The 461,373-nt window shown below is 61.5% G+C and carries 389 protein-coding genes, 8 tRNA genes, 9 pseudogenes and 1 riboswitch (2 of these 407 only partly in view); of the genes and pseudogenes, 164 read left to right on the top strand and 242 right to left on the bottom strand.

From position 1 onward, the window contains the following. The 3 genes from LDN75_RS10400 to LDN75_RS10390 form a co-directional block, all read right to left on the bottom strand. Positions 1-376, bottom strand: the beginning of a protein-coding gene (locus tag LDN75_RS10400; protein ID WP_223937198.1) for an alpha-L-rhamnosidase. Its footprint begins 1,922 nt before the window's first position; 376 of the gene's 2,298 nt are visible here — the first part of the coding sequence; its start codon is at positions 374-376; the stop codon falls past the left edge of the window. Positions 377-469: 93 nt separating this feature from the next. Beyond that, positions 470-1,525: a hydroxyacid dehydrogenase gene (locus LDN75_RS10395; protein ID WP_223937197.1), complete on the bottom strand. Its 1,056-nt coding sequence runs from the start codon at positions 1,523-1,525 to the stop codon at positions 470-472. A gap of 113 nt (positions 1,526-1,638) precedes the next feature. After that, the gene (locus LDN75_RS10390) at positions 1,639-2,820 is read right to left on the bottom strand and encodes a glycoside hydrolase family 99-like domain-containing protein (RefSeq protein ID WP_223937196.1); all 1,182 of its coding nucleotides are present in this window, start codon (positions 2,818-2,820) and stop codon (positions 1,639-1,641) included. A gap of 165 nt (positions 2,821-2,985) precedes the next feature. Between LDN75_RS10390 and LDN75_RS10385 the strand changes: the two genes are divergently transcribed. The 7 genes from LDN75_RS10385 (at position 2,986) to LDN75_RS10355 (ending at position 14,514) form a co-directional block, all read left to right on the top strand. Further along, entirely contained in the window at positions 2,986-3,885 is a 900-nt protein-coding gene (locus LDN75_RS10385) for an AraC family transcriptional regulator (protein ID WP_223937195.1), read from the top strand. Positions 3,886-4,675: 790 nt separating this feature from the next. Beyond that, positions 4,676-5,644, top strand: a complete 969-nt coding sequence (locus tag LDN75_RS10380; protein WP_223937194.1) for an ABC transporter permease subunit — start codon at positions 4,676-4,678, stop codon at positions 5,642-5,644. Between the two features lie 77 nt (positions 5,645-5,721). Next, positions 5,722-6,594 carry a carbohydrate ABC transporter permease gene (locus LDN75_RS10375; RefSeq protein WP_223937193.1) on the top strand — a complete coding sequence of 291 codons (873 nt, stop codon included), beginning with the start codon at positions 5,722-5,724 and terminating at the stop codon, positions 6,592-6,594. Positions 6,595-6,766: 172 nt separating this feature from the next. Next, on the top strand, positions 6,767-8,266 hold the full coding sequence (locus tag LDN75_RS10370; RefSeq protein WP_223937192.1) for an extracellular solute-binding protein: 1,500 nt from the start codon (positions 6,767-6,769) through the stop codon (positions 8,264-8,266). 507 nt (positions 8,267-8,773) lie between these two features. Next, entirely contained in the window at positions 8,774-11,704 is a 2,931-nt protein-coding gene (locus tag LDN75_RS10365; protein ID WP_223937191.1) for a DUF4038 domain-containing protein, read from the top strand. Positions 11,705-12,245: 541 nt separating this feature from the next. Further along, entirely contained in the window at positions 12,246-14,069 is a 1,824-nt protein-coding gene (locus LDN75_RS10360) for a glycoside hydrolase family 36 protein (RefSeq protein ID WP_223937190.1), read from the top strand. A gap of 265 nt (positions 14,070-14,334) precedes the next feature. Continuing rightward, positions 14,335-14,514, top strand: a complete 180-nt coding sequence (locus LDN75_RS10355) for a hypothetical protein (RefSeq protein ID WP_223937189.1) — start codon at positions 14,335-14,337, stop codon at positions 14,512-14,514. A 64-nt stretch (positions 14,515-14,578) separates the two neighbouring features. Here the strand turns inward: LDN75_RS10355 and LDN75_RS24140 are convergent, their stop codons facing one another. From LDN75_RS24140 to LDN75_RS10325, 6 genes and pseudogenes are all read right to left on the bottom strand, one after another. Continuing rightward, positions 14,579-14,713, bottom strand: a complete 135-nt coding sequence (locus LDN75_RS24140) for a hypothetical protein (RefSeq protein ID WP_263422358.1) — start codon at positions 14,711-14,713, stop codon at positions 14,579-14,581. Positions 14,714-15,346: 633 nt separating this feature from the next. After that, the gene (locus tag LDN75_RS10350; RefSeq protein ID WP_223937188.1) at positions 15,347-15,490 is read right to left on the bottom strand and encodes a hypothetical protein; all 144 of its coding nucleotides are present in this window, start codon (positions 15,488-15,490) and stop codon (positions 15,347-15,349) included. Between the two features lie 59 nt (positions 15,491-15,549). Next, positions 15,550-16,389, bottom strand: a pseudogene (locus LDN75_RS10345) (IS5 family transposase). 191 nt (positions 16,390-16,580) lie between these two features. Then, positions 16,581-17,775, bottom strand: a pseudogene (locus tag LDN75_RS10335) (IS701 family transposase). Between the two features lie 212 nt (positions 17,776-17,987). Further along, complete coding sequence (locus LDN75_RS10330) at positions 17,988-19,958, bottom strand: DUF2264 domain-containing protein (protein WP_223937186.1); 1,971 nt, start codon at positions 19,956-19,958, stop codon at positions 17,988-17,990. 199 nt (positions 19,959-20,157) lie between these two features. Next, positions 20,158-20,940 (bottom strand): TIM barrel protein, encoded by a 783-nt coding sequence (locus LDN75_RS10325; RefSeq protein ID WP_223937185.1) that lies wholly within the window; start codon positions 20,938-20,940, stop codon positions 20,158-20,160. A gap of 1,183 nt (positions 20,941-22,123) precedes the next feature. Here LDN75_RS10325 and LDN75_RS10320 point away from each other — a divergent pair. Together LDN75_RS10320 and LDN75_RS24135 are read left to right on the top strand one after the other, a co-directional pair. Next, positions 22,124-22,420 carry a hypothetical protein gene (locus LDN75_RS10320; protein WP_223937184.1) on the top strand — a complete coding sequence of 99 codons (297 nt, stop codon included), beginning with the start codon at positions 22,124-22,126 and terminating at the stop codon, positions 22,418-22,420. A gap of 354 nt (positions 22,421-22,774) precedes the next feature. Further along, entirely contained in the window at positions 22,775-22,900 is a 126-nt protein-coding gene (locus tag LDN75_RS24135; protein WP_263422413.1) for a hypothetical protein, read from the top strand. A gap of 115 nt (positions 22,901-23,015) precedes the next feature. On the opposite strand, the gene LDN75_RS10315 is transcribed toward LDN75_RS24135, so the two are convergent. Next, entirely contained in the window at positions 23,016-24,047 is a 1,032-nt protein-coding gene (locus LDN75_RS10315; protein ID WP_223937183.1) for a LacI family DNA-binding transcriptional regulator, read from the bottom strand. A 280-nt stretch (positions 24,048-24,327) separates the two neighbouring features. Between LDN75_RS10315 and LDN75_RS10310 the strand changes: the two genes are divergently transcribed. Further along, on the top strand, positions 24,328-25,773 hold the full coding sequence (locus LDN75_RS10310) for an L-fucose/L-arabinose isomerase family protein (RefSeq protein WP_223937182.1): 1,446 nt from the start codon (positions 24,328-24,330) through the stop codon (positions 25,771-25,773). Positions 25,774-25,904: 131 nt separating this feature from the next. Beyond that, positions 25,905-29,873 (top strand): glycosyl hydrolase, encoded by a 3,969-nt coding sequence (locus tag LDN75_RS10305; RefSeq protein WP_223937181.1) that lies wholly within the window; start codon positions 25,905-25,907, stop codon positions 29,871-29,873. Between the two features lie 51 nt (positions 29,874-29,924). On the opposite strand, the gene LDN75_RS10300 is transcribed toward LDN75_RS10305, so the two are convergent. The 9 genes and pseudogenes from LDN75_RS10300 to LDN75_RS10260 all read right to left on the bottom strand — a co-directional run bounded on the left by LDN75_RS10300 (position 29,925) and on the right by LDN75_RS10260 (position 38,613). After that, positions 29,925-30,251 (bottom strand): hypothetical protein, encoded by a 327-nt coding sequence (locus LDN75_RS10300; RefSeq protein WP_346347164.1) that lies wholly within the window; start codon positions 30,249-30,251, stop codon positions 29,925-29,927. A 131-nt stretch (positions 30,252-30,382) separates the two neighbouring features. Next, the gene (locus LDN75_RS10295) at positions 30,383-31,831 is read right to left on the bottom strand and encodes an NAD-dependent succinate-semialdehyde dehydrogenase (RefSeq protein WP_223937180.1); all 1,449 of its coding nucleotides are present in this window, start codon (positions 31,829-31,831) and stop codon (positions 30,383-30,385) included. A gap of 9 nt (positions 31,832-31,840) precedes the next feature. Beyond that, the gene (locus LDN75_RS10290) at positions 31,841-33,136 is read right to left on the bottom strand and encodes an iron-containing alcohol dehydrogenase (RefSeq protein WP_223937179.1); all 1,296 of its coding nucleotides are present in this window, start codon (positions 33,134-33,136) and stop codon (positions 31,841-31,843) included. 15 nt (positions 33,137-33,151) lie between these two features. Then, entirely contained in the window at positions 33,152-34,168 is a 1,017-nt protein-coding gene (locus LDN75_RS10285; RefSeq protein WP_223937178.1) for an Ldh family oxidoreductase, read from the bottom strand. A 266-nt stretch (positions 34,169-34,434) separates the two neighbouring features. Continuing rightward, positions 34,435-35,253 (bottom strand): acetoacetate decarboxylase family protein, encoded by an 819-nt coding sequence (locus LDN75_RS10280; protein ID WP_223937177.1) that lies wholly within the window; start codon positions 35,251-35,253, stop codon positions 34,435-34,437. Between the two features lie 133 nt (positions 35,254-35,386). After that, the gene (locus tag LDN75_RS10275) at positions 35,387-36,406 is read right to left on the bottom strand and encodes a C-terminal binding protein (RefSeq protein ID WP_223937176.1); all 1,020 of its coding nucleotides are present in this window, start codon (positions 36,404-36,406) and stop codon (positions 35,387-35,389) included. Next, positions 36,396-37,171: pseudogene (locus LDN75_RS10270) on the bottom strand (amino acid ABC transporter ATP-binding protein). The gene LDN75_RS10275 and the pseudogene LDN75_RS10270 overlap by 11 nt, the downstream one beginning before the upstream one ends. After that, on the bottom strand, positions 37,168-37,911 hold the full coding sequence (locus tag LDN75_RS10265) for an amino acid ABC transporter permease (protein WP_223937175.1): 744 nt from the start codon (positions 37,909-37,911) through the stop codon (positions 37,168-37,170). Before LDN75_RS10265 ends, LDN75_RS10270 begins: the two are co-directional and overlap by 4 nt. Before the next feature lie 24 nt (positions 37,912-37,935). Next, positions 37,936-38,613: a transporter substrate-binding domain-containing protein gene (locus LDN75_RS10260; RefSeq protein ID WP_223937174.1), complete on the bottom strand. Its 678-nt coding sequence runs from the start codon at positions 38,611-38,613 to the stop codon at positions 37,936-37,938. Positions 38,614-39,012: 399 nt separating this feature from the next. On the opposite strand from LDN75_RS10260, the gene LDN75_RS10255 reads away from it, so the two are divergent. The 3 genes from LDN75_RS10255 to LDN75_RS10245 all read left to right on the top strand — a co-directional run bounded on the left by LDN75_RS10255 (position 39,013) and on the right by LDN75_RS10245 (position 42,704). Then, positions 39,013-39,948 carry an AsnC family transcriptional regulator gene (locus LDN75_RS10255; protein ID WP_223937173.1) on the top strand — a complete coding sequence of 312 codons (936 nt, stop codon included), beginning with the start codon at positions 39,013-39,015 and terminating at the stop codon, positions 39,946-39,948. Positions 39,949-40,694: 746 nt separating this feature from the next. Further along, the gene (locus LDN75_RS10250; RefSeq protein WP_223937172.1) at positions 40,695-41,864 is read left to right on the top strand and encodes a glycoside hydrolase family 99-like domain-containing protein; all 1,170 of its coding nucleotides are present in this window, start codon (positions 40,695-40,697) and stop codon (positions 41,862-41,864) included. Between the two features lie 504 nt (positions 41,865-42,368). Then, a complete protein-coding gene (locus LDN75_RS10245; RefSeq protein ID WP_263422385.1) occupies positions 42,369-42,704 on the top strand; it encodes an NAD(P)-dependent oxidoreductase in 336 nt (111 codons plus the stop codon). 128 nt (positions 42,705-42,832) lie between these two features. On the opposite strand, the gene LDN75_RS10240 is transcribed toward LDN75_RS10245, so the two are convergent. The 3 genes from LDN75_RS10240 to LDN75_RS10230 form a co-directional block, all read right to left on the bottom strand. Next, positions 42,833-43,627: a TIM barrel protein gene (locus LDN75_RS10240; RefSeq protein WP_223937170.1), complete on the bottom strand. Its 795-nt coding sequence runs from the start codon at positions 43,625-43,627 to the stop codon at positions 42,833-42,835. A 68-nt stretch (positions 43,628-43,695) separates the two neighbouring features. Next, on the bottom strand, positions 43,696-44,124 hold the full coding sequence (locus LDN75_RS10235; RefSeq protein ID WP_223937169.1) for a glycoside hydrolase family 99-like domain-containing protein: 429 nt from the start codon (positions 44,122-44,124) through the stop codon (positions 43,696-43,698). Between the two features lie 327 nt (positions 44,125-44,451). Further along, entirely contained in the window at positions 44,452-45,327 is an 876-nt protein-coding gene (locus tag LDN75_RS10230; protein ID WP_223937168.1) for an alpha/beta hydrolase fold domain-containing protein, read from the bottom strand. Positions 45,328-46,101: 774 nt separating this feature from the next. On the opposite strand from LDN75_RS10230, the gene LDN75_RS10225 reads away from it, so the two are divergent. Then, complete coding sequence (locus LDN75_RS10225) at positions 46,102-47,232, top strand: DUF2264 domain-containing protein (protein ID WP_223937167.1); 1,131 nt, start codon at positions 46,102-46,104, stop codon at positions 47,230-47,232. On the opposite strand, the gene LDN75_RS10220 is transcribed toward LDN75_RS10225, so the two are convergent. Together LDN75_RS10220 and LDN75_RS10215 are read right to left on the bottom strand one after the other, a co-directional pair. Further along, the gene (locus LDN75_RS10220; RefSeq protein WP_223937166.1) at positions 47,229-47,420 is read right to left on the bottom strand and encodes a hypothetical protein; all 192 of its coding nucleotides are present in this window, start codon (positions 47,418-47,420) and stop codon (positions 47,229-47,231) included. The genes LDN75_RS10225 and LDN75_RS10220 overlap by 4 nt on opposite strands. Next, positions 47,417-47,836, bottom strand: coding sequence for a hypothetical protein (locus tag LDN75_RS10215; protein WP_223937165.1), 420 nt, complete (start codon positions 47,834-47,836; stop codon positions 47,417-47,419). The genes LDN75_RS10220 and LDN75_RS10215 overlap by 4 nt, the downstream gene beginning before the upstream one ends. Positions 47,837-48,257: 421 nt before the next feature. Between LDN75_RS10215 and LDN75_RS10210 the strand changes: the two genes are divergently transcribed. From LDN75_RS10210 to LDN75_RS10180, 7 genes are all read left to right on the top strand, one after another. Then, entirely contained in the window at positions 48,258-49,571 is a 1,314-nt protein-coding gene (locus LDN75_RS10210; protein ID WP_223937164.1) for an ABC transporter substrate-binding protein, read from the top strand. A gap of 62 nt (positions 49,572-49,633) precedes the next feature. After that, the gene (locus tag LDN75_RS10205) at positions 49,634-50,590 is read left to right on the top strand and encodes a sugar ABC transporter permease (RefSeq protein WP_223937163.1); all 957 of its coding nucleotides are present in this window, start codon (positions 49,634-49,636) and stop codon (positions 50,588-50,590) included. 2 nt (positions 50,591-50,592) lie between these two features. After that, on the top strand, positions 50,593-51,381 hold the full coding sequence (locus LDN75_RS10200) for a carbohydrate ABC transporter permease (protein ID WP_223937162.1): 789 nt from the start codon (positions 50,593-50,595) through the stop codon (positions 51,379-51,381). Positions 51,382-51,407: 26 nt separating this feature from the next. Beyond that, positions 51,408-52,589, top strand: a complete 1,182-nt coding sequence (locus LDN75_RS10195; protein WP_223937161.1) for a glycoside hydrolase family 99-like domain-containing protein — start codon at positions 51,408-51,410, stop codon at positions 52,587-52,589. A gap of 32 nt (positions 52,590-52,621) precedes the next feature. After that, on the top strand, positions 52,622-53,644 hold the full coding sequence (locus LDN75_RS10190; RefSeq protein WP_223937160.1) for a LacI family DNA-binding transcriptional regulator: 1,023 nt from the start codon (positions 52,622-52,624) through the stop codon (positions 53,642-53,644). Between the two features lie 554 nt (positions 53,645-54,198). Next, complete coding sequence (locus LDN75_RS10185) at positions 54,199-55,050, top strand: CPBP family intramembrane glutamic endopeptidase (RefSeq protein WP_223937159.1); 852 nt, start codon at positions 54,199-54,201, stop codon at positions 55,048-55,050. A 924-nt stretch (positions 55,051-55,974) separates the two neighbouring features. Further along, positions 55,975-56,532: a recombinase family protein gene (locus LDN75_RS10180; protein ID WP_223937544.1), complete on the top strand. Its 558-nt coding sequence runs from the start codon at positions 55,975-55,977 to the stop codon at positions 56,530-56,532. A gap of 605 nt (positions 56,533-57,137) precedes the next feature. On the opposite strand, the gene LDN75_RS10170 is transcribed toward LDN75_RS10180, so the two are convergent. The 15 genes from LDN75_RS10170 to LDN75_RS10095 all read right to left on the bottom strand — a co-directional run bounded on the left by LDN75_RS10170 (position 57,138) and on the right by LDN75_RS10095 (position 72,127). Next, complete coding sequence (locus LDN75_RS10170) at positions 57,138-57,389, bottom strand: MmgE/PrpD family protein (protein WP_223937157.1); 252 nt, start codon at positions 57,387-57,389, stop codon at positions 57,138-57,140. Between the two features lie 222 nt (positions 57,390-57,611). Then, complete coding sequence (locus LDN75_RS10160; protein ID WP_223937155.1) at positions 57,612-58,247, bottom strand: TetR/AcrR family transcriptional regulator; 636 nt, start codon at positions 58,245-58,247, stop codon at positions 57,612-57,614. Beyond that, positions 58,234-58,566, bottom strand: a complete 333-nt coding sequence (locus LDN75_RS10155) for a hypothetical protein (RefSeq protein WP_223937154.1) — start codon at positions 58,564-58,566, stop codon at positions 58,234-58,236. The genes LDN75_RS10160 and LDN75_RS10155 overlap by 14 nt, the downstream gene beginning before the upstream one ends. A 130-nt stretch (positions 58,567-58,696) precedes the next feature. After that, on the bottom strand, positions 58,697-58,945 hold the full coding sequence (locus LDN75_RS10150) for a hypothetical protein (protein WP_223937153.1): 249 nt from the start codon (positions 58,943-58,945) through the stop codon (positions 58,697-58,699). Between the two features lie 30 nt (positions 58,946-58,975). Further along, positions 58,976-59,218: a helix-turn-helix domain-containing protein gene (locus tag LDN75_RS10145; RefSeq protein WP_223937152.1), complete on the bottom strand. Its 243-nt coding sequence runs from the start codon at positions 59,216-59,218 to the stop codon at positions 58,976-58,978. Between the two features lie 202 nt (positions 59,219-59,420). After that, positions 59,421-61,577 (bottom strand): glycogen debranching N-terminal domain-containing protein, encoded by a 2,157-nt coding sequence (locus LDN75_RS10140; protein WP_223937151.1) that lies wholly within the window; start codon positions 61,575-61,577, stop codon positions 59,421-59,423. 253 nt (positions 61,578-61,830) lie between these two features. Beyond that, on the bottom strand, positions 61,831-61,980 hold the full coding sequence (locus LDN75_RS10135; RefSeq protein WP_223937150.1) for a hypothetical protein: 150 nt from the start codon (positions 61,978-61,980) through the stop codon (positions 61,831-61,833). 588 nt (positions 61,981-62,568) lie between these two features. Further along, a complete protein-coding gene (locus LDN75_RS10130; protein ID WP_223937149.1) occupies positions 62,569-64,539 on the bottom strand; it encodes an acetoacetate--CoA ligase in 1,971 nt (656 codons plus the stop codon). Further along, entirely contained in the window at positions 64,536-65,144 is a 609-nt protein-coding gene (locus tag LDN75_RS10125) for a cupin domain-containing protein (protein ID WP_223937148.1), read from the bottom strand. The genes LDN75_RS10130 and LDN75_RS10125 overlap by 4 nt, the downstream gene beginning before the upstream one ends. Next, entirely contained in the window at positions 65,144-66,160 is a 1,017-nt protein-coding gene (locus LDN75_RS10120) for a fumarylacetoacetate hydrolase family protein (protein ID WP_223937147.1), read from the bottom strand. Before LDN75_RS10120 ends, LDN75_RS10125 begins: the two co-directional genes overlap by 1 nt. Before the next feature lie 85 nt (positions 66,161-66,245). Beyond that, on the bottom strand, positions 66,246-67,097 hold the full coding sequence (locus LDN75_RS10115) for an ABC transporter substrate-binding protein (RefSeq protein WP_223937146.1): 852 nt from the start codon (positions 67,095-67,097) through the stop codon (positions 66,246-66,248). Beyond that, positions 67,094-68,125 carry a fumarylacetoacetate hydrolase family protein gene (locus tag LDN75_RS10110; protein WP_223937145.1) on the bottom strand — a complete coding sequence of 344 codons (1,032 nt, stop codon included), beginning with the start codon at positions 68,123-68,125 and terminating at the stop codon, positions 67,094-67,096. Before LDN75_RS10110 ends, LDN75_RS10115 begins: the two co-directional genes overlap by 4 nt. Positions 68,126-68,155: 30 nt before the next feature. Continuing rightward, positions 68,156-69,094, bottom strand: coding sequence for a VOC family protein (locus LDN75_RS10105; RefSeq protein ID WP_223937144.1), 939 nt, complete (start codon positions 69,092-69,094; stop codon positions 68,156-68,158). 42 nt (positions 69,095-69,136) lie between these two features. Continuing rightward, positions 69,137-70,642, bottom strand: a complete 1,506-nt coding sequence (locus tag LDN75_RS10100; protein ID WP_223937143.1) for a bifunctional 3-(3-hydroxy-phenyl)propionate/3-hydroxycinnamic acid hydroxylase — start codon at positions 70,640-70,642, stop codon at positions 69,137-69,139. Between the two features lie 108 nt (positions 70,643-70,750). Further along, entirely contained in the window at positions 70,751-72,127 is a 1,377-nt protein-coding gene (locus LDN75_RS10095) for an aldehyde dehydrogenase family protein (RefSeq protein WP_223937142.1), read from the bottom strand. A 144-nt stretch (positions 72,128-72,271) separates the two neighbouring features. Here LDN75_RS10095 and LDN75_RS10090 point away from each other — a divergent pair, with 144 nt between their 5' ends. Further along, positions 72,272-73,285: an ornithine cyclodeaminase family protein gene (locus tag LDN75_RS10090; RefSeq protein ID WP_223937141.1), complete on the top strand. Its 1,014-nt coding sequence runs from the start codon at positions 72,272-72,274 to the stop codon at positions 73,283-73,285. A 42-nt stretch (positions 73,286-73,327) separates the two neighbouring features. Continuing rightward, the gene (locus LDN75_RS10085; protein WP_223937140.1) at positions 73,328-74,347 is read left to right on the top strand and encodes a dihydrodipicolinate synthase family protein; all 1,020 of its coding nucleotides are present in this window, start codon (positions 73,328-73,330) and stop codon (positions 74,345-74,347) included. Between the two features lie 379 nt (positions 74,348-74,726). Here the strand turns inward: LDN75_RS10085 and LDN75_RS10080 are convergent, their stop codons facing one another. The 3 genes from LDN75_RS10080 to LDN75_RS10070 form a co-directional block, all read right to left on the bottom strand. Beyond that, on the bottom strand, positions 74,727-75,335 hold the full coding sequence (locus tag LDN75_RS10080) for an MFS transporter (RefSeq protein ID WP_223937139.1): 609 nt from the start codon (positions 75,333-75,335) through the stop codon (positions 74,727-74,729). Further along, positions 75,317-75,847, bottom strand: coding sequence for an MFS transporter (locus tag LDN75_RS10075; RefSeq protein WP_223937138.1), 531 nt, complete (start codon positions 75,845-75,847; stop codon positions 75,317-75,319). The genes LDN75_RS10080 and LDN75_RS10075 overlap by 19 nt, the downstream gene beginning before the upstream one ends. A gap of 277 nt (positions 75,848-76,124) precedes the next feature. Next, a complete protein-coding gene (locus LDN75_RS10070; RefSeq protein WP_223937137.1) occupies positions 76,125-77,384 on the bottom strand; it encodes a substrate-binding domain-containing protein in 1,260 nt (419 codons plus the stop codon). A 120-nt stretch (positions 77,385-77,504) separates the two neighbouring features. Here LDN75_RS10070 and LDN75_RS10065 point away from each other — a divergent pair, with 120 nt between their 5' ends. The 4 genes from LDN75_RS10065 (at position 77,505) to LDN75_RS10050 (ending at position 82,401) form a co-directional block, all read left to right on the top strand. After that, positions 77,505-79,013: a sugar ABC transporter ATP-binding protein gene (locus tag LDN75_RS10065; RefSeq protein ID WP_223937136.1), complete on the top strand. Its 1,509-nt coding sequence runs from the start codon at positions 77,505-77,507 to the stop codon at positions 79,011-79,013. Further along, complete coding sequence (locus LDN75_RS10060) at positions 79,010-79,969, top strand: ABC transporter permease (RefSeq protein ID WP_223937135.1); 960 nt, start codon at positions 79,010-79,012, stop codon at positions 79,967-79,969. Before LDN75_RS10065 ends, LDN75_RS10060 begins: the two co-directional genes overlap by 4 nt. Continuing rightward, the gene (locus tag LDN75_RS10055) at positions 79,966-80,988 is read left to right on the top strand and encodes an ABC transporter permease (RefSeq protein WP_223937134.1); all 1,023 of its coding nucleotides are present in this window, start codon (positions 79,966-79,968) and stop codon (positions 80,986-80,988) included. The genes LDN75_RS10060 and LDN75_RS10055 overlap by 4 nt, the downstream gene beginning before the upstream one ends. Before the next feature lie 93 nt (positions 80,989-81,081). Beyond that, positions 81,082-82,401: an NADH:flavin oxidoreductase gene (locus tag LDN75_RS10050; RefSeq protein WP_223937133.1), complete on the top strand. Its 1,320-nt coding sequence runs from the start codon at positions 81,082-81,084 to the stop codon at positions 82,399-82,401. A gap of 144 nt (positions 82,402-82,545) precedes the next feature. Here LDN75_RS10050 and LDN75_RS10045 read toward each other — a convergent pair whose 3' ends face one another. The 3 genes from LDN75_RS10045 to LDN75_RS10035 form a co-directional block, all read right to left on the bottom strand. Continuing rightward, the gene (locus LDN75_RS10045) at positions 82,546-82,959 is read right to left on the bottom strand and encodes a hotdog fold thioesterase (RefSeq protein WP_223937132.1); all 414 of its coding nucleotides are present in this window, start codon (positions 82,957-82,959) and stop codon (positions 82,546-82,548) included. Then, a complete protein-coding gene (locus tag LDN75_RS10040) occupies positions 82,956-84,176 on the bottom strand; it encodes an acetyl-CoA C-acyltransferase (RefSeq protein ID WP_223937131.1) in 1,221 nt (406 codons plus the stop codon). The genes LDN75_RS10045 and LDN75_RS10040 overlap by 4 nt, the downstream gene beginning before the upstream one ends. 290 nt (positions 84,177-84,466) lie before the next feature. Beyond that, a complete protein-coding gene (locus tag LDN75_RS10035; protein ID WP_223937130.1) occupies positions 84,467-84,997 on the bottom strand; it encodes a TetR/AcrR family transcriptional regulator in 531 nt (176 codons plus the stop codon). Between the two features lie 302 nt (positions 84,998-85,299). Between LDN75_RS10035 and LDN75_RS10030 the strand changes: the two genes are divergently transcribed. Then, positions 85,300-86,352: a helix-turn-helix domain-containing protein gene (locus tag LDN75_RS10030; protein ID WP_223937129.1), complete on the top strand. Its 1,053-nt coding sequence runs from the start codon at positions 85,300-85,302 to the stop codon at positions 86,350-86,352. Here LDN75_RS10030 and LDN75_RS10025 read toward each other — a convergent pair. After that, positions 86,302-87,918 carry an FAD-binding oxidoreductase gene (locus LDN75_RS10025; protein WP_223937128.1) on the bottom strand — a complete coding sequence of 539 codons (1,617 nt, stop codon included), beginning with the start codon at positions 87,916-87,918 and terminating at the stop codon, positions 86,302-86,304. The genes LDN75_RS10030 and LDN75_RS10025 overlap by 51 nt on opposite strands. Before the next feature lie 172 nt (positions 87,919-88,090). Here LDN75_RS10025 and LDN75_RS10020 point away from each other — a divergent pair, with 172 nt between their 5' ends. Continuing rightward, positions 88,091-88,912 carry an SDR family oxidoreductase gene (locus LDN75_RS10020; RefSeq protein ID WP_223937127.1) on the top strand — a complete coding sequence of 274 codons (822 nt, stop codon included), beginning with the start codon at positions 88,091-88,093 and terminating at the stop codon, positions 88,910-88,912. Positions 88,913-89,052: 140 nt separating this feature from the next. Here LDN75_RS10020 and LDN75_RS10015 read toward each other — a convergent pair whose 3' ends face one another. Together LDN75_RS10015 and LDN75_RS10010 are read right to left on the bottom strand one after the other, a co-directional pair. Beyond that, entirely contained in the window at positions 89,053-89,271 is a 219-nt protein-coding gene (locus LDN75_RS10015) for a hypothetical protein (RefSeq protein WP_223937126.1), read from the bottom strand. Between the two features lie 688 nt (positions 89,272-89,959). Then, positions 89,960-90,097, bottom strand: coding sequence for a hypothetical protein (locus LDN75_RS10010; RefSeq protein WP_223937125.1), 138 nt, complete (start codon positions 90,095-90,097; stop codon positions 89,960-89,962). Between the two features lie 298 nt (positions 90,098-90,395). Between LDN75_RS10010 and LDN75_RS10005 the strand changes: the two genes are divergently transcribed. From LDN75_RS10005 to LDN75_RS09940, 14 genes are all read left to right on the top strand, one after another. Next, complete coding sequence (locus LDN75_RS10005) at positions 90,396-91,679, top strand: ABC transporter substrate-binding protein (RefSeq protein WP_223937124.1); 1,284 nt, start codon at positions 90,396-90,398, stop codon at positions 91,677-91,679. A 70-nt stretch (positions 91,680-91,749) separates the two neighbouring features. Beyond that, positions 91,750-92,688: a sugar ABC transporter permease gene (locus tag LDN75_RS10000; protein ID WP_223937123.1), complete on the top strand. Its 939-nt coding sequence runs from the start codon at positions 91,750-91,752 to the stop codon at positions 92,686-92,688. A gap of 1 nt (position 92,689) precedes the next feature. Next, the gene (locus LDN75_RS09995) at positions 92,690-93,526 is read left to right on the top strand and encodes a carbohydrate ABC transporter permease (protein ID WP_223937122.1); all 837 of its coding nucleotides are present in this window, start codon (positions 92,690-92,692) and stop codon (positions 93,524-93,526) included. Between the two features lie 48 nt (positions 93,527-93,574). Further along, complete coding sequence (locus LDN75_RS09990) at positions 93,575-94,585, top strand: nucleoside hydrolase (RefSeq protein WP_223937121.1); 1,011 nt, start codon at positions 93,575-93,577, stop codon at positions 94,583-94,585. 106 nt (positions 94,586-94,691) lie between these two features. Further along, positions 94,692-95,867, top strand: a complete 1,176-nt coding sequence (locus LDN75_RS09985; RefSeq protein WP_223937120.1) for a Gfo/Idh/MocA family oxidoreductase — start codon at positions 94,692-94,694, stop codon at positions 95,865-95,867. A 1-nt stretch (position 95,868) separates the two neighbouring features. Beyond that, a complete protein-coding gene (locus LDN75_RS09980; protein WP_223937119.1) occupies positions 95,869-96,870 on the top strand; it encodes a sugar phosphate isomerase/epimerase family protein in 1,002 nt (333 codons plus the stop codon). A gap of 1,128 nt (positions 96,871-97,998) precedes the next feature. After that, positions 97,999-98,409: a DUF6379 domain-containing protein gene (locus LDN75_RS09975; protein ID WP_223937118.1), complete on the top strand. Its 411-nt coding sequence runs from the start codon at positions 97,999-98,001 to the stop codon at positions 98,407-98,409. Next, complete coding sequence (locus LDN75_RS09970; protein ID WP_223937117.1) at positions 98,406-99,440, top strand: TIM barrel protein; 1,035 nt, start codon at positions 98,406-98,408, stop codon at positions 99,438-99,440. The genes LDN75_RS09975 and LDN75_RS09970 overlap by 4 nt, the downstream gene beginning before the upstream one ends. A gap of 93 nt (positions 99,441-99,533) precedes the next feature. Further along, positions 99,534-100,940 carry a glycoside-pentoside-hexuronide (GPH):cation symporter gene (locus LDN75_RS09965; protein ID WP_223937116.1) on the top strand — a complete coding sequence of 469 codons (1,407 nt, stop codon included), beginning with the start codon at positions 99,534-99,536 and terminating at the stop codon, positions 100,938-100,940. 72 nt (positions 100,941-101,012) lie between these two features. Continuing rightward, positions 101,013-102,563 carry a GMC oxidoreductase gene (locus tag LDN75_RS09960; protein WP_223937115.1) on the top strand — a complete coding sequence of 517 codons (1,551 nt, stop codon included), beginning with the start codon at positions 101,013-101,015 and terminating at the stop codon, positions 102,561-102,563. A gap of 14 nt (positions 102,564-102,577) precedes the next feature. Beyond that, on the top strand, positions 102,578-103,258 hold the full coding sequence (locus tag LDN75_RS09955) for a TetR/AcrR family transcriptional regulator (protein ID WP_223937114.1): 681 nt from the start codon (positions 102,578-102,580) through the stop codon (positions 103,256-103,258). Then, positions 103,191-103,556: a transporter substrate-binding domain-containing protein gene (locus tag LDN75_RS09950; RefSeq protein ID WP_223937113.1), complete on the top strand. Its 366-nt coding sequence runs from the start codon at positions 103,191-103,193 to the stop codon at positions 103,554-103,556. Before LDN75_RS09955 ends, LDN75_RS09950 begins: the two co-directional genes overlap by 68 nt. 505 nt (positions 103,557-104,061) lie before the next feature. Further along, positions 104,062-104,922: a polysaccharide deacetylase family protein gene (locus tag LDN75_RS09945; protein ID WP_223937112.1), complete on the top strand. Its 861-nt coding sequence runs from the start codon at positions 104,062-104,064 to the stop codon at positions 104,920-104,922. Between the two features lie 575 nt (positions 104,923-105,497). Further along, positions 105,498-105,671, top strand: a complete 174-nt coding sequence (locus LDN75_RS09940; protein WP_223937111.1) for a hypothetical protein — start codon at positions 105,498-105,500, stop codon at positions 105,669-105,671. Positions 105,672-105,779: 108 nt separating this feature from the next. Here the strand turns inward: LDN75_RS09940 and LDN75_RS09935 are convergent, their stop codons facing one another. Genes LDN75_RS09935 through LDN75_RS09920 form a run of 4 tightly spaced genes read right to left on the bottom strand, consistent with a single transcriptional unit; the run spans position 105,780 to position 111,982 of the window. Next, positions 105,780-106,604: an SDR family oxidoreductase gene (locus tag LDN75_RS09935; RefSeq protein ID WP_223937110.1), complete on the bottom strand. Its 825-nt coding sequence runs from the start codon at positions 106,602-106,604 to the stop codon at positions 105,780-105,782. Beyond that, positions 106,601-107,833 carry a family 1 glycosylhydrolase gene (locus LDN75_RS09930; protein ID WP_223937109.1) on the bottom strand — a complete coding sequence of 411 codons (1,233 nt, stop codon included), beginning with the start codon at positions 107,831-107,833 and terminating at the stop codon, positions 106,601-106,603. The genes LDN75_RS09935 and LDN75_RS09930 overlap by 4 nt, the downstream gene beginning before the upstream one ends. Before the next feature lie 56 nt (positions 107,834-107,889). After that, complete coding sequence (locus tag LDN75_RS09925; protein ID WP_223937108.1) at positions 107,890-110,586, bottom strand: family 78 glycoside hydrolase catalytic domain; 2,697 nt, start codon at positions 110,584-110,586, stop codon at positions 107,890-107,892. Positions 110,587-110,632: 46 nt separating this feature from the next. After that, on the bottom strand, positions 110,633-111,982 hold the full coding sequence (locus LDN75_RS09920; protein ID WP_223937107.1) for an MFS transporter: 1,350 nt from the start codon (positions 111,980-111,982) through the stop codon (positions 110,633-110,635). Positions 111,983-112,167: 185 nt separating this feature from the next. Between LDN75_RS09920 and LDN75_RS09915 the strand changes: the two genes are divergently transcribed. The 6 genes and pseudogenes from LDN75_RS09915 to LDN75_RS09890 all read left to right on the top strand — a co-directional run bounded on the left by LDN75_RS09915 (position 112,168) and on the right by LDN75_RS09890 (position 121,740). Beyond that, positions 112,168-112,905, top strand: coding sequence for a TetR/AcrR family transcriptional regulator (locus tag LDN75_RS09915; RefSeq protein ID WP_223937106.1), 738 nt, complete (start codon positions 112,168-112,170; stop codon positions 112,903-112,905). 233 nt (positions 112,906-113,138) lie between these two features. Next, positions 113,139-114,006, top strand: a pseudogene (locus tag LDN75_RS09910) (IS5 family transposase). A gap of 454 nt (positions 114,007-114,460) precedes the next feature. After that, positions 114,461-115,492, top strand: coding sequence for a DUF4192 domain-containing protein (locus LDN75_RS09905; RefSeq protein ID WP_223937105.1), 1,032 nt, complete (start codon positions 114,461-114,463; stop codon positions 115,490-115,492). 129 nt (positions 115,493-115,621) lie between these two features. After that, positions 115,622-115,840 carry a hypothetical protein gene (locus LDN75_RS09900; protein WP_223937104.1) on the top strand — a complete coding sequence of 73 codons (219 nt, stop codon included), beginning with the start codon at positions 115,622-115,624 and terminating at the stop codon, positions 115,838-115,840. Between the two features lie 277 nt (positions 115,841-116,117). Continuing rightward, positions 116,118-120,959, top strand: coding sequence for an NAD-glutamate dehydrogenase (locus LDN75_RS09895; RefSeq protein ID WP_223937103.1), 4,842 nt, complete (start codon positions 116,118-116,120; stop codon positions 120,957-120,959). A gap of 244 nt (positions 120,960-121,203) precedes the next feature. Next, positions 121,204-121,740: an XRE family transcriptional regulator gene (locus tag LDN75_RS09890; RefSeq protein WP_064723620.1), complete on the top strand. Its 537-nt coding sequence runs from the start codon at positions 121,204-121,206 to the stop codon at positions 121,738-121,740. Positions 121,741-121,875: 135 nt separating this feature from the next. Here LDN75_RS09890 and LDN75_RS09885 read toward each other — a convergent pair whose 3' ends face one another. From LDN75_RS09885 to LDN75_RS09875, 3 genes are all read right to left on the bottom strand, one after another. After that, the gene (locus tag LDN75_RS09885; protein ID WP_223937101.1) at positions 121,876-123,597 is read right to left on the bottom strand and encodes a thiamine pyrophosphate-binding protein; all 1,722 of its coding nucleotides are present in this window, start codon (positions 123,595-123,597) and stop codon (positions 121,876-121,878) included. Continuing rightward, a complete protein-coding gene (locus LDN75_RS09880; RefSeq protein ID WP_223937100.1) occupies positions 123,594-124,376 on the bottom strand; it encodes a cyclase family protein in 783 nt (260 codons plus the stop codon). Before LDN75_RS09880 ends, LDN75_RS09885 begins: the two co-directional genes overlap by 4 nt. A 124-nt stretch (positions 124,377-124,500) precedes the next feature. Further along, on the bottom strand, positions 124,501-125,904 hold the full coding sequence (locus tag LDN75_RS09875; RefSeq protein WP_223937099.1) for an aromatic acid/H+ symport family MFS transporter: 1,404 nt from the start codon (positions 125,902-125,904) through the stop codon (positions 124,501-124,503). Positions 125,905-126,228: 324 nt separating this feature from the next. Here LDN75_RS09875 and LDN75_RS09870 point away from each other — a divergent pair, with 324 nt between their 5' ends. The 6 genes from LDN75_RS09870 (at position 126,229) to LDN75_RS09845 (ending at position 132,518) form a co-directional block, all read left to right on the top strand. Then, complete coding sequence (locus LDN75_RS09870) at positions 126,229-127,725, top strand: UbiD family decarboxylase (protein WP_223937098.1); 1,497 nt, start codon at positions 126,229-126,231, stop codon at positions 127,723-127,725. 2 nt (positions 127,726-127,727) lie between these two features. After that, positions 127,728-129,389 (top strand): NAD(P)/FAD-dependent oxidoreductase, encoded by a 1,662-nt coding sequence (locus LDN75_RS09865; RefSeq protein ID WP_223937097.1) that lies wholly within the window; start codon positions 127,728-127,730, stop codon positions 129,387-129,389. Then, on the top strand, positions 129,386-130,066 hold the full coding sequence (locus LDN75_RS09860; protein ID WP_064723617.1) for a UbiX family flavin prenyltransferase: 681 nt from the start codon (positions 129,386-129,388) through the stop codon (positions 130,064-130,066). Before LDN75_RS09865 ends, LDN75_RS09860 begins: the two co-directional genes overlap by 4 nt. Beyond that, the gene (locus tag LDN75_RS09855; protein ID WP_064723616.1) at positions 130,063-130,530 is read left to right on the top strand and encodes a hypothetical protein; all 468 of its coding nucleotides are present in this window, start codon (positions 130,063-130,065) and stop codon (positions 130,528-130,530) included. Before LDN75_RS09860 ends, LDN75_RS09855 begins: the two co-directional genes overlap by 4 nt. Before the next feature lie 102 nt (positions 130,531-130,632). Then, positions 130,633-131,532 (top strand): LysR family transcriptional regulator, encoded by a 900-nt coding sequence (locus tag LDN75_RS09850; protein ID WP_064723615.1) that lies wholly within the window; start codon positions 130,633-130,635, stop codon positions 131,530-131,532. A 104-nt stretch (positions 131,533-131,636) separates the two neighbouring features. Further along, complete coding sequence (locus LDN75_RS09845; protein ID WP_223937096.1) at positions 131,637-132,518, top strand: alpha/beta hydrolase; 882 nt, start codon at positions 131,637-131,639, stop codon at positions 132,516-132,518. 106 nt (positions 132,519-132,624) lie between these two features. Here the strand turns inward: LDN75_RS09845 and LDN75_RS09840 are convergent, their stop codons facing one another. The 5 genes from LDN75_RS09840 to LDN75_RS09820 all read right to left on the bottom strand — a co-directional run bounded on the left by LDN75_RS09840 (position 132,625) and on the right by LDN75_RS09820 (position 138,343). Beyond that, positions 132,625-133,356: a hypothetical protein gene (locus tag LDN75_RS09840; protein ID WP_223937095.1), complete on the bottom strand. Its 732-nt coding sequence runs from the start codon at positions 133,354-133,356 to the stop codon at positions 132,625-132,627. 137 nt (positions 133,357-133,493) lie between these two features. Further along, positions 133,494-134,342, bottom strand: a complete 849-nt coding sequence (trpA, locus tag LDN75_RS09835) for a tryptophan synthase subunit alpha (protein ID WP_223937094.1) — start codon at positions 134,340-134,342, stop codon at positions 133,494-133,496. Further along, complete coding sequence (trpB, locus tag LDN75_RS09830) at positions 134,339-135,679, bottom strand: tryptophan synthase subunit beta (RefSeq protein WP_223937543.1); 1,341 nt, start codon at positions 135,677-135,679, stop codon at positions 134,339-134,341. Before trpB (LDN75_RS09830) ends, trpA (LDN75_RS09835) begins: the two co-directional genes overlap by 4 nt. Positions 135,680-135,878: 199 nt before the next feature. Further along, positions 135,879-137,024: an aminotransferase class V-fold PLP-dependent enzyme gene (locus tag LDN75_RS09825; protein ID WP_064723611.1), complete on the bottom strand. Its 1,146-nt coding sequence runs from the start codon at positions 137,022-137,024 to the stop codon at positions 135,879-135,881. A gap of 38 nt (positions 137,025-137,062) precedes the next feature. Then, positions 137,063-138,343, bottom strand: coding sequence for an amidohydrolase family protein (locus LDN75_RS09820; RefSeq protein ID WP_223937093.1), 1,281 nt, complete (start codon positions 138,341-138,343; stop codon positions 137,063-137,065). Positions 138,344-138,496: 153 nt separating this feature from the next. On the opposite strand from LDN75_RS09820, the gene LDN75_RS09815 reads away from it, so the two are divergent. The 4 genes from LDN75_RS09815 (at position 138,497) to LDN75_RS09800 (ending at position 142,002) form a co-directional block, all read left to right on the top strand. Continuing rightward, complete coding sequence (locus tag LDN75_RS09815; RefSeq protein WP_223937092.1) at positions 138,497-138,763, top strand: DUF3311 domain-containing protein; 267 nt, start codon at positions 138,497-138,499, stop codon at positions 138,761-138,763. Between the two features lie 2 nt (positions 138,764-138,765). Continuing rightward, positions 138,766-140,292 (top strand): sodium:solute symporter family protein, encoded by a 1,527-nt coding sequence (locus tag LDN75_RS09810; RefSeq protein ID WP_064723609.1) that lies wholly within the window; start codon positions 138,766-138,768, stop codon positions 140,290-140,292. 74 nt (positions 140,293-140,366) lie between these two features. Next, the gene (locus LDN75_RS09805) at positions 140,367-140,900 is read left to right on the top strand and encodes an XRE family transcriptional regulator (protein WP_223937091.1); all 534 of its coding nucleotides are present in this window, start codon (positions 140,367-140,369) and stop codon (positions 140,898-140,900) included. A 73-nt stretch (positions 140,901-140,973) separates the two neighbouring features. Further along, positions 140,974-142,002, top strand: a complete 1,029-nt coding sequence (locus LDN75_RS09800; RefSeq protein WP_223937090.1) for an alcohol dehydrogenase catalytic domain-containing protein — start codon at positions 140,974-140,976, stop codon at positions 142,000-142,002. Here the strand turns inward: LDN75_RS09800 and idi are convergent, their stop codons facing one another. The 5 genes from idi to LDN75_RS09775 form a co-directional block, all read right to left on the bottom strand. Next, on the bottom strand, positions 142,003-142,542 hold the full coding sequence (gene idi, locus LDN75_RS09795; protein WP_064723632.1) for an isopentenyl-diphosphate Delta-isomerase: 540 nt from the start codon (positions 142,540-142,542) through the stop codon (positions 142,003-142,005). 14 nt (positions 142,543-142,556) lie between these two features. Further along, positions 142,557-143,318, bottom strand: coding sequence for an amino acid ABC transporter ATP-binding protein (locus LDN75_RS09790; protein WP_275959810.1), 762 nt, complete (start codon positions 143,316-143,318; stop codon positions 142,557-142,559). Continuing rightward, complete coding sequence (locus tag LDN75_RS09785) at positions 143,315-144,112, bottom strand: amino acid ABC transporter permease (protein WP_223937089.1); 798 nt, start codon at positions 144,110-144,112, stop codon at positions 143,315-143,317. Before LDN75_RS09785 ends, LDN75_RS09790 begins: the two co-directional genes overlap by 4 nt. A 168-nt stretch (positions 144,113-144,280) precedes the next feature. Further along, the gene (locus LDN75_RS09780; protein WP_064723606.1) at positions 144,281-145,168 is read right to left on the bottom strand and encodes a transporter substrate-binding domain-containing protein; all 888 of its coding nucleotides are present in this window, start codon (positions 145,166-145,168) and stop codon (positions 144,281-144,283) included. Between the two features lie 87 nt (positions 145,169-145,255). After that, entirely contained in the window at positions 145,256-146,452 is a 1,197-nt protein-coding gene (locus LDN75_RS09775; RefSeq protein WP_064723605.1) for an aminotransferase class V-fold PLP-dependent enzyme, read from the bottom strand. A gap of 458 nt (positions 146,453-146,910) precedes the next feature. Between LDN75_RS09775 and LDN75_RS09770 the strand changes: the two genes are divergently transcribed. Both LDN75_RS09770 and acs read left to right on the top strand, forming a co-directional pair. Further along, on the top strand, positions 146,911-149,919 hold the full coding sequence (locus LDN75_RS09770; RefSeq protein ID WP_223937088.1) for an amidohydrolase family protein: 3,009 nt from the start codon (positions 146,911-146,913) through the stop codon (positions 149,917-149,919). Between the two features lie 159 nt (positions 149,920-150,078). Further along, on the top strand, positions 150,079-152,046 hold the full coding sequence (gene acs, locus LDN75_RS09765; RefSeq protein WP_223937087.1) for an acetate--CoA ligase: 1,968 nt from the start codon (positions 150,079-150,081) through the stop codon (positions 152,044-152,046). Positions 152,047-152,214: 168 nt separating this feature from the next. On the opposite strand, the gene LDN75_RS24130 is transcribed toward acs, so the two are convergent. Then, positions 152,215-152,361: a hypothetical protein gene (locus LDN75_RS24130; protein ID WP_263422357.1), complete on the bottom strand. Its 147-nt coding sequence runs from the start codon at positions 152,359-152,361 to the stop codon at positions 152,215-152,217. A gap of 240 nt (positions 152,362-152,601) precedes the next feature. On the opposite strand from LDN75_RS24130, the gene LDN75_RS09755 reads away from it, so the two are divergent. Genes LDN75_RS09755 through LDN75_RS09730 form a run of 6 tightly spaced genes read left to right on the top strand, consistent with a single transcriptional unit; the run spans position 152,602 to position 158,511 of the window. Further along, on the top strand, positions 152,602-152,946 hold the full coding sequence (locus LDN75_RS09755) for a hypothetical protein (protein ID WP_223937085.1): 345 nt from the start codon (positions 152,602-152,604) through the stop codon (positions 152,944-152,946). Positions 152,947-152,973: 27 nt separating this feature from the next. Then, positions 152,974-153,648 (top strand): ABC transporter ATP-binding protein, encoded by a 675-nt coding sequence (locus LDN75_RS09750; protein WP_346347163.1) that lies wholly within the window; start codon positions 152,974-152,976, stop codon positions 153,646-153,648. Further along, the gene (locus LDN75_RS09745) at positions 153,648-154,511 is read left to right on the top strand and encodes an ATP-binding cassette domain-containing protein (protein WP_223937084.1); all 864 of its coding nucleotides are present in this window, start codon (positions 153,648-153,650) and stop codon (positions 154,509-154,511) included. The genes LDN75_RS09750 and LDN75_RS09745 overlap by 1 nt, the downstream gene beginning before the upstream one ends. Further along, positions 154,508-155,581, top strand: a complete 1,074-nt coding sequence (locus tag LDN75_RS09740; protein WP_223937083.1) for a Gfo/Idh/MocA family oxidoreductase — start codon at positions 154,508-154,510, stop codon at positions 155,579-155,581. The genes LDN75_RS09745 and LDN75_RS09740 overlap by 4 nt, the downstream gene beginning before the upstream one ends. A 51-nt stretch (positions 155,582-155,632) precedes the next feature. Further along, positions 155,633-157,489 carry a beta-glucuronidase gene (uidA, locus tag LDN75_RS09735; protein WP_223937082.1) on the top strand — a complete coding sequence of 619 codons (1,857 nt, stop codon included), beginning with the start codon at positions 155,633-155,635 and terminating at the stop codon, positions 157,487-157,489. Beyond that, a complete protein-coding gene (locus LDN75_RS09730; RefSeq protein WP_223937081.1) occupies positions 157,486-158,511 on the top strand; it encodes an SDR family NAD(P)-dependent oxidoreductase in 1,026 nt (341 codons plus the stop codon). The genes uidA and LDN75_RS09730 overlap by 4 nt, the downstream gene beginning before the upstream one ends. Positions 158,512-158,903: 392 nt before the next feature. Here the strand turns inward: LDN75_RS09730 and LDN75_RS09725 are convergent. The 3 genes and pseudogenes from LDN75_RS09725 to LDN75_RS09715 form a co-directional block, all read right to left on the bottom strand. After that, positions 158,904-159,152, bottom strand: a pseudogene (locus LDN75_RS09725) (3-oxoadipate CoA-transferase); the annotation flags it as partial. 10 nt (positions 159,153-159,162) lie between these two features. Then, positions 159,163-160,209: a LacI family DNA-binding transcriptional regulator gene (locus tag LDN75_RS09720; RefSeq protein ID WP_223937080.1), complete on the bottom strand. Its 1,047-nt coding sequence runs from the start codon at positions 160,207-160,209 to the stop codon at positions 159,163-159,165. A gap of 4 nt (positions 160,210-160,213) precedes the next feature. After that, positions 160,214-160,834, bottom strand: a complete 621-nt coding sequence (locus LDN75_RS09715; RefSeq protein ID WP_223937079.1) for an HAD family phosphatase — start codon at positions 160,832-160,834, stop codon at positions 160,214-160,216. A 295-nt stretch (positions 160,835-161,129) separates the two neighbouring features. Between LDN75_RS09715 and LDN75_RS09710 the strand changes: the two genes are divergently transcribed. The 5 genes from LDN75_RS09710 (at position 161,130) to LDN75_RS09690 (ending at position 166,974) form a co-directional block, all read left to right on the top strand. Continuing rightward, a complete protein-coding gene (locus LDN75_RS09710) occupies positions 161,130-162,182 on the top strand; it encodes an extracellular solute-binding protein (RefSeq protein WP_223937078.1) in 1,053 nt (350 codons plus the stop codon). Positions 162,183-162,219: 37 nt separating this feature from the next. Further along, positions 162,220-163,278, top strand: coding sequence for an ABC transporter ATP-binding protein (locus LDN75_RS09705; RefSeq protein WP_223937077.1), 1,059 nt, complete (start codon positions 162,220-162,222; stop codon positions 163,276-163,278). Further along, positions 163,275-165,017, top strand: a complete 1,743-nt coding sequence (locus LDN75_RS09700; RefSeq protein ID WP_223937076.1) for an iron ABC transporter permease — start codon at positions 163,275-163,277, stop codon at positions 165,015-165,017. The genes LDN75_RS09705 and LDN75_RS09700 overlap by 4 nt, the downstream gene beginning before the upstream one ends. A gap of 59 nt (positions 165,018-165,076) precedes the next feature. After that, on the top strand, positions 165,077-166,018 hold the full coding sequence (locus LDN75_RS09695; RefSeq protein ID WP_223937075.1) for a glycerophosphodiester phosphodiesterase family protein: 942 nt from the start codon (positions 165,077-165,079) through the stop codon (positions 166,016-166,018). A gap of 428 nt (positions 166,019-166,446) precedes the next feature. Continuing rightward, positions 166,447-166,974, top strand: a complete 528-nt coding sequence (locus LDN75_RS09690; protein WP_223937074.1) for an FCD domain-containing protein — start codon at positions 166,447-166,449, stop codon at positions 166,972-166,974. A 315-nt stretch (positions 166,975-167,289) separates the two neighbouring features. On the opposite strand, the gene LDN75_RS09685 is transcribed toward LDN75_RS09690, so the two are convergent. From LDN75_RS09685 to LDN75_RS09645, 9 genes are all read right to left on the bottom strand, one after another. Continuing rightward, positions 167,290-168,159: a metal-dependent hydrolase gene (locus LDN75_RS09685; protein ID WP_223937073.1), complete on the bottom strand. Its 870-nt coding sequence runs from the start codon at positions 168,157-168,159 to the stop codon at positions 167,290-167,292. Between the two features lie 50 nt (positions 168,160-168,209). Next, positions 168,210-168,848 carry a TetR/AcrR family transcriptional regulator gene (locus tag LDN75_RS09680; RefSeq protein ID WP_223937072.1) on the bottom strand — a complete coding sequence of 213 codons (639 nt, stop codon included), beginning with the start codon at positions 168,846-168,848 and terminating at the stop codon, positions 168,210-168,212. Positions 168,849-168,884: 36 nt separating this feature from the next. Beyond that, positions 168,885-169,313, bottom strand: a complete 429-nt coding sequence (locus tag LDN75_RS09675) for a Rid family detoxifying hydrolase (RefSeq protein WP_223937071.1) — start codon at positions 169,311-169,313, stop codon at positions 168,885-168,887. A 37-nt stretch (positions 169,314-169,350) separates the two neighbouring features. Beyond that, positions 169,351-169,959, bottom strand: a complete 609-nt coding sequence (locus tag LDN75_RS09670; RefSeq protein WP_223937070.1) for a helix-turn-helix transcriptional regulator — start codon at positions 169,957-169,959, stop codon at positions 169,351-169,353. 9 nt (positions 169,960-169,968) lie between these two features. After that, the gene (locus LDN75_RS09665; RefSeq protein ID WP_223937069.1) at positions 169,969-171,303 is read right to left on the bottom strand and encodes a M20/M25/M40 family metallo-hydrolase; all 1,335 of its coding nucleotides are present in this window, start codon (positions 171,301-171,303) and stop codon (positions 169,969-169,971) included. Next, positions 171,303-172,067: an amino acid ABC transporter ATP-binding protein gene (locus LDN75_RS09660; RefSeq protein ID WP_275959809.1), complete on the bottom strand. Its 765-nt coding sequence runs from the start codon at positions 172,065-172,067 to the stop codon at positions 171,303-171,305. The genes LDN75_RS09665 and LDN75_RS09660 overlap by 1 nt, the downstream gene beginning before the upstream one ends. Beyond that, the gene (locus tag LDN75_RS09655) at positions 172,064-172,957 is read right to left on the bottom strand and encodes an amino acid ABC transporter permease (RefSeq protein ID WP_223937068.1); all 894 of its coding nucleotides are present in this window, start codon (positions 172,955-172,957) and stop codon (positions 172,064-172,066) included. The genes LDN75_RS09660 and LDN75_RS09655 overlap by 4 nt, the downstream gene beginning before the upstream one ends. 1 nt (position 172,958) lies before the next feature. Then, positions 172,959-173,894, bottom strand: coding sequence for an ABC transporter substrate-binding protein (locus tag LDN75_RS09650; protein ID WP_223937067.1), 936 nt, complete (start codon positions 173,892-173,894; stop codon positions 172,959-172,961). A 159-nt stretch (positions 173,895-174,053) separates the two neighbouring features. Further along, the gene (locus LDN75_RS09645; protein ID WP_223937066.1) at positions 174,054-175,064 is read right to left on the bottom strand and encodes a threonine/serine dehydratase; all 1,011 of its coding nucleotides are present in this window, start codon (positions 175,062-175,064) and stop codon (positions 174,054-174,056) included. Positions 175,065-175,262: 198 nt separating this feature from the next. Here LDN75_RS09645 and LDN75_RS09640 point away from each other — a divergent pair, with 198 nt between their 5' ends. Together LDN75_RS09640 and LDN75_RS09635 are read left to right on the top strand one after the other, a co-directional pair. After that, on the top strand, positions 175,263-175,721 hold the full coding sequence (locus tag LDN75_RS09640; protein ID WP_223937065.1) for a GNAT family N-acetyltransferase: 459 nt from the start codon (positions 175,263-175,265) through the stop codon (positions 175,719-175,721). A 1,381-nt stretch (positions 175,722-177,102) separates the two neighbouring features. Further along, a complete protein-coding gene (locus tag LDN75_RS09635; RefSeq protein WP_223937064.1) occupies positions 177,103-177,630 on the top strand; it encodes a hypothetical protein in 528 nt (175 codons plus the stop codon). A 191-nt stretch (positions 177,631-177,821) separates the two neighbouring features. Here the strand turns inward: LDN75_RS09635 and LDN75_RS09630 are convergent. Next, positions 177,822-178,187: pseudogene (locus tag LDN75_RS09630) on the bottom strand (tyrosine-type recombinase/integrase); the annotation flags it as partial. A 140-nt stretch (positions 178,188-178,327) separates the two neighbouring features. Here LDN75_RS09630 and LDN75_RS24125 point away from each other — a divergent pair. Continuing rightward, the gene (locus LDN75_RS24125) at positions 178,328-178,453 is read left to right on the top strand and encodes a hypothetical protein (RefSeq protein ID WP_263422356.1); all 126 of its coding nucleotides are present in this window, start codon (positions 178,328-178,330) and stop codon (positions 178,451-178,453) included. A 94-nt stretch (positions 178,454-178,547) separates the two neighbouring features. Here the strand turns inward: LDN75_RS24125 and LDN75_RS09625 are convergent, their stop codons facing one another. Together LDN75_RS09625 and LDN75_RS09620 are read right to left on the bottom strand one after the other, a co-directional pair. After that, on the bottom strand, positions 178,548-178,790 hold the full coding sequence (locus tag LDN75_RS09625) for a hypothetical protein (RefSeq protein WP_223937063.1): 243 nt from the start codon (positions 178,788-178,790) through the stop codon (positions 178,548-178,550). Positions 178,791-178,914: 124 nt separating this feature from the next. Continuing rightward, a complete protein-coding gene (locus LDN75_RS09620) occupies positions 178,915-179,121 on the bottom strand; it encodes a hypothetical protein (RefSeq protein WP_223937062.1) in 207 nt (68 codons plus the stop codon). A 449-nt stretch (positions 179,122-179,570) separates the two neighbouring features. Between LDN75_RS09620 and tuf the strand changes: the two are divergent. Continuing rightward, positions 179,571-180,755 (top strand): annotated as a pseudogene (gene tuf / locus LDN75_RS09615) (elongation factor Tu); the annotation flags it as partial. 3,072 nt (positions 180,756-183,827) lie between these two features. Here the strand turns inward: tuf and LDN75_RS09600 are convergent. The 3 genes from LDN75_RS09600 to LDN75_RS09585 all read right to left on the bottom strand — a co-directional run bounded on the left by LDN75_RS09600 (position 183,828) and on the right by LDN75_RS09585 (position 186,848). Next, positions 183,828-184,745 (bottom strand): hypothetical protein, encoded by a 918-nt coding sequence (locus LDN75_RS09600; RefSeq protein WP_223937061.1) that lies wholly within the window; start codon positions 184,743-184,745, stop codon positions 183,828-183,830. A gap of 1,270 nt (positions 184,746-186,015) precedes the next feature. Continuing rightward, entirely contained in the window at positions 186,016-186,450 is a 435-nt protein-coding gene (locus LDN75_RS09590) for a hypothetical protein (protein WP_223937060.1), read from the bottom strand. 44 nt (positions 186,451-186,494) lie between these two features. Beyond that, a complete protein-coding gene (locus LDN75_RS09585) occupies positions 186,495-186,848 on the bottom strand; it encodes a hypothetical protein (protein WP_223937059.1) in 354 nt (117 codons plus the stop codon). A gap of 522 nt (positions 186,849-187,370) precedes the next feature. Between LDN75_RS09585 and LDN75_RS09580 the strand changes: the two genes are divergently transcribed. Next, complete coding sequence (locus LDN75_RS09580; RefSeq protein ID WP_223937058.1) at positions 187,371-188,402, top strand: DUF4192 domain-containing protein; 1,032 nt, start codon at positions 187,371-187,373, stop codon at positions 188,400-188,402. A 305-nt stretch (positions 188,403-188,707) separates the two neighbouring features. Here the strand turns inward: LDN75_RS09580 and LDN75_RS09575 are convergent, their stop codons facing one another. Both LDN75_RS09575 and LDN75_RS09570 read right to left on the bottom strand, forming a co-directional pair. Next, positions 188,708-189,814 (bottom strand): hypothetical protein, encoded by a 1,107-nt coding sequence (locus LDN75_RS09575; protein WP_223937057.1) that lies wholly within the window; start codon positions 189,812-189,814, stop codon positions 188,708-188,710. Positions 189,815-190,342: 528 nt separating this feature from the next. Beyond that, positions 190,343-191,092, bottom strand: a complete 750-nt coding sequence (locus LDN75_RS09570; protein ID WP_223937056.1) for a hypothetical protein — start codon at positions 191,090-191,092, stop codon at positions 190,343-190,345. A 94-nt stretch (positions 191,093-191,186) separates the two neighbouring features. Here LDN75_RS09570 and LDN75_RS09565 point away from each other — a divergent pair, with 94 nt between their 5' ends. Further along, positions 191,187-192,470, top strand: a complete 1,284-nt coding sequence (locus LDN75_RS09565; protein ID WP_223937055.1) for a hypothetical protein — start codon at positions 191,187-191,189, stop codon at positions 192,468-192,470. A gap of 12 nt (positions 192,471-192,482) precedes the next feature. On the opposite strand, the gene LDN75_RS09560 is transcribed toward LDN75_RS09565, so the two are convergent. Next, entirely contained in the window at positions 192,483-192,812 is a 330-nt protein-coding gene (locus LDN75_RS09560) for a hypothetical protein (RefSeq protein WP_223937054.1), read from the bottom strand. Positions 192,813-193,147: 335 nt separating this feature from the next. On the opposite strand from LDN75_RS09560, the gene LDN75_RS09555 reads away from it, so the two are divergent. The 4 genes and pseudogenes from LDN75_RS09555 (at position 193,148) to LDN75_RS09540 (ending at position 195,652) form a co-directional block, all read left to right on the top strand. Continuing rightward, the gene (locus LDN75_RS09555) at positions 193,148-193,375 is read left to right on the top strand and encodes a hypothetical protein (RefSeq protein ID WP_223937053.1); all 228 of its coding nucleotides are present in this window, start codon (positions 193,148-193,150) and stop codon (positions 193,373-193,375) included. Positions 193,376-193,403: 28 nt separating this feature from the next. Beyond that, positions 193,404-193,663 (top strand): annotated as a pseudogene (locus tag LDN75_RS09550) (hypothetical protein); the annotation flags it as partial. After that, a complete protein-coding gene (locus LDN75_RS09545) occupies positions 193,572-195,347 on the top strand; it encodes a DUF6119 family protein (protein WP_223937052.1) in 1,776 nt (591 codons plus the stop codon). The pseudogene LDN75_RS09550 and the gene LDN75_RS09545, both read left to right, overlap by 92 nt. An 11-nt stretch (positions 195,348-195,358) precedes the next feature. Beyond that, positions 195,359-195,652 (top strand): GntR family transcriptional regulator, encoded by a 294-nt coding sequence (locus LDN75_RS09540; protein ID WP_223937051.1) that lies wholly within the window; start codon positions 195,359-195,361, stop codon positions 195,650-195,652. Positions 195,653-196,156: 504 nt separating this feature from the next. Here LDN75_RS09540 and LDN75_RS09535 read toward each other — a convergent pair. Further along, the gene (locus LDN75_RS09535; protein WP_223937050.1) at positions 196,157-196,963 is read right to left on the bottom strand and encodes an enoyl-CoA hydratase/isomerase family protein; all 807 of its coding nucleotides are present in this window, start codon (positions 196,961-196,963) and stop codon (positions 196,157-196,159) included. A 115-nt stretch (positions 196,964-197,078) separates the two neighbouring features. Beyond that, positions 197,079-198,413, bottom strand: coding sequence for an MFS transporter (locus tag LDN75_RS09530; protein WP_223937049.1), 1,335 nt, complete (start codon positions 198,411-198,413; stop codon positions 197,079-197,081). A gap of 419 nt (positions 198,414-198,832) precedes the next feature. On the opposite strand from LDN75_RS09530, the gene LDN75_RS09525 reads away from it, so the two are divergent. From LDN75_RS09525 to LDN75_RS09515, 3 genes are read left to right on the top strand one after another with little or no spacing between them, the layout of a single operon-like run. Beyond that, complete coding sequence (locus LDN75_RS09525; RefSeq protein ID WP_223937048.1) at positions 198,833-200,353, top strand: MmgE/PrpD family protein; 1,521 nt, start codon at positions 198,833-198,835, stop codon at positions 200,351-200,353. Next, positions 200,354-201,280, top strand: coding sequence for a methylisocitrate lyase (gene prpB / locus LDN75_RS09520; protein ID WP_223937047.1), 927 nt, complete (start codon positions 200,354-200,356; stop codon positions 201,278-201,280). It abuts the gene before it with no gap. Positions 201,281-201,297: 17 nt separating this feature from the next. Beyond that, complete coding sequence (locus LDN75_RS09515; protein ID WP_223937538.1) at positions 201,298-202,440, top strand: bifunctional 2-methylcitrate synthase/citrate synthase; 1,143 nt, start codon at positions 201,298-201,300, stop codon at positions 202,438-202,440. 738 nt (positions 202,441-203,178) lie between these two features. Here LDN75_RS09515 and LDN75_RS09510 read toward each other — a convergent pair. The 5 genes from LDN75_RS09510 to LDN75_RS09490 all read right to left on the bottom strand — a co-directional run bounded on the left by LDN75_RS09510 (position 203,179) and on the right by LDN75_RS09490 (position 208,949). Next, positions 203,179-204,171, bottom strand: coding sequence for an Ldh family oxidoreductase (locus tag LDN75_RS09510; RefSeq protein ID WP_223937046.1), 993 nt, complete (start codon positions 204,169-204,171; stop codon positions 203,179-203,181). A 212-nt stretch (positions 204,172-204,383) separates the two neighbouring features. After that, entirely contained in the window at positions 204,384-205,763 is a 1,380-nt protein-coding gene (locus LDN75_RS09505) for an MmgE/PrpD family protein (protein WP_223937045.1), read from the bottom strand. Beyond that, the gene (locus LDN75_RS09500; protein WP_223937044.1) at positions 205,763-206,671 is read right to left on the bottom strand and encodes a carbohydrate ABC transporter permease; all 909 of its coding nucleotides are present in this window, start codon (positions 206,669-206,671) and stop codon (positions 205,763-205,765) included. Before LDN75_RS09500 ends, LDN75_RS09505 begins: the two co-directional genes overlap by 1 nt. Before the next feature lie 3 nt (positions 206,672-206,674). After that, positions 206,675-207,583: a sugar ABC transporter permease gene (locus LDN75_RS09495; RefSeq protein ID WP_223937043.1), complete on the bottom strand. Its 909-nt coding sequence runs from the start codon at positions 207,581-207,583 to the stop codon at positions 206,675-206,677. A 52-nt stretch (positions 207,584-207,635) separates the two neighbouring features. After that, positions 207,636-208,949, bottom strand: coding sequence for an extracellular solute-binding protein (locus LDN75_RS09490; RefSeq protein ID WP_223937042.1), 1,314 nt, complete (start codon positions 208,947-208,949; stop codon positions 207,636-207,638). Between the two features lie 303 nt (positions 208,950-209,252). Here LDN75_RS09490 and LDN75_RS09485 point away from each other — a divergent pair, with 303 nt between their 5' ends. The 8 genes from LDN75_RS09485 to LDN75_RS09450 all read left to right on the top strand — a co-directional run bounded on the left by LDN75_RS09485 (position 209,253) and on the right by LDN75_RS09450 (position 219,044). After that, positions 209,253-210,002 carry an IclR family transcriptional regulator gene (locus LDN75_RS09485; RefSeq protein ID WP_263422355.1) on the top strand — a complete coding sequence of 250 codons (750 nt, stop codon included), beginning with the start codon at positions 209,253-209,255 and terminating at the stop codon, positions 210,000-210,002. After that, on the top strand, positions 209,999-211,273 hold the full coding sequence (locus tag LDN75_RS09480; protein WP_223937035.1) for a pyridoxal-phosphate dependent enzyme: 1,275 nt from the start codon (positions 209,999-210,001) through the stop codon (positions 211,271-211,273). Before LDN75_RS09485 ends, LDN75_RS09480 begins: the two co-directional genes overlap by 4 nt. Positions 211,274-211,318: 45 nt before the next feature. After that, a complete protein-coding gene (locus tag LDN75_RS09475) occupies positions 211,319-212,548 on the top strand; it encodes a Xaa-Pro peptidase family protein (RefSeq protein ID WP_223937036.1) in 1,230 nt (409 codons plus the stop codon). Further along, entirely contained in the window at positions 212,548-213,963 is a 1,416-nt protein-coding gene (locus tag LDN75_RS09470) for an MmgE/PrpD family protein (protein ID WP_223937041.1), read from the top strand. The genes LDN75_RS09475 and LDN75_RS09470 overlap by 1 nt, the downstream gene beginning before the upstream one ends. Next, positions 213,956-216,043, top strand: a complete 2,088-nt coding sequence (locus LDN75_RS09465) for a hydantoinase/oxoprolinase family protein (RefSeq protein WP_223937040.1) — start codon at positions 213,956-213,958, stop codon at positions 216,041-216,043. The genes LDN75_RS09470 and LDN75_RS09465 overlap by 8 nt, the downstream gene beginning before the upstream one ends. Positions 216,044-216,069: 26 nt before the next feature. Further along, entirely contained in the window at positions 216,070-217,752 is a 1,683-nt protein-coding gene (locus tag LDN75_RS09460) for a hydantoinase B/oxoprolinase family protein (protein WP_223937039.1), read from the top strand. A 97-nt stretch (positions 217,753-217,849) separates the two neighbouring features. Next, positions 217,850-218,053 (top strand): hypothetical protein, encoded by a 204-nt coding sequence (locus LDN75_RS09455; protein WP_223937038.1) that lies wholly within the window; start codon positions 217,850-217,852, stop codon positions 218,051-218,053. Between the two features lie 175 nt (positions 218,054-218,228). Next, positions 218,229-219,044: an IclR family transcriptional regulator gene (locus LDN75_RS09450; protein ID WP_223937037.1), complete on the top strand. Its 816-nt coding sequence runs from the start codon at positions 218,229-218,231 to the stop codon at positions 219,042-219,044. Positions 219,045-219,139: 95 nt separating this feature from the next. Here LDN75_RS09450 and LDN75_RS09445 read toward each other — a convergent pair whose 3' ends face one another. The 3 genes from LDN75_RS09445 to LDN75_RS09435 are packed head-to-tail and all read right to left on the bottom strand — an operon-like array spanning position 219,140 to position 222,435. After that, entirely contained in the window at positions 219,140-220,369 is a 1,230-nt protein-coding gene (locus tag LDN75_RS09445) for a Xaa-Pro peptidase family protein (protein ID WP_223937036.1), read from the bottom strand. A gap of 45 nt (positions 220,370-220,414) precedes the next feature. Next, positions 220,415-221,689, bottom strand: coding sequence for a pyridoxal-phosphate dependent enzyme (locus LDN75_RS09440; RefSeq protein ID WP_223937035.1), 1,275 nt, complete (start codon positions 221,687-221,689; stop codon positions 220,415-220,417). Next, on the bottom strand, positions 221,686-222,435 hold the full coding sequence (locus LDN75_RS09435) for an IclR family transcriptional regulator (protein WP_263422355.1): 750 nt from the start codon (positions 222,433-222,435) through the stop codon (positions 221,686-221,688). Before LDN75_RS09435 ends, LDN75_RS09440 begins: the two co-directional genes overlap by 4 nt. A 658-nt stretch (positions 222,436-223,093) precedes the next feature. Between LDN75_RS09435 and LDN75_RS09430 the strand changes: the two genes are divergently transcribed. The 4 genes from LDN75_RS09430 to LDN75_RS09415 all read left to right on the top strand — a co-directional run bounded on the left by LDN75_RS09430 (position 223,094) and on the right by LDN75_RS09415 (position 229,986). Then, a complete protein-coding gene (locus LDN75_RS09430) occupies positions 223,094-225,499 on the top strand; it encodes a pyruvate dehydrogenase (RefSeq protein WP_223937033.1) in 2,406 nt (801 codons plus the stop codon). 121 nt (positions 225,500-225,620) lie between these two features. Beyond that, entirely contained in the window at positions 225,621-227,426 is a 1,806-nt protein-coding gene (locus LDN75_RS09425; protein WP_223937032.1) for an acetolactate synthase large subunit, read from the top strand. 28 nt (positions 227,427-227,454) lie between these two features. Continuing rightward, the gene (locus tag LDN75_RS09420) at positions 227,455-227,667 is read left to right on the top strand and encodes a hypothetical protein (protein WP_223937031.1); all 213 of its coding nucleotides are present in this window, start codon (positions 227,455-227,457) and stop codon (positions 227,665-227,667) included. A 159-nt stretch (positions 227,668-227,826) separates the two neighbouring features. Continuing rightward, a complete protein-coding gene (locus LDN75_RS09415; RefSeq protein ID WP_223937030.1) occupies positions 227,827-229,986 on the top strand; it encodes a glycogen debranching N-terminal domain-containing protein in 2,160 nt (719 codons plus the stop codon). Positions 229,987-230,287: 301 nt separating this feature from the next. Here LDN75_RS09415 and LDN75_RS09410 read toward each other — a convergent pair whose 3' ends face one another. Beyond that, entirely contained in the window at positions 230,288-230,488 is a 201-nt protein-coding gene (locus LDN75_RS09410; protein ID WP_223937029.1) for a hypothetical protein, read from the bottom strand. A 372-nt stretch (positions 230,489-230,860) separates the two neighbouring features. On the opposite strand from LDN75_RS09410, the gene LDN75_RS09405 reads away from it, so the two are divergent. Genes LDN75_RS09405 through LDN75_RS09395 form a run of 3 tightly spaced genes read left to right on the top strand, consistent with a single transcriptional unit; the run spans position 230,861 to position 235,207 of the window. Further along, a complete protein-coding gene (locus LDN75_RS09405) occupies positions 230,861-231,127 on the top strand; it encodes a hypothetical protein (RefSeq protein WP_223937028.1) in 267 nt (88 codons plus the stop codon). Continuing rightward, a complete protein-coding gene (gene mobF, locus LDN75_RS09400; protein WP_223937027.1) occupies positions 231,124-234,681 on the top strand; it encodes a MobF family relaxase in 3,558 nt (1,185 codons plus the stop codon). The genes LDN75_RS09405 and mobF overlap by 4 nt, the downstream gene beginning before the upstream one ends. Before the next feature lie 19 nt (positions 234,682-234,700). Beyond that, positions 234,701-235,207, top strand: a complete 507-nt coding sequence (locus tag LDN75_RS09395; protein WP_223937026.1) for a hypothetical protein — start codon at positions 234,701-234,703, stop codon at positions 235,205-235,207. Positions 235,208-235,288: 81 nt separating this feature from the next. Here the strand turns inward: LDN75_RS09395 and LDN75_RS09390 are convergent, their stop codons facing one another. The 16 genes from LDN75_RS09390 to LDN75_RS09315 all read right to left on the bottom strand — a co-directional run bounded on the left by LDN75_RS09390 (position 235,289) and on the right by LDN75_RS09315 (position 252,386). Continuing rightward, positions 235,289-235,570 carry a hypothetical protein gene (locus LDN75_RS09390; RefSeq protein ID WP_223937025.1) on the bottom strand — a complete coding sequence of 94 codons (282 nt, stop codon included), beginning with the start codon at positions 235,568-235,570 and terminating at the stop codon, positions 235,289-235,291. A 101-nt stretch (positions 235,571-235,671) separates the two neighbouring features. After that, a complete protein-coding gene (locus LDN75_RS09385; RefSeq protein ID WP_223937024.1) occupies positions 235,672-236,181 on the bottom strand; it encodes a single-stranded DNA-binding protein in 510 nt (169 codons plus the stop codon). 52 nt (positions 236,182-236,233) lie between these two features. After that, entirely contained in the window at positions 236,234-237,391 is a 1,158-nt protein-coding gene (locus LDN75_RS09380; RefSeq protein ID WP_223937023.1) for an ArdC-like ssDNA-binding domain-containing protein, read from the bottom strand. Between the two features lie 85 nt (positions 237,392-237,476). Beyond that, a complete protein-coding gene (locus LDN75_RS09375) occupies positions 237,477-237,977 on the bottom strand; it encodes a hypothetical protein (RefSeq protein ID WP_223937022.1) in 501 nt (166 codons plus the stop codon). Continuing rightward, positions 237,974-239,746: a TraM recognition domain-containing protein gene (locus tag LDN75_RS09370; RefSeq protein WP_223937021.1), complete on the bottom strand. Its 1,773-nt coding sequence runs from the start codon at positions 239,744-239,746 to the stop codon at positions 237,974-237,976. Before LDN75_RS09370 ends, LDN75_RS09375 begins: the two co-directional genes overlap by 4 nt. Before the next feature lie 26 nt (positions 239,747-239,772). Next, positions 239,773-241,230: an ATP-binding protein gene (locus tag LDN75_RS09365; RefSeq protein ID WP_223937020.1), complete on the bottom strand. Its 1,458-nt coding sequence runs from the start codon at positions 241,228-241,230 to the stop codon at positions 239,773-239,775. After that, a complete protein-coding gene (locus LDN75_RS09360) occupies positions 241,227-242,714 on the bottom strand; it encodes an SCO6880 family protein (RefSeq protein ID WP_223937019.1) in 1,488 nt (495 codons plus the stop codon). Before LDN75_RS09360 ends, LDN75_RS09365 begins: the two co-directional genes overlap by 4 nt. Further along, entirely contained in the window at positions 242,707-244,119 is a 1,413-nt protein-coding gene (locus tag LDN75_RS09355; RefSeq protein ID WP_223937018.1) for a type IV secretion system protein, read from the bottom strand. Before LDN75_RS09355 ends, LDN75_RS09360 begins: the two co-directional genes overlap by 8 nt. 6 nt (positions 244,120-244,125) lie before the next feature. Further along, positions 244,126-244,413 (bottom strand): hypothetical protein, encoded by a 288-nt coding sequence (locus tag LDN75_RS09350; RefSeq protein WP_157372120.1) that lies wholly within the window; start codon positions 244,411-244,413, stop codon positions 244,126-244,128. Between the two features lie 213 nt (positions 244,414-244,626). After that, the gene (locus LDN75_RS09345) at positions 244,627-245,940 is read right to left on the bottom strand and encodes a hypothetical protein (protein ID WP_223937017.1); all 1,314 of its coding nucleotides are present in this window, start codon (positions 245,938-245,940) and stop codon (positions 244,627-244,629) included. Positions 245,941-246,113: 173 nt separating this feature from the next. Beyond that, positions 246,114-246,902 carry an IS21-like element helper ATPase IstB gene (gene istB, locus LDN75_RS09340; protein ID WP_223937016.1) on the bottom strand — a complete coding sequence of 263 codons (789 nt, stop codon included), beginning with the start codon at positions 246,900-246,902 and terminating at the stop codon, positions 246,114-246,116. Further along, positions 246,902-248,119, bottom strand: coding sequence for an IS21 family transposase (gene istA / locus LDN75_RS09335; protein WP_223937015.1), 1,218 nt, complete (start codon positions 248,117-248,119; stop codon positions 246,902-246,904). Before istA ends, istB begins: the two co-directional genes overlap by 1 nt. A gap of 33 nt (positions 248,120-248,152) precedes the next feature. Beyond that, on the bottom strand, positions 248,153-249,442 hold the full coding sequence (locus tag LDN75_RS09330; RefSeq protein ID WP_223937014.1) for an AAA family ATPase: 1,290 nt from the start codon (positions 249,440-249,442) through the stop codon (positions 248,153-248,155). 161 nt (positions 249,443-249,603) lie between these two features. Then, entirely contained in the window at positions 249,604-250,635 is a 1,032-nt protein-coding gene (locus LDN75_RS09325; protein WP_223937013.1) for a C40 family peptidase, read from the bottom strand. A gap of 77 nt (positions 250,636-250,712) precedes the next feature. Continuing rightward, a complete protein-coding gene (locus LDN75_RS09320; protein WP_223937012.1) occupies positions 250,713-251,435 on the bottom strand; it encodes a hypothetical protein in 723 nt (240 codons plus the stop codon). A gap of 54 nt (positions 251,436-251,489) precedes the next feature. Next, complete coding sequence (locus LDN75_RS09315) at positions 251,490-252,386, bottom strand: sigma factor (RefSeq protein ID WP_223937011.1); 897 nt, start codon at positions 252,384-252,386, stop codon at positions 251,490-251,492. 184 nt (positions 252,387-252,570) lie between these two features. Between LDN75_RS09315 and LDN75_RS09310 the strand changes: the two genes are divergently transcribed. Next, positions 252,571-252,894, top strand: a complete 324-nt coding sequence (locus tag LDN75_RS09310) for a helix-turn-helix transcriptional regulator (RefSeq protein ID WP_091466822.1) — start codon at positions 252,571-252,573, stop codon at positions 252,892-252,894. Here LDN75_RS09310 and LDN75_RS09305 read toward each other — a convergent pair. The 9 genes from LDN75_RS09305 to LDN75_RS09260 all read right to left on the bottom strand — a co-directional run bounded on the left by LDN75_RS09305 (position 252,848) and on the right by LDN75_RS09260 (position 263,866). Next, positions 252,848-253,354 carry a hypothetical protein gene (locus LDN75_RS09305; protein ID WP_223937010.1) on the bottom strand — a complete coding sequence of 169 codons (507 nt, stop codon included), beginning with the start codon at positions 253,352-253,354 and terminating at the stop codon, positions 252,848-252,850. The genes LDN75_RS09310 and LDN75_RS09305 overlap by 47 nt on opposite strands. A gap of 437 nt (positions 253,355-253,791) precedes the next feature. Then, positions 253,792-254,610, bottom strand: a complete 819-nt coding sequence (locus tag LDN75_RS09295) for an alpha/beta fold hydrolase (protein ID WP_223937008.1) — start codon at positions 254,608-254,610, stop codon at positions 253,792-253,794. A 376-nt stretch (positions 254,611-254,986) separates the two neighbouring features. Continuing rightward, on the bottom strand, positions 254,987-255,445 hold the full coding sequence (locus tag LDN75_RS09290; RefSeq protein WP_223937007.1) for a hypothetical protein: 459 nt from the start codon (positions 255,443-255,445) through the stop codon (positions 254,987-254,989). Next, complete coding sequence (locus tag LDN75_RS09285) at positions 255,442-256,458, bottom strand: MAB_1171c family putative transporter (RefSeq protein WP_223937006.1); 1,017 nt, start codon at positions 256,456-256,458, stop codon at positions 255,442-255,444. Before LDN75_RS09285 ends, LDN75_RS09290 begins: the two co-directional genes overlap by 4 nt. Continuing rightward, the gene (locus LDN75_RS09280) at positions 256,455-256,877 is read right to left on the bottom strand and encodes a hypothetical protein (protein WP_223937005.1); all 423 of its coding nucleotides are present in this window, start codon (positions 256,875-256,877) and stop codon (positions 256,455-256,457) included. Before LDN75_RS09280 ends, LDN75_RS09285 begins: the two co-directional genes overlap by 4 nt. A 380-nt stretch (positions 256,878-257,257) precedes the next feature. Then, positions 257,258-260,113 (bottom strand): tetratricopeptide repeat protein, encoded by a 2,856-nt coding sequence (locus tag LDN75_RS09275; RefSeq protein WP_223937004.1) that lies wholly within the window; start codon positions 260,111-260,113, stop codon positions 257,258-257,260. 771 nt (positions 260,114-260,884) lie between these two features. Further along, positions 260,885-262,153: an ATP-binding protein gene (locus LDN75_RS09270; RefSeq protein WP_223937003.1), complete on the bottom strand. Its 1,269-nt coding sequence runs from the start codon at positions 262,151-262,153 to the stop codon at positions 260,885-260,887. A gap of 414 nt (positions 262,154-262,567) precedes the next feature. After that, on the bottom strand, positions 262,568-263,650 hold the full coding sequence (locus LDN75_RS09265; protein ID WP_223937002.1) for a site-specific integrase: 1,083 nt from the start codon (positions 263,648-263,650) through the stop codon (positions 262,568-262,570). A 134-nt stretch (positions 263,651-263,784) separates the two neighbouring features. Continuing rightward, positions 263,785-263,866: transfer RNA gene (locus LDN75_RS09260), tRNA-Leu, on the bottom strand. Between the two features lie 198 nt (positions 263,867-264,064). On the opposite strand from LDN75_RS09260, the gene LDN75_RS09255 reads away from it, so the two are divergent. After that, positions 264,065-264,670 (top strand): response regulator, encoded by a 606-nt coding sequence (locus LDN75_RS09255; RefSeq protein WP_216923235.1) that lies wholly within the window; start codon positions 264,065-264,067, stop codon positions 264,668-264,670. Positions 264,671-264,815: 145 nt separating this feature from the next. On the opposite strand, the gene pyk is transcribed toward LDN75_RS09255, so the two are convergent. The 11 genes from pyk to hisI form a co-directional block, all read right to left on the bottom strand. Then, positions 264,816-266,306 carry a pyruvate kinase gene (pyk, locus tag LDN75_RS09250; protein ID WP_223937001.1) on the bottom strand — a complete coding sequence of 497 codons (1,491 nt, stop codon included), beginning with the start codon at positions 266,304-266,306 and terminating at the stop codon, positions 264,816-264,818. Positions 266,307-266,361: 55 nt separating this feature from the next. Then, a complete protein-coding gene (locus LDN75_RS09245) occupies positions 266,362-267,819 on the bottom strand; it encodes a glutamate synthase subunit beta (protein WP_223937000.1) in 1,458 nt (485 codons plus the stop codon). Then, positions 267,812-272,425 carry a glutamate synthase large subunit gene (gltB, locus tag LDN75_RS09240; protein ID WP_223936999.1) on the bottom strand — a complete coding sequence of 1,538 codons (4,614 nt, stop codon included), beginning with the start codon at positions 272,423-272,425 and terminating at the stop codon, positions 267,812-267,814. The genes LDN75_RS09245 and gltB overlap by 8 nt, the downstream gene beginning before the upstream one ends. A 260-nt stretch (positions 272,426-272,685) precedes the next feature. After that, positions 272,686-273,840: a prolipoprotein diacylglyceryl transferase gene (gene lgt, locus LDN75_RS09235; RefSeq protein ID WP_223936998.1), complete on the bottom strand. Its 1,155-nt coding sequence runs from the start codon at positions 273,838-273,840 to the stop codon at positions 272,686-272,688. Between the two features lie 21 nt (positions 273,841-273,861). Beyond that, positions 273,862-274,674 carry a tryptophan synthase subunit alpha gene (trpA, locus tag LDN75_RS09230; RefSeq protein WP_223936997.1) on the bottom strand — a complete coding sequence of 271 codons (813 nt, stop codon included), beginning with the start codon at positions 274,672-274,674 and terminating at the stop codon, positions 273,862-273,864. Further along, complete coding sequence (trpB, locus tag LDN75_RS09225) at positions 274,674-276,050, bottom strand: tryptophan synthase subunit beta (RefSeq protein WP_223936996.1); 1,377 nt, start codon at positions 276,048-276,050, stop codon at positions 274,674-274,676. Before trpB (LDN75_RS09225) ends, trpA (LDN75_RS09230) begins: the two co-directional genes overlap by 1 nt. A 114-nt stretch (positions 276,051-276,164) precedes the next feature. After that, positions 276,165-276,983 (bottom strand): indole-3-glycerol phosphate synthase TrpC, encoded by an 819-nt coding sequence (gene trpC / locus LDN75_RS09220; protein WP_223936995.1) that lies wholly within the window; start codon positions 276,981-276,983, stop codon positions 276,165-276,167. 2 nt (positions 276,984-276,985) lie between these two features. After that, positions 276,986-277,258 (bottom strand): HGxxPAAW family protein, encoded by a 273-nt coding sequence (locus LDN75_RS09215; protein WP_223936994.1) that lies wholly within the window; start codon positions 277,256-277,258, stop codon positions 276,986-276,988. 131 nt (positions 277,259-277,389) lie between these two features. Further along, positions 277,390-277,992 (bottom strand): Trp biosynthesis-associated membrane protein, encoded by a 603-nt coding sequence (locus tag LDN75_RS09210; RefSeq protein WP_223936993.1) that lies wholly within the window; start codon positions 277,990-277,992, stop codon positions 277,390-277,392. Beyond that, positions 277,989-279,572 carry an anthranilate synthase component I gene (locus LDN75_RS09205; protein WP_223936992.1) on the bottom strand — a complete coding sequence of 528 codons (1,584 nt, stop codon included), beginning with the start codon at positions 279,570-279,572 and terminating at the stop codon, positions 277,989-277,991. The genes LDN75_RS09210 and LDN75_RS09205 overlap by 4 nt, the downstream gene beginning before the upstream one ends. 57 nt (positions 279,573-279,629) lie before the next feature. Next, positions 279,630-280,046: a phosphoribosyl-AMP cyclohydrolase gene (hisI, locus tag LDN75_RS09200; RefSeq protein ID WP_223936991.1), complete on the bottom strand. Its 417-nt coding sequence runs from the start codon at positions 280,044-280,046 to the stop codon at positions 279,630-279,632. A gap of 89 nt (positions 280,047-280,135) precedes the next feature. On the opposite strand from hisI, the gene LDN75_RS09195 reads away from it, so the two are divergent. Further along, positions 280,136-280,780 carry a TIGR03085 family metal-binding protein gene (locus tag LDN75_RS09195; protein WP_223937536.1) on the top strand — a complete coding sequence of 215 codons (645 nt, stop codon included), beginning with the start codon at positions 280,136-280,138 and terminating at the stop codon, positions 280,778-280,780. Positions 280,781-280,865: 85 nt separating this feature from the next. Here LDN75_RS09195 and hisF read toward each other — a convergent pair whose 3' ends face one another. The 28 genes from hisF to LDN75_RS09055 all read right to left on the bottom strand — a co-directional run bounded on the left by hisF (position 280,866) and on the right by LDN75_RS09055 (position 310,100). Further along, entirely contained in the window at positions 280,866-281,642 is a 777-nt protein-coding gene (gene hisF / locus LDN75_RS09190) for an imidazole glycerol phosphate synthase subunit HisF (RefSeq protein ID WP_223936990.1), read from the bottom strand. 44 nt (positions 281,643-281,686) lie between these two features. Continuing rightward, positions 281,687-282,547, bottom strand: a complete 861-nt coding sequence (hisG, locus tag LDN75_RS09185) for an ATP phosphoribosyltransferase (protein WP_223936989.1) — start codon at positions 282,545-282,547, stop codon at positions 281,687-281,689. Positions 282,548-282,631: 84 nt separating this feature from the next. Next, positions 282,632-282,895, bottom strand: coding sequence for a phosphoribosyl-ATP diphosphatase (locus LDN75_RS09180; protein WP_024820576.1), 264 nt, complete (start codon positions 282,893-282,895; stop codon positions 282,632-282,634). A gap of 112 nt (positions 282,896-283,007) precedes the next feature. Then, positions 283,008-283,493 carry a 6,7-dimethyl-8-ribityllumazine synthase gene (gene ribH, locus LDN75_RS09175; protein ID WP_223936988.1) on the bottom strand — a complete coding sequence of 162 codons (486 nt, stop codon included), beginning with the start codon at positions 283,491-283,493 and terminating at the stop codon, positions 283,008-283,010. 18 nt (positions 283,494-283,511) lie between these two features. After that, the gene (gene ribA, locus LDN75_RS09170) at positions 283,512-284,216 is read right to left on the bottom strand and encodes a GTP cyclohydrolase II (protein ID WP_223936987.1); all 705 of its coding nucleotides are present in this window, start codon (positions 284,214-284,216) and stop codon (positions 283,512-283,514) included. Beyond that, positions 284,213-284,908 carry a 3,4-dihydroxy-2-butanone-4-phosphate synthase gene (ribB, locus tag LDN75_RS09165; RefSeq protein WP_223936986.1) on the bottom strand — a complete coding sequence of 232 codons (696 nt, stop codon included), beginning with the start codon at positions 284,906-284,908 and terminating at the stop codon, positions 284,213-284,215. The genes ribA and ribB overlap by 4 nt, the downstream gene beginning before the upstream one ends. Continuing rightward, on the bottom strand, positions 284,905-285,603 hold the full coding sequence (locus LDN75_RS09160) for a riboflavin synthase (RefSeq protein ID WP_223936985.1): 699 nt from the start codon (positions 285,601-285,603) through the stop codon (positions 284,905-284,907). The genes ribB and LDN75_RS09160 overlap by 4 nt, the downstream gene beginning before the upstream one ends. Then, entirely contained in the window at positions 285,603-286,679 is a 1,077-nt protein-coding gene (ribD, locus tag LDN75_RS09155) for a bifunctional diaminohydroxyphosphoribosylaminopyrimidine deaminase/5-amino-6-(5-phosphoribosylamino)uracil reductase RibD (protein ID WP_223937535.1), read from the bottom strand. The genes LDN75_RS09160 and ribD overlap by 1 nt, the downstream gene beginning before the upstream one ends. A 41-nt stretch (positions 286,680-286,720) precedes the next feature. Continuing rightward, entirely contained in the window at positions 286,721-287,413 is a 693-nt protein-coding gene (pnuC, locus tag LDN75_RS09150) for a nicotinamide riboside transporter PnuC (protein WP_223936984.1), read from the bottom strand. A gap of 87 nt (positions 287,414-287,500) precedes the next feature. Further along, a riboswitch (FMN riboswitch) is annotated at positions 287,501-287,655 on the bottom strand. A 77-nt stretch (positions 287,656-287,732) separates the two neighbouring features. Next, complete coding sequence (gene rpe / locus LDN75_RS09145) at positions 287,733-288,419, bottom strand: ribulose-phosphate 3-epimerase (RefSeq protein ID WP_223936983.1); 687 nt, start codon at positions 288,417-288,419, stop codon at positions 287,733-287,735. Positions 288,420-288,477: 58 nt separating this feature from the next. Beyond that, a complete protein-coding gene (locus LDN75_RS09140; RefSeq protein WP_223936982.1) occupies positions 288,478-290,028 on the bottom strand; it encodes a transcription antitermination factor NusB in 1,551 nt (516 codons plus the stop codon). Then, positions 290,025-290,945, bottom strand: a complete 921-nt coding sequence (gene fmt / locus LDN75_RS09135; RefSeq protein ID WP_223936981.1) for a methionyl-tRNA formyltransferase — start codon at positions 290,943-290,945, stop codon at positions 290,025-290,027. Before fmt ends, LDN75_RS09140 begins: the two co-directional genes overlap by 4 nt. Continuing rightward, positions 290,942-291,514 (bottom strand): peptide deformylase, encoded by a 573-nt coding sequence (gene def / locus LDN75_RS09130; RefSeq protein ID WP_223936980.1) that lies wholly within the window; start codon positions 291,512-291,514, stop codon positions 290,942-290,944. Before def ends, fmt begins: the two co-directional genes overlap by 4 nt. Positions 291,515-291,564: 50 nt before the next feature. Continuing rightward, positions 291,565-292,506: a cytochrome gene (locus tag LDN75_RS09125; protein WP_223936979.1), complete on the bottom strand. Its 942-nt coding sequence runs from the start codon at positions 292,504-292,506 to the stop codon at positions 291,565-291,567. 37 nt (positions 292,507-292,543) lie between these two features. Further along, on the bottom strand, positions 292,544-292,723 hold the full coding sequence (locus LDN75_RS09120; RefSeq protein WP_223936978.1) for a hypothetical protein: 180 nt from the start codon (positions 292,721-292,723) through the stop codon (positions 292,544-292,546). A gap of 211 nt (positions 292,724-292,934) precedes the next feature. Then, a complete protein-coding gene (locus tag LDN75_RS09115) occupies positions 292,935-295,478 on the bottom strand; it encodes a GEVED domain-containing protein (RefSeq protein WP_223936977.1) in 2,544 nt (847 codons plus the stop codon). Positions 295,479-296,426: 948 nt separating this feature from the next. Then, on the bottom strand, positions 296,427-297,320 hold the full coding sequence (locus LDN75_RS09110) for a MurR/RpiR family transcriptional regulator (RefSeq protein ID WP_223936976.1): 894 nt from the start codon (positions 297,318-297,320) through the stop codon (positions 296,427-296,429). Between the two features lie 109 nt (positions 297,321-297,429). Beyond that, entirely contained in the window at positions 297,430-298,611 is a 1,182-nt protein-coding gene (locus LDN75_RS09105; RefSeq protein ID WP_223937534.1) for an amidohydrolase, read from the bottom strand. 17 nt (positions 298,612-298,628) lie between these two features. After that, on the bottom strand, positions 298,629-299,783 hold the full coding sequence (locus tag LDN75_RS09100) for an amidohydrolase family protein (RefSeq protein ID WP_223936975.1): 1,155 nt from the start codon (positions 299,781-299,783) through the stop codon (positions 298,629-298,631). Continuing rightward, positions 299,773-301,071, bottom strand: coding sequence for a glutamine synthetase family protein (locus LDN75_RS09095; RefSeq protein ID WP_223936974.1), 1,299 nt, complete (start codon positions 301,069-301,071; stop codon positions 299,773-299,775). The genes LDN75_RS09100 and LDN75_RS09095 overlap by 11 nt, the downstream gene beginning before the upstream one ends. Then, the gene (locus LDN75_RS09090; RefSeq protein ID WP_223936973.1) at positions 301,068-302,462 is read right to left on the bottom strand and encodes an ArgE/DapE family deacylase; all 1,395 of its coding nucleotides are present in this window, start codon (positions 302,460-302,462) and stop codon (positions 301,068-301,070) included. The genes LDN75_RS09095 and LDN75_RS09090 overlap by 4 nt, the downstream gene beginning before the upstream one ends. Continuing rightward, the gene (locus LDN75_RS09085; RefSeq protein ID WP_223936972.1) at positions 302,452-303,501 is read right to left on the bottom strand and encodes a branched-chain amino acid ABC transporter permease; all 1,050 of its coding nucleotides are present in this window, start codon (positions 303,499-303,501) and stop codon (positions 302,452-302,454) included. Before LDN75_RS09085 ends, LDN75_RS09090 begins: the two co-directional genes overlap by 11 nt. Next, entirely contained in the window at positions 303,501-304,370 is an 870-nt protein-coding gene (locus tag LDN75_RS09080) for a branched-chain amino acid ABC transporter permease (protein WP_223936971.1), read from the bottom strand. The genes LDN75_RS09085 and LDN75_RS09080 overlap by 1 nt, the downstream gene beginning before the upstream one ends. Continuing rightward, the gene (locus tag LDN75_RS09075) at positions 304,363-305,142 is read right to left on the bottom strand and encodes an ABC transporter ATP-binding protein (RefSeq protein ID WP_223936970.1); all 780 of its coding nucleotides are present in this window, start codon (positions 305,140-305,142) and stop codon (positions 304,363-304,365) included. Before LDN75_RS09075 ends, LDN75_RS09080 begins: the two co-directional genes overlap by 8 nt. Continuing rightward, positions 305,139-305,897, bottom strand: coding sequence for an ABC transporter ATP-binding protein (locus LDN75_RS09070; RefSeq protein ID WP_223936969.1), 759 nt, complete (start codon positions 305,895-305,897; stop codon positions 305,139-305,141). The genes LDN75_RS09075 and LDN75_RS09070 overlap by 4 nt, the downstream gene beginning before the upstream one ends. Continuing rightward, positions 305,894-307,171, bottom strand: coding sequence for an ABC transporter substrate-binding protein (locus tag LDN75_RS09065; protein ID WP_223936968.1), 1,278 nt, complete (start codon positions 307,169-307,171; stop codon positions 305,894-305,896). Before LDN75_RS09065 ends, LDN75_RS09070 begins: the two co-directional genes overlap by 4 nt. Before the next feature lie 91 nt (positions 307,172-307,262). Continuing rightward, entirely contained in the window at positions 307,263-308,291 is a 1,029-nt protein-coding gene (locus LDN75_RS09060) for an ornithine cyclodeaminase (protein WP_223937533.1), read from the bottom strand. Between the two features lie 666 nt (positions 308,292-308,957). Next, a complete protein-coding gene (locus LDN75_RS09055) occupies positions 308,958-310,100 on the bottom strand; it encodes an IS110 family transposase (protein ID WP_223936967.1) in 1,143 nt (380 codons plus the stop codon). 556 nt (positions 310,101-310,656) lie between these two features. On the opposite strand from LDN75_RS09055, the gene LDN75_RS09050 reads away from it, so the two are divergent. Together LDN75_RS09050 and LDN75_RS09045 are read left to right on the top strand one after the other, a co-directional pair. Next, positions 310,657-310,914: a DUF4162 domain-containing protein gene (locus LDN75_RS09050; RefSeq protein WP_223936965.1), complete on the top strand. Its 258-nt coding sequence runs from the start codon at positions 310,657-310,659 to the stop codon at positions 310,912-310,914. A 382-nt stretch (positions 310,915-311,296) separates the two neighbouring features. Next, a complete protein-coding gene (locus LDN75_RS09045; protein WP_263422354.1) occupies positions 311,297-311,980 on the top strand; it encodes a serine hydrolase in 684 nt (227 codons plus the stop codon). Positions 311,981-312,378: 398 nt separating this feature from the next. On the opposite strand, the gene LDN75_RS09040 is transcribed toward LDN75_RS09045, so the two are convergent. The 4 genes from LDN75_RS09040 to LDN75_RS09025 all read right to left on the bottom strand — a co-directional run bounded on the left by LDN75_RS09040 (position 312,379) and on the right by LDN75_RS09025 (position 314,771). Then, positions 312,379-312,852, bottom strand: coding sequence for a hypothetical protein (locus tag LDN75_RS09040; protein WP_223936961.1), 474 nt, complete (start codon positions 312,850-312,852; stop codon positions 312,379-312,381). A gap of 8 nt (positions 312,853-312,860) precedes the next feature. Beyond that, positions 312,861-313,349, bottom strand: a complete 489-nt coding sequence (locus LDN75_RS09035; RefSeq protein ID WP_223936959.1) for a hypothetical protein — start codon at positions 313,347-313,349, stop codon at positions 312,861-312,863. 88 nt (positions 313,350-313,437) lie between these two features. Beyond that, complete coding sequence (locus tag LDN75_RS09030) at positions 313,438-314,178, bottom strand: peptidase M56 family protein (RefSeq protein WP_223936958.1); 741 nt, start codon at positions 314,176-314,178, stop codon at positions 313,438-313,440. Continuing rightward, positions 314,175-314,771, bottom strand: coding sequence for a sigma-70 family RNA polymerase sigma factor (locus tag LDN75_RS09025; RefSeq protein ID WP_223936956.1), 597 nt, complete (start codon positions 314,769-314,771; stop codon positions 314,175-314,177). Before LDN75_RS09025 ends, LDN75_RS09030 begins: the two co-directional genes overlap by 4 nt. Before the next feature lie 195 nt (positions 314,772-314,966). Here LDN75_RS09025 and LDN75_RS09020 point away from each other — a divergent pair, with 195 nt between their 5' ends. After that, entirely contained in the window at positions 314,967-315,110 is a 144-nt protein-coding gene (locus LDN75_RS09020; protein WP_223936954.1) for a hypothetical protein, read from the top strand. Beyond that, the gene (locus LDN75_RS09015; RefSeq protein WP_223936946.1) at positions 315,107-315,322 is read left to right on the top strand and encodes a hypothetical protein; all 216 of its coding nucleotides are present in this window, start codon (positions 315,107-315,109) and stop codon (positions 315,320-315,322) included. Before LDN75_RS09020 ends, LDN75_RS09015 begins: the two co-directional genes overlap by 4 nt. 14 nt (positions 315,323-315,336) lie before the next feature. Here LDN75_RS09015 and LDN75_RS09010 read toward each other — a convergent pair whose 3' ends face one another. The 6 genes and pseudogenes from LDN75_RS09010 to LDN75_RS08980 all read right to left on the bottom strand — a co-directional run bounded on the left by LDN75_RS09010 (position 315,337) and on the right by LDN75_RS08980 (position 320,231). Then, positions 315,337-315,720: a DUF4259 domain-containing protein gene (locus LDN75_RS09010; protein ID WP_223936944.1), complete on the bottom strand. Its 384-nt coding sequence runs from the start codon at positions 315,718-315,720 to the stop codon at positions 315,337-315,339. 360 nt (positions 315,721-316,080) lie between these two features. Beyond that, positions 316,081-317,226 carry an FG-GAP-like repeat-containing protein gene (locus LDN75_RS09005; protein WP_223936942.1) on the bottom strand — a complete coding sequence of 382 codons (1,146 nt, stop codon included), beginning with the start codon at positions 317,224-317,226 and terminating at the stop codon, positions 316,081-316,083. An 889-nt stretch (positions 317,227-318,115) separates the two neighbouring features. Further along, positions 318,116-318,313 (bottom strand): hypothetical protein, encoded by a 198-nt coding sequence (locus LDN75_RS08995; RefSeq protein ID WP_223936940.1) that lies wholly within the window; start codon positions 318,311-318,313, stop codon positions 318,116-318,118. 801 nt (positions 318,314-319,114) lie between these two features. After that, a pseudogene (locus LDN75_RS08990) lies at positions 319,115-319,342 on the bottom strand (helix-turn-helix domain-containing protein); the annotation flags it as partial. 72 nt (positions 319,343-319,414) lie between these two features. Continuing rightward, positions 319,415-319,903, bottom strand: coding sequence for a hypothetical protein (locus tag LDN75_RS08985; RefSeq protein WP_223936938.1), 489 nt, complete (start codon positions 319,901-319,903; stop codon positions 319,415-319,417). A 253-nt stretch (positions 319,904-320,156) separates the two neighbouring features. Continuing rightward, positions 320,157-320,231: transfer RNA gene (locus LDN75_RS08980), tRNA-Val, on the bottom strand. A 272-nt stretch (positions 320,232-320,503) separates the two neighbouring features. Here LDN75_RS08980 and LDN75_RS08975 point away from each other — a divergent pair. The 9 genes from LDN75_RS08975 (at position 320,504) to LDN75_RS08935 (ending at position 324,452) form a co-directional block, all read left to right on the top strand. Further along, positions 320,504-320,576: transfer RNA gene (locus LDN75_RS08975), tRNA-Gly, on the top strand. Positions 320,577-320,621: 45 nt separating this feature from the next. Continuing rightward, positions 320,622-320,692 (top strand) — tRNA-Cys (locus LDN75_RS08970). Between the two features lie 38 nt (positions 320,693-320,730). Beyond that, positions 320,731-320,805: transfer RNA gene (locus tag LDN75_RS08965), tRNA-Val, on the top strand. Between the two features lie 57 nt (positions 320,806-320,862). After that, positions 320,863-320,935 (top strand) — tRNA-Gly (locus LDN75_RS08960). A 24-nt stretch (positions 320,936-320,959) separates the two neighbouring features. Continuing rightward, positions 320,960-321,034 (top strand) — tRNA-Val (locus LDN75_RS08955). A gap of 57 nt (positions 321,035-321,091) precedes the next feature. Further along, positions 321,092-321,167, top strand: a tRNA-Gly gene (locus tag LDN75_RS08950). Positions 321,168-321,343: 176 nt separating this feature from the next. Beyond that, complete coding sequence (locus LDN75_RS08945; RefSeq protein ID WP_223936936.1) at positions 321,344-322,798, top strand: amino acid permease; 1,455 nt, start codon at positions 321,344-321,346, stop codon at positions 322,796-322,798. Positions 322,799-322,881: 83 nt separating this feature from the next. Next, a complete protein-coding gene (locus LDN75_RS08940; RefSeq protein ID WP_223936935.1) occupies positions 322,882-323,115 on the top strand; it encodes an antitoxin in 234 nt (77 codons plus the stop codon). Positions 323,116-323,231: 116 nt separating this feature from the next. Beyond that, the gene (locus LDN75_RS08935) at positions 323,232-324,452 is read left to right on the top strand and encodes a benzoate/H(+) symporter BenE family transporter (RefSeq protein WP_223936933.1); all 1,221 of its coding nucleotides are present in this window, start codon (positions 323,232-323,234) and stop codon (positions 324,450-324,452) included. A gap of 13 nt (positions 324,453-324,465) precedes the next feature. Here LDN75_RS08935 and zapE read toward each other — a convergent pair whose 3' ends face one another. After that, on the bottom strand, positions 324,466-325,506 hold the full coding sequence (zapE, locus tag LDN75_RS08930; protein ID WP_223936931.1) for a cell division protein ZapE: 1,041 nt from the start codon (positions 325,504-325,506) through the stop codon (positions 324,466-324,468). Positions 325,507-325,717: 211 nt separating this feature from the next. Between zapE and LDN75_RS08925 the strand changes: the two genes are divergently transcribed. The 3 genes from LDN75_RS08925 to ybaK are packed head-to-tail and all read left to right on the top strand — an operon-like array spanning position 325,718 to position 327,685. Beyond that, a complete protein-coding gene (locus LDN75_RS08925) occupies positions 325,718-326,644 on the top strand; it encodes a sulfurtransferase (RefSeq protein WP_223936929.1) in 927 nt (308 codons plus the stop codon). Between the two features lie 37 nt (positions 326,645-326,681). Further along, complete coding sequence (locus tag LDN75_RS08920) at positions 326,682-327,149, top strand: SufE family protein (RefSeq protein WP_216923126.1); 468 nt, start codon at positions 326,682-326,684, stop codon at positions 327,147-327,149. A 38-nt stretch (positions 327,150-327,187) separates the two neighbouring features. Then, the gene (gene ybaK / locus LDN75_RS08915; protein WP_223936927.1) at positions 327,188-327,685 is read left to right on the top strand and encodes a Cys-tRNA(Pro) deacylase; all 498 of its coding nucleotides are present in this window, start codon (positions 327,188-327,190) and stop codon (positions 327,683-327,685) included. A gap of 73 nt (positions 327,686-327,758) precedes the next feature. Here the strand turns inward: ybaK and LDN75_RS08910 are convergent, their stop codons facing one another. After that, positions 327,759-329,006 carry an alpha/beta fold hydrolase gene (locus LDN75_RS08910; protein ID WP_223936925.1) on the bottom strand — a complete coding sequence of 416 codons (1,248 nt, stop codon included), beginning with the start codon at positions 329,004-329,006 and terminating at the stop codon, positions 327,759-327,761. Between the two features lie 135 nt (positions 329,007-329,141). On the opposite strand from LDN75_RS08910, the gene LDN75_RS08905 reads away from it, so the two are divergent. The 9 genes from LDN75_RS08905 to LDN75_RS08865 all read left to right on the top strand — a co-directional run bounded on the left by LDN75_RS08905 (position 329,142) and on the right by LDN75_RS08865 (position 339,237). Next, a complete protein-coding gene (locus tag LDN75_RS08905; protein ID WP_223937532.1) occupies positions 329,142-329,633 on the top strand; it encodes a hypothetical protein in 492 nt (163 codons plus the stop codon). Positions 329,634-329,647: 14 nt separating this feature from the next. Then, positions 329,648-330,106 (top strand): peptide-methionine (R)-S-oxide reductase MsrB, encoded by a 459-nt coding sequence (gene msrB, locus LDN75_RS08900; RefSeq protein WP_223936923.1) that lies wholly within the window; start codon positions 329,648-329,650, stop codon positions 330,104-330,106. A gap of 185 nt (positions 330,107-330,291) precedes the next feature. Beyond that, positions 330,292-331,659 carry a DUF6421 family protein gene (locus tag LDN75_RS08895; protein WP_223936915.1) on the top strand — a complete coding sequence of 456 codons (1,368 nt, stop codon included), beginning with the start codon at positions 330,292-330,294 and terminating at the stop codon, positions 331,657-331,659. After that, entirely contained in the window at positions 331,659-332,396 is a 738-nt protein-coding gene (locus LDN75_RS08890) for an SDR family NAD(P)-dependent oxidoreductase (protein WP_223936906.1), read from the top strand. Before LDN75_RS08895 ends, LDN75_RS08890 begins: the two co-directional genes overlap by 1 nt. Before the next feature lie 10 nt (positions 332,397-332,406). Next, positions 332,407-333,525, top strand: coding sequence for a low specificity L-threonine aldolase (locus LDN75_RS08885; protein ID WP_223936898.1), 1,119 nt, complete (start codon positions 332,407-332,409; stop codon positions 333,523-333,525). 69 nt (positions 333,526-333,594) lie between these two features. Further along, a complete protein-coding gene (locus LDN75_RS08880; protein WP_223936896.1) occupies positions 333,595-334,254 on the top strand; it encodes a DUF3000 domain-containing protein in 660 nt (219 codons plus the stop codon). 59 nt (positions 334,255-334,313) lie between these two features. Beyond that, positions 334,314-335,657, top strand: coding sequence for an HRDC domain-containing protein (locus LDN75_RS08875; protein WP_223936894.1), 1,344 nt, complete (start codon positions 334,314-334,316; stop codon positions 335,655-335,657). A 170-nt stretch (positions 335,658-335,827) separates the two neighbouring features. Next, positions 335,828-337,096: an acetyl-CoA C-acyltransferase gene (locus LDN75_RS08870; RefSeq protein ID WP_223936881.1), complete on the top strand. Its 1,269-nt coding sequence runs from the start codon at positions 335,828-335,830 to the stop codon at positions 337,094-337,096. Next, positions 337,093-339,237 (top strand): 3-hydroxyacyl-CoA dehydrogenase NAD-binding domain-containing protein, encoded by a 2,145-nt coding sequence (locus tag LDN75_RS08865; protein ID WP_223936879.1) that lies wholly within the window; start codon positions 337,093-337,095, stop codon positions 339,235-339,237. Before LDN75_RS08870 ends, LDN75_RS08865 begins: the two co-directional genes overlap by 4 nt. 87 nt (positions 339,238-339,324) lie before the next feature. On the opposite strand, the gene LDN75_RS08860 is transcribed toward LDN75_RS08865, so the two are convergent. From LDN75_RS08860 to LDN75_RS08825, 8 genes are all read right to left on the bottom strand, one after another. After that, a complete protein-coding gene (locus LDN75_RS08860) occupies positions 339,325-340,302 on the bottom strand; it encodes an aldo/keto reductase (RefSeq protein WP_223936871.1) in 978 nt (325 codons plus the stop codon). A gap of 42 nt (positions 340,303-340,344) precedes the next feature. After that, positions 340,345-340,563 carry a hypothetical protein gene (locus LDN75_RS08855; protein ID WP_223936869.1) on the bottom strand — a complete coding sequence of 73 codons (219 nt, stop codon included), beginning with the start codon at positions 340,561-340,563 and terminating at the stop codon, positions 340,345-340,347. A 32-nt stretch (positions 340,564-340,595) separates the two neighbouring features. Further along, positions 340,596-341,156: a hypothetical protein gene (locus LDN75_RS08850; RefSeq protein ID WP_223936867.1), complete on the bottom strand. Its 561-nt coding sequence runs from the start codon at positions 341,154-341,156 to the stop codon at positions 340,596-340,598. Then, positions 341,153-341,722, bottom strand: a complete 570-nt coding sequence (locus LDN75_RS08845) for a DUF402 domain-containing protein (RefSeq protein ID WP_223936865.1) — start codon at positions 341,720-341,722, stop codon at positions 341,153-341,155. The genes LDN75_RS08850 and LDN75_RS08845 overlap by 4 nt, the downstream gene beginning before the upstream one ends. Further along, the gene (gene dxs, locus LDN75_RS08840; protein WP_223936863.1) at positions 341,719-343,692 is read right to left on the bottom strand and encodes a 1-deoxy-D-xylulose-5-phosphate synthase; all 1,974 of its coding nucleotides are present in this window, start codon (positions 343,690-343,692) and stop codon (positions 341,719-341,721) included. The genes LDN75_RS08845 and dxs overlap by 4 nt, the downstream gene beginning before the upstream one ends. Before the next feature lie 189 nt (positions 343,693-343,881). Then, entirely contained in the window at positions 343,882-346,692 is a 2,811-nt protein-coding gene (acnA, locus tag LDN75_RS08835) for an aconitate hydratase AcnA (protein WP_223936861.1), read from the bottom strand. A 265-nt stretch (positions 346,693-346,957) separates the two neighbouring features. Further along, positions 346,958-348,322: a TRAM domain-containing protein gene (locus tag LDN75_RS08830; RefSeq protein WP_223936859.1), complete on the bottom strand. Its 1,365-nt coding sequence runs from the start codon at positions 348,320-348,322 to the stop codon at positions 346,958-346,960. Further along, positions 348,319-350,331, bottom strand: coding sequence for an APC family permease (locus tag LDN75_RS08825; protein WP_223936857.1), 2,013 nt, complete (start codon positions 350,329-350,331; stop codon positions 348,319-348,321). The genes LDN75_RS08830 and LDN75_RS08825 overlap by 4 nt, the downstream gene beginning before the upstream one ends. Positions 350,332-350,410: 79 nt before the next feature. On the opposite strand from LDN75_RS08825, the gene LDN75_RS08820 reads away from it, so the two are divergent. Then, on the top strand, positions 350,411-351,082 hold the full coding sequence (locus LDN75_RS08820) for a TrkA family potassium uptake protein (RefSeq protein ID WP_223936855.1): 672 nt from the start codon (positions 350,411-350,413) through the stop codon (positions 351,080-351,082). Continuing rightward, positions 351,082-351,816 carry an NAD-binding protein gene (locus tag LDN75_RS08815; RefSeq protein ID WP_223936854.1) on the top strand — a complete coding sequence of 245 codons (735 nt, stop codon included), beginning with the start codon at positions 351,082-351,084 and terminating at the stop codon, positions 351,814-351,816. Before LDN75_RS08820 ends, LDN75_RS08815 begins: the two co-directional genes overlap by 1 nt. Here the strand turns inward: LDN75_RS08815 and LDN75_RS08810 are convergent. From LDN75_RS08810 to dut, 4 genes are read right to left on the bottom strand one after another with little or no spacing between them, the layout of a single operon-like run. After that, the gene (locus LDN75_RS08810; protein ID WP_223936847.1) at positions 351,786-352,568 is read right to left on the bottom strand and encodes a DUF3159 domain-containing protein; all 783 of its coding nucleotides are present in this window, start codon (positions 352,566-352,568) and stop codon (positions 351,786-351,788) included. The genes LDN75_RS08815 and LDN75_RS08810 overlap by 31 nt on opposite strands. Next, complete coding sequence (locus LDN75_RS08805; protein ID WP_223936841.1) at positions 352,565-352,939, bottom strand: hypothetical protein; 375 nt, start codon at positions 352,937-352,939, stop codon at positions 352,565-352,567. Before LDN75_RS08805 ends, LDN75_RS08810 begins: the two co-directional genes overlap by 4 nt. Continuing rightward, the gene (locus LDN75_RS08800) at positions 352,932-353,705 is read right to left on the bottom strand and encodes a DUF3710 domain-containing protein (protein ID WP_223936833.1); all 774 of its coding nucleotides are present in this window, start codon (positions 353,703-353,705) and stop codon (positions 352,932-352,934) included. Before LDN75_RS08800 ends, LDN75_RS08805 begins: the two co-directional genes overlap by 8 nt. A gap of 53 nt (positions 353,706-353,758) precedes the next feature. Beyond that, positions 353,759-354,271, bottom strand: coding sequence for a dUTP diphosphatase (dut, locus tag LDN75_RS08795; protein ID WP_223936831.1), 513 nt, complete (start codon positions 354,269-354,271; stop codon positions 353,759-353,761). Positions 354,272-354,362: 91 nt separating this feature from the next. On the opposite strand from dut, the gene LDN75_RS08790 reads away from it, so the two are divergent. Beyond that, complete coding sequence (locus LDN75_RS08790; protein ID WP_223936829.1) at positions 354,363-354,854, top strand: DUF3093 domain-containing protein; 492 nt, start codon at positions 354,363-354,365, stop codon at positions 354,852-354,854. A 47-nt stretch (positions 354,855-354,901) separates the two neighbouring features. Here LDN75_RS08790 and LDN75_RS08785 read toward each other — a convergent pair whose 3' ends face one another. After that, complete coding sequence (locus LDN75_RS08785; protein WP_216923072.1) at positions 354,902-355,201, bottom strand: DUF4193 domain-containing protein; 300 nt, start codon at positions 355,199-355,201, stop codon at positions 354,902-354,904. Between the two features lie 305 nt (positions 355,202-355,506). Between LDN75_RS08785 and sepH the strand changes: the two genes are divergently transcribed. Together sepH and LDN75_RS08775 are read left to right on the top strand one after the other, a co-directional pair. Further along, complete coding sequence (gene sepH, locus LDN75_RS08780; protein WP_223936827.1) at positions 355,507-356,934, top strand: septation protein SepH; 1,428 nt, start codon at positions 355,507-355,509, stop codon at positions 356,932-356,934. 93 nt (positions 356,935-357,027) lie between these two features. Continuing rightward, on the top strand, positions 357,028-358,002 hold the full coding sequence (locus tag LDN75_RS08775; RefSeq protein ID WP_223936825.1) for an IS481 family transposase: 975 nt from the start codon (positions 357,028-357,030) through the stop codon (positions 358,000-358,002). 79 nt (positions 358,003-358,081) lie between these two features. Here the strand turns inward: LDN75_RS08775 and LDN75_RS08770 are convergent, their stop codons facing one another. The 4 genes from LDN75_RS08770 to LDN75_RS08755 all read right to left on the bottom strand — a co-directional run bounded on the left by LDN75_RS08770 (position 358,082) and on the right by LDN75_RS08755 (position 363,560). Beyond that, positions 358,082-358,846: a thymidine kinase gene (locus tag LDN75_RS08770; protein ID WP_223936823.1), complete on the bottom strand. Its 765-nt coding sequence runs from the start codon at positions 358,844-358,846 to the stop codon at positions 358,082-358,084. After that, on the bottom strand, positions 358,839-360,044 hold the full coding sequence (locus tag LDN75_RS08765) for a nucleotide pyrophosphatase/phosphodiesterase family protein (RefSeq protein ID WP_223936821.1): 1,206 nt from the start codon (positions 360,042-360,044) through the stop codon (positions 358,839-358,841). The genes LDN75_RS08770 and LDN75_RS08765 overlap by 8 nt, the downstream gene beginning before the upstream one ends. Positions 360,045-360,064: 20 nt before the next feature. After that, the gene (locus LDN75_RS08760) at positions 360,065-360,790 is read right to left on the bottom strand and encodes a DUF5998 family protein (protein WP_223936819.1); all 726 of its coding nucleotides are present in this window, start codon (positions 360,788-360,790) and stop codon (positions 360,065-360,067) included. Between the two features lie 82 nt (positions 360,791-360,872). Then, positions 360,873-363,560, bottom strand: a complete 2,688-nt coding sequence (locus LDN75_RS08755) for a bifunctional GNAT family N-acetyltransferase/acetate--CoA ligase family protein (RefSeq protein WP_223936817.1) — start codon at positions 363,558-363,560, stop codon at positions 360,873-360,875. Between the two features lie 54 nt (positions 363,561-363,614). Between LDN75_RS08755 and LDN75_RS08750 the strand changes: the two genes are divergently transcribed. After that, positions 363,615-366,140 carry a DNA topoisomerase IV subunit A gene (locus LDN75_RS08750; RefSeq protein ID WP_223936806.1) on the top strand — a complete coding sequence of 842 codons (2,526 nt, stop codon included), beginning with the start codon at positions 363,615-363,617 and terminating at the stop codon, positions 366,138-366,140. Positions 366,141-366,230: 90 nt separating this feature from the next. On the opposite strand, the gene LDN75_RS08745 is transcribed toward LDN75_RS08750, so the two are convergent. Further along, complete coding sequence (locus LDN75_RS08745; RefSeq protein WP_223936800.1) at positions 366,231-366,614, bottom strand: VOC family protein; 384 nt, start codon at positions 366,612-366,614, stop codon at positions 366,231-366,233. 129 nt (positions 366,615-366,743) lie between these two features. Between LDN75_RS08745 and LDN75_RS08740 the strand changes: the two genes are divergently transcribed. Beyond that, positions 366,744-367,262, top strand: coding sequence for a DinB family protein (locus tag LDN75_RS08740; RefSeq protein ID WP_223936798.1), 519 nt, complete (start codon positions 366,744-366,746; stop codon positions 367,260-367,262). Here LDN75_RS08740 and LDN75_RS08735 read toward each other — a convergent pair. Genes LDN75_RS08735 through LDN75_RS08720 form a run of 4 tightly spaced genes read right to left on the bottom strand, consistent with a single transcriptional unit; the run spans position 367,259 to position 374,393 of the window. After that, complete coding sequence (locus LDN75_RS08735) at positions 367,259-368,257, bottom strand: GNAT family N-acetyltransferase (protein WP_223936797.1); 999 nt, start codon at positions 368,255-368,257, stop codon at positions 367,259-367,261. The two genes, LDN75_RS08740 and LDN75_RS08735, sit on opposite strands and share 4 nt — an antisense overlap. A 34-nt stretch (positions 368,258-368,291) precedes the next feature. Next, positions 368,292-371,699 carry a thiol reductant ABC exporter subunit CydD gene (gene cydD, locus LDN75_RS08730; protein WP_223936796.1) on the bottom strand — a complete coding sequence of 1,136 codons (3,408 nt, stop codon included), beginning with the start codon at positions 371,697-371,699 and terminating at the stop codon, positions 368,292-368,294. Between the two features lie 7 nt (positions 371,700-371,706). Continuing rightward, the gene (gene cydB / locus LDN75_RS08725) at positions 371,707-372,780 is read right to left on the bottom strand and encodes a cytochrome d ubiquinol oxidase subunit II (RefSeq protein ID WP_223936789.1); all 1,074 of its coding nucleotides are present in this window, start codon (positions 372,778-372,780) and stop codon (positions 371,707-371,709) included. A 17-nt stretch (positions 372,781-372,797) separates the two neighbouring features. Further along, positions 372,798-374,393, bottom strand: a complete 1,596-nt coding sequence (locus LDN75_RS08720) for a cytochrome ubiquinol oxidase subunit I (protein WP_223936783.1) — start codon at positions 374,391-374,393, stop codon at positions 372,798-372,800. Positions 374,394-374,673: 280 nt separating this feature from the next. Here LDN75_RS08720 and LDN75_RS08715 point away from each other — a divergent pair, with 280 nt between their 5' ends. Continuing rightward, positions 374,674-375,060, top strand: a complete 387-nt coding sequence (locus LDN75_RS08715) for a BlaI/MecI/CopY family transcriptional regulator (RefSeq protein WP_189016115.1) — start codon at positions 374,674-374,676, stop codon at positions 375,058-375,060. A 5-nt stretch (positions 375,061-375,065) separates the two neighbouring features. Continuing rightward, the gene (locus tag LDN75_RS08710) at positions 375,066-376,091 is read left to right on the top strand and encodes a M56 family metallopeptidase (RefSeq protein WP_223936781.1); all 1,026 of its coding nucleotides are present in this window, start codon (positions 375,066-375,068) and stop codon (positions 376,089-376,091) included. Between the two features lie 34 nt (positions 376,092-376,125). Here the strand turns inward: LDN75_RS08710 and LDN75_RS08705 are convergent, their stop codons facing one another. Continuing rightward, positions 376,126-376,662 (bottom strand): Chromate resistance protein ChrB, encoded by a 537-nt coding sequence (locus tag LDN75_RS08705; protein ID WP_223936779.1) that lies wholly within the window; start codon positions 376,660-376,662, stop codon positions 376,126-376,128. Positions 376,663-376,695: 33 nt separating this feature from the next. On the opposite strand from LDN75_RS08705, the gene LDN75_RS08700 reads away from it, so the two are divergent. Further along, positions 376,696-377,943 (top strand): MFS transporter, encoded by a 1,248-nt coding sequence (locus LDN75_RS08700; RefSeq protein WP_223936778.1) that lies wholly within the window; start codon positions 376,696-376,698, stop codon positions 377,941-377,943. Between the two features lie 2 nt (positions 377,944-377,945). Here the strand turns inward: LDN75_RS08700 and LDN75_RS08695 are convergent, their stop codons facing one another. After that, positions 377,946-380,054 (bottom strand): DNA topoisomerase IV subunit B, encoded by a 2,109-nt coding sequence (locus LDN75_RS08695; RefSeq protein WP_223936777.1) that lies wholly within the window; start codon positions 380,052-380,054, stop codon positions 377,946-377,948. A 303-nt stretch (positions 380,055-380,357) separates the two neighbouring features. Here LDN75_RS08695 and LDN75_RS08690 point away from each other — a divergent pair, with 303 nt between their 5' ends. Further along, complete coding sequence (locus tag LDN75_RS08690; RefSeq protein ID WP_021473125.1) at positions 380,358-380,579, top strand: hypothetical protein; 222 nt, start codon at positions 380,358-380,360, stop codon at positions 380,577-380,579. A 160-nt stretch (positions 380,580-380,739) separates the two neighbouring features. Here the strand turns inward: LDN75_RS08690 and LDN75_RS08685 are convergent, their stop codons facing one another. From LDN75_RS08685 to LDN75_RS08670, 4 genes are all read right to left on the bottom strand, one after another. Beyond that, on the bottom strand, positions 380,740-382,059 hold the full coding sequence (locus LDN75_RS08685) for an RNA polymerase sigma factor (protein WP_223936775.1): 1,320 nt from the start codon (positions 382,057-382,059) through the stop codon (positions 380,740-380,742). Between the two features lie 254 nt (positions 382,060-382,313). Further along, positions 382,314-383,576: a DUF4192 domain-containing protein gene (locus tag LDN75_RS08680; protein ID WP_223936773.1), complete on the bottom strand. Its 1,263-nt coding sequence runs from the start codon at positions 383,574-383,576 to the stop codon at positions 382,314-382,316. Positions 383,577-383,694: 118 nt separating this feature from the next. Further along, positions 383,695-385,056 carry an MFS transporter gene (locus LDN75_RS08675; protein WP_223936772.1) on the bottom strand — a complete coding sequence of 454 codons (1,362 nt, stop codon included), beginning with the start codon at positions 385,054-385,056 and terminating at the stop codon, positions 383,695-383,697. A gap of 35 nt (positions 385,057-385,091) precedes the next feature. After that, the gene (locus LDN75_RS08670; protein ID WP_223936770.1) at positions 385,092-386,030 is read right to left on the bottom strand and encodes a PAC2 family protein; all 939 of its coding nucleotides are present in this window, start codon (positions 386,028-386,030) and stop codon (positions 385,092-385,094) included. Between the two features lie 334 nt (positions 386,031-386,364). Here LDN75_RS08670 and LDN75_RS08665 point away from each other — a divergent pair, with 334 nt between their 5' ends. The 5 genes from LDN75_RS08665 to LDN75_RS08645 all read left to right on the top strand — a co-directional run bounded on the left by LDN75_RS08665 (position 386,365) and on the right by LDN75_RS08645 (position 392,585). After that, complete coding sequence (locus tag LDN75_RS08665) at positions 386,365-387,888, top strand: leucyl aminopeptidase (protein WP_223936768.1); 1,524 nt, start codon at positions 386,365-386,367, stop codon at positions 387,886-387,888. A 298-nt stretch (positions 387,889-388,186) separates the two neighbouring features. After that, positions 388,187-389,569 (top strand): dihydrolipoyl dehydrogenase, encoded by a 1,383-nt coding sequence (gene lpdA, locus LDN75_RS08660; protein ID WP_223936763.1) that lies wholly within the window; start codon positions 388,187-388,189, stop codon positions 389,567-389,569. 114 nt (positions 389,570-389,683) lie between these two features. Then, the gene (sucB, locus tag LDN75_RS08655; protein WP_223936762.1) at positions 389,684-391,453 is read left to right on the top strand and encodes a 2-oxoglutarate dehydrogenase, E2 component, dihydrolipoamide succinyltransferase; all 1,770 of its coding nucleotides are present in this window, start codon (positions 389,684-389,686) and stop codon (positions 391,451-391,453) included. Positions 391,454-391,615: 162 nt separating this feature from the next. After that, complete coding sequence (locus tag LDN75_RS08650; RefSeq protein ID WP_223936761.1) at positions 391,616-391,969, top strand: hypothetical protein; 354 nt, start codon at positions 391,616-391,618, stop codon at positions 391,967-391,969. 187 nt (positions 391,970-392,156) lie between these two features. Beyond that, the gene (locus LDN75_RS08645) at positions 392,157-392,585 is read left to right on the top strand and encodes an OsmC family protein (RefSeq protein ID WP_223936760.1); all 429 of its coding nucleotides are present in this window, start codon (positions 392,157-392,159) and stop codon (positions 392,583-392,585) included. Positions 392,586-392,704: 119 nt separating this feature from the next. Here LDN75_RS08645 and LDN75_RS08640 read toward each other — a convergent pair whose 3' ends face one another. Further along, complete coding sequence (locus LDN75_RS08640) at positions 392,705-396,211, bottom strand: S41 family peptidase (RefSeq protein ID WP_223936758.1); 3,507 nt, start codon at positions 396,209-396,211, stop codon at positions 392,705-392,707. 97 nt (positions 396,212-396,308) lie between these two features. On the opposite strand from LDN75_RS08640, the gene LDN75_RS08635 reads away from it, so the two are divergent. Further along, positions 396,309-397,208, top strand: a complete 900-nt coding sequence (locus LDN75_RS08635) for a TIGR01777 family oxidoreductase (RefSeq protein ID WP_223936756.1) — start codon at positions 396,309-396,311, stop codon at positions 397,206-397,208. Between the two features lie 40 nt (positions 397,209-397,248). Here LDN75_RS08635 and LDN75_RS08630 read toward each other — a convergent pair whose 3' ends face one another. Further along, positions 397,249-398,853 (bottom strand): serine/threonine-protein kinase, encoded by a 1,605-nt coding sequence (locus LDN75_RS08630; protein WP_223936754.1) that lies wholly within the window; start codon positions 398,851-398,853, stop codon positions 397,249-397,251. A gap of 150 nt (positions 398,854-399,003) precedes the next feature. Between LDN75_RS08630 and lipB the strand changes: the two genes are divergently transcribed. The 3 genes from lipB (at position 399,004) to LDN75_RS08615 (ending at position 401,551) form a co-directional block, all read left to right on the top strand. Continuing rightward, positions 399,004-399,672: a lipoyl(octanoyl) transferase LipB gene (gene lipB, locus LDN75_RS08625; RefSeq protein WP_223936753.1), complete on the top strand. Its 669-nt coding sequence runs from the start codon at positions 399,004-399,006 to the stop codon at positions 399,670-399,672. Continuing rightward, positions 399,669-400,676, top strand: coding sequence for a lipoyl synthase (gene lipA, locus LDN75_RS08620; RefSeq protein ID WP_223936751.1), 1,008 nt, complete (start codon positions 399,669-399,671; stop codon positions 400,674-400,676). The genes lipB and lipA overlap by 4 nt, the downstream gene beginning before the upstream one ends. Before the next feature lie 113 nt (positions 400,677-400,789). After that, positions 400,790-401,551 (top strand): DUF4191 domain-containing protein, encoded by a 762-nt coding sequence (locus LDN75_RS08615; protein ID WP_223936749.1) that lies wholly within the window; start codon positions 400,790-400,792, stop codon positions 401,549-401,551. A 78-nt stretch (positions 401,552-401,629) separates the two neighbouring features. Here the strand turns inward: LDN75_RS08615 and LDN75_RS08610 are convergent, their stop codons facing one another. Further along, positions 401,630-402,067: an RDD family protein gene (locus LDN75_RS08610; protein ID WP_223936748.1), complete on the bottom strand. Its 438-nt coding sequence runs from the start codon at positions 402,065-402,067 to the stop codon at positions 401,630-401,632. A 325-nt stretch (positions 402,068-402,392) separates the two neighbouring features. On the opposite strand from LDN75_RS08610, the gene glnA (LDN75_RS08605) reads away from it, so the two are divergent. Beyond that, positions 402,393-403,817 (top strand): type I glutamate--ammonia ligase, encoded by a 1,425-nt coding sequence (gene glnA, locus LDN75_RS08605; RefSeq protein WP_216923010.1) that lies wholly within the window; start codon positions 402,393-402,395, stop codon positions 403,815-403,817. 161 nt (positions 403,818-403,978) lie between these two features. Here glnA (LDN75_RS08605) and LDN75_RS08600 read toward each other — a convergent pair whose 3' ends face one another. The 3 genes from LDN75_RS08600 to LDN75_RS08590 form a co-directional block, all read right to left on the bottom strand. Then, positions 403,979-404,332 (bottom strand): hypothetical protein, encoded by a 354-nt coding sequence (locus LDN75_RS08600; RefSeq protein WP_223936747.1) that lies wholly within the window; start codon positions 404,330-404,332, stop codon positions 403,979-403,981. Between the two features lie 618 nt (positions 404,333-404,950). Next, positions 404,951-405,166, bottom strand: a complete 216-nt coding sequence (locus tag LDN75_RS08595; RefSeq protein WP_223937531.1) for an AsnC family protein — start codon at positions 405,164-405,166, stop codon at positions 404,951-404,953. A gap of 62 nt (positions 405,167-405,228) precedes the next feature. Continuing rightward, complete coding sequence (locus tag LDN75_RS08590) at positions 405,229-405,798, bottom strand: GNAT family N-acetyltransferase (protein WP_223936745.1); 570 nt, start codon at positions 405,796-405,798, stop codon at positions 405,229-405,231. Positions 405,799-405,860: 62 nt separating this feature from the next. Here LDN75_RS08590 and LDN75_RS08585 point away from each other — a divergent pair, with 62 nt between their 5' ends. Beyond that, the gene (locus LDN75_RS08585; protein ID WP_223936744.1) at positions 405,861-407,348 is read left to right on the top strand and encodes an arylsulfatase; all 1,488 of its coding nucleotides are present in this window, start codon (positions 405,861-405,863) and stop codon (positions 407,346-407,348) included. 44 nt (positions 407,349-407,392) lie between these two features. On the opposite strand, the gene LDN75_RS08580 is transcribed toward LDN75_RS08585, so the two are convergent. Further along, a complete protein-coding gene (locus LDN75_RS08580; RefSeq protein ID WP_223936743.1) occupies positions 407,393-410,404 on the bottom strand; it encodes a bifunctional [glutamine synthetase] adenylyltransferase/[glutamine synthetase]-adenylyl-L-tyrosine phosphorylase in 3,012 nt (1,003 codons plus the stop codon). Between the two features lie 9 nt (positions 410,405-410,413). After that, complete coding sequence (gene glnA / locus LDN75_RS08575) at positions 410,414-411,754, bottom strand: type I glutamate--ammonia ligase (protein WP_223936741.1); 1,341 nt, start codon at positions 411,752-411,754, stop codon at positions 410,414-410,416. A 188-nt stretch (positions 411,755-411,942) separates the two neighbouring features. Here glnA (LDN75_RS08575) and panB point away from each other — a divergent pair, with 188 nt between their 5' ends. Further along, complete coding sequence (panB, locus tag LDN75_RS08570; protein ID WP_223936736.1) at positions 411,943-412,848, top strand: 3-methyl-2-oxobutanoate hydroxymethyltransferase; 906 nt, start codon at positions 411,943-411,945, stop codon at positions 412,846-412,848. On the opposite strand, the gene LDN75_RS08565 is transcribed toward panB, so the two are convergent. Then, on the bottom strand, positions 412,845-413,009 hold the full coding sequence (locus tag LDN75_RS08565) for an SPOR domain-containing protein (protein ID WP_223936735.1): 165 nt from the start codon (positions 413,007-413,009) through the stop codon (positions 412,845-412,847). The genes panB and LDN75_RS08565 overlap by 4 nt on opposite strands. Positions 413,010-413,117: 108 nt before the next feature. Between LDN75_RS08565 and map the strand changes: the two genes are divergently transcribed. The 3 genes from map (at position 413,118) to LDN75_RS08550 (ending at position 415,649) form a co-directional block, all read left to right on the top strand. Continuing rightward, on the top strand, positions 413,118-413,996 hold the full coding sequence (gene map / locus LDN75_RS08560) for a type I methionyl aminopeptidase (protein ID WP_223936733.1): 879 nt from the start codon (positions 413,118-413,120) through the stop codon (positions 413,994-413,996). 74 nt (positions 413,997-414,070) lie between these two features. Further along, positions 414,071-414,874, top strand: a complete 804-nt coding sequence (locus tag LDN75_RS08555; protein WP_275959816.1) for a polyphosphate--glucose phosphotransferase — start codon at positions 414,071-414,073, stop codon at positions 414,872-414,874. 10 nt (positions 414,875-414,884) lie between these two features. Beyond that, positions 414,885-415,649 (top strand): SDR family oxidoreductase, encoded by a 765-nt coding sequence (locus LDN75_RS08550; RefSeq protein ID WP_223936732.1) that lies wholly within the window; start codon positions 414,885-414,887, stop codon positions 415,647-415,649. On the opposite strand, the gene nrdR is transcribed toward LDN75_RS08550, so the two are convergent. The 3 genes from nrdR to LDN75_RS08535 form a co-directional block, all read right to left on the bottom strand. Continuing rightward, positions 415,646-416,149 carry a transcriptional regulator NrdR gene (nrdR, locus tag LDN75_RS08545; RefSeq protein WP_223936731.1) on the bottom strand — a complete coding sequence of 168 codons (504 nt, stop codon included), beginning with the start codon at positions 416,147-416,149 and terminating at the stop codon, positions 415,646-415,648. The two genes, LDN75_RS08550 and nrdR, sit on opposite strands and share 4 nt — an antisense overlap. Positions 416,150-416,345: 196 nt before the next feature. Next, complete coding sequence (hisD, locus tag LDN75_RS08540) at positions 416,346-417,719, bottom strand: histidinol dehydrogenase (RefSeq protein ID WP_223936728.1); 1,374 nt, start codon at positions 417,717-417,719, stop codon at positions 416,346-416,348. A 4-nt stretch (positions 417,720-417,723) separates the two neighbouring features. After that, a complete protein-coding gene (locus LDN75_RS08535; protein WP_223936726.1) occupies positions 417,724-418,254 on the bottom strand; it encodes a hypothetical protein in 531 nt (176 codons plus the stop codon). Positions 418,255-418,368: 114 nt separating this feature from the next. Between LDN75_RS08535 and LDN75_RS08530 the strand changes: the two genes are divergently transcribed. Next, positions 418,369-418,869, top strand: coding sequence for a flavin reductase family protein (locus LDN75_RS08530; protein WP_346347162.1), 501 nt, complete (start codon positions 418,369-418,371; stop codon positions 418,867-418,869). 76 nt (positions 418,870-418,945) lie between these two features. Here LDN75_RS08530 and dnaE read toward each other — a convergent pair whose 3' ends face one another. The 23 genes from dnaE to dinB all read right to left on the bottom strand — a co-directional run bounded on the left by dnaE (position 418,946) and on the right by dinB (position 446,040). Further along, positions 418,946-422,503 carry a DNA polymerase III subunit alpha gene (dnaE, locus tag LDN75_RS08525; RefSeq protein ID WP_223936718.1) on the bottom strand — a complete coding sequence of 1,186 codons (3,558 nt, stop codon included), beginning with the start codon at positions 422,501-422,503 and terminating at the stop codon, positions 418,946-418,948. A gap of 69 nt (positions 422,504-422,572) precedes the next feature. Next, the gene (locus LDN75_RS08520; protein WP_223936717.1) at positions 422,573-423,499 is read right to left on the bottom strand and encodes an RluA family pseudouridine synthase; all 927 of its coding nucleotides are present in this window, start codon (positions 423,497-423,499) and stop codon (positions 422,573-422,575) included. Continuing rightward, positions 423,492-424,109, bottom strand: a complete 618-nt coding sequence (gene lspA, locus LDN75_RS08515) for a signal peptidase II (RefSeq protein ID WP_223936715.1) — start codon at positions 424,107-424,109, stop codon at positions 423,492-423,494. Before lspA ends, LDN75_RS08520 begins: the two co-directional genes overlap by 8 nt. A gap of 99 nt (positions 424,110-424,208) precedes the next feature. Next, positions 424,209-424,898 carry a DivIVA domain-containing protein gene (locus LDN75_RS08510; protein WP_223936714.1) on the bottom strand — a complete coding sequence of 230 codons (690 nt, stop codon included), beginning with the start codon at positions 424,896-424,898 and terminating at the stop codon, positions 424,209-424,211. 172 nt (positions 424,899-425,070) lie between these two features. After that, positions 425,071-425,358 carry a YggT family protein gene (locus LDN75_RS08505; protein WP_223936713.1) on the bottom strand — a complete coding sequence of 96 codons (288 nt, stop codon included), beginning with the start codon at positions 425,356-425,358 and terminating at the stop codon, positions 425,071-425,073. Between the two features lie 132 nt (positions 425,359-425,490). After that, positions 425,491-426,024 (bottom strand): cell division protein SepF, encoded by a 534-nt coding sequence (gene sepF / locus LDN75_RS08500; RefSeq protein ID WP_216922977.1) that lies wholly within the window; start codon positions 426,022-426,024, stop codon positions 425,491-425,493. Between the two features lie 85 nt (positions 426,025-426,109). Beyond that, a complete protein-coding gene (locus tag LDN75_RS08495) occupies positions 426,110-426,868 on the bottom strand; it encodes a YggS family pyridoxal phosphate-dependent enzyme (protein WP_223936711.1) in 759 nt (252 codons plus the stop codon). Continuing rightward, positions 426,861-427,571 carry a polyphenol oxidase family protein gene (locus LDN75_RS08490; protein WP_223936709.1) on the bottom strand — a complete coding sequence of 237 codons (711 nt, stop codon included), beginning with the start codon at positions 427,569-427,571 and terminating at the stop codon, positions 426,861-426,863. Before LDN75_RS08490 ends, LDN75_RS08495 begins: the two co-directional genes overlap by 8 nt. Positions 427,572-427,596: 25 nt before the next feature. Then, complete coding sequence (gene ftsZ, locus LDN75_RS08485; protein WP_216922971.1) at positions 427,597-428,817, bottom strand: cell division protein FtsZ; 1,221 nt, start codon at positions 428,815-428,817, stop codon at positions 427,597-427,599. Between the two features lie 216 nt (positions 428,818-429,033). After that, the gene (locus tag LDN75_RS08480; RefSeq protein ID WP_223936707.1) at positions 429,034-429,912 is read right to left on the bottom strand and encodes an FtsQ-type POTRA domain-containing protein; all 879 of its coding nucleotides are present in this window, start codon (positions 429,910-429,912) and stop codon (positions 429,034-429,036) included. Beyond that, entirely contained in the window at positions 429,905-431,275 is a 1,371-nt protein-coding gene (gene murC / locus LDN75_RS08475) for a UDP-N-acetylmuramate--L-alanine ligase (protein WP_223936702.1), read from the bottom strand. Before murC ends, LDN75_RS08480 begins: the two co-directional genes overlap by 8 nt. Beyond that, complete coding sequence (murG, locus tag LDN75_RS08470; RefSeq protein WP_223936700.1) at positions 431,272-432,390, bottom strand: undecaprenyldiphospho-muramoylpentapeptide beta-N-acetylglucosaminyltransferase; 1,119 nt, start codon at positions 432,388-432,390, stop codon at positions 431,272-431,274. The genes murC and murG overlap by 4 nt, the downstream gene beginning before the upstream one ends. A 6-nt stretch (positions 432,391-432,396) precedes the next feature. Next, positions 432,397-433,698, bottom strand: a complete 1,302-nt coding sequence (gene ftsW, locus LDN75_RS08465; protein ID WP_223936699.1) for a putative lipid II flippase FtsW — start codon at positions 433,696-433,698, stop codon at positions 432,397-432,399. A 2-nt stretch (positions 433,699-433,700) separates the two neighbouring features. Further along, positions 433,701-435,290 carry a UDP-N-acetylmuramoyl-L-alanine--D-glutamate ligase gene (gene murD, locus LDN75_RS08460; RefSeq protein WP_223936697.1) on the bottom strand — a complete coding sequence of 530 codons (1,590 nt, stop codon included), beginning with the start codon at positions 435,288-435,290 and terminating at the stop codon, positions 433,701-433,703. After that, complete coding sequence (mraY, locus tag LDN75_RS08455) at positions 435,272-436,381, bottom strand: phospho-N-acetylmuramoyl-pentapeptide-transferase (RefSeq protein ID WP_223936692.1); 1,110 nt, start codon at positions 436,379-436,381, stop codon at positions 435,272-435,274. Before mraY ends, murD begins: the two co-directional genes overlap by 19 nt. After that, positions 436,378-437,868: a UDP-N-acetylmuramoyl-tripeptide--D-alanyl-D-alanine ligase gene (gene murF / locus LDN75_RS08450; protein WP_223936691.1), complete on the bottom strand. Its 1,491-nt coding sequence runs from the start codon at positions 437,866-437,868 to the stop codon at positions 436,378-436,380. Before murF ends, mraY begins: the two co-directional genes overlap by 4 nt. 6 nt (positions 437,869-437,874) lie before the next feature. Then, positions 437,875-439,509 carry a UDP-N-acetylmuramoyl-L-alanyl-D-glutamate--2,6-diaminopimelate ligase gene (locus LDN75_RS08445; protein ID WP_223936690.1) on the bottom strand — a complete coding sequence of 545 codons (1,635 nt, stop codon included), beginning with the start codon at positions 439,507-439,509 and terminating at the stop codon, positions 437,875-437,877. 104 nt (positions 439,510-439,613) lie between these two features. Beyond that, positions 439,614-441,410 (bottom strand): penicillin-binding protein 2, encoded by a 1,797-nt coding sequence (locus LDN75_RS08440; protein ID WP_223936689.1) that lies wholly within the window; start codon positions 441,408-441,410, stop codon positions 439,614-439,616. A 42-nt stretch (positions 441,411-441,452) separates the two neighbouring features. Continuing rightward, positions 441,453-442,115: a hypothetical protein gene (locus LDN75_RS08435; RefSeq protein WP_223936688.1), complete on the bottom strand. Its 663-nt coding sequence runs from the start codon at positions 442,113-442,115 to the stop codon at positions 441,453-441,455. Continuing rightward, positions 442,112-443,110 carry a 16S rRNA (cytosine(1402)-N(4))-methyltransferase RsmH gene (gene rsmH, locus LDN75_RS08430; protein ID WP_223936687.1) on the bottom strand — a complete coding sequence of 333 codons (999 nt, stop codon included), beginning with the start codon at positions 443,108-443,110 and terminating at the stop codon, positions 442,112-442,114. Before rsmH ends, LDN75_RS08435 begins: the two co-directional genes overlap by 4 nt. A gap of 167 nt (positions 443,111-443,277) precedes the next feature. Next, positions 443,278-443,709 (bottom strand): division/cell wall cluster transcriptional repressor MraZ, encoded by a 432-nt coding sequence (mraZ, locus tag LDN75_RS08425; protein ID WP_223936683.1) that lies wholly within the window; start codon positions 443,707-443,709, stop codon positions 443,278-443,280. Between the two features lie 440 nt (positions 443,710-444,149). Beyond that, entirely contained in the window at positions 444,150-444,518 is a 369-nt protein-coding gene (locus LDN75_RS08420; RefSeq protein WP_223936680.1) for a DUF3040 domain-containing protein, read from the bottom strand. Between the two features lie 241 nt (positions 444,519-444,759). Continuing rightward, a complete protein-coding gene (dinB, locus tag LDN75_RS08415; protein WP_223936678.1) occupies positions 444,760-446,040 on the bottom strand; it encodes a DNA polymerase IV in 1,281 nt (426 codons plus the stop codon). Between the two features lie 74 nt (positions 446,041-446,114). Here dinB and LDN75_RS08410 point away from each other — a divergent pair, with 74 nt between their 5' ends. Both LDN75_RS08410 and LDN75_RS08405 read left to right on the top strand, forming a co-directional pair. Then, positions 446,115-446,684 (top strand): hypothetical protein, encoded by a 570-nt coding sequence (locus LDN75_RS08410; RefSeq protein WP_223936676.1) that lies wholly within the window; start codon positions 446,115-446,117, stop codon positions 446,682-446,684. Then, on the top strand, positions 446,681-447,775 hold the full coding sequence (locus LDN75_RS08405; RefSeq protein ID WP_223936675.1) for a polyprenyl synthetase family protein: 1,095 nt from the start codon (positions 446,681-446,683) through the stop codon (positions 447,773-447,775). The genes LDN75_RS08410 and LDN75_RS08405 overlap by 4 nt, the downstream gene beginning before the upstream one ends. A 123-nt stretch (positions 447,776-447,898) precedes the next feature. Here the strand turns inward: LDN75_RS08405 and LDN75_RS08400 are convergent, their stop codons facing one another. Next, positions 447,899-448,252 (bottom strand): Rv2175c family DNA-binding protein, encoded by a 354-nt coding sequence (locus tag LDN75_RS08400; protein WP_223936674.1) that lies wholly within the window; start codon positions 448,250-448,252, stop codon positions 447,899-447,901. A 261-nt stretch (positions 448,253-448,513) separates the two neighbouring features. Here LDN75_RS08400 and LDN75_RS08395 point away from each other — a divergent pair, with 261 nt between their 5' ends. Beyond that, on the top strand, positions 448,514-449,848 hold the full coding sequence (locus LDN75_RS08395) for a lytic transglycosylase domain-containing protein (RefSeq protein WP_223936673.1): 1,335 nt from the start codon (positions 448,514-448,516) through the stop codon (positions 449,846-449,848). Positions 449,849-449,923: 75 nt separating this feature from the next. Then, on the top strand, positions 449,924-451,999 hold the full coding sequence (gene pknB / locus LDN75_RS08390; RefSeq protein WP_223936671.1) for a Stk1 family PASTA domain-containing Ser/Thr kinase: 2,076 nt from the start codon (positions 449,924-449,926) through the stop codon (positions 451,997-451,999). Positions 452,000-452,094: 95 nt separating this feature from the next. Here the strand turns inward: pknB and LDN75_RS08385 are convergent, their stop codons facing one another. Continuing rightward, complete coding sequence (locus LDN75_RS08385) at positions 452,095-453,498, bottom strand: 3-deoxy-7-phosphoheptulonate synthase class II (RefSeq protein ID WP_223936670.1); 1,404 nt, start codon at positions 453,496-453,498, stop codon at positions 452,095-452,097. 66 nt (positions 453,499-453,564) lie between these two features. Further along, the gene (locus LDN75_RS08380) at positions 453,565-454,356 is read right to left on the bottom strand and encodes a lysophospholipid acyltransferase family protein (protein ID WP_223936668.1); all 792 of its coding nucleotides are present in this window, start codon (positions 454,354-454,356) and stop codon (positions 453,565-453,567) included. 109 nt (positions 454,357-454,465) lie between these two features. Here LDN75_RS08380 and LDN75_RS08375 point away from each other — a divergent pair, with 109 nt between their 5' ends. From LDN75_RS08375 to LDN75_RS08365, 3 genes are read left to right on the top strand one after another with little or no spacing between them, the layout of a single operon-like run. After that, complete coding sequence (locus tag LDN75_RS08375) at positions 454,466-455,254, top strand: alpha/beta fold hydrolase (RefSeq protein WP_223936666.1); 789 nt, start codon at positions 454,466-454,468, stop codon at positions 455,252-455,254. Continuing rightward, entirely contained in the window at positions 455,251-456,054 is an 804-nt protein-coding gene (locus LDN75_RS08370) for an alpha/beta fold hydrolase (RefSeq protein WP_223936665.1), read from the top strand. Before LDN75_RS08375 ends, LDN75_RS08370 begins: the two co-directional genes overlap by 4 nt. Next, positions 456,041-456,601, top strand: coding sequence for a hypothetical protein (locus LDN75_RS08365; protein ID WP_223936664.1), 561 nt, complete (start codon positions 456,041-456,043; stop codon positions 456,599-456,601). Before LDN75_RS08370 ends, LDN75_RS08365 begins: the two co-directional genes overlap by 14 nt. Positions 456,602-456,661: 60 nt before the next feature. Here LDN75_RS08365 and LDN75_RS08360 read toward each other — a convergent pair whose 3' ends face one another. Further along, on the bottom strand, positions 456,662-457,720 hold the full coding sequence (locus LDN75_RS08360) for an ROK family glucokinase (protein WP_223936663.1): 1,059 nt from the start codon (positions 457,718-457,720) through the stop codon (positions 456,662-456,664). Between the two features lie 187 nt (positions 457,721-457,907). On the opposite strand from LDN75_RS08360, the gene LDN75_RS08355 reads away from it, so the two are divergent. Next, positions 457,908-459,719, top strand: a complete 1,812-nt coding sequence (locus LDN75_RS08355; RefSeq protein WP_223936662.1) for a long-chain fatty acid--CoA ligase — start codon at positions 457,908-457,910, stop codon at positions 459,717-459,719. Between the two features lie 91 nt (positions 459,720-459,810). Here the strand turns inward: LDN75_RS08355 and LDN75_RS08350 are convergent, their stop codons facing one another. Beyond that, a protein-coding gene (locus LDN75_RS08350; protein ID WP_223936661.1) for a pyruvate carboxylase crosses the window boundary here: on the bottom strand, positions 459,811-461,373 show its final stretch. The gene runs 1,833 nt beyond the window's last position; only the last 1,563 of its 3,396 coding nucleotides appear in the window; its start codon lies off the right edge, out of view; its stop codon occupies positions 459,811-459,813.

The raw sequence follows: 461,373 nt of genomic DNA, 5'->3' as shown, positions 1-461,373 counted from the left end.
CGAACCGCACCCGCAACTCCGCGAACCCGGCCAACTCATCCCCGTACAACGCCGACGCGCCAGTCCACGTCAACCTCCCCCGGTACCAGCCATTACCCAGCGCAAGGCCCAGCACCGTCGTCGGCCCCACCAACGCGGTCACATCCAGCTCCGCATACCGGACCCGCCACTCATAAGCCGACCACCCCGGCGTCAGCAAATCCTCCGAAGCCCGGCTCCCGTTCACCCACGCCTCAACCACACCAAGCGCGGACACGAACAGGGTCGCCGAGAGAACCTCCCCATGTCCCTCCTCAAGGAGGAACTCCCCGCGCAACAGCGGGGCACCACCAAAATCAACATCAGAAGAAACCAGTCGGGCATGCCAGGAAGTCATCTTCGTACTCCATTACGTTTGAAGGATCGTTTGAATATGTTGACTGCCGTCTAAGGGCAGCGCTGTCAAATGGTCGGGAAATCCGAGGGGCCCTCAGGCTTGGAGGGCCAGTGTTTCCCGGGTGATCGGGCTGAGTGGGGGCAGGCCAGTGGCGTACCGTTCAAGTTCGGTGAGTACTGCCGCTGTCATCCTCCGAGTCTCCGAGCCCATCGAGCCCGCCACATGCGGGGTCAGGACGACGTTCGGAAGGTCATAGAACGGCGATTCCGCAGGCAGGGGTTCGGGGTCGGTAACGTCAAGAATGGCGTCCAGCCGGCCCGTGGCACACGCCCGTTCCAGAGCCGCGGTGTCCACCAGCGACCCGCGGGCAGTGTTGATCAGCGTCGCTCCCGGCCGAAGCAGCGCAAGCTCCGCCGACCCGATCATGTGCCGCGTCTCCGGCAGGGCCGGCGCATGCAACGACAGGACATCCGCACGCGAGAGGGCATCGGCCAGAACTGCCGGTTCGGCGCCCGCCGCCATGACTTCGGCAGGGTCCGCGTACGGGTCCACCACCAAAATCGTGTTACCGGTCTCCAGCCTGCCCAGCAGATCAACAACCCGCCGGCCAATCCGGGAGAAGCCCACTACTACCACCGTGCGTCCGTAGCCGCTCAGCTCGCCGTGCCGGTCACGATACGACACGTCCTGGCGGAACCGGCGGGCGTCCTGCGCGAGGAACGGGACCTTCTTCAACGCCCACAGCACAGCTGCCACCGTGTACTGCGCTACCGGCTCGGCGTTGACACCCGCGGCGGACGTGACCAGAAGACCACGCTCAAACACCGCCTCACCCACATGCCCCCGCACGCTTCCGGCCGCATGCAGGACCGCCCGAAGACGCGGGGCAGCATCCAGAACCGCTTTATCAAGCGGCGGGCATCCCCAGGACGTAATCAGCACCTCAACCTCGGCAAGACGCGCACGGACACCAGCCGACCCCAGCTCATCGGTCACCACAGGCGTCCCAACACTGGCAGTTTTATGAAGCCGAGCCAGCTCCGCCGCACCAAACTGCCACCCCACCACATCGTTGCCCATAACCAGCAAGGTCTCAGGCCTATGCTGTCGGGTGCTCAGGTCGCGTTCGTGTAATTCAGGAAAATTCATATGTACCTCCAGTGAAAGCGTGGCCGCGGGTCCAAGCCTCCGGCATTAATCAAGATTGGGGTCGCACGAAAGTGAGAGCCACCGCCCCGGGCTCGCCGGAATGCCCAGGACGCTCACTCCAGATGGGAAGGAAATTGTGCCGAAGCGGTATTCAACGCTGAGCCAAGCGCGTTCCCGAAGACGCTTCGGATCTGCTCCAGATACCCGGTGCCGTGAAGCGTATCCGGTTCAAGGTAGCTACCCTCGGTCCATTCGTTCCACGCGTTGATGGTCACTAATGGAACCTTGTTGTTCTCCACGAAGTGGCGGACCTTCTCAAGCGCGCGTCGGAATTGCTCCGGATTGGCATCCGAGAGGATATTGGTGTGCGGGTAGCCCAGGCTCGGGTCATATACGTCGGACTGGACAGTTCGAGGCGACGGGTCCCAGCCAACTGTGACATTGGGGAAGTACGGTACGTCGTACCGTGCTGAGTTCGTCTCCCAGCCCTTCTCAGCTTGTTCGAGCATCTCAATGTAGGGGGTTTGCAGCTTTTGCATAGGGTAGTGGTGCACCCAGACATAGGACGTCACGCTATCGAAACCAAGGCCGTTGATCAGCCGCGCCTCACTCCAAGCGGCCAAGTCCTGCCCGAAAGTGGAGCCTTCCCCTGCAATCGCGTTGAGATGGATCTCAGGATGTCCGGCCCTGGCTGCCCGGTGTCGAAGACCCTGCAGCGCGTCCTTCGTGGGACCAACACCGCCGAGACCTTCCAGAAGTGTGGTCAACGAGTAGATCGAAAGGTACGGCCGGCCATCGAGCCGCAAATATGCTGGATGGCTCAAGTACCGCTCCAAGAGATAGTCTGTCGAAGCTTCGAACTGATCCGCGTCGACACGGCCTGACTCCAGTCTGGTGGCCGGTGTAGCCGTCTTCCACGGATGAATGTTAACCAAGTCGTGATTCGCCCACATGATCGCAAACTTCATATCGTGGGCGCCGGCATTTGGCATGAACGCTTCCTCCAGTGGGCGTTCGAGGAACGGACGATCGGCATACCAATACCAGTCGAAAATGAATGCATCCACGCCGTGCGCCGTTGCCAGGGCGATCTTGCCCTCCATTACTGCGGGATCAGCCTCATCCTCATAGCCGTGGAGGGGAACGCGAGGCTGCTGGTGTCCAGCGAAGCGTGGAGTCGCCCGTTTCAGCAACTCCCACTCCGTCCAACCTCTGCCATGCCACTTCTCATTTCGCGGGTCGATGTGGTAGTTGGGAAAGTAATATGCGGCAATAGTCGCATCATTCCCGTTCATGAATGGCCTCCATTGCCGCGTTGATGATGGACGGACAAACCCTCGTCTTTAGGTCAGTATTGTGATGCTATTGAATTTAAATCCAGTCCGCACGGGTGCGGGTTGAGGGAAAGTAGGACAAAATTGACATCCATTCGACGAAAGCCGCGTTATGAGGCGGCGCTCGTGTTCAATCCGGATGGTCTGCCCGTCTGGGCGGACCGCCACAGACTCGACGGCGGCGTTGCTGCGCACGATCACGACTTTTTCGAGATAGCACTGGTCACCCAAGGCAGTGGCCTTCACATTGCAGCGGACGGTGACTATCCGATTCAGCCAGGGAGCGCTGTGATCGTGCCGCCCAACCAGTGGCATGCCTACGGCGAATGCGAGGACCTGGTGGTCTTCGACTGTTTTGTCGCACCGGACCTTATCGACAGCACCTTGTCGTTCCTCGACGCCGAGTTGCCGCTGATGCACTCGATCAGCACATCGAGCCTGACACTGCCGCAACGCATCCAGTTGGATCCCCACGACCTCAGCCTGGTAATTGCTCAGTTGTACAGCATGAGCGATGTCAGTTCCGGACGGCGCTCACGTATTCAGGTTATTGGGCACCTTTTGATTTACCTGGATATCCTCAACCGTGCCTGGTCTGCAGACCGCGGGACAGGCCGTCGTATCCCCCTCCATCCTGCCGTCTCTGGAGCTGTAAAGATGATGGAGGACGAACCTGGTCACAGCTGGACGCTGGCGGAATTGGCCAACGCGAGTTGCACGGAACGCACGCATCTCGTGCGATTGTTCCAACGCGACCTCGGGGTACCGCCAATCGCGTACTTGAACCGGTTGCGGGCGCAGGCTGCAGCGCGGCTGCTAGTTCAAACCGACGAGCCGATCGCACAGTTGGGGGCACGGCTTGGATGGGATGATGCCAGCTACTTCGCTCAGCGATTCAAGAGTGCGTATGGTCTTAGCCCTTCTGCGTACAGGAAGCGCGCAGTCACAGGTGAAAACCGCTATCACTCCCCCGAGCCCAACCTGCCCACGAGCGGTGCACGTTTTGATTTGCCTTCTGAGGACTGAAGCGACGAAGCCTGCGCTCCTGATATCAGGAACTGGACCCAGAAAGATCCGTCCCATTCAAAGAAGGCTTGGCCCGACCGAGCTGAGTTCGGACACCGACGAAGACTCACGGGTCACGGTCAGACCGCCGGAGATGATTCGAGCTCTCCGTCCCTGTGCAGGCTCTCGGCCAATCCAGTGATCGGGCCTGGCACCAATATTCGTCACGCTGGACGGGAAGCCGGCGCTGGCGACGATTCTCGGCCCTGGACAAAGTGCTGGTCCGCCTATGTACCCGTCGTCATGGAAGCCATCGGTGCGCCCGACCGTCCTAATTCCTTCACCCTCTTCCGCTCGCAAGTTTGCCTTCGTGTAAGCGTGTAAGCGTGTAAACGTGTAAACGTGTAAACACGATGTTGCCATGCCTAAGCCAGCGTCAATTCTCTCCTAGTTCTCGTCAACCTCGCCCGTGTTCGTGTCACCCATCTGCAACTAGGCTCCTATTCAGGAACAAATACCAAGCCAACCGGGCGATAACCCCGGAGGGGGTCGCAGTAGGCCCCCACGCTGAACTCGACGTCAGGACATTCCTGCCGCGGGGTATCAAGCCCCAAAATTGAGGGGACCAAAAGTGACTGGCATGGACCAATCGTGAGCTCAGGGCGGCTCCGCACGCGTTCAGAGGCCAGATACGGCGAGGGATATTGATGGCTGTTTGCCGGCAGGCTCGCCGAGCCGGCCAACGACCAGCATCAGGTTAGTTAGTTACAGCCCGGCACAGTCTGGGTTATAGAGGCAAGGAGGCCTATAGATGGCCATTGATGTCGAAGTCACGCCGGCCGTTGCCGGCCACACCACGGCACGGAGGAAGCGACGGATTGGGCAGCGTTTCAGTCGAGACAAGTTGCTTGTCGTTTTGGGACTACCGGGGGCTGCAGCGCTGATCCTGTTCCAATATGTACCGCTGCTCGGCAACATCATCGCATTTCAGGACTTCCAGCCTTACACGGGAATCGCGGAGTCTCCGTTCGTCGGATTGGATAACTTCAGTTTCCTGTGGGACGGCAACGCTTCATTCATGAGTGCCTTGACGAACACACTTATTCTGACAGTAGTCCAAACAGTTTTTGTGTTCCCGGTTCCGCTGGCGCTCGCTTTACTGCTCAGCAGTTTGGCCGGCGAGCGTCTGAAAGGCCTGCTGCAGTCGATCCTATACTTGCCGCATTTTCTTTCTTGGGTGATCGTAGTCGCTATCTTCCAGCAAATGCTGGGTAATGCGGGCATGCTGAACACCTTCCTGGTGCAAAACAATCTGCCCAACTTGCACATCATCGGCGTGCCCGAGTTGTTCATGTCGCTTCTCACCTCACAAGCGATCTGGAAAGACGCTGGCTGGGGAACGATCATCTTCCTAGCCGCGATCTCCCAGATTGACCAGGAGCAGTATGAGGCCTCGGCAGTGGACGGCGCTAACGCATGGCAGCGGTTATGGCACATCACTTTGCCTTCATTGAAGGGGATTTTTATCCTGCTGCTGATCCTGCGTTTGGGGACCAGTCTGTCGGTTGGGTTTGAGCAGATCATTCTGCAGCAAGGGCTAGTCGGACTGGAGGCCAGTGAGGTATTGGACACCTGGGTCTACAACAACGGAATCATCGGAGGGGACTGGGGCATGTCAACCGCCGTCGGTCTGGTCAAGAGCATTATCGGAATCCTGATGGTGGTGGGCGCCAATAAACTTGCCCACATGTTCGGCGAGCAGGGAGTTTACCAGAAATGACCACAATCAGAGAGATCTCTGCCCGAGCGTCGAAGGCGTTCAGGACCTCAACAAATGAGAGGAAGAGGCCGGTATGGATGGAGAAGCCGAACCCCCTGGTTCAATTTCTGAAGTCCATCGCTCTCGGCGTTTCGGTACTCCTCGTCATCATCCCATTCTGGTCGATCATTGCGACATCACTCGCCGACCGGCAGACGCTTGATCGGTCCGCAGGTGGCATGGTGCTCTGGCCTGGACACGCAACGTTCTCCGCTTACGAGTCCATCCTGTCCGGCGGCGTCGTCACCCAGGCAGTCATTATCTCAGTCGGAGTCACCGTCATTGGGACAGCACTTTCTCTGGCCGCGACCGCCGGGCTCGGGTACTGGCTCTCCCGGCGGGGCGCTTTCGGTGCCCGGCCTATGCTCTTGCTAGTCCTTGGAGCCCTACTCTTCAGTCCGGGGCTGATTCCCAGCTACCTCCTGGTGAAGGACCTGAACCTACTGGACTCGTGGTGGTCGTTGATCCTGCCGGTGCTGGTCAACGCCTTTAATGTGATCGTAATGCGGGCGTTTTTCCAGGAGCTACCCCAAGAGCTGTTTGATTCGGCCTACATCGACGGCGCATCCAGCCTCACGATCTTGACCAAAATCGTGCTGCCGCTGTCCAAAGCCGTCTTTGCAGTAATGGGATTGTTCTACGCGGTCGCCTACTGGAACGCGTTCTTCAACGCACTGCTCTACATCCAGAGCACGGACAAGTGGCCGATGGCCCTCGTCCTGCGAACTTTCGTTGTGAATCAGACCACAATCGCCGGTGACCAAGTCGGGGCTTCCGCCGAAGCACTGCCACCCCAACTTCAGCTGCAGATGGCCATCCTGGTCGTGTCGCTGATTCCAATTTTGGTTGTGTACCCGTTCCTGCAACGACACTTCGCAAAGGGCGTCATGATCGGCGCTGTCAAAGGGTAATTCTCGAAATTATGGAAAGAGGCTGAATATGTCAGAAATAGCATTCAACCGGAGGACGCTCCTTCGGGGTGCGGGTGGAGCAGCATTTCTGCTTGGCAGTGGTGCGCTGTCCGCGTGCGGGTCTGGGGGCGGAAACAATGTTAATTCGGTTCAAACGAATTCGAAGACCGTATTGCCAACCTACATTCCCTACACCGGGCTGACTCCGGATTTCCCGGCAACGGAGGCAGGAATCGATCCCGCCTTCCGGAACTATCCCAAGCAGCTTGCCCGCTCGGTCACGGAAATTCCGGCAAAAGGCGAGTCCTTGGTCGGGCTGTCCAACATCTACCTTCCAGCACCTCCAACGCCCGACGCCAACAGCTGGTGGGCAGGGCTGAACAAGCGCCTTGGCGCCGATTTCACTATTCAGATGGTTCCGGCCGCGGACTACTCGCAGAAGTTCGCAACTACGATCGCCGGCAACGACCTCCCCGACATGATTCAGATGCCTAGCGCGCCCAACATGCCCGATCTGCTGGCGAAACGATTCGCACGCTTGGATGATCATCTGTCCGGCGACGCGATTAAGGACTACCCAAACCTGGCCAATATCCAGTCTGCCCAGTGGAAGCAGACCGTTTTCAACGGCGGGATCTATGGAATTCCGATTCCGCGAAGTCGCGTTCTCTTTTACTCCTTCATCCGCCAGGATTTGTTCGAGAAGGCCGGCGTATCGCCCGAGCCCAAGGGCCGCGAAGAGCTACTCGAGACGGCGAAGGCACTGACAGATCCCAAGGAGCGGCGCTGGGCGTTCGGCAGCTGGGAACATCTCCGTCTCTATCTGCTGACCCAAAACGAGGCGCCGAACGGCTGGGACGAAGAGGGCGGCAAGCTTACGCACGTTTACGAAACCGAACAGTACAAGCAGACGATAAACGACATCGCTGAGTTCTGGAAGGCCGGTGTCATTCACCCCGATTCCTTCGCGGCCACACTTCAACCGAAGGCGCTGTTCAATGCAGGAACGATCGCCATCAACGCCGTCGACGGCATGACAGCATGGAGCCAATACATTACCGACAACTCGTCCAACCCGGACTTCAAACTCGGTGTTATGCCAATCTACACACGTGATGGCGGCTCGCTTGCGCCGTGGCAGCTCGGCACAGGCATGTATTCCTTCACCGGACTGAAAAAGCAGGACGACCCGAACAAAATCAAAACCATCCTACGGGTCCTCAACTGGCTCGCGGCCCCATTCGGCACCGAGGAGTACACCTACGCCAAATTCGGGCAGGAAGGCGTCGATCACACGATCAGCGCCAACGGCTCTCTGTCGCTGACCAAGCAGGGCCTCACCAACACAGCCCTTCCGATCCGCTATCTGGCAGACGCCCCGATCACCGTCTATCAGCCGGGACGACCCGACGACGCCGACATCCAGTACGCGTACCAGAAAAAGATCATGGCGAAAACCATCTCCAACCCCACAATAGGCCTCTACTCCAACACGGCCGCAACTAAGAACGCCGGGGCCGACAAGTCCATGGTCGACGGAGTCAAAGAAGTCATCCAGGGCCGCAAGCCAATGTCCTCCCTGGATGAACTCATCAAGAAATGGCGGACCGACGCCGGCGACGCCATGCGCGGCGAATACGAAGAGCAACTCCAAACCGCCGGGACAAAGTGATCTAAAGGAATCCAGTCAGGGTGAGAGAATGGCCCCAGGACTCCATCGTGCGACTCCCCTGATCCGATCCCGCCCTCGCCGCACCAAAATACTGCAGCGAGGGCGGGATCGGACTTTCGTAATCAGGCCGATTCGTCGTGCCTCATGGGACCAGATTCTTTCTCGTCGATTGCGGAAGAGCGCGAGGCTGTGCCGGGATGAACGTGTCTCCGCTTAACCAAAACAATGTCTTGAGACGGCGTCGCGCTGAATCAGTCTTGGCTGCCAACGTTGCCTGAAAGCAAACGGCTCATCCCGCGGAGCCCGATCACTAGCGAACACTGATTCCCGTCCAGCAGTTCTCCCTCGGCAGCAGATCCGGCGAGAGCCGTGAATGACAATTCATAGTCGACGTGGATCCCTAAATCAGGACCTACCGTAAGCCTCGTACCAATCGCAATGTTGCCTTCAGTCGAGGTCTTCCTAGGTTGACGGGAAAAAAGAATATAAAGTACAGGGAGGAAGTCAATGAAGAAACAATCCGTGGCCGCACTTTTATTAGCAATCTTGGGTACTCTTACACCAGCCCTCAGTTTCCCCACAGCAGCAAACGCAGCAGCCGCATCAACTGTCATTAACCAAAATCAGCCCACTGTGAGCGTCGAAAAATGGAGAACACAAGACATATCGTTCACCAGCTCCTTAACCACGCAGCTGCTGGCTGGAAGTCCGAGCACATTTGAAAGCAGTTCCGTGCCGGCAGGCTGGAGCGCCTTTGCGGGAGGAACAGTTTCGACGTCGACGGCTGTCGCTCACAGCGGTTCTTCCTCGTTGAAGCTCGCGGACCGATCACAATCTTATTTTTCGCCTCAACTTAATATTTACAATACGTTGAAAGCGCGGGGCCCGGGAAAATACAACTTCAGCTTGTGGGTTTATGTCGACTCCCTCAACGCCAGCCCAAGCAACGGCAGAATACTGATTCGCGGCAATAGTAGTGATCAGTACTCTTTCTTTACTCCAGGACAGAGCTACGGAACGGCAAGCGACACTACTAGTACGGCCGTCAACAGTTGGACCAAATACAGCGGCAGCGTCGTCGCCACCGAAGCTGACTTGGCGAACGCAACCGGAACCATGAATCTGATGATCGACACGCTCCCGGGACTCGCGAGTCAAAATTTGTACATCGACGATGTTCAGGTTAGCAAGGATTACTATCTCTCTCCCTTCGATGATGTAACCGTGGACGTCACCTTCACTGGCCCTGACAATGCAACTATGGTCATACCTGCATTCTGGGATGGAGGTGACACCTGGAAGGTTCGTTTTGCTCCTAATCAAACCGGCATCTGGAGCTACGCGACAACCTCCTCCAACACTGCAGACGCCGGCCTTCATAACCAAACCGGCACGATCAACTGCGTTCCTTACACCGGTAACCTTGCGATTTATCAGAAGGGATTTGTGAAAACGAGCCCAAACACCCGTTATTTTGTTTATGACGATGGAACGCCCTTCTTTTACATGGGCGATACCCATTGGAGCATGCCCCAAGAGCCCTATGACGAAATGTTCCGCCCCCTGGTAGATGATCGCGTCGCCAAGGGATTCACCGTTTATCAATCAGAACCCCTTGGAAGCGGATACGACCTTTCGAATGGAGTCAACGAAACGGACGTTGCCAAATTCAAGAACATCGATAGCCGCTTTCAGTACATCGCAAACGCCGGACTGGTTCATACAAATTCCAGCCTCTTCTTTGCGAAGGAATTCAAGATAAACCCGAACTATACGGCAGATTACCGCAAGAAGCTTGCTCGATACTGGGTCGCCCGCTATGCCGCGTACCCCGTAATGTGGACCACAGCCCAGGAAAGTGACAAAAACTTCTACGGCGCATACGACACCGCAAGCAACCCGTGGAAGGACATTTTTAACGCGACCCACCAGTATGATCCATATCAGCACCCCCTGACCGTCCACCAGGAGAACACGGGATCAGTCAGGGCTGCAGACTCCGCCTTCAAGGACCTCCCCGGCTACAGCTGGTTCGCCGCGCAGTGGGCACCCCGAACAAACGGCCAGTTGGACTTTGACACCGTCAAAGACTATTGGAACAACAGCAGCGGTCGTCCAGCACTGAACTACGAAGGCTTCTACGAAAATCTGTGGACCAACGAATTTGGAGCCCGCGTTCAAGGATGGTCAGCCTATCTAAATGGCATGTACGGGCAGGGTTACGGTGCGCAGGACATCTGGTTGAACAACAGCACCTACGACGAGAACCGGGACACAGTCGTCTTCGGGAATACCATCACCACGGCAATGAAACAGGTAACCTGGCAAACAAGCAAAGACTTCAGTACGGCGACCCAATTGGGTACCTATATGAAGAGCTTCTTCACCAGCATGGACTGGTCAAAACTCACGCCCCGCTTTGACGACACCTCCTGGTTCGAAAACAACGGTTCGTACTATTCCGTGGCCAGTGATGAAAACGACACCTATGTTGCCTATTTCTACAACCCAACTTCCAACACAGGCACCCTGAAGGGCCTGGACAGCGTTCCCTACCACGCGAAATGGTTCAATCCACGAAGTGGAACGTACACGGACATAGGAGATGTCACTCCATCAGCGGGTCAATGGGCGATACCGGCCAAGCCGGACTCGAACGACTGGGCCCTGGTCGTTGGCAAGGCTCCAGTGACCACGGCAGCGCTGAATCCAGCGTCGGCTGACGGTGACAACGGCTGGTACGTGCAACCGGTCAGCCTCACGTTGAGTGCATCCGCCAATAAAGCAGGGGTCGCCAAGACCGAGTACAGCGTAGATGGAGGAAATTCGTGGGAGACCTACGGTAACCCGGTGACCTTCAGCCGCGACGGAGATTACACTGTCAGCTACCGCTCGACTGACCACTCCGGCAATGTCGAACCTGCCAAGTTAGTCAACTTCAGGGTTGACGGAACCGCCCCGACCATTTTGATATCAGGGATTGCCGAAGACGCGTACAGCAACTCCGTGGATGTTACTCCAACCTTGTCGCTCGGCGATGACCTGTCTGGCATTGACAGCAATAAAACAACCCTGGCGCTCAGCACGGGCGGCGTTACTCGAAACATCGAGGCGAACACAGGTCTGGCGCTGTACACGCTTCCCCTCGGGACTCACACCCTGACTGCAACGGCAACGGACATGGCAGGAAACATTGGCAGCCGAACACTCAATTTCGAGACAACAGCCACCACCCAATCCCTTAAGGCTCTCGTTACCCGCTTTAGGGACTCAGGATGGATCAGCGACCCCGGGATTAGCAATGCGCTTCAAAGCAAACTCATCGCAAATGACCTGCCGAGTTTCGTGGGCCTTGTGCAGGCACAGAGGGGACAACATATAGCAACCCAGGCTGCCGACTTCCTGCTGCGGGACGCCGAATATGTGCTAGCTAACTGACGTCTTTCAAGACGGTCCAGGCGTAACCAAAGCCAAGCATGCCTTGAGAAATCCGCAGCATCTGGACACTTGATATTGATGGCCTGAGCCGGTGTGAATGACCGGGTCAGGCCATCAATATCCGCTCACCCCTTCTCGCTACCTACCGGAAATGGCTGATCGACCAAGCAACCCAAAACGCAAATTGACACCAATAGGAGCATCCCGGGACGGTTCACTGTGAAAAGGTCAACCCGGTCAATTTTGTTTCACTTTCGCGCAATTTGACACATTCTATTGGCTCAAATTGCCAACTAGTGTGGGACTCTGCAGCTGGATTCGCCCCTACCGCGGTGAAGTTTTCGATAATGGGCACGATGTGATCTCCGTTTGCCTTGATGGACAACCGATAGAGGGGCGTACTCCCCGCATTAGGCAGACACCGGGACCAGCACGTTATGTATCCCCCGGTTTAGAGACCGCCGGTGACCCACGCGGTGGAACCAGCCACTGTCGAGACTTTCCCCTGGCTAAACCCTGCGTGCCAGGAACATGCCTGTGCATGCGGAACAAACCCGAATCTAAGGAGAAGAAAATTACCGTGCTCAACACCATAAATCAGGTGTCGTCGTTCGAGATCCTCGGGCCCGATCAGACTCGACGGGTCGGCACAGTGAGTGGCCATCACACGATCCTGCCAGCAGACGGTGCGGAACCGGGCATTGTCCGATACGACGTCGAGGCGACAGGTGCTGTTGTTATCGAGTGGTGGTGGCCGGCGTCTGAGGCAGTGACAGTATGGCAGCCTGTGCACACCTCCGCCCGCGATCTGCCGCCCGATTGGGGCTCACATTCCCGCCGGAATGTTCGATCAGCAAAGTCTGCACCCGTCGCGGCACTTGTCGACGCCTGTGATCGCAGTCCACTGGTGGTTGGGCTGTCGTCGCATGTGCGAGGCTGTGACTTTACCCTGGGCGTCGACGAGGAAAACGGCGAGTACCACATACGCATAGTGGTGAGCGACGTCGCGTCCTCGACCGAAGCTCGACGATTTACGTTGCGGATAGACCTCCGAGGGCTCCACTTTGCCGAGGCGTTACGCGCTGTGACGGCTGACTGGGCAAGTGAGCTCGGTGACCAGATCCTGCCGGTTCCGCGGCTGGCTCGGCAGGCGATGTACTCCACGTGGTACAGCGACCATCAGCAGATTTCGGCCGACACTGTGGAGCACCATGCATTGACCAGCGCGCCATATGGGTGCCGCGCCATTATCGTTGATGGAGGGTGGCAGAACAGCGACGTCAACGGAGAATACGACAATATCGTAGACGCCTATTACGCGTCGTGTGGCGACTGGGAACCTGATGCAGACCGGTTTCCTGACATGACCGCCCATGTGCAGCGCGTCCACGATCTGGGGCTCCAGTACGTGCTGTGGGTCGCACCTCCATTCGTCGGGGATCAATCACGTGTGTGGGATCGGTTCAAGGACAAGACTCTGGATCGTGTTGAAGGTGATCGTTTTGCCGTTCTGGATCCGCGCTATCCCGAAGTTCGCGAACACATCGTCGAAGCCTGCATCCGGCCAGTGCGCGACTGGAATGTCGATGGGCTGAAGATTGACTTCATTGACCAATGGGCTCGTTCGAGTGGCCCGGCCGGTTTAGGTAGTGACAGTGAGACGGTTGACGAGGGCGTGGAAAAGGTACTTCAGGCGATTACCGACCTGATGCGCCAGCTCCGAGATGAAGTGCTTATCGAATTTCGGCAGGACTATGTGCACCCCCGGCTGTGGCAATTCGGCACCTTCGTCAGAGCCAACGACTGCCCAATGGATGCTATCGAGAATCGAGTCCGGACGATCGATGCCCGCCTGCTGGCCGGCGACCGTGCAGTGCACTCGGACATGATGATGTGGCATCGAGATGCGCCTGCTGAGGTTGTAGCGAGCCACTTCATTAATACGTTGTTTGCCGCACCGCAGGTGTCGATTGACCTGGACAAAGCGTCGGCCGAACAAAAGCGCGCCGTAGGTTTTTGGCTGAAATTTCTTCGTGATCATGCTGACGTCCTATTAGGCGGCAGGCTCACGCCGTCGAGGCCGGACGCCCGCTACACTCAGGTCCGCGCCGAGAATGAATACGAGACAGTAGTGGCGGTGTACACCGACCCTGTGGTGCACGTGCAGGGGGTCGATCGGCCGGTCATCGTGGTCAACGGAAGCGGACAATCACGTGTTCTCATCGAGGGTGCCGGTCCTGACCCGGTCAACCTCGTGCTGTACGACTGCACCGGGACCGAGATCCGACACGATACTATGGTCCGCCCCGACGTATGGCCGATCAACGTCCCCCCCTCCGGTCTGGTTCGGATCGAGCGTGCCTGACGCGCACACGCGATTCCGCTCCGAGCAAATCGTTGCAACTTCTTCGTGGCGAGATTCGCCCGGGTCTATTACCTGTGCCCGCTTCTTTTCGTAGTAGTGCTGATCCGTCTCAGCTGGTCGTGGTCTTCGAGCGGCCGAGGATCGCCGTCGGAAATATCCGCCAGCCAGACCCCCGATTGCACAGGCGATTGGGGTACTGGAGTGTTTGCGCAGTTCAGGCAAGGGTCGTCTCCCGAAATGGGGCACTATCGGGTAGCCTTCTGGGGTGTCTGCGCATATCCGCAAGGTGAACACCGTCTCGGGCGCCACCGCGGTTCAGATCGTGGAGAAGCGTTCCGGGGTCCGCCGGATCCTTGAGCATCTCGGCTCGGCCCACGACGACGCTGGGGTGGCAGCCTTGGTGCGCCGGACAGGAGCACCTGAATGCCGAAGATCAGGCCTTTGAGTTCGACCTCTCCCGGGCCGGCGCAGAATCCGTGCCTCCGGCGCACTCTGCGGTGGTTGCCGGCTCACAGTGCGAGGTGCTCTGGGAGGTCCTGGCGGAAGCCGCCTACTCCCGGGCTGAGATTCGACGTCCTCGGGGACGAGGCGTTCGCCGCGATGGTGTTCGCCCGGCTCGTGGAACCAGCCTCGAAAGCCGCCACGGTCGGGATTCTCGAGGATCTCGGCGTGGCTACCCCGCACCGGGATTGCCTGTCTCCAACGTGGGGATGTGCCGCTGGCCACCTGGGTAGGCCAGGCATTCGGCTGGTGCCTGCTGTTTGTCCTCGTGGGAGCCTTTGGCCTTCTGACGTTGGCGCTGCTGTGAGGTTTGTGCCGTTCCAGGCAGCACACCCCGATGCCAGCATCCGGCCCGAGCTCGGGTGCTGAAGCGGCTGCAGGTCTGGCTTGCCATCTTGATCGGAATTCTTGGCTGCGACGGCTTTTTCGCCACCTACACCTACATCGCCCACACCATGACCTAGGTGGCCAGCAACCCCTCCTCCTCAACCCTGCCGCGCTGAAAGTGGCCAACGCGCTCGCTCCTTCCTGGCGGCGTGGTGATCGCAAGCCCGGGTTACGTTGCCCCTGCCCTGGTGGGAGCCGTCCTGGCCATCCTTGGCCTGGGCGTGGCCATGGTCAGCGGCCTGATGGTTGGTAGAGCATGAAGGTTCGTGCAGCAGGTGCCCGGTGTCAGGCTTTGGCGTTGCGCTCCGCAGTATTGCCGGCCGCTGCTTCCGACGGCGCCACGTCCGTGGCGTCCGTCCGGCGAAGGTCCGGTTCCAGATAGAGGGTCTTCAGGTGGATGACGCGCGTGCCGCCATCCTCGATGGCGTGGTGATCTTGTCGCGGTCGTCCTTGGAGGCGGGTTCACCCAACAGCACCGATTTGGGTTCGAGGGCCAGAACGACAGCGATCAGCACCAGCAGGATGCCTATCATCCCGGTGCCGACGGCATCCTACACGCCGTTGCCGGTGAGGAGGGTTAGGGCGTGTCTCCTTATTGGCGTAGCCAGATGACGACGGCATAAACGACGACGTCGGCGCGGTAGGTCAGTGCGAGCTTGTCTTAGCGGGTCGCGATCCCGCGCCATTGTTTGAAAAGGCTGAAGGACCTTGCGACAGTGTTGCGGCTTATGTAGGTTTCGGAGTCGAAGTTCACGGGGCGCCCGCCACGTGAACCACGGCGTTTGCGGAGCCCGATCTGGTCAGAGGGCTCGGGGATGACGGTTTTGATGCCGCGGCCTCGCAGCAGCGACCGATTCGCGCGGGATGAGTACGCCTTGTCACCCATCACGGTATCCGGCCGGGTTCTGGCGCGGCCGCCGCCGAGGTGGGGCACGCGTACTGCTTCCATGACGACGGGGAACATGGGCGAGTCGCCGCCTGTCCGGGGCCAAGAATCATTGCCAGCGGGCGGCCGTTACCGTCGCAGACGTGGTGGATCTTGGTGCTCAGCCCGCCGCGGGAACGGCCGATCGCATGGTCAGGCGGTTCAGCAAACAGTTTCTTGTAATTCGGGAGTTCCCCCTGTGTTTCGGGGAAGGTTCGTCCCGTGCTGGTTGGCTCGGTTGATGGTCGAGTCCACCGACACGGTCCAGCCGATCATCCCGGCCGCGTCCGCTTCGGCCAGAAGCCGTGAGCGGATCCTGTCCCACGTGCCGTCGGAGGCGAAACGGCGGTGCCGCTTCCATACGGTCTGCCACGGACCGAACTCCGCCGGCAGATCCCGCCAGGCAATACCGCAGCGATACCGGTAAATGATTCCTTCTACGACTTGGCGATGGCCACGAAACGGGCGGCCGCGCCGCCCCTCTGAACTTGGCAGAAGTGGCTCGATCTGTGACTACTGATCATCACTCAAAACAGATGTTCTCGACACCGTTCAAGCATTCCAGCCAGCAAGCCGCCGATTTAGGAGACACGCCCTAGTAATACTTTGTTAGGTTGGTGGCGCGTGTTGGCAGTAGGGGCAGCGGGCGAGCTGTCGGATGAGGATCCGCTGGAGTTCTTTGAGGACCCCGTAGAGGCTCAGGCTGCCCCTGCTGCTTTTGGTGTGGCGAGGCGTTTCCGTGTGATGAACAGGTGCGCCGCTGACACGAGGGTGACGTAGTGGTGGAAGCCCGGGAAGGACCGTCCCTCGAAGTGGGAGAGGCCGAGCCCGGTTTTCAGTTCGCGGTGGTCGTGTTCGATGCGCCATCGGATTTTTGCCAGCCTGACAGGGTCCTGGCCGGCGTGTCGGCGGGCAGGTCGGAGAGCCAGTAGTCGGTGGGTTCCTTGGCGCCGGGTGGCCATTCGGCGATCAGCCAGGCCTCGGGCAGCGATCCGTCTTGTCCCGGAGCGATGTGCCGGCTGGCGGGCCTGACGCGCAGGGCCAGGAAGCGGGATTTCATGGCGGCGGTCTTGTTCCCGCGACCGGTTTTGGTGCCAGGCCGGCCGGGTCCTGTCGGTAGCGGGGCACGCTGGGCCGGCCCCTGGGGCTGGTGCGTTCGGCGAGTTCGGGAACGGCATCGGCCGGGTAGGCGCTGGTGGATGCCTTGACCGCCATCACCCACGGAATGGACCTCCGGGTCAGCTCGAGCCGGAACAACGCGTTGTCCCCGTACCCGGCGTCGGCAACCGCGACCGGGCACTTGCGTCCCCAATGGGCGAGTTCATCGCTCATCTCCAGCGCCAGCTCCCATTGGGGCCGGTTCCGCACGTAATCCGGGATCCTCGCCTTCATCCTGCGGGCGGCGACGGCTTCGGCGTGCTCGTTGGTGTCCGCACAGGTGTCGTCCCAGGCCTCGGGCACGAACAAGCGCCAGTTCACCGGGGCCGAAGCCTGGTCGCTGACCATGTGCACGGTCGCGGCAACCTGGCAGTTGCCGATCTTGCCCAGCGTGCCCGAGTACGGGCGCGCCACACACGCCGAGGCCGCCCCGTCCTTCTTGAAGCCGGTATCGTCGATAACCCACGCCTCCGGGGCGATGGCTTCCTCAGCCAGGGTGGCCAGGCGGCGGCGGACCGGTTCGACCTTCCACGGCGAGGACGAGACGAACTGCTGCAGCTGCTGGTGGTCCACATCCAGGCGCTCGTCCATCGGCTGCATCGACTTGCGCCGTCCCTCCAGCATCAACCCCTGCAGATACAGCCGGCCCTTGGCACGCTGGTCTTTCCGGCCCAACGACGCAAACACTTGCCCGACGAAGTCCTCCAGCTCGACCCGCAGTGATGTGTCTTCCATGCCCACGAAACGAAATTAGCAGGTCAGGTCGGCGATCAAAAAGCCCTTCGCCGAAAAACCTAACAAAGTACTACCAGGCCGTGCCTCCACCCCGCCAACGTGGGCTCCAATACTTGACTGGTATCGGCACCGCTCGTCTGCTCACGACGAGCCCGGCAAGGCAAGATCGGCCAGGTCGTCGACGCCCCTCCAATCGTCGGCTCGTTCTGTGCCTACGGGGCCGGCCAGGCTGGAAGGGTGAATTGGGTCGGTTTGCCTTGGTGCCAGGCAACCGTGATCCGATGGCCGCCCTCGGTAAGGGGCTCGGCTGTCACACGTGGAGCCGGCTCGTCAACCTTCCCGCGGGACAATGTTACCGTCGCCACAATGACCTGACCTGGCGTGACGGTGCCGGTGGCGAGCCAGGGAATCGCGACGAACTCCCCCAGCGGGCTTGCGTCCTTTTCGACGACTATGCCCGCCTTGGTGAGCCCGGCAACATCCCTGAGGGCCGAGACCAGATCCTGGCTTGATGCCTCCGCAAATGGGTGCAAATCCTCGCCGCCCGTGCCGGTCCGCGGCGGCTCCGGGGACGCCACTGGCCAGCCACCGAAGCGCAGCGCGACAGCGTCCGTGGGCCCGTCCACACGTGCCAGACGTACTTCGACACCATCGCGCACCGCCGAGGCCACAGTAACGACTGGCCCGGGGGTCATGATCCCGGACTGATACGTCCCGAAGTTGGCCGCAGCGTCTCCGTCAGATTCGATCCAGCGCACCCGGCCCTGTGACGCGCCTACGAGCACTCCGTCTTCCAGTTCCCGCGTGAATAGGTTGTCAAACCCAGTTCTGTGGCTTGCAAGGCCATCCCTGTCCAGGAGGACCACTGCATTGTCCAGCGGGTTATGGGCGGCAGGACCGGCCAATGGTGGGACAGTGGCGGTTGAGTAGCCGTACCGCGCATACACGGGCGCGTCGGCGATCTCAGCCCCCGGTTCCGAGTGATCGCTGCCGTGGTTTACGACAGTCACAAATCCGTCTTTCTTCCGCCCGGAGACCAACCACCCAGGGGCTTCGATCACGCATGACACGTTCCCTGCCTCTACCGGAAGCGGCTGCTCCACCGAGGTCCAAACCGCGTGGTCCTGCGGCAAGAGCAACCCCAAAGCAGCCTTGGACGCCCAGTACGGCGAGCCGGGCCCCGAGTAGGTCTGACGCATTGCGGGCCACGCGCCGTGCCAACCGAGACTGAGCACACCGTTACCTTCGAACGCGCCACGGTTCTCGAAATGGGTCACGATTCCGCTGGCGGCCCTCCGGAGGAGGCCGGGATCATGGTTCCCGGCACCGGTCAGCGCGGCCACCCATAGCGGGGCGGCAGTGGCGAAGCGGTACACCAGGCTTCTGCCCTGCACCAGCGGCGAACCGTCCGCACCGGTCAGCCGCAGCACGTCGTCCGTGTAGCGCCCTAGGTCGATGTTCCACTGCTCGCGCAGCGACGTCGAGCACAGTGAATCCGGAACATCGAACAGGTGCGTCCAGAGCAGAGGGTAGGTATGCAGCATCCAGCCCACATAATGGTCGTAGTGTCGCCCCGGACCGTCGCTGAGCCAGCCGTTCCGTCTCCGCATCCAGGCGTGGATGGCCAGGTCTTCTTCGATATCCGTGGCCGACCAGGGGCCACCGTTCTCACGGAGGAAAGACTCAACGATGATTCGGAACCACACCCAGTTGGACGGCGGATACCAAGTGCCCATAATACCGGAGAGCCAGTTCACCGTGTTCTCTCGGACGCGGTCATCAAGCCGGTCCCACAGCCAAGGCCGCGTCATTTGAAGGCCCAGCACCAGCGAGGCGGCCTCCACCTTCGTCTGCAGGAGTTCTTCCGGGCGAGGCCAAGCTTCGGGGGACGCCGGGTCCATGGCGGCGGCCAGACCCCGGGCGTAGCGCTCCATCAGGTTCCCGGGGTCTTCCCCGTTCCGTCCTGCTACCAATGAGGCTGCAGCAAGAAAGGGCCGGGCGAAACCCTCGATCCCGTCGGACACGGAGCCGTTGCCGCTGGCTGGGCCAGGCAAGTCGATACGAGCGCCAGACGGCGAACGGTACGGTTCCACAGCGCCCACCATGCGCTCCACGAACGCTTCCCAGTGGGCCCGGGTCCAGCCGGTGTACGGTGACTGGGCGAAGTCAGGCTCAAGGTTCATGCCTGAACCGTCAGACTTTCGCGCTGCGGGCATTGCCAAGAGATGATGAGCACCTCAACCTCGGGAAGACGGGCTCGGACTTCCGCCGACCTGAGTGCGTTCATTGGTTTATCCCTTGAAGTTTCGTTCATTGTTATTTCCTTATTTCCTTTGGAATTCTGGCACAGCGATTGCTCGCTGCCGTTGATTAGTGGGTGGCCTATCGTGCTGCCGCAATGTCCGGCGGTTCAGGGCGTGCCTCGCGCGAGACTTCCTCAATCAGGCGAAGCAGTGTCCCGGCGTCGCGAGCTAGCTGGGTCGCTGAGTCGCCGAGAACGAATTCGAACAGGACATCGTTGAGGCTGCGCTGCCCGTGCATCCGCTCCAGAACCGCGCACCACAAGTCAAATCTGTCCGCGAGCGGTCTCCGCTCGTCCGTGGGCCACCACGAAAAGGCATGCACGGCAAGCACGTTCCCGGCCAGCAGGTCCAGGCCCCTGAGCGCCTCCACATCAGGCATTCCCTGGGGTGGCTGCCAATACGTTCCCAGCCCTCTCTCACGTTCGATCTCCGACAGGAGCGCCGCAGTGGACTCGGCACGGTCAGTCAGGGTTCCGCCGTGGAACTCAAGTCCCACCAACACGTCCGCAGAAGCTGCTGTGTCGGTGAATTCCCTGGCATCGTGGACTACCCCCGCCCAGTGATGAGGCTCCGCGGCGGCCGAGCCTCGTGTGCCCGCCCAGACCCGTATCCGCGGTGCTCCCAAGGCCACGGCTGTTTCTAGCACTGCCTCCTGTTCCGACCGCGTGCTAGAGCCAAGGCGGAGGTAGGAGCCGTAAGAGGCAACTGCCAGTCCAGCATCGACTGTACGATCCTTGACCTCCTTGGCGCAGACGACGTCGCCGGCTGGCACGTGGATGTCACCGCCCCACTCAATCGCTTTCAAGTGGGCGTCGACTGCAAAGCGGATAACGTCCGCAGGAGCGTGCGAACGAAACGTCACCGAGCATAGGCCGGGGCGAATCTCCGAATTTCTAGACACCGATGGCCCTTCCGTTGGAGACGGGCCCATCAGAAACTCATCGCAGCTTGGGGCTGCTGGTGCCCCTCGAACCCTGAGTTCCCAATCGGCCTATCCCTCGCCGTGCCACTTCTCGTTCCGGGGGTCGGCGTAGTTGTTCGGAAACTAGTAGGCAGCAACTTGTAGCCCGCGCTGACTCAAACGGATGCAACATCTTTTCCCTGCTTATGTAGAGACCGGGCATTCGAGACCGATAGCTTTTTTGGTCACAATGCGATGCTATGTGAATGGAACCGAACCTACAGGGGCCTCTGTTGGGTGAAAATAGGTCAAAATTGGCGGGCCATAGAGCAAGGCACCTCGACGAGTGGGATCCGTGTTCACTCCAGACGGTTTGCCCACGCCCGATTCCCAGGCTGGGCTCCCCCGTTACGTTTTTCGTAGCCCGTTCCTGTTGCAGGATGAGGGTGTGCTGGCCTGCCGGCCCGGCATGATTGCCGCCCCCAGTCGTCAATGATCCGGGGGGTGTTGTCACCGGGGCCCGGTAGGTGCCGGAGAGACCGCTAATAGAGAGGACAGGTTGGGAACGTCGTGCGTAACGTGGATGCCGGGCGCTGACACCGCGGAGGAGGTGTTCACTACGGCTTTGAAACCCTCACCCGGGAACTGCGCACCCGGGCCTGGGACGCCGCCGGGAACCGGAGCCTGCCCTGACCGCGACAGTCGCGGACCCGCTCATCATCGACATCGACGCGACGCCGGTTACCTCACACTCTGATAAGGAAAACGTCGCCGGCACCTACAAAGCGGCTACGGATTCGCACGCTTCATCGCCAGCGTCGATTACGGCACCGGCAACGGGTCCGGGTCCGGGTCCGGGTCCGGGTCCGGGTCCGGGTCCGGGTCCGGGTCCGGGGAAATCCTCGCCGCGGTGCTGCGGTCAGGCAACGTCCGGCGCGAACAGCGCTGAGGACCACATCCGCGTCTTCCACACCGCCACCGCCCAAGTGCCCCAGAGTTTCTATTACGGAACCGGGGCCCTGGCAAGGGAGAAGTTGCTGGCCCGCACCGACGGCGCAGGGCCTCACGGAAATTCCTCTGGCACCTGCGCACCCTCGAAGTGCGGTTCGCCACCAGCTACACCCTGCCGTTCGTCAAAGCCCACATGATCGACTGGATCACCGACGAAGAGTACTGGCAGCCGGCCCTGGACCAGTCCGGGAACGACCGGAACGACGCGTGGGTCACCAACGCCACCGTGGTCATCCCGCTGAGCGATTACCCGACGGGAACGAAGCTGTTCCTGCGCGCCGAGCCGCTGCACCCCGGCGCGCAACCGACCCTGCTCGATGCCGACGGGCACCGGATCACCGCGTTCCTTACCAACTCACCACGCTGGCACGGTCCCTTCCTGGACGCCCGGCACCGCGCGCCCGGTGCGAGAACCGGATCAGGACCCTGAGGAACACCGGCATGGCAAGCTACAATTTTTCGATTTCCCCGCGAACCAGGCCTGCACCAAACATCGCCGCCTGGCCTTCAACATCGTCTCCTGCTCCAGCTCGCCGCTCTCCAGGGCGGCCACCACGCCAAACTGATCTCATAGGCCGCCGCCAGCAGCCCCGCTCCTCGGCCGCGAACACGCTGGCCCTGGACCCGCCTGCCTGCTGGCGTCGAAGACATTCGCGTCCACGGGATTACGGGGTCGGCATTCGGGCAGGAGCAGTTGCTGCAGGCATCCGGTATCTCAGCAACATCACGGCCCCCAAGGACGATTCACTGACCCTACGGATTTCTGTTCTACACGTGGAAGCCAATGGTGTTGCAGCAGTGCATCCTGCACCTGATCCGCAACAGCTTTCGCGACGGCGTCGTCAAGGCCCTCAAACCGGTGTACACGGCCCCGTCCGAGCAAGCGGCGAAGGACCGGTTCGCCGCATGATTACTGGATTCCTGGTTCTCTCCCCCCACGCGATTAACGGACTTGCCGTGAGCCCCTGGTACCGTTTCAGCCTGATACGTAGGCAATCATCGTGAAAGGCGTTTGCGCGTGACATTCAGGCCCTCGCAGGGGCGGAGTCCCTTACGATCAGCTGGGGTTGAAACACCCGGGCCGAGTGTTTATGCGCTGGCCCGTCCTGGGTCATCTCCAGCAGAATCATTTCCACGGCCGCACGGCCCAACTCTGCCTTTGGCTGTTCGACTGTACTCAGCGGCACCGGGGAACTTTGGGCAACCGGCAGATCCCCATAGCCCATCACGGCGACACTCCGAGGGACCTGCAGGCCCGCGGACATCAGCTCTGTAACCACGCCCAAGGCAAGCAAGTCGTTCGTCGCAAAGACCCCCTCGGGCAGGGCATCCCCTTGGAGAAGCGAGGCGGCTGCCTTCTTGCCCCACTCGACGTCCATATTCGGAACGTGGATTTCACGAAGCCGCTTCGGCTCAAGGCCGGCTTCGGCGTACGCGGCCAGCGCACCCTTTCGCCGGTCGATGCACTGAGCGATTGAGTCTGGTCCGTTGACCAGCACCAGGTCGGGTCCCCTTGTCGCCAGCAGATGCTGTACAGCCAAGTGGCCGCCGAGGACATCATCAATGGATACTGAGCAGCCTTCCCGGAGTGCCGCTGATCGGTCGATCAGGAGCAGCCGTACGCCGAGCTCCCGCAGTCTATTCAGCCGGGAATAGTCAGCCGTTACCGGGACTACAAGAGCCCCTGCAGTGCGGAGCTGCCCCAACATCTGCAACTGCTTAAGTTCGTGTGCTGGATCGTCCTGGCTGTTACAAAGCACCACGCCGTACCCGCGCTGGTCTGCCTCCGAAGTGACACCCGCGGCGATGGCGGCGTAAAAAGGATTGGTAATGTCAGGGACGACCAGACCCAGCAGCCGGTTGGTGCCCCGGCGCAGCGACGCAGCTGCCTCGTTGGGCACGAAATCAAGGCGGCTCATTGCTGCCAGAACTTTCTTGCGGGTGGAATCGGCGACCAGATGCGGCTTGTTAAGCGTGTTGGATACGGTGGCCGACGACACGCCAGCCACCCTGGCGATTTCCATTTGGCCGACTACAAACCGGCTTCTCTGGGGCAATCTCCTTCTCCTTCGGGATGGGCGCGGGAGCGGAACTGCTGAATGACTGCGGAGATGGTACGCAGTCCGAACTTGATACGTATTAGATATTATCGCCCCGTCCGAGGGTTTGGATGGCTCCAGTCTCTGGACTCTTGACACTTAGAATTCGGAAACATAGATTTATACGTATCAATGAATCGATTCATTGTCGCACAACCTACATTCGGCCGGTTCCCGCCGTGTAGCGCTGTATCGCGCCCGATTCCTGCGTTTCTACGCCAAGTCTGAGGAAGCTTCCATGTTTGATGATGAAGCAAACCGCACCCGAAGTGTTCTCACAGCCAAAAGGAGGCGTTCCACCCGCGTTGGCCTTGTAGCTGGCGGCCTGGCTGCGTATTGGCCTCAATTCCCGGACCTGCTCCCCCAGCTCAAGGAGTCAACAGCTTATGTTGTGGAGCGCTTCCAGGAGATGGATGTCGAGGTCCTGGATGCGGGCTTCGTTTCCAATGCGCAGGACGCGGCTGCTGCTGCTGAGCAGCTCCGCCGCGCAGACCTCGACCTCATTGTAATTTTCCTGACCACCTATCTGACGTCCTCCATGGTTCTGCCGATCGCCCAGCGCACTCAGACTCCCGTGCTACTCATCGATTTGCAGCCGACGGAAGCCATGGAGCATGCAAACTTCGATACCGGCATGTGGCTTGCTTACTGCGGGCAGTGCCCCGTCCCCGAGGTTGGCAACGTTTTCCGCCGTGCCAGCATCCCCTTCCGTTCTGTCACCGGTCACCTGAAGGACGAGAAAGCTTGGAGCCGTATCGCGTCGTGGATCAATGCCGCCCACGTCCGGGCATCTCTCCGCCATGCACGCCACGGTCTGATGGGCCACTTGTACCCGGGGATGCTCGACGTATCCACCGATCTCACCACGGTATCGACGACGTTCGGGTCGCACGTTGAGGTCCTTGAATTCGATGACTTACGTGTGCGCGTAGACCAGGTCACGGATGCTGAAATCGTGGCGCGCAAGGAACTCGCCCGGTCGATCTTCACTCTTGATGATTCCGTGAATGACGAGGATTTCTCTTGGGGCGCGAAGGTCTCCGTGGGACTGGACCGTCTCGTCGAGGATTTTGAGCTGGACACCCTCGCCTACTACCACCGCGGGCTCGACGGTGAACAACATGAACGTCTCGGCGCGGGGATGATCCTTGGCGCTTCCCTTCTGACCGCCCGGGGCATTCCGGCAGCCGGAGAGTATGAGCTGCGCACCTCCATTGCCCAGTTGGCCTCCGAAGCCCTAGGGGCCGGCGGCTCCTTCACCGAGATCCAGGCCCTGAATTTCAGGGATGGTGTTGTCGAGATGGGCCATGACGGCCCTGCTCACCTGGCCGTGAGCTCCGCCAATCCGCTGCTGCGAGGTTTGGGCATTTATCACGGCAAGCGCGGCTGGGGAGTCAGTGTCGAATTTGACGTCATGCACGGACCCGTGACGACGTTTGGCATCGGCCAAGAGCGGGACGGCTCCTACGTCTTTGTGGCCTCCGAGGGCGAAGTGAAGTCTGGTCCCCTGCTCGCCATCGGCAACACCACATCCCGTGTGGATTTCGGCATCGACCCAGGCGAATGGGTGGACAACTGGTCGCAGACCGGCATTGGCCATCATTGGGCTCTCTCCGTCGGACACCGCGCCCAGGACTTCAAAGCCGCGGCCGACCTGTTGGGGCTGCCATTCCGCCAAGTCTAGAGACCCCCGACTCGCTCCGAAAGGACCGCCGGTTACTGCCCGGTCACACAGCAGGACGCCCTATCTCTGCGCTTCGTTGGCGCACAGTTGGAGCATCTCCAGCGCCATATTCATCTGAAAGGACACCGACAATGACCTCGTCTGCCCTCCGACAGCTGTTTTCCGACCCACCCCGAACCTATGGCCCTACACCACTGTGGTGGTGGTCCGGTGGTGAAGTAACCCGCGAACGGCTTGAGTGGCAGATGCGCCGGTTTGCCGAGGGCGGCATCCACAACCTCGTCGTGATCAATCTCGCCCCAGCCGGACCCATCGTGGACGCCCAGACAGATGACCCGGTTTGGTTCAGCGAAAAGTGGTGGGACCGCTTCATCCTCACTTGCGAACTCGCCCTCGAACTTGACATGAAGATCTGGTTCTATGATCAGATTGGATTCTCCGGGGCCAACGTGCAGGGCACCATCACCCACCGACATCCAGAGGACACTGGGCGCACGCTCCGATCGCGATGGACTGGGGTGAGAGAGGGACACGTCGACGTCGCCGCGGTGGAAGAACTCATCGGCGCATACGGCAGAAGCGGTGAACGGCTGGATGTCGGCGCGGAGGGTCAAGTTACGGCCAAGGACGGTACGTCCGTGCGGATTGTGGTTGCGGTTCCGACGGCCTTCGACTATCTGAATCAGACCGCAGTCGGCCATCTGATCGACCTTATCCACGGAGAGTTCGAGCGACGAGTGCCGCAGTTCCTGGGCAATGTCATCGCCGGCAGCTTTCAGGACGAACTTCCCGCCACCAACGCCTGGACACCCTCTTTTCCGGAGGAGTTCCGAAGTCGCAAGGGGTATGACCTGCTGGACTATCTGCCCGCCCTGTTCGAAACTGGCGGCGATCAGAACGCCAAGGTGCGTGGAGACTACTACGCGGTGCGCGGTGAACTAACCGAGGAAGCACTGTTCAAGCCGCTGGGTACCTGGCACTCGGAGCGCGGGATGATGCTAGGCGCTGATCAAAGCAACCCGGCCCGGGCCGGGAACCCGACGCAGGCCACGCAGCTGTACACCGACTATTTCCGCACCCACCGCTGGTACTCCGCCGTCGGAAGCGATCACGAGGGCGATGCAAAAATCCACAGCTCCATGGCGCACTTGTACGGTCACGAACGCGTATGGATGGAGTCCTTCCATTCCAGCGGCTGGGGTGCCACTTTGGAGGATACCTATGATTGGTTGCTGCCTATGTTGCGCAGCGGGGCAAACCTCTACAACCCTCACGCGTCCTACTTCGGAACCGCAGCCGGTTGGTTCGAGTGGGCTCCGCCATCCACCGATTGGCGCCAGCCTTACTGGAAGCAGTATCCGGCCTTTTCCCGGGCGGTCGCGCGCATAGCCTCGATCATGTCCTGGGGAACTTACTGCGCCGAAGTGGCAGTGCTCCACCCCACCGCGACGGCCCAAGCGGCTCTGACCTTGGATGCTCGCATTGATCATTACGGCAACGGGCAGCTTAGTGAGGAGTTCACGGATGCCAACCGGGCCCAAGAGGAATACCTTGCACTGTGCGGAGTCAATAACTGGTTCACCACCCGGCTGGGTGCCCTGGACAGCTCCGGTATCTCATTCGACGTCATCGACGACGACTCCCTCCAGCGTAGCTCCGCCGAGAACGGTGGCCTGTCTGTAGCATCCCAGCACTATCAGGCTGTGATCGTTCCCTCGGCTGTCGTCCTTGAAGAGGAGACGGCCAGGCGGTTGAATGACCTGCTGCATGCCGGCGGCCGTGTTCTGCTGACGGGGTCCGAGCCCCGCCTCGCGGCCGGGTTCAACGGCGACGACGAGGCCGTGACCGCCCTGTGCAAGAATCCCCGGATTGAACGCCATCCAGATCCTGCATCCGCTGTCGGCGCCTTGGCAGGGCTTAAGGGTTACGCGACCAGTGAGGTCCCGCTGCTGGTCCGCCGCGACGGGTCGGACGCGGTTGCCCTGGTCACCGCCGCATTCCCGAACGCCAGTACCCACCCGTTGCGCACTTATGATGCCCCCCGGTTGTGGGAGGACTACGACTTCGACCCCTCACGCTACGCACGCACCCGCACTGTGACCATCAACGGCACCGTGACCACAGCCGAAGTGTGGAATCCGGCCACCGGTGAATCTTCGGCAGTGCCGGTTCAAGTCCTGGACAGCACTTCTCGCATCGAGGTCCCCCTTTGCGGTGCCCCGGCCGTTATCCTCACCTGGTCAGAAGGAGATGAGCCCTGTACGGCCGACCTAGAAGGCCCTCCTGAAAGTCGCACCTTTGATGTTGGTGAGGGGTGGACCGGGACGCTGGTGCCCACCATGGCCAATGATTGGGGTGACTTTGCCGAACCGGCCAGCAGCTCTGTGGACGATCTCCAGCTCTGGAAGATGCAGTGGTCACAGGACGGGGGTACCACATGGTCCCCCGCCAAGGTAACCTACGGCAACCGCGTTACCTCATTCGGCGCGGTCCCCACTGCCGATGCCCCGGAGCCATTGGCTGAGTCAGCGGTGGACGCCGTCCTGGCGGGCGAAGTGGAACTGGCCGGGCCAGGTTGGGACGTCCATGAGTATTCGGCCAGCCGGGGACTGGAAAACCCCGGCCCCAGCACCTTGGGCAACAAGGGCCTCGTTACTGAGGAATTCATCCGTGTAGCCTCTCCCGGGCCGGGCGAAATCGCCCGCATCCGTACCATCGTGAGAGTCCCGCAGTTAGGACCCGCCGAACTGGTCCTTGGCGCGGGCGCGGCCAAACGTGCCTGGTGGAACGGCAGGGAGGTAGGAACGGACAGTGGCAGATACCTCTTCAAGGCGCCGGTCGAAGTGGCCAGAGAACTGAATGTGCTTGAGTATGAACTCGGTCAAGACGAGAACATCCACGGACCCGCCCTGCTCAGCGGGGCGCCTCCTCTCGGCAGCTTCTTCACACTCACCGCCCCTGGCACCTTTGGATCGCGGCCGGAATTCATGTCCGTCCCGCCGGCCCTTGAACCGAATGGCCGCGTATCCTACCGTGGCCGGATCAAGCTTCCCTCTCAGGCCCGGCACGCCACCTTGGTGGTCGGCGCCGCCACCGGAGCAAGCGTGCTGGTCGATGGCAAGACCTTCGCACGGCAGGAAAAAGTGGAATACTACGAGTCGGACTGGGGCGCCAACCCGATGTTCTTCTCGCACGATGTCACCGCACTCATGACTGCCGGCGAGCACAGCATCGAGATCGTCGCCGACGGTACCGACGCCCGCGACGTGGTCTACGTGGACCTAGCTGCCCACCATGGCGAGAAGGAAGTCTCCACCCTTGTCAGCGGCTCCGGCTGGACAGCGCAAACCGGCGGCGTAGTGGGCGCCACCGTGGAACATCGAGGGCATTGGTCGGAGCTTCTGTCGGCGCACGCCGCCCGCCGGCCCCATCCCCTGCCATTCGCTGACTGGCTCAACGGCGCACCCGATGACGGCGAACCCGTCATCCCCAGCCAGGCCACCACAGACATGACCCCTCGGCCGCAACTGTTCCGCATCCCGATGCCGGCCGGCACCGCGTCAGCGTTCCTACCCTTGGCGCTGCCGGCGGTGGCAGAGATCAACGGCGCGGACGTAAAGATCACCAGCGGCCGAGTCTCTTTCGACCCTCCGCTGCAGAGAGCCGCGGATCTTTTCATTACGACCAGCCCGACCGCCCTGCTGCGGGGAGGCTCTGCATGGACCGGCCCCGTTGTAGCGGACGTCACCCCAATATCCTTAGCCTTCGGAGACCTGCGTAACCTCGGACTCGGCGCTTGGAGCGGCGGACTGTCCTATCGCCGGATCATCGACGTCGGAACCCAGATACCCGCAATCCTTGACCTCGGGCGGGTGCGGGGCTCGGTCGAGGTCACGGTCAATGACAGCGTCGTAGGGCAAGCGTTCTGCGCGCCGTTCCGCTTCGACCTGGGGGTCTTGGACGGCCCAGCCGACGTGACGGTGACTGTGTACAACACCCTCGCGCACTTCCTTGAGGAATCGACTCCCACGTCCTGGGTCTTCCCGTCACAGCGGGCCTCGGGGATCTTCGGACCAGTGACACTGACAGTGACCGAGTAGGCCCATCCCATTACGACCACACCGTGCGGAACCGCGAAGCCGGAATCCCCGTCAACACGGGGATTCCGGCGTCTCAACTTGCATGGCTTCGGTCTCAAGGCGCCGGGAAACTTCACTTTTAGGGGCATCAACCGCCGCCGGCAGCGCCAAACGCATGCGAAGAAGCGCGACGGTGGAAATGAGGACCCACGCGATATTCGTGACCACGGACGGCCAGGCTTGGTGGAACGCGCCATTGACCATAAAGGCACAGGCGCCGAGTAGGTTTGCCGCCTGGAAGCGTCTGCCCGGCTTCAACCAATCCATCGAAACGGCCAGGTAGGCACTGAGTGTTGCGGCCGATCCTGCCCAGCCGGCGACTTCCCACAGCAGTTCCATGGTGTCCTTTCAGAACTGATTCCTAGATGTCGACTTTCCCCGGCTCCGTCTGGACAACCCGACCGGGAATCGGGCCCCGGACTTCGGGCCAACAACCGCCGCAACTCCCAGTGGTCAACTATTGGACCGTTTCACCAATCCACTGCGATGTACTTGGCCTCGGTGAACTCCAGCATGCCGTGGTGGGCGCCTTCGCGGCCCAGACCCGATTGTTTGACGCCACCGAACGGTGCCGCTGGGTCCGATACGAGGCCGCGGTTGACGGCGACCATACCGCTTTCCAGTTTCTCGGCTACCCGCAGCCCGTTAGCTAGATCACCGCTGTACACGTAGGCGCTTAGCCCGTACTCAGTGTTGTTGGCTGCGGCGATTGCATCGGCGGTGTCCTCGAACGGGATCAAGGCGGCGACCGGCCCGAAGATCTCCTCGGCGACCAGCCGGGACTCCGGTGGAACGTTGGCGAGAACCGTTGGCAGGCAATAGGAGCCGGCGCGTTCAGGAGCCGAGCCGCCGACCAGCAGTTGCGCCCCGCGGTCGCACGCGTCGTCGATGAGGTCGATGACCTTGTTCACGCTCGCATGGTCCACGAGCGGCCCGCATTGGGTCTGGTCGTCGGTGCCCGGGCCCACCACCAGGCTGGCGAACCGGTCTGCGATCATTCTGGCGAACCGGTCATGCAACGACGAGTGCACGTAAATGCGGTTGGCTGCAGTGCAGGCCTGGCCGCCGTTGCGCATCTTGGCCACCATTACGCCCTCAAGTGCCTTGTCCAGATCGGCGTCGGCCAACACGATGAATGGCGCGTTGCCACCCAGCTCCATGGAGCATTTGATCACCTGGTCGGCGGCCTCGTGCAGCAACACCCTCCCGACCTCGGTAGATCCGGTGAAGGACAACTTGCGCACCCGTGGATCGTGCAGCAGTTTGTTGATCACCTCCGAGGTGCTGCTCGTGGTGATGACATTGACCACGCCGGCCGGCACCCCGGCTTCGGCCAGGATCTCGGCGATCGCATAGGCGGTCAGCGGGGTCGCGGTAGCCGGCTTAAGGACCGTCGTGCAACCGGCGGCGAGTGCGGGGGCGATCTTGCGGGTGGCCATGGCGGCTGGGAAATTCCAGGGCGTCACCAGCAGGCATACGCCTATAGGTTGGTGCTGCACCAAGATCCGGTTCGCTCCGGCGGGAGCCAGCGAAATCTCTCCGAGGATCCGGACCGCTTCCTCGGAATACCAGCGAAAGAACTCGGCCGCGTAGCCGATCTCGCTACGGGCGTCGGCTAGCGACTTGCCGTTCTCCAACGAGATCAGCTGCGCGAGCTCCTCAGCGCGCTCGGTCATCAGCTCGAACGCACGACGCAGGATCTCGGCGCGCTGCCGCGGCGGCACCGCCGACCAGGACTCCAGTACGCCCGCGGCGGCATCGACGGCGGAGGCGGCGTCCTCGGGGGACGCATCGGCAACGGTGGTGATCACCGTGTCGTCAGACGGATTGACCACGTCGATGCGCTTGGCACGGCTGCCGGGCAGCCAGGATCCATCGATAAAAAGGTCGTTGCGGTAAAGGGTTTCGGTGATGGCCAAAAGGTTCTCCTAGTTTTTGTCGGGCCTGGAGTCAGGCATCGTGCGGTCGCCCCGGAAAGCGTTCGTCATGATGGTGAACATCGCGGCCTGATCGAGCTGCCGGGGATTGTTGTCGACCAGCCGTTTGGCCAGCAGACCCTGCTCGGCGATCGTCGGCAGGTCTGCTTCGTTCACGCCAAGCTCGGCGATGGTCGGCACGGCGAGCCCATCGACGATGGCGTCCAGCGCTTCGATCGCCGACACGGCGTCAGTCCAGGGGTCAACGCCGGAGGCAACGCCGAGCGAGGCGCCGATGGCGGCGAATTCACTGACCCGGGCCGGAAGGTTGTAGCGGGTCACGTACGGCAACAGCGCGCCGACGCCGAATCCGTGTGGTGTGTGAGTGGCAGCCCCGATCGGGTACTGCAGGGCGTGTGCAGCCGATGTCCCACCGGTCCCTATCGCCACACCGCCGAGGAAGGACGCGAGCATCACGTCGCGGCGTGCATCGCCGTTCGACGGCTCCCGCTGGGCAGTCAACAGACTTCGCCCCATCAGTGAAAGCCCTTCCAGGGCAGCGGAATCGCTAAACATCGATTTCCCGATGAAGACCCGTTCCGAGCTAAGCTCTGCGGTCGGCGTGCGTCTCACAGCGGTGTACGACTCGACCAGGTGCACGACGGCATCGATTCCGGATGCGGCGGTGAGCGACGCTGGGCACGAGTAGGTTAGCTCGGGATCGCAAATAGCTGCCTGCGGCACAAGATGCGGGCTGGAGATGCCGACCTTCATGGCTCGGTCCGGATCGGCGATGACGGCCACAGGCGTGGCCTCCGAACCCGTGCCCGCGGTCGTCGGGACAGCGATGACCGGCAGTATGGGCCCGGGCACGGCGTTTTCCCCGTAGTAGTCGGACGGCTGGCCGCCGTGGGACAGCAGCAGTGCCACGACCTTTGCCATGTCGATGCAGCTGCCGCCACCGAACCCGATCACGGAGTCGATCGGAGTATGGGCCAGACCAGCGACGCATTCGACCACCCCAGACAGTGGAAGCTCAGGTTCCGTCCGGTCGAAAACGTTCACGGACACGCCATTGGCGTTGAGGCTGGCGGTCAGTTCGGCGAGGTCGGGCGATGTCCCAAGCCGGGCGTCCGTGCAGATCAGCACGTTGCGGCCGTAACCGGCCGTGATGGAGCCGAGCGCTCGGCGCTGTCCCGCACCGAACAAGATGGTGCGCGGTAGCCGCAGCAGTCCGCAGGACGTTCCGGACGCAACGGGCCCGATACCTCCTCCGTGTGGAGAGTCGGTGGTCGCGGTGAAGTTCATGGGGTGCCTTTCGAGTCAAAAGTTCAGGGGCAGCGTGCAGATCTCATCCCAGAGGGCACCGGGAAGCGTGATGCCCTCCGTGGCGGCGCGGTCGCGGCGGACATCCGATGAATCCCCGGGAGCCCGGACCGGATTAGCTGGATCGACCGGCGGCGATGTCCGCACGGCAGCCAGGTATTCAGAAACCGCCTCCCCGAAACCGGCTTCGGCCACGATGAACACATCGCCCTTATTGGACGGGTGGATCGAGTCGAGCGTGCCGACCACGTCGCGACCCAGTGCGGCCCCAGTGAGTGCGGTGACCAGCACCTCGAATGCGAGCCCTAAGCCATAGCCTTTGGCGCCGCCGAACGGGGCGATGGAACCACGCTTGGCCCGCTCGGCATCGACGGTTTCCTCTCCATCCTCGTCGAGGGCCCAACCCGGTGCTAGCTGGGCTTTGCGGTTGGCGTGGTCGTGGATCTTGCCCATCGACACCAGTGAGGTGGCCATGTCGAACACCAGGGGCCGCGGTTGCGCCGGCACTCCGATCGCAATCGGGTTGGACCCGACCATTGCGATCCGCCCGCCGTAGGGGTGCATAAGCGCCTCGCTGGTGGTCATGGCGATACACACTTGGCCACGGTCCGCGATTCTTCGCGCATACCATGCCAGCATGCCCAGATGGTTGCACGAACGCACAGCAGCCGCGGCGACGCCAGCACCGTTCGAGCAACGCTCCGAAATTGCGTCAAGGGCATGGACCCCGACCACAGGGCCGAGACCGTTCTGGCCGTCGACTGACGCCAGCGCATCCCCGCGCCAACTAATCCGTCCAATGGCAACCGGGTCAGCGACCCGGTTGCGGATCCGCTCGATTACCCTCGGCAGGCGCAACAGACCGTGGGACGGCAGCCCTCGGGCCTCCGCGTCGATGAGCAGATCGGCCTGCAGGTGTGCGTTCTCTGCGGGAACGCCCGCCGCAAGCAGCGCCTGTACCGCGGCCTGCATCGCGTCATCGAGACTGACGCGTACAGATTCAATTGCAATCAAGTTCCTACTCGTCTTCCACTAGGAAGCCGGGGCGGCGGGCTCTCCCGCCGCCCCGGCCTCTGCCTCTTAGCTCGGTCGAACGCCCTTTGGAGCGAACGCCGAGACCGTCTGAGATGCTCTCTCCCTGTGTACTCAGGCTCTCTGGCGTCGGCTGCCTCGGTGGCGCCAACGACGGCAGAATGTTCAATAAGCGCCTCTTCGAGGGACTTTGGCTTCGGACGTCTCGGAATCCGGGCACGTCCACCCTTGAACGGAACCTGTTCGCACTACGGTCCAGCCGGACGTTCCGCGCTTAGCTGGGCGCTGAGCAGGATTCCACCCTCCCACCGGCTAGCGCCCTGCTGGTAGTAAGCACCCACGATCTCGTCTACGGAAAGCGCGGCGAGTTCATCCACCGGGGACTCGAATAGACGCAGCTCGGCGTCAGCCGCCCACGGACGGCCGCTCTCAAGTTCGACCTCGCTGTGGACGACGAGCTCGTCGAGGCTATCGGCCCCTCCTATTTCGATGGACCTGAGCAAGCGGCTGTGCAGCAAGGGTCGACTCGTTACCGACGGGCCGCGGTCTACCTGCTCGCGCAATGTGAATCGGGCCTCAGCCAGTCGATGGTCGGCGGCAGCCAGGCTTGCGCCGAAGCGACCACCCGGCTCCACGCGCGGCGCCCGCCCATACGGGAAGGGTCGGGTCATATGGACCGAACCGATCTTCTTCGGATACCCCATGTGAATGCCGCGGCCGAGGGAGAAATCGCGGGTTACCCAAACGTAGGCGATCCGCGTGTATAGAACCCCCCGATACCGTGCCTTGACTGCTAGCAAAGCCTCGCCGTACTGGGACCGGATCGGGTCGAGGAGTTCCTCTCCCCCTTCGGAACAGGACTGGACATCGGTGAAGACCATAGCCACAAGGCCAGGGTCGTCCTCGTCCAAGGCCAACTGCTCGGGCAGCAAGGCACGAACATTATCGGGATTTGTACGGTACTCAATAGTCGCTGCGGTGGCTGCGTAATACCAAGGCGGCGGGGGGATCAGACTTGCACGTCCCTCCGGAGAACGCGGAAATAAAAAACCACTGGGCTCGGTCATGATGGGGTTCCTCTTTCAGGTAGTGCGCTGCCGCTGTGTTGGGAGGGGCAGCGCTGTCATGTTGTCGATGGATCTACGCCGGTGCAGGGTTCGAGCCCCAGGCAGACCTGGCGGCGCGGCGGTGGTCGGCTGCCTACTCGCTGACCGGTTCCTTGGTCCGACCTTGGGCGGCATCAAAAAGCGGAGTGTCCGGGGTTCCCGTGTTCCGCAGGGTAATGACGTTCTGGGCTTGGATGCGGATGTATTCCGCGTGGCTGCGTTCGGAGAGGAATGCCACGTGGGGGGTTACGAGAACCTTGGGGTGGCCGATGAGGGGATGTCCCTGTGGGGCGGGCTCGGTTTCGAGGACGTCCAGGGCGGCACCGCGGAGGTGACCGTTGTCGATGGCGTCCCGCAGCGCGTAGCTGTCGACAAGTTTCCCCCGGCTGACGTTGACCAGGACGCTGCCGGGACGCATAGTGGCAAGTGCTTCGGCGTCGATGAGGTGGTGGGTAGCCTCGGTGAGTGGGACGTGGAGCGAGACGACTGTCGATGTGCTGAGAACCTCTTCAAGGCTCGTGCGCCGTATCCCATCGCGTTCGAGGCTGGCGGCGGTCTGGGCTGTTTCGGGCAGGTATGGATCGTAGGCGATGACTTCGCCGAACAAAGGGCTGGCGATCGCGCCGACGCGGCTGCCGATTCTCCCGAGTCCGATAAGCCCAAGGCGCTGTTCACTCAGTCGTGGAAGGGCAGCGTCGGGCCGGGCCAGCCAGTTTCCCCGGGCGGCATTGTCGTGGAAAAAGGGCAGTTCCCGGACGACACTGAGGGCCATGGCGAGAGCGTGGGTTGCTACCTCTTCAGCCGAGACCCCTGGCAGCGCTGTAACCCATATCCCCCGCTCCCGGGCCGCATTGACGTCGACCTGGTCGGTTCCCATAGAGCAGAGGGAGATAATCTTCAGATCCGGCAGGGCGTCCATCATCGAGGCGGTCAGGCGGGCGTAGCTGATCAGGAGTGCTTCGGCTCCCCGGGCACCCTGGATGATCTCTTCCGGGTCTTCGGTTGCGAGGTATTCGACACGGTAGCCGTTCTCCTCGAGGAGGGCGATGCCAGCGGAGAATTCCATGTCCTCCAGGTCTGTGTAAACGGCGAGGGGGCGTGTATCAATGGACATGGCTAAGGAATCTCCTAGTGCGCTCGTGTTGGGGGTCGTCGAAGAATTCGTCGGGGGGCGCCACTTCAACAATGACTCCCTCGTCGAAGAGGGTGACTTCGTCCGCCACTCGGCGTGCGAAGCTGACCTCGTGGGTCACAACGACCATCGTCATACCGTCGTGGGCAAGGTCTTCCATAACCTTGAGTACCTCGCCGACAAGCTCGGGATCGAGAGCCGAGGTCGGTTCGTCGAAGAGGAGGACCGACGGGCTCATGACGAGCGCGCGGGCGATCGCGACGCGCTGCTGCTGCCCCCCCCCGAAAGCTCCGACGGATAGTGCCCGGCACGGTGCGCCAGGCCTACGCGGTCGAGCATGGCCATGGCGAGTTCTTCAGCGTCCTTGTGGTGGAGGCCCTTGACGGCAGTGAGGCCGAGCATGACGTTGCGCGCTGCGCTCAGATGCGGGAAGAGGTTGAACCGCTGGAACACCGTCCCGATCGACTGCCGCTCGCGGGCGAGGACCCGTTCGGGGTGGGCGTGGCCGCGGGCGTTGGGACCTCCGATCGGATTGCCATTCAGCAGAATGCTGCCGCTGTCTGCCGGCTCGAGCAGCGCCATGAGCCGGAGCATCGTCGATTTGCCCGAGCCGGAAGGGCCGAGCACTGCTTTGACCTGCCCCCGGTCGATGCTGAAATCGACGCTCTTGAGCACGGACTGGCCGTGATAGGCCTTGGCCAGCTCTCGGACCTCGAGCAATGGTCCGGGCGAGGCGGTGGCGCTCATGCACTCGCTCCTTTCTTGACGGTTTCCTCGACCGCCGGGTTGTCCACCCGGGCGGGGGACCTCCGCGAGGTCCAGAGGAACTTCTTCTCTACGGCACCCTGGATGAGAGTTAGGACCGAGACGATGATCAGGTAGTAAACGATGGCGACCGTGTAGAACTCGGCATAGCGGAAGGTGACGTTTACCGCAATTTGAGCTGTGGTGAGAAGCTCTTGGAGTGAGATCACGGAAGCCAGCGAGGATAGCTTTATGAGTCCGATGAACTCGTTCCCGGTCGGAGGGAGCGCTATGCGGACGACCTGCGGCAGGATGACCTTGGTCATCACCTTGGACGGAGACATCCCGAGTGCCCTTGCCGCGAGGTACTGGCCCTCGTCGACGCTCAGGAGCGCCGATCGGATAATTTCAGCCATGAACGCGGCCTCGACGATGCCCAGGCCGACGAACGCTGCAAGGAAGGGCGAGAACCAGTCCTGACGCAATACCGGAAAGAGTTGCGGCAACGCGTTCCAGATGATGAGCAGCACAAGAAGTGCCGGGATTGCCCGGAATATCCAGATGTACGCCGACGCGGCGGTTTGCGCCCACCGGTTGCCCGAGGTCTTCCCGAGGGCGAGCGTGAAGCCGATGAGCGTGGCGAGGATAAGGGAGAGCACCCCTACGCCGACGGAAAGCAAGGCGCCCTTGGCGAAGTCTAGGCTTGTGAGTTGTTGGAGAAGTATTCCGACATCGAATTCCATGGTATTGCTCCTTCTGGGCCCGCGTCAGCCGACGTCAACCATGGACTTGTCGAGCTTGTACTGCTCGGCGATCTTTGCAAGGGTTCCGTCCGCGCGCAATGCCTTGATGCCCTCGGCTGCGGGCGCGGTGAGAGTGTCGCCCTTGCGGGTGTACATACCGGTCTTGATGTCCTGCGGGTAGCCGCCGCGGACTGCCACGAGCTTGCCTTCGTTCTGTGACGCTATGTATGCGGCGTCCACGTCGGTTTCGACGAGCGCGTCCGCCCTGCCGTTGAGCACGGAGAGGACACTCTCGGAAACCTTGGGGTACTCGAGGAGCTTGGGCGCGGGTTTGCCCAATGCCGCGCAATCGGTTGCAAGGGACTTGACCTTCCCAGCATTCGCGCTCGATGCCTGGGCGGTTACGGACAGTCCGCAAAGATCGGTGGGCTTCGTGAAATCATTCTGCTTCGCTGTGGTCGTGACGATCATCGGGCCGGTTTTCGTCACAGCAGCGGCGTCAAACGTGGCAAGGCGGGTCTCATTGATGTAGAGACCGCTGAGCATGACATCGCAGCGCTTGCCCTGAAGGCCGGGCAGGAGGCCGTCGAACGCGCTCACCGCAAACTTAGCCTCAAGGCCCCAACGCTTGGCAAGGGCGCGCGAGACGTCGGCGTCAAAGCCAATGACGTCTCCGCTCGAGCCGTTCTCGTAGTAGTCCATCGGGGGGGGGACTCCGGGTCGGTGCAGACTGTGAGCTTGCCCGCTTCGATCAGCCCGGCAGGAGCGGGTCCCCCGGATGAAACCGATGACGCCGTGGACGGGCCAGAACACCCGGTTAGGGCAATGAGGGTCGCGGCAGCTGCACCCGCGACGGCGGAAAGGCGTAAAGGCATTGTGGACTCCAATTGAGGGGGCTCGAACAGCGAGCTGAGAACGTTGGGCCGAAGTGGCGATAATCACACGATAGCGCGGCACGCTCACTCGTGCAAGCAGTTTTCCAATATTCGTGTCGCCAAACTGCATATTTGACACTTGAATTAGGACTTTGAGGGAAAAACGTCACTGATTGGCGCTACCTGGTGCAGTCCTGCATATACTGGGTTTAACCCAAGGAGGACCGTGGCTAACGAGACCATTGACGAGGGCATTTTCCATGCGCTTCAGCAGGACGGCCGCGCTTCTTTCAGCGACCTTGCCCGGCGGCTGGGGATCCCGAGGGCGGTGGTCGCTGCCAGATTCGGAGAGTTGACCGCCTTCGGTGGCCTCAGGATCGCAGCCGCCGTGCACCCTCGCGTGCTTGGGTTCAACGCAATGGCCCGGCTCGCCGTCGAAACTTCACTCCCCACATCGGAAGTAGCCGGGGCAATCAAGGACATGGGCGGCTGTCACTTCCTGTCCCTCGCGACCGGCCGCGCCGGAATCGTCGCAGAGTTCACACTTCCTTACATTGCGGACCTCTACGAACGGATCGACCAGATCCGACGACTGCGAGGGGTCGAAGGAGTCGACACCCATATCTACCGCGAAATTGCCAAGAGCCAGCTCATTAGCATCGATCCCCCCACACCAGGCATCACGATCGATCAGACGGACCTCGGGCTCATGGCGATCCTCCAGGAAGACGGTCGAGCCGGATTCAACGCGCTCGGAAACGCTGTCGGACTTTCCACCAACGGTGCGCGTACCCGTGTTATGCGGCTAATTGGCTCGAACGTCATCCGCATCGGCGCGACCAGGCTGCGGCCCGGATCCCTCGCCATAGGGTTCGGAGTCAGGACATCCGGAGCACCAGATGAGGCCATCGCCTATTTCTCAGCCCTTCCGGAAACCGAATTTGTCGCCACATGCATCGGACGGTACGACTTCATAGCGACCGTCGTACTCGAAACAGCCGCTCAGTCGGTCAACGTGCGCGACGACGCTTTGCGCCTCCCATCCGTGCGCTCGGTCGATTCGTGGGTGCACACCTCCATCATCCACGAGCGCTACGAGCAAACCATCGATGCGCAGACTCCGGGGCCAGATACCACTTTGACCGACGATCAGCACGCATGACCCGATGAAGGATGGCAGGGCCGGGCTGAACTCGTCCTGACACTCGTCAAACCGACCGGCACACGACCCCGTCGAACACACCCCCTCAGGAAAGCACGGATCGCGCCAACGGCCGCGGCGTCCACAGCATTCTTGTTACCTTTCCGGTATGAACTGACCCGCGTGGATTGCGGATGCCCCGGGTGCGCGCAGACATTTCCTCCACAGGTTGCCGTCGGGGTCCTCGTTGACGTGGACGGGTCAGGGCACTGAGCCGCGGCCGGGAGCCGCTGATCATCACCCAGCGCAACACCGAGAAGCGGCTCCGGGCCGTCATGGAGTCCTACAGCCCTGCCGTGCTGTTGGCCGGCCGGCTGAGGATGCTCACCGGACATGTCAGGCACCTGACACTCATGGTCGGCACGGGCGAGAACCGCACATGGTTCCCGTCCGCGGCAGCCCTATGGCCGAGACCGGCCTGGCCTCGTCACCCGCCGCTCCGCCCTGACCCGGCAGGTGAGGTTTCGCTCCGCCAACAAAAGAACGCCCCACGATCGGCAAGGGCAGGGTACGTTGGGCCGCAAAATGGACGGCGGCACTGAATGCCTTCGACGGAAGAATAAACTAGATGCCAACCGAAGATCCACCGCTAGATGGACGCCCCTCTAGAATGAGTCAGGTTGTGCCAAGCTGACGACAACTTTGTCCTACTTTCACCCACTCCATTGCCTAACGGCCCCAACTACAGGCTCTGTAGCCTCGTACGTATGACCGATAACTCACCTTCGCATGTCAAGAAGTCCTCATCACCTAGCCCGACTGTCGGCGCCTACTACTTTCCCAATTACCATGTCGATCCCCGAAATGAGGACTGGCATGGAACAGGGTGGACCGAGTGGGAACTGGTAAAGCGCGCCGAGCCACGCTGGGATGGTCATCAGCAACCGCGCATCCCGTTGCGCGGTTATGAGGACGAGGCGGATCCCGCCGTCATGGCGGACAAGATCGCGATGGCCACGACTCACGGTGTGAACGCGTTTCTCTTCGACTGGTACTGGTACAGTGGCCGACCTTACCTGCAGCGCGCTCTTGAGGATGGGTTCATGCCTCGAGCCGAGGCGGGCGGCATCCAGTTCGCATTGATGTGGGCAAACCACGACTGGACCAACATTCACCCCATGAAGCGGGGGACGCCGCAGACAATCCAGGAGCACGGTGGCCTCGATGCCGACCAGTTCCGTGCTGCGACCGACTACATGATCGACCAGTACTTCGGACATCCGAGTTATCTGCACATCGATGGCCGCCCGGTACTGCAAATTTACGACCTTCCTACGTTGGTGCACGGATTGGGCAGCATTGATGCCGCTCGCGCCTCCCTTGACGACTTGCGCAAGCGCGTCGCTAATGCGGGGCTAGGCGATCTCCATCTGAACGCCATCGTGAAGGATGTCACCGTCCTGCCGCAAGAAAGCGCCGGCTTCGACGGGCCGGGCTTGGTCGCCGCCCTTGGCTTCGACAGCGCGACCTCCTATGTGTGGGTTCACCATGTCGAGCTGCCTGAACTTGAGACGCCGTATTCTGCGGTCGCAGAAGAAGCTGCGGACGGTTGGGAAGTTCTCTCGTCGCGCTACAGTGTCCCCTACTATCCCAACGTCACGGTCGGCTGGGACTCCTCGCCCCGCACGGTGCAGTCCGATCTCTTCGACCCGGCCCAAGGCTATCCCCACACCAACACCATCGCCGAGGCCACACCGGCGGAGTTCGGGAAGGCGCTGGAGCGAGCCCGCGCCTTCGCTCAGCAATCCGGTTCGCCCCTGGTCACCATTAACGCCTGGAACGAGTGGACCGAGGGCACGTATCTTGAGCCCGACACGCTCCATCTCCACGGCCATCTTGAAGAGATACTTCGCGTCTTCGGAGGCCACAAGCTCTGAATCCCGTTCGGCGCACCGCCCATTAGACGTGAGTGGAGGGATCCCGTTGTTGCGCTACGCGAAGGGTCCGGGCTGTGAGACTTGCAGCCCGGACCCTGTCGCACGTGGCACTCGGTCCTCCTCCGGTCACCAGTAACCACTTCACTTTGGTGTTTCTGGACACCGCAGGACTACTGCACAACGCGGAATTTCCCAAGTTGCGGAGCATTCACTGTGGACACAATCCATACCGGTTGAACGAACAATGACTGAATTCCAATGGAGAAACCAAATAAAACGTGCAGAGCCGCACGGATCCTATGCGCACCTACGTCCGCACAATCTTCCGACGTTTCGCCGCGTCTTCGGGCGTCCTGCATGCGGCCGGAAGCGTGCGGGGCACGTGGGAGAGGCGGTGTTTGAGCGTGGTCCTCTGATCACGTCCGCCGCGGGTGTCTGCTGGGCAGGCTGGAGACCGGTAACACGATTTTGGTGGTGAACCCGTACGCGGACCCTGCCGAAGTCATGGCGGCGGGCGCCGAACCGTCAGTCCTGGCCGATGCCCTCTCGCGTGCGGATGTCCTGTCGTTGCATGCCCCTGCCCTGCCGGAGACGCGGCACATGATCGGGGCGGCGGAGCTTGCGCTGCTTCGGCCGGGAGCGACGCTGATCAACACTGCCCGCGGGTCGCTGGTGGACACCGCGGCTCTGGAACGGGCGTGTGCCTCGTGTCGGCTGGACGCCACACGAACGTATCCCAGTGGGTCCGATTCCAGCCGGTGTACGGTGACTGAGCGAAGTCAGGCTCGAGGTTCATGGCTGCAGCCAGACTTTCGAGTTGCGGGCAATGCCGAGAGATAATCAGCTTGACAAGACGGGCCCGGACTTCCTCCGACCTCAGTTCGTCGGTCATTGATTTCTACCGTGAAGTTTTGTTCATTGTTCTTTCCATTGGAATTCTGGCCACAACGGTTGCCCGCGGCCGTTGACTAAGTCGCGGCCTGGCGCGCTGCCGCAACCTCTGGCAGTTCAGGGCGTGCCTCGCGCGAGACTTCCTCAATCAGGCGAAGCAGTGTCCCGGCGTCGCGAGCTAGCTGGGTCGCTGAGTCGCCGAGAACGAATTCGAACAGGACATCGTTGAGGCTGCGCTGCCCGTGCATCCGCTCCAGAACCGCGCACCACAAGTCAAATCTGTCCGCGAGCGGTCTCCGCTCGTCCGTGGGCCACCACGAAAAGGCATGCACGGCAAGCACGTTCCCGGCCAGCAGGTCCAGGCCCCTGAGCGCCTCCACATCAGGCATTCCCTGGGGTGGCTGCCAATACGTTCCCAGCCCTCTCTCACGTTCGATCTCCGACAGGAGCGCCGCAGTGGACTCGGCACGGTCAGTCAGGGTTCCGCCGTGGAACTCAAGTCCCACCAACACGTCCGCAGAAGCTGCTGTGTCGGTGAATTCCCTGGCATCGTGGACTACCCCCGCCCAGTGATGAGGCTCCGCGGCGGCCGAGCCTCGTGTGCCCGCCCAGACCCGTATCCGCGGTGCTCCCAACGCAACGGCCGTTTCTACCACTGCCTCCTGTTCCGACCCCGTGCTAGAGCCAAGGCGAAGGTAGGAGCCGTAAGAGGCAACTGCCAGTCCCCCATCGACTGTACGATCCCTGACCTCCTTGGCGCAGACGACGTCGCCGGCTGGCACGTGGATGTCACCGCCCCACTCAATCGCTTTCAAGTGGGCGTCGACTGCAAAGCGGATAACGTCCGCAGGAGCGTGCGAACGAAACGTCACCGAGCATAGGCCAGGCCGAATCTCCGAATTTCTAGACACCGATGGCCCTTCCGATCGAGACGGGCGCATTAGGAGCTCACCCCAGCCGGGGACGGACCAGAAGCGCCTGAAAGTTCCGGTGGTGATGCCGAACCGAAGACGCGACGGATCTGCTTAAGGTGTCCAGCGCCGTGCAGGGTGTCGGGCTCAAGGTGGCTGCCCTCGGTCCATTCGTTCCAGGCGTTGATAGTCGCCAAAGGGACTTTCGTCTTTTCGACGAACGCGCGCGCGTTGTCGAGTGCCAATCCAAAGTTCTCCGGAGTGGCAGCAGAAATGATGCTTGTGTGAGGGTCGCCGAGTCGAGGGTCGAAGCGGTCTGACTGGACTGTCCGCGGCGAGGGGTCCCAGCCGAGAGTGACGTTGGGGAGGTACGGGACATCGAATCGGGCCGTCAGAGTCTCCCATTCAAGGTGAGCCCACGCCAGCATCTCGGAGTAGAGAGCTTGCAACTTCGGCATGGCGTGGTGGTGTACCCAAACGTAGGAGGTCCTACTGTTGAAACCAGGTTCGTTTATGGGAACCACTTCGTCCACCGAAATGCCATCCTGGGCCGGCTTAGTCCGAACTGTGGCGTTGAGGTGAATCTTGGGCCAGCCGGCTCGGGCGGCGCGCACCCGCTGTCCATCCGAGGCCGTCACACTTTAGCCACCCTGGCCACGACCTCGCTCCAAGGGCGTTTCTCACAGATCCAGACGAATGCTGGGTACTGTTTGCCCCATTTCTGGACCTCTGGGGCCCGCCATCCCTAGCTTCAGCGAGAGCAGACGGCACACGCTCGGCGTTGCCTACTGCCGGTTAAGCCACTCAACCACACGGTCGATGCTGCGCTCGGCTATGCCGTCCTCCGGACGGTTCAGATGACCGTGTTCGGTTCCAGGTTCTGTAATTACTTCTATCGATGTCCCTGCTTCGGCAAGGTTTGAGGCGAAGGCCTCACCGGATACTCGGAGTTCATCGGCTTCGTTGTTGATCATTATGGTCCGAGGGAATCCCCGGAGTTGTTCAATTGCGGCGATGCCTGGAATGGCTGCTGCTGGACCGTCGGAGGCAGGCCCTCCCAGGAAATTCTCATACATTCTGAGCACACTCCGGGGAGAAAAAACTTCGGGATCCGCCAATCCGGCCAACAGGGATGTGATATCCGAAGGCGTGGGAGGCTGCACGGCGTGAAGCGTTGGATAGGCGAGGAACGCGCCAACTGGGATCGCATTCTGAGGGCCCGCGGCCTCAATCAGCCGCAGCATTACTCCAGCTACGAGGTTTCCGCCGGCACTTGCCCCGCCGAGCACCAGCCTTGTGGAATCGATGGCGAGTTCTGGCGCGTTATCCAGTGTCCAAGCCCATGCGTCCAGGACATCGTCGGAGGGCGCGGGCCAATGGACGCCATTCCCGCACAGTCTATAGTCCACGCTAACCACAGTCACTCCACGGGCAGCGAACGCCCTTGCAGTGTAATCCGCTTCCGGCCACTCCAGGGTTCCATGAGTGAAACCACCGCCGTGTACCCAGACGAGCCCCGCGCCTTCCGGCGCACGAACGTGGTCGAGGGGATTCGTTACTCCGGGGTAGACACGCACTCGGACAGGTCCTTCGCGGCCATCCACGATGTGATCCGTGGCGTCTCCCACTTTCGAGGCAAGACGGTTTTGGGCTTCCGACATTGGGGTCCATATCTGCTTACAGCGATTTATGAATCGATTCAGAATGAACCCTAGGATGCGGAAATAGGATTGTCAATGGCACGAATAGCAGACAGCGGCCAGCGGGAAGTGTGAGGGTCATTAAGGCAGGCTGCGAGCGACTCTATGATTTCGTGATCTTGTTCCCCATGCTCGACCGCGCCATTTGCGTTAGCCATGTCGCGTTCCGTTAGCGCGGCGATCAGCGCGGCCATCCTCTGGCCTCCGGAGACCTCGAACATGTCGGACGCGACGACGGGGACCAGCTGTCCTCCGCTTGCGCGCAACCGACTTGTCTGACTCCGATTCAGGAGCTTCCCTTTTGGCCACGCTTCTTGTAGCTTGCGGAAGACATCCCACAGATTTCCGTTGCGGAGCAAACCCTCCGGCTTCTGGTGCCCAGTTCTGCGGGAGGTCAACTTTGTCCCACTTTGGCACAACCTCACTCGTTCCGTAAGCGGTAATCCGCCAATAATGTGGGAGTTGCGGCGTTCGGGCCAATACAAACGTCAGGCAACTGAATGCCAGCGTGGGTCTCATGTTTCACGGCGGCGACGGGGTGGGCGGCGAGAAGACCACGACGATGGAGAAGATGTGCTGACTTTGCTTAAGTTCACGGCCATCATATCGCCCTGGCGTTCGGTGAGGAGCTACGGAAAATGTAGGGACGCCTGGAACTAATTCCCGGCTCCACCGGCCAAACGCCGCTACTGGAAGTGTTACTGGATGTATTCCGGAAAGTAGGAGAACACAAAGATGGCTCATGCAACAACGAACCGTGATCAATGGCTGGAGTGGATGTTGCAAATCGGCAAGCCGGTGCTGAGTGCATTGGCCGAACGCAGGTTGAAGGAGCGGATGCCCGTCCAAGGCATGGGGGACGATCGTGGCGAGTACACCTACCTGCAAGCGCTCGGACGGTTACTGGCCGGGATGGCGCCTTGGCTGGAACAGACGGGATTATCCGGCGAAGAAGAGGAACTCCGCAGCGAGATGGCACGTCTGGCGAGAGAAGCCATTGATTCTGCCACTGACCCGTCGTCGCCGGACTTTATGAATTTTGCGCACGGTCATCAGCCTGTCGTCGACGCTGCCTTCCTGTCTCACGCCATGGTCCGGGCACCAAAGGAACTGCTTGGTGAGCTTGAAGGACGCGTGAAACAAAATGTAGCCGATTGCTTGAGAGCTACTAGGTCGAGAAAACCTGCCTATAACAACTGGCTGCTGTTCGGAGCCATGACGGAGACGGCCCTGTCCATGCTTGGCGAAGAGTGGGATCCGATGCGGATCGATTATGCCCTGCGTAAGCATCAAGAATGGTATTTAGGGGATGGAGTCTATGGGGATGGGCCGGAATTTCACTGGGATTACTATAACAGCTTTGTCATTCAGCCCATGATGGTTGATATTTTGCAAACAATGGGAACGCAATCGCCGGATTGGGAGCAGATGACGGCTGACGTAGTTCGCCGTGCGGCACGGCACTCGGCCCAGCAGGAGCGACTGATTTCTCCGGAAGGCACCTTCCCTCCGATAGGGCGATCGCTTGCTTACCGGTTCGGTGCATTTCAACTATTGTCCCAGGCTGTTCTGCAAGGTTTTCTTCCAGAGGAGATCGCACCCAACCAGGTTAGATGCGCGCTGACGGCAGTGATCCGCCGGATGATAGAAGCCCCGGGAACCTTTGACCCGGACGGCTGGCTGCGGATCGGGTTTTGCGGCGATCAGCCGGGTATCGGCGAGGCATACATCTCTACAGGAAGTTTGTACCTATGCGCTACGGTGTTTCTGCCTCTCGGCCTGCCGCCAGAGCACCGCTTCTGGCAGGGCGAAACGGATTGGACTGCAAAACGGGCCTGGGCCGGTGAGCCCTTCTCGACGCACTAGTCCGGGGTTTCATGACACATCGCTGAGGGCGTGTTCAGTAGGGAAAGGGTGCCCAGAACCTGCTGCTCTTGGAAGAAATCGACGCACCGGGTTTCTTTGACTTCGTCCTGACCGATGTTGCCCAACACCACCAGGCCGCTTGGTTCTTGGTGGTTCGTGGGGAAAAGGATTCCCAGGATGAGTGTCATGCTGCCATCTGTACGGCACTTCTCAAGAGAATAACCGTCGTCGCGCCGGTAATTTTCAGTATCTCGATCTCTTTCCACCACTTGCTGACGGTGCGGTAGGGCCGGTTCGTCTCTCGGGGTTGGGCGGCTGCCTTGACAAGTTCCTCGAATTCGCTCTGCGCCGTCGCAGCGTCCTCCATGGAGCCGATGCGCAGCAACATTTCGGCCAGCCCCTTGACCTGTTCGGAGAGGTTCTGTCGTCTCGCGATCACGGCCTGGTTGGCCAACGCCGCCGACGGTTCGTTCGCCACAAGTTGCATGGCCAGCCGCCAGGCCAGAGTCCGGGCGAAGAGCCACTCCTCGCCGCCCGCGCGGTCCCGGCCGTCCGCGGCGCCAAGCACGTGGACCGAGTCGAGGGTCTTTCGAATCGTGGTCATCCACGCGAGAACGCATCCAGCCCTTCGATTCGGGGTCCTGGAAGGAGCGCACGCGCGCCGGTTCCTCTCAATACCAGCGGCACTTGGACCAGAGGACCTCCACAGGACCAGCGACCAGAGTGTCCTTGATCAGCTGGTAGCCGCATTCCTTCCGCCTTGACGCGACCACCCCACCCCAGCGGAAGGAATCCCAGATCCTGGATCGCCTCAACCAAGCTGTCCCGGAGAGGCAGAACCAGACGCCGCAGAGAGATTCAACACCAGCACCGGCAGGACTTTTCGTTTGCTTCCTTCGTTCCGACGGAATTGAAATATTTCACCAGTCCCAACTGAGTATTGACCCATGTTCTGAGGAGGGCTATGGTTTTCGTATTGAAATGATTCAATTTCGCATCCTCTTAGTCATGCAAAGGAGCTTGACATGCGTCGTACCTCAAAGACTCCGGCGGCACTTCTCGCCGCCGCGGCCCTCGTCTTGACTGCACTCGCTGGATGTTCTACCTCACCATCCCAGCCGAGCGGGACTGTTTCGCTCACCTGGTGGGGCTGGAACATCGTCAACAAGGATCAAATAATCCACGAGTTCGAGACTCAGAACCCCGGGATCAAGGTCACCTACAAGAATTTCGACTACACGAACTACCTGACAGCACTGCGACCCGGCCTCTCCTCTTCCGATGGCCCGGACGTGTTCCAACTGCAGCCCGGTGACCTGGTGGGAACATTCGGACCTTTGGCTGTACCGGTCGACACTCACATAGCCAAGGACGCAGGTCCGGACTGGGCATCCAAGTTCAACCCGGCCGGACTCGACCAGCTCAAGCTCAATGGCAAGCAGGTTGCCCTCCCGTCCTATATGTCGGCGGCCGGCCTCGTCTACTACAACAAAACGATTTTGGATAGGTATGGTCTGAGCGTTCCGAAAGACTTCTCAGAATGGAAGAAGGTCTGTCAGACCTTGCGGGCGAACAAAGTCGACTGCCTCGCCCAAGGGGCAAAGGACGCCTGGGCGAACACGGACGTCTTCCTCTCACTAATCAACAGCATTGCTCCAGGAAAAGTGTATGAAGCGATTAGTGGAAAGACTTCTTGGACCGGGGTGTCTTTCAAGCAGGCCATGGATGCCTGGTCCGAACTGTTCACCAGCGGCATCATCGCGCCAGGCGCCACTGCCGCGAGTGAGTACCCGGACGCCCAGACAACATTTCTGGGGAACAAAGCCGCGTTCATTGCCTTGGGAACCTGGAACACCCCGGCGACGATGACCAAGACGGGGCAGGCCCAGATCCAGGACACCGTCACCGCTAAGATCGACGGGCTGTTCCGGAGCGCACCGTTCCCCGCACCGATCGCTGGTGGCACACCGACGCAACTGTTTGGTGGGCCAGACAACGGCTATTCTGTCTCTGCCAAATCCCAAAAACAGGACGCTGCATTCAAATTGCTTGAGTTCCTCACAGTCGGCGATGGCCAGAACATTCAGGCCGCCGCAGGCAACATCCCCGCCATCAAGTCCATCAAGGTGTCGACTTCCGACGTCATCGATCCCAGCCAGGTCGCTGACATCGAAGGCCAGCAGGCCGGCGTCTCGCAGCTCGTCGGCCTGCGGCAAATCCCCTACGGCGATCTGTCCGCTGCGATAGGCCAGGCGCTTTCAGGGGTTGCCGCAGGGACCACAAGTCCGGCAGATGCGCTGACGCAGATCCAAACGGCTTCCGACAAAACCAAGCGGTAGCCCTCATCAGACGGTAAATGGACGGCTGCTGGTTCAGCCTTCCCCACCGCAGGAAAGAAAGAATGATGAGCAAGCAACTTGAGGGCAAGACTGCCCCCGCAGCAGCAAGCTTCCAGAAGGCCGCGACTCGCGGGCCGTCCACACCTCATCGGCGTCGCCGTGGTCAGATCACCGTCTATCTGTGGGCTCTGCCGGCCCTCATCCTGGTTATCGGCGTCGTTCATTTTGGAATCGCAGCAAATGGCTACTATTCACTGTTCGATTGGTCAGGTGTCGGAGACCCCACCACGTTCGTCGGCATCGACAACTACACGACAGTTACCAGCGACCCTGAGTTCTGGCAATCTCTCGGGAACACTTTCGTCTTTGCCGTTGTAACCGTTACCGTCCAGATGCTGCTGGGCCTAGGGCTTGCGGTGCTGGTCCGAACCCAAACCCGGCTTCGAACCGTCCTGCGCACATTGGTGTTCGTCCCCGTCGTCCTGGCCCCGGCGGTAGTTGCGACGTCGTTCCGCTTTCTTCTCACGCCTGACGGAGCGTTCAACCAGTTCCTGGACTCATTCGGCTTTTCTGGTTTCGAGCAGCCTTGGCTGGCGGACCCGAAAACCGCGTTGATGACCATCATGGCGATCAATATCTGGCAGTACACCGGTTACAGCTTCCTCATCTATGACGCTGCCCTCGGCCAAATCGACAGCGCTATCTTCGAGGCCGCACGCATCGATGGTGCTTCCACCGGGCAACTTGTGCGATTGGTCGTGCTCCCGATGCTCAGCGGCTCACATGTAGTTCTCGTGGTCCTGGGATTCATCAGTTCACTGAAGGTGTTTGACCTGGTGTTCCTGACCACCGGCGGTGGGCCCGGCACCACAACCCAGGTACTCACCGGATACATCTATCAACAGGTCATCTCGCAGTTCCACGCAGGGGTGGGAGCAGCCGTATCGATTGTTCTCGTCCTTATCGCGCTGCTTTTTGCGGTACTGCAGGTCAGGCTCTCAACTAGGGAATCGAGGTAGGCGTGTTTCGTTTCCAGAAGCTCGCAGGCAGGATACTGAGCCAGATGCTCATCGTCCTCGCCATCGTCATTCTTGCCATACCGATCTGGTTGATCGTTCAACAGTCCTTGACCGGGCGAGGCCTCGGCAACTACTGGATCGTCTTCTCGACGACTCCATTCCTGCGTTTCTTCCTCAATAGCCTCATTGTGTCCGTGTCCACGGTGGTGCTGGTGATGTACTTTGCGCTTACCGCTTCATACTCCTTTGCCATACTCCGTCCCAGGGGTACCCGGACTGGTTTCACCATCATCTTGGCTGGGCTGGCGCTCCCCGGCATCGCTCTGGTAGTTCCCCTCTACTACGCGGTCCAGGCAGCGGGCCTACTGAACACCTACTGGTCGGTCATAGTACCGCTCACAGTGGTCTCGATTCCGTTCGGGGTGCTTGTCGGAACCAACTATATTCGTGGTTTACCAGCCGAACTCTATGAAGCCGGCCGACTCGATGGTGCCAATTCATGGCAGTTCTTCTGGAGAATACTTGTCCCTGTGTGCCGCCCGATCCTGTCGGTTATCGCGATATTCACTTTTCTCGCAGCCTGGAACGAGTACTTGTTTCCCCTCATATTCATCCAGTCCACGGACCTGCAGGTCCTGACTCAAGTCCCAACATATTTCCAAGGTGAGCGACTCGTTGATACGCCCAAGCTCTTCGCGGCCAACATTCTCATTTCGATACCGATAGTCATCGTTTTCATTGTTTTGCAAAAGAACTTCCGAGCCGGCGTTTCCGCCGGAGCCGTCAAATAGCCACCGTCCCCAAAGGAGAACAATCCGTGCCACGCCCCACGATCCTGGCTTACTACTTCCCCGACTGGCACCATGATCCGCGAAACGCCGAGTGGTTCGGTCAAGGATGGGACGAATGGTCGCTCCTCGAATCTGCCGGCTCACGATTCCAAGGACACCGCCAGCCCAGGATGCCCCTGGATGGTCCGTTCGATGAAGCAACTCCGGCCGCCGCGTCAGCGCAGATTGAGCTTGCGCGGAACTATGGCGTGGATGGTTTCCTGGTCGACTACTACTGGTACGACGACGGTCCTTACCTTCAGCGGGCGCTGGATGAGGGACTTCTGGCAGCTGGCAACAGCCGAGACATCGAGTTCGCCCTGATGTGGGCGAATCACGAACTTGTCGATATCTTCCCGCACGACCACCCTGGCAACGCCCAGGCCACCCGTCTCAAGAATGGTGCTATTGATAGGGAGTCGTTCGAAGAGATGGTCCGGCACATCATCCCTGCCTATCTGAGCAAGCCAAATTACCTCACTGTCGAGGGAAGACCGTGGTTCACGATTTATGACCTTGCTAATTTCGTAGTCGGAATGGGAGGCACGACGCAGGCAGTCGAGGCTTTGACTTGGTTCGATGATCACGTGAAGCAGGCAGGGTTCCCGGGAATTCACCTTAATGCCGTGTTGTGGAAGGGCGAGGTCCTACCAACGAGTGCCGCGCCGCATGCCCCTATTGACCTCGTACGCCAGCTCGGATTCCGTTCAGCGACATCCTATGTCTGGGTTCACCACGCGGACCTTTCCCACTTCTCATTCCCGGCGGCGGAAATCGCACCGTTAAGAGACTCTGCCTTTGCTGAGTACGAGAAGTACGCCGCCCAGTTGGATATACCGTTCTACCCGAATGTCACTGTCGGGTGGGATCCGTCGCCCAGAACTCAGCAGACAGAAGATTTCCAACGGGGCCGATACCCATGGACACCCGTCTGGGACCCGACGCCCGAGGAGTTCAAAGAAGGTCTTCTGCAGGCCAAGGCTTTCCTTGATCGACACGACAGCCCCCACCCTGTCGTAACTATCAACGCTTGGAATGAATGGACGGAGGGCTCTGTGCTCCTTCCCGACACGTTCCACCGCCACGGCTTCCTTGAAGCAATCAAGGACGTATTCGGCAGCAGCGACCACAAGCCGAAGAAGGAAGAAATCGGTTCCGCGCTATCGTGAGGTTTCAGATTAATATCAGAGGAGTCAGGATCATGGGGAAGAGCGTCACCATCAAGGACGTGGCCACCCTTGCGGGTGTGTCGCTGGGGACGATGTCGAACTACCTCAACGGTACGAAAGTTGTCTCGTCTGCTACCCGGGCACGGATAGAACTTGCCATCAAGCAAACGAAATTCGTCCCAAACCGCTCCGTCCGGTCGTTGCATGGTAACCGTACGCACACCCTCGCACTGTTGGTTCCTGATGCTGCCAACCCGTTCTTTGCCGAGCTTGCACGGGGCGTAGAAGATATCGCGCGCGCGCGGGGGTATCTCCTCATCTACTGCGACACCGCGGGAGATGAGGAACGCCAACGCCACTATGTGAGGGATCTTGCCGAGATGCGGGTCGGCGGGCTCATCATCTCGTCAGGCGCCCTGAATCCTCCAAATGTCGGCGAACTCGAACATGTGGAAACACCCGTTGTAGTAGTCGGCCAGGAAGGAATGACCCTCAGTACATCGTCGGTTGTGATCAATCAACACCACGGCGGATACCTGGCGATGAGGCACCTCCTTGACCTCGGCCACAGGCGAGTGCTTTTCGCAGGAGGACCTGGCGGCAGTCGTGCCTTGCAGGCACGCTATGAAGGGGCCCTGCTCGCCCTGCGGGAATCTGGTGCGGACCCCTCACTTCTAACTCGTGTCGACGCCACCGGCCGCACCATCCGGGAACGAAGCGCATTGGCCGATATCATCACGGCGATGGACCCGCGACCGACGGGAGTCCTCTGCGGGAATGACATGATCGCCATCGCAATCGTCAATAGGCTCACTCGCGAAGGCTGGTCCATACCCGCGGACATCGCCATCGTCGGATACGACGACATCAGCGACGCCCAACTCGCCGTAGTTCCCCTCACCACAGTCAAGCAACCAGCCTACGAAATTGGCGAGGCCGCCGCCAGGTTGCTCTTTGCAAAATCCGAAAGTCCCGACGCTCCGAACAGACGAATCAGTTTCACCCCAGAACTTGTTGTACGCGAGTCGACAGTGATGCCAGGGCGGCCTTTCTGAAAGCTAACTGCAGCCACATAGGGGCTGTCTAGGGCGCTTCTTGGTCACTGCGGGTGTGTTCTCACGGCGCCGCCGCGAGAGTCGGGAAGCAGCAGCATTCTCGACCGTCGCTCCCCCAATCCCCTGAAAAGCCCGCCGGGTCGAGGCCGAAGCCATCGCCGACGTCGAAATGCACCTCGAAGACGGGGTTTGCGCGTCAGATACCCCAACGTCGCGGCGATCGCGAGTGAAGCGGCTTCAAGCGTTGCTGAGCGTTCATGCGCTGTTTGCACGTCCTCGATCACCTAACAGATACGATCGGTCAGCCGCGCCCCGGCGGACGCTGCAACCGTCCAGAACTGTCGTGGATTATTCGCTGCGACGGGTCAGGTGGTTTCGCATACTGCACCCGCCGCCTTCGCCCCTTAGCAGAGTCACCTCCCTGGCAGACGACGAGAGTGGAAACTGGTGTACCTGACCCGAACGCCGCGCCGTGATGAATGCACCCACGCCGGGGCCATGGAAACGAAACGACCCGGCGGCGAGCCCCGGAACCGCAGACCGGAGATCCGTTCATGACAACCGAGCCGCGGGCCGTGGATTCCGGCGGCGGGCAGCCGCGATCGGCACAAGCAGTCACGACAAGCAGAAGACCGTCGGACCCAAACACGCCCGACGCCCTCCGCGTGCTGTATTCGGACAGGGACTTGTCGTGGTGGCCCGTTCTGTTGTTTCTGCCTGCAAGGGGTGTTCTGTCCTTCCTCGCTCAGGCATTCACCGCTGCCGTACTGTGGTCCACCGGCAACCCGACACCTTGGGAATCCTCTCAGGGCTGGTGGACCGTCTACGGTACCCTCACGGATGCAGGGTGCCTGGGATTGCTGGTACTCCTGCTCAGGCGGGAGGGACTGCGCCTCCGGGACACTTTCGGCTTTACGCGGACTAGTCTGGGCCAGCAACTGCGTTCCATCCCGCTCTATCTACTGGCCCTGCTGCCCGCCGTCGCGGCCGCCAGTCTGGTCACTCTCCCCTTCTACGGGCCCGCAGCGCTTCCGCCCCAGGTCACCGCGATCCACCTGCCGGGCTGGGCAGCCGTCTATAGCTTCACGGTCTGGCCGTTCCTGTGGGCTTTCACCGAAGAGATCACCTACCTCGGGTTCCTACTGCCACGCCTTCAAACCCGCACCGGCAGAACCTGGAAGGCGGCGGCAATCATCATATTTTTCTGGAGTGCCCAGCACCTGGTGATCCCCTCCATCCTGGACATGACCTATCTCATCTCACGGTTTCTCGGCGCGCTGCTCATTACCGCAGGCCTGACGACGTCTTTCGTGCTGCTGCGCCGCCGGCTTCTGGCCACTACGGCGGTCCACTGGCTCAGCGACGCCTCCACCGCAATACTCACTACCCTTATCCTCGGCCGATGACTCCGCGACTGCGGCCCGCAATTGCGGGAAACGGTCGAGGAGATCTCGACCGTCGGTGGGTTCCAATCCAAAACTTCGCTCGGCGCTCCGCTTACTTCCTCGCGAACTTTTGAATCGTTGCCGGTTCCCCAAGTTGCACTCCGGCCCCTCATGCCCAGCAGCGGTCCCCGTATTAGAACCACGCCGATACCTAAGGGCACAAAACCCCTGCCGATGTCCTCAGTTTCATCTCCTGGGCTTCTGGCCCCAGGAAAGCCTTGTGTGCATCACTCTGGACACCAACCATATTGGCGTGGACCTTCCCAAGCACGACGGCGGCGAAAGCGCCCATGCGCGGACAGTCGCCGGTTATCTAGCGAACGACACGAATGCCACCAGCGCTCGTGGTGGCTGCCACCTGCCGGCCAATCGTGGGTACTCGCCTGGGTCCGTCACTACGACACTATGCTTCGCAAGCCATGACCGCGTGAAGGCGACGAGGTCCAGCCGAACCGCTGCAGGGGATCTGGATGCTGCGGTGCGGTAACGGCTCCCCCGAATTTGGGTGAAACCCGGAAGAGGCCCGCCGGTTGAGCAATGCGCACATCGACACTCTTCTCGCCGCAGCCTTTCGTCAACTGCCGGAGGAGACCTCATCGTGAGGCCAGCCGACGAGCTGACGGGCTGAGCCCTGTCAAGCTCGCCACTCCGAACCTTCTGTCAAGGGTGAGGGAAACTCCGACACCTTTGGCGCGCTCAGGGCCCCGGAAAAGGAACTCGGGGAACCGATTTTCGAAACGGTCCGGCGCCGCACCGTGTCCCGTTCGGGGTCCTCCACCGGACGCCTCCCGGTAGCTTTGAGCCACCGTTCAGATCCGCGGGATTCCGCCCTCGCGGGATTCCCGTATACCCTGCCCGAATTAATGCCCGGCGAAGGGGGGCCTTATACGCTACAGTCCAAAGCATCCTCATCGGCACGCTCGCTGCTCGACCAGCTCTCAAGACCTCACCGCCCAGCGCAATGCCCTCTTGGCCGCCGGCGTGGACCCCGATGCGATCCACGTCGACCACGGGTTCACCGGCACCAAGCGCGACCGTCCCGGAGTGGGTGAGGCCCTGGCCGCGTACCGTGACGGCGACACACTCGTGGTGACCAAGCTCGACCGCCTCGCCCGCTCGCTTCCGGACGCGAGGGACATCGCCGACGAGCTCACCCGTAAGGGAGTGACCCTGAATGTCGGCGGAAGCATCTACGATCCGCACGACCCCGTGGGCAAACTGCTGTTCAACGTCGTAGGCATGGTCACCGAGTTCGAATCCGACCTCATCCGTGCCCTGACCCGCGAAGGCATGGCGGTCGCGAAGGTCAACGGGAAGCTTCGAGGTCGCCAGCACAAGCTCTCCAAAAAGCAGGAAGTCCACCTCGTGAGCCTCCACCAGGGCGGCAAACACGCCACGACCGAGATCGCCGAACTCTTCGGCGTTGCCCGCTCCACCGTTTAGCGCGCGATCCAGCGCGCAGGGTCCACGGCCTAGCTCTTCGCTGACGACGCGCCGGTCACACTGTGCCCATATCCGCCCGATTTATCCCGAATACTACTACGGAGACCCCCTCCTGCTGCCCGTGGCGCTCGATTCCGATGCGGGCCTCGGGTAGACGATCCAAAAGGAAGGGCGCCACGGAAATTCCTCCCCATGGCGCCCCTGTCTCATGTCAACAGTGCTGGCTCGTTTTCGGTTGTTAGCAGTCCCGACAGCGCAGTAACGTCGTGCGGTCTCAAGATTCATGACCAAGCGAATCAGCTCGTCAGCGGTGCCTGAAGACAGGCGCGTGTCTCCAGGACGCACGAACTTGGCGAACGTTTCGTCATCGCTGAGCCGGTTCGTCCAGGCTCTCCTTGCACGTACCGCTTGAACTGTCACTGACTGCTCGGCCGTGTGGATGTCCAAGCGTGGCTCGGCAGATCCACCTTCCTGGAGGGGGTCAACCACACGGTCGATTCTGTTCATGAGGTCAAGGATCCGTTTGTCGGTCCTGCTGGATTCTGCGATCTGTGTCAGGCCAACTTCCCCGTGGAGCAAGGCAGCCGCGAGGGCGAACTGCATGCTCAGCTGGATCGAGATGAGAGAACCGGTGTCGGGTTCCCGCACATGTCTGCAATAAGTGCACTCGTGTGCACGGTCAGGCCGGTGACCGTCTCCGCGCTGATGGTTCCTCGTGCCCGCACGTCCAGGACTGCGTCCATGGCTGAATGCGTGCTGCGGCAGGTGGCATATGGCTTGATGGAAGCCACCTCGATCTGCCACTCCCGTCCGAGGGTTTCATGAAGATTGGTCTCATCAATGTCTTCGGTGTCCACGTACAGTCGTAGGAAACTCCCCCCAAGGAGCGGAGAACAGGTCTCGTGGTCCGGTGAAACCCTTGTGGGCCAAGAGCGCACTGTTGAGGCCTGCCTCGGCCGCTCGTCCGACATGCATCCGCTTGGACATGGCACCATCACCGATGAACGACCAGGTCCCGCCGGTGGAGGATCCTGCCAGACCGATGGCACTGGTCATTTGTTGTTCGTTCAGGCCAAGTATCACCCCGGCAGCCACCGCTGCGCCGAATGTTCGGCATACGCCTGTTGAACGCCATACCGTCCGGCCGCGAGCCCCTCGAGGGCGGTGTGCAGGATGCCTTTGGTTGCCTCGGCGTCGAGGGCCCCGGTCCGGAGCAGTAGCCGGAAATAGATCGGAGAGTAGAGCAACTCCGTCATGAGTTCGGGATCGAGATCCCCGCGCATCGACCCCTCTTCCATCGCTCGACGGACGAGCTGAATGACTGCGCGCGAGCGGGGAGTCCAGAAGCGCTCCTTGAATTCCACCATGGTTGCCGGATCGTCCTGACACTCCGCGATGAGTTGCGCCACGAGCCGGCCCTCTCCGCCCGCATAAATCTCTGCCAGCGAGGCGAGATGCTCACGAACCGCCTCGATCGCGGGCACATCCTCGCGAATCGGAGTGCGCGCGACGTGATTATCCAGGAACGTGTCGATAACCACAGCTGCCTTGCTCGGCCACCAACGATAGATTGTTGTCTTGCTGACGCCGGCCTCGCGAGCGATACGCTCGATCGAGAGCTTCTGCACCGAGACCGCAGCCGGTCCAGACTCATCAAGCAGCCTCATCGTCGCTTCCAGAATCGCCCGGCGGCTCTGCTCGCTACGTATCGCCATACGTCAACCTTACCGTTTTAGGCGACCAATACGAAACGTACACAATCCTTGCGTGCGGAAGGTGAACTGCGAGCCCAGGCGGCTCTCCTGATAGCCGGCGATATCGATTTCCTTCCGGCCGGTCATAATTCGGCAGGATTTCGGAACCGACCGCCGCCAGGGAGTCCTCGCTGGCCGTCGGGCGTGCCAGATCGCCGCCGGCAGCAAACACGCGGTCGGTCGGGCCGATCTCCTGCAGGCGCTCAAGGAACTCCCCCGACAATGACACCTGCAACTTCAGTCGCCAAGCGGAGAAGGGCGGCACGAACGCGAAGCCCATGTTATGAAAGCCTTGGCCGCGCAGGCACGTCCTTGTCTGCCTTTTCAAGGCCGTTGAGCGTCAGACAGCGCCGGTATCTGTCATCGGTCGATCCATTGCTACGGCGGTGATAACGTCGCGGACAGGTCAGCTAGCGGCGAACGCCTTCAAGTGCAGCATTCAGCAAATTAGTTATCACATCGCCGTCCAATGCGCCGGCGTGAAGCAAAACGCGGAAGTAGATCGGGAGCATATAGGGGTTCGGCGACGGTGTCAGGCGCGACGTCGGCACGGATCGCGCCTTCTCGGCGGCGTGTTGGATTAGCCCGGCAACTGTCTGCTGGCGATGCCGCCAGAAATGTTCCTTGAACTCCGCCATCGACTCGGGGTCGTACGGCACTCCGTAATCAACTGCGAAATGAGGCGGCCTTCACGAGTAAATCTTGGCCAGGGATGCGAAGTGCTCACTAAGCGCTTCGATCGCTGGAATATTGTCACGCACAGGTGTCCGAACAATGTGGTTCTCCAAGAAGGTGTCGATCGCTACTGCCGCCTTGCTTGGCCACCAGCGATATATTGTCGTCTTGCTGATACCGGCTTCGCGAGCAATGCGTTCGATCGATAGCTTTTGGACTGTCAGCGCCCCGGACCTACGTTCGTCTAGCAACGTCATCGTCGCATCGAGTCGCCCCTGCGCCTCTGTTCGCTTCGTACCGCCATGTCTGGACTCTATGGTAACCAATCCAATACGAAACGTTCACCATGAGTGTTGTTATATCGAGCAAATGATTCCCGAGTTAGACAAATCGCTGAGGACACTATGCGGTGCGGGGTATCTGCCAGGACAAGCGCGCAACTCGACAGGAAGTTCAGTTTTAGACCATTTCACCCCGACCGGCTTGCTCCACGAGATCTGCCAACCAGGGCCTGCGCCCATGGTGGAATACCATCCCTTCAGGCATTCCCTGGACTGAGGGTACTGAATCCTTGATGTCGATGGTGATCCGGCCACCGGCCATGGGTGCATTCGTGACGTGAAGGTCTCCGTAGGACTCCGGGAGAGCGGGATCCATCCAGAAGCCGCCCCGAGAAACATGGGTGTCAAGTCGCATCAGGCTGGTCACCAAGAAGATTGGTGTGGTCGCTGCCCAGGCCTGCGGTGAACAAGCCGTTGGATAGGGCACTGGACGGGCGTAACGTTCCCGGCTGAAGCCGCAGAACAGCTCAGGCAGCCGATCGTCAAAAGATTCGGCAGCCTCGTGCAGGGCCGTAGCGATACGCTGCGCTTCCTCAACGAAACCGTAACGAAGGAGTCCGGCCGCAAGGATCGCATTGTCATGGGGCCAGACTGAGCCGTTGTGGTAACTCGCCGGGTTGTAGGCGCCCATGTCGCTGGCCAGAGTCCGCACTCCCCAGCCACTGAACATTTGCGGGGCCATCAATCGTCCCGCCACCAGGGGCGCCTTGTCCTTGTCCACGATTCCGGCCCAGAGGCAGTGACCCATGTTGGAAGCGCATGCGTCAACCTGCCGCTTTTTGCCATCCAAGGCGACCGCGTAGTAGCCGCGATCCGGCATCCAGAACTGCTCGTTGAACTGTTCCTTCAACTGCGCAGCCCGAACTGCCAACTCGTTCCCTAAATCCGTATCGCCGGCGTCATAAGCCATCCATGCCCTCGAGAGATAGGCGACATAGACGTAGGCCTGCACCTCACAGAGGGCGATAGGGGGTTCGGCGAGTCGTCCGTCAGCGAAGTTGATGCCGTCCCAGGAGTCCTTCCAGCCCTGGTTGATGAGCCCGCTGGGATTGAGTCGCTCGTATTCGACGAAGCCGTCGCCGTCCTTGTCTCCGTAATCGGTGATCCACGCCAGCGCCCGGTCTGCGTGCGGTAAAAGCCCGGCGATCGCGTCCTTGGCGAAACCCCACCGGCTGACGGACCCCAGGACCACCAGGAAGAGGGGCGTCGCGTCGACACTTCCGTAATAGACGGATTTTCCGCCCAGGGACAAACTGCTGGAGACGTCAAGCCGGACTTCGTGCAGGATCTTGCCCGGCTCTTCCTCGCTCATGGGTTCGACAACGCTGCCCTGGCGGTCCGCCAGCGTTTGCAGCGTGCCCAAGGCCAGTGAGGGATCCACCGGCATCGACATCTCCGAGGCCCATAATGAATCACGGCCAAACAGGGTCATAAACCACGGTGCGCCGGCGGCCACGACGACGCGGTCCGGATTGTTCGGATCCTCGATGCGAAGGGAACCCAGGTCGTCGTAGCTGCGACGCCCAATTCGTTCAATGGAGCGATTTCCCACCTGCACCACCGGAATCTTGGCCACCCATTCCCGCCGACGCCGGTCACGGGGGGATAAACCGTCCTCATCGGCATGGACAAATATGGCTTCAGAGCTCGCCCCCTCCACGATGGGGACCACCGTCAAGGCCGTGCTCCATTCGCCGTGCGGCGGGACCGTCACACTGTATGTGAGAGTGTCCCTGCCGATGTCCGCTCCAGGTGCTCGGACGGTGACACCCTTCCTTTCGTCCTGCCAGACAGCCCGGATCGATAGTGTGTCGCCGTCCTGCTGGCGGGTTTGGTCCCAGTGCCGCTGGACTCGCGCCTCCTTCACCTCGAATAGATCCGCGAAATCCGCCCCAACCGTCAGGGAAACCACGCAATCGACAGGGTCTAAAGAGTAGTTCCCGACGGTTACTTGCTCGTGGATGCCCACGCCGACTTCTCGCAGTCGCTCCACAATCAGCGGGCTGTCTGCGTACCTGTCCGAGCGGGGAACCCGGCAGGCAAATAGCGCCCTGTACGGCTCCTTCATCTCCGCAGCCAATGGCTCCAGTGGGTGGCCGTTAATTGTGAGACTCCAGCAAGACAGAATGCGGGTGTCTTGGACGAAAAGACCGTGTGGAAGTTCGGGGTGTATGTCCCCGTTCTGCAATGAGATGGAGAACGAGGTTCCCTCTACCAGAGTCACCGTCCCTGCTCCCAGAGGCCCTGCCGCAGTGTCAGCATTCCATCCAGCCATCCCGGTCCCCTCACAAAATCCGAATCGGCGCACCCTGATGCCGCCGCCCATGCCGCTGCCATGGCAGCCAATTCTTCACTCGACGCTACGCTTGCTTGCTCTCCTATGCCAGAGCCTCATCTGAGGAGAGAACCTCACTGCAGAGAACTTCTTTAAGGCCCACGCGATGGACAGGTCCGGAAGGTGGAGTTGGATCTCCCCCCGGGCCTGCCGCGATGCCGATGGCTCATTGGTCCGCCCAGCCGGGGACGACTCAAATGGCTTGTCCCGCATCCTCGAGGAGCGTGCTTCCGGTCATGATGGTGGACAGATCGCTCGCCCAGAACAGAGCGACGCGCGCGATGCCGTATGGTGTTCCGATAAGGCCGATGTCCTGTTCGCCAGCGCCACGAACGACCAGCAAATTCGATGATCATGGTGGCGCGTCTTGCTGAACGTGACCACTTGGGCCTCTCCAGGCGATCAGGTATGGGCCTGCGTTGAAGCGCACTCCTCTTAGGCGCCCAATGCCGATAATTGACCTTGCAACCTGCCACGAGAAGAGCAGCAGGAAGTTTCAGTCCCGCTCGGTGATCTAGTTGGTTATCCGACCGGATTCTGGAGGCTTGACGTCCTTTGCGGGTCCAGATGCGACCAGGACGGTGAAGGTTGCGGATCAGCTATTGCACCTCATGTCGTCCCGCAGATCGACCTTGTCCGGGCGATGGTGGGCGGAGACTCGACTACAGCCTGCTGATATCACGGCCCAACCACACCTGTTCAACCGAAGGCAAAGGGCTTGTCACCAAACACCTTTGTCCCCGCGCCGGCAACCTCCGTCGTCACGGTGTGGTCCAAAGAAGCAGTCCACCACCCTTAGGCAATTTTGGGACCACCACTCGCGTTTCAGTGCTGCATGCACAACGAAAACGACGAGCCGGACCTGGCTTACGCCGGTCCGGCTCGACCTCCCCGACGTCCTTGATGCCAGTAGGACCGGTAGCGGTACCGCTTAGGGTGATACGGTCTGCCGCTCAAGGGCAAACCGCGAATATTCTTTCAGCAGCTCGGGATCATCCACCGACCCGAGATCCGCGACCGTTCCCAGGCCCGCCCCCTGCAAAAGCCGCTTGACCGGGACCTCCAGCTTCTTTCCGGTGCGGGTATGAGGAATCCCCGGCATGAAGATGATCTCGTCGGGAAGGTACCGGACGGAGAGGTTCTCACGGATGGATCTGGTAATCGCATCTCTCGCCACGTCCGGATTGGTACCGTCAGCCAGGTGAACGAACAGCGGCATGTAGTAATCAGTGCCCAGTTCCGCGCCGACAATCATGGCCTCGGCGACTTCCGGCAGTGATTCAACCACCGCGTAGATATCCGCCGAACCGAGCCGCAGCCCGTTGCGGTTGAGAGTCGAGTCGGAACGGCCGTGGATAAGGATGCCCCGGTCCGTGAACTCGATGTAGTCCCCATGCCGCCACACCCCCGGATACATGGCGAAGTAGCTCTCGTGGTATCGGCTGCCGTCATCGCCCCAGAAGCTCAGGGGCATGGAGGGCATTGCCTTGGTCACCACCAGTTCGCCCTTGCCCCGGGTGGGATTGCCCGCTTCATCCCAGGACTCCACGCGTACCCCGAGTGCCGGAGCCTGGATGTAGCCGACATGCACCGGGAGCGTCGGGGATCCTCCCACGAAGATGGAGGCTATGTCGGTGCCACCACTCATCGAGGCCAGCCAGATGTCGCCCACATTGCCGTAGACCCAGCGGTAGCCGTCGGTCGAGAGCGGTGATCCGGTGACCTGAAGGGATTTCAAGGCTCCCAGGTCGTGGTCCTGCATTGGCACCAGTGAGGCCTTCGCGCAGGAGTGAACAAATCCCGCACCGACACCGAGGACCGCGACCCGCTCGGCTGCGGCGATCTGCCACACCCTGTCGATCGACGGGAAGGTGGGATTTCCGTCGATGAGCACCGCAGTCGCCCCTACGCCTAAGGCGGAGACAAGGGAATTCCAGAGCACCCAACTCGTCGAGGCCACGTTGAGGTAGCGGTCACCGGGCCTCAAGTTGGAATGGATGAGGAGCATTTTCATTTCCTCCAGCAGTGCCCCACCATGCCCGTGCACGATGCCCTTCGGGATGCCCGTAGTCCCGGAGGAGAACAGAACCCATAGGGGGTGACTGAACTCAACGTCGTCGAAGACGAGCTCCGCCGCTTCAGCCACGGCCTGTGCCCAGTCCACGGCCGGGGCCCGGGTCGGGATACACGGAATTGAGGTATGCCGTCCCACCCAGATCACGTGCTCGAGGGTGGGGAGCTGGGCGAAGATTTCCTCCAACTCCGCGCGGCGGTCACGGTCCTTCCCGCCGAGCATGTAACCAGGGGCGGCGATGACGACCTTAGGAGCGAGCTGGGCGAACCGCGAGACGATTGCGCCCGGGCCGAACTCCGGGGCGCAGACTGACCAGACGGCACCGATCGAGGCAGCGGCGAGCAGCCCGACGACGGCCTCGGCAACGTTGGGAAGGACCGCCACGACCTTGTCCCCGTGGCCTACGCCCCGGACGCGAAGGTGCGCGGCCAGCGAAGCCACCTCGCGCCGCAGAGCATCCCAGGTGATCTCCTCGCGCGTCCCGTCCTCGGCGATGCCAACCAGTGCGATTCCCTCGTGGCCCTGCAGCAGGTGCCGGGCGAAGTTGAGCGTGCGCCCCGGGAACCAGCGCGTGTGCGGCATGGGATCGTTGGTGCAGACGGGCCCTGCCGCCCCACCGAACTCGACTCCCGCAAACCGGGCAAAGAGCTCCCAGAACTGCTCGGGCTCATCCACCGACCACTGCCAGAGCTCGTCATAGCCCGTACCGACGTCGATGCCCTGCCCGCCAAGGAAGGCGGCGAAACGTTCGACGGCGGTCTCCGCGCTGAGTTCGAGATCCGGCTCCCAGATCACGTCGCCGTCGGCGGCCTGGGCGTCGAGGATCATGCTCTCTCCAAGGGCCGGGAAGCCTCCCTGCGCCGCTCGGCGATCTGGGCTGCCGTGAGGGGCTCGGTCCCGATCAGCACGAAGAGGACCCTGGCCGTGGTGTCCGTGCGGTTGGACCACGCGTGGCTGGTGGCGCGTTGCACGGCAACATCGCCGGCGCGCATGGTCGCCTCGCCCTCATCAACCAACAACGTGATTTCACCCTCGAGAACCACCGCGTAGTCCAGCGAGTCGGTGCGGTGGAACCAAAAGTGCTTTGACCCGCTGTGCTCGGCACCCGCTTGGGCCTCGTCGTGCCCGTCGATCTCGCTGAAAATCACCGAGCCTGCCTCGTCCGGATAGACGGAGTCCGGCGGGAAGTCGGCGATGCGGAGGATCGTCTCGCCGGCGGCGGGGAAGCTGGGGATCTCGGCGTCCGCCGTGGCCGGGTCGACGTCGCTGACGTGGTCGATGGGTCCGGCTGCGGTCAGCCAGGGCACGGTGGCGCCGAATCCCGGAATTACTTCCGATGACCAGTGGTTGGGCGCGGCGCCGTCCGAGAGGATGATGGCGCGTCCCTGATCGTCGTGCCCGGTGACGATGCGGCGAACTGGGGGCCGGGTCATTACGCCACCCATTCTTCGTGCGGGTAGGTGCGGGGCTCGGGCCACCACGGGGCCTTTTGACGTTCAGTGGAGATCGGGGTGCGCAGCGTGCCGACGCCCTCGAGTTCCAACTCAATGACGTCACCTGGCTTCAGGAATTTGCCGATCTCAACGCCGGCGCCAAAGCCCATGGTGCCCGAACCGATAAGGTCACCCGGCTGCAGGCGGTCGGAGATCGAGACGTAGGCGAGCAACTCGGCGGGCGTGTAGACGAAGTCTTCCACCTTGGTATCGGAGAGAACCTCCCCGTTGACGCGGACCTGGCCACGCAACCCCTCGATGGAGTCAATTTCGTCCATCGTGGTGACCCAGGGGCCGATGCCGTAGCCGAAGTCCTTGCACTTCTGCGGGCCCATACCGATGGCCATTTCCGCACCCTGGATATCGCGTGCACTGAAATCGTTGAAGACGGTGATGCCGAAGAGATGGTCCATCGCCGTGTCCGGGGTCAGGTCGCTGCCGGACTTGCCCACGACATAGCCGACCTCGAGCTCCCAATCGAGGGCTTCTGTGAAGTCGGGATAGGGCAGTACCTGGTTGTGTCCGTAGGACATGGCCGTCGTGCCCTTGAAATACCCCGGACGCTCGTAGATTGACCGTGCCGGCTGAGCTTTGGCGACAACCCGGTGAAAGTTCTGGATGTGCTGCTCGAACGTCAGCCCATCGCGAATGACCGGCGAGTCGACAGCCGCGCGCCATGAGACCTCGTCGAGGGCAAGCGAAGCGTCGTCGGCCGCGGCGAGCGCATCGTGGGCGGCGTCCAGGAATGCGGCGCCTCCCCCGATTCCTGCCGCCAGGCTTCCGGGAAGCACCGCGAGGGCGAGTGCCCGGGCACGCTCGGGCTCCGCCGCCCTGCGCTGAAGCGTCAGGGCATAGGCGCGGGCGAGGTCAATAACCCGCCGCTGCTCCGGCTGGACAGCGACGAGTCGGATCTGCTCGCCGTCGGGCGTGGGCACTGCTATACGTCCCAGTTTCATGAGTACTCCTTCAAATCTCTCATACGATACGTACAGTATCGCATTGGGGTGATGTGGTTGCAATAGGCAACTTCGTGGGTGACGCTCAGTTACCGATAGTGGCGGACCGTGTGGCCCTCAGGAGCGGTTCGCCGTCGCAGAGCTCCTCCAGACTAATGTCCGGCACAAGCATGCCTAGGCTTCGACGGATCCCGGTCAGCAGCCCCAGTCCGCGAGGATCCACCGCAAGCGTGCGGGCGCGCGTGCTCCAGGCCGTCGCTGCCGCGGTTTGGTAACCGCAGCGTTTAAGCAACTCGATGCCCTCCGCGTCGGCCATCGACCCGCCGGCTTCCACTCCGGACACCAGTGCGCGCAGGTAACGTTCCAGCTCCGCGGAGCCGAGAAGCCCGGCGCGGACCACCAGGCCTTGGCCCGGCAGGTCCGGCAGCATCCTGTTGACGTCCATCACACGCCGCATCCCGGCCTGTTTGGCCAGTTGGTTGAACGGCGGCCCGAGCAGGGTCGCGTCCACTTGGCCGCCGAGCAGCGCGTCAAGGCGTTCGCGCACGCCGCCGACCACCACGTAGTCGACCTCGACGCCGGCGTCCCGCAGCAGGCGCTTGGCGATGAGCGCGAAACCGTTGTCGGGGGCGTCCACCGCGAACCGGCACCCTGCCAGGTCCGCCAGTGTTTCCATGTCAGCACCTGCATGGATGCCCAGCGGCGTGGTCGCCTCGACCTGGGCGATCAGGCGCAGGTCGGCCCCGGCCCGGGTCCATTCGAACAGGTTATCGATCGCCGTGACCACCATGTCCTGCTCGCCGGCGAGCAATTCCCTCAGCTGCTCGGCGCTCGAGGTGGTCCGGGTGGGCAACACCTCCACTCCGCGCAGGAATCCCAGCTCGTCGGCCAGCAGATAAGACACAGGCGGAACGAAGTGGCTTTGACGCAGGATCACGGGGCAGCCCTGCCGGCCGCGGCGACCGCGTCCGGGCGATCCATATACCAGGGAGGCAACTGCCCGCTGGGCCCGCGTACCGTTGAACGCTGGATGCCGAGACCGGAGATTTCCGCCTCCATCACGTCGCCGTCCTTCAGGAATCGGCCCCAGTGCGAACCGTTGCCCGCCGGCGAACCGGTGATGAGGACATCCCCTGGCAGCAGCACGGCCACCGAGGAGGCGTAGGCGATCAGGCTCGGGATGTCGAAGAGCAGGTCATCGGCGAGGGCGTCCTGCATCGGCGTGCCGTTGAGGCTCAAACGGATCCGGAGCTTCGCCGGGTCCGGGATGAACCGCTTGGGCACCACGTAGGGGCCGGTGGGAAAGAACGTCGGCTGGTTCTTCGCGCGGAACCAGTCGGTGCCCATCATCGCGATGTCATTGCGCGGGACCAGCGTGCGCGCCGTGATGTCGTTGACGATGGTATACCCGGCCACGTAGTCGAAGGCGTCTTCGGCCGAGACCCGGTGCGCCCTGCGGCCAATGACCACGCCGAGTTCCAGTTCCCAGTCGACGTTGCCGCCCACATCCGGCAACTGCACCTCATCGTACGCGCCGCAGACGGCCGATGGGATACCGGTCCAGACATACGGGTCCCCCGAGCGGCCGCGCTCATCGATTTCGGCTGCCGCGTCGGCTTTCAGTTGCGCCGCGTCGGCACCTTCGGCGCCGAGCTTGTGGGCCACGCTCATCTGCAGGACGTGCTCGCGGTAGTTCGCCCCGGCAGCGATGATACTGCCCACCGGCTGCACCGGCGGCAGCACGTTCAGCCCTTCGAGGGCCCGGGCACCGGCAACGGCCGGGTCGATGGACCCGAGCACATCCAGGTGCGCCTCCCAGCGGGCGAAGAGATCGCCGATGCGTGAGACTCCGGGCAGCACGGTGCGCAGGTCAACGACCTGGTCCCCGAAGACCGCCGCGGGGAACTGCTCCCCGGCGTCCTCGAAGGTGCCCAGCGCGTATTCGTTCGCGTGTTGCTCTCCCATGAATCCTCCAATAGCCACCATCTGTGGTCGTTATACCGGCGGGGCGACGTAGAGGCCCTTGTCCTTGTCGTTGAACATTTCGCGGGCAATGAACTCGTCCATCTCGCCGCCGGTGCCCCACTGGTCGGAGGTCTCGGGGTCGCTGGTGTCATAGATGCTGGGGTGCCAGGTATCCTCGTCGATCGAGTCCAGTTCCGTGGTGTACTCCATGGTGTTGCCGTTGGGATCGTGGAAGTAGGTGAAGGTGTTGTCCCCGGCCTTGTGGCGACCAGGGCCCCAGATCTTCTTGAACCCCGAACGCAGCAGCTTGCCGCTGCCGCGCATGTACTCGTCGATGCCGCGCAGCTCGAAGGACGCGTGCTGCAGCGAAGCATGCGGGCCGCGGGAGATTGCTATGGAGTGGTGTTGTGCGTTGCAGCGCAGGAAGTAGAAGAGGTCGCCCATGTGCGGGTGGTTCAGGGTGTCGGAGAGGCGGAAGCCCAGGTGCTGCTCGTACCAGGCGCGCATCTTTTCTGGTTCCGGGGAGTTGAGGACCACGTGGGAGAGCCGCACCGGGATCGCCTCGCGTTCCTCGATCTTGCGGTGCTTGCGCACCTCGACGTCTGAGGAGACCTCGATCGTGCGCCCTTCCAGGTCGAAGAAGCGGAAGCCGTATCCCCCGCCAAGGGTTTTGACGTCATCGGGTTCGCCAATGAGCTTCACGCCCTTGGCAATGAGATCCGAGGCGAGTTGGTCCACTGCGGTCTTGTCCGCCGCGCCGAACGCGACCATGTCAAGGCGCTTCTCCTCGGCCTTACGCACGCGGACCGAATACTGTTCCGGGGAGCCTTCGGCGGCGAAGTAGGTCACGCCGCCGTCGTTCTCCATTTCGGTGAGTCCCCAGTGGTTCTTGTAGAACTCGACCTGCTTTTGGTAGTCGGGCACCGCGATGTCGAAATGCCTCAGGTGTGTGATTGGGCTGAATGCCATGATGGTCTCCTGTGTTCTGTCTGTTGGACGCGGATTGGGGGTTTAGATGTGTGCCGGCACGGCGCGGCCGACCTGCGGGATGCTGCGGATGAGGCGTTCCAAGACCTCGGGTGTGTCGCCGAGGCCCAGGATGTACCGGTCCGGGCGAACGACGACGATCTGGGCGCCGGCGGCCGCAAGGATCTGTCCGACCTTGGCCGGATCGAAGAGCACCACGACGTCGTCGTTCCCCTCCAGCTGTTTGCGCAGGGAGGCAGGGAGCCCGGCATAGAGTTCGCGGGTAGTTGCCACCAGGAAGCGGGAACCCACCATGTCATCCAGCCGCACCCCGTCGGCCAGGATCGGCTGCATGCTGAGCCGGCCGGCACGGTCGTCGGTGTCGCCGTCGTGCAGGCCCGGGCCCAGCGGGGGGGCGACCGGTGCCGATGCGGCGGGGTTTGCGCGGATGAAGGCGTCACGCTGCTTCGCGGTGCCGGCGTCGGTGGTTTGCAGGAAGCGTGCGGCGTTGGTTGCCTGCTCGACCCAGAACCGTGCGTGCGGCTTCCGCTCGCTCTCGTAAGTGTCAAGGAGGCTGTCGGCTGCCGCACCGCGCTTGACGGCATCGAGCTTCCACACCAGGTTGGCCACATCACGCATTCCGGCGCAGAGGCCCTGCCCAAACAGCGGCGGGGCCTGGTGGGCGGCGTCCCCGGCCAGGAAGATGTTCCCGGCTCGCCACTGTAGGGCGATCCGCCCCCGGAACGTGTAGGTCGCCAGCCGGTCGGCAGTGAACTTGTCTACCGGCAGCACGCCGTCGCTGATCCTTTCTACACCCGCGGGGGTCGCGATTTCCTCGGGGTCATCCCCCTGCATCAGCATGAACTCCATCCGCACCCGCTTGCCGGGGAGGCGGATCCACAAAGCCGGCCGCGTGTGGTGGCCCAGGAAGATCATGTCCGAAGCCAGGCCGGGGCCTTCTTCCAGGATTCCGTCCGCGACCAGCCACTGCGCATCTTCGCCCAGTTTTTCGCACTCGATGCCCAGCGTCTGGCGGGTCTGCGAACGCGCCCCGTCCGCCGCGATCGCCCAGCGGGCGCGGATGAGAAGTTCCTCGTGGTCCGCACCGCGCACCGCGACCTCGACCCCCTGCCCAACATTGCGCACGGACAGCACGGTCATGCCTTGGCGGAGCTGGACGCCGGGAAGCTCCTCGACGACGTCCCGGAGCAGGACTTCGATGTCCGGCTGGTGGAAGGTGAGGTCATCGTGCCAACCCTGCGTGCCGAGCCGACCGGTCGGCACGGACACCAGGACTTCGCGCTCCTCGTTCTCGATGTGAAACGAGGCCATCGGCAACGTGGCCTCGGCAAAGCGCTCGGCCACCCCCAGCGACTGGAGCGTGCGGAAGGTCTCGCCATCGAAATGCACGGCACGCGCGGTGGGCCAAACCCGAACTTCGCGTTCCACGCCGACGGCGCTCAGGCCCGCGCGGCCCAGCAACGCCAGGGCCGTGACCCCCACGGGCCCTCCCCCGATCACAACCACGTCAACATTGACGACGTTTGCCATCTTTCTCCTTCGAGTTCAGTACGTATCGTTTCGCATAGAATGTAACACCCATCACTCTCACTGCACAAGGGACCCGTGTGGGCCTGAATTCGCGTCGAGCCTTGCGGCTCAGGCCTTCCAAACAGTCTTGAGGTTGCAGAACTCCCGGATGCCGACGGCGGCGAGCTCCCGTCCGAACCCGGAGCGCTTGATCCCGCCGAACGGCAGCTCCTGGAAGGAGACCGTCATGCCGTTGATGAAAACGGCGCCGGCGTCGAGGTTGGCCGTGAACCACTCCTGTTCCTGGGCGTCGTTGGTCCAGACCGCACTGGAAAGCCCGAAGGTGGTCTGGTTGGCGATTCTCAGGGCATCTTCGCGGTCTGCCGCACGGTACAGGGACGCGACGGGCCCGAAGGTCTCCTCCTGGATGATCCGCATCTCTTCGCTGAGCCCGGCGAGTACCGTGGGGGCATAGAAGAAGCCGGGGCCCTCGGGAATCGTGCCGCCGGTCAGCACCTGGGCACCCAGGGCGCGGGCGTCCTCAACCAGCTCGGCCAGCTCGTCGCGTCCGGACGCGGTGGCCAGCGGCCCCACCTGGGTCGTGGGGTCCAGCGGGTTCCCGACGGAAAGCTCCGACATCAGTTTCACAAATTCGGCGGCGAACGAGTCATAGACGTCGGTGTGCACGACGAAGCGCTTGCCGGCAATGCAGGACTGGCCGTTGTTGCTGATTCGTGCACGGACGGCTGTCGCGGCAGCGGCGGCGACGTCCGCTGAGGGCATCACAATGAACGGGTCCGACCCGCCCAGTTCCAGCACCGACTTCTTCACGTGGTCAGCGGCAATGGAGGCCACCGAGCGCCCCGCCGGCTCGGAACCCGTCAGCGTGACCGCCTTGACGCGCGGATCGGCAAGGACGGCCCCCACCTCGGAGCCGCCGATCAGCAGCGTGCGGAAAGAACCGACCGGGAAGCCCGCCCGCTCGAATAGGGTGTCAAGAAAGAGCGCAGCCTGGGGCACGTTCGAGGCATGCTTGAGCAGCCCGGAGTTTCCGGCCATGAGCGCCGGGGCGGCAAAGCGGATGACCTGCCAGAGCGGGTAGTTCCACGGCATGACCGCCAGGACAGTGCCAAGCGGTTCGTAGTGCGTCCACGCCCGGCTGGCACCGACAGTCGACGGGTCCGCCAGCAGGGCATCGGCCAGGAATTCCTCAGCATTCGCGGCGTAGAAGCGCATGGCCTTGACGCACTTGTGCACCTCGGCGATCGATTGCGCAATGGGCTTGCCCATCTCGACGGTGATCAATTCGCCCAGGCCCTCGGCCCGGTCCTCCAGAATGTCCGCCGCGGCCAGCATCCACTGCGCTCGTTTGGCGAAGGTGGTGCCGCGCAGCAGCCGCGCCGCTTCGGCGGCTTCCGCGATGCGCACTTGGACTTCCTCGGCCGTGTGCGGCTCGATGATCATTTCGGTCGTACCGGTGGTCGGGTTGACGGTTGCGATTGCCATGGGGGGATCCTTTTCCTTGAGACGTGTTCTCGATCACGATTGTATAGGATACGATTCGTATCGGATACTATTTGGATCCACTCAATAAATCCACCCACGCCCGCAGCCCGTGGACCGGCTGCCCGACATCCAAGGAGTGCCCCTATGAGCACCAATGGCGAGTTGCCGACCAAACTTCCGCTCTTCCTCACCGACGCCGACGTCGCCAGCCTTTCGGACTGGGCCGGGGCGATCGAAGTCATCCGCACCGCCTACAAGGCCCCCGGCGACGAGGCCGGAACCCCGGGGCGGATCTTCGCCCAGACACCGCGGGAATGGTTGCGGATCATGCCCTCTGTACCGCCCAGCGGCCAGCTGTTCGGCGCAAAGTCAATCGCCGGGTCCTTCGCGGACGGCCTGCGCGTCAGCTACCTGATTTCACTCTTCGACAAGGACACCGCAGGTTTGGTGGCGCTGGTTGACGGAAACCGCGTCACCGGCCTGCGCACCGCCGCGACCACGGCGGTGGGCACATCCACGATCGTGCCGCAACGGCCGCTGATAGTTGGAGTGATAGGCTCCGGCTTTGAGGCCCGTTCCCACCTCACGGCATTTTCCCACCTGCTGGAGTTCGCCGACATCCGCGTGTTCAGCCCCACCCCTGCCAACCGCGACGCCTTTGCAGCCGAATTCGACGGCGCGTTCGGCGCACCCGCACGTGCTGTCGGCTCGGCCCGCGAGGCCGCGGAAGGCGCGGATCTCATCCTGTGCGCCGCACGCTCCCGCGATGAGTCCCCGACGCTGCAGGCCGAATGGGTCGGCCCGAACGCCGCGGTCGTCTCAATCGGTTCAACCACCCCCGCCCAGCGCGAACTGCCCGCGGAGCTGATCGCCCGCGCCGCGGTGGTCGTGGTGGATACCCGTGACGAGGTCGTGCAGGGAAGCGGTGACATGATCGCGGCCCGGGCACACGGTGTCGAGGTCGATTCGATCGTTATCACACTCAACGACGTCCTGGCCGGTGAAACCAAGATCGACGCAGAGCACGGGATCAGAATCTACAAGTCAACAGGTTCCGGCCTGCAGGACATCGTGGTTGCCGAGATGCTCGTCGACCGCGCCCGCGCCGAGGGCATCGGCACCGTCCTGCCCGTCGGCATCGTCACCAGCCGCAAATAGCCCAGAGACAAGACCCCACTGACAACAATCAAGGAGTACACCATGGTGGACTACACCAAATCCGAAGCCCGCTCCTGGGCCCGGGAAAACTTTGTCGGCACCGTCGCCGTCACGCACCCATCGTTCACCCCCGACTTCTCCGGCATCAACGAAAACGCGATCCGCCACGACATCCTCCTGCTCAAGGAACGCGGTTACAAGGGTTCCCTGCTGATCGCGGAAGCCAACATCACCCCGGAGGAGAACGCCCGCATCACGGCCATCGCCCGCGAAGCAGCCGGCCCGGACTTCGCACTCTTCTTCCACGCCATCTTTGGCACCCTCGACGAAAACATCCACGCAGCAAACCTGGCCAGCAAGGCCGGCGCCGACCGCGCCCTGCTGGCCTACCCTTCCTCATTCTGGCCGACCTCCTACGACGAGGTTTTCGACTACACCAAGCGTTTCACCGACGAAACCGACTTGGCCACCATGCTCTTCCCGCTGCCCGCCTGGGGCTTCGAGCGCATCCACCCCGCCGGCATGAGCGTGGAGTTCGTGCGCCGCGTCCTTGACGCGATGCCGAGTATCGTCGCCATCAAGGCCGAACAGGGCTACCCCGGCATCCCCGGAGTCATGGAGATGTACCACCACTTCCGCGACGAAGTAGTGATCTCCTGCCCCATCGAGGCCGAAATAATCCCCCTCATGTCGGTCCTGGACGTTCAGTTCTCCGGCACCGCGAACACGAACTGGATGGGCGATTACTACCCCAAGGCCTTCGAACTGGCGCGCACCGGCAGGTGGGAAGAAGCCATGAAGCGCTACTGGGAAGTCCAGCCGGCCCGCGCCGCCAATATCGCTGTATCGTCCACTTCCACTCCGGGCACCAGCTCCATCAACCGCACCCAGTGGAAGTACCAGGAGTGGCTCTCCGGCTTCAACGGCGGCGCCCTGCGTCCGCCGGCAGTCAGGCTACCGGACCGCTTCATGAAGCAGCTGCGCGCAAGCCTGGAAGCCTCGGGGCTGCCCGTCACCGACTCCCCTGACTCCGAGTTCCTGCGCGGACGCGTCAGCGCCTAAGTCCTGCGCGGCCCTGCGCCGGCATGGGAAAGCACCTTGGAACACTGAACCTCATGCTTTGCTGGTGCAGTGTTCCAAGGGGTTTTTTGCGTGTGACTTGCGGATACAGTGCCCGGAGACGCGGTCGGGGCCACGACAGCGACTTGTCGGCCGTCAAATTGCGCCCGAACTTGGGCTCGCCCCGATCCAGCGAACACGTTCCCATTTGGCGAAACCATCGGACATCTTCGTGAACAGATGTTTCGTGGAGTATCAAATCGGACCGCCGACGGACATGCCGCCGTGTACCTTGCCTCCTGGTTTCCAAGCCCGTGGCCGCATACCGACCCGGGGTTCGTCCCGGCACCCAACCAGTGTGGCAACCGGAAATCCGGCGCCCTCAATCCATGGCGGCCGCACGCTCGGGGGTTCCTTCCGCGCGCACGGTGCCAGTTGGACCGACTTCCGCTTGCTTCGACGCCCCAGTCCGCCTCGATCGCAGGCGAAGCCCCGTCAGCGAACCCAAAAGCACTCCGATGGGCAACAGCAGAACGACGAACAGACTCGAGAGGCCCATTCCGACCGCGATGAGCGTCCCACCGGCAACGCCCCCGTCAGCCGCCCCCAACCGTCCGCCGAATTCCGCCACACCGATTCCAGTACCCCGCATGCTTGCCGGGTAGGCCATGGCGGCCAGGACGCTCCGCGTGGGGCCAAAGGCCGTTGGCAGAATGAATCCGGTGATCCCCAGCACCACGAGCAGGGAACCAAACCCCGGATCGGGTATGAGATAAACCAAGACCGACATGACGGCAGCCAACCCGAGGGCAACTCCGATGACCAGGAAACGGGACACATTGGCCAGGATGGCGCCAAGCACCACGCTTCCCAAGACACTCGCCAAGCTGTAGGCGCCGACGATGGTGCTGCTCTGCACGGTGTTGAGCCCGGGCACCGGAAGCTGAAGCAAGGTAGGCAGGTACTGGGCGATCAGCAATTGGGTGCCCAAGGAGAAGAAGCCGAATAGCCACAGCAGGACCGTCGTGGGGGCCAGCGGCCGTGACGGATAGTCCCCAACGATACCTTGGACCCCGGGCCGGACAATTCCGCGCCCCGGACGCCGGGCGACACGGTGCGGATCGTCGGGCGCTTGGCCGAGAGGAATGCGGGGGATTCGGGGACCACGATGGCAAGCGCCGCGACCGCCGCCACCGGGATCAGGCCGGCCACTACGAGGAGCACGCGCCATCCCGCGGTGGGGATCAAGGTGCCGGCGAGAGCTGCCCCGACCGTTGTCCCCAGGCCCACTCCGGCGTAGGCCGACGCGAGCAGTGCCGCGCGCCGTCTTTCGGGGATCAGGTCCGCCAGCAGGGTGTTTCCGGACGCCATTGCGGCGCCCATCCCGAGGCGGGCCAGAATCCGCCAGACGGCGAATGCCGTGAAGTCGCCAGACGTTCCCCCCAAAGCGGTGGCCCCGCCGAAGACGAGAACGCTGCCGATGAGGACGGACTTGCACCCCACCTATCAGACAGGCCGCCAGCGACGATGGCACCAAGGCCCATGGCCAGGAAGCCAACGGCTAGCACGAACGCGATGCCGCCCCCGACGGAGACGCCCCAGCTCTTTATGAGCGTGGGAAAGACGTGGCTGACGATCGTGACGTCCATGCCGTCGGACAACAGGACGAGCGTGATCAGAGTGAAGTAGATCCAGTGCCTGGGCGTCAGGTGTTCGGAGCTCGACCTGCCGGGAGACCGGGTATCGGATTCACCCCTCGTGTTCAAGGCTCGGGCCATCCCTATGCCCCGGGCTGTGAGAAGAACTCGTTGAGCCGGTCGGTGGGCAGGTAGTCCTCCGGGGCGCCGGCCAGGTCGGTCAGGTCATTGTGGTCCCACGAGGGATCCGCGAGCATGGCGAGGTTCTCCCGGGAGACAATCACCGAGGGTTCAACGATCTGGTTGATCTTCGGACCCTGGCCCTTCAGGATGCGCAGCGCCACGTCCGCCACTGCCTCACCGGTGCGCACAGACGGGGTCGTGGTGCCGAAGAACGGGTACTCCTGCTTTGCCAGCGCCCAGGAAGAGAACCCGCGGCTCGATCCGTCGTCCGCGATCGGCGGCACGTCCATGCCCGAGTCGTCAAAGGCGTTGCGGATGCCTACGCCCATCGTTCCGGCCTGGAGAACGGCGTCAACCCCGGCAGGGTTGGTCGCCAGGAACTTCTGGACCTCCGCCTGGGCTTTTGCCGGCTGGAAAAAGCCGGTGACCGTTCCGGATACCTTAATCTCGGGGCAGTTTTTCAGGACGGCATCGATGCCCAGGTTCGCGAAGGTCGAGGCCGGGATGCCCGGGATGCCATCGACGCGCAGGACGTTGCCCTTGCCCCCGATTGCCCTCAGCGTGCCGGCGGTGACCTGGGCGATCGCGAGCGGGGTATTCCTCGTCACGCTGACGGCGTACTCGGAATCGATCGGCACCTGAGCGGCAACCAGCGGGATGCCGGCGTCAAATGCGGCCTTGGCCAGGCCCACGGAAGGCTCCGGTGCGATGGGCGTGTAGATGATCACGTCCGGCTTGAGTGAGAGCGCCTCATTGAACTGCTGGAGCTGAAGGGGCACGTTCGACGGGTCATCCGGGGCGAATTCGCCGACGATCTTGACACCACTGGCCTTCAGGCTCGTGCGGATCGCCGCCGACATGGAGGCAATGAAAGGGCTGGCAGGTGGCATGCCCACGATCGCGGCCGTGAAACCATCAGTCTTCTTCGACTTGTAGCCGGCCCATGCCGATTTCCGGATCTCGTAGGGGTAGAGGTCGTATCCCGCAGCGATCTCCTTGGGGAAACCGGCCAGCAGGCCGTTCGGATCGTTCACCGTATCCGTCGGCAGCGACCCGCAGGTCCCGGCGGCCGCGGGCTCCGCCGCGCCGGGCGCGTTCCCTCCGGAGGAGCCCGGGGCCGCTGGCCCCGATGCCGAGCAGCCTGTCAGAACGAGGGCGCCGGCACTCAGGATCGCGGCGCCGAATGTTGTGAAACGGGGGAAAGAGGTCATCTTCTTCATGTGTTCTTCCTTGCCGAGTGAAACGCTTCGTTGCGTATCGCATAAGAGTAGACACATGCTGTACGATTCGTCTAGTTTCGAATATGACCTACACCACATTAGTTGGCAAGGAGATCCGCCGTGAACAACCAACCATCCGGCCTGGTGCTCGCCGGGGTGAGCAAGCGCTTCGGTGCCACCCGCGCCCTCATCGACGGGGACCTCCACCTCCGGCCGGGCGAAATCCACACGCTCCTGGGGGAAAACGGCTCCGGGAAGAGCACTCTCGTCAAGATCATGGGAGGCGTCCACCGCCCCGATTCCGGCACCGTCACATTGGACGGTGCCCTCGTAACCAGCCGATCGCCCCGAGCTGCCATGGACCTGGGGATCGCGACGGTATTCCAGGAAGTCCTCACCGCGGGGAGCCAATCCGTCCTCGAAAACGTTTGGCTGGGGTTCCACGGAGTGTTTCGTCGACGGCTGGGCCGCGCCGAGCAGCGAACAATAGCCCAGGACGTCCTGAAACGCATCGCAGGCGAGATTCCGCTGGATCTTCCCGCGGGAAGGCTCTCGCTCTCCGAGCGGCAGTCCCTCTGCATTGCCCGCGCACTCGTGCGCAACCCCAAGGTCCTCATCCTCGACGAGTCGACGGCCTCCCTGGACGTCAGCTCCCGCGACCGGCTCTTCGTCGAGATGCGCCGGCTCGCGGCCGAGGGCACTGCCATCCTGTTCATCTCGCACCGCATGGACGAGGTCGCGGAGATTTCGGACCGGGTCTCCGTCCTGCGGTCCGGGCGCAGCGTCTCCACCGTGGACAGGTCGGAGCTATCCATCAACCGCTTGATCACGGACATGACCGGAAACTCCGGCCATGACGACACCCGGCGGCAACCGCATGTTCCCGGGGACACCCTCCTTCAGGGAACGGCCGTCCGCCTGGCACCGGCCTCGGCACCCATCGACTTCGAGCTGCGCGCTGGCGAGATCGTGGGCCTAGCGGGGCTCGAGGGCCACGGCCAGGACCAGTTCATCAGGCGCCTGGCCGGTGTGGCGGGTGGGCCCGGCAGCGTCGTGCGCCTCCTTCCCGAGGGCGCCGCAGAGCTTACCGAGCGCAACGGGGATGCCTTAGGGGTCGCCTACCTGCCTCGCGAACGTCGCGGCGAGTCGCTGTTCGAGTCCATGTCAATCCGCGAAAACTTCGCGCTCCCGACCCTGGCCAAGGACCGCCGCGGCGGCCTGCTAGACACCCGCAGCACTGCCCGCCGGTTCGAGGCCTTCGCCGACTTGCTGTCCCTTCGCTTCGGTGCCGCCCACGATGCCATCTCCACCCTGTCCGGCGGCAACCAGCAGAAGGTGCTTCTGGCTCGCTGGCTTGCCACCGACCCCAAGGTCCTGCTGCTCAATGACCCCACCCGAGGCGTTGACATCGGGACCAAGCGGGAGATCTACGCAATCCTGCACCGGCTCAGCGCCGAAGGCATGAGCATCGTGGTCCTCTCCAGCGAGGTCGACGAGCTCGTGGACCTCGCGGACCGCGTCCTGGTCTTCCGCGACCAATCGGTATTTGCCCAGATCCCCCACACACAGCTGTCCGCTGAATCCATCGTCGCCGCATACTTCGGCCACAAATCAGAGGTCCTCACATGAACCGCGTCCTGACCCTGTTCCAGCGCTGGCCCTTCGCCTTTGCCTTGCTGCTCGCACTGGTGCTGCTGGTGCTGAACCTTTTCGTCTCACCGTCCTTCCTCACCCCCGAGCGCCTGCCCGGCACCCTTGCCACGCTGGCGCCGTTCGTGCTGGTGGGTTTCGCCTCCACGCCCTCGATCCTTGCCGGCGGCATCGACATTTCGGTCGGTCCACTCGCCACGTTTATCAACTGCTTCTTCGTCGCCATCCTCATCCCCGCGGGGCTGGGCAACTGGCAACTGGCAGCTCCCATCATCCTGGCCGTTGCCGCCGGGGCCGGTGCCCTGAACGGGATCCTTGTCGCTGTGGTGCGCCTGCACCCGGTGGTCGCCACCACCGGGATGCTGTTCCTGCTCGTGGGCCTGTCCCTGAGCATCGCCCAGAACCCGGTGGCTGCCCCGGACAACTGGACCGAAGTGTTCGCCGGAAGCATCGGCGTTCTCCCCGGCGCTCTCCTGACGATCGGCGCCGCCGGGCTGATCTGGTTCGCCCTGCGCCGCACGGCCTTTGTCAGCAATCTCCTGGCCACCGGCGAGAGCGATGTCTCCGCCTACGGTTCCGGAGTCGACATCAAAGTTATCCGGATCCTCGCCTACACCCTCGGCGGGCTGTTTGCCGGGATCGCCGGCATTGCGTTGACCGCCATTGTGCAGTCCTCGCAGTCCTCACTCGCCTCCACCTATGCTTTGCTGGGCCTCGCCGCCGCCGTCCTGGGCGGAACCAGTCTCGCCGGCGGACGCGGTGGCCTGTTGGGCGCGCTCTTCGGAGCGGTCTCCATATTTCTCCTGCAGCAATTGCTCACCGCCTCGGGCGTGGCCCCCAGTCTCATCCAATTCGCCTACGGCGCCGTCCTCGTCGTCGGCGTCGTGCTAGGCGCGACGCTGCTGGCACCCCGTTTGAAGAGGAACGCATCATGACCAGTGACACACTGTCCCCCGCAGGAACACCCGAGGTCCGGATTTCCAGGCCCTGGACCAGGTTCAAGGCATGGGTCCTCGAGGTGCCTGCCTTGCAGGTCCTTGTCGTCCTGGCCCTGGCGGCCTGGCTGGTCATCACCATCCCTGCCATCGCAAACCCCAGGTCCGTCACCTCGATCCTGGTCATCACTTCCCTGTTGGCCCTGGCAGCCATGGGTCAGACGCTCGTGGTGATCCTGGGCGGACTGGACCTTGCCGCGCCAGGCTACATTCTCTTCGGCGCCTTTATGGCCGCCAACGTCGCGGGCAAGCTCGCGGTCCCGGGGATTGTCGCCGTGCTGATCACGATCTTGGTCTGCGGCGGCATCGGTGCCCTGATCGGCTGGATCTGCCACCGCTTCGCGGTCCAGCCACTGGTCGTCACGCTGGGTACCGGCGCGGCGCTGACGGGCGCGACGCTCTTCCTCGCCGACGGCGACTACTCCTCCGCCCCGCCGCAGGCGCTGCGTTCTTTGGCGAGCCTGCGGGGAACCACCTTCGGCTTGCCGTTCCCGCCGATCATCCTGATAGTGCTCCTCTGCGGGGTGGGCATGTGGATTTTCCTCAACCGGACCGCGGCCGGACGCCGTTTCCATGCTACGGGAGTCAATTTCCGGGCCGCCCGGCTGACGAGGATTCGCACCTCAGCGGTGTGGACCCTGGTCTTTGCCGCCTCCGGCGCCCTGGCCGGGATCGCCGGCATCTTCATTGCCTCCTACGGCTCGGGATGGTCGCAAACCATCGGGGAGCCATATTTGTTCGCGGGCCTGGCCGCTGTCCTGGTTGGCGGTACCATCTTTGGCTCGATCCGCGGCAGCTACACCCGGACCCTGCTCGGCGCACTCACTCTCACGCTTTTGTCCACGATCATCGTGAGCAACGGACTCGCGGAGGCTCAGAGCCGCATCATTTTCGGGATCATCATCCTTGCCGTGGTTTCGCTCTACGGCAGGGAACGTCACGTCCGCGACAGGTTCTGACTTCCAAGTCCGCCCCTCGATACAAAACGACCCGAACGTAATCACGGATGATTCATTTCATCCTGCGGCTTCAATGAAAATCCAAGGAGAACAATGTCCCACGAGACCGCAACCGTCGCCGAGGTGCTTTCCAGCCCCTGGAAAATCGACGGCCTGACCATCAAGAACCGCTATGTCCTCAGCCCCATGGCGGTGCTCCAGCCCACGAAGGACGGCCATCCCAGCGACCAGACAATCGCGTTCCTCGCAACCCGCGCACGCGGCGGAGCTGGACTGCTGATCATCGGTGGCGGCGTGGCCACCGAGCGCGGGAACCAGGAGGCACCATTCCAGCCCCTGATGCGCTTCGACCGCGACGAGTTCATTCCGGGCCTGCGGCGCATGGTCGATGCCGTACACGAGCACGAAGTACCCATCTTCGCCCAGATCTTCCCCAGTTTCGGCGCCATGGGTGTGCCGGGCGAGGGCCGGCCCACGAGGTCTGCGAGCCCGAAGCCCGTTCGCATGGCCGCACCCCGCCTGCCGCACGGTTTCTACATTCCCGGCGGCAGAACGAACCCGACGCCGGAGGAGATCACCAAGGAGGAAATCCTTGAGGTCCAGGAGCAGACCGTCACCGCGGTGCGGCGTGCCAAGGCGGCCGGCTTCGACGGCATCGAACTGGGCGCACACATGCGCTACCTCTATTCCTCCTTCCTCTCACCGCGGACCAACTGGAGGACTGATGAATACGGCGGCAGCGCCGAGAACCGCGCCCGCATCCTCGTCGACACGATCCGGGCAATTCGCGCCGAGGTCGGAACCGACTATCCGGTGGGCCTGAGGATGAGCACCAACGACCACCTTCCCGATGGCCAGGGGCCCGCAGGGTTCGCGGAGGTCGCCGCGATCATTGAGAAGGAAGGGGTTGGATATATCGCCCTGAGCGATGCGAACTACGAGTCGATGGACAACAACGTCACCTCCGAATCGGGCGCAATTCTGGAGCACGGAGAGCCACAGGCATTCCGCGCCGCCATGCCCAACGTCCCCCTCCTCCTGAGCAGCACCTACGACCCGCAACAGTGTGCAGACGCCATCACCGCCGGATTCGCGGACGGAATCATGCTGGCCCGGCAGATGCTGGCCGACCCGGAATTCCCCAACAAGGTCCTCCAGGGACGACAGAATGAGATTGTGTGGTGTGACCACGACAACTCATGCCTGCGCCGCCTGATCTTCAACGTGCCCGTGCGGTGCCACAAAAACCCGGCCATGGGACGCGAAGCGGTTCTCGCGGGGGCAAAGGAACCCGTATCGATTATGCTCAAGCGTCCGGTCCACCGCCTGCTGATCGCCGCGACCGGCTCCCCGGCCCTCATGGGCATCGCCGACAAACTGGCGACCGCGGGCCAGAAGGGCTCCAAGAGCTGACATCCACGCCGGGCCGGACCCTCCATCCATGACGGGGGTCCGGCGCGGCAATTTTTGGTACGGACACAAGTGTGCCCGGACTCCAGCTCGGAGTCCGGGCACACTTGCATGTCTGGGTGCTTAATATTGGCAGCCCTGTCAGCCTCAGTCCGTAGGGGGCAGGGCCCTGCCCGTTCCGCGGTAGATGGCGACAGTCCGCTCACCCGCCCGCACCACCACGTCCACAATCATCCGGCGGCCCTCATGAAAGGCCACTTCGGCGGAGGCGAACAGTTCGTCGTCGATGTGAGCCGGGGAAATGTAGGAGATGGAAGCCTCGGCGGTCGCGATTCCGGCGCCGAAGGTGTTGGCGGCCATGGCGAACGCGGTGTCGGCCAACGCGAAGACCAATCCACCGTGGGCAATCCCGTGCCCGTTGGCCATCTCGGGAGTGACCGTCAGGACCGCGGTTGCGCGTCCCTCGCTGGCATGCAACACGTGGATGCCCAGGCCTTCCAGGCTTCGGTCGGCGGCCAGCATCGAGCGGGCCGGGTCGGCAATGAGCGCTGGCTGGTTCACGACAGCCTTTCCACTACCATCGCCATACCCTGGCCGCCACCCACACAGAGCGTGGCCAGGCCGAGCGATCCACCCCTGGTCTGCAGTCCATTAATGAGGGTTCCGACCAGCCGCGCGCCGGTCGCACCGAACGGATGGCCAAGCGCGATCGCCCCGCCAAATGGGTTGACCCGCTCCGGATCTGCGCCCAGTTTCTGCACCACAGGTACCACCTGGGCGGCGAAGGCCTCGTTAAGCTCAATAATGTCAATGTCACCGATCGACAGTCCGAGGCGTTCAAGCAGGCGGCGGGACGAGTCCACGGGACCCAGTCCCATGATCTCTGGGGAAAGGCCGCTTGCGGCGCTGCCCAGGATACGGGCCAGCGGCTTCAACCCCAATGCGCCCGCGCGTTGGGCACTCATCACAACCAGGGCAGAGGCGCCGTCGTTGAGCGGGCTGGCGTTGCCTGCGGTGACGGTTCCAGATTCGTGGAACACGGGCTTGAGGCCGGAGAGGGCCTCCAGGGTGGTTCCCGGGCGCGGGCCGTCGTCCGTGCTCACCACGGTGCCGGTAGCCGTGGTCACCGGGACGATCTCGCGGGCGAAGTATCCGGACTCGATCGCCCGCTCCGCCCGGAGTTGGGACTCCATCGCCCATTCGTCCTGGTCGCGGCGCGTGGTGCCGGTTTGGCGTGCCACGAACTCGGCGGTCTTGCCCATGGAGAGGTACACATCGGGCAGTCGTCCGTGATCGTGGGGGTCGACCCACGGCTGGCCGGATTCAAAGATGTCGTCAGCACGCCGTGATGCGTCCGCGAAGGCGGGGTGGGGGTTTTCGACCACTGGCGGTGTCGAACTGGTAGATTCGACGCCGGCGATCAGAAATGCTTCCCCGTCACCGGCCCGCACTGCCTGGGCGGCCATCGCGGTTGCCTGCAACGAGGAGGCACAGAAGCGGTTCACTGTGACCGCCGGGACGCTGTCCATTCCTCCAAGCACCATGATGCGGCGTCCTATGTTGTCGCCCTGCGCGCCCTGCGGGACAGCGCATCCGACGTAGGCATCGGCAAATTCGGCGGAATCGATCTGCCCAAACGCCGAGAGCGCTCCCCGGATGGCTGCCAGCGCGAGGTCTTCGGGTCGTTCACCAGCCAGCGATCCCTTGCGGGCCCGCCCGATCGGTGTCCTGCGGTAGGCGACGACAACCGCGTCATTTGGCGCAATGGCGGTGTTCACGATGAGGGGTTCCTTTCATAGTGGCCCGCCCGCACGACCGGCCGGCACTAAAGGCCGGGGAGGACGATATGGCCCGGGACGCATTTGTCCATGGGCGCAACGGGCGTGGATCAAGTTCACGCATCCAACGTCCACTGAATATATACGAACCGTATCGTATTGAACAAACTTTAGGTGTCTCCCAAGGCTTACCGGCACACGCCGCTGAAGCCGAATTACGTGATCAAGTCTTGGCTTCGAGCCCATTCGAGCCGCATGGGCCGGACGGGACTATTGAAAGCCCAAGGCCACTAACTTGCGGCGAGCCCCTCAAGGGCTGTCTGCATAATGGAGTTGGTTGCCTTGGCATCAAGGGGGCCCGATTGGAACAGCAGGCGGAAGTACACGGGGGCATACAGCAGTTCGGTAACGACCTGGGCATCGAGTTCTTTTCTCATCGACCCCTCGCTCATCGCTCGCTCAACCAGTGACGTAACGACCAGCGCGCGCGGAGTCCAGAAATGCTGCTTGAATTCAGCCATCGTTGCCTCGTCCTGTTGGCACTCCCCGATGAGTTGCGCCACGAGTCGGCCCTCCTTGCCTGCGTAAACCTCCGCGAGGGAGGCCATGTGCTCACGGAGCGCGTCGATCGCGGGCACATCCTCGCGCACAGGGGTTCGCGCGACGTGATTGTCCAGGAATGTGTCGATGACAACGGCAACCTTGCTCGACCACCACCTGTAGATGGTGGTCTTGCTGACGCCAGCCTCGCGGGCAATGCGCTCAATGGAGAGCTTTTGAACCGTAAACCCTGCCGGCCCCGAGTCTTCGAGCAACTTCATGGTTGCTTCTAAAACGGCCCGACGACTTTCTTGACTTCTGACTGCCATGGGTCAACCATACGGGCAACGCGATGCAATACGAAACGTACACGATTATTGGTGAGCGATCCGGCAGTCCGGGCATCGCATACCCCAATGCGGCATTTTGAATCGCAGTGTGACGCGCCTTACAATCAGTGCGAAACGGATCGAATTTTTTGAGGAGGTGCCTTGACTGCATCCTTTGGCGCGGAAGTCGTCGATTCGCGGGTCTGCTGGCCTGCGCCGCAGATCCATCATGGCACCGCATCAGAGGCGGGCCGATGACTTCCGTACCGTGCACCCGGTCGGTCCCCCCGGCCGAGCGCCGGGATTACTGGTCGGCAGGGATCGCGGAACGCTTCTTCCCGATGCACGTCGAATCGGTCGAGGCGCCGTCATTCGAGGCCCGCTTGGCCGGTGGCCAGATGGGACCGGTCGGGGTCCAGTGGATCCAAGGACTTGCGCACCGGGTGGCACGCACGCAGCGGATGATCGCCACCGCCGACCCGGAGTGCATCTTGCTGTATCTGATGACCAGGGGCATGATCCAAATCGAACAGGACGATCGCAGCTGTGCTCTTGGCCCCGGTGACATTGCGTGCCAGGATACGTCGCGGCCTTCCACTTTTGAGGGCCGCGAGGGATTCGAGGTAATCGTATTCAGCATTCCCAAATGGTTCATCGGGGCGCAGGCTGAGGGCCTCGCCCGGCGTTCCGCGACGCGGGTGGATTCGGGCCAGGGACGGCTCGCTGGGCCGGCAACCCCGTTCCTCGCGCAGCTCGCCCGAACGACCATAAGCGGCAGCGGGTTCTCAAGCCCTGACGGGGAAGGCGCCGCACAGATGCTGCTGCCATTGCTTCGCAGCATGTACGGCGTACAGGAAATTTCCCATCCGCGCTCCCGCCCTCAGGCACTGCTCGATCAGATGCAGCGGTACGTGATCAACCATCTGCACGACCCTGAACTCGGGCCAGATCAGATCGCTCAGGCCCATTTCGTGTCCACACGCTACGTCCACAAGCTCTTTGCAGCCACCGGCACCGGGGTGTCGGCCTGGATCCGCGAACGCCGGTTCGAGGGCGCCGTGGGTGAGTTGCGGCGGTCCCCGGAAACGACGATCGCGACGGTCGCAGCGAGGTGGGGATACCGCCATCCGGCAAGCTTCAGCAGGGCGTTCCGCGAGGTTCACGGTTGCGCTCCACGGGAAGCCAGGCATTTGCCCGATCCTTCGGGGAAGCCCCCACCCTTTGGTCTGGGCGGGGACTCCCCCGAAGATGCGCAATCAGCCCTGGGGGAATCCGGCCTCCCTCAGGCGGGTGCCCCAAATCCCTGACTTACCCGGAGCGATAATCCCGTTGGGATCGAGCGTGTCCTTGATCGTCTCGTTGAAGCGCCGCAACGCGTGGTCGTTGAAGCCGAATTGATCGGCTGCGAGGTCCATAAAGGACAGGTGCGCCCTGTATTCGCCGTATCCGCGCTTGCCCGCCTCTGCGACCATGCGCTTGGCCAGGGCGTACGCCTTTGCTACCTGCTGCGGGTTCTTCGTGTCAAAGGGGATCACGTTGATGAAGGTGGTTGCACGCGCGTTGATCGGGAGCATGCCGCCGAGGAAATCAAGGCCCACCTCGGCGCACATCTCGGCCATCAGCTTCTGCGCGGCGATCGCGTGCTGGGAGGTAAGCGGGATGACCGGCGAGAAGTCGACGTGGCCGCCCTCCTCGCCGCCTGACCAGCCTGCCATCTTGTAGAGATCCTGGCTCGGCACCCCGATCTGAACGCGCTCGTGCGGGTTGGGCAGTGTCTCCCACGCGTCGGCCCCGTGCTTCTGGCCCACGAGGTCGACACTCGGGATCTGCAGGAAGCGCGCCTGAAGCTTGGCGAAGTTGTGGTCAACCACCGCTTCGTCGCCGTAGAGCGCAAAACGCATCATCCAGCGCCCCAAACCCATCTCCTTGGCGATCTTATCGATGATCTCCTCCGGCATCGGGCCCTCACCGGCGTACCACTCGGCCCGGGTGGTGAGCATCGAGGCCATGCAGAGCGTGTTCGACAGCTGCGGGCGCATATCAATCGTGCCGTCGAGCATGAGCTCGCGCAGCGCATCGACCACGGCGGGCATCTGCGCCTCGTCCCAGACGCGCAGCCACAGCGGCATGTACACCTCGGGCTTCGGCATGAGCCAGTAGCCCATCTTGGTGACGATGCCGTAGTTGGACTGCATGAACATCTCGGTCGACGTCGGCCCGAGGCCCCGCTTGTACAGTGGCCAGGTCGGGTTGTTGTCCATCGCGCCCGAGCCGGTGCGCATGAGGTCCCCGTTCGGGAGTACGACCTCAAAGCCGCAGTGCGAGGCCTGGTCGATCGAGTACGGCATGTAGGTTAGCCCGTGCTCGAGCGTGTTCGAAACGACGCCTCCCCAGCCGATATCCACGATGGAGGCCACGAGGTTGTGCCCGCCGGCCTTGATCGCATCGTGCAGGTCGTACCAGCTCACGCCCGGCTCCACGATCGCGTAGCCGAGCTCCTCGTTGATCTCCAGGACGCGGTTCATGTTCCGGAACGAGAGCATCACGGAGCCGCGCACCTGAGGCGCAGCTCCCCCATAACCATTGTTCTTGCCGCGGCTGATGGGCCACAACGGAATGCGATACTCGTTGGCGATCCGAACGATCGCCTGGACGTCCTCAGTACTCATTGGGCTGACGACAGCTGACGGGAGATTCGTCGCGGAGCCGGGAACCTGGAAGGGATCCTGGAAGTCCAGCAGAGATTCGGCGTCGCTCTCGACCTTGTCTTCGCCGATCGCTGCAGCGAACGCCACGAGTGCCTTTTCGAGGTCAAGCTCGGTCACGCCGGGCGGGAGCGGGTGAGTCGACGTCTCTGGGGTGGTACTCATCATTCAACATCTCCTTTGATGCGGTGTGTCGTGCGTAACACGTGCTTTCCATCCTGCGTGATCCCGCACCAAAATAGGGCGGTTGCGGGCCCATGGTGCAGTCCGTGCACAGAACTGTGCACGGACTGCACCATCACACCCCTCCGGCCTACGGCGCCCTCCTCGCTGTGGTTGCATGGGCCCCAATACATATGACGAGATGAACGGAGAAGGAACCATGGCTGGTGGTGGTCGTCTGGAAGGAAAAGTCGTCCTGTTGACAGGCATCGGGGGCGGAATGGGCCGGGTGACCGCCCGGCTGTTCGCACGCGAAGGCGCCACGATCGTCGGTTGCGACCTCGACGCCGACAGAGCTGCGGAGACGGTCCGTCTGGTGGAGGCCGACGGAGGCTCAATCGAATCAAGTGCCCCATTGGACCTGGGCAACCGGGAAAACATCGATCGCTGGGTTAGTAGCGCGATCGAACGCCACGGCCGCATCGACGTGCTCTACAACAACGCCAGCATGCCGAAATTCGCACCGTTTGCCCAGATGAGCGGCGAGGATTACCGGTTTACCATCCAGAACGAGCTGGACCTGGTGTGGCACGCGTGCCAAAGCGTCTGGCCTCACCTGGCCGCCGTCGGCGGTGCGATCGTGAACATCGGTTCGGTTGCAGGAATCCAAGGTGCACGGGCGCTGCCACAGGCAGCCCACGCAGCGGCGAAGGGTGCTGTCATCGGCCTGACCCGGCAACTCGCCGCCGAAGGCGTCGCCGTAGGCGTTCGAGTCAATTGCGTGAGTCCTGGTGTCATGGCGACCCCGCCGGTTCTGGCCATGTTCGCGGAGTTCGGCGAGAACGCACCCGTCTCACCAATCCTCGAGCGCACAATCGACGGCAAGCCAGGCGATCCGCTCGCTGTCGCTTACGCCGGCCTCTATCTCGCCTCCGATGAAGCAAAATGGGTCACCGGCTCCCACCTTGTCGTGGACGGCGGGGCCCACGCAGTGATGTAGTTCCTGGCGACGGCCAGGGCCTCGGCTACAGTCGAATGCGAAGTCCAGGCCCTCGATCCCCTGCTCGGTGGCGAGTTCCGCCTTCGAACTCAAGGGCAGAACATTTGCCACACGCCGGTCAACCGGCACAACTTCGTCCATTACGCCCGGCTCATCTCGGACGTCCTTGGCTTGTCCACGCAAACGATCGCCATCAACAACCCCGCCCACACCAGCGCGGCCGCCGTCACCGAAGCCACCGCCTTCGGACCGTTCTTCCTCGAAGACACACCCGAAATCTCCCTCGGAACCGCAACCGCCGGCACCGCCACCTGCCAGCCCTGCGGGGTCGAAATCGGCGGCTCCGCCTTCGGCGTCATTGACTCCTTTATCAAACGCTTCGAAACCCGGCCCGGCGGCGCCCCCGCACTGACGGCCGCGACCTCGACAACCAGGCCTGGGCCCAGATCCGCCTCGACGTCATCGCCGGCCCCGCGGAAATCCAAAATTGCCCTGAGCTTCTACGGGCGTGGAATAGCGCGATCGTCGCCTGACCGTCACCCACAACCGGCTCCGCGTAGGCGCCAACGATCAAGCTTTCCGATGATCCTCTCCCGCGTGAGGACCCTGCTGGGCACCAGCGAGAAGCTGACGACCCCTTGCTCACTCAGCTACTCCTCACCTAACAGGCGGCACCCATCTGGGCGCCGCCTCGCGCACTATCGCGTATTGCCCCCTGCGGCCTGCCGGAGTTTCAGTACATAATGGGCATCGCCGAGGAGTCCGTCCGTCACCGCCCGCCCCGGACTAGGAGTCGGCTGAACCAAGTGCTGGTTCGGGAGTTCGCGCGTCCTGGCCGGGCTTGCTTGACTTACGACGCTGTCCGGGGTCGAGAGCCCGGGCGTCCTTGGGTGCCGGAGAGTGACCATCGACCGGCGGCGTGCTGCACGGACGTCCGGTTACTGCCGGCCGGTCAGGGGATGGCACATGTTCATTCCTTGCTGGAAGTCCGCTCTTCTGGAGGCGCCGGCCGGGCAACCTCGATGACCCAAGTCCTTCGTCCAAGGCTTACGACTCAAATGAGTGCAGGTGGAGTTCGTCAAAGAGAGCCCGGTCTTCGCCGGAGAGGACTCCTCCAATGGACAGCCAACGGACGGTACCCGCAGTCACGCTCCACGTGTGGATGGCATCGACGTTGACGGTCATGTCCTGAAGCTCGCCGAATTGCCGGTAGGCCTGATGGTTGGAAACCGAAGTATCCTCAGCGCCAACCTCGATGCGAGATCCGACAGCACGCCTGCGTCCTGCATACAAGCGCCCGTAACTCCACTTCGTGCTGGACCTTTTGCAAAAATAGCGCATGTGTAACAATTTGATACCAGCACTTCTCTCGCGGACTTGCTGGCAACTACATTGAATACGCTACGTATCTAATCGAATGCCCGCAGAACAGGCGTAGGAGATTCAGACTGCACGGCAGACAACGAAGTCAGAGAGGCCTAACATGGCGCATTATCATCGAGCCCGACGGGTGGCAACCTTGCTGGCCGTCCCCATCCTTGGATCACTCGCCCTCGCAGGCTGTTCCAGCAACGCGAACCCGGCCGGGGGCGGAAACGAGATCGCAATCGCGTTCGGCGTCACCACGGGCCAGACAAACCCTTATCAGGAGCTTGCCGCCGAGTACCAGAGGCAGCACCCGGACGTCAAGCTCACCCTCAACGCGATTCCCCTCGATTCCTATGACCAGACAATCCGCACCCAACTCCAGTCCGGGAACGCGTCCGACATCATAGCGACCACCCCGGGCAGCGGTCAGGCCTCCAGCGTGATCACGCTGGCCAAAGCGGGACTCCTTCAGCCGCTCGACGACTCGGCCACCAAGACGATTCCGAAGGGGAACGAGGAGCTCTTGCAGACCGACGGGAAAACGTACGGTCAAGCGCTGGGGCTGACATACATCGGCACCGTTGTGAACGAAAGCTTCATCAAGGAAACGGGGATCTCTTACCCCTCCGATTGGAACTCGCTGCTGGAAGCGTGCTCGACGGCAAAGTCCAAGGGCAAGTCCCTATTCGTCATTGCGGGGCAGCTTCCGCCATCCACGAGCTCGACTGCGCAGATCATCGCCGCCACACGGGTGTACGCGAAGAACCCGGACTGGAACAAGCAGCGGGCGGACAAGAAAGTCACTTTCGCGGGGACGCAGGGGTGGCAGGACACTCTCGAGGCCATTGTGAAAATGAAGGACGCCGGCTGCTTCCAGGACGGTGCCGCCGGCGCCGGACCTGAAAGCCTTACTCAAAATCTGGGCGCCAAACCCTGGCTTGCAGTCACGGCCCCCAGTAGCGTGACCGGAGAGCTTAGTGGAGCCGCACCCGACCAGTCCTTCAGTGTGTCAGACTTCCCTCCCGTGTCCTCAGGCGACAAGCACTTTGGGTACGCGAACGCCAATTTCTCCCTGTCGCTTACCAAGTCGGCTCCGCACACGGATGCGGCGAAGAAGTTCCTCAACTGGGCGGCTGAGCCGGAGCAAACTGCACTCTTCGCAAAGGTACAAGGTACCCTCCCCGTAGGCCAGACGAAGGAAGCCGATCTAGCGGGAACTCCATATGCGAATGTCTCTTCGCAACTCGCCAAAGGCGACTACGTCGCGATGCCCAACTCAAACTGGCCCAATGCCGCCGTGACCGATGCGCTCGCGTCCGGAGTTCAAGGTCTCCTCACTGGCCAGCAGACACCTGACCAAGTTCTGCGAGCAATGGATAGTGCCTGGGATAAGAAGTAGCCACGCCAACCGGGTGCGGGGCCCGGAATTCCCACCGGGCCCCGCACCCTGACTAATCGAGGATCACCTCATGACTATTACAAAGCCAGATCTCGCACCTCCTCCGCTGCCCGGCAGATCGGTATCCAGCACTCATAGAACCCGCACCGGTCTTTCCTACGGTCACTGGTGGTGGGCTCTTCCCGGGGTGGTGTTCGTCATCACTATTCACTATGCCTCAACGGCGATCGGCGGATTCTTTGCATTCACGGACTGGACGGGTTTGGGTTCTTTTAACTGGATCGGCCTTGACAATTTCGTAGCGATCTTGTCTGAACCATCCAAGCTCCTTGCTCTAGGAAACACCCTGTTCCTCGCATTCGGATCGGTCATCATCGTCAACATTACGGGATTGGCTATAGCGCTTGGGCTCAATCGCGTAATCCGGACACGATATATACTCCGGGTTTTGTTCTTTATGCCCGTAGTGCTCAGCCCGCTTGCCGTGTCCTACATCTGGAAGTTCATTTTCGACTTCAATGGCCCTCTAAATGCGGCACTGAAAGCTCTGGGCCTTGGAGAATACACTCGGTCCTGGCTTGGCGATCCGCAGTTCGCGATCTGGGCGATTGTCATCGTTGCGTGCTGGCAGCAGGTGGGGTTCTCCATGGTCATTTATATGGCTGGGCTAGCGTCGGTGCCCACGGATATAGAAGAAGCTGCGGCAATCGATGGGGCTGGCCTATTGCAACGCCTTTGGTATGTCGTGCTTCCTGCCATCCGACCGGCCGTCGCAATCTCCACCACCTTAGGAATTGTCAACGGCCTGCGGATTTTCGACCAGATTCTCGCTCTTACCAACGGAGGTCCGGCAGGAGCGACTGAAACCCTTGCGACCCTCGTCTACAAGCAGGCCTTTTCACTCGGCAACTTCGGCTACGGGGCGGCCCTGGCGGTCGTACTGACCGTCATTATCTTCTTTTTTGCCGTCGTTCAGCAGCGGGTAACCGCCCGTAGATCGGAGAGCTGACATGTTTCGCTACACGAAATTCACGCTGGCACGGGAGATAGGTCTCTGGCTCATCGCTGCCCTATTTCTGCTGCCGTTCTATTTCCTCATCTCCACCGCGCTCAAACCAGACACGGAAGTGTTCTCAGCATCGGCGCTGGCGCTACCTCAGGAACCGACGATTGCCAATTTTGGTTCCGTGTTGTCGGCCCGCGGCAATTCAAACGTCGCACTCGGCCTGGTCAATAGTCTGATTATCACAGCTGGAAGCATCCTCGGCCTCGTTGTCCTTGGCTCCACGGCCGGCTATGTCATCGCCCGCAGCACTCGGCGGTTGGGCCGGATCGCGTATTATCTATTCCTCATCGCGATCGTCCTCCCGACGCAGCTTGGAACCGTTCCTCTATACATTGGTGCGCGCGGCTTGGGCCTTACGGGCTCGCCCTTCGGAATGATTGTGCTGTTCTCCGGAATGTTGTTACCGCTATCGATATTCATATATGCCGGATTTATCCGTGAGCTACCAGTCGAATACGAGGAGGCTGCGACGATCGATGGAGCGGGTCGGACCCGCATCTTTACAGGAATTATTCTGCCGCTGATATCTCCGGCAACGGGAACCGTCGCAATTCTGGCTGGCCTGATTGTGTGGAATGACTTTTTCACGTCACTCATCTTCCTCGGAGGTTCAAACAACCAAACCCTCCCAGTAGCGATGTACTTCTACATCGGCTCCATGGTCTCATCATGGAACAAGATTTTTGCCATCGTGATCGTGTCGATGGTCCCAATTCTCGCGTTTTACCTGTTCGCCCAACGGAGATTCATCCAGGGTTTCGCAGGAGGCCTCAAAGGCTAATGAGAACGATTATTGACATCAAAGTCCCGCGCGGAAAACGATAACGGCATGGCAACTCCTCGCGCACGAGTAATCATCGACAACGACTTTTCCGGCGATCCTGACGGCCTCTTCCAACTCGTCCATCATGTGCTGTCGCCTTCCGTGGAGATCCCGTTCGCGATTGGCTCACACCTCTCTCCGGACGATCCATTCGATTCCTCCTCTCGACAGGCTGACAATGCAGTCAAGGTAGCGAAGGAAATACTTTCACTGCTCGGGCTCGAGAGGCAGCCTCCAGTCCTGCTGGGATCCAATGTCGGTCTCAGCTCACCCATCGAGCCGATCCGCACTGAGGCCGCTGAGGCAATCGTTGCCGAGGCCATGCGGGAAGACACCGATCTACCCTTGTACGTCGCTCTCGGAGCAGGGCTTACTGAGCTCGCGAGCGCACATCTTATCGAACCCCGGATCGCCGAACGGCTTACAGCAGTTTGGATTGGGGGCGCTGAGCCTGAGGGCGTCGCCGTCGGGCCGAAGGGCCCCAGGGGAATCGAGTACAACCTGAACATCGATGTTACGGCTGGGCAAGTGATTTTCAATAACTCTCAGATCCCGATCTGGCAGGTGCCCCGCAATGTCTATCGTCAGTGCCTGGTGTCCCGGGCAGAACTTCACTCGCGTGTTAAGCCCATGGGGCGTATCGGCGCCCGCCTGATCGAGGCGATCGATCAGGTGTTTGACGGCGCGGAGAAAGTCGGCCTACTAATGGGAGAGACCTATGCGCTCGGAGACAGCCCACTGGTCCTGCTCACCGCCCTGCAGTCGTCGTTCGAGCCGGACTCATCGTCCAGCTTCCACTCGACGGTGCCCACGCCCAGGATCAACCCGGACGGGTCGTACGGGGCGAACCCTGACGGACGTCCGATGCGGCAATACACGCACGTCGACAACCGGCTCATGTTTGAAGACTTCTATCACAAGATCGCCGCCTTTGCGGCGGAGAACCCTGACCGCCAAATCGCGACAGGCCGCGATGACAGCCTTCACCGGGCGCGGGGCACCGTTCGAAGCGACTGAGCGCCTTGGCATTCCCGCGCACCCCAAACAGCAAAAAGACAACACGCCGTCGGACGGCCAGAGGCTACAAGCCCCATTCGGGGCTGCAAATCATAGGAGGATGACAATGTTGCGCACAACGGCAGCACCACAGCCCTTAGGGGTGGCCATGATTGGGTACGCCTTCATGGGCAAAGCCCACTCGAATGCATGGCGCAATGTTGGAAGCTACTTCGACGTGCCAGCCTTCGAGCAGAAAGTGCTCGTTGGCCGGGACGCCGGTCAGGTGGCGAAGGCAGCAGCCAAGTACGGCTGGGCGGAATCCGCCACCGACTGGCGCTCGGTCCTGGAGCGGGACGACATTCACATCGTGGACATCTGCGTCCCGGGCTGGATGCACGCCGAAATCGCCATCGCGGCCCTCGAAGCCGGCAAGCACGTGCTCGTGGAGAAGCCCCTGGCCAACACCTTGGCCGAGGCCGAAGCCATGACCGACGCCGCTGTGGCGGCCCGGTCCAGGGGCGTGCAGTCGATGATCGGGTTCAACTACCGGCGCGTCCCGGCGTTGGCATTGGCCCGCGAGCTCATCGCCGAAGGCCGGCTCGGCACCGTCCGTCACATCCGCGCCGCGTACCTGCAGGACTGGCTCGCCGACGCCGAGTCCCCCATGACCTGGCGGCTGCGCAAGGAAACCGCCGGAACCGGCGCGCTCGGTGACATTGCTTCCCATGCTATCGATCAAATCCAATACCTCACCGGACAAACCATTTTGGAAGCCTCCGGAGTCCTGAAAACCTTCGTAACCCAACGACCCGGACCAGACGGACCAGAGGATGTCACCGTCGACGACGCCGCCTGGGCCACATTCTGGCTCACAGGGGAAATGGGCGCCTCCGTTGAAGCGTCACGTGTGGCCACGGGGCAGAAAAACTCCATGCAGATCGAAATCTACGGCACCAACGGAGCACTTTCCTTCAATCTCGAAAACCTCAACGAACTCAACTTCCTGGACGCAACCCTCCCTCCGCGAGAGCAAGGCTTCCGGCGGATCCTGGTCAACGAACCCGAACACCCCTACCTCGACGCCTGGTGGCCGCAGGGACACATCATCGGCTGGGAACACACCTTCACGCACCAGATCCGCGACTTCCTGACCGCCATCGCCTCCGGTGAGGCCCCGTCGCCGTCGTTCGAAGACGGCCTCCAAATCCAACGCGTCCTGGCCGCCATCGAAGAATCCGCCAAGAACAAAAGCACCATCACCGCCGTCGAGCACAAAACACTACAAACTGAAGGAGCCTGACATGCCCCGCCCGTACACCCTGTTCACCGGCCAGTGGGCCGACCTCCCCTTCGAGGAAGTCGCGCGCCTTGCCTCGGGCTGGGGCTACGACGGCCTGGAAATCGCCGTGTCCGGAGACCACCTGGACGCCTGGCGCTGGGACGAACCCGGCTACATCGAATCCAAACTCGCCATCCTGGACAAATACAACCTGAAGGTCTGGGCCATCTCCAACCACCTCAAAGGCCAAGCCGTCTGCGATGACCCCATCGACTTCCGCCACGAAGCCATCGTCGGCTCCCGCGTCTGGGGCGACGGGGAACCCGAAGGCGTCCGCCAACGCGCCGCCGAAGAAATGAAACACACCGCCCGCCTGGCCAAAGCCCTGGGCGTGGACACCGTGGTCGGGTTCACCGGTTCCTCCATCTGGCAGTACGTCGCCATGTTCCCGCCCGTCCCGGAAAAGGTCATCGACGCCGGCTACCAGGACTTCGCCGACCGCTGGAACCCCATTCTGGACGTCTTCGACGAATGCGGGGTCCGTTTCGCCCACGAAGTCCACCCCTCCGAGATCGCCTACGACTACTGGACCACCGTCCGCACCCTTGAAGCGATCGGCCACCGGCCAGCTTTCGGCCTGAACTGGGACCCCTCCCACTTCATGTGGCAGGGCATCGACCCCGTGTCCTTCATCTGGGACTTCAAGGACCGGATCTACCACGTGGACTGCAAGGACACCAAGCTCCGACCCACCGGCCGCAACACCGTCATGGGCTCCCACCTGCCCTGGGGCGACCCCCGCCGCGGCTGGGACTTCGTCTCCGCCGGACGCGGCGACGTGCCCTGGGAATCCTCCTTCCGCGCCCTCACCGCCATCGGCTACAACGGACCCATCAGCATCGAATGGGAAGACGCCGGCATGGACCGCCTCCACGGCGCCCCCGAAGCCCTCGCCGCCCTCAAGAAATTCGACTTCCCCGCATCTCAAACCTCCTTCGACGCCGCCTTCAGCAGCGAAGACTAGGCTATGACCCGCTGCGGAGGCCATTCGAGTCGCGTTTAGTGCAACCGACCGAGGAATCAAGGAATGTGAACAGCGACGCGCATACAGGGAAATTGGCTTAGATTAACAAAGCAAGAATGAAAATGACTCCAAATAACTAAGCTTTCGTCTTCGCCCGCACACCCATGATGCCGCCACAACGGCGATTGGCTGTCAATGCTTCAACCCGCTGCGAGTGCCCCTCCTTATTTGCTGCCGCTGAGGTTCTGCACGAACTTCGGGCGTTGGTGATAACAACCTCATGGCCGTGGATCCTTCCCCCGCCAGGACAACGTTTCTGCTGACGTGCTCGTCCATTTACAGCCCGCTCCGACTTCCCCGTGATCGGACCGCCGTCGCTATTACCGGATGGGCTTCATGCTAGGTTATTGCGGCGCCTCTACACCGGCCCTACGTTGTAGCCGGACTGCTGAGGGGTGCCAGGGAACATCCCGGACGCGTGCGTGCGGGCGGAACGGATCCATGTGGCTTCGGACGTATCCGATCAATTGCGGCGCGACCTCCAGGCAGCCCCGCCCCCACGCCCGGCCCCGATAACGGCTGCTGCGCCAGTTCGATCTAGTCGCTCCCGCAACCCGGAGCCGTGCCCTGAAAGGAAACCGCGGGCTCCATCAAAGGTGGCAAAACTCGCGGAACGACACAAAATTCCCGTCAGGTCCACCGGCGCGATCGCCCGCGAACACGCGGGCTCGTGCTGGTCACTGGCAGCACACGAAGCGAGACACAACATGAGTCGACGGCTCAAACAGTCGATTCTGGCTCCTCTGCCGCCTTTGCATGCGCGAGATGCAAGCGGCATATAGCCAACTTCACTAGGCCAATTTGTTGCATGTGCGACAAATTTGGGCTAGTTTGGAAGAATACTTGGACGCCCGGCGCGCAGCGTAGCGAGGGATCCGTGGTCCGACGTTTTGGAAGTCCCGGGCTGAGACCGATCAGCAACCGGTCCGACGATTTTCAGCATCGCAATGAATTCGGGCATCACGCGGAACCACCCCCAACGCGACACTGCTACGACGCACTGTCGCAGATTTGCGGCAGGTGGCTCGGCCAAGGCGCCACTACTGGAATCAACCTGAGGAAAAGCCTGTGAGTGCCACTGAAAGAGTGATTGGTGGGGACGAAGTCCGGGTCAACCAGGCGGGGAATGCGCAAGTTACCTTGCGCCTGCCTTGGTACCGGAGCCTCGCTCCGTCAACTGTTGAAGACATCGCCGTCTCGATTGACGGCCACACCATACCTCGAAATGAACTGACTGTAGAGATCAACGGGATCGAAAGCGAGCTCGACGCCATCGCGGATCGGTGGCAGGAGACCTGGTTCGTCCAGGACCGGGCCATCGTTCGCTTCCCGACCCCAGGAGATCTCAATGGTGCCGTCAATACGACGCTATCCATCACGCTCCGGATCCCATACATCCTAACCGGCCCTGATTCCGCGCTGAAGCGGAGCACCAGTGAGACCCGCAAGCTTTCTGTCGTCCGTGAGGAGCAGCCATGACCGCATCGAACAACTACTCGTTGCCAACAATTGGGTCCGGCCTGACCCTATATTCCTTCACGAATGAGTGGCTCAGCGGGCAATTCGACCTGGAGCAAATTCTGCGCGAAGTTGCCGCACGGGGACTGGGCCCGGGGGTGGAGGTCGTCGGGTATCAGTCACTGCGAAGCTTCCCCGACATCGACGATGCGACGACAGACAAGTGGCATGGCCTCATCGACGAGCTTGGCTTGGTTCCCACTTGCCTGAGCTCAAATGTCGACATTGCGCTTCGCTCAGATCGGTTCCTGAACGCCGATGAGATGACAGAGCTGCTCGAACGGCAACTTCGCACAGCAAATAAGCTCGGGTTCAACATCGTACGTATCCAAATCGGGGCGTCGGCAGAAGTAATCCAGCGGGTCACTCCGCTTGCTGAGGACCTGGGCCTGCGCATGGGTATGGAACTCCACGCACCGGAGGGACCACGCACCGAGAGCATCATGCGTGTGCGCGACCTCTACGCCGAACTTGATTCGCCGGCACTGGGATTCATCCCCGACTTCAGCGCCACAATGCGTGACATACCCCTGACGGAGCAGCACCAATGGGTCGAAGCCGGCCTGCCCCAGGATCTCGTGGACATTTTCGTTGAGAACTGGCGAACCGCGCCCGGCACAATCAAAGACCGTTTTCAGGCATTCCGCAGGCTGGCACTCGCGCGCGGCGCCTCGGAAGAAGCAATCGCTCCGACGGTAGGTGCGCTGACAATGCACGGCACAGAGCCAATGGAGAGCTGGTATGACATCGCCGACCAGATCATCCATGTCCACGGCAAGTGCTACGAGTTTGATGCCGTCGGTGACGAGCCCAGCATCGACTATGACGCTGTCGCTCGCCTGCTGGTCGATATTAACTACAAGGGCTATATCTCCACCGAATGGGAGGGGCACTACTTCGCCTCCTCCAACGTCAGCGCTTTCGACCAGGTGCAGGCCCACCAGAGACTATTGGGCCGCAGCTTGGAAAAGGCAGCCGGTACGCGCATCTAAGTCCGTGCTTGGGGCTTCGAGCTGCCACTCGGAGCCCCAATCCCTGGCTGGCGCAACGGCATCAGCCAAATAACTGAGGGTCAAAGGAGACCAATGGTGATCGATCGTGCAGTTCCAGCGAAAACGACAGCGCCGATTGTCCGTCCGAAACTAACATGGGGCACAAAATTCACATACGGCTTTGGTGACCTCGCCAGCCAACTCATCTGGACTACCACGGGTTCCTATCTGGCGCTCTTCTACACGGACGCCGTTGGACTGTCGGCCGCTGCAGTGAGCGTCCTTATGCTCCTCGCCCGTGTACTGGACGCAGTGATTGACCCGGCGATTGGCGCCGCCGCCGAGCGTACCAAAAGCAGATTCGGGCGCTTCCGAGCGTGGTTGATCTACGGTTCCCCTGTATTGGCGGTGCTCATGGTGCTCTCGTTCACCACCATTCCCGGCAGCGACGTCGCCAAGTTCATTTACGCCGTCGTAAGCTATGGGCTTCTCGGAATTGCTTACTCGGCAGTTAACGTACCGTACGGCGCACTCGTTGGGGTGATGACCGCCGACCAGCAGGAACGGGTCACGCTGAACTCGGTCCGCATGATTGGGACGAACATCGGGGTAGTACTACTCAGCGCGCTGACCCTTCCCCTGATCCTCACTTTCAGCGGGACAGGCCACAACGAAACTGGAACTGTGCAGGGCTACACCTGGACAGCAGTCGTCATGTCCGTGATCGCCCTCCCGATGTTCCTGGCCGTTGCATTCAAAAGCAAGGAACTCGTTAGGCCGGTCGCCTCCACCCGAGTTCCGATTCGGAAGACTATTCATGTGGTGGTCGGCAATCGTCCGCTCATGCTCATCTTCCTGATGATGCTCTTGTCGATGACGGGCTTCTTCGGTCGCCTTGGAATCGTGGTCTACTACTACATCTACGCAGTGGGCCGGATCGACCTCGTCTCCGTCTTCATGGCCGCCCCCGCCCTCGCAGGCGCCGTCGGAATCGCCCTATTTACCCCGCTAACGCGCCGCTACGGTAAGCGCCTCATGGCCTGCATGTCACTTGTTGCTCAAGGTTTGTCGCTCATTGCTGTATATGTAATCGGCCCGACGAATGTCACCGGCACGATCGTCGCCTTGGTGGTCTACGGACTTGTCTCGTTCAACGGTCCCATCATTTGGTCCATGGTGCCCGATGCCATCGACTACGCGGAGGACCGCTCCGGCGTTCGCGCGGACGGAACGTCATACGCCGTGATCAGTTTCGCCCAAAAGGTAGGCAACGCGATCGGTGGAGCGGCAGGCGTCGCCGCAATTGGCGCCTTGGGGTATATCGCAAATGCACATCAGTCGCCGGAGGCGATCAACGGAATGAACCTGGTGTCTAATCTCGTTCCGGCCTTCTTCGCGTTCGCGGCGATCATCCCGTTCTTCTTCTACAAGTTGTCGGACGCACAGAATCACGACATTCGGGAACGCCTGGACACCGCCTCGTTGCAACCCGCGAAGTGAAGTTTCATCGGTGCCTGATGATTGCGCCGATGCTGGCCGCCGACAAACACACATCGAACAAAGGTAGTACGCATGGACATTGAAACAGCATCAATCCGCCCTTGGGATCTCGTCATCATTGGCAGCGGTCCGAACGGCGCTGCAATCGCCCATGAAGTTCATCGGGCCTCGCCGGAGGCATTCATCCTGGTCCTCGAGAGTGGCCGAGGAATGAGCACCAACCAAGGCGAACACCTTGTAGAGTCCGACGAGGGGGCCCTGCGCGAAGCGTTCGAGACGCTGATGCGTCGCGCCCGGCAGATCGAGTACGTCAAGAACGCCGGAGCCGTACTCGGCAGTGACGATGGCTGGACCCCAGAAGGAACCGGCATTTTCCCTGTCTCCTACCTCGGCCACGATTTCACTGAGTTCTCCGGGGCTTCCTTTTCGTGGAATGTCGGGGGAATGGGGATTCACTGGGCGGCAGCGTCACCCTCGCCATACGCCGATGAGATCCCGGGGTTCGCAGGCAGGGACTTCGCTGACGACCTTCAAACGGCGAAACGGTTGCTCCGCGTACACCCACAGGCGTTCACCGGCAATCCATATCGAGAACCAATCCTCACCGCACTCCGAGCCGCGGTCCCTTCGGACATCCACGGCCGAGAGGCCCAGGACATGCCGCTCGCAGGTCTGCGCCGGACCGGTGGGGGCTCATTCGCCCGAACCGGTCCCCGTGACATCGCGCCCGAACTCTTCGACGAATCCGCTCCGCACATCGCACTGGTCTCAGGTACTCTTGCGACCCGGATCCTGCACAGCAACGGAAAGGTCAGCGCGGTGGTGGCACGTGACCTGGCCACTGGTACCGAGCGCGAAATACCCGCGAGGTCAGTGGTCGTCGCCGCAGACACCTTGCGCAGCCCGCAGATCCTGTGGGCCTCGAAAATCCGGCCCCACGCGTTAGGGCTCTACCTGAACGAACACGTTTCCATCGACGGAAGCGTAATTGTCGATAGGCCAAAGCTCGGCTTATCCGAAACCAAGCTACCCAAGCCGGAGCTGAATGAACCGTTCGTCGGAGCCTACTGGAGTCCCTCCATCGGCGCCGAGCGGCCCACACACGGGCAGATGATGGAAACCTTCGATGGCCGTGGGCACCGTATCGGCATGAGCTGGTACACGAATACGGACCTCCGTGCAGAGAACCGTATCGAATTCTCCGACGCAGAGACGGACGAATTGGGAATGCCACTCATGAAGGCTCACTTCGCGTACACGGACGCGGACCGGAGGAGGATCGAAATGCTCCGCGATGTGCAGCGCCGCGCAGCCACCGCCATCGGGGAGTTCCTGCCTGGCGACTCCGAGACACTCGCACCCGGATCATCGCTGCACTACACGGGAACGGTGCGTCTGGGATCCACCGATGACGGAAAGAGCGTCGCGAGCCCGGACGGACTGGTCTGGGGCTTCGACAATCTCTTCGTGGCTGGAAACGGTGCTGTGCCCACTGCGCTGACCTGCAACTCGACGCTGACCGGAATGACGCTGAGCGTGAGGACCGCCCGGGCGGTTACCCGCCACATTTCCAGCGAAAGTGCCCTTCCGCGGGTTATGCGCGGAGCGGGAACGGGTTACTGAATTACGCTGGGAGAATGAATGCGTCACAGACTGTGTCCCCCCGAGGACCCTATGCCAACACGCCTCGCCGGAAGACGGAAATCGTTGCCGCAGCCGCGGAGATTTTCTCCGAGTCCGGGTACCACGGGGGGTCCCTTCGACAAATCGCCCGTCATCTTGACCTGAGCTTTACCAGCGTGAAACATCATTTCCCGACCAAAGAAAACCTGCTGATTGCGGTGCTAGAGGCGAACGACGAACTCGAACTCGCTCAAGTGCAGTCCGACGAGATCAACGTCGGCTTCATCGATTCCGCAGTATCGCTGGCCGAACACAATCTCAACCATCGCTGGTCCGTGCGCCTGCTCGCAGTACTCGGGGCGGAAGCGACATCGCCCGATCACCCTGCACACCAATGGTTCATCGATCGCTACGAGAGAATCAGGGGCGTCATCATGCAGGCAATCACGGAAGACATCACTGCTGGACGCGTCCCCAACGGGATCGATCCGCGCGAGGTCGCGGCAGAGATCGTAGGGCTCTGGGACGGCCTGCAGCTGCAGTGGCTCCTCGACCCCGAGTTCGACATCATCGCTTCGTTGAGGCGGGGATTCCGCGCGATTCTGGTCCCCGGGATCGATGAGATGCATGCTGGAACACAGCAAGAAGGTGTGCGAGTCCGCGGGCAAGCCTGCGATCAAAGTCCAGGGCACTGACTCGGGGGCGACGGCGCGGCTACAGCTCGAACAGGGCCGGGCGGCGCTTGCAGTGCAGGGCGCCGAGAACATTGCGTTCTTCAACCAGAAGACGCCGGGCAAGTACGAGATCGTTCTCGGCGTGCTGTTGAAGCAGCCGTTTTCGGTGGCCCTGAAAAAGGGCAACACGCCACTCGCCGAGGAGGTCCAGAAGGCCATTCAATCGATGTACGACGACGGTACCCTCGAGAAGATCCTCACGAAGTACGGCATCAAAGACGGACTGCGGAAGCCGGTAATCAACGAGGTCACCGGGTGATCGAAACTACCGCGACGACCCGGACGGAGTTCACCTCCGCTCGGGTCGTCTTGGCCTTCGATCTAGACGGCCCCACCGATGAGGCTCTGATCTCGGGCGAGATCTGGCGGCGGCCCGGGTACTTCACGTTTGGCGCATCCGGACCCCATCGCGGAGTTCCGCGCATCCTGGACGTGCTTCGCGATAAGGCTGTGCAAGCGACGTTTTTCACCCCTGCATGGGTCGTTCGTACCTGGCCGGACCTCTGCCGGCGAATCGTCATACTGGGGCAGCCGGCGTCGGGATTCCGTGCACCGTCGGGAGACATTACGCCCGAGACGCTCGAGCTCCTCGTAGAGGCCGGATATACCTACTCGAGTTCGATGCGCAGCGGCGACCGTCCGTACCGGCACGCCCGGCCGCACTGTCCTGATGGACGAGTTCATCGGCCACCTCGTTGGACGCGCGGACGTGCGCATCCAACGAGCCGACGAAGTCGCAGCCGAGTGCGAGGCTGAGGTACTCCGTGATCTGGCCTGACGGTGCCTTCGCCGTCGTCCTCACGGTCGACGTCGACGGCGACCTCCCACTTCTGGCCGACGACGCGTCGAACGTCGACCGTATGAAGTCGCGTTCGGCCGGTCTGTACGGACCCGAGCACGGCGTTCGGCGACTGCTCGCGCTGCTGACCGGCCTAGGTGTCGCGGCGGACTGGTTTTTCCCAGGAGAGATTGCACGGCGGTATCCGGACGTGGTGCGAGCGGTGCACGCAGCCGGGCACGGCATCGGCGTGCACGGAAACCGGCACCTGGATTTCGACCGACTCGAACTCGCGGACCAGATCGAGGAGATGCTGTCGGGTCGCGCCGCGGTCCAGCAAATCATCGAAGAGACACCATCTGGGTTCCGCACTCCGGCCGGCGAATGGGCATCCGGGTTCCCGGAGGCGATGCAACGAGCAGGCTTCACATGGTCCTCATCTTTGCCCTCCGACGAGATGCCCTTCCACCTCACCGGGACCGATCTTATAGAGATCCCGTTCCGCTATGAGCTCGAAGACCTGCAGTACTTCGGCTACAACCTCGACCCGCCCTTCCCACCCGGTCAAGCGCGCATCGCTCCGCTCGAGTCAGTCGAGGCCAACTGGTGGTGCGAGGTCCGGGGCGCCGAGAGATACGGCACGTTATTGCACTTGCGAGTCAACGCGGAGGTCATGGGCGTCGCCAGCCGCGCGCGGATGCTTCAGCGGTTCCTGCGCGAGGTGCGGGAAAGGACCAACGCGTGGTTCACATCATGCACCGAGCTCCACGCGCTCTTCGTCAATCGCGAGCCGGATACTGCGCACCCCTACGCACTCTTCGTCGATCTACGGCCAAAGGAGATTTGACACCGTAGCTTCAGGACGGTTCTGGGATCTGGAAAGAATTGACAATCTCTTACGCCACATCGGCGGACAAAACGCCGTTTGGGGGCACCGGATTCCCTTGACATGTGGTTAATAGAGCCAACGTGACAGACCCGATCGGCGGCTGCCTGATCAAATTCGGGCCACCCCTCGGGCCCTCGTCGTGGCGACGGTGTTGATGAAAGCCGTCCATCTGGTTGGCCACGAGGCGGTCTGGATGACGGCAATCGATGGACGAAGCTCGACCTCGTCGGGCAAAGTTTGGGTTGGATTCGGCCATGGCCCGCTGAGGTCGCGGCCCAATCAGATCCCGTTTCCAACGAGGGTACGGGCTTGTCACCAGGCATCGCCGTCCCCGCGCAGGCCAAGCCTCCGTGGTAGCCGCGTGCTGTTAACAGCGCCAGCAGGCCTATGTTTGACCTCTTCGCACAAGGGAGCGGCGGAAAATGGCGGCCCATCATTGACAACAAACTAGATCGGGTCTGCGCGCCAAATGTGCTTGGCGGCATCTGATCACCGCTGGTGCGATCGAGAATATCGGCTCAGACGCCGGAACATTGGGCGCCGGCGCCCTGCCGCAAGCGCATTCTGCCTCGCTGGGCGTCGTCATCGCGCTCACGCCGCAACTCGTCGACGAAGGCATCAAACGCATGATCGACGGCAAGCATGGAGAACTGCTCGCAGTCGCCTTTTCGGGTCTCTACCTCGCCTTGAATCAAGCGAAATGGTAACCGGAACACATATGATCATAGACGGCGGAGCCGGCGCAACACTGCGAATGAGCAAGGGAGCGTCGCCGAACCTGGGGGTTCTGGACGCTCCCCTCCGGTCCACGGCCCTTAGATGGTCTGGCCGGCGTCAGCCAGGAGCGTGCTGCCAGTCATGATGGTGGACAGGTCACTGGCGCAAAACAAAACCACGCGTGCAATGTCGTCCGGTGTTCCCAGCCGTCCCATAAGACTGCCAGCCATCACCGCGGTAGTCCGGGAGTCCGACGTCGGACCAGCTCCCCCGGCGTGGACTGCGGCGGCGGCCGCCATGGTGCCCTCGGTGGGTACGAAGGTGGGGGCTACTCCCAGCACCCTGATTCCCAAGGGCGCGAACTCCAGCGCCATCTGCTTGGTCATCCCGCGGACGGCGTGCTTGGACCCTACATAGGAGGCAAGGCCCGGGGCTGTCCCCTCAAAGCCGGCGGTGGAGATGATGTTGATGATCACGCCACCGCCGGCCATGTGGCGTGCGGCTTCCCGCGAGCCGTTGAAAACCCCTCTGGTATTAACGGCGAACACCTTCTCCCACTCTTCGTCCTGCGTTTCCAGGACCGGCCTACTGGGAAAGATACCAGCGTTATTGACCCAGATGTCGATGCCTCCGAGCTCAGCTGCCGCAACAGAAGCGGCTGTGCGCACTGATGCTGAGGCGGCCACGTCCATGTCTACCCCCAGCGATCGCACCTGGAACCGAGCAGCAATTTCTGCGGCAGCTTCCAGGGCGCGCTCGCCGTCGATGTCTGCGAGGACGACATCCGCCCCGGCTTCCGCCAAGCGCAACGCGATGGCTTTGCCCAGTCCCTGGGCGGCACCGGTGATGACAGCCTTGCGGCCGGTCAGGGAAAGCAGGTCCCGGACAGGGGTGAGGGAAGCGTCGGCGAAGGCCGTGCTCATACAGCCACCGCCGCATCAAGCTGATTGGCTTGGGCAACGCTTCCCAGCCATGCGAGGCTCGGTTTGGGTGTGCGTGTGAAGGTTTCCCTGTCGACGGCGATCAGGCCAAAGGTTGGTTCCCAGTGGCCCCACTCGAAGTTGTCCAACAGGGACCAATGGAGATAGCCACGCACATCGATCCCGTCAGTCATAGCGTTTTGCAGACTCTGAAGGGCCTCCGTGGTGTAGCGGATGCGCTGGTTGTCATCGGCCGTGGCGATGCCATTCTCCGTGACCATCACCGAGACTCCTCCGGTTACCGCCCATGCGTGCCGCACTGCCATGCCAAGGGCATCCGGCCGATACGAAGTGCCAACCAGGGTGTTGTCCGGGCGGGCCGGGTGCGGCACCAGGCCATTCGCATCCACTTCCTGGCTTGAGTAGGCCTGCACGCCAACGAAGTCATCACCGCGGCTGCCTTCCCAGTAGACGTCTTCCTTGCCGTAGCGGATCTCAAGGAGCTTCTCTTCCCCTCCCGGAGCGGCGGTGAGCGCACCAGCGGCGATGGTCCAGCCGACTTTCGCCCGGGTACGGGCGCGCACGATGTCCCGGGCAGCATGGTGGATGGCAGTGAACGCCCGCCCGATCTCCGGATCTGCGTAGGTGAGGAAGTCGCTGTGCGTTTGTTTAGTCTCTTCGGTTCCCTCGACGGTGGGACTTTGCCACTGGCCGCCCTCGGCCAGTTGCATCCGGCGCATGGCCGTCATGATCGCCGCCTGCATATTGGGTTCATTCATGGTCACCACCCAGTCCACGCCGTCCAGGATGGTGGTCGCCTCTGTGACGTACCGCTGGAACTTTTCCGAAGCGTCCGGAGCCAACCAGCCGCCGTCGTCGGCGAACCACTGCGGAGTGGTGAAGTGCTGCAGAGTGACCACCGGGGTAACGTTCCGGGCGAAGCAGTGCTCGATCATGCGGCGGTAGTGGGCGAGTTCGGCCTTGGAGAAGGCACCGGGCGTGGGTTCGATGCGGGACCATTCGAGGCTGAACCGGTAGGATGTCAGGCCGGCGTCGGCCAGGAGGTCGATGTCTTCATGGTAGCGGTGGTAGCTGTCACATGCGTCTCCGGAGAGTTCCATGCCTGGCATGGTCAGTTCGCGTGCCCACCAGTCGCTGTTGACGTTGTTGCCTTCGATTTGATGCCCGGCGGTTGCCGCGCCCCAGAGAAAGTCGGCGGGGAAAGTGGTCATGGGTGTTCCCTTCTTTCGTTAATTCAGTAAGTTTGGTGTGGTTTCAAAGTGCCGGGTCAGTTCGCCGGAACAGCTTCCGGTTCGCGCATGGACTCGGGTGCGATGGCGCGGAAACGGCCTGGTCCTGCAAGGTGCCCGGAGCCGTCCGGGAAGATGATGCACGCTTCTGTTTCGGCCGGGATGTCGGCGTCGATCCGCAGGGTGTCGCCGTCGAGCTGCCAGTGGACACGGATGGTGCCGTGTGGGGATTCGTGCGTTCCCTTCGCCCAGGTGATACCCGGGGCCAGAGTTGGAGCGATCACTATGGAGCGCCAAGCAATGGATCCTGTTGCCTGCCTCAGTCCCAGGATGTGTTCATGCAGGAACCTGAGGACTGTGGCTTTGCTGTAGTGGTTGAGGGAATCGTGCGCATGTCCGTGCTCGTCGATCCCTTCCCATGACTCCCAGATGGTTGTTGCGCCTTTGTCCACCATGGATAGCCAGGACGGCGCTGTGCGCTGGAAAAGGAGCTCATGGGCGACATCGGATCGTCCCGCTTCAATGAGGACGGGTAGCAGATCGCCTGTGGATAGGAAGCCCGTTCCAAGGTGGGTTCCCGCCGAGCGGATCAGCTCAACCAGCCGGTCTGCGGCTTGCTCGCGCAAGTCCTGTGGGAGCAGTCCGAAGGACAAGGCCCTGACATAGCTGGCCTGGGTGTCGGCCGCCGTGGTTCCGTCCTCTCGGAGATACGCCAGGCGCCAGGCATCACGGATTGACTCGGCGATGTTGGTGTACTTTGCTGCGTCTTCAGGCTGTCCCAGAACATCAGCGATGCGCCCAAGAGTCGCGGCCGACCGGTACATGTAGGCGGTCCCAACCTCTCCCTTGTCTTCCATGAACCAGGCCATTGGGTTGTCCTGGACGGGGTCGATCAGGCGCCCTTCTTCGTCGCGCTTTTTGGGTTCGGTCCATTCACCCCAGTGGAAGGTTCCGTCCCACAGGTACTGCTCGTAAGGCTCGGGGGTGGTTGATGCTTTCACACGTTCGTGGTGTCGGGACGTCTGTGCCATCTCCAGGGCCCACTGCACCCAGCGGACCATGGCGTCCCAGTTTTCGGCCAGGACCGCTTCATCCCCATAGGCCTCGTAAAGCTCCCACGGAACGGCGACGATTGCATCTCCCCAACCGGCCGAACCGGTCATCATGGCGAACTGGTCGTCCAGGTGGTTCTTGATCCTGCGGCCATCGGGAGAGAAGTTCGCGATGCGCCCGTCCTCGAGTTGGTCGTCACGCACAGACCTCAACCATTTACGGCTGAACCCCAACACGTCACGCAGCCGGGTAGCCGTGGAAATGAAGACCTGGTAGTCGCCGGTCCACGCCAGGCGCTCACGGGTGGGGCAATCCGTGGGGACGTCCACCGCGTTACCGAGGAAGCTCCACTCCCCGATTCGGTGTAGGGCGTTCAGGTCCTCGTCGCTGCAGGTGAATTCACCGGTTCGTGGCAGGTCACTGTGGACCACCTGCATGGTGACGCCGGCATGATCCAACGGGGCCGGGTCCATGGCTGTCGCATCGCGGGTGATGCGGGCGTACTGGAATCCGTGGACGGTGTGCCGTGGTTCAAAGACACCAGCGCTCTCCCCTGCTGTGACTTCGTCCCGTTGCGAGAAGATCCGGGCGGGTTCACCTGGTCGGTGTGAATCAAGGTGGGAGGTTGACAGGTCGCCGTCTGGGCCCAGGTGCTCGCCGTATTCAATGACGGTGCACGTGCCAGCAGTTCCAAGATCTTCGAGCCGGATCCAGCCGGAAGCATTCTGGCCAAAGTCGGCGATCCAGACACCCGGCCGCAGTTCACGCAGACTCTCGGCTGGCCGTGATGCGATCACCCGGACCGGCGGGGCGGGTGACCATTCGATTCCCGGTGCGCTCACTTCGTCCACCAAAACCGCCAACGGAGCCGCGGAACGAACCGTGAAGTCGACCGTTTGCCCCTCCATGAGATCCGCGCGGTTCGTGGCTGACGGTGCGGTGGTCCACGTGCCGTCGGTGCCAATAACCCGGTGGGAACCATCGGCGAATTCAAGGTGTAGTTCAGCCCGGGCACCAAGCTGAGTTCCCCATTGAGCAGGGTGCCGGAAAGCTCCTACCTGTCCCCGGTACCAACCGTCCGACAGTTCGATCTCCATGCGGTTCCGGCCCGTCCGAACCAGCGACGTCACGTCAGAGGCTTGGGCGTAGAGAGTACGGTCGTACGACGTCGACCCGGGGGACAGTTCCGCTGTACCGGCCCGTTTGCCGTTGATCACGGCAGTGTAAACACCGAGTGCTGTGGCGTACAGACGAGCCGAGGTCACCTCAAGGGTGCCGTTCAGGTCCCCCAGATCAAAGTCAGTCGCAAGAATGTGGGCGGGCCGCTGGCCGTAAGGCTTGGCCTCCTCCTCAACTGGTGAAATCCACGAGGCTGTCCAGTCGGCGTCGAAAAGGCCCGCTTCAAAAGTGGACCACGCAGACCAATCCGCCTCTGTCTGTGCGATGCGGACACGCCAGGTGACCCGCTGCCTGCTGCGCAGCTCCGCCCAGAGCCAGGGAACAAAAAGGTGACTGGTGGTCGTCGCAAGCGGCTGCGCCACGCCGTCGACCATCGCCTCCAGCTCGAAGGCACTTGCCGGGATCCCGGCGCCGACTTTCCACGACAATCGCGGGGCCGGACCCGTGACGGGAAACTGATCCCCGCCGCTGTCGACGGTGAGCCCGTATGGCATGTGGTCCATGGTGGTTTGTTCTACTTTCTTCGTGCTGATTCGATCGGGGCGTCCTTCAGCGGACGGACTTGACCTTGAGGGCGATGACGGAGCCGCCAAGGAGGGCCAGGACAGCGCCGGACAGATAGAGGAAGGTGTAGTTCTTGTCCGTTCCTGTAATGCCGATGGTGATGATGACGGATGCAATCAGGGGTGCCACTGCGCTGGGGATCTTCTGGGCGAAGGCCACTACCGCCATGTAGCGTGCAGTTTCCGTGCGGTTGGGCAGGATGGCGAAGATGATCGCTTGGTCAACAGTGGCGAACACCGCGATGGCCGTCTGCATGAGGACAGCACCGATGATCAGCTGAGGGAGCGACCACGCGAATGCCTCGGCTAAGGCCCCTGCCACGAAAAGCAAGGCCGCAATCATGACAAACAGTCTGCGCCGCCTGAGCTTGTCCGAGAGGAAGCCACCCAGCAGGGCACCCGCTGCCGCCGCCACCACACCCAGCATGCCGATCGTGGCGACAACTCCGGCGACCTCGCGAACGGGGAGTCCAAGGCGCTGTGCGTAGAAGAACGTTCCGAACGTGGTGTTGAAGTACAGGCCCATGAAGAAGACGAAACGGCCCAACCAGTTCCACGCGAAATCGGGGTACTTCCGGACGCTGAAACCATAGCTGGCAACCACCGAGCGGAACGTCACCTGCGAATCAACCACGATGTTCTTGGAACTTCCCTCCGGTTTGATGAGCGGGAACAGTGCCAGGAGCACAGCACCGATCACTCCCGGGACCACGAAGACCAAAAGCGTGTTTGAGGAGACAGCGTAGGCAACACCAATGCCCAGAACGGGGGCAATCTGAGTCATGAGGCCTGTCAGGGCTGAAACCCGTCCGCGCTGGCCTTCCGGCAGTTTGTCCGCCATCAGGTTCTGTATAGCGGCGCCCGAAATCGACCATCCGGACATGCCAAGGATCCACCCGGCTCCCACGAGGAGAAGGTTTGGAGCCAGGCCCATGACCACCAGGCCGGCCAAACCGATGGCTGTGCCAAGGAAGATGAAGGGACCGCGGCGTCCGAACCGTGACCTGGTCCGGTCGCTCCAAATCCCAACAATCGGGCTGATGATCAAGTAAACCAACTGGGCTATGCCGGTGATGAAACCCAGCACTTGCTCCTGGCCGGGGGCGAGTTCGGTGATCCTGACAGCGATGCCGTAAGAAAGCGGCACCATCATGGCAATGGACGCTCCGAAACTGGCGAGCATCAGCCAGAAGATGTAACTCCTGCTGACCGGGGCCTGTGGCTCCTCCATCAGTTGCGTGCTCGGATCCGTGGTTGAAGGCTGGTTGCCGGGGACCGGCTGGGCCGCAGCGACGCCCCCGGCGAGGCTGGGTGCCTCGTGATTGTTCGTAGTCACCAATGACTCCTTCAAGAATGTGGTCGCCCGCTGTCGGCATCCGCAGCGTGCCCTGCGACGACGGCGTCGAACCAAGTAAAGAGTAACCACTGTGGTTACTATTCGTGAATAGTATCCACGATGGTTACAATTGACAAGACCCTCCGTCGAAATTACCCGCAGCTTTGGAAAGAAGGTTTGGCGCAGTGACCACAACTACCGAACAAGCATCCTCCAAACCAGCATCCCGCCGCCGCGGCCCCTACGCCACCACCCCTGCCAGGCGCGCGGAAATAGTCAAGGCCGCCTCGGCCAGCTTTGCTGAACACGGCTATGAACGCGCCAGCCTCCGGGACATTGCCGCACGCGCCAACGTCACCCACGCCGCCCTGCTCCGCCACTTCGCCACCAAAGATGACCTTCTGCTGGCCGCCCTGGCCCAAAGAGACCTCGACGACGCCGAACTCGCCAACCGCATCATGGAAACAAAGATCCCCCGCGAGAAGGTCCTGAGCAGCATCCTCCAAGAAGAGTTCGCACACCCCGAGCACCTTCGGAACTGGCTCGCCATCACCATCGCCGCCACCAACCACAACCACCCTGCGCACGACTTCTTCATATCCCGGCGAGCAAAGATGCGGGAGCACTTCACCAGCAAGAAACTGGCCACCACCGAAGACAGCCAAGAACTGAGTGCTGACGACAAAGTCACCATGGTGATGGCCATGGTGGACGGTCTTCGGATCCAGTTCCTCCTGGACCCCGAAAGAGAAACACTCCACCTCATGGACACGCTCATGCGGTTCATCGCATCCCCTGACGGTACTTTAGCTGGCGCTGGCGGGACACAGCCTGAGTCTGAACCAGACAAAACCACAGCAACAGGCCCCCTCAAGCAAAGGCCCGGATGGCGCTATGAAGTGCCAACAAAATCCACCCGGTAAGTTTCCGGCAGCCCTGCCGGAATTGGCGGGATGGTTTTCGATAGCAGGGCCACAGCCACCGCATGGCAGTCAAATGCCCGAGCAGTCATTCTCGATCGCTGCCCGGGAATACTCGAGGTTGCCCCGGGGGCTGACCCGCTTCATCGAGGTGGTCTAGGGTCTGTCCTGTAAGTGGTCTCGTGGCTGGTGCGGCGGCTTTTTGATCCCGTTCGAAAGCTGTTAATCCTGGAGTCATGCCAAGACGCGGAGAATCGACCAACGACGCATGGAAAGTGATCGAACCCCTGCTGCCAAGGGATGGCGGCGGACGGCGCTGGCGTGACCACAGACAGGTCATCAACGGGATTCTCTGGAAGCTACGCACCGGTGCCCCGTGGCGCGATGTCCCTGAACGCTATGGTCCTTAGAAAACCTGCTGTCATGATCGTCTGCGCGTCTGGACCCTGGACGGGACGTGGGCAAAGATCCTGGACCACGTAGTCACCCGGGACGATGCCGTCGGAGACGTGGACTGGGTAGTATCCGTGGATTCCTCCGTGCTCCGGGCGCACCAGCATGCCGCTGGCGCCCGAAAAAAAGGGGCTGCAGCGAAGCCATCGAAGCCATCGCCATCGCCGGGGAATGCATCGGACGCTCACGCGGAGGACTGAGCACCAAAATCCATCTCGGCGTCGAAGGCCGCGGGCTGCCCGTCAGCGTGATCCTCACCGAAGGACAAGCCGGGGACAGCCCGCAACTGCTGCCGGTCCTTGAGCAGATCAGCGTCAACAAGCCCGGTCCGGGCCGTCCACGCACCCGCCGGACGAGGTACGTACCGACAAGGCCTACTCCCATCCAAGCACCCGGGACGCGATGCGCCGCAAAGGCATCAAGTACACCTGCCCCGAACGCGAAGACCAGAAGAAGCACCGCAAGTCCAAAGGCTCCGCCGGCGGCCGACCACGAGCCTTCGACACCCAGTCCTACCAAGGACGCAACGTGGTCGAACGGTGTTTCAACCGGTTCAAACAATTCCGCGACCTGTCCACCCGGTACGCAAAACGGGCAGCGTACTACGCCTCGGAACTAACAATCGCCAGCATCGTGCTGTGGCTACGCTGACTTACAGGACACTCCCTAGTCAGCGGCCTGCGCAATGGCTGAGAAATCCTCCGACAGACAGAATGCCGATAACGGCGCATATGTCGGGACTGGAAGCAGTCACTAGGTCCATCCGGCGCAGCGATCCCGCCAAGCGATGGCACACGCCGAAGAATACGCAACTCACGTCATGGCGCTGCACATCGGCCTGCCCATGAATAGCCAGAAGCAACAACGCTGTTTGTCATTCTGATATCCCGATCATCGCTGGACGGGCCTCCGCGCAACCCGGGCGCTGACGCGCCAAGACCGATCCGGAAACTTCGCTAGGCGCTCCTGCGTCGCTTATCTCCTTCCGAACTTTTCGCCCCTGCCCCGGTCCCCAAATTGCGCTCAAGCCCTTACCAACGCAATGGTCCCCTAACAGAACGGCCCAAAGACGAAAGACACAACCTACGCACAAAGGAAATAGACAATGAATTCGCTCACCATCAAAGACCCGGCAGACCTGCTCAGCTTCATCGGCCACACCCTCGGCTTCTGGCCACACGAAAGCCTCGTCTGCATCACCCTGGACAACAACAAAGTCGGCGCCACCCTCCGCATCGACCTCCCCCGACAACCAGGCCAGGAACGACTCTTCGCCAAGACCGTCGCCAGCTACCTCACCAACGACACCAAAGCCACCAGCATGGTCTTCGCCCTCTACACCACAGAACACAGCGAACCCGGACAACCCAAACCCCACGCCGCAACCATCGCCGCGCTCACCGGCGTCCTCGCAGAAAACCGGATCACCATCCGCGACGGCATCTTCGTCGGGGATGACACCTACTCCCCCTACGACACCGAACCCGGCCAAGACATCACCCTGCCCCTCAGCAGCACCGAATACAGCCAAGTCAACGCCGAATTCATCTACCGCGGCAGTACCATCGAACCCACCAACAAAGTCACCCTGCCACCGCCAACACATGAAGCGGACAAAGCAACCGCCGTCGAAAACCACATGGCAACCATCAGAGCGCTACACCCCGAGGACGCAGTCCGGCAAGCCCACGAACTATGGACAACCATGCTGGACAGCACCGACTACCCTACCGACGAAGCCACCATCACCCTGATCGCGTACTTCCAGTTCCCGCACATCCGCGACCAACTCATGGCCGACATTCCCGGCATCGACGAACCACCACAACACATCCTCTTCGCCCAGACCCACACCGCACCTCAGTGGTCACGCGTCGAGTGGGCACAGCAACTGCTCGTCCACGCCTACACCCGGACCAGCCCACCACACGCAGCACCCATCCTCACCACCATCGGCTACATCAACTGGTGGCAAGGCCGAGGATCCAAAGCCCATCAATACCTCCAACTCGCCCTCGACACGGACCCCGGCTATCGCTTCGCCAGGCTCACCGACCACATGCTCGGAGCAGGCATCATCGCCGGCTGGAACACCAACAAAAACACCGCGTACAGGGGTCGTCTGGATTTTCAGTGACCACGAGGCACATGTCCGTCGGCATCCCCACACACTAAGTACGACTTTGTGGAAGTTGTACGATCCTTCCACCGGACTTTCAGCAACCTTTGGCACCCCCACTCAACCGGTCGTGCCAGCGAGTTTTCCATGGCCAAGAGAACGGCCCTGGTTCCGTTTGCGAGGAAGCCCGTTTCAAGCCCCAACGTCGACCATGCCATCGAAGCAGCCCGCGTCCGCCGCGTCCGAAACCTTCAACGAAGCGGCCCCCGCCGCGAATTTGGTTTCGAGCGCGCCGCTACAAGCGGGCCCGATCTCTCGGTGTGGCTCGACTTCCTGGACGAACCCACGGCAGGAGTCTCTCCTTGAAACGCCGTGATGCGCCGTCCATCAACAACAATCGTGATTCCGGGGCGTGGGTTGGGGAACACTGCCGCGCCGGCGGGCTTGTGAATGACGGTCATCGGAGATTTTGGATCATGCCCCCGGAAAGTGCACTACATCAACGTAGGGGACCTGCCGGCAAGGCCAGAGGCGCGCTGGCTCTGGACGTGTTTCCGGGCGGCAGCGATGATGAAAACATGCACGGGGCCGAGACCATCGACCGCAGTGTGCAATACACCCCGCGTTGTGGAGGCGCATTGGCATGGCACACAAATCAGACCGCGCAGAGCATGCTGCTGCCACCGACCGCGTCAAACCTGACGGGCATTTCCTGGCTGGATACTACGCTCATGTGCGCACGGAGGACGTGCAGAACTACAGCGCAGAGACGCTCCGGGCCAGAGCCGTGCACCATCTCTCGGTGGCGTCGTCGCGGGCGCCCGGCCAGGCCGCCGTCGGCATCCTGAACGAGCTGGACGCGAGCATTGTTGCAGTGGTTGCAGAGGATATGCCATTCCTGGTCCGGTCCGTAACGGCTGCGCTCACCCGTGAAGACGCCTCGATCCGGCTGCTGGTGCATCCGACTTTCCAGGTGGTTCGCGATCCAAACACTCACACGCTGCTGGATGTCCGTCCCGGCCCTTCCAAAGAAGGCCTCCTGGCAGAGTATGTGCTGCCGGCCCGCGGAATGTCCGAGACCTGGGTCGCAGCGGAAATTGGCAAGCTTGCGGGTGAGGCAGCCATCAGCGAGCTCACGGAACGCCTGCAACGGGTCTTGGGCGATGTCCGCGTTGTCGCGGAGGATGCTGCTGCCATCCACGGCAAGGTCTCCGAGGCCATCGTCGCGGTGGACGGATTCCCGCAGGCTGTTGCTCCGCCGCTGGAACAGGTACGTCAGTTGCTCCTTTGGCTCGACGACGGCAACTTCTTGTTCCTCGGGTACACCGAATTAGAACGCACGACGGCGGGTGGCCAGGAGTTGCTGTCTGGGCGGCAGGGTTCTTCGCTGGGTCTGCTGAGGCGGCTGGAGAGGGACGTTGCCGGGCAGGAGCAGAGGCTTGCCCGGATTCCTGGGCTCCCGACACTCGAGGTTGCCACCTCTGAGATACGGTCAACTGTCCTGCGAGGGTCTTATCTTGACGAGTTGCGTCTGCCGGAATTCGACAGGACGGGCAACGTCACCGGGGAACGGCGATTCGTAGGGCTGTTCACCCCCGGTGCCGCACAGCAGTCCATCCGCCGGATTCCGGTTATCCGCGAAAAGGTCCAGGCCGTTACGAAACGGCTTGGACTCACGGCCCGGTCCCACCGAGGCCAGGAAGTATTAGCCATTCTGGAATCATTTCCCCGGAATGAGCTGTTTCATATCGAGGCCGATGATCTCGCACGGCTGGCCGACGAGATCCTCCGCGCAGAGGAGCTCCAGCGCACACGCTTGTTCCTCCGGCCCGACAGTTTTGGCAGGTTCGTCTCGGTCCTGGTCTTCTTCCCGCGCCACCGCTACAGCACGGGCGTCCGGCAGCTGATGGAGCAAGAGCTCAAACAGGCCTTCAGGGCGAAGTCCGTCGAATTCGAGGTCCGTCTGACCGCGTCCTCCATGGCCCGGGTGTTCTTTCGGGTCCGATTAGGTGGTTCCTTGTCGGGGGCCGGGGCAGCCGGCACTGCCTACGTCGACCCCTCCCAACTGGAGCGGCGCCTGATATCAGCGACCCGCTCGTGGACGGACGGCCTCGACGACGTCATCCGGGAACAATTCCCCGGGACAGAGGCTGCTCGGCTCTCGCGGCTATGGTCGGACGCATTTCCGCCAAGCTATCGCGTGGTTTACGAGGCGGGGGCAGCCATCCAAGACATCATCAGGTTCGAGACCCTCGACTTGGACGGCACGCGCGGCAGAGTCTCCGACGATCCGCTGCTCACGGTATATGTGCCCCCTGAAACGTCCGCCCAGGGCGGCGAAGATGCCCGGATCCGACTTTACCTGACCAAACCCCAAAGCCTCACCCAGATCCTGCCTTTCCTTCACAATCTCGGGCTCGAGGTCTTGGACCAACGTCCATTTGAGATCCAGCGCGGAGCTCACCAAGGTCTTTTCCTATACGACCTCGCCGTGAAGTATCCGGAGGGTGTGGACCCGGAGGCGACCAGCGACCTACTGGCGGACGCGTTTTGCGCTGCCGTGCGCGGGGACACGGAATCGGACCGTTTTGATGGCTTGGTACTCCGAGAGGGCATCGAGTGGCGCCAAGCGTCGATCCTGCGCAGCTATGCCAAGTATCTCCAGCAGTTGGGGACCACCAACTCATACGGCTTCGTGGCGGAAACGCTGCTGTCGAATGTCCGGGCCACACACGCGCTCCTGGCTCTCTTCAAGACGAAGTTCGATCCGGCCCTGGACGTTTCCGGCCGGTTCCGGGACACTGAAGCGGCCCGGAAGGAACTGCTCGCGGCGATCGAGGACATTCCCGTCCTCGACGCCGACCGGCTGCTGCGCACCCTGATGAATCTGGTGGAATCCACGCTCCGCACGAACTACTTTCAGGGCAAGCCCTACCTGAGCTTCAAACTGAATACGGCCGCAATCGTGATCGCGCCGTTTCCGCGACCCAAATACGAGATCTGGGTCTACTCGCTGCGTATTGAAGGGGTGCACCTGCGCTTCGGCCCCTTGGCCCGGGGAGGACTGCGCTGGTCGGACCGAAGCGAGGACTTCAGGACCGAAATCCTGGGGCTGGTCAAGGCACAGAATGTGAAGAACTCCGTGATCGTACCCACCGGCGCCAAAGGCGGTTTCTATCCCAAACGGTTGCCGGACCCGGCCTTGAACCGCGAAGCCTGGGTCACTGAGGGCCTGGAGTGTTACCGGATTTTCATCCGCGGACTGCTGGACGTTACCGACAACCTGGTCACTACCGCGCACGGCGAAACCGTGGTGCCTCCCGAACGGGTGGTGCGTCACGACGTCGACGATTACTACCTTGTGGTGGCGGCGGACAAGGGAACCGCGTCATTTTCCGATGCCGCGAACACCGTGGCACAGGAGTACGGCTTCTGGCTTGGCGACGCCTTCGCGTCCGGCGGCTCCGTGGGCTATGACCACAAGCAAATGGGGATCACTGCCCGAGGGGTATGGGAGTCTGTGAAGCACCATTTTCATGAACTCGGGGTGGACTGCCAGGCGGAGGGCTTTACTGTTGCGGGCATCGGCGACATGAGCGGGGACGTCTTTGGGAACGGGATGCTTCAATCCCGCCACATCCGCTTGGTGGCCGCATTCGACCACCGGCACATCTTCCTTGACCCGACCCCCGACGCGAAGGCATCCTTCGACGAACGCCGTCGGCTCTTTGCCCTGCCCCGCTCTTCCTGGCAGGACTACGACCCCGCGCTGATCAGCGCGGGAGGTGGCGTCCACTCCCGCTTATCCAAGTCCATCAATCTCACCGAACAGGTGCGGAACTGCCTCGGCCTGGACCCAGAAACATCATCACTGCCTCCCCATGCGCTCCTTCAAGCCATTCTCCGGGCGCCCGTGGACCTTCTTTACAACGGTGGCATCGGAACCTACATCAAAGCCTCATCAGAGAGCAATGCCGAAGTGGGCGACAAGGCGAACGACCCCATCAGGGTTAACGGCAACGCGATCCATGCGAAGATCATTGCCGAAGGCGGGAACCTGGGCATCACACAGCTCGGACGGATTGAAGCAGCCCTGAACGGGGTCTTGCTGAACACTGATGCGATAGACAACTCAGCCGGCGTGGACTGCTCCGACCATGAGGTCAACATCAAGATCTTCGTGGACCGGATGATCGCCGCTGGAAGGATGTCCGCAGCTGAACGCGCCAGCTTCCTGCATTCGCTCACGGACGAAGTGGCACGTCTTGTCCTTGCCAACAACGTGAACCAGAACGTGTTGCTCTTCAACGACCGGCACTTGGTAACGGAATGGAGCCCGGGATTCGAGCGGACCATGGACTGGCTCGAGAACGCCACGGACATGGACCGCGATCTGGAGGGCCTGCCGAGCACCGCTCAGCTCCAGGAGCGGCTGCAGTCCGGGCAAGGACTCACCGCCCCGGAGTTGTCGGTATTGGCCGCGTACGCCAAGATCTCACTCGCCACGGAACTCACCAACAGCGACCTTGCCGAAGATCCGTGGTTCCGCCGCACCTTCCGAGAGTACTTTCCGCGGCAGCTCTCCGATCGCTTTGGAGACGAGCTGGAGGCACACCCGCTGCGGCGCCAAATCGTATGCACAGTCGTGGCGAACGACATGATCAACACGGGCGGCGCTACCTTCGTCTTCCGTGCCATCGAGGAAACCACCGCAACTGCCGCGGCCGTCGCCAAGGCCTTTGTTGTGATGCGGGAGGCATATGACCTGCCCTGGGTAATCGGTAGATTGGCCGCTCTTCCCCCGGATTTTCCCGGTGAACACGCCGCAGAGGTGGCGCTGTACATGCGCAGGCTTCTCGACCGGGCAACCCGATGGTACGTGACGCACGACCACCGGGACCTGCCCATCGCCGAGGCCTTGGACAGGATCATGCCCACGTTTGGGCTTCTCAGGAGCAAAACACTGGATTTTATGCGCGCCTCCGATCGTGACCTCACGCTGGATCGGCTCGCGCGTTGGGACGAGGCCGGCCTGCCGGGGGATCTGGCGAAGCGCGCGTCAGACATGCTCGAAAGTTTCGCGCTTCTGGACATCTCCGTGATTTCGGAACTGGTGGACGAACCTATCCCTACGATCGCCGATCTGTATTGGGCCGTGTTCCACAGGATCGGCGCGTTGGGTCTGCTGCTGCGAATCACTAACCTGCCCCGGCAGAATCGATGGGAGGCCCTGGCCCGGGCAGCCCTGCGCGATGATGTCTACTCCGCCGTGGCAGACATGACCGCTACCGTCATGCGGACAACCCAAAACCGTGACTTCGCAGGTACCGACAGCGTGGAGCGCATCGTCGAGTGGGAGCGCGGCCACCAGGAACAGTTGGCATGGATCAAAGACACGTTCGCTGAGGTCACAGGCCCAGGGCAAGTGGACCTGGCCTCGATCTCCGTGGCACTGAAACTCCTGCGGACTCTGGTACGGCGTTGACAGCAAATTGAGCTATTTCGCCCAGTGGCGATGCTTCAGGTTCACCAACGCAGGCAACCACGAGCCGTCGGTCGAAACGTGGTCGGAATAATGCCAAGGCGCACTCACTGCCACCGTATCTGTGGCTTCCGGCTGGGATTGCTCAGGATAGGCTTGCAGGACGCAGTACAGGTGGCTGGAGACTAGTATGAAGTTTCGGGTGTCATAACGGCAGCCGATCCGGCGTCAGAAAGGTCTCCCTGCTTTGTTGCCATCACGAATTCGCGAGCTCAGGCGGAACCGAGGCCTGACCCTTGGTCAAGTCGCCCAACTGACAGGGCTGTCAGTTGCCATGCTTAGCCAAGTCGAACGTGGCCAAAGCGATCCAAGCCTCGAGTCCCTCCGACGCCTGGCAGAAGCTTTGCAGGTTCCAATCTTTGACCTGTTCCGCGGCGAAGGCCCCGAACAGGTTGCCTTGATACGCCACGACGAGCGCCGCCTTATCTCATCGCCAAACCTGCATGTGACGTACTCCCAAGTGTCGCGATCCGGCGGGAAGGTTGAAGTGCTGGAGGGCACGCTGGAGCCTGGCGCTGCATCCTCCGAAACCCCGCGAAGCCACATTTCAGAAGAATGTGTCTTGGTCCTTGAAGGATCACTCATCGCCGAAATCGACGGCACGGACTACGCCCTGGACGCTGGGGACAGCTGCCACTTCGATTCTGCCCTGCCACACAGGTTCCTTAACCCGCATACCGAGAAGGCCCGCTTCCTAGTTTCCGTGACACCACCTTCAAACTAAGGTCATAAGCGATTCAGTTTGCGGCCGCAACGGCAGTCGCTTTTCGCTTCAAGGATCCATACTCAGTGACAGCAAAGTGCTCCTCTGATGGGCGAACCATCCAGAGGAGCACCTTACGGTCGTCCCTTGCCGCGCTTAGTGGCCCTTGAAGGCTTCGGCCAGCCACCAGGCGCCGCCGTCCGAGGCGATCTTCGCATCAATGACGAACGGCCGGTCGGGACGGGAGCGGACCCAATCCTCCAACGGTGCCAGGTCCTCCGGGGTCCGGACCGTAATGGCTTGGCAGCCATAACCCGTGGCGATTGCTGCGATATCGGCCTCAGGGAATGTCACGGTGGAGATATCCACGGGACCGTGGGCAGCAAAGTGATGAACTTCGGCTCCGTAGGCGGCATCGTTGTAGACGATGCACACCAAGGGCAGGCGAAGACGGACTGCGGTCTCAAGCTCGCTGATGCCCATAAGGAAGCCCCCGTCGCCGGCGCCCAGCACAGGGATCCGATGAGGCTGCGCGAGTGCTGCGCCGATCGCCGTGGCAAGACCTAGCCCGATTGATTGGAAGGCCTGAGTGAAGCAAAACCCATTCTCGTCCGGGACATCGAGGTACTGGCTTGGATACCCCATGAAATTTCCCGAGTCGATGGAGACAATGCGCTCCGCCGGGAGGTACTTGTCTATTCTGGCTGTGAGCACCCGGGGGTCGATTCGGTGCAACCCCTCCCCCGCCGGCACTGACAGATCGGTGATTGGCACGTCCTGCCAGCGGGATGAGGACTCGATCCTGCGTTCGATCTCGTCGGTGCGGTATCCCGTCCTCGGGGTCGTCCCGCGGCGTTTCAGTTCGGCGAAGACGTCGGCAGCGGTCGCTCCTGAGTCGCCGACGACGCCCAAAGTTATAGGCCGGTTGGCACCCAGGGCGGCGTCCTCGACGTCGACCTGCACAACGGCCGTGTCCTGGCCGATAAGGGCGCCGTGGCGCATGGTCCACATGTTCAGGGCACACCCGAAGCCCACGATAAGATCCGCGCCGGAGATGATTTCCGCTGTTGTAGGTGACGAGAAGCCGCCCGAGATCCCGAGGGCGAATGGCTCACCACCAAAGAGTCCCTTTGCCACTGCAGAGGTTGCAACGAGGGCCCCTGAGAGCTCGGCGAGGGCCAGGATTTCGGCTCCGGCATGCCGGCCGCCGCGTCCGGCGACGAATACGGGCCTCTGGGCTGTCAGCAGGAGGTCCGTGAGGGCCTTGACGCTCGATGCGGCCGGACGCACAGCGGCCGGACGGCCGATAGGACTGATTTGCCGTTGGTTTCCCGCGAGCTGTGCTTGGACATCGAGAGGCAGGTTGAGGACGACGGTGCGGTGTTCGTTCTGCGCCGTGCGGAAAGCGCGGACGACATCGGCCACCGCAGATCCTGCAGAGTGGACCCGTTCGGAAACCGCACCCAGGGACCGGGCGAAGGCTGGCTGGTCCATGGCGAAGTTGGAGTTCACCGCGGAACCCGCCGTTTCGGCGGCGAGGACCACCAATGGTGTGCGCGACTTTGCAGCCTCACCGATGCCAGTTGCGCCGTTGGTCAGGCCACAGCCCTGATGCACGGAAAGCAAGGCAACTTTGCCGGACATCCTTGCGTAGGCGTCCGCCATGGTGGCGGCGCCCCCCTCGTGACGGGCAGCGGTGTAGGGCACGCCGTGCCGGATCAGGGAATTGGTGACATCGAAATTGCCGGAGCCGACAACGCCGAAACAATGACCGGCGCCGAGTTCGGCGAGTGTCCGGCCGACCAGAGCGGCGACGGTTTCGCTCAGCGGCGCCGAAGAGACTTCCGGGCTGGTTGTGGCGTGGATTTGCGTCGTCATCCGCGGGCCCCGTCCACGAAAGCGAGGACCCTGGCCGGTGAGCCGGTCCCACCCACGATAGGCAGTGGCGCCACGACAATAACCGCACCCGTGGCCGGGAGCTTGTCCAGGTTCTGCAGGGACGTGACACCGTATTTGTCCGCGCCCAGCAGGAAATGATGCAACGGGAAGATCGGGTCCATCGTGGGAGCGAGTCCGGCGTCGATCCCCACTGTCTCGACCCCGACCCCCGAGATGGGAGCGACGTCAGCCAGCCACTGGGCGCACTCGACGGTGAATCCCGGGGTGTGGGCTCCGGCCTCATCGGCGTTGAGAAAACGCATGGGGTCCTGTGCATAAGCGCCCCAGCCGGTGCGTACCAGAAGCCACGCATTTTCAGGTATGGGGCCGTGCTCGTCTTCCCAAGCTTTTATGTGCTCGACGCCGACCAGGAAGTCAGCATCCATGGCCGCCTCATGGCTGACGTCGAGGACGCACGCCGGGCCGACCAGCCTTGGTGGTTCGATCTGCGAGACGTCCTTCCCGCCACGACCCGTCACCCAGTGGATGGGCGCGTCCAGATGCGTACCGATGTGCTCTCCAGTGCTGATGTTTTGGTGCTTCCAGAATGGGCCCGGTTCGTTGTAGGCCGAAACCTCTTCAAGGCTGAAATCGACCAGATTGGCGAACGGCTCCGGCAATCGAATGGTCGGCGTCTCGCTCGAGAGCGTATTGGTCAAATCGACCACGCGCACGTCGCCGGCGGCGAGAGACGCGAGCAACCCAGTCAGCTGGGACATTGGAACTCCTTTGTGATGTATGAAAGAAGGAACACGCCCGTCGGGCGTGCTGACCGCGCTAACAGCGGCCGCCCTGTCCGCGTCCGAACGGGCGGCCTCTGCAGTTCCGGCAGGTGATGGGAAGTCAGCGGTGTTGGACGCTGCCCTGTTCGGTGTTTTCGACGCCAAATTGCTCTTTCCCGACAGAAGCAACGCTTGCCGTATCGGCGTGTCCGCGTCCGCGGATCAGCAGCACCAGAATGGCCGCAAGCAATGCCGGCACTGCGAATGCAAGGAAGTTTGCTTGGAAACCCCAGCCGGTGGAGAGGATCAAGCCCCCGTACAGCGGCCCGGCGATGGCTCCGATCCGGCCAATGCCCAACGCCCACCCAAGCCCGGCAGCGCGAAGCCTTTCAGGGTAAAAGCCGCCGATAAACGCGGTGAGCAGGGTCTGCGTGCCGATAGTGCATGCTCCCGCCACTGCAACCAACGTCAGCAGCACGGGGGTTGGGAAACGGAACATCAGCAGAAGGATCGCTGCGGCCGCTCCGAAGAACATGCTTCCGACCACGATGCGTGAGCCGATGCGGTCAGCGAGGAGGCCGAGCAGCGGGGTACCCAGGATCGCGCCGGCGTTGAGCGCCAGGAGGAAGGCCAGCGCGGTTCCAAGCGGGTATCCCGCCTCACGCATAATCTGGGCCAGCCAGGTGTTCAGACCGTAGACGAGCAGCAGTCCGTTGGCAACGACCAGCCAGAACAGGACGGTACTCACCGCGAAGCGGCGGTCAAGCAACGCTCTAACACCTGTGCGCTGGACATCCCCAGCGAGAGGTTGGGGTACGGCGATCCCGTATTTGGCGGCAAGTGCGGCGGCTTCGCCGTGGCGTCCGCGTCCGACCAGGAAGGTCACGGACTCAGGCAGTGCGGCTGCGACGACGACGAGCAGGACCGTACCAAGTCCCACGCCGATCCAGAACATGGCACGCCATCCGGCGGCGCCGAGAATCCACATTGCGCTCAGCGAGGCTATGATGCCGCCGATTGAGTATCCGGAAAACATGATTGCATTTGCTGTGCTGCGCAACTTGGGCTTGGCGTATTCGAGAGTCATCGCGATTGCCGTGGGCATGAGACCGCCCAGGCCAATGCCCGAGGCGAGTCGCGTCACTCCGAAAATCTCCGGTGAGGGCGAGACGGCTGAGAGGGCCATGCCCACGGTGAACCATGCCACGCAGGCGATCATCAGCCGGCGTCGACCCATTCGGTCAGTCAGCACTCCAGCGAGCAGCGCGCCGATCATCATCCCGACTAGCGCGAGTGATCCGATCTGCCCGGCCTGAGCAGGGGTAAGGGCCCACTCGCCGCCGATCAGCGCCGGCACCACTGTGCCATACACGATCAGGTCGTAGCCGTCGACCGTGATTGCAAACCAGCAACAGGCAATCACCCAGGCGCCGGAACGCACCCGTACGACTGGCCCCCCGTAAGGGGTCTCTCGCGAGGTTTGGTGCGTAGTATGGGGGATGGACGTTCCAGTAGTTTCATCCATGGAAAACCTCCTTTAGGGGCACTTCTTTGTGCAGGGGTAGAGACCAGGTCATGATGAGGGTGGGGCGGCTGTCAGCCGGTATCGGCTGACCACAGCTCCCAGGGGTTGGGAACTAGATGTCGTGCTAGCGCCTGTCCAGCCGATCACCAATGAGGTGACGCAGGTCATATATCGAACGCTACTCGGATCCCCCTGCGAGCAACTAATAGGCATTTCGGATATGAGCCATCACTTCCTTCTATGAGTCTCGACATAGATCATCCTGATGGCCGCGATCGAAAAGTCAGTCTTCTTCGATGGCCATTATCTCCGTAGCCTTTTCCCATGACAACAAGCGCACGCGAAACCGAAACAGTCCACTCAGCGGCGGGCGAAGTAGGCCATCCAGGATTCGACCTCCGACTTTGGTTGGAAGACCTTCGCCGGTTGGGCGAACTGGACGAAGTGTCCGGAGCCGAGCTCGACTACGAAATTGGCGCCATCACCGACCTCAATGCCAAGAACCGAGGCCGGGCTCTGCTATTCGACCAAATCCCCGGCCATGAGGAAACCGGTAGCGTCCTCTCCTGCTCCCTTGGTAGCCCGGCGCGGGTAGCCTCCGCCCTGGGGTTGCCGGACGGCCTTGATGTACACCAGCTGGTCGAGCAGTTGCGCGGCCTTCCCCGTAAATGGCAAGGGGATGCGAAGCATTATCAGCCACGCGTAGTGAGTACCGGCCCGGTGTGCAACGAGGTCCTCAGTGGAGACCAGATCGACCTCCGCTCCTATCCCGCCCCGCTCTGGCACGAGGGTGACGGAGCGCATTACCTGGGAACAGGCGGCAGCGTTATCACGCGCGACCCCGAAACTGACGACGTCAATTACGGCACCTACCGCGTTTCCGTCCGGGATGAGCGATCCCTTGGCGTGTTTATCGAGCCCATCAACCATGGTGGTATCCACCTGAACAAGTACCTCGAAAGGGGCGAGCGTGCGCCGATCGCTGTGAGCTTCGGCCACGGACCTCTTATCTATCTGGCCTCGGCGATGCCCCTGCCCTACGGGGTCAACGAACTCTCGGTTGCAGGTGCCATTGCCGGTACGCCCGTAGACGTCATCGAAGGCGAGGTCACGGGCCTGCCGATCCCCGCATACTCGGAACTGGCAATCGAGGGATGGGTGGAACCGGACGATGAAGATTGGGAAGGTCCGTTCGGGGAATTTACAGGCTATTTTGCAGGTGGTCGCGAACGGCGCCCGGTCATCCATGTTGAGCGTGTCTATTCCCGCGGCAAGCCCATTGTCTACGGCTCCTTGCCGGGCAAGCCTCCGTTCGACCATTCATTCTGGCGGGCTGCTCTGGAGTCCTCGCTCCTGCTGGACGAATTGCGTGCGCTGGTTCCTGATGTTTCAGCCGCCTGGAAGTACGAGACCGGTTCGGCGAACTTCTTCAATGTCGTATCCATCAAACAGCGCTATGCCGGACACGCCCAGCAAGTTGGTGCTGCAGCGGCACTCGTCGCCGGTGGAGTCTCCATGGGCCGGTATGTCGTGGTCGTCGACGACGACATAGACGTCACCGACATTGACGACGTCATTTGGGCGATCTCGACACGAACCGACCCCGCGCACAGCATTCAGATCATCCGCGACACACCCACCAATCCGCTGGACCCGATGCTGGCTGATCCTGAGGGCCCGTGGGTCGCCTCCAGGGCAATCATCAACGCATGCCGCCCTTATCACCGGCTCCGCGATTTCGCGCCAGTCGTTGAGGTCAGTCCTGAACTTGCCAGCCGGGTCCGCGCACGGTGGGGCGCTCAGCTGGGCTGGACCAAGTAGCAATGGCCGAATTCGACGCTGTCTTCGTCGGAAGCGGGATCAATACCATGACCGCTGCCGCACTGCTGGCCCAGGAGGGCTGGCGGTGCGGTGTGTTCGAACGGCAGGACCATCTCGGTGGCGCCATCCACACCATGGAGTTGGCGCCCGGCTACACGCACGACCTCTATGCCATCAGCCACGCGATGTTCGTTGGTTCAGCGGCCTACACCAGGCTGGCTGATGATCTTGCGGCGCGAGGCCTGAGGTATCTCCAGTGCGACGTGCCGGCCGGCGGACTCACGGCTGAAGGAAATGCTGCCGTGCTAACGACCGATCCGGAGTTAAACATCGCTGCTTTTGAGGACGCAGGGGCCGGCGATGGGGACACTTGGAGGCGCCTGCGTGCGGAGCATCAGGAGGTCTCCGGACTGATTAAAGGGATCATGTCTGGTGACTTGGTTTCCCGGCACGGGGCCATGCTCGCTGTGCGTGCCTACCGCCAGCTAGGGATGAAGGGGCTGCTGAAGTTCAGCGGCGATCTCCTGGAGACGTGCAGGGACTGGAGTGAGCAGTTCCGGTCCCCCACAACCCAGGCCCTGCTCGCACCATGGACTCTGCACGCCGGCACCGGGCCGGAGCAGCCCTCCTCCGGTTTCATGACTCGTATGATGAACATGTCGCTTGAAGCCCGCGGAACGCCGGTGCCCGAGGGCGGCGGGTATCGGCTGGTTGATGCGCTGCACGGACTCATTCGGGACGCGGGTGGGACGTGCGTCACTGGCCAGGGGGTAGCCGCTGTCCACGTCGAGCGCGGGCGGGCTGCCGGCGTGCGTTTGGCGGACGGCACCGTTGTCACCGCCAAGCGTGGAGTGGTGGCCGGTGTGACGCCGACCCAACTGTACGGCAGCCTGCTCGCCGACGTCCCGGAAGCTCACGCCGCCGAACGCGCAGCCCGCCGGTTCCGCTATGGCCGCGCTCGCGTGCAACTCCATTTCGCGCTCGACCGCCGCCCCGAATGGCCAGATTCACAACTCCTGCGCGCAGCTACGATCCACCTTACGTCCGGTGTTGACGCCGTTTCGCGGGCGGTCAACGAAGCTGAACGAGGCTTCATCCCGGCGCTGCCTACCCTGACCGTGGGGCAACCCGTTGCCGTGGATGCTTCACGGGCCCCCGATGGCGGCTGGATCTTCGCCGTCCAACTGCACGAGATGCCCTCGCGCCTGCGCGGAGACGCCGCCGGGGAGATCGAAACGGACGAGGGCGTCTGGACGGACGATGTGCGCGAGCGCATTGCCGACCGCGCACAGGCGATCCTTGCACGGCACATTCCGAACTTTGAGAGTTCGATCATCCGACGGGTATCGATGTCTCCCCTCGATCTTGCACGCGCCAACGAGAACTTCGTCGGAGGCGATGGCTCCAGCGGGGCGTTCTCCCTTGACCAGAGCCTGCTCTGGCGCCCACGACCAGATCTCACTGGACACACAACGCCTATCAAGGATCTCTACTTGGTCGGGGCAAGCACGCACCCGGGCCCCGGCCTTGGTGCTGGTTCCGGGATCATCGTCGCCAACCGCATGAGCGCCGGGCTGCGCGGCTGGCGGTTCCCAACGAAGTCCTCCAGCACGCCACCCGGCAAGTTCTCGACCCATCGCTCCATGGAAGGAGTCCAACAATGAAGAAGATTGTCATCGGCATCTCGGGCAGCACCGGGGTCATCCTTGGTGTCCGCGCCCTCCAAATGCTCAGGGCGGTACCCGGTGTGGAGACGCACTTGGTCCTCTCACGTGCTGGCGCCCTGAACCTGCAGCTCGAAACCGACTACACAGCGCAGGACGTCCGCGCACTCGCCGACGTTGTGCACAGTTTCTCGGACATCGGTGCCCCGATCGCGAGTGGGTCCTTCCGCGCCGATGCGATGATCGTCGTTCCCTGTTCCATGAAGACGCTGTCCGGGATCGCCCACTCATACGCGGACAACCTGCTCGTCCGCGCCGCGGATGTCATGCTGAAGGAACGCCGGACGCTTGTTCTGGCCGTGCGCGAAACACCGCTTCACCTCGGACACTTGCGGTTATTGACGCAGGCAGCGGAACTCGGAGCAGTCATCTTCCCGCCGGTCCCGGCCTTCTACCATCGACCGGAGAGTCTTGAAGACGTCATCGATCAGTCGGTCGGCCGAATGCTCGACCAGATCGGTATCGAAGTCCCAGCGCTGCCCCGATGGCCGGGCACCGCTGCAGCAGCCGCAGCAGCCTCCCGTCATGTTCTCGGACAGTCCTCACGGGATGCAAACGAGTCCCTGGGCGCCGGGCTTGTCGATACCGTATCCAACGGAAGAGGGCCGGTCTCATGATGTCCACAAGCGTTCCGGACGCCGTCCTGGGTGTCCTTGACAGCAGTTTGGATACGGGCGACGAGGCCATCACCATCACGACAATGGACGAAGACGGGTGGCCGCGCACTGCCCTGCTCAGCATTGCCGAAGCGGTGCTGACCGGCAAGGGCCGGATCGCAATCCTGCTTCATGACGCGTCCACCGGAGCTATCAACCTACGCCGCGACGGCCGCCTGCTGGTGACCGTCGCCGCGGGCGGCAACGTCTACGACCTCAGATTCAGCGTCCAAGAGAACGGACCAATCCTGGCTGACCCTCCACGGGCCACCTTCACCGGTACTCTGTGCGCGGTCCGGGAGCAACGGGCACCTTACGCCACGGTCACGTCAGGCATCCGGTTCACCCTCCACGGCCCACAATCGGTGTTGCCGCGGTGGCACAACCAACTCACCCATCTGCGCAGTAGCGTGGAAAAATTCTGACCCAACCCGCGTTTCCTCGACCGCTTGAGGTTGGGGCCATAAAATCTGAGGCAATTACTTGCATGATCCATCGACCACGCCGATCGTCGCGGCTAGAATATTATGGTGATGCTAGCGCAGATAGAGGGTTTCCTGGTCACGGTCCGGGAGAAGAGTATCTCCCGGGCCGCGGAGGCCTCTTTCCTTTCCCAGCCAGCCTTGACCGCCCGGCTCCAGTCGCTCGAGCAGGAACTGGGCGCTCCACTTCTGATCCGCACATCCCGGGGCGTAAGACTGTCAGAGGCAGGCAAAGCATTCCTTCCCTACGCGCAGCGCGCCATCCAGACTATTGAGGAAGGGCGGAAGCTGGTCACCCAGCTCACAAGCGGTGAAGCCGGGGTCCTGACCCTCGCCACAGTACCTGGCCTGCTCACGACGGTATTGCCGCCAATGCTTAAGCGTTTCCGGGACGCGTTCCCGAACATTCCCGTCAACGTTCGGACGGCGCATCCCGACGAGGTCGTCGACCTCGTGCTCCGTGAGGAAGTGCAGCTTGGCTTCGCTTGCGATGCTGACCACCCGGAACTGGTCTCGGTCCCGATCTACGAGGACGAAATTGTCTGCGTACAGGGCCCCAATCCCCCACTGGTCAACGGGGACGACATCTCCCTGCAGGAAATAGCTTCAGCGCAATTGATCATGTTTTCCGAGTCCGACTTCGAGCAACTCCTGGCGAACTTGCTCCACGAGGCCGGCATTCCACCGGCTGCCGTTCTCACGCTCGATAGCATCGACGCCGCCAAGAGGATGGTTGAAAGCGATCTGGGTGTGGCCTTCCTTCCCCGCATCGCACTAGATCAGGCTGAGATTGATTCCGGGCGTTTTGTTCTTCGCCGGTTACCGGAAATCGGTGCAGTGCGGCGTGTCATCGTGGGACTATACCGCCGCGACGCACAGCCTCATGCCGGTCCCGCCGGGCATTTCCTGAACGTCGTCATGAACGATCCGGCCCTGTTGCCATAGATTTCATCTATGGCTTATATCTAAAACATCTGCTACTTCAATGGTGTTGCCCGTTGGTACCGTTTCTCCATCGGACTGCTGCGGCTTCCCCTTAGGAGATTATAGTGCCCATCGTTAATGTAAATTCCTGCAACATTTTCTACGAAACTGCCGGTTCCGGAGAGCCCATTGTTTTTCTGCATGGGGAATCGCACAGTTCCCGGCTGTTCGAAAAGCAACTCGAATACTTCGGCAGAAACTACCGCTGCATTGCTTACGATCGGCGAGGACATGCGCAGAGCGATGTCCCTGAGTACGGGTACTCGGTGTGGAACCAAATCGGTGACATGCGGCTCCTCTTTGACGCCCTCGGGATCGACCGTGCAACCATCGTGGCGGTCTCCATGAGCACTCCCATCGCGGTGTCGTTCGCACTTCGGCACCCAGAACGGGTGAAGGCGTTGGTCCTGTCGTCCTGGTATGAACTGGATGGGTTCCCCCTCCTGGAGCAACGGCGGAAAAGCCACCAGCTCCCCTTCGCTGAACTGCATTTGAAATTCCGCGATGTGCTCGTGAACGCCGGGAAGGACGGGCTCATACGCTTTGTCGAGGAGAACTATGAGGCCCTCCTGCCGATCCTCCCGCTTGATAAGCCGTTGGTGCGAGGGCAGTTGATCGAGATTCTTGCCGGACACGCAGTCGAGCATTACACGAAGGCCGGGGAGTACTACACCTCAATACCGTTTCTCCGGGAAGAGCTTCGACGGATCACATGCCCCGTCCTTGGCATCTGTGGTACGGAGGACCCCTCGCCTGACAGGCCTGAACTCCTGGACGGCATGCCGAACTTCCGCCAGGAATGGATCCCTGGTGCGCGGCGGTTCACGATGATGGAGTACCCGGATCTGTTCAACGAGGTCCTTGAGGCATTCCTTGTCGAGAATGCTCCATCGGCCACGGATCAGCGAGTCAATAACCGAGTTGAGTCCGGACCAGCGCGAGTGTAGGGTCTAGCACGCAGTCGCGGCGGATGCAGGCTTGCGGCCTTCGGCAAGCCCGGGATCAGGTCGATAATGATGATTGCGCTTTCTGGTCCGGCGGGATGACGCGAACTCATTGACGCCGATCTGTGGTGGCGGGTTCCAGAAGTTCGTGGGGACTCTGATTCCAGCTGTCTTCGTTGGGAGACTCGCCGTGAGGGACCACACTTCCTGGCAGCGTGGCTGCCCGGGTCCGCAGGAGGGCGGGACCCATGGGGATGCGGTATCCGATATGAGACCCCACAATCGATACTGTGAGCACGAGCGCGAGGACTCCGACAACGAAGAGCATCCACGCCGCAACCGTCAAGACAGTCCCCGGCAGGAACCCGACGGCGGCGAAACCGAGCGTCAGCAAAGCGACGGCCCCAAGTATGTACACGCCCGCGTCGACGAGGTTGGTTCTTAGCGACGCCGGGGAGCAGGCGAGCAGGAAGATGCCCGCCATAATCCAGCAGATCCCGCCGACTTGGGGTGAGAAGGGCACACCGAGCAATACGCTGATCGTTGAGCCTATGTTCAGCATTCCCCCGACGCCGCCGAAGAAGGCTGCGAAGACCATGAAGACATTGCCATCGAGGTCGTCTCCGCGCTTGAGTAGAATTACTGATCCGGCAAGGTAGCTGCCGTATACAGCGAGTTGGACAAGTCCGACGGCAAGGCTGCCACCCGGTCCCAGATATCCCAGAATGTTGGCCCAGAACAGAAACGATAGCGTGCTGAAAATGAACGCCAAAGACGCTCCGGGGTGGCTGGGACGGTGGACGCGGCCTGTGGTCGCTACGGTGTGATGGTAGTTGGTCATGTCGTCTCCCTTGACGATGAAGTGAACTGGGGGTGGACCGTGCGCGTTTCGCCGGACCAAGCGAAGAGGGCAAGGGCGCACAGGCAAGCGGAGGGAACGCCGGCCTAGGCTCTCTCAAACCGGCGTTCCCCACAAGTTCAGACGGAATTTTGGGTGAGACCCACCCTTAGCTCCGCGGCGAAACGTCCGACGGCGGCGGGGCCGCCATGCTTCAAAGCGGCAACGACGGCGGTGCCGACGATCACGCCATCGGCGTAGGCCGCGATCTCGCGAACATGCCTGGCGTTGGATACTCCAAGCCCAACGCAGACCCGCCCCGCGCCTGCGTCCCGGGCCTCGGAAACAACTCGCCGGGCGTTTCCGTCGACGGAGTCCCTGGCGCCGGTGACTCCCATGAGGGAGACCGCGTACGTGAAACCGCGCGTTGCTGCGACCGTCAGGACCATTCGCTCCGCCGAAGTAGATGGCGCGACGAGGAAAATGCGGTCCAAGCCATACTTCTCAGACGCTTCAAGCCACGCGGCTGCCTCGTCCGGGATCAGATCCGGCGTAATGATGCCTGCTCCACCAGCCTCGGCGAGGCGACGGGCAAACTCGTCCACGCCCATCTGCATGACCGGGTTCCAGTAGGTCATAACCAGCACGGCAGCCTCGGTGGCCTCCGTAACGGCCTTCACGACGTCGAACACGTGCTCCACGCGGAATCCGTTGCTCAGCGCCTGAGTCGTGGCGGTCTGGATCAGGCTTCCGTCCATGACGGGGTCGGAGTAGGGAATTCCGATCTCAATAATGTCTGCCCCGTTCCGGGCGAGCTCGATCGCAGCGTCGATGCTCTCCTCCAGGCTGGGGTAACCCGCGGGTAAATACGCTATGAGGGCAGCACGACCTTCGGCCTTTGCCCGGTCAATCGCAGCTGCGGACTTACTCGATGCCTGCAGTTCCTTACGGCATCCCGGCTCGACATCGGGCTGTTCTGTTGCACTCATGCGTTCTCCTCATCAACTATGCCGGTTCCGTTGCCGTTGTGCCGCCTGGTGGACAGTCTCGTGCCCTTGATCTGGCCATTGTCATCGAGCATGCCGAACCACTCGGCCGCTGTCTGGACATCCTTGTCGCCGCGACCGGACAGATTGACCACCACGATCCGTTCGCCAGGGTCCCCGCCACTACTGGCAAGGCGTTGCCCGACCTTAATCGCCCCGGCCAGCGCATGTGCGGACTCGATCGCGGGGATAATGCCTTCCGTGCGGCACAGGAGCGCGAACGCGGTCATGGCCTCAGTGTCAGTAATAGGCTCGTACGTCGCACGGCCGATGTCGTGCAGATACGCATGTTCCGGGCCGATGCCTGGGTAGTCCAAGCCCGCGGAGATCGAGCGGGACTCGATCGTCTGCCCATCTTCGTCCTGCATGAGGTAGGTCCGGGCACCGTGCAGGACGCCTGGCCGCCCGAGTGTGATGGCCGCCGCATGCCGGCCGCTCTCGATGCCCTCACCGCCGGCTTCGAAACCATACAGACGGACGGACATGTCATCGAGGAACCCGTGGAAGAAGCCGATCGCGTTCGAGCCACCACCAAGGCACGCACAGACGGCGTCTGGCAGCCGGCCGGTAGCGGCGAGGATTTGCTGACGGGCCTCGTCTCCGATGACTTCGTGGAAGAAACGGACCATTGCAGGGAAGGGGTGTGCTCCAGCTGCAGTGCCCAGCAGGTAATGGGTCGTGTGGACATTCGCGACCCAATCGCGAAGCGCTTCGTTGATGGCGTCCTTGAGGGTCTGTGATCCGCCGGCCACGGGGACGACGGTGGCGCCGAGCAACTGCATGCGTGCGACGTTGAGTGACTGGCGCCGGCAGTCCTCGGCACCCATGTAAACAACGCATTCGAGTCCCAGCAACGCAGCTGCGGTCGCACTCGCCACCCCGTGTTGCCCGGCACCTGTTTCGGCGATAATGCGGGTCTTGCCCATTCGCTTGGCAAGGAGGGCCTGTCCCACCACATTGTTGATCTTATGGGAGCCCGTGTGGTTGAGATCCTCGCGCTTGAGGAACACCCGGACCCCGCCGGCATGCTTGGAGAAGTTCTTCGCCTCCGTCAGCAGCGACGGCCGACCGGTGTAACTGCGGTTCAGTTCGTTGATCTGCGCGATGAACTCCGGGTCTTGTTTCGCCGCTTCGAACGTAGCCTCGACCTCGTCGAGGGTCGCTATGAGCGATTCGGGCATCCACCGGCCCCCAAAGGATCCAAAGTATGGACCGGGGGCTTTGCGAAGGCTTCCTGTCAGGAATGCATCGGCGGTCTGTTCGTTATTCTTTGCACCCACAGCGTGATCGCCGGGGCGGTGGGGTTCTGGCGTGTTTGTAGCCACCAGTCTCTCCGTTCGTAGTAAGTCGTTCCCGGCACTGTGCCCAGGACGTTGGTCCGGGTACGGCAGGTCCAAGGCGCGAACCGCCGGGGTAGCCCTGAGTTAGCGGAGCAGTGCTGTCGAGGGCACTGGCCACCCCTTTGCGGCAGCATGGCTCCTAATTTCGTAGGTAGCGCCACTCGTCCAAGGCTTTGAGTAGCGCAGTAATGTCGTTGTTGACGCTGTAAAAGTGGAAGGCCACGCGAAGGGCACGGCCACGCGGGCTGGCAATGATGCTCTTCGATTCAAGGAATGCGGCGAGTTCCGAGGGGTTCTCGTCGATCAAGGCGACCTGTGGCCCCCTCAGGGCGGCATCCAGGGGCGAGTCCAGCTCGATCCCGGCCGCGGTTAGCTCCTCAGTCAGCTCCAGGGTCAGACCTGCCACGTGACGCTTGACCGCGGCCGGGTCCAGCTGCGCGAGCATCTTCATTCCGGCGATGGCTGCATAAACCGCAGGCACCGCGTAGGTCCCCGATTCAAAACGCCGCGCTGTCTCCGGGAAATCAACCTTGCGCGGGTCGAAAGCAAAAGGATCCCGGCGCCCGAACCAACCCGTCAGCTGAGGGGGGACATCATCCGTCAGGCCCCCGCGGACATAGAGGAACGCCACCCCTGCCACGCCCAGCATGTACTTCAGCGAGCCTGTGACCAGGTAATCGCATCCGAGTTCGCGGACGTTGATCGGCTCGACGCCGGCGCCCTGGTAGGCATCGACGAAGGACTTCGCGCCGTGAGCGCGGGCCATCTCAATGACATCGGCAACAGGGAGGCGTGACCCGTTCCGGTAGGTGATCAGGGGAACCGAGACGAGCTTGGTCCGCTCGTCGATGAGTACCGCATAGTCCTCGGCCCGGACCGTCCCGCCATGTTCTTCCGCGAAGCCGATTTGGGCGCCCCGGCCTTGTTGGGCCACCCAGACGTTGGCCACTGACGGAAACTCGAGTTCGCTGGTAATGATCCTGTCGCGGCCGTCGCCGTAGGACTGGGTGGAAGCGATCTGGTAGGCCCCGGTGGAAGCGTTGGGTACTACGGCGATCTCCTGCGGGGCGGCGCCGATGAAGGCGGCGAATCGGATCCGTGCTTCTTCGACCTTATCCATCCACAGGTCCCAAGGCGCTCCTCGCTCCATGATGCTGCTCTGAAAGTCCAGCAAGTCACCGGCGAGCTCGCGGGAGAACGCTCCCTGGCTACAGCTGGCCAGGTGGACAGTCCGTTCCAGACCTGGAAACTGGGCACGAAAGAGTTCTGAGGTCATGAGGTTCATAGGTTTACTCCAAGTGTTATCAGTAGTGTCCGCAGGATTCAGTGGCTGTGTCCCTGAGCTACCGGACGGCCGGCGCCCTGAGTGAGGGTGTCGTGGATTTTCTGGGCCATGTCCGGATCGATTTCGCGCGGGGGGATGGGACGAAGTTCGTGGCGGCGGCCGGCAGCCATGACGAAGGTGGGCCGTCGCAGGGCTTCCCAGTCTTCCGTCGGGTCGCCTTCGACGGCGATTACGTCTGCGCGCAGCCCTTGGCTCAGCTTTCCGGTCACTTCCCCGAGGCCGCATGCCTCTGCCGCGACGTCCGTGGCACTTGCGATGATCTCGCGGGGGCTCATTCCCGCATCGGCGAAGACGGACAGCCCATCGGCGAAACGCGCGAAATGCACCAACCCGATTCCCGCGTCGGTTCCGGCGATAATCCGTGCACCCATGTCATGCAACTTCCTGAGGTTGCCCACCACCGCGTCGTGTTCATCCCAAGGGCAGAAGTAGCTGTCTGCCATACAGGCGGTATTCATGGCAGGGCTGACCACCACGCCGCGATCCACGATCTTCCGGGCAATCTCCTCGTTGAATTTCGTCCCGGACTCCGTGACCCACCCGCAGTGCTCAATGGCATCGAATCCTGCCTCGACAGCGCGTTCGATGCCCTCGACACCCAGGACATGGGTGGTGGTGAGCAGGCCGAGTTCATGGGCTTGATCGACGATGGCACGCAGTTCCTCCAAGGAGTAACGAGTTTGCCACGGCCGTGAACCCGCTGTCATGAAGCCGCCGGTTGTCATGACCTTGACCAGGTCAGCGCCTTCGTTTGCCCTGCTGCGGACGGCCTCGCGGACGTCCTCGACACCTTCGGCAACGCCACCCATGGCGAAGGCATGTCCTCCTGGAACGGTGATGGGCGCATTGGTGACCTGCAAGGAGGGACCAGCGGTCTCCCCGGCAGCGATCTCAGCCTTGATCTGTGTCCCCAGAGTGCCGGGGGCGCCCAGGTCGCGGGCAGTGGTCACTCCGGCGTCCAGCAGTTTGGCCGCGTTTGAACGCATGAGCTCGAGGGCCTCGTCATCAGGAATGGTGACAGCGGTCGTCGTCGTGCCGGATGCCGGATCGAAGGAAAGGTGCACGTGGCAGTCAAAGAGTCCCGGCATGAGCGTAACGTCCCCCAAGTCAAGGACCTCAGCTTCCCCGGCGGTTTGACTGACGTCGCCCCAGGGTCCTGCTGCAAGTATCGTGGCGCCATCAACGACGACGGCTCCATTTTCAATGATGCTTTCAGTACTGCTCGTCAGGAGCCGCTGGGCCCGGATGATAGTAAACATGATGTCCTCCCGAGGATGTCCAAAGTTCACTCTGGACGAATAAATGAAGTGTGACTAGAATAACAGCATCGCTTTCAGTTGGCGACCCTCCCAGACGCAAGCACATCGGGGTGCGACCGTGGAGGGCTCGCTGTTATTCAAAAAGGAGACACTGTGACTCACAGTGAAGAACCCCGGCCCCAATCCATTGGTCAAGCCGAAGCCATAGAACGGCCCAAGCCGAGGCGGCATTGGTGGCTACTTCTCATCCCGTATCTCTGGTGCATCGCCGCGATCCCGGCTGTGAACCGCGTGGGGTACGTCTTCGGGAACGTCCCGTTCCTTCTTGTGTGGATGGTGGCCGGCGTCATTGTTACAAGCGCATGTATCACCGTCGTCTATTTCGTCGATCGCCGTAACGGCGATCTGGAAAGGATCTGATCATGGTCGTTGCAATCATTGGCGTAGTTCTTGTGGTCGGCTCCGTCGCGGGAGGTGCGTTCCTGGCTTCCCGCGGCAAGAAGATGGATGTTCAGGAATGGTCCGTGGGAGGTCGCCGCTTCGGCACGTGGCTTTTCTGGTTCCTTTTGGCAGGTGAGACGTTTACGGCCTCGGCGCTGCTTGGTTCCTCCCAAGCCATCTTCAGCGGCGGCGCACCCGGATTCTTCGTCCTGGGAACAGTCGCATTGGCCGCACCCGTGGGCTACTTCCTGGTCCCCCGTATCCAACGGGCGGGGAAGGTCCACGGTCTGACGACCATGGGTGATTTCTTCACCATGCGCTTCAATTCCCGGTGGTTCGGCAGTTTGCTGACCGTCTTCGGCATCATTGCGCTGCTTTTGTACACCCGCGTTCAGCTCACCGGGCTGTCGCTGATCCTGGAGACCCTCTTCGGAACAGGAATCCCCTCTATGGCATATGTCTTTGCCGGTGGTCTTCTGGTGGTCGTGTTCGTCTTCACCGGCGGCATGCGAAGTGCAGCTTTCGTCGCCGTCGTCAAGGACATCCTGCTTGTCCTGATGCTCCTTATCGTTGGGATCGGGGCAGCTAACGCTGCGGGCGTCGACAGTGTTGGCGGGATCTTTGATGCCGTGAAGGCGGTCCACCCGGATGCGGGAACCTTGCCGGGAATCGGCGGGCACGCGTCGATGAACGAGTGGTGGTGGATGAGCTTCCTCCTGCTGACACCTTTAGGGGCATTTGCTCTGCCGCACGCATTCCAAGTCGCATATACAGCACGGGATTCCACCTCGGTACGCAAGAACCAGATTATCCAGCCGCTCTACTCGCTCTTCTACGTCCTCATTGCTGTCATCGCGCTGGCTGCCATCGTGGCCCTCCCGAATCTGCCTGCCAAGCAGGCGAATGGTTCGTTGCTGATCTTCGTTGCAAGCAACTACCCTGACTGGGTGATCGGCTTGCTCGCAGGGTGCGGCGTGATCGTGGCACTGGTACCGACTGCTGTCATTATGATCACGGCAAGCAGCATGTTCACTTCCAACGTGCTCGGTGAAATCAAGCCAAACCTCAAGCGCTCCCTGGGAGCGACACGGATCAGCGTCATTGTGTTCACGCTGCTGGCCGTGGTAATCACTGCCTTCAACAGCGACGCTTTGTTGAGCATCATGACCGGCGTGTACAGCGCCGTGGGGCAGTTGGCTCCAGCGCTCTTCCTGTCGTTCCTATGGCGGCGTACCACCGCTGTCGGTCTAACCGTCGGCGCGGTTGCTGGAGGCGCCATCGTATCCATCCCGGCCTTGGGATCGGCCGTGCTTGCCATGTTCCCTGCGGGCACCGTAGTTGGCCTGCCAGCCTTGCTGATTAACCTCGTGCTCGCAGTCACTGTAAGCCTCCTCACGAAGCGTCCGCCGGCCTCGGCAATCGCGGTGGGGATCCCCGAGGCGGCGACCACCGGCACTGATGCCGGCGCCGATGTTGGGGCCGGCCGTCAGTCCGTAGAGTCCGTCTAGTTCGATCTCGATAGAGGTCCGGGTTGCCGTGCCGGGCAGCCCGGACCTTGCGTCAGGAAGGTACCCCTCCATTGTTGCCATCAAGGATTCGCGAACTCAGGCGAAACCGCGGCCTGACCCTGGGCCAGATGGCCGAACAAACAGGACTGTCAGTGGCCATGCTCAGCCAAGTGGAACGTGGCCAAAGCGATCCAAGCCTCGAATCCCTGCGGCGTCTGGCCGAGGCCTTGAAAGTCCCTCTGTTCGATCTGTTCCGCGGCGAAGGCCCCGAACAGGCTACGGTGGTGCGCCACGACGAACGCCGCCTCGTCTCATCCCCGAAACAGCAGGTAACCTACTCCCGCGTCTCACGCTCCGGCGGCAAGGTTGAGGTACTTGAGGCGACGCTGGAGCCCGGCGCGGCATCCTCTGAGACTCCGCGGAGCCACATTTCAGAAGAATGTGTCCTCGTCCTTGAAGGATCACTCATCGCTGAAATTGGCGGCACGGAATATGCTCTGGACGCTGGGGACAGCTGCCATTTCGACTCAGCCCTGCCCCACAGGTTCCTCAACCCGCACCCGGACAAAACGCGCTTCGTCGTCTCAGTCACACCACCCTCAAATTAGACACTGCCGGCGAGAAAGGGCACCGGGTCCTGACGGACCCGGTGCCCTTAACGCCTTGAAAGGCCGCTGCACTATGCGCGCAACCCTGCTCTACTCTCCACTGGACATCCGTGTCGCGGACGTTCCCGAGCCTGTCATCGAACACCCATCGGACGCAGTCATCCGCGTGATCCTCACCTGCATCTGTGGCGGGGACCTGCACTCCTACCGCTCCTGGGCCCAACCTCAACCTAAGCGAATGGGCCACGAGGCCATCGGCATCGTCGAACGGACCGGTTCGGCCGTCATGCGGGTAAAGGAAGGTGACCTGGTGCTGGCGCCCTTCACGTACCAGGATGGCAACTGCGTTTTCTGCCGTGCCGGTAAAACAACCTCGTGCGTACACGGCGGATACTGGTCCAAGTTCGACGGCGGCCAAGGCGAAGCTGTGCGCATCCCGTTGGCCGACACCAGCCTCTTCAAACTCCCCGTGGATGCAGAATCGGGTCTTCTTCCATCCCTGCTGACACTTGCGGATGTTTATGGAACGGGGTTCCATGCCGCGCTTAGGGGTGGCGTCACTACAGGCAGCACCGTCACCGTCATTGGCGACGGCGCGGTAGGACTTCTTGCCGTCCTCTCCGCGAAACTGCTCGGTGCCGAGCAGATCATTCTCATGGGGCGTCACCGGGCACGCACCGACCTTGGCCGCGCGTTCGGAGCCACCGACGTTGTCACGGAGCGCGGTGACGACGGCATCGCCCAAGTCCGGGAGCTCACCGGCGGCCTCGGTACCGGAATCGTACTCGAAGCCGTCGGCCACATGCCCGCCTATGCACAGGCAATCGGCGCCGTCCGAAGCGACGGAACGATCGCACGGGTCGGTGTGCCCCAGTACGAACAGGCCCCCGTGGGAAACGCAAGCCTGTTCGACCGGAATATCACCCTTACCGGTGGTGTCGCCCACGTGGCAAGCTACGTCGAACGCCTCATGCTCACCATTCTGGAGGGCACCGTGAACCCTGGGCTGGTCTTCGACAGCACCATCACACTGGACGAAATAGCCAATGGGTACCGCGCAATGGATTCCCGCTCTGCACTGAAAGTGCTCGTCCGCCCCTGATTACCAGGCCGTCGGGGACATTCCGGCCAACAACGGCACTTGAAGTCTCGCCCACGGCGAGAGCGGTGAGGACTCCACCCGGGCCAGAGCAACAACGTCATCCCACGGCATCCACCATGCCTCCTCAACCTCAGCAAGGTTGAGGACAGGATCACTGTTCACCTGGCAGACGAAGACGGGGCAGAACTCCTTTTCCACGTACCCGTTACTGCGTGCCACGTAATCGAAGTCCGGCAAGGCCAGGTGCAATCCAGTGACGTTGAGCCCGAGTTCTTCCCGCAGCCGACGCTCCACCGCGTCCGCCAGATTTTCGCCAGGCAGCGGGTGTCCACAACACGTATTCGTGATGACGCCAGGAAAGGTCTCTTTTGTCGGCGCCCGTCGAGTCACCAGTAGCCTGCCGTCCGGATCAAACGCGTAGCAGGAGAACGCCAAGTGCCGGATTCCTGCGCCTTGATGTGCGTCTGGCTTCGGACATGTTCCTATTGGTTCGTTGGCCTCGTTGAGGACAATAACGGGATCATTCCACCTTGAATCCACGCTGGACGTCACGTCTAAAGCACCCTTTCCAGAAAAGCCTTTGTCCGTGGCTCAGCGGGCGCATCGAGCACCTGGCTGGGTGGACCTTGTTCCACCACGACCCCGCCGTCCATGAAGACAACCCGGTCGGCGACTTCCCGTGCAAAGCTGATTTCGTGGGTGACGATCATCATCGTGATTCCCTCAGCGGCGACGGCTCGGATGGTCCCGAGGACTTCGCCGACCAGCTCAGGATCCAGTGCACTTGTGGGCTCATCAAAGAGCATGAGCTTCGGCGAGATGGCCAGGGCCCGGGCGATAGCGACACGCTGCTGTTCCCCACCCGACAACTGGCGGGGGTATTTGCCGGCCTTGCTACCGAGACCCACGCGGTCCAACAATTCCCGGCTTCGCTGCTGGGCATCCGACGTGCCGCGCTTGTGCACGGCAACCTGCGCCAGACTGACGTTTTGCTCGGCCGTCATGTGCGGGTACAGGTTGAAGTGCTGGAAGACCATGCCGATCGATGCACGTTGCCTCGCGATTTCACGGCCGCGCATCTCGTGCAGTTTCCCGGCCTTTTCACGGTAGCCGACAACTTCGCCGTCCACTTTCAGTTGACCACCGTCGACGCTTTCGAGGTGATTGACACAGCGCAGAAAAGTGCTCTTTCCGGCGCCAGAGGGCCCCAAGAGGCAACAAACTTCGCCCACGGCGACGTCGAGAGAAACTCCATTGAGCACCTGGATGCGTCCGTAGTTCTTGCGGATTCCCTGTGCCGATACCATGACCGTCATACGGTTTTCACCTGCCCTAATACCTTGGTCCAGAACTTGGCGACGACTGGCTTGCTGCCCGTCCGTTGGCTCCCCCTGGCAAATCGTTTTTCAAGGAAGTGCTGTCCAACGCTCAAAATACTGGTCAGGAAGAGGTACCAGAGCGCGGCGACAATAAGTAAGGGAATCGTCTGGAAGTTTGTGTTGTAGATCGAACTGACGGTGTGGAGCAGCTCCGAGAAAGAAACGATGGTGGCCAGTGATGTGAACTTTAGCGTACCGATGGCTTCGTTTCCGGTGGGAGGAATGATCACGCGCATAGCCTGAGGCAAAACCACGTGCCGCATGGTCTGGAACGGGGTAAGCGCGTAGGCCGAGGCGGCTTCCCATTGCCCTTGGTCGACAGCAAGGATGCCGGCACGGACAATTTCTGAATAGTACGCAGAGAGCGGCAGGCCCAACCCCAGCATGGCTGCAACAAAGGGCGTCATCAGACTGTTCGTTGCCGTGCTGAAGAAAGTGTGCCCGAGCAATGTGAATTCGATTCGGGGGAATACGGATGCAAGGTTGAACCAGAAGATCAATTGCACCAGCGGCGGCGTTCCGCGGAAAAACCATTGGTACGCGTGCGCCACCGAATGCAGCACCGGGTTGGGCGAGAGCCGCATGATCGCAACAATTGTTCCCAACACCATGCCGATGACAAGGACCAGGACAGTCATCCACAGCGTCTGCAGCACTCCGTTAAGCACCAGAGGGTTGAATAGGTATTGACCCACCGTTTCCCATTCGAACGCCTTCGTTGTGACCAACACGTTTGCGAACCACAACAGGGCAAGGACCACGCAAGCCGCGGACGCCCAGCGCCAGGGTCGCCGAAGGGCAACGGTGCTCATTGGCGGCGGTGGTGAGCTGATAGTTCCTGGGGTCAATGGCCGGGCCAGACTCGTTGATTTTTCAAAGGGCATTGGAAGCGCTCCGGACTAAAAAGCCAAGGGCTTTGTGTTAAGTGTCGGTGGAACGATGGCGAATTCCTCGAAGTTGTTTTCCTTCAACACCTTCGTCCACGTTCCGTCCTGGATGAGCGAGCCGATAGCCTGACTCACGGCACGCTCAAGTTCGGTGTTGCCCTTGGCGAAGACCCACCCAGCCGGATCAACCGAGATCGTCGAAACTTTTCCTGAGAGGACCATCAACGCGCCTTTGGTTTCCCGTTCGGTGAGGGCAGCCACCGGGGGGTTCTGGAGGGCTGCTTCGAAGCGGTCGTTCTGTAACGCCTGCATTTGGGTTCCCGGATCTTGGAACAAGATCTGTTGTGGCGCGGGCTCCCCGCGCTTGGAGCAGTCAGCAGCAATTTGTTCAAAGGCTGCCACCTGCGCGGAGCCTTGAAGGTGGCCAAAAGTCACTCCGCACAGCCGTGATGGTTCGACTCCGTGAGGGTTGCCCCCTCGAACTTGAAGAACGTAGGCAGGCAACGCCCAATCAAGGATGTCAACGACCTTGCGGCGTTCTTCCGTATCTCCCAAAGTGCCCAGTGACCAGTCGTAACGTCCGTTGGCAATGGCAGGGATGAGGGCTGGGAACTCCACGCTGTGAAATTCGATTTTTACGCCCATCTTTGCGGCCACAGCTTTGGCCAGTTCGATCTCAAAACCGGCAGGTTTCCCGGCGGCGTCGAGGTAACGGTAGGGTGGGAATGCCATGTAGCCGGCGACATTTACGACTCCGGCCTGTTTGATTGTCTCCGGTACGGCGATTCCTGCCGCTGCTTGCGCTGTAGTTGTTGGTTTGCTTCCCGCGTCGCTTCCACAACCGGTTAAGGTTGCGGAAGCGAGAACGGCAAAGGCAGTCAACGTGCGAATGTACTTCATTTTTTCCTGCTCCGTATCACGTGCGACTTTGCACTTGGATGGTGGATTGATGGGGAATGTTCGATCCGAAGGTGCGTAGAAAGTTCGTCAGATGGCGTGACCGGGTACCAGCAGTCCCCGTATGTCCTCCAGGGCCGTCATCAGAGCGGTCAGGTCATGGTCGGTGTTGTAGTAATGCCATGCCGTGCGGATGTTTCCTGAACGCGTGGTCACCAGGATGTCCCGCGCTGCGAGCTCGCGGACGGCTTCCTCGGGGCGCTCGGCCCGAATGGCTACAAGCCCAGCCCGGTAGTGCGCATCGCGTGGTGTGTCTGACACAAATCCTGCGGACTGTATGGCGTCGATGGCGTTTGCTGTCAGCGAGCTGATTCGGTTCTGGATAAACTGCAGGCCGACGGACGCAATCACTTCAAGGCCAGCGCGGCTGCCGTAGATTGCCGGCACCGGTGTTGAGCCGACTTGGAAGCGCCTCGAATCATCGGCCTCGCGGTGCTCGGCAATCTGCATGTCGTTTGGGTCGCGCTGGGCGAACCATCCCGTAATTGTCGGGTGCAGTTCCGGAAGCAGTGATTCGCGCACATACATGTACGCCACTCCCGGGCTGCCCAGCAGGAACTTGGCCGTACCCGAAGTCAGGATATCGACCCCGTCGGCCTCCACATCGATAACTCTCGTGCCGGCACAATGATAGTCATCGACTGCCAGCCAGGCCCCGGCCTTGTGTGCAACTTCTGAGAGGCGCGCAAGATCAAGACGGCGCCCGTTCCGGAAGGAAACGTGCGATACGCAGACCAATTTGCAGTCCTCATCAATTGCTTCCTCGAACGCGGCGACGGCCGTTTCAGAGTCGGCGGCCGGCACGAGCCGTACTTCCACGCCATGTCTGGCCTGTGCATGCAGGAGATACATGACGGACGGGAAATTCTGGTCATCTGCGACGATGACGCGACGCTGTTCGGACTGCCAGTCTATGCCGGAGAGTAAGGATGCTAGCCCCGCCGTTACTGAAGCGGTCACGGCGATCTCCGCCGTCGATGACCCGATGAGTGCTGCCACCGAGCGTCGAAAGGACTCTTGCTGGTCCAGCCATCCGGTGAAGGCGGTGCCTTCATTCGCCCAGCTGTCCAGGTATGCATGATAGGAGTCGAGTACGTGTGTGCTCATGGCGCCGCGGGCGTTGCTGGCGAGATGCACCTTCCGTGTCAACACCGGAAACTGCGCCCGAAAATCGTCGCCATCGTCGACAATCACCGCAGCCTTGGTGGTCGCGTCGTTCGTGTTCATTCTCGTCCTCGCTTCTCTTGTTGCTAAAGGGGCTCCCTCAAGGTCTGGGAGCAGCACCCTTTGTTATTGACCGTTGGGACCAAGAACTACTTCGCCTCGGCCGGGTCACGGAGTGTGACGCCGGTCATAGGCCAAACTTTAGGAGAGGGAATGCCATCAATGAAGACGGATTTGTCAATCGCAACCATCAGCAATATCTATGGCAATCCGCTCCGATTAGATATCGAAGAAACCGATCGCAGTCATTGGAAACTTCTATTTGATTGATATCAGACTTCCGCTTACCTTTGACTCGGGTCGTGGGAATTTCGCGATCTTTCGAACAGGGTGCAGATATTCGGGCGCCGATGGAGGTCATGGGATGCGTAGCCAACACATCCAATCGCGTCGCGGGCACGTCTCTTCAGATGGGGCTGCGCTCGTTGACCTCTGAAGCCATGGACGCAAGCAATCGGACTATGCACTGGCCTGATGCGCGATGGGTTGAGCTGCGAGAGGGCACCAACATCTGCGCAGCGGTGTCCCCTGATGGATCCATTGTGGTGATCGACCTGCTCGGGATGCTGTGGACGATGCCCATTTCCGGCGGCGAGGCCCGTCCCATCACCGACGAACTGGCCGACGCAACCCAACCGGACTGGTCACCAAACGGTGAGACGATTGTGTTTCAGTCCTACAGATCGGGTAACTTCCACCTCTGGCAAGTAGCGGCTGACGGAAGCAATATGCAGCAGTTGACCTTGGGGCACTTTGATCACAGGGAACCCAGATTCTCTCCAGATGGCAGGCGCATCGCTTTCTCCTCGGACCGGGGCGGCAGTTACGGGATCCACGTGCTCGATCTTGCCTCCGGACAGGTGACGGCCTGGACAAACGGTGCGGGCGAGGAAGCGGCTCCGGCTTGGTCGCCCGACGGGGCTCGGCTGGCGTTCACCGTTGACAGCGTAGCCATCGATTCCGTCGACGTCACTGGGAATCGGCGTCGCCATATAGAGGCTACGGACGCCCTTGTGCACGCTCCAAACTGGACCCCGGACGGCCAGGACATTAGCTACGTTCTCTTCGAGGGACAGCTGCCCGGCCCCCTTGGGTTTGGCCCGACCCGCTTGATGATCAGTGGGGAATGCGTCACTGCGGAGAACGAAGATGTCTTCCCATTCCGTGCCATGTGGTTGCCGAGCGGCGAGGTTCTGTACACAGCGGACGGAAAGATCCGCCGTCGGATGCTGTCAACAGAAACCGTGTCAGACATCCCTTTCACGGCCCGGGCCCGGGTAACACGACGCCAGAAGCTTCCGACGAATCGAATTTCTGTGCAGCCCAGGCGCGATAGTCCACTCGGGGTTGTTGGACCCGCCCTCTCACCAGACGCCGGAACGGTTGCGTTCTGCGCCTTGGGCAGCCTTTGGCTGATGCCCGTGGGCGGCCGACCACGCCAGCTCACCCATCGCACTTATGTCAGCGACCCTGCGTGGTCGCCGGACGGTCATTTTCTGGCCTACACGTGTGACCGTTCCGGTAACCCGGACCTATGGATCCACGACATTAGGACAGGAACCGATCGCCGGCTAACGCACCTCGGATTTCCCGCCGTCGCGGCAGCCTGGTCACGGACCGGTGAGCACCTCGCCTTTCAAGACCATGAGGGGGCCACATACGTCACCGACATCGACACCGGCCACACGAAGAGGGTCCTTGAGCCATTGTGGCAGCCAGGCAGACCCACATGGTCACCCGACGGATCCCTGCTTGCCCTGGCAGCGGTGAAACCTTCATCTGCACGTTTCCGCGAAGGATCCAATCAAATCCTCACCCTGGACCTGCAGACAGGAATGACCACCTTCCACGAACCCGGACCGCAGCGCTCACTGAGCACCCGAGGTTACGACGGCCCTGTCTGGTCCCCTGATGGGTCCCGGATGGCTTTCGTCATGGACAGCACGCTCTGGGTCACAGACGTGGACCCAACAGGGCGGCCTATCGGCGACGCACAGCAGCTGACAGAGGAACTGACCGACGCCCCTAGTTGGAGCGGCGACTCATCAAAACTGCTGTACCTCTCCCAAGGACAGCTCCGTATGATTCCAGCCAGCGGGGGTCCAGCGGAAACCATTCCAATAGCGTGGCCGCAGACGCGTTCGACTTCGCGGGGCAGGACGATCATCCGCGCAGGGCGTCTTTGGGATGGTGAGTCCCGTCGGCTACGTGAGAACGTGGAAATTGTCGTCGAAGGCGACCGGATCGTCGACGTTGGACCCCCCTCGGCTGACCGCACCGGGCCGGTTATCGATGCAAGCCACCTCACGGTGATGCCCGGCTTGTCAGACATGCACGTCCATCCTCTGATGAAGGGCAAATTCTTTGCTTCGCGTCAAGGCCGAATCTGGCTGTCGTTCGGCGTCACCACAATCCGTTCGCCAGGGGATCCTGTGTATCAGGCGATGGAGGAACGCGAAGCGATAGCTGCACGCCATCGCCTTGGACCACGCTACTTCGGCACCGGCGAAGCAATCGATGGCAGCCGTATCTACTACAACTTCATGCGTCCAACGACAACTGACGAAGATCTTCGACGCGAACTGGGCCGCCTCGAGGGTTTTGACTACGACTTGGTCAAAACCTACGTACGGATGCCTGTCACCGCCCAGCGCGCCGCGATACAGGAAGCACACAAGCAGGGGCGCTGGGTAACCTCCCACTACCTCTACCCCGCCGCGCTGCTGGGTATGGACGGCATAGAACACCTGTTTGGTTCCAATCGGCTGGGGTATTCCCAAACCATGACCCGCGGCGCCCACGCCTACCACGACGTCGTTTCAATCCTTGGCGAGAGCCGAATGTCCATCACTCCAACCCTTACGGTCGCCGCCGTGTTACTTGCCGACGACGATTCCTGGCTGACTGACAAACGAGTCACGGCGCTGTATCCAGCATGGGAAATGGAAACCCTGCGGCGCAAGGTGCAACTCGTGAAGTCAAGCCCGAAAATAACGAAAACTCTGAGAGCGGCATTGGCTTCGCAGGTGGCAGTTGTGCAGCGCATCATGGACCGCGGTGGCCTGGTCATCAGCGGCACGGACGCGCCCATAGACCACACAGGAATAGGCCTCCACCTCAATTTGCGCGCCATGGTCGCCCACGGCGTCAGCACTTATGAGGCTCTGAGGACCTCCACCCACAATGCCGCGACAGTGCTGGGGGCCGAGAAGGATCTCGGCAAGGTCAGGCCCGGATTCCTGGCTGATTTGATCTTCGTGGACGGGGATCCACTGACAGACATTAGTGCAGCCGCCAACGTGCATAAGGTCATGGCTCAAGGACAGATCCATGATGTCGACGACCTTCTGGCCAGCGCATGGGCGAAAGGCGACCCTGACGACCAACTCCAGGCCCGTACGGGCTCCCCACAGACTCAATTTGCGGACCAAAGAATAGTTCGCTGGCTGCCGCCCTCGGGCTGCTGCTAGACCTCCAGGCTCCTACCCGGGTCAGACCACCCAATCGGTAGCCAAATCAAATGCGCTTTCGCCTGACGCCGCTTGCACCAACGAACCACTTCAAGAACCCGCCACAACATCCGGCACAGCCGCCCGTCCGGGAACAGCCCTTCGACCCGAAAGACAGTCATGACGATTACATCCGTAGCCCACCCAGCCAGTTTCGGCCCCTCAGCGGAGTTTGCCGCCAACGCCGTGGCCACCGCCGATGTTTACAAAGAGGCTGAGGCTGACCGCCCGGCGTTCTGGGCCAAGCAGGCCCGTGAGCTGCTGACCTGGGACAAGGACTTCACCGAAGCCCTGGATTGGTCCAACCCGCCGTTCGCCAAGTGGTTCGTGGGCGGCGAGATCAACGCCGCGTACAACGCATTGGACCGGCACGTCGAGAACGGTCTGGGCGACCGCGTGGCCATCTACTTTGAAGGCGAACCCGGCGACACCCGCACGTACACGTATGCGCAGCTGACCGAAGAGGTCAAGAAGGCGGCCAACGCTTTTGAGTCGCTCGGCGTTGCCAAGGGCGACCGCGTGGCTGTGTACCTGCCGATGATTCCCGAGGCTGTCATCACCCTGCTGGCCTGCGCCAGGATCGGTGCTGTGCACTCGGTGGTGTTCGGTGGTTTCTCCGCGGACGCCCTGCGCTCCCGCATCGAGGACGCCGAGGCCAAGCTGGTGGTCACTGCCGACGGCACCTACCGCCGCGGCAAGCCCAGCGCCTTGAAGCCGGCCGTGGACGAAGCCCTGTCCAAAGCGGGTCACACCGTCCAGAACGTCGTAGTGGTCAAGCGCAACGGCGAGGACGTCAACTGGGTGGAAGGCCGCGACCTGTGGTGGTCCGACACGGTGGACGTCGCAGACACCGAGCACACCGCCGTCGGGCATGACTCCGAGCACCCGCTGTTCATCCTCTACACCTCCGGGACCACCGGTAAGCCCAAGGGCATCCTGCACACCACCGGCGGCTACCTCACCCAGGGCGCATTCACGCACAAGGCCGTGTTCGACCTTCACCCGGAAACCGACGTGTACTGGTGCACCGCCGACGTCGGCTGGGTCACCGGCCACTCATACGTCGCCTACGCGCCGCTGATCAACGGTGCCACCCAGCTCATGTACGAAGGCACCCCGGACTCCCCGCACCAGGGCCGCTGGTGGGAACTGGTCGAAAAGTACAAGGTCTCCATCCTCTACACCGCACCGACCGCGATCCGGACGTTCATGAAGTGGGGCCGGGAGATCCCGGACAAGTACGATCTGTCCTCCATCCGCGTCCTGGGCTCGGTGGGCGAATCCATCAACCCCGAAGCCTGGATGTGGTACCGGGACGTCATCGGTGCGAACGCCGGGAAGAACGGTGAAAAGAAAGACAACCCCGCGCCGATCGTGGACACCTGGTGGCAGACTGAAACCGGCGCCCAGATGATCGCCCCGCTGCCCGGCGTGACCGCCACGAAACCCGGCTCGGCGCAGGTTCCGCTGCCCGGCATCGCCGTGGACGTAGTGGACGAAGCCGGCGAATCCGTGGCCAACGGCGAGGGCGGTTACCTGGTGGTCCGCGAGCCGTGGCCGTCCATGCTGCGCGGCATCTGGGGCGACCCGGAGCGTTTCAAGGACACGTACTGGTCGCGGTTCGAGGCCATGTACTTCGCCGGCGACGGCGCCAAGAAGGACGAGGACGGCGATGTCTGGCTCCTGGGCCGCGTGGATGACGTCATGAACGTCTCGGGCCACCGCCTCTCCACCACGGAGATCGAGTCCGCCCTCGTCTCGCACCCATCTGTCGCGGAAGCAGCCGTGGTCGGTGCCGCCGACGAGACCACCGGGCAGGCCGTCGTCGCGTTCGTCATCCTCCGCGGTGACGCCGTGAACAACGGTGACGAAACCGTCCTGGAACTGCGCAACCACGTGGGCAAGGAAATCGGCCCGATCGCCAAACCCAAGAAGCTGCTGATCGTCCCGGAACTGCCCAAGACCCGCTCCGGCAAGATCGTCCGCCGCCTCCTCAAGGACATCGCAGAAGGCCGCGAGACTGGCGACGCCACCACCCTGGCCGATCCGAGCATCATGACCCAGATCGCGGAATCGCTGCGTAAGTAGCGTCACCAGGGGCACCGCTGCCCCGATACGCACGCACCACGTTTCCGTCCGGTCCGGATCGAAAGCAGCTAGGAAGGCCAACATTGCCCCTCCGACTACGAAAGTCAATGAACCAACAACCTGAACGGGTAGGCAGTCGACGACACTTAGGCCATCGGCGCCTCTCCACTACGTCTTCTGGCTGAAGCTTTCGATGCTGTCAGCAGCGATAGTCGCGTACAGCCGACGTGTTGCGCGGTCCATGTGGGCCCTCATGGCGGCTCGTGCCTGTTCGGCATCTCCGTCGATGATGGCGTGCAGGATTGGGGTATGCATCGCCAATGATGTTTCCGTTTCACCCGCGGACGCGATGACCTTCTCGGTCCACTCACCGGCCTGTACGCACCTGAAAGAATCCCCGCTGTGGAGTCTCGAAGTTCCCTTCAATGCCAGGCTTCTGGACGAGCTGCTTGAGCAGCATGCGCCGCAGCATTCCTGATAGGTTCGGCGATCAGCCTGCAGTCCGGTCTGGCTTTTCTCGGCGTTGGGTCCAACCTCGTTCCCAGCTTTGGTGCAATGATCGCCGACGGATTCACAAACCTTTACGTCGACCCCACCCAATTCATCTGGCCCAGCGTCATGCTGGGGACGCTTACTGCTTCCCTTGTATTGCTCGGAAATTCCCTGCGGGACGCCTTTGAGGGAGCAAAGCTCAAACCATCAAAGGCTTCGGCGCCCAGAGCAATTACCCCCACCAGGGACAGCATCCACGGCTCAGCGGCGGACCTGCTCTCGGTTGACGACCTGGCCATCGCTTACCCCACTCCGGCAGGCCAGCTGAGGGACGTGGTGAAGGGAGTTAGCCTCAAACTGCGCGCAGGTGAAACCCTCGGCCTGGTGGGTGAATCCGGCTCCGGATAGACGCAGACCGCCTTTGCCATCCTCGGTGTGCTTCCGCCCGAGGCCGTGGTCACGCAAGGCGCTATACAGTTGGATGGTCGCCATCTGATCGGCCTTTCGGAGCAAGGGCTACGCGCCCTCCGAGGACGCGAGATCGCGTACATCCCGCAGGAACCTATGTCGAATTTGGACCCCTCCTACACGGTTGGCGCCCAACTCGTCGAAGGCATCCGCGCCTCTGCCCGGATGTCACGCCGGGAGGCAAAGGCGAAAGTGATAGCGCTGCTGGCACGTGTGGGTATCCAAGATCCCCAGCGAACGTTCGATTCCTACCCGCACCAGATCTCCGGCGGAATGGCACAACGCGTGCTCATCGCCGGCGCCGTGGCAAGCCGCCCCAAGCTCCTCATCGCCGATGAACCCACGACGGCACTTGACGTCACAGTCCAGGCCGACATCCTGGATCTGATACGGGACCTACAGGCCGAGCTAAACATGGCTGTGTTGCTCGTAACGCACAACTTTGGAGTCGTGGCAGATATCTGCGATCGGATTGCCGTGATGCAGGACGGCCGCGTTGTCGAATCAGGAACCGCGTTGGAGCTCTTCCGGGAACCGCAACATTCATACACTCAAATGCTTCTGGGCTCCATCCTCGACGAGCACACCATTCGGACCGACCAGCCCACGCCGGTCGTGACGGCCACCGGGGGAAAGAACTGATGACAACACCGCTATTGAACGTATCAGACCTCCGCGTGGCCTTCAAAGGCCACGGATTCCGGCCTCGGGAGGTGGAAGTCCTACACGGGGTTTCCCTAACAATTGCCGAGGGCGAGACCCTCGGAGTCGTGGGCGAATCCGGATCCGGAAAGACCACCATTGGGCGGGCAGTCCTGGGTCTTGTAAAACCCAGTGGTGGGCGCATCACCTTCCGTGGTTCTAACATCACCCATGCCACTCCGAAGGAACGCCGTACCCTGTCCAAAGACATCCAGGTCGTCTTCCAGGACCCCTACACCTCCCTCAACCCGTCCCTGACCATCGGTGACACCCTGAGCGAGCCCCTCATCGTCGAAGGAACAAGCGCCACGCAAGCACGCGCCCGCGTACGCATGCTGTTGGATCAAGTCGGCCTGCCCGGAGACGCGGCGGAACGTTTGCCCCGCGAGTTCAGTGGCGGACAACGTCAACGAGTCGCCATAGCCCGGGCCCTTGCGCCGGAACCCAAACTCATTGTCTGCGACGAACCGGTCTCGGCGCTGGACCTTTCCACACAGGCCCGTGTCATGGACCTTTTCATCGACATCCAACGGCGCACAGGCGTTGCCTACTTGTTCGTCTCACACGACCTGGCAGTGGTCCGGCACATCAGCCACCGCGTCAGCGTCGTCTACAGAGGGGACATCGTTGAAACGGGCCCCGCGGACCGGGTAACTTCCACTCCAGAGCATCCCTACACCCAGAGGCTGTTACTCGCGGCGCCCATCGCAGACCCTGTGGAGCAAGAGAAACGCCGGGCAGAGCGCCATCGCCTTGCGGAGCTGCACCGGGAACAGCAAATCCAAGCAGGAGTGGCGGGATGACGGATAGAGCCGTGGATGAAAGACTGCGTCCCCAAACTCCATTGCGGTGGGCTATCGCCGGGGCCGGCACTATCTCCCGGAGCATAGTGCCCGATCTGCAGCTCTTGCCCGGAAACCACGTGGAAATTATCTTCAGCAGAAATTCGGCCAAGGCGGCACGCTTCGCGGAAGAGTTCGGGCTGGACCGGTGGACCGACGACTTCGATTCACTGGTCAGGGATCCTGGCGTTGACGTTTTGTATCTGGCGACGCCGTTCGCTACCCACGCGGCCATGGCGCGCCAGGCGCTGCTTGCCGGCAAACATGTGGTTGTCGAAAAGCCCATGGCCTTGAACGCGGATGAAGTGCAAGAGCTCTTCGCGCTGGCGGAAAGCCAAGGGCTTTTTCTCATGGAGGCCATGTGGATGAAGTTCAACCCCGCATTCCAACACCTTTTCGAACTCCTCAACAGCGGAATTATCGGAAAGCCGTCCAGCCTCCGCGCAGGGTTTGGCTTTCCCCTGATCGCCGATGGTGGCAGCAGATGGGACATTGCGCGCAGCGGAGGAACACTCCTTGATCAAGGGATCTACCCAGTGACGTTGGCCCACTCAATCTTCGGTGAGCCAACAGCCATCACGGCCCAAGGACGCCTCAGGGACGACGGGCTGGACTTCGCCGAACATTTCACCCTCGACTTCCCCGGGGGCGAGTTTGCGCAATGCGCGAGTTCAATGACCGAATTCGTCGATCCCTCCGCCGCTATCAGCGGCGGCAAGGGCTGGATCACCATCCCAGGCATGTTCTGGACATCCACCACTCTCCAGATCCACGCCGGTTCCTGGGAAGAAATGTTCGCGCCTGAGCCCATCGATCACCTTCGTGAAGGCAACGGCTACGTCCCCATGCTCAGAGCCGCCAACGAAGCAATCCAGATCGGGGCAATCCAACACCCAATACATCCGGCAAAAGACACGATTGCCGTTTTCCGCACCCTGGACACCATCGCCAGCCGCGTCAGGGCATCGGCGGGGTCCGCTCCGGATGCCCTCGACGACGAAACGAACCACGCGCTTCCCGGCTTCGTCTAGGCATTCGCCCTAGCCCGCTACCTCATTGACAGCCAAGCAGGAGAAAATACATTGCTTAAGCCCCGCCCTACAATCACCCGAGAACTTATCAACCTGGACGGTCTTTGGCGCTTCGCCCTTGAAGATGCAGACGTTCACGCGCCTTGGAGAGGCGTCTTGGGGGGCAAACTCGAAGCCCCTGTCCCCTCGAGTTATAACGACCTTTTTGCCGACCAAAAGATCCGGGACCACGTGGGATGGGTGTGGTACCAGCGCACGGTGCGCGTACCGCGAGGCTGGACCGGGGAAAGAGTTTTGCTCCGCTTGGACGCAGCCACCCACGAGGGCAAGGTCTATGTTGACGACGTCCTGGTAGCCCAGCACGTCGGTGGCTACACACCCTTTGAAGCAGACATCACCGACCACGTCTCACCGGGAGGTGAATTCCGGCTCACCGTTGGGGTGAACAATGAACTGACCAATGCCACCATCCCACCGGGCAGCATCAGTGTCAGCCAGGACGGGCGACGCCAACAGACCTACCTGCACGACTTCTACAACTACGCTGGCCTGGCGCGGTCAGTGTGGCTCTACAGCAAACCAGAACGCCACATCCGCGACGTCACTGTTGTCACCGGAGTCATCGGCCGCACCGGCGTCGTCGACTATGTTGTCGAAACGAATCACCAAACGTCGGTCCGTGTCCGGGTTTTGGATGCTACGGGCCAGGAAGTTTCATCGGCCGAAGGCACTCAAGGGACACTCACTATTGACGATGTCTCGCTGTGGCGACCAGGTGCTGCCTACTTGTACAACTTGGTGGTAGAGCTCCTCGACGGCGAAGACGTGATTGACAGTTACACAGAGCCGTTCGGTGTGAGAACTGTCGAAGTCCGCGGGACCCAGTTCCTCATCAACGGAGAGCCCTTTTACTTTACGGGCTTCGGCAAGCACGAGGACACAGCCGTCCGGGGCAAAGGTCACGACAACGCCTACCTTGTGCACGACTTCCAGTTGCTGGATTGGGTGGGAGCCAACTCGTTCAGGACCTCGCACTACCCCTACGCCGAGGAGGTGCTGGAATTCGCCGACCGCCACGGCATCGTCGTCGTCGATGAAACCGCCGCCGTCGGACTGAACCTGGGGGTCCAGGGTGGACTCACAGGGGTGGGCCCCAAACCCACGTTTTCCCCGGACACCTTCAACCACGAAACCCAGGCAGCCCACGCCCAGCACCTTCGCGAGGTCATCTCACGCGACAAGAACCACCCAAGCGTTGTCATGTGGAGTATCGCCAACGAACCGGCTTCTAACGAGGACGGGGCACGGGAGTTCTTCGAGCCCCTCGTCCGGCTCGCCCGTGAGCTCGATCCAACGCGTCCCCTGACTTACGCCGCTGTCATGTTTGCAACCTTCCAGAACGACAAAATCGCAGACCTCTTCGACGTTCTCAGCATTAATCGCTACTACGGCTGGTATGTCTTCACCGGGGACCTTAAGACCGCAGAAGATTACCTTGAACGTGACCTCCGCGGCTGGGTGGCGGCCTTTGGCAAACCCATCATGATGAGCGAATACGGGGCAGACACCATGCCAGGGCAACACTCCATCTGGGATATGCCTTGGAGCGAGGAGTACCAGCAGTCCTTCCTCGCCATGAACCACCGCGTCTTTGACAGGATCGACGGCTTTGTAGGCGAACACGTCTGGAACTTCGCCGACTTCCAAACGTCCAACGGCATTCATCGTGTGGACGGCAACCGGAAGGGCGTATTTAGCCGGGATCGAAAACCAAAAGCAGCAGCACACACCCTTCGTGACCGGTGGGCAGGTCTAAACGGTGCCAAGCCCGCACCGGACGAAACAGAGGTTTCCGGAAGCCTAACCAACGAGCCCAAGTCAGCACCAGCCCTCGAAGGAGCAAAATGACCAACAACATCAAGGCCCTGACCAGCTCACGCCCTATTCGGGAATGGCTGGCCCATCCCACTGGCGGTCCCCTCATTCGGGAAATGCTGAACGCGGCCGGGCAGGACGAATCAGCCCTAAAACCCATCGATCACCTTGCCCTCCAGCAGCTCGTTGAACTCGGTGGCGAACAGTTCCCCCAATCTCTACTCGATCAGCTGGTGAGTGAAGCAAACGGCGGTTACATACCGGACGATGACGCTGAGGACGCAGAGGGGAACGTTTGGCAGGAACGCATCACCGACGGCAGATTCCTTGGCAAGACCGTCATCGTTACGGGCGCTGGCTCCGGGATCGGCCGTGCCACTGCCTCCAGGATTGCCCGCGAAGGGGGAAGGGTAATTGCCGTAGACATCGCAGCTGCACGGCTGGACTCGCTCGTGACGGAACACCCCGAGGGTGAGGTGACGACAGTGCTGGCCGACATCACCAAGGACGATGACATTCTCAGGATTGTGGAAGCTGCTGGCGACCGGATATATGCCTTGGCCAACGTCGCCGGAATCATGGACGACATGACCCCCTTGCACGAGGTGGCCGATGAGGTCTGGGACCGCGTGTTCGCGGTCAACGTCGACGGAATGTTCCGGCTGACCCGCGCCGTACTTCCGATCATGATGGCTGCCGGGCGCGGTTCCATCGTGAACGTTGCCTCCGAAGCCGCACTTCGTGGCAACTCTGCAGGGCTGGCGTACACCGCTTCCAAGCACGCCGTTCTCGGACTGACCCGCAGTACGGCCTTCATGTACGCGCCTCAGGGAATCCGCGTCAATGCAGTCGCACCAGGCCCGGTTGCAACAGGCATCGAGGCCACCTTTGGATCGGAGCTTGGCGCGAACCGGTTGGGTCCGTTCATGCAGATAATCCCACCTGTGGCCGTGGCCTCGCAGCTGGCTGCCTCCATCACCTTCCTCCTCAGCGAGGACGGAACCAACATCTCCGGCGCCGTCCTGCCATCGGACGGTGCGTGGTCAGTCCAATAAGGACAGCCATTGAGGTCCTCACTGCAAACTATGAAGTGAGGACCTCCGGCACTTAACGGTGGCCGTGGTACCTCCTCATCCTCTTCCTGCTGGTTTGGTCCTGGAAAACAGAGATCACTGGGGTTAGTCGCGCCGCTAGGAGCGCTTACGGGAAGCGCTCAAGAAACCCCAACAGTCATCGCCCAGGAGGAGTCCGAGTCCCGCAGCGATAGGCAGACTGGACAACCCTGCTGCGCCCTGACACTGGCTGGAGACCGTCTAGGTTTCAACCCTGACACTCGACGCATCCACTCAGCTGGCCGCCGAACATATGGGCCCTTATCGGCAAACGAGTGGGACGAGTAGAAGTAGCTGCGAGAACTCCCACCCACTGACGACCTCCTGCGGGCCGGTTATCTACGATTACTGCGCGGCTTTGAGGGGGCGGGGAGGAGGTCCTGGAGTTCTTCGAGGGTGGTGCCGAAGGTTTCGCGGACGGTGACGCCGTTTGGGCCGGTGAGGAAGACGGCTTCGTCGGTGTAGACGCGGGGCACGCAGCTGACGCCGGTGAGCGGGTGGGCGCAGGACTCCACGATCTGGGACGCTTCTCCGCGGGTCAGCAGGATCATCATCACGAAGACGTCCTTGGCGCCGGTGATAAGAGGGAAAAGGTCAGCGGGAGGCGCCGACTGTCACGGGGCGAACAGTGCGACCGGGGATGAGGGAGCCGCCGATCGCGATATGCGTCCTCTCCAAATTGCCGTCGGCGTCGATGGCTCTAATAATGAGATCGACGGCCTGTGCCCCGATGTGATCTACCGGCTGGCGAAAGCTGGTGAAACCGAAAAAGGGTTGAGCAAGCGCGCCGATGCCGCCGTAGCCCGTGACTGACAGATCGTCGGGGCAGGATAGACCGCGTTGCCTAAGCACTTCGAGGACATCCACCATGGCTGCATCCGTTGGGCACATGAGCGCAGTGAGAGAGGTGTCCTCGACGATGCGGTCCATGTTGGCCACAAGGTCCCAGTCTGAACCGACTTCGATTGCCACGGCGGCCGCGCCGCGCTTGGTGATCTGTTCGACCATGGCCGATGTGCACAGGTGCTGCGACCGGGAGTACGCCTGATCGACGACACCGACCGCGATACGGCGGTGTCCCGCATCGAGGAGGTAGTCAGCGAGCTGACGACCTCCGTCGGCCTCATCCCCGTAAACGCCGGAGACAGTCCCGAGTTCCATACGTCCGGCAACCACCATCGGCACTCGATCGATGTACGGCTTGACCAGCTCGGAATCCAGCTGGGCGGAGGCGAGGATGAGTCCATCGACCTGGAGCGAGATGAGCGACTTCATCGCCCCGATGGCGTCGTCCACCTCGAGTTCGCCTGCGCTCGTCATGGCGACGAGGCGGTATCCGCGAGTTTCTGCCTGCTCTTGAAGGGCAGCGAAGAGGCGGCTGTAGTAGGGGCGATTGACATCCCTGAGGACGACACCGAGGGTGCGCGTGCGGGAACGGAGACCAGCAGCCATGGCGTTGGCAACATATCCGAGTCGCCGTGCCGCAGCCTCAACGCGTTCGCGGGTGACATCACTGACCTCGCCCTGACCGAGGAGTGCTCGCGAAACGGCCGACTTTGACACCCCGGCTTCTGCGGCGATGTCGAGGATGGTCGGCGCCTTCCGCCTGCCTGGCATTGAGTTCGTGCTGTCAGTGCTCATCAGTTCACAAGATACCGATCTCTTCGAGGACCGCACGAGTCCGAGCCCCGGACGTCCAAAGATATGCGTCCCATCCTGCTTCGATCGCCGCATCCACATTCACCTGTCGGTCGTCGAAAAAAACCACCTGCGAAGGGGCGATCTGCATTCCCTCGGTGACTGCGACGTAAATCTCTGGATCGGGTTTGGCCATCCCCAGTTCCGCTGAGAAGAAAAACGCTTCCACATCTCGTGCCCACTCACTCGCGCGAACGGCTTCTGCCATCGGGAAGGGGGCGTTGGAAAGAAGGCCTATCTTGACGGCCCGCGCCTTCAGATCGCGGATGACGGAGACAGCATCCTCGCGGACCGCAGCCCACGTCGCTGAATCAATGTCGGCTAGGCGCTGTGCGAGGGCCCCGTCCTGATCCTCGACACCGACGAGACGTGCGACCCCTGGCCAGTAATCGTGAAGGGACGAGCCTCGGTCGTGAGCATCCCGGCCGGTCCAGTAAGCGTCCCGGACCGCGTCGGGATCTGAACCGAGCGCTTCCGCAAGCTCCTGGTAAAGGTTGACCGGAGTCGCGAGTACCTCGCCAATATCAAAGACCACCACACGTACTTCATCTAAACGGGAACGTTCCATGCCATAAGACTATAGCCACAATTAGGGCCATCTTCGACAGATTACTCGAGACGACAGATAACAACCGTCCCGTCTACAGGAGTAGTAGATATTAACCCTCCATTCACTGGGCATTCACCTCTGGACCCGGTCGCATTCACCTGCGGTCCCAAAAATGGGCTACACGACGGGAACGTTCCCGTCTGTGCAGAATTTGCGCCGACTGGTTCGCATTGCGCAGCACAGCAGTTGAAGCTCCAGCCTGAATCGCACGCGGTCCCCCACCACCGTTGTGCTCACAATGAAGAGAGACAGCATGAAAAAGTTCATCTCCATCGTCGCCACCGGCGCCCTGGCACTCAGCCTCGCCTCCTGCAGCACCGGAGGTTCAAACCACGAAGGGGCCACCGCCGACGCGGGGCCGCTGGTCATCTATTCGAACTCTGTCAGTGACGGCCGCGGCGATTACCTAGCCGCGGAAGCCAAGGCTGCAGGGTTTGATATCGAGTTCGTAGACATCGGTGGCGCGGACCTCACCGCTCGAGTTAGTGCCGAGGTCAACAACCCCGTAGCCGACGTGATCTTCGGTCCCACTGATCTCCAGTTCCGCGCAATGAAGGCTGCCGGCGCGCTGCAGTCGTTCAAGCCCGAGTGGGCCGGCGAAGTGGAGCCCGCCGATGAGGACGGCACCTACTACTCGATCGTGCAGGAGCCTTTCTCTCTCTATTACAACGATGCCGCTTATCCAGGAGGAAAGGGCGCGCCGCAGGACTGGACCAGCCTCTTCAAGGACCCGGCCTTCCACGGCACTTATCAGAGCCCCCGGGCATTGGGCGGAACGACCTCCCAGATGATCCTCATCGGTTTCCTCGCTCGGTACCGCGATGACAACGGCAACCTCGGAATTAGTGACGAGGGCTGGAAAGCCATCCATGAGTTCTTCGAGCACTCCAACCCCGAGGTGGAGGGCGTGGACCTGTACTCGCGCATGGCTGCTGGACAGGTAAACACCGGCCAGATGTTCCTCGCGGGCAAGGCCAGCCGCGAAAAGCAATACGGCATCGCCACCACCGCCGTTCCCAGCTCGGTGGGCGTGCCCTTCGGCACCCAAAACGTCGGCATCGCCAAGGGCAGCGGTCGGGCTGAGCGTGCAAAGCAATTCGTCGACTGGTTCGGCAGCGCAAAGGTCCAGGCAGGTTGGTCGAAGAAGTTCTTCACCGCTCCCACTAACCAGGTCGCCATCGGTGACGCGGACCCGAAGGCGGTCGCAGCGACGACGGCGTTCAAGAAGCAGGACATCGACTGGGGCTGGGTGAGCGAAAACCTGCCCTCATGGATCGAAGAGATCGAGCTCAAGCACATCGGCTGAGAACCGCAAGGCCGCCCCACTTCAACCGGAAGAACCAATGATTACTTTCTCCGACATCCGCGTCGAGTTCCCCGGGTTTGTCGCCCTGCCCAGCTTCAACATGGAAATTGAGGAGGGTGAGTTCTTCACCCTCCTCGGTCCCTCCGGCTGCGGCAAGACAACAGCCCTTCGCACACTCGCCGGTCTCATCGACCCCACATCCGGCACCATCACGATCGACGGCCGGGATGTCACCCGCGCCCGAAGCGACCAACGCCAACTCGGTATGGTCTTCCAGAATTACGCGCTGTTCCCTTCGATGAACGTCGGAGAGAACATCGCGTTCGGCCTGCGGACGAAACGGCTGACGCCCAAGGAAATTCGGTCAAAGGTCGCAGAGGTCGCCGCCACTGTGGATCTTCGCCCCGAGCAGCTGGACAAAAGCATCAGCGACCTGTCCGGAGGGCAGCAACAGCGAGTCGCCATCGCGCGCTCTCTCGCCCCGAACCCTCGTCTGCTCCTCCTCGACGAGCCGCTATCGAACCTCGACGCCAAACTGCGCCAGCAGCTTCGGGTTCAGCTGAAGGATTTGCAGCAGCGCGTGGGTATCACCACCGTCTACGTCACGCACGACCAGGACGAGGCCCTCGCGATGTCGGACCGCATCGCAGTAATGAACGCCGGCAAGATCGAACAACTCGGCACTCCCGAGGAAATCTACTCCCACTCCGCTACAGAGTTTGTGTGCACATTCATCGGGGAAGCCAACAGGCTCAGCCACGCACTGCTCGAGCGGATGCGCGACGCCGCGGCGCCATTGCTCGACCCCTCCCGCAACAGCTACCTCCGGTCAGAGAAGGTTCGTTTCGTCGAGCCCGGAGAACCCGACAACGGCTTCACGGTCGCTGGCACTATCGAGCGCCGCAGCTACTTCGGTGCCAACTCCGAGTACGTCATCGATCTCGGTGCCGCTGGCACTATTCGCGCCCGTGTTCTCGACGACGGCGACTCCCGTCGGGCCGCAGGTGACGCTGTCAAAGTCAGACTCCACGTCGAGGATGTTTTGCAGTACGACCAGAGCGGCGCTCGTGTCATGTATTCCAGGGTGGCATCATGAAAAGCATCCGCCGCATGCTCCGAAGCCCGCTGAATGTCACCATCATTGCGGTGCTGCTCTGGGTCATTGCCGTCTTCCTCCTCCTTCCCAACATCTCCGTCCTCGCAGCTGTTTTTACCGACGGCACCGGAGCGGTTTCGTTCCGTGCGTTCGAGCGGCTGATCAGCTCGGAGCGTTCGATGCAATCGCTCGCCAACAGCTTCGTGCTCGCCGCGGTTCTCGCCGTCACCGTCAACATCGTGGGCATCTTCATCGTCCTGGTCACACGCTTCTACGCGATCCGGGGCGCGAAGATCCTCTGGGTCGGGTACGCCACAACCCTCGTCTGTGGCGGGATCGTCCTCATCTTCGGCTACCGGCAGGTATACGGCCCTACCGGTCTCGTCACCAAGCTGCTGAGCAACTTCCTGCCGAACCTCGACCCGAACTGGTTCTCGGGCATGTTCGCCGTCGTCATGGTGATGACTTTCGCCTCCACCGGCAACCATCTGCTGTTCCTTTCGGCTGCCGTCAGCAAGATCGACTTCCAGACGGTTGAGGCAGCACGCATGCTCGGTGCGAGCGATAGAACACTCCTCTGGCGCGTCATTCTGCCACTCCTCAAGCCGATGACATTCGCAATTACCGTGCTGACCTTTCTCGGCGGCTTGAGCGCTCTCGCCGCACCACAGGTGCTCGGTGGGCGGGACTTCCAGACCGTTGCCCCGATGATCCTGAACTTCTCCCGGACCATCTCCTCGCGAGACCTCGCTGCCACTCTCGCGCTCGTGCTGGGTGTCGCGACAATCATCCTGCTCGCGATCCTTAACCGCGTCGAGAAGTACGGTACCTACTTCTCGGTAGCAAAGGTGGCCGCCCCACTTCAGAAACAACCCATTCGCAATCGCGCAGCGTCCGTGACCGTACACATCATCGCCTACCTGTTGTGGGCCGTATATATCCTTCCGCCGGTGCTCATCACGATCTTTTCATTCACCAACGCACGCGCCATCAACTCGGGCGATCTCACCTGGGACAGCTTCACCTTAGACAACTACATCACCGTGCTAACGACGGAACGCGGCTTCCAGCCCTTCCTCGTCAGTCTCGTGTACTCGGCGGTAGCCTCAGTCATCGTCGTCGTGCTCATCCTCTTCGCCGCAAGGCTGCTCCAGAAGCACAGGAACTGGTTCACACAGATCCTGGAGTACGCCCTGTACATTCCGTGGCTGCTTCCTGCGACGACCATCGCTCTGGGTCTCATCCTCACTTTCGACCACCCTCAACCTGCAGTGTTCGGCAAGGTACTCACCGGCACAAGCTTGATCCTCGGGATTGCCTACGTGCTCGGGAAAATCCCCTTCACCCTGAGGCTCCTGAAAGCCGCATTCGCGGGCGTCCCCGACCACCAAGAGGAAGCGGCAGCGATCCTCGGCGCCAAGCCACTGCGCTCGTTCCGCGTCGTGGTTGTGCCCGCAGTGATCCCAACGGCAGCGGCCATCATGGTGCTGAATTTCTCATCACTGCTCGATGAGTACGACTCCGCAGCGTTCCTGGCCTACCCGCTGCTACAGCCCCTGGGTATCGTGATCAAGAACGCCACCAGCGGCGAAACCGTCGATGACTCCACCGCATTGGTGTATGTCTACGCAGTCCTGCTCATGGTCATCTCCGCCATCGCGCTGTGGGTCGTCTACGGCCGCGCCAGCAACCCCAAGACCCGATTTAAGCGCTCGTTCGCGACGAGCGCCGACAGATAGCCGTCTTCACCGAAACGACTGGATGCCCTGGCGGCACCGCAGAAGGAAAAAACACACACATGTTTGGACAGAATCAGTTTTCCGACATCAATGCTCACCTGAACGGCATGTTCGCCGAGCGGGGAACGCTCATCGCCGTGCACCGCGGACAGCCCGGCGGAATGCTGCAAGAGAACACGATCGGCGCCCTCATCGCTGCCGAACGCAGCGGCGGAGATCTCGTCGAGATGGATGTCCTCCGCTCCCGCGACGGCGACTACTTCATGTTTCACGACGGACAAGAGCCGCAGCGATTCGGGTTCAACCACAGCCTGGAAACTTTCACCTCCGATGAGATCGCCGAGCTCTCCTATGAGAAACGAACCAAGGCGCCTTTCTACCGAGTTACGCGCCTCGACGATCTCCTCGACGCGCTCCCCGACAGGGTCATTCTCAATATCGACCGCTCCTGGCGGTACTGGGCGGATTCGGATTTACTTCCCTGGCTCGGAAAGCGCGACCTCGCTCCCCGTCTCCTGATGAAAGTCGACGCCGCCGACGCCGAAGCATTCGAGGCGGCGCGGCGCGCCGAGGTCAAGTTCCCCCTCCTGCCGATAGCTTCAACGGTCGAGCAGCTCGATCCGATCATTCGCGACCCTGACCTGAACGTTATTGGCGTTGAGTTCGTCGCACGCGACTCCTCGCACCCGTTCTGCGATAGGGAGTGGATCCAGGGGCTGCGTGCAAGCGGGATCTTCAGCTACGTCAACGGCCTTGACCTCGGAAACGGTCTCCCGATGTACGCCGGCTGGGACGACAGCGTCGCCATTCTGAACGGCGCCGACGCAGGCTGGGGGCCGATCGTCGACCGCGGAGTGGACGTCATCCAAACTGACTTCACCGCGCTCCTCGACGAATATCTCTGCCTGCGAGGAGTACGCACCCGCACACCGCTCCACGTCCTCCAAACAACCGAGGCGATCAGTATGTTCAACACGAACAGGTCGGCCGGGCCGTGTTGAAGGTCTGCAAAAACGGCGTTGGACTGTCTGTCTGAGTTAGGACGGCTCCATCGAGGACGGCGACACCGGCAGCGAGGCGTTGTGCCCTGTCAGTGGCGCACCCTCTTGGAACTCTCCTCTGGCTTCTGGGCGGGAACGTTCCGGTGCATGCAGCACCGTACATGAAGAGAGATAACGCGCGTGGGCTTTTTTGCTAGCCGTTATGGGACATGTAGTGGTGTGACCGTAGCAGCTCAGGACCTTCGAATGATTGCATTGGTGGTGGGCTGCTTCTCTGTGGGCATCATGTGGGGTCTTCGGCGGAGCGCTAAAGGGGCTCGCCGTGGTTCGTGGTGAAACGGATTCCGTGTCTTGAAAGCTGAAGGGCTCGTAGCCCTGCTGTGATGGATGTTCTCTACGCATTCATCAAGAGTCAGGAGCTACGAGCCTTGATCGAGCCTACTTCCCCGCGCCCCGATGCTGCCACCGCCATTTACCTCGACCAGGAGCCGTACAAGAGCGCCCGCGTGCGTTCCTACTCCACCCGCGAGGTCGCCAACATCCTGGAAGCCCGCCGCCTACTCGAGGGCTATGCGGCCGGTCGATGCGACCGCGCGTCCGAGGACGCCCGCACCCGGCTTCGCGAGGCGTTCGCCACCTATATCCGTGAGTCGGTCGCGGATCGGCGCGACGCGGCAGCCATGGCGGATATCGAACTACACGTCGCGATAGTCGGGCTGGCAGGCACTCAGGAGCTAGAGCGTGCCGAGCATGACCTCGCAATTGGAACGCTTCTCCTCGAAGACCTCATCAACTGGCGGCTCCAAGACTCCGACAAGATGTACCTGGAGTATCTCCGGCTAGTCACGGCACTCCTCGAACCGAACCCGGAACAGGCCCGCCGGTTGAGCAATGCGCACATCGACACCCTTCTCGCCGCAGCCTATCGTCAACTGCCGGAGGAGACCTCATCGTGACGCCGGCCGACGAGCTGACGGACTGAGCCCCGTCAAGCTCCGCACTCCGGACGATCTTGGTCAACTGGGAGTCGTGCACCGTAGCTGAAAGCGATCGCGCAGTTTACGGCGCCTGTAGGCCGGTCCCCCCACCGGCCACATCTAAGGTGTATCGGCGTTCCCACTGTTCTAGGGCTACGGGATTCCCGTAAGTCCCGCCCGGAAAAAACGCCCGGTGAAGGCGCCCTAAACGCTATGCGGTTGGCCGTCCCACTTCCTTAGAAGTGGAACAGCCAAGAGTGGGACGCTGCCCAACAGCTGCGTATATTGACCTGCCTACTGGGCGGAGGTTGTCATGGTGACGACTTTCCCGCCGTCGGCGTCTTCAGCTAGCAGGGTGACGGTGATGGCGGAAAGGTCGCCGAGGTCTGTGATGTGGGTGCCGCCGCAGGGAATCCGCACTTCTTGGTCCTCAAGTGTAGTGACCCAGTAGCGCCTGTCGATGAGCTTGTCTCCATCGGTTTCGATACTGATCGGGGCTCCGGCCTGTCGCCACTGTTCAAGAAGGGCGTTCGTTTTCTGTTCAACAGTGGCGAGGTTCTCTACGAATTCGGCGGCGTTGAATCCTTTGCGTCGCAGAGATTTACCCAAGCGGTACACATCCACTGACGTCAGTTCATGGATCGTGGACGTGTCGATCGCCGCGGCGTCAAAGTTCGGGTGTCCCAGCCCGTCCGTGGAGACGTCCTTTGACCACATACCGGCGAGTTGGGCGTTCAGTGCCAGTGACGCGGCGTGGCAGGCCGTATGGCCGGCTGAAAGGTTCCGGCGGTGGGCGGCGTCGATTGAGACGGACGCGGGGGTTCCTTCTGCAATCTCTTCGTCGCTATCAATGATGTGGGCGGCGAAGAAGGTCCAGCCTTCTGAACCTTTTTTGGCCCGGACGTCCGGGCCCAGTTGCAGCTCGTTTCCGTCCGTCGCCCCGACAACACAGTCCAGGATGGGGTACGGGCGGGAATCCACGATCAGCTCGCCTTTGTCCGGTCCCTGATCGGGCCACGCCGAGTCGGTGGGGTGGCAGGCGGTCGTATCCAGGATGACTGCCTGTCGTCCGTCGCCGACAGGGACTGTGCGTAACACTGTCCCGGTCGATGTCAGGGCCCCTGAGGGGTAGCTAACGGTTGTTTCGATGAGCGGTTCAGACACGGTGATTCCTTGATCAGTAGCGCTGTGTGCTGGGTGTGTGGGAGCGCCGGTTACGGGGCGCTGACGGCGTGCGGCCGGCGGGCCGTTACCACGGTTTCGGGTGTGTTGGCGATGGTCAGGCAACTCGTTATTGCGGAGGCCAATATTTCCTTCTGGGTTGCTGCGGAGAAGTCCTGGGCGTCGGCAATGGACAGGGATGCGAGCCCGTCGGTCAGGGCGACAAGTGTCTTGGCGACCTGTTCGGCTCGGTCGCCGACGCGGGGTTCGGCCGCGAGAACGAGCCTGGCGATGCGTTCCTGCCATGCCCTGTTCCCGGAAACGTGCAGGCCTTTCAGCGCATCATCACCAATGGATGCTGCGAGGAAGCTCAGCCAGACACGGGCTTCTTCACTTCGCTCCGAATCGAGCGTGAGTGATTGAGAGAGGACTTCCCTGAGAACGACCCTCGGGTCGCTACCGTATTTTTCGATGGCTTCGACCCGTTCGAGCATGCGTTCAAAGAGGAAGGCCCGGGCGTGTTCGAGGAGCGCTTGGCGGGTGCCGAATTGGTACATCACCAGACCTGTGGTGCAGCCGGCCTCCTCCGCGACGGCCCGGACCGTCAGACCCTGAAGTCCCTTGTCGCTGAGCACCCGCCAGAGCGCCAGCGAGAGCCGGTTCTTGGCGCCGCCGTCATCCTTGATTGTCATCGGACCCCTTCGTAGCAGTTGTTACGTCTCGTCCTATTATGGCTCCCGCATGGAAGAGCCCGCTGCTGCGGGGCCGGTCCAGACTCCGTCCAGGACGGCGAACGCTTCGATTTCAACCAGGGTACCCGGTGCCAGCTGGGCTCCCACGGTGATTCGCGCCGGATAGGGCGAGGACAGGTACTGGGCGTAGGCTGCGTCAAAAGCGTCAAAGTTGCTATCGTCCGAGAGGTAGACACGAATGGTCAGGACCTGTTCCCAGGCGGCTCCTGCTTCATGGAGGATCGCTTCGAGCTGCTCCAGGCATCGGGTGGTTTGTTCCGCTACGCCTCCGGTGAGCATTTGCCCGGTCTCCGGATCGGCGGCCAGTTGCCCCGAGATTTGCAGGAACGGACCAATCTTTTTGGCCTGGCTATAGGCTCCGACGGGAGCCGGTGCCGACGGGGAGGTGATGACGCTGGAGGACATGGTGGTTTCCTTTCGTTGAAAAATTGGTGCCGGCACTTCACGGTGTCGAACCCGGCGGGTTCGCGCCGATGATGTCGAGCTGGGTTCCTGCGAAGAAGCTGATGCGCAGACGTACCGGGAGAGGCCCTGGGCTGTGGTGTGTGATGTGAAACGTTCCTGAGTTAAGCAGGAGCGTCCCCTCTCCCGCCCGGAGGGTCCGTACTTCCGGGCCGGAGGTGATCTTGGTCTGTCCCGACTCGACACGGACCATGACCGCGGCTGTTGCTTCAGGTGCCGCCAGGGATACAGCATTGTCTGGGAGCAGCTCCAGATTCAGGCCGGGGTGGTCCGCCTCCAAACCCCGCTGTCCGGCAACGGCAAACGAGGAGCTTTCGCCGCTGCCCGGCAAAGCTGCGAAGACGTCGGCCGGGTGCAGGTTCAGCGCGTCACACAGCCTGCCGAGGACCGGTAACGTCGGGAGTGCCACATCGCGTTCAATCTTGCTGATGTGACCTGCGGAGAGCCCGGTACGATCAGCGACATCACGCAGTGTCAGGTAACACTGCTTCCGTCGCCTCATCAGGTGCCGCCCGAGTTCAAAGACGTTCGGTTCTACCCGACCCGGGCGGCCCACATCGCTGACCTTCGGCTGGGTGTTAGGGGACATGAAGGCTGATCACAAGGGCTTCGCCGGGTCGGCCCCGCACAGGAACCGGTAGAGGACACGTGCCCCGAACTTGAGTGCCTCGACAGGTACTCTTTCATCGACCCCGTGGAACATGCTCGAGAACGAGTAGTCAGTGGGAAGTTTCAACGGGGCGAACCCGTAACCCTGGATTCCCATTTCGGCGAAGGACGCGTTGTCGGTCGATGCCGAGGAATTGTAGGGAACCACGCTGGCCCCGGCATCTTCACTCAGAAGCGCCTCCTGCATCTGGCCGACCAGATCGGACCTGGGGTCGGACTCATCACCGCTGGTGAGGTCGATCAGGTCAACGGAAATGTCCGGACCGGCCAAAGCCGCTATTTCCTCAAGGAAGGCCTGCTGGTGCCCGAAAACGTATCTTCCGTCCACCGTTGCCTCGGCGTGACCAGGAACGACATTGGGCGATGCGCCCGCGCGGAAGATGGTCGGGTTTGAGACGTGCCGCAGCGAGGAAGTGAGCAACCCGGCGACAGGGGCCAGGACACTGCTTTCCAGAGCAGGACGCTCGCGTAGATCAATGGCCGTGAGCTCCTGAAGAGAGCTGACCATCTGAGCTGATGCCGGAGTCAACAGCAGCGGCCATTCATGGTCGGCGATGCGGGAGATGGCACCGCTGAGGGCACCAAGGGCACTTTGGGTGTTGGTGATTGACCCGTGAGCTGCCTTGCCCTTCGCGGTCAGCCGCATCCAGGCGACACCTTTGCGGCCGGATTCGATCATGTAGATACGTCGCTCGGGGGCAATCTGGACCGAGTACCCGCCCACTTCGCTGATGGCCTCGGTACAGCCGTCGAACAGCTCGCGGTGGTTCTGGACCATCCACCGGGAACCTAGGCTGGTGTCGTTTTCTTCATCGGCAAGGAACGCCAGGACCAGGTCGCGTTCGGGGATGACGCCGTTCCGTTTCATTTCACGCACGGCGGCCAAGATCATGGCCACCATGTGCTTCATGTCGATTGATCCCCTCCCCCAGAGGTAGTCGTCGATGATTTCCCCGGCGAACGGGTCCACGGTCCAGAGGTGCTTCTCGGCGGGGACGACGTCCAGATGCCCGTGAACCAGCAGTCCCGGGCGGGAACGCCCGGAAAGGGTGGCGACCAGGTTTGATCGGCGCTTCTCGGCTTCATAGATCCGCGATTCAATGCCAACGTCGGCGAGCTTCGCGGCAACATACTCGGCTGCGAGTCTTTCCCCCGGCCCGTCCGGGCTAGCGTAGTTGGACGTGTCAATGCGGATGAGGTCGCGGCAGATGTCCACCACGTCGTCCAGGCCGGCCCGTGTTGTTGTTCGGCTTGGTTCCAGCATTACAGGACCCTCGAGAGGAACTCGCGGGTGCGTTCGTGCTTCGGTTCCAGCAGAACTTCCGATGGATCCCCTTCTTCGATGATTTTTCCTCCGTCCAGGAAGACGACCTTGTCGGCGGCTTCCCGGGCGAAACCCATTTCATGGGTCACCACGATCATGGTCATTCCGGACGCGGCCAGATCCCTCATCACGTTGAGAACTTCACCGACCAGCTCAGGGTCCAGCGCGGAGGTGGGTTCGTCGAAGAGCATGAGCTGAGGCTTCATGGCAAGGGCGCGGGCGATCGCGACGCGTTGCTGCTGGCCTCCGGAAAGGTGCGCCGGGTAGTAGCCTTCCTTGCCTTCGAGGCCTACCTGGGCCAGGAGAGCTTCGGCACGGTCGCGGGAGGATTTGCTGTTTTCCTTTAGGACCTGCCGGGGTGCTTCCATGATGTTTTCCAGGGCGGTCAGGTGGGGGAAGAGATTGAACCGCTGGAAGACCATGCCGATTTTGGCTCGCTGTTTGGCGATGGACCGTGCGTCGAGCTCGTGGAGGACGTTTCCTTCCTGGCGGTAGCCGACGAGGTCATCGTCGACGAACAATCGGCCGCTGTCGATGCGTTCGAGGTGATTGACGCATCGGAGCAGTGTGCTTTTGCCGGATCCGCTGGGGCCCAGGAGGCACGTGACCTGCCCGCGCTCTACTGTGAGGCTGACTCCCTTGAGTACCTCGAGGTGGCCGAATTTTTTCCCTACGTTGTCGGCGACGACCATGGGGCTGCTCATTTGGCGGCCTTCTTTCCAGTGGGGTGGATGGCGGGGCGGCTGCCGCGTCCGAAGCGGACTTCCAAGCGCCGCTGGATGATGGTCAGTACAAAGGTCAGGACCAGGTACCAGAACGAGGCGACGACGAGCAGCGGAATGACTTTGTAGTTCTGGGCGTATACCTGCTGAAGGTTTGTCATGAGGTCGTTACCGGCGATGACGGAGACCAGGGCGGAGGTTTTCAGGAGGGTGATGACTTCATTGCCCATCGGGGGGATGATCACTCGCATGGCCTGTGGCAACACGACACGGCGCAAAGTTGTTACCGGGTTCATGCCCAGAGCGGCGCAGGCCTCGCGCTGACCTGAATCCACCGACTGGATGCCGCCGCGGACGATTTCCGAAGCGTAGGCCGCCTCGTTCAGGCCGAGGGCGAGAATGGCTGCTGTCGTGGCGCTGACCAGCGAGGAGGTGGGCGCGGAGTAGAAGACAATGTCGGAGAACGGTATGCCGATGGAGACGACGGGGAAGAACGCTCCGATGAATCCCCAGAAGATGATCTGAACCAGGACTGGAACGCCGCGGAATATTCCGACGAAGCCGGTGGCGACTGCCCGGAGGACCCAGTTGTCGGACAGTGCCATCAGGGCAATGAGTGTGCCGCCCACCAGGCCGATGATCATGCTGACAGCCGTAAGGTAGAGGGTGACCAGCAGGCCGCGCATGGTCAGTTCGGCGAACAGGTACGCACTGACGGTGGACCAGTCCAAGTTCGGGTTGGTCGCAAAGGACCAGGCCAGGAGTGCTGCCAGGACACCGACGATCAGGGCAGCCAGTGTCCTCATGGGGTGGCGCAGCTTGCGGACTTCGTACGTCACGGAGGTTTGGACGCTCAGGTTAGTCAATCCCATCTCAGCCTCCGAACTGGTTCGTCAGGGGCGCTTCGATCGTGGACTGGGGTACGCCGTACTTGTCGAAGATCTGCTTGTAGACTCCGTCTTTCTGCAGCGAGGTCAGGGCACCTTTGACGGCCTCGAGCAGTTGATCGTCGTCTTTGGAGAAACCGATGCCGATGTAGTTGGCGTCGTAGCCGCCCGGAGCAGCAGGGTCCGAGAGGATTTTCAGGGACTGGTTGCCGGTCGCTCCATAAGCCAGGGCGGGCAGGTCGCCCAGAATCGCTGTTACCCCTCCGCTGTTCAGCGCCAATTGCTCATCGGAAAAGGCCGGGAAGCCCTTGACGTCAACGGCAGCATTTCCGGCGGCCTGGCACTTCCGACTCTGGGATTTGGCGAGCTCCGCTTGGGTGCCGCCGTTCTGCACGGCCACCGTTTTTCCACAGAGGTCATCAATGGTTGCAATTTCCGTGTTCTCGCTTTTGACCATGATGGCCGATCCCGAACGGGCGTAATTGAGGAAATCCAGTTGCTGTTCCCGCTCGGCAGTGTCGAACAGGGTCGCCATCAGCAGGTCGTACTTGTCTGCTTGGAGGCCCGTGATGAGGCCGTCGAAAGGCTGCTGGGAGAACTTGAACGGTATGCCCAGCTTCTCTCCAATGGCATGGCCAAGATCGATTTCAAGGCCGATCAGTTCCTCGCTGCCCGGGGAGGTGAACATTTCGTAGGGAGGGAACGGTGCGTTGGTCGCAACGCGCACTTCCCCGGCCGTCTTGTATTTGTCGGGGACAAGGGCTGCCAGCGAGTCATCCTTCTGGACGGCGGGGATGACCGCTTCAGCCGCGCCTGTGTTGGCGGATCCGCTGACCTGGGGGTTCGCGCATCCGGTGAGAAGGGCGGCGGCGAGGGCAGTGACGATGACTAGATCTCTGGTGCGAAGGGCAGAAGGGCGCATGGGGGCTCCTAAATGTACGCAAATGAGTGCGACAGCTGATGGCGGTCGCCGGGAAGACGAAAAAGTGTGTGGCGGGATCGTGACCCGCCAGGGGTCCGCAGCCTGCAGAGACGGGGTGAGGCCTCTGCCACTGGCGGACAAGCTGGCTAAGGATGCTGACTACTGGACTGGGCTAAGTGCCTTGTCGTTTGCGTTCAGTGCCGTGGCCAGTGCTGCGGATGAGATGTTGGCACCGCACGAAACGATGACCACCCGTTTGCCGGCCAGGGTCTGACCGCTGTTGACCGCGGCAGCAACCGCTACGGCCGCGGCGCCTTCGATGAGCTGGTGTTGGGTGTCGATGACCAGCTTCAGTGCGGACCGGATTTCTTCTTCGGTCACCAGGACCCAAGTGTCTACCAGTTTCTGGCACAGCTCGAACGTAATGGCGCCTGGTTCGATACCGCCGGCTGTCCCGTCGCTCAGGGTTGGAAGGGATTCCGGAGTGACAATGCGGCCGGCTTGAATGGAGGCTGCCATCGCGGCGTCATTTTTGGGTGAGGCGCCGACGATGAGAGCTGAGGGGAACCGGGATTTGACGGCTGCTGCAACTCCGGATGCCAGTCCTCCGCCTCCCACTGAAACAATGACGACGTCGACCCCCCCGGACCCCACCTGGTCCGCGATCTCCAGGCCGATGGTTCCCTGTCCCGCAATGACATCAGCGTCGTTGTACGGGCTGATGTAAACAAGGTCACCCTTGGTGGCCTCGGCCCGCGCCAAAACTTCCGTAGCCCCGGCCTCGCTGCCGAGATGGCGGACATCGATTCCCAGACGCCGGATCGCGGCGACCTTCACAGGGGAAGCTCCTTCGGGGACACATACACTTCCCCGTTTCCCGGTCCGGGCCAGTGCGTAGGCCACACCGAGTCCATGGTTTCCGGAAGAAGCAGTGATGATCGGCCGGTGGTCCCCTGCGGCCTCCAAGGCCATGATCTTGGCAGCTGCGCCACGGGCTTTGAAAGAGCCGGTGTGCTGGAGGTGCTCGCACTTGAGGAAGACTGTGGCACCGGTCAGATCGTCCAGCGCAGGCAGAGCGATCAGAGGGGTCTTGGCAACAACGCCCTTGATGAGCTCGGCTGAACGCTCAATGTGCTCAACGAGGTTTTCCACGCGTGGGGCAATCGACAAAGTCACTCCTTAGATCATGGTCTGCAATGAGTGATGCGGGCCACTAATTACATCTGTTCCGAAATCATAACATTCATTACGAAGTCATACCAGATGTTCTGATCTGGCATTCCCGGCATAGCCAAAAGGATCATGGGTAAGGTGAAACCCGGGGCCGGTGTTAGCGCCCCACACGGATGCGGGAACGGAGGTAGAGCGATGTCGGTGATCATCCGGGAATCAAGTGTCGCCTTGATGGGCCCGCTCACCCTTTACGCGATTCTGAAAGTCCGGGTCGACGTGTTCGTCCTCGAGCAAGGCTCGGCGTATCAGGAACTGGACGGCCGGGACATTGAACCCGGCGCAGTCATTGTGTGGGCCGAGGAAGATCGCCAGGTCCTGTCGACCCTGAGGATCCTCATCGAGGACGACAGCCGCCGCATCGGAAGGGTTGCCACAGCGGCTTCTGGCCGAGGTCGCGGCCTCGGAGCTGACCTCATCCGCCATGCAATAAGGATCACCAACGGAGCCAGAATCATTCTGGACGCCCAGGAGCACCTGGAAGGCTGGTACGAAAACTTCGGCTTCCTACGCTCAGGGGAATCGTTCCTTGAAGACGGCATCTCGCACATCCCAATGACGCGGCCGCCCTCGGCACCTGAGCTTGGAGAACCGTGAGTCTTCGGTCCGTCGCGACGGCTTCAGCCTTCCCCGGACGCAGTGCCCGTGCTATCGAAGCGTGTACCTGAATCGGGGAAACATCCTGGACGGCGGGAGACATCCGCTCCGTAAAGTGTAAGGTGCCGCATCTCTACGTTCATGCCATGAACCTCAACCTTTTCGACGGCATCACCAGCTGGAGCCAGACCCCGCTCGGAGCCAACATCGTCGGCCCGCTCGTCGTTGCAGCCACCATCAGAGTCTTCATCACGTCACGCTGATGGATCCGGTCAGCCCCTGGACTCCTGTTCCGATGGATGAACGCAAGGCGCAGCAGGAAGACTCCACTCCCACTCGCCGCGGTAGAAGCTGATGTGCGCCGTCGTCCCACTTCCTTGGATTTGGGATGGCAGGGTTTGGGACGCTGACTTTGTGTATTTCCAGCGACTCGATCTCCCTTGTTGCAGTTCGAGCCTCAAAATGTCATGCTCGCCGGAGTGGTAGTTCCATGGAAGGAATCCATGGGCTGCGGCCGCGAAAATGGGGGAATGTACGAGCCGGTAGCGGCGCTAAACACTGCTGCCGGATCGGCCGCATGTTCAAGGCAAACATTTGCTCGTCAACTGGGCAAGGAACCCAGGAATGCGTTAGTCCTCGACCAGTCCGGGCAGAACACTGGCTCGGTGAAGGAGCTGTCTTAGAAAAGACGTTGGTGGCGACATTGAATGGCGGAGGCCACCATGGCATTCGAGCCACAGCGTTCGTCATTGAACAAGGCGAGTGGGCCAGACGCCATTGATGCCGTAGCAAACATGGGGTGCAGAATACTAGGGCGTGGTCGCCCCACGGTTGTAAGGCCCCTAGTTGGACCATCCGCTCGAAGCGTAGTAATCAATATTGAAAGCAAAGCTGTTGGGGCCACCTCTCTCGTGGCGGCCGAACTGGCCTCACCCACCCGCAACCCTGCAGTACCCTTAAGCCCACCTTTCTTCGCTCTTGCTCCACTTGAGGAGTGGGGCATCCTGCCCAGCGGAGATATGAAGCTACCACTGACAACCTGGTCCCCAACATCAACGAAGACTTATTTGGCTGGCGGGACCCAGCTCGTGATGAACATGCATACCCCATCAACAGGGCAAAGCCAGCAAAGCTCGTAAACCTGTGCATGTTTTCCAGAGACCGGCAGGATGCCAATCCGGCCTCCGCGTAACATTTCCGTCCCGCATGTTGTCCCAAATCTGCTGCAGCAATCAGCAGTCACAAAGCCGACTTCCGGGACGGTCACCTCTACAGCTGAGGATTCCATGCGGAGGTATCGGTGACACGAATGCGGAGATGATGCTGACCATGGCCAATGCCGTCGCTCCCCCGACTTCGCTGGCGGGTCGGTGGCGATGCCATGCCGAAGGGAACGGAACTTGATGCCTCCGGTCTTGAAGTCGCCCAAGAGCTCACGCAAGTGGCGGGTGTTGCATCAATGGGTCCAGCCTCCACACAGGGCTTCATCACCGGGACCGAGACGGTCGAGCATCCGGTCCAGCTCTGGACGGCTTACCCGGGTCCGGCTGATGCCTTGGTCTTGGCTCCCTCGCATTTTCGTCATGTTCCCACGCGCCAGTACGAGAATGAACAGCCAAGGTCAACCAATATCGAGCGGATAGACATGGACTTGGAATTTTTCGAACCGGCGGAAGCCGCGGCCCTGATGCGCTGCAGCGAAGGATGGCTGCGGGACGGCGCTGCTGCTGGACGCTTCCCACACGCATGCTGGGGCAAAGGCAAGATCGTCTTTACGTCTGAACACATTGCAGAGATAGCCAGGCTAAGTGAAATCTTGCCCGATGCGCACCCCGCGACGGCTCCGCACGGCGGCACAACGAGCACCCGACTCATTGGCACGCGAGTCCGCAATCGACTCGTTTCCTGACTAGCCCGGAGCGTCAACAGCTTCAACGCATGAACGCATGAACGCCGCCACCGAACGCTCCGTAGCGTCCGCCCCGGCCTGCAAAACCTCCGGCATGAGGTGCCCGTAAACGCCCTCCGTTGTCCTGGTGGAGCGTGTCCCAGCCGACGCGAGATCGTGAAGATTGGGACACCATCCTGAATCAACCACGAGGCATGGGTATGCCGTAGATCGTGAATACGAGGGTTCTTCCTCAGCCCGCGTGCCTGGGCGGCCTTCACCGCTGGCACCCAGTAATGGCGCCAGAACAGCTTATGCACGATCCGCTCCCCCTTCGGCGTCGTGAGCAGCAGCTCGCCACTTGCGCGCCCAGCCACCAACGGAATGAGTAGATCAACAAGCGCAGGGTTCAGCCCGATTGTCCTCTTGCCGGCACCTGTCTTCGTGGGACCGATGTAGAACTGGTTCTGCCCGTCCCGCTTCCAAGCCTTGTTTATCCTTGCGGTGGCCGGCTTGCCCAACAAATCGATGTCCGCCACAGTCAGCGCCGTCGCCTCGCCGAAGCGCGTTCCCGTCAGGACTAGGAAGTTGGTGAAGTCCTTGTACCGCTCCCCCCATGCCGTCCATGATCAGGCCGAACTCAGCGTGGGTGAGGAACATCATCTCGTCCTCGGCCTTCTCCACGCTCGGCAGCTGCACACCGCGGCACGGATTGCGCGTGATGTACCCCAGCATCTCAGCGGTGTTCATCGACGCGGAGATCAGGCCGTGCACATTCTTGATTGTCTTGGGTGACCGCCCCTTGGCCATCATCGACTTCACCCAGTACGCGATCATCCGGTAATCGAGCTTGTCAACAGGGACGTGACCGATGACCTTCTTCACATGGAGGTCAAGCATCGTCTGACACGTCTTGATGGTCCCGCTCGACGTCCGGATCAGGAGGTCGATTGTTCCTGGATAACCTCAGCAACGGTGGGTACACACTTCTCGTTAGTGAGGATGGCGTGCTGCGCTATTTCGAAGCTCTGGCCATTAGCGTCCAGCAGACGCTTGAGTGTTTCCGCCTCGTGCATCGAGGCGACAGTCAGGCCCTGAGCCTTATGAGTCTTGGGGTCCCGCCGGCGGACCATAAAGGACTGAGAACCGTCCTTTTTGGTGCGTGTAGAGATGCTGGCCATGCATAAAACGCTACGCCGCAGCACACACTTTTAGGGGTTTTGTCAACAGTCAGGGGCCATATAGGCCCCTGACCTGCGACAACACAGTGCCCGAGGTGGGACTCGAACGGGATTCCAGGCCTTGCTATTGCTGGGATCCCGCGGAAACATACGGAATCCGGGCCAGTTCGGCAACTTTACGGGCCAGTCCGAGGCGGGACGTGTGGACACTGTCCACACGTCCTTTTTGCCCACGCTCAGCGGGCTTGGAGTCGCGATATTCGCTCCGTGGTGCGGCGCCACCCGCTGCAGACACATTCGGCAGCACCAGCTTTGCGTCTGAGAGCTCCATCGGAATCACCCCTTTCTGCCCCTTATCATGGTGCAACCCGGGAAAAGCAACATGACCGGTCGTCAAGGTCCGAAGCCGGTCAGCCACCCGAGTACAGGAATGTCGAACCAATTTTGGCTGCGGAGCCAAGGGATTGACGCTCAGGCCGGATCTGACGATCTACCAGCTACATCATCAGTAAAACTATTTGTAACCGTACCCGGAATCGTTTCCGGACCCAATCTTGCAGCACCGGAACAACCGGAGATTTAGGACGGGTTAAACAGGGGCCTCGGGTTGTGGAGTGAGGTGGTGTCCGGGTCTACGCCGGGAGGAAATTCGTACTTTTAGGTGAGGGTGGAGGCTCGTACCGCTGGCATGTAAAGTTCCGTTCAACTGATCATGACCAGTCGTTTCGCGCACTAACGTGGCGGACGGATGGGAACGGCTGACTTCTCTGGGGGTTGGGTGTGGCTAAGGCAAGATTCGAGCGGACTAAGCCGCACGTCAACATCGGCACCATTGGTCACGTTGACCACGGTAAGACGACGCTGACTGCCGCCATTTCCAAGGTGTTGTACGACCAGTACCCGGATCTCAACGAGCAGCGCGACTTCGCGTCGATCGACTCTGCTCCGGAAGAGCGCCAGCGCGGTATTACCATCAACATCTCCCACGTGGAGTACCAGACCGAGAAGCGCCACTACGCACACGTAGACGCCCCGGGTCACGCTGACTACATCAAGAACATGATCACCGGCGCCACGCAGATGGACGCCGCAATCCTCGTGGTTGCCGCAACCGATGGTCCGATGGCTCAGACCCGCGAGCACGTTCTGCTCGCCCGCCAGGTTGGTGTTCCCTACCTGCTGGTCGCACTGAACAAGTCCGACATGGTTGATGACGAAGAACTCCTCGACCTCGTCGAAATGGAAGTTCGTGAGCTCCTCAGCTCGCAGGGCTTCGATGGCGATGAAGCTCCGGTTGTTCGCGTTTCCGGTCTGAAGGCTCTGGAAGGCGACCCGGTTTGGGTCAAGTCCGTCCAGGACCTGATGGCAGCTGTCGACGAGTCCGTTCCGGACCCCGTACGTGACCGCGACAAGCCGTTCCTGATGCCGATCGAAGACGTCTTCACGATCACCGGTCGTGGCACCGTTGTTACGGGCCGCGCCGAGCGTGGAACCCTCGCCATCAACTCCGAGGTCGAGATCGTCGGCATCCGCCCGATCCAGAAGACCACGGTTACCGGTATCGAGATGTTCCACAAGCAGCTCGACGAAGCATGGGCCGGCGAGAACTGTGGCCTCCTGCTCCGCGGTCTCAAGCGCGACGACGTCGAGCGTGGCCAGGTTGTCGTCAAGCCGGGTTCCATCACCCCGCACACCGACTTCGAGGCCAACGTCTACATCCTCTCCAAGGACGAAGGCGGACGTCACAACCCGTTCTACTCCAACTACCGCCCGCAGTTCTACTTCCGTACCACGGACGTAACCGGCGTTATCACCCTGCCCGAGGGCACCGACATGGTTATGCCCGGCGACAACACTGAGATGACCGTTGAGCTCATCCATCCGATCGCTATGGAAGAGGGCCTCGGCTTCGCTATCCGCGAGAGCGGCCGCACGATCGGATCAGGCAGAGTTACCCGGGTTATCCCTAATGACAGAGCCTCGGCTTCGGAGTCAGGTACTAGACCACGCCCTAGAACCGGGGACGCGATTGTTGCCGCGGTGAAGGCAGAGATAGTGGCGAACGGGATTCGGGTTGTCGTTGACCCGCCTGTCGGTGCGATGAGTCTCACATGGAAAGGCAGATTGGTTTATCCCGAGTTTCAGTTTATCAGCCCTGAATCCACAGAAATTTACGAAGTTATTCGAATAGTTGCACCGCTTCTCGACGCAGAAAATGCCTCATTAGGTGCGATTTCCTGGTGGTTCACACGGAATAGTTGGATAGGTGAAAGTCCAATCCGGATACTCGGCAAAGAACGGGACCTTGAAATAATTTATGCTGCTAAGCAAGTCAACAATGATAGTTGGTGATTAGATGACGAATTGTCTTCCCCCAGTAGATTACTCCGGCAATCCTTGCCTTGTGGCACTTCCTTCAGGAACTACTTTATATAGGGTCCACAAAAAGGCATACTCTGCCGATGGGTTTAGTCCGGTTCTGAGTCATCGCTATTACGGAGGTGGCCGCTTCGACGCTACTCTGGACGACCAGTACTCGTTCCTCTATGCGGGGCAAACTTTGGATGTCGCCATCGTGGAGACTCTGCTGAGGGACTTCGACTACGACGCGAAGGGGAACTATATTCTGCCTCGATCGGTCTATGCAGGGCGCCGGTTCAGTGCAGTTGCTACGGTCGGTGATCTGGAACTTGTAGGCATGCGCACTCGATCCGAGTTGAGCTCGTTCAAACAGAGCCCCTGGATCACACATGCTCCGCCAGCGGAATACGCCCAGACCCGACACTGGGGCCACTGGATCCGTTCGAAGGCGCCGACAGCTGCTGGATATGTGTGGCACAGCCGCCAAGAACCCGAACTTCGATCATATGTATTCTTTGGAGATCGACTTGCTGGCCGAGCTATTGAGGTAGTTGACGATCCCAATATTCCCAGCGGCAGTGCTGCGGATTTCGACACCGAAGCGGGTCTGATGACGCTAAGGGAGCTGCTGGAACCGTATGGTGTAACGGTTGAAGATCCTCTGCGCGTCGACGAGTGGATAGACTATTGAGCCCCGTACGCTTGGACCACGCTGGCATTACTGAAAGACGTGACAGGCTTCGCTCACCGAATGGCGGTTCCGAGCCCAACCTCTTGGTGGGGCACTTCGACTGTGGTTCGATCAGCGAGACGCACCACAAGGTCAATCTGCCAAGTGACAGGCCGGGTAAGGGCCCGCACGTTTGCTGTGAATTCATCGAACTCCAGCTTCATGTGACCGTTTTGCAGACCCCAGTGCTAGTAACCGGCTCCTGGGTCTGGAGCGACAGTACCTGGTCCGGCACGAAGCGTGGTTTGGTCCGGCTCACTCACGGCCAATGTGATGCTTCATTGCTTCTGAGTTCGCAGTCGTCAGCGAGCAGCTTCTCCGGATCCGAAACCACTCCAACCACGGCAGAGCAATCACACCTCTGCGCGCAAATGATGTCCACGTCGCGGGGTGTTCTATTCGGCCTCCCTTCTCCCCTGCCGTTGCCCACCCGGACGCTCCCAAAGAACAAATCTTCCCGCCAACGCTCCAACGCCGGTTCCACGGACTCGCCCTTCAGCCACAGCTTCCGGGTTTCATCGCAGGCAGCCGCCAGCAGCTGCTCAACAACGCCAGCGGCGATTCAGTATTCAGCTCACCTGAAGCAGGCGATGGAGCCTTGGTCAGGCGGAGCACCAGGATGGACAGCTTCTGAAGGTCCGCGGAAGTTACATCGCAGCTTTGCCGTGTCAGCGCCGGTCGAACAATGAGCGGTTTCGTTGGGTTGACAACTAGCCACGTTGATCTGCTTATTCTACCCATTTCGTGGTCTCGTCGAGGGCAGCGAGTCCGATTGGATGTTGTTTGAGGCGGTAGCTGGAGCCCTTGAAAGTCATGTCTCGGCGTGGTGAACGATCCTGTCGATCATGGCTGAGGCCACGACTTGGTCTTCGGACAGGTCGCCCCATCGGGCTAAGGGCAGATTGAAGGTCAGGATCAGGGTTGCGTGTTCTTAGTGGAGGCGACGAGTTGGAGGAAGAGGCTCGCTGTGTCTTTCTCCAACGGTATGTAGCCGACCTCGTCCACGATGATCAGTCCGGAGCGACGCAGCTGGACGAGCTCCTGCGGTAAACGCCCGTTCTGGTGCGCGCGGCCTGAAGCCGCACAACCCAGTCAATGGCGGTGGCAAACAAAACCCCTGGCCGAGCTTTGCCGCGCAGTCCGAGCCCGGTCGCAAGATGGGTTTCCCGGTTCCGGGCGGGCCGAGCAGGAGGATGTTGGACGCGTCGGTCAGGAACTCCCCAGTTGGCAAGGTGGGCGACGGTGTCGCGCTCGAGGCCTGACTGGTGGTCGAAGCTGAAATTCTCCAACGATTTAGGGGCCGAGAACCCTGCGGCCCTGGCATGGGCTTCGACTCCGGAGGCTCCATTGCCCGCCGCAAGGAACATCCTGGACGAACCCACTCGCAAAGGGGTGGCCCCAAACCTCGGCGGCAGCATCTACGATCCGGTGGGAAAGCTGACTGTTCAATGCCCTAGGCATTGTTGCTGAGTTCGAAGCCACCTTATCCGTGCAAGAACAAGGGAAGGAGTGGCCGTGGCCAAGGCCAAAGACAGGCTTCGGGGAAAGCAACCGAACCTCTCCTGGGCCCAGGAAACTATGTCGTTAGCCGGCATCGGGATGTGGCTCCGACCTCGACCGAATTCGCGGAACTCTTCGGCGTCGCCCGTCCCATCGCCTACCGGGCCATTCAGCGCGCCGCCCAGAAGGCGTCCCGCTGCGACCGTGGGAGACGAACCGTTATTCTCTTCTTGCACGCATCTTCCGCCGAGGCGAATTAGGGTAGATAACGGACCAGAAGGATCGACGCGCTGCGGTAAAAACTACTTGGTCGGGGAGATCGGCGTAGTTCAGATACTTGGTTTTGATTGAAATCCACCAAAGCCTGCAGGACAGCGCATGGATGCAACAACTAGGCCTTGGCCCTTCCGTGTCTCCGAGCGGTTATCGCCCTAGCAACCTAGGAGCTAGTCATTCCCATATTCGCCCTCTTCTGCCAGCACCATTGATTCATCCATCTGTATTGTAAAACTTTCTGGCAATCCCGCGAGTTCGATTAATTCGTATTGTTCAAGAACCAGTTGGCAGCCTTCGCATGTGAAATATGATGAGTACACTTCCGCTTCGCCCCAGCGCGATATATCACCAGACTCTGGGTCGTAATAACCGTCAAGACGGACGTTATGTATCTCTTCACCCTCTAGCAACCCAACATTGCCGCATGCAGGACAGAACTCATTGGCGTCGTGCTCCAATCCCGCTGACAGGTAGGTCTTCCACTGCTTTCGCTCGCGTTCCGACAGCTTGCCTTGCACTTTTTGTGCATACCTTTGCCGGGCACGGCCGAGAAGCGATTCCAACCGTTCTTCCATGTACTTCTTGTTACCCGCAAGGTATGTCAATGCGACGTCTTCCCGACTTCCCCCAACCAAGTCCTCGATTGTCTTGTCCTGCGCGTCGATAAGAATCGTCGCCAAACTCCAGAACTCCTGCCACCAATTAGTGGCAGGATTCCGCCCGAAACCAATTCCTCCACCATGCAGGTACTCGTTTCGACCAGCGGAGATACGCTTTGCCTTGTCGGCGTCAAAGGGTGGGAATGCGCGTTTGCACCGAATGAAAATTGTGGTTGCGCTGACCGATACGAACTTTGGATCACCATCCCCGAAGCCTGCCGCGGCAAGGATATTCTTGCCGTCTTCGGTTGGATCAGCAATCAGAATGGGAGAGATCTTCGAGAGGGCAGATTTGCCAAGCAGTTCCAGGGCAAGAGACGCCCATAAAGCCTGCTCGTCAAAAGACCGGTTTTTATCGTCATCCATGGCGCGGTTGAGGAAAAGCTTTGCCTTAAGCCAAAGAGCCTCGTGGTCATACGACATGCTCACTGTGCCCCCTCGATTCGGAACGTTTTTCGTACAAGCACGCGTTCGGTGTCGCCCTCAGTGACGGTGGCGCGCCCGTGCAAGACGGATCGGTTATCTATAACGAGAAAGGTATTGGGCTCCTCCCAATTGAACGAAAGGGCGTTGACCTGAATGGACTTGAAATATTCCGCGACCCCTCGAGCTCTGGCATCGGCGGGCTCCATAATGGTTGGGTCGTACCGGAGTCTTTTGCCCTCCAAAGCAGGCGCTAGAAATGCCCATGGCCCGCTTCCGACGACGAATATGCCGTGCTCAAAGTCCCCAACGGGCGGTCGCACTGAGGGAAGGGCTCGCCGTCCTACAAACTGCCACAATTTCGTAGGCGTCTGGTTGGGGGTTTTACAGAAAAGGACAATCGCATCTGGCGGAGTAGGCATGTGGGAACCGTCCACATGCAAAGGCTGCTCATTCAGTCCGTGTATTGCACTAATGGATCTCGGGTTTGCCGCTGTCCTAGTAACAGGACGAAGCACTGTAGTCGGTCCTTCACCATTTCGCGTCGCGACGGCGTCCCAACCACAAGCGGAGCTTTGCAAGTCCAACTCGCGTAGCTCACCAGTGCCCACTGCCCAGCCTTTTTGTTTGGCTTCGTTCCACAAATCTTTCAAAATCATCAGCGCCCCCTTAACGTTCCTTAAGCTGTAGTCCGCTCATGCGTCACGCAGAACTACATGAGGCTACATGAGTCGGTGCCCACGGCGTGTCAAGCCCGCATCAAGTCTTCGCCGTCCGTCCTCGCGACGAGACGAACCCCCAACCGTGTGGGCATGTTGACACCCGGCACAGGATAAATGAACGCATGTCGACCAACCGGGAACTTCGACAGAACCGGAACGTGAAGCCGGCATAACCTGGGAAGGGGCCGGCGGTGGACCCACCAGCTGGGGCACTGAACCCGACACCCCTACATATGAATGGGCCACGGCGGCGGCCAGAGCACAGGCCGCGCACCAACCGGCAGAGACAACGTGTGCCCGCTCATGAAGCGAAGCTCCTCTGACGAGAGGGGTTTGCGTGATCAAGTTGGAACTCGAGCCGCATTCCCGGCACTCAAAGTGTCTGGGAACCAGCGGAGACGGAATTGCAAGCAGTTCCAGGTTGTATATTGCCTCAAGAGCGCCTTGTCCATACTGCTACGAGGTCGTATCGGTAGAGGCTCCCCGGTGGTTGATTCGAGGGCCGGACCTCCGGTGCTGCTCCAACAAATATCGAGGGTATGAAATCTGCCTGTTCAGGCCGGCTCGGCCACCATATCTTCCCCGCCCCGCTCCTTCAGGTAAAAACCCAACTGTGGGTCAAAAACAGGGAGGGCGCTCCGCTCCGCGTCCCGAACGGGTCGTCCTGCAAAGTGGTTCAGAACGTCCCCACCCCCCGTTGGAGATTTCACTAGGAATAACTGACTGTTCAAATGGCGATAAACCTTTCCCAGTTGCGGCACTCCTCCCACTGTAGGAAATTTTTCATCAACAGCGATCTCCGAAAGTGCGTGGTACGGCTCCATATCAACTTTCACGCGTGTAGCGCTCTTGGTACCAAAAGCCTTCTGAGTGATTTGACGAGCAGCCCTTACCGCATCGGGATCATCCCCTACAAAAACGTACTTATGCGTGGTACTACTGATCGACTTGTCATACCGGAATGCGCCGTCTGCAGGGCTATACTTCAAGATCCAAGCTTTAAAGCGTGAGGTCTCCCAGTCGTAACCGCCTATTAGAAAAAATTGTCCGGTGGATCCATGGGGGAGGTATAACCGGCTGGAAACCCGTGGATTGCATCGTAGGACTGTTGAAATACTCTCAGGGTGTCGGCCAGTAAGAAACCCAGAGGTAATCGCCGTTCAGAACTGAATTCCGACGCTTCTATGGCAGAAATCATCTGCATCATCAGAGGGTAAGCGTACTGAGTATCACCAGCGAAGGCAAAGAGGGCATCCGTTCTTGGTAGCGTGAAAACCTTCTGTGCGTGGTCCGTCCGCTGACCATTTCCACTCAATCGACTGTCAGAGGCGATCACAAGTTCTTCGAGTTTCCCGACGCTCCGTATAAAGGCGGTGAGCAGCGTCATTTGCTCCCCCTCCGTAGTTCTGCCTTGGCCATTGTGCACTGCTGCATGCGCGAGACCCCAGAAGGAACTTTACACGCACGAAGGAAGCCGTCATCGCTCTTTTGTCAAGAACTGAAGTCCGGACTCCTAGTGCGAAAAGAGTGTCCGCCCCAGTAGCCGCCGAGGTGCGGACAGACGTCAGACTCCTACTGCGCCAGTGTCAGGACACAGACAAACGGTGGAAAAAAAATTACCACTGCCATGTCGAGACTTTAAGTCTCTCTACTCAGGCGTAGAGCAGGAGCGTTCGGTAGCAGCCCAGTGGACCCGTTTCCTGCGGGCGACCGCTGCAACCCACAACGACTGAACCGCAGCTCGACATATTCACGGCGTGCGCGTCTCTCGAACAGTTGACCAGTGCCGGAGCCCGACCCCGGCGGGGTTCTGTCATGGTGAACCGAACGTCAAGCGCCCATGGATAGCTGAGGGCGACAGGAAGACGGGCCCTTCAGCAACAACAAGAACGCACGAGGAGACAGGAATATGAGCGCGCTCACCATCAAAGACCCCGCCGACCTGCTCAGCTTCATCGGCCACACCATCGGCTTCTGGCCAACAGAAAGCCTCGTCTGCATCACCCTGGACAAAGACAAAGTCGGCGCCACTCTCCGCATCGACCTCCCCCAACAACCAGGCTACGAGGTCCACTTCGCCCAAACCGTCGCCGCTTACCTCACCACAGACGAACAAGCCAACGGCATCATCTTCGCCCTCTACACCACCGAACAACCAGCGCCAGGCGAAGCACGGCCGCACCGGGCCACCATCGCAGCCCTCACCGGCGCTCTCGCAAGAGAAGGCATCACCATTCGCGACGGCATCTACGTCAACGACACCACCTACTCCCCCTACGACACCCGCCCCGGTGAGAACATCGCCATCCCGATCAGCTCCACCGAATACTCAAGGGTCAACGCCGAATTCATCTACCGCGGCAGCACCATCGCACCCACCAACCAAGTGACTCTCCCGGCGGCGCCCTACAAAGTGGAGGACGCGACCGCCGTCGGACGCTACATGGAAGCCATCACGACCCGCCCGCCGGCGGCAGCGATGGAAGAGGCGCATCGGCTCTGGACCGGAATGCTCACCACTAAGGATTACCCCACCGATCAGGAGGTCCTGAAGCTCATCGCGTACTTCCAATTCCCGCATATCCGCGACCAGCTCATGGCCGACATCCCTGGCATCGACGAAGCACCCGAGCGGATCCTCTTCGCCCAAACCACCACAGCACCGAACTGGTCCAGGATCGAATCGGCCCGTGACCTGCTCCTCCACACATACACGCGTACCAGCCCCGAACACGCAGCCCCCATCCTCACCACCATCGGCTACATCAACTGGTGGGAAGGCAGAGGCTCCAAAGCCCACCAATACCTCCAACTAGCCCTCGACACCGACCCCGGCTACCGCTTCGCACGCCTCACCGACCACATGCTCGGCGCCGGCATCATCGCAGGCTGGAACACCAACAAAAACACCGCCTACCGAAACAACATCAACATGCCATGACCGATACGGGGCAAAGGGCACCTATAAGGGCCCAACTGCGGTCGCGGGCAGAAACTTGGACCCGGCGACGCGGCGCAGGCTCGTCAGCCTGATCGTGGAGCCGCTGGTGCACCCCGTCGGCAAGGGCTGGCACGACCAGAAGGGCATCAACCGGGTTCGGGTCGAGTGGGCCTGGCTGTAGGAGCGTTGCTGACTGCTGCGCATAGGCCGCTTACCTGACTCTTCAAGTATTGAGGCTCACTTGCAGGGCGCCTGTTTGCCCATATCAGTCAGCAACAGGAAGCACACCGGGCACGGGGAGCCGGTCAGCCGCCGCTCGATGACAGCTTGGCGCTTCTGCCGGTCCGCCCCGGAACCCTCAAGGCGGTCGCACGGAACTCAGGCACGTCCTCGTCGTCGAGCTCGTCCTCATCAGGAATCGAGACGACGGCGACCCCGGTCGGCTCAATGCCTTCGAGCTGCCAGTTGTGGTTCCATCTGATCGCGACCGTGACATCGATGTGCGCCATCGACAGAGGTACGACCTCGGGCGCCGGCGCGTACTGGACCGGCGCGATCTGGAGCTGCTCGACGATCACCATCGAGATGTCCCCGAAGATGCGCAGTTCCGCAAGCCCGTAGCGGTTCGTGTCGTCGCGGGCGATGCTGAAGTCGTGGATCTCCGCTATGTCTACATGGGAGAGCAGGATCGCCGACATGCGCGGAGAGGTATCCCCCGCGAGCCGGGCGGTGCCCGACTGGAATTCGACACCCAGATCGTCGAACGCCATAGCCTGGCCCCGGTCGGCGATCTCCTCGTTCAAGAACAGGGGAACGTCTTCCATCGCGCGCACGACGAGGTCCTCCTCAGCCGGCTCGAATGCGTTGAGCTGAGGCAGCAGCTGGCCCACACCGTTCGCGACCAGCGCGTCCTCGCACCGCGCCTTGCACGCGGCGCGCAGCCGATCGTCCTTCGTGAGCAGCACCGCCGCACCCTCGGCCGTGTAGACCTGGTCTTCGACGCACGCAAGAACGACCGCATCGGCGGCCCCGGTCTTGGTGCCCGCTTTGCGCTCTCCAGCGCCGATTTGCAGGACCTGCTGCATCAGGGCATCGCGCCACACGCCTGCGGGGGGCGACCAAATCGTGGCTCTGCCACGCAGCACTGATTCGATCCTTGTGACCAGCTCTTCGATGTCCGGGATCTCCGGGAGCGGGGGCCGCGCAACCAGCGTCTCGTCGACCCGGTGGAGTTTCATGACCTCCGCGAGCGACTCCTGTGCGAGGCGCGCGTGCTCCGCCCACTCCCACACGACGACCTCAGGGACCACGATCTTGGCACCACGGCTCGCGACCTCGATCAAGTCGTTGAGGACGCGTTCGTTGTAGTGCCCGTGCGGAAGGGCGTTGGTATCGAGGATCACGACAGTCATGGGTAGCGATCATAACTTTTCGCAGTAGCCGCAAGCCACCTCCCGACAGAGCAGATTCGACCCAGTCAGGGACGATTTCTCAGCCGCTAGGAGGATGCAGCCTGCTCCGCGGCCCGAGCTAGTCTCCGATGAGGACGCGATCTTCGACCATGACGACCCGGCGAGCAGCCCACCCACGCATGACTTCCTAGAGAAGGGCTCGCGCTGGCCGAGCGCGTGCACGCCGAGCTGTCGGCCCAGTGGGTGGTCACGACGACGGACCCGGTCACGAGGGCGGACGTCGTGCTCCCTGTGGAGAGATGACGGCCCGGTTCCGGTGTCACCCCTCCCGCCGCCAGTGCTCGGAAGCGGCCTGACGGAGCTGCAGGGCGAAACCGGGCTCGAAGCGCTCAATCTCGTCGTCCGCGGGCAGCTTGCCCTACACGACGGCACGTGTGAGCGCCAGGGCCTCGGTCAATCTGGACCGACGGTGCGCGGACCGACTATCTTAGCCCTCTTCCGGTGCCTGCCACGTTAGCGAGGAACGCGTCAACGGCTTTTACGTCCCGAAATGAGGTCGTACGGCCCGATCCGTCCGCCGCCACGCGGACGATCCCGCCACCCCGGGTCTAGGATGTCGAGCTGATTGTTCCAAGCCAGCCAGACCTCCTCCGCGATGGTTCGCATCGCCGCGCGCAGCGTCTCTCGCACGAAACCGTCGTCTGGCGCGGCGGGCAGGCCGAACGCGATCCCGGAGCCTTCGCCATCGATGAACGGCGCAGCCTGCGGGACGGACTTCAGCAGCTTGACGAAGCGCGCCTTCAGCAGATCGACGTGCGCGCCGCCGTCCTGGTTCGCGAGCATGTCTACGATGTCGGCCCGCGAGATTTGCTCCCCGTTCCCGACCATCACAGGCGCGGTCCGCCACCAGGTCTCGAAATCGAGCAGCAGGCCGCGTTCGAGAATTTCCGACTGCGGCACCGGTATGACCGCTAGCTCCATCCCGTCCTCGAGGACACGAGCGCGGAACACGACGAGCGAAGTGAACATGATCGCACTTCGCGCGTCGCGACCCCCATTCGAGTCGATCCAGCGGAGCTTGTCCTTGACTCCCATCTGCTTCAGCAGGCTGGAGCTCCGAGACGTATCATGGACCAGAACTCTCACGGTCACCGCGAGCCTGTTCCCCTCGGCCGCTCCGCCTGCGTCGTAACGGGCAGCACTGACCTCGATATTCTCGATCTGTTCCTTTAGGCGGACACGGAGCTCGCTGAGATGCTCCTCCTCGATTTCGACCATGTTGTCATGCTAATGGGCATTATCGGAACTACTCTATTGCGCGGACAACAATGCCCAATATGCCACCAAATGGCGATGTGGATATTCTTCAGTCATGAACGAAGAGTCTGACGAGCCTGAGGACCTGCGCGAGCCGGCCGACGAGGTCGAGCTGATCACAGACGGAGACAACCTTCTCGTCGCCGGCAGTAGCCGACGTGCCGTCGAAGGCTTCATGCATTCGGCCGGCCTGCTTGAGCGCGCGAAGGAACTCACCTCACTCGTGTCGATGCGAAGCTCGGCCGCCGAGATCACCCACACGGTCGCGGACGCCGTCGCGGAGTCGGGGCTGTGGGTCAAGCTCACCGAGGAGTCGGCTGAGGCGATCAAGGAGTTCGGCCTGACGGAGACCGATGTCCCAGGCGTCGCCTACGCGATGGCGGGCCGCCCCGGAGACATCAAGCAGTGGTTGAAGATCAGCACGTCGGCTGGCGCGAAGCTCACGAACCCGGGGATGCTCTCCGGCGTCGCCGGCCGGCTAGCCCATGCGGCGAGCCAGGCCGAGGCCGAACAACTGCGCGAGCTCCTGGAGTCGCTCGACGGAAAGATCGACAAGGTGCTCCGCGGTCAGCGCGACGCCATCATCGGCCCGTTGAACGGCGTCGAGCGGCACCTCCGTTCCGCCCAGACTTTCCTGCGGGTCCAAGGCGAGATCGACTTTCAGGAATGGGACAAGCTCTCCGGCGCTCCACAGAGGATCCGTGAGATACAGTCCACCGCCGTTGAGAAGCTACGAGGCGTCGCCGCCGACATGGAGCAGCATAAGCGCGTCGGCGACCTCGACTCGCACCTGCCGGAGCTCAGGGATCAGGTCGAGCTATGGGTCGGGGCAATCGCCCGGTGCTTCACCGCGCTGGACGACTTCTCCGCTCTCGAGCTGGAGCACACGGCTGCGATCTCCCCGGGCAGGCTCGACGCGAAGCGGCGGGCAATCCAGGAGGACCGGATAGAGGCCATCACGGAGCTATCGGCCGGCGTCGCGGAGATGATGAGCCAGATGGAGGCAAGCGCCGACCGCGCGAATGCGAACAGGCTGCTCCACCGGAAGAAGTCGCCCCGGGTGCTCGGCATGATCGACGACTCGCGAGGGCCGGTCAAGAAGCTCTACGACACCCTCGGGCTCGAGATCGACTGGCACTCGATTACCGCAGCGCAGTGGCACGAGGCGCTCCTGGAGCTCGTACAATGGAAGAACGCTTTTGCCGAGGGCGGCGCAGTCACTTGGGAGAAGGGCAAACCGGTGCTCAAGGGACTCACCATGGCAGGGGCAATGGCGCTCCTCACTGCTGTGATCAGCGGCAAGGGATCGGGCTCGAACACGGGTAGTTCCCAGGCCTGAGTCATCGAGCGATCATCGCCGTTGACTGAAACGGATCACGTCGGGAAGGTAGTAGACGACGCCGTGGGCTTCGGTGCAGGGATCCTGGCCCACGCAGATCGGGTGCGCCTTCATGAGCATGTGCTCCTCGAAGGCCTGGTATTTGTCGCTGAATCGCTCACGCAGCTGTGCGCGGCTGTAGTCCAACGCGCAGGCCAGAGCGATGAACCCGGACGAGGCGGCCTCGAGCACCGCCCACGGATACTGCGCTGAGCCGACGCAGCGTGACGGGCTGGCGATCTGTTGCAACGCCCGCAGATTCGGGAAGCGCCCAAGAGCCAGCTCGTAGCGCTGCTGCGACACCAGCACCGCCCGGAGCAGGCACCGGCTCTCCGGCGGGCCACGTCGAAGGCCGACAGCTCCTCGTCGCAGACGCCAGTCTTCCGGGCCCGCACGCGGGCCGAGCGACGCATCGGCTCTGCAGTCTCCTCCGGCGTCGAGCCGACGTGCTCGACGTGGCGGTCGAAGTATCGCCACAGCGCGTAGTAGTCGGCGGGCGACCAGTTCGTCTGGTCCTCGCAGTAGATCTGGTCGATCATCGCTGCGACTCCGCTCCGTGTCGTTGCACTGTCCATCTTCTCGCGGGCCGGGTCCGGGCGCTTGACGGCGCTCAGCCGTGCCTATGTACGGTCGTGGGCGTGGAGCACGACCCTACCGACAGAGCACCCGCGACCACCGAGATCGTCGACCTGCGCGGCGGCAGGGGCTGGGAACTTCGGACCGAGTCCGGCGAACTGGTAGTCGTCGACCGCGGCTTCAGCGCCAACGGCGGAAGAATGCGCGACCGCTGGAAGGTCGGGCCCGGCGGCGCGTTGCCGCGGCTCTTCTGGGTTGGCAGGGACGGTGCGTCCCTGTTAACCGGCTAATCCAGTCATTTATCCCTGTGAACTCATGGACAACGCCGCCATGGAATCCTTCTTCTCGCTGCTCCAAAAAGAACATTCGGGACCCTCAGCGATGGCAAAAGCCAAGGCCTCCGGCTGGCCAACAGACTTTGGATCGAGTGGACCTGCCACCGCCGGCGACGACAAAGACGCCTGGGCAAACTCACGCCCATCGAATATGAAACAATCAACCGGACCGCGCTCACAGCGCCCCAAGACCCCGAGTCAACTACAGCCGGTGCACTCCCGGATTCGAACCGTGAACGTTAGGGTGGTCTTGGAAGACGAACTAGTCAATGGGGGAAATGTGGCCGTAGATAAGCAACCAGCGAAGCTCCGGTTCAATTGCTATCTACTGCGCGACGGCCTCCAGAATGTCGAGACGGCGTTACGCGCAAAGTATCGTCCTTCCGGGAAATCTGCGCTTCAAAGGATCGAAGGCTCCCTCGGTGCACCAGGAGGTGCCATCGCCTACCTTGGAACGCCAACGGAGCGAACGCCGAAGTGGGCTGAAGAGCTTGATGCCCTATTCCCGGGCGTGGCTCAAATTACGAACAAGTCTAATCGGCTGATCATCTTCCTGCCCGTGGCTACGAGGTGGTTTGCAATCTGTTTCGGCTACGGATCAGGTGCACTGGAGTGGGAGGTGGTGGAAGGCAACTTCGGGCTGCGCCTCGCAGCCCGGCGATTCCAACCAGACGACGTCACCGAGTTCCGCAGTCGCCGCATAGACGCCTCCGCTCGCACTCAATCAGTCCAAGTTCCAGTCGGCACGGACCTCAAGGAGATGGGCGTCGAACTGGAGGGTGAATTCGTCCGCAAACTGTCCGGCCGACTCGAATCTCAGGGCATCGATGACTTGAGCGGGGCTGTTGTGGCGGGTGATTCCATCGCGTTCAAGGCCGGGACGGATTTACATGCGGTCCAAACGGTCCTCCAACAAATGCTCATCAGCGTCACCGATTCCTCGGCCCGCGAGGAATTCCAGTTCGTAGATTCACTGGAACCCCTGCGAACCAGCGAGCAGATCACTAAGGACTTGGACGCCCGCCTGGCCAACGAAGTTCTTGAACATGAATTGGAAGACGGAAGCGCCACTCACCTGAGTAAGCAAGTCTTGGAATTCGCGCCACCGGATGACGTACGCATCGATGAAGTCGAAGAAATCACCGTTAACTTTAGTGGAAAAGCGGTAACGATGACCGAGTTTACGTTGAGTGCGCTCCGGTCGGCGCTGACGGAGGTGGGTGTTCGCCGCGGAGTCAGCTATCTCAAGAGTGTCCGCCTGATCGCCCGGAGTGCAGACGGTGACGAACGCAGCCAGCTTCTACCACTTAGAAACTGGCTGATATTCGAAGTCGGGGACGCCACAGTCAGATACGTGCTTACCCTTGGTCGCTGGTTCCGTCTCCAAGAGGCTTACACCACAAAACTGAATGCCGATCTGAAGAAGATCGACGACGTCAGTAATGTCCTGAACTTACCGGATACGACTCCAAAGGAATACGAGGGCGTCTACAATGCTCGTGCAGCGGAGGAGCGATCAGAGCTGCTGTTGATGGATACAGTGCCCGTTATGACGGAAGACGGAACCATCGTTGAAGCCTGCGATCTTCTCCATATTGATGGACACCTCATTCATGTGAAGCGATACAACGGCAGCCAAACGCTCAGCCATCTGTTTTCCCAAGGAGCTGTGTCAGCAGAGCTCCTCAATGAAGATCCAGCGATGAAGGCCGACTTCGTTCGCCAGATCTCACTCCGCGACCTGGCTTTTGAAGCAACTGCCACGGCGGCGCCAGTGACGGTAACGTACGCCATCGCAATCAAAGACAGCTACGATTTACCGCTTGACTTGCCGACCTTCAGCAAAGTCAACCTCCGCGATTTTGCAAAACGGCTTCGACGCATGAAGGTTCGTCCTACGGTCGCACGCATACGGGTCATCTCGTAATCGTTTGGCCGATGAACTACTGCCAATCCTTGAAGGAGATCTCCGCCATCTCCGCAACCAAGTCCGGCGGTTCGTTGTGCAACGGCTTCGTTTCCGGAAAGCTCCCGGCCGGCGCCCGCCTGCGGGAGACGGATCTGGCAAACCAACTTGGTGTGTCCCGCGTCCCGGTGCGGGAAGCCATACGCGTGCTCGAGGTCGAAGGACTGGTCTCCACCGTCGCACGCGGCGGAGTTTTTGTCGCGAGCCTTAGCTTCAAGGATGTTCAGGATTTCTTTGAAGTATCGGGAGTGCGCTCCCCATTCTGAACAGGATACCCAAGGAGCGGACCTGCACAATGTGGTCCATGCTTCAAGGGGCTGCAGACAGACCCTCGCGATTCCATGAACCGAGCTACAGCCTCGTTCGATCAAGCCTTCGCGTTCGATGATGGATCCCTGTCCTTAGCCAGTACATCGGAGCCTCCCGCCCGGGGAGGGCTGCGTTCAGCCGCGGCCTCAACCCACTCTTTCCCCGCAATCAAACTGAGCAGCTCGGCGTCCCACCGAGAGTTACGCCAGCCGACGAATGTCGAATCTGAGGCGCTGCCTTGTGATGCGTATTGACCCTGATCACGGAGACTAAGACCCTGCTGCTCTCTGCGGGCTGGAGATACGGAGAATACAGGCTTACATGTGCTCAGATGTCGGCGTTTAATGCACCCAGTAGAAGCGGGCTGCGAGAGTCTCGTAGGGTGGTTGGGAGTCTTTGGCGAAAACGCTCGCCTGGACTGCGAGTAGCGGCCAGACGAGCGTTTCCGGAACTGAGCTGAACTAGTGCTCGAAGAGCTGGGAATGACGTCCTGTCCACTTGAATTCAGGGGACCGCTTTCCCAGGAAAGCTGCGACACCTATTTCGGGCTCGCCGCTCAGAGTCACTTCACGTTGCCATAAAGCGTGGGTCTCTCCGAGGCCCTCGTCATTCTCGGCGATAACGTCCACGATGTTCTTCATGGCTTGAATGGACAGCTGGGAACGAGAGGCAAGACGCCTGGCGAATTCGGCAACTTCTTGCCAAAATCCGGACCGAGGTACTACGCGTGCCACGAGCCCTAGCGACTTTGCTTCTGAAGCGGTGATGAAATCCCCACTAAAGAGCAAATACTTCGCAGCAGCCGGCCCGGCTAGCCTCACAAGCCGTTCGATGCCGGACAGTGGGTAGATTATGCCAATTTTTGCAGGTGTGATGCCGAAGGTTGACTGATCGGAGGCAACTCGGATGTCGCAGGCACCTGCGATCTGCCACCCTCCGCCTATGCAGTGGCCGTCGATGGCGGCGACGGTGGGCTTCTGGAATCTGGCCAGAGCGTTTTCTGCAGCGGTGACATTGCCACCATCGTGCCCGCCCGTGTGCGGATCATGCAGTATGTCGTTCAGGTTAGTAATGTCTACACCCGCGGAAAAGTTAGCTCCCGCCCCGCGTACCACCAATACCTTTACCGACTCATCGACCGACAACAGGAGGAGCAGGCGTTCAAGCTGCTGCCACATGTCCTTGGTCATTGCATTGTGCCTGCGCGGATTGTCCAGCACGACCGTGGCCACCGGGCCGTTGAATTCGACCCGGACGGTTCCTGTCACGGCTTCTTGGGCTTGCGGTTGTGTGTTCATGCGGTGATCTCTTCGGGCCTTTCTTCGGTGGCGGCTCTTCTTCGAGGCCAATTGTTCATGAAACCTCGTGAAATCACTTTGTTCGTCAGATAGATTCTTTGATCGCGCCGGTACCGGAGACGGTGGAAGTTTCGTCCTGCGCCGAAGTAGCGTGGCTTTTCACCAAGGAGACACAGATTATGCTGACTGCAACCGCGACCAGAGCATAGATAGTGATGCCAGTTGAGGACCCGGTGACGCCCAGTATCCAGGCCGCGACGAACGGGGCTATTCCGCCACCTACGATCCCAGAAAGCTGGAAGCTGAACGACATCCCTGTGTACCTTGTTTCCGGCGGGAATATTGTCGACAGGAAACCGGCATACGGTGCCCAGAATGCTTTTCCTGCGATACCACAGGTGAACACAGCAGCACCAATTGCAATCCCGGGCTGGCCAAGGTTCAGAAGCGGGAAGTAGGCGGCGACTCCAATTCCGAGACCAACCAGTCCGATCAGCGTCATTTTCCGCAGGCCGATCCGATCTGCGATCAGCCCGAAGACCGGCACCAGGATCACACCAAGAGCCGCGGAAACCATGGTGGAAACGAGAATTGCTGAACTTTCCATCAACCCACGTTGGGTCACGTAGGTGATAGCGAAAACGGTAACCATGTAGAAAGCTACGTCGTTTCCTACTCGGCAACCCATGGAGAGTAGGAAGTTCAGTGGCTGAGCTCGAAGCAGGCTAATCAACGGTTGACGGACCGGGGCTTCGATCGCCGCCATGCGCTTCCTGAATTCGGGAGTTTCTACCACCTTCGCGCGTGTCCAGACGCCGACGACAATAATCGCCATCCCTAGGATGAACGGCACGCGCCAACCCCAAGACATCAGAGCATCTTTGGGCAAGTTCATGGAAACCAAGGCGAATGCGCCATTGGCAAGCAAAACTCCAAGTGGATCGCCAAGTTGCGGAAGGCTACCGAGCAGCCCGCGATTCTTGGTTCCCGTTGTCTGTTCGACGGCCATCAGGACGGACCCGCCCCACTCACCGCCCAACGAAAGCCCCTGTAATATCCGGCATGCAACCAACAGCACAGGCGCCCAGATGCCGATCGATTCGTATGAAGGAATGAGCCCGATACCACCGGTCGCAATCCCCATGCCGGCGAGGGTGAAGATCAGGATACGGCGGCGGCCAATGCGGTCACCAAAATGGCCTGCAATGATCGCTCCGATAGGGCGGGCTACAAACCCCACTGCGAATGTGGCAAATGAGCTCAGTAGCCCAACTGCGGGCGAGCTTCCGGGGAAAAACACGTGCGGAAACACAAGAGCTGCGGCAAGTCCGAACAAAATGAAGTCGTAGAACTCCAGCGTACTGCCGAACAGGCTTGCTAGCAGTGATCGGCGAACTGAGCGCCTTGATTCTTTAGACATAGTGCCTTCTTCGATGTGGATGGTGATGCGGCTAGCTTCGTAACGTTCCGTATATCGGTTCTTGCCTACCAAAATCGGAACGTGACTAAGTTCACTCCGTCGAGTGACGTATGTCAAGTGCTTTTTCAAAATGCCTCCTAGATCGAACCCTGCGCATGCGCCAGCTTTGGGCGGCAGCCCCGGGAACAAACGAACAAGAGAGGGCTAACAAGAGAGCGCGGCCACAACCCCGGCGTCGGGAACCCGCCCGCCCCCCCCGGCCCCCGGATTTGGGTGAATCACAGTCCCAGATTGGATTCATACCCGATATACGGACCGGTAGAGCGATATGCGGTTGTCGGCTATGATTCTTAAACAGATCACAACAACGGGTCAGGCGCCGCACAGAATCCGGGAAGCGCCCTGCCAGGAGGAGCATCATGGTCAAGAACAACCACGTCCGCGTTTACAAGAGCGAAGAGAACCTCCCCCGCGAGGAACAACTGGCGCATAAAATCGCCGTGGTCGCCGCCGACCCCGTGGAAGTATCTGCAGAGGTCACGGACATGGTGATCAACCGGATCATCGACAACGCCTCGGTCGCGATCGCCTCGCTGAACCGGGCCCCGATCGTCGCAGCCCGCGCCCAAGCCCTCACCCACGCCCCGTCCGCCAACGGCAAAGGCGCCAAGGTGTTCGGCATCGAGGAACGGGTGTCCCCCGAGTGGGCCGCCTGGGCCAACGGCGTTGCAGTAAGGGAACTGGACTACCACGACACGTTCCTGGCCGCGGACTACTCCCACCCCGGGGACAACATCCCCCCGATCCTGGCCGTCGCGCAGCACGTTGGCTCCAACGGTGCCGACTTGGTCCGTGGTATTGCCACCGGCTACGAGATCCAGGTGAACCTGGTCAAGGCCATCTGCCTGCACAAGCACAAGATCGACCACGTGGCACACCTTGGCCCGTCCGCCGCCGCCGGTATCGGCACGTTGTTGGGGTTGGATGTTGAGACGATCTTCCAGTCCGTGGGCCAGGCCCTGCACACCACCACCGCCACCCGGCAGTCCCGCAAGGGCGAAATCTCCACCTGGAAAGCCCACGCCCCGGCGTTCGCGGGCAAGATGGCCGTCGAGGCCGTGGACCGTTCCATGCGTGGACAGACCTCCCCCGTGCCGATCTACGAAGGCGAAGACGGCGTCATCGCCTGGATGCTGGATGGCCCGGACGCTTCCTACGAGGTTCCGTTGCCGCTGCCCGGGGAAGCGAAGCGCGCGATCCTGGACACCTACACCAAGGAACACTCCGCCGAATACCAGGCCCAGGCGTGGATCGACCTCGCCCGGAAACTCAACCGCGAGCACCCCGAAACGACGGACCCGGCCAACGTGGCCTCCGTGCTGATCAAGACCAGCCACCACACCCATTACGTGATCGGCTCCGGCGCCAACGATCCCCAGAAATACTCCCCCACCGCATCCCGGGAAACCCTGGACCACTCCATCCCCTACATCTTCACCGTCGCCCTGCAGGACGGCGCATGGCACCACGTGGACTCCTACGCCCCCGAACGCGCGGCACGTCCGGACACCGTGGAACTGTGGCACAAGGTCACCACCGTCGAAGACCCGGAATGGACCCGCCGCTACCACTCCCTGGACATCGCCGAAAAAGCCTTCGGCGGGTCCGTGGAAATCACCCTCAACGACGGCACCGTGATCACCGATGAAATCGCCGTGGCCGACGCGCACCCCCTCGGCGCCCGCCCGTTCGCCCGCGAACAATACGTCAACAAGTTCCGCACCCTCGCCGCCGGGCTCGTGGAAGAGACTGAAATCGAACGGTTCCTCACCGCCGTCGGGCGCGTCACCGAACTCGGCGAAGGCGAACTGGACCAACTCAACATCACCGCAGCCCCCGGCGTGATCAACCTCAACAACGCACCCAAGGGACTGTTCTAAATGCTGTACTCCAAAACCACACCCGAACAGAAACGCCTCAAACTCCGCGAACTGCTGGCCTCGGGCACGGTGCAGCAGTTCCCGGGCGCGTTCAACCCGCTCTCCGCGAGGCTGATCGAAGAAAAGGGCTTCGCCGGGGTCTACATCTCCGGCGCAGTCCTGGCCAACGATCTCGGCCTGCCCGACATCGGCCTGACCACCCTTACCGAGGTGGCCACCCGCGCCGGACAGATCGCCCGCATGACCGAGCTGCCCTCGATCGTGGACGCCGACACCGGATTCGGCGAGCCAATGAACGTGGCACGCACCATCCAGGAACTCGAGAACGCGGGCCTGGCCGGCTGCCATATCGAGGACCAGTTCAACCCCAAGCGCTGCGGGCACCTGGACGGCAAGAACGTCGTGGACGTCGACACCGCGGCCAAGCGCATCCGCGCAGCAGCCGACGCGCGGCGGGACCCGAACTTCCTCATCATGGCCCGCACCGACATCCGTGCCGTCGATGGACTGCAGGCTGCCCAGGAGCGCGCCAAAGCACTGGTGGACGCCGGCGCGGACGCGATCTTCCCGGAAGCCATGCGTGACTTGAGCGAGTTCCAAGCCATCCGCGACGCCGTGGACGTACCGATCCTGGCCAACATGACCGAGTTCGGCAAAAGCGACCTCTTCACGGTGGACCAGCTCCAGAGTGTTGGCGTGAACATGGTCATCTACCCCGTCACCCTTCTCCGCATTGCCATGGGCGCCGCAGAGCAAGTCCTTGATGCGCTCAAGAACGATGGAACACAACAAGGACAGCTGGGCAGCATGCTCACGCGTGCGCGCCTCTACGAACTCGTGGATTACGAGGCATACAACCAATTCGATACCGGCGTATTCAATTTTGAAGTGCCGTCGTTGTTCAACATGACGAAGGAGTCATTGTGACAGTTCAGCAGGATGCCCTGCACACACCTGAGATCCGTCAGGGCCTCGCCGGGGTCGTGGCGGACTACACCGCCGTTTCCAAGGTCAACCCGGACACCAACTCCCTGCTATACCGCGGATACCCCGTCCAGGAACTGGCAGCCAAATGCAGCTTCGAAGAGGTCGCCTACCTGCTGTGGAACGGCGAACTTCCCGACGAGGAACAACTGGCAGAGTTCACCGCCCGCGAGCGGGCGGGCAGAGCGCTGATCCCGATTGTCAAGGATGCCATCGATGGACTCCCTCTAACAGCCCACCCCATGGATGTGTGCCGGACGGCTGTTTCGGTGGTCGGGGCACGGGACGAATTGGCGGAGGACTCGTCCCCCGAAGCGAACATGAAGAAGGCAATCGACCTGTGGGCCGTCATGCCCGCCATCGTGGCGTACGACCAGCGCCGGCGTCGCGGCCAGGACGTCATCGAGCCACGGCAGGACCTGGATTACTCCGCGAACTTCCTGTGGATGACCTTCGGAGAAGAACCCGTCGATGAGGTGGTTGAGGCGTTCAACGTCTCGATGATCCTGTACGCCGAGCACTCCTTCAACGCCTCAACGTTCACGGCCCGGGTAGTTACCTCGACTCTCTCGGACCTGCACTCGGCCGTGACAGCGGCCATTGGAGCGCTGAAGGGCCCCTTGCACGGCGGGGCCAACGAGGCCGTCATGCACACCTTCGACGAAATCGGCATCCGCACTGAGGAGTCCCTGGAGGACGCCGCCGCTCGGGCCCGCACCTGGATGGAAGAGGCGCTGGCGCACAAGAAGAAGGTCATGGGCTTCGGGCACCGCGTCTACAAACACGGCGATTCGCGAGTCCCCACCATGAAGGCTGCCCTGGACAAGATGATCGCGCACTACGGTCGGCCGGAACTGTTGGGACTCTACAACGGCCTGGAGCAGGCCATGGACGAGGCCAAGGCCATCAAGCCCAATCTCGACTACCCCACCGGGCCCACCTACCACCTCATGGGCTTCGACACCCCAACCTTCACACCAATCTTCATAGCTAGTCGCAGCACCGGCTGGACCGCACACATCATGGAGCAGATTGCTTCCAATTCACTCATCCGCCCGCTGAGCGAATACAACGGTCTCGAGGAACGGGTGGTGCCAGCATGACCGCCGAGGCCCAAGTGGCAACGGCGCCCACCAACGAGGTCCATGTGGCCGGGCTCGCACTGGCTCCTCACGTCCCATCGTTCGACCGCCAACCGAACCCTTCGTTTGCAGGCACGGTGGATTCTTCGGCAGTGGAGGAGCTTGCAAGCCAGGAAGATTGCCCTCCGAACTGCAGCTATTGCACATGCCCAGAAACGGACTAGTCACAACGTTTCCGGAACGGCGGCTGACCGCAGGTCCGGACAAGGCCCCCTGATTTCACCGCCAAGAGAATGGCCCAAACCAGTGCGGCCTTGAACTCTTGGATGCCGGCCAGCCAGAGATCGGTCCATTCGCCAACCAAGATCAAAAGCATCGGTCCGGGCGGATACTCCTCCGCCCGGACCGTCGTCGTTGTCACACCGGCTCTGGCGTCGCCAACTCTCAGCTCGGATTGATCATCGAAGCGAGCTGGAAACCTGGAGTTGGCTAACACCTTCGCCACAAGCCAAGGCCTAGGAACCCGAACCAGTGACAATCAAATCTTGGTTCTTCGCCACCGTCGTGAACCGCATGACGCCTGAGGTTCTAACGTTTCAACAGCGGCGACCCATCTTCCGCGCAAAGAAACCCGACACATTAGGTGGCAATTGCGCTCTTGCCTTCTTGCCGGCGTCGTCGGGCACTCTGAGCTGTGTGTGAGACTGAAGTTTTGCGTCAGGGCGTTGCCTGCGCTGACCGCCCGCGGGCGGCTTCGTGTCAGGCGCCAGCCAATATTTGAGCACGCTCCCAAAGAAGGCTATTGACGGCTACGCGGCTTTGCTTTGACTTCCCGGTGCCAGGCAGCCGGGTGCCAGGTTGGGCTTGTACTGCTGTCTGCAAAATATCAAGCTTCCTTTCGAACGCATCCCCTGCAATCGCTGTTGGATCGAGCAGCAGGCAGAAAATTCCCAACCCGTGAGGGGGGCCAACGGTAGCTTGCAAGTTGGAGGTGTGGAGCGACATGGCAGAGTCGGTGAAGAATGAAGCCAGAATTTCGACCATTAAACCGATGCTAAAACCCTTTGGGCCTCCAAAAGGCAGCAAGCCTCCCGCAAGTGCCTCCGATGCGCTGGTGGTGGGCTCGCCCTTTGGGGATACGGCCCAGCCCTCCGGTATTGGGCTGGAGGTCCTGGCGGCTTCCCTGATATGGCGTAGGTTGGCCGAACTGGTGCATTGGTCGAACTGGAATGCTATACCGCCTCTACCGTCCGGGACTGACATAGCGATTGGGTTTGTTCCCAGGACGGGCTTTGTTCCGCCCGGAGGAACGACGCTGGCTGAGGCGTTAGTGAAGGCAACGCCGACGTACCCACGCTCGGCTATCAGTTCAGGGAAGTATCCGAGTGCACCACATGTGTAAGCATTACTGATGGCCAAAACAGCGACGCCGTGCGATTCCGCTGCCAGGAGCGCGTCTGGGAAGCCGAGCGCAAAAGCTGGCTGGGAGAATCCGTTGTTTGCGTCAGCGCGAATGAGGCCTGGTTTAACACGATGGGCCGATGGCTTTGCCCTCCCGTCCACTCTTCCGCTGGCAAGCTGGGCGCAGTCGAGCTCCAGATGTCGCAGTCCACAATGTGAATCTCCGTATTGTTCTGCCCGTCGAAGGGCTTTGGCGACCTCGACCGCTGCGCTTTTGGTCGCGCCATGACGTTGGAGCGCGGCGGATGCCGTCAACTCCAGATCTCCAACTGACACTGTGATTGTTGGCATACGAACATATCCTCCAAGGATAATTAGTTATAACTGTCTATCAACGGGCAAGGCGCCTTTAGCCATGCTGTCACCGGCGCCCAATGGCGCCGCATGCGAGTGCGTGGGAGACCGGGGAAAAGCCTCGTCAGTGTCAAGGCAGGGCCCACGTCCCGGGCGAAACGCGAAACCGTTGCCCTGACACCAACCGAGGAGATAAAACGAACCGGATCCTATGAGGTGAGTGACCTCGGACCGTGTCCGGCCTGAAGCAGATCGCGTATGGATGTGGAGTCGTTCGAAAGCAGGGCGAGAATGCCTGCCGTGCCGCTACTTCCCAGCGACGGTTCCACCAATTCTTCGAACTTCTTGGTTATTTCTGTCTGACCAATTTGAGGTCCTAGAGCCGACACGGTCCGTCTTATGGAACGTCCATCGGTCGCGCACAGCGAGACGTATCCGATGTTGCCTTCAATAAGTCCCTCGCCTTGGTCCGAGCTCAGAACAGAAATTTCCACAGTTCCCATCGTCTTCCGCACGTCGTCGGTAATGTGAAGATTGATCAGGTCCCGAGCACCGATCCCGCCATTGGTGAGATGCATGGCCACTGCCAGCTGCAGGCTCAGATGTTGTTCAAGTTCACTCCGAGGCGTCTGATGGTCCACGTTGCGTGCTACTTCTTTGGGAAGTTCGAAATGGATGCGTTCAAGTTCGGTCTTTCCTAGACTCCGCCAGGCCTCGGCGAAGGTGTGGATCGGGCCAATTGCATTCCCACAGCAGCTATGCGGTTTGAAGTAGATCCGGGGGACGTGATGCCCTGGCTCAGCTGGTACTGACAGGCCACTGACCTGGTTTCCAAATACCTGAAGGAACCCGAGTTCTCCTTCAATGGCATACCGGCCGCCAAGGAGACCGTTTGCCGCGAGAATCGCGGCTTCAAAGCCTGTGCGTGCAGCGTTTGCAGGGATAATGAGGCACGAACTGCTGCCGCTGACGGCGAACTGTCGAACCCCTGATGCCTGGGCTACTGCGAAGTCCAGCGCGTGGGCGGTGGATACTTCATTGAGGCCCAGGAGGCGGGACGCGGCGGCTGCTGCGGTAAGGGTGCCAATCGTTCCTGTTGTGCAAAAGCCGCGTGCGTAATGGACCGGATTAATAGCTCGCCCCAGAGCCATTCCAAACGAAAAGGCAATGGATACCGCGTCGGTCAAGTCAGACAATGTGGCAGAGGAGTGCCATCCTGCGGAGAGCGCTGCGGCAATGGTTGGCGATCCCAGATGCCCCCATGTGTCCCAGTCTCCATCGTCCATCTCGTATGCATGCGCCTGCCAGGCGTGCAGATAGGCTGCGGACGCAGGGTGCAGTTTCAGCCCGGACTGGCCGAGCGCTGGAACGCGGCCGGGTGAGCAGACGGTGTCCCCTATCAACTTGGCCTCGGTAGTTTCAGAGCCCGAAACCGCGCAACCAAGGAAGTCTGTGACGGAGACCTGTGCGCTTGCGTACGCGTCCGGATCGGCGTCACGGGATGAGGCGTGGATTATCCAGGAGGCTATCTCCAGAGTCTGCGACGGCCACTGTTGTGCCTCTGTGTGTTCTGATTGGAGGTCGGTCATCAGCGTTGTCCTTCCAGTGCCAGCCCACCGACCACAAGGCGACGAAGGGCTACGGCAAGGGCAGCCGGGATGAGCACCGCAATGACACCCGAGGCCATAACGAGCCCGTACGGGGTCGACTGAATGCCCGAGACGAAGCTGGATAGCAGGACCGGCAACGTTCGGCTGTCTGGGGAGGCGAGCATCAGCAAGGAAATGAACATGTCGCTCCAGACATAGACAAAAGTAAAGAGGGCAGACGCGAACAGGCCCGGGACAGCCAAGGGCAGGAGGACGCGCCGCAGCGCACCCAGTTTCGTACAGCCGTCAAGCAACGCGGCTTCCTCCAGTTCCGCAGGCAAGCGGTGGAAGAATCCTGCCATGATCCAAATGACGTAGGGCATTTCGAAAGCAGCGTAAAGAATGCCTGTGAGGATGCGGCTGTTGGTTAGTCCATTTGTGGTCGCCACAACATAGATAGGAATCATCAAAGTCATCGGAGGCAGCACCCTCAGGGCTATCAAGCCCATAACACTGATATTCATGACGCGCGGAGAAACAACGCGCCCCAGCACGTACGCCAAGGGGACGGAAGCGGTCACGACCACAACCGTTGCAACGGTCGCCACCAGTAGGCTGTTGACCAGGCCGTGGCCAAAATACTGTACAGCGGTGTTGTAAGAATCCTCGCTGGTTTCCAGACCCAGGAGCACCGCGTAGTTGGCGAACGTCCATCCTCCCGCCGCAGAAATACTCACGAGAAGAAGAATGAGCACCGGCACACCGAGGACGATAACGGAGAACGCTACTCCGAGGACGTAGAGCAGCCGCTCGCCCGGTGAATATCTTGGCCGGTCCTTTCGCGGCATCGACACTGCTGACAAGAAAATGTCCTGTTCCGGTGGTGCGGACTTGGTTTGCACGTTCATTAGTCAGTCCTTCTCGCCCAGCACGAGCGTGTAAATGGCCGTGATCACAACGGCGAGGCCTCCCAGGAGAACAGCCAATGCTGTGCCGAGGCCGACGCTTCCGTACTCGAATGTCTGTGTATAAGCGAACCAGTTCAGTGTCGTTGTGGCAGAACCGGGCCCTCCCTTGGTTAGGACATAGATGGTGTCGAACTCACGCAGTGACCAAATGGTGCTTAGGGTCACCACGATCAATAGCACCGGTCTTGTCAAGGGAAGAGTCAAATGCCTGAAGGTCTGCCATATGTTCGCCCCGTCCAGTTTGGCTGCCGCGTAAATCTCCGGAGATCGCTCCTGAAGGGCACCAAACAAGAGGATTGCTGTGAACGGGATCATTTTCCACGCGTAGGCAACGATCGTGCCGATCAGAGCACCTGTGGGCGTGCCCAGGGGGTTTGCCATTGCGTCCGGGAGTGTGACGCCGAGGTGGTTGAAGAATGAATTGATCGGGCTTTGAACGGGGTCGTAAATCAGACGCCACAGAAGCCCGTTGACGATCAACGGCATGGCCCAGCCAACCATGACAAGGATCAGAACCAGAGTCGAAGCCACACTCTTACGTACAAGGACGAGTGCTATGCAGTATCCACCGACGCTGGTGAGTACGACAGTTCCCAGACAAAAGAATACTGTCACCACGAGGGATGCCCGCAGAGCAGGGTCACTGAACAGGCTTTGGTAATTGGCAAAACCAATCCACTCCCCCAGATCCGCAAGGCTTCCTGTCTTTCCAGCGTGAAGGCTGGAGTTAACGGCCATCACCATGGGTGCGATCAGGGTGGCGGCAAGGAGGAGAACGGCCGGTGCTGACAACCAGTAGAGTGCCGCGTTATTTCTGAGAGCCGTTACCTTCCGGGCGGTGTCTTTGCTCATTTCGGTATCCGACCCTTCAGTGAAGGCGTGGGCTGCAGGACTGTCCCCATCGTCAGGCTCCAAGACTCTTGGCCGTGTCCTCGAGGGTCGTTGCGGCCGCGTCAATCGAGGTGTTGCCTGAAATGACATCTTGGAGTGTGCGCTGGATCTTGTCATCCAACTGGGGAAAGCCTGACTTGCTGAACGGGGTCACCGCAGACAGGTGGATCCCTTTCTGAAGCTGGTCGTTCCAGAGGCTGGGGTCGGTCCACACCTTCAGGGTGCTGGTGACTTGGCTTGAGTTGGCCAGTTTCTCGTCGTTGTATCCGTACGGCAGACCGGCCTTTTCCATCCAGGTTTCTGCTGCGACGTACTCACCGTTCTTGTCAGTCCCACCCAAGTACTTGATGAGTTCCCACGCCTGCTCCTTGTTCGTCGACGCGCTGTTCATACCAATGCCCCGGGTCCACGAGATTGTTGCCCCGTTGCCGGGCATCAGCGCCAGCTTTGCATGTCCGGCAACCTTGGACGCCTTCGGGTCATTCGCGAAGGCCGGTCCGGAAGCATTCGAGAGTGCGAGCATGAAAGCGTGCTCTCCGGTCATGAAGGCCTTCGGTGCCGTCTGGTAGTCCAGTTGAAGGATGGATGGATGGAGGACTCCGGCCTTTTGGGCATCAACAAGCCATTGCATGGAGGCTTTGGCTTCCTTGGTCAGCTTTCCCTTGTCGTCCAAAAGCGAACCTGCCCTCGAGGCAAGCATGCTGTAGAAGATGTAGGAGATCTGAGATGAGCCGAGTCCCCCAGGGAAGACCAATGGATACTGTGAAATTCCTTGGCTCTTCAGTTGCTTGGCGTGGGTAAGGAGTTCGTCCCACGTTGATGCGGGCTTAGGGATGCCGGCTTTGGCCAGCATGAGGTCGTTGTACGTGAAAGCAACGAAACCGAGAAAGTAAGGAAGGCCATAGACCTTTCCGTTGTGGGTCAGGGCCTGTTTCGCTGCGGGGCTGAGCTTCGCAATGAGCGCGCTGGCGCCATCATAGCCTTCGATGGGCTCCATCCAACTGGACCACTGTGCCAGTCGCTCGTCCTGCATGTACAACACATCGAAGGGCTGCTTTCCCGTTTGCATGAATTGGACCGACGTCGGGTACTGGGCGTACGGCTCGATTTGAGTAGTTACGGTGACGCCCTGGGCCTGCTTCTGAAATCCGGCCACGAGGCCCTTGGATGTATCCGGCTGGTAGTCCCACAGCACAAACTTGACTTCCCCGCTCCCCGTCGACTTTGACGGGGACGAACAGGCCGAGACGGTCAGCGGCAAGGCCGCTGTAAGGACCACGCCCTTCAGGAAGTTCCTACGGTCAACAGCTTTGCCTTGAACGGTCAACTCATTCACCTTGTTTCGATTATCGGCACGGCTATGCGCGCAACGGACGATGTGAGTAGTGTCACCCTATGCTGCGTCGACGTCAATAGATTGCATCAAGTGCGGAGGAGATGACGAAGAATCCGCACCCAAGGCGCGTGATAAGAACCGCATGGCGCGGAAGCGGCATCCCGGGAGATGGTTGACAACGCGTCGCCATACACGCAACCTAGTACCGAAATACGAAATGATAATCCGCTGAAAGGAACAGGTGTGGCCATGGAGGGGGCGCGGAGGGGTTCTTTGCAGTCGGTGGAGCGGGCTGTGAGTGTGTTGGATTGTTTTGGGCCTGGTACGCCGAGTCTGGGGGCGGCGGAGATGGCGCGGCGGTTGGGGTTGGGTAAGACGGTGGTGTTCCGGATTGCCCAGACGTTGGCTGCTGCGGGGTTCCTGGAGCGGGAGGCGGATGGGAGGTACCGGATCGGGTTGCATGCGTTCGAGGTGGGCAGTCTGTATCCGTTGCACCGGGCGTTGGAGGAAGCTGCGATGGGGCCGATGCGTGCGTTGGCTGCGCGGACGGCGCACACGGTGTATCTGGGTGTGCTGCATGGCCGGCACATCACGTACCTCTCCGCTGTGGAGGCTCCTGGCCCGATTCAGATCCGGGCGACCCCTGGGACCCGGACCTATGCCCATACCACCGCGATGGGCACGATCCTGCTGGCACACATGCCGCCGGAGGAAGCCCGGGAGTTGCTCTCGCGTGAGCCGTTGGAGCGTCTCTCACCAAACACTGTCACCGATGTTGAGGCGATCATGGCCCGCCTGGAACGTGCCCGGGAGGCCGGGTATGCAATGAACAGCGGGGAACACTACGAGATGGTCGGTTCCATCGCCGCCCCGGTACTTGGCCCCTTGGGACGCCCGGTGGCCGCGGTCAGTAACGGCTTCGCGATCGGTTTGGTCAGCGCCACCGAACTGCAGGAAATGACCCACGACGTGATCCACTGCGCCGCCGAGCTCAGCAGCGCCTTCATCCGGCAAGACAACCACGACCTGAGGAAAGTACTTTGAAAACCCGATCCAGCAGTGCACCCGAAACGGACGCACGTCCTGCACCTTCCCTTCACATCCGGTGTGTGCGTTGCTCGGCGGACGCCGCCGGCAACGGTATCTTTGAGGGCTGCCCGGCCTGCCGGCGAGACGGATTCCGGGCCAACTACGAGCTCGACGAGGACCAGTACCCAGCCTTCGTCCCGCCCGTGCCCGATGACCGGCGTGGCGGGATCTGGCGGTGGCGGGCCAGTCTTCCCCCGCTGGCCCGCGGCCACGAAGTCACCCTCGGTGAGGGCAACACGCCGCTGCTTGTTATCGACCGTGCCGGGCGCAAGGTTTACCTCAAGGACGAGTCCCAGAACCCGACGTGGTCCCATAAAGACCGGCTCTGCGCCGTGGCTGCATCCCACGCAGCCTCCACTGGCGCCAAGGTAACGGTCGTTTCCTCCAGCGGCAACCATGCCCTGTCCGCGGCCGCTTACGCCGCCAGGGCCGGCCTGCCCTGCGTGGTCATCACCCACGAGGGAATGCCGGCGCCGGTCAGGTCCGCCGTCACGGCGTACGGAGCGCATCTGGTCATCGTGCCCGGGGACCGCCGCTGGGACCTGGTGGAACGATCGGTCCACGAACTGGGGTGGTACCCGTTCTCGAACTTCACAGCCCCGGCCACCGGTAACCCTGTCGCCGTCGAAGGCTACAAAACGATCGCTTTCGAACTCGCCGAACAACTCGGCTGGAAAGCCCCGACCTCGGTGATCGTGCCCACCGGATACGCCGAAGCCCTATGCGGAATCTGGCGCGGCTTCAAAGAGATGCACACCGCCGGGACGATAGGAACCCTTCCCAGGATGATCAGCGTTGAGCCGGCAGTTTCGGCCCCGCTGCACAACAGCCTCGCCCAACAACTAACCGACCCGGCCCCCGTTCAAGGCGGCAAGAGCCTGGCCAGTTCCATCAACGTCAAGGTCACCAGCCTTCATGCCCTCATGAGCATCCAGGAATCACAAGGCCACGCCCTGGCTGTCAGCGAAACGGACATCCTCACCGCACACCACGAACTCGCCAGGCACGGCTTCTACGTTGAAAACGCATCGGCAACCTCTTTCGCCGGGCTCGCCCAAGCCGAAGCCAGCGGACTGGACCTGGGCGAACACCCCGTACTGATCTCAACCTCCAGCGGCATCAAAGACGCCACCAGCCGCCAGAACACGCCCCCGGCAACCCTCGACGGAAGCTGGCAAAGCTTCCTGAACACCATCCCGGACCAGCTACTGCTGCTCTCGGCCTAGAAAACCCCAACCAAACCACACAAATAACAGGAGCAATGAAGAATAATGGCCATTAAAGTAGCGGACCGACTGCTGAACAAAGCACGGGCCCTGAGCATCATGGAAGAAATCGGAATCGACGCTCTGATTGCCACAGAGGCCCAGAACGTCACCTACGCCAGCAATTTCTGGGCCCTCTCACAATGGCTTCGCCGAGGACCCCAGGTCTACGCCGCCCTCTCACGCGAAGCCCTGGAAGAAAACTCCTGGCTCGTGGTCGGAACCGGGTCCCTTGACCTCGTTGCCACCCAGGACGTCTGGATCAAAAACGTCGCACGATACGGCTTCTTCTCCCTCAAAGGCTCCGTCGACAACCCAGCCGAAGGCGACTGGGCCATGACCGAACAAAAGAACCTCAAAGAACTCTTCGACACCCCCTACCACGACGGACCAGCCAAAGCACTCGCCGAAGCCATCACACAAATGGGACTGGCCAAAAGCCGCATCGGCATCGACGAGTCCGGCATCACCCCGGCCCTGCTCACCGAACTCAAAACACTGCTTCCCCACTGCGAAATCATCCCGGCAAGCCAGACCTTCCGACGGATCCGGGCAGTCAAGACCACCGCGGAAGTCGAACGCCTGACCAAAGCCGCACAATGCACCGAACAGGCCATCGAAGCCACCTTCGCCATCGCAAAACCAGGCCTGACCGAAATCGAACTCTCCCGCGTCTTCCTGCACGAACTCATCGACGCAGGCGCAGAACCTGCCCTGACCGTCCTCGGAGCCGGCGTACGCTCCGCCCTGCCCAGCGCCACCCCATCGAACTACCGCCTCAACGCCGGAGACATCATCCGCTTCGACGCCGGCTGCTACTACCAGCACTACCGCGCCGACATCTCACGCTGCGCAATCCTCGGCGAACCCACCACCAAACACACCCGCATCTACAACGCCATCCACGCCGGCCAGGACGCCGCCCTCGCCGCCATCCGCCCCGGCATCCCCGCCCAAGACATCTACCACGCCGCCATGAACGCCGCCCGAACAGCAGGAATCCCCGACTACGAACGCAACCACGTCGGCCACGGCATCGGCATCGAAGGCTACGACGTCCCCAACCTCACCGCCCAGGAAACCACACTCCTCGAACCCGGCATGACCCTCTGCATCGAAACCCCCTACTACGAAATCGGCTGGGGCGGCCTCCAAATCGAAGACACCATCGTCGTCACCGACACCCACGAAACACTCATGACAACCGGCCGACACCTACGCACCATCAACATCTAATGAACCACACACCCCACGTCACCGAACTTGCCCATCTCGCCACACGAACAGCGACTTTGGCGGCAAACGGATCCCCAGCCCTCATCCGGGCCAGGGAATGCGTGCTGGATCTGATCGCTTTGGCCATCGGCGGGACCCAGACAGAAGTCGGTCGGATCGCAATTCGGAGCAAGGCTACGTCGCAGTTCCCAGCCCGTTTGGGAACCCCCGGGTGTTCGATTTTCGGTGGGATTGGGCACTTTACCCCGGGAGACGCCGCGGGTTTGAACGGTCTGCTGGCGCATGCTCTTCAGTGCGACGACGGTATGCGGCGTGCCCATGGTCATCCTGGGATAGCTGTCATTCCTGCTGTTTTCGCGGCCGCGGAAGCTACGAATGCCGACGGTCCTACTCTCCTTCGCGCCATCGTTGGCGGGTACGAGGTGTTCGCACGCCTTGGTGCGGCCATTAACCCCGAACATTTGAGCCAGGGTTTCCATCCATCGGGCACTGTAGGAGCCGTAGCAGCCGCTGCGGGCGCCAGCTTGGTGTTCGATGCCGAGAACACACGGTGGCTCGAAAATGCCATGGCCTTGGCTGCGTCCGCCAGTGGTGGTCTTATGGAACATTCCCTGTACGGGGACATGTCCTCTTACTTCGTTGGCGGCAATGCCGCCCGGGTCGGGATAGAAGCAGCCATCCTGGCGCGGGAGGGAATGACCGGGCCCCTGAGCGTGCTGGAAGGTAAATATGGAATGGCAGCGGCCATGGCCGGCGGCACGTTACGGACATCAGACCTTCTAGGCCTGGATCCGGGCGGTCCGAAAATCCTTCAAACCTACACAAAACTGTATCCCTCGTGTCGGCACACCCACGCCGCCATCGAGGCTGCTCTCTCGCTTCGAGCACAGATCCTGGACCCGGACGAGATCGAATCGATTCGGATTGGCATCTATAAGTTGGCAATTGACGAATGCGACCGCCCATCGGTGCACACGCTTGCTGGCGCAGAAAGCAGTCTTCAGCTGACCGTCGCCGCAGCGCTCATTCACGGTGACATATCGCTGCGGAACCGATCCTATGGACGCTATCAGGACAAACGGGTGCAGCTGCTGTCCAAGCGGATCGACGTAGTTCATGAGCCCGCGTTTGATGCCCTGCTACCGGGTCTCCGACCAGCCGATGTCCGCTTGACGACGGTCGGACAACAGACGTTCCAAGTGAGGGTAGATCTGCCTCGCGGAGAACCCGAACGGCCGCTGACCTGGGACGAACTTGCCGACAAGGCTTGGTCGGCTGCATCCAGCGTCCTGGGTGCCCAGCAGTTTTCGGAGCTGGAAGGCGCTGTAGCTTCCCTGGAGTCAGCTTTGAGCCTGCGTCATTTGGCAGAAGCCATCACAACAAACACTGACTTAGGAGACACTGAAAATGACTGAACTAACCAACTGCTACGTCGGCGTTGACGTTGGCGGTACCTTCACAGACGTGGTGCTGTTCGACCGTGACTCCGGTCAGAGTTGGTCCTGGAAGGTACCATCCACACCACCGGACTTCTCCACCGGCGTGAGCAACGCAGTCGAGGCGATCCTGCGTGAGTCCAACAGGGACGGAGCGGAAGTCATTCGCTTCGCGCACGGCACCACCGTAGCCACGAACGCCGTCCTCGAACGCCGTGGCCCAACTGTCGGGCTCATCACCACCGAAGGCTTCCGCGACGTTCTCGAAATTGGCCGCCAGGACCGCAACGACGTCTTCGACATCAACTATCAGCGACCGACGCCACTGGTGCAACGCAAACTCCGCCTCGGCGTTCCCGAACGGATGCTCGCTGACGGCACCGAGGCCCGTCCCCTGGACGAGGCTGCCGTGTTGGCCGCGCTTTCAAGGCTGGTCGAGCGGGGCGCCGAAGTTGTAGCCGTCACGCTCTTGCACTCCTATGTTAACGACCGTCACGAGCGGGCCATCGCCACCATTGCCCAGCGGAACTACCCGGACCTTCCCGTTGTTTTGTCATCGGAGGTTCGGCCCGAGTACCGCGAATATGAACGTACGAGCACCACCGTGACAAACGCCTTCGTGATGCCTGTGATGAGGAAATATCTCAACAAGACACGCAATAAGCTTCAAGCACTCGGCGTGCAGGTCGCGCCCAGCGTAATGCAGTCAAACGGTGGAGTCCTGTCCATCGACGACGCCGGCCGGCTGGCGGCGGCAACGCTTCTGTCCGGACCTGCCGCCGGAGTCGTCGGGGCGGTGGCCGCAGCGACCGCTTCGGGATACAACAACCTGATTACCTTTGACATGGGCGGAACCAGTTGCGATGTGGCCCTCGTTATCGGAGGACGTCCCTCCGAAATCGTGGGAGGCAACGTCGGTAACTTCCCGGTTCACCTGCCCATGCTTGACATTCACACCGTCGGGGCCGGCGGTGGATCGATTGCAGCCGTCGAACGCGGCGCCCTTCGGGTCGGCCCTGAGAGCGCTGGCGCCACTCCAGGTCCGGTGTGCTACGGCAAGGGTGGAACCCGCCCCACCGTAACCGACGCCCATTGTGTCCTGGGCACCTTCGTCGATGCACCGTTCCTTGACAAGCATCGTAGTCTCGACCGTGACGGGGCAATCGAATCCCTCGAACGAGAAGTTGCAACGCCAACCGGACTCGGTTTGGCTCAGGCTGCCCACGGCGTCATCGCTGTGGCCAACGACCATATGCGTCACGCGATCAGGGCTGTTTCCGTTCAGCGCGGCCATGACGCACGTAAGTTCACTCTCGTTGCGTTCGGCGGCGCCGGACCGCTCCATGCAGCGCAGGTAGCTCGATTACTGGGTATCAGGACAGTTCTTGTTCCGCAGGGAGCAGGGACCCTCTGCGCCCAGGGCCTGCTTCACGCCGATGTCCGGCGGGATGAGGTTCGGACGATCCTGACGCCCGTACACAAACTCAACCAGGCTCTGGCAGATGCACAATTCCGCGAACTCGAAGACCAGAGCGAAAAGGCTCTGCGCGCGCAGGGAATCTCGCCGGAAAATGTAAGGACCAGCCGCAGCGTTGATATGCGTTATCACGGCCAGGCCTTCGAACTTGAGGTCGAACTGCCCAAAGACGCCATCATGGCCGTCGGCATCGACGGCGACGGAAAAGTCGATCCACAGCTGCTCCTGGAGCGCTTCCATGAAGCCCATCAGGCCGCCTACGGGCATGCCAGGCGGGACGCTCCCGTCGAAGTCGTGAACCTGCGCCTGAAGGCGCTCGGCGTGTTGCCGAAACCGGCGACGGCTGAAGGATTCGTCGAAAAAATTGCCCATGATGCGGCCGGGCACGAAACGCGTTCGCTTTTGCTCGCCGATGGGCGCACGGTCGCCATGAACGTCTACCGGAGACACAGCCTCAGTATCGGGATACGACTGTCAGGGCCGTGCGTCATTGAGCAACCTGACGCAACGGTTTTCGTACCTGAAGGCGATACGGCCTCCGTTGACGCGGCCGGCAACCTGATTATCGACGTTGCTCCATGAATCATCTTCAACAGACAGGCACAACTATGCTCGACGCCATTACCCAAGAGATCATCAGCAATTCCCTGAACGCGGCCAGCACGGAAATGGGGCGCGTTCTCCAACGCGCCGCCTACTCCACAATCATCCGTGAAGAGCAGGACTTCTCCTGCTCCATCTTCACCGCTGCCGGTCGCTTGGTATCCCAAGCTGCCCATATCCCCATCCAGATGGGATCCATGGACCTCGCGCTGAAAAGCGCCCTCCGAGCCTTCGAAGGGAGGTTGACCAGCGGGGATGCGGTTCTCGTAAACGACCCGTACAGCGGCGCACAGCACACACCAGACATTCTCATGTTCAGCCCCGTGGTGGTGGAAGACGAGGTCGTGGCATATGTGGGGACAGTTGCTCACCACATCGACGTCGGAGGACGCGTCGCCGGGAGTGTGGCGGGAGACAACCGCAACATTTTCCAGGAAGGATTGCGGCTCCCCCCCGTTCTGGCATTCAAAAACGGAGTCATGGACGAAATGTTCGCCACAGTGCTGCGCGCCAACATCCGCCTTCCTGAAGTCACCCTCGGCGACCTGCAGGCCCAGATGTCGGCCAACATGCTGGGTGTCTCCCGTGTGCAGGGGATCGCCGAAGAGTACGGAGTCCAGCGACTCCTGTCCGCTATGGACCGGTCAATCGAGTCCACAGAGGCAGAGTTCCGCCGCAGGATCCAGTTGCTCTCCGATGCGGTCGGCACAGACTCCGACTTCGTCGAAGACGACGGAGTCGGCAATGGACCCTTGGAAGTCAAGGTCTCCATCCAGGCTATCGGGGACGAGCTGGTCGTAGACTTCACCGGCAGCTCCGCCCAAGCCGAGGGACCGATCAATTCCGTCCTCAGCGCAACCATTGCCGCGGTGCTCTACGTAGTTCGCTCAGTATTTGGCCCCGACCTTCCTTCCAACGACGGCCTTAAGGGCGCCGTCCGGATCATCGCCCCGCCCGGCAGCATCGTGAATCCCGAATCGCCGGCGGCGTGCGGGGGGCGCATGCAGACCTGTTACCGCATCGTCGACGCGCTTCTTCGGGCCAGCGCCGCCCTGGCACCGGAGCGCTACACAGCAGGAAGCTGCGGCAACATGACCATGAGCCTTCAATTCGACAGCCTCACCGACCACGCCCCCATCTTCTTTGAGGTGACCCCCGGTGCGTTGGGTGCACGTGCAAACGATGACGGCATCGACGGCACCGACGTGCACATCTCGAACTGCATGAACGCGCCCATCGAAGCGCTCGAAGCAGAATTCCCGATCGAGTTCACCTCCTTCGAATTCCGACCGGACTCCTGCGGCGTCGGACAGTTCCAAGGCGGCCTCGGGTTGCGCCGAGGCTTCCGACTCCGCGACGTAGGTGGGCAGCTAATGATCCGCGGAGACCAGGTCGAAACAGGCCCGCGCGGATTCAAGGGTGGCGGCGACGCATCACCGAGCCGATTCGTCGTCAACCCGCAGACACCGCAGGAACGCGTCCTGCCCTCCAAAACGCTGGTCACGCTTGTACCAGGGGACGAGTTCCTCCGCGAGACCGCGGGGGGTGGCGGCGTGGGCGATCCGCATGCGCGTTCTGCCGAATTGGTGGGCAGTGACGTATCCGAGGAACGAATCAGTCAGGACTTCGCCGAGCGAAACTATTCGCCGTCTCGCTCCGGAACCCCCGAGCTCACACCAAGCATGTGACACCTGAACGACTCTGTCCAAGCTGATTCGCGGTACCCGGGACGTTGAACAGAAAAAACTCCCGGGAAGTACCGCGTTTTGAACGATAGGAGGCCATATGGCTCTTCACCTTCACCAACACTGGCAGTCTCTAGTTGGTCGACATGTGCTCATCGTCAGAAACGGGGCAGTCGTCCGGTCTGGAACGGTCGATGATGTAACTGTTGACGACGAGGCACTGTGGCTCGCCCGTGACGGCGCCGAACCCCGCCGACTCATCGAAAAAATTGATGGCTATGAGGTGTGGATGGAGCATGGCTAGGTGACGTTGGGGGCGTGCGTCAGAGTGAATCGGCTGAAGCCGCACATTCAATCCCACGACGGCGGTTTTTGATTCCGCCTTGCGGCACACATTCCTCGACAACAAGGCTAGGCTTACCCATAGCGGTCCCGCAAACGGACCATCAGAACGATATACGGGTGAAAGGGGTCAACCGTTGGAAAAGGAGACCAAACCTTTGGAGGGTGCACGCAAAGATTCCCTTCAGTCGGTTGAACGGGCTATCAGCGTACTCGACTGCTTTGGGCCTGGTACGCCGAGTCTGGGGGCTACGGACTTGGCGCGGCGGTTGGGTTTGGGTAAGACGGTGGTGTTCCGGATTGCCCAGACGTTGGCTGCTGCGGGGTTCCTGGAGCGGGAGGCAGATGGGAAGTACCGGATCGGGTTGCATGCGTTCGAGGTGGGCAGTCTGTATCCGTTGCACCGGGCGTTGGAGGAAGCTGCGCTGGGGCCAATGCGTGCGCTGGCTGCGCGCAAGGCGCACACTGTTTACCTCGGTATGTTGCACGGCCGCTACATCACGTACCTGTCCATAGTCGAAGCGCCCGGACCCATCCAGATCCGGGCGACCCCGGGGACCCGGACTTTTGCCCATACCACCGCGTTGGGCACGATCCTGCTGGCACACATGCCGCCGGAGGAAGCCCGGGAGTTGCTCTCGCGTGAGCCGTTGGAGCGTCTCTCACCAAACACTGTCACCGATGTTGAGGCGATCATGGCCCGCCTGGAACGTGCCCGGGAGGCCGGGTATGCAATGAACAGCGGGGAACACTACGAGATGGTCGGTTCCATCGCCGCCCCGGTACTTGGCCCCTTGGGACGCCCGGTGGCCGCGGTCAGTAACGGCTTCGCGATCGGTTTGGTCAGCGCCACCGAACTGCAGGAAATGACCCACGACGTGATGGACTGTGCAGCAGAGATCAGCAGTGCCTTCATGCGGCAAGACAACAATGACTTGAGGAAGGCGCTCTGAAGCACGACACCGCCGGTAACCGGGTCAACGACCCGGTTACCGGCGGTGTCAGCTCGAAGTTCACGTCTATCGAGCAATGTAGCGTTTGTGGTTCATTAGATGTTGATGGTGCGTAGGTGTCGGCCGGTTGTCATGAGTGTTTCGTGGGTGTCGGTGACGACGATGGTGTCTTCGATTTGGAGGCCGCCCCAGCCGATTTCGTAGTAGGGGGTTTCGATGCAGAGGGTCATGCCGGGTTCGAGGAGTGTGGTTTCCTGGGCGGTGAGGTTGGGGACGTCGTAGCCTTCGATGCCGATGCCGTGGCCGACGTGGTTGCGTTCGTAGTCGGGGATTCCTGCTGTTCGGGCGGCGTTCATGGCGGCGTGGTAGATGTCTTGGGCGGGGATGCCGGGGCGGATGGCGGCGAGGGCGGCGTCCTGGCCGGCGTGGATGGCGTTGTAGATGCGGGTGTGTTTGGTGGTGGGTTCGCCGAGGATTGCGCAGCGTGAGATGTCGGCGCGGTAGTGCTGGTAGTAGCAGCCGGCGTCGAAGCGGATGATGTCTCCGGCGTTGAGGCGGTAGTTCGATGGGGTGGCGCTGGGCAGGGCGGAGCGTACGCCGGCTCCGAGGACGGTCAGGGCAGGTTCTGCGCCTGCGTCGATGAGTTCGTGCAGGAAGACGCGGGAGAGTTCGATTTCGGTCAGGCCTGGTTTTGCGATGGCGAAGGTGGCTTCGATGGCCTGTTCGGTGCATTGTGCGGCTTTGGTCAGGCGTTCGACTTCCGCGGTGGTCTTGACTGCCCGGATCCGTCGGAAGGTCTGGCTTGCCGGGATGATTTCGCAGTGGGGAAGCAGTGTTTTGAGTTCGGTGAGCAGGGCCGGGGTGATGCCGGACTCGTCGATGCCGATGCGGCTTTTGGCCAGTCCCATTTGTGTGATGGCTTCGGCGAGTGCTTTGGCTGGTCCGTCGTGGTAGGGGGTGTCGAAGAGTTCTTTGAGGTTCTTTTGTTCGGTCATGGCCCAGTCGCCTTCGGCTGGGTTGTCGACGGAGCCTTTGAGGGAGAAGAAGCCGTATCGTGCGACGTTTTTGATCCAGACGTCCTGGGTGGCAACGAGGTCAAGGGACCCGGTTCCGACCACGAGCCAGGAGTTTTCTTCCAGGGCTTCGCGTGAGAGGGCGGCGTAGACCTGGGGTCCTCGGCGAAGCCATTGTGAGAGGGCCCAGAAATTGCTGGCGTAGGTGACGTTCTGGGCCTCTGTGGCAATCAGAGCGTCGATTCCGATTTCTTCCATGATGCTCAGGGCCCGTGCTTTGTTCAGCAGTCGGTCCGCTACTTTAATGGCCATTATTCTTCATTGCTCCTGTTATTTGTGTGGTTTGGTTGGGGTTTTCTAGGCCGAGAGCAGCAGTAGCTGGTCCGGGATGGTGTTCAGGAAGCTTTGCCAGCTTCCGTCGAGGGTTGCCGGGGGCGTGTTCTGGCGGCTGGTGGCGTCTTTGATGCCGCTGGAGGTTGAGATCAGTACGGGGTGTTCGCCCAGGTCCAGTCCGCTGGCTTCGGCTTGGGCGAGCCCGGCGAAAGAGGTTGCCGATGCGTTTTCAACGTAGAAGCCGTGCCTGGCGAGTTCGTGGTGTGCGGTGAGGATGTCCGTTTCGCTGACAGCCAGGGCGTGGCCTTGTGATTCCTGGATGCTCATGAGGGCATGAAGGCTGGTGACCTTGACGTTGATGGAACTGGCCAGGCTCTTGCCGCCTTGAACGGGGGCCGGGTCGGTTAGTTGTTGGGCGAGGCTGTTGTGCAGCGGGGCCGAAACTGCCGGCTCAACGCTGATCATCCTGGGAAGGGTTCCTATCGTCCCGGCGGTGTGCATCTCTTTGAAGCCGCGCCAGATTCCGCATAGGGCTTCGGCGTATCCGGTGGGCACGATCACCGAGGTCGGGGCTTTCCAGCCGAGTTGTTCGGCGAGTTCGAAAGCGATCGTTTTGTAGCCTTCGACGGCGACAGGGTTACCGGTGGCCGGGGCTGTGAAGTTCGAGAACGGGTACCACCCCAGTTCGTGGACCGATCGTTCCACCAGGTCCCAGCGGCGGTCCCCGGGCACGATGACCAGATGCGCTCCGTACGCCGTGACGGCGGACCTGACCGGCGCCGGCATTCCCTCGTGGGTGATGACCACGCAGGGCAGGCCGGCCCTGGCGGCGTAAGCGGCCGCGGACAGGGCATGGTTGCCGCTGGAGGAAACGACCGTTACCTTGGCGCCAGTGGAGGCTGCGTGGGATGCAGCCACGGCGCAGAGCCGGTCTTTATGGGACCACGTCGGGTTCTGGGACTCGTCCTTGAGGTAAACCTTGCGCCCGGCACGGTCGATAACAAGCAGCGGCGTGTTGCCCTCACCGAGGGTGACTTCGTGGCCGCGGGCCAGCGGGGGAAGACTGGCCCGCCACCGCCAGATCCCGCCACGCCGGTCATCGGGCACGGGCGGGACGAAGGCTGGGTACTGGTCCTCGTCGAGCTCGTAGTTGGCCCGGAATCCGTCTCGCCGGCAGGCCGGGCAGCCCTCAAAGATACCGTTGCCGGCGGCGTCCGCCGAGCAACGCACACACCGGATGTGAAGGGAAGGTGCAGGACGTGCGTCCGTTTCGGGTGCACTGCTGGATCGGGTTTTCAAAGTACTTTCCTCAGGTCGTGGTTGTCTTGCCGGATGAAGGCGCTGCTGAGCTCGGCGGCGCAGTGGATCACGTCGTGGGTCATTTCCTGCAGTTCGGTGGCGCTGACCAAACCGATCGCGAAGCCGTTACTGACCGCGGCCACCGGGCGTCCCAAGGGGCCAAGTACCGGGGCGGCGATGGAACCGACCATCTCGTAGTGTTCCCCGCTGTTCATTGCATACCCGGCCTCCCGGGCACGTTCCAGGCGGGCCATGATCGCCTCAACATCGGTGACAGTGTTTGGTGAGAGACGCTCCAACGGCTCACGCGAGAGCAACTCCCGGGCTTCCTCCGGCGGCATGTGTGCCAGCAGGATCGTGCCCATCGCGGTGGTATGGGCATAGGTCCGGGTCCCAGGGGTCGCCCGGATCTGAATCGGGCCAGGAGCCTCCACAGCGGAGAGGTACGTGATGTGCCGGCCATGCAGCACACCCAGATACACCGTGTGCGCCGTCCGCGCAGCCAACGCACGCATCGGCCCCATCGCAGCTTCCTCCAACGCCCGGTGCAACGGATACAGACTGCCCACCTCGAACGCATGCAACCCGATCCGGTACCTCCCATCCGCCTCCCGCTCCAGGAACCCCGCAGCAGCCAACGTCTGGGCAATCCGGAACACCACCGTCTTACCCAACCCCAACCGCCGCGCCATCTCCGCCGCCCCCAGACTCGGCGTACCAGGCCCAAAACAATCCAACACACTCACAGCCCGCTCCACCGACTGCAAAGAACCCCTCCGCGCCCCCTCCGGGCGATTAGTTGATTCACTCACGCTTTTCACCTCCATTCCGCATAGCGCTATGTTGAACCGCATATCGGTTTACAGCGTCTCAAGCATATTGGCTCGGTGTCAAGTGGGGACACATTCGGGGTTGCAGTGCCAAGCATCTGCGATGTTCGTAAGTGAGGAATCCCGCAGGCCAGCGATATGCGACGGCGCCCAGGCCGCATGGACGCGCACCCCCTTCCGCGCCGGCCCCCTCTTGACATCACACTCTCCGGGGAGTGAACTTAGTCAAGTTCCGCAATTAGCAGTAGCAAACCGATATCCGGAAAGATGCAAAGATGAAAGACGGAGAATTTTCGTTCAACGCGATGCTCGCTTTGGCCGCGGTTGGTGTGGTTTGCCCTGATGGCAGCGGAACGACCAGGCACCATAACCCGAGGGTCAGGCAGGCCTATCCGCTGTCGCCTTCGTACGACTGCATCACAGGCAGAAGCCTGACGATGGAACCGCTTCGGGAGAAGTCCACCTCTGGTACTGCTCCGTGAGCTACCCCCCGACCGCGGCACCGGCGCATAGGTGCGCTGCCGCACCGCCGTCGGACTCAAGACCAAAGTCAAGAAGAAAGAAAGACCAAACCGTGACGCAAACCCACCAGCAGACCAACGGAGACTTCACTACCGCGCTCCCAGCCTCGGAGTCGCCCGGGAAGGCCGTGGACGAAAGCCTCCTGCGCTCCATCGCTCAGCGGGTTCTTTGGACCTCGACAGCTATCGTCGACGCTGCCAATCGGGGTAGGCCCAACCCTTCCGGAGTAAAAGTAGGTGGCCATCAGGCCTCCAGCGCGTCGATGGTGGATATCATGACGTCGCTCTGGTTCGCAGAGTTGACCAACCTCGACCGAGTGTCAGTGAAGCCGCACTCCTCCCCTGTACTCCATGCCATTAACTATCTGCTTGGTGAACTGGACGCTGCGTACCTACCCCGGCTCCGGGAGAAGGGCGGACTCCAGAGCTACCCGAGCCGGCAGAAAGACCCGGACACTGTCGATTTCTCCACCGGCTCTGTTGGGATTGGTGCCACGGCCCCCTTGTGGGCCGCCCTCGCTCACCGGTATATCCGTGATCGTTTCCCTGACACGCACCGCGCCGGTCGGTTCATCAGCCTGTTGGGCGACGCCGAGTTGGACGAAGGTGCCATTTGGGAAGCCGTTGCCGACCCGTCCGTCTCCAAGCTCGGCGAACTCCTCTGGATTGTTGATCTCAACCGCCAGTCCCTGGACAGGGTGGTGCCGGAGATGCAAATCCAACGACTCCAAGGAATGTTCTCCGCCGCTGGTTGGCAAGTCATGACCTGCAAGTGGGGCCGCGCCATCTCGGAAATATTCGAGCGGCCCGGCGGCGAGGCATTCCGCCAACTCCTCGAATCGATGCCCAACGAAGAGTACCAACGCATCCTCCGCAGCCCGCGGCCCGAAGTACGCACGCGCCTTTTGGCCAACCGAAACAACGAGTCTGTTCAGCAGCTGCTGGACGAACTCAGCGACGCTGAGCTCGCCGCATCGCTTCGCGACCTTGGCGGGCACGACATCGGCCTGCTGCTGGACACATACGCGGCAGTGGACGACCACCGTCCCACAGTGATCTTTGCCTACACCGTAAAAGGCAAAGGCCTGGCCACCGAAGGGCATCCGAACAACCACTCGGCACTGCTCACCGAAGGACAAATGCGCATTTTGGCGGAGCAGTCCGGCGTCTCGCTTGAGGAGCCGTGGCAGCGCTTCGACCCTTCGAGCCGAGAGGCGGCGCTCTGCCTCAAACGTGCCGAGGCAGTGCGGCGCCCATCGTATTCGATACCGTCCAGCGAAGAAGTTCCCAAGGAGCTTCCGTGGCATTACAAGCAGACGATTTCGACACAGGCGGCTTTGGGACGATTCCTCTCCGACATCCATCGTGCTGCCCCCGAGGTGGCGAAGCGGATAGTGACCTGCAGCCCTGACGTGGCGTCTTCGACCAACCTGGGCGGGTGGATCAACAAAACCGGTGTATGGGCTGTCAATGATCGCCGGGACTGGTTCGCCGACGATGCCGAGCGGGTACTGAAATGGTCCGAACGCGTTACCGGGCAGCACATCGAACTTGGCATCGCGGAGGTGAACCTCGTCTGCATGGCAGGGGAACTGGGAGCGACGTGGAGCCGCTGGGGTCAGCCGCTGATCCCCATCGCTACAATCTACGATCCCTTTGTCTCCAGGGCACTCGAACCTTGGTCCTACGGAATCTACGCCGGCGGTCAATCGATTCTGGTTGGCACCCCGTCCGGCGTAACACTTGCCCCCGAAGGTGGGGCCCACCAGTCAATCACCACTCCGTCAATCGGTCTTGAGCAGCCCGGGTGTGTCGCGTGGGAACCGGCATTCGCCCAGGATTTGGAGTGGTGCATGCTCCAGGCGATGGCAGCCATCGGCAAACCCGAGGGAACCTCCGCCTATTTCAGGTTGACGACGCGGCCCCTTGATCAGAGCCTCGCTGCCCTTCCTGAAGACCCAGTACTGCTCGAACGACGTCGAGCTCACGCGGTGGCAGGCGGCTATCGGCTTGTTTCTGCTCCTGCTGAAGAAGTCACGCTCGTAGGAGTCGGGGCCATCATGCCCGAGGTCATGGCTGCGGCCAGCAGGTTGGAAGAATTCGGAGTACGGGCAGGTGTCGTCTGCCTCACAAGCCCTGATCTGGTGTTCCGTGCCCTCCAAGAGCGAGGCAAAGTGGGGACGAGCAACCGAAGCGGCATCGCGGACATTCTTTTCCCACCGTCCAGGAGAACCCCGTTGGTCACCGTCCTGGATGGCCACCCGCACACTCTTTCCTTCCTCGCAGGACTCCGCGGCGACCCTATCCGGTGCCTCGGAGTGACCGAGTTCGGCCAATCCAGTGACCTGTCCGACGCCTACAGGCTCCACGAAATCGACACGGACTCAATAGTCTCTGCGGCCTTGGACATCACCGGCTACGACGGTTCCCGAATACCCCCTCGAACCCAGACGAAATAAAGATAGCAATGAAAACACACAGCGGAACATCGTCATTAGCGGCCGCCACCTGCACCAAGCGGACTTGGCACACTCCCTGGAGCGCGCCGGTGTCATTCTTGAAAACAAGAGGTTCTAACTGATGACCGTCTCGGCACAGCTCGTCGACTCACAGCCAGCACAAACCCGTAACCTGCCGCGGCAGGGCACGGGGGCCGATTCCGTTGTCTGGGCACTCGAGGCGTTAGGGGTGGACATCGTCTTCGGAATCCCCGGCGGCGCCATCCTACCGGTCTACGATCCATTAATGCAGTCCTCCCGTGTGAGGCACATTCTTGTCCGCCACGAGCAGGATGCCGGGCACGCCGCCGCCGGCTATGCCCAAGCAAGTGGGCGGGTGGGCGTTTGCATGGCCACATCAGGACCTGGAGCGACAAACCTGCTTACTCCTTTGGCCGATGCCCACATGGATTCGGTCCCCGTCGTCGCCATCACCGGGCAAGTCAGCAGTTCCTTGATCGGCAAGGATGCCTTCCAGGAAGCGGACATCATCGGTATGACGATGTCAGTGACAAAACATGGGTTCCATGTCACTGAGGCAAGCGAAATTCCCAGGGCGCTGGCCGAGGCTTTCCACGTCGCGGCCAGCGGTCGGCCCGGCGTGGTCGTGGTCGACATTCCCAAGGACGTGCTACAGGAATCAACCGAATTTAACTGGCCTCCGGTCGTGGATCTGCCAGGCTACTCGGTCCCCACCTCACCCCCGCAGTCCAAAATCCGTGAAGCGACGGAGCTGATCAACTGCGCGGAGTCCCCGGTCCTCTATGTCGGCGGCGGCGTCATCAAGGCCCAGGCCTCTCGCCAACTCTTGGAACTGGCAGAACTCACGGGGATCCCGGTCGTCACGACCCTCATGGCCAGGGGCGCATTTCCCGACAGCCACCCCCTGCATTACGGCATGCCTGGAATGCACGGATCCGTGGCCGCCGTGGCTGCGATGCAGCGCAGCGATCTGCTGATCGCGCTCGGGGCTCGTTTCGACGACAGGGTCACCGGCCGTCCTGAGTCCTTTGCCCCCACAGCCCGGGTCCTGCACATTGACATCGACCCTGCCGAAATTGGAAAGAACCGCCGGGCCGACGTCGGAATTGTCGGCGACTGCAGGGAAGTTCTTCGTGCGCTTCTGAAGGCACTTGCCTTCGATCGCGTAACTTCCCCAAGGCCCGAGCTCGCCGCATGGCGCACTTTCCTCGACAGCACCCGGGCCTCATATCCCACGGGGTACGAGTCCAGCGCCGGGCCACTCATGGCACCTCAACTCGTCATTGAAACCATCGGCAGGGCTACGGGATCCGACACCATCTACGCAGCTGGCGTGGGGCAGCACCAGATGTGGGCCGCTCATCACATTGAATTCGAGCAGCCCCGAACGTGGTTGAACTCAGGCGGCCTCGGCACGATGGGTTACGCGGTCCCGGCCGCAATGGGGGCGAAACTAGCCTTCCCCGAACGCGAAGTCTGGGCCATCGACGGCGATGGCTGCTTTCAAATGACCGGCCGGGAACTGGCTACGGCTGCCATCGAGGGCATCCCGATAAAAGTAGCCATCATCAACAACGGCATGCTGGGCATGGTCCGACAGCTTCAGGCCATCCACTACGACGAACGATTCACCCAGGTGGACCTGGGCACACACCGGCAGCGCGTTCCGGACTTCGTCCTCCTCGCTGAGGCCCTTGGCTGTGCGGCGTTACGGTGCGAACGAGCGGAAGATCTTCACTCCGTCATCGAACAAGCCCGTTCCATCAACGATCGGCCTGTGGTGATTGACTTCGTCGTGAGCGACCAAGCCTTGGTGTGGCCCATGGTCGCCGCTGGTACAAGCAATGACCAGATCATGGCCGCGAAAGACGTGCGGCCGCTGTTCAACGAGGGGGACGACGCGTGAACAACATCGTCGAAGAAGGAGTCACCCGATGAAACGACGAAATACCACGTCCATCGCCAGCAACCCCGATTCCACTGTCCGCACCGGGGAACACTGCCCCCAAAGCGGATGGTGGTTCACCATCAACGCGGGGCTCAGATCCCACCCCGAACGAAAAACACAATACATAACGGAGGGAAGCTTGATGCCGGCCGTGAATGGATTCCCTGCCAAATGGTTCACAGCCCGGAAATGGGACTAGAGGCTGGGCGCGATGCTGATCCGCGACTCAGGCACACGCCATTGTCCGCGCTCTGGCATTCGAACGAGGGCAGGCGTAGCGTCTTTTGAGAGATGGCATCGCCGTCCGCGGCCTAACTTCAGGGACGAGTGCCAGGCATCGATTTCTTGGAGGGCCGGCATGGCTGGGTGGAATGCAGATACAGCAGCTGGTTCGTTGGGTCCCGGCGCACTCACCCTGGTGGAGGGATCATCATTCTGCATTTCCTCCCCCAACGGGGACATCTACTCGGAACAACCCCATGGCCTGTTCTTTCAGGACACCCGAATTCTCTCTGGGTGGAGACTGACAGTTAATGGCAAGCCGCTGGAGCCACTTGCAGCTGAGACGAAGGAGCCATACCGAGGGCTGTTCGTCGGACGTGTTCCCCGCTCCGATGGGCATGCCGACAGCCCCCTGATCGTAGAAAGGCTCCGCGAGCTCGGCGCCGGCGTTCAGGAGCAGGTCACCATTCGAAACCACTCCTTGGACCCCGCCGAGTGCATTATTTCCGTGATAGTCGAGGCAGATTTTGCCGATCTTTTCGAAGTTAAAGAGGCACGGCTCCAGCGGCGCTGGGACGAAACCCGCAACGTCGACGGAGACACGCTCAGTATTCAGGCCGCGTGGCAGGACCTGCGGAAGGGCGTCACGGTCCGTGCCAGCAGGGCAAGTATTACAGCGGAGGCGATTACTTTCCGGGTAGTTGTCCCACCGCGCAGCCACTGGAGTACGGTCCTAACGGTCACGCCTGGGGCCGGAAGCTCCACCGCATCAGCATCCTTCGGGCATTCTGACGGCGGCGAATTGTCCCCCCGGGACCGACGCCACCAGCAGTGGGTGGCGAACATCCCCGTGCTGAAGGTGGGAAACCGCTCCATCGAACGGACGCTGCGGCGCAGTTACGACGACCTTGGCGCCCTTCGCATCGAGGACCCGGACCATCCCGACCGCGTGGTGGTGGCCGCCGGGGCGCCCTGGTTCATGACCCTGTTTGGCCGCGACTCCCTCTGGGCATCCCTCATGGCTCTGCCGGTGGATCCATCCTTGGCCTTGGGAACCTTGCAGACGCTGGCACATCATCAGGGAAGGGTGGTTGATGCCATGAGCGAAGAGGAACCAGGAAAGATCCTGCACGAAGTCAGGCTCGATGTCTCCAGCGGGCTTTCCCTGGGCGGCAAAAGCGTCTACTACGGCAGTGTTGACGCGACCCCGCTGTTCGTCATGCTGCTCGCAACGGTTAGTCGCTGGGGATTCGCCAAAGAGACCATCGCCGCCCTATTGCCCCACGCCGACCGTGCCCTTGCCTGGATCCGGGACTACGGCGACAAGGATGGAGACGGATTCGTCGAGTACGAGCGCCTGAACGACAGGGGGTTGATCAACCAAGGCTGGAAGGATTCGTGGGACGGCGTCAACTTCGAGGACGGACGTCTCGCCGAGCCACCCATCGCGCTCTGCGAGGTCCAGGCCTTGGTGTACACGGCCTACCTCTCGCGTGCGTGGATGGCTTACGACGCCGGTGATGCGGCTTTGGGCGCGGAACTCGCCGACAGGGCGAGCCACCTGAAGAAAAGGTTCAACGAAGAGTTTTGGATGCCGGATCGCGGGTACTACGCCGTCGCCCTGGACGGCAAGAAACGACAGGTTGACGCGTGTGCGTCAAACATGGGGCAATGCCTGTGGCACGGAATCGTGGACGAAGAAAAGGCGCCCCTGGTGGCCGAACGGCTCATGTCCCCGGAGATGTTCAGCGGCTGGGGCGTGCGAACTCTGGCCAGCGATATGGGCGCTTACAACCCCGTCAGCTACCACAACGGCTCCGTGTGGCCGCACGACAACGCCATCATCGCGGCCGGCCTCATCCGCTACGGCTTCGTGGCCGAGGCACAGCGCATAGCCACAGCACTCTTCGAGGCGGCCGAGTACACCGAGGGCCGACTACCTGAGCTGTTTTGTGGCTTCAACCGAGATCTTCTCGCCGCACCAGTGCCGTATCCAACGGCCTGCTCACCCCAGGCCTGGGCTGCGACCACACCCATCAGATTGATCACGAGCCTGATGCGGTACGACGCGCACGTTTCCCGGGGTAGCCTGTGGCTGGATCCCGCCCTGCCGACGTCTTTCGGCGACCTCAACATCACCAACGTGCCCGTCGCCGGAGGCCGGATCACTATCGACATCGCCAACTCCGTTGCGACAGTCCAAGGGCTCCCGGAGGGAATGACGCTCCATCATGGGCACAGACCCTGGATGACCGAACTGGTTGCCCAAGAGGAGCACAGAGGAAGCGTTCAGTAGACAGTATGGGCCGGGTGCCGTTTCTTGAATTGTCAGCAATTTTGAATGCTGTTCCCTTTTGCTGTCGGCGGCTATGGTCCTGTAGGGGCGCATGGTCGCACGATCCATTAATGTCCTCTCATGGCTTCCCGAGCGCACCGCCAACCGGCGAAGCCGCTAAAGCCCGTCTGCGGAATACTTCCGGCGATGAGTTCCTGCCCACTGGGGTACCCGACGCCGGCAACATCGCACTGCTTCCTAACTCCAATGCCACGCTGAGGCCTGTGGATGGCCCCGGGTAGCAGTCAAAGTCGCCTTCAATTCAAAGACTTGCCAGTAACAGGACATTACGCATCCGGCCCCTGGTAAGGAAGTACTGCGTTCCCGGATCGATGACGCTGAAGCCAAGCTCGTGGTCACCACCGATGGCACCTACCGCCGCGGCAAGCCCTCGCCGCTGAAGCCAGCCGTGGATGGGTTTTCCTGGTCCGGCCCGATACTTTGCTCCGCCTCCGGGCGACATATGGGTTCTTATCAGCGTTTGGCAGCGACGCCGCCGTTCTCTGCGCAGCTCCACCGGTGATGGCAAAGCGCTTCCACAAGAAGTTGACTCAATGTTTAAGCTCCGACAAGCTTCCTCGCTACCCAAACAGAGCGGGCTTCAGAAAGTCGGCGGCGTCTTTCCTCCTTACGCCCAAGGGCCTTAAACCCAAAGAAGGATAAACGTCCGTTGACCACGCAAACCGACCCTCACACCTCTGGCATCCAAGGCCAACGCACCGTGAAATCATGCAGAGTATCCATTCAGCGCACATGAACTGGTGTGAACAGGCAGAGTTCCGGACATCAACCAAATAGAAAGCTTGAAGACGGCGATCGATGCATGGACCGGCTCATGACAGAGCTGAGATCGCAGTCCTCCGAACTCGAACGACTCCACGCCATCTACGAAGAACTCGAAGCCAGAAACGGGCTCCTCCACAACGAAGTCCTCCGCCTTAAGCGTGCCCAGCGAACAAACGTCCAAGACCTCGCCCGCGTGGCAGCCGTTTTGCTCCAAATTTCGCGCGCAAAAGGCATCGCCCTCGACTCAGTGACGCTCGACATCCTTCGTCGACGAGGATGGCTTCCCGCCAGGCCTCGCACGGGAGCACGGCCATGACGATGTCCATCGCCAGGCTCTCCGTCAGGTCAGGACTCAAGTACCTGTTCAAGTCCACGATGCTGGACGACTTCTCACCTACTCCCCCAGACACCATCAGCTACTACGTCAAGACGGGAACACCCCAAGGCTGTTGGCTGGGCGCCGGGCTCCACGGCATTGCCCGGGACCCAGGAGACAAAGTCAATGAATCCGAGGCACGTGCCATCTTTCAAGACGCAACCCACCCCGACAGCAAGGAACCGCTGGGGAGACCGCACGGGCAGCCACCAATCGACCAAAAGACCAATGATCACAACGCGACGAAGCACGCCGTTGCCGGCTTCGACCTCACATTCAGCGTTCCGAAATCAGTCTCCACGCTGTGGGCACTTAGCCCGCGACACCTCCAGGAGCAGATTCTGCAGACCCACCGCGAAGCCGTCGAAGCAACCCTGGCCTGGATGGAAGAGCAGGTCATCAACACGCGATCCGGGCGAAACGGAGTAGCCCACGTCGGCACACGAGGAGTCATCGCCGCCGCATTCGACCACTGGGAATCCCGCGCCGGCGACCCTCAGCTCCATACTCACCTTGTCATCGCGAACCGGGTCCAGCGCGTCACGGACGGCGCCTGGGTCACCCTGGACTCCCGTTCCCTCTACAAGGCCGTCGTCGCCGCCAGCGAACATTACAACGGCCTCCTCTTTGATGCCTTGCACACGAGCCTCGGCACAGAAACCGACATCCGAGCCCCAGCGCAAAACAGTCATAACCCAAGCCACCAACTCACTGGCATCGCAGAAGCCCTAGTCCGCGAATTTTCCAACCGTTCAAGGCTCATCGACATTGAGACCGATCGTCTGGTCGAACAGTGGACCACCGAACACAGCACTCCCCCGACCGCGACAACCACCGTGAGGTTGCGCCAGCAAGCCACCCTCTCGACTAGAACTCCCAAGACCGCTTCGCCGTCACCGTTACGGACCCTGTCCGCACAGTGGCGCGACAGAGCAAAGGCCAAAGGTTTTGATCCCGAATCCGTCGTAGCTTCCACTATTCGGCGATCACACTCTCGCCCGTTCCGCGTCGGCGACTTCACCCCCGACTGGATTGCCGCCGTCGGGCTTGTCACCCGACAGCGTGTAGCGGCCAAACGCTCAACCTGGAATCGCTGGAACCTGATCGCCGAAGGTGAGCGCGTGTGCGCTGAGATCCGCTGCGCCTCCCCTGCCGACCGCAATGGGCTGATCGATGCCGTGGCCACCGCGGCGGAGCGTATATCCGTGCCACTCAACGAGTATCAGTACGGTGTCCCCGCGGGTGCCGCTGATGATCTGCAATTCGCCGGGCGCAGCGTCTTCGATTTCCACGGGTCGCGCCTCTACACGGATGGGTCGACGCTCGCCTTTGAGGACGAAATCATGGCGGCGAAGAACGACGACGGCGGCCCGGCCATACCGGTCGATCTCACCTTCGAGACGCTCACCTCATACAGAAAGAGCGAAGGGTCGCTCCTGCACGATGACCAACTGGCGGCCGCGTCGGTTGTCCTGCTGAGCGGATGCAGTCTCGACGCCATCGTTGGACCGGCCGGGACCGGAAAGACGACGACCCTTGGTGCGGTCAAAGCAGCATGGGAGACGATGTACGGAATAGGCAGCGTTGTTGGCCTGGCGCCGGCAGCTGCGAGCGCCGAGGTTCTTGGCTCGGAGCTGCGCATGGTTACTGAGAACGTCGCTAAGTGGCTTCACGAGTCCGTCGGGTCTGGTGCAGCGGAGCGAGCAGGGCGGTTCTTCCACGCAGACGATCTACTCCGTACTGCCCGCGGCCCTAACGTTGTCCAACTTCAACAGCAGGTCGCTCGGCTGGCCGCGGAGCAGTCCCAATGGGTGTTTCAACCCAAACAGCTCGTAATCATCGATGAAGCCTCCATGGTCTCAACTCTTCAGCTCGCAACCCTGGCCCGCCAAGCCACGGAAGCCGGCGCCAAAATCCTCTTGGTGGGTGATCCAGCACAACTCGATTCCATCGACGCCGGCGGTGTCCTTGGCTGGCTTGATCGGCAAGGAAAGGCCGCCCGTTTGAGCACGATTTGGCGCTTCAAGCATCCGTGGGAACGGTCAGCTTCTCTTGGTTTGCGTGAGGGACGCGGGTCTGTGGTCGCAGAGTATGAGGAACACGATCGCGTAAGGCATGGCCACTACTCGGGCATGGTCGACCGTGCCTACTCCGCATGGCGCTCGGACGTCTTGGCTGGTTTTGTCTCGGTCTTGATTGCTCCTGATAACGAGACCGTCCAAATGCTCAATGAACGGGCTCAGACCGACCGTGTAAGTTTGGGCGACGTGGACGCGGAACGTACCGTGGTCCTTCGGGACGGGCTTAGAGCCGGTCGTGGCGACCTGGTGATTGCTCGCCGGAATGACAGATCGATCCGCGACGAACACGGGTCGTTCATTCGCAATGGGACACTTCTCGAGATCACGGACGTCAATAGGCCCCACGGTGCTCTACGAGCGACACGTAAAGACACCGGAGCGTCCATACTTTTGCCGAACAGTTATGTGGACGCGGCCCTCGAGCTGGGTTACGCCACCACGGCCCACCGCAGTCAGGGTCTCACTGTGGACACCGGCCACACCGTGGTGACCCCTGGCCGCCTCACGCGCGAGTTGCTGTATGTCAGCATGACCCGGGGCCGGCACTCCAACACGGCCTACGTGAGCGAAAATGACCCAGACGAGGACGAGGTACTGGACCCTAGCGCGCGTTCGAGCTGGCGGGTGATCCTTAGCGAGGTCCTCGCTGCTGAAGGTGCGGAACGAACGGCTCACGAGATTCGGGATCTCGAACGCACCCATGCCGACAGCCTCGAGCGTCTGAGCCGCGAGTACGACTACTTGGCCCAAATCGCCGCTGGTATTGAGCTCGCAAAGACTATCGACGGTCTAATGCCCGGCCGCTCCGAGGCTTTGCGCGAATCTCCAGCATGGGGCGCCGCCGTCGCTGCCTGGCGACGAGCCAGCAACGTCAATCGCCCCGGAGCCCTGCGGGCCTTGAACGAGGCTCTGGGCTCAGAAGCCATTGCACGGGACCTAGCGGCAGTTGCGCACGCCCGGCTACGAAGGTTCTGTTCGGCGATGCCCCAATCGCCTATTGATCCGTTGACTGAGCGGATGACGATAGAACGGCCAGACCTCGCAGCGTTGTTGGACCAAGTACGACGGCGGATTGGGAACCGTGCGGAACGCGTCGCCAAGGCGGCGCTACTAGAGGAGCCTGAATGGGCCACACAATTGCGCAAAGACATCGGGGCGGGTGCAGATCCGTCCGAGTCGGCAACGTTGATTCGCGAGGTGGCCGTGTATCGAGATCGCTGGGGCGTCAACGGTGCGACTCTCCCCCTTGGTCCGACTCCCGCGGGCTGGGAATGGGAACAACGCTCACAGTGGGACAACCTGCAGCGAGCAGTTAGCCAGGCCGCCACACCACAGCCCGAGGTTGAAGATGTCCGCAGCCTGTATGAGTTGGACTCCCAAATAAGCCTCACAAGCGCTGGCTGGCAGCTCTAAACTGGAAGCCGGAGCAATTATGCAGATGAACCCAGTCCTTAAGCCGAAAGTAGCAACACCCGCTCTGATTGTCGTGAGCGCAGTAATGCTGTTGCTTGCCGTGATTCTGGTGGTTCTAAGCTTCACGGTTTCCGGCACGGCCTGGTTGTTAGCCGCCCTCACGATCGTCTGTGTGGTGGTGCTGCTTTTCTGGGCCCAACGCCTTCGAAGCAAACGGCAGTGGCAGACCGAAACTGCAGCTCAATGGACGCGTCTTGAAAGCCTGAAGGCGGCTGGCGGGACCACAACCGAGGTCACAGTTCTGACCGTAGACGCCCTGCAGCCGACCGGCTCCTGGATCACTATCCGATGGAACCGTTTCGACTACATCCAACGGGCATGGATCGAAGCACTCGCCGAGCCCATCTGGCCAGGATCCGTTCTTCTAATCCGGCCCGACCCCGCGCAGGTACGACCGGGAGTTCCCTGGCCCGCAACCTACCGCATCAGCGGCGATCATGTCTTAGCGTGGGCGCCACTCGTCTAGTCGTCGCATCAGCCAATTCCCGCGTCAGTTCAGTCCCTGGGTGTGGCTGGCATATGCTCCTACGAAGCGGCCGCCAAGATCCTACAGCGGCCGCCCCCTCCACGCCTCCTGGTCAACCCGCTTTACCTGCGCAGCCGGGAACCACTGAACGTGATAGACCCGTCGCTCATCGACCCACTCCACCAGCCCAAAGGTCCTGGTGTACTTGATCGCCCGACCGAAAATCTCCCCCACACGAACCAGTGGTTGACTACCAGGCTCCAAGTCGATGATCTTCCCGTCGTCAGGTTTGGGGTGGCTCTTGTCGGCATCCATCTGGGCCATCATTCGGGCGAAAGCGTTGGAGTCTTGCTTTGGTCTCATAGCAACAAGATTAGAACATATATTCGAATCCGGATCGTGGGGACAAAGAAGAGCCCACGCCTCAACTGAACGAGACGTGGGCCGAGAACAGCAACGGCGAGTCAGGCAGTCATGTCATTCACCCGAGCTCCGTCTAAAGGGGATGTCACCACCGGCCCCTTCGTGGTGACGTTGTACGCGGGCCAGCCAGTCGCCGTCGTGGCTTGCGGCCCGGTTGCCTCCACGGCGGCCTCTGGCTCGGACACTGCTGCACGGGCCGATCGTTGATACGTCGCGGTACCAAACCGAAGGTCCGGGCCAATCGTGTCAGCGATGATCCGCCGAGCTTCACGTCGTTCGCCGTCCTTCTCGTACGCGCGGAACTCAAGCTCTCCCGAGACTGTCACAGGGTCGCCCTTCTTGAGTGAGGTAGCGGCGTTCTCCGCAAGCATTCGGAACGCAGACACGTTGTGGAAGACCGGCTCGCCATCCCTCCAAGTGCCATCCGGGTTCTGAATTCGCTGGTTCACGGCAACGCGGAGCTTCGCGTGCGGCGTTCCGGATTCACCGATCGTCAGTTCGGGATCTGCGACCAGGTTCCCTGCGATAGTGATGGGGATCTTTGTATTCATAGTGGGTTACCTTCCTTAGTCGACGGGCCTCTCCCGACGGACATCTCGGCGTTCAGGGACCAGCAATCTCCGGGCCGTTCAATGACGCGCTCGGTCCAGGGACGCCGGCATAGCTCGGAGTGGCTGCAACGGACAGGTCAGCACTGGCGGCAGCGAACTTGCCTCCGAAACCAGGAGGATCTGAGACTGCCAAAATTCCCTTGGTTGCCGCGGTCACCCGCCCCAGCACCGACTTGGCGATGGCGACGCGCGACGTCGGCACTCGTCCCTCCGAGGAATCGTGCCGCATGTCCTTCTCCGCGCTGATCACCGCGTCGGCCCAGCCAGCCAAATAGGAGGCTGACTGCGGTCCACGATCGATGCCGTGAGCCCGCAAGACGGTATATGCAACCGATTCGGCTTCCACTTCCGCAAGCCCCCGATGGTTCGCGCTGCTTCCATATAGTCGCCCGAGGCGGTCGTCGGGTCCGTGCAGAAGGACGTGACCGAGTTCGTGGGCAAGAACCGCTACCTGCTCCTCGTCGTTCATCCAGAGACCAACTTGAATTCGACGAGCATCAAAGTCCGTGTAGCCACTTGTGTATCCGTGTTGGAATCCCGACACCTCAACCCGGAAGCCATGTTCCTTCGCGACTTCCCGGAGGGAACTCCACAGATCGCCTACGTCCGCTCCAGAGTGAGCACTCGCACGAGGCACCAGAAGCGGTGTCCCCTCGGTCTGGGTAACGTCAAAGACAGCCTGCCCGCGCCAACCGGTGATGACGTTCTTCTTGCCGTTGCTGACGGCGTCAACAGGTACCGTCTGATTCGCTGGCAGGAGCTTGCGCTGTCCGTCCGCCAAGGTCAGTTCCTGCATCGAGGCTGTCCTGGGCGCGATTATCCAGAGCGCGTGCTCTCCGCGCAGAACCGTTCGGCCATGCCGGGCCCACTCTTTGTATCCAGCCACCAGAGTCGGCTCTTCGGTGCCGCGTTGTGCCATCTGCATCATCAGCAGCGCGACGTTGCCCCCCGAGTACCGCCACAGTGTTGCGGAGGCGTCGAGGAGGACTTGCCAACGTGCAGGCGACTCGATGGCTTCCTCAAGTGCCGCGTGAAGTCCCTTGGTCAGATCAGCTATGCGTTCTTCTGGTGACATACGAACGTTAGACGGCGGTGCGGCGGCTTCTTCAGCCCCGCTTGCGTCAGCATTCAGTTCAGATGCAGAGGCCACGAAAGCCATCCTTCGTTATCCTGAGACAGCCCCAAGTAGGGATCACCTATTCATGTCGCGCGAAAGAAGCAACGGCGTGACGAAATCAGCTGCGGATCTGATGGGTGCCCAGCTTCCAGTCCTCGAAGTCCGGCTCGGCCGGCACTAACCTCAGTACTGGCTCCTTGTGGCTCTGAAGCCCGACGCATCCGGCGGTCCGCGTGTGGGTTCGGAGACGCTCGACGCCGTGTGGCAGCCTTTCGTGAAACGCCAGCGGCCCGAATCCCGAGTCGTCCGACGCGAAGGAAGCCGCTTCCGCCCGCTGAAGCGCATACAACTCGGCCACGATCTCCGAGTGCCGCCACCAACAATCCGGCACCACCGACGTCGTCAGCTGATACGTGGCAACAAACCACCGGACCCAATCGAAGAGGCTCTGCCACACCACTTCGGCCTGTTCAGAGGACATGTCCCGCCAACGGTGGGTAACCCCTGCTTGGCGCGGGGCCGGCTGGAATGAAGACCGGAACAGTTCCGCGGTTAGTTCATCGTCTAAGTCAGGCACCCGCCCCACCTCGAAGTCAGAGTCATCCGCCTGGGTGCTCATGAATCAGCCTCGCCGTTCACTTCTTGCCGGCTCAGATGGCCGGCAGCCAGCTCTCGCTCGGTCTCCAACTTCGAACGCCCCAGCTCAGCGGCGTCCTTACGCTTATGCCAGTCACGGAGGTCCAGAAGAATTGGCCTTGTCCGGCGCCCGAGCATGAGCGCCGTACCAACAGGAAGGCGTCGGATCTCGTCCAACCTAATGACAGGACTCTCCCTGATCTGTTCGCCGTCCTGCCGGCCCTGAGATGACCACGAACGAGTGTTGAGAACGAGGCTCCGCTCCCCCAGTAGACCAGCCAGCGAGCGCAGGTCAGGCTCGTCCGATCCTCCACCAAAAATCACTTTGATGATCGCGGAATCCCAGATGGTGGCGGCTTCCTCGATTGACCATCCACTCCGTGCCTGTGAAAGGGACTGCAGAACCACGAGAGTTGAAATGCCGATACCACCACCATCAGAGAGCACCACAGGCAAACCGGGCCACGGCGACAGATTCGCTATTTCATCGAGGATCAACGAAAGCGGTGGATCGAGGCGACCTCCAGGCGACACAAAGGCCAGCTCACGCGCCGCGTTATCGATGTCGTCAATCAGAGCCGACAGGTAAGGGCCAGCGGCCGCAGCTCCAGAGCGGGTGCCGATCAGGTATAGAGTCCCCCGTTGCCTGATGAAGCTTTTGGGATCAAACTCTTGAGCCTCGTCTTGTGGGTCCAATGCCGCCAACACCCTCGGAGATGAGAGTGGAGCCACAGCCGCAGAAACCCCAATCCAAGAGTTGGACGTGTTCCGCGGGTCGTCTTCCAAGATCCCCATCAGATCTGCCTGCCACCCCAATGCCGCACCTGGACGCCCCAAAATATCCAGCGCCTCCCTGGCCAACACTGCACTGGACGACCATCGACGGAAGGCTGCGATGCCCTGCCCTGACAGCGCGGCCGCATGGAGCAGGCACTGCAGCACGATCAGCGAGCGCTTTTGCCATGCTGCATTCTCGCCCTTCATCTCGGTATCTGCGGTGATGACGAGCGCCCGTCTGGTGGCGATGTCCGGGTCACCGCAACCACGCACCGGCGACCAACGGAGAGTCGATGGCAGGCCCGACATGCCCTGAGGGTCAAAGACTGTCACTGGCCGCCCATCGGACATCCGCGCTCGCATCGTGACCACCAGATTGTCGGCTCGCGTGGACGTTGTAACAACAGCGCCGGGCGCGTCGAGTATCGCGTTGATGACGACATATAGGCCCTTGCCCGACCGTGGAGCTCCCTGAATAACCATCGACTCTTCTGTCGAAACATGGATGGTCACTCCACGGGAGCGCCCAAGTGTCCACGAAACATCATGAATGCTCGGCTTGCGAAGGCCAGGCCGAGTGTATTGCCCACGCTTGCGAACCGCTCTGGCTCCGAAGTCCCGAAGTATCTCCGCCCGGCCAGCCACCCCGTCCCGGCTCAGGATGTCTTGGCGTAACCACGCGCCGGACTGCTTCCAGGTTCTCCACGCGAGGGCCGCCGCGGCTGCGAGCGCTGCAAGCAACGTGAGAACTGCACCCACGATCCACCAGATTGCCCCGACATCTAAAGTGCAGTTACTTGGGGCACCAACGATCCAGTCCTGGCGGCCGGCGAACAGGCCGATGCCCGCCGCGGGGTTGAAGAACGACGGCGGCCTGCCGCCGCAGTGCCCAGCGCCGGCAAGGTGGGCGGCTGCTTGGACCAACAGGCAGAAAGCCATGTAGCCGGTCAACGCCCAGAGGCCCGCTGAGACCAAAGGACTGCTGCTTCCCGGCCGCGCCCTCACAGGTGCATCCGGTCATCAGTACCGAAGACTTCCAACTCGTCTGTGGTCACACGATTAGCGACGATGAAGGATCGGTTCCCGACCTTCCAGAGCCCGACGCCCTTGGGAAGGTTCTCGACGTGCTCGCATTCAGCTTCGGTGAGACCAAGGGCGTCCTTGGTCAGCCGCATGGCGTCATGCTTTTGGCGATAGATGATGCGGGTGTCCGCCTCTGTCAGCAGCCCCAGGGCCTTCTGACGATGGCCACTGGTGCTATCGCCGATCTCATTAAGGTCAGCCACTTTATGCATGATCAGGAGGTTGGCAATCCCGTAGGTTCTCGCGAGGCGCCATTGCTCGCTCATCTTGGCCAACATGTACGGATCGGCGAGCATCCGCCAACCTTCGTCGTACACCACAAGCCGCTTGCCGCCGTCGGGGTTTGTCACTGCCGCCTCCAGCCACGTGGCACTGCAGGCAGCGGCGAGGGACAACGCCTGCTCGGACGCGCCGATAAGTGCGGACGTATCCATGACCATCATTGGGGCATCGGCGTCGAAAGCCACTGTGGACGGCGCATCGAACATGCCTTCCAAATCGCCAGAGACAGTGCGCCGCAGCGAGTGACTGACTGCCGCTCCGCCGTCTTTGCCGACAAGGGCGAACGTTTCTGCGGAAGGGCTCAAGAGGTGATCCAGCACCATAGGAAGGGTCGGCGTAGAGTTTTCGGCGGTAGTTTCCATGAGAGCCATGTCGAGAGCCGTGTGCTCAACAGGATGCAACGGTGTTCCCTGACGCATGAGCGACACCAAAGCCACCAGCAGTTGCCGACGCCGCTGCCGGACGACAGCCTTCCACTGAGTGTCCGAAAGTGAAGTGGGCCGAGAACCTGCGTCCAGAGGATTCACGCGAGCCGTGCGACCCGGACCAACGGAAATGACCTTGCCGCCCACAGCCTTGGCCACGGCAACCCATTCGCCCTTGGGATCAGACGCAACAGCCGCTTTCCGTCCCAACGTTATGGAGCGGGCAACCAGCGACTTCCCACACATGGACTTGCCCGTCCCTACCGTTCCAATCACGACGATCGAAGGACCGCTGATGATTCCTTTGTCGTACAGGATCCACGGATCGTAGGAAAAGGCTCCCGAGCCAAAGACGTCAGTTCCTATGTAAGTTCCTTCGTGGCCAAGTCCTGACTCCGTGATGAAGGGATAGGCCGCCGCGAAGGTCATCGTTGAGGCACGGTGAGGTGCTGGCCGCAGTCTATGCGGACCCCATAGTGACTGCGGTTCCCTGCTCCCCCAATCGCCGACCAGGCGCTCGCGGTCCGCATGACTCTCGGCTCCCTCATCGGGTCGTTGGAACAGTCTTCTCTTCAGCAGGGCCTCGCCACTGCGTTTGCCCCGCCTCTGGCGCTGCTCCCTGCGAGTGCCCGACGGCGTATACGTCACCTCTTGCTTGGTGAGACTCATTGGAGTCCCCGTCCCAAAGGAAGTCCGCCGGCAATGAAAGCCGCCCACTGCTGTCCCGCCAGCAGCCGCAGTTCTACGAAGGCACCTGCAGCCGCGGACTCCAACTCATGACGGTGCCGGGCAAGGTCTTCCAATGATGAAGCAGTGATCGTAACGAACGCCGTCGGCCGGACATCCCCATGACCAGCGACAATCTCTTCTTCACGTTGGGACACTTCCTCCTCCTCGGCGCGCTGCTCGCGTGTCGTCGGCCTGTCAAAGCGCGCATTGATCCGCCGACGGGTTTCATGAGCCTCTTGCGCTGATCGAATGTCCCTCAACGCCTCCAGCGTCGGAACTGCGCGAATCACCTGCGTGACGGTGTGCCGGAAGTCGCCAACGTAGATCAGAGGATGAAGGAACCCGGGATACACCTTCTGCCTGGGCCACTCTGCCACCCAGAACGTTTGATGGAATCCCGAATCGGTTCGGAGATAGGTCCAGTGCTCTTCGATGGCCATGGGCCCAGAACTCGCTCGTGGTGTCGAAGAAGCCTCGTCTAGTGCTTTGCCTTCGGGCATGCCAGCGCGCTCAGCAATAGCTTCCGGGTCAAAGGAGCCTCGGAAGACTTCGAGTAGCCGTCGCTCCGACAGCCACTCTTCGACGTTGACGCCGTGGGTCGCCAGAGCTGTCGTGATTGCGCCAACCTCCAGTCTCAGCACCCGTTCAAGACCGTTCTTCCCACCACCTGACTCTTTGATCCGGCGACGAGATTTGGATGTATCAACGACGAGAGACAAGAGAACGTCATGGCTCATGGCGGCCCCTGCCGCAGAGATCAGGTCTTGATAGGCGGCGTGACCCCACGAACCACGGTTGCGCTCGCCGTTCGCCGAGGGAACCGTTCGGTCGTAGAAGTCCTGGAGCGCAGACGACGGGTACGGAACGGTGTAATCCTGAACGGCCATGCGCGCTATGTCCGACCGCTGCGCCAGCCCGGCTTGCACTCTCGACCATGCCTGTGCAGCCCACGCCTTGTCATCGTCATCAAGCAACGCGAAAGACCTGGTGCTGCAACGCAATACCGCCGTTGCTTCCTTGGCTTGAGGGTCAACGATGACGCACTCGCCCCGGCCCACCGGCTGAAGCTTGAGGTTTCCCAGTCCGCCCGGCAGGGCAAGCTGCCCAGCCTTCACAGGCCGCTCGGGTCGAATAAGGTACTGAGTCTGCCCCAGAACGCTCCGCACGAAAAACAGCGCAATGAGGGTGCCCCAAATTGGATATGGAATGCGGGAGTACTGAAGCAATCCGAAAAGCACCAGCGGCAGCCACACGGGAACTGTCGCCATGAGGCCAACAGGACCGCCAGCAGCGGAAGCAATGATTGCCGAAAGGACGCCAGCTGCCACCAGCGAAAGCTGGTACCACTTCAGCCCCATGAAGATTCCGCGGCGTTCGTACCTGGGGAACTTGACGGGCTCCAGGGCCCGCGAATCATCACTCATTGGTCTTGTCCGGTGGTAGTGGTCTGTAGGTGTTCTGGCGCTTGATCGGCGGCAGTTCGGACGCGGGCAAAGCGCTGCTCGGGCTTCTCACTTCGGGAACACGGGGGGCACGACTTTGGGACCCGTTTGTACTGTTACCGTGCGGAACCGGACCGGGCCGGGATTGGCTGGAAGCCGTCGCCCGACCACGGGAATCGACGACCTGTCCATCAACAACTGATGCGTGTGCATCAGGTTCTCCGTGGGGAGCCAGCCCACCACGGAACGCAACTTCGCCGCCTGAGTGGTGTACCGGCGTCGTACTCGTCAAACTGCGCGGCAACGGAACCGAAGGCGGCAGCACTCGGGTGGGCATGTCCCTGCGGCTCGACGGAATAGGTCGGGCAATCGAGGACCGGGCCATCATGGAGGCGATAGTGAGGCGGCCACCAAGCTGCCGGCTGATCTGGCGATTGGCGACGCTAGAGCTTCTGGTCAGAACGTGCCCGCCACCGGCGGTCTGTGCCGCGGCGGCAAGTTCCCCGCCGGCGAAGCTGACCAAGCGCAACGCCATGAGGGGCGCACCACAGGCGAGGACCATGCCGACCGTCCCGGCCGCTAGTCCAGCGAACGACGTCGAATCAGCGAACAGTTTGATGGCTGTTGCAAGCACCGTGGCCGCTAATGGTTTCGCCAGTAGAAGCGCGACGACGATTTCGCACCACCGTCGGGCCCAGGCCTTCGACTTCTCCCATGGCAGCATCATGAGGGCGACCGGAGCTACCGCGGCGAGGACGGCCAGGGCGAACGTCCTGAAGATCATGGAGCACATGAGGATGAACGCCAGAATCCAAACCACGACGACGGCCATCACCGTGACGATTGCCCCGCCGACGGCTCCGCCCTGATTTCCGGGCGCCAGGGAAACGACGTTCCATTCGCGGTCGGAGCCCGCTGGGGCTCGTTCGAATCCGAAGAGTCGCATAAACACGAGGTATGGATCGGTTCCGATGGATTCCAGCAAAGCCGCGGCGGCCTCGTCGCTGACCCGGGTGAGCTGCCGAACCACATAGACGGCCGCAGCCACGAGCGGAACTGCCGCGGCTCCCCCAATGAGTGCTCTCAGCAGACGGCGTGGTTGCTGGCTGATCAGGCCGGACAGGAGCTGCAGGATCATCACAACGACGAGCGGCGTCAGCATCACGATGACCCACCAGTTAGTCAGTCCGCCGATCGCTGTCCACTGGGAATCGTCGACCTCCGAAACAGTGAAGGCGCCGGTGATGAAGCCCCACATCCACGACGCGATGTTCTGCAGGACGTTCGCGAAGATGGACGTGATGGAGCCTTGGACGCCGTCGTTGGCTTGGGAGACCAAACCGCATCCGGGCGGCCACCAGCCGTTGAGGTCGCAATCGACAGGCATGGTGTCTCAGAAGCCGAGCGGGAACGCCGTCTGCGACCAGAGGATGTAGCCGTTGATGCCGCCGAGGATCGCGGCGACCGGGCCTGTCCAGAGCAGGATCACTCCTCCGCCGGACGCGAGCCGCGATGATTGGCTCAGCTTGCCGGCCAGGAGCATTGCCGCTCCAATGATCGCCACGATGGCGATGACGATGAAGGCTCCGACGAGGATGCCCCCGCCGATCTGCTTCAACGACTCAAGAAAGGGGAAATTCGCGTTTGGTGTGATCCCAGGATCCACCGCTGCCAGAAACATCTGGTGCTCCATCCGGTCGTCGTCCAATGGAATGAGCTGATTGGGCTCACGACTTCATGGATGTTGAGGGATGGAACGACATGACGTGGCGACAAACACCGTTCTGGGGGACCCCAGAGACAAGGTCGATGAATGTACAGTTCCCCCAAGAACGGCTAGCCCGGCTGATGCGGCTCGCTCAGGTCTTCAGCCGACAGCACGGTGAGAATCGACCTACGCAGCAACGTCCGCGCTTATCAGCGAACACTCCGGGCAGGTCTGAAACTCCTTCGCCCAGCGACACGATGCTGTCCATTCGTCAGTGTGGCTTACAGCGTTCGGCTCCAAGAAGTGGGCCAATCGACGGAGCTGAGATGCGTAGTCCTTAATCTGCACCACGCTGGGATAGACGAAGTCCGCGTGGCTGGCTTCGTCCAGTAAATACTCTTTCCTTCGATCGATTGAATCAAGCAACCGAGCCATTGGCTGTTGGGCACTACGATGCCGCGGCGAGCCGCACTCACTGTGGATTTGCTCGATTTCTCTTACTACTCTGGCCACGTCGTCAAATGCGGCACCGGCGCCCCTCTTGTCTATGACGTCGTGAGCCGCCATGTACCCCAGACCTAGCGGTCCAAGGACGAGATGGATGTCTTTGACAATCATCTCGAGCGCCTGCCGAAGTTGGTTGCCCGCTGCGCTTCGCAGCCATAGCCTGTTTCCCTCGTCTGGGTGCTGCGACAACAGAGTCTCGACGCGTTCGAGATACTGACGGGCTGATCGGGGTACTACAACAGCTTGGGGTGGGACGACACTGTTATTCACTTCGATAACCAATTGCGAAGTTGTTGGCCAGCGGTGGCCATGGTGGCGCCAGAGCTCGCGAACAAACTGATCATCGTGAGTCAGTACAACAACCTGCCTTCCGTTACCAGCGTCATTCGAGAGCAGTCGAGCGATTCCATCTCCAGCCAGTTTGTCGCGGGTTAAGTGATCCAACATGTCGGTAGGATCATCGATAACGACCGGCTGGCCTGGTGATTCGCGCTCTAGGGTTGCCAGATGAGCCGCCAAACCGAGCATGTCCAGTTGCGAGTCGGAAAGCCGTCCAATGGCCTTCACCTTCCCAGTTCCGGATACAAACAAGTCCAAGGCGGTTCGGCCAGAGGTAGCTCTCGTTGATACACGAACTCCGGGCGTTCCGTCCGGTGCGAGACGGACCATCCACTCGTTGATAGGTTTGGCCAGCAGGCTGCACCGATCGCCGATTGTTTTGTCCAGATGCGTTTTGAGGGCCGCTGCGGCGGCTTTGTAGGCAGCCGCATGTGCCTTCGACCGCCTAGTTTCCACGACTTTCTGAGCTATCCGTTGGGCGTTTAGGATGCGCCATTTAGCTTCTAGGGCGGGCGACCGTTCCGATGACGCCACAAGCTCCTGCCGAGCTTCGACTCGTAACTCCTCGCAGCGCATCGCCAAAGCTTCGAGCGTTTGCCGCCACTCCCCCAAATCATTCAACGATCTGAGTAACGAACGCATATCTTCGACCATCAAAGAGCTCTTGGCTTTGGCTTTTCCTTCCACCAGACTTTGGGCCGCGGCGCTCCAACGAATGGACCTCTCATAAAGTTCGATGTAGGAAGACTGAAATGCGCGACCTTTTGTCAGCGCTGGTCGAAAAGTGAGCCGTTTCGTGGGTTGAAAACTGAGCCACGTTGACGTGGTTATTCTCCCGTATTTTCCGGTCTTGTCGAGGGCAGTGAGTCCGTTTGTGTGTGTTTGAGCCGGTAACTGGAGCCTTTGAGGGTGATGACCTCGGCGTGGTGAACGATTCTGTCGATCATGGCCGAGGCCACGACCTGGTCTCCGAATACATCACCCCAGCGGGCGAAGGGCAGGTTCGAGGTCAGGATCAGAGATGCGTGTTCGTAGCGTGAGGAAACGAGTTGGAAGAACAGGTTCGCGGCGTCTTGTTCGAACGGGATGTAACCGACCTCGTCCACGATGATCAGCCCGTAACGACGCAGCCGGACGAGTTCCTGCGGCAACCTCCCATTCTGGTGCGCGGTTTGGAGCCGGGCGACCCAGTCGATAGCGGTAGCGAACAAGACCCGGTGGCCCAGTTGCGCGGCGCGTAGTCCCAGCCCGGTCGCGAGGTGGGTTTTGCCGGTGCCGGGCGGGCCGAGCAGGACGATGTTGGAGGCCTCGGTCAGGAACGCCCCGGTGGCCAGATGGGCGATGGTGTCGCGTTTAAGGCCGGGCTGGTGGTCGAAACTGAAGTCCTCCAACGATTTGCGGGCCGGGAACCCGGCGGCCCTGGTACGGGCTTCGGCGCCGGAGGCTTCGCGGGCGGCGACTTCCCGGGAAAGGACCGCGGCGAGGTATTCCTCATGGGTCCAGCCGGCCTCTCGTGCCTGCTCAGCGAGACGGGTGGCGGCTTCCCGGATCCGGGGTGCTTTCATGGCCCGAGAGTAGTACTCGATCTGGCCGACTGTTTCCTTGGTCGCAGGCATCACGCGACCTGCCCGTCATCAAGGTCGATCCCGAACGCGCGGTCGTAGTCAGCAAGGTCTCGCAGCTCTGCTGTGTCCGGAGCGGGTGCGGGGTTTTGGAAGGCCTTGCGCAGGGTCCGGGCGGCGTCGACGTGGTCCGGGTCGGTGATCGTCAAGCCGGTGCCCCAGGACCGGGCGTGATCACCTACGGTTCTGCCGTCCAGGCGGATGCGGATCGTGTCCAGGTCGGCGGTGATCTCGACGAACCTGCCGGTGGCCTGAGGGTGGACGGAGTAGTCATTCGATACCACCCGGACGTAGTAATCCCGTGGGAGTCTGATCCGGGCAGCGAACCCGGTCACTGGCGGGACCGGAGGCAGGGCCAACATCGCCGCCTTGTCCGCAGCGAGCAGGTCCGTGGGCCGGGCCCCGGTCCGTCGGACCAGCCGGGCGTTGGCTTTAGGCAGCCACTGGCCGAGCTGGGCGTTGAAGTCCTCGGGCGAGGCGAAGGACCGACCTGGCAGGAATGATGTTTCGAGGAACCCGTTGGCCCGTTCCACCACTCCCTTGGATTCCGGGTCGTAGGGCTTGACCTGCACGATCTTCGTCGCGAGGACTCCGGCGAACGCCGCGACCCCGGCCGCGAAGCTGTTCCGGCGACCGATGCCTGTCTCGTTATCCCAGATCAGCCGCCGCGGAACAGCGCCCAACCCACCAAGGAGTTCCCACATGCCCGCGAGCAGATCCCCGGTCGTGCGGGAGGGAATCATCCGCGCCATGATGAACCGCGAATACGAAGACACCATCACCAGCACCGGCAGGACTTTCGGCTTCCCGGACCCGACCGGGATCCGCGCCTCCGGGAACCACAAGTCGCACTGGGCCTGCTCGCCCGGCTCGTAACTGATCCGATCCGCGGGATCCGGTGGTGCATACTCCGGCCGGATCCTGGCCACATTTTCCCTGAACCAGGCCGGTGACCCGGTCCAGCCCACCCGCTCCGCCACTACCGTGGCCGGCATCCGCGGATTCTCTTTCAACAACGCCCGGATAGCCGGCTCGACTGCCTTGAGCCCGGAATCCTGCGGCGCGCGCACATACACCGGCGGCCCTTCGGCGCTGACGGCCTTGGCCACCGTATTCCTCGAGATACCCAGCCTTGCGGCTATCGATCTCATCGACTCACCCTCGGCAAGATGCAACCGCCGAATAAGCGCCCAGTCCTCCACAGTGATCACCCACCCAATCGTTTGGAACGAGTGGCTCAGTTTTCAACCGTCACAATGGCTCAATTTTCGACCGTCACCGACACCTTTCTCGGAAGCGGCAGGCTCATCCAACATCTGAGGTGAGACTAGAGGGATGGACCAGCGCAAACCTTCGATTGGTAACGCATCCAGCAGGGCCGTTGCCCTCGAATGAACGGCTTTTTGAGCAGCTTGGTATCGCCGGAGTTCAGTTACATCGTGCAGCAGGCTTTCAAGGTGGCTTAGCCGTTCTGAGCTGACCGTTCCGTCCTCACAAGCAGGGCACAACTTGTTCGGCTCTGCGGTGGCAAGAAATGCTTGGAACAGGTCCACTAATTGGGTACCGATGACGGCCCTAGTGGCCTGGGGAGGCGGCTCCACCAAGTCCTCAGAGCTTTTGATTATTTCTTCCAAAGCGAAGGTTGGGGGAACCTTCGGAAGCGGTGACACCGTCCGGCCCAGAGTCACGTCCCAAGGACCTTCCGCTGGAGCGTTGCCGTCCGGCTCCGAGTCGAGCACCGATTGGGCATCTTGCACTATGAGAGCCTCAAGAAACGATTCCGATGCGTCGCCAGGTGTTGCCGCCATCAGACGAACTACATCGTGTTCGAACTCTTGTGGCAGTACCGGTGCTAGCTCAAGCCTCTTAGCCTCATCGCTGAGCCGATTCTGGGCAATTGTCCACTCCTCTATAATTGCGCTAAGCCCAAGGGCATCTCCCAATCGAGATGCTCGGTCCGGGCCCTTGAGAGCAATAACTTCGCGAAGCCTCCTGCGGGCAATCAGGTGCACGGGCGGCGCGTTTTCCGCGGCTTTGCCCCAAGTTCGCGACCACTCCGAGTTGATCGTCGCCGTTCCTCTCGCAATTCTCCAGACGGCGCTGACTTTGGCGTCTGGTGCGCATGGTTCACCATCTAGAGTTGCATGCTGAACGTGAAGGTCGTCCCTCATTTCTGACTCTAACTGAGGATATTGCGCCGCCCGGGTTGTCCGCCCAGTTGAAAGCAGTTCGATGGCGTCGACGAGGCTGGTCTTTCCCGAGCCATTCTGGGCATAGATTATTGTGAGTCCCCGAGATAACTCAAAGATCTCCTGTTGACCGAAGGCTCGCACACCCTGGACACTGATTTTCTCAAGCCACCCACGAAATGTGTCTGCCGCTTCAACCGAGGGGGCCTGGGCAACGCCCATGACCACCTTCCGAATCGCTTCCTTATCTGTCGGCTCCAAGACCTCAACGGCCGACATGATTTTAGTGGCAATGTCGCTACCCGACCTCAACAATGATCTCCCCGATATAGTTGTTTGTTCCACTATCGCGCACGGCCACAGCTTTTTCGCGACGCCACTCGGCAAGCGCATATTTGATGTGATAACAAGACGGAGACTCATTGTCTTTGCGGGCCCGTCTGGCTGGGAACTCGGAGCACCATAGGCAGCAACTTCGTGAGAAGTATGGCAACACACCGTATCCGCTAAGTCAGATCAAAGTAGGCCGTACCTGGATTCCAGTCGATTGGGTGCAGCAACGTCCCTACAGACGGATTGAGGGCGCTGTACATCATTCCGTTGCCTGCGTAAATCCCGACGTGTCCCCAGTTGTAGGGCCCTTGAGGGTTCTGAACTACCAGGTCGCCAATTTGAGGGCTATCCGTCATCTGGCCGACTCGCCACTGCTCGACTCGAGGCAGCTCAATTCCGACCTGCCTGTAGATCCATTGCACAAAGCCCGAACAATCCCAAGCTCTGAACGCCGTGCCACCCCAGACGTAAGCCCCTCCCACACCCATCTTTGTGAAGCGAAGAATGTCCTGACGGGTCTGACTCAGGCTTTCAGCTTGGACAACGTCTGGGCCGGCAGCCGGGGCGTCCTTACATACTGGAGTCGGCACGATCCCATCAAGAGCATCCACAATAGCCGACGCTTGTGGTTCCCACCGGGCGTATAGTTCAGGGAACGCCGAGACCTGCACAGCCTGCGCAGCCTGCCCCTTGCTCAGCGTGGCCCACCCAGGGACATCGAGCAACCCACGAGGGCTTCCATGATTCGGCCCCGACGGTCCTCCATAGAAGGCTCGGGCGTTGTAGGTGATGTCCATCAACTCCTGGACGCTCCCCCATCCCGCGGCCGGCCGTTGCTGAGCCGAGCCCACGGAATCGTGGTCGCTACCAACGCCATCGTGCGGATAGTTGAAAGACTCGGGCACATTGCTATTGGCCAGCATCCGCAGGCTCGACTCCTGTAGCGACATCATGATGGCGATCACCAGCGCCTCGCGGGGCAGGCCAAGCCCCTTACCGGCCGAGACGTAACCCTTGGCGACGTTCATCTGGGCCGGTGCCAGCCCGGCGACTCCGATGCCAGCGGCCAAGTTCAAGTCATCGGGACCATCAACCAGTCCATCACGCGAGCCACCGCCGGAGATGCAGACGACTCCCGCCGTCGGACGATCCTCAACCAAGACAACCGCCACCGCACTTGCAACAACAACTAATGCAAGCGCCACAACTGCCGCCAACGCTGCCACTAACCTGAACGAGGTGCGGCGTCGCACGAGAACAACGGCGAGTCCGGGATGAGGCATCAGTACACGATCCGGTCGGAGGACGCGTAGAACGCGACCATCACGCAACGGTCAGCAGGTGCTGTCGGCGCCGGAGGACAGTTCACCATGACACTGACCGGAACAGAGTACGAGTTGGTACTGGCCAATGTGTGGTCGTCGACGCGAAGCCGCACCGTGCAGACGTGAAGCCCTTGCCACGGAGCAGGTCGTTCACGCACCTTGATCAGCTGCCCGTCGCACATCATCGACTCGGATTTCGCTTCGCGGAAGGCACCTTCACCGGACAACGTCGCGAAGGATCCAGCATTGACGCCTGTGGCCTCGAACTCTTGAACCAGAACGGCCCATGGATTGGAACCATCTGGAAGAAGAACCCAGAGATCGCGAACCCGGCCGTAGACTTCGGAATACGACGAGGTTCGCGTGTCCCATGTGTAAATGGCTTCCGCAGCCCCTGAAGCGACGGCGCGGAAATCTGTTGGTTTCGGCGCGACGGGTACCGCTTTCGGACTTACCTGCGGCGTCTTTTTCGTGGGGGTTGTTGGAATCGTGGCAGAAGCACTCGGTGCCGGTGCCGGAGCCGAAGCCGCAGATCCGGTCGCTGGCGCAACTTTGATGGCAGGCGCAGCCGGCGGCCAAGCGAGCAGTAGAACCAACGATCCAGGGATCATGAGCACGGTCAGCCCGAGCATCCACTGACGTAGGCGCCGGCGAGATGTGCCAGCGCTGCGAGTTCTCATGGTCGCGCTCCCTAAAGTCAGCTGACGGTATCGGCGGCGCAAGGCCGCCAACAGTCAAACGAAATTGGCGGACCGGCGCACCACGCGCCATGCCGTCTGGTACAGCCGCCGCGCCGTGCCTATCTGCACAGCCACGTATCGATCAGTGACTCCGAGGTCCGCCGCAATCCGAGCAATCGCCTCTTGGCGTTCTGCCCCGTGAAGCTCCGGAAGAACAATGCCTTCGGCAACGGCGCGCAGTAGAGCACTCGGAAGGCACTCAACCGCGCGCTGACACAGCCAACCGATATCGCGAACACTTCCGGGTGCCACGTCGAGTGCTTGGCTGACCGTCTTTGCGGTCTGCCGGACCGCAGTAACGGCATTCCAGCGGCGACGGTCCTGCGGCGTCGGAAGCGCATACTGACGCGGGGCGGAGAGACTGTCCACCGCCATCCGCCAAGTCGGATCGGACACAGCCTCCCGAGTCAGCCGCAGCACCATCAGCGCCCATTCGTGGTCGATGACTGCCTGAGTTTCCTGATTGTCCTGGGCGATGAGAAGTGCGGACAAATGCCCCCACGATCCAGAAACCTCTTCGCCGGTTGGATCGAGCAACAAAGGCAACGCCTTGTGGTTGAGCTCGCGTCGGACATGAGCCGCACAGATGTTCGATGCCACGCCCTGAACCCAGGCTTCAAAGGGGATTCCCGGGAGCTGGCGGTAATGGCCCTTTGCAACGCCATCCCAGACAGCTACGCGGACGTCCTGCAGCACATCGTCTACATCGCACGAACGGCCAATGTGTGACAAATGCGAGACGACGTAGCGCCTGACCCCTTCGACCGCTCCCATTATTTGGTCGACAGACACGGACAAAGTCGGCGACGGTGGACTTAGGAGGGAGATGTCCACGGTCCCTGGCCGCGACTGAAGTTGTTTGGCGTGATCCGCCTCGTTGTTCAGGCTCATGGCCCTCACCGCTTCAAATAGCTACTTTTCTGTACGCCCGCCGCGCCGCGGCTGCGTTCGATGTGGCCGGATCAACAACGCGACCACGAACTCAAAGCTTCTAACAATTATTGTCAAAGATAATTAAAGTATCGTCAAGACTCCAGTTCTTACATTTTCCATGTTGTTCAGCAAGAATGGAGCCATGCCACGGATCACGCAGCCTCACGACGACGCCTGGTCGCCTGACGTTGAAGACGCCGTGGCGACGTTCGGGAACCGCTCCCGCAATGAGATTCTGAGATTCCTAACGGCAAATGGTCCTGCGTCCAGGGGGGACATCGTCGCAGCAGTCAGCGCCGGCGAGCCGAGCGTCGCAAAACACCTCATCGCACTTGAACAGGTCGGTGCCATTGAAGTCGATGTGGAAGCCGGACGGCGCCATGGCCGCTCTCCTCGCTATTCAGCGAATCCTGCCCGCATCAAGGAGTTACTGGACGCCCATCTTCGGTATGTCCTGGAGGAATAGCTGCGGCCCGCTCGCCATTCGGGTGCAAGTCGATGTCCTTGTTCAGAAACTCGGAGATTGCGCGCAGCGTTTCTGGCGAGACGTCTCCGAGCGTCCTGGCGGCGAATGTCTTCACCCGGGCTGCCCTCAGAGACTTCACAAACTCCAGCTGCGAGTCGATGCGTTCTGGAATATCGCCTTCGACTCCGTTCAGCAGATAGGAGGGATCTACGTCGAACATCTCGCAGATAGCGGCGAGCAGCTCCGGGTCACTAACCAGGCGCCCTGTCCCGTCCTTCATATAGAACCATCTGGCTCTGGAGATCTGGACTCCTCGAGCTCGGAGGCCGGCCTCAATCTCCCTGAAAGTGACGGGCGAACCCCTCTCGGCCACAACGACATCGAGCAGCAGGTTGAGTCGGCGGGCGAGGGCGGCCTGCGGCGACAACCCGCCGTCGCGGCTAGCGTCTTTTGCCGGCATGCTCCACCTTTCGACTGCTTCGTTGGATTAGAAATGCTGCTGCGTTGCCATCAGTATTCCGCGAGCGCCGTGGCTAGACAATCAACTGCGCATTGAATCTGTTCCGCTACCTACATGAGGCGTATCCTGTAGCTGTAGACCCGTCTACAGCAAGCATCCTCCACAATCCTGAGCCGTGGTTTGAATGTCGACATCCATCTTGATGAACCGAACACGGAGCCAGATCCTCCGCTTCCTGATTAGAAGCGGGCCATCGTCCCCTGGCGTCTTGGCTTCAGTACTTCAAGCTTCTCGAGCAACTGTCCGGCACCATCTTCTCGTCCTTGAATCGGCCGGTTACGTTCATGCTTTGGCTGACGAGCGTTACACCGCCCACGCCTCGCGCGTCGAGTGCCAGCTCATCGACCTGGCGGCCCAGTACTCAGTGCAAATGCCTCCTACGACTGTGCCGCCGCTTGCTCAGGACTAGCGACGGCCAACTGGAGACCATGGAACCACTCCTCGACCGATCGCTCCCACTTTGCGGGGTCGACATTCCACTCCAGAGAGTGGCCCTCAGCGTCAAACTCCACCAATCTGACTAAGTCCGGCCTCAGACTGGCAGCTTTCTTGGATGCTTCGAAGGGTGTTGTATCGTCCTTCTCTCCATGGAGTACGAGGATCGGCTTTTTCAGTTCCGTTGCTCGCGTCAGCCAGTCCAGAGAATCGAGACAGATGGGTTCAGCAAGGCCGGTCACCCATCGGAGGGTCTTGGATCGAAGAATGCTGAAGCCCAAATGCACGAGCGGCCGAGGCAGCCCTGCAGACTTGGCATTCGCAGCCAGAGTGGTTCGCCAGTCGAAGACAGGCGCGTCGAGAACCATCCCGGCTACTCGTGACGAACTCTGCGATAGGGCCGTTGCTTGAAGGGCGATGGCCGCGCCAAGTGACCATCCAAAAAGGACGATGCTTTCAGCGCCATTGGAAATGGCGTACTTGATGGCGGCCTCGACGTCGCGCCACTCGCCTTGGCCGAGGCTATAGCGGCCATCGTACGACGGCGGGGCGTCGCCGTCGTTGCGGAATGAGACTACCAGCGACGTCAGTCCCAGGCGCCTTGCGACCGGTATGCCGCGAAGAGTGCCAGCCCTTTTGCCACCCATTCCGTGGATGTGGATGGCCCAGACACCGGATGCTTCGACCCTGGCGGGCGGATCGAACCTCCACGCAGGGGCGACGCCGTTGTCGACTGTGATCTCAAGGTCTTCGTGCTGCACACCAAGTTGCTCAGGTTTCGAGTAAACGTACCCACTCCAAATCCCAGTGCTGGCCAGTTTGAGGTCTCCAGAGTCCACGCGCTCCACCGCCCGGGTTACTGTGTTCCGGTCGGGGTTCGATTCAACGACGGGCCCTAGACATGCATGGCCTCTTCCTTGGTCAAACCAAAAGCTGTACCGTCCCGGCGCTCTCGTTTGTTCCGTTGCGGAAAGTTCGATTTCAAGAGATCCGTCACCATTGGTGTGCACTGCCCGAACGTCCAAACCCTCACGGCGGCTGTATTTTGGCACCACGACTTGACGAGCGAAATACGCTGCTCCGGCGGCGCCTGCAAGCAAAGCCCCGGATGCAGCAAGAACTCCAACCTCTAGAGCCCTACGACTGGTTGCTATCGGCATCGTCCACCCCCTGGGCCGTCTTGCGTTCGTCGATCACTTGGCGGAGCCTCACCAGGGTTTCCGGAGAGATCCCCTGCAACTGACGAGCGGCGAAGTTCCGCACACGTGACTCACGCAGGGTCCGAAGAAGCTCCAGCTGAGCGTCTACCAGCTCTGGTATCTCCCCGGCATCATCCAAGAGGTAGTTACGGTCGACGCCGAAGAACTCGGCAAGATTACGGAGCAGCAGAGGATCATTTGCCAGCGAGCTATCCCCGCTGCGCATGTAGGCCCAGCGGGAGCGGGAAAGTGGCGTTCCGCGCTGACTCATGTGCTGATTGATCTGCGGGTACGTCAATGCCTCCGATCCCTCGGCCTCATAAAGGTCAAGAAGAAGGTTGAGCTTTCGCGCCAATCTGGTCTGAGGAGATTCATAGGAACTGGCATCATCCGTCATATCGCCTGTTCCCGCTTCCGTCTACGAACTGGAACTCGGCGCACGAAAGGTCCCGCCAGATAGTTCTCAGCAGCGTTCAAGACATTGAGGTCATGGATGTCCAAGGAGCTGCCCAAACTGGGCTCGACTAAGAGGGCGTCCTGTACTTCAACAAGCATTCGATGGAGCCTTTGAGCCCGGTCCTGTTGGTTGATCGTTTCGGTGTCTCGCACGAGCCGAACATCTTGCCGCTTCTTTGTTGTCTTTTCCCAGATTTTCGTGAGGCCGCTAACCAACTCCTGCTCGGTCACGGATTCCCTATGGCGGAGAACTCGACGCGCCACGGGCGGGATGGCGAGACCTACGCACAGGAAGGTCATGGCGGAAACGATCGCCGCATCATAAATCGGCGACACCGCGCGCATAGCATCCAGGCGTCCTTGCAAATGCAGAACATCCATGACCAGTACAAGCAATACGAGGAGAACCGCGAAGCTACAGCCAACCCCGATGAACGTAAATGCCGTGCGGAAATAGGGCTTCAACATGTCGCCGCGAAATCGAAAACACGTAACACCGGTAACGCTAACCACGTAGCCGATGTATACGAACTGGATGGATGAGTAGAAGGCAGCAGACCACTGGTCACCGTAATCCACCATGAAACGAGTGGAACTGCCCTGGGTGACGATGGCACTGAAGCTGGCTGCAAGGCCCATGATCACCACGGCCAAGAGAACCATGCCAGCACCGTCTCGTTTCTCGACCCTTCCGTCGGGCGTTGCCGCCCTGATGATCGCTCTCGAAAGAAAGTAAATCCCGACGACCATAGAGATATTGGCCAGCAGGTCAACGAAGTTGCGACCACCCAGGTACGCATCGATGCCTGGATAGACCTGGTCGATGTTCAGCGTCAGTGCGACTGAAATCGTGATCGCGGCCGTCAGCACGCTGTGATCGCGTCGTTTCCTGATTCCGGGCAGGAGGCAAACGACGAGGAGCCAAATCAAGACCGCAGCAACTATCTGAATCATCCGAAGACCCTCTCGAACGATCTTGGCTCCCGTGCACTGTTCCTGATTGCGGCTGCGAACAGATCCGCGAGCGATTCCGCGGCGGCTTCCAAGTCATCAGTGAAGCTGCTCCGAGCAAGTACGCGTGAGACAAGTCCCACGGGAAGGTTCGGGAACAGGACTTCAATGTAGTCGGCAGGGACGACCAATTCGTCGTGCCTCAAGACCATGTGCCCGAGTTCGTGCAGGACGAACTGCTGCCGATGAAGTCCAGACGGACTGACTGCGTGCAAGATAATCTCGACGTCCTCGGTGGACAGCCATAGGCCGCAAACCGACCCACCATTCAGAGCCCCGGCAGCTTCGATCTGGATGGGGCGATGTCGTAAACCTTCAACCACGCTGACCAGACGTTCCAGGTTCACGTGAGTTGGAAGCACTAAGGAATCGAAGGCACTCGCCGCACGTTCCGCAGGCGATTGTCCAGAGGGATATGGACTGTTGTTCATAGCATCCCCAGTGATGCGTTCAACCTTGGTTCGTTGGCGACTTGCTGCACAAGCCCTCGCGAACCCTCAAAATCAATTGAACGCCTGCACTCTGGACATGTCCAGAGAGCTTTGCATTGCAACTGTCACTTTCCGTGTCGACCGCCACATATACGCCCGACCTTGCTGCAGCGAGGCATGGTGAAGGTAGCGACTTAGCGGAGCTCGCCGGTGGGTTGTTTACCGCGGTCGTGGACTTCGATATGTTCCAAGCAGTGCATCACTATGACGCTTATTCCGAGGCTCACGGATCTGGCAAGCCAGTATCCGTATCAGTTGGTCAGAATGATTCGACTCGCCAACGACCGGTCGTCCGAGTTTGTGAGCTGCACAAAGCCCCGTACGTATCCCGAAGCGATGCCCGGCCCCGCTTTCTCTGCGATGCCTTGGTAGTGACTTGTTAGTGCGGCTTCAAATGGGTCTGCGACTTCGGCTGAGCTAGTGGCCGCTCTGATTCCTGCTAGCACGAATGGCAGTTGTGTGGCTCTTAGCCAAGGCTGGTCGAGAAGCCTTTGAAGGAACAGCACCAAGTTCGAGTAAGCGTCCTTACCGCCAATCCGGATAAGCCACCACGACACGGCCTCGACCCACCGCTGTACCGAGTCGGGTTCATTTGCAGATCGGGTCAGAGCTTCAATTACGAAACTGACCTGGCTCTCGGGGCTTTTTGTTGGGGCCGCCCACATGATGAAACTGGCGCTGCCTCTTGCAAGCCAACCATCGAGTGCTACGGCTGCTTCTAACCAGTCACGACGAAACCCTGAGCCAACGTAGTGACGGCTGATCAGGATGCCCTGAAGAGCGGTCGCCAAGTCGTCTCCGATGATTTTGTCTAGTCGCATTGCCTCGATCAGGGCTGAGGTTCCGAACGAAGCAACTCCCATGGCGGTCGCCAGCTGCCGAATCTTCGCGTCGTCGCACCACAGGGACCTGCGGGGCTCATCCAACGCAAGATCGAGAGATGTTAGCCAAACGAAGACTCTCTCTTCGACCTGGATCCTCGGGATATTGCTTCCCGCTGATCGTTCCTGGGTTAATACATCTTGAAAGCGTGCGTGTATCTTCCGAGCTTGCTCGAATCGCCGCTCGGCTTCCTGCTCCGTTATCGTGTGGACCCGTGCAGTCCCCTCGGTGGACTTTCCAACAGACATTGTTGAACGCGCAGACAGGTTCTCGACGGCTTGGACCGTCGCAAGAAACTGCTCCAAGGGCACGTGGCTCCCCCTAATATGTCCGAGTAACTGATTTCCTACTTCAGTATCAAAGAAGCTGACAGACTTAAGCGCTGTGACGTCAACAACCACATCGCAATCTCGGGCAGCCCTTGCTGCGGCCACTTCGTCGTCAAAAGCGGCTGCGTCGCCAGCAAAGACGACCCCGTTCCAGCTAGCGAGAAGTTCAACGTAATTGAGGTGGTGAACAGAGGCGAACACGCCAAATGGGAAGGTACCTTGCTCAACCTGGCGGTCCACATCGGATGTGTCCGGCCTATCCGCTACGAGGCGATCAAGCGTTGCCATAGGATTCTCAAGATCGACCTGCTGAGGAACAAAGACATCTTCTAAGGACGGCAGCAACTCCGCGAGCCGGTGCCTAATCTGTTCAGAGACCGGTTCAGGCAATTCCGCGGAAGAAAAAAGCAATGACTTCGTTGCGGCGATGCGTACAGGTTTACTGTCATTGAAGGCATCAAGAACTTCGAAAAGCTCGTTGATGGATTCACCGGCCTCCTGATTTCGTCGCCACAGTTCTATGCGCAGGACCGCTTCCCGTTCATTGCGCGGCGAGGGCCGCCCGCCGAATTGTGCGTATGTCTGCCATGCCTCATCAATCTGCCCCAATTGGACTTGGCATTCTACAAGCGCCCAGACAGCAGCCGAACTGCTCGGATTCCGGCTCATCAGGTCCGCTGCGGCGTCAGCTGCTTCACCCCAGCGCCCCTCTTCCGAGAGAATTTCGATGAGGTTTGCGTAGACCGCCTCGTGTTTGCCCCAATGAGGCCGCGCAACTTGGAGGGCATTTCGCGCGCTGTCTACTGCTGCGTTTCGGTCGCCGGCTCTCCGGTATGCGTTCGAGGCGATGTGCCAGAACTCTGCATCCGACCATTGCTTTGCCGCGGCGGCTGCCGCACTTGCAGCTTGAGCGAACTCGGATCTCAATTCGAAGTATCTGTGGAGAGCGAAGGCAAGCGTGCGCCGTTTCCTAGCTTTGGCCCGCAAGGCTTCGAACTGGCCCGGAACTTCGCGAAAGGCCTCGGCGACCAACCTAAGATCGCTGGTGACGTCAGGGTTGCCAGCGGACAACGCGTCCAAGCGTCGAGGCATGACTCCGTGCATGGCAATCTGGAATCCGATACGGAACTGCTCGGATCCAGTCGTGGCCAGGTCGCCGGCTTTCGACCAAAGGTCCAGAGCAGCTTGCCGGTCCATCCGGTGTTCGGCCATCAACGCTTCGGCTTCTAAGCGTGCCAGCGAGTCTCCGGTTTCTGCGAGGAGTTTCCGGACTTCTTCATCTGGTCGGGTGTCCGCGGCCAAGACTAGGGCAAGTCTGCGGACCTGAGAGTTTGTGGCTTCCGAGTCCGTAGCTTCGCCGGTAGGTGGCGGCTGGGACAAGCTCCAGGCGCGTCGGCTGTTCCCGAGAGCTTGTGCTGCCTGCATGGCCGTGGCCACGGCGCGATAGGACGGTCCCCTCCAAATGCGTATCGCGTTACGAACTTCCAAGGCCATCTCAAAACTTGATTCAAGGTCTGCGAAGTGAAGTGCGGAATCTCGGTTGGAGCCTCGTTGCAGGAGATAGTCTGCCGCTAATTGGGCTGGCCCTGTTTGCAGATCTTCCCGAAGGGCCCGGCGTGCAAGCCGCACTGCTCCATCAATGTCATCGCTGGCTGCCAACAATTGGCAGCGGATCGAGGTCTTCAAGGCGAGCTCGGAGGCCTCGTCAGTATCCCAATTGTCCAGGACTTGGAGCGCATTTTTTGCAGAATCATCAATTGCCGCAATTATCGAGTCGGCCAGAGGGTGTCCCTTGTGTCGCTTCATCCTTTCGCTCTGGGCGCCAGGCGATGGCGTGTCTTCCAAGAGTTCGCGACGAATCCTCCAATAATCCGCAGGTGTGGCGCCTTGTTCCAAGCCTTCGTCGATCAGTGCGATAGCCTCGCCGTCTAATCCGTAGTCCGATGCCAGGTCCGCCATCCACATCAATGCACCGGCACTCATCTGGCCTAACCATGCAGGGCGGTTCCGATGCCAATCCTGCATGGCCCTTATTGGATCCTTCGCGGCCGTAAACTCATGTACGAACCTGTGCACTGCGGGCCAACTGGCCGCCAAGACTCTGGCCTGCTTGGCACGCAAGGGTGCAAGGAACCGAAGGTCTGCTTCAAAGGTTGCGGGCGGCAAGACGTAGGCTGCTTTGATCTCTGCACGGGTCGCAGCGTTTTGAACCTCAATGGCTTCATTCGTCGACAATCCGTGAGTGTAGGCAGACAGGAGTAGTTCAACGAACTCCTTCGCCTGAAAGTCGGTAACTGGCCAGCCGGCACCAAACGGCTGCGTTCGCAGGCCTCCGGCCAAAGCCTCAATTCGCTCGGGATCTGCACTCCTCAACGCGGAAAGGGGTTCTCCAGTACTGAGATACTGCCGGAATGCCCAGTAAGGAGGCACCGGAAGTCGCATCCCCTTTGCTCTCCTCCTTACATGCCACGCCACCACCCACGAAATCGATATACGCTGCCAGGCCCCCATGGCCAGCTTTCCGAATATTGGACCAGCAGCCTTGGCCGCGATCCCCACAGCCCATTCAGCAGCCATTTCCCCTCCTTCTCCGAAAGTATCCAATGCACGCCGGCACCAAACTGCAGAATCCCGGCAGCTAGAAGCCTCGAGGGCGTCAGCGAATTGCTACCGAATGGCTTTATTGACGGCTTGTCCGGTTCGGAGAATGTGGGGGTACCGGATTCCTGCCTGGTTGATGACGTCCAAGCCGTGCTCCAGTAGCGAATCGGCCAGAGCTGCGAACGAGCCCGAGAGGAACAACTCGGACTCAACGGGGCGGAAGCGACGCATTCCAAGGTCCGCCGCCAAAAAACTCCCTGGCATTTGAGGGTCTTGTGGTCTCACGTACACGATGTTGGGTTGCTCCCATGCCAACCCTGTTCGAAGAGCGTAATCCGCCTGAATTCCGAACTTTGTGGCGGTTGCGCGCATCATGCTGGCAAAGTCGCCAAGGAATGCTTCGATACGAGTGGCACCTACGTGGTGCAGTGCGTCCTCCCACCCTCTTTCCAGGCCCCCAACTTGGAGGGCTGCGGTCAACGACCCGTCAAAGTGGACCTCCATCCGGGCCTGCTTCCTACCCGATTGAAGTGCATTGGTAGAGGGATACGACCAAGTCCACCTTCTCAGCCCGGGCCGAGGTACCAAGTCCACGAGGTTGTCCAACAGTCCATATCCCGTCTCTCTGAGAACTCGCGCCGTGCGGGATCCGAGGCCAGCCACCTCCTGCGCTTCACCTGCAACAATCCTCAGGACGCGGGTCATTGGCATAATTGGGCGGGCGACGGCGACAACCCAGACGTTGTTACGTAGATCGAGATCCTCAACGGTGTCTGCATACAGTTCATTGAGTTTCTTGGTACGGAACTCTCGGCCGGCAAACCGGCTCTCGTAGGCGGCTTCAATCTGCCGTTCGTTCATCCATATCGTGCTAGCGTCATTTCTGACGGGCGCCCCAAAGTAGTGGTTCCTCAATACAAGGTGCGGAGCGTCGACACTTCCTGGAATCGAAACGGCGACCACAGTTCCAAGGCCGACAGGGTCAATAATTGAATGGAACTTCAGCCCGACGACGGGTGGATGGACTTTGCTGAAGGCCACCCTCTGCATCTCCAAACGATCTTGCTCGGACATATCCACAGGCACAATTTCCCGTGCCGTACCTCTGCCCCTGGTCTCCGCCAGTCCAAAAATTAGGAGCCCACCTCCACCGTTGGCCTGGGCGGCGATATCCTTCGCGAACTCGTCCTGCCATTGCGCATTGACGAATGGGAGCGTCTGCTTGAAGTCCAAGTCTGCGGTCTCCGATATCTCTAACTCGATGGCCTTTTCCAGCATGTCCCAAGAAAGGTCACCGGAGGCCTGGCCAAGTTCGCGGTGCAGAGGAGTAAACATGAGGCCACTTTAGTCCCAGCGCCGACCCGCAATGAGCAGGCGGCCGCTGCACGCCGACAACGTGTGTCATGTCCTTTTGCAGGAAAAGACCCATGGAGGAGCAAACCGGCAACGACCACAAGCGAGATGACATGGACTTGGAATTCTTCGAACCTGCTGAGGCCGCAGCCCTTATGCGCTGCAGTGAGGGGTGGCTCCGTGACGGCGCTGCATCGGGCAGATTCCCACACGCATGTTGGGGCAAGGGAAAGATCGTATTTACTTCTGAGCACATCGCGGAGATCGCCAGGATCAGTGAGATATTGCCAGGCTCGCACCCGGCACCGGATGTTCGTGAGCGAAGCAACAACAGCACACGGCTAATTGGGACGAGAGCCCGCAACCGCATAGCTTCGTAAGGGAGCCAGAAAAAGCTCAACGCATAAACGCTGACACCGAACGCTCCGTCGCATCCGCTCCGGCCTGCAGAGCCTCCGGCATGAGGTGCCCATAAACACCCTCGGTTGTCCTCGTAGACGCGTGCCCCAACCGGCGCGAGATCGTAAACATCGGCACACCGTCCTGAATCAGCCATGAGGCATGCGTGTGCCGCAGATCGTGAATACGCGGGTTCTTCCGCAGGCCGCGTTCTTGGGCTGCCTTGACCGCCGGCATCCAGTAGTGGTGCCAGTACAGCTTGTGAACAATCCGCTCCCCCTTTGGCGTCGTGAACAGCAGATCGCCGCCAAGACGACCAGCGACCAACGGAATCAGCAGCTCAACCAGTGCGGGATTCAGCCCAATGGTCCTCTTGCCCGCGCCCGTTTTCGTGGGTCCGATGTAGAACTGGTTCTGCCCGTCACGCTTCCACGCTTTGTTGATCCGGGCAGTGGCCGGCTTGCCCAACAAATCGATGTCCGCCACCGTCAGCGCCGTAGCCTCACCGAACCGCGTCCCGGTCATCACGAGGAAGTTGGTGAAATCCTTGTACCGCTCCCCCATGCCGTCCATGATCATTCCGAACTCCGCATGGGTGAGAAACATCATCTCGTCCTCGGCTTTCTCCACGCTCGGCAGCTGCACGCCACGGCAAGGATTGCGAGTGATGTACCCCAGCATCTCGGCGGTGTTCATTGACGCGGAAATCAGGCCGTGCACGTTCTTGATCGTCTTCGGTGAACGTCCTTTGGCCATCATCGACTTCACCCAATAGGCGATCATCCGGTAATCCAGCTTGTCGACAGGGACGTGCCCGATGACCTTTTTCACATGGAGATCAAGCATCGTCTGATAGGTTTTCACGGTACCGCTGGACGGCCGGACCAGCAGGTCGATGTGTTCCTGGATCACTTCGCCAACAGTCGGAATTTTCGCTCTGTTGTCCAGCAGTGCTTGCTGCGCGATTTCGAAGGATTGGCCATTCGCATCGAGCAACCGTTTCAGCGTTTCAGCCTCGTGCGCGGAGTCGACGGTGATGCCCTGTTGCTTCCGGATCTTGGGGTCGCGCCAGACCACCATGAAGGACGAAGAGCCGTCCTTTTTGACGCGTTTCCGGATACTAGCCACATAAAAATGCTAGATCCGTGTCAACACATTTGGGGGTTTTGTCAACAGTCAGGGGCCATATAGGCCCCTGACCTGCGACAACACAGTGCCCGAGGTGGGACTCGAACCCACACACCTTTCGATACCGCATTTTGAGTGCGGCGCGTCTGCCAATTCCGCCACTCGGGCGCGGATTACCGGGAAGTTAATTCTCGCTGACTGCTCTCATGTCTGTGAGCAACGCGATCCTTTCCCAGCACGCGAAATTACTATACATGCAGATAGGCTGATTCAAAGAACTGGGCGCGCGAGTGCAACAAAATCATGTGCCGCAGCGGTCCACACTAAGATGGACATGAACCCGCCGAACCTTTTCAAGGAGATCCCGTGACCGAACAGACGGAGTCCACACCCGCAGCCCAACCGGCCCGACGCGTCGTCGTAGCCGAGGATGAGACTCTCATCCGCTTGGACATTATCGAGATCCTGAAGGGCGAAGGGTACGACGTCGTCGGCGAGGCAGACAACGGCGAGAAGGCCGTGCAGCTGGCCGAAGAACTGAAGCCGGACCTCGTCCTCATGGATGTGAAGATGCCCGTCATGGATGGCATCTCGGCGGCGGAGAAGATCGTCAAGGCCCGCATCGCCCCCGTTGTCCTGCTGACTGCTTTCAGCCAGAAGGAACTCGTGGAGCGTGCCCGTGACGCCGGCGCCATGGCCTACGTTGTGAAGCCGTTTACGCCTGCTGACCTCATCCCGGCGATCGAGATCGCGCTGTCCCGCCACGAGGAGATCAAGGCCCTCGAAAACGAGGTTTCCGACCTCCAGGAGCAGTTCGCCACCCGCAAGCTCGTAGAGCGCGCCAAGAGCCTCCTGACCACCAAGATGGGCCTGACCGAGCCGGAGGCGTTCCGCTGGATCCAGAAGACGTCCATGGACCGTCGCCTGAGCATGCGTGAGGTTGCTGAAACGATCATCAACCAGGTCAACTAGCACCAAGCAGTCAACGACGGCGGCCGGTCACCTCAGCGAATGGTGACCGGCCGCCGTCGTGCCCGCTTAAGGGACAAAACAACACAAAACAAAGTGGGCCCCGCCAACCGGCGGAGCCCACAACGCTCATACGTCAACCAGGAACTTAGGCCCTGATCTTGCTCTTCTTTTCCGGCCAAGGGCCCACCGGCTCCTTGCGGGACGCATCGATCTGGGACGTGTCCGCGAGATCGCCCACCTTGTGGACCTTCAGCAAGTTCGTGGAACCGGCCTGTCCGGGAGGGGAACCGGCAGCGATGACCACCAGGTCACCTTCGTCCACAATCTTCATGTCAAGGAGGCTGCGGTCCACTTGGGCGGTCATTTCGTCGGTGTGGCCCACGGTGGGGACCAGAACCGGCTGGATGCCCCAGGTGAGGGCGAGCTGGTTCCAGACGTGCTCAACCGGCGTGAAAGCGAAGACCGGCTTCACAGGGCGCAGACGCGAAAGGCGACGTGCAGAGTCACCGGACTGGGTGAACGTACAGATGTACTTTGCGTCCAGTTGGTCGGCGATTTCGACGGCGGCACGGGTGATGGCGCCACCACGGGTCTTGGGCTTGGTGCCCAGCGGGGGGACGCGCTCGAGGCCGTGTTCTTCGGTGGACTCGATGATCCGGGCCATGACCTTGACGGTTTCAATGGGGTACTGTCCCACGGAAGTTTCGCCGGACAGCATGACTGCATCGGCGCCGTCGAGAACGGCGTTTGCGCAGTCAGAAGCCTCGGCACGCGTCGGACGCGGGTTGTCGATCATGGATTCCAGGACCTGCGTTGCCACGATGACCGGCTTGGCCCAGCGGCGTGCCAGTTCAATGGCGCGCTTCTGGACGATCGGCACCTCTTCGAGCGGGAGCTCAACACCGAGGTCACCACGGGCAACCATGATGGCGTCGAACGCGTCGATGATTTCGTGGAGCTGGTCCACGGCCTGGGGCTTTTCGATCTTGGCGATCACCGGAACGCGGCGGCCTTCTTCGTCCATGATTTCGTGGACGCGCTTGATGTCGGAGGCATCCCGGACGAAGGACAATGCAACCAGGTCCACGCCACGCTTGAGGGCCCAACGGAGGTCGTCCTCGTCCTTTTCGCTCAGTGCGGGGACGTTGACGGCAACACCGGGCAGGTTGATGCCCTTGTTGTTGGACACCTTGCCACCGACGGTAACGGTGGCGACAACCTTGACGTCGTCAACTTCGATGGCGCGAAGGGCAACCTTGCCGTCGTCGATCAACAGGGCGTCACCCACGTTGACGTCTTCGGTGAGGCTCTTAAGCGTGGTGGAGCAGATGTCCTTGGTGCCGGGGACGTCTTCGGTGGTGATGGTGAAGATGTCGCCAACAGCAAGCTCGTGCGGACCGTCAACAAAGCGGCCAAGGCGAATCTTCGGACCCTGGAGGTCAGCCATGATGGCCACCGGCTTGTGCAGCTGCGCCGCAGCCTTGCGGACATTCTCGTAGGTGTTGTCGTGCACGGAGTAGTCGCCGTGGCTCATGTTCATGCGGGCAACGTCAACGCCGGCTTCCAGCACTGCGAGAGTGTTGTCGTAGCTGGAGATTGCCGGGCCGAAAGTTGCCACAATTTTCGCGCGTCTCATATACCTACCCTAAGTAGTGTGCTGCTGATTGAGTTAAAGTTCATTCCTGCCGGCGCTATAAGACCGCGATTGCCCGGTCGGTGGGGGCGACCGGTGCCGGAAGGATCGTGCTTCCCATGAGGAACTTGTCCACTGCTGCCGCGCATGCACGGCCTTCGGCAATGGCCCACACAATCAGGGACTGGCCACGTCCGGCATCACCGGCAACAAACACACCCTCGGTGTTCGTCATGTAGTAGCCGTCGCGGGCAACGTTGCCCCGACCGTCGAATTCTGCACTGACCTGCTCGGTGATACCGGACGGTTCAGCACCGGTGAAGCCGAGGCTCAGGAAGACGAGGTCAGCGGGAATGATCCGCTCCGTGCCGGCCTTCGGGAGGCGCTTGCCATCCACGAACTCCGTCTCGGCAACCTTGACCCCGGTGAGCTTGCCGTTCTCGCCAACAAACTCCACGGTGGACGCCAGGTACGTACGCTCGCCGCCTTCTTCGTGGGCGCTGGCGACCTCGAAGAGCGTGGGGAACGTCGGCCACGGCTGGTGACCTGCACGCTCAAGAGGCGGCTGCTTGCCGATCGCGAGCGTCGTAACGGAAGCCGCTTGGTGACGGTGCGCTGTACCGATGCAGTCTGCACCGGTATCGCCACCGCCAAGGATGACCACGTGCTTGCCACGGGCGTCGATGTGATTCTCCGGGTTCTCCCCCGCCACTACGCGGTTGGAAGGAACCAGGTAGTCCATGGCGAAGTGGACACCGTCAAGGTCACGGCCCGGAATGGGCAGATCGCGCGGAACTGTAGCCCCGGTAGCGATCACCACGGCATCGTAACGCCGGCGCAACTGTTCCCACGTCACGTCCGTGCCGACTGCGACGCCGGTGCGGAAACGGGTGCCTTCGGCCTTCATCTGCTCCAGGCGACGGTCAACCTGTTCCTTCTCCATTTTGAAGTCGGGGATGCCGTAGCGGAGCAGGCCGCCGATCTTGTCGTCACGCTCGTACACGGCAACCGTGTGACCAACGCGCGTCAGCTGCTGTGCAACTGCCAGGCCGGCAGGACCGGACCCCACCACGGCAACCGTCTTGCCTGTGAGGCGCGTCGGCGGAAGGGGGTGGACCCAGTCGTTGTCGAAGGCTTCATCGATGATGGAAACCTCAACCTGCTTGATGGTCACGGCAGGCTGGTTGATGCCCAGCACGCAGGACGCTTCACAGGGTGCCGGGCACAGACGCCCGGTGAACTCCGGGAAGTTGTTCGTGGCGTGGAGGCGTTCAATCGCCTCCTCGCCCTTGTCCCGCCACACGAGGTCGTTCCATTCAGGAATGAGGTTACCCAGCGGGCAGCCCTGATGGCAGAACGGTACGCCGCAGTCCATGCAGCGCCCGGCCTGGCTCTTCAGGACGCCCTTTTCCTGCGCTTCGTACACTTCCTTCCAGTCCATGATGCGGACCGGAACGGGACGGCGTGGCTGCGTCTCGCGCTGCCGGACTTTCAGAAATCCGCGTGGATCAGCCACCGGTTACCTCCAGGATTCGAGACCATACTTCTTCGCCGTCGGGGTCAAGGCCCTCTTCGATGGCGTCGAGACGGGTTTGCAGGACTGCAGCGTAGTCGCGCGGCAGTACTTTGGTGATGCGGGCGGCGGTGTCGTCGAAGTTCTCGAGCAGACGGCCGGCCAGGACGGAATCGGTTTCCTCAACGTGCTTGGTGAGCAGGCCGTGGACGATGTCGCGGTCCTCTGCGTCCAATTCAAGGAGCTGGAGTTCGCCGGAATCCAGCGCATCCTTGTTGACGCGCTCATGCTGCAGGTCCAGCACGTAGGCAGTACCACCGGACATGCCGGCACCGAAGTTGCGGCCGGTACGTCCGATGATCAGCGTTTGGCCACCGGTCATGTACTCGCACCCGTGATCGCCAATACCTTCGACGACGGCGGTTGCGCCTGAGTTACGGACCAGGAAGCGTTCGCCGACCTGGCCGCGCAGGAACATCTCTCCGCTCGTTGCGCCATAGCCGATGACGTTGCCGGCAATGACGTTGCGTTCTGCCTGGAACACATTGGTGCGGTCCGGGCGGACGATGATGCGCCCACCGGAGAGGCCCTTGCCCACGTAGTCATTGGAGTCGCCGTACATGCGCAGCGTGATGCCGGCAGGCAGGAAAGCGCCAAGCGACTGGCCAGCGGTGCCATTGAGCGTGATGTCGATGGTGTCCGTCGCCAGCACATCGGTACCGAACGTCTTGGTCACCACGTGGCCTAGCATCGTCCCCACGGAGCGGTCCGTGTTGATGACGTCCAGGGTGATCTTGACGGGCATGCGGTCGCTGAGTGCTTCGGCAGCCATAGTGATGAGCCGCTGGTCGAAGTGCTTGTCCAACTCGTGGTTCTGGGTGGTCATGTTGCGCAGCGGCACGTCGTCGTCAAACTCAAGACCGTGCAGGATCGGGTCCAGGTCCAGGCCTTCAGCCTTCCAGTGATCGATCGCTTCACGAGTGTCCAGTACCTCAGCGTGGCCGATCGCCTCTTCGAGGCTGCGGAAACCAAGCTCGGCCAGGATTTCGCGGACTTCTTCTGCGAGGAACTCGAAGAAGTTGACCACGAACTCCGGCTTGCCATTGAACCGTGACCGCAGTTCCGGGTTCTGGGTGGCAACACCAACGGGGCAGGTGTCCAGGTGGCAGACGCGCATCATGATGCAGCCCGAGACCACCAGCGGAGCCGTTGCGAAACCAAACTCTTCGCCACCCAGCAGGGCGGCAATGACGACGTCACGGCCGGTCTTGAGCTGGCCGTCAACCTGGACAACAACGCGATCGCGGAGTCCGTTGAGCATGAGGGTCTGCTGGGTCTCGGCCAGGCCAAGTTCCCACGGCACACCGGCATGCTTCAGCGAGTTCAGCGGCGAGGCGCCGGTACCGCCGTCGTGACCCGAAACAAGCACGACGTCGGCCTTCGCCTTGGTCACGCCGGAGGCCACAGTTCCGATCCCGACTTCCGAAACCAGCTTGACGTGTACACGGGCCGAAGGGTTGGCGCGCTTGGCATCGTAGATGAGCTGCGCGAGGTCTTCGATCGAGTAGATGTCGTGGTGCGGGGGCGGGGAAATGAGTCCGACGCCAGGCGTGGAGTGGCGGGTCCGGGCTACCCAGGGGTAGACCTTCTGGGCCATCAGCTGGCCGCCCTCGCCGGGCTTGGCGCCCTGGGCCATCTTGATTTGGATGTCGTCCGCGTTGGTCAGGTACAAGCTGGTGACACCGAAGCGGCCCGAAGCGATCTGCTTGATGGCAGAGCGGCGCTCCGGATCCAGCAGGCGGTCAACGTCCTCGCCACCTTCACCCGTATTGGACTTGGCGCCCAAACGGTTCATGGCGATAGCGAGTGTCTCGTGGGCTTCCTTGGAGATGGAGCCGTAGCTCATGGCGCCAGTGGAGAAACGCTTGACGATGCTGGAAACGGGCTCCACTTCCTCAAGCGGCACGGCCGGACGGACGTCACCCTTGAACTTGAGCAAGCCGCGGAGGGTCATCAAGTTCTCGGACTGATCGTCAACGCCCTTGGTGTAGGCCTTGAAGATGTCGTAACGACGCTCACGGGTGGCGTGCTGCAGGCGGAACACAGTCTCCGGGTTGAAGAGGTGTGGTTCACCGTCACGGCGCCACTGGTACTCGCCGCCACCCAGGAGCGGACGGTGCGGGTGCTCGATGCCGCCCTCGGGGTATGCCATCTGGTGCCGGGCGGAAACTTCCGCCGCAATAACGTCCAGGCCCACGCCACCCAATTGGGAGTGCGTACCTGAGAAGAACTCGTCCACAAGTTCCTGCGACAGGCCCAGTGCCTCAAAGGTCTGGGCGCCGGTGTAGGAAGCAACCGTGGAGATGCCCATCTTGGACATGATCTTCAGGACACCCTTGCCGAGTCCCTTGATGAGGTTGTAAACGCCGTCTTCCGGAGTTACGCCCTCGACGTCGCCGTTGGAGATCAGCTGTTCAACGGATTCCATGGCGAGGTACGGGTTGACGGCCGATGCGCCGTAGCCAATCAGCACGGCGACGTGGTGCGTCTCCCGGACGTCGCCGGCCTCAACCACGAGTGCCGTCTTGGTGCGGTTGGCACTGCGGAGCAGATGGTGGTGGACAGCGCTGACCAGCAGCAGCGACGGGATAGGTGCCCATTGCGCGTTCGAGTCGCGGTCGGACAGCACAACGTACTGCACGCCGCGGTTGATCGCGCCCGAAACCTGCTCGCAGATCTCTGTCAGGCGGGCACGCAGAGCCGCTTCCCCACCCTCAGGGCGGTAGAGGCCTCGTACCTTCATGGCGATGCGGTCGCCGTCGGCGTTCTCGATGTTCGAGATCTTGGCGAGTTGATCGTTGTTGATCACGGGGAACGGCAGGGAGATCTGCGGCTGGCGGACCTGCTTACCATCCAAAAGATTGCCGTTGGGGCCGATGGCACACTTCAGTGACGTCACCAGTTCTTCGCGGATGGCGTCCAGCGGCGGGTTGGTGACCTGGGCGAAGGACTGCACGAAGTAGTCGAACAGCAAGCGCGGGCGCTTGGACAGCACGGCGACCGGTGTATCCGAGCCCATGGCGCCCAGGGGCTCGGCCCCCGTACGGGCCATGGGGCCGAGCAGGATCTTCAGTTCTTCCGTGGTGTAACCGAAGGTCCGCTGGCGGATGTTCACCGATGCAGCGGTGTGGCGGACGTGCTCGCGCTCGGGGAGCTCGTTGATGTCGATCAGGTTGTCCTTGAGCCACTCGGCCCACGGGTTGGCTGCAGCGACCTCGGCCTTGACCTCGGCGTCGTCGATGATGCGGCCTGCTTCGGTGTCCACCAGGAACATCTTGCCCGGGGCGACGCGACCCTTCTTGACCACGTTGGACGGCTCAACCTCGATGACGCCCACTTCAGAGGCGAAAACGATCAGGCCGTCTTCAGTGATCCAGTAACGTCCGGGGCGCAGGCCATTACGGTCAAGCGTTGCACCGACGAGGTTGCCGTCAGTGAAGGAGACAGCGGCGGGACCATCCCACGGCTCCATGAGCAGCGAGTGGTATTCGTAGAAGGCGCGGCGTGCCGGATCCATGGTGGCGTGGTTCTCCCACGCTTCGGGGATCATCATCATGATCGAGTGCGTGATCGGGCGGCCGGAGAGCCAAAGGAGCTCAGCTACTTCGTCGAACGAGGCTGAGTCCGAGGCACCCGGGGTGCAGATCGGATACAGCTCTTCAGGCGTGTCACCCAAGAGCGGGCTGGCCAGCTGCGACTGGCGTGCGCGCATCCAGTTGCGGTTTCCCTTGACCGTGTTGATTTCACCGTTGTGGGCGATGGTGCGGAACGGCTGTGCCAAGGGCCACGACGGGAACGTATTCGTGGAAAAGCGTGAGTGGACAATGGCAAGCTTGGTCTTGAAGCGCTTGTCCGAAAGGTCCGGGTAGAACGGCTCCAACTGGGCCGTCGTCAGCATGCCCTTGTAGACAATGGTGCGCGAGGACAACGACGGGAAGTACACGCCGTACTTGTTCTGGGCGCGCTTGCGGATTCGCCAGGCGCGGGAGTCGAGTTCGTTGCGCTCAAGCTGCTCACCGGTGGCGGATGCAAAGAAGGGCTGCGAGAAGTACGGCATACATGCCCGTGCCATGGCGCCCACGAGGTCTGCGACCACGGGAACTTCACGCCAGCCAAGGACCGTGAGGCCCTCATCCGCTGCCAGGGCTTCGATACCGGCTTTGGCAGTGGCTGCTTCGCGCGATTCAGCAGGAAGGAAAGCGGTGCCCACCACGTACTGGCCGGGAGCGGGCAGTTCGAATTCTGTGACGGCCCTGAAGAACTCGTCCGGAACCTGCATGAGCAGGCCCGCGCCGTCGCCAGTACCTTCATCGGCGCCCACGGCGCCGCGGTGTTCGAGATTGCGGAGGGCAGTCAGAGCCGCTTCCACGATGTCGTATCCCGGTTCCCCGCGGAGCGTGGCAATGATTGCCAGGCCGCAGGCGTCCTTCTCCTTGTCCGGGTTGTAAAGACCCCGGGCCTCCGGAAGCGCGGCAAAGCGCTTGAACGGAGACATGGCACCCTGCGGTTCGATATTTTCGGACCAACCGGGGTTATGAAGATGGGTCATGGGAGACGTCCTTCCTCGTGATCGTGCGTATGGAAGGGACAACGTTGGCCCCACCTTGCATGCCCTTGTGATGGGCACAACAAAGCGCTAGTTATTGGAATTGTAGGCCAGCCAATCATGCGCAACTAACAGTTACGCAGACCACTGGCCCCGGCTTGACCAGTGAACATCGGTATGCTGCGATCCGGTTTCCGGGGTGCCACGACGCTGTGGACTGGGCCCGACGAGCGGTGACTCTGTTGCCCCTTTGCCGGAAGCGACTACTTGGTGTCGTCAACTTCCAGCGAGGATCCGGGGGCCTTCCTCGCGGCAGTCGCAGCAGATTCCGATTCCGCTTTGGACGTGCTGTCCTTTGCGGAATCTCCTGCTGCATCCTGCGGCTCGTCAACGTGGCCCGGATCGCTTTGGTTATCTGGGAGATTACCACGGGAACCACTATCCGAGACAGATGGGTCCACATCATGACTGGTGACGCTCGTCACGGATGCCTCATCTTTGGCCGGCGTGGATTCAGGTTTCCGGCCCGGTAAATAAGGGGTATCCGGCTGCGGCCGCCCTCCCCTGCCGAGAACAAGGAAGATAGCCAACGCCACAACGAACACGAAGATGCTCGTCCACACATTCAGCCTGGTGGTGATCCCGAAGAGGCTGATCTGCTCGGCGTCATCAATCCTGAGCGCTTCGATCCAGACGCGGCCCAGCGTGTAATACATCGCGTAGAGCCAGAACAAGCGTCCGCGTCGGAAGTTGAACTTCCGGTCCAGCAGGAGCATGATGGCGATGCCCAGGACATTCCACAGGAACTCATAAAGGAACGTTGGGTGGAAAAGTGTGTCGGCGGGCATGCCCGCCGGGAAGTTGGCATTGGCGGGGTCGATTTGGAGTCCCCAGGGCAATGTTGTGGGGGCGCCGAAGAGTTCCTGGTTGAACCAGTTGCCCCAGCGGCCAATGGCTTGGGCAAGCAGCAAACCGGGAGCCGCGGCATCCAGGAACGCCGTGAGCTTGACGCCCGCCCGACGGCATCCAATCCAGGCACCCACGGCGCCGAGCAGCACAGCGCCCCAAATACCGAGGCCGCCCCGCTGTATTTGCGGAATCAGGGAGAGGTCACCTGTGCCGTCGAACCCAGGACCAAAGTAGGCATCCGGGGACGAAAACACGTGGTAAAGGCGTCCACCGATGATGCCGAAGGGAATCGCCCAAATAGCGATATCCCAGAGAGAGCCCTCCGGGGCTCCACGGCGCTTCCACCGGGCGGACGTCAGCCACAGGCCGATGATGATGCCCGCCAGGATGCAGAGGGCGTAAGCGTGGATACGCAACGTCCCCCACGGCAGCGGAATGTCGAAACCGGACCACGATGGGCTCGGGATGCTCAGGGGAACCATTGCCGCTGCCTGGAGGACGGTCTGCATGGGCTTCGCTGTTTCCTTTTCCTAGACGTCTGCAGCTGCGCGGCCCAAGCCGGCGCTGAGGTTCTTGGTGAGTTGGCCGACGGCGTCAACGCCGCCGTCGCGGAGGGCCGCTACCAGCGCGGTGCCAACGATCACGCCGTCCGCGTAGGCAGCTATCTCGCGGACATGATCCGGGTTTGACACACCAAGGCCAACACAGACCCGTTCAGCGCCCGCAGCGTGGGCGCGTGCCACGACGTCTTCAGCCGTGCTGCTGACGGACTGGCGTGTACCAGTCACGCCCATGATCGAGACGGCATACACAAAGCCACGGCTGGCCTTGACGGTCATGTCCAGACGCTCGGGCGTGGACGACGGTGCCACCAGGAAGACCCTGTCCAGTCCATACTTGTCCGAGGCCTCGAACCATTCGCTGGCCTCATCCGGAATGAGGTCCGGAGTAATGAGGCCCGCTCCCCCGGATTCGGCCAGGCGGCGGGAGAACTCATCGACGCCCATGCGCATGACCGGGTTCCAGTAGGTCATGACCAGCACGGCGGCGTCAGTAGCGGCAGTGATCCCCGCAACGACGTCGAAGACGTTGGCCACGCGGAAACCGTTGCTGATCGCTTCGGTGGTAGCAGCCTGGATCACAGGTCCGTCCATCACGGGATCGGAGTAGGGAATACCGATCTCGATGAGGTCTGCACCATTGCGTGCCAGGGCAATACCGGCCTCAATGCTGTCCTGGACCGTGGGGTAGCCCGCCGGAAGATATCCGACAAGTGCGGCCCGGCCCTCGGCCTTGGCACGGTCAATGGCGGCAGCGGACTTGCTGGCAAATTGTTCAGTCATCAGTTCTGGTCCTCGTTTACGTCCACGGCTGCTTCGGAGGTGCGCTCTGCAGGACCTTTGGGCTTGCGGGTAGACAGGGTTGTGCCCCTGACGTGACCTTCTTCGTCCAGCATGTTGAACCATGCGGCGGCGGTTTCCACGTCCTTGTCACCACGCCCTGACAGGTTCACAATCACGGAGATCTCCGATGGGTCCTCTTTGCCCTCGGTGAGGCGCTTGCCCACCTTGATGGCACCGGCAAGCGCGTGCGAGGACTCGATGGCGGGAATGATGCCCTCGGTCCGGCACAGGAGACTGAAGGCATCCATGGCTTCGGTGTCGGTTATGGGCTCGTACGTCACGCGTCCGATGTCCGCGAGGTAAGAGTGCTCGGGTCCCACACTAGGGTAGTCCAGTCCGGCGGAGATCGAGTGGGATTCGATCGTCTGGCCGTCTTCGTCCTGCATCAGGTAGGAACGTGCACCATGCAGCACACCAGGACGTCCCAGGGAGATTGCTGCAGCGTGACGCCCGGTCTCCACGCCTTCGCCGCCTGCCTCGAAGCCATAGATCTTCACCGATGCGTCGTCCAGGAAACTGTGGAACAGGCCGATGGCATTGGAGCCACCACCAATGCAGGCACAGATGGCGTCGGGCAGCTTGCCGGTCTGCTCCAGGATCTGGGCGCGGGCTTCCTCACCAATCACTTCGTGGAAGAAGCGGACCATGGCCGGGAACGGGTGGGCTCCGGCAGCGGTACCCAGCAGATAGTGGGTGTTGTCCACGTTGGAAACCCAATCGCGCAAGGCATCATTGATGGCGTCCTTGAGGGTCTGCGAACCGTTGGTCACGGGAACCACAGTGGCGCCGAGCAGTTGCATGCGGGCAACGTTCAACGCCTGGCGGCGGCAGTCTTCCGCGCCCATGTAGACGACGCACTCGAGGCCAAGGAGGGCAGCTGCCGTGGCACTGGCGACGCCGTGCTGGCCGGCGCCGGTTTCCGCGATGACGCGGGTCTTGCCCATGCGCTTGGCAAGGAGCGCTTGGCCCAGGACGTTATTGATCTTGTGTGAGCCAGTGTGGTTCAGGTCCTCACGCTTGAGGAAAATCCTGGCGCCACCGGCGTGCTTGGAGAACCGCTTGGCCTCGGTGAGCAGCGACGGACGCCCGGAGTAGTTCTTGTTGAGGTCCTTCAACTCCGCCAGGAAGTCGGGGTCGGCCTTGGCTTTCTCGAACGTGTCCTGGACTTCGTCGAGGGCGGCAATGAGTGACTCGGGCATCCAACGGCCGCCGTAGTTACCGAAGTACGGCCCGGGTGCGTTGCGCAGCGAAACGCCGCCTTGCAGGAATGCGTCGGCCGCATTCTCTTCCGAGCTGGCTGTTGGCGCGTCCACCATCAGTCTCACCGTCCTGTTCCAGTTAGTTCATTGGGTAGTTCCACGTGCCACAAAGCAGCCGCAGGCACATGCCCGGGGCTGCCTTATGGCTGTCGCCTTGCTTCAGGTACTGCCTCAGTTCCTGACGGCGATGGCGGCAGCTCCAGCTGCCTTGAATTCGGTGATGCGTTCGCGCGGTGTCGCGTCGCTGACCAGCGCCTCGCCCACCAAAATGGCATTAGCGCCGCTCGCGGCATAGTGCGTGACGTCCTCAGCCGTCCGTACGCCGGACTCCGCCACAATTACTGACTCAGCGGGAATCAAACCGGCCAGCGAACCGAAAACTGAACGGTCGACGTCGAGCGTCTTCAGGTTGCGAACGTTGATGCCGATGATCTTGGCCTGCGCCGCGACGGCGCGCTCAATTTCGTCTTCGGTGTGCGTTTCCACCAGCACGTTCATGCCAAGCTCGTGGCTCAGGGCGCTGAAGTCAGCAAGCTCCGAGTCGGACAGGGCTGCAACGATCAGCAGGATGAGGTCCGCACCATGGGCGCGGGCTTCCCAGATCTGGTACTCGTCCACCGTGAAGTCCTTGCGCAGCAAGGGAATATCGACGGCGGCACGGACGGCATCGAGATCGGCCAGCGATCCCCCGAAACGTCGCTTTTCGGTAAGGACGCTGATGACGGAAGCTCCGCCATGTGCGTACTGCACCGCCAGCGAGGCGGGATCGTCGATAGGGGCGAGGTCGCCTTTGGAGGGGCTACGGCGCTTGATTTCGGCGATGACCTTAAGATCGTCGCGGCTCGAGGACGGGCCTCCAAGAGCAGACCATGCATCGCGTGCGGGCGTTGCGCCCGCAACGCGATCCTTCAGCTCAACGAGGGAAACAAGCCGGCGACGGGCTTCCATGTCCTCCTTGACGCCGACGATGATGTCGTCAAGAACGGTCACGATTAGTGGCCGTTGTTCTGCAGCTTGCTGCCACCCACTCCGTAGCCAGCCTTGCGCATGGCCCAACCTACGATGAGGCCGGCAACCATGACCACAACACCACCGATGAAGATGAGGGTGCTGGCGATGACGAAAGCAATGGAGGAAATCAGGGCGCCAACAAGCATCACAATCACGCAGGTCCAGGCCGCCGGGCTGTTGCCGTGGCCGATGGCGTCAGCGTGGCTGGCCATAGTGGAGCTGGCTTGGGTTGCGGACACTGTGGTTTTGCTCATGTGGAATCTCCTCAGGATGAATACTGCTTACATTCTGCCATTTATTGACGGCGGCCGGGACATCGTCCGACGTCAGGACCGGCGCTGGCGCGTATGTTGCGCCATACCGGCCCGAAAGACTGCCCGGTGTCCTACGTGGGGTCTTCGCCCCGGGAAAGACTGTCCCAGCTGTCAATCTCGTCTACTGGTCCGCTACGGCGTTCCCTGACGGCAGCGGCATCATACTTGGTCCGGGTTTTCCAATGCCGCCCAGCCAGCGGCAGAACCACCGCGCACACGGCAAGCAAGGCACCGGCCACGACAGCCAGGACAGGGAAGACCGTTGTGGCCACGTTCGCCTGGCCTCCTGAGATACCGGTGGCTGCAGCGATGGAACCTTGGGCTGCCCCGAGGGGATCGACCAGGACCGTGGCGGCCGCGAGGATAATCCCGGCGGCGGACAGGACAAGGATGGCAGCGATGATCCAGCGTGCGATCCGCCCTGCGATGGAGGCCGCCAACCCTCCGGCGAGTGCTACGAGTGCCAGGGCGGTCACGGCTGTGGCTGCCTTGCTGCCCTGAACGTGGAGGTCGCTGATGGAGGCTGCCGTAGGGTCCAACCGAACTTCGATCCACGTCTGCGTGGTGGTTCCAAAGACGGCGAGGGCCAAGAGGGCTGTGGCCAGAACAAGCGTGGACTTCCGTGCCCAGCGCGGCGATGTGGCCGCCGTAGGCCTCGGCGCTTCAGCGGTCATGAGCCGGGCGTCCCGCCGTCGACGGTTCCTGCATCCCGCACTGTCTCGGCGGAAATATTCTGCAGCGAGCCGGCTGTGTGGACGGCCCGAAGGGGCGCAGCAGCCTTGTTTACGGTTTCAAGGGCCTCAGACGGCTTGTGTGAGTCGGCAACGATCCCGCCGCCGGCCTGCACGTAGGCGCGGCCTTCCCGCAGCAACGCAGAGCGGATGGCAATCGCCATGTCCATATCACCGGCGAAGTCGAGGTAGCCCACTACGCCACCGTAGATACCGCGGCGGTGCGGTTCGAGTTCGTCCAGGAGGCGCAGGGCCCGCGGCTTCGGGGCGCCGGACAAGGTGCCTGCCGGGAACGTTGCCTTCAGAACGTCGTATGCCTTGGCATGCGGAGCCAACTCTCCCACCACTGTGGACACCAAGTGCATGATGTGGCTGAACCGCTCCACCTCCATGAACTGGGTGACATCAACCGTGCCGGCAACGCAGACCTTGGAGAGGTCATTGCGGGACAGATCCACCAGCATGAGGTGCTCGGCCCGTTCCTTCTGGTCGGCCAGCAGTTCCGTGGCCAGGGCCTTATCAGCTTCAACAGTCTTGCCACGTGGGCGCGAACCGGCGATGGGGTGTGTAATCACTTCGCCTCCGGTTACGGTCACCAACGCTTCGGGCGACGAACCAACAATCGAGTACTCGCGGCCATCGGCATCCTCAAGGCTGAAGATGTACATGTACGGGCTCGGGTTGGTGTTGCGCAGCACACGGTAAACATCCAGTGGATCAGCCGGGCATTCCATCTCGAAACGACGCGAAATGACCACCTGGAAGACCTCGCCATCGACGATCGCTTCCTTGCCGCGATCGATGGCTTCGAGGTACTTGTTTTCGTCCCAGCGTTCCTGAACGCTCGAGGCAAAGTCCAGGGCCGCCGCCTCCAGCACAGAGACCGGCTGGGCGATTGGCGTGCTGATCTGGTCCAGCAAGGACTTGACCCGTGCAACAGCATCGTGCCAGGCGTCGTCCACGCGCTCGGAACTGTTGTCAAAGTTGATCGCGTTGGCAATCAACAGGACGGTACCGTCCACATTGTCATGGACTGCCATGTCGGTGACCAGGTTCAGGGCCATCTCGGGCAACTGAAGGTCGTCCTCCGGCGGCGCTGTCAGCTTCTCCCAGTGGCGCACCGCTTCCCACCCGAGGAAGCCGACCAGCCCGGACGTAAACGGAGGAAGTCCTTCGAAGCGATCAGTCTGCAGGGCAGCGATGGTGTCGCGGACCGCTTCTACCGGGTTCCCATCAACGGGCACGCCGACGGGAGGTTCGCCGATCCAGTGTGCCTGGCCATCCTTGGTGGTCAGCGTGGCGCGGGACTTGGCACCGATGAAGGAGTAACGGGACCAGGCTCCACCCACAGCTGCAGATTCCATGAGGAAAGTACCCGGCTGGCCTTGGGCCAGCTTCCGGTACAGGCCGATGGGAGTCTCGGCATCGGCCAGGACTTTGAGTCGGACAGGGATAACACGGCTGTGGACGGCGAGTTCCCGGAACTCTTCCAGGCCCGGGCTGATGATTCCAAGGTCCTGCATGGCTATTGTTCTCCGCCTTTGGTCTGAGGTGCTGCGTCAGGGAAAGTAGGGGGGTGCTTATTCCCGGTGGCCCGTTACGACTGAAAGGTCGCGCCCGTCGAAGCAGGTCCGGGTACCGGTGTGGCAGGCTGCACCGATCTGGTCCACGCGGACCAGGAGGGCGTCGCCGTCGCAGTCAAGGGCGACTGACTTCACGAACTGTACGTGTCCGGAAGTGTCGCCCTTGCGCCAGTATTCCTGGCGGGAGCGCGAGTAGAACGTGACGCGTCCCGTGGTCATGGTGCGGCGGAGTGCCTCGTCATCCATCCAGCCCAGCATGAGGACCTCGTTGGTGTCGTGCTGCTGGATGATGGCGGCTACAAGGCCTGCGGAATCGCGTTTGAGGGCACTGGCGATCTCCTGCGGCAGGGTGTCCGCGGGGTCGCTGGAGAGCTCCACGGCAGGAGTTGGACTGGGGGCGGACTGCTCTGACATCAGATCAAGTCTAGTGCCTTTGGTGGGAGCCGGATTCTGCGGCGGTTCCACTGCGCAACCAGGCCCTGATCGTGCTAGTTTCACAAGTGATGCATTTCGTCGATCCTTCCCGAGAAGTACTGGCCGAAACCCTGCTGGCGGCCGGACCTGACTCCCCCACGCTCTGCCAAGGGTGGCTCACCCGGGATCTCGCGGCGCACCTCTACCTGCGCGAGCGTAAAGCGGCCGTGGGCATTGGCCTTCTGATCCCCAGCCTCGGTAAGGCCTCGGACAAAGCAACGGCCAAACTTGCTGCCAAACTGAAAACCACTGAGGACTACGCTGAGCTCGTCAAGACGTTCCGCGCAGGCCCGCCTGCCCTCTCCCCTTTGAAGATCAAGGCACTGGACGAAACGTCGAATCTCATCGAATATTTCGTCCACACCGAGGACATCCGCCGAGCCGGTGACCGTTGGGCGCCCCGGGCCCTCGACGAAGCGTACTCGGACGCACTCTGGGATGAACTGATCAAGCGGGCCGCTTACCTTTATCGGGGCGTGGACCTCGGCATCGTTCTGGTGCGGCCTTCCGGCCCGCGCCATGTGGCCAAACGCGCCCCGGTGTCGGTTGCGATTGTTGGTGAACCTGGGGAACTGCTGATGCATGCCCACGGCCGCACCAGCCAGGCCCTCGTCACCTTCGAAGGCCAGCCGGACGCCGTCGCGCTTCTGCAAAGCGCAGACATCGGCCTTTAAGGCAAGCAACGCGGGGTCACTTATGGCCCATCATCCTTGCGGAGATGGGCCATAAGTGACCCCGCGTTGCTTTTGGCAGACGGAGCTACCTGACTTCGAAGCCCGCGTCGCGAATAGCGGCCTTGACCTGGGCGATCATGTCATCCGGACCGAAGTGGAACACGGAAGCCGCCAGCACGGCGTCGGCTCCGGCCTCCACGGCTGGAGGGAAGTGCGCCGGCTTCCCGGCACCACCGGAGGCGATGATCGGAATGTTGACAGCCCCACGGACAAGGCGGATCAGTTCGAGATCGAATCCGTCCTTGGTGCCGTCGGCGTCGATCGAGTTCAGCAGGATCTCGCCCACGCCCCGGTCCGCTGCTTCCTTGGCCCAGGCAATGGCGTCGATTCCCGTCCCGGTTCGGCCACCGTGGGTGGTGACTTCAAAACCGGACGACGTCGGTGCGTCGCCTTCGCGGGTACGCCGCGCATCCACGGACAGCACCAGGACCTGCGAACCGAAGTGGCGCGTGATTTCATCGATGACCTCTGGCCGGGCGACGGCAGCGGTGTTGATCGATGCTTTGTCCGCACCGAAGCGCAGGAGTTTATCCACCTCCGCAACGCCACGGACGCCGCCGCCTACGGTCAGCGGGATGAAGACTTCCTCTGCGGTACGGCGAACGACGTCGAACGTTGTTTCCCGATTGCCCGATGATGCGGTGACATCAAGGAAAGTCAGTTCATCCGCACCACCATTGTCATAACGGTGTGCCAGTTCCACCGGGTCTCCGGCGTCCCTCAAGCCCTCGAAGTTGACGCCCTTGACCACGCGGCCGGCATCGACGTCCAGGCAGGGAATGACGCGTACGGCTACAGCCATGTGCTTACTCCTCGAATTCTGCTCTGCTCGATAGTGATGCTGGATCAGATACGGCAGGCGTGGATGCTGCTCACCAGGATGGCCCGGGCGCCGAGATCGTACAGCTCATCCATTATGCGGTTGGTTTCCTTCTTGGGAACCATGGAACGCACCGCCACCCATTCCGAATCCCGCAGCGGGGAGACGGTGGGTGATTCAAGGCCTGGGGTGAGCGCGGCAGCATCCTCCACCAGGTCCTTACGAATGTCGTAATCCATCAGCACGTACTGGCGCGCCACAAGGACGCCCTGCAGGCGACGGATGAGGACCTCGATTTCCTTGGCGGTGCCATTCGCGGCACCACCCGGGCCTGTGCGCCTGATCAGCACGGCCTCGGACTTAAGGATGGGATCGCCAAAGATTTCCATCCCGGCTGCCTTGAGGGTGTTGCCGGTCTCGACGACGTCGGCAATCGCGTCCGCGACGCCGAGCCGAACCGACGATTCAACCGCACCGTCGAGGCGGACAACCTTGGCATTGACGCCTCGCTCGGCGAGGTAGTCACGCAGGAGGCCGTCGTAGCTGGTGGCGAGGCGCTTGCCTTCGAGCTGCTCGACGCCGTTGAAGTTTCCAACGGGCCCTGCGAAACGGAACGTGGATGCCGCGAAACCCAAGGGCAGCAGTTCTTCTGCTTCCACCTGGGCATCCAGCAGGAGGTCGCGTCCGGTGATTCCGACGTCCAGGGTTCCCTGGCCAACGTACACCGCGATGTCGCGGGGGCGGAGGAAGAAGAACTCGATGTCATTGTCGGGATCGACCATGACCAGTTCGCGGGTGTCGCGGCGCTGGCGGTAACCTGCCTCGGACAACATCGCCGACGCGGCTTCGGACAGGGATCCCTTATTGGGGACTGCTACACGGAGCATGGGGAGACTTTCTGTTTGGAATGGAGGTTTTCAGGCACATCGGCCACGCAGGTGGCTCCACTTCGGGAAAGCGGAGTGGCGTGGCTAGAGATGCTTGTAAACGTCTTCCAGCGTGAGGCCCTTGGCAAGCATGAGGACCTGCAGGTGGTACAGCAACTGGGAGATCTCCTCGGCAGCGGCTTCATCGGATTCGTACTCGGCGGCCATCCAGACTTCGGCGGCCTCTTCGACCACTTTCTTACCGATGCCGTGGATTCCGGAGTCCAGTTCGGCTACAGTACGCGAGCCTGCCGGGCGGGTCGCTGCTTTCTCACTCAGTTCTGCGAACAGCGTCTCGAAATTCTTCACGCCCTACAGCCTACTTGCTTCCGGGTTGGCGCCGCTTGTTGGGGCCTTGCATGACGAAGGGGATGTGAGTGAAGACACACCCACATCCCCTCCGCGGTACCTCTTATGCGCCTCAGCTGTACTGCTGGAGTGTCAGTGCAGTGGCAAGAGCCGCCGTGACTGCCTCGTGCCCCTTGTCTTCGTTGGATCCCGGAAGGCCTGCGCGGTCCAGGCCTTGCTGTTCCGTATCGCAGGTCAGGACGCCGAACCCGACCGGAACGCCGGTGCGGACGCTGACATCGGTGAGTCCCGACGTCGCGGCCTGGCATACGTAGTCGAAGTGCGGCGTTCCGCCGCGGATAACCACACCGAGCGCAACGACGGCGTCGAAGTGCGGTGCGAGCCTCGCCGCGGCAACAGGGAGTTCGAAGCTGCCAGGGACGCGAAGCAGGGTGGGCTCGGCGATGCCGGCTTCCTTGGCCGCGCGGAGTGCACCGTCAACCAGCCCATCCATGATCTGGGTGTGCCAGCTTGCTGCCACAATGGCGAGCTTCAGCTGCGAGGTTTCCTCGGGCTTAAGGGTGGTGAGGTCGATAGTGGGGGCGCCGTGTCCGCTCATTGTTTGCTGGAGTTCCGTTCAGTCTTGTTCGTTGTCAAAGGGGCTTCGGGACGGTGTCTTTCCGTTGCCGACGGGCTCGGTTTCGAGCGTCAATCGGTGATCCATCCGGTCTTTCTTGGTCTGCAGATAGCGAACGTTCTGTTCACGCGAAGGAACCTCGGTAGGAACCATTTCCACCACCGAGACACCTGCCTGGGCAAGGCGGTTCTGCTTGTCCGGATTGTTGCTGAGCAACCGGACCTCGTGCAGGCCCATCTCGGCCAGGATCTGACCCGCGGCACTGTAGGAGCGCGCGTCCACCGGCAAGCCAAGCTGTTCGTTGGCCTCGACGGTGTCGAAACCGGCTTCCTGCAGCGCGTAGGCCTTGATCTTGTTGGCCAGGCCAATACCCCGCCCTTCCTGGCCTCGCAAGTACAGGAGCGTTCCACCTTCAGCGTGGATGAGCTCCAGGGCAAAAGCCAATTGTTCGCCGCAATCGCAACGATAAGATCCGAAGACATCTCCGGTGAGGCATTCCGAATGCAGGCGCACCAATGGTGCCTGGCCATCTTTGGGCGGGTTGGGGGAACTCACGGCGAGGTGTTCCACGCCCGTAACATGGTCCGTCCAAGCCTGGGCTACAAAGTCGCCAAACGCCGTGGGCAGCTGGACAATCGGGCCGCCGCTCACCGGGTGGGGTGTGGGCTCGGTGTCGTCGCTGCTGCGCGTTGTCGGTGCGGTCATCGCTTCTCCTCGTCTGCCACTGAAACGTGTGCCGCCTGGGACTCTACCGCGTCAACGTAGGCCACCAGATCCTCAATGGAGATGAGGGGGCATCCGTGTTCCGCAGCGAAATCGCGCAGGCTGTCCAGGCGCATCATTTCACCATCGTCATGTACCAACTCAGCGATCACGCCCACCGGAGCCAGCCCGGCAAGCCGACACAGGTCCACAGCTGCTTCCGTGTGTCCCGGACGTTCACGCACTCCCCCCTTAACCGCCCGCAGCGGAAAAATATGCCCGGGGCGCGTAATCGCCGCTGGAGTGCTCTGCGGGTCGGCGAGGATCCGGGCAGTCAACGCGCGGTCCGTGGCCGAAATACCAGTGCTCACGCCGAACGCGGCGTCGCAGGAAACAGTGTAGGCAGTACCTTTGGCATCCTCGTTGACTTCCACCATGGGCGGAAGTGCAAGGGCATCGGCACGCTCACCTTCAAGCGGCACGCAGATGACGCCTGACGAATACCGGATGGTCCACCCCATAAGGGCCGGCGTAGCGTGCTCGGCGGCGAAAATGATGTCGCCTTCGTTCTCGCGGTCTTCGTTGTCCACCACGATTACTGCGTGGCCGGCTGCCATCGCCGCGATCGCAGCTTCCACAGGATCCAGTCCTGTACGACCCGTCGCCGTCGAAATCGTCTTGGTAGGAGTACTCATCGCGCAGCCTCCGCGTTCCCGGTAGAGTCGCCGGCCAGCTCCACGCTGGCCGTCTCCGCGCTGGCGCGGTGCGCCGGGGAGCCCTGGGGAGCAAAGGACAGGAGCCGCTCGGTGTATTTTGCGAGCACATCCACTTCAATGTTTACCCGTGCGCCAACCGGCTTCGCCCCCAGGCCCGTCTCCTCCAACGTCGTAGGGATAAGCCCTACCTCGAACCACGGAGCCGGTTCAGCCGCGGCGCTCACTGCCGTCACGGTCAGGGAAACACCGTCGACGGCGATTGAGCCCTTCTCGGCGATGTACCGAGCCAGCGGCCCAGGGACGCCAAACCGCAAACGGTCCCAGTTGCCCAGCGGCTCACGTTCCAGCAACTCGCCCACGCCGTCAACGTGGCCTTGGACCACATGGCCGTCGAGGCGTCCGCCTGCAGGGACGCAGCGCTCAAGGTTCACGGTATCGCCTGCGGCCAACTCGCCGATGGTGGTGCGGACCAGGGTCTCCCCCATCACGTCGACGCTGAAATCCTGTCCGTCAATCTGTGTTGCGGTGAGGCAGACGCCGTTTACTGCGATGGAGCCCCCCAAGGTCAAGCCATCGGTGCTGGTGGGAGCCTTAAGCCGCAGTGTCGCGCTGGCGTCGCCATCGCGGTCAATGCCCAGGACGGTGCCCTGCTCGGCAACGATTCCGGTAAACATCAGTGTCCTCCTGTGACGTATTCCGCAGCTTCACTGCGCGGAATGGAATTCTTGGTTGTGCTGGCTGCCGATCGCATGGAGCGCAAATGCAGCCGAAGGTCGTTCCCGAGGCTCCGGACGGCTCCGCCACCGGCATCGTCCCAGGCCCATTGCTGGGCCTCGGCCAACGTGGTAATGCCGAGGTCGTTAAGGGCAGGCGTTCCGGAGCCCAAAAGAGTTGGAGCAAGATAGACGATCAGTTCGTCCACCAATCCAGCAGCAAGGAACGTACTGAGGATGCTGGAGCCGCCCTCCACCATGACGTGCCTGACGCCTTGGTGGAACAGTTGGCTGAGCGCTTCCGCCGGGTCCCTGGTTTGCAGGTGCACAAAAAGGCCGTCGGTTCCGCGCACCGCTGCGTCTTCGGGAACGTCCCTCAAACCCATGACGGCGCGGAGCGGCTGGCGCTGCGTCAGGCTGCCATCGGATGCCCGTGCCGTCAGCCGGGGGTTGTCAATGAGTACCGTGCCAGTGCCCACCAGGATCGCGTCGATGAGGCCCCGCAATCCGTGGTTGTCCGCGAGGGACTCCGGACTGGAGATCCACTGGCTGGTACCGTCCACTGCGGCGATGCGGCTGTCCAGCGTCTGGGCAATGTGCAAGGTAACGAAAGGACGTTTGGTTGCGACGGCGTCGAACCATTCACGATTGAGGTCATACGCTTTGCCGGCGGCGAGCCCGGATTCGACGTCGACTCCCGCTGCCTGCAACGTGCGGGCGCCGCCCGCGGCGGGATCGTGGGGATCATCGACGGCGTAAATCACCCTGGAGATGCCAGCCTCAATGATGGCTTGGGCGCAGGGTCCTGTGCGGCCCACGTGGTTGCAAGGCTCCAAGGTGACCACCATGGTGGTTCTTGCAAGGTCCACGCCCTGACGGCGTGCCTCGAGAATGGCATCTGCCTCGGCGTGGGCTGTGCCGGCTCCCCGATGGTAGCCAACGGCGAGCTGTTCGCCCCCAGGACTGAGCACAACGGCGCCCACCAAGGGGTTGGCTCCACGCGGCCCGCCCAAGGCCGCTGCAAGGGCCACATCCATCGCCGCAGTCTCGGCGGTATTGAAGAATTTAGGGTTCAGGGTCACGGAGCAACTCCCACAACAGCCGGAGCGGGGCCAACCGAGGCACGTTCGCGCTTCTCTGCCCGCCACCACACGAAGAAACCGGTCAACGTAAAGAAGCCATAGAAGAGGTACATGACGGCACTTGCGTAGTATCCGGCGCTGAAGAGCAATGGGACGCCAACAATGTCAACGGCTACCCAGATGAGCCAGAACTCCGTCCATCCGCGGGCCATACCGTATGTGGCCAGCAGCGAACCTGTGAACGTCCAGGCATCAGCCCATACGGGCGGGTAGGAGCCCAGCGCGTCAAAGAGCGGTGTCAGGGCGGCCGTTCCAGCCACCATTGCCGCAAGAAGGGCGATGCGGACTCTGTTACTGGCCCAGCCCGGAACGATTGCACGTCCGCGGGTGCTGGCCTGCCGGCCTTGCTGCCACCGGTACCAACCGTAGACGGCGACGGCTATGAACATGATCTGCCGTGCAGCCTGTCCCCATAGGGTTGCGGGTGCGGCTGCGCCGAAAACGTTCCCGAGGAAGACCGTCAGCAGGAGGATATTCCCCACAATGCCTATCGGCCACGCCCAGACTTTGCGGCGCATTCCGCCGAGGGCGCTGGCGAGCCCAAAGATGTTGCCAAGCACTTCGCGTAGAACAAGCGCAGATCCTCCAACGGGAATCTGTGCTTCGAAGAGCCATCGCAGAAAGTCCATGCCGTTCCTTCCCAGTAAGCCGCGATGGCTCCGGGGGTGTACGACAGCGCAATGCCAGGCGTCCCTAAGGACGCACACAGCATGACTGTACGTGCTTCTCCCATCCAGACTTTAACTGTCGGTACCGGAATTCCACCGGTTCAACCGTTTGCCAGCGGTTTCCAATTACTTGGATTCCAAAGGCGTGCGGGTCGCGGACTATAACCGCCGGTTCGGACTTACACCGACCCCGGAGCACGTATGTGTGTTGCTATTCTGCCACAACTGCGGAGATGCCTAAGCTATTCCCTGCAATCTTCGTAACATCGGATGACGGTCGTCACGGTTTCGCCGGGCCGCCCGCCATTGCGGCCTTGGATCCGGCCGCACGGAGCCGATCGATTGCCGCGGCTGGGTCTTTGTCCCCGTACACGGCTGAGCCTGCCACGAACACGTTCGCGCCTGCCTCAGCTGCCCGGAGGATGGTTTCCTCGGTGATCCCGCCATCCACCTGGATGGCCACACCGATTCCGGATCCGTCAATGGCTGCGCGGGCCCGGCGGATCTTGGGCAAGGTGATGTCCAGGAAGGACTGGCCGCCAAAGCCCGGCTCAACCGTCATGATCAGCAACATGTCCAGTTCACTGAGCATGTCAAGATACGGCTCAACCGGAGTGGCAGGTCGCAACGCCATACCTGCTTTTGAGCCTCGAGCCCGCAGCTCGCGGGCAAGCTTGACAGGCGCCATGGCAGCCTCGGCATGAAACGTCACCGATGCGACGCCGGCATCCGCGTAGGCAGGTGCCCAGCGGTCAGCGTCTGAAATCATCAGGTGCGCGTCCAAGGGAACCGGGCTGACGGCCTGGATCCTCTGTACCACCGGCAAGCCAAGCGTCAGGTTGGGAACGAAGTGGTTGTCCATGACATCCACGTGCACGGCATCGGCATTGCCGATCCGCTTCAGCTCCGCCTCAAGGTTGACGAAGTCTGCGGAAAGGATGCTCGGGTTGATACAGCACTGAGACAAGGCAGCCCCTTTGGGTCAGTCGTTTTATCGATTGTGTTCAAGCGAGGGTGGCGGCGGGCTAGGACTTCTTGCGGATGAGCGCCATGAACATCGCATCCGTGTGGTGAACGTGCGGCCACAGCTGGGCGGTGAGTTCATGCCCGGCCCCAAGGCCTCCGGTGAGGCTGGCATCGTCCAGTGCCTGGCCGGCGTCCAGCAGTTCAAGGTCATCGCGCTTTCCGAGGACGTCACCCACAACGGCAGTGGTTTCCGCCGGGTGGGGAGAACACGTCACGTATGCAACCACGCCACCTGGCTTGACGGCGTCGATGGCCGAGGCCAGCAGTTCACGCTGCAGCGGACCGAGGTCCGCAATGTCCTTGGGTGCCCGGCGCCAGCGCGATTCGGGACGCCTGCGCAAGGCGCCAAGACCACTGCAGGGAACGTCCACCAGTACCCTGTCAAAGGAGTCGGGCTGTTCGCCGCCAACCTCCCGCCCGTCACCGGTCCGCACTGTCCAGGATTCGCCAGGCACCGCAGACAGCGCCTGCTGAACCAGCTTGGCACGGTGCGGGGCGGGCTCGTTGGCCAGCAAGGTGGCGCCCTCACGGTGTGCCAAGGCGGCAAGCAAAGCAGCTTTGCCGCCCGGCCCTGCACACAAGTCCAACCATTGCTCGCCTTGCCGGGCAGAAGTGCCGAGATCCACACCCGCGAGTGCGCGGGCTACGAGTTGGGAGCCGACATCCTGGACACGGGTAGTCCCCTTCCGGACGGACTCCAGCCGGCCAAGATCGCCTCCGGCCGAGAGCGCCGAGTCCTCCACCAGTTCCCCGGCAGTTGCCCCATTCTCGAAAGCTTCCTCAAGGTTCCCCAGCCCTGGCAGGGCCACCAGGTTAACCACAGGCGCCGCGTTGTCTGCCTCCAGCAGGGCCTCAATGTCTGAGGAGGGCCGGCCGTGGTTAACAAGGGACTGACGAAGCGCACGGACGATCCATTCCGGATGCGCGTGCCGCAACGCAGCGATTCTGGTGGCATCAGTCTCCTGCTCCAGCAGGATGTCCAGCCACTCGGCCATGCTGTGCGCCGTGACCTTGCGGAGGACAGCATTGATGAGTGCCGACGGTCCAGCGCCGATGACTGCTCGGGCCAGACCCACGGTCTGGTCCAGTGCAGCATGGGCAGGCACCCGCATGGAGAGCAGCTGGTGCGCCCCGATGCGCAAGGCATCCAGGATCGCGGGGTCGAGCTGCTCGAGGGGCCGGTCCACGCACCGGGCAAGGATGGCATCGTAGGTGCCCTGTCCACGCAAGGCCCCGTAACTCAGCTCGGTCGCAAAACCGGCATCGCGCCGATCGAGCCGGTGTTCGCGAATTCTGGCGGGAAGGACAAGATTGGCATAGGCATCTTCCGCCGCGACGGCGCGGAGTACCTCGTAAGCTACCAAACGCGCCGGATCCGCACGGCGCGTGCGCTGGGACGGGGCGTTAGTAGAGAAGCCCTTCTGGGGTCCCCGGTTTCTTTCCCTCCCTTGGGCATTTCGCTTGCTGTCGCCGCGGCCTCCACGATTACCGTGCCCGCCACCGTCCCGGCTCCCGCTGTTGTTGGGGCCTCGCCGGCCGGACTCGCTCATTGGAATACCACTTTCTCAGGTGCAGCCAAGCCGCGGGCCCAGTCGGCCGGCGACATCATCTTTTTGCCGGCAGGTTGTATCCGCCCCAATTCCACCGCGTGGGAACCCGTACCCACCATCACGGACTTTCCATCGACGCGGATGGCCCCAGGCGCAATGTCCTTGACGTCGGGCCGGAGTCCCACGGGTTCAAGCTTGATTCTCTGACCCTCCAGCGTCGTCCAGGCACCGGGCTCGGGCGTAACGCCACGCGCCCTGCGATTCAGGGCCAAGGCGGGCTGCTGCCAGTCCAACCGTCCGTCCTCCAGCGACAATTTGGGAGCCAGTGAAACCTCGCCGGATTGCGGTTGCGGTGCCGCCTGCCCGGCGTCGATGGCGGACAGCGTCTGGCTGAGGAGGACGGCGCCACTCAGCGAAAGACGCCCAAGAAGGTCCCCAGCGGTGTCATCCGGGCGCACGGTTTCGGTGAGCGTGCCAAACACGGGGCCGGTATCCAGCCCTTCTTCCAGCTGGAAGGTGGCCGCCCCGGTGACGTCGTCGCCTGCGATGATGGAGCGCTGCACAGGAGCGGCGCCCCGCCACGCAGGAAGGAGTGAGAAGTGGAGGTTGACCCAGCCATGCCGTGGAACGCCCAAAGCCGCGCGGGGAACGATGCCCCCATAAGCCACGATGGCGGCTACATCCGGAGCAGTCTCAGCAATTCGAGCCGTAGTGTCAGCGTCCACCTTGGCCGCACGAATAACGTCGATGCCAAGTTCCTGGGCACGGGCAGCAACCGGTGACGGTGTCATGACGCGCTTGCGTCCCAAAGGCGCATCCGGACGGGTCAGGACGGCAACGACGTCGAAGCCTGCCTTGACAAGGGCGTCCAAGGACGGAACGGCGACTGCCGGAGTTCCTGCAAAGAGCACCCTCACTCGGGCACTCCGAAGCTACCGCCACCGAAGCTGGAGCCAACAGAGCTTGCTCGCTTGGACGTGGTCTTCTCAGTGACGGCATGGTAGTTGGCGTTTCGGATGGCACGAAGCGCGGCTTTTCGGTCCTCGCCCTCAAGCCTGTCCGTGTAAAGGACGCCGTCCAGGTGATCGGTCTCGTGCTGGAAGCAACGAGCCAGCATTCCCTCTGCGTCCACCGAAACAGGATTGCCATGGAGGTCCACGCCGGTTGCCCGGGTTGCACGATAACGCCGGACAGGGAACCCGAGACCAGGGATGGAAAGGCAGCCTTCAACTTCGTCCGGCTGGAAATCTTCGCTGTTTTCCAGGACGGGGTTGATGATGTGCCCCTCTACGCCCCCGATGCGGTAGGTGAAGACACGCTGACTGACGCCCACCTGGGGGGCAGCAAGGCCAGCGCCATCTACGTCCTCCATGGTTTCCATCATGTCTGCTACCAGCTTGGCGAGCTCGGGACCGAATTCAGTGACGGGATCGGCTACGGTGCGCAACACCGGATCCCCGATGATTCGGATACTCAAAATTGCCATCTGCTGTCAGTCCTCACGATCGTCACACTCTGGTCCGGCTGTTGCGGAGCCTAAGCCAGTTTAGTTGAGTGCAGGCTGCTGCCGCTGTCGCCAGCCCCAGCGGATCCAGTGGCCGCAGACACAAGCGACGCTGACTCAAACGGCGGTGACACGAATGACGGCGGCGGGACGGGCATGAGTGCCTGCCCAGCCGCAGTGACATCGGCTGACATCTCCCAGACGCGCCTCAGGGCACAGAACTTCCACCAATGATGCTTAAGGACATCCGGGTTGGCTCGTTGCGGCCGGACTTCCGTTTCTCCGATGGCGACCGCCAACAACATGGGGTTCTCACCAAACTTCCACGGCTCCCACTCCCCCGCTACCGGGTCCACGAGGCTCTCCTCCGCTTTCATCCCCGCCACGAGCTGCATCACGACTTTGTCGTCGAGTGCCTTTACAGTGCCATCGCGTGTAGTGCCCTTGGTCTTGTAATCGATGAGGCAGATGCGGCCGTTAATCCGCGCAACGAGGTCCAGCGTGCCGGCATAGCCCACGGTCTTGTTCCAGACAGTGATTTCCGGGGCCAGCGGCTCCACCCTGTACAGCTCCCACCATTCGTCAAAGCGGGCTGCGAAGGCCTGTTCACCGTGGGAGGCAAGCTCATCGCGGCATTCCTGCATCCGATGCGGACGACCCAGGGCGCGTAGGGCCACCTGCTCACAGTAGTTGTGGACGCGATCGCCTCTTGCCGCAGCCTGGTCCCTGTAGGCCTCAGCAGCTTTGGAGGCCTTGTTGACCGCCTGCCGGATCCTTGCCGGGCTTCCAAGCAAGGCGGGAAGTTCGGGATCTGCGGCCAAGCTGCTTGCCCCCATGTAGCTGAACCAGCCGTCCAGGGAATGCGCCTGCTGCCCTATCACCGTGGTGATTGAGGGGACAGAGAATTGCTCTGTTGTGGAGCGGGCGTACATACGTCCGTAGTCGGTAGCGTGAGCAAGAAGTGGAGCAGTCATACAAAGACTCTGACACAGAGCACCGACAGAATTCCCCTCAGCTGCCAGGCGTGCCTGCCCTGGATGGGCTAACACCGCCTTCTGTGGGCCGTTCCCCAAGAATCATGGCCGCTTGTTCAGCCGGCAGGCGGGCGAGCTTTGCCGCAAGGATGGGCGACGTTGTCGCCAGGTCTTCCAGGATGGGTTTGGCGTCTTCGGCTTCTTTGGGTTCCTCCACAATGTTGCTGTGCAAACGGAGGCAGGTTCGTGACGCTGGAATGCTCTACAGAAGTACGGACAAGAATACGAGTGGGGAAGAGCACCTGGTTGGCGTTCTTCCGCATCGTGGGATCACTGCGGGGGCGTATCACTGCGGGGGCCGGGATAGCGGCCGCCGCAGTGATGCCTACAGTTGTTGTTGCTGGTGGTGGTGCTCGCGCGAACTCTTATCAAGCAGTGATTGACTCGCGCCGGCGGCGGTTTGTTGCCAGTGCGAGGGCGCCCAACAGCAGGACGGATCCGGCCGTGGTGAACGGCCACCAGCCGATACCGCCGGACTCGGGAAGCTGAAGTGCCGGCACGTCGCGGACTGTGAGCAGGAAGATCCCGTCGCCGTCGGCGTCGGTGCTGGTCACTACTCCGCCGCTGGTGCCTTGGCCCAGGGACACGGCACCGTTCGCTGCGATGGTGAATTGCACGGGTTCGGCCAGCAGGCTGAACCCGTCCGGCGCTGCGGTTTCTTCGAGCCAGTACGTTCCTGGCTGGATTCCCTCGAGTTGGAACCGGCCTGTTTGCCCGCTCACAGCGGTGACGGCTGGGCTGGCCAGCACGGCACCGGGTGCGCCGTTGTTGTCGGTATGCACGGCCCAGGTGGAGCCCGCCATCGGAACCCACGTACCGCCCGAGGACTCGCCGATCTTCTCGATCAGCACTTTGCCCGGGGTGTGATGCGTCGTGGTGCAGTCAGGTCCCGGCCCTGCCGAGCTTGGCGCGCAGGTCTGCGGTGGCGTGGTAGTTGCTGTGCCCGTCACCACGTTGACAAGCTGTGCGTTCCACGCGCCCGTTTTGACCACGACGCTGTACTTCAGGGTGGCTGTCTGACCGGCAGGCAGCGTGAACGCGGCGGTGCTCAGCAACGTGGACGGCGGCACAGGATCGGCCACAGCCACAGGTGATCCCGTACCGATCACCAGGGTCGCTGAACCGGGCACGAACGTCGCGTCATCCAGGACCTGTGCCAGGTTGTCCTTGAGCACGACTCCGGTGATGGTCCCGCTGATGCTCGTGGCCGTCACGGTGTACACGATGGTCTGCCCCGGGGTGACGGACCCGTTCGCGGGAACTGACCCGTTGACGGTGGCGCTCTTTTTGATCTTCCACGCAGCAGGGGCCGTGACCTGGGCATCATCGGTTGCCGTGACGGGCAAGCCAAGGGGCGGGTTCCCGGTGACCTTCGCCGTGTTGGTCAGTAGCCCCGTGGTGACGTCCGGCTGGGTGACCACATATGTTGCGGTGGCGGTCACTGACTGTCCGGGCAAAAGGACCCCGGGAAGGCCAGGCCAAGTGTAGGAAAGGGCGGACATGGTGCCGGTTCCGGAGAATTGGGTCTCGGTGATGACCACCGAGGTGAGCGTCACGTTTCCCGTGTTCTTCGCCACGAACGTGTAGGTTGCGGTTTCACCGGCCACCAGCGTGGTCTTGTCCACTGTCTTGACCAGCGTGATGGCAGGAGCGGACGCCGGAGCGATCGTGAAGATGTAGTCTTCCACCTCGCCGGAATTCGAGGCACCGATCGGGACCTGGATCTGGCTGGCGGTGTAGCCGATCCGGAACCGCGCATACGTTGTCCCAGCGGTGACCCCGGCAGGGACTGTCCAGGTAAGTGTTGCGGTCGTGGCGCCCGCAGCGAACGTGGCGCAAGCACGCTCGGCGGTGTTATTGAACAGGCCGTCCTTGTTCAAGTCAATCCAGCCACAGGTCGTTCCGGCTTTGCTGGCCCCACTGATCGCCACGGTGGTTGAGTAGCTGGTAGCACCCTGTGTCATGGGCGCCAGAACCACGCCGTCGTCCATCAGGTCCTGGGCCGCCGTCGCACCCGCATTCGGCGACGCGGTGCCGTTGGCCACCTGAGCGTTATCCTCAGTCACGTTCGCCCCAAGGGTCACATCCGAAAGAACAGCCCTGGCAGCATTGCTCTGATCGTACGAAGCAGGCGCGTCACCGAAATCCTGGGGGACAGTCATCGCCATGACGAAGTTGTCCCTGTTGTGCAATGGGTCCGTACTGTCATTGATGGTGTAGGCCGGCAAGGCAGCAGTGGTTTGGACAAAAACAGCACTGATGTCGAAAGTCAGCGTGGTGACGGTTCCATTGATGCGAGCCGAACCGCAGCCGGCGGTCGCCTGGGCGTCGACAGGGTCAGGTGTGCCGGTCTGCACACTTGTGTTGCACGCAGTTCCCGCATTGTCGTTGGTAGTGGTGATCGAGTTTCCAGAGACGGAAAGGTTTCCACCGGAGAGCTTGGTCATCGTCAGGCCTGCAGTTGCAAGGTTCAACACAGCGTGCTGCTGGGACTGCTTGTCGACGGTCCCGTTATTGCCGACGTCATTCAAGACGTATCCGCCGAGGCCAGCGATATTGAGCACAGGATTCCGAACTGGCTGGCTGAAAGTGATAGTGATGGTCCCCAAGCCGGTACAGGTGCCTACCGCTGGGCAGTTGTTGATCAGGTTCGATGAGAACTCGACCGCAGGAGCGGTGCTTGTAATGCTGGGTGTGAAATCAGATGCAACGTAGCCCCTGCTGTCGAGTGTCGACCTGCCTACGAGTTCAGTCAGGCCGGATTGATCATAGGTAGCCGTCAGACCGGATCCCGGCATCGTCAAAACAGCCGCCCCACCGGTGACGCTTGCCTGGTTGGTTGCTACTTCGTAGGCGTGAGCTGGTGCACTTAGGTGGAGCACCCCCAATGAAAGGGCGCCAAAAATAACCATTAAAACGGCAACGCAGGCTGATATTTTCCCAAGCAGAAACTTCAAGGGATTCTCTCCAATGAACAGTGACCGACAGACCCCACAGCCGACGGCCAAACATATGTTGCGGAGACTGACCGATTGCGTCCGGCAAGGCCGGTCTCCAGTCAAAGGAGTGCAGAATAGGAATAGTTCATGCCGCAAAAAATGAGAACTTTTTGAGAGACAGCTCTCGGGGTTCATGCAGGGCAGGCTGCGGGCCAGAGCTTGGACCCTGGATGGAAGCTGCCGAGAGAGACCTGGAGCTCCTCACAGCATCGTGGCGAGGGAAAAGTACTGATGCGCTCCATGCGGGATCACGTCGCGGGCCTGCCGTAAGGTGATGATTGAAACTACCTGGCGGCTACTTGGGAGTCGTCTTTTGACATGATGCGCAGGCCCACGTGCTGTGGGATGGGCTGGTGACCTCAGTCGTGAATGAAGGCTGATGGTGTGCCTGCGGCTGGCCGCCCAATGGTCCGAAATGGGAATGGGCGAACGGTCCATTGTCCTGGACGGCGAACCCCGCTTTCCAGGCGTGAACGTGCCAGGAAATACCTCCAGATGCGCTTCGGGTCCAAGGTTTTGCAGTTCACGGTGGGCTTGGGCGACCATGTCCCCCTTGTATTTGACCACCTGTAGTCGATCCTCAATATAAACCTGGACCCAACATCCTGCCGTCGTTCCTGTCCTCGAAAGCCTCCCCCAGGGGCTTGTGGACGACGCCAGCTCTGAATTCACTTATGACTCGGCCTCGCCGAGCGCCTCCTCTTGAGCGTCCGGACATCGAAGCGGATACTTGTTGGGCCAACCGGCTTAAGCCGGTTGAAAAAAGACCGACAAGGATGACGGGGTGTTCGATATGGGTGCTGCGAGTTTCAATGCTTGAAGACTTCAATTCCGGCGTCCAATAGAACCTTGCATTGAGGCTTAATCGGCCAGCACGGTGCCATAGCTGGCTTCCAAAGTCCGCATGCGGTCGTCGGCCGCGGGCCCAAGTTTGACGTGGACCGCTGCGATGAGGGCTTCCACCAACACCGTTGCCGGCACGATGCTGTCGAACGAACCAGCTGCCTCCACCCGTGCCGGCAGCACGACGTCCGCGACAAATGAAACCGGAGAGAGCCAGGGGTCCGTGATGAGGATAATCTTCGCCCCCTTCTCACGGGCCGCCTTTGCCAGGTCAACGGTGTCTTTCTGGTAGCGGCGAAAATCAAAGAAGACGCAGACATCGCGTTTGCTGAGGTCAGCTATGAACGTGGAGTCATTGTTCGGATGCTGGGCGTGCACCACGGTGTTGGGCCGCATCAGGCGAAGGTGCAAGTCCAAGTACGTGGCCAGGAGGTGGGAGAACCTGCCGCCGATCGAAGTAATGTCCAGTGACGTATTGCATAGAAGCGCCACGGCACGGTCGAATTCATGCTCCGGAAGGGAGGCGACCGTGCTCTCGATGCCCTCCACCGCCGTCTCTGCCACTGACTGAGCCAATTCTGGAGCCGCTGAATCAACTCGTATTTTGCCTTGGAGGGTCAGCGGGGATGCCCTCCGCGCCTGCACTTCTTCACGTAGGGCATCCTGGAAGTCCCGGTACTTGTTGAAACCCAATCTGCTGACGAACCTGAGCACGGTGGGTGCACTGACGTTTCCCTTCTTGGCAAATTCAATTGTGGATTCCAGCCCTGCCGTCGGGTAGTTGGCGAGGAACACGCGGGACAGCTTGTGCTCCGCCGGGGAAAGCGAACCCTGAATTTGACGGATTCGGTCCGCCAGGGTCAACCGGGCAGATTGGTTCTCAGACTGTTCAAAATGTCCGGACTGCGTCACGGCGTTCCTTTCTTGCATAGACGGCAAAGCTGCAAGCGAGTTGTGGCGTCCGCCGCTTTTTATCCCCATTCAATCAGGAAACGCTGAACGGCTTGAGCCTGGCCTGCCGTCAGCTTGTTGGGGCAGCGACCAGGGGCAGCTCGTGGGCGGGCAGCAACGTCCTGGCGGCGCCAACGTATCCAGCCAGCAGCGCATGCGCTACATCACGAACGTGAGAGTCATCGGGCACGAAAGTGCTTGAGTGCAGCCGTTCTGCGCTTCCGCTGGTACCTACGAACATCATCAATGAAGGCATCCTTTCCGAAAAATACGAAAAATCGTCGGAGCCTGCCGACCTGAGATTGCTGTCCACTTCCAAGCCCAGAGCCAGCAGTAGAGGGGCAGTCGCCTTCACGATGTTCGCATCATTTTCCAGGACGGGTTCGCCCTGGGTGACGCTGACTTCGCCGCCGCAGCCGTGCGCAGCTGCAACCAGGTGCACCGTCTCGGCAAGACGCCGCAGAACTTCCTCCCTCACTGGGGTGGCCATGGTGCGGACAGTTCCCCGGGCGGCGGCGGTACCCGGTATGACATTGGCCGCGGTACCAGCCTGAAGGGTAGCAATGGTGAGCACGACCGAGTCCATGGGATCCACGTTCCGGCTCACGATGTTTTGCAAAGAGACCACAACGTGGGATAGCGCCAGGACAGGATCCGCTGCAATGTGCGGGTAGGCAGCGTGGCCGCCCCTTCCATTAATGTTGATGATGAACTCGTCCGATGAGGCATTCACGGCCCCCGGCGTGCACGCCACTGTCCCTCCGGGTAGCAGCGGCTGAACATGGGCGGCGACTGTGGCGCGCACGTCTTGCTCCGCGAGTATCCCTGTTGCGCAGATATCCTTTGCCCCGGACGGGTACGTTTCTTCCCTCGGTTGCAAGACCAGTGCCATGGGAGCTGCGCCCGGCGTTGAGTGGACAGCCCTGGCCAAGGCAACGACGGCAGCCAGATGGATATCATGCCCACAGGCGTGCATGACACCCGGTCTTTGGGAAGCCCAAGCGACTTCGGAATCTTCCATGGCCGGCAGCGCATCCAGCTCAGCCCGGATGGCGATTGCCTTGCCGGGCCCGCCGATTCGCAGTACTGCCCCCGTTTCAGCCACAAACCTGGTTTGCAGATCGCCTGGCAATGCGTTCAAGACCAGATCAAGGGTCGGCCCCTCGGAACCGGATAGATCCGGCATGCTATGCAATTTGTGGCGCAGTTCTATTGCACGCGGAATCTCCTGGTCAATGCGTCTCCTGAGCACCTCAAATAGTTCAGAGTTCACTTCTCCCCCAGCTCATAGACGCGCACCGCGTTATCCCTTCCGACCATGTGAACTACTCGAATGGCATCCTCCTCAGCCCAGTCCCCATCCCGAACCCAAGCCCCCAGGACCTTGCCCATTCCTTCGCGCCATAGTCGCGCCCCGAGGTAATGGAGTTCCGGAGGTCCCCATGCATCCGTTGAAAACAGGATCTTGGAGAACGGTGCCAACTCGAAAGACTCCTTGATCAGTTCCAGAGACTGAACGCCTGTGTAGTTGGTCCCAAGCCCCACATCGAAGTAAACGTGCGGAAATATCTGCGCAAGGTAGCCCGCGTGACGATGGAACGGATAGCAGTGAAGAAGGAGTACGTCCACCTTCAATGATTCAATCAGCTTCAACCAAGGAACCAGCAGCAACGGGTCGCAGGCCTCCAGACGCAAGTCAGGATCGCCGTATCCGGTGTGCATTTGAATGGGAAGACCACGGTCGACGCCCGACCAGAGAAAGAAGCGCAAAAGCACAGGATCCGAAACACGGAGCGAGTAGCCGGCTGCTACCAGACGGAGCCAGGAAGCAGCCTCCTTGGCCACTTCTTCTTTGGACGGCCGGATTGGATCAAAGTCGAACCCATGCCGGTAGGCGATGATGCTCTTGACTCCCACCGCGTTCTCCGTTGCCAGCGCTAGCCGGGCCGTATAGGCGCTAGCAAAATCGGCGGCTGACACGCCTTCCCAGGCCAGGGACTCCGCTATGGATTCGAGTCTGACGACCTCGCCCACCGTGGCTGAGCTGATGCTCTCCATCCCCGAAAGGCCGTGGATTTGATCACCGCGGAATCCGGTTTCGATCAGGAAATGGCCTATCCCCGCAGACTTGAGCAGGCGTGAGGTTACTTCCGGCGTCCCGAGCTCCACACGCCGTTCAAAGTACGCATCGGCGCTCGCATGTGCAGGAAGGCCCAGCAACGGCGCACACCACCGACGAACCGCGAATCCCAACTGCGAATCGAATTGCGTCATCCATTGAGGAATGGGCCTGTCCGACTCCGTCAGCAGTTCTTCCAGCGAGGACCGGTCAACGTCATCCTTCAACGCTCCATGGACATGGTGGTCCACCAAGGGGATTTCCTCAATGGTGGTCAGGAGAGCTTCTACGGAATTAGTAGACATCAGATACCGCTTTGATTCGGGCAGCATCGTCGAGTGTGGCCACATGAGCGAGTTCATGCCGCTTGACCCCCAAATAGGTTGCCAACAGATCAGGATGGAACCAGGAAGTCACAGCCTGGTCCTTTTCCAATGCCAGGAGTGCGTCCTCGAGTGTACGAGGCAGTTGAGGTACGTCCTTCAATTCAGCGGGGCCTGCCGTTTCTGGAAAAATGTCGGGTTTGGGGTACTCGTCACCGCCTACGATTCCGGCCAAGCCAGCCCGGAGCAGGACACCAAGCGCGAGCCACGGGTTGGCGGTTGCATCGGCTGCCCTGTACTCAAGGTTGAATTGGTGGTCCGGAGCAGATCCACCTGCCGAACTGGTCGGACAAATTCGTAGAAGAGCCTCCCTGTTTCGTTCCGCCAGAAATATTCCCCCTACGCTCCATCGATCCGGGGCCAGGCGCATGAAGGAAACCGGGCTTGGTGCTGTCAGGGCCGTCAGCGCTTCGGCGTGACGCAGGATTCCTGCACTGAATCTGTGTCCAACGTCGGAAAGACGGCCCGGACGGGTCGCGTCGAACAGAACCGGCTTACCGCCGTCGTCCACCAAACTGATGTGGACATGGACGCCGGTACCGGTACCGCCTGGTTCCTGAAGTGGTGCGAAGGAAGCCCTGAGGCCGCGTCGGATTGCCAAATCGCGGACCAATTCGCGCAAGAGCACCGCCCTGTCTGCTGCAGTGAGCGGGTCGCTCGGTTCCACCGTGATTTCAAACTGGTTCGCCCCGTATTCAGGCAACCAGTTCTCCGGTGCGAGACCACAGTCCGTCAAGCGACGCACCAGGTCCATTCCGAACGGATCGGCGTCGAGGTGCCTGCGCAAGGAAAACGGAGCCGATTGAGGCAGGCCCTCCACAACGAACTCGTGTTCGAAAGTGGCGATTACGCGCAGGCCCGTTTGCTCTCGAAAGTCGCTGATGGCCCGGCGCAGGAAGGTCCTGGGACAGCACTCCCAGTCGGTTCCGTCAGGTTGTGTTTGGTCGGCGAGCAGAATCCTGAGTCCAGCCTCATTGGGGACATCCGCAACGGTGATTTCCGTAGCCTCGTCCGGCATAAGGCGCAGGTCGCCGGTTGAACCGAAGGCGCTGCCTGGCGCAATGCTGCCGAAAGCCGAAATGCCAAGGTTGGCCGGCACCCAGCCCAGTCCGGAGCGAAGGACAGAACCGTAGGCTTCGCCGGGTGCGCCTCGTCCTTTGACCTGTCCAGCGAGATCGCAGGTAGCAACGAATATATCGGGGGTGTTCACGGGAGCCTCCGGCCGGTCGTAGGTGGATTGATGCTGGATTCAGTACCTGAGACGCCGCAATAGTCCATTGCAGATAGGGCGTACGTCTTTACTGCGGTGATGATCTGGTGGATTGGCACGTACTCGTTTTCCGCGTGCGCGGTTCGGCCAACGCCCGGACCGTAAACGAGCCCGTCGATACCTTGGGCGTCCATCCATGTGAGATCACAGACACCGAGGAATCCCTCTTGTTTGGGAGGTGTGGCCAGGTCAAACCCGCCGACGGCATCACTGTGGGCCTTCATGACCGCCGGGACAAGTTCATGGCTGGCCGGTGTGGTGTACGGCGGCCATAGGAGCTTCCAGTCGAATTCAGGACGGTGGGTGCTCAGCCAAGGATCGTTGGCACAGGCCTGACGCACGGTTCGTTCAATCTCGTCGATGACTTCGTCGTTGCTTCGCTCAGGATGATGGTAGACGCAGTATTCGACTGTGAGTGTGTCCGCAAGGAAGAACGGGACAAGGACGCCCTCGGGGTTTCCACGGATCACCCCGGGCAAGAGATTGAAGTAGCCCGGCTGGAACAGTGGGTGCCTGTCACGCCGCGCCCACGTATCTTCCAATTGCCGTAGGGCGTGATAAATGATCCAGAACTTATCGATGGTATTGACGCCCAAGGCTTCACCTTCAAGGGTTGGGTGAATGGTAAGACCCCGCAGTCCGGAGTGCGCAGCTTTGCCGACAAGGGACAGCGAGAACCACAACAGGCCCGGCGTGGTGGGAACCAGATTGGGGGCTGCGTCAGAGAAGTTCGACGGTTCGCAGACGATTGCGGCTTCGGCCCCGTATCCTGCCTGTAACGCTGCCGTTGTACCCGAGAGGTGGTCACCGACTTCTTCTCCGACGACCGCCTGCAGTACGAGATCTCCTTTGAGCCGGATACCTGCGGTGGCTAATGCGATGGCGGCATATGCCGTGGCGACAGTGCCGGCTTTGTTATCCGTAGCGCCCCTGCCATGAACCGCGTCATCGGTAATCAACCCGGAGAACGGCGCGTGGTCCCAAAGACCTTCCCGGTTGGGCGGCACAACATCGACATGCCCGTTGAGCAGCAGCGAGCGGCCACCGCCCGTTCCGGCAATCCGTCCGCAAGCATTGTCCCGGCCTTTCTCAACTGTGACGAGTTCCGTAGAGGCTCCTGCTTCGCGATGGAGATCGTTCATGAGCGCGCTCACCTCACCCTCACCGCCCACGAGCTTCTGGTAGTCCTGACCGGCATACTTGGGGTTTATGCTCGGGATCCTGACTGCGTCGGCGACGGACTGCACGATCCTGGGTGCGAGACGATCCACAGCGTCCAGGACCGCCTTTCGCTGGTTCTGCTCTGCTCGGGCAGTGGCATCAATGGACATGCGTGCTCTCCTCGACTTCCATAGTCTGGTTTGCGGGTTTTTGGAGTGCTCTATGGGCGGATTTGTTCGGGTTTCCCGGAAGTAGCCTCCGCGCTCTGGTCCATACGTCTTCAAGGAGCCCGGAGATGCCGCGTGGAAGGAAAATAAGAACCAGAAGGGTTCCAACGCCGATGATGATCGCACGCGCAGGCCCAAGGTCCGTGAGTTGGCGGTCGATGACTGTGACTACAAGTGCCCCCAGGACCGGACCCCAGATGTGGCCGGTACCGCCCAGGAAGATCATGCTCAAGCCAAGGGTGACGAATCCGAAACTGAAGAGTGTGACGTCCGCAACACGGAAGTATGCAACATAAAGGGCTCCTGTGACGCCGGCAACTGCTCCGCTGAGGATGAAGGCCAGGAGATGCTGCCTTATGCGGTTCATTCCGCGGCTCACGGCAAGGTTTTCATTGTCGCGCAGCGCGATGAGGCTCTTGCCGAACGGGCTGCGGAGGGTGGTCCGGAGCAGAACCAGGAGCAGGACCACTGCCCCGCCGAGCAACCATAAGTAGCCCAATCCCGAGTACTTTGCGAAGGAAAAATCTCCTACGCTCAGTGCAGGTACGCCTGTCAGCCCACTGGATCCGCCGGTGATTCCGGGAATAGCCAACACGAGGTAGTAGCAGAGCTGCACGAAGACGAAGGTGATCAGTGCGATATATATGCCTCGCATGCGTATCACGGGGATGTAGGCCAGTGCACCGGCCAGCCCGCCCGCAGCGGTTGCCAGTATGAGCCCAAGCCACGGATTCATATCCCATGTCACTGTGGCAACGGCCATCGTGTAGCCACCGACACCGAAGAAGCCAACGTGGGCGAAGTTGAAGATGCCGCCGATACCCAGCGTCAGGTTCCAGCTGGCGGCGAGCAGGGCGTAAATGAGCGCTGTGGCGGCCAGCAGGCGTGCAGAGCCGCTGATGACGACATATGGCAGCAAGGCGGCGGCAAGCAAGAGCAATGGCCACGTCGCGAAGCGCTTGAGGGATCCAAGACGGTTCATCACGAACGTCCTTTCACTAGACCTTGGGGGCGGACCAGCATAATGAGGACCAGGACGAGGAAGACAGCTACAGGGCTCCATTGGAGACCGAGCCAGTACGTTGTGCCCGCCTCCAACAGGCCTATTGTGAAGGCGCCGACCAAGGTGCCCCACAAAGTGGCCGACCCACCAAAGACCAGGACGACAAAGGCAGTCAGCAGGGGTTCGAAACCTTTTGTGGGCGTAATGGTGGTGGTCGTTCCGTAGACGAAGGCAGCGGCGCAGGCCAGAATTGATGCCACCGCAAATACGCTGGCGTATATGCGCACGGGCCTGATTCCGACGAGCATTGCCATGTCCCGGTTCTGTTCCACGGCCCGGACGGCCATCCCCCACTTCGTCTTGCGCAGCAACGTGATCAGTCCTATGACCAGAACTAATGCCAGAGCCAGGGCAATGAGGGTAGAGCTTGCGATTCTTACGTCGCCCAGGGCAAATGTTGAGGCGCTCACGGACTTTATCTGCTTGTTCTGCGGTCCCCAGATTAGTTGTGCTGCGCCCTCGACTGCGTTGGCGATGGCGAGGGTCGAAACCATGACCAAGAGAGTTCCGTTTGGCCTGCTGATGAACGGCCGGACCGCTACGAGGTCCAGGAGCATACCCAGCAAGGCCAGCAAGGGAATCGCAGCGGCGAAAGCGAGGAGTACCGGGAGCCCCACCTTTTCTGAGAACGTCCAGATGAGGTACGCGCCCAGAAGCAGGAGCGCGCCGTGAGCGTAGTTGAAGACCCCCAACGTGGACCAGATGAGGGACAGTCCGCTGGCCATCAATGAGTACAGCGACCCGAGCACGAGGGCTGAGACCAGGATGGAAAGGAGCGCGTCAGACATGCTTGTCTCCCTCAATGTTGTTGTTAGCGGATGACGGGTGGGAGCCGACGTACATATCCATGACTTCCTCGTGGCTGGGCTTGATGTCCGTGGTTCCGCTGGAGACGATCCGCCCGAGCTCCACAAGATGCCACCGGTCCGCGAGTTCGAAGAGGAACTCAATATCGCCGTCGGCGACTATCAACGACAGACCCAGTCGGCGGACTTCGTGGAGTGTGTCAAGGATTTCGTATCGGATCTTGGGTGCCAGCCCGAGAGTTGGTTCATCCAGCACAAGAAGCTTGGGCTTGGCCATAAGGCCCATCCCGATGGCCACCATTTGGCGTTCGCCTCCAGATAGCGTGCCCACAAGTTGCCCGCGACGTTGCAGGAGCTTGGGAAAGAGTCCCTGGACCATTTCCAGAGTCTCCTCCCGCTGACCCCTGGCCGCCGGGATCCCACCTGCCAATGCCAGGTTCTCCCTGACGGTGAGCCTCGGAAAGAGCTGATTGCCTTGGGGCACATGCATCATTCCCTGGTTGACTACCTTGTAGGCGGGCATCCCGGTGATATCGCTGCCATCGAAGAGAACCTGACCTGAAGAGGTCCTGCCCAGACCCGAGATGGCGCGCAGGGCGGTCGTCTTTCCATGACCGTTGGGGCCCAAGAGGGCCAGAGCCTCACCCGGGACGACCTCGATGGAAAACGACCGGACCACAGGCAGGCGGCCATATCCGGCCTCCAGGGCACTGACGCGGAGCAGTGGGTCAACCGTCTCCTGATCGGTGTTCATGCCGCTGCCTTCCCCAGATATGCCTCCATCACCCGCGGATCCGAAAGAACCGCGTCGGGGGTTCCTTCAACCAGGACTTCGCCGGACGACATGATGACCATCCGTTTGGCCAGATCGCGGATAAGACTGAGTACATGCTCAATGATCAGCAGTGTCAGGCCGCCCTTCTGAAGTTCCCGCAAAAGCAGGATCAATTCAGCCTGATCTTCATCGTTGAGGCCTCCAGCTGGTTCATCCAGCATCAGGAGCCGCGGGTGTGAGACAAGGGCGCTGGCTATCATCAGCTTCTTTTTTGCCAGCAGTGGTATATCCGCCGCCCGCTCGTCCCTGTACCTGCTGATTCCCACGGTCTCCAAGGCCGTTTCCACGTCCCCTTTGGTGCGCCGATGCCCTCCGAGGTAGTGGTTGGCCACGGCGATGTTGTCGGAAACACTCAACGAAGGGAACAGCTGTTCCGCTTGGAAGGTTCGACGCATTCCCGAACGAGCGATTCTGTGCGCGGAAAGCCTGTCAATACGTACACCGTCAAAGAAAATCTCTCCGTCTGTCGGGCCGAACGGCACCCCGGAGATCAGGTTGAAGAGAGTACTTTTTCCCGCCCCATTAGGACCGGCAATCCCCAAAATCTCCCCCTCGTCAACATTCAGCGTGACGTTGTCCACGGCCACGAAACCCCCGAAGCGCCGGCTGACCTGTCGTACTTCCAGGAGGTGCCCTTTGGAAGTGCCGGGTCCAGGTGACTTGGCGATCCTCATTTCATCCACTCGGGCTTGTGGAACTTGCCGTCGGCGAACTCTTCGGGAGCGATGTTCAGACGTTTGCCGTTTTGGATTTGGTAGTACGTCATCGGGATACCGTCTCTCCCGGCTACGGCCAGATGGGTTGTCGGATCAAAATGGACACGACCAAGCGTGGTTTGTTTGTCCAGCTTGCCCAATGCCTCACCGACTTCCTTACGTTTCCCGGGATCACCGACTTCCTTAACGGCGTCGGCCCACAAATGGACCTGTTCGTAGAGGCCATAGCTGTACAGGCTAGGTTCGTTTCCGTATGCCTCCGTCAGCTTCCGGGTGATGTCCTTGGTTTCCGGCAGTGCCGGCAACGGGGCAAACGGAAGGTTATAAAGCACGCCGTCAGCGTTCTTCCCTGCGAGCTCGGTGAACTCCGGGACGCTTGGGGCGTACTGCGAAAACACCAATGACTGCGTGGGATTCTGGCGGAATTGAGTGAGGAATTTTGACGCATTTGCAGTCAGGTAGTCGAGGTTGATGATCACAGCCGGATCAACCTGCCGGATTTTGGTAATCTGCGTGGTCCAGTCGTCCACTTCCCCAAAGGGAACAGTGTCGGGTCCAGTGACGTCCCAGCCTTTTGCCTTGAAGTTCTTGTTCAACCCGGAAGCTATGCCATTGGAGTACGCATTATCGCTGGAGATAATGTAAACCCGGCGGTTAGTGAGCGGAAAGGTGCCATCGGCGTTCCATGTATCCAATTGTTCAGGAATGCCAGTGCTGTAGCCCTCGTATGAAGGGGCAAGGGACCAAACACCGGGATACTTCTCGGGGTTCTTGGAAATAATGTCCTGCGTTTGGGCGCTGTTGCCGCTGAGCAGGTACGGAATTCCAGCTTCTGCGAGCTGATCGATTTCGAAGTTGGTCGTGCTGGCGTAGCCCGTGACCACTGCCGCAACATCGGGGTGTGAGGTCAGTTGCGTCACAGCGGACGAGACCGCATCCGACTTCTGGTCCCGTACGTCAAGTGCTTTGAGTTCAACCTTCCTGCCATCGATGCCGCCTTTGGCGTTGATTTCGTCGACCGCGAGTCGTGCACCCTGTTCCATGAGCTTGCCATCGGCAGCGGCCACACCTGTGAGCGGGGCCAATAGACCGAGCGTGATGGGATCTCCGGATGCCCCGGAGTCACCGCCTTCGCCCGTGGGAACGGTACAGCTCACCATCGAGATGGCGATGACCGTGGCGGCTGAAAGGAGTAGGGAAGAACGTAGGCGGGGCTTGATTGAGGTAGACATAGCGCTCCGTGGGAAATGGGGATTTTGGTCCGGGTTCGGGAGTCAAATCTGGATATATTTGGTGGAAGGTGACGACGATGGAGTTAGTCGTTTAACCAACGGGTGATAAGGCACCGACAAGACCGAACAGGTCTTTGGGATCGTCCGGATTGGCAACGAGATCTATTTCTTCAAAGAATTCGGTGCCGTCCACGGAGTCCCGCAGATAACGCAGGGCTGAGAAGTCTTCCACCGCGAACCCGACGGAATCGAAAATGGTGACTTGATCTTCTGACGTGCGCCCTGGTGCGGCACCGAGGAGGACCTTCCAGAATTCGGTTACGGCGAAGTCGGCCGGCATCTGCTGGATCTCACCTTCAATCCGCGTCTGGCTCTCGTACTCGACAAAGACGTCACCGATCTCCAGGATCGACGGATCCAGTTCCGTCTTTCCGGGGCAATCTCCACCGATCGCGTTGAGATGGACGCCAGGAGCAACGTGCTGAACGCTGAGGATCGTGGCCTGGGCTTTGTCTGCCGTGCACGTCGTGATGACGTCGGCGCCCTGAACCGCTTCCAGAGCAGAGGAAGCGACGTCTATTTCGAATCCAAGCGGAACCATGTTCCGGATGAACTTGTGTACAGCGGCAGGATCGGTGTCCCAGACCCGCAGCTTCGCTACGCCCAACGCTGTCCTCATGGCCAGTGCCTGGAATTCAGCCTGGCTGCCGGTTCCAATCATGGCCATGACCCTGGAATCGGGCCGCGCCAGGACCTTCGCGACCATGGCGGACGTGGCGGCGGTGCGCAGCGCTGTAAGGATAGTCATTTCGGCAAGGAACGTTGGGTAGCCGTTGTGGACATCTGCCAGAACGCCGAAGGCCGTCACAGTTTGGTAGCCACGGGCTGGATTCGACGGGTGCCCATTCACATATTTGAATCCGTAGGTCTCATGATCGCTGGTGGGCATGAGTTCTATAACGCCATATGGGGTATGGCTGGCGACACGTGGTGTTTTATCGAACCGCGCCCAGCGTCGGAAGTCGTCTTCCATGTAGTGAATCAGGTCTTCGATGATCGTTTCGGGGCCTTGGGTTCTGACCCAGCTGATCATATTGCTTACATCAACAAAGCGCGTCATCTGCGCTCCCTTCTGGTTCGTGCCGCTCACGTCCTCGGGATCGGCTGATTCCATGATGCGTTACAAAGGATTCAAAGTCACGTCTTTTGAACAATTTGTTATATTTCTTTCACACTGTGTGGGGTAAGGGGCTGTGCAACCAGCGGAGGCTCCCAAGTGACTCGATCCGGCTTGAACCGCTGGAAGTGTGGTGAAGACACCCAGATGGAACACCGGATCTATGACGTCGAAGCTGGTGCCGGTGCAACGGAACTGCCGGGTTGCCGCATCGCCAGACGTGAATGCCCAGCCAGCGGGCTTAATGAGCTTGCCCGGGACCATGTCGGCACCGTCCGAGATCGCAAAGATCACCTCAGCCGCGGCCGGAGCTGTTTGGTCCCTGGACGCCGAAGATGCAAACGACTGATATGTAGGTTCTGGTGTCAAGAGGGCGTGGATGAGCGGCTCCTGGGTTTGTTCGGGGGCCGCTCATCCTGTGCCGGTCGGTTGTGTTGGGAAGTGCGGGCGAGTCGTTATCGACGGGCAGTGTCAGACTGATATTCGCGGGTTGATTACCGCATGACGATGTTCGGCTGGAGCTCTGCCAGGTGTCTAAGGTCGAGCGTTGGCGGTTATGATCCGCCTGCTCATAGTCGTTTTCCCGGGTTGGCTCCGCGTGCTGCCACGTCACTTCCCATCACGGTTGAGGGGCACGTTTCGGTTTAGGCCACGGTCATGCGGTCTCCGTTGCTGGAGCGGTGCGGCCAGTGACCAGCACCAGCCCGCGAGTTCGCGGGCGATCGCGGTGTTGGCCTTGACGGACGGTTTGTGCCGTTCATCGAAATTTTCCCATTTGTGGTGGAGCCGGTGGTTTCCTTCCAGGGCATGGATCCGGGTTGCCAGGCTGTCGAGATCAAGTTGGCGCAGTAGCCGTTCGCAGGGCCGGGCATATGGGCGTCGGTGCTGCCAAGCTGCTTCGACCAGGAGCTTTCGTGCGTACGTGTTCCCGGCTTTCGTGATCGGACCCAAGTGCCGGGATTGGCCGGAGGAATTTTCGCTGGGGACGAGTCCGAGGTAAGAGCCGATCGATGATCCGGTGAAGCGGGTCCAGTCGCCGATTTCCACGGCCAGCCCGAACGCTGTCGTTGTCTGAATCCCGTGCAAACACATTAACGCGTTGATGACCTGGGTGTAGCGGCAAGCGTTGGCGGTGGCCGAGATGTGTTTGTCGATCCGGGACAAATGCCCGGCGAGCAGTTCGGCCTGCTCGATATGCGCTTCGTAGGTGAACTGCAGCGGCGGTTGGTCAAAGTGTTGGCGGTGCAGCCACAGGTAGTGTTCCTTCGTCCACCGGGCGTCCTTAGGGTAGCGGATGCCGTGGCGCAGAAGGATGGCGTTCACGTGCTGCCGGACGTGTGCGAGATCCTTGGCAGTGCCCGAGCGGAGCCGGGACAGATCCCGGAGTGCTTCCTCGTCCAGGTCAGGGACCCGGACCTCGGTCACTGAGCCGACCGCGAGTATCTCGGCGGGCACCCGGGCGTCCCGCCGGTCGGTTTTGACTCTTTCACCGGGAGCTCGCAACAGTTTCGAGGAAGCTGCCACTACGCAGTCGATGCCCTGCGCACGTAGGAACCGGGCCAGGACGAACCCGGTTGGGCCTGATTCGTAGACGACCTTGACCGGCGGCTCGAACCGACGGACCCAGTCCAGGACCACGGGTGGTTCAGCGACCATCGTGTGGGTGCTGATTTCACCGGTACTCGGATTCATCGCGTGGCCAACGATATTAACCGCGTGAACATCGAGCCCGATGAAAGTATGCTCAAACATAGCCGGGACCTCCCAAGCTTCACATGTGGCACTACCATTGCACCCCCGATGCGCCATCCGGCCCAGGGCACCGTTAATGGCAACCCACGGAACCTGTGACACAGAAGGCCCCGGCCCGTCCCGGGCAAAGGACATCACCGCCGGGGATTCAGGCCCGGAAGCGCCGCCGTCCACTCAGTGGCAACCGAACAGATAAAGCCGGCGCTGCCGGACCGCCCCCGGCGATAATGCCCGCAGACCGCCACGGGCCGGCATCAACAACGCGGGCCCCCACTTCATATCGTCTAAGCCGAGACCGTGGTGATTCAATCCCCAGAGAACGGGGAGCGATTCCGCGCTGCAGTCCTACCGGGCCTGCGGGCATTTGATCGGGGGCCGTCGGTCGTATTACCAGCAATTACTCGCTCACGGGGGAACCGGAAATGGTCTCGTCCCCGCTGCAGCAACGCACGTCATTATCGCGGGACGACAAGATAATGCACATGGCGATCTAAAACAGCTGACTCACGTTGGTCCCGCCCGCAGTTGTCGGCATCAGTAGGCACGTTCGTTGGAGATGAGAACCAGTACACAATCGACGGCGGCATGCAGTCAGTTCGGCGGTCGCGTTGTCCGGCCCAAGCCTGTCGGAAGCATCCCATCGTCCCCGAACTACCAGGTCACCGTTCGGGACAGGAACTGCTCCGAACTTTCCATTTCCGACTCCACGGATGAAGCAGCGGTTTCGAAGGAATTGGTCGACTCCGGTGTCGCCGTGCGCAGTTTCGCCACGACAAAAATATCCCTCGAGGACATCCATCAGGGTCTGCCGTGAGCAGAACGATGCTGCTGACAGCGACTATGCGATGGTTGGTGAATAACCCACATGGCACAGCACAACCTCGGCATCGTCTTTCATTTCGAATTCACGCGCACTGTCCGCACGAAACGATTCTGGCCAACGACCCTGGCCGTAAGTCATGAGTGCATTGGCTACTCGGTGGCGGAGGCGTTCTTATTGGCTCGGGGCAACTGCATTCTCCGCGGCTTTGGTTGTCGCCGTGGGCGGACCCTCCTGGCCCGGCTCCTTCAACCGCTTCGGCCCAGGCAGCCACAGAGTTCCTGGAAAGCAGAGTCCAGCATTTCATGGATGGGGCGCGACATCCGTTGTTGTGCAGTTGAGGTGGCCGGACGGAGAATCGTCCAAGGCCTATAGAGTGCGAAACCTGGATACCAAAGATCCGGCCCAGCCCCAGGACAGGGTATCAGTTGCCAGTATTACGAAGTCGATGATCGCCGGTGCCGTCCCGAAACTCGTTGACCAAGGACTTATCGGGATCGAGGACCCGGTGAACAACGTTCTTGAGAGCTTCCAATCCACACTCCGCCCGCCTGGTCCGATCACCGTGCGCCAGTTGCTGAACCACACCTCCGGCATGCCGGATGTCGCAGACTCGGAGTTTGCTCAGGTTCCACCGAAGCAGGTTGCAAACACTCGATTCACTATCCAACGAGGACTCGAATTAACCGCCACGCTCTCTTGGGAGGCCAAGAACGTTGGCCGCCATTCTTACTCGAGCTCCAACTACCTGGCTCTGGGCCAGCTGATCGAAAAGCTGAGGGACCGGCCCGTTGCTGATCTTCTGAAGGAAGATATCTTCGGTCCTCTGAGACTTGGTCACACTTCGCTGAGCGAACCAGACCGCGCCGCCGCGGACAACATCCATGCCTACATCGTCGTCCTCGGTGAACGGATCGATGTCACCCAGCCGGAAGTTTTGTGGGCTCGCCCGAAGGCGGCGTCATCTCCACGGCGCAGGACGTCAACACCTTCTACCGGGACCTTCTCCGCGGCCGACTCCTCTCCCCAGCATCGCTTGAGGTACCGGCACCCCACGTAGCTTGCCTCGGGCGCGTCGCTTGCATACGACGCGGCCAACCAACCGACGCAGTACTCAGTGGGCGGGACAACGACGGCCATCACCCATGACGCCCAGGGCAACCGCCTCACCGGTCCAGCACCAACGATCGGCACGTCAACCTACCTGGAACCAGGCGAACAGGCTCAAGTCCGCGAACGGGACATCGTTCACCTACGACGCCACCGGGCTTCGCGCCAGCCGGATGCCTGGAGCCGGGCCATCCCAGAGCTACGTCTGGGACACGAGCCGCGCTGTGCCGGTGATGCTCACTGACGGCGCCTTGAGCTACCTCGACGACGCAGCAGCCTCTCGAGTGCTCAAACGAATGGCGGGTGTGGAAGGAAATCCGCACCCGCCAGCCCCCAACTACATTCAGCTCAACGGGATTCGGTCAGCGCCTGGTTGGCCTTTTGCGTGTCCGAACCCGACACGGTGAACTCTCCGATCACCGTCTTACCGTCAGCTTCGTAAACGGGTATCGACCGGTCAGCTCGTCCTTCGGTTTCCGTCCACTTCACAGCGTCTTCGGGAGTCTTGAACTCTCGTGAAGCTGCCGTGCCATTGGCGACGTCCAGCTCCGCTTTCGAAACGTAGCCTCGCTTGCCGTCGGTCGTGAGACCTGCAATGAGATCCGGCTCAGTTTCGGGTGATACGGAATCTATGGCGAACCCGTAGGTGTTGCCGTTAGCGTTCCTCGGATACTCCGGTGCGGCCTTTGTCTCGGAAGCCAGGTTGGAGGGAGCTAATCCGCCTGCAGCGGTAGCCACAGATGCGCCAGCTCCCAATCCCAGAACTGCGCACAAACTGACGGCAACCACGTAGCCACGCTTGGACATTTTCTGAATCTTCATGATTCCCCCTACCAGTTTCCTTGAATAACCGACTTGAATGTGTAGAAGTCGTTGTATCCACTGCCAGTCCATCCTCGGGCAATACCCCAGCTGTACCAGTTATAGGATTGGTACTGACTGCACGAATTGGCATTGGCTACTGTCCCTGGAGAGGGATTGTACATATTTAAGCCTTCGCAGCTCAGGTAGTTATCTTGTGTAAACAAACGACCCCTGGCTCCAGCCCACCCAGTGTACGTGCCCCCACCGGAGAATGAACTCATGGTGCCGGCCACCGCATACGACTGGGACTGTGTATAGATAATGGGATACGAGTCGTACCAGTGGCCTGCCACGTAGTAGTTGTTGATTTGGCCGTACACCGCCCCGTACGCCAAGGCCGATTGGGCGCCAAACATGACGGCAAAAGCGACAATAAAGGTTGTAACCATTCCTATCACACGCTTACGGAATCGCGCAGAAGAGTGATTACCACGGGTAATTTCAGAACTTTCCATTGCCCCCGCCTAATTGATATTGAAAGGACTTAAGTATCCTATAATGAAGGCTCGGGAATGGCTATCAAATAATGCAGAAACTTTTTTATTACCCTGGCGCCATAAACACTCCTACTTGTGTGGTGCCATCGCTAAGGTAAACCGGAATTTCCCGCTGAGGATTAGCAAGGTTCTTGGCTGCTGCCTCTGGGCTTGGCGGATCAGTTCCCTTCATCTGGTCCGAGTAGGCGTAGCCCCTTGCCCCGTTAGTGGCTATTACTGCCAGCAAGTCCGGGTCTCCACGCCCTGGCACCTCAACGCCATAGGTCTCACCTTTTGCGTTGACTTCCCAATCGGTGGCAACCTGTGAAATGTACTTGCCGCTGATCTGCCACCTGTTTCCTGAATCGGTCATGATGGTCACCCCTTGTGTAGAAGGATCCAAGGGCACGACATACTTTGACCAGGCGCCATGTGTTCCCAGATCGGCCGAAGAGCAGGTGACGATGGCGCCATCAGGGAAAATGAACTTACCGACGGTGAGGCAGGTTAGTTCCACCTCAATACCCGTTGCCCCATCCGGAGCCGGTCCAAGGTCAGCTGTTGCTGTGCCGCTGTAAACGGCAGTCGATGGGGAAGACAGGACAGTCGTTGTGGGCACCCCGGGCAGGGTAAAGAGTCCCGCAGCCGTTGCGCCTACACCGCCCAGCATTCCTGCGCCAACCAGGGCGCCCGCGAACAACAGCCACCGTCGCTTTTGTGCCCGGGGTTTTGAGGTCGTCCGAACCTGGGCAAGAAGTACTTCACGGAGCGCCCGGTCGAACAGCGGATCAATGCGAACGTCGTTCATGACGGATCTCCTTTCAATGCCGGCGAGTGAAGGTGGTGAAGTGACCGTGGCAGGGCAGCCTTCAGCTTCTGGCGAGCACGGTGCATGCGGACTTTGGCTGCCCCCGGTGAAATCCCAACTGCCTCAGCTGCAGCCGGCAAGGGCAACTCTTCGAATACGACAAGGCTGATCAGCCTCAGGTCCAGTGGCTTCAGAACAGCCAGGGCCTGCGCGACCTCGTCATTCATTGACTGATCGTGGTTGGAAAGAGCGGGGTCCAGTTCCGCTTCGGCCTCACCGAGTCGGGGAATTGCGTCCAAAAGCCTTCGATGGCGGACCCTTGCACGCTGAAGATTCCTCGCAGTGTTTGTCGTCGTCACCAACAGCCACGGAAGGATCGAGCCGCCAACTAGCCTTACGCGTTCCCTGCGGCGCCATAACTCAAGGAAAGCCGTTGCCGTGGCGTCTTCGGCGTCGTGCCGTCCGCCAGCCAGGCGATAAGCATGACGAAAAACGCGACCACGGTGCCGGTCGTACAAAAGACCAAACGCCTCGGCGTCACCCTTCAAGGTATCCGCCCACAGGACGTCATCCCCCAGCTGAACGTTCTCCATGCCCTGTATTGTCCGGGACTCCACTGATAGTTACACATTGAAAGAAGTTTTTCCTGGTGCCCGCACGAATGCTCCGCTCTGCGGAAGAATCGGGTTCATCACCAAACGGGATTTCCGGCAGCCAGTTACACCCCCGTACTTTGCTAACCAAGCATCCCCTGGCGTGTAAAGCTCGAAGCAGTCAACGCCCGTATCGTGACCTTTGAGCAGGAGTTCTACGCTCACACTGTTGTGCCGAACGGCCTGACCGACTACGAACACACCAGTGACTCGGTGAGCCAGGCCATCGCCTCCCCCAGCGCAAACAACCTCAAGAGCCTCGGCCAACTCGCCATATGAGCCCTGGCAAGAAGGGCAGTGTCCCTGAAGCCCAGGCGCAGCGCATATTCGACGGCCTGGCCGCACGTGCCGAGGCACAGCTGACGATGGAACAGGCTGTTTCTGATGCCCTGAAAGCCGGCGGCAGCGTGCGCGAAGTAGCTGCGCTCTCAGGGCTGTCCGGGACGACGGGGCAGAAGTATGGCCACGCCCGCGGCTGGCCGCCGACCTGACATAGTTCAGCCAGTTAGCGCAACAGACCCTGGATACGCTGCAAATTGGCCAGCCAAGCGACGTAATCCTCATCGTCTTCGCCTAGCTCGGCCCATACGTCGTGCCCATCGACTTCCGGATCGTCGATGATGACCTGGATCGCATCTGCAGCGGCCAGTTTCAGGGCAGCCGACGGAGCCCGCTGACCAGTGGCCCATTGGATGACATCACGATCGATTTCAGTGTGTTCGTGTCCGCTGAGCACTGCCAATACAGCACTGGCAGCGACGACACTTTCGGTCGAACCGGACCTCAGGGTCTCCTCGATGAACGGCCACACCTCAGGTGCTTCTTGCAGGTCACCAAACCAATCAAGAGCATCGTCGTTTCCGAAACTACCTGTAGACCAAGCACCCATTACAAACTCCCTCATCAGTTGTGTTCGTCATTCAGCTTTGTTGCCGGTGGCGCCGGACAGGCGTATCACCCGTTGATTCTCACGGCAAAGACGATTCGCTTCGGCCTCGCATCCGCACCGATGGCCAACGAAAATCAATCTTGACTGGCCTCTTTCCCATCTTTGGCTCTGGCACACCCCGCTCCCGTCGCCGTGCCCGGGCGTCACAGTCCTGACGCGCCCAAAAGACGAGAAGCGCAGCGAAGAGACCAAAACTACCTGGCAGGAACAGCCGGGCCCATTGACCGTCTGATGCAGAGAACACCACTGACATGACCAGCGACAAGAGAACCAAAGCGACAATTACTCCGGCGAATATTGTCATGGACACCATGGCTCCACTACCGGTACATACTTCCCGCCGAGCGTGATTTCATCCCGACGGTAGCTGTGGAGATCACCGTCCGCAGTCCAGGCAAGGACTCGTTCCTCCCCCGTGGCAACAGCGCGGTCATACCAGCGCTTGACGCCCTCTTCGGTCTCGCGGCCGGAGTCGACATCTGCCGACTCGATCCAGCCTGGCCCTGCCAAGTCGATCTCCTTCCAACCAGCCCTGCCCGACCTGGACACGTGCCATCCAACTGTTTCCGTTGGCGCGAGGATACAGCCCAGGATTCCCGCGCTGTCGCGTGCGAGGAGGTCGGCCCGGCCGTCACCGTTGAAGTCGCCCGGCGCGACGATGGTATTCATGGCGTTCCAGCCCTGGCCTGCCTGAACCCGCGGCTTCCAGCCGCCGGACCCGTCTCCAGGGTATATCCACAGCAGGCCTGCCGCGTCGCGGGCCAGCACGTCGGGTTCTGTGTCTGCCGTGAAGTCTCCGCAGCCAAGAATCGTTGTCATGACGTTCCAGCCTTGCCCGACTTGAAGGCGGCCAAACCAGCCGCCGATCCCGTTGCCCGGATATAGCCACAGCACACCGGCCGGGTCCCGAGCAAGGACATCGGGGAAGCCGTCGCCGTCGAAGTCACCCGGGCCGACAAGGGCAGTCATCGACTGCCAGCCTTGCCCGACCTGAACCCTTGGAAGCCAGCCCCCGGACCCGTTCCCCGCGTACAGCCACAACGCCCCGTCTCCGTCTCGTGCCAGCACGTCCGCTCGTCCGCCGGTGTTGAAGTCGCCGGCTGCCACGATGGAGGTCATGGAGTTCCAGCCCTGGCCCACACGTTCAGGGGCAAGCCAGCCTCCGGTGCCGCTGGTCGGGTACAACCAGAGGGCGCCATGTGTGTCCCTTGCCAACACATCTGCACGACCGTCCGCCGTGAAATCCCGGTTGGATGGATCCCGGATGACCGACACTGATCCGCTCCGGGAAGGCACATAGACCGCGTGGGTTGCTGGATCTACCACGGGCGTGCCCGGTTGCGGGACGTCGAGCGTCTTCGTTGTGGCGCTGCCGTGGATGACTGACACGGTGTCGAGGCCGATGTGAGTGACGTACAGAGCGTGCGTGGACGAATCGACAGCCACGAAGCGCGGAAACTCCATGTACGTGTCGAAACTCGATGGTCCTTACGACTCGGTCCCCGTTGATCACTGAGTTGGTTCCGGCGAAGACCCCCGGAACATAGACGTCGTGGGTCACTGAATCTACCGCGACCGACAATGGACCGCCGCTCTTGGTGGGGATGGTCTGTGTGACCACTCCATTGTTGATGACCGAGACCTTGCTGTTGGAATAGTTGGCCGCATACACGGTGTGAGTGGAAGTGTCCACAGCAACCGACCACACGTACCCGCCAGTAACGGGAATCGAGCCGGTCACTTTGTCGCCCTCAATGACGGTCAACCCGGTTGTTCCGTGGGCAACATAGACCTTGCCGGTGCCAGGGTCCAGAGCAACTCCCATCGGCTGGTGGGCCACAGGGATAGTGGCTGTTACCGTGGTGCCGTTGATGATCGAAACCGAGTCGCTGGCCGAATTGACCACGTACACAGAGTGAGTCCGCGGATCCAGCGCCGTTGCGGCTGGGTGCTGTCCGAGGACAACTTTCGTCGTCAACACGCCGTCTCTCAGAACAGAGACGGTGTTGCCGCCCAGATCTGCAGCGTAAAGAGTTCGTGTGGCGGGGTCATATGCAAGGGAGGTGAGATCACCGGAGACCGGATAATTGGTGCTGACTTCAGGAGCTGCCGCTGCAGGGTTTCCACCCGGAACTACGGCAGCGCAGAAGAAGGCCAGAACCAAGACAATGCGATACGAGCCAGATAACTGCGCATGCGCCTCACCCTACCGTTACGCATCAATCCCAACGGGACGATTCGGACGATGGATGTGAAACGTGCCGCTTTCCCCCATGGATCGTTGCGCCGGGTACAAGACCTTCAAGGATAAGGAACTGCGCCCGAAGAAGGACCTTTAGTCCTCTGGCCAGACAATCTTCTCCCCCATGGCGCCAAGGAAACCCGCGAACTCTTTCATGCTCAGGTCGCTATGCTTGGCTGCACTGGCGATACTGTCCCGCCGGGACCACAGGAACTGCGTGCCGTCTTCCCGCTGGACTGAATGAATGCTCATGTCCATCTGTGCGAGCACCTCGACCAGCCCGGGGGGCATCCGTTGACCTTCCACGACTTATGACATCGTGGACTGCGTCCCGTTCACGTTCGTATTCCGCATAGGTCAACGATGTCGAGACCACCCCATGAGTGCGGCCGCGGGGGCTGAGCCCGGACAACATCCGGGCCATTGGTGTCGGCTCCACACCCATCAACCGGTTCAGGCAAAAGCGCTGGTCCGCGGCGGCCTCTGCTCGTTCTTCCAATGTATAAGGGCTGCGGCTACGGGCGGCGTAGATCCGGGTGGTGTCCAAGGCGCGCAGCTCATCAATTGGGAAGATCGAGTTGTACATGCTCCGTCCGTAGATCAGCCGGTCGAAGGGTTTACGGGCACCCCAATGCTGCTTGATCCGCTTCCTAATGTCCCACGACTGACCGATATAGAAGTGCTTGTACTCGTCGAAGACCATGATGCATGCGCCCTCCTTGCCGTCCAGAGCCGGCAGTGACTCCACCGGTTTGAAGCTGCGGCCCTTGGAAAGGAGTGCTGGAGTGCTGTCTCGAACTCGTCAGCATCCAGCGAGCTGAAATAGTCCCTGGACAGGTCAAAGTTTCGCAACCCCACATCGCGCTGCCACAAAAGGTACAGGTCCGAGTGCTGGGTATGTTCATCATCCCGGTAGCACAAGGCCGTGTCTTCCCACGGCTGCTCCCCTAGCACTTCGCGTTTCGGCCGCTGCTTCTGGGCACGGCTCGGGTACGCATACATGTCCCGCGTCATCTTGTGCCCGAACTTCGAGGCGCGAAGCCTCTCGCCGAAATGCTCAATGGGTCCGCGACCAGCCAGCTCAGTCCGGGGGTCACCGGCGGCGATCCGTTCAGCAGTGAGCCCGTATGCCTCAGCGATGTAGTCCTCGACATCGCTTGCAGCAATGCACCAAACATTCCGTCCGCCGATCTGAATGCCCCTCAGATCACCTGCCTTCAACAGCGCCCGTATCTGAACTGCGGAGACGTTGAGTTCCTCAGCGACTTGTTCAACGGTCAGGAAACGGTGCTTCTTGATTTCATCAGGGCATCCGTCCATCGTAGAGCGACGAGGGCGCGCAAATCTGTATCCGGCTGCTGGGGTGCTCTGTCTGTTTGCTACTTGATGGAGCTAGTACGGGGAAACAACAGAACGGTCCAGCGTTGGCTTCACGAGCAAGAGCCTGACTGTCTGAACGCAGATACCCAAATTCAGGAACAACATAAACAGACTCGGAATCCTGCCGCTGGTCGTCGCGAAGTCAAGGATGTTGATAACAGTGAACGTCAGCGCTAGGCACGACAAGACAAGCGCAGCAATGAGCGGCAGTTTGGATGTGCTACGCCTGGCAGCGACATTCCAAATGCCAACCGCAGCAAGCGCCATGAAGTAGAAGATGTTGAGGGTCACGAAGACTGCTTGTTCAGACCTATCGCTGTCGTTGAGGTTGGCTAGCCCAGCCCCATACAACGAATACAGCCAAATCATTGCCGCCGCGCTGATCACGGCGACAGCAATGAGGCCGATGCCAACGGAAGTACGGGCTTTGCGGTTTTTCTTCGGGTCCTCGTCAGTTGTCGCTGTGGGTAGGTCGCCAGGGCGCGGAATCTGAAGGCTCATACGGGAACTCCTCGGCGTGCAGGAAGCACCCTTTGCCCCCCGTCGGAAACAATGTAGCAGTGAGCGCAGTCACATTCGGAGCTTCTCGCCCACTCCGGGTTCATGATCTGTTTCGTGGAACCCGCTGGAGCATTCCTAGCTCTTGGACCGATGTAACCCACGCGATGACAAACTCATCCCCGGCGCGATAGCGATCGATGCGACGCCCTGGGCGTAAAACGAAGAAACCCCCGGGAAGTCCGGGGGTTTCTTTTGGTGGGCGATACTGGGTTCGAACCAGTGACCTCTTCGGTGTGAACGAAGCGCGCTACCACTGCGCCAATCGCCCGGGTGAAACCTGCATCAGCTCGCTGGTGCATACAGAAGACTAGCCCACCGTGGCTGGAATGCAAAACGCATCCAGGCCACATTGCCCAGACCGAATCACAAGGCTGGAATTACAGCCGTGAAACTCCCCGCCAACCGTGTAAATTCAAGGATCCAAGCCCCTTAAGAAGCCAAAGCAACCAACCGATTTGGAGTTTCAAGCAACCTCCTATAGAGTTTTTACTCGTCGGAAAGCGACGGAATGCCTACTGGGCAGGCCGGCGTTACGGCACTGCGGACGTAGCTCAGCTGGTAGAGCACCACCTTGCCAAGGTGGATGTCGCGAGTTCGAATCTCGTCGTCCGCTCGCAAGGCACTGTCAAGGCACGAATTCCTCGGAATCTGCTTACACGGTGGGTTGGCCGAGAGGCGAGGCAGCGGCCTGCAAAGCCGTATACACGGGTTCGAATCCCGTACCCACCTCGGTGAAAACCATGTCTTCCAGTCACGGCTGGATGCATGGGCGATTGGCGCAGCGGTAGCGCGCTTCCCTGACACGGAAGAGGTCACTGGTTCGATCCCAGTATCGCCCACCAGAACAAGGCAACTTGTTTGTTGTTGATGGCCAGGCACCTGCATGGCAAGCAACATGTGCGGACGTAGCTCAGCTGGTAGAGCACCACCTTGCCAAGGTGGATGTCGCGAGTTCGAATCTCGTCGTCCGCTCTCCTTTCATAAGGACCCGGAAACGGGCGATTGGCGCAGCGGTAGCGCGCTTCCCTGACACGGAAGAGGTCACTGGTTCGATCCCAGTATCGCCCACCAGAACAAGGCAACTTGTTTGTTGTTGATGGCCAGGCATCTGCATGGCAAACAACATGTGCGGACGTAGCTCAGCTGGTAGAGCACCACCTTGCCAAGGTGGATGTCGCGAGTTCGAATCTCGTCGTCCGCTCCAACAAAAAAGGCAGCTCCTCGGAGCTGCTTTTTTTATGCCCAATGAGAGCCATACTCCATTCGTTATTTGAGGTAACTGATACACCTAAGAAAAAGTCGCTTTATCTAATGTGATTCGTCTCGCACAATGTAATGCGAGCTCATCACCGTTCCACGCCAACTGGCAGGAGTACCCCCATGAATCAACAGACGGCTTCCCAATCCGTCATGAGGCGCAAGCCCATCGACGATATTGAGGAAGAAAGCAAGCACAGCGGACTCTTCAAGAGTCTTGGCCTTTGGCAACTGACGGCCATCGGCGTCGGCGGCATTATCGGCGTCGGCATTTTCTCGCTGGCCGGCCTTGTGGCCCATGGCGACGCAAACAACCCAGGCGTCGGACCTGCGGTACTCGTCTCCTTCCTTATTGCCGGGCTTGCTTCCGGCGCCGCAGCACTGTCCTATGCCGAATTTGCCGGCATGATCCCCAGGGCCGGCTCCGCCTACACCTATGGCTATGTGGCTTTGGGCGAGATCATCGGCTGGTTCATTGGCTGGGATCTCCTGCTTGAATACATCGCCATTGTTGCCGTTGTGGCGATCGGCATCTCCGGGTACTTCGACGCCTTCTTGTCCGGGATCGGGATCCACATGCCCACTTGGATGACGTCCACGGCCGATGAAGGCAAAGGCGGCATCATCAACCTCCCGGCGATCCTCGTCTGCCTCTTGGTGACGTGGATCCTCAGCAGGGGAACCAAGGCATTCGGCCGCTTCGAGTTGGTGGCTGTCGCCATCAAGGTAGTGCTGATCCTGTTCATCATCGGGTTGGGCATTTTCTACGTCAACACTGAGAACTTCAATCCGTTCATGCCCAGTGGTTTCGGCCCGGTCTTTGCCGGTGCGGCCACCGTGTTCTTCGCCGTCTTCGGTTACGACGCCATGAGTACAGCCGCGGAAGAAGCCAAGGACGGCAAGAAGCACATGCCCAAGGCGATCGTCCTGTCGTTGATCATCGCCATGCTGCTGTACGTCGCAGCTACGCTTGTCCTCACGGGCATGCAGAACTACAAGGACATCGATCCCAAGGCCGGCTTCGCCTCGGCCTTTACCGGGGTTGGTTTGCCTATCATCGCCACCATCATTTCGGTGTTCGCTGTCCTGTCCATCCTGACCGTTATGCTGACGTTCCTCCTGGGCGTCACCCGGGTGTGGTTCTCCATGAGCCGCGACGGCCTGCTGCCAGGCTGGTTTGCCCGCACCGACCGTCACGGCACGCCGCAGCGTGTGACGTGGATCGCGGGCATCGCCTCAGCGTTCCTTGCGGGCGTATTCCCCATCAAGGAAGTGGCCGACCTCACCAACATCGGCATCCTGGCAGCATTCGTTGTGGTTTGCATCTCCGTCATCGTCTTCCGCTACAAGAGGCCTGAGGCCCCCCGCACATTCCGTTTGCCGTGGATGCCAGTAGTTCCCGCCTTCGGCGTGCTGGCGTCCGGGTTCCTGATGTCCCAACTGCATTGGGAAACCTGGCTCCGTTTTGGCGTCTGGCTCGTTGTTGGCCTGGTGATCTACTTCTCCTACGGCCGTAAGCACTCCCTCATGAATCCGGACAGCCCGCGCCACCTGGAGCTCAGTAAGCCCTTGGCGTAGCGCGCCTGGAATCCTTGGCACACCCTGAATCTGGTGTTAGGGTCGGACGCGGAGGAGCGAACTGGCTCCGCGAAGGAAGGGAGGTGCCCGTGGGTTTAATTGACGACCTGAAGGGTAAGGCTCAGGGTCTCATTCAGGGCAACGAAGAAGCCATTCAGAATGGCATCGAAAAGGCCGGAGACTTCGTTGACCAGAAGACAGGCGGCAAGTTCGCAGGTCAGGTTGACGCGGTTCAGAATGCCGCTTCCGACTTCGTGGCTACAACAGACGGAGACGCCGCACAGGCTCCCGTCGCGGATGAGCCGAAGCAGCTGTAGCTGCCTGAGCCCGCCGTACCAGATACGTCAAGGGGGCACCGGTCCCGCCGAGAGGCGCCACCGGTGCCCTTGGCGTTTAACCGGTCCCCAGCTTCTTGTCCGGTATTTTGGTCTTCATGCCTTCCGCCTCTTCCGCAGTCCAGCGCCCCTCCAGCCAGGACACGTTGGGGCCGCCCATTACTGCGGGCATCGTCACCGCACTCGTCGGTTTCACGTCCTCCTTCGCTGTGGTCCTTGCCGGACTGAAAGCCGTTGGCGCCAACCAGGCGCAAGCCTCCAGCGGCCTCCTGGCCCTCACGCTGACGTTTGGACTGGGCATCTTATGGCTGGCGTGGAAGTCGAAAATGCCCGTCACGCTCGCTTGGTCCACCCCCGGTGCGGCGCTCCTCGCCTCGGCAGGAATGGTCGACGGCGGCTGGCCGGCAGCGGTGGGTGCGTTCGTCGTCGTCGGGGTGCTGATCGTCCTGACTGGGTTACTGCCCACCCTTGGCAGGCTCATGACGAAGATACCGACAGCGCTGGCGCAGGCCATGCTTGCGGGCGTGCTGCTCCCCCTTTGCCTGGCGCCTTTCCAATCGCTGGGAGAAGCGCCCCTGCTGGTTGGCCCGGTGGCCCTTAGTTGGTTGGTGATGATGAAGTTCGCGCCCCGATGGGCGGTACCTGCTTCACTATTGGTCGCCCTCGCCGTCATCGGCATCCATATCGTGACGAACGGCGTTCAGATTCCCGGCGATGACATGTTGCCACGGCTCGAATGGACCACGCCGAAATTTACTGCGGAGGCAGCAGTGGGACTTGCCCTGCCACTGTTCATTGTCACGATGGCATCGCAGAACATTCCCGGCGTCGCCGTGCTCAAATCCTTCGGCTACACAACGCCATGGCGGGCATCCATGCTGGTCACTGGAGCTGGAACCATCGCGGGCGCTGTTTTCGGAGGCCATGCCATCAACCTGGCAGCGTTGAGTGCCGCCTTGGCCGCGGGCGAGGAAGCGGGGAAAGATCACGGCAGGCGTTGGATCGCCGCGTTCGTGGCCGGACTGGGCTACCTGATACTGGCCGCGTTCTCCGCGGCCCTGGTGACGGTGGTGGCTGCCGCACCGGCGGGTTTGCTGGAAGCGGTCGCAGGGCTTGCATTGCTCGGTACCCTGGCCTCAGCTGTCTCCTCCGCATTATCAGTTGCCGAGGAGCGCATACCCGCTTGCATCACTTTCCTGCTTGCCGCCTCAGGGATCAGCTTCGCCGGAGTGGGTGCCGCCTTCTGGGCCTTGGCAGGAGGCATCCTGGTCCGCTGGTTGCTGACGGACCGGGAACCGCTGACGCCTTCACCCAAGTAGCGCGGGAACCCATTCAGGCAGGTTCGTGGTTCTGTCCCTCGCGGGCGAGAGCCGTAAGCCTGGACACGGCACGGAAGTATTTCTTCATGTACCCACCGGTCATCATCTCTTCAGTGAAGAGTTTGTCGAACGGGACGCCGCTGGCAAGAATCGGAACATCTTTGTCGTAGAGGCGGTCGGCGAGGACCACGAAGCGCAGTGCTACTGCCTGCTCGGTAATCGTCTCGACGTCGCGCCACACCACGGCTTCGATGCCTGAGATCAGCTGCCGATAGCGGCTGGGGTGAACGCCGGCGAGGTGGTGCACGAGAGTGCTGAAGTCATCCACGGCAACTGTTTGTCCGTCGAACTCGGCGTGCATGCGGTGCTTGAGCTCTTCAGTCTTCAACGGTGAAGGAGCTGCGGGCAGGCCACGATGGCGGAAGTCCTCGCCGTCAATCCTGACGACGTCGAACTGGTCGGCAAGGACCTGGATCTCCCGTTGGAAATCCACCGCGGCGAAGCGGCCTTCGCCCAGGGAACCCGGCAGGGTATTGGAAGTAGCTGCCAGCTTCACGCCGGCGTCGGCCAGTTCGCGCATGAGGCGGGACATCAGCACGGTGTCGCCGGGATCGTCGAGTTCGAATTCGTCGATGCAGACCAGCTTGTAGTTGCTGAGGGCTTCCACGGTCTTGCGGAACGAGAGCGCGCCCACGAGGTTGGTGTACTCAACGAATGTGCCAAAGGCCTTGGGACCAGGAGACCTGTGCCAAAGGGAGGCCAGGAGGTGGGTCTTTCCGACGCCGAAGCCTCCGTCAAGGTAAATGCCCGCCCGGGTGGCGGGGGCCTTCTTGGCGAACAACTTTTTGAACAGGCCGCCACCGTCATCGGCGCCAACGCCATCCGCGAAAGCCGACAGCAGCTTGACCGCGTTGGCCTGGCTGGGCTGGGCCGGGTCCGGACGGTAGCTGTCGAACGATACCTCTCCGAATCGCGGAGACGGGTAGAAACCCTTGAGGAGTTCCTCCACGGAGACTGCCGGCGTGCGGGCAGCCAGTTGTTCGATCTGTACCACGGTGGTCCGTTCTTCCAGTATTTAGGTCCCCAGCAAGAATACCGGCATCAGGCGTCCCTAAAACGGCGACGTGACCAAGGCCATGTTTCACCATGTGACCAGCGGGGAAGCATTCGTCGCGGCCCGTGGTTAGTGTTGGAGCACGCCGGGCCGGCAACTGATGCAGCTTCCAGGGCCTGGCTCCGCCCGTTGTCAGTGAAAGGCCATCATCATGTCCTACCCCGTTGAACAGAACGAAAAGTTCGCGTCCTATGCGAACCCTGAACGACTTGTATCCACGCAGTGGCTTGCCGAAGCACTTGCCGAAGGCGCCACCGCCGACGGCAAGCTGGTGGTTGTGGAGTCCGATGAGGACGTCCTCCTGTACGAAACCGGCCACATTCCGGGTGCCGTAAAGATCGACTGGCACACGGACCTGAACGATGAAGTGACCCGCGACTACGTCGACGGTGCCGCATTCGCCGCCTTGGCAGCATCCAAGGGCATCTCCCGCGACACCACCGTGGTGATCTACGGCGACAAGTCCAACTGGTGGGCTGCCTACGCCCTCTGGGTCTTCACGCTGTTCGGCCACGAAGATGTCCGCCTGCTGGACGGTGGCCGCGATAAGTGGAGCGCCGAGGGCCGCGAATTGACCACGGACGTACCGACGCCGGCTCCGGGCACCTACCCGGAGGTTGAGCGCAACGACGCTCCCATCCGGGCCTTCAAGGAGGACGTCCTCGCGCACCTGGGCAACCCCCTCATCGATGTCCGTTCACCCGAGGAATACACGGGCCAGCGCACCCACATGCCCGCCTACCCTGAAGAAGGCGCACTGCGTGGCGGCCACATCCCCACCGCCGCCTCGATTCCCTGGGCCCGCGCTGCGGCCGAGGACGGCACCTACCGTTCCCGTGAGGAACTGGAAGCCCTCTACCTGGGCGAAGCCGGCCTGAAGGCGGGCGACGACGTCGTGGCCTACTGCCGCATTGGCGAGCGGTCGAGCCACACGTGGTTCGCGCTGAAGTACCTGCTGGGCTTTGAGACTGTCCGCAACTACGACGGTTCCTGGACCGAGTGGGGCAACGCGGTCCGCGTACCCATCGTCAAGGGCGCCGAGCGCGGTTCCGTGCCGGCAGCCTTGGTCCGTAACTAGCGATGCATTCAGCGCCGTTGTGCGTAAGCTGGAAGTGATGAGTACCAACACCTTGCCCGCCGCACTGGCGGAAATCGTCGATGACTTCCAGGCACTGACGGAGCCTGACCGCCTGCAACTGCTGCTCGAGTTTTCCCGTGGGCTGCCGGAACTTCCGGAGCGCCTCAAGGACCACCCGGAGCTGCTGGAGCAGGTTGTGGAGTGCCAGTCACCTTTGTTCCTCACGATCGAATCCGAGAAAAACAAGGACAACGCCGAAGGCCCCCGCGCCTACCGGTTGTTTTTCAAGGCTCCTCCGGAGGCTCCCACCACGCGTGGATTCGCCGGCGTGCTGCACGAAGGACTCGATGGGTTGACGGCCCAGGAAATTCTGGACGTTCCGGATGACATGCCGGAGTTGCTGGGATTGACCAGGGCCATCACTCCCCTGCGTATGCGCGGCATGACCGCCATGCTCGGCCGTATCAAGCGGAAAGTGGCGGCTGCCAGCCGTTTGGAACACTGACGCTTTCCGCAAGGCAAGGCTGAAAGGCATCCGACGGCATGGCCAAGAAGATGGCATCACAGGGAACGCCGGCAACTGCAGCACTCGCTGCGGCCGGCGTTCCCTTCGTGCTGCACCCGTATACCCATGATCCGTCAGCGGCCAGTTATGGCGTGGAGGCAGCTGAAGCCCTGGGTGTCGATCCCGCCCGGGTTTTCAAGACACTGATGGTGGAAGTGGAAGGCAAGCTCGCCGTGGGCATCGTCCCCGTTTCCGGAAACCTTGACCTCAAATCCGTGGCGGCAGCCCTTGGCTCCAAGAAGGCAGCCATGGCCGACCCCAAGGCCGCGGAGCGCCGTACCGGCTATGTCCTGGGCGGAATTTCACCGTTGGGACAGCGCCAGCCCTCCCCTACTGTCCTGGACGAATCGGCGTTGTCCTTCGATACGATCCTGGTGTCCGGTGGTCGCCGCGGTCTCGACATCGAACTTGCTCCGCGCGATCTGCTCCGGCTGACAAAGGCCGTGACCGCGCCAATCGGCGCGACCAAGGGCTAACGCCAGCCGGCCCAACACCTTCTTTAAGCTTGCCCAATACCTCCTGGCTGGCCGGTTTTATTGGTATCCAGCGTTATTGCTGTCCGGGGTTATTGCGGGGAGCCAACTGACGCTGCAGCCAGGAGTGGACCAGCCGTTCCCATTTCTCCGGATCGACGTTCCACTCCTTGGTGTGCCTCGCACCGTGGAACGGTTCGAACGTCACCATCTCCGGATTCTTCTCTGCGAGGCTCGCGGAAGGCTCAAAGGGGACATAGTCGTCGTCAACGCTGTGGATCAGCAGGGTTGGCGTGCGCAGTTCGACGGCGCGCGCTTCCCAGTCCATCGCTTTGAAATCCACGGGTGCTGAGAGTCCGGTAAGCCTGCGGCCCAGCGGATGTCCCAACATCAACTGTCCGTATCGGCCTACGTTGTAGGGAATCCTGTTCATCTCCGCGTGGTGGGCCATCACGTTGACCCAATTGATCACTGGCGCGTCCAACACCAAAGCACGGATCAGGTGCCTGTGCTTGGACAGATCGGCCGTCTGCAGGCTGATCGCCCCACCCATGGACCAGCCGAACAACACCACTTCCCCCGCGCCATGTGCCAATGCGTATTCGATGGCAGCTTCTACGTCCCGCCATTCCGTGGAACCCAGGCCGTAGCGCCCATCGAGCGCCGAGGGTGCGAGTCCATCATTGCGATACGAAATCAGCAGGCTGTCCAATCCCAGGTCCCGCGCCGTCCGGACGGCCCTCAGGCCTTCAAGCCTCGTCGCGCCGCGGCCGTGCACCATGATTGCCCAGATGGGCGCGCGCGAAGCCGCGTCGGCGCGGACCAGCCACGCCGGCGCCTTCCCGCCGTCGACCTCAATCTCCACATCCTCAGCGGCCAGGCCAATGGTGGCCGGGTCCGGGTAGGTGGCGCCGCTCCACCATCCGCGGCGGGCTTCAGACAGGTTGCCGCTGTAGACCTCTTCGACTTCGCGCAGCACCGTTTGTTCAGCCGGAGAATAGGACACGATCCTGCCAATCCTGGCATGGCCCTTGCCACCTTCGAAGAAGAGGCTGAACACGCCGTCGATGGTCGTGTCAGGTGTGGCTGCAAGGATGACCTGCAGTCCCTTGTCGCCACGGATCACGGCGAGAACCTCTTGGTCCTCATGACGGGCGGCCGGCGTAATGACGCGACGGGCAAAATACACCGCGAGCGCGGAGGAACCGGCACCCACCAGGCCGGCAAGTGTCCCTCCGGTGAGGATCCCTGCAATGGCCCATTTGGCGCGCAAGGACATTTTCTTCTCTGCAGCGTCGCTCGCTGACCGGATATTCAATGCCATGGCTCCATTGTCGCCGTTCAAGCGCGGTGGGCCATGCATGTGGAGGCCGCGCGGCGGATTGGCTGAAGGAAGTGGCCGGGAGAATTGAGCACCGAAAATCTGCGTCGTCCGGTTCGGCGGGACTACGCTGTAGCCATGAGCGATCCCATCGTCATCCTGACAGAAGAGCCCCTTGGTCCCGACGACCGCGTCAACATCGCCAAATTGGTCGACGGCGGCGACGCACCCCTGGTTGTCCTTGTCCCCGCCAATACCGAGCGACATCTCCTGGTTGATTTCCTGGAGAACCTTTCCATGCTCGATATCGCCAAAGCGTTCCGGGAACTTGGTGCGCAGTCCCCCAACCTTGAGGCTGAGAGGGCTGAGGCGTCGGAAACCCTGGCCACTTCTTTGGCGGCACTGGATGGTTTGGGTGGCGGCGTCACTGGCGAGATCATCGACGGCGGTGCCGTGGCCGGCTTGGTAGCGAAGGTCCGGGCCCTGGACGCCGCCCAAGCGGTAGTGGTGACCCGCCCGCATGCAATCGCTGATACTTTCCACACGGATTGGGCCAATAAGGCACAGGATCAGTTGGGGCTTCCCGTTCTTCACTTGTATGCGGGTTCGGGATTTATCGGCGACTCGTGAGCGTTGCATAAGACATGAACACTCCTGAGAACATCAGCAAGACCACGGGCGTGCCCATGGAGAAGTCCGATGCCCAGTGGCGTGAAGAGTTGACTCCGGATGAGTACCGCGTGCTGCGCCAGGCTGGTACTGAGCGGCCCTACACCGGCGAGTACTGGGACACCCATACGGAAGGCGTTTATCAGTGTCGCGCTTGTGGGAGCCAGTTGTTCACCAGCCGCGAAAAGTTCGATTCCCATTGCGGTTGGCCGTCCTTCTGGGCTCCGTTGGCTGAGGGCACTGTGCGTTATCTCCATGACCGCACGATGGGGATGGATCGGGTGGAAGTCCGGTGTGCGAACTGCGACTCGCATTTGGGTCACGTGTTTGAAGGCGAGGGCTACGGGACTCCCACGGACCAGCGGTTCTGCATTAACTCGATCTCGCTGCGGCTCGTTGAATCCGACGAGGCAGTGGAATCCGAAACGAAGTAGCGGCTTTCCGGGGCGGCCCGGTTTATCCGTCCGCCCCGGAACGCACTCCTGCTGGATCTCGGACAGTGCGAAACAACCCTTTGCCACAGACTTGCTTATGCTCAACCCATTTTTGGATTAGCTAAACTTTTCGGTTGCTACGCTCACATCAGAAGCATGAACGACTTCTGAAAGGACGAGCATCAATGACCATTACCGCCACAGCCGCCCTCCCGCGTGTCACCGCAGACAACGCGGAGTGGGCCGCGCTCAAGGCCGCCGCCACCACACTTCAGGCCTACCAGGAGCAGGACGGTTCCATTGCGGACCCGGCCGCCCACGACGAAGCCGCCCAACTGGTAGCAACAATTTCGGATGCCATCACCAGGCTGGCCCCCCACTTCCCACACGACGCCCGGTACCTTGAACTGCTGGTGGAAGACTTCAGCCGTTGGGTCCAAAGTGGCTTCGGAGTTCCGGACTTCCTGGACTCCCTTCAGGCGTTCCAGCCGCAGGAACAGCGGGTCGATGGTCTCCAGCACCTGGTGGTCTTCCCCATGTACACCCAGAACGGCAGCACCAACAGGCTGGTCGAAGCTGTCTTGATCGAGGTCATTTGGCCGGAGTTCATTGGCGGACTGGAAGCCGGCGAGTACTCCAACAAACTCTTCGTTCCCATCCGTTTCATTGATTTCACGCCGGGCTACGACACCAACTCGGCAGTCCTCTTCCCGGAGACAGTGGCTGTCCGTGAGACGCCAACCTTCACGTGGGGCGCCATCTTTGCAGACCGCGAAGCGGCCCGGTTCCGGCGCGTCCTTAAAGCTGCGGCTGCCACCACGTCCCTTGAACTCCCTGCGGACGCCGCGGAACTCCTTGGCGACCAGGAACTCACCCAGCGCACGTTCGTTATGTGGGACCTGATCCACGACCGCACCCACATGCGCGGCGATCTTCCCTTCGACCCGTTCATGATCAAGCAGCGCATGCCGTTCTTCCTCTACTCACTGGAAGAGCTGCGATGCGACCTCACGGCCTTCCGCGAGTCCGTGCGCATTGAGAAGGACGAGAACGCCGATCCTGATGCCCGCAAGCACGCCAAGCTTGTGCAGTACGCCGTGATTTTTGACCGGATCTTCCGCTTCGCCATCACCGGCAACCGCGTCCGCAACTACGACGGCCTTGGTGGCCAGCTCCTGTTCGCGTGGATGCACCAACACCACGTGCTGCACTGGACGGACGGCAAGCTCCGCATCGACTGGGACGAAGTGGCAGACGTGGTTATCGAGCTCGGTGCCAGGATCGAAGAGCTGTACTGGCGTTCCATCGACCGCCCGAAGACCGCCCACTGGCTTGCAGCCTATGAGCTTATTTCCGGTACAGTGACTCCACACCCGGCGTCGCTTTGGGCCAAGGGCCCTGAAGCGCTGCCTTTGAACGGCGCCCCCCGCGGCCTTACCGACCAAGTCCTGGACGACGAGTTCCCGCTTTCGATGTTCTACGAAGCACTGGAGAAGAAGATGCGCCCTGTTATCGAATCCACCACCGGCATCACGGGCGCGACGGCGGCCTGATGACCCCACTGACAGTCCTCGTGACCGGCGGCAGCAGCGCGTCCGGCGTCGCTGCGGCGCGCGCTTTGGCGGCCGCCGGTCACAGGGTGTTCACCGTAGGTTCGGACGATGTGCGCATCAAGGCCGCAGCTTTGGAAGCCGGAGACGGGGTGACCCCGCTGGTTTGCGACCTCGCAAGCCTTGACGCCGTCCGCGAACTGGCAGAGACGATTCACCTGCTGGGCGTGCAGCGCATAGATGGCGTCATCCATCTTGTAGGTGGATGGCGAAGCGCCACCGGCATCGAGGACCAGTCCGACGACGACTGGATCTCCCTTGAAGAGGGCGCGATTACTACCCTGCGCAATGTCTCCCGCGTCTTCTATCGCCAGTTGGAAGAATCACCAAATGGCCGTTTTGCCATGGTCTCGTCCACTACTGCGTCTGCCCCCACAGCCGCTACCGCCAGCTATGCGGCCGCCAAGGCCGCCGCGGAAGCCTGGACACTCGCCGTCGCGGACGGCTTCCGGCAAGCGCAGGCAGAAAACCCGGACACCACGGAAGCCGCCTCGGCGCAACACAGCGCCGCAGTCATTTTCGTGGTCAAATCCCTCGTCGATGCCGCCATGCGGCGCGAGCACCCGGAGCGGCGATTCCCCGGCTACACGGACGTCGAAGAACTGGCCGCTGCCGTCGTCGAACTCTTCGACAAACCGGCGGCCACCATCAACGGCCAGCGCATCCTGTTGGCCAAATAGACTTGAAAGCGTGAACGAACAAGTGACGAGTACAACAGAGGCAATCCCGAGCGCCCCCGCCACATCCGGTCAACTCCACGATCCCTCAGTCCGGGGCTTTGCATCGGACAATTACTCCGGGGTCCACCCCGAGATCCTGTCTGCCCTGGCTAACGCCAACGGAGGCCACCAGGTCTCTTATGGAGAGGACGTCTACACTGCCCGGCTCCAGGAGGTCCTGGAACAGCAGTTCGGAAGCGGCATCGAAACATTCCCGGTCTTCAATGGCACAGGCGCCAATGTCCTGTCCCTGCAGTCGCTCCTCCCCCGCTGGGGCGCAGTTATCTGCGCTTCCACGGCGCATATCAACATGGACGAGAATGGGGCGCCTGAGCGCGTGGGCGGCATCAAGCTCCTGCAGGTACCCACGGAAGACGGAAAGCTCACCCCCGCGTTGATCGACCGTGAAGCCTGGGGCTGGGGCGACGAGCACCGCGCGCAGCCCTTGGTTGTTTCCATCACACAAACCACCGAACTGGGCACGTGCTATACGCCCGACGAAGTGCGGGCGATCGCCGACCACGCCCACGCCAAGGGAATGAAGCTGCATATGGACGGAGCGCGGCTGGCAAACGCAGCCGCACACCTCGGCGTCCCCCTGCGTGCGTTCACCCGCGACGCCGGCGTGGACATCCTGTCCTTCGGCGGCACCAAGAACGGTCTGCTTTTCGGTGAAGTCGTGGTCGCCCTGAACCCTGAGGCCGCGGACGGCCTGAAATTCCTTCGCAAGATGAACATGCAGCTTGCTTCGAAGATGCGCTTTATCTCGGCCCAGTTCATCGCCTTGCTGGAGGACGGCCTGTGGCTGCGGTCCGCTGCCCACGCCAACGCCATGGCTGCGCGACTGCGCTCGGCCATCGAAGGTATCGACGGCGTGGAACCCACCCAGGCCACGCAGTCGAACGGCGTCTTTGCAATTCTGCCCGCCGGAGTCGCCGACCGCCTGCGCTCATCCTTCGCCTTCTACGATTGGGACGCTGCCCGCCGCGAAGTGAGGTGGATGTGCTCCTTCGATACCACGGAGGAAGATATCGACGCCTTCGTCGCCGCCATCAAGCGGGAGCTGGCCTCCGATTCACCCGCCAACTAACAAGTGAACAAGGAATTGTCCGGGGCGGCGAGCCTACAGGGATTCGCCGCCCCGGACGCATAATCTGCGATGGTGAACGCCCTCGCCCAGGTTCCCTCGGATTTTCTCTTCGCCTTGGGAACGCTACGAAAAGCACAATGCCGCAGCGAATTGCGGTTGGATGAAATCCCCGCGCCCGCCCGACTGGCACCCTACGCCGTGGCCCTTGGAGCCGAAGTCTTCAGCCCCACCGCAGCCACCCGCCAAGTACCGGTCCACGGCCCTGCAGCCAAAGCCTTCGCAGAAAAACAGAACACCAGCCCGTCCCATGAAGAGGACGACGAACTGGCCACGGGCCGTTTCATCCTGCTGTACGATCCCGATGGATCGGCCGTATGGGAAGGCGAATTCCGGATTGTCACTTACATCCGCGCCCAGATGGACGCCGAGATGGGAAACGACACCATGCTCGGTTCCGTCGCGTGGACCTGGCTGGTGGAAGCCCTTGAAAACCACGCAGCCCAGTACCGCGCTGCGGGCGGTACCGCAACCCGGATTCTGTCGGAGAGCTTCGGTACTCTGTCAGATCGGCCGGACACCATCGACATTGAACTGCGGGCCTCCTGGACACCCGCCACGGCAAATGTGCAAGCACACCTGGAGGCCTGGTCTGACATGGTTTGTACGTTCGCCGGACTGCCGCCCTTGCCACCAGGCGTCACCGGACTACCCAACAGGAGGCTCAATTGATTGCCCCGAATTCGTCAGCAAGGGCCTGCGGCAGCAGGAATCGGTAAGCTTAAGCCACCATGACCCCTGAAAACCTGGATAAAACCACAGCCGGCGATCCGGCTGCTGATCCCACGACCCACATCAAAGTTGAAGGCTTCGACAGCCACATCCCTGAAGTCATCGATCTCGATACCCCGCGCGAAGGCGTGCCCTTGGTCATCGACACCCTGGCCGGACTGGAGCGCTGCGCTGCGGCCATTGCAGCCGGAACCGGGCCGGCCGGTGTCGACGCCGAACGCGCTTCCGGATTCCGGTACGGCCAGCGCGCCTTCCTGGTGCAGATCCGCCGTGAAGGAGCCGGCACCTGGTTGATCGACCCCGAACCCTTTGACAACCTGGACATCGTCAACGATGCGCTCCGCGGCGTCGAATGGATCCTGCACGCCGCCACCCAGGACCTTCCGTGCCTTTCCGAGCTGGGCATGTGGCCAGACAAACTCTTCGATACCGAACTTGCCGCCCGGCTCGCCGGGCTCCCCCGCGTCGGCCTTGCTGCCGTCATCGAGCAACTTCTTGGCTTCGGCCTCGCCAAGGAACATTCCGCCGCTGACTGGTCAACCCGGCCGTTGCCGGAACCCTGGCTTCGCTACGCGGCCTTGGACGTCGAGGTCCTGGCCGAACTCCGGGAAGAACTCATCGAACTTCTGGAGGCGGACGGCAAGCTCGGATTCGCCGAGGAGGAATTCGCGGGAATCCTTGCGGCGGGGATCGCACCGCCACGGGTGGATCCATGGCGAAAGACATCCGGACTCCACCAGATCCGTGACCGCCGCCAGCTGGCCGCCGTCCGGGAACTATGGCAGGAGCGGGATCAACTAGCCCGCAAGCGCGATGTCGCTCCCGGCCGGCTCATCCCGGATTCCGCTCTCGTCGCAGCAGCCAAGGCACTGCCCACCACCGTTCCCCAACTCCTGGCAACCAAGGGCTTCCACGGCAGGTCCGCCCAGCGCGAAGCCCCGAGATGGCTGCGGTGCATAACGACCGCCCGCACGCTCACCGAACTGCCTCCCCTGCACTTGGCCACCAACGCGCCGCCCCCACCACGCGTGTGGGTGGACCGGGACCCGGCGGCTGCAGCGCGCCTCGCCACGGCCCGCCCCGCGCTCCAGGAAAAGGCCGACGAGCTGAAACTTCCCATTGAGAACCTGCTCACCCCGGACTACCTGCGGCGCGTGGCGTGGCGGCCGCCGTCGGACGTCTCACTGGAAACAGTGGCAGCTGAGCTACGCACCCTTGGTGCCCGGGAATGGCAAATCTCCATTGCGGCACCCATCCTGACCGAGGCGTGCCTGAACCCCAAGCCGCTCCCGGGCAAGGAGTCCAAGCCGAAGGAAGCACAGCAATCCAAGGACCCTGCCTGAATTACTGCCTTGCATCTGGGCCCGTCACCCGAACTTCGGTTCGAGGTGGCGGGCCTTCTGCGTCCCACGGCACCTTGCAAGCTAAGTTACTCGCGAGTAACATTGCATCAATGCCAACCGGAGATCCGCTCTGCGGGATCCGGCACCATGTCTCAACGAGGAGTTAACACATGAGTCCATCACGCAGTGCTCAGAGGAACGTCCGCGACGTCGTGTTCGTGGACGGTGTGCGTACGCCCTTCGGCAAAGCGGGCGAAAAAGGCATCTACGCCGGTACCCGCGCCGACGACCTCGTCGTAAAGTGCATCCGCGAACTGATGCGCCGCAACCCATCGTTGCCTGCGGACCGCATTGACGAGGTAGCCATCGCTGCGACAACCCAAACCGGCGACCAAGGCCTCACGATCGGCCGGACGGCGGCCCTCCTGGCGGGCTTGCCCCGCACGGTACCCGGCTTCGCAATCGACCGCATGTGTGCTGGCGCCATGACGGCAGTGACGACGACGGCGAGTGGCATCGGCTTCGGCGCGTACGACGTCGTCATTGCCGGCGGCGTGGAGCACATGGGCAACCACCCCATGGGTGCAGGCGCGGACCCCAACCCGCGATTCATATCCGAACGGCTCGTGGACCCGGCAGCGCTGAACATGGGCAACACAGCAGAGAATCTGCACGACCGTTTCCCTGCAATTACCAAGGACCGAACCGACGCTTACTCGGCCGCCTCGCAGGCCAAGCTGGCGGAAGCTTATTCCAGGCAGCAGATCCAGGAAGACCTGGTCCCCGTGGCCACCATGAAGCCAGGCCAAGGCTGGGCACTGCACACCATGGATGAGCCGCCCCGGCCCGGAACAACGGTAGAGGATCTCGCCGAGCTGCGTACACCGTTCCGCGCCCATGGGCGGGTTACCGCAGGCAACGCAGCGGGGTTGAACGACGGCGCCACCGCTGCGTTGCTCGCTTCGGCAGAGGCCGCAGATGAATTGGGCCTGCCAGTGAAAATGCGGTTGGTCTCCTATGCCTTCGCGGGTGTGGAACCTGAAGTCATGGGGATGGGCCCGGTACCAGCTACGGAGAAGGCCCTCAGGAATGCAGGCCTCGGCATCGACGACATCGGATTGTTCGAGATCAACGAGGCATTCGCCGTACAGGTCCTGAGCTTCCTTGACCACTTCGGCATCGCGGATGACGACCCCCGGGTCAACCGCTACGGCGGGGCGATCGCCGTCGGACATCCGCTCGCTTCCTCGGGCGTTCGACTGATGAACCAACTGGCCCGGCAATTCCAGGAAGATCCCTCGGTCCGTTATGGCATCACCACCATGTGCATCGGCCTGGGGATGGGTGCCACGGTGATCTGGGAGAACCCCCATCACGCTGACTTCGAATCCTCCGTCCCGGCTTCAAGCCACGCCACCACAGAAGGAGCCGCCGCATGAGCGCCGCAGAATTCCAGAAGCTCGCCTCCCTCTTCCCTGACGAGGTAGTGACGCATTCCTACGTCCAGGACATCCAGCTTCCAGGTGGTGCCGGCACCTTTGCCCTGATCACCCTGGACAACGGCCTGGACCACTCCAAGCCCACCACCCTTGGACCAAACACCCTCGTGGAATTGGGCAACGTTCTGGAAGGGCTCAAGGAGCGCGCCACCAAGGGCGAGATCGTCGGCGTCGGCGTAACCGGCAAACCATACTTCCTGGTGGCCGGCGCGGACTTGTCTGCGGTGAAGACCCTCAAGGAACGTGAGCACGGCTTGTGGATGGCCCAGCTCGGACATGCGGTGTACTCGACCTTGGCCGACCTTGGGGTGCCCAGCTTCGCCTTCATCAACGGCCTGGCCCTTGGCGGCGGCCTGGAGATCGCCCTGCAGTCAACCTATCGGACCGTCTCCACGGGCGCGGGTGCCCTGGCCCTGCCTGAGGCGTTCATTGGCCTTGTTCCGGGCTGGGGCGGCGTTTATATCCTCCCCCGCCTGATCGGACCCGAGAATGCCGTCAAGGTGATGATCGAGAACCCGCTCAGCAACAACCGCACCCTCACTGGCCCCGAGGCGTTTGATCTCGGTATTGCCGATGCAATCTTCGAGCCGGCCGACTTCGTGGAGCAGTCCCTGGCTTGGGCGGCCCGTGTCATTGCCGGCGAAGAGACACCGGCGCGGGAGAACGCCGTCGATCCCTCGGACGAGGGCATCGCCCGCCGCTGGACTGCAGCCGTCTCGGCGGGCCGTGCGTTTGTGGAGGCGAAGACCTCCAATGCCTCGCCCGCGCCCGCCAAAGTGCTGGACATCATGGAAGCAAACCGCACCATGAGCCAGGGCGAATCGGCGGAACTGGAATGTGAGACCCTTGCCGGACTGATGCAGACGGACGAATTCCGTTCCACCGTGTACGCGTTCCTGGACCTTGTCCAGAAACGATCCAAGCGGCCTGCCGGGGCTCCGGACCGCAAGCTGGCCCGCCCTGTCACCAAGGTGGGCGTGGTAGGCGCCGGACTCATGGCAAGCCAGTTGGCGCTACTCTTCGCGCGCCAACTCAAGGTGCCCGTCGTCATGACAGACATCGACCAGGCCAGGGTGGACAAGGGCGTTGCGTACGTCCACGCAGAAGTCGACAAATTGCTGGCAAAGAAGCGAATCAAGGCCGACGCCGCCAACCGGACCAAGGCGCTCGTCACAGGTTCGGTGTCCAAGGAAGTCTTCGCTGATGCCGACTTCGTCATCGAGGCCGTGTTTGAAGAGCTGCACATCAAGAAGCAGGTCTTCGCGGAAGTGGAGGAGATCGTCTCCCCCGAGTGCATCCTTGCCACCAACACTTCCTCGCTGTCCGTGACCGCCATGGCCGAGGACCTCCGGCACCCGGAGCGGGTGGTGGGCTTCCATTTCTTCAACCCTGTTGCCGTCATGCCGCTCCTGGAAATTGTCCGGGCGCCAAAGACTGACGACGCCGTACTTGCTACGGCTTTTGAACTCGCCAAGGGCCTGAAAAAGACCGCAGTCCTGGTTAAGGACGCCCCGGCGTTCGTCGTGAACCGGATCCTGCTCCGCCTCATGGGCGAAGTTATCGCCGCCTTCGACGAAGGCACCCCGGCCGAGGTCGCAGACACCGCTTTGCGTCCCATGGGCCTGCCGATGACTCCCTTCACCTTGAGCGCCATGGTGGGCCTGCCGGTGGCACAGCATGTGCAGGAGTCCCTCCATAATGCTTTCGGAGACCGTTTCCCGGTATCACAGAACCTGCAAAAGCTCATCGACAACGGCGTAAAGTCACTCTGGGTACCCGGTCCCGATGGAAACCCGGTCATCCCCGCAGAGACCCTGGCCATCATGTCCTTCGGCAACACTCCCTCTACAGGAGCGGAGGTGTTGCGGCGCACCCAGGACGCACTGGCCGAAGAAATCGGACTGATGCTTGAAGAAGGTGTAGTTGCCGGGCCTGAGGACATCGACCTCTGCGTCATCCTTGGAGCGGGCTGGCCCATGTTCCTGGGCGGCATCACTCCATACCTGGACCGTGTCGGCGCCTCCGAACGAGTCAACGGCAAGCGCTTCCTGGCACCGGGCGTCGCGTCCGCTCCCGCCTAGGCCTTTCTGCACGCAACGAGGCTTTTACGGAAAAGGGAGGGCCGTGGCAGGAGCGAAAGCTTCGGCCACGGCCCTCCCTTTTTACGGCTAGAAGAGTGCCACCTTGGGAGCACGCGGGAAGATGTCGTCCAGTTCCTCGCGCTCCTCCTGGCTCGGGACCCAGCACACGGCTTCGGCGTTCTCACGAATCTGCTCCGGACGGGTTGCCCCTGCAATGACGCTGCTGACGCCCGGCTGGGCTGCCAGCCAGGAGAACGCGAGCTGCACCTCGGTGATGCCTCGCTCCTTGGCGAACTGGCTAAAGCGGCCCAGTTGCTCCCAGTCGGCGTCATGCACGAGGTTGGTCCGGGTGTGGCTCAGGCGGGTGCCTTCCGGGGCATGGCCCGCGGAGTACTTGCCGGTAAGCAGACCGTTGGCAAGAGGGAAGTAAGGGAGCACACCAAGCGAGAAGGCGCTGGCGGCCGGAAGTACCTCAAGCTCGGCACGGCGGTCCAGCAGGTTGTAATGGTTCTGGGTTGAAATGAAGCGGGCCCCGCCAGACTGCCGCCCAACGTACTCGGCTTCGGCGATCTGCCACCCGGCAAAGTTCGAGTGTCCGATGTAGCGGACCTTGCCGCTGCTGACCAGGACATCCAACGCTGCAAGGGTTTCCTCGATGGGCGTCTGTGTGTCTGGTGTGTGGAACTGGTAGAGGTCGATCCAGTCCGTACCAAGCCGGCGCAATGAGGCTTCCACCGCCTTGAGGATGTAGCGCCGGGAACCGCGCGCACCAAAGTCGTTGCCATTGACCCCGTGCATATCCATACCAAACTTGGTACCGATGACGACGTCGTCGCGATGCCCCTTGAGGGCTTTGCCAAGCATGACCTCGCTGAGGCCGGGCTCACGTCCGTAGACATCGGCGACGTCGAAGAAAGTCACCCCGGCATCAATTGCGGCGTGGACAACGGCATCCGTGCCTTCCTGCGACTCCGTGGGAGTGTTGGCGCGCCCCAGGTTGTTACAACCCAGCCCGACAGCTGAGACGGTCAGTCCGGAATGGCCAAGGCGTCGATAGTCAGTCATAAAACCCAGCCTATAACGCACTTCCGTGCGCTATGGTCGACGTTAGCGCGAGCCGAAGGAGATGCCGGATTCCTCCATGGCCTCCTCGAGCTGGGCTATGGCTACCGGACCCATGCCGTGGAGCTTGGAGGCCTGCAGTTCGCCAAACTCGGCCAACTGTTCCAAAGTTTCGATGCCTTCGTGGGCCAACGCCCGTTTCGCTGGCGCCGCCAGGCCCTTGGGTAGCGGCGTATGTCCGGGCCAATTGCTCTTGGACGACATGGAACATCCCTCCTGCGTGCGTTAGGTCCTACTTAGAGGGTAAAGCCCACGCCTTGCTTGGGCGAGTGCTTTAGGCGGAATGCGGTGGGGTCGCCGTGCGGAGCCGCTGCGACGGAGAGCTTGGTGAAATCGAGGTCTTCGTTGCGTACACAGATCTTGATGGCATTGACGGCTTTGTTGACATCCGGGCAAAGGCAAAAGACGTTCAGGTGTGAGTTGCCTATCTCCGTGCGATCCACGATTCCCAGTCCTCGCCACGCCAGTTCACCAGTGAGCGCAGCCTTTGCCTTGCGCTCCAAGTAGCGGTCACGTTCAGTGCCGTCCTTGGTTTTCAGCGCAAACTGTGCCACCACCCAAAACTGCTCGGACTCCGGGATCTCGGCGTACCCGTCCTCTTCACACTGGACAGCGAAAGCCGCCATCAACCCGTCAACCGAAGTGTCGTCGTCGACGCCTGTTTCATCAGTCCTGCTTTGGTGGCCCACCACGCCGTGATTGATCACGAACTGGTGGTCGTCGTCGTCATACCAGGCTTCACGGAAGTGAAGTACTCCCTCGTCGTCGCGCTTGTACATGCGGATAATGCCGCTCATGCCCGTCCTTTCCTGAACCACTCTGCACTGGTATTGCTGGCGCCCTCGACGTCGAATGGAGCCCTCATGGCGTCCACTGCATCACGAAGGGCTGCGCATTCTGCACGCATGGTTTCCACGGTTTCTGCGGGATAGCCCATGCCTACCCTGTGGTCCTCAAACTCATCTTCGTCATCGACGAACACTCCATGACGGGTGGAACGGATGACATCCAGGTCCATGTCGATCATATGGAACTCGGTGACGCCTGGCCTCAGGGTGTTCCATCCATGATCAGTTGCCAGGTCTACGTAGATCCGGAAGTCACCCGGGTAGCTGTCGTCATAGAAAGTCGCGACGAATTCGCCGGTACGCGGTACCAGCAGAACGGCATCCGAGGCCGTGTAGAAGGCAGCGCCGGGACGCGAACAGAACTCCCCCGCACCTTGGAAAATCCACCAGCCGTGGATGTCCTCACCCAAGTAGCGGCCAGGCACAACCCAGTGTGCCTTGCCGTTCCACTTCCTGTTTCTCGCCACCACGAGGTCGCCAGGCTGCAGGGAGCCGGGCTCGCGATCGGAACTCACAGTTTGGGCAAACTGCCGGTGGTGGGGTGTTCCTGACCTGGCAGGGGCCGTGCAAAGGGGACCTTGGTCCCCAAAACCTGGGCTACGACGTCGTGGGCTATTTTCTGGGCCGTCAGTCCGACGCGCTCCAGGACCTGGCTCCTGGATCCGTGCACCAGGAACTCGACCGGCAAGCCGACCTCATTGAGTGCAGTATCCACGCCTGCTGCGCGCATCTCCTGGCGGATACGGGAACCCACACCGCCGGCGCGGACGCCGTCCTCGATGCAGATGACCAGGCGGTGCCGGGCGGCAAGGGCGATGATCGATCTGCGGACAGGCAAAAGCCAGCGGGGGTCAACCACTGTGGAGCTGATCCCCTGCGCGCCAAGACGGCTGGCGACATCCAGGGCGAGCTCGGACATGGCACCAACGCTGATGATCAGGACATCGTTTTCGGTGGAACCCTCGGGACGGCGCGCAAGGATATCCACGCCGTCGTGGAGACGCTCAATGGCCTCAACTTCAGAGCCGACGCTTCCTTTGGAGAACCGCACTACGGTGGGGGCGTCATTGATGGCGACCGCCTCGCGAAGTTCCTCCCTGAGCCGGGTGGCATCGCGCGGGGCGGCCAAATGGAGCCCGGGGACAATCTGGACCATCGCCATGTCCCACATGCCGTGGTGGCTGGGACCGTCCGGCCCCGTGACGCCTGCGCGGTCCAGGACAATCGTGACGCCTGCCTTATGGAGCGCGACATCCATCAGGAGCTGGTCGAAGGCCCTGTTCAGGAAGGTGGCATAAACCGCCACGACCGGGTGCAGGCCGCCAAAGGCCATGCCAGCCGCTGACGTGAGCGCATGCTGTTCGGCAATGCCGACGTCAATGACGCGTTCAGGGTGGCGCTCCGAGAATTTGTGCAGGCCAACAGGAATGAGCATTGCCCCGGTGATACCGACGATATCGGGACGTTCGTCGGCGATGTCGGCGATTTCCTCCGCAAAAACCGAGGTCCATGACCTGGCACCGGGCGTCTCGGTCGGCTCGCCCGTCTCGGGATCGATGATGCCGACGGCATGGAATTGGTCGGCCTCGTTGGCAAGGGCGGGGGCATATCCATGGCCCTTTTCGGTCATGGCATGCACGATCACCGGGCCGCCGTAGGCTTTGGCAGTGCTGAGGGCGTGTTCCATGGCGTGAAGGTTGTGTCCGTCAACGGGACCGATGTACTTCATGCCCAGGTCCTCGAACATTCCCTGGGGCGCCCACCAGTCCTTGATGCCCTTCTTCATGGCGTGCAGGCTCTTGTAGGTGAATTGACCGACCGGGCCGCCGTTCTGGAGCTTCTTCTTCCACCAGTCAAGCATCCGCTCGTAGGCGGGCGTCGTCCTCAGTGAGTCGATGGTGGGGCGCAGCGAGGCCAGGTAGTCGGCAAAACCGCCCACGGTCGGCGCGTAGGAGCGGCCGTTGTCATTCACGACGATGACCACGCGGCGTCGCTTGTCCGCGGCAATGTTGTTGATGGCTTCCCATGTCATGCCGCCGGTCAGGGCGCCATCACCGACCACCGCGACGACGAACCGGTCGCCTTCGCCAGTCAACTGCCGGGCGCGGGAAATACCGTCAGCCCAGGACAAGGACGAGGAAGCATGGGAACTTTCGACGATGTCATGCTCGGATTCGGCGCGATCCGGGTAACCGGAGAGCCCGCCCTGCTGGCGCAGCGTGCTAAAGTCCTGCCTGCCCGTGAGGAGCTTGTGGACATAGGACTGGTGCCCAGTATCAAAAACGATGCTGTCCCGGGGCGACTCGAAGATCCGATGCACAGCAAGCGTGAGCTCGACGACGCCGAGGTTGGGCCCCAGGTGTCCACCCGTAGCGGCAACGTTGGTAATCAGGAAGTTCCTGATCTCGCCGGCCAGCTGTTCCAGCTCATGGCTGGACAGTTTGGCCAGGTCCTGTGGATCCTTGATGGTTTCCAAGAGTCCCAACGGCCCTCCTTAGGGTGAATGACGTGCTTGTTAACTTTAGCGCGTGCCGGGGCCAGCGTTTTCGCGCGCGCGTGCGAGGTGAATATGCCTGCGAGGTGGATACTCGCCCTGGGACGCCAAAGCCCCGGCTGGTCGGGCGACCAGCCGGGGCTGCCTGGCATCGGAATCAGCTGGAGACCAGCCGGTTCACTATGCTGCGGAGATCTGGCGCAGAACGTACTGCAGGATGCCACCGTTGCGGTAGTAGTCCGCTTCACCTGGGGTGTCGATGCGCAGGACGGCGTCGAAGGACTTGGACGTGCCGTCCTCGGCCGTTGCAGTCACCTTGAGCGTCTTCGGCGTCGTGCCGTTGTTCAGCTCGGTGACGCCTTCGACTGCGAACGTCTCCGTGCCGGTCAGGCCGAGCGTTGCTGCCGACTCGCCAGCCGGGAACTGCAGGGGAAGGACGCCCATGCCGATCAGGTTGGAGCGGTGGATGCGCTCGTAGCTTTCGGCGATGACAGCCTTGACACCCAGGAGGGCGGTACCCTTTGCTGCCCAGTCACGGGACGAACCGGAGCCGTACTCCTTGCCTGCCAGGATAACCAGCGGCGTTCCCGCTGCCTGGTAGTTCTGTGCGGCATCGTAGACGTAGGCCTGCGGTGCGCCTTCCTGGCTGAAGTCGCGGGTGAAACCACCCTCGACGCCGTCCAGGAGCTGGTTCTTGATGCGGATGTTGGCAAAGGTACCGCGGATCATGACCTCGTGGTTGCCACGGCGTGAGCCGTAGGAGTTGAAGTCCTTGCGCTCCACGCCGTTGGCCAGAAGGTACTGGCCCGCCGGGGTGTCCGACTTGAAGGAGCCGGCCGGGGAGATGTGGTCCGTGGTGACGGAATCGCCGAGCTTCAGGAGCACGCGGGCTCCCTGGATGTTCTGGACGGGATCCGGCTGCGCCTTCATGCCCTCGAAGTAAGGGGGCTTCCGCACGTAGGTGGAGTCCTCGGCCCATGCGAAGGTGTCACCGGCGGGGGTGTCGAGCGCCTTCCAGCGGTCGTCGCCGTCGAAAACGCCTTCATAGCCCTTGGCGAACATGGCCTTGTCGATGGAGGAGTCGATGACTTCCTGCACCTCGATGGGGTTGGGCCAGATGTCCTTCAGGAACACCTCGTTGCCGTCCGAATCGGTGCCCAGGGCATCGGTGTCGAAGTCGAAGTCCATGGAACCGGCCAGGGCGTAAGCGATGACCAACGGCGGGGAAGCCAGGTAGTTCATCTTGACGTCCGGGTTGATGCGGCCTTCGAAGTTGCGGTTACCCGAGAGGACAGCCGTCACGGAGAGGTCGTTGGCCTGGATGGCTTCGGAGATCTCCGGCTCCAGCGGGCCGGAGTTACCGATGCAGGTGGCGCAACCGTAGCCCACAATGTAGAAGCCAAGCTTCTCCAGGTACGGGGTCAGGCCGGACTTCTCGTAGTAGTCCGTGACAACCTTCGAGCCCGGGGCGACGGAGGTCTTGACCCAGGGCTTGGAGGTAAGGCCCTTGTCCACGGCGTTGCGGGCGAGAAGCGCCGCTGCCAGCATGACCGAAGGGTTGGACGTGTTGGTGCAGGACGTGATCGACGCGATCGACACCGCACCGTGGTCCAGCTCGAACTCGCGGCCGTCGGCGGTCTTCACGTGCACCGGGGAGGACGGGCGGCCGTGCGCACCGTTGGCGGCGGACGCAACGCGTGCCGTCTCCGTGGTGTGCGAGTCGGCGTGCGTGAACGACGGTGAATCGGAAGCCGGGAAGGACTCGTCCAGGGATTCGTCTACGCTGCCGTCTTCAATGGCGACATAGTTGTGGATGTCCTTGCGGAACTGCTCCTTGGCATCCGTCAGCTCGATGCGGTCCTGGGGACGCTTCGGACCGGAGATGGACGGAACAACCGTTGACAGGTCCAGCTCGAGGAACTCGGAGAAGCGCAGTTCGCGGGAGGGATCGTGCCAGAGGCCCTGTTCCTTGGTGTATGCCTCCACAAGGGCGACATTCTCTTCGGACCGGCCGGTGAGACGCAGGTAGTCAAGGGTGACGTCGTCGATCGGGAACATGGCAGCCGTGGACCCGAATTCCGGGCTCATGTTGCCGATGGTGGCGCGGTTGGCCAGCGGCACTGCTGCGACGCCTTCACCGTAGAACTCGACGAACTTGCCAACAACACCGTGCTTGCGCAGCATTTCGGTGATGGTCAAGACGACGTCTGTGGCGGTGGCGCCGGCCGGGATGCTGCCGTTGAGCTTGAAGCCAACAACGCGGGGAATCAGCATGGAGACGGGCTGGCCAAGCATGGCAGCCTCGGCCTCGATGCCGCCGACGCCCCAGCCCAGGATGCCCAGGCCGTTGACCATGGTGGTGTGGGAGTCGGTTCCAACGCAGGTGTCCGGGTAGGCACGGAGCACGCCGTCGATCTCGCGGGTCATGACAGTGCGGGCCAGGTACTCGATGTTGACCTGGTGGACGATGCCGGTTCCGGGGGGAACAACCTTGAAGTCATCGAAGGCCGTCTGGCCCCAACGCAGGAATTGGTAGCGCTCACCATTGCGCTGGTATTCGATCTCCATGTTGCGCTCCAGCGCGCCGGAGTTACCGAAGGCGTCGATCTGGACGGAGTGGTCGATGACCATTTCAGCGGGTGCCAACGGGTTGACGCGCTTGGGGTCTCCGCCGAGTTCCTTCACGGCCTCGCGCATGGTGGCGAGGTCTACAACGCAGGGCACGCCGGTGAAGTCCTGCATGATGACTCGGGCCGGGGTGAACTGGATTTCGGTATCGGGCTCCGCGTTGGGGTCCCAACCGGCCAGGGCGCGGACGTGGTCAGCCGTAATATTGGCGCCATCCTCAGTCCGCAGGAGGTTTTCAAGCAATACCTTGAGGCTGAACGGAAGGCTGTCTGCGCCCTCTACGGAGTTCAACCGGAAAATTTCATAATCGGTGCCGGCTACATTCAGTACGCCTTTGGAACCGAAGCTGTCCACAGTGCTCATGGCAGGACTCCTCTCGCAACAGTTTCATCTTTGTCGCGTGGTTGGCCGCTAGCCAGTTAGGCGCACCTTACTTAGCCTGGCGGCACTCTCAGTTGGTCACCCCTGTCCGCCGTGCGGAACCATGCGGAGTGGGGCTACTATGCGGGACTACTACGCCCATCGTAGTGGCATCGATCACGTTCAAGCACTGCTGGAGGGCAGTTCCGCCGAATGCTGCACGGCCCGCATCGCCCGCCATGCGCTGGCGTGGCGGGCGATAACCTGCCTAAGCAGCGGGAACGATGAGCGCGACGGTCTCCAAGTGATGGGTGTTGGGGTACAGGTCGAATGCCCTCAACGATTCCAAGCGCCAGCCGCCTTGCTGGAAGTAACCCAGATCACGTGCAAAAGAAGCCGGGTCACAGGACACATAGGCAATCGCCCGGGGACGCGAAGCCATGAGTTGGTTCACCACGGCCTTTCCGGCCCCTACGCGCGGCGGGTCCAGGACCAAGGAATCGAAGTTCCGGGGGCGTTGGTGCAAGACCCGTTCCACCCGTCCCTGCACGATTTCAACATGGGATTCTCCGTGCAGGTTCTTGCGCGCATCACGGCTGGTGCCAGGCGCCCCTTCAACGGACAATACCGAACCTGTAACTCCTACTGCGTCAGCCAAAGGTGCAGTAAACAGGCCTGCGCCTGCATAGAGGTCCGCTACAGCAGCACCTGGTTGGAGGTACCCTCCGCCCGCGAGGTAGCCGGTCACCGCGTTGACAAGGGTGTCCGGCGCGTCCTTGTGGATTTGCCAGAAGCCTTCGCCTGTGACGCGGTATTCGTGACCGGCTGCCGATTCCTGCACCCAGGTCCGGCCCCGAAGCTGCAGCACCTGGCCCTTGCCGGGATCAAAGCTGGCCACTGAAACATCGTGCGGCAACTGCGAAAGGATGCTGTGGAGCCGCTTTGGACTGGTGGCTTCCTCCGGTGCCAGCAACACAAGAGGCCTGGAGCCATTGGCCGGCGACGCCACTTCGATACGTGCTATCCCGCTGAGGTCCAGGTCCCACAACCGGAGATCGTTGATTCCGGGAAGGGCCAAGGGCATCTCCCGGATGGGCACCACCACGTCTGATCGGTGGGCATGCATACCCAGCCGCCCCTTGGGTGTGACGGCAAAGCTGGCGCGGGTACGCCAGCCGAGTCCGCCGTCGGGGGCACCCACTGCTTCAACCTCGACGGCGAGGTCCAGGCCAGCAAGTCTCTTGAGTTGTTCCGAGAGCACTTCAGCCTTCAGGGCACGCTGCCGCTGCAGGGAGATGTGGCCGAGTTCGGCACCGCCAACAGGCGGATTTCCCTGCCGCCACGCCGCCAGCGAGTCGGCCAGCTTCCAGAAGTGCGGCACGCGGTCCGGCGAGGCTTCCAGGACTTCGACGACGTCGGCACGCCAGAAGCGCGACGAGTCACCGGAGTCGGTCAACCGGATACGGACCTTCTCCCCCGGAACGCCGTGGCGTACGAAGATGACGCGGCCTTCATGGCGTGCGACGAAGTGCCCGCCATGCGCGATGGGGCCAACGTCAACGATCAGTTCGGTGCCCGGCGTGCCTTGGCCTCCGCTGTTTTCAGTGAGAGGGGAAATGCTGTGGGAGGTCATTGGGTATCCTGCAGTGCCTTTGCTTCTTCGGACGACTTCAGCTGCCACGGAACGCTGGCAACCATGACTCCAGGTTCAAAGTGGAGCCGCGTCTTGATTCGGAGTGCCGTCTGGTTGTGGACCAGCTGCTCCCACCATTTGCCCACGACGTACTCAGGGATGTACACCACGATCAGGTCGCGGGGTGAGTCGCGTCTCATGTTCTTGATGTACTCCATGATCGGAGTCACGGTCTCGCGGTAGGGGCTGGCCAGGACGGTGAGCGGTACTGGAATTTCCAGCTTTTCCCAATCCCGGACGGTGTGTTCTGTCTCTTCGGAGTTGATATCCACGGTAATCGCATCGAGCCGCGATGGCCGCGACGCCCGGGCGTAAGCCAGGGCACGGAGTACGGGTTTGCGGACGTGCGAAACAAGCAGCACGGCGTGGACCCGGGTAGGCAGCGCGCGCGGCGAGGAATCCTCGTCAACGGCCAGTTCCTTGGCAACATTGTCATAGTGCGCCCGGATACTCCACATGATCAGGAACAGCACGAACATGGCCAGCAGCGCGATCCAGGCACCTTGCTCAAACTTGGTGATGAGGACGATCACCAGAACCAGCGCAGTCATGCCGAACCCCACCATGTTGATGGTCCGGGACTTGATGATCCTGCGGCGGATGGCTTTATCCCGGGCCAGCTTCAATTCGCGGCCCCAGTGCCGGACCATGCCGAGCTGGCTGGCGGTGAAGGAAATGAAGACACCTACGATGTACAGCTGGATGAGCTTGGTGACATCGGCGTTGAACGAAAGGATGAGGACCAGCGCCCCGGCCGCCAGGGCAAGCACGCCGTTGCTGAAGGCCAACCTGTCGCCGCGGGTGCGGAGTTGCCGGGGAAGGTAGCCGTCCTGCGCCAGGATGGAGCCCAGTACAGGGAAGCCGTTGAACGCGGTATTGGAAGCAAACACGAGGATGACGCCAGTGGCAGCCACCACGACGTAAAAGGGAATGGAACCCGCCCCAAAAATAGTGTCCGCGATCTGGCTGATCGCCGGGTTTTGGATGTAGCCCTCGGGCAACGGCTTGCCATCAAGGAGGAATTCCTTGGCGGGATCCAGGACAATGTGCACCTTCGTGGCGTTTGCGAGATACAGGATGCCCGCAAGCATGGCCGCCGCGATCGCGCCAAGCAGCAACAGCGTTGTGGCTGCGTTCTTGCTCTTGGGCTTTTGGAAGTTGGGCACACCATTGCTGATCGCCTCCACACCCGTCAAGGCGGCAGCGCCCGAGGAAAAGGCCCGCAGCAACAGGAACGCACCGGCAAGGCCAACCAGGCCTTCATCGAAGCCGGCCTCGGGCACGATGGTGAAGTTGGCGGATGGTGCCTCGCCCAGTTGTCCCGTAAGGGCCTGGAAAATGCCGACGAGGGTCATTCCCAGGATGGACGCCATGAAGATGTACGTGGGAACGGCGAAGACCGTTCCGGCTTCCTTGATGCCCCGCAAGTTGACCAACGCGAGAATGATCACGCCCACAGTTGCGATCATCGCCTGTTGGCCGTGCAGCGAAGGGATTGCTGTTGTGAGATACGCTGCCGCGGACGACATCGACACTGCAACGGTCAGGACGTAGTCCACGAGGAGCGCCGAAGCGACTGTGAGCCCGGCGTACCTTCCCAAGTTGACGTTGGCGATCTCATAGTCGCCTCCGCCCGATGGGTAGGCGTGCACATTCTGCCGGTAGGAGGCCACTACTGTAAGCAACACCACCATCACGGCCAGCCCCACCAGCGGCGAGAACGCAACCGCACTGACGCCGGCAAGAGCCAGGGTCAGCAGGATTTCATCCGGCGCGTAGGCCACTGAAGACAGGGCGTCCGAGGCGAAGATGGGCAAAGCGATGCGTTTGGGCAAGAGGGTGTGGGATAGGCGGTCATTCCGGACTGGCCGGCCCACCAACACCCGCTTCGCTGCATTCAGTATTGTCAACACTTTCGCAAAACTACTCTGAATCCCCAGCGATGTCATGACGGCGGTCTCCGCTTTACGTCCACCGCACCGGTAAAGTCTTACGCAGCGGCACGGTAAACACACATAAGGAGACACGGTGGCTCACTTCGTGATCATGGGTTGCGGCCGTGTTGGCGCAACCCTGGCACACACTTTGGAAGACGCCGGCCATTCGGTGGCCATCATCGATCAGGACGAACGGGCGTTTCGTCGGCTGCGCAACACGTTTACCGGCCGCAAGGTCACTGGCGTTGGTTTCGACAGGGACACCCTGAAGCAGGCCGGGGTGGAAGAGGCTTACGCATTCGCCGCTGTTTCCAGTGGTGATAATTCCAATATCCTGGCCACCCGCGTGGCACGCGAGACCTTCCATGTTGCACACGTCGTGGCCCGCATCTACGATCCCGGCCGCGCCGAAATTTACCAGCGCCTCGGCATCCCCACCGTGGCCGCCGTGCGCTGGAGCGCCGACCAGGTCCTCAGGCGCATCCTTCCCGAGCAGCATCTCGCCGGCGACTACCGTGAGCCATCCGGGCGGCTCGTCCTGGCCGAAGTGGATCTGCACGAAGGGTGGATTGGCCATAACCTGACGTCCATCGAAGCTGCCGCAGGCATCCGCGTGGCCTTCCTGACGCGCTTTGGAGAGGGCCTCCTGCCCCAGCCGGGTACGGCCTATCAGGAAGGCGACACCGTCCACGCAATGTTGAGCCTGGACAGGACCTCGGAGATCAGCCGGGTCCTCGCCAAAGCACCGGCCAAGGAGTTTTAGTGAAAGTTGTCATCGTTGGCGCAGGCAGCGTCGGCTCGTCCATCGCCCGTGAGCTCTTGGCCCACAACCACCAGATCTTGCTCATCGACCTCAAGCCCGAGGTCATTGGCCGCAGTGGCCTTCGGGGTGCGCGCTGGCTGGTGGGCGACGCCTGCGAACTCAGCACCCTGCAGGACGCGAAACTTGAGGATGCCGACGTCGTGGTTTCCGCAACGGGTGACGACAAAGTGAACCTTGTGGTGTCGCTGCTCGCCAAGACGGAATTCGCTGTGGGCCGCACTGTTGGGCGCGTCAACAACCCCAAGAACGACTGGATGTTCAATGACTCCTGGGGTGTGGACGTCGCCGTCAACACTCCCCAGCTCATGACTGCCCTGGTGGAGGAGGCCGTGGAAATCGGCGACATCGTACGGCTGTTGACCTTACAGACCGGCGTCGCCTCGATCGTGGAATTTACAGTCCCCCACGACTCCCACGTCATTGGGAGCACGGTGGGCGCTATCGAGTGGCCTGAAGATGCCACCCTGGTAGCCATCCTTCGCGATCAGGCGCCCATCACCCCAAGCCGCGATGACGTCCTGGATGGTGGCGACGAACTGTTCTTCGTGACCACCATCGCAGCAGAGAACGGCCTCCGGGCCCTATTGTCACCAGCGTCCATGGCGGGCCAAGGGCCCCGCGATGGCGCATCAGACGTTGCGGATCAGGCCGAGGACGACGGCTTCGACGGTTGAGGTGCCGGCTTGGTCACAAGCCAAGCCACCCAAAGGCCGAGGATATACAGCGGTGCACCCATCACGAGCCGCGTAGTAGCCAATGCCGTCAACCCTGGCTCACCCAGGAAGTACAGGGGCACCTGCACCACTAGCCGCAGCGCGAGTACGGCTATAACAATCCAGGTGCCAAGCTGGTAGGCCCGCAGCCGCTCAGGATCTTTACGCCATTCAAGGCCCTCGTTCCGGACAAATCCAAACAACAAGCCGGCGATGGGCCATTTCAGCACGATGGACAGCACCATGCCGGTGATATAGGCAATGTTGGTGAAGAAGCCGAGAACGTAGAAGTCTTCAGCCTTCCCGGTGGTGTTGGCCAACCACGCAGAAATCCCGACGCCGACCACACCGGCGAGTGCCTGCGTCAAGGGACGTCGTTGGATCAGGCGGACAACGGTGAAGATTGCCGCGGTAGCCAACGCCGCCACAAGGGAAACCGTCAGGTCCCGGCTGACAGTGAACACCACGAGGAAGAGAAGGCCCGGGAGGATGCTCTCCGCGATGCCTTGGACTCCTCCGGCGGACTTCAACATGTCCACATGGCCGGCACTGTTGCGGTGGAGTCCCGCCTTTTCTGCATAGCCAGCAGCTAAATCGGCAACGCCCGGGCTTTTGCTTGCCGGGGTCGTGGCTGACCCCGTAGCCGTGGTTTCACTCTTCCCCGGCCCGGGCTGTGTGGGATCCTTCGGCTCTGGTCCGTTGGCCATGGTCATAGGTGCTCCTGACGGGAAAGTATCTCGTAGCGTGGATTGAACATCGCAGGCAGGCCGTCCAGTTGGGTCACCATGCCGTTCAATCGCAGTTCCACTCCCGCTTCAATTCCGGGTACCCGGTCCCTGCCCAACCAGATGACGCGGAGCCGCGTGTACGGCTTCTTCACTCCCCCACCGCCGATCGACGATTGCGAACTGTGCTCCAAGGCATCCACAATGATTGCCGAAAAGAAGGGTTGCTCACTTGGCGGTTGATGCGTGACAGATTCGATGAATCCGGTGCACGTGGCCCTTCCACGGGCGGGTAGGTCGCGGATGCCTTGATGGGGATGCTCGCTGGCAGGCCCCGACGAGCCTGGCGTATCAGCCAATCTGGGTGATCTCCGGTCCACGCTCCGGCTGCTGCATGGCGGGCCCGCCTTGCTGTGCGCCGGGTTCGGCAGCTGCCGCCTGGGATTGGGCTGGGCCCTGGGCGGCAGCATCCTTGGGCAGGCGCAGCTGCAGCAATTCGCGCGGCGGCATAGGGTTGTCACCGCGGACAACAACCACGCGCCGGAACAGTTCTTCCAAGCCTGCCGCGGCCTCCCGGTCCAGTGCCGCTTCGCCACCGAGGACACCACGAAGGAACCACCGGGGACCATCCACACCCATGAAGCGGGCGGCGCGGAAACCCCGGCTGCCATCGGTAGCCTCGGCTGGCAGTTTCGCCACGAGCTCCGTGCCAAACGTTCCAGGCACTTCTTCAGTCTCGCCACCCTGGCTGGCTACGGATTGTCCGATCTGCTCGCGGATCTCATCCCAAAGGCCTTCCGAACGCGGGGCAGCGAATGCCTGGAGCTGGAGGCTTGAGCCGGCCAGGTCCATGGTAACGGCCACCACGCGCTGGGTAGCTTCTTCCACTTCCAGCCGTAACTGGAGTCCGTCGGCCGGGGCGATCAGGAGTGCGCCAAGATCCACGTATCCATCGCGGTCCTCGATCTCATCGATGTCCCAAGGGCCTTTGCCAAGCCGGAAATCACCCTTGGTGCCGGACTCGCCAGCTGCAGGGATTCTTGCCTCAGCCGCGTCGTTTTCCTCGACGGTGCCAGCGGTTTCCGGCCGCTCGGCCTTGGACTTTTTGCCGCGCCCAAAAAGCATTGGGTTGTCTCCTTAGTAGTGGTCTATCCCCAAGTAAACCGCAACCCCGTGGGTTATCCGGCCACCGGTGCGTTGAATCCGCCGGTGGAACCAAAGCCGCCCGTTCCCCGGGCGGAGTCGGACAGATCATCAACCATCACGAAGCGCGCGTACTCAACGCGCTGAATAACCATTTGGGCAATTCTATCGCCGCGCTTGAGCTCAATGGCGTGGTTTTGATCGGTGTTGAGCAGTGTGACCGCGATTTCTCCGCGGTAACCTGCGTCCACAGTTCCGGGTGCGTTGACCACAGTGAGGCCGTGCTTGGTCGCCAGGCCGGACCGCGGGTGGATGAGTGCCACAAAGCCGTCCGGGAGGGCAATTGAAACGCCGGTAGGAACCAATTTCCGTTCTCCAGGGGCAAGTTTCACATCCTCGCGGGCCCGCAAGTCCGCGCCGGCATCGCCGGGGTGCGCATAGGAGGGGGCTTCCAACCCGGCGTCGAGCATCTTCAGCTGAACGTCCAAAGTGGGCGCGCCGTACGCTGCGGTGGTCTCATTACTGAATACTGCGGTCTCGTTGCTCACAGTGGACTATTCTACTGGGCCCATCTCTACTGGGCCCATCCATGAAGGCACTCCGGCAAGTAGCCACGCCAAGGGCCGATAAGCTGGACCCATGCCTACGTCTGACCAGTCCGCTCCCGTGCCTGCCCGGAACAATCCCACCGCCTCCGAGGTACTGTTCACCGAGAAATTATGGCCAACCATTTGGATCTGGATCGTCGTCGTGGGCCTCTCGGGCGCTGGAATCCTGATGTTCGCACCCATCAGCGCCGCTGCGGGCATCATCGCCGCCCTGGTTCTCCTAGCGATCATGACCATCCTGTTGGTGGTCTCAACGCCCACCATCATCGTGACGCGGGACAGCCTGAGGGTGGGGCGGGCCACCATCGAGCGAAAATTCGTCGGCACCGCGGAGGCGTTCAAAAAAGAGGAGGCCACCGCCGAGCGTGGCCCCCGCCTCAATGGGCTGGCGTACATGTGTTTCCGCGGGTGGATCGATCCCGTAGTCAAAATCGCCATCACCGATCCCGCCGACCGAACGCCTTATTGGTTGGTGTCTTCCCGCAGGCCGGACGAACTCGTCGCCGCGTTGAGCACGCGATAGGGCGCCTCACCGGCCAGTCGCGTCACCAACCAACCGGGTTAGTACAGCTAGCTCTCGCATTCGGTGCAGTACAGGTGCCCATCCCTCTCTGTGGCAATCTGTGAGCGGTGTTTGACCAGGAAGCAGTTGTAGCACGTGAATTCGTCAGGCTGCGGGGGCATGACCTGAATCAGGAGCTCTTCTCCGGAGAGGTCCGCTCCCGGGAGCTCGAAGCCATCGGCAAGATCGGTCTCATCGACGTCCACCGCGGAGGATTGCTTCCCCGACTGGCGCGTCTTGAGTTCCTCAATGGAGTCCTCGCTGACGTCTTCCTCGGTCTTTCGAGGGGCATCATAATCCGTGGCCATGGTCCTTCTTCATCCTCCGTACCTGCTCCGGGTGGGATTCCGGCCTGGCGGATTTCCTGCCCGCCGCCGGTCTAAGGGTGTAACGCCGGACGCCCCGGATTTGTGCCCGATATCGGCCAGATTGTCCTCCCCTGTCCAGCGATTGTCCAGAGGCGCCAAATTGTCCTCCGGATAACGGAAAGGATCCGCCCGGAAATCTGCCATTTTCGCCGGAATATCACGGCACGCCCTTTGTCCTAGTAGGAAAAGGGCAGTCTGGGTGGCAGAGTTTCGAATGTCAGTTATGCCATGTGGTGGAGGGTGTTATGCAGGATCTACGGCTGGTAGGCGTCCACGACGACGGCGGGCATCTGCTCCTGAGCGGACCCGGCGGTGCGATGTTCCAGCTTCCGATCGACGAGGCACTTCGTGCCGCGACGAGCCGGACCCCTGCCCAGGTTGCCGCGCGGGCTTCAATCACTCCAATTGCCATGTCCCCCAGGGATATCCAGTCCAGAATCCGCAGTGGATCCACGGCTGCCGAAGTCTCCGAGTTGTCCGGGCTGCCGCTTGCCAATGTGCAGCGTTATGAGGGCCCCGTCCTCGCTGAGCGCGAGTACGTCGCGCAGCAGGCCCGCAACATCGAAGTAGCGTCCCCCGCCCCGGGGCATGACATCTACCGCTCTGTCTTTGGCGACAACCCAGCGACGCTTGGCGAAATGGTGGCCCACCGGCTATCCGCGCACGGCATCGATTCTTCGACGGTTGAATGGGACTCCTGGCGCCGCTCGGACGGTTCCTGGACCGTCGTCGCGCGCTTTGACGCGGTCCCTGGCACCCACGGAAGTATTGGCGAGGAGCCACCAGCGATGTGGACGTTCAGTCCGCAACGGAAATCCCTCCAAAACGCCAACCGCTGGGCCCAGCAGCTCAGCGAACTGGAGCCGCTGGACGGCCCAGTTCCTGCACGCCGGCTTGCCGCTGTTTCGGATCGTCCCTTCGATTTCGAGACCGACGCCGAAACCGCAGCTCGCGCGTCTGCGAAGGAATCCGACAGCCTGCTGGAAATGCTCCGCTCGCGCCGCGGGCAGCGCCTCGGTGTGGACGAAGACGGTGACGACGCCCTGGCTGTCCTGCTCAGCAACGTTCCGGCAGCCCACCCGAGGACCGGCGCGGAAGACCAGCAGCCCGCCGAGGAAGCAGCCCCGGATCAGCAGGAATCCAGTGCCCCTCCGGCGACTGAGCCGTTACGGAAGGATGGACGGCCATCGATGCTGTCCCGGCTGAGCCTGGCGCCCCGGAACCATGACTCGAACGAGGAAGACCCCCTGAAACTCCACGACGGTGTCAGCACGGAAACACGTGAAATAACTGTTGTGGCCAGTCCGCTGCGGCCTGTCACGTCTTTGACTGGACGCAAGCCGGCTGCTGGCAGGGCTCCGGAAACCACCGACGCGGAGGCGCCCGCCCAGGAAAAGGGACCCGCCCAGGAAAAGGGACCCGCCCAGGAAAAGGCGACCATGCAGCGGGCGGGTTTGGATGAGCTGCTTGGCGGGGCTGTGATCCCGGAGGCACAGGTTGATCGTCCTGCATCCGGTGCCCAGTCAGTTGCACAGGAGAAGGCATCACTCGAAGCCAGGGAAGGAGGCGCGCACAAGGACGCTGAGGCAACCGTAGAGCGCCAGCCCTCCCGGCCTAAGCGGTCAAGCATTCCCAGCTGGGACGAGATCGTCTTCGGCGCCCGCGGCGACTAGTTGTACTGAGTCAGGACGTTGGTTACATCGTGAATAGGTGAAGACCTCTTAGGTTGGTGGTTACCACACACAGCCAACGACTAAGAGGTCTTCATGTCCCACCGTAATGCCCGCTTGACCCCGACCGGTAGGCGGATCCTTATCGAGCGCGTCCTCGCCGGCCGTCCCGTGGCCCATGTGGCCAAAGAAATGGGCATCTCAAGGACCTGCGCGCACCGCTGGATCAGCCGGTACCGCACCCATGGCTGGGCCGGCCTCGAGGACCGCAGCTCCCGCCCAAGGTCGTGCCCACACGCGACTTCTGCTGCGCTGGTTGCCGATGTCCTGACCCAGCGCGTGAAGCACCGCGAAGGGCCAGCGGGCCTGGCAGCCCGGTGCGGGACGAGCGCCCGGACGGTCTCCCGCATTCTGACCCGCGCGGGCATGCCCCGGCTGTGGGACCTGGACCCGGTGACCGGGGAACGGATCCGGGCATCCCGTGCCACGGACCGCCGGTACGAGCGCGACGCTCCCGGAGACATGATCCATATCGACGTCAAGAAACTAGGCCGGATTCCCGACGGCGGAGGCTGGCGGGCAGACCCGAACCAATCCGCCCGCAACCACTCAACAGGCCATACAAGGGTCGGTTTCGACTACGTCCACGTGGCCGTCGATGACCACACTCGTCTGGCCTACGCCGAGGTCCTGCCCGACGAGAAAGGCCCGACCTGCGCAGGGTTCCTCACCCGGGCCGCAGCGGCCATGGCAGCCAACGGCGCGCCAGTCAGACGGGTCATGACCGACAACGCCTTTGCCTACCGGTTATCGAAAGATTTCCAGGACGCACTCGCTGCACTGGGCGCCAAGCACGTCCTGATCAAACCCCGCCATCCCTGGCAGAACGGCAAAGCAGAACGCTTCAACCGCACCCTTCAAGAAGGCTGGGCCTACCGGCAACCATTCACTTCCAACCAGGCCCGGACAGACGCCCTGCAGCCATGGCTAGACTTCTACAACAACCACCGGCCGCACAGCAGCCTCGGAGGCAAACCACCCATCAGCAGGTGCAAACAACCTACTGACTGAGTACAACTAGTCCAGCACAACGGCAACAAACGCAGGCAGCACCACGGCAACATCGCAGGCGACAACAGTTGCAGGCCGGCTAGCGCCGCATCGAACCAGAGCCAGCACCGGGCCAGAGGCAGGCATCGACGTCGAACGGAAGAGTCTGGTCTGCGCCGGCCATCAGGTTGGCCCCGTGGGCAGTCACTCGGCGCATGTAGTGGCGTCGGCACAACGTTTCATATCCAACCACGGGTTCATCGCCAAGAGCTGCTTCAAGATCTGCCCCTGGCTGAACGGCATCGCTCAAGCCCGGGACCTCGCTGGCGTGCTGGGGAGCGACGTCGCCAACCATGACCTGGTCGCCTTCCACCACCATGATGCCGTCCACCGTTCGTGCATTTTGGGTTGCGCGGCGCCCGCACCAGCACAAGGCCTCGACCTGTAAGACCTGCACTTTGTCGGCGAGCTCGATCAGACGCTGCGAGCCGGGAAACAAGGTGGTACGGAAGTCCGAGGTGATCCCGAACGCGAAGACGTCCACGTCCATCTCATCCACCAAGCGTGCCAGCTGCTCCACGTGGACAGCCGAATAGAACTGGGCTTCGTCACAGATCAGGTAGTCCACGCGAAGCCCGCTGGTCCGGCGTACAACTACTTCCTCCCAGAAATCGGTGTCGGTCCGGACTTCAACTGCGTCTGTCTGCAGGCCCAACCTGCTGGAGATTGTTGAATCACCGGCACGGTCGTTGCAGCTGAAACGTACGCCACCCCTGCCCCGCGCGCGGTGGTTGTAGTCCATTTGCAGGGCGAGCGTGGACTTACCGCAGTCCATGGTGCCTGAAAAGAAGACGAGTTCAGCCACGCTTGCCCTTTTTACCGGCTGCGGGGAAGCAAAGGAACGGCACTTCGCGTTCTGCCTTGGTCAGGGAACCATGTTGGCCTACTACTTCCAACGATGCCGGGCGGACCCTGCGGGTGTCATAAAGTGCCAAGGTGTCCCGGGCGGCGATCATGACATCGCCGATGCGAGCGGCTACCTCTGGCTGGACATCCCCAAACAACCCGGCGCGGATCGCCTGCTCACGGGTGAAGGCCCAGATGCGTTCACCGAACCGTGTCCGCCACGCGGAAATCAGCGACTCACGCTGCGCATCGGGAAGGCCGGGCTCGAGGTAAAGGTGCACCATGCGGGGTTCACCGGCAGTATGGCGGACTCCGGCAACGAGTGAAGGATCTGCGGAGTAGTCAATGCGCTGGGACTCAGGAACGTCCAGCATTCCGTGATCCCCGGTCACCACAATCGTGGTTCCCGCGGGCAGCGTTGCGGACAGTCTCTTCACCGTGGAGTCGAGTTCTTCAAGCTGGTGTTCCCAGCGGTCGGACTGGCAGCCGTAGCGATGGCCTGCTTTGTCCAATTCATTGACGTAAAAGTACATGAGCGAACGGCCCCCGCCGGACATCGCCTCCGCTGCGGCGGCAGTACGCGCATGCAGGGTGGTACCGCCCACGAAACGGCTGCCGCGGAGGGCTGCCTGGGTCATGGGGGAATTCCCGAACTGCGGGAGGCTTACGGTGACGACGTCGACTTCCGCCGATATGCGCTCGAACACCGTGGCGTGTGGCTGCCAAACAGCAGGATCTACGTGTGCGTCCCAGTTGCCAAGCAGGTTCACCACTTTGTCCTGCGAAGGATCCAGGACGTCGTAGCCCACCATGCCATGCTGCCCCGCGGGGAGCCCGGTGCCCAGGCTGGCAAGGGAAGCCGCAGTTGTGCTGGGAAAGGCTGAATCAATCCAGTTGGGGACGCTGCCTTGCCCGGCGGCCAGGATGGAACGCAGAAACGGTGTATGCGAGGCCTTTTGCTTGAGCAAGTTGCGACCCAGTCCATCGGCAAGGACTACGCAGACGCGTTGCGAGGCAGGCAGGTGAAGCTGGTTGGCGAATCCGGGAAGGCCCATGCTCGCGGCCGCACTGGTGAAGACCTCGGCGATCGACCTGCTCCCGAAGAGCGGAGCCGAAGGGAGGTCGGCGGCCGGTGCCGCACCCGGGGTTGTTTGCATGTGCTCCTGTGCAGTGACCCTCAACGCTGGTGTCCGCGGCTCAAGCGGTTGCTGAAGACCCCTGAACGTGGCCGCGGCGCGGGGATGCCGGCGTGCGGAACGGGTGTGGGATTGGCCGTGTTCACGGCACGCAGAGCGCGGGCGAAGACCTTGGCGTCCTGGACCGCTTGGAGGCCGTCCGCTTCGGCACTGATGCGCAGGACGATGTCTTCCTGCGCGATGGTTCCGCTGTAGCCGTGGTCTGCCTCGCACTGGGGATCCCCACAGCTTGCCGGCCCCATGTCCAGGCGCTGCCCGCCGGACCAGGCTATGGATACCGTCATTTCCCGCACGGGATCGGACGGCTTGTAGTCCTGTGGCTGGGCGTACATGTAGCTCAGGACCACCGAACGGATCTGGGCCACGGGCACGGACTCCGTGGAAATCTGGGCAACGATCTGTTCCCCGGCTTCATCCAGCTGCTGGTCGTCAACGTGGGTGATCACCAGCATGTCTTCCGTGAGCACGAGAACCGTGATGTGACGGCGGACCTCGGCGCGATCAAAGTGTGTCTCAAGGTGCACCAGGTGTGACAAGCATTCGCGGCCGTCCAACGCGTCATCAACGACGTCGGCAACCAGCCGGGGGTAGAAACCAGCCTGCTGCAGCGCTTGATCCAGGCTCTGTCCCTGCGAGCTATGGTTGTGGGCGGTGTGGTGCCCGGTATTGGACGGACGGGACTGAGGCGTCGGAGACTGGGTGCTCATTCCCCCCATTTTCACAGATCCACTGGGGACTTCCTAACTGCCTGCCCCGCCGCCAAGCCTGTCGCTGGCGTGCAGGGAACGCTTACCCACGCATCGCCCGCCGGGCACTGTCCGTGCGCCGCGCCGCGTTTCCGATCCACACATCGGCACCCAGAATCGTTGCACCGGCAGCACCAGCGAGAACCGGATTGAACTCCACAAGGGCGATTCCGGGGTGGTCATCCTTGAGTTTGGCCAGCCTGGCAGCGATGTCCTCGAGGGCAGGCACGTCCACTGCAGGGAGTCCCTGGTAGCCGAACAGCTTTCTGGACGCCCGCGGCGAGCGGATGAGATCGTGCAGGTCTGCAGCGGACAGCGGCGGCACCCGGTGGGCCCAATCGTCCAGGAGATTCACTGCATCTCCGGCCAAGCCGAAAGATACGACTGGACCCAGCAAGGGATCCTCCATGGCGCGGAACGTGCATGCCTGGCCTACCGGGGCCATTGCCTGGACTTCAAGTGACGGCGAACCATAAGGCTCCAGTGCGCGCTTCATCTGGGCGATGTTCTGCCGCAAGGACTCGGCATCCTGGATATCCAGCCGGACGCCGCCCAAGTCCAAACGGTGCCTCAGCGCCGGATCAGTGGTCTTCAGGACCACCGGCCAGCCCAGGTTTTGGGCTGCTTCAACAGCTTCTCCGGGTGTCCCAAAGCCGATTGTCGGCACCACGGCGATACCGTAGCGGGCCAGTAACTCCGCGGCAGCACCGGCGTCGAGCTTCCGGAGTTTCTCGCCGGTCACGCCAGCCAGCATGCCGGTCAACGCCTCCCTTGTCCCGTCCACGTCGCAGCCACCGGGTTCGACGAAAAGACCTTGGTCGCGGTCCAGCCATTGTGCGTAGCGAACAATCGCGGCCAGCGCCCCCACAGCGGCACCTGCGTTGGAATAGCACGGCAGCAACGGTCCGCCGGAGTCCCCCAGCATGCCTTCTACGGGAATGGAGGGGTCCAGAATTCCCGTGAACACTGCCACTACCGGTTTGCCGGCCTCGGCAGCACACTCAGCCAGGACACCAGCCAACGCTTCCACGGTCAGTCCCCGTGCAGGCAGGAGTGCGGCCACGATAGCGTTGACGGATTCGTCCGCGAGGCTTTCCTGCAGGCTTTTCCGGAGCGCTGGAAGGGCAAGCGACATGCCGGCGTCGAGATCGATGTCGGTTACCATCCGGTTCACATCGAGACCAAGGGGTCCCGCACTGTCAGCGACAACTTTCCCCAAGGCGACGGAGTTGGAGTAAACGGCCACGCCAGGGCCAGCGGGCAATGCCTGCGAGGAGACGATCTGGGCGATGTCCATCAATTGCTCAATGGTCCCCACCCTGATGACGCCAGCCTGTCGCATCATTGCATCGACCGCGGCGGCGGGTGCCTGCGTGGTCCGGACCTCATGTCCTGGCGGCAGGCGCAGGCCCGTGACGTCGGACTTTGCCACGATCACCGGTTTGCTCCGGGACAACCTGCGGGCAAGCCGGGAGAACTTGCGCGGATTGCCGATTGACTCAAGGTAGAGCCCTACTGCGGAAGTATCGGCGTCGTCCTCCCAGTACTGCATGGCGTCGTTGCCCGAGACATCTGCACGGTTCCCTGCGGAGAGGAAGGTGGACAGGCCAAGCCGACGCCGCCGGGCCGCGGCGTAGACGGCCACACCCACAGCGGCCGACTGGCTGAAAAGGCCCAGTCCGCCGCGTGGCGGCATGCTGGGAGCCATGGAGGCATTGAGGGACACGGCAGGGTGCGTGTTAAGGATCCCCAAAGACTCGGGCCCAATCACCCGCATGCCGTTGGCACGGGCGCGCCGCACCAACTCATGCTGGCGTGCAAGGCCCCTCTCGCCGTCGTCGGCAAATCCTGCAGTTGCCACCACGATTCCCTTGACGCCTGCTGCTGCGCAGTCGTCCACCACCTTGGGCACTTCCTCGTAAGGAACTGCGATGATGGCCAACTGCACGGGGCCTGGGATCTCCGATAACCGGGCAAAGGAGATCATGCCAGCGAGCTCGAAAGCCTCGGGATTGACCGCATAGACCGGGCCCTTAAAGCCGCCCTCGATGATGTGTTCCAGGAGTTGGTAGCCGACTGTCCCCCATTTGCGGCTGGCACCGATCACCGCCACCGACGACGGCGCCAGCAGGTCGCGTACGCTGCGCGCCTCTGCGCGGTGCTCGCGTGACTCCATAACTGCCCGCGATTTCTCGGTGGGATCAATATTGAACTCAACGCTCACCACGCCGTCATCGAACCCGCGCTTGAGGTCATAGCCGGCATCGGCGAACACCATGAGCATCTTGCGGTTTTCGGGCAGGACCTCGGCGATGAATCTACGGATTCCGTTCTCCCGTGCGGCGGCCGCCAAATGCTCCAGGAGTATCGAGCCGATGCCACGGCCTTGATGGGCGTCGGAAATGTTAAAGGCGACTTCGGCTTCGTCGGGGTCTTCCAGCCGGTCGTAGCGGCCCACTCCCATGATTTCGCCGCCGATCGTGATGACGAATGCCACCCGGTTCACATGGTCCACTTCGGTGAAGCGCCGCACTTCTTTTCCGGAGAGCTTGGGCTTGAAGGAGAAGAATCTCATATAGATGGAGGCCTGCGACTGGCCCGCGTGGAACGTCTGCAAAGCCTCGGCGTCCTGCGGCCGTATGGGGCGGAGGTGGGCTGTCCCGCCGTCGCGCAGGACGACATCGGCCTCCCAATATTCCGGATAAATGCCGACGCCGGGCTGATCCACCATAGGCTTAGCCTAGCTAAAACATCCGCAGTACATCTTTAAGGATCCACCGACCCCATGGCCCGCAGCCAAACTCCCGCACGCAAGGGCGAGCCCCTCGGCGATTTTACCGAGAACATCGTCGACATCGACGTCACTTCCGAGATGGAGGGCTCCTTCCTGGAGTACGCCTACTCGGTGATCTATTCGCGTGCCCTTCCTGACGCACGTGACGGCCTGAAACCGGTTCAGCGCCGCATCCTCTACATGATGGCGGACATGGGCCTGCGCCCGGACCGGGGCCATGTCAAGAGTGCCCGAGTCGTGGGCGAAGTCATGGGAAAGCTCCACCCGCACGGCGATGCCGCGATTTACGACGCCATGGTGCGTATGGCCCAGGACTTTTCCCTCCGCCTGCCGTTGATCGACGGGCACGGCAACTTCGGCTCGCTCGACGACGGTCCCGCAGCTCCGCGTTACACCGAGGCTCGCCTGGCAGCGGCTGCGCTGACCATGACGGACCACCTCGATGAAGACGTAGTGGATTTTGTCCCCAACTACGACAACCAGCTGACGCAGCCCGAGGTCCTCCCGGCAGCGTTTCCCAACCTGTTGGTCAACGGCACCACAGGCATTGCGGTGGGTATGGCCACCAACATGGCTCCGCACAACCTTGTTGAGGTCATTGCTGCCGCACGTCATCTGATCGCCAATCCGGATGCGACGCTCGATGACATCATGAAATACATCCCGGGTCCGGACCTTCCCACGGGTGGCCGCATCGTGGGCCTGGACGGCATTCGCGATGCCTATGCCACAGGTCGCGGTTCGTTCAAGACGCGCGCCAAAGTTGAGGTGGAGCAGCTCTCCGCCCGCCGCACGGGCCTGGTAGTGACCGAGTTGCCGTACATGGTGGGCCCGGAAAAAGTCATCGAAAAAATCAAGGATGCCGTCAACGCCAAGAAGCTGACTGGCATCAGCGACGTCGTGGACCTCACCGACCGCAACCATGGGCTGCGCCTGGTCATCGAACTGAAGAACGGCTTCAACCCCAACGCCGTGCTCCAGCAGCTGTACCGCTACTCGCCCATGGAAGACTCCTTCGGCATCAACAACGTCACCCTGGTGGACGGCCAGCCGCAGACCCTGGGCCTGTTGCAGCTCCTGCAGGTGTACGTGGACCACCGCCTCAACGTAGTCCGCCGCAGGACCGCGTTCCGCCTGGGCAAGAAGAAGGACCGGCTCCACCTGGTGGAGGGCCTTTTGATCGCGATAGTGGACATCGACGAGGTCATCCAGATCATTCGTTCCTCGGATGAAGCCTCCGCAGCGCGTGAGCGGCTGATGTCCATCTACGATCTCACCGAGATCCAGGCCAACTACATCCTGGAACTGCGCTTGCGGCAGCTGACCAAGTACTCGCGCCTTGAATTGGAGAAGGAGCAGGACGAGCTGCGCCGCGAGATCGAAGCCCTTGAGGCCATCCTTGGCTCCGACCAGCTGCTCCGCGACCTCGTTTCAGGTGAACTGGCCGAAATCGCTGCGAAGTACGGCACTCCCCGACGGACCGTGCTCCTGGAGTCCGAGGCAGTCTCCCCCACGGTGGCTGCGTCCCTTGCGGCTGCGGCCCCGGGCCCCAAAGGCAAGGCCGCGGCCCTCCCCCTGGAAATCCCGGACGATCCTTGCTGGGCGCTCCTGAGCGTGTCCGGACAGATCGCACGTACAACCAACCAGGAACCGCTGGCCGAGGCTGGTCCGCGGGCGAAGCACGACGTCTTCCGTTCGGTGGTGAAGACCACAGCGCGCGGTGAGATCGGAGCGGTCACCTCCCTGGGCCGCATGCTGCGCCTACAGGTCATGGACATGCCCGCCCTCCCCCCTGTTGGAGGTCTGCCAAACCTGGCCGGTGGAGTTCCGGCCAAGGATTTCATCACCTTGGTCAAGGGCGAGACTTTGGTTGCGTTGGTTCCGTTGGATGCCATCCTTGCCGTAGGAACGGTGCAGGGCGTGGTGAAGCGTGTTCAGCCGGAATACCCGTTGAACCGTGAGGATTGGGAAATCATTTCCCTCAAGGACAAGGACACGGTCCTTGCCGTGGAACCCGCGCAGGAGGACGACGTCGAACTCGTCTTCGTGACCAAGCAGGCCCAGTTGCTGCGGTTCAGTGCGTCCAACGTGCGTCCGCAGGGACGAACGGCGGGCGGTATGGCGGGGATCAAGCTTGCCGCTGACGACGAGGTGATTCACTTCGGCACCGTGCGCGCCAACGATCCTGCCGCCGTCGTGGTGACCATTGCCGGTACCAACGGCGCCCTGCCAGGCACCGCGCCCGGAACCGCGAAGGTGACGGCCTTCGAAGAGTATCCCGCGAAGGGCCGGGCCACCGGTGGCGTGCGCGTCCACCGCTTCCTCAAAGGTGAAGACACCCTGCTCCTGGCGTGGGCCGGACACGGACCAGCAAAGGCGTCATCGGCGGCCGGAGTGGCAAGGGCGCTCCCCCATGAGCACGGCCGCAGGGATGGTTCAGGCGTGCCCCTTTCTCAGCCCGTGGAGGCGATCGGTCCGAGCATGGCGTGGCCTGAAACGGCTGCGGCAACCGAGTAGCAATCCTGTAAGGAAATACAGCAAGGCCGGCGGTTTGCAGACCGCCGGCCTTGCTGTTGCCTTGGCCCCGGTGAGGCCTTTCCGGCCGGGTTAGCCGTTCTGGTTGATGCTCAGTATGTTTCCTTCAGTGTCCAGGAACCACGCTGCGGCGCTTCCGTCAGGCATTGTGGCGATGCCGTTTTCAGTCTTGAGCCCGGGGAAGTCGTAGTCTTCGAACTCGACGCCCTTCTCGCGGAGTTCCGCCATCGTGGCCGCGACATCACTGACCATCCAGCCCATCTGTGTGTTCTTGGCCGTACCTGCATTGGGTGTTTGGTAAATGAAGAATCCCGTCCCGTCTCCGCACCTGTACTGCAGGTTGTCGTCGGCGTCTGGATTTTCCGGTTCGAGTCCGAGTTTCTCGCTGTAGAACGCGCGCGCCCGGGCAATATCCGATGCCGGCAGAACGGCACCCACTTGCTGATCCTTGAGCATATTTTTCTCTTTCCGGCTCTCCCCCCGGAACGAACTTTACTCCTGGGCGGGCACGAAGTAATGGGCAAATGGCTGCGGATTTTACGCCTTGTCCGGGGTTGCCGGGCGGTAACGCCATAGACTGGCGGCATGCCGATCATCCCTGACGAAAAAGACTGGACATGGGTGCTTTCACGGCCCTGCCCCGAGTGCGGCTTTGACGCCTCAACCGTCACGCCGTCCACTGTCCCCGGAACGGTCCTGAACATGCTTCCAAGGTGGCGTGCCGTCCTCCGCCGCGAGGACGTAGCAGTGCGCCCCAACGACCACACCTGGTCACCCTTGGAATATGCGTGCCACGTGCGCGACGTCTTCAGCCTCTTCGACCAAAGGCTGAACCTGATGCTGAGCGATGACAACGCCGCGTTTGCCAACTGGGACCAGGACCAAGCGGCGATCGACGCCGAATATGGACGTTCGGATCCCCGCGTTGTTGCCGACGAACTGATCGCGGAAGGGGAGCAAATTGCCGAGTCCTTCGCCCGGGTGGTGCAGGACGAGTGGCAGCGTACCGGGCGGCGCAGCAACGGTTCCGAATTCACCGTGCTGACGTTCTCGCAGTACTTCCTGCACGACGTCGTCCATCACCTCCACGATGTTGACGGCTAAGGAAGCCAGCTAGAGCGTCTTTCCCACATCATGCTTCGGTTCACCGGCTGGTATCCCATTCCGAGATAGAGAGCCAGTGCTCCGGTCGGATTGGCAGAATCCACATCCAGCGACGCAATATCCATCCCTGCGGCGGAGAACCGCCGCAGGGCGTCGGCCAGCAGCGCTTGCGCTATGCCCCGGCCACGATAGGCCCGCCGGACTCCAAGCAGCTCGGTGTAACCCTCCTTGAAGCCGCGGACGGCTGCTGAGTCGGGATCGTGGCTGGCCAGCTGGTATCCAGCCACTTCGCCCGTAGCGGCGTCGACCACCACGGCGCTCCAATCGTGCCTTGCCGTGGGTTCCTCAATGGTGAACCGCCACGTCTCTTCGTCGCGTGGCTCACTTCCCCAGTGATCCCTGAAGGCATCGTTGTGGGCTTGGCGCACGGCTTCTTGGAGGGATGGCTGGAACGTGCCCAGCTTGAGTCCGGGTTCGAGGCGTGCATCGGGGGCAGGGATGGACAACGGCCGGTGCATTTCGTTGAACCAGCGCACAATGCCATACCCCCGCGCCCGGAGCAGCGCTGCCTGGTGATGGTGTTGTTCTTCCGTTTGGATGCGGAGGCGGGGCGGCGCAGTGGTGTGGCCTGCCTCCGTATCAGCCCGGAACCGGTTGCGGGCCTGTGCTTCCTGCCACGCAAGCAGCGCCGAGCCGATGCCCCGGCGCTGCCAGTCCGGGTCTACGCAACCCATGCCTGTGGCTTTGTCCCCTTCGGGGTTTTTTGTGATGCGTCCGTAGGCGCGCGCAACGCCACCGGCGTCGAATCCCAGCAAGGTGTTGGTCCTGGGGTCGTTCTTGGTGGACTCCAGGACGTGGACAAGGTCGCCGCGCTTTTCGAACCAGACGGGATGCTCGACGGCGGCAGTCCGGGCGATCAGTTCCGCCCAGTTATCGAGGTCTCCAGTTGTGGCAGGCCTCCACTGCAGACCGGTTCGGCTGGCATCGGGCTGCATCAGGGGTGGAACCTCACAAGGCATGCCAACTAGGCTACTGGTGGGTAGGCCATCCCACCAGCTCAGCCGCGCGGGCAAGCTCGAGCCTTGCGTCCGCGGGATCGATGTCCTCGGGATTGTGGGTCACCAACACAACTGTCACGTCCCTCAGACCCCGACGCAGCGCGGCCATCATGTCGCGCGCAGCTGCAGCATCAAGGTGCGCTGTAGGTTCGTCCAGCAACAGCACGCTGGCCCCCGTCAGGAGAGTCCTGGCCATGGCGAGGCGTTGTCGCTCACCACCGCTGAGGAAAGCCCCGGCGGGTCCGATGCGTGTATCGAGCCCCTCCGGCAAAGTGTCCACCAAAACGTCAAGCCCCACATCCTTCAAGGCCTTGTACATTTCCTGTTCTCCCGGCTTCTTCCCAGCGGGCCTTGCCAGGAGGAGATTGCCTCGAATGGTGGAGTCGAAGAGGTGGGCTTCCTGCGGGCACCAGGCGGCCGTACCTGTAAGCCGTACCGTTCCCGCCGACACGGGAAGGAAGCCGAGGAGCACCGATAGCAGCGTCGATTTGCCGGCTCCAGAAGGCCCGGTGACTGAGAGCCAGCGGCCGGGCCCAGCCTCAGCACTGACTCCGGAGAACACCGCCGGGCCGCCGGGCCACGCGGCAGCGATTCGTTCCAACTCAAGCCCCGCCTTACCGGGCCGGTCAGGCAACGGGTGCGTACCGGCGTCGTGATCATCGGGGTCCGGACCTGCGGGGACGGACAACGCGCCCGTAGCTGCCACCCGCCCCAGGACGTCTGCGAGCGCCGGGCCTTGGCGAACGGCGGAAACGGTTGCCGCGTAAGGCTCTACCAGGGCCAGCTGCATCAAAACGACCACGGCGACCAGGGCAGGCGTGGCGGAACCATCCTGCACGGATCCGGCACCCAGGAGGGCCGCCCACAGGGCGGCGAGCGAGCAGGCGAGGACGGTGACGGCCTGGCCAAGGCCTTCGGCCCAGGCGGAACGTTGCGCGGAAACAGTGGCATCGCGGTCTTTGTCGCTGAGTATGGCGAGGATGCGTCCGGCCACGCTGTTCGCGGTCAGTTCGGCGCGGGCGTCGAGGGCGGCCGCAACGCCGCGGAGCACCCCCGAACGTAGCTGTTGTTCGGCCTTGGCGGCGTTTCGGTCAGCCAGGACGGCCAGTAGCGGCGCAAGGATGAGCCCTACTACGGCGGCAGAGGCAACCGCTGGCACGGCAGCGGGCAAAACCATGGCCGTTGCCACGATGGCCGCACCGGCGACGCCCACGGCCGTCAGCGGAGGGAGGGCGACCCGCGGGAGGAGGTCCCTGAGTGTGTCCACATCGTCCACGATCGAGCCCAGGACGTTGCCGCCCTGCAAAAGCCGGCGTAGTGCCAGTGCCCGGCGGCTCAGTGTGGCCCAGAGCGCGCCCCGCAGCCGTGTCATCGCAGCGAAGACGGCATCGTGGGTCAGGAGCCGCTCGCAGTACCGCAGGACCGCCCGGCCGATGCCGAAGAAACGTACGCCAACGATCGCGCCCAGGAGGTAGAGGATGGGCGGCTGTTCGCTGGCGCGGATGATGAGCCAGCCTGACAGGCCGGAGAGGGCAACTGCGAAAAGTGCGGCGAGGACTCCGACGACGCCAGCTGCGGCGAACTTTCCTTGGACCGGGCGCAGGACCAGCGCGAGCCGTTGCAGGCTTCGAAGCCGCCCTTGGTTGACGTGTGCGCGGAGGCCTTCTTCCAGTGCTGCTTGCCGGCTGCCTGGATCCGTACCGGCGATGACGTTGAGCGAAGGCTGGTGCATGTCGGTTGAAACGACGTCCGTGGTGAAGGCAGCGTTTAGTGTCGGTGTGCGGCTGTGCGGCTTCACAGGGACTATGTGGTCGGCGAGCGCACGGGTGGCGGAATCGTGTGCTACGAGGATGACGGTGGCTGAGCCGCGGAGGGACGTGATGGCAGAGCGGACCACGCTGGCGGAGTAGTGGTCCAAGTGTGCGGTGGGCTCGTCCAGGAGCAGCAGGGTAGCCCCTGAGTCCACTCGTGCCAGACCGCGGGCAAGTGCCACGCGGCGCAACTCCCCTGGGCTGAGTTCGGCAGGGTGCTTGGTGGCGAGGTGCTCGGCGGAGACCTTCCGAAGGATGCGCGCCACAGCATCTGCGGTATCCGCTGGGTGTTCCCCGCCGAGGTACAGTTCCATTTCCTCCTGCACGGTGTTGGCCACCATCACGGGGTGTTGCGGTACCCAGGCCACCGCTCCGGTGGCCGCGCCGGTGATGGTGCCGGTCACGGCTGCGCCGGGGCCTGGCCCGACGAGGCCCGCCAGGACACCCAGGACTGTGCTCTTGCCGGCGCCACTGTCGCCGTCGAGTGCGGTAATCGAGCCTGCGGGGGCAGTGAAGTCCAGAACCTCGACGGCGGGTGCGGACCGTCCGGCGTAGGTTACCGTGAGGCCTGTCACGACAACGTCGGCCGGCCCGGCGCTGGGCGGCTGGTTGTCGGTAAGGCGTTGGTGGCTGGGCGCCTTCAACACTGCAGTGGCCGTTTCCAGGGCCGCCCTGCCGTCATCGCTGGCATGGTGGGCGGTGCCGAGATCGCGCAGGGGCAGGTAGCAGTCAGGCGCAAGGATCAACGCCAGTAGCCCAGCTTCCAGGGCCATGTCCCCGGCTACCAGCCGCACGCCAATGAAGACGGCGACAACGGCCACTGAGATGGTTGCGATGAGTTCCAAGGCCAAAGCCGAGAGGAACGCCGTCCGGAGCGTCACCATGGTTCGGCTTCGGTACTGTTCGGAAATGTCTTCGAGTGCGGCGCGCTGTTCGCTGGCCCGTCCCAAGCCCACCAGCACAGGCAGGCCCTTGGCGAGTTCCAGGATGTGCCCGGACAACCTGCGGAGGGTAGTTTGGGCATCCCTGACGTTCTCTTCCGTGTGCCGGCCTATCAGGATCATGAACAGCGGCACCAACGGAACGGTCAACACGATGACGACGGCGCTCACCCAGTCGGCAAGGAGAATCCGGGCTCCGATGAGCAGCGGAACTGTGGCGCAGTTCACCAAGGCTGGCAGGTACTGGGTGTAGTAGTCGTCCAGTGCGTCCAGCCCCCGCGTAGCGAGGATCGCCAGTCCGCCGTCGTTTGTTCCCTCAACTGCCGTTGTTCCGCCGTCAGCCAGTGAGCGCTTCAGGAGCTGCGACCGCAGTTCCTCCTTGACCCCCAGCGCGGCGCGGCGCGACGCAACTCCCTGGCCCCAGACAGCCAAGGACCTTAGCACCGCTCCGATGGCGCCCAACAGCAGCCCGTTGGTCCAATCGGACGGGCTTCCGGCCAAGCCAGCCAGCGCACCCGCCACGGCTTGGGCCAGGAGCACCAGGGACAGCGCCTTAAGGGCTGAGAGCAGGCCTATACCGTAGAGGGCGGCTCGAGTGGCCGGGCCGGAGGGAAACACGGGCTTCATGAGGCGGCTAGGCTCCCGGGTTGGAAGGGGTGGTGTCCTTGGCAACCAACACCTTCGCGGCGATCGCCGGAAGGAAGCCGTGGGCTTCGGGAATGTGGGCTGCACTGACACGGCGCCGGAACACCCAGTACGTCCAGGCTTGGTAGGCAATAACCAAGGGAAGTCCGATCGCCGCAACGATGCTCATCAGGCCCAGCGTGTAGTTGGATGATGAAGCGTTGGAAACAGTCAGGCTGAACGCGGGATCCACGGTTGAGGGGATGACCACTGGGAATGCTGCCCCGAAGATCGATGCGGTGGCGCAGACCACGAAAACTCCGATCGCGCCGAACGCCCGCCCCTCGGATCCCTTGCGGGCCCACTGCCAGGCCAAAGCTACTGCCGCGACTCCGGCCACAACGATGACCCACGTCCACGGCTTTCCGGCAAGGAACTGCACCGCGACCATCCAGGCGAGCATGGGCAGGACAGCAAACGGCACCAGTCGCACAAACCACCGGCGGGCACGGAGCCGCACGTCGCCGTCGGTCTTCAACGCCAGGAACGCCAAGGCGTGGACCAAAGCGAACGCGACGACACCGAAGCCGCCCAGGAGCGCGTAGCCGCTGAACCATGCGAACGGTCCGCCACTGCGGTCCCCGTTGGCGTTGAGTGGCAAGCCCGTGGTGGTAAGCGCCAGGGCCGCGCCGATGCCGAAAGCGGCCACGAACGATCCGACGGCGATTGCCCAGTCCCAAGTGGTGCGCCAGCGTTCACTGTCCACCTTGCCCCGGTATTCGAAGGCGACCGCCCGGAAGATCAGCGCCACCAGCACGCCGAGGAGCGGCAGGTAGAGCGCCGAGAACAAGGAGGCGTACCACAACGGGAAAGCTGCGAACGTGGCCCCGGCCGCAGTGAGCAACCAAACCTCGTTGCCGTCCCAGACAGGCCCGATCGTGTTGAGCAGGACGCGCCTGTCCGTGTTGTTACGCGCAAACAGCTTCATGAGCATGCCTACGCCGAGATCGAAGCCCTCAAGGAAGAGATAGCCGGTCCACAACACGGCGATGGCCACGAACCAGATGGTTGGCAACAGTTCCATTGTCTATTCCTCTGCTTCTAGTAAGCGAACGCCAGGACGTCGTCGGCTTTGTCAGGACCCGGGGTGCCGTCGTCGTTCTTGTCGCGCGGCTCCTGCTCCTTGCCGTGCGCGAGTTCCGGCATGGCAGAGGCGACGCCGCCGCGGACGTACTTGACCAGGAGCTTGACTTCCACCACCAGCAGGACAGCGTAGATGGCGGTCAGGACAACCAAAGAGCTCATGAGTTCGCCTGCACTGACGCCGGGTGAAACGGCGGCGGCAGTGAACATGAAGACCTGGTCAATACCGTTCATGTCAGGGTTGGGCGCCACGACGAAGGGTTGTCGGCCCATTTCGGTGAAGATCCAGCCCGCGGCGTTGGCCCCGAACGGCGCCAGGATTCCGAAAACGGCAAGGCGCATGAGCCACTTTGACTCAGGAACGATGCCCTTGCGGGTGACCCACAGGGCTATCAGCGCGGCCAGGGCCGCAACGCCGCCGAAGCCGATCATCATCCGGAAGCCCCAGTAGGTGACCTCCATGACGGGGACGTACTGGATTTCCTGGCCTGCGCGGTCTCCATACAACGGGTTGTCCGGCAATTGCGTGCCGTACTTCTCCTTGTACTCCCCAAGCAGGCTGTTCACGCCCTTAACCTCCGTGGTGAAGTCGCCCTTGGCAAGGAAGGAGAGGATGCCGGGCACTTCGATGACGGCCACAATGTCGTCACAGTTCTTGGCGCCCAAATTGCCGACGCTCAGCACGGAAAATCCGGTACCGTCGTGGCATGCCGCCTCCGCGGCAGCCATCTTCATGGGCTGCTGCTCGAACATGAGCTTGCCTTGCAGGTCACCCGTCAGGGCGGTGCCGGCGAAGGAAATCATCGCCACCACTGCGCCGATCCGCAGGGAACGCATCCACACTGTGTAGTCACTCTTGTCGCGGCCCGCGATGTCGGCCTCTCCTGCGACCAGCCGACCATCCTTGCCAACCACGTCAATGCCGTCATGGCGGCGGCGCCACAAGTGGTACCAGGCGATGCCGAGCAAGAAGGCACCTGCAACTCCAAGGGCACCGAAGAGCGTGTGCGGTACGGCAACGAGCGCAGTGTTGTTGGTAAACACCGCCCAGGCGTCGGTCATGACGGGCCGTCCATCCACCATCTCAACGCCCACGGGATGCTGCATCCAGGAGTTGGCCACAATGATGAAGTAGGCGGAGAAGACGGAACCGATCACGGCAATCCACAGGCAGGCCAGGTGGATACCTCGCTTCAGTTGCTTCCAGCCGAAGATCCAGAGCCCGAGGAACGTGGACTCGACGAAGAAGGCGAGAAGGGCTTCGAGAGCCAGCGGCGCGCCAAAGACGTCTCCAACGAACCGGCTGTATTCACTCCAGGCCATGCCGAACTGGAATTCCTGCACGATGCCCGTTGCCACACCCATGATGAAGTTGATGAGGAAGAGCTTCCCCCAGAACTTGGTCATCCGTAGATACTCTGGCTTGCCCGTGCGGTACCACAGGGTCTGTATGACGGCTACCACCAAGCCCAGGCCGATAGTGAGCGGCACCATCATGAAGTGGTAGACGGTGGTGATTCCGAATTGCCAGCGTGCGATTTCCAAGGCGTCCATGGCTGTCCTTTGTCCGGCGGCCCGAAGAGCGGTGTACTTACTTCTACGTTACGTAGAAAACTAATCTTCTACACAGTGTAGAACAAATGGCAAAGCCACACGCCCATTCTTCAAGCGGCGTAACGCACCTGCAAGGGTAAATGGGCATCCGCGGCGCGCCGATAGTTCTACCTCACGTAGAATGAAGGGCTGAAAAGCGGTAGATTTGTGGTGGAATGTTGGATCATCGCTCCCAGGCTGTGGCTTTTGCCACCGGGGCGCGGAAGGTAGGGACGTATTGATGGCGAGTCTTGGGGAACTGGAACGGGCAGTGATGGACCTGCTCTGGGCGGGCCAGGAGGCTGCAACTGCCAACACCCTGCGTGATCTTCTCGCGCAGGACTCCGAAGCCGGCGACGGCACAGCGGGACACCAGGGCAAGGACCTGGCAGTGACCACGGTCCTGACCGTGCTCTCCAGGCTGGAGAAGAAAGGCTTGGTGGAACGCGAACGCGGAACCCGGCCGCACCGCTACCAGGCAGTTTCGAGCCGCGCGGACCATACTGCCGAACTTATGCACGAGGTCCTCGGCTCGGCTCCTGACCGCGAAGCCGTCCTGGCACGCTTCATTGGTTCCGTCTCCGAAAGTGAAGCCGCTACCCTGCGCAAACTGCTCGGCTACAATTAGCCAGTATGTTCTGGACCTCATACTTCCTGGCGGTCCTGGCATTAATACTGGCGTGGCCGGTACCCGTTTTGCTTTCGCGCGCGCAATGGCCTGCCCGCTCCCCTTTCACGGCCATGGTCTTGTGGCAGGCGATTGCCCTCGCAGGTGGCTTGTCCATGATCGGCGCCATGCTCGTCTACGGCCTCGAACCGATCGGCGACAACCTGATCGCGGGGCTCAGGAGCCTGGCGGGCATGGTTTTCAACAACGAGCCAACCACCGCACTAGGCTTCTGGCACCTCTTCGCCCTGTCTGCGGCCGCACTATTGACGGCGCACCTGGTGTTCACGTTGCTGTTGACTTACTACAAGATTGAACGGCAACGCAGTCGACACCGCGAACTGCTCACGCTTCTGGCCTCACCCTCCGACGACGGTCCGGGCACCGTAGTGATTAACCACGATTCCCCCGTGGCATACTGCTTGCCCGGCGGTGCACGCTCTGTGACAGTCTTGTCCGACGGCCTCATGGCCGCCCTCGAGCCGGCAGAACTGCGGGCGGTGCTCATCCATGAAAATGCCCACCTCTCCCAGCGTCACGATCTCCTCCTCTGGGCCTTCGCAGCCTGGCGGCAGGCGCTCCCTTGGTTCCCCACCACACGACTTGCCCAGACGGCCGTGAACTCCCTGATCGAAATGCTGGCTGACGACGTCGCGCTCAGGACCGAAAGCAAAGGGACCTTGATCAAGGCCATCGCCATTGTCTCCAGCGGGTCCTCAACACCAGGACTTGGCGATCAGGCGCTAAAGGGGAAGGCACTTGGCGGCGCACTGAGCCCACAGGCGCTCGGCGGGGGCGCCGTCGTCGAGGGTGGCACCGTCAGCGCCACCGGCGGGGCAGATTCACCGCGTACGACGGCGTCACGCGTCAGCCGCCTTCTCTCGCCGCAGCCTCCGCTCGCCAAAACTCTTCGCGCCCTGGTGTTGGCTGCCTCGGCACTGCTCCTCGCCGTACCCACGGGGCTCCTGATCGTCCCGGGGTTGCTGGGCTAAGTACGAAGATTGCCCGGAGGCCCCAGGCTGCGTCTCAGGGAAGCGTCGCGTCATAGACCAACGACGAGTAACCCTCCAGGGCGGTCACGCACCGTGCCAGGCCAGCCGAAGCTTGGTCGGCTTGCGGGAGCCGCAGCACGTCCCTCGATTTCAAGCCGCGATACCAACGCCGCAAGCGCTCCAGGCTCTGCTCTTCCTCCTCCAGTTCCGCGAACGTGAACTTCTTCCGCGAAATTTCCTTGGCTATCTCCTGCTCGAACTTTCCGCAATCCGCCATGAACTCCGCCCATTCCTCAGCGCGGGCGGCCTCAAACGCCGCCCGGAAGGTATCGGCACCATCGCGGGGTGATGCATCCACCAAGGTCCATTTGCCATCGCTTTTGGAAACCAGGGAACGGGCCTTGGCGAGCCCGGCCTCAAAAGCGGAGTGTGCAGGCACCAACCACGTGCCCGGCAACAAGGGAACCGCCCCGGTCCGCCTAAGTTCTCGCCACACCGCAACACGGTGCTTGGACGGTTGCGAGGGCACCTGGACAAGAATGAGCAACCATCCCAATTCGTCGTCAGTCACAGGAGCGAATGTAGCAGCTGTTACATTGAGGGCGTGAACGAGGACAACTCACTCTTGACTGCAGCCGTCTCCCCCAGCCACCGATGGCCCCTCTATGCGGCCGGCTTCACCACAGCTTTTGGCGCCCACGCCGTGGCTGCCGGACTTGGGGCAGAAAGTGCGGACATTGGTTTGAGCCTGCTTGGCCTGGGCGTGCTGTTGGCCCTGTACGACATCGCGGAAGTCTTCCTCAAGCCGGTCTTTGGGGCGATCAGCGATCGTATTGGGCCGAAGCCTGTGATCATCGGAGGCCTCCTTGCTTTCTCCGCCGCCTCCCTGATCGGACTTTGGGCCGGTGAACCCCTCCTGCTGGCTGCGGCGCGGCTTGGCCAAGGCATGGCCGCCTCGGCCTTCTCACCGGCGTCCTCTGCCGGCGTTGCCAGGCTCGCGGGCAAGCACACGGGACGATATTTCGGCCGCTACGGCTCATGGAAGGGGCTTGGCTACGCGGTCGGTCCCCTGCTGGGCGCCGTAGCGATCATCGTCGGCGGGTTTAAGCTTCTCTTCCTCATCCTGTCCATACTGGGATTGGCAGTAGCGATCTGGGCTGCCATCTCCGTGCCCCGCATGGCTCCCCTGCCCCGCCCCAGATACACCATCGTTGATGTCTGGAAGCAAAGTACCGAGCGATCGTTCCTTGGGCCTACCTTGGTGATGGCGGCGTCGACTGGCGCCTTGGGTGCCGCTGTGGGGTTCCTGCCGGCCCTGGCGGCAAGGGAAGGGCTCGGCACCACCGGCAGCGTCGCCGTCGTGACCGTGCTGGCCTTGGCGTCGTCGCTGGTCCAGCCGAGGATCGGAGGATTACGCGATCGGGGAGTCATCGCAGACAGGCCAGGTATGGTGGCCGGCTTGCTGGCCATTGCCCTCGGCGTACTTATCGCGGGCTTTCTTCCCGGATCGGCGGCTATCGACGGTGCGATTTCCCTGTATCGCGGCGTGCCCATCTACGGCGGTGCGGTCTTCATAGGACTGGGAATTGGCATTGCCACGCCACTGGCATTCGCGCACTTGGCGGATGCAACTCCCGCTGAACGACTCGGCCGTACCATGGGTTCGGCCGAGCTGGGACGGGAGCTTGGTGACGCAGGCGGCCCCTTGTTGGTGGGCGGGGTTGCCGTAGCGGCAGGCCTCCCCTGGGGCCTGGGCGCACTGGCTCTCGCCGTAGGAGCAGCAGCCTTTGCGGCACCAGCTTCCGCGGCTTCCGGGTCCGCGACGAAGGCGGCCCGGAAACCGCAGGTCTGAACTCAGGCGTCGATGCGTTCCCGGTCCAGCGTCGCTGCCCCGGCGATGATGAATTCCTTACGGGGAGCCACGTCCGAACCCATAAGGAGATCGAAAACCTCTTCAGCACGCTGTGCACTGTCAATGCCCACCTTCCGCAAGGTCCGGTGGCGCGGATCCATGGTGGTCTCTGCGAGCTGCTGGGCGTCCATTTCACCCAAGCCCTTGTACCGCTGGATGGGCTCCTTGTAGCGCTTGCCCTCCTTGGCAAGGTTGGCCAGGAGGACATGCAATTCTGCCTCAGAGTACGTATAGATCATCTCGTTGGCCTTCTGGCCCGGGTTGATGACCTCCACGCGGTGCAGGGGCGGAACAGCGGCAAACACCCGGCCAGCCTCGACCATGGGTCGCATGTAGCGGAAGAAGAGTGTCAGCAACAGCGTACGGATGTGGGCGCCGTCGACGTCGGCGTCCGTCATCAGGATGACCTTGCCGTAACGCGCGGCGTCAATGTCGAAACTGCGCCCTGAGCCCGCACCCACAACCTGGATAAGTGCGGCACATTCCGCGTTGGAGAGCATATCCCCTACCGAAGCCTTCTGGACATTAAGGATCTTGCCTCGAATAGGAAGCAGGGCCTGGAAATCTGAAGACCGGGCAAGCTTGGCGGTACCCAGCGCAGAATCACCCTCAACGATGAAGAGTTCGGATCGCGCCACATCATCAGTACGGCAGTCGGCAAGCTTGGTGGGCATGGACGAGGTTTCCAGTGCGTTCTTTCGGCGCTGGGTCTCCTTGTGCACCCGGGCCGAAATGCGCGACTTCATTTCGCTGACGATCTTTTCCAGCAGCAGCGCCGATTGTGCCTTGTCGTTGCGGTTGGCAGAGCCCAACCTGCTGGAGATTTCCTGCTCGACCACCTTGGCAACGATGGCACGAACAGCAGAAGTGCCAAGAATTTCCTTGGTCTGTCCCTCGAACTGTGGCTCGGCCAAGCGGACTGTGAGTACCGCCGTGAGGCCGGCCAGGACATCGTCCTTCTCGATCTTGTCGTTGCCCGCCTTGAGCTTCCTGGCGTTCGTTTCCACGGCCTTTCGGAAGGTTTTCAGCAACGCCGCCTCAAAGCCCGCCTGGTGCGTACCGCCTTTGGGGGTCGCAATGATGTTGACGAAGCTACGCATCGTGGTCTCGTAGCCGATCCCCCAGCGCAGGGCAATATCGACTTCGCAATCGCGTTCGACTTCGGCAATCTTGCTGTGCCCGTTTTCGTCAAGGACCGGAACGGTTTCCTTGAACTTTCCCGAACCGTGGAGGCGCCACACATCCGTCACTCCGGAGTCAGCTGCCAAGAACTCCACAAATTCCGAAATGCCGCCGTCGTGGTGGAAGACTTCCTCGTGCACACCGTTCTCACCGGGCGTGCCCGCAAGCTTGCGCTCATCGCGGACAGTGATCTTCAAGCCGGGGACAAGGAACGATGTCTGGCGTGCGCGCGAGGCGAGGTCGTCATAAGAAAACTTGGCATCGGGAGTGAAGATCTGGCGGTCTGCCCAGTAACGCACCCTTGTACCGGTGACGCCGCGTTTGGCCTTGCCAACAACGTCCAGCACAGAGTTTTCAACGAACGGCTCAAAGGGCGCATTGGGGCTGGGCTTGGCTCCGGAATCGATGAAGCGTCCGGGCTCACCACGCCGGAAGGACATTTGGTACGTCTTGCTGCCGCGGTCCACTTGAACATCCAACCGGCTCGACAAAGCGTTGACCACCGATGCACCTACGCCGTGGAGGCCACCCGACGCCGTGTATGAACCGCCACCGAACTTGCCACCTGCGTGCAGCTTCGTAAAGACAACTTCGACGCCGGAAAGGCCAGTCTTCGGTTCGACGTCAACCGGGATGCCTCTGCCGTCGTCATGGATTTCGACTGAATTGTCCGCGTGCAGGATCACTTTGATGTCATGCCCGAAGCCGGCCAGGGCCTCATCGACAGCGTTATCGATGATCTCCCACAGGCAGTGCATGAGTCCACGGGAGTCGGTGGAGCCGATGTACATGCCCGGGCGCTTGCGAACGGCTTCCAGGCCCTCAAGGACAGAAAGATGCCGGGCGTTGTATTCAGAACTCGGTGCCACTCGCGGTGTGCTCCTTCGGGGTATATCTCAAGGTGTCTTTCAGGGCCTGTTCACGTGCTGATCCATGTGCTGATCCATGTGCTGATTCAAGTGCTGATTCAAGTCCTGATCCAAGGCAAACACTGCCCATCTTAGGCTAGTCGCGGCCGCCCATCCCCACCGGTTGCCACTCCCGGCAACCAGCATGTTGCTTCGTTACGTTACGCACATGTGATACGCGGACAGCGAAAGTGATCCATCCTTGCCATGGTTCTGCTCCGAATACTGGTTATATGGATGTACAGAACTACTAAGGAGGCCGACATGACAACAGCAGTTGCAGACCGCACACTGAACGCAGCTGACCGATGCGATCGTTGCGGGGCTCAGGCATATGTCCGCGTTGTACTCGAGTCCTCCGGCGGTGAGCTGCTTTTTTGCGGCCACCACGCACGCGCAGTTGAGGCCACGCTTCGGCCCCTGACCTCCGACTGGCACGATGAGACCGAGCGCCTCAACGAGAAGGCACCCGTCCCTGTCGATTAGGCAGGAAAGCCCGGCCACAAGACCGGCAAACACTTCGAGCATTCAACAGGGCTCCTCCCCACCAGGGAGGGGCCCTGTTGTGTTGGCCTCGATTTTTCCGAAACAAGAACAGCCCAGCCGGATGATCCGGCTGGGCTGTTCTTGATGGTGAAGGAAAATCCTAGTCCAGGTAATCCCGCAGGACCTGCGAGCGGGACGGGTGCCGCAGCTTGGACATGGTCTTGGATTCGATCTGGCGGATTCGCTCACGCGTAACGCCGTAGACCTTGCCAATTTCGTCTAAAGTCTTAGGCTGGCCATCGGTCAAGCCAAAGCGCATGGCGACGACTCCGGCCTCACGCTCGGACAGCGTGTCCAGAACCGAGTGCAGCTGCTCCTGGAGGAGCGTAAAGCTCACGGCATCAGCCGGAACAACAGCTTCCGAGTCTTCAATGAGGTCGCCGAACTCGGAGTCGCCATCCTCACCCAGTGGCGTGTGCAGCGAAATCGGTTCACGGCCGTACTTCTGGACCTCCACGACCTTCTCAGGCGTCATGTCCAATTCCAGCGCCAATTCTTCAGGCGTGGGTTCGCGACCCAGGTCTTGAAGCATCTGGCGCTGGACACGGGCCAGCTTGTTGATGACTTCCACCATGTGCACCGGGATGCGAATGGTGCGGGCTTGGTCGGCCATGGCGCGCGTAATGGCCTGGCGGATCCACCACGTTGCATACGTGGAGAATTTGAAGCCCTTGGTGTAGTCGAACTTCTCAACGGCGCGGATGAGGCCCAGGTTGCCTTCCTGAATGAGGTCCAGGAAGAGCATGCCACGGCCGGTGTAGCGCTTGGCCAGGGAAACAACCAGGCGAAGGTTGGCTTCTAGCAGGTGGTTCTTGGCGCGCTTGCCATCGTGGATGACGAACTCAAGCTCACGCTTGAGCTTCGGGTCCATCGAACCGTCGTCGGCGTTGATCTTTTCTTCAGCAAATAGTCCGGCTTCGATGCGCAGCGCCAAGTCGACTTCCTGCTCAGCGTTCAGCAGGGCGACCTTACCGATTTGCTTCAGGTAGTCCTTGACGGGGTCAGCGGTGGCACCGGCGGACATGACCTGCTGGACAGGGGCGTCGTCGTCATCAGCGTCCGAATAGACAAATCCGGATCCGGGTGCCGCGGGCTTGTCTTTGCCGGTTACGGCGCCGTCCTCGACGTCGTCGTCTCCGACTTCAACTTCCTCGGCTGCTGCGGGATCGAAATCTTCGTCCTCGACAGCCACTTCGTCGGTGTCGGGCTCGGAGTCCGAAGACTTGTTCGCGGCTTCGGCCGCGGCCTTGGCGCCGGGCTTGGGTCCACGCTTCTTTGGTGCCGGCTTGTCAGAGTTGTCCTCTGAAGCCTTGGTGGCAACACGTGTCGCCGCACGCTTTGCCGAAGTGGCCGCCTTGTTTTCCTCAGCGGACAGTTCGGCCTGGGCGGCGGGTTCCTTCTCGACGGAAGACGGGGTCACAGAAAACCTTTCTAGCGGCGGTCTGTGGAATCACCATGCGGGCAACACCACTATGACCCTGTCAAGTCCGCGATCAATTTCAAATGCGATCGCCGTCCGCAGAGTCACTATGTACAACTGCCAACGACACCGTAATGTTCCCCGATTCCGGGCCCATTGCGGGCATTCAAACGCGGACCCAACCGGGTCTCGGCATCCATTGTCTCACGGTTTTATGAATCCGACGCTTGATGAAGCCCGAGAGCTACTGAAAGCTAGTGCAGGGAGCCTTTGTAGCTTCCCCATGCGGACTCGGGACGGCTGGCCCAGGCGCAGATGCTGCCTTGCCCGAGGATCTCATCCAGCAATTCGGCTAGCCTGTACCCCGGCCTCGCCGAATTTGCACGCACAAGGCAGGCGTGTGCGTAGGATCCACTTCCCTTGCACCAGGCAACCCAGCCCTGCAGGGTCAAAGCGGCAGCAGCTACTTCCCCCACTTCTCCTTCAACGCATAGATACGACAGCACGCGCTGCAGGGCATCCAGGTGACCCCAGTCCGGCACTGCCGGTTCAACTCCCAGAAGGATGTCAGCGTACGCAAAGATGTTCCGCTTCCCCCTTGTTCCAAGGGTCCCGTCAGCGGACCTGTGGGCCTTTGTGGGCAATCCCAGCCCGTTGGCATCGAAGGGCAGCGGCTCGGAGCTGTCACTGCTGCACAACCCGAACGCAGCTGCCCCTGCCTTCGCGGAGCCGGTACCCGCCGCCGCCATAATCATGAGACCGTCCCGCCAGGCCGGGACACCGAGTGTCGATCTCAGAAAACCGGTGAGTTCCGGGGTGAATGCTTCCATGGCGTTGCCGTCGGGTTGGGTCCGCGTGTGGTCCAGAACCCGTAGCCACACATCCAGAACGGCATCAAAGCAGCTACCGTTTCGCCACGACAACCGCATCCGCTTGGCGAAATCTGATTCGGCAGCAGACACCGCAGCATCCAGAACGCCCGGGCGGGCAAGGACCGGTGGATTTGCCCGGCTCCGTGGAGAGGGTCCAATGGTGCTCCCTCGATAAACCATCTCAGCGCTGAGCTGGCTGTTCCGAATGCGGTCTATCGGCAGACCGGGCGCAGGGCAGCACTCCTGATCAGCGCAGAAAGCGTTGCGCCAATACTCGGGACCAACCAACCATGCATCCCGGACAGACAAATCAACGTGGTCAAGGGTTTGTTGGAGCTGGGCCAGCAGTGGAAGTGACCTCCTGACAACCCTGCCGTCGTCCCAACCCCTCTCCGTGTAAACGGCAAGCACCACGCCGTCGGCGAGAGTGTCCGCAATCAAGTAATTACGTACGTGCTCGGCAAAGTCTGCGAGCGCGCGGCCCGAACCCGCGGCAGGCAGGTCCACCCGAAGAGCCGCTCCGAGTAACTTCCCCTGCATTGTGATGGCCACAAGGCTGTCTTCGGGCCAATAGCCCAACAAGTGCGGGATGTAACCGAGGATGTCTTCTGGTTGATGAATGCTTAGCGTCTCTTTGGCGGTCATGGTTCAAGCTTGGGTAGCACCCACGCGTGAAAACAGGGGCCATCAGGCTTATGTGGATAAAGGTGGACACAGATGGGCGAACCACCGAAACTGCGCTCCCGGAGGTTGGTGCTTGCAGTTATCCGTTGTTGCCTTCATCCGACTGTGCACGCACCGCACGCCGGCGCTCGATCCTTTCGCGGCGCTGCTTGGCCAAGGTTGCCGCAAGCGGAGGTACGTGGATTCCCTGCTCTGCCATCTGCAACCGGACTTTGCGTCGGGTGAGCATGATAAGCAGTGTGCCTATGCCCAGAAGGACGAACTGGACGCTGAGGGCGACGCGGAACGGATCAAGGCCGTACAAATCCCCGCCGGAGAATCCGCTCGCGTTCAGGACGTCGAGCACCAGGCCGATCAGGTAGATCGCCACCAAGGCAGCGATGAATCCTCCTACGTTGACGATCCCGGTGGCCGTACCAATGCGGTGCGAGGGATTGAACGTACGCGCGAAGTCGAATCCAATCATGGAGCCCGGGCCACCAACGGCCAGCACCACCACCAGGATCACCAGCAGCCACAACGGCGCCCGGCCCGGAAGGATGAGCACTGCAGCCCAAGCCAGTGCAGTGGACGCGGTGATCAGGAGGACCATGGCCGATCGCCGCATTGGATGTTTGGAGACAAAGCGTCCAAATCCAGGTCCGGAGACGATGGCAGTTGCCACGAACAGGGCCATCAAGGCAGAGACCGTCCCCGCATCGAGTCCCTGAGCGGAGAGGAGGAAGGGATAACCCCACGTCATGGCAAAGAGGTTGCCGCTGAACTGGACGGTGAAATGGCTCCACAAGCCAAGACGCGTGCCCGGCTGCTTCCAGGCGCGCGAAAGGGAAATTCCGGTAGCCCGCAGGCCCTGCCCGGTTTCCCGCGGCGGGTGTCCGGGAGGCAGGTCCCGCAACAGCGCGAGGACCAGGATGATGGCCAGCACGGACATCGCCGCGAGTGAAGCGAAGGCGGGCGTCCAGCCGGCGGAGTGAAGAAGCAGGGCGAAGGGAACCACGCTGAAAAGTTGGCCCAACTGCCCGCACATGCCGGTGAGCTGGGTAACCAAGGGAACCCTGGCCGGGCTGAACCACAATGGAACGAGCCGGATGACGGAGATGAACGTCATGGCGTCACCGGCCCCCACCAGGACGCGGCCCAAAACCCCTCCCGGGACGCTGTCCGCGAAGGCGAGCTGCAACTGCCCCAGGCCCATCAGAATGGCACCGCCGGCAATCATGACGCGCGATCCAAACCTGTCTACCAGGACGCCTACCGGAATCTGCAAGCCGGCATAGACAAGCAACTGCAACACGGTAAAAAAGGAAATGGCCGAAGCACTGGCATGGAAGCGTTCCGTTGCTTCCAAGCCGGCGACACCAAAAGAGGTTCGCTGCGCTACGGCCACCAGATAGGCAAAGACGCCGATCGTCCAGATAAGCCAGGCGCGGGGAGCAGTCACCCCTCAATTATGCCTGTCAGGAGTTCAAAGCTGATTTATTGAGGCGAGTCTTTACGCGCCAGGTACGCTTCCACGGCAGCCCCGATGTCCTCGGCGTTAGGCAATTCGTCGTTCTCGTCGGCGAGCAGAGACCGCCTTACGATGCCCTCGGATTTCTCGTCGTAGCGGGCCTCCAGGTTGGCCACCACAGCCTGCACTTCTTCTGAAGCTTCAATCTGCTCGGCGATCTGGCGGCCGACTTCCCGGCCAGCTTCCCGGAGCCGGTCGGTAGGAAGCATCAGGGACGTCGCGGCTCCCAGGTACTCCAGCCCTGCCACCGCGGCTGGCGGGTATTCGGCTTCGGCCAGGTAGTGCGGCACGTGGATGACATAGCCGGCCACGTGGCGTTCGGCTTCCGTGAGCCGGAGTTCAAGGATGTGTCCAATGGCGGCGGGAACATCCACCGTTGGCTTCCAACTGGAGATGCCTTCGATGAGTTCGGGACGATTGCCGTGAACAGTTACTCCCACCGGCCTCGTATGCGGTACGGGCATGGGAATCGAATGGATCCAGGTGACCAGGTTGACGTCGAGCTTCTCCACGATTCCCACCACCGCACGGGAGAAACGCTCCCACTGCAGGTCGGGTTCGAAGCCGGCGAGCAACAGGAACGGCTGGCCCAGGCCGTCCGTGAGCCTGTAGAGCGCCAGCGTGGGTGCGTGATAGTCCTGCAAATGGTCTTCGACGAAGCTGATGTGGGGGCGCCGTGAGCGGTAGTCGATGAGCTGGTCGGCGTCGAACATGGCTACCACCTCGGCGTCGAGTTGGTCCAGGAGTTCCGCGTTGATCTGCCTGACCACGTGACCGGCATCGGCAAAGCCCGTGAAACCCATGACCATATTCAGCCCGCGCAATTCAGGGCTGTGGAATATCTCGATGTTGCTCGCGTAGAGCGCCTCGGGGTCCAGGAGGGAGCCGGATATCCGTTCAAACACGGCATGTTCCTTTCGCAGTGGCAAGGTTCGGTGCCCCCATCCATCGTCGGTCATGGCGTCGCTGACTTCATGAAGGTGATGTGGGGACTTTGTTTCTCTTGGTACAACGCTGCACGCTCAAGTGGCATTCCTGCCACTGGTGTGCCGCAGCTCTCATTTAATTGCTTTCCGCAGCCTGCGAGAGACTACGATCGAAACGGGCCGACGTCCTTTTGCGACGCTGGACCTGAAGATCAAGGCCGCCGTCGCAAGAGGACGTCGGGCGCGTACCGGGGCAGGCCGCCAAACATACGGCCCCGCCATGCAATGCAGAGAGAAGTGAGGAAACATCCTCGTGGTCAAGACTACTGACATCATCCTCGGCGTCATCGCCAAGGACCTGAAAAAGTCACCCAGCGACGCACTTGTGATCGGAGTTGCCCAAGGCTCGGACGGACCAGTGCTGCTCGAGAACCCGCTCAGCGCCAAGGCCGCTGAGTCCATGGAGGGATCGCTGAAGCTCCTTGGGGTCACCGGGGCTCCTGATCAGGCGCACCGCCTTCCGGGTTTGCCGGAAACGGGCTCAGGGATCCTGGTCCTGGCAGGCGTGGGCAAATTGTCCGAGGACGGCAGCCTGACTGAAGAGGCGCTGCGCCGGGCCGCAGGGTCCGCAATCCGGCAGCTTGCCGGGGTCCCATCGGTGACCTTGGCGTTCCCGACGGCGTCCGTCACCGACGTCGCTGCAATCGCCGAAGGCGCCGCCATGGGCGCGTACTCCTACACTGAACACCGTTCAAGCAGGGATGGGCTCAAGGATCCGGTGGCCAAGGCACTGATCTTCACCGGCGTGGACGCCAAAGCTGTACAACCTGCGCTTGACCGGGCAACAGTACTGGGCAGGGCCGTCAACGCGACGCGCACGCTCGTCAACCAGCCACCGAGCCACTTGTACCCCGAGTCATTCGCCGAATCCGCCAAGGAACTGGCCAAAGGACTTCCCGTAAAGGTGACGGTCTGGGATGAAAAGCGTCTGGAAAAGGAAGGCTTTGGCGGCATCCTCGGTGTCGGCAAGGGTTCAACCCGCCAGCCACGCCTGGTCAAGGTCGAGTACGCTCCGGCAAAGGCAACCCGGAAGATCGCGCTCGTCGGCAAGGGCATTACCTTCGACACCGGCGGTATCTCCATTAAGCCTGCCCTCGGCATGGGTGACATGAAGAGCGATATGGCCGGCGCCGCCGTCGTTCTTAATACGGTCCTCGCCATCGCCTCGCTGGGCCTGCCCATCAAGGCAACCGCGTGGCTTTGCATTGCCGAGAACATGCCATCCGGCGCTGCCCAGCGGCCGGCCGACGTTCTTACTGTCTATGGTGGAAAAACGGTCGAGGTCCTGAACACGGACGCCGAGGGCCGCCTGGTCATGGCGGACGGCTTGGTGGCCGCGAGCCTGGAAAAGCCGGACGCCATCATCGACGTCGCTACACTCACCGGCGCCCAGCTCATCGCGCTCGGCCTGCGCACGGCAGGCGTCATGGGCTCCGACTCCGTTACTGCGGCGTTGAAGTCTGCCGCAGACCGCGCAGGCGAGCTCGTCTGGCCGATGCCACTCCCGGAAGAGCTTCGCCCGAGCCTGGACTCCCAGGTTGCGGACCTGGCCAACATCGGCGAGCGTAACGGCGGCATGATGACCGCGGCCGTGTTCCTGCGTGAATTCGTGGGCAAGAACGGCGACGGCCAGCAGATCCCGTGGGCCCACGTCGACATCGCCGGCCCATCGTTCAACAACGGCAGCCCTTACGGCTACACGCCCAAGCAAGGGACAGGATGCACCGTCCGTACCTTGGTGGCCTACGCAGAGGATCTGCTGGCCCGCTCCGAGTAAGCACCCGGCTCCACCGCACTTAAGCGGATTGTGCGTGTAGTGCGGATCCGTCCGCACTGCCCGCACAGCCCCGGAATTATGCGGGGTGTAGCGCTGTGTCACAAGTGAACGTGAGTCTCGACACAAGCGCTCCACAAACGCCCGTGGAGGGTGGAGCATGGGTAGGTGGTTCGCTAAGGTGAACTCGATAGTCACAAATGCAAGAGAACTTAGGTGCTGGCATAATCACGGCAGAACAAGTTCCAAAGACCCGATGACACGCAGTCCCGTGTCATCATTCACGCGAGGGAGCGTTTTAGTGGCCGATCAGGCAACTGCGCAAGAATTCGACATCCTGGTACTCGGTGGCGGCAGCGGCGGCTACGCCACTGCCCTGCGGGCCGTACAGCTTGGGTTCACCGTTGGCCTTGTGGAAAAGGCAAAGCTCGGCGGAACCTGCCTGCACAACGGCTGTATCCCCACCAAGGCACTCCTGCACTCGGCCGAACTGGCCGACCATGCACGCGATTCCGCCAAGTATGGCGTGAACGTCACGCTCGACAGCATCGACATGTCTGCCGTGAACGCATACAAGGACGGCATCATCGCCGGTAAGTTCAAGGGCCTCCAGGGACTCATCAAGTCCAAGGGCATCACCGTCATCGAGGGTGAAGGCAAGCTCCAGGGCCACAACACCGTCGTCGTGAACGGCACCTCTTACACGGGCAAGAACATTGTCCTGGCCACGGGTTCCTACTCCCGTTCACTCCCCGGCCTGGAAATCGGCGGCAAGGTCATCACCTCGGACCAGGCCCTCACCATGGACTACATCCCCAAGAGCGCGATCGTCCTCGGTGGCGGCGTCATCGGCGTCGAGTTCGCTTCCGTTTGGAAGTCCTTCGGCGTGGACGTCACCATCATTGAGGGCCTCCCCTCCCTCGTCCCCAACGAGGACGCCTCCATCGTCAAGAACCTTGAGCGTGCCTTCAAGAAGCGCGGCATCAAGTTCACCACCGGCATCTTCTTCCAGGGCGTGGAACAGAACGACGACGGCGTCAAGGTCACCTTGGTTGACGGCCAGACGTTCGAAGCCGACCTCCTGCTCGTGGCCGTTGGCCGCGGTCCGGTGACCGCCAACCTTGGCTACGAAGAAGCAGGCATCACCATCGACCGTGGCTTCGTCATCACCAACGAACGCCTCCACACCGGCGTTGGCAACATCTACGCCGTTGGCGACATCGTCCCTGGCGTCCAGCTCGCACACCGCGGCTACCAGCAGGGCATCTTCGTCGCCGAGGAAATCGCCGGCCTGAACCCGGCAATCGTCGAAGACATCAACATCCCCAAGGTCACCTACTGCGAGCCGGAAATCGCAACGGTGGGCTACACCGAAAAGGCCGCCAAGGAGAAGTTCGGCGACGACCAGGTGCAGACCCAGGAATACAACCTTGCCGGCAACGGCAAGAGCTCAATCCTCGGCACCGGTGGCATCGTCAAGCTTGTCCGCCAGAAGGATGGCCCCGTGGTGGGCATCCACATGATCGGCTCCCGGATGGGTGAGCAGATCGGTGAAGCCCAGCTCATCGTGAACTGGGAAGCCTACCCGGAGGACGTGGCCCAGCTGGTCCACGCCCACCCCACTCAGAACGAAAGCCTGGGCGAAGCCCACCTCGCCCTCGCGGGCAAGCCGCTCCACGGCTAAGTCTTTACCCAAGACAAACGGACAGGGTGCATGCGGCGGAATCCGCCGCATGCACTCTGTCCGGACCAGCAGAATTCATCCGCACAAAAGATCAATAAGGAGAACGGGGACGACATGTCTGAATCCGTTAACTTGCCCGCCCTCGGTGAGAGTGTCACCGAAGGAACCGTCACCCGCTGGCTCAAGCAGGTTGGTGACCGGGTAGAGATCGACGAGCCGTTGCTCGAGGTTTCCACCGACAAAGTAGACACCGAAATCCCTTCTCCGATCGCAGGCGTCATCGAAGAAATCCTCGTCGCTGAAGACGAGACCGCAGAGGTTGGCGCCCCCTTGGTACGCATCGGCGACGGCTCCGGCTCCGCCGCGCCAGCGGCTGAAGAAGCGCCGGCCGCCCAGGAAGCACCTGCGGCTGCCGAGCAGGCTGCCCCCGCCGAAGAAGCCCCCGCTGCGCCCGCTGCTGAGGAAGCCCCTGCTGAAGCTCCTGCGGCCTCCGGCGGCGAAGGCCACGAAGTAACCCTCCCCGCCTTGGGTGAAAGCGTTACCGAAGGCACCGTCACGCGCTGGCTCAAGGCTGTTGGCGACACCGTTGAGGTGGACGAGCCCCTTCTTGAGGTTTCCACTGACAAGGTCGATACCGAGATTCCTTCCCCGGTTGCAGGCACTTTGCAGGAAATCCGCGTCAACGAAGACGAAACCGCCGAGGTCGGATCGGTTCTCGCCGTCATCGGCTCCGGCGCTGCCGCGCCTGCTGCGGCTCCAGCGCCCGCCGCCCCCGCGGCTGAGGCTCCCGCAGCTGCTCCCGCTCCTGCGGCTGAAGCTCCCGCGCCGGCTACCGCTGCAGCGCCAGCTGCTCCTGCTGCCGCCTCCGCACCTGCGCCCGCTCCTGCTGCACAGGCTCCTTCTGCTGCACAGGCTCCTGCTGCACCGGCCGAAGCTGGCTCGTCCTCCGAGTCCGGCTACGTCACTCCCCTGGTACGCAAGCTGGCAAACCAGCAGGGCGTGGACATCGCTTCCGTGTCCGGCACCGGCGTCGGTGGCCGCATCCGTAAGCAGGATGTCCTTGCCGCAGCTGAAGCCAAGCAAGCCGCCGCAGCAGCGCCGGCCGCGGCCCCTGCTTCTGCTCCTGCCGCCAAAGCTGCGGCACCCGTTGTTGCCTCGTCCCTGCGTGGCACCACGGAGAAGGCTCCGCGTATCCGTCAGGTCATCGCCCGCCGTATGCGCGAGTCACTGGAAGTCTCCACCCAGCTGACCCAGGTGCACGAGGTCGACATGACCAAGATCGCCAAGCTCCGTCTGAAGGCCAAGAATTCGTTCCAGGCACAGAACGGTGTGAAGCTGACCTTCCTGCCGTTCATCGCCAAGGCCGTGGCGGAAGCACTGAAGCAGCACCCCAAGCTGAACGCTGCCTACGACGAGTCCAAGCAGGAAATCACCTACCACAACGCCGAGCACCTGGCTATTGCGGTAGACACCGACAAGGGCCTCCTGGTACCGGTGATCTCCGACGCCGGTAACCTCAACCTTGCCGGCCTGGCCGCTAAGATCGCGGACGTCGCAGGACGTACCCGCGATGGCAAGATCGGCCCCGACGAGCTGTCCGGCGGTACCTTCAGCATCACCAACATCGGTTCCGTTGGTGCCCTGTTCGACACCCCGATCATCAACCAGCCGCAGGTGGGCATCCTGGGTACGGGCGCAATCGTCAAGCGCGCCGTCGTGGTCGCCGACGAAAACGGCGACGATTCGATTGCCATTCGCTCCATGATGTACCTGTCGCTCACGTACGACCACCGCCTGGTGGACGGTGCGGACGCCGGCCGCTTCCTGCAAACCCTCAAGGCACGCCTTGAGGAAGGTGCTTTCGAAGCAGACCTTGGTCTGTAGCGCCAAGCACGTCTAGTCAACGGCAGGGCCGGCTCCGGGGCAACCCGGAGCCGGCCTTGCCGCGTTTAATTCCCCATACGTGGCTTTGGCGAACACATGCGGCTTTGGGGAACCCGCGTGGCATTGCTACAAGGCGTAGAACCAACTGGATAAGCTGGGGCCATGAGTATTCTCTTCAGCATTCTGGTGTTCTTGCACATCGTCGGCGCGGCCATGATTGTGGGCTACTGGATCGCCACCATCAAGACGCCCACCGTTCACCCCCGCCAGCGGGACGGCGCATTCCTGCAGCTGCTCACAGGCATCGCGATGATGGGTATCCTGCCACTGATGCCCGATGCCGATCCCAACTACTTCAAGCTCGGCATCAAGTTCGCGATCGGCGCGGCCGTTGCTGTCCTGGCAGTTATCGGTTCCCGCAAGGTCAAGAATGGCGAACCTGTCTCCACAGGGTTGGCCCACGGCGTTGGCGGACTGGCCTTGGTGAACATCGCCATCGCCACGATCTGGAACTGATCGCGCAGCAGAAGTAGCCGATCCGCCTTCGCCGGGCGGGTCGGCTGCTTTGTCCCGTGCTGGCCAGGGGTCACAATCCACTGACAGCGGAATGGCTGTGCAGCACGCGGGCCAAATCCATAGGATTGATCCGGTGGCAACCGCCGAAGGCTGGTTGCCGATTCACAACGACCCCAGAGGAGTGGACATGGCAGCAACACGCACCGCACACACGGTTTGGAACGGCAACCTGATTGAGGGCTCCGGCAACACGACCCTGGACAGCTCGGGCCTGGGCACGTTCGATGTCACCTGGAAGGCCCGCACGGAGCAGGCAGGCGGCAAGACGAGCCCCGAAGAACTGATCGCCGCAGCCCACTCCGCATGCTTCTCCATGGCTTTCAGCAACACCCTTGCGCAGGCAGGATTTACCGCGGAGGAAATTCAGACGCAGGCCGACGTCACTTTCGTTCCGGGCACCGGCATCACTGGCAGCCACCTGACCATGACCGCCAGGATTCCGGGCATCTCGGAAGAGGAGTTCCGCCGCATCTCCGAAGAAGCCAAGACCGGCTGCCCCGTTTCGGGTGCGCTTGCCAGCATTGAGATCACCCTGGACGCAACGCTCGCCGCATAGCCCAGGCAGGCTTCGCAGCACCAACACAGCATCACAGCAAAGGCCCCGCGGCCTCCCGGTCAGGGAAGGCTACGGGGCCTTACGCATTTTCATTGCACCACGAACTTGAAACGGCGCAGCTAGCCCTTTTGTGGACGGGCAGGCAACGGGGCTGGCCGCACCTGGCGATAACCTTCTCGCAACGGAGGTCGGTCAGTGGGTAGCTCCTGGATCATTTCCTTGAGCGCGCCAATGCCGTACTCAAGTTGCGGATCTGTGCCTGCTGCGTAGGCATGCGGCGGGAAGAGAACTTCGATGTCGGGTTCCACACCGCGGTTTTCAACATCCCAGCCGATCCCACCGCCAAACCATGTGGCATAGCGGGGCTGGGTCACCCCGGTACCATCAGCCAGCGCAAAGCGGTTGTCAATGCCCACCACTCCGCCCCAGGTCCGTACGCCGATGACTGGCCCGATGCCCCTCAGCTTGGACACTTGCGTGATGATGTCGCCATCGGACCCAGCAAATTCGTCGGCCAGGATAATCACGGGGCCCCGGGGAGCATGGTGCGGGTAAGTCCGCGGCTTCTCGCCACGCGGCATGCTCCAGCCAGTGACCTTCCGGCCAATGAGCTCGGCCACCAGTTGTGAGGTGTGCCCCCCACGGTTACGCCGGACGTCTACAATCAAGCCGTCCAAGGCGGTCTCTGTATCGAGGTCACGATGCAGCTGGGCCCACCCGTTGGCCATCATGTCCGGAATGTGCAGGTAACCGAACTTGTCGCCTGACGCCTCACGAACTGTGCGTCGATTGGCCCGGACCCAGTCCTGGTAGCGCAACCGCTCCTCGTCACGGATCGGAACCACGGCAACCCGTCGTTGGACACCCGCGGCCTCGCCATGTCCGGCGCCATTCAAAAGTGTCAATTCAACGGTGCGCCCCGCTGCGCCCACCAACTGCATGGCCGGCGTCAGCGCCGCGGAAAGCTCGACGCCGTCAATCGCCAGAAGGACGTCGCCCACCTTCGCATCCGCGCCGGGACGCGTTAACGGCGAGGTGGCCAATGGATCAGAAGACTCTCCAGCCAGGATTCTGGTTATTTCCCAGCCCTTGCTGCCGAGCTGCAACTCGGCCCCCAGTCTGCCTTGACCATTGCGGCCAGGTTCAGTCACCGGAAGAGGCCGCACATAGGCATGCGAGGTGCCCAGTTCGCCGTGGATCTCCCACAACAGGTCCACGAGGTCGTCGTGGGAACCGAGCCGGTCCACAATCGGACGGTAGCGTTTATAGACCGAATCCCAGTCCTGCCCGGCCATGTCCGGAGCCCAGAAGAAGTCCCTCTGCAGGCGCCATGCTTCGTCGAAGGCCTGGCCCCAGGCAGCCACGGGATCCAGGATCACGCGGATCCTGTTGAGATCCACTTTGACCAGTTCCCCGGATTCCTCGTCCACCTTAGTGTCTGACGGAATTGACATGATCTGCTTATCAAGGACATAGACCACCCTCTTGCGATCGCCCGACAACCGATAGCTGTCCACGGCGGCAAGGAGGGTGGATTCCTTGCGCTTGGCAAGGTCGAAGCGCACCAAGGACGGGGCAGTCTTCTTATCCTGCAGGGTGCCCTTCCCTTCGCCAGTGACACCCGACAGCTCAGTATCAAGCCACAGCAGCGCCCCGTCGCCTGCTGCGAGTGCGGAGTAGTTTCCCTGCGCCACAGGCACCGTGATGACACGGTGCGCAAGGCCATCTGCATCCACGCGCACAACTGGCGCGCCGCCGTCGTCGGGCTTTACTGTGGTGGCCGGCAGATCCTCAAGCTCGTCCACGGACGGCCCGAACGGGGACGGCGTATCAGCAGCCAAGGCCAGCAGGTACGGCTTGATGGGACTCGGGAAGGAAAGGTCGAACGAATGTCCGTCATAGACGGGGTCAAAGCTTCGGTTGGACAGGAAAGCCAGGAACTTCCCGTCCGGCGTGAACCGGGGTGATTCATCGCAGAAGCGTCCGTCAGTGGCATCGATGATGCCGGCGTCAGGTTCCGCGGGGCGGACCAACCGAAGCTTGCTGCGGGAACCGAACGACGTCACCGGCTCGGACCAGGCAAGCCACTGCGAATCAGAGGACCACGACAATTGTTCAACGCTGCCTTCGCCAATACTCACCAGACGCGTCAGTGTCCCGGTGGTCGTGTCAGCTACGAAAACGTCACCAAAAGCCGTGCCGATGGCCACCCAGCGACCATCAGGGCTGGCTTCCAGCGCGCTCGTCCTTGTAGGTGCAGGGAAGTCCAGGCGGAGGTCGTCCGCTTCCTCGACAGCTATGGGAGCGACAGGTACCCCAGTTCCCCCCACAGTGTCTGCTGAGGGGTGGGCATGAGCGGCTTCATCGGGGTTTTCCGCCGCAAGGTCCGTATTCGCGGCCTGGTTGGCTGACGCGTTCATGGAGGAACCTTGCGCCAGGACGTTCGTCGCAGAAACCGGTTTGGGGAGTTCGGCTTCACTGGAGACAACAGCCGGCTCCGCAGCCTTCGGCACGTCAACGACTCCGGACAAACGGGCGGCGATGCGCTTGACGTACAGGGCCTCCACTCCCCCGTGGTCGGCCACGTAGGCGATCCGGCCATCCGTCAAGGGGCGCGGAAGGCGGGCCCGGACACCCGGTGTCGCTTCGACCACCCGCGACGGCCCGTCCTTGTGGCGGAGCCAATGGATGGTGCCATGTGACTCAACGGCGCTGGCCGTTCCTGCAGTGTTCGGAAATACATCGCCCAAATGCGCAGACGCTTTCAGTGGTGCGGGGCGCCGTGCCGGCGATGCAGAGCCGAGCGTGATGTCCAGCTTCACGGCTTCAGCATCGGCGTCGAGTGAGGGCAGGATCCAGAGTTCACCAGCAGATTCGAAGATTATCCGCTGGCCATCCGTGCTGGCGTGCCGGACATAGAAATCTTCATGGTCAGTGTGACGGCGCAGTCCTGAGCCGTCGGGAAGCACTGAATAGAGGTTTCCGTAGCCTTCGTGGTCTGAAAGGAAGGCGATGCGTCCTTGGATCCACAGCGGGTCAGTCAGGTTGCCCTCAACCTCGGGGATCAAACGCTCGAACTCACCGTTGCCGTCAGCGTCAATCCACAACTTGCCTGCGGTGCCGCCCCGGTAACGTTTCCACCAAGCCGGCTCCCGGGAAAGGACGCTCGCCAGGACCACGGGCTTCTCGTCACCGATTTCCGGTCCGAACGCCACCGCCTCCACCGGCCCGAAAGGAAGTTCGACGGCGGCACCTCCGTCCAAGGGGAGGCTATAGGCGTACGTGTGGCGGCTCTCGGATTGCTGGAAGGCACTGGTGACGAGGACGTTTCCAGCCGGCGTGAAGCCCTTGACCCGGGTTGTGCTGTGTCCGAAGTAGCTCAGCTGCCTGTACCGGCCGCCGTCGACGTCCGCCGTGACAACCTCCGGTGCCGTACCAACAATGGCAGTCCACACGAGCCGTTTGCCATCGGGAGTGAAACGGGGATTCCTTGCCGGCAACTGCTGGGACGAAACACGCCATGCCCTGCCACCAGAGATGGGGGCGATCCAGATGTCGTCTTCGGCCACGAACGTGACCAGTTCGCCATGCACATGCGGGAAACGGAGGTAGCTGGAGGAGGTCATTGTTCGATCATAGTCAAGAGGCACGACGTCAAGAGGCACGCGCCCCGCGCTTCGCGCGGTGTTTCCGCCACATGCCGGGATCGTGGTGAGATGGGTCATGCGAATCGTTTTGTCGGGAGCCTCAGGCATGATTGGGACGGCTTTGTCCGCGCATTTGAGAAGTGAGGGCGATGAGGTCATCCGGCTGGTCCGGCGGCCTGCCATGGCAGCCGACGAAAGAACATGGGATCCAGCCACTGGAGTCTTGGACGAGGCATTCCTTGAGGGCGCAGACGCGGTGGTCAACTTGTCCGGCGCTGGAATCGGAGACCGGCCCTGGACCAAGCGAAGAATCAACATCCTTCGTGAGTCGCGTCTTCAGCCAACCCGCACACTGACTGCGGCGATGCGTCGCCTTGGCCAGCCAACCTTGTCCTTTGTCAGCCAGTCCGCGTCCGGCTATTACGGTGCCTCCCGGGACGGCGTGCTCCGTGAGGACTCCGGTCCAGGCGCGGGAGTGCTGGGTCCGCTGTGCGTCGAATGGGAGCATACGGCCAGAACCGCCCCATCCAGCGTAAGGGTAGTTACCCCCAGGACGGGCGTGGTTTTGAGCACTTCCGGCGGTGCGCTCGGCCCGATGCTTCCCCTGCTCAGGCTTGGGCTTGGCGGACCCTTCGGAAACGGGCGACAATTTTGGCCTTGGATCACGCTCGCCGACGAAGCCGCTGCACTCGCTTTCCTCCTCAAGTCCGATCTGGAAGGCGCAGTCAACGTGTGCGCCCCGGAAAGCGCAGACGTTAACGCCATTGTCGGGCGGCTGGCGAAAGCGTTCCACCGACCTGCCTTCGTCCGCGTCCCACGGCCTGCCCTGCGGCTTGTCCTTGGCCAACTTGCGGACGAACTCGTCCTAGCCAACCAAAGAATGGAACCAGCCAAGCTCGCCGCCGCTGGTTTTCACTGGCAACACCCGAGCCTCGACGAAGCCATGGCTTGGCTGACAAGCGGCTCTTCGCGCTGAATCGTCCAACCCACCGCAAGCAACCTCGTTGGCAGTACCGCTAGCCAGGACCAAGAATCTCGGAGATCTTCCATTGTCCAGTCGAACGGACAAGGACGAGACGCAACTCCTGGGGTTTCCCGGCCGCCTGGGACTTCACCAAGTGATCGGAGGCATCGCGCTCTTCGTAGCCAGAGGTCGTTGCGGTCAGGGCAATGACGGCCTGACCGGCCTCCAGCGTGCCGGTCACTGCCACGCCGCTCAGGCTCGTGGTGAGTCCGGCAAAGCGGATACCGGTGGCCCTTAATTGCTGCCCCAACGCGGCGTCTGCCGCTTCGGCAGGAGAGCCTGCTGCGTTGACGCTTGCAAGCAATTCGTGACGATCCAGACCCAGCGCCATGTCCCGTACAACCGAAAGCGCATATGCCGCCGTTACCGGATCCTCGGAGCCGAGCGCGTCCGAAAGCGCGTCCGGAAGCGAATCCGAAGGGGACCGACCGTCCACCACCGTTGTCCCTTCGGTTGCTACGGACGTCGAACCCGCTGCAGGCTCCTGGATTCCCAGCCAGGTGGCCCACCCAACCGCACCAGCCAGCACTCCCGCAGCCACTACGAATGCGACGCGGACGCTGGCACGTGGCCCACGCTGCAGTTGCCTTTTTCGCTTGCGGCGTTCGGGACGCGGAGTCATTGTTGTCCACAGTGCCCGGAGCTGCAAGACGGCACCGAACAGTCGGCTCCTTCGCCGTGGTCGCCCGCCGGCCTGCCGCCGGGTGATCAACTCAGGGATCACCGATGGGTGTACGGACCCGGCAAGATCCACTGGTTGTGCCGCGCCGCTGCGATAGATCGCAGTGCCCAACTCCCTGGCGGTAGGACGCGCCCGCGGATCAGGATCCAATCCCGCCTCAAGGGCAGCGGCGAGGCCTTTGGGTACATCGGGGACCAAAAGAGGAAGCGGTGGGCGATGCTTGGCGGGTTCCGGCGCCGCGCCAGTCAAGCAATACCACCCAAGCGCGGCTAACGAATAGACGTCCCGTTGCGGCTGCAGGGTTTCTTCTACTCCATCTCCGGTGAGCCGCGCAGCAACATAACCGTCCATGAAGCCAGCCGTGCCGACGTCGAGGCTTTGGTTCTCTTCCCCTACAACGCCCGCCACACCAAGGTCTGTCACCAGGGGCTTGCCTTGGGCGGTGAACAACACATTGCCCGGCGAAATATCCCCATGGGCCGTCCCCTCGGCATGGAGGTAGGACAACACCTGGGCAACAGGGGTCAGTATCGTCACGGTTTCCCCGACTCCAAGCTTGCGCCGGACGCCCACCAGGTTCGCAAGGGAACCTCCGGACGCATAGTCCATCACCAGGCCAAAACTGCCCCGGCGCCCGCCACCCAACTCCACCACGTCGTGAATCCGGATAAGGTGCTCGTGCTTAAGCCTGGACAGGATCCGAACCTCACGGAGGGCACTTTCGTGGCCCGGTGCCGCCAGCCCCCGGGACTCCTTGCCCGGCTTGGCTGTGACGCACTTGATGGCGAAGCGAGCGCCGTCCTTGTCCCTGCTGGCAAGCCAGACTATCGAGGAGCCACCCGTTCCCAGTGGACGTGATGGCGTGTATCCCGGAATGTGCGGGACCAAGGCGGCAGAAGCATCCGTAGTTTCCATATCCAAGGTCTACCGGATGATCGGATTTCCCGCAGAAGTTATCCACAGGCACTGCCAGGCCGCGACGCCGGACGGCCACGATGACGCATGCGACTGAGAGGTTCACCACAAAATCATGGTGAGTGACGTGCTGGGTCTAAGCTTGAACCCATGACTCTTGAGTTTTCACAACTGGGTCTTGCCCCGGATTTCGTTGATTACATGCAGGGCTGGGACCTACAGCGCGAAATCCACAACAAAGTTGTTGCCGGCGAGAAAAACAGCACCGTACTGCTCCTCGAGCACGCCGCCGTGTACACGGCAGGCAAGCTCACCGAAGACCACGAGCGCCCCTTTGACGGCACGCCCGTGGTTCCCGTGGATCGCGGTGGTAAGTTGACGTGGCACGGCCCCGGACAACTCATCGCCTATCCGATCCTCAAGCTCAAGAACCGCGCAGGAATCCGGGACTACGTCGAGCGACTCGAAGCCACCATGATCGCCGTCATGACGGACTACGGGATCCCCGCAGTCACCGTGAAGGGCCGGGCCGGCGTATGGATCCTCGCCGATGACAAGGGACCGGACCGCAAGATCGCAGCGATCGGCATCCGGGTCCTGGACGGCGTCACCATGCATGGTGTGGCCATTAACTGCAGCAACGACCTTGCGCCATATGCGCAGATCATCGCGTGCGGCATCACCGACGCCAGCGTCACCACCATGTCGCTGGAAACCGGCCGGACCATCAACCCGGCTGACATCGTTGACCGCTTCGTGGAAGAGTTCCGCAAGCATGAAGAAGCACTCGTTTCCACCCCAGAAGGAGCACTCCAGTGACCCTGGCACCTGAAGGCCGTAAGTTGCTGCGCGTTGAGCAGCGCAACTCGGCTGTCCCGGTTGAACGCAAGCCCGAGTGGATCAAGGCCAAGGTCCAGATGGGGCCGGAGTTCGTCGGGCTGAAGAACCTGGTGAAGAAGGAAGGCCTGCACACCGTGTGTGAGGAGGCCGGCTGCCCGAACATTTTCGAGTGCTGGGAAGACAAGGAAGCGACGTTCCTGATCGGCGGGTCCGAATGCACGCGGCGCTGTGATTTCTGCCAGATCGATACCGGCAAACCTTCCCCGGTGGACATGTTCGAACCCACCAAGGTGGCCCGGAGTGTCCAGGCCATGCAGCTGCGCTACGCCACGGTGACCGGTGTGGCCCGTGATGACCTCGCCGACGAGGGCGTGTGGCTGTACGCCGAAACGGTCCGCAAGATCCACGAACTGAACCCGGGCACCGGGGTGGAGCTGCTGATCCCGGACTTCTCCGGCAAACCCGAACACATCAAGGCGATCTGCGATTCCAAGCCCGAGGTGTTCGCGCACAACGTGGAGACCGTGCCGCGGATCTTCAAGCGGATCCGCCCGGCGTTCCGGTACGAACGGTCCCTGGATGTCATCACCCAGGGCCGGGACCTGGGCATGGTGACCAAGTCCAACCTGATCCTGGGCATGGGCGAAACCCGCGAGGAAATCTCCGAAGCGCTGCGGGACCTGCACGCCGCAGGGTGTGACCTGATCACGATCACCCAGTACCTGCGCCCGTCCGAACGGCACCTGCCCGTGGACCGGTGGGTCAAGCCGCAGGAGTTCGTGGACCTCCAGCACGAGGCCGAGGAGATCGGCTTCCTCGGCGTGATGTCGGGGCCCCTGGTCCGTTCCTCGTACCGTGCCGGGCGTTTGTGGGCCACCGCGATGCGCAAGAAGGGCTGGGAAATCCCCGCAGCCCTGGCCCACATCGAGTCCTCCGGCACCACCCGCCAGGAAGCCTCCACCATCCTCGCCGCACACGCCTAAGCCCACAGCAAAAGGCATCTCAGCAGCAGCACCAGCGAGTAGTACCGAAGGGCCGGATGCCGTGCGTAATGGCGTCCGGCCCTTCGGCGTCCATCACGTAGAATTAAGGCACTATGGCGAATTCCTCTGATTCCAGCAAATCGACCCCCTCGGCCGACGCCCCCAAGCGTGGGCTGTTCCAGCGCAAGCCCAAAGAAGCCAAGGCCAAGAAGCCGAGCCAGCTGAAGCAGATCGCTGAAGTCTTCAAGATGACGCGGCGCAATGATCCACAGGTCGTGTGGATCATGTTGCTGGCGTTCCTGGCGGTAGTTGCCGTCGCCTTCCTCATCGGATTCCTCCTGGAAAACTGGGTCACCGGCCTAATCATCGGTATTCCGCTGGGTCTTCTGGCCGCCGTTTTTATCCTCTCCCGTCGCGCAGAGAAGGCTGCCTTCGCGCAGATCGAGAACCAGCCGGGTGCTTCCGGCGCGGCCTTGGGCACTCTTCGCCGTGGCTGGGTCACCCAGGATCAGCCTGTCGCGGTTAACCCGCGCACCCAGGACGCCGTGTTCATGGCAATTGGTCGTCCAGGCGTGGTTTTGGTCAGCGAAGGCCCCACGCACCGGGTTAAGCCGTTGGTGGAAGCTGAGCGCAAGCGCCTCACGCGCATCCTGCCCAACGTCACCATCCACGTTCTGGAATCCGGTCGCGGTGAGGGCCAGGTACCTTTGAACAAACTCGCCAAGACCATGGGCAAGATGAAGAACGAACTCACCAAGGTGGAGGTCAACGCTGTGTCCAAGCGCATCAACTCCCTTGGTACCCGCCTGCCGATCCCCAAGGGCATCGACCCCTACAAGGCCCGCCCGGACCGCAAGGCCGCACGCGGACGCTGATTGTCTGTAGCCGTTGATTGTCCATAACGAAAACCGCCCCTGTCTCGTGAGAGACGGGGGCGGTTTTCCTTATGGACCCTACATCCGAATCAGGATGGTATTCATGGCTTTATCGTGAAGTCCACGCTGGTCGGGGTCAAAGATGACGGCAGGGATAACCAGGCACAGGAGCAAGGTACGCACTACAGCGGCAAGGGGGCCTGCCGGACCTCCGCCCAAGCGGACCACATGAATACCGGCAATTCTGTGTCCGATGCTGTAGCCCAGGGTGCCGATCAGCAGAATCTGTTCCACGGCAAAGACTGCGAGCGTCGCCCACTGGTTGCCGCCGAATGCGAAGTTGCTGATGACCAGGGCAATTGTCCAGTCGATCACAATGCCCAGGATCCGGCGTCCAGCCCTCGCCATCGAGCCTGGTCCGGCCTCAGGAAGGCCGAGTCTCTCGCCCGGATATTTGGAGATGCCGGAAGTGTCCGGCCCGCTCAGCCAAGAGCCTATGTCTTTTCGATCAACCACCCTCCAAGCCTAACGGCTGGCGGACGGATGGTCCGACGTCGGAGGCCGCCTTTCGTGCCTGCGGCTGGGCAGACATAGCGCCAAAGTGTTCGCCCACTGGACCCGCGTAGACCTGGCACCGGAAAGCCGACTACCGTTTACACAACAGATGATTCTGTAACCTGCCCGAAACAATACTGACACTCCCGGGAAATCCCATCTCTCTAGGGTGGTATGAGTTGCTAGCCACCGCGGCAAGGGGAATTTTTTGTGTCTCCGGGCCTCCGGCATGGGCTGGCCCACGCGGCCTTCCGGGCCTGTTACTTGATATGCATAAGGAGCATAGATGTTCAAGACTGCGGACGAAGTCCTCAAGTTCATCAAAGACGAAGACGTCAAATTCGTCGATATCCGCTTCACCGACCTTCCGGGCGTCCAGCAGCACTTCAACGTGCCGGCGAAGAGCGTAGACCTCGACTTCTTCGTGAACGGTCAACTCTTCGACGGATCTTCCATCCGCGGCTTCCAGGGCATCGCTGAGTCCGACATGCAGCTCATCCCGGATGTGACCTCGGCTTTCATCGACACATTCCGCATCGAGAAGACGCTTGCACTGAACTTCTCCATCGTGAACCCCCGTACGGGCGACCCCTACCACCGCGATCCCCGCGGCGTGGCAGAGAAGGCTGAAGCGTACCTGGCTTCCACCGGCATCGCCGACACCGCGTTCTTTGCTCCCGAAGCCGAGTTCTTCGTCTTCGACAACATCCAGTACCAGTCCTCGCCGCAGGGCAGCTTCTACAAGATTGATTCCGAGGAAGCCCACTGGAACACCGGCCGCAAGGAAGAGGGTGGAAACCTCGGCTACAAGACCCCCGTCAAGGGCGGTTACTTCCCGGTTTCCCCCACCGACAAGCAGGCTGACCTCCGCGACGCCATGTGCGTTGAGCTGGACAAGGCCGGCCTCGAGGTCGAGCGCTCCCACCACGAAGTTGGCTCCGCCGGCCAGGCAGAGATCAACTACAAGTTCACCACGCTGACCGCAGCTGCTGACGACCTCCAGAAGTTCAAGTACGTCATCAAGAACACTGCAGACGCATGGGGCAAGTCCGTCACCTTCATGCCGAAGCCGGTCTTCGGTGACAACGGCTCGGGCATGCACTGCCACCAGTCGCTGTGGAGCAATGGCGACCCGCTGTTCTACGACGAGAAGGGCTACGCTGGCCTCTCCGACACCGCTCGCTGGTACATCGGCGGCCTGCTGAAGCACTCCTCCGCAGTCCTCGCGTTTACCAACCCGACGGTTAACTCCTACCGCCGCCTGGTCAAGGGCTTCGAGGCTCCGGTCAACATGGTGTACTCGCAGGGCAACCGCTCTGCTGGTATCCGTATCCCGATCACGGGTTCCAACCCGAAGGCCAAGCGCATCGAATTCCGCGCTCCGGACCCCTCGTCCAACCCGTACCTGGCGTTTGCTGCCCAGCTGATGGCCGGCATTGACGGCATCCGCAACCGCATCGAACCGCCGGCTCCCATCGACAAGGACCTCTACGAGCTCCCGGCCGAGGAAGCCAAGGACATCCCCAAGGCTCCGGGTTCCCTCGAAGAGGCCCTCGAAGCCCTGCGCGAGGACAACGAGTTCCTGCAGGCTGGCGGCGTCTTCACCCAGGACCTGATCGATACCTGGATTGAATACAAGTACGAGAATGAGATTCGCCCGCTGTCACTGCGCCCGAACCCGTACGAGTTCGAGCTCTACTACGGCGTCTAGCAACACCGGCGGCTAAACCAGGTTTAGTCCACAGGGATCCCCCGGATTCCCGAGAGAGAAGGGCCGGCAACAGGCTAATACCTGTTGCCGGCCCTTCTTTGTTGGCCGCCGATGGCGTTTGGAGGCCGCAAAATGCCCGCAACGCTATGGCGTCCTGCTGTCTACTCGGATTCCTTGCCCTGATCCCGGTCGCGGATGTTCTTTCCGAACTCGTCCAGTTTCTCCCTGACGGCCTTTGCGGCGTCTGAAAGGCCTTTTTCTGCGCTGCTCAGGGGATCCAGTTGGAGGTAGACGTGCTGATCAATCGGGAGGTCGTACTCATCCTTCAGATGCGTGCCGCCGGAGACGCCATCAAGCGATAGGTATACAAGCGCCTCGGTCCTTGCGATGCCCGCGATCGTCCCGAAGACAACCGTGAAATCGTTGGGTTGAAAGCTAATGGACTGACCCACGTGGCGGCGATCCAACTCTCCAGCAGGAATGGCCTTCTCAAACGAACTTCCGTTGTATTCCATGTACTTCTCCTAAGGCATCGAGAGTAGTTACGGAACGAGTCTATAAGCGTTGCCAACGGACGAGCCAGCACCTTGGCCTAAGGTCTTTAGTGCCCGGTTTTCGGGACTTCTCCGGGTTTCTGCGGGGCTGCGCACTCCACGCAAAAAACCCGATCGGTTTCTTCACCGCAGCACTGACAGCGGTGAATCAGTGCCGCTTGTTCAATCACATAGGCTGTCATAGCAAATATGCTGCCCAACAGGAGTACCTGAGGACACGAGTAGTGTGTACTCGTCTTTTAGGCCGCGAGCACAGGTACTACTTGGTTTCGAAAAGGCCCAGCCCCTCCGGGCCAGCAGCAGGGGCAGCAGCAGCCATCAGTGAAAGGCCTTGCGCTCCCCCGTCAGCTTGTCCCGATTCGGCGTCGGCAAACGTTGCGAAACAACGTCGGCACGCATAGACATCGCCACGGCCATGCCGGGAAGACCAGTGCGGCCCCGCCTGCTCACAGCGGAAGCACGACGCATCTGAGAAGAGTGCACCCTCCGAATCCCGCCTGACTGTCACGCGAGAATCCTAAGGGACACCGGGCCCGGACGAACAGACCCCATGGGCGGCGCCGTTCCCCCGGACTGGTCCTACTGCTTCCCGTACTTCTTGTGTACCGCCTGCTTCGTAACACCGAGGCAAAGTGCGATTGCTTCCCACGACAAACCGGCCTGCCTGGCTGCACGCGCCAGGGAAGCCTCAGCCCTGCCAACTTCCTTGTGAAGTTCAGCTATGGCATACAGCGCCTCCGCGGGCCCCATGCCGTCCATTGATCCAACAAGGGTTTTCATTCTGTCCACCTCCATGGCGTCAACCATAGTTGACGCCATGGTCTTCGTCAACCTATGTTGACGGTAACTCTCGAGACCTAAGCGCCCTCAAAGGCCCTGTACATAATGCGCTGCGGACCGGAGTTGCCGCCGAGGTAGCGCCCGGATTCCACAAAGCCCGCCTTTGCATAAGCCGAGAGGCCTGCAAGGTTGCGTTCATTGACGGAAAGCACGACGCCGGCCTGGCCGCCACCCTGCCTGGCCGTCAGTTTGCGGGCTTCCTCCACTGCAGCCTTTGCGGCGAGGGTGCCGAGGCCCTGCCCTTGGGATTTCGAGTCGATAAGGAATCCCCGAAGGAGCCAGACGGAATCGTCATCCTGCCATCCCGCAAGGCGCGCCGCTCCGCATTGCAGGGTCAGGACTCCCACGCCCAGTCCTCCAGCTTCAATCACGTAGGGGAACCGGGATTCCTCTTCGAGGCTCACCAGCATCATGCGCAGGGGGTCGCCGACAAAATCACGCTGGGCTGGCTCCACCGCCATTTCCGCCACTGCGCCCAACTGGATGGCGCGCGCGTCATCGTCCAGCAGCTTGAGGGCTATGAGCCAGATCATCGCGCCGTGATCATTCTCGATTAAAAATCCTTCATTCGAGTCATAATCGAGCATTCCGGGACCTCTCACACTTATGGTTGATCCAAGAGATTCCTACGACTAAAGGAACCACCCCGATGCCCCAGCCTAACGTCATCCTGATCTGCGTGGACGAGTGGAGGGGCGACTGCTTATCCGCGGAAGGCCACCCTTATATGGAGACTCCCCACCTCGATGAACTGGCCAGGAACGGGGTCAGGTTCTCCAAGGGTTACTCTGCAACGCCATCGTGCGTGCCCGCGCGCGTTGCCCTCTTCACCGGCCAATCGCAGGAGCGGCACGGGCGCGTTGGCTACAACGACGGCGTTCCTTTCCATGCCGCACACCCGTTGACAATTCAGGACGAGTTCCGGAAGGCCGGTTACCATACCCAGGCCATTGGAAAGATGCATGTTTGGCCGGAGCGTTCCAGGCTTGGATTCGACGATGTCATCCTCCACGATGGCTTTCTGCACCATGCCCGGCGTAACCACCAGCAGCACTTCGCCATGTTCGACGACTATGTCCCTTGGCTGCGGAGACAACCTGGAATGGGACCGGACGCTGACTACTTTGACCATGGCGTGAACTGCAATTCACTGGTCGCGCGCCCTTGGGATAAGGCTGAGAACCTTCACCCGACGCACTGGATCGGATCACAAGCCATCGAGTGGATGCACCGGCGCGATCCCGTGAAGCCGTTCTTCCTCTACCTGTCCTTCCATCGTCCGCACCCACCGTACGATCCGCCGTCGTGGGCGTTCGATCAGTACCTCAACATTCCTGCCTATGAGCCGGTGGAAGGGAACTGGGAGCATCACTGGGATGAGCACAGGCAGGACGGCAACTACCAAGCAAGCATTGGCAACATTCCGGACCGCGTTGTCCATCGGGCCCGCGCGGGCTACTACGGCCTGATGGCGCAAATCGACCTCCAAATCAACCGGATCAAGGAGTCCTTGGTTGACTTCGGGCTCTACGAGGATACTGTCATAGCCTTTACCAGCGATCACGGCGAGATGATGGGTGATCACCACATGTTCCGAAAGGCAGTGCCCTATGAAGGTTCTGCCAGAGTGCCTTTCATCATCGCCAACGCAGCGTCAGCACAGGACTCGGCCCGTGGAGCAGTAGTGGACCACGTTGTCGAGCTCCGGGACATCATGCCCACGCTCCTGGACCTCGCAGGGCTGCCGATACCGGAATCTGTGGATGGGAAGTCCCTGGCGCCCATCGTGCGCGGCCAGAGCACAGAAGCGGTCCGCGGTGTTCTGCATGGAGAGCACCTTTACTGGGGCCAAAACCTGCACTGGCTGACCGATGGCCGCCACAAGTATATTTGGGGTTCCGGCAAGGGCACCGAGGAACTGTTCAACCTCGACGACGACCCCCAGGAATGCGCGAACCTCGCCGGGGACGAGGCACACCAAGCCACACTTGAGCACTGGCGCGGCCTTATGGTGGAAACATTGCGGGAACGGGAAGAGGGCTTCGTGATGGACGGCAAACTCGTGCCTGGGGCACAGGTAGTCGCAATGCTGCGGCACGTCCGTGAGGCGGTGGCAGCCGCTGGAGCCGAAAAATGACACAAGTGGACTTCAGCAGTGGCCAAGCCCTGGCCCGGCTGGCCTCAATTGCCGTAGAACTCCTTTTCGAAGACGGCCCGGGCCCGGCGGCTGAGTCGCAGGTAGTCCTCCTCGAACTGTCCTGCAGTTCCGGGCGCATAGCCACACCAACGTGCCACCGCTTCAAGGTCCCTACGGGACGATGGAAGTACGTCCGATGCCCGGCCGGTCACAATGACGTTCGCCGACCGGATGCGGCTGGCGAGCTTCCAGGCCTCCCGTAAGAGCCCGGCGTCGTCCTTGCCCACAAGCCCAAGTTTCTCGGCGGCGGCAAGTGCCTCCAGAGTCGACGTGGTCCGCAGCCCGGGGTGCTTGCCCGCGTGCTGCAGCTGGATGAGCTGGACAAGCCATTCAACATCGCTCAATCCACCGCGGCCAAGTTTCACGTGGCGGGCCGGATCTGCGCCGCGAGGCAGCCGCTCCGATTCCACCCGGGCCTTGATGCGCCTGATTTCCCTGACGTCCTGTTCAGAGAGTTCAGCCGGGTAGCGGATGGGATCGATGAGCTGAAGGAAGTCTTCTGCCAATTCGTCCGAGCCGGCCATGGGACGCGCACGCAACAGCGCCTGCGCCTCCCAAATCAGGGACCACCGCCGGTAGTACTCGGCATAGGACTCCAACGACCGGACCATAGCACCGTTCTTGCCTTCGGGTCGCAGATCCGCGTCCACCATCAATACCCGTTCTGCCATGATTGCGGGCTTGAGCGGCTGGGTCAGAAGGCTGGATACTTTGGCGACAATCGCCGTCGCCTGCTCCTGGGCTTCCTCATCCGTGAATCCGGGCCGGGCACGGTGAACATACATGACGTCCGCGTCTGAGCCGTAGCCGATCTCACGGCCACCCTGCCTGCCCATCGCTACGACCAGGACCTCGGTTTTCAAAGGTTCCGATTGGGTAGCAATGGCTTCTGCCACATGCAAGGCTCCAAGCACGGCCGCGCGGTCTGTCTCGGCCAACGCCAATCCCACGGCATCCTGGTCAAGCAATCCGGCGCTGTCAGCAATCGCGGTCCGCAGTATCTCCCGGCGACGGATCAACCTGATGAGGCGCATGGCACTTTCCGGATCCGGGTGCCGGGATAGTTTGGACCGGATTTCCTGCCATTGTGCCTCGAAGGGGATCGGCGCGAGATCCTTGTCGCTGCCAAGCCAGGCCACGGACTCCGGCGAGACTTCCAAGAGATCTGAAATGAGCCGGGAATTGGCAAGCACCTGGCAGAGGCGCTCAGCTGCCGCTTGCGAATCGCGAAGCATGCCCAAATACCAGTGCGTGGTCCCCAAGGCCTCGCTGACCCGTCGGAATGCCAGTAGGCCCGCGTCCGGATCCACGCCCTCGGCAAGCCAGCCAAGGAGAATGGGCAGCAGTTGCCGCTGAAGTGCCGCACGCCGGCTGACACCGGCCGTCAGCGCCTCAATGTGCCGCATTGCGCCCTTGGGATCCAGGTAGCCAAGGGCAGCAAGACGGCCTTGGGCTGCTTCCGGGCTCAGTTTGGCGTCTTCGCTGCTGAGTTTCGCCGCGGTATTGAGCAGGGGCCGGTAGAAAATACGCTCGTGCAGCTCCCGCACGGACCGCTTGGTCTTCTGCCAGGTTGCCATCAGCTGGTCAGGATGTGGGCGTTCCAGGGAAAACGGACCCAGGACAGCCTTGGCCAGCACACGCTGCGCATCCTCCGCCACGGGCATGAGGTGGGTCCGTCGTAACTGAAATAACTGAATCCGGTGTTCCAGGAGCCGAAGATACCGGTAGGCGTTGTCGAACCCTGCAGCGTCGATGCGTCCGATGTAGCCGCCCGCGGACAACGCGGCAATGGCCGAGGTCGTGTCCCGGCAGCGAAGCGACTCGTCCGATTTGCCATGAACAAGCTGCAACAACTGCACAGTGAATTCGACGTCGCGCAGGCCGCCACGCCCCAGTTTGATCTGCCGCTGTTCCTCGGCTGCCGGAATGTAATCAGTGACCCGACGCCTCATGGCCTGGACGGACTCAACAAAGCCATCGCGTCCGGCGGAGGCCCACACGAGTGGTTCCACTGCCTTTTCATACCGCTGGCCCAGTTCACGGTCACCCGCAATCGTCCGCGCCTTCAGCAATGCCTGGAATTCCCAGCTCTCAGCCCATCGGGCGTAGTAGCTCAAGTGTGAGGCGAGGGTCCGCACCAACGGCCCTGATTTCCCTTCCGGGCGAAGATTGGGGTCCACTTCCCACAAGCCCGGTTCAGGCGCCGACGAGGAAATCGCCCGCGAGATTCCGGATGCCAAGGCGGTGCCGATGGTCGCGGCGCGGGCGTCGTCCAGCTCCTCCGCCTCGATAACGTAAATGACATCGACGTCGGAAATGTAGTTAAGCTCGCGGGCACCACATTTGCCCATGCCGATGACTGCGAGCCCGACGTCGGCCACCTCCGAGGCGTCGAACTGTGCAGCCGCCTCGGCCCTGGAAACGGCCAGTGCAGCTTCAATGGCAGCACCGGCGAGGTCTGCCAGCTCTGCACCCACGGCAGGCATGAAGTCTTGCGGCGACGCCGCACAGAGGTCCTTGATGGCCAGCTCTGTTAGCCCGCGGCGGTACGCCGTCCGCAACGCCGCATACGCCGGAAGCCCGGTCAACCCCGCCACGGGGCGCTGCGCCCCTGGCTCGGCCTTGACCGAGCGAAGGAGCAGGGACCTGAGCTCTTCGCTTGATGTCGGGAGCGGCTCCGGGCTTACCCGCGCGTCAAAGACGTCCAGATGCTCCGGCCTGCGCATGAGGAACTCCCCCAGCGCCTCCGATGCCCCCAACAGCCGGTACAGGGATTCGCTCGTGTCCGGATCCGCGGCGGCCAACTTCTTGAGGCCAGGATTCTTCTCAATCAACCGGACCAGTGACTGCAGCGCGGTATCCGGGCTCGCCGCCAAGGAGAGCCCGGCGAACAGGGCATCTTGTTCGATGCCTTCCAACTCCGGGGCAGCAAGAAACCGCTCGCCCTTTTCCAGGTCATTAAATCCGGCTGAGATGAGCCGACGTGCAAGGCTCATTGGCCCTGCCTACAGAATGCCGAGGTTGCGCTGCAGCTCGTACGGCGTGACCTGGAGGCGGTAGTCCTGCCATTCGGCGCGCTTGTTGCGCAGGAAGTGTTCGAAGACCTGCTCACCCAGGATCTGGGCTACAAGCTCGGACTCCTCCATTGCCCGGATGGCGTCGTGAAGGCTGGCAGGCAACGGGGCGTGGCCCATGGCTTTGCGCTCGGCCGTGGTCAGCGACCAGACGTCGTCTTCGGCAGCTGCCGGAAGTTCGTAGCCCTCCTCGATGCCCTTCAAACCGGCACCCAAAAGGACGGCATAGGCCAAGTAAGGGTTGGTGGCGGAATCGATGCCGCGGTATTCGATGCGCGCCGACTGGCCCTTGCCGGGCTTGTACAACGGAACGCGTACCAGCGCGGAGCGGTTGTTGTGGCCCCAGCTCAGATAGCTCGGTGCTTCACCGCCGCCCCAGAGGCGCTTGTACGAGTTCACGAACTGGTTGGTGACGGCGGTGAATTCGGGAGCGTGCTTGAGGATACCGGCGATGAATTGGCGGGCAGTCTTGGACAGCTGGAACTCAGCGCCGGCCTCGAAGAATGCGTTGGTGTCGCCCTCGAAGAGTGAGAAGTGTGTGTGCATGCCGGAGCCGGGGTGGTCAGTGAACGGCTTGGGCATGAACGTTGCATACGTCCCCTGCTGCAGGGCAACTTCCTTGATGACCGTGCGGAACGTCATGATGTTGTCCGCAGTCTGCAGGGCATCCGCGTACCGGAGGTCAATCTCGTTCTGGCCCGGGCCGCCCTCGTGGTGGCTGAACTCCACCGAGATACCCACCGATTCCAGCATGGTGACTGCGGTACGGCGGAAGTCCTGGGCCACACCACCCGGGACGTGGTCGAAGTAGCCGCCTTCATCAACGGGAACCGGCGAACCGTTGGGGCCAAGGTCCTTTGACTTCAGCAGGTAGAACTCAATTTCAGGATGCGTGTAGCAGGTAAAACCCATATCCGCCGCTTTTGCAAGGGTCCGTTTGAGGACGTTGCGGGGATCCGCTGCCGACGGTTCGCCGTCCGGCGTCAGGATGTCGCAGAACATCCTGGATGTTTGTTCGGTCTCGCCGCGCCAGGGCAGGATCTGGAAAGTGGAGGGGTCCGGCTGTGCCAGCATGTCCGACTCAAACACCCGTGCAAGGCCCTCGATCGCTGAACCATCAAATCCCAGGCCTTCTTCGAAGGCGCCTTCAACTTCGGCGGGCGCAAGAGCCACAGATTTCAGGGAACCCACGACGTCGGTGAACCACAAGCGTACGAAGCGCACGTCACGCTCTTCGATCGTCCGCAGAACGAACTCTTGCTGGCGGTCCATAGGGCCTCTTTTCCGGTTCGGTGTCCATGCCGCGGTTCCCATCATTGAAGCCGCGGCAGCTCAGACTTCACTCTACTAAGCATTCGGTGGGATTGCCGCCGCAGTAGCCCCGCGTAACACAGCGTTTACAAATGGTGACCCTTGGCACACTGCTGGCAGGCGCCGTCGGCACGGCTTAGGCTCTATCCATGGCCCCAAGCAACCTTCCTGAGTCCACCACGCCCGCCGAAGTTACCGCTCCTTACGGCACCGGTCCCGCAGCGGCGGTCCAGGCACCGTCAACAGGCGGTAAGAAGCCGGTCAGCAGGGTGCGCATACATCACCTTCAGCAGGCCAAGGACAACGGCGAGCACTTCGCAATGCTCACTGCCTACGAGCAATACACCGCTGAAATCTTTGACCAAGCTGGTATCGAAGTCCTCCTGGTGGGCGATTCTGCCTCCAACAACGTCTTCGGCAATGAAACCAGCCTTCCCGTCACTGTGGACGAACTGCTGCCACTGTGCCGCGCGGTCAGCCGTTCCGCCAAGCGTGCCTTGATCCTGGCGGACCTGCCCTTTGGCAGCTACGAGGTCTCAACCGAGCAGGCAGTGGCCACCGGCGTCCGCTTCCTCAAGGAAGGATTGGCCCACGCCGTCAAGATCGAAGGCTCCGCCTACTATGCCGAGACCGTGAAGGCCATGGTCCAGGCAGGCATTCCCGTCATGGCCCACATTGGATTCACACCCCAGAGTGAACATTCCCTGGGTGGCTACCGGGTCCAAGGCCGGGGTGATGATGCCCAGCGACTGATCGAGGACGCAGTCGCCTTGCAGGACGCCGGCGCTTTCAGCGTCCTTATGGAAATGGTGCCCGCGGAGACCGCTGCCGCCGTCGACGCAGCGTTGCGCGTGCCGACCGTAGGCATCGGAGCCGGCAAGAGCACAACGGGCCAGGTGCTGGTCTGGCAGGACATGGCCGGACTGCGGGGCGGCAAGATGGCGAAGTTCGTCAAGCAGTATGCAGACCTGCGCACCACACTGACGGATGCCGCCGCCGCCTTTGGAAACGACGTCAGGTCCGGGCAATTCCCCGGACCTGAGCATTCCTTCTAGTCGTCGTCCTGGGCCTCCCAGGCATCGTTGCGTTGCTTGACCTTTTCCAACGCGTGCTCGGCTTCTTCCCTGGTCTTGTATGGGCCAATCAGCTGTGTCCAATCGGACAGGGCGTCCTCTTCGACCTCATGCGTCTTGACGTTGTACCAGTACTCCGTCACGTCTCCTCCTCGTCCCGTGGGCCCTCCGACGCGTAACGTTGGCGCAGTCACGTGGACCCGGCCGCTCTTTGTTACTTACGTCTCTTGAGTGCCTTATATGATCAATCTATGCCTTCTCTTGCTTCGACCGCACCCATCGGCACGCTCACTCCGGGAATCATCAGCCCTGAACGGCCTGTCCCGGCGTCGATCCCCCGCCCCGAGTACGTCGGCAAGAAGGCGCCCAGCAAATTCACCGGCTCCGAGGTGAAGTCAGCTGAGACCATCGAGAAGATCCGCATCGCCAGCAGGATCGCTGCGCAGGCCATCGTTGAAGTTGGCAAGCACATCCAGCCCGGCGTTACTACAGACCAGCTGGACAAGGTTGGCCATGAGTTCCTTCTGGACCACAATGCCTACCCGTCCACACTGGGCTACCGCGGCTTCCCGAAGTCTCTCTGCTCGTCCCTGAACGAAGTCATTTGCCACGGCATCCCCGATTCCACGGTGGTTCAGGATGGCGACATCCTGAACATTGACATCACCGCATTCATCGGCGGAGTGCATGGAGATACCAATTACACTTTCCTGGTTGGCGACGTGGACGAGGAGTCCCGTTTGCTGGTTGAGCGTACGCAGGAGTCGCTCAACCGGGCCATCAAGGCCGTGGCCCCGGGCCGCGAAATCAACGTAATCGGCCGTGCGATCCAGTCCTACGCCAAGCGCTTCGGCTATGGCGTGGTGCGGGACTTCACTGGCCACGGTGTCGGTGAGGCATTCCACACGGGCCTCATCATTCCGCATTACGACGCAGCCCCGGCGTACAACACCGTGATCGAGGCAGGCATGGTCTTCACTATCGAACCCATGCTGACCCTTGGCACGATCGAATGGGACATGTGGTCCGACGACTGGACGGTTGTAACCAGGGACCACAAGCGCACGGCCCAATTCGAGCACACCCTGCTGGTCACTGAGACCGGCGCGGAAATCCTGACCCTTCCCTAAGCTGTCCGGAAGGTCAATCGCAGCCCCCGGGCGGCTGCGCCATGCCCACCCCTCCTGCCATGATCGGAATTGCATTGTCCAAGAAGGATGAGAAGACCCACAAGAACGCCCCGCTGATCGGAATCGACATCGGTGGCACAGGCATCAAAGGCGGCATCGTCGACCTGAAGAAGGGCAAGCTGATCGGCGAACGCTTCCGTGTTCCCACGCCGCAGCCGGCTACCCCCGAGGCAGTAGCCGAAGTAGTGGCGGAGATCGTCGAAGAACTTTCCAGCCGCCCGGATGCCCCTGCCGCAGATTCACCGGTGGGCGTCACCTTCCCGGGCATCATCCAGCATGGTGTGGTCAACTCTGCCGCAAATGTCGACAAGTCCTGGCTTGGCACCGACATCGACAAGAAGTTCACGGAGCGGCTCGGCCGGCCCGTTGAGGTCATCAACGATGCCGACGCCGCGGGTCTGGCAGAAGCCCGCTACGGCGCTGGCGAGGGCGTCGACGGGACGGTCCTGGTGATCACGCTCGGCACCGGCATCGGCTCAGCCTTCATCTTCAATGGTCAATTGGTTCCCAACGCAGAGCTCGGCCACCTTGAGGTGGACGGTTTCGACGCCGAAACCAAGGCATCAGCCGTGGCCCGCGAACGCGACGGTTTGAGCTGGGACGAGTACGGCGTCCTGCTCAACCGCTACCTTCAGCACGTTGAGTTCCTGTTCTCCCCCGAGCTTTTCATCATCGGCGGCGGCATCTCCAAGCGTTCGGATGAATACTTCCCGCACCTGCAATTGCGCACCAACATTGTCACCGCCAAGTTGAAGAACGACGCCGGCATTGTTGGTGCCGCCCTTGAGGTCGCCTTGCACCACAAGCTGGCAAAGTAACCAGTACCACGTGATCGACAACGACGCCGTACATGGAATCGCGATCGTCACCGGCGCGAGCCGGGGCATTGGCGCAGCCGTAGCGCTGGCTGCCGCCCGGAAAGGGTACGGCGTCGTCGTCAACTACTCCTCGGACGCCCTCGGCGCCGATAACGTGGTGGGGAAGATCCTCGCCGAAGGAGGCAAAGCGCTGGCCGTGCAGGGCGATGTCAGCCAGCCCGCAGACGTCGGGCGTTTGTTCGACGCCGCCGCTGCCTGCGGGCCACTTACAGCTGTCATCAACAACGCGGCCATCACCGGCAACCTGATTGGAACACTGGCGGACGTGCCTGCCGAGACCGTGCGGCGCGTCATTGACGTGAATGTGTCAGGCATGATTTTCATGTGCCAGGAAGCCGTCCGAAGACTGTCCACGGACAATGGCGGCCCGGGTGGCTCCATCATCAACATCTCGTCGACGGCCACAAAGGCCGGCTCCCCCGGGACATGGGTTCACTACGCTGCGTCCAAGGGTGCCGTGGATGTCTTGACGGTGGGCCTGGCTGCGGAAGTGGCCAAGCAGGGCATTCGTGTCAACGCGGTCGCTCCGGGCAGCACCAACACTGGACTCCATGCCGCCGCAGGAATGCCCGACCGCGTAGAGAGACTCAACCCGACCATCCCCATGGGCCGGGGCGCTGAACCTGAAGAAATCGCAGCGGCCGTCATGTGGTTGATGTCCGGCGACGCCGGATACATCACGGGGGCAATCCTCCCCGTTTCCGGCGGACGCTAGAGTTGGCTTTTTTCGGAGCCCTTGGCTTCCTTGGCCCCCGCTTTGCCGTGGGCCTCGGCCTCGTGCCGTAGCAAGGAGATTGCGGATTCGAAGTCTTCCAGCGACTCGAACGCCTGGTAGACGCTCGCGAAGCGCAAGTAGGCCACCTCATCCAGCTTCCGCAATGGACCGAGAATGGCCAGGCCTACCTCGTGGGCGTCGATTTCGGCCGCGCCCGAAGACCTGATGTTCTCCTCGACTTCCTGCGCCAGCATGGCGAGGTCGTCTTCTGTAACAGGGCGGCCTTGGCACGCTTTCCGCACGCCGCTGATGACCTTGATCCGGCTGAAGGGCTCGCCGACTCCTGAGCGCTTGATGACGGACAGACTGGTGGTTTCCACAGTGGTGAAGCGGCGCCCGCATTCGGGGCATTGCCGGCGGCGCCGGATGGAAGTTCCGTCGTCGGCCATACGGCTGTCAACGACGCGCGAGTCAGGATTCCGGCAAAACGGACAGTACACGCTGGGCCTCCCCTGATCAGCTCCGGCCCGCGTCCCACCGGCAGGTGCCGGAAACGCAAAGGTGCCGGAAGATTCTCTTCCGGCACCAGTTTACGTTCGATGACACCCTAATGACAAGCGTGTAATTACTACATGTAGTACTACGGACCCGCACATATAGTGGTCAGGTCCCGTTTAGCTTGGTGTTGGTTCCCTGTCAGCTTTGCTCCTTGAAGCGGATCCTGACCGCATCTCCGTGGCCCGGAAGGTCTTCGGCGCCAGCCAAACTCACGATGTGGCCGCTGACTTGCTCCAGCGCGGCGCGGTTGTAGTTGATGACCTGCACCGCGCGCAGGAAGGTGGTGACGTTCAGTCCCGAGGAGAAGGCCGCCGTGCCGCTGGTAGGCAGCACGTGATTGGATCCGGCACAGTAGTCCCCAAGGCTCACCGGGCTGTAGTCCCCAACGAAGATGGCGCCCGCGTTGCGGATCCGGGCCGCCACAGCGGGGGCATCCGCCGTCATGATCTCAAGGTGTTCTGCGGCATAGGCGTTGCATACCGCGATCCCCTGTTCCAGGTCATCCACCAGCACCACGCCCGATTGCGGCCCCGAGAGTGCCTCAAGGACGCGCGCGCTGTGCTTCGTGGCGGCCGCCTGGCGCGCCAATTCACCCACGACGGCGTCTGCCAGTTCAGCTGAGTCCGTCACCAGGACGGAAGCGGCCTTCGGATCGTGCTCGGCCTGGCTGATGAGGTCGGCAGCCACCAGGGCGGGCTGGGCCGTGGAATCGGCCAGGATAGCGATTTCGGTGGTTCCGGCCTCGGAATCGATACCTACGATTCCCTTCACCAGCCTCTTGGCAGTGGCGACGAAGATGTTGCCGGGTCCCGTGACGAGATCCACAGGTTCGATAGGAGGTTCTCCCTCCGAACCCGGGATGCCGTAAGCAAACGAAACGATTGCCTGGGCGCCACCAATTGCGTAGACCTCGTCGATCCCCAGCAGAGCCGCCGCAGCAAGGATGGTGGGGTGCGGGAGCCCGCCGAAGTCCTTTTGGGGCGGGGATGCCAAGGCGATGGATTCGACGCCTGCAGCGACCGCCGGAACAACATTCATGATCACCGACGAGGCCAAGGGCGCCAGGCCGCCGGGGACGTACAGCCCAACGCGCCCCACGGGAATCCAGTTCTGGCTGACAACTGCCCCATCAGCCAAAGCGACGTCAACATTGGCTGGACGCTGCTGATCGGCGAACTGCTTGGCACGGCTGATCGACTCTTCCAGCGCTGCGCGGACAGTGGGATCAATGTCGGCCAGGGCCTTGGCTAGCGCCTCCGCGGGCACGCGCGGGTGGGACTGCTCAACGCCGTCGAAGTTCCTTGCAAGTTCAGTCAGCGCGGCAAAGCCGCGGCTGCGGACGGCTCCAATAATGTCCAAGACCCTCTGCTCCGCATCTGCCATCGTCTGATGCTTCGCCCTGGGTACCGCAGCGCGCAGCTCAGCCAGGGAGAGTTGGCGGCCGCGGAAATCGATGCTGCGGAAATTCAAGGACGCAGAGGCAATGGCGGAAGTATCCGAAGAAGTGGTCACCCGGCTATTTTACGGGTTTCCCCGAAAGAACCCCGAACAGGGCCAGTACGAACGTTACGAAGGCGATCGCTCCTGGCCACAACACGAGAACGGCGTAGGAGCGAAGGGTGAAGCCGGAGTCCGTGCCCTGGGAAGGGTCCGGAGCTGTGCCCCAAAGCTGCGCCGCTAACAAGCCAAGCAGCCAAGCGACGACTGCGCCGGCAGCGCCGCCTACCAGTGCAAACGCAAACCGCCGTCCCGCTCCAGCCCCCTGAAGCTTTCCGTCGAGCAAAAGGCCCGTGACACATCCCGCCACCAGCATCAACCCGGCGAGGACCAAGTCACGGGGCAGCCATGAATCAGGGTTTGCGGGATTGGCCAGCGCAGGATTGCCGGATAGCAGGTTGAGCCCGCCCGGCGCCAGGATCCACCAGAGAATGCCCACCACCACACCCGAGGCCGCTGGCAGGACAAGCCACAGAGCCTCGCTGGAACGCCTGGGATTTGCGGTGGCCGGTTCGGTCTCCGCGGGAACGTGCACAGTGGACTCAGTCATGGAACTCACATTAACAAAGGTTCACGTGTGCTCCTTAAAATGGGGAAGTGGGGCACAGGGAGGAATACCCTGAGAGAAAGACGCCCCAGACCCCAGTTCAGGAGATTCATCAACGTGGCAAGCGAACTATCCGGCTTCGAAAAGACGTTCAGGGAAATGTTCCGCCGCCATGCCGCCGGGGTGGCAATCATTACAGCCAACCTGAATGGCAAGCCCTTCGGCTTCACTGCCACCTCCGTTGCGTCCCTGTCCGCCGAGCCGCCACGCTTCACCTTCAATATGGCCCGGAGCTCAAGTTCCTGGCCGGCCGTGGCCAACGCCAACTACATCGGCGTCCACATGCTCGGCCTGGAAAACCAGGCGCTGGCAGATCGCTTCGCAAAGACACGTGACCGCTTCGAGGGAGACCACTGGGAGCCGGGTCCGCACGATGTCCCCATCCTCAAGGACGTCGCAGGTTGGCTTGTGGGAAAGATCCAAATGAGGTTGTCGTTCGAAAACAATGCAGTGGTGGTAGTAGAAGTCGTGGACGGCCAGGTGGGCGATGACGGCACTCCCCTGCTGTATCACGGCGGCGGCTATAGTCAGCCGACGCCCCTGGACTACGAAATCTAGCCCTCTTCCGGATATTCAGCCTTCTTCCGGGCTCTGGCCAGTTTTTGAAATTCTGGTGGGGTAAATTCCGGGTGGTCTAATTATCCAGGCAGGCCGGGCCCAACAAGACTTTCAGGTCGCCGAAGAGGGACGGACTTGGATTGACCCGCATATGAACGGGAAGGCCCATGACCTCAACTTTGGTATCCCCCATCAGCTTGAGGCGGACCTCGGAGTTGCCCCGATGTGTTCGCAGGACGTCCCGAAGATCCGTGACCACTGCCTCGGTAGCCTTGAACGTTGGAATGGTTATCACCACCGGGCCATTCACGCTTTCGCTAAGGTCCGGCACCGAGAGCTCCATACAGTTCAGCGTTACGGCTCCATCATCCCTGCGCTGCAGGCGGCCCTTGACCACCACTATCAGGTCCTCAGCCAGGACGGAGGCGATGGGTCCGTACACCTGGCCGAAGAACATGACCTCCATGGATCCGCCCAGATCCTCGATCTCTGCACGGGCATAGGCGTTGCCGCTTGCCTTCGCGATCCTGCGGCTCAGCGAGGTGATCATGCCCGCAATGGTGACAATCGCGCCGTCGTGCGGTCCGTCCTCGGCGATGATCGACGTGATGGACTGCTCTGCATGCTGGCTAAGGACGCCTTCCAACCCCTGCAAGGGGTGGTCCGAAACATAGAGTCCCAGCATGTCGCGCTCGAAGGACAGCTTGTCCTTCTTCTCCCATTCCGGAAGGTCCGGGATCTCCGTGGTCAGGGAAGCTTCAGGTTCCTGGTCCTCGAAGCCGGCGAAGAGGTCGAACTGGCCGATTGCCTCGTTCCGCTTGAGCGTGATGACGGAGTCGATGGCCTCTTCATGGATCATGGCCAAAGCGCGGCGGTGGTGTCCCAATGAATCGAAGGCACCAGCCTTGATCAAGGATTCGATGGTGCGCTTGTTGCAGACAATGGCAGGAACCTTCATCAGGAAGTCCTTGAAGGATGTGTAGCTGCCTTCCGTGGTCCGGGCAGCGACCATGGCTTCCACCACGTTCACTCCAACGTTGCGGATGGCGCCCATGCCGAAGCGGATATCCTGGCCCACAGGTGTGAAGTTCAACGAGGATTCATTGACGTCCGGCGGAAGAACGGTGATGCCCATGCGGCGGCACTCGTTGAGGTAGATAGCGGACTTGTCCTTGTCATCGCCCACGGAGGTCAGAAGGGCAGCCATGTACTCGGGGGCATAGTGCGCCTTCAAGTAGGCCGTCCAGTAGGAAATGACACCGTAGGCGGCCGAGTGCGCTTTGTTGAAGGCGTAGTCGGAGAACGGCAGCAGGATGTCCCAAAGAGTCTTGACGGCCGCCATGGAGTAGCCGTTGTCCTGCATGCCTTGCGAGAAGCCCGCGAATTGCTTGTCCAGCTCCGACTTCTTCTTCTTGCCCATGGCTCGGCGGAGGATGTCGGCTTGGCCCAGTGAGTAGCCTGCAAGCTTCTGCGCCACCGCCATAACCTGTTCCTGGTACACGATCAGCCCGAAGGTTCCACCCAGGATGTCTTCCAGCGGCTCAGCGAGCTCCGGGTGGATGGGAACGACTTCCTGGATCCCGTTCTTGCGGAGGGCGTAATCCGTGTGGGCGTTGGCACCCATGGGTCCTGGGCGGTACAGCGCCAGGACAGCCGAGATGTCTTCAAAGTTGTCAGGCTTCATCAGCTTGAGGAGGGACCGCATAGGTCCGCCATCGAGCTGGAAAACCCCCAGGGTGTCTCCCCGTGCAAGGAGTTCGTAGGACGCGGCGTCGTCGAGTTCCAGGTTTTCCAGGTCCAGGTCAACGCCGCGGTTCATCTTGATGTTTTCCAGGGCGTCCGAAATGATCGTGAGGTTTCGGAGTCCCAGGAAGTCCATCTTGATCAGGCCAAGGCCCTCGGACGTTGGGTAATCGAACTGGGTGATGACCTGGCCGTCCTGGAACCGGCGCATGACGGGGATGACATCGATGATGGGGTCCGAGGACATGATGACGCCGGCCGCGTGGACACCCCATTGGCGCTTAAGTCCTTCGATGCCCAGTGCAGTCTCGAAGACCTTGGCGGCCTCGGGGTCCGTGGCGATGAGCTGCCGGAAGTCTCCTGCCTCGCTGTATCGCTTCGACTCGGGGTTTTGGATATCTGCGAGGGGAATGTCCTTGGCCATGACCGCGGGCGGGAGCGCCTTGGTCAGCTGCTCACCCATGCTGAACGGATACCCCAGGACGCGGGAAGAGTCCTTGAGCGCCTGCTTGGTCTTGATGGTTCCGTACGTGACGATCATGGCCACGCGCTCGTCACCATACTTTTTGGTGACGTAGTCGATGACTTCCGATCGGCGGCGATCATCGAAGTCGACGTCGAAGTCAGGCATCGAGACACGGTCCGGGTTCAGGAAGCGCTCGAAGATCAGGCCGTGCTGGAGCGGATCAAGGTCAGTAATTCGCATGGCATAGGCGACCATGGAGCCCGCACCGGAACCACGTCCCGGACCAACACGGATCCCGTTATTCTTGGCCCAGTTGATGAAGTCGGCAACCACCAGGAAGTACCCGGGGAAGCCCATGGACGTAATGACCTCGAGCTCGTAGTCGGCTTGCTTGCGCACCTTGTCCGGCACACCCTGCGGATAGCGGTACGCCAACCCCTTGTCCACTTCCTTGACCAGCCAGGAGGTTTCGTCCTCGCCGGGCGGGCAAGGGAAGCGGGGCATGTAGTTGGCATCGGTGTTGAAGGACACTTCACAGCGCTCTGCGATGAGCAACGTGTTGTCGCAGGCATCCGGGTGGTCGCGGAAAAGCTCACGCATCTCCTGCGGAGATTTCAGGTAGTAACCGCTGCCGGAGAATGCAAACCTGGACCCGCCATTATCGTAGGTGGGCTCAAGGAGCGTGGAACCGGATTGAATAGCCAGCAGTGCCTCGTGTGCTTTGGCATCGTGCTCGTGCGTGTAGTGGAGGTCGTTAGTGGCTACCAAAGGAAGGTTCAGGTCCTTGGCCAGCCGCAGGAGGTCGCCTGTGACGCGGCGTTCAATGTCCAGGCCGTGGTCCATCAGTTCACAGAAATAGTTCTCCGCGCCAAAGATGTCCCGGAATTCCGCTGCAGCCTCCAGCGCTTCGCGGTACTGCCCAAGCCTCAGGCGGGTCTGGACTTCGCCGGACGGGCAGCCGGTAGTGGCAATGAGCCCCTCGGAGTACGTATTGAGCAATTCCCGATCCAGCCGGGGCCACTTACCAAAAACAGAATCCAGCGAAGCAATGGACGAGGCCCGGAACAGGTTCCGCATGCCCACGTTGTTGTAGCTCAGGAGCGTCATATGGGTGTAGGAGCCGCCACCGGAGACGTCGTCCTTGCGCTGGCTTTCATCTCCCCAGCGGACACGTTCTTTGTCCCCCCGCGCAGTTCCGGGCGTCACGTAGGCTTCTACGCCGATGATCGGCTTGATGCCCTTGTCCGTGGCCTTGCGCCAAAAGTCGAAGGCACCGAAGAGGTAACCGTGGTCCGTGGTGGCCAGGGCCGGCATGCCCAGGCGTTCCGTTTCATCGAACAGCTCACCCAGGCGCGCCGCTCCATCCAGCATGGAGTATTCAGTGTGGGTGTGCAGGTGGACGAACGAATCATTGCTGGAAGTCACCACGACAGTCTACCGTCCTGGCCCCGACAAAATGTGGACCCTTGGACCCTCCTGGCCCGGAAACGTTGCCTAGGCTGAGCCTGTTGCCAGCAGGTCCAGGGCGTACTGCAGGTCCGGCGGATAGTCACTTGTGACTTCCACCCATTCGCCAGTGCGGGGGTGCGCGAAGCCAAGTTGCCGGGCGTGAAGCCACTGCCGGGTGAGCCCCAGGTTGGCCGCGAGCCGGGGGTCGGCACCATAGGTGAGATCGCCTGCGCAGGGGTGCCGCAAGGCGGAGAAGTGGACCCGGATCTGGTGGGTACGGCCCGTTTCCAGGTGGACCTCCACCAAGGTGGCTTTACCGAAAGCCTCCAGGACCTCATAGTGCGTCACCGACGGCCGTCCGTCTTCGATCACCGCAAAGCGCCAGTCATGTCCGGGGTGGCGTCCGATCGGGGCATCGATGGTGCCCTCAAGGGGATCGGGAAGCCCCTGCACAACCGCATGGTAGACCTTGTCCACCGTACGTTCCTTGAAAGCCCGTTTGAGCACCGTGTAGGCGTGCTCGGTCTTGGCCACGACCATCACGCCGGAAGTGCCGACGTCGAGCCTGTGGACGATGCCCGCGCGCTCGGGTGCGCCTGACGTGGAAATACGGTAGCCAGCTCCGGCGAGGCCACCCACCACTGTGGGCCCAACCCAGCCGGGCGATGGATGCGCTGCCACTCCCACAGGTTTATCGATGACGACGAATTCCTCGTCATCCAGCAGGATCTTCAGGCCTTCCACAACTTCCTCCACGACTTCCAGGGGATCCGGCCGCTCAGGAACCGTGACGTCCAACACCGCACCGGCAACGAGCTTTGCTGACTTGCCAACAGCCAGGCCGCCGCTGGTGACATTGCCTTCGGCAATGAGGAGCGCCGCAGCCGAACGGGAAATATCCAGCAACTTCGCCAATCCGGCATCAGCCCGTGCTCCAGCAAGTTCTTCGGGCACCACAAGTGGTTCACTCACCGACAGGCTCCTCGCTGGAGCCAGCAGCAGGCTGGGCTGGCTTGGCTGGCTTGTTCGGCTTAGGCGTGGCAAGTTGCCGGGTGCCGTCCATGCCAACTCCCCGCAGGGTCAGCAGGCAAATGATGACGACGCCGGACACCACGGCTGAATCGGCGATGTTGAAGATGGCAAAGTTGGGTACCTGGATGAAGTCCACCACGTGGCCCATGGCGAAGGACGGTTCACGGAACAGCCGATCAGTCAGGTTTCCCAATGCTCCGCCGAGCAGAAGCCCTAGCGACAAAGCCCACCAGGCGGAACCCAGCCGCCGCAACTGGAACAGGATGGCCACGGAAACGCCGGCCATGACGATCGTGAAGATCCACGTGACATTTTCACCAATGGAAAAGGCTGCCCCTGAATTCCGGATGTAGTACCAGTGCAGCAATGGTGGCAGCACTGGAATACGCTCGCCTTCTGTCATGGTGCTGGTCACCCAGAGCTTGGTGAGCTGGTCAAAGGTGTAGGCAAAAACTGCGAAGCCGGCAAAGAGCCAGAGCATTGCAGGACGCCATTTGCGTCGGACGGGCAGTGCCGGCCGCGATGCGTCGTCGGTGAGGTCGTCGGTCATAGTGCTTTCGTTCGTGGAGCGTTGCGGGTTGCTGCCAGGGCGTTAACAGCAAAAGCCGGTGGCAGATGAGACCTCAGCCACCGGCTTTCAGAATACTTGCTAAACGTCAGCGGTTGCTTCGCCGACCTCAGGGGCAGCGACGGAACCACGGGCGTCGAGGTCGCGCAGCTGGCCCTCGATGTAGGCCTTCAGGCGCGAGCGGTAGTCGCGTTCGAAGCCACGGAGCTGCTCAACCTTGCGCTCGAGGACCGAGCGCTGCTGCTCAAGGGCGCCAAGGATCTTGCGGGACTTCTCCTGGGCGTCGTTGACCAGGCTGGAAGCCTCGATCTGCGCCTCAGCGATGATCTTTTCCTTCTGCTGTGCACCGTCGGCAACGTGCTTGTCGTGCATCTGCTGCGCCATGGCCAGCAGGCCTGCAGCGGACTCAGCGGAAGGCGTAACACCGTTGCTGGGTGCAGGTGCCTTGGCAGCCGCAGCGGCCTGCTCGGCTTCCTTCTTCTTGGCAGCTTCAGCAGCCTTGGCCTCGGCTTCCGCCTTGGCCTCGGCTTCCTTGTCCACCTTGACCGGGGCCGGAACCTTCTCGACGACCGGAGCCGCAGCAGTTGCCGCCGGCACGGCCGAGCCAGCTTCGCCGAGCTTCTTGCGAAGTTCGTCGTTCTCCTGGTTCAGGCGGCGCAGTTCAACCACGATCTCGTCGAGGAAGTCATCTACCTCGTCCTGGTCGTAGCCTTCGCGGAACTTGGTCGGCTGAAAGCGCTTGTTGACAACGTCTTCTGGCGTCAAAGCCATCTGGTCACCTCGTTGGTCTAGTTAGTCAGTAGGCCTTCCGGCCGTTCAAAACTACGGTACCTAAATATCATCTGGTTCCTCCAATTCAACACCATCGTGTTGAATTGGAGAATTTGCGGCCTTCGGACCATTCGTAAGGCCCTGGTTCCGCGGTACAGCCATCACCGCTCAGCTATGCCAGGCTGCTGCTCACCGCCATGGCAATGCTTACGGCGATAATCAGGATCAGGAAGCCCAGGTCAAGGGAGATACCGCCCAGTTGCAGTGGCGGTATCAGCCTGCGAAGCCTCCTCAGTGGTGGGTCTGTCACGGAGTAGACAACATGGGCTGTTACCAAAGCCACACCGCGGGGCCGCCATTGACGGGCGAACATCTGAACCCATTCGAAGATCAGCCTGATGATAAGGGCAATGAAAAACAGCAACAACACAATATAGATAAGGCCGAAAACAATGCCCACGAGTTAGCTCAGATCTCCCACTTGTTCCGGAATGCCGATCAGTCCCTACTCTTGCAACGCCGATCGGTCCTTACTATTGCAACACAGATGCCAGGCAGGTTGGCCCGCCTGGCATCCTGGCAACGATCGTTCTTAGCTTTGGTTGAAGAAGCTGGCCTGGGTTTCACTGGCCTTCTTGTCGTCCCCGATGACTTCGACGTAGGACGGCGACAACAGGAAGACCTTGTTCGTCACCCTCTCAATGCTGCCGTGGAGGCCAAAAACCAAACCGGCGGAGAAGTCCACCAGGCGCTTGGCGTCTGCCTCGCCCATATCAGTCACATTCATGATCACGGGAATGCCATCCCGGAAGCTTTCACCAATAATCTTGGCGTCATTGTAGGAACGTGGATGAACTGTGGTGATCTGCCTCAAGCCAGAGGCATCTTCGCGGCTCGACGCCGCACGCTTGATGGGTGTCACGGGTGCGCGGTATTCCTCTTCGGCGTCAACAGTGGGCATTTCACGGACAACTTCCCGGACGGGTGCAGGAGCTCGGCGCTCTTCCCGGTCCTGTGCCTGGGGGCGTTCTTCGTCGTGGTGCGCGACGGCCTGCTCAGATTCGTAGTGTTCATCGCCGTCGGCGAGCCCAAGATAGATCATTGTCTTGCGCAGAGCGCCAGCCATGGTGCACTCCTATCGTTTCTGCAGTAGGCGGGCCGCCATGACTTGACATATTGGAACCCCGGCCCGTTATTCCAATACTTTGACGCTACCCCACGGCCGGACGCGAACCGAGAATATCGGAGCCAATTCTCAGGTGTGTCGCCCCAAACTTGATAGCGGCCTCAAGGTCCTGGCTCATCCCTGCTGATATCCCGGAAGCGTCCGGATAATTAGCCCGGAGTGCTGCGGAAATGACCGCCAGTCTTTCAAACGCCGCTTCGGGATCGGCACCCAACGGCGCCACGGCCATCAAGCCGGCCAGCCTCAGTCCGGGCGCGGAAGCGATCTTCTCCGCAAGGGATTCCACCTCCAAGGGATGGGCGCCGCCACGGTGGGCACCGGCGTCCTCATCCAGGCTGACCTGCACGTAACACTCAAGGTCATCTCGCCCGGTGGCATCTTTTTCACGGGAGATTGCCTTTTCCAGCGCGTCAATCACCTGGGGGCGATCCACGGACTGTACAGAGTAGGCGTATTTGGCCACTGACTTCGCTTTTTTGCTTTGCAACTGTCCAATGAAGTGCCATCGGACGTCCAGGTCTGCGAGCTCGGCGCTCTTGGCTGCAGCCTCCTGGTCCCGGTTCTCGCCTACGTCCCGGACGCCTAATCCGGCAAGCCTCCGGACATCCGCTGCCGGGTGGAACTTGGTCACGACGATCAGCCCCGGCGGATCCTCACGTCCTGCCGCAGCTGTTGCCGCTGAGATCCGTGTCCTGACCACCTCAAGACGCCGGGCGAGTTCCGTGGTGCGGGGATCCGAAGCTGCGTCACCAGGCAAGGCGTCGTTGCTTCCAAGGCTAGTCATGCGTCCACACCAAACCTGCGAATCGGCCGGTACGGGAATTCCGCCGGTATGAAAATAGGGACTCATTTTCCAGGGTGCATTCCCCTGAGTACTCAACGGTGACGCCACCTTCAGCCAGTTGGGAGCGAACACCAGCTGGAAGATCCAAGGCCGGCGTTCCCCACGATGTCCTCGACCAGGCAGCAGGTACCACCGCGGCAACATCCTCGCGAAGCTGCTCGGGAACCTCGTAGCACGAGCCACAGATGGAGGGCCCAAGCCAGGCACTGATGTTCCGGGCACCGAGCCTGCGCATCTCTTGGATGGTGGCAGGGACAACGGCGGAGGCTACACCAGGCCTGCCAGCGTGCGCGACTGCGATGACCGGATCGCGATCGCCGGCGTCACCGACGAAGACTACAGGAACACAGTCCGCCACCATGACAGACAAAGGCTGGGCAGCCTGAACACCCCGGGGCATGGAGACCATTGCATCGGCCGTGGGTCCAGGACCGTACGTCGAAATGACCGCGACCTCGTTGCCGTGAACCTGGTCCATGTACTGAAAGCTACGGCCGCCGAGGCTTGCCGCATCATCCAACCGGGCGCGACGCGCAGTCACATCCGCGGAGTTGTCCCCCACATGTAGGGCCAGGTTCCCGGCGCCTATGTCCGTGAAGGCAACAGAAACGCCGGGCCGTACTTCATTGCGCCACCAAAACACGGGATATTGACTCTCCGCAGCCCGCTTACTTCAGGAAATCCGGAACGTCGAGGTCATCCGAGCGGCTGCCCGAGAGGTCCGGCTCCACAACGGCCGGAAGGTCGACGTCGAAGCCTGAGTCAGCGGGAAGCGCCGACGGACGCTGCTGGCCCCAGTTGCTCAGGCCTGCGGCGCCGATGCCGGCAGTTGCATGCTGCGGCGCGTTTGCATTCGAAGGAGCTGTGCTCGGAGCCGCAGGACGTTCGGCGGGCACGGGGTTCTGCGCGGGACGCGACTGGTCCATGGACGGAGAGGTTGCCTTGACGTCGTCGAATCCAGCAGCAATGACGGTGACGCGGGCTTCGTCGCCGAGGGCGTCGTCGATGACCGCACCGAAGATGATGTTCGCCTCAGGGTGGGCAACTTCCTGTACCAAGCGGGCTGCCTCGTTGATTTCGAACAGGCCGAGGTCTGAACCACCCTGGATGGACAGCAACACGCCATGTGCGCCATCGATGGAGGCCTCCAGGAGCGGCGAGGCGATGGCGAGTTCTGCAGCCTTGACGGCACGGTCTTCACCGCGGGCGGAACCGATACCCATGAGCGCCGAGCCGGCTCCCTGCATGACGGACTTGACGTCCGCGAAGTCGAGGTTGATCAGGCCCGGAGTGGTGATGAGGTCCGTGATGCCCTGGACGCCGGAAAGAAGTACCTGGTCAGCGGAGCGGAAAGCGTCCAGGACGGAGACGTTGCGATCGCTGATGGACAGGAGGCGGTCGTTGGGGATGACGATCAGGGTGTCGACTTCGTCACGCAAGGCGTCGATGCCGGCTTCAGCGGAGCCCGCACGACGGCGGCCTTCGAAAGTGAAGGGACGGGTAACCACGCCAATGGTCAGCGCACCCAGGGAACGGGCGATGCGCGCGACGACGGGAGCTCCACCGGTACCAGTGCCACCGCCTTCGCCAGCCGTTACGAAGACCATGTCAGCGCCGCGGAGAACTTCTTCGATCTCGTCAGCGTGGTCTTCGGCAGCCTGCTTGCCGACCTCGGGGTTGGCTCCGGCGCCGAGGCCGCGGGTGAGCTCACGACCGACGTCGAGCTTGACGTCGGCGTCGCTCATGAGGAGCGCTTGCGCGTCAGTGTTAATGGCGATGAACTCGACGCCCCGGAGGCCGACTTCGATCATGCGATTGACTGCGTTCACGCCACCGCCGCCGATGCCGACGACCTTGATGACGGCCAAGTAATTCTGCGGTGCTGCCACGTTTCGTGCCCCTTGCTTGTGTCCTATAGCGAAACTGATCGAGTCCAACTTGAATTCTTGGACCTTAACCCTCTAGTTGAAGGTTATAGTTATGTCAAGTAACTCTACTGCGACGGTATTTCCTCCGCTTCGCACATGCAATGACCGCTTGCGCGTGTCGCTTGATTGTCGCGAAATAAGGTCACCGAGGCCCGCAGGTTACGTGCTCAATGCTCTTTATTTGGTGAATGGATGCCGGGGCACACTGACGTCGTAGACGTTCACGGGAACTTTGGGATCCGGCGGCATCTTCAGCAGGGCCTCAAGCGCCTTCGCCTTCAGTTCCTTGTCCTCGGCATTGCCCCACACTATCGTCTTTCCATCCACGAGTTTTAGCTCAACGGCATCGACGGACGCGGCAGAGGCGGTGGACATCCGGGCAAGCACATCGGCCGGCAAGGTGTTCAGGACCGCCGCAATCGCTTTGAACAACCCAGTGTTGGTGGCACCTGCGCCGGGGTCGATCAAGGGCAACGCCACGGATGACTGGTCCTGCGTGGCTCCCAGCTGTACGCCGTCGACGTCCACCATCATGAACGAGTCACCTTGTTTCAACAGCGCCACGGGCACGCGCTCGTTGACGTGGACCAGCAATTCCGACGGCGGCCTGGCCTCCACCGTTGCCGAACGGACCTGGACCAAGGGCTGCAGGAGCTCATTGATTTCCTGCTCGTTCACCTGCGGCAATGGCTTGCCCTGCATCCCTGACAAGGCCTTCTGCACAGCGTCGGGCGTCAGCAGCTTGGTGCCGTCCACAGTGATGGTCCGGACCGCGAGTACAGGCGAATAGATTGCGCCCGCTATGAGCGCCGCCACGAAGGCGCCCACAATGGAGAACGTCCACACGGCCAGCCTGCGTTTCCGGCGCCCCTTCGGCTCCGGAAAAACAATGACATTGTCCGCGCTGTCCGGTTTATTCGCGCCCTGCGGTGCAGATGGCTCAAGGGTGCGCTGGGCGCTGATGACGCTTTGCGGGGAGCTCCCGGCAGGACGGCTCTTTTTCTCCCGGTTGGATTCCAGCCCGGGCTTGAAGGTCGGCTTGCGGGTGCTAGCCACCCAACGCCTCCACAATCACCGGACCGTAAGCGGTAACATCTCCGGCTCCCACGGTCAGGACTATGTCCCCCTCGCCGGCTGCGGCCACAATAGCTTCCACGGCTTCGTTACTGGACACCAGCCGCCCCTGCGACAACCGGTCGGCGATCAACGAACTGGTGACCCCGGGGATGGGGTCTTCACGTGCAGGATAGATGTCCAGGACCAGCGCCGTGTCCGCGGTGTCCAGGGCCGCTGCAAACTCCGCGGCGAACTCCCGGGTCCGGGAAAACAAGTGCGGTTGAAAGAGAACGTGGACCTTGTGGCCGCCAGCCACCGAGCGTGCGGCGGACAAGGCGGCACGGACCTCGGTTGGGTGGTGGGCGTAGTCGTCGTACACGCGCACTCCCCTCCCCTGGCCTTTGAGTTCAAAGCGCCGGGACGCACCGGTAAAGTGCCCCAGTGCTTCGGCCGCCCTTTCGGGCGCTACGCCAAGTTCCAGCGCGACGGCGAATGCGGCGGCCGCGTTCAAGGCGTTGTGCCGTCCGGGAACCTGCAGGTTCAGCGTGTGACGGGCGCCGTCCACCGCAACGGAGACATCACCCGGCCCCCCATCCTGGAGGAGGATATCGGCGTCGTGACCCGTTCCGTACGTAAGAACGCGCGTGGTTCCCTTGGCAGCTGTCCGGTCTGCAAGGGCGCGGGCGCCGGCGTCGTCCGCACATGCCAGGAGGACTCCGTGCGGCGGCAGGAGTGCTACGAAGTTGTCGAAGGAGGCAAAAACAGCTTCCGCGGTTCCATAGTGGTCCAGGTGGTCGGCTTCCACGTTGGTAACGACGGCGATGAGCGGACGGTAATTGAGGAACGAGCCATCGGACTCGTCCGCTTCCGCGACGAAAATATCCGAGGATCCGTGGGCCGCGTTGACCCCCAGCGCCGGGACGTTCGCGCCAATGGCGAACGACGGATCCAACCCTGCTTCCTTGAGCAGGACGGCGACCATGGACGTGGTGGTCGACTTGCCGTGGGTGCCGGCGATAGTGACAACCCTGTGGCCGTCCATTGTTGCAGCCAATGCCTCGGATCGATGCAGCACGGGCAAACCGGCCTCGCGTGCCGCGGACAACTCAGGATTGTCCGAACGGATTGCGGAACCGGCCACCACGGTCTGGGCATCGCCCAGGTTGCCGGAATCGTATCCGACGGCGATGCGGGCACCCGCGGCAGAAAGATCGTGCATGACCGGCAGGTCCTTGGCGTCCGTACCACTTACAGGAACGCCACGAGCCACCATGATCCGGGCGATGGCAGACATTCCCACCCCACCGATGCCAATGAAATGTACGCGTCCGAGGGACTCTAGAGGTGCATTTGCGTGGGTCATGCGGATACCGCTTCCAAGACAAGATCAGCCATGCGCTGATCAGCGTTTCTGATGCCGAGCGCCTCGGATCTGCGGGCCATGTCGTCCAGCCTGCCGCGATCCAAAACGAGTGGAATAAGTTCGTCTTTGAGCCATTCCGGGGTGAATTCTTTGTCGTCGACCATCAAGGCGCCACCAGCTTCCACCAGGGCGGCTGCGTTGAGCGCTTGTTCCCCGTTGCCGATGGGCAAGGGCACGAACACAGCAGGAACCCCTACTGCTGCTACTTCGCTGACGGTTGCGGCGCCGGCACGCGCCAGCAGGATGTCTGCGGCAGCATAGACATTCTCCATCCCGTCTACGTACTCCACCTGCCTGTAGCCATCAGCGGCGAGGAGGCCGCCGTCGTTATCCAGGACGGCCTTGCCTGTACCGGTGATGTGCAGTGTCTGGATCCCGGCAGCAGCCAAGGCGGGCAAGGCGGAAACGACTGCCCGGTTGATACTCAGTGCACCCGAAGACCCACCGGTCACGATCAAGGCAGGACGGTCCGGATTAAAGCCCAGCGAAGCCTTGGCAGCCGGGCCGATGGAGGCTCGATCGAGTCCAGAGATCGCACGTCGCATCGGCATTCCAACGTGGCGGGCACCCCGGAGCCGCGTGCCGGCAAACGCTACGGCGACGTGGCGGCTGAAGCGTGCGCCTACGCGGTTCGCAAGCCCCGCTTTCATGTTGGCCTCATGGATCACGATAGGCGTACCGCGCCTGCGCGCCGCAAGGTACATGGGCGTGCACACGTAGCCTCCCACCCCCACAAGGACATCTGCTTGTGCGTCGTCCAGGATTCGACCCGCTTGCTTGATGGCTCCCGCAAGGCGCCCGGGAAGCCTCAGCAAGTCAAGGCCCGGTTTCCGTGGGAACGGGACGCGGTCGATAGTGGCGAGCTCGTACCCGGCGGCCGGGACAAGCCTGGTTTCCAGGCCCGACGGCGTGCCGACAGCCAGGATGGCAGCTTCCGGACGCTTTTCCTTGATTGCGTCCGCGATGGCCAGCAACGGACTGACGTGGCCGGCCGTACCGCCGCCTGCAAGCACGACGGACAACGGCTTGGACACGTGGGGGGAATCTGAAGTCATGAAGTGCTATTTACGCTTTCGTGCGGTCTTGGACAAACGACGCGGCAAGAGCCGGGGACGCTGTTGTGGTGGCAACTGTCCGCGGGCCAAGGACAACACTACGCCCACGCCGCACAGCGACATCACCAAGGCCGAGCCGCCTGCTGAAATGAAAGGCAGTGGGACGCCAATCACGGGAAGCAGTTGGGTCACCACGGCCATGTTCATGCTTGCCTGTCCCAGAAGCCACACCATAATGCCACCGGCGAGCGTGCGCTGGAACGGATCGGTCTGCCGGACCACTACGCGGAAAATGGCGATGCCAAGGATGGCGAACAACACGAGGACCACAAGAGTCCCCACCAGTCCAAGTTCCTCGCCGATGATGGCAAAGATGAAGTCGTTATGGGCCTCAGGAAGCCAGTTGTATTTTTGCCGGCTTTGCCCCAGTCCGAGTCCGGTCCAACTGCCCTGCGCCAATCCGTACATGCCATTGGTGGACTGGTACGTGAAGTCGGAGTCTGCGGTGCAGGAATCCCCTGCCATGCCCAGCCAAGCCGTCACCCGGCAGATCCGGTTGGGACTGATGATTGTCATGGCCGCAGCGCCGACGGCTCCTGCGACGCCGGCAATTGCCAGCATCTTGGTAGGAACCCCGGCAAAGTACAACCCTGCAGCCACAATGGCCATGACAACGATCGCGGTACCCAGGTCATTGCCAACCAGGATCAGCCCAAGGACCAGGCCAGCGCCGGGGACCACGGGGATGATGACGTGCATCCAGCGATGCAGGTACTTCTCCTTGCGCGCCAGGACCGCCGCGATCCAAACACAAAGAACCAACTTGGAAATTTCCGAGGGCTGGATGCTGATGCCGCCGATGTCGATCCAGTTCTGGTTGCCCAGGGTGCTGCGACCGAAAACCTGGACAAGTATCAGCAGGACCACAACGGCGCCGAGTCCCCACCAGGACAATCTCTTCATCCAGCTGACGTTTGTCCGGGAGATCAGGTACATCGCCACGAGTCCGACCACACCAAACATCGCCTGCTTCAGGGCGTCGGCATACGGCGACTTGCCTTCCGAGATCGCTTCGACGCTGGAAGCGGAAAGCACCATCATCACACCGATGGCCGTGAGGGCCAGGGCGCATCCAAGAATGAGGTAGTACGTGGAGCTGTTGGGGGCTTTGCTCTTGCCCTCCAGGCCTTCCCAGAAGGAGCGAAGGTGTCCCCGGAGCCGGGCGGGCTGTTTGGGGGCAGCCTGCGGAGCCTTGGCTTCGACGTCCCCGGAAACCTTGCCGCGGCCGCGGGTGGGCGTGCTGACCATTGCTACTCCTCGGTGGTCTGTGCCTGCCCTTCCACGAGCTCGCGTACTGCCTGGACGAAAGCGTCGCCACGGTGAGCGTAGGAAGAGAACTGATCCATGGATGCAGCCGCTGGGGCCATGAGCACGGTGTCACCTGGCTCAGCCACGCCGGCTGCTGCCTCCACAGCCTGGGCCATGATGGTCTCACCGAAAATCGGCGAGGAGGCGTTACCGTCCGCGGTCTGCACACTTTCAGTGTCGCCCTTGGGCTGCGCTATCACCGGGACATCCGGTGCGTGTCGCTGGAGGGACGCTTCCAGGGCCTCCGTATCAGTGCCGATGAGCACCACGGACTTCAATCGGGCCGCGTGCTCCTTGACGAGGTCGTCATAGTTCACGCCCTTGGAGAGCCCGCCAGCAATCCATACCACGTTGTGGAAAGCGGAAAGAGCGGCCGAGGCAGCGTGGGGGTTGGTGGCCTTTGAATCATTAATCCATAGGACGTCGTTGTGTTTGGCCACGAGCTGGATACGATGCGCGCCTGGCAGATAGTTGACCAAGCCCTGCCTCACGGCGACAGGCTCAACCCCATAAGCTCGCACGAGGGCTGCGGCGGCCAAGGCGTTGGCCACCATGTGGCGGGGTGCCACTGGCCCAAGATCGGAGATGGAGGCGAGTTCGGCGGCTGAGTCCTTACGCTCTTCGATAAAAGCGCGGTCAACCAGCAACCCGTCCACGACTCCCAACATGCTGATGCCAGGCGTGTTCGTGGTGAATCCGATCGCGCGGCAACCTTCCACGACGTCGGCGTTCTCCACCATGCGTTCGGTTTCGATTTGGTCGGCGTTGTAGATAGCTGCTTTTTGGGTGTTCTCGTAGACCTTGGCCTTGTCCGCAAGGTACGAGGTATAAGAGCCATGCCAGTCCACGTGGTCTTCTGCGACGTTAAGGCACACGCTGGCTACCGGAGACAACGATTGGCTCCAATGCAGCTGGAAGCTGGAGAGTTCCACCGCAAAAGCGTCGTACTCCACTGGATCCCTGAGCGCGTCAAGGATGGGCGTGCCTACGTTGCCCACCGCGATGGCTTTGAGTCCGGCTGCCTGCAGCATGGATTCGGTCATGCCCACCGTGGTGGTCTTGCCGTTGGTCCCGGTGATGGTGAGCCAGTCAGCAGTCTTCCGGCCGGCACGTTCACGGACGCGCCATGCCAATTCGACGTCTCCCCACACGGGAATGTGCTTGCGCTTGGCAGCGGCCAGCAGGGCCTGGTCGGGACGCCATCCCGGCGAAGTCACAACGAGTTCCGGCTTGTTTCCGTCGATGAGCGGCAGAACCTTGACTGCTTCTTCGCCGAGCAGGACATCCACCGCGCCCACGATTTTCAAGGTGTCCGCTTGTGCCTTGGCTTTGGCCGTGGTGGCGGCATCCACCACAACAACCTTTGCGCCAAGTTCGATGAGCGTATCTGCGGCAGCAAAACCGGATACGCCAATCCCCGTCACCACCACGCGCAACCCGCTCCAGTCGGCGTCCCAGCTGGTGAGATCCTTGAGCCGGTCGTTGGCCGACGGCGCGCTCTCCTGGTTTGCGTTCACAGCAGTACCACCCATTCAGCGTAGAAGATTCCAAGACCTGCAGCCACGAAGAGCCCCGCCAGGATCCAGAAGCGGACAACAACCGTGACCTCCGCCCATCCCTTCAGTTCGAAGTGATGTTGGAGCGGGGCCATCTTGAAGACGCGTTTGCCACCTGACAGCTTGAAGAAACCCACCTGGATAATGACAGAAAGGGTGATGAGGACGAACAGCCCGCCGATGAAAGCCAGCAAAAGTTCCGTGCGTGACAAGATCGCGAAGGCGGCAACAGCGCCACCGATTGCCAGGGAGCCGGTGTCCCCCATGAAGATCTTGGCCGGTGAGGTATTCCACCACAGGAAACCCACCAAGGCCGCGCTCAGTATTGCCGCCAGGAGCGCCAGGTCCATGGGGTCCCGCACTTGGTAACACCCACTGCCAGCCTCACGGGGCGAACCGCAGGCCTGGTTGTTTTGCCAGATTCCCATGATCGTGTAGGCGCCGAACACCATGATCGATGCTCCCGACGCAAGGCCGTCCAGGCCGTCGGTCAGGTTCACGCCGTTGGTAGCTGCGGTGATGATGAGGTTGGACCAAACCACGAAAAGGATGGCCCCCAGGACGGTACCGCCGAAGGCAAGATCCAGCCAGGGAATGTCGCGGACAAGGGAAATCTGTGTGGAAGCCGGACGGAGTCCGTCCTCGTTGGGAAACTGCAGCACAAGAACGGCAAAGATAATGCCAACTGCGGCCTGCAGGATCAGCTTGGCGCGGGCATTCAGCCCCAGGCTGCGCTTGTTGGAAATCTTGATGTAGTCATCCAGGAAGCCAACAAAGCCCATTCCGACCATGAGGAACAGCAAAAGCAGGCCGGAGGCGGACGGGCCGGGAGAGCGCGGGTTCATCATCCACATGATCAAGTGGGTCACGAAGTAGCTGATCAGGACCGCGGCAACAACCACCGTTCCGCCCATGGTGGGCGTGCCGCGCTTGGTGTGGTGCGAGGTGGGTCCGTCGTCGCGGATGAACTGTCCATAACTCTTGGTCACCAGGAACCTGATAAACAGCGGCGTCCCTATCAGGGCCACCAGAAGAGCGACGCCGGCGCCGATCAAAAGTGCAATCACAGCAGCTCGTTCCCTTCGCTTGCGGCATCTTCAACCGCGCTTTCCCCGGTGGGCTCGGCCCGTGGGGGTAATGCTATCCGATCACCCAAATGCCTTAGCCCCACGCCGTTGGAGGACTTGAACAACACCAGGTCTCCGGGTTGCAGCTCTCGTTGCAGGAGTTCGTAAGCTTCTTCGGCTGTTTCCGTGAACGAACATTCGTCCCCCCACGAACCTTCCTGGATGGCCGAAATATATAGGGCCCGGGCTTCGCGCCCCACCACCACCAGCCTGGAAATGTTCAAGCGAACCACTTGCGTGCCCACGGCAGTGTGTTCCCGGATGGAATCCTCTCCGAGCTCGAGCATGGCGCCAAGGACAGCCCATGTCCGCCTGCCCTGGCCAAGATCAGCGAGGGTGCGCAGTGCAGCCCGCATCGACTCGGGATTGGCGTTGTACGCATCGTTGATGATTGTGACACCGTCAGGGCGTTCGGTTCGTTCCATGCGCCACCTGCTGGCAGCAGACTGTGAACTAAGCGAGGAAGCAATGTCTGCCGCCGGGATGCCCGCGGCAAACGCTGCAGCAGCCGCCGCCAACAGGTTCGTCACGTGATGGCCGCCGATCAGGCGGCTTCGGACGTGAACGGAAGGGCCGCCGTCGGGCAGTACAAGTTCAAATTCGGGGTGGCCCGCGGCGTTGACCACAACGTTGCGGGCCTCGACGTCCTCGTTGGTCGCCGGGGAGGCACTAAAGCCCAGGACCCTGGCCGTGGTCCTGGTCTTCATGGCGGCAACGCGGCCATCGTCCAAGTTCAGGACTGCCGTGCCGTGCTCACTGAGCGCTTCAACGAGTTCGCCCTTGGCCGTGGCGATGTTCCCGACACCACCAAATTCGCCTGCGTGGGCCGTGCCGACCACCAGCACCACACCAACATCGGGCTGCACCATCTCAGCGAGATACTTGATGTGGCCGATGCCAGTGGCGCCCATCTCGATGACGAGGAACCTGGTCTCCGTATCGGCAGCAAAGACCGTCAGGGGCACGCCGACCTCACCGTTGTATGAACCCTGCGGCGCAACCGTGGGCCCCGCCTGGGACAACACACCGGCAAGGAGGTCCTTGGTGGTGGTCTTGCCGGCAGAACCAGTTATGCCGATCACCGTGAATTCCTCGCCGCGCTGCTCCCGGGCAGAGCGGATGCGGCGGACGGCTTCGGCAGCTAGGGCTCCCATAGCGAGGACGGCGTCGTCAACGACGACGGCGGGATACGGCTTGCCCTCGACGTCGGTGACATCGCGTTCTGCCAGGACCAGGACGGCACCCCGCTCGAAGGCAGCGTCAACGAAGTCATGGCCATCTGCGTGCTCGCCGGGCTTCGCCACGTAGAGCGAACCAGGTGTGGCTTCCCGGGAATCAGTAACGACGGACGTGGGCACGATGTCCCCGTCTCCGGTTAGACGGCCGTGGGTGATGTGGGCGATATCCGCCGCAGTAAGTGCAATCATCTCGGTTTAGGACTCTATCCGCTGGTCCGTTGAAACGCTGAATCCCCTGGATGTCAAGGCGGCTCGCAATTCCACTCTGTCATCCAGGGCCAGGTTGACGCCCTTCACCTCTTGCCATACCTCGTGGCCCCGACCTGCGATGAGGATAGTGTCCTTTGGGGTGGCCAAGTCCACTGCGAGTCGGATAGCGGCATCCCGCGGCGAGGATTCGATGATTTCACAGCTCAGGTCCCCGGCCTCACGGGCTGCGTGGGCACCTCCAAGGACATCTGAGCGGATAGCCGCTGCATCCTCATCATGGGGGTCGTCGTCACTGACAATGACGATGTCTGCCAAGCGAGCGGCGATGGCCCCCATCGTCGGACGCTTACTTTGATCCCGCTGCCCGGTAGCCCCGAACACCACGATCACCCGCGAGCCTTCTTCACGCGACCGGACAGCCTGGAGTGCGCGGGCCAGTGCATCAGGATTGTGGGCAAAGTCAACCACGGCGGCCGGCGCAGTGGAGATCAGTTGCATGCGTCCAGGAACGGCAACGGTAAAGGGGTCATGGGCATCGAGTGCGGCCTGGAGTGCCTCTACGTCTGTGCCCGATGCCAGGACCATGATGGTAGCCAGGGCGGCGTTCGCGACGTTGAAGTCACCCGGCAGGCCGGTGTGTACGCGCAGGATACGGCCGTCTGCATGCCGCAGTTCAAAATCGGTGCCGAGTCCACGGGCGGTGGTTGAGGCGACGGACCAGTCCGCCGGGACGCCTTGCGTTGCAGCCAGGGTGGTGACCGGGATGTCCGCTGTTCGCGCCAGCTCGCGGCCCCACTCGTCATCGACCATCACCACAGCCTTGCGTGCCCGTCCGGCGGTGAACAGCTCCGCCTTGGTACGGAAGTACTCGTCCATGCTGCCGTGCAGGTCCAGATGGTCCTGGGTCAGGTTCGTGAACCCGGCGACGTCGAACATCACAGCGTCCACCCGGTGATAGGCAACGGCATGGGAGGACACTTCCATGGAGGCCGCCTCCAGCCCGCGTTCCCGCATCTTGGCCAGCAGCGCATGGACGTCGGTGGACTCCGGCGTGGTCAACAGGCTCGGAATAGGATCTCCGCCGGCCAGGATCTCGATCGTTCCGATGAGCCCCGGCGTTTTGCCCAGGGCACGGAGCAAGGAGTTGATGAAGTATGTCGTGGTCGTTTTGCCGTTGGTCCCGGTCACGCCAAACAGCGTCGGGAACCCGCCGTCGTCCGGTTGGCTGCGGTAGATCAGGGCCGCCAAGCGCCCGACGACGGTCCGCGGCTCTTCGACGATAAGAACCGGTACGGGCTGCTCGCCTGCCAGCGCAAGCTGCCGCGCCCCGGCGTCGTCCGTGACAACGGCGACTGCGCCGGCGTCGACAGCCTGCGGGACGAAGTCAGCGCCATGGCGCGAGGCCCCAGGCAAGGCCATGTAAAGATCACCCGGTTCAACGGCCCGGGAGTTCAGCGAGATACCCGTCACTCCCCTGCTGTCGCCGTCCTCCGGGACGGCGACACCCAACGCTTCTGCAAGGGTGGACAAAGGCACGGCAGCCACAGATGCCGGGCGGAAGCCGGATGTGCTTGCCTCCGGCGTCGCGGCGTGGGAAGCGGCCTCATTGTGCTCTGACACGTGGTTCTCCGTTGATGCTCGGTGGAACGACCGGCTTGGGGCCAGCGGCGCCCAGTCGGTAGTGATGGATCAAATTCTTTGGCCGAAACAGACGCCCAAGAAGCTTACTTGACGAACTGCGGCAGGCGCGCGGGGGTGCCGGTGGATGGCGCCACGTTGTAGGTCCTGAGGACCTGGGACATGACGGAACGGAACACCGGCCCATTGGTGATGCCGTAGATATTTCCCCTCGGACGCTGCAGGACGACTTCCACAATGAACCGGGGGTCATCCATGGGCGCCATGCCCACCATCGAGGCCGTGTAGCCGTCGAAGCCTGCAAGGCCATCCTCGCGGGGCGCCTGTGAGGTTCCTGTCTTGGCGCCCACCCTGTAGCCATCAATGGCTGCGTCCTTGATCTGCCCCTCGGTCACTGCGCTTTCCAGGATGTCCCGCATTTGTTGGGCAGTTTCCTTGGACACCACCTGCCGGGACTCTTTGGCGGGAACCTTCTGCTCTTCACCCTCCGGGGTGATGTAGCTATCGATGAGCCTCGGCTGCAACATCACACCGTCGTTGGCGATCGACTGGAAGGCCCGCACGGTCTGCAGCGTGGACTGCGAAACGCCCTGACCGAACAGCACCGTGTATTGCTGGCGTTCATCCCACTGATCGGGCTTGGCGAGGATACCCGTGGCCTCCGCGGGAAGGCCAATATCCGTTTGTTCGCCGACGCCAAATTTCTTCAACCATTCGTAGCGCTGCTCTTTGGTCAGCCTGCTCCCGGCCATGACGGTACCGGTGTTCATGGACCAGCCCAGGATTCCGGCCAGCGTGCGTTCTTCGGTGCCGTGCTCGAACGCATCAGTGAACGTCTGGCCATCAATGGTGTAGGACGGTGGGATGGTGAAATGGTCCAGCGGGAAGGACTTACCTTCCTCGATCACCGCAGAGGCAGTAATCATCTTCTCGACCGACCCGGGCTCGTAGGCGGCCGTCACAGAACGCACACCCCTGTCCTTGGCATCAACTTTTCCGGGGTCGTTGGGGTCCGGAGCGTTCGTGTCCGCCAAGGCAATGAGGTTGCCCGTCTTGGTGTCGATCACAATGATCGAACCCCACTCGGCGTTCATCTTGTTGACCTGGCTTTGGATAGCCTGCTGTGCGAAGTACTGGATGTCCGTGTTGAGGGTCAGCTTGACGTCGCTTCCATCCACTGCCGGCGTGAGCTCATCGGTAGCCACCGGGATTCTGAGGCCATCGGCACCGATCTCGAAAACGCGCTTGCCCTCGGTACCCCGGAGAACTTCGTCCTGGGTTTGCTCGATGCCCGCCTGGCCCGTGGTGCCGTCCTGGAGGAATCCCACCACCCCGCCGGCCACACTGCCGTTCGGGTAGACACGCTTACTGACGCCTTCGGCAGCTACACCGGGAATATGCAGCTTGGAGATTCGGTCTTCAAGCTCGGGTTTCACATCCTTGGCCACCGTGAAGTACTTCTTGTCACCGGTCACCGACTCCCTGACCTTGGCAGCGTCGGCACCAAGGAGCGATGCCAACTCGGAGATCCCTTGGTCGCGCGAGACCGTCTCTACTTCTTCAGTCTTCTCGTTGTACCGCTTGAATTCAGCAGTGGCAGTGTTCAGGACCTGATCCACGACAATGTTGTAGCGGATGACGCTGCTGGCCAGGACGGTACCGTTAGCGTCCAGGATCCTGCCGCGTTCGGCTGGCAGTACCTGTGGCGTGAGGCGGTTGGCAAGGGCGGCTTCCGCCATGCCACCGACATCAAGGCCTTGGACCATGAAGAGTTTCCCGCCCACCACCAACAGCAGTGTCAGCATGATGCCAAGACCAACCCGGAGCCGCTTCCTTGCCGCCGGCACCTTCGTCTTTTTTGATTTGCCGGGGTTTTGCGCCACGTTGATTCCTTGCTGCTGGCCTTGCTTCGGTGATCTTGCGGGCTAGTGCCCTGGTGCCTTCTGCTGGGGAGCGGGAACGGATCCCCCGTGAAGCTCCGCGGGCGCGGCTGCCGGGGTTGCCGGCTTGGCAGCAGGCGCAGCCGATGTGGCCGCGGGCGCTGCAGGTGTTGCCGGCTTGAGGTTCTCCAATGGATCCCTGGTAGTCACCGAGGGAACCACATCAAGCTGGCCAGCAACGGCCGGAGGGGCGATCACGGCCGCGGGGTTGTCTCCCTTGACAGCCGGGGTTGCCTTTCCGGTGACCGCCATGGTGTTCAGATCAATCTGGCCCTTGACGGTGGACTGTACCATTCCCAATTCTGCAGCCTTTGCAGCCAGATTCTGGGGAGCCTCGAAGTTCTGCTTCTTCTGTGTCAGGTCCTGGTTTTCCTTGTTCAGCGTGGCTGCTTCAGATTTGAGCTGCACCAACCGGTACTGGGCTGTGGATACGGAAATGTTCAGCACGAGCACCGTCAGCAGTGCAGCCGCCATGACCACGAAGCAAAGGACAACAAACGGAGTACGCCGCTTCCCTGGGGCGCTGCGCACAAGCGAGAGCGGCGTACGCACCCTGCGACCGGCGTCGGGCTTACCGGCTGGAGCCGGGAGTGCCCGGGCGGTGTTGCCCACCACGGAGGGCAGTGTCTTCGCTGCGGCGGTGCTCATGCGACTCTCCTTGGCTTGATGCGCTCCACGGCCCTGAGTCGGGCAGACGCCGCGCGCGGGTTCTCGGCAATTTCTGCGGCCGTGGGCACTTCCGTGCCCTTGGTCAGCGTTTTCAGTTCGGGTTTGTGTTCTTCGAGTTCAACGGGGAATCCGAGCGGAGCAGAGGACTTGGATCCGGCCTGGAAAACGGCCTTTACGATCTTGTCCTCCAGCGAGTGATAGGACATGACGACGATCCGCCCGCCCATTGCGGTCGCAGCGACGGCGGCCGGAACGGCCCGTTCCAGGACATCGAGCTCTTCGTTGACCTCGATACGCAGCGCCTGGAAGGTCCGCTTTGCCGGGTGGCCACCACTCTTGGCGGCAGCAGCAGGTACTACACCACGGATTTGCTCAACGAGTTCTCCGGTGGTGGCGAAGGGCTTCTCCGCGCGGGCGTTCACAATGCGATTGGCAATCCTGCCTGCAAACTTTTCCTCACCCCATTTGCGGATGATGCGAACCAGGTCTTCTTCGCTGTAGTTATTGACGACGTCCGCCGCTGTCTGTCCGCGGCTGGTATCCATCCGCATGTCCAGTGGCGCGTCATAGGAATAGGCGAAGCCGCGTTCACGCTCATCCAACTGCAGGGACGAGACACCCAGGTCCATGAGGATGCCGTGGACTTCCGGGATGCCGAGATCGGCAAGGACGTCCTCGATTTCGTCATAGACCGCATGAACCAGATCCGTGCGGTCGGAGAACGGTTCCAGCCGCGCGCCGGCCAAGGCCAACGCTTCCTCATCGCGGTCGATCCCCACGAGGTGCAAGTCCGGGAAGCGCTGCAGCATGGCCTCGGAGTGGCCGCCCATGCCCAGGGTGGCATCGATAACGATTGGAGTCTCACCTCTGGACCGCGCCGCTTCGAAGCCGGGGGCGAGCAAGTTGATGCAGCGGTCCTTCAGGACGGGCACGTGGCGCTCAGATGTGGGCTTTGCCGCGTCCTGCTCTTCCACGTTGCCTCCTCTTTCCTCAATCGCTTGCTTTTAGTTCCTTGGATCGGATCCCCATCCGCGCCTATCGTTCCGCCGGCCTGGCTCAGGGGAAGTTGAGCCAGGAAGACAGTTCGATGGGCGGCTGGAGATCCCATCCAAGAACCAGGGCCAGGGCCCCATCCGACCGGCTAGATGAACCCAGGCAGATTGTCGTCGTCGGTTTCCGAGAAGGCTGCTTCCTTCTCAGCGAGGTATTCATTCCAAGCCTCGGCGTCCCAGATCTCCGCACGGGTGCCGGCACCAATAACTGCCAATTCCCGGCCAAGCCCTGCATAGGCCCGGAGCGCCGGTGGAATCGTCACGCGCCCCTGCTTGTCAGGTACCTCGTCAGAGGCTCCAGACAGAAAAACCCGAATGTAATCACGAGCCTGCTTGGAGGACAGTGGTGCCTCCCGCATCGATTCGTGAATGCGCTCGAATTCCTTCTGGCTGAAGACGTAAATACAGCGTTCCTGACCCCTTGTGAGAACCAGGCCCTCGGCAAGCTCCTCGCGGAACTTCGCGGGAAGTATGATCCGGCCCTTTTCATCAAGGCGTGGGGAATGGGTGCCAAGAAACACCGGCCCACCGCCCCTCAGTCAAGGTGCCCGTTCATACCCAACACTGCCAATACCCTCTTATGCGCTCCACTTTACTCCACAAAGCCCCACAGTCAACGCACGTTGGGGCGTTTCTCCACCACTTTGAGTTTCGACAGCCGCGTAATCGCGCGGATCCAAGCGCGTGGGGGGAAGTGGAGGACTAAGGGAAGGCCTGGAGTGGCTCCGTGCGCCTGGGTGGAATCAGCGCCAAGGCTGGTCGCGCTGCGGATCCATAGCGGGCTGCCAAGCCTCCGGGGGGTGGAAAGTGGAGGACAGCGTTGTTAAACGCAAAAAGACCCGCCAAAGGGTCTTTTTTGTGTCCCCTGCAAGTCAGGGGCGTGCACCATTTACTGGCACAGGTAATTAAGGAAACGTCGCTTCGAAAGGATCCAGTTCCGGGTTAATGCAGGTAGCCACGCTCAATTGTCGTCGCGGCGACGCTCGTCCCAGCGCTCCTCAAGGTTGCTCATGAACGAACTCTTGGACTTTGGTTTTCCGGTTTTACCCTTCCGGGCCTTGCCGAACGCCGCACCCCGAAGAGTCGCGAAGTAGACACCCGCGCCCATCACGACGAAGCCGAGGACACCAACGAAAATCTGTTGGAGTGACACGCCGACAAGCAGCAGGAGAATGCCGGCGATGGCACCGAGTACACCAATTATCACGTGCCGGGTTGACCAGCTGCGGATGGGATCCGAACCCATGGTGTTGGCAAACTTCGGATCGTCCTCATGAAGCTGCTTCTCAAGTTGCTCAAGCAGCTTCTGTTCATGCTCCGAGAGGGGCATCGCGACCTCCTTTAGTCAGCCAGCGTCTGGACGAATCGCGGCCTGTGCGTCTGCTTCCAAAACGATCGGGCCAAGAAAAGCGTTCCCAAAAAATTTCCGCTTTGTTAGCGGACATCCCGGGACCGACTGCTCAGGAAACAGCTGTCCAGACGATCTAAATATCTGTACTAATTAGGATAGTTTGTCGGACGCTGTTCTGAAAGACGCGTGGAAGGCACCTGCACGGCATCGCAGGGCTGGCTCATTGAGCGTCAGGAGCCTTGCCCGGTTCCAGGAGCTTGCCCGGTTCCAGGAGCCTTGCCGGGAGCAGCGTTTTGGAGCCGAAGCGTTCCGCAACGCGGTCAAGGGCCTGTTCCGCAGCCCGCCAGTTGTCATCCCGCCGGTCAAGGCTGAGCTGCATGGACGCTTGGTCCGCAGGTTCCAACTGCTCCGCGCGGACACCTACAAGACGGACGCTCATGGAGCGGGTTCCCAGGGACTCAAGTAGTTGCACGGCCACTTGGTAAATCAGCTGGGCGCTGTCAACGGGAGTGTGCACCGTCCTACTGCGGGTCACAGTGGAAAAGTCGGCGAATCGGATTTTCAATGCCACGGTCCGGGCCAGCATCCCCGAACTCCGCAGCCGTGCCGCCGTGCGATGGGACAACCTCAGGAGCTCCCTGTTCAGCAAGGCGTCGTCTGCGGAGTCTGTGGTGAAGGTCTCCTCCGCCCCGATGCTCTTTTCCAGCCTGGTGGGAGTGACTGGCCTGGGATCCATCCCCATGGACAGTTGGTGCACATGTTCTCCGCTGGCGCCAAGGACCTTTTTCAGCGATGCCACAGGCGTAGCCGCCACGTCAGCCACTGTCCGAATGCCCAGGCGAGCCAGTACCTCGGCCGTCTTGCCGCCGACGCCCCAGAGGGCATTGACCGGCAGGCTGTGGAGGTAAGGGATGGTGTCCTCGGCGTCGATCTGGAGAATGCCGTCCGGCTTGCAACGGGTGGACGCGATCTTCGCCACAAACTTGGTCCCGGCAATCCCCACGGAAGCGGTGATACCAAGTTCAGTCCGAACCCGACGGCGGATGAGGTGGCCGATGTCCAAGGGCGATCCGAGCCGTCGGATTGCACCGCCGACGTCCAGGAAGGCCTCGTCAACGCTCAGGGGCTCCACAAGATCCGTGATGGACGCGAAGATCTCCATGAGCTGCGCGGAGACCTCATAGTAGAGCTTGTGGCGGGGGTGGATGATGACAGCGCCCGGGCACATGCGCATGGCAATAGCCATAGGCATCGCCGACTTCACACCTGTGGCCCTGGCTTCGTAGGATGCCGACAACACCACGGAACGTTCAGCAGGAAAGCCGACGATCACTGGCTTGCCACGCAGTTCAGGCCTGCTACGCAATTCCACGGAGACGAAAAACGCGTCCATGTCCACATGCAGGATGCTGGTTCGCCGCTGTTCCCGCAGGGCATCTTGAGCGCTGCGGGCTGGCTCGCGACCCGCGCTTTGGGCGCTACCGAATGCTTCCTGCCTCACAACGGCAATACTATGCCCGGCCACTGACTAAACTGGAGGCACAGTCCCCCGTCAGCCCAAGGAAGGATACCCCTGTGAAGCTCTTTGGAACTCCTCAATCGCGAGGGTTTGCCCTGCTCGCAGCGAGTGTCGCCCTGGCGGTCTCCGCCTGTACTCCGTCCCCCAGCAGCCCGGCGGCCACATCCGGATCGGGGAACCCCTCTGATTCCTCCACGGCAGCGCCCTCTTCCCCAGCCACTTCCCCGTCTTCGTCACAGACTCCTGGCTCGTCCGGTTCAGCCGTACCGGCACCCGGTGCGACGGCCACAGTCGGCGCACTGGTCCCCGGCTTTCCGGAACAACTCATCGCTGTGATGCCCAAGACGTCGGTTCGTTCCAGCAGCTACGACAAAAACGCGTCTCCTGCCACAGTTGCCCTCGTGGGAACTGTCAAAGCTCCGCCGGAAAGCGTGGTGGACTACTACAAGACCTCGCTTGAAGCCCAAGGATTCAAGGTTGTTCCGGGCGCCCAAGCCGTAGGAAACGTCACGTCGATCGACTTCATTCGCGGTGACGGTGAAACAGTAAATGTGTCTGTAAGGCAAAAGGAAGGCGTTTCCACATTCACCATTGGCGCCAACGTGGCGGCCGGGTCCGTCAAGTGACGCCCGTTTCCCAACTCCACACGGAGCAACACGAGTTTATTGGCGGCGTAGCCGGGAAGTTGAACGAGTTCCTGGCGGTCCAGCAGGACATGATGGCCACGATTTCACCGGATGTCGCGCCTTTGATGGGGTCGATATCGAATCTCGTCACAGGCGGAAAGCGACTTCGTGCGCTGATGTGCTACTGGGGTTGGCGCGGTGCGGGCGGCACGGCAAGGGACGCGGACATCTTGACAGCCGGTTGTGCCCTCGAACTTTTCCAAGCTGCGGCCCTGATCCATGACGACATCATTGACCGTTCCGATACCCGCCGCGGGGGTCCCAGTGTGCACCGTCGCTTCAGCCAACTCCACGAGGCCAACGGATGGGCCCTGGACAATGAACGGTTCGGGCATGCAGCGGCAATCCTGACCGGCGATCTTTGCCTCTCCTTCAGCGAGCAATCCTTTACGGAAATAGGTCCCAGGGCAGCATCCGGAAGCGAGGCCCGCCGCATATTCAATCTCATGCGTGCCGAGGTGATGGCCGGGCAATATCTGGACATCCTTGAGGAAGTAGCTGGCCCTGTACGCGATCGCGCGGGTTCAGTGGAACGGGCCACCTCCATCATTCGCTATAAGTCCGCAAAGTATTCCACCGAGCATCCTTTGGCGTTGGGCGGAGCGTTGGCAGGCGCCTCAAAGGAGTTGCTGAAGGCATATTCAGCATTTTCATTGCCGCTCGGCGAGGCCTTCCAACTACGTGATGACGTCCTGGGCGTTTTCGGTGACCCCGAAACAACGGGAAAACCCGCGGGGGATGACCTCCGCGAGGGCAAACGGACTGTGCTGGTTGGATTTGCCATTAACCTGGCTCCCACGGATCAAGCGGCATACCTGGACGAAATGCTGGGAAAGCAGGATCTGGGCGAGGACGAAGTCTCCAGAATCCGCCACATTATGGTCCACTGCGGAGCCCTTGACGCCACAGAGTCGTTAATTGCCGAGCTGAGCGACCAAGCGTTTGCGGCTCTGGAACAGCTGCCGCTGGAAGAATTACCGCTCACGGCACTGCGCCAACTGGCTGAGGCGGCTGTCAGTCGGGCCGCTTGAGCGGGCTTATTCCAATTGACTAACGGGGCTATTCCCACTGGTTGGGACGACGACGGCGGTCAGGAACCGCCGTCGTCCGCTCTTTAACTGCTTCTAACGGAATTCAGGCTGCCCGTTAACCAACTACCAAGCGAGGGACTGGGCGCGACGCCGAATCTCCGTCTTGCGTCCTTCGCGCAACGCATCGATAGGCCGTCCCCGCAATGAATCGTCGGGCGTAAACAACCACACGATAAGTTCTTCGTCGTTGTAACCAGCATCGCTGAGGACCGCAATGGTTCCCTTCAAGCTGTCCACGACGTGTCCATCCTGGATAAACAACGCCGGAATCGACCGGATATTCCGTTCCCCCCGCCTGATAGCCACGAGCGCGCGCTCATCCAGCAGTCCGTGGACTTTGGTGATGGAAACTCCCAGCAGCTCGGCGACATCCGGCAGCGGCATCCAGTCGGAAACAAGGCTTTCTACATTACTCACGGAACAAGGTTGCCACGCCGGGCTGTCACTCGCCTAGCCGGAGTGCGACGGCGGTCCCTGCGGGCGGGCGAAAGTCACCTTTTCATGCGGATGAATTCGGCGAGGTGATTTCCGGACGGCGGGAATTGTTGTGCCGATTGAATAAGTGTGAGAGATTCACACTGATCACACTTGCATCATTGATAACATCAGTAACATTGGCAACACTGGTAACAGCGGCAACACAAACCTATTCCCGCTGCTGAGATGAGGACACACTCCATGACGACGCCCCGCTCGCCGAAACGAACCATGAGCATGCCGGTAATTGCGGCAACCACGGCTGCGCTTCCCGCTGTGGTTTTGTCCTCGCTTGCCTTGGCCCAGCCAGCCATGGCGACGCCGGCACCTCAGCCCCGCAAGGTTCCCGCCACCCTCGCTGCAGCCATGCAGGCCCAAGCGGCCAAAGCGGGAAACGTCATTCCTGCCCAGGCGGTTGCCGCAACGCTTCCTGCCGCCCTGCAGCCCATGGCCCCCTCCGTGCCGGACACGTACAAGATCGTCCGCGGAGACACCATCAGTGCCATTGCGCGGCGCTTCAACCTGGACACGTCCGCTGTCCTGCAGTTGAACAAGCTCACGGCAACAACGCTGATCTACCCTGGCCAGACCATTAAACTGACAGGCACCGCTCCGGCCGCCCCTGAACAGTCCCCGGCCCCGGCCCCGGCTGCACCCTCAAACGCCACCACCTACACTGTGGTTTCCGGGGATACGCTGGGCGCCATCGCTGCCCGGCACGGAGTACCACTGTCCAGCATCTTCAGCTGGAACAACCTCAGTGGCAGCTCCATCATCTACCCTGGCCAGAAGATCAAGGTCAGTGGCGGCTCTGCACCGTCAGCTCCCTCGGCTCCTGCACCGGCGCCAGCGGCCACCCCGGTGGCCAGCACAGGTTCCTACACCATCAAGGCGGGCGACACCCTGAGCTCGATTGCGTCGCGTCACAACGTATCGTTGTCGGCGTTGATGAGCGTCAACACAGTTTCTGCTACCACCGTGATTTACCCGGGACAGAAGCTGACCATCCCGGGCACCACGTCACTGCAGCCGGCCGGGGAGACCAAGCCACTGGTGCCGAGTTCATTCCTCGGCTTCACCTACCCGCCGGCGGTGGTGAGCTCGGCGAACGAGAACAAGGCGCTGCTGAACGCTTCGCCTGTCCCCAGCCGGGATGAAATGAAAACGATCGTGGCTGATACAGCCCGCCGAATGGGAGTCAGCCCGTCATTGGCATTGGCATTTGCCGAGCAGGAATCCGGCTTCGACCAGCGTGCGGTCTCCCCAGCCAACGCCATTGGCACCATGCAGGTCATTCCTTCCTCCGGCCAGTGGGCATCTGATCTGGTGGGGCGCAAGCTCAATCTCCTGGATCCGTATGACAATGCGACGGCCGGCGTCGCGATCATCAGGGCACTTGTCGCCACCAGTAAGGATCTCGACAACGCCATCGCCGGTTATTACCAGGGGCAGTACTCGGTCAGCAAGTACGGCATGTACGACGACACCAAGCGCTACGTCGAATCGATCAAAGCCCGGCAACGCACTTTCGGCTAAGCCGCCCCAAGCACCTTTGGACGAGGCCCGGATCCCCGCGGATTCGGGCCTCTTCCCTGCCTCGTTTAGGATCGTATGGTGCAAGAACCAACGCAGGACCACCTCATCGGGACCACTGTGGACGGGCGCTACCACGTCCGCTCACGGCTTGCGAGGGGCGGGATGTCCACTGTTTACCTGGCCACGGACCAGCGCCTGGAGCGCGACGTGGCCCTCAAAGTCCTGCACCCCCATCTGGCCAATGACGAGACGTTCCTGGAGCGACTCAGCCGCGAGGCCAAGGCCGCCGCGAGCCTTTCACATCCTCATGTTGTCAGCGTGCTGGACCAAGGCGAGGACGGGCACATCGCTTATTTGGTGATGGAGTATGTCAAAGGCCATACGCTTCGTGACGTCATCAACCAGCAGGGAGCGCTTCCACCGCGCTTGGCCCTGGCTTTGATCGATCCGGTCATCGAAGGTTTAGCGGCAGCCCACGGCTCAGGGCTCATCCATCGCGACATCAAGCCCGAGAACGTCCTGATAGCCGAAGACGGCCGGATCAAGGTAGGCGACTTCGGATTGGCCAGGGCTGTCACGGCCACCACAAGTACCGGTGCCTTGATCGGCACGGTCGCTTACCTGGCTCCCGAATTGGTGCTCGGCAAAGCAGCTGATGCCCGGAGCGATGTCTACTCGGCGGGCATCATGCTCTACGAGATGCTCACGGGCAAGCAGCCCTATGCTGGTGAGTCGCCGATCCAGGTTGCATACCAGCATGTCAATGCCGTGGTTGGCCGCCCTTCCGAGGCCGCTCCCGGACTTGCTGAAGACCTGGACGAACTCGTTCAGTGGTGTACTGCGGTGGATGCCGAGAACCGGCCGGTGGACGGCTCTGCCTTGCTGTCCGAGTTGCGCCACATCCGGACCACCCTCAGCGACGAGCAACTGGACCATAGGCAGCCGTCCTCACGCCCACTCTCCCCCGCCGGTTCCGCTGCGGCGGTCAGCCCGCTGGCCAATCCCCAGGAAAATCCAACCGAGGCCCTTGCCACGTCAGCGTCGCCCACCGAATTCATTTCCCACCAGAGCAACCCGACAACCGTCATGGCAGCGTCTGGAACGTCAGCGCGGCAACCGCACAATGCCGCCCTGGCCCTCCCCGGTGTGGACGATGACCTGCGTCAACCCGGCAAGCGGGAGCAGAAAAAGCTGGAACGGCAGCAGGCTAAGGAGCGGGCCCGGGCCGCCTCCACCCCAATGCGTCCCCTGCGTGAAGGCAATCCCCGCCGCCGCGCTGCTATTTGGACAGTCGTGATCGTGATCCTTGCGCTGCTGGCAGGTTCTGCCGGCTGGTTCTTTGGCATGGGCCCTGGGTCTCCCGGCACCGTTCCGGACGTCAAGAACAAGACCGTAGCTGAAGCCCAGCAACTCCTGCGCACAGCAGGATTCCAATCCGAGCCCCAGGACGTGTTCGACGACGACGTCCAGGCTGGACTCGCTGTCGGGACGGAACCCAAGTCCGGGGAGGTGGTGCGGAAGTTTCAACCCATCGCGCTATTCGTCTCGAAAGGCGCACAACTCTTTGCCCTGCCTGGGCTGGCAGGCGGGACGTTGGATGAAGCAAAGACAGCACTGAATGCCGCCCAAATGACCCTCGGCACCGTCACTGATGCATTCGACGAAAAGATCCCAGCAGGCGTTGTCATCTCCCAGGACCCCGCCCAGGGCAAGGAAGTACGCCACGGCACGCCGGTTGCCCTTGTGGTGTCCAAGGGACCCCAGCCCATCCCCGTCCCCGATGTGCGCGGCCTGCCCCAGGACGCAGCCGTGAAGGCCATCCAGGACGCTGGCCTGAAGGCAGCCATTGCCCCAGAGACGGTCAATGACAAAACCGTGCCCAAGGGCGCCGTGGTGGCACAGACGCCTGGCAATGGCACACTTGTCCGCGGCGAAACAGTGACCCTTACCGTCTCCAAGGGACCCAAGTTGGTGCGCGTCCCGAGCTTTATTGGCAAGCAGGCGGATGAGGCCGAGAAGGAACTGAAGAAGCTCGGGTTCAAGGTTGAGATCAACAAGGTGCTGGGAGGCTTCTTCGGCACAGTCCGCGATCAGAACCCCGTGAACGCCGAGATACCTGAGGATTCAGTGGTGAGGTTGACGGTCGTCTAGTAGATCGAGTCGTGTAGTAGATCGACGGGACGGCAACCCGAAGTAGGCAAACAATGGGCGGTCCGGATTCATCCGGACCGCCCATTTGCCTCCTGCTACCTCTTTGAGAGGGCGCCTGCCACCAGGAATGCCATCTCGAGGGACTGCATGTGGTTCAGACGTGGATCGCAAACGGACTCATAGCGGTCCAGGAAAGCGTCCTGATCGATGGGATCTGCGCCACCCAGGCACTCGGCGACGTCGTCGCCGGTCATTTCGACGTGCAGGCCACCCGGCACCGTACCCAGGGAGTGGTGTACTTCAAAGAATCCACGTACTTCATCAATCACGTCGTCGAAGTTGCGGGTCTTGTATCCGTTGGGCGAGGTCACTGTGTTGCCGTGCATCGGGTCCGTCACCCAGAGTACCTGGGCACCTGAGGCAGTGACGCGCTCGACGACGGCCGGCAGCTTCTCGCGGATGTTCTTGGCACCCATGCGGGTAATGAATGTCAGGCGGCCGGGCTCGCGGTTCGGGTCCAGTTTGTCGATAAGGCGCAGGGCGTCGTCCCCACTGGTGGTGGGGCCAAGCTTGACGCCGATGGGGTTCCGCACACGGGACAGGAAGTCCACGTGGGCATGATCGAGTTCGCGGGTCCGCTCGCCAATCCAGAGGAAGTGGGCGGAAGTGTCGTACGGCAGGCCGGTACGCGAGTCGATGCGAGTCAGTGCTCGCTCGTAGTCCAGCAGCAGTGCCTCATGGCTGGCGAAGAACTCAACACGCTTGAGCGCCTCGAAGTCAGCGCCACACGAGTCCATGAACATGATGGCACGGTCAATGTCACGGGCAAGGGACTCATACCGGGCATGTGCCGGGTTCTCCGTGAAGCCCTTGTTCCACTGGTGGACCAGGCGAAGATCTGCGAAGCCGCCCTGGGTGAACGCCCGGATGAGGTTCAGGGTGGACGCCGAAGTGTGGTAAGCCTGCAGCATCCTGCCGGCGTCGTGCGCGCGGGACTCCGGTGTGAAATCGTAGCCGTTGACGATGTCTCCGCGGTACGCGGGAAGCGTCACGCCGTCGCGCGTTTCATCGTTGGACGAGCGGGGCTTGGCAAACTGGCCTGCCATCCGGCCCATCTTGATCACCGGCATCGCCGCACCATACGTGAGCACCACGGCCATCTGGAGGATCGTTTTGACGCGTGCGCTGATCTTGTCGGCCGTCGCGGCTTCAAAGGTCTCCGCACAGTCTCCACCCTGCAGAAGGAAAGCCTTGCCCTGGGCGGCCGCAGCCAAGCGCTCCCGTAGTACGTCCACCTCGCCGGCAAAGACCAGCGGCGGAACGACGGAAAGTTCCTTAACGGAGGCCTTGAAGACTTCTGAGTCAGACCACGTGGGCTGCTGGGAAATAGGCAGGTCCCGCCAGGCGTCGAGCCCGGGGTAATTTGCGGCCCCGCTCTGGGCGGTGCTGGCGAGTGGGTCTACTACAGGGGTTGCGGTGTTCGCGGTTAGCTCAGTCACCCTTCAAGAGTAGTAGCCTCCGCCAAGGTTGGGGCACTGCAGGCGTAACTGTCACTGCCGGATGCGTCACAGTGCCCCGCTGCCTGCTCCCCCATCCTCCTTGGGTTGGTCCTTGTCATCGGCAATGTCTGAAGGTGCCTCCTCGGCTGCCTTGACTTTCCCTACCGTCCCAGGGCCTTTGCCATCCAACCGGGCCTTGACCACTGCGGCATATTCGTCCACATACTCCTGGCCGGAAAGCCGCATGAGTTCGTACATGATTTCGTCAGTTGCGGCCCTTTGAATGAGCCGGTCATCCTCCATGCCGTAGTAGCGGCTAAAGTCCAAGGGCTGCCCGAAGATCACGCCGATACGCCGGATGCTCGGCAACCTCTTGCCAATGGGCTGGACCTTTTCCGTGCCGATCATGGCTACCGGCACCACAGGGACCCGGGTTTGTAGTGCGAGTCGTGCAACACCTACCTTGCCGCGGTAGAGCTTGGCGTCCGGACTCCGGGTGCCTTCCGGGTAGATGCCCAACAGCCCACCGGAATTCAGGACGTCCTTCCCGGCTTGCAGGGATAGCTCCGATGCGGCGCCGCCGGAACGGTCCATGGGCAACTGGTTGCTCAACCTGAAGAACAGCGCGGTCAAGCGGCCCTTGAGGCCCTTGCCGGTGAAGTACTCGGACTTGGCAAGGAAGATCACCGGCCGATCCACCATCAGGGGAAGGAAGATGGAGTCCGAGAAGGACAGATGGTTGGACGCCAGGATTGCGGGGCCGTTTTCGGGGACGTTGTCCAGCCCTTTGACCCATGGCCTGAACAGGAGCTTGAGAACAGGACCAAGGAAGATCCTCTTCATGACCCAATAGAACACGTTTGTCCTCTCACGGCCGTTTTACTGGCGTCCGTCCGGGCTGCTCGGCGGCACTCAACAGCAACCCTACTCCAGTGAGAAATGTCGCGAAGAGTGACACGATGGAGCCATGACGGAACGCAACCAACCAGCCGCGCCGCTCGCCTTCCACCATTCCGGCCACGGAGCCAACGCTTCCACCGGAGTAGCCATCTGCCACGGATTTACCGGTAGCCCGCTGAGCATCCTGCCCTGGGCGGAGTACCTGGCCGGTCAAGGCTTTGCGGTTTCAGTTCCCTTGCTTCCCGGTCACGGAACCAGCTGGCACGATCTTGCTACCACCCGCTGGCAGGACTGGTACAAAACGTTTGAGCGAAGCTATCTGGACCTTGCCGCCAAGACCGAAACGTGTTTCGTGGCAGGTTTGTCCATGGGCGGGGCCGTGGCGCTCCGTGTCGCTTCACGGCACGATGTTCCAGGACTGGTCCTGGTGAACCCGGGGTTGAGTTTCTATGACCGCCGGGTGCGGTACGTGGGAGCGCTCAAGTACGTCATGCCGACCACCTCGCCCATTGAGGAAGAACAACCGACGGCGACCGCCACTGACGACGGTGACTACTCGAAGACGCCGTTGAAGTCCGTGCATGAGCTGAAGAAGTTGTTCCGTCAAGCAACCCGCGCACTGCCGCAAATCCAAGCACCCGCGCTGGTCTTCAAGTCTTCGATGGACGGTGTGGTCCCGCCCAGTTCCGTGGCCATGATCACCAGGCATATGGACCCATCCCGGCTCAAGGTGGTTACCCTCCCGGCCAGCGGCCACGTGGCCACCCTGGATGTGGATGCACCCACCATCTTTGAAGAATCAGCCGAGTTTTTCCGTCAGCATGCCATGGACAGAGTAGCCTCAGAGTCATCATGAAAATGCTTCCCGATTTCTCCCCGTTCCTCAGCAACTGGACTGGCTCCGGCCCCCGCGTTGGTGTCGTCATGTCGCACGGGTTCACGGGAAGCCCGCATAGCGTCCGGCCTTGGGCCGAGCACTTGGCAGCGGCGGGATATGCCGTCAGGGTTCCGTTGCTCCCCGGTCACGGAACAACCTGGCAGGACATGGCCACCCGTTCATGGCGCGAATGGCACCGCGCTGTTGACGATTCCTACAGGGAACTGGCTGGCGAATGCGATTTCGTTTTCGCGGCCGGGCTCTCCATGGGCGGCACGCTGGCGCTGCGCATTGCGGCGACACGGCCTGTGGCCGGCACCATCGTGGTCAACCCGGGCTTGGTGCTTGATGACCCGCGAGCTGTCATCGTTGCTGCACTCAAGTACGTCATGAAGAGCACTCCGGCCATCGCCAATGACATTTTGAAGCCCGACCAGGACGAAGGGGCGTATGCCCGTACCCCGGTTGCGGCGGCCCACGAGTTGAAGAAGATGTATAAGGACACTGCCGCGATGCTGCCGCGCATTACATCGCCCGTCCGGGTCTTCCGATCCACTGTGGACAATGTCATCTCCAACGCCAGCCTTGAATTCCTCCGGGCACGGGTCCAGGCTCCCGTTGACGTCACGTACCTCGGCAACAGCCATCATGTTGCGACCCTTGACAACGACGCCCCTGAGATCTTCGCGGGAACTGTCGACTTCATCCAAAAGACCATGGCGGCCCTGGCCGGCGACGGGTCTTCCCTCGAGAAGGACAAAGCCGATGAACAGGCCTGATCCCAACTCTGCCGATCAGAGCGCCAACAAGGATGACGACGCCATCTGGTTGGATTTGGTGGCCCGGCTGGAAGCAACGGAATCGTCGACGCTCAATGATGCCCCGGAACGGGGTCGGCAGGGACCTGATGGGGCAGGAGCCGGACCAGCCAAGGAAGACGCACCAAAGGGCTTCAAGGACTTTGATCCGCTGGGACTGTCGTCTCCGGCCGCGGCAGCAACGCCTGAGGCCCAAACAGCGGACGGGGGACCCGAAGAATTGGAAGGCAGGTCTCTGGGTCCCCGGGATTTCGAGGTGGACGATGACGACGACGGCTTCGTCCCCGAGGATCCTCCCAGCCTGGTTGGAACCGAGCCGCTGACCATGCTGGCATGGATCGGTGCCGTGGGTGGGCCGCTCGCGCTGCTTTTTACCGCGATGTTTTGGCGTTCGGCACCCTTGCTGGCCATCCTTGGCATAGTGGCGGCCTTTGCAGCTTCCGTCATCTACCTCATCATGCGGCTACCGCATGAGAAGAATGAGGACGACGACGGCGCACGCATCTAAGTGCCCCTGCCGGCTGGACTGGTCATGGGCAGCCGACTGGCCTGGTCACGGGCCGCCGGCCTAGTTATGGGCACGGCCACTGACCCGGGAAAGGTCTGCAGCGCCAATCATGCCGGCACGGGGCCCCAGGGCGGCAAGCTCAATCCTTGCCATCGGACGAAATCCGCGGCCCGTAAGGTTTCTGGCGAATGCCTCACGAGCAGGCCCGACAAGCAGGTCCCCGGCGTCGCACAAACCGCCGCCGATCACGAACATGCCCGGATCCAGGGCCGCGGCGAGGTTCGCCAGCCCCAGGCCCAGCCATTCGCCCTGGTCCGCCAGCAGTTCCCGCGACGTGGAATCCCCTGCAAGAGCCAAGGCTGTGACTGCAGCGCCCGTGATGCCCTCCTCCACACCGCCCGCCCGTTCCAGGAGTGCGCGGCCCTCAGGCGAGTTGGTCCGCACCAATTGGCGGGCTTCACGGCCGAGTGCGTTGCCCGACGCGTACTGCTCCCAGCAGCCGCGGTTGCCGCATTCGCAACGATGTCCGCCCGGGAAAATGATCTGATGGCCGAATTCGCCAGCCACGCCGTAACGGCCGCGCTCTACCCGCCCGTCCATCACCATGGCACCCCCGATGCCCGTGCCCAAGGTGATGCACACCAAGCGGCTCTCACCCTGGCCGGCACCAAAGCGCCACTCAGCCCAGGCGGCCGCGTCGGCGTCGTTTGTCAGCAGAACCGGCCTCCTCAACAGAGTCTGGAGGCTTTCCCTCAGCGGCTCATTACGCCAGGCCAGATGCGGACTGAACAGGACCGTACCGCCGTCGAGGTCCATCCAACCCGCAGCGCCAATACCCACGGAGGCAATCCGGTGGTCCGCGCTGAGCTCGTCGACCAGTTCCACGATTGTCTGCTCCACGGCCCGGGGGTCGGCACCGGGCGTGGACCTGCGTGCCTCAGCAAGGATCCTGCCCTCGGCATCGACTACGCCGGCAGCTACCTTGGTGCCGCCGATATCGATGCCGATGGCAAGCCCCCGCCTGCCCAAATGACTCCTGCGCCCAGCCCAGGGAACGTCCTTCAAGGCAGCGACGGGTGGCCGGGGCCGGGCACGGGAACTGGACCGTAGTGAAGGCATCCCAACATCCTATTCTGCCGGCATCGGCAGCCAGACATCTGAACCGGCGGATGGCGCCAAGTTGCTCGAAACAGAGGCTCATCCGTAAAGTTACTCGCCAGTAGGTGAAATAGGACACACCTCCGCGAGTGGGCATACTAGAGTGGAACCAGCCCCCTCGTGGCCCGTGGATATCAAAGGAGCTACCGTGCGTGAATTCAGTGTTCCGCCTCTTGTCAATGTTGCCCCTGAAACCAACATCACGGACCTCGTAGTCCGGGAAGCCGCCAAGGCCTCCAACCCGGCACTGTTCGCCAAGCTGGACAGCAATGCACAGTGGCAGGACATCCGCGCCACTGACTTCCTTGCCGACGTCAAAGCCTTGGCCAAGGGCCTTATCGCCAGTGGAGTGGGCGCCGGCGACCGCGTGGGCATCATGTCGCGCACCCGGTACGAGTGGTCCTTGGTGGACTTTGCCATCTGGTTCGCTGGAGCCGTTTCCGTCCCGATCTATGAGACCTCTTCCCCTTCCCAGGTGGCATGGAACCTGGGCGACTCCGGCGCTGTGGCAGCCTTCGGTGAAGCCGCGCACCACGAGGACATCATCCGGCAGGCCGTCGCCGCCGAAGACATACAGTCAGTGGCCAACGTCTGGCAACTTGAGGGGGCCGGCCTTGATGCCCTCCGCACCGCCGGGGCCGGCGTGACGGATGAGGAACTCGAGGCCCGCCGCTCGGCCGCAGGCCTCTCGGACCTGGCAACCATCATTTACACCTCCGGAACCACGGGCCGGCCCAAGGGCTGCGAGCTGACCCACGGAAACTTCGTGGAACTCTCCGAGAATGCACGTGCGGCACTTGGCGAGATCATCAACGAGTCGGCCAAGACCATCATGTTCCTCCCGTTGGCCCACGTTTTTGCGCGCTTCATCTCCGTGCTGGCCGTGGCAGGAGGCGTCAAAGTTGCCCATACTCCGGATATCAAGCATCTGCTGGCCGATCTCCAAAGCTTCCAGCCAACGTTCATCCTTGCCGTACCGCGTGTCTTCGAAAAGGTCTACAACTCAGCGCTGACAAAAGCGGAGGACAGCGGCAAGGGCGCCATCTTCCACCGGGCCGTGGACACGGCGATTGAGTACTCCAAGGCGCGCCAGGCAGGTTCCCTTGGATTGGGTTTGAAGATCAAGCATGCGGTCTTCGACAAACTCGTCTACGGAAAGCTCCGCCACGCCATGGGCGGCCATGTGGCCCACGCCGTCTCCGGCGGTGGCCCTTTAGGCGAACGCCTGGGCCACTTCTTCCAGGGCATAGGCCTCCAGATCCTGGAGGGATACGGCCTTACGGAAACCACGGCCCCGATTTCCGTCAACACGCCCTCCATGATCAGGATCGGCACCGTGGGCGCCCCGCTTCCCGGCAACGCCGTCAAAATCGCTGACGACGGCGAGATCCTCGCCAAGGGCGTCTGCGTCATGCGTGGTTACTACAAGCGGGAAGACCTCACGGAGGAAACCTTTGCCGATGGGTGGTTCCGCACCGGCGACATCGGTGAGCTGGACAGCAACGGATTCCTCAAGATCACCGGACGCAAGAAGGAAATCATTGTCACTGCAGGTGGCAAGAACGTGGTTCCGGCGCTGTTGGAGGATCAAATCCGCGCGGACGCCCTGGTTTCCCAGGTACTGGTGGTGGGTGACAACCGTCCCTTCATCGGCGCCTTGGTGACGTTGGATGAAGAGGCTTTGCCGGGATGGCTGGAACGCCATGGGCTCGCTTCCAGCACCACGCTCGCTGAAGCCGCGGAGAACGCCGTAGTAAAAGCGGCCGTCCAGGACCTCATCAGCAAAGCGAACCAGTCCGTTTCCCAGGCGGAGGCCATCAAGTCCTTCCGGATAGTTCCGGCGGACTTCACGGAAGCCTCCGGCCACCTCACTCCATCGTTGAAGGTCAAGCGTGCGCAGGTCATGAAGGACTTTGAGGCCGTGATCGAAGAAATGTACTCAGCGCCCCGCGCACACTAGGGCCCAGGCACCTCCAGTAAACAAGCCCAACGCGGCAAACGAAAAACCCCTTCCGGAATTCTTCCCGGAAGGGGTTTTCGTTGGTGGATCGCTAGCCGATCACCAGCAGCAAGTCGCCGCCTTGGACCTGCTCCACCGAGGAGATGGCGAGGCGCGAGACCGTGCCGGCCACAGGCGTCGTGATGGATGCTTCCATCTTCATTGCCTCAATCGTGGCAACGGTGTCGCCCGCGTTGACGACGTCGCCCGCTTTCACCGTTACCGTGACGGCCCCGGCGAACGGGGCTGCGACCTGGCCGGGCTGTGCGGGGTCGGCCTTCTCTGCCGCCTTGACGTTGCTCACCACGGAACGGTCACGGACAACGACCGGACGCGACTGGCCGTTGAGCGTGCACATGACCGTGCGCATGCCCTTCTCGTCGGCCTCGGAGACGGCTTCCAGCTGCGCGATCAGCCGTACACCCTTCTCCAGCTCGATGACGTGCTCAGCGCCGCGCTGCAGCCCGTAAAGGTAATCGCGTGTGTCCAGCACGGAGATGTTGCCGTAGGTCTCAACGCTCTTGAGGTAGTCCTTGGTAGGACCTGCGAAGAGAAGCCGGTTCAGCGTGTGCTGGCGGGTCTTCGAATCACCCTTCAGCGCGGCACTGTCCTCGGCGCTGATCTCGATGTCACGCACCTTGATGCTGCGGCCTTGGAGGGCCTTGGTACGGAACGGCTCAGGCCAGCCTCCGGGAGGATCGCCGAGTTCGCCGGAAAGGAAGCCAATGACCGAATCCGGGATGTCGTAGTTCTGCGGATTCTCATTGAAGTCCGCGGGATCTGCGTTGAGTCCAACCAGGTGCAGGGCGAGGTCGCCCACCACCTTGGAGGACGGAGTCACCTTGACCAGGCGGCCCAGGATGCGGTCTGCAGCCGTGTACATGTCCTCGATGGCTTCGAACTGCTCCCCCAACCCCAACGCAATGGCCTGCTGGCGAAGGTTGGACAGCTGGCCACCGGGGATTTCGTGCTGGTAGACGCGGCCTGTGGGACCGGGCAGGCCGGACTCGAAGGGCGCGTATACGCGGCGGACGGCCTCCCAGTAGGGTTCCAGCGCACCGACGTTTGCCAGGTTAAGCCCGGTATCGCGCGGTGTGTTGGCCAAGGCTGCAACGAGGGCCGACGCGGCAGGCTGGCTGGTAGTGCCTGCCAGCGAAGCAGCGGCGACATCGACGGCGTCGACTCCGGCATCGACGGCTGCCAGCAGCGTGGCGAGCTGGCCACCGGCGGTGTCGTGCGTGTGCAGGTGGACCGGAAGGTCGAAGCGCTCACGCAGGGCCGAGACGAGCTTGGAAGCCGCAGCGGGACGCAGGAGTCCTGCCATGTCCTTGATGGCCAGGATGTGGGCACCGGCGTCGACGATTTTCTGGGCAAGGTCCAGGTAGTAGTCGAGGGTGTACAGGTCCTCATTCGGGTCAAGGAGGTTGCCTGTGTAGCAGAGTGCGACCTCTGCGACGGCAGTCCCCGTTGCACGCACAGCCCGGATTGCCGGAGCCATCTGGTTGACGTCGTTGAGGGCGTCGAAGATGCGGAAGATGTCAATACCGGTGGCCGCGGCCTCGTTGACGAACGCCTCGGTCACCTCTTCCGGGTACGGCGTGTAGCCAACGGTGTT

It is taken from the genome of Arthrobacter sp. StoSoilB5, assembly GCF_019977235.1.
Classification (GTDB): domain Bacteria; phylum Actinomycetota; class Actinomycetes; order Actinomycetales; family Micrococcaceae; genus Arthrobacter.
Note: the sequence above shows the minus strand (reverse complement) of the source record. Positions and strands in the feature narration are given on the sequence as shown.

Coding starts and splice junctions, on each gene's coding strand:
- LDN75_RS09125 (WP_223936979.1), bottom strand. CDS start 292,506: ATGACTGCTCCACTTCTTGCTCACGCTACCGACTACGGACGTATGTAC.
- LDN75_RS09085 (WP_223936972.1), bottom strand. CDS start 303,501: ATGAACCGTCTTGGATCCCTCAAGCGCTTCGCGACGTGGCCATTGCTC.
- gltB (WP_223936999.1), bottom strand. CDS start 272,425: ATGACCCATCTTCATAACCCCGGTTGGTCCGAAAATATCGAACCGCAG.
- LDN75_RS09580 (WP_223937058.1), top strand. CDS start 187,371: ATGAGCGCGCTCACCATCAAAGACCCCGCCGACCTGCTCAGCTTCATC.
- LDN75_RS09650 (WP_223937067.1), bottom strand. CDS start 173,894: ATGCGCCCTTCTGCCCTTCGCACCAGAGATCTAGTCATCGTCACTGCC.
- LDN75_RS10060 (WP_223937135.1), top strand. CDS start 79,010: ATGAACCGCGTCCTGACCCTGTTCCAGCGCTGGCCCTTCGCCTTTGCC.
- LDN75_RS09825 (WP_064723611.1), bottom strand. CDS start 137,024: ATGAACCTCATGACCTCAGAACTCTTTCGTGCCCAGTTTCCAGGTCTG.
- LDN75_RS10245 (WP_263422385.1), top strand. CDS start 42,369: ATGGCGGCGGGCGCCGAACCGTCAGTCCTGGCCGATGCCCTCTCGCGT.
- LDN75_RS08850 (WP_223936867.1), bottom strand. CDS start 341,156: ATGAGCGGCATTATCCGCATGTACAAGCGCGACGACGAGGGAGTACTT.
- LDN75_RS24135 (WP_263422413.1), top strand. CDS start 22,775: ATGGTGTTGCAGCAGTGCATCCTGCACCTGATCCGCAACAGCTTTCGC.
- LDN75_RS10085 (WP_223937140.1), top strand. CDS start 73,328: ATGGTGGACTACACCAAATCCGAAGCCCGCTCCTGGGCCCGGGAAAAC.
- LDN75_RS09530 (WP_223937049.1), bottom strand. CDS start 198,413: ATGTCTAAAGAATCAAGGCGCTCAGTTCGCCGATCACTGCTAGCAAGC.
- LDN75_RS08595 (WP_223937531.1), bottom strand. CDS start 405,166: ATGGAGGTGGACAGAATGAAAACCCTTGTTGGATCAATGGACGGCATG.
- LDN75_RS09015 (WP_223936946.1), top strand. CDS start 315,107: ATGAGCCCTGGCAAGAAGGGCAGTGTCCCTGAAGCCCAGGCGCAGCGC.
- LDN75_RS09475 (WP_223937036.1), top strand. CDS start 211,319: ATGGCCATTAAAGTAGCGGACCGACTGCTGAACAAAGCACGGGCCCTG.
- LDN75_RS09420 (WP_223937031.1), top strand. CDS start 227,455: ATGAAACGACGAAATACCACGTCCATCGCCAGCAACCCCGATTCCACT.
- lgt (WP_223936998.1), bottom strand. CDS start 273,840: ATGCAGACCGTCCTCCAGGCAGCGGCAATGGTTCCCCTGAGCATCCCG.
- LDN75_RS09860 (WP_064723617.1), top strand. CDS start 129,386: ATGAAGAAGATTGTCATCGGCATCTCGGGCAGCACCGGGGTCATCCTT.
- LDN75_RS09620 (WP_223937062.1), bottom strand. CDS start 179,121: ATGGAGCTCTCAGACGCAAAGCTGGTGCTGCCGAATGTGTCTGCAGCG.
- LDN75_RS09790 (WP_275959810.1), bottom strand. CDS start 143,318: ATGACGGTCATGGTATCGGCACAGGGAATCCGCAAGAACTACGGACGC.
- LDN75_RS09195 (WP_223937536.1), top strand. CDS start 280,136: ATGCATTTCGTCGATCCTTCCCGAGAAGTACTGGCCGAAACCCTGCTG.
- LDN75_RS09355 (WP_223937018.1), bottom strand. CDS start 244,119: ATGCCTGTCGATTGCGACCTCAACGGCTGGTGGCCGCCCGGATGCGGT.
- LDN75_RS08650 (WP_223936761.1), top strand. CDS start 391,616: ATGAGTATTCTCTTCAGCATTCTGGTGTTCTTGCACATCGTCGGCGCG.
- LDN75_RS10220 (WP_223937166.1), bottom strand. CDS start 47,420: ATGACACTCATCCTGGGAATCCTTTTCCCCACGAACCACCAAGAACCA.
- LDN75_RS10215 (WP_223937165.1), bottom strand. CDS start 47,836: ATGACCACGATTCGAAAGACCCTCGACTCGGTCCACGTGCTTGGCGCC.
- LDN75_RS09390 (WP_223937025.1), bottom strand. CDS start 235,570: ATGAGACCAAAGCAAGACTCCAACGCTTTCGCCCGAATGATGGCCCAG.
- ybaK (WP_223936927.1), top strand. CDS start 327,188: ATGGCCAAGAAGATGGCATCACAGGGAACGCCGGCAACTGCAGCACTC.
- glnA (WP_216923010.1), top strand. CDS start 402,393: ATGTTCAAGACTGCGGACGAAGTCCTCAAGTTCATCAAAGACGAAGAC.
- LDN75_RS09935 (WP_223937110.1), bottom strand. CDS start 106,604: ATGAGCACGGCCTTCGCCGACGCTTCCCTCACCCCTGTCCGGGACCTG.
- LDN75_RS09925 (WP_223937108.1), bottom strand. CDS start 110,586: ATGGACCACATGCCATACGGGCTCACCGTCGACAGCGGCGGGGATCAG.
- LDN75_RS08630 (WP_223936754.1), bottom strand. CDS start 398,853: ATGGAAACTACGGATGCTTCTGCCGCCTTGGTCCCGCACATTCCGGGA.
- LDN75_RS09410 (WP_223937029.1), bottom strand. CDS start 230,488: ATGTCGCCCGGAGGCGGAGCAAAGTATCGGGCCGGACCAGGAAAACCC.
- LDN75_RS09970 (WP_223937117.1), top strand. CDS start 98,406: ATGACCGCATCGAACAACTACTCGTTGCCAACAATTGGGTCCGGCCTG.
- LDN75_RS09670 (WP_223937070.1), bottom strand. CDS start 169,959: ATGTCCCCTAACACCCAGCCGAAGGTCAGCGATGTGGGCCGCCCGGGT.
- LDN75_RS09755 (WP_223937085.1), top strand. CDS start 152,602: ATGATCGCCGACGGATTCACAAACCTTTACGTCGACCCCACCCAATTC.
- LDN75_RS09820 (WP_223937093.1), bottom strand. CDS start 138,343: ATGTTTACTATCATCCGGGCCCAGCGGCTCCTGACGAGCAGTACTGAA.
- LDN75_RS09270 (WP_223937003.1), bottom strand. CDS start 262,153: ATGTTTACTCCTCTGCACCGCGAACTTGGCCAGGCCTCCGGTGACCTT.
- LDN75_RS08765 (WP_223936821.1), bottom strand. CDS start 360,044: ATGCAAACAACCCCGGGTGCGGCACCGGCCGCCGACCTCCCTTCGGCT.
- LDN75_RS10375 (WP_223937193.1), top strand. CDS start 5,722: ATGGAGAAGCCGAACCCCCTGGTTCAATTTCTGAAGTCCATCGCTCTC.
- LDN75_RS08720 (WP_223936783.1), bottom strand. CDS start 374,393: ATGGACGCCTTGGAAATCGCACGCTGGCAATTCGGAATCACCACCGTC.
- LDN75_RS09070 (WP_223936969.1), bottom strand. CDS start 305,897: ATGAGGATCGCCAAGTCACCTGGACCCGGCACTTCCAAAGGGCACCTC.
- hisG (WP_223936989.1), bottom strand. CDS start 282,547: ATGCTCCGTGTAGCAGTCCCCAATAAGGGATCCCTGTCCGAAGCCGCG.
- LDN75_RS09745 (WP_223937084.1), top strand. CDS start 153,648: ATGACAACACCGCTATTGAACGTATCAGACCTCCGCGTGGCCTTCAAA.
- LDN75_RS10140 (WP_223937151.1), bottom strand. CDS start 61,577: ATGGCTGGATGGAATGCTGACACTGCGGCAGGGCCTCTGGGAGCAGGG.
- LDN75_RS10290 (WP_223937179.1), bottom strand. CDS start 33,136: ATGAACTTCACCGCGACCACCGACTCTCCACACGGAGGAGGTATCGGG.
- LDN75_RS09055 (WP_223936967.1), bottom strand. CDS start 310,100: ATGTTTGAGCATACTTTCATCGGGCTCGATGTTCACGCGGTTAATATC.
- LDN75_RS09205 (WP_223936992.1), bottom strand. CDS start 279,572: ATGCAGGACCTTGGAATCATCAGCCCGGGCCTGGAAGAGTTCCGGGAA.
- LDN75_RS09720 (WP_223937080.1), bottom strand. CDS start 160,209: ATGAGCACTGACAGCACGAACTCAATGCCAGGCAGGCGGAAGGCGCCG.
- LDN75_RS08860 (WP_223936871.1), bottom strand. CDS start 340,302: ATGACTGACTATCGACGCCTTGGCCATTCCGGACTGACCGTCTCAGCT.
- LDN75_RS10275 (WP_223937176.1), bottom strand. CDS start 36,406: ATGTCCATTGATACACGCCCCCTCGCCGTTTACACAGACCTGGAGGAC.
- LDN75_RS10090 (WP_223937141.1), top strand. CDS start 72,272: ATGAGCACCAATGGCGAGTTGCCGACCAAACTTCCGCTCTTCCTCACC.
- LDN75_RS09310 (WP_091466822.1), top strand. CDS start 252,571: ATGCCACGGATCACGCAGCCTCACGACGACGCCTGGTCGCCTGACGTT.
- LDN75_RS10390 (WP_223937196.1), bottom strand. CDS start 2,820: ATGAACGGGAATGATGCGACTATTGCCGCATATTACTTTCCCAACTAC.
- LDN75_RS09855 (WP_064723616.1), top strand. CDS start 130,063: ATGATGTCCACAAGCGTTCCGGACGCCGTCCTGGGTGTCCTTGACAGC.
- LDN75_RS09210 (WP_223936993.1), bottom strand. CDS start 277,992: ATGACCGCTGAAGCGCCGAGGCCTACGGCGGCCACATCGCCGCGCTGG.
- pknB (WP_223936671.1), top strand. CDS start 449,924: ATGGTGCAAGAACCAACGCAGGACCACCTCATCGGGACCACTGTGGAC.
- LDN75_RS10110 (WP_223937145.1), bottom strand. CDS start 68,125: ATGGGAGAGCAACACGCGAACGAATACGCGCTGGGCACCTTCGAGGAC.
- LDN75_RS10280 (WP_223937177.1), bottom strand. CDS start 35,253: ATGACCGAGCCCAGTGGTTTTTTATTTCCGCGTTCTCCGGAGGGACGT.
- LDN75_RS10120 (WP_223937147.1), bottom strand. CDS start 66,160: ATGAAACTGGGACGTATAGCAGTGCCCACGCCCGACGGCGAGCAGATC.
- LDN75_RS08710 (WP_223936781.1), top strand. CDS start 375,066: ATGTTCTGGACCTCATACTTCCTGGCGGTCCTGGCATTAATACTGGCG.
- LDN75_RS09930 (WP_223937109.1), bottom strand. CDS start 107,833: ATGACCACTTTCCCCGCCGACTTTCTCTGGGGCGCGGCAACCGCCGGG.
- LDN75_RS09695 (WP_223937075.1), top strand. CDS start 165,077: ATGTTTGGACAGAATCAGTTTTCCGACATCAATGCTCACCTGAACGGC.
- LDN75_RS08435 (WP_223936688.1), bottom strand. CDS start 442,115: ATGAGCACCGCCGCAGCGAAGACACTGCCCTCCGTGGTGGGCAACACC.
- LDN75_RS10205 (WP_223937163.1), top strand. CDS start 49,634: ATGATGAGCAAGCAACTTGAGGGCAAGACTGCCCCCGCAGCAGCAAGC.
- ribA (WP_223936987.1), bottom strand. CDS start 284,216: ATGACCGCACCGACAACGCGCAGCAGCGACGACACCGAGCCCACACCC.
- LDN75_RS10005 (WP_223937124.1), top strand. CDS start 90,396: ATGGCGCATTATCATCGAGCCCGACGGGTGGCAACCTTGCTGGCCGTC.
- LDN75_RS09900 (WP_223937104.1), top strand. CDS start 115,622: ATGGCCAAGAGAACGGCCCTGGTTCCGTTTGCGAGGAAGCCCGTTTCA.
- LDN75_RS08690 (WP_021473125.1), top strand. CDS start 380,358: ATGACAACAGCAGTTGCAGACCGCACACTGAACGCAGCTGACCGATGC.
- LDN75_RS09840 (WP_223937095.1), bottom strand. CDS start 133,356: ATGACCAACTACCATCACACCGTAGCGACCACAGGCCGCGTCCACCGT.
- LDN75_RS09585 (WP_223937059.1), bottom strand. CDS start 186,848: ATGACGCTGCTCACCGCCTTTATACGGAGCGTCGGGAAACTCGAAGAA.
- LDN75_RS09955 (WP_223937114.1), top strand. CDS start 102,578: ATGAATGCGTCACAGACTGTGTCCCCCCGAGGACCCTATGCCAACACG.
- prpB (WP_223937047.1), top strand. CDS start 200,354: ATGCTGTACTCCAAAACCACACCCGAACAGAAACGCCTCAAACTCCGC.
- LDN75_RS10395 (WP_223937197.1), bottom strand. CDS start 1,525: ATGAATTTTCCTGAATTACACGAACGCGACCTGAGCACCCGACAGCAT.
- LDN75_RS08395 (WP_223936673.1), top strand. CDS start 448,514: ATGACGACGCCCCGCTCGCCGAAACGAACCATGAGCATGCCGGTAATT.
- LDN75_RS09780 (WP_064723606.1), bottom strand. CDS start 145,168: ATGAAGTACATTCGCACGTTGACTGCCTTTGCCGTTCTCGCTTCCGCA.
- LDN75_RS08790 (WP_223936829.1), top strand. CDS start 354,363: ATGCCTACGTCTGACCAGTCCGCTCCCGTGCCTGCCCGGAACAATCCC.
- def (WP_223936980.1), bottom strand. CDS start 291,514: ATGGCAATTTTGAGTATCCGAATCATCGGGGATCCGGTGTTGCGCACC.
- LDN75_RS10320 (WP_223937184.1), top strand. CDS start 22,124: ATGATCGACTGGATCACCGACGAAGAGTACTGGCAGCCGGCCCTGGAC.
- LDN75_RS10160 (WP_223937155.1), bottom strand. CDS start 58,247: ATGGCGATACGTAGCGAGCAGAGCCGCCGGGCGATTCTGGAAGCGACG.
- LDN75_RS09080 (WP_223936971.1), bottom strand. CDS start 304,370: ATGTCTGACGCGCTCCTTTCCATCCTGGTCTCAGCCCTCGTGCTCGGG.
- LDN75_RS09090 (WP_223936973.1), bottom strand. CDS start 302,462: ATGTCCATTGATGCCACTGCCCGAGCAGAGCAGAACCAGCGAAAGGCG.
- LDN75_RS08585 (WP_223936744.1), top strand. CDS start 405,861: ATGCCCCAGCCTAACGTCATCCTGATCTGCGTGGACGAGTGGAGGGGC.
- LDN75_RS09395 (WP_223937026.1), top strand. CDS start 234,701: ATGCAGATGAACCCAGTCCTTAAGCCGAAAGTAGCAACACCCGCTCTG.
- LDN75_RS10250 (WP_223937172.1), top strand. CDS start 40,695: ATGACCGATAACTCACCTTCGCATGTCAAGAAGTCCTCATCACCTAGC.
- LDN75_RS09680 (WP_223937072.1), bottom strand. CDS start 168,848: ATGACAATCAAGGATGACGGCGGCGCCAAGAACCGGCTCTCGCTGGCG.
- LDN75_RS10235 (WP_223937169.1), bottom strand. CDS start 44,124: ATGCCGAAGTTGCAAGCTCTCTACTCCGAGATGCTGGCGTGGGCTCAC.
- LDN75_RS08905 (WP_223937532.1), top strand. CDS start 329,142: ATGAGCGATCCCATCGTCATCCTGACAGAAGAGCCCCTTGGTCCCGAC.
- LDN75_RS09775 (WP_064723605.1), bottom strand. CDS start 146,452: ATGAACACGAACGACGCGACCACCAAGGCTGCGGTGATTGTCGACGAT.
- LDN75_RS09460 (WP_223937039.1), top strand. CDS start 216,070: ATGCTCGACGCCATTACCCAAGAGATCATCAGCAATTCCCTGAACGCG.
- LDN75_RS08360 (WP_223936663.1), bottom strand. CDS start 457,720: ATGCCTTCACTACGGTCCAGTTCCCGTGCCCGGCCCCGGCCACCCGTC.
- LDN75_RS08810 (WP_223936847.1), bottom strand. CDS start 352,568: ATGACCATGGCCAACGGACCAGAGCCGAAGGATCCCACACAGCCCGGG.
- LDN75_RS09575 (WP_223937057.1), bottom strand. CDS start 189,814: ATGACTGTCGTGATCCTCGATACCAACGCCCTTCCGCACGGGCACTAC.
- LDN75_RS09545 (WP_223937052.1), top strand. CDS start 193,572: ATGAAACAATCAACCGGACCGCGCTCACAGCGCCCCAAGACCCCGAGT.
- LDN75_RS09870 (WP_223937098.1), top strand. CDS start 126,229: ATGACAACAAGCGCACGCGAAACCGAAACAGTCCACTCAGCGGCGGGC.
- LDN75_RS10025 (WP_223937128.1), bottom strand. CDS start 87,918: ATGATGAGTACCACCCCAGAGACGTCGACTCACCCGCTCCCGCCCGGC.
- lspA (WP_223936715.1), bottom strand. CDS start 424,109: ATGACCGACGACCTCACCGACGACGCATCGCGGCCGGCACTGCCCGTC.
- panB (WP_223936736.1), top strand. CDS start 411,943: ATGGCCCCAAGCAACCTTCCTGAGTCCACCACGCCCGCCGAAGTTACC.
- trpA (WP_223937094.1), bottom strand. CDS start 134,342: ATGAGTGCAACAGAACAGCCCGATGTCGAGCCGGGATGCCGTAAGGAA.
- LDN75_RS08825 (WP_223936857.1), bottom strand. CDS start 350,331: ATGACATCGCTGGGGATTCAGAGTAGTTTTGCGAAAGTGTTGACAATA.
- LDN75_RS10305 (WP_223937181.1), top strand. CDS start 25,905: ATGACCTCGTCTGCCCTCCGACAGCTGTTTTCCGACCCACCCCGAACC.
- LDN75_RS09625 (WP_223937063.1), bottom strand. CDS start 178,790: ATGGCCAGCATCTCTACACGCACCAAAAAGGACGGTTCTCAGTCCTTT.
- LDN75_RS08715 (WP_189016115.1), top strand. CDS start 374,674: ATGGCGAGTCTTGGGGAACTGGAACGGGCAGTGATGGACCTGCTCTGG.
- LDN75_RS09285 (WP_223937006.1), bottom strand. CDS start 256,458: ATGATTCAGATAGTTGCTGCGGTCTTGATTTGGCTCCTCGTCGTTTGC.
- LDN75_RS09960 (WP_223937115.1), top strand. CDS start 101,013: ATGGACATTGAAACAGCATCAATCCGCCCTTGGGATCTCGTCATCATT.
- LDN75_RS09030 (WP_223936958.1), bottom strand. CDS start 314,178: ATGAACGACGTTCGCATTGATCCGCTGTTCGACCGGGCGCTCCGTGAA.
- LDN75_RS10130 (WP_223937149.1), bottom strand. CDS start 64,539: ATGATCCTCGACGCCCAGGCCGCCGACGGCGACGTGATCTGGGAGCCG.
- LDN75_RS08750 (WP_223936806.1), top strand. CDS start 363,615: ATGGCCCGCAGCCAAACTCCCGCACGCAAGGGCGAGCCCCTCGGCGAT.
- ribB (WP_223936986.1), bottom strand. CDS start 284,908: ATGAGTACTCCTACCAAGACGATTTCGACGGCGACGGGTCGTACAGGA.
- LDN75_RS09505 (WP_223937045.1), bottom strand. CDS start 205,763: ATGACCGACCTCCAATCAGAACACACAGAGGCACAACAGTGGCCGTCG.
- LDN75_RS09350 (WP_157372120.1), bottom strand. CDS start 244,413: ATGTTTCTGGCAGCGGTGGATCCTGGGATCACACCAAACGCGAATTTC.
- LDN75_RS09850 (WP_064723615.1), top strand. CDS start 130,633: ATGGTGATGCTAGCGCAGATAGAGGGTTTCCTGGTCACGGTCCGGGAG.
- LDN75_RS08890 (WP_223936906.1), top strand. CDS start 331,659: ATGACCCCACTGACAGTCCTCGTGACCGGCGGCAGCAGCGCGTCCGGC.
- LDN75_RS08590 (WP_223936745.1), bottom strand. CDS start 405,798: ATGCTCGATTATGACTCGAATGAAGGATTTTTAATCGAGAATGATCAC.
- pyk (WP_223937001.1), bottom strand. CDS start 266,306: ATGAGACGCGCGAAAATTGTGGCAACTTTCGGCCCGGCAATCTCCAGC.
- LDN75_RS09965 (WP_223937116.1), top strand. CDS start 99,534: ATGGTGATCGATCGTGCAGTTCCAGCGAAAACGACAGCGCCGATTGTC.
- LDN75_RS09265 (WP_223937002.1), bottom strand. CDS start 263,650: ATGGTGGTCTGGCGCGACCCCAAGATCCGGAAGCAACAGGGCATCACC.
- acnA (WP_223936861.1), bottom strand. CDS start 346,692: ATGAGCACTGTGGACAGCTTCGGTTCCAAAGGCGTACTGAATGTAGCC.
- LDN75_RS10365 (WP_223937191.1), top strand. CDS start 8,774: ATGAAGAAACAATCCGTGGCCGCACTTTTATTAGCAATCTTGGGTACT.
- LDN75_RS24130 (WP_263422357.1), bottom strand. CDS start 152,361: ATGCATACCCCAATCCTGCACGCCATCATCGACGGAGATGCCGAACAG.
- msrB (WP_223936923.1), top strand. CDS start 329,648: ATGAACACTCCTGAGAACATCAGCAAGACCACGGGCGTGCCCATGGAG.
- LDN75_RS10050 (WP_223937133.1), top strand. CDS start 81,082: ATGTCCCACGAGACCGCAACCGTCGCCGAGGTGCTTTCCAGCCCCTGG.
- LDN75_RS09160 (WP_223936985.1), bottom strand. CDS start 285,603: ATGTTTACCGGAATCGTTGCCGAGCAGGGCACCGTCCTGGGCATTGAC.
- LDN75_RS09375 (WP_223937022.1), bottom strand. CDS start 237,977: ATGAGCACCCAGGCGGATGACTCTGACTTCGAGGTGGGGCGGGTGCCT.
- LDN75_RS09100 (WP_223936975.1), bottom strand. CDS start 299,783: ATGTCTACTAATTCCGTAGAAGCTCTCCTGACCACCATTGAGGAAATC.
- LDN75_RS10210 (WP_223937164.1), top strand. CDS start 48,258: ATGCGTCGTACCTCAAAGACTCCGGCGGCACTTCTCGCCGCCGCGGCC.
- sepH (WP_223936827.1), top strand. CDS start 355,507: ATGCAGGATCTACGGCTGGTAGGCGTCCACGACGACGGCGGGCATCTG.
- LDN75_RS09215 (WP_223936994.1), bottom strand. CDS start 277,258: ATGAGCAAAACCACAGTGTCCGCAACCCAAGCCAGCTCCACTATGGCC.
- LDN75_RS09050 (WP_223936965.1), top strand. CDS start 310,657: ATGAGAACCAGTACACAATCGACGGCGGCATGCAGTCAGTTCGGCGGT.
- hisF (WP_223936990.1), bottom strand. CDS start 281,642: ATGGCTGTAGCCGTACGCGTCATTCCCTGCCTGGACGTCGATGCCGGC.
- LDN75_RS09115 (WP_223936977.1), bottom strand. CDS start 295,478: ATGGTTATTTTTGGCGCCCTTTCATTGGGGGTGCTCCACCTAAGTGCA.
- LDN75_RS09885 (WP_223937101.1), bottom strand. CDS start 123,597: ATGACGACGCAAATCCACGCCACAACCAGCCCGGAAGTCTCTTCGGCG.
- LDN75_RS09465 (WP_223937040.1), top strand. CDS start 213,956: ATGACTGAACTAACCAACTGCTACGTCGGCGTTGACGTTGGCGGTACC.
- LDN75_RS10105 (WP_223937144.1), bottom strand. CDS start 69,094: ATGGCATTCAGCCCAATCACACACCTGAGGCATTTCGACATCGCGGTG.
- LDN75_RS08925 (WP_223936929.1), top strand. CDS start 325,718: ATGTCCTACCCCGTTGAACAGAACGAAAAGTTCGCGTCCTATGCGAAC.
- LDN75_RS09895 (WP_223937103.1), top strand. CDS start 116,118: ATGGCACACAAATCAGACCGCGCAGAGCATGCTGCTGCCACCGACCGC.
- LDN75_RS10070 (WP_223937137.1), bottom strand. CDS start 77,384: ATGAAGAAGATGACCTCTTTCCCCCGTTTCACAACATTCGGCGCCGCG.
- murF (WP_223936691.1), bottom strand. CDS start 437,868: ATGATTGCACTTACTGCGGCGGATATCGCCCACATCACCCACGGCCGT.
- LDN75_RS08370 (WP_223936665.1), top strand. CDS start 455,251: ATGAAAATGCTTCCCGATTTCTCCCCGTTCCTCAGCAACTGGACTGGC.
- trpB (WP_223936996.1), bottom strand. CDS start 276,050: ATGGTGGACGCGCCAACAGCCAGCTCGGAAGAGAATGCGGCCGACGCA.
- LDN75_RS09800 (WP_223937090.1), top strand. CDS start 140,974: ATGCGCGCAACCCTGCTCTACTCTCCACTGGACATCCGTGTCGCGGAC.
- LDN75_RS10145 (WP_223937152.1), bottom strand. CDS start 59,218: ATGACGTTGCTAGACGAACGTAGGTCCGGGGCGCTGACAGTCCAAAAG.
- LDN75_RS09770 (WP_223937088.1), top strand. CDS start 146,911: ATGCACTGGCCTGATGCGCGATGGGTTGAGCTGCGAGAGGGCACCAAC.
- LDN75_RS09290 (WP_223937007.1), bottom strand. CDS start 255,445: ATGACGGATGATGCCAGTTCCTATGAATCTCCTCAGACCAGATTGGCG.
- LDN75_RS08775 (WP_223936825.1), top strand. CDS start 357,028: ATGTCCCACCGTAATGCCCGCTTGACCCCGACCGGTAGGCGGATCCTT.
- sepF (WP_216922977.1), bottom strand. CDS start 426,024: ATGGCTGGCGCTCTGCGCAAGACAATGATCTATCTTGGGCTCGCCGAC.
- LDN75_RS08735 (WP_223936797.1), bottom strand. CDS start 368,257: ATGCAGCCCGATGCCAGCCGAACCGGTCTGCAGTGGAGGCCTGCCACA.
- LDN75_RS10330 (WP_223937186.1), bottom strand. CDS start 19,958: ATGAACCTTGAGCCTGACTTCGCCCAGTCACCGTACACCGGCTGGACC.
- LDN75_RS09305 (WP_223937010.1), bottom strand. CDS start 253,354: ATGCCGGCAAAAGACGCTAGCCGCGACGGCGGGTTGTCGCCGCAGGCC.
- LDN75_RS09660 (WP_275959809.1), bottom strand. CDS start 172,067: ATGAGCAGCCCCATGGTCGTCGCCGACAACGTAGGGAAAAAATTCGGC.
- LDN75_RS09500 (WP_223937044.1), bottom strand. CDS start 206,671: ATGAACGTGCAAACCAAGTCCGCACCACCGGAACAGGACATTTTCTTG.
- LDN75_RS10155 (WP_223937154.1), bottom strand. CDS start 58,566: ATGGGCTTCGCGTTCGTGCCGCCCTTCTCCGCTTGGCGACTGAAGTTG.
- LDN75_RS08800 (WP_223936833.1), bottom strand. CDS start 353,705: ATGCTTTTTGGGCGCGGCAAAAAGTCCAAGGCCGAGCGGCCGGAAACC.
- LDN75_RS09990 (WP_223937121.1), top strand. CDS start 93,575: ATGGCAACTCCTCGCGCACGAGTAATCATCGACAACGACTTTTCCGGC.
- LDN75_RS10225 (WP_223937167.1), top strand. CDS start 46,102: ATGGCTCATGCAACAACGAACCGTGATCAATGGCTGGAGTGGATGTTG.
- LDN75_RS09655 (WP_223937068.1), bottom strand. CDS start 172,957: ATGGGATTGACTAACCTGAGCGTCCAAACCTCCGTGACGTACGAAGTC.
- trpA (WP_223936997.1), bottom strand. CDS start 274,674: ATGACTGAACAATTTGCCAGCAAGTCCGCTGCCGCCATTGACCGTGCC.
- LDN75_RS08680 (WP_223936773.1), bottom strand. CDS start 383,576: ATGACCGCCAAAGAGACGCTAAGCATTCATCAACCAGAAGACATCCTC.
- LDN75_RS10300 (WP_346347164.1), bottom strand. CDS start 30,251: ATGGAACTGCTGTGGGAAGTCGCCGGCTGGGCAGGATCGGCCGCAACA.
- LDN75_RS08985 (WP_223936938.1), bottom strand. CDS start 319,903: ATGAGCCTTCAGATTCCGCGCCCTGGCGACCTACCCACAGCGACAACT.
- LDN75_RS08635 (WP_223936756.1), top strand. CDS start 396,309: ATGCGAATCGTTTTGTCGGGAGCCTCAGGCATGATTGGGACGGCTTTG.
- LDN75_RS09010 (WP_223936944.1), bottom strand. CDS start 315,720: ATGGGTGCTTGGTCTACAGGTAGTTTCGGAAACGACGATGCTCTTGAT.
- LDN75_RS09950 (WP_223937113.1), top strand. CDS start 103,191: ATGCTGGAACACAGCAAGAAGGTGTGCGAGTCCGCGGGCAAGCCTGCG.
- cydD (WP_223936796.1), bottom strand. CDS start 371,699: ATGAAGCCCGTGTTTCCCTCCGGCCCGGCCACTCGAGCCGCCCTCTAC.
- LDN75_RS08495 (WP_223936711.1), bottom strand. CDS start 426,868: ATGACTAGCCTTGGAAGCAACGACGCCTTGCCTGGTGACGCAGCTTCG.
- LDN75_RS09880 (WP_223937100.1), bottom strand. CDS start 124,376: ATGTCCCAGCTGACTGGGTTGCTCGCGTCTCTCGCCGCCGGCGACGTG.
- LDN75_RS08365 (WP_223936664.1), top strand. CDS start 456,041: ATGAACAGGCCTGATCCCAACTCTGCCGATCAGAGCGCCAACAAGGAT.
- glnA (WP_223936741.1), bottom strand. CDS start 411,754: ATGGACCGCCAGCAAGAGTTCGTTCTGCGGACGATCGAAGAGCGTGAC.
- LDN75_RS09060 (WP_223937533.1), bottom strand. CDS start 308,291: ATGACGCGCTTTGTTGATGTAAGCAATATGATCAGCTGGGTCAGAACC.
- LDN75_RS10055 (WP_223937134.1), top strand. CDS start 79,966: ATGACCAGTGACACACTGTCCCCCGCAGGAACACCCGAGGTCCGGATT.
- LDN75_RS10010 (WP_223937125.1), bottom strand. CDS start 90,097: ATGACCGTCAACGTCGATGCCATCCACACGTGGAGCGTGACTGCGGGT.
- LDN75_RS08535 (WP_223936726.1), bottom strand. CDS start 418,254: ATGACTGAGTCCACTGTGCACGTTCCCGCGGAGACCGAACCGGCCACC.
- murC (WP_223936702.1), bottom strand. CDS start 431,275: ATGACCCACGCAAATGCACCTCTAGAGTCCCTCGGACGCGTACATTTC.
- LDN75_RS08875 (WP_223936894.1), top strand. CDS start 334,314: ATGACCCCTGAAAACCTGGATAAAACCACAGCCGGCGATCCGGCTGCT.
- LDN75_RS09715 (WP_223937079.1), bottom strand. CDS start 160,834: ATGGAACGTTCCCGTTTAGATGAAGTACGTGTGGTGGTCTTTGATATT.
- LDN75_RS10265 (WP_223937175.1), bottom strand. CDS start 37,911: ATGGAATTCGATGTCGGAATACTTCTCCAACAACTCACAAGCCTAGAC.
- LDN75_RS08760 (WP_223936819.1), bottom strand. CDS start 360,790: ATGAGCACCCAGTCTCCGACGCCTCAGTCCCGTCCGTCCAATACCGGG.
- LDN75_RS08945 (WP_223936936.1), top strand. CDS start 321,344: ATGAATCAACAGACGGCTTCCCAATCCGTCATGAGGCGCAAGCCCATC.
- LDN75_RS09040 (WP_223936961.1), bottom strand. CDS start 312,852: ATGAAGATTCAGAAAATGTCCAAGCGTGGCTACGTGGTTGCCGTCAGT.
- LDN75_RS10230 (WP_223937168.1), bottom strand. CDS start 45,327: ATGTCGGAAGCCCAAAACCGTCTTGCCTCGAAAGTGGGAGACGCCACG.
- lipB (WP_223936753.1), top strand. CDS start 399,004: ATGACTCTTGAGTTTTCACAACTGGGTCTTGCCCCGGATTTCGTTGAT.
- mobF (WP_223937027.1), top strand. CDS start 231,124: ATGACGATGTCCATCGCCAGGCTCTCCGTCAGGTCAGGACTCAAGTAC.
- LDN75_RS08745 (WP_223936800.1), bottom strand. CDS start 366,614: ATGCTCAAGGATCAGCAAGTGGGTGCCGTTCTGCCGGCATCGGATATT.
- LDN75_RS08420 (WP_223936680.1), bottom strand. CDS start 444,518: ATGCCCCTCTCGGAGCATGAACAGAAGCTGCTTGAGCAACTTGAGAAG.
- LDN75_RS09320 (WP_223937012.1), bottom strand. CDS start 251,435: ATGAGAACTCGCAGCGCTGGCACATCTCGCCGGCGCCTACGTCAGTGG.
- LDN75_RS09385 (WP_223937024.1), bottom strand. CDS start 236,181: ATGAATACAAAGATCCCCATCACTATCGCAGGGAACCTGGTCGCAGAT.
- cydB (WP_223936789.1), bottom strand. CDS start 372,780: ATGGAACTGTTGCCAACCATCTGGTTCGTGGCCATCGCCGTGTTGTGG.
- LDN75_RS09035 (WP_223936959.1), bottom strand. CDS start 313,349: ATGGAAAGTTCTGAAATTACCCGTGGTAATCACTCTTCTGCGCGATTC.
- LDN75_RS08640 (WP_223936758.1), bottom strand. CDS start 396,211: ATGACCTCCTCCAGCTACCTCCGTTTCCCGCATGTGCATGGCGAACTG.
- LDN75_RS08375 (WP_223936666.1), top strand. CDS start 454,466: ATGACGGAACGCAACCAACCAGCCGCGCCGCTCGCCTTCCACCATTCC.
- LDN75_RS10190 (WP_223937160.1), top strand. CDS start 52,622: ATGGGGAAGAGCGTCACCATCAAGGACGTGGCCACCCTTGCGGGTGTG.
- LDN75_RS09415 (WP_223937030.1), top strand. CDS start 227,827: ATGGCTGGGTGGAATGCAGATACAGCAGCTGGTTCGTTGGGTCCCGGC.
- LDN75_RS08830 (WP_223936859.1), bottom strand. CDS start 348,322: ATGACCTCCCACAGCATTTCCCCTCTCACTGAAAACAGCGGAGGCCAA.
- LDN75_RS10015 (WP_223937126.1), bottom strand. CDS start 89,271: ATGACGCCGAAGGCGGAGCCGCCGATTTCGACCCCGCAGGGCTGGCAG.
- LDN75_RS10035 (WP_223937130.1), bottom strand. CDS start 84,997: ATGAAGTTGCTCGAAGACTCGGGGCCGGCAGGGTTTACGGTTCAAAAG.
- LDN75_RS09710 (WP_223937078.1), top strand. CDS start 161,130: ATGAAAAAGTTCATCTCCATCGTCGCCACCGGCGCCCTGGCACTCAGC.
- LDN75_RS08865 (WP_223936879.1), top strand. CDS start 337,093: ATGAGCGCCGCAGAATTCCAGAAGCTCGCCTCCCTCTTCCCTGACGAG.
- LDN75_RS09065 (WP_223936968.1), bottom strand. CDS start 307,171: ATGTCTACCTCAATCAAGCCCCGCCTACGTTCTTCCCTACTCCTTTCA.
- LDN75_RS10125 (WP_223937148.1), bottom strand. CDS start 65,144: ATGACCCGGCCCCCAGTTCGCCGCATCGTCACCGGGCACGACGATCAG.
- LDN75_RS10185 (WP_223937159.1), top strand. CDS start 54,199: ATGACAACCGAGCCGCGGGCCGTGGATTCCGGCGGCGGGCAGCCGCGA.
- LDN75_RS09640 (WP_223937065.1), top strand. CDS start 175,263: ATGTCGGTGATCATCCGGGAATCAAGTGTCGCCTTGATGGGCCCGCTC.
- LDN75_RS09985 (WP_223937120.1), top strand. CDS start 94,692: ATGTTGCGCACAACGGCAGCACCACAGCCCTTAGGGGTGGCCATGATT.
- pnuC (WP_223936984.1), bottom strand. CDS start 287,413: ATGGACTTTCTGCGATGGCTCTTCGAAGCACAGATTCCCGTTGGAGGA.
- LDN75_RS09365 (WP_223937020.1), bottom strand. CDS start 241,230: ATGAGTCTCACCAAGCAAGAGGTGACGTATACGCCGTCGGGCACTCGC.
- LDN75_RS09675 (WP_223937071.1), bottom strand. CDS start 169,313: ATGTCCTCCAGCGTCATCACCTCCCCGTCGGCACCGGCTCCCGTCGGA.
- LDN75_RS09875 (WP_223937099.1), bottom strand. CDS start 125,904: ATGGATGAAACTACTGGAACGTCCATCCCCCATACTACGCACCAAACC.
- LDN75_RS08995 (WP_223936940.1), bottom strand. CDS start 318,313: ATGCCCCCCGGGCTGGTCGAGGTGCTCGCACAGATGGACATGAGCATT.
- LDN75_RS10095 (WP_223937142.1), bottom strand. CDS start 72,127: ATGGCAATCGCAACCGTCAACCCGACCACCGGTACGACCGAAATGATC.
- LDN75_RS09445 (WP_223937036.1), bottom strand. CDS start 220,369: ATGGCCATTAAAGTAGCGGACCGACTGCTGAACAAAGCACGGGCCCTG.
- LDN75_RS10260 (WP_223937174.1), bottom strand. CDS start 38,613: ATGGACTACTACGAGAACGGCTCGAGCGGAGACGTCATTGGCTTTGAC.
- LDN75_RS09730 (WP_223937081.1), top strand. CDS start 157,486: ATGACCAACAACATCAAGGCCCTGACCAGCTCACGCCCTATTCGGGAA.
- LDN75_RS09565 (WP_223937055.1), top strand. CDS start 191,187: ATGAACGAAGAGTCTGACGAGCCTGAGGACCTGCGCGAGCCGGCCGAC.
- LDN75_RS09905 (WP_223937105.1), top strand. CDS start 114,461: ATGAATTCGCTCACCATCAAAGACCCGGCAGACCTGCTCAGCTTCATC.
- LDN75_RS10350 (WP_223937188.1), bottom strand. CDS start 15,490: ATGATAGGCATCCTGCTGGTGCTGATCGCTGTCGTTCTGGCCCTCGAA.
- LDN75_RS09980 (WP_223937119.1), top strand. CDS start 95,869: ATGCCCCGCCCGTACACCCTGTTCACCGGCCAGTGGGCCGACCTCCCC.
- LDN75_RS08910 (WP_223936925.1), bottom strand. CDS start 329,006: ATGGCATTGAATATCCGGTCAGCGAGCGACGCTGCAGAGAAGAAAATG.
- LDN75_RS09345 (WP_223937017.1), bottom strand. CDS start 245,940: ATGGTCGAAGATATGCGTTCGTTACTCAGATCGTTGAATGATTTGGGG.
- LDN75_RS09525 (WP_223937048.1), top strand. CDS start 198,833: ATGGTCAAGAACAACCACGTCCGCGTTTACAAGAGCGAAGAGAACCTC.
- LDN75_RS09405 (WP_223937028.1), top strand. CDS start 230,861: ATGACAGAGCTGAGATCGCAGTCCTCCGAACTCGAACGACTCCACGCC.
- LDN75_RS08880 (WP_223936896.1), top strand. CDS start 333,595: ATGGTGAACGCCCTCGCCCAGGTTCCCTCGGATTTTCTCTTCGCCTTG.
- LDN75_RS10020 (WP_223937127.1), top strand. CDS start 88,091: ATGGGCCCCAATACATATGACGAGATGAACGGAGAAGGAACCATGGCT.
- LDN75_RS09470 (WP_223937041.1), top strand. CDS start 212,548: ATGAACCACACACCCCACGTCACCGAACTTGCCCATCTCGCCACACGA.
- sucB (WP_223936762.1), top strand. CDS start 389,684: ATGTCTGAATCCGTTAACTTGCCCGCCCTCGGTGAGAGTGTCACCGAA.
- murD (WP_223936697.1), bottom strand. CDS start 435,290: ATGGGTGGTACTGCTGTGAACGCAAACCAGGAGAGCGCGCCGTCGGCC.
- LDN75_RS08935 (WP_223936933.1), top strand. CDS start 323,232: ATGCCTTCCGCCTCTTCCGCAGTCCAGCGCCCCTCCAGCCAGGACACG.
- ftsW (WP_223936699.1), bottom strand. CDS start 433,698: ATGGTCAGCACGCCCACCCGCGGCCGCGGCAAGGTTTCCGGGGACGTC.
- istB (WP_223937016.1), bottom strand. CDS start 246,902: ATGCCTGCGACCAAGGAAACAGTCGGCCAGATCGAGTACTACTCTCGG.
- ribD (WP_223937535.1), bottom strand. CDS start 286,679: ATGGATGTGGCCCTTGCAGCGGCCTTGGGCGGGCCGCGTGGAGCCAAC.
- LDN75_RS10030 (WP_223937129.1), top strand. CDS start 85,300: ATGACTTCCGTACCGTGCACCCGGTCGGTCCCCCCGGCCGAGCGCCGG.
- LDN75_RS09995 (WP_223937122.1), top strand. CDS start 92,690: ATGTTTCGCTACACGAAATTCACGCTGGCACGGGAGATAGGTCTCTGG.
- LDN75_RS09510 (WP_223937046.1), bottom strand. CDS start 204,171: ATGCCAACAATCACAGTGTCAGTTGGAGATCTGGAGTTGACGGCATCC.
- LDN75_RS08855 (WP_223936869.1), bottom strand. CDS start 340,563: ATGTCGTCCAAGAGCAATTGGCCCGGACATACGCCGCTACCCAAGGGC.
- LDN75_RS09700 (WP_223937076.1), top strand. CDS start 163,275: ATGAAAAGCATCCGCCGCATGCTCCGAAGCCCGCTGAATGTCACCATC.
- LDN75_RS08615 (WP_223936749.1), top strand. CDS start 400,790: ATGGCGAATTCCTCTGATTCCAGCAAATCGACCCCCTCGGCCGACGCC.
- LDN75_RS08895 (WP_223936915.1), top strand. CDS start 330,292: ATGACCATTACCGCCACAGCCGCCCTCCCGCGTGTCACCGCAGACAAC.
- LDN75_RS09865 (WP_223937097.1), top strand. CDS start 127,728: ATGGCCGAATTCGACGCTGTCTTCGTCGGAAGCGGGATCAATACCATG.
- LDN75_RS08920 (WP_216923126.1), top strand. CDS start 326,682: ATGAGTACCAACACCTTGCCCGCCGCACTGGCGGAAATCGTCGATGAC.
- LDN75_RS10380 (WP_223937194.1), top strand. CDS start 4,676: ATGGCCATTGATGTCGAAGTCACGCCGGCCGTTGCCGGCCACACCACG.
- LDN75_RS08870 (WP_223936881.1), top strand. CDS start 335,828: ATGAGTCCATCACGCAGTGCTCAGAGGAACGTCCGCGACGTCGTGTTC.
- LDN75_RS08785 (WP_216923072.1), bottom strand. CDS start 355,201: ATGGCCACGGATTATGATGCCCCTCGAAAGACCGAGGAAGACGTCAGC.
- LDN75_RS09570 (WP_223937056.1), bottom strand. CDS start 191,092: ATGGTCGAAATCGAGGAGGAGCATCTCAGCGAGCTCCGTGTCCGCCTA.
- LDN75_RS08740 (WP_223936798.1), top strand. CDS start 366,744: ATGCCGATCATCCCTGACGAAAAAGACTGGACATGGGTGCTTTCACGG.
- LDN75_RS09705 (WP_223937077.1), top strand. CDS start 162,220: ATGATTACTTTCTCCGACATCCGCGTCGAGTTCCCCGGGTTTGTCGCC.
- LDN75_RS09075 (WP_223936970.1), bottom strand. CDS start 305,142: ATGAACACCGATCAGGAGACGGTTGACCCACTGCTCCGCGTCAGTGCC.
- hisI (WP_223936991.1), bottom strand. CDS start 280,046: ATGTCAGAGCAGTCCGCCCCCAGTCCAACTCCTGCCGTGGAGCTCTCC.
- LDN75_RS09495 (WP_223937043.1), bottom strand. CDS start 207,583: ATGAGCAAAGACACCGCCCGGAAGGTAACGGCTCTCAGAAATAACGCG.
- LDN75_RS09360 (WP_223937019.1), bottom strand. CDS start 242,714: ATGAGTGATGATTCGCGGGCCCTGGAGCCCGTCAAGTTCCCCAGGTAC.
- LDN75_RS09025 (WP_223936956.1), bottom strand. CDS start 314,771: ATGGAGAACGTTCAGCTGGGGGATGACGTCCTGTGGGCGGATACCTTG.
- LDN75_RS09425 (WP_223937032.1), top strand. CDS start 225,621: ATGACCGTCTCGGCACAGCTCGTCGACTCACAGCCAGCACAAACCCGT.
- LDN75_RS09665 (WP_223937069.1), bottom strand. CDS start 171,303: ATGCTGGAACCAAGCCGAACAACAACACGGGCCGGCCTGGACGACGTG.
- LDN75_RS08510 (WP_223936714.1), bottom strand. CDS start 424,898: ATGGCTTTGACGCCAGAAGACGTTGTCAACAAGCGCTTTCAGCCGACC.
- LDN75_RS08755 (WP_223936817.1), bottom strand. CDS start 363,560: ATGGTGGATCAGCCCGGCGTCGGCATTTATCCGGAATATTGGGAGGCC.
- LDN75_RS09740 (WP_223937083.1), top strand. CDS start 154,508: ATGACGGATAGAGCCGTGGATGAAAGACTGCGTCCCCAAACTCCATTG.
- LDN75_RS08600 (WP_223936747.1), bottom strand. CDS start 404,332: ATGGAATACAACGGAAGTTCGTTTGAGAAGGCCATTCCTGCTGGAGAG.
- LDN75_RS08645 (WP_223936760.1), top strand. CDS start 392,157: ATGGCAGCAACACGCACCGCACACACGGTTTGGAACGGCAACCTGATT.
- map (WP_223936733.1), top strand. CDS start 413,118: ATGCCTTCTCTTGCTTCGACCGCACCCATCGGCACGCTCACTCCGGGA.
- LDN75_RS09315 (WP_223937011.1), bottom strand. CDS start 252,386: ATGAGCCTGAACAACGAGGCGGATCACGCCAAACAACTTCAGTCGCGG.
- LDN75_RS09635 (WP_223937064.1), top strand. CDS start 177,103: ATGCCGAAGGGAACGGAACTTGATGCCTCCGGTCTTGAAGTCGCCCAA.
- LDN75_RS09140 (WP_223936982.1), bottom strand. CDS start 290,028: ATGAGCGAGTCCGGCCGGCGAGGCCCCAACAACAGCGGGAGCCGGGAC.
- LDN75_RS09455 (WP_223937038.1), top strand. CDS start 217,850: ATGGCTCTTCACCTTCACCAACACTGGCAGTCTCTAGTTGGTCGACAT.
- ribH (WP_223936988.1), bottom strand. CDS start 283,493: ATGAGCGGACACGGCGCCCCCACTATCGACCTCACCACCCTTAAGCCC.
- LDN75_RS10100 (WP_223937143.1), bottom strand. CDS start 70,642: ATGGCAAACGTCGTCAATGTTGACGTGGTTGTGATCGGGGGAGGGCCC.
- acs (WP_223937087.1), top strand. CDS start 150,079: ATGACGATTACATCCGTAGCCCACCCAGCCAGTTTCGGCCCCTCAGCG.
- LDN75_RS10310 (WP_223937182.1), top strand. CDS start 24,328: ATGTTTGATGATGAAGCAAACCGCACCCGAAGTGTTCTCACAGCCAAA.
- LDN75_RS10000 (WP_223937123.1), top strand. CDS start 91,750: ATGACTATTACAAAGCCAGATCTCGCACCTCCTCCGCTGCCCGGCAGA.
- LDN75_RS09810 (WP_064723609.1), top strand. CDS start 138,766: ATGGTCGTTGCAATCATTGGCGTAGTTCTTGTGGTCGGCTCCGTCGCG.
- LDN75_RS09540 (WP_223937051.1), top strand. CDS start 195,359: ATGAACTACTGCCAATCCTTGAAGGAGATCTCCGCCATCTCCGCAACC.
- murG (WP_223936700.1), bottom strand. CDS start 432,390: ATGACTTCAGATTCCCCCCACGTGTCCAAGCCGTTGTCCGTCGTGCTT.
- LDN75_RS10360 (WP_223937190.1), top strand. CDS start 12,246: ATGCGGAACAAACCCGAATCTAAGGAGAAGAAAATTACCGTGCTCAAC.
- LDN75_RS08580 (WP_223936743.1), bottom strand. CDS start 410,404: ATGAGCCTTGCACGTCGGCTCATCTCAGCCGGATTTAATGACCTGGAA.